This is a genomic window from Streptomyces sp. NPDC050161, assembly GCF_044460025.1.
Taxonomy (GTDB): Bacteria; Actinomycetota; Actinomycetes; order Streptomycetales; family Streptomycetaceae; genus Streptomyces.
Window position 1 is genome coordinate 1 of sequence record NZ_JBITJM010000003.1, and the last position, 461,373, is coordinate 461,373.

Sequence of the window (461,373 nt, forward strand, 5' to 3'; positions counted from 1 at the left end):
CCAGCACGCCGCCGGCGCGAGGAAAGCTCCGCCCGCTGTGCTTCCTGAAAGGGGGGCCGTTCGCGGGACGAACCAGGTCGATCCGGTACTGCGGAAACTGGCCGTCCGGCTGGCGGAGGTGGTCAGCTCGGCGAATGCCTGGGACGCTCCCGCGGAGGATTCACCACCAAGATCCACCTCGTCGCCGAGGGACGGTGCCGGCCCCTCGCCCTCATCCTGACACCCGGACACTACGGCGACGGCCCCCAGCTCGAACGCGTGCTGGAGCAGGTCTCCGTGCCCCGGGCCGGAGCCGGACGGCCCCGCACCCGGCCCGACCGTGTCCTGGCGGACAAGGCCTACACGTCCCGGAAGAATCGCCGTTACCTGCGACGACGCGGAATCCGGCACACCATCCCCGAACGTCTCGACCAGCAAAGACACCGCCGCAGTCGAGGTTCCCGAGGCGGCCGGCCCGCCGGTTTCGACAACGAGCGCTACAAGAAACGCAACACCGTCGAACGCGCCATCAACCGCCTCAAAGGCTTCCGGGCCATCGCCACCCGCTACGAGAAACGCGCCTACATCTACCTCGGCACTCTAACCCTCGCAGCACTCATGATCTGGCTCCGCACATGATCCGAGAAACAGTGCCTAGCGCCGCACAGTCCTGGATACGTACGGAGGGGCGGGGCCCGGCAGGCCCCGCCCCTCTGGCATGCGCTGTCCGGCGGCTCAACTCTCCTGTTCGAGCAGCCTTTCCAGTATCGCCAGCGAGTTGCGCGGCGACTCGGCCTGGGCGCTCAGCCGGTCCATGACGGCGAGGTAGTGGTCGACGTCGTCGCGCTTGTCCAGATAGAGCGCGCTGGTCAGCTGCTCCAGGTAGACGATGTCCGGCAGGTCCGGCTCCAGGAACCGCAGGATGGTGATCGGCCCACCGGCGGCGGCCAGCCCGCCGAGGCTGAACGGGGCGATCTGCAAGGTGACGTTGGGCAGCTTCGACATCGTCAGGAGATGCCGCAGCTGCTCGTCCATCACCTTCCGGTCGCCCAGCGGACGCCGCAGGGAAGCCTCGTCTATCACCGCCCACAGCCGCGGCGCGTGCGGAACGCTGAGCAGCTGCTGACGCTGCATCCGCAGTGCCACCCGGCGCTCGATCTCATCGGCCGACGCCCGCGGATGCCCGAGCTTGGTCACCGCACGGGCGTAGTCAGGGGTCTGCAACAGGCCGGGCACGAACTGCACTTCGTAGGTGCGGATGACCGACGCCGCCTCTTCGAGGCCGATGTGGGTCTCGAACCAGCCGGGCAGTACGTCGCCGTACTGGTGCCACCAGCCCGGCGTGCTGGTGCGGCGGGCGAGCGCGAGGAAATCGGCGCGGTCCGCTTCGTCCGTGACGTTGTAGAGCGTCAGGAGATCGGCGACGTCGCGTTCCTTGCAGCTCACCCGGCCCAGTTCGAGGCGGCTGATCTTGGCGTGCGAGCCGCGGATCGCGTCGCCCGCCGCCTCGCGGGTGATGTGAGCGGCCTCCCGCAGCCTGCGCAGCTGGGTACCCAGGACGATGCGCAGAACCGTCGGTCCGCCACGCGGGTGCTCCAGATAGTGGCGCAGAGAGGGCTCGCGACTCGGCTGCGCGGCGATCATGCAGACTCCCCAGGGTGGTCGGGCGAGCGCCCAGTGTCCCACCGCCGGATGGATACGTACAGCGGATCGACTATCCGGCCGACATATGCGTCAGTCACGGCCGATCATGTCGTCGAAATCGCCGTCCTTGGCGCCTTGGACGAAGGCCGCCATCTCCTCGCGGGTGTAGACGAGCGCGGGGCCCGTCACATGCCGTGAGTTGCGCACCGCCACCCCGCCGTCGGCAAGAACTGCCAGCTCAACGCAGTTGCCGCTGGGGTTGCTTCGACGGCTCTTGCGCCAGTTCGCGTGCTCGATACGGGTCGCCGATATGCCGTTGGGCACCGTCTCCATCACTGCTGCTCCTTGCTGGAGGCTCCGCCTCCGACCGTTTTCCGGCCTGCGATCACGTTGGCGTGAACAAGCCCATGTGCGGCCGTCCTTACCGATGTACTTGCAGATGCACTTGCAGCGAGGGACGGCTGACGAGGATATTAGCTGTCCTGGGCAACTCCGCCCAGCCCCAGAGAGCGCCCCTTCGCGGAGATCGTGATGACGACACATCCGGCAGAGACCGTGCACACAAGCCTGTGGGAGGAGCCGTGTGACGACCCCTGGTGGGTGCCGGGCCCGGATTCCTTCGCCGCCTGCGCGCTCAGCGTCTCGGGCCGTACCGTCGCGGACGCCCGGCGGTTCACCCGGGCGACGCTTCAGGGCTGGCGGATGTGCGCCACGGTCGCCGACGACGCGGCCCTGATCGTCTCCGAACTCGTCAGCAACGCACTGCGGTACGGCATCAGGAAGGCCGTCGCCGGCACCGGCGGCACAGCGCAGCAGGGCCCGGTCCATCCGGCCTGGCTGGCCCTGACCCGGCAGCACGGCGGCGTGCTGTGCGCGGTGTCGGACGGCGGCGCCGCGGCCCCCGTGATGGGCACCCCCGGCCTGCTGGCCGAGTCGGGCCGTGGCCTGCAGATCGTCGACCAGCTCAGTGACGCCTGGGGGTGGACGCCGCCCGACCACTCCGGCAAGACGGTCTGGGCCGCCCTCTCCTCCCGCGGCTGACGGCCGTGGACCTGTTGGCGCTGCGCTACTTCCAGACCGTGGCCCGCCGCGAGCACATCAGCCGGGCCGCCGAGGAACTGCGGGTGGCGCAGCCCTCGGTGAGCCGCACCATCGCCAGGCTGGAAGCCGAGCTGGGGGTGCCGCTCTTCGACCGCCAGGGCCGCACCATCCGCCTCAACCGCCACGGCGCCGCCTTCCTGCGGCGCGTCGACCGCGCGCTGGGCGAACTCGACGACGGACGGCGGGAGCTGGCCGACGCGGCGGGGCCAGGCCGGGGCAGCGTGAGCCTCGCCGCCGAGACGCTGCTGCCGCTCACCGACCTGCTGGCCGGCTTCCGCGCCGCGCACCCGGAGGTCACCGTCCGCCTCCACCAGTCCACCGCCGACGTCATGTCCGAACAGCTCAGGGCCCGCGAGGTCGACTTCTGCGTCGCCTCGCAGCCGCTGTACGGGCCCGGCTTCGACGCGGTGGAACTGCTGCGTGAGGAGGTGCTGCTGGCGGTGCCCGACGGACATCCGCTGGCCGCCAGGGAACGGGTCACGGTCGACGAACTGGTCGACGAACCGTTCCTCATCACCCGGCAGGGCCACTGGCAACGCGCCCTGCTCGACCGGCTGTTCGCCGGGATCGGCTGCCGGCCGCTGATCGCCTGCGAGGGCGACGAACCCGGTGTCACCCACCCTCTGGTGGCCGCGGGGCTCGGCGTCGGCCTGCTGCCCGCGGTCTCCCGGGCCGGTGTCGCCCACACCTCGCTGTCCCTGGTGCGGCTGGACGCCCCCGACTGCGTGCGCACCCTCAGCCTGGTCCACCGCGCGGACACCTATCTGTCGGTGGCCGCCGCCCGCTTCGCGGAACTCGCCGTCGCCCACTTCAAAACGGCGGCAGGGAAGGCCGCGTGAGGCGCCGCGCGCTCCCGCCGGGCGGCGCCCCGCTCAGCCGTCGGCGCCCGGCAGCCCGAATGCGTCCAGGATCCGCTCGGCGGCCAGCGTCGCCGTGAGGGCGCCGTCCCGGACGTCCTGCTCGATCCCCGGGCTCAGCTTGCGGACCTCGGGGTGGTTGCGGAGCCGGTCGATGAGCTGGTCGCGGACCATCGTCCACGTCCAGTCCACCTGCTGCGCACGGCGCCGCTCGGCCAGCGCGCCGGTGGACTCCAGCAGCGTGCGGTGCTGCTCGACGCGCTCCCAGAGCGTGTCGAGTCCGGTGCCCTCGCGGGCGCTGCAGGTCAGCACCGGCGGCGTCCAGGCCGCGTCCGGAGGCTGCAACAGGCGCAGCGCGCCGGACAGTTCACGGGCCGCCGCGCGCGCGTCCCGCTCGTGCGGGCCGTCCGCCTTGTTGACCGACACCAGGTCCGCCAGCTCAAGGACCCCCTTCTTGATGCCCTGGAGCTGATCGCCGGTACGGGCCAGGGTCAGCAGCACGAACGTGTCGACCATGTTCGCGACGGTGGTCTCGGACTGGCCGACGCCGACCGTCTCCACCAGCACGACGTCGTAGCCCGCCGCCTCCATCACGATGATGGACTCCCGGGTCGCCCGCGCCACGCCGCCCAGCGTGCCGGAGGTAGGGGAGGGGCGGACGAACGCGGCGGGGTCGGTCGCCAGCCGCTCCATCCGGGTCTTGTCACCCAGGATGGAGCCGCCGGTACGGCTCGACGACGGGTCGACGGCCAGCACCGCCACGCGGTGCCCGGCACCGGTCAGCCGCGTGCCCAGCGCGTCGATGAAGGTCGACTTGCCGACCCCGGGCACCCCGCTGATCCCCACCCGCCGGGCCGCGCCCGAGAACGGCAGCAGCTCGACCAGCAGCCGCTGGGCCGCCGCACGGTGATCGGCGCGGGTGGACTCCACGAGGGTGACGGCGCGCGCGATCCACGCCCTGGACCCCGCGCGGACCCCCGCGGCGTACCGCTCGACATCGATCCTCACAGGCATCGGCCGCACCGGCTCACAGCTCGTGGCCGAGGACCTGTGCCAGGTCCTTCACCAGGTCGTACGCGGCATCCGGGATGACCGTGCCGGGCGGGAAGACGGCGGCGGCGCCCATGTCGCGCAGCGTCTGCACGTCCTGGGGCGGGATCACCCCGCCCACCACGACCGTGATGTCCTCGCGGTCCTCGGCCGCCAGCGCCTCGCGCAGCGCGGGCACCAGCGTCAGATGGCCGGCCGCAAGCGAGGACACCCCGACGATGTGCACGTCGGCCTCCACCGCCTGCCGCGCCACCTCGGCCGGGGTCTGGAACAGCGGGCCGACGTCCACGTCGAAGCCCAGGTCGGCGAAGGCGGTGGCGATCACCTTCTGGCCGCGGTCGTGGCCGTCCTGGCCCATCTTCGCCACCAGGATGCGCGGCCTGCGGCCTTCGGCGCGCTCGAACTCGGCCACCAGACCGCGGGTGCGCTCGACACCGGATGAGGGGCCCGCTTCGTCTCGGTACACACCGGAGATCGTACGGATCTGGCCGGAGTGCCGTCCGTAGACCGACTCCAGGGCGTCCGAGATCTCGCCGACCGTCGCCATCGCGCGGGCCGCGTCCACGGCGAGCGCCAGCAGATTGCCCTCCAGGCCGTCGCCGGGCGGCGAGGCCGCGGCCGTGGACAGCGCCCGCAGCGCCTCCTGGCACGCGCTCTCGTCGCGCTCCGCGCGCAGCCGCCGCAGCTTGTCGATCTGCTGGGCGCGCACCGCGGAGTTGTCGACCTTGAGGACGTCGATCTCCTCGTCGGTCTCCACCCGGTACTTGTTGACACCGATCAGCGCCTGCCGGCCCGAGTCGATCCGCGCCTGGGTGCGGGCCGCGGCCTCCTCCACGCGCAGCTTCGGGATGCCCGCGTCGATGGCCTTCGCCATGCCGCCGGCCGCCTCGACCTCCTCGATGTGCTGCCAGGCGCGCCGCGCCAGATCGTGGGTGAGCTTCTCGACGTACGCGCTGCCGCCCCACGGGTCGATGACCCGGCAGGTGCCCGACTCCTGCTGGAGGAAGAGCTGGGTGTTGCGGGCGATGCGGGCGGAGAAGTCGGTCGGCAGGGCGAGGGCCTCGTCGAGCGCGTTGGTGTGCAGCGACTGGGTGTGGCCCTGGGTCGCCGCCATCGCCTCCACGCAGGTGCGCGTGACGTTGTTGAAGACGTCCTGCGCCGTCAGCGACCAGCCCGAGGTCTGCGAATGGGTGCGCAGCGAAAGGGACTTGGGATTCTGCGGGTCGAACTGCTGGACAAGGCGGGCCCACAGCAGCCGCGCCGCGCGCAGCTTCGCGATCTCCATGAAGAAGTTCATGCCGATCGCCCAGAAGAAGGAGAGGCGAGGGGCGAAGGAGTCCACGTCCATCCCGGCCGCCATGCCCGCGCGCAGGTACTCCACGCCGTCGGCGAGGGTGTACGCCAGCTCCAGGTCGGCCGTCGCGCCCGCCTCCTGGATGTGATAGCCGGAGATCGAGATGGAGTTGTAGCGCGGCATCTTCTGCGAGGTGTACGCGAAGATGTCGGAGATGATCCGCATCGAGGGCTGCGGCGGATAGATGTAGGTGTTGCGGACCATGAACTCCTTGAGGATGTCGTTCTGGATGGTCCCGGCCAGCTTCTCGGGCGGCACGCCCTGTTCCTCGGCGGCCACGATGTAGAGGGCGAGAACGGGCAGCACCGCGCCGTTCATCGTCATCGACACCGTCATCTTGTCGAGCGGGATGCCCTCGAAGAGCTGCCGCATGTCGTAGATCGAGTCGATCGCCACACCCGCCATGCCGACGTCGCCCGTGACCCGCGGATGGTCACTGTCGTAGCCGCGGTGGGTGGGCAGGTCGAAGGCGACCGACAGGCCCTTCTGGCCCGCCGCGAGGTTGCGGCGGTAGAAGGCGTTGGACTCCTCGGCGGTGGAGAAGCCGGCGTACTGCCGGATGGTCCACGGCTGGTTGACGTACATCGTCGGGTACGGGCCCCGCAGATACGGCGCGATCCCCGGGTAGGTGCCCAGGAAGTCCACGTCCGCCAGGTCCGCTTCCGTGTAGAGCGGCTTGACGTCGATGCCCTCGGGCGTCTCCCAGGTCAGGTCGTCGACCCCCTTGCCGGTGGCCTGCTGCACCGCGTCGGCCCACTGCGCCGCGTCGCCCGCGGCGTCCGCGTCGCCGAGTTCCACGCCGCTGAAGTCCGGGATGACGCCCGCCTGTTGCGTCGTGCCGTCCATCACGCCACCTCCATGACATCCAGGGCCGAGGCGAGGGCCTCGACCGCATCGCAGCCCGCGAAGACGTACGCGTCCACGCCTGCCTTACCGAATTCCTCGCGCCACTCGCCCGGCCTGCCCGCCAGGACCACCCGCCGCGCCCCCGCCGCCTTCAGCGCAGCCGCGACACCGGCCGCCTGCTCGGCGTAGAGCGCGTCGCTCGCGCACAGGCAGGCGATGCGGGCACCACTGGCGGCGAACGCGGCGGCGACCGATTGCGCGTCCACCGACGGGGGTTCCTGCACCGTCTCGATGCCGCCCGCCTGGAAGAGATTGCCGGCGAACGCCACCCGTGCGGTGTGCGCCGCAGCCGGGCCCAGCGCCGCGACGAACACCTTCGGGCGCGCCCCGGTGGCCGCCAGATGCGCGTCGGAACGGGCCCGCAGCGCCTCGTACGCATCGTCCCTGCGCACCCGCGGCAGCCCGCCGCCGGCCGGTACCGGAGCCGGATCGCGGTGCACCGGCGGTTCGGCCAGGTGCGGGAACTCGCTGACGCCGGTGATCGGTTCGCGGCGGGTGGCGAGCCTGCGGGACCTCTGCTCCCAGGTCGCCGCGAGCCGTCCTGACACCGCGCCGGACCGCAGGGCCGCGGCCTGGCCGCCCGCGCCCTCGATCTCCTGGAACCAGGCCCAGGCCGCGCGGGCCAGCTCGTCCGTCAGCTTCTCGACGTACCAGGAGCCGCCCGCCGGGTCGATGACCTTCGACAGGTGCGACTCATCGAGGAGCACCGACTGCGTATTCCGGGCGATCCGGCGGGCGAACGCGTCCGGCACGCCGAGCGCCGCGTCGAACGGCAGCACCGTCACCGCGTCCGCGCCGCCCACCCCGGCGGAAAGCCCGGCGACCGTGGTGCGCAGCATGTTCACCCACGGGTCGCGACGGGTCATCATCACCGACGAGGTGACCGCGTGCTGGCGCTGCGCGCGGGCGGCGGGCGAGGCGCCGCACACCTCGGCGACCCGCGCCCACAGCCGCCGGGCGGCGCGCAGCGTGGCGATGGTCAGGAACTGGTCGGCGGTGGCGGCGTAGCGGAACTCCAGCTGGCCGCAGGCGGCGTCGATGTCCATGCCCGCGGCGGTGAGCGCCCGCAGATAGGCGACGCCGGTGGCCAGCGAGCACGCCAGCTCCTCGGCGGCCGAGCCGCCCGCCTCGTGGTACGGCAGGGCGTCAACGGACAGCGCCCGCAGGCCGGGCGCCTGTGCCGCGCAGCGCACGGCGAGTTCCGCGGCGGCCGACAGGTGCGCGTCCAGGGCCGCGTCGCTGCCGCCGCGGGCGACGATGCCCAGCGGGTCGGCGCCGAGCGTGCCGGTCGCGGCGCCGAGCGGTACCCCCGCGGTGCCGTAGAGCCGCCACAGCTCATCGGCGGCGGCGGCGAAGTCCGCGCCCGCGTCCAGCGCCACCGCGGCCAGGTCCAGGTAGACGCCGTCGAGCGCTTGGGGGAGCGAGGCCACCGGGATGCCGTCGGCGCCGACGGTCAGCCACAGGGACGTCACGCCGTTCTCCAGGTCGGCGAGTACCGAGGCGTTGGCGCGGCGCGGATCGGTGTACGCCTGCCGCTGGCGGACGTCCCACCCGGACGCGGTGGTTCCTTCCGGCCGGCCGGCCCGTACGAACGGGGCGAAGCCGGGGTAGCCGCCCGCCGTGCCGCCGTCATCGGCGGTGTACAGGGGGCGGACGCGGATGCCGTCCTGGAGGTCGGTGGCGAGGACGTCGTCGGGGGCGTCCGGCGTCGGGGTGACACCCGATTTGCGCAGCACGCCTTCGACGAGGCGCTGCCACTGCGCACGGTCGGCGTCCGGGAATGCGGCGGCCAGGGGGAGTTCGGGGGACTCGGCGGTCATGGCAGCAGGCTAGGCGAACGACCGTTAGCTGGAGCAGAGGCTCCTGCTGTGACCTTGCACTCGTTGACCTGGCGCCGGTCCGCACTCCGGAACGCGCGTTTGTGGCCCCCGAGGTGGCCGGTACGGTGGGCGCGGCACCCGACCGAGGAGCGGAATGTCCAGGACGACCACCGTGCGCCGGGCGACCGTCGCCCTCTTCGCCCTCGCCCTGCTCGCCACCGTCGCGGCGTCGGCGCTGCCGGGAGCCGCACGGCAGCGGGACGCGGCCTGCGTGGGACGCTCCCTCACCTCCTGGTCGCCCGACGCGGCGCGTACCGGGGAGTTCGCCCGCTACGGCGACCACGACACCCCCGCCGACGACTGGACCGGCGGCGACGGCACCCACTCGCTGCGGCTGCCCGACGGGCGGACGCTGTGGTTCTTCTCCGACACCTATCTCGACCGGGTGCATCCGCCGCCGAACCCCCGCGGCGAGCCGTACTCCTGGCGCACGGCCGACCACGGCGGCACCCCCTTCCTGCGGCACAACTCCGTGGTGGTGATGGACCGTTCGGGGCATCTGGAGCGGACGCTGACCGGCGGCGGGGCGGCTCCAGGTCCCTTCTTCCCCGACCCGCGGGGCGGCTGGCGCTGGCCGGTGCACGCGAGCGTGGAGCCCAGGACACCGGGCTCGGCCGACAAGGTCGTCCGGGTCCTGCTGTGGAACCGCGCCCCCGGCACCGGGCCCTGGGTCTTCGGACAGCCGCGCGGCACCGAGGTCGCCACCCTCTCCCTCCCCGGCCTGCGCCTGGAGGGCATCAAGGAGACCGTCGGCCAGAGCGCCGTGGCCGACCCCGCCGAGCGGGTCCTCTACGGCACCGCGGCGGTACGCGACGGCGGCTGGACGTACGTCTTCGGCGGCGACGACCCGCCCTCCGTGCCGGGTTCCAGCGCCTACCTCGCGCGGGTGCCCGACGGGCGCCTCGCCGACCGCGCCGCCTGGCGGTTCTGGGACGGCGCGCACTGGGCGCGTGGGCCGGGGAGCGCGAAGCCGGTGCTGCGGGACGGCGGGCGGCGCGGGGTGGGCAGCTCGTTCACCGTGGTGCGCGACGGCGCCACCTGGGTGCTGGTCACCATGGACACCGGGGGGAGCGGCGCGGCCGGCCTGTCGGACCTCACCAGCTACTGGGCCTGCTCGCCGCACGGCCCCTGGCACGGCCCGAACGGCCGGATCGCGCCGCCCCGCCCGCCCGGCGCCGACCCCCGGTACACCGCGGTCTACAACCCGCAGGCGCACCCGGAGTTCAACGCGTCGGGGCGGCTGCTGCTCAGCTACGACATCAACTGGCTCGGCCCGCCCGGCGAGGCGCCCGACAGCCGCCTCAACGACAACGTCGGGCTCTACCGGCCGCGCTTCCTCCGGGTGCGGCTGGGGCCTGCCGACCGGTGACCCGCCTCGCTACTTGCCGTGCCGTTCCCGCCAGGCGCGGGCCCGTTCGTCGATGTCGAAGGGGGTGAGCCGGAGCGGCGGGCCTTCGAGCGGGGTGCGCAGGGCCGCGCGGATCTTCTCGTTGACGGCCGTGAGGATGCGCCGCAGTGCCGCCTCCGTGGGGGCGTTCGCCGCGGCTTCCTCCGCTTCCTCGGCCTCCTTGCGCAGGGCGAGCGAGGGCGGCAGGTAGGACAGGCTCTCGCGGGTCATCTTGTCCTTGACCCACCACATCTCGTCGTACGGCTTGTCGAGGTGCGGGAGGGGTTTGCCGACGCCGGGCAGTTCGGCGAAGTCACCCCGTTCCTGGGCCTCGCGGATCTGCTTGTCGATCCAGGACTCGAAGCTGACGCCGGGTGGTTTGCGCTCGGTCATCGCGTGAATCTCCCGAGGGTTCAGGGGCCTGCCGGACCTTTCCTTGGCACGCGGGTGCCTGTCTTCACGGTAGCGCGCGCCTCATTCGGGCGAGTCGGTCGGCGGGCTCGCGGCCGGGGTCGGCTGGAGCACCGGGAACGCGGTGTTGCCGCCGCAGACCATCGGGCCGACGCGGTCACCGGAGCCGGTCAGGTTCACGATGACCTCACCCGGCGGCTTGTCGCCTGGGATCCGGGCGTTGGCCGCCGTGCACACCAGCTGGCTCAGCGACGCGGTGTCCAGCTTCCGCGGGGTCAGGGGCAGCGCGATGTCGACCTTTCCGGCGCCGGTCTCCGCGGTCGGCCGGTCGGAGAGCTTGGGCAGGACGCTGGTCAGGCCGCGCTGCCGCTCGGCGTGGTTGGGCCCGGCCAGCAGCAGGTCGATCGCCTGCTGCGGGTCGACGGGTTCCTTCGCCGGACGGGTCGCCGAGCGCAGCCCCGCGGGCCCGTAGAAGAAGAGCTGGACGTCGGCGTCCGGGCGGCCCGGTGCCTTCACCCCGGTGGCGGGCACTCCGGCGTCGATCACGTCGGTCGGTGCGATCCCGCAGCCGGACAGCGCGGCTGCGGACCAGCCGGCCAGCAGCAGCCCGCCGAGTGTGATCCCCACGGTGCGCAGGGTGCGCGGCGCCCTCATGCGGTGGCCTTCTTCCCTGTGACGCCGGGGCGTGCGGGGGCCGGTCCCGGCGCGTCCCCGGTGTCCGCGGTCTCCGGCTCCGTCGTGGACGGCGCCGCGGGCCGCCCGGCCGCCTCCGCCTCCGTGCTGCCGGTATCCGCCGCCGTGTGACCGTCCGGTGCCTCCTCGTCCGGCGTGTCCTCGTCCGTCGCGTGCCGGGGCAGTTCCACGGTGAACACCGCGCCGCCTTCGGGGGAGTTGGCCGCCCGTACCGAGCCGCCGTGCAGCCGGACGTTCTCCTGCGCGATGGCCAGCCCGAGACCGCTGCCCTCGGAGCGGGCGCGGGCCGAATCGGCCTTGTAGAAGCGGTCGAAGACGTGCGGCAGCACCTCGGGGTCGATGCCGGGGCCGCTGTCGGCGATCTCGATGCGCAGGAGGTCGTCCCCGGGCGCCGGGGCGTACAGCCGCACCCGCACGGGATCGCCGCCGTGGTGCAGGGCGTTGCCCACGAGGTTGGCGACCACCACGTCGAGCCGCCGCGGGTCGAGACGGGCGCGCACGGCGGCGGGCAGGTCGGCCGTCACCCGGTCCTGCCAGGCGCGGGCCTGCAAGGTCTTGCGGATGGTCTCGGCCACGTCCACCTCGTCCGGGTGCAGGGCCGCGGCCCCCGCGTCGAACCGCGACACCTCCATCAGGTCCTCCACCATGCGCGCCAGCTTCCCGGTCTCCTGGCTGATCAGCCGCACGGCGGACGCGGTGTCCGGGTCCAGCGCGTCGGCGTCCTCGTCGAGCACGTCGGTGACCGCGGTCATCGCCGCCAGCGGTGTCCGCAGCTCGTGCGACACATCGGCGGCGAACCGCCGGGAGTTGGACTCAAGACGCCGCAGCTCCGCCACGTTCTCCTCCAGCTTCGCCGCCATGTCGTTGAACGACCGGGAAAGATCGGCGAGTTCGTCGGTTCCCTTGACCTCCAGGCGGGTGTCCAGCTTCCCCTCGGCGAGCCGCCCGGCCGCCTGCCGCACCCCCCGTACGGGACGCAGCACGCCCCGGGCGGCCAGCAGCGCGGGGATCACGGACAGCGCGAGCACCGGCAGCGCACCCCGCTGCGCCGCGCTCACCAGCGCCTCGACGTTCGCCTCCTCGGCGTTCAGCGGCAGCTGCGCGTAGACGGACAGCGCGGACGCCCGGCCGTCGCTCTGGCGCACCGGCATGCCGATCAGCAGCCAGGGATCGCCGCCGCGCTCGACGCGCTGGAAGGCGGGCACATGGCGGGTCTCGACCGACTTGCGCAGGTCGTCCGGCACCACGACGGTGCCGCTCAGCGGGGACGCGCCGCCGTCCGGCGCGCCGCGGTAGTGCACCGCGATGTCCCAGTCGCGGGACTTCCCCGACCGCTCCAGCTGCACCCGGAACGAGTCGAGGTCCGCGCGCGCGGGCGGCACCGCCAGCTCGGGGGCCAGCGAGTTGATCTGTGCGCGCAGGTCGTTGACCGCGATGTCCTGGGAGCGCTGGAGGATGGCGTTGCGGGCCTCGCGGTACGTCAGGCCCGCGGTGGTCAGCGCGCTGACGGCGGCCACCAGCAGGAAGGCGACGACGAGCCTGGCCCGCAGGCCGCGCAGCAGCGAGCGGGGCGGTACGAGCCTGCGGGGGCGCCTCACAGGGGACCGAAGCGGTAGCCGAAGCCGCGCACGGTCTGGACGTAGCGGGGGCTGCGCGGGGTGTCCTCTATCTTCGTCCGCAGCCGCATCACACAGGCGTCCACCAGCCGCGCGTCACCGTGGTAACTGTGCTCCCAGACGTGCTCCAGGAGCTGCTGGCGGCTGAAGACCTGGCCGGGTGTGGCGGACAGGAACAGCAGCAGCTTCATCTCCGAGGGGGCGAGCGCCAGATCGTGGCCGCTCTTGGCGACGACCAGGCCCGCGCGGTCTATCGCCAGCTCGCCGTACGACTCGACGGGGGCGTGGCCGGTCTCGGCTGCGGCGCTGCCGTCGGCGGGCAGCGCGGTGCGCCGCAGCACCGCGCGCATCCGGGCCTCCAGGACCTCGCCGCGTGCCGGTTTGACGATGTAGTCGTCGGCGCCGGCCTCCAGGCCGAGCACCACGTCGAGGTCTTCGCCGCGGGCGGTGAGCATGATGATCGGCAGTTGCCGCTCGGCGCGGATCAGCCGGCAGACCTCGAAGCCGTCCTTGCCGGGGAGCATCAGGTCCAACAGGACGATATCGGGCCGGAATCCCGGCAGGACGTCGAGCCCTTCCTCGCCACTGCCCGCAGCCGCCACTTCGTGGCCGCGCCGCCGCAGCGCGAGCGAGACTCCGTCCCGTACGGCGGCGTCGTCCTCGATCAGAAGTACACGTGGCATGGGCCCAGTATCAATAACTTTCATGATGGATCGGTAACAGGAGCATCCTGACCGGTTTCCAGCGCATCTGTCGTAGTGCAGGGCGGCGCGTGGGTGGCAGCACGCGAAGCCGCCGGACCGCACACGGACATGAAGACAGCGCGAGGGACGGGATCGACATGGCACGGCGCTTCGGGGTCGAAGGCAACATCATCGGAGCAGCCGCGGCGGGGGTGGTGGCGCTCGCGGTCGCGGGGGTGCTCACCTTCACCCAGCTCGGCAGCTCCGAAACGGCCCAGGCGGAGAGCGTCGACACCGGCAGGCAGAAGGCCGCGCAGCCCGAGACCCGCAAGGTGGACCCGTCGATCGTGCACGCGTCGGACCGTCCGGGGCGGAGCCTGAACATCACCATCGACGACGGACCGGACCCGGTGTGGACGCCGAAGGTCCTGGAGGTCCTGAAGAAGCACCACGTCTCCGCGGTGTTCTGCATGATCGGGCCGCAGGCGAAGGCCCATCCCGACCTCGTCAAGCAGGTGGTAGCCGCGGGCCACCGGCTCTGTGACCACACCATCAGCCACAACACCGGCATGGACCACCGGCCGGAGAGCTACCAGGCGCAGCAGATACTCGACGCCCAGAAGATGATCGAGGACGCGGCGGGCGGCGCCCGGGTCGACTACTACCGCGCCCCCGGCGGCGCGTTCACACCGTACAGCCGGAAGCTGGCGGCCGGCCACGGGATGCGTCCGCTGGGCTGGAACATCGACAGCAAGGACTTCGAGGGCGGCAGCGTCGCGACCATCGAGGCGACGGTGCGCGGCGAGCTGCCGAACGGGCCGACGGTGCTCTTCCACGACGGCGGCGGCGACCGGTCGCGGACCGTCGTGGCCTTGGACCAACTGCTGTCCGAGCTGCGGCAGCAGGGCTACGGCTTCGGCTTCCCGCAGCGCTGAGGGACCGGCCGCGGTGCCGGGCCGCCGCGGGCGGGAGCCGGCGGCCCGCCCGCGGCGGTTCACGCCGCGCCGAAGAGCGCGGCGAGCCCGCCGTCGACGTCCAGATGCGCCTGCTCCTGCCCCGCGGGCACCGCCGCGTAGGAGCGGGCGAGGAAGCGCTGCACATCGGCCGTTCTCATCTGCACCATGGCGACGCCCTCGTCCGCGTGGAACTCCATGACCGTGCGCTCCGGGCCGTAGGGCCGCACCCGTACGTCGCCCCGGCCCGCGGGGGTGTGCAGTCCCTCGGCCAGCAGTTCGCGGGCGAACGCCCAGTCCACCGCCGCACCGTCGAGGGAGATCTCCGGCGGGAACGACATCCGGACCGCGAGCGGGTCGGCGGGCTGGTAGTGCAGCACAGCCGGTACCGCGTGCGGGCCGGGCGCGGTCGCGATGAGACGGACCTGTACGGCTTGGTCGATGACACTGGTGGGCATCGCGGCTGCTCCCTCACGGCTGTCGGTTCATGGGCACGGCTCACCCTCTAGGACGGTCAGGACGGGCTCGTCGTGCACGCGACAGGTGTGTGATCTGTGTCATGGGACGAATCGACGCCGGGGAACGGGGTAACCGCAGGGGCCGGGAAACCGCGCACCGGCCCGCGCGTCAGCCGTCCGCGGGCCGGTCCGGGTGCAGCAGGAACGCGTCGATGATGCCCGGCGCCGTGTCCGCGGCGAAGGCCGGTGCGTCCGCCGCGGCGAGATCCGGAATGCGGTACCCGCCCTCGCCGGCGGCCACCGCCGCGGTCAGCGTCACCAGGCCGGACCGGCGGCCGGCCGGTGTGCTGGTGAAGGTCCACGCCGCGATGGCCGCGCGCTCCAGCGCGAGGGTGTCCCGGCTGAACGTGCCCGAGCGGACGACGAGATGACGGCCGTGCAGCCCGTGCCCCAGATTGCGGTACGCGTCCCGGGCCAGCCACAGCACGGCCGGCGTGGCCACCGCGGCGTAGATCCAGGCGGCGTGCAGCAGCACGGGCGCGCAGGCCAGGTCCGCCCCGGCGAGCACCAGGCCCGACCCGGCGAGTGCCAGGGTGCCGGGCAGCACCACCCACAGCAGCCCGCGCAGCCGCCGCCTGCGCAGCGCGGCCCGCGGGTGCCGCGCCAGGACGGGCCGGGCGGGAACGGCGGCGGACGGCGTGGACCGTCCTGACCTCCCCGCGCCTGACCTCCCCGCGCCTGACCTCTCCGCGCCGGGCACATCCGCCGCGGCGGACTCCGGGTCGGGGAACGGTGAGCGCAGGGTGCCGCCCGCCACCCGCAGCGCCACCGGGCGGGGCGCGGGCGGCAGTACCGCGCTGCGCCTGCGGTTCTCCTCGCGGTTGCCGAGGCCGCCCGCGACCGCCCGGACCAGTGCGCCGCCGCCGGCCCGCAGCAGCAGCGGCTCCCGCAGCAGCACGCCGCGCAGCCTGGCCCGTTCGATGGTGACCGCGCGGGTGGTGAAGAGCCCCCGCCGTATGCGCAGAGTCCCTGAATCCGCCCATTCCAGGCGGTAGTTCCACCAGTTCTCCGTGTAGAGGGCGGTCGCGCCGATCGCGCCGGCGGCGAGGACGGCGAGCAGGGCCGCGGGAATCGTCAGCCACAGCAGGCTGCTGCCGAACTCCTCGGCCGCGCGCCGGACCGGGCCGAGCTTCCACAGCTCGATGCCCATGCCGTCCAGCACCCGGTGGACCGCGCCGACCGCGACGAAGACGCCGCCGACGACCCAGAACGTCAGCGGCGCGTACCGCAGCCACCGCGGGCTGAACCGGGCCAGCAGCGGATCGCCCGCGGTCGCCCCGGTGTCCGCGCGCGCGAGCAGTTCGGCGCGCAGCTTCCCGGCCGCGGCGACCGTGAGCGCCTCCAGGGACAGCGCGCCGCCGCTTTCGGACGGGCTCGCGGTGCCGGCCCGCAGGACGGTGACGCCCAGCAGGCGGTGCAGGGGAGTGGCCGTCAGGTCGACGGTGCGGATGCGGTGCAGCGGCACGCTGCGCAGCCGCCTGGTCAGCAGCCCGCTGCGCACATCGAACGACTCGTCGGTGACGCGGAATGCGGTACGGGCCCAGCGGATCAGGCCGATGCAGGTGACGACGGCGAAGGAGGCGGCGACGGCGGCCAGCGTGATCCACGCGCCGGTGGTGATCCGGCCGCCGGTGGCCAGCGCGGTCAGCCCGAGCGAGCCGAGCGGCGCGGCGAGCCAGCCGCAGTGCACCAGCAGGGTGCGCGGGTCCAGCCGGCGCCAGGGCGCGGCGGGTACGGGGCTCCGGGGTGCGGTGCCGCTCATGCCGCGTCACCCCGGATGTCCTGCGCGGCCTCGCCGATCCGCTGGGACAGCGCCTCGGCGTCGGCGTCGGACAGCCCGGCGATCGTGATGTCCCCTGCGGTGGACACGGTGGTGACGGTGACCGTGGCCAGCCCGTACCGGCGCTGGAGCGGGCCGCGCAGCGTGTCGACCGTCTGCACCCGGGACAGCGGGGCGATCCGGCGCCGCTGCCGGAACCAGCCGGCCGACGCGTAGACGGCCAGGTCGCCCAGCTCCCAGGCGTGCACCGCGTACCGCCACCGCGGCATCACGAGGAGGTACGCGAGGGCGGGCAGTACGAGCACCACGCACAGCAGCGGGCCGAGCCAGGGCAGCGCGCCGGGGAAGAACAGGACGGCGCAGGTGGCGAGCGCCAGCGCGGTGAGCAGCAGCGGTCCGCTGAGCGTCAGCAGCGCCTGGGCCGTCCACCAGCGCCGGGCGCGGGGATCGACGCGGTGGCGCGGTGGGCGCAGCTGCGGGCGGGCGGGCCCGGTGGCGGGCGGAACGGCAGGTGGCACGGCAAGCTCCCCGTTTCCAAGTCAATCGTATTGGAGAGCGGTACGTTATAACGGTACGAGCGACTTGTAAAAGCGGCGGAACGTGACCGAGGGAGGGCGCGGGTGCCCAAGAAGGTGGACCACGAGACCAGGCGCAGGGAGATCTCCGAAGCGCTCTGGCGGATCGCGAGCACCCGGGGTCTGGACGGCGCGAGCCTGCGCGACGTCGCGGCCGAGGCCGGCATCTCGCTCGGCAGGCTCCAGCACTACTTCCGCACCAAGGACGAAATGCTCGGCTTCGCCCTGCGGCACATCAACGAGCTGGCCGACCGGCGGATCCGCGACCGCATCACCGCCATGGCGGAGGAACCGACGCCGCGCGCCGTGCTGCGCGCCTGCCTGTCGGGCATGCTCCCGCTCGACGACAAGAGCCGCACCGGACTCCTCGTCGGCGCCGCCTACTTCGTCCGCGCCGTGCACGACGAAAGCCTGCGCGCGGAGGCGAAGGAAGGCATCCCCCGCCTCCGCGCCTTCTTCGCCGGCCAGCTGCGCCGCGCGGCGGAGCGCGGCGAACTCCCGCCCGGCCGGGACACCGACGACGAGGCGATGCTCCTGATCAGCCTCGTCGACGGCCTCTCCACTTACGTCCTGCTGGACGTCCACCCGCCCGAGAAGGCGCTCCAGCTCCTCGACCTGCACCTGGCGGACCTCTTCGGCACCAGGCCACCGGACGCCACGGACTGACCCTGCCGCCCGGAATTCGGCCCGTGACCTGCGGCTACGCCTCGCGCAGCAGCGCCGCCAGATCGCCGTCGACGTCCAGATGCCGGGCCTCGTCACCCCGGGCGACGACCCCGTACGCCATGGACAGGAAGCACCGCAGATCCCGCGCCTCGAACTGGACCATCGCCAGCCCCTCGACGGTGTGGAACTCGGCCATGACGCTGCGCGGCCCGCACGGCCAGAAGTGCACGTCGCCGACGCCGGCGGGCCCCCGCAGCCCTTCCGTCAGCAGCTCGCGGGCGAAGGTCCACGCCACCTCGGCGCCGTCCAGGGACGCCTGCGGCGGGAACACCACCCGGACCGCGTAGGGGTCCGCCGGGTCGTAACGCAGCGCCGTGGGGATCTGCTGGGACCGTGGCTCGCTCGCGATGAGACGGGCCTGGACGGCGTGGTCGATGGCGGTGGGCATCGCCGGCTCCCTTGCGTTGGGTGCGCTTCCTTGTCCCTTCGACGCGCGAGTGTCCGCTGCGTCACGCCCCTACGCCGTATTCCTGAGTGAGCTGCGTCACGGAGCGGTGCGCGCGGGGCGCGACTCCCGGGCCGGGCGCTCAGTCCATCAGGCTGCCGAGCCGCCCTTCGAGCACGACCAGCAACTCGGCGAGCCCGTCGGAGAGTTGGTGCTGCCGCTGAGCGCCGATGCCGCCGAGCAGGGCCGCTTCGTAGCCCAGCTGCTCGGGCAGCAGCCGGTCGATGACGTCGCGGCCCTCGTCGGTGAGGGAGAGGTGGGCGACCCGGCGGTCCCGGTCGTCGGGCCGGCGGACGATCAGGCCACGCGTCTCCAGCTGCCGCACCCGCTTGGTGACGGCGGCGCCGGACGCGAAGGTCTCGCGGGCGATCCGGCCGGGTGTCAGCTCGCGGTCCATCCGGCGCAGGGTGCCCAGGATGTCGAACTCGGCGCGGGTGAGGCCGGCCCGCCGCAACGGGGCGTCGGCCGCCTGCTGGAGCAGCGCCGAACAGCGGTTGAGCCGCCCGATCAGCGCCATCGGGCCGGTGTCGAGCCCCGGGTGCACCTGCTGCCACTGACGCAGCACTCCCGCGACGATGTCCTCGGCCACCCGGGCTCTCCTCTCGGCCTGCCGTACGGCGCCTTCGCCCGCCGCCGTACGTCCCACACGTGCCGTACGTCCTCGGCTGCCGTACGTCCCCCAATTGTGCCTGCCGGGCACGCGGGTGCCCGCACGGGTCAGGCGACCGGCACCGGCCGCGCGAGCCGCCGGGCGAGCTGCGCCAGCGTGCGGTGCCCCTGCTGCTCGGCGTGGGTGACGCGCTCTTCCGGGAGGGCGCGCTGCCACCACTCGCCGGACGCCACGTCGACGGCCTCCCGCAGCTCGGCGAGGCAGGCGGCGAGCCGGTCGCGGGCCCAGCCGGTCTCCAGCGCGTCCTCCGTACCCGGCGCGGGATCCGAGGCGAGCAGCCGTTGCGCCGTGGCCGTGGCCGAGGCGACGCGGTCGAGCGCGCCGTGGATCCGGTCGGTGGCGCGGCGGTTGGTGACCAGCACGCAGCAGGCCAGGCCCACCACGGCGCCGACCAGGGTGTCGATCCAGCGGTCGGCGACGAGCGTGCGGGCCGGCAGCGGGTTGCCGAACTCGGTGAGCAGCAGCGCCATGGGCGTCACACAGACCGAGCCGAGCCAGTAGTTGCGGGTGATCCACGCCTCCGCGCCGAGCTGGAAGAGCAGGGCGAGGCCGATCATCGTGAGGTGGCCGGTGTGGATCAGCGGCAGCAGTGCGGTGAACAGCAGCAGCCCGAGCAGATTGCCGAGGGTGCGTTGCAGCGCACGCTGCCAGGACAGGGTGGTGTTGGCCTGGAAGACCGAGGCCGCGGTCACCACCGCCCAGTAGGGGTGGCCGACACCGAGCGCCATCGAGGCCCAGCCCGCCAGCGCGCAGCCCGCCGCGACCCGCAGGCCGATCGGCAGCAGCGGAGAGCCGGGCGCGAGCGCGGCGGCAAGCGCCCGGAATCCGCGCGGCCGTCCGGGCGCGGGCCGCCGCGGCCCGTCCGGGACCGCCGGATACGGGTCCAGGTCCGCGGACTCCGTGGTGACGCCGTCGAGTTCCTCGCGCTGCGCCGCCGAGAGCGGTACATCGGGGAGCGGCCCGCCGCCGCGTACCTCGCGCGCCCAGCCGCCGAGCAGCTCCGCCTCTCCTGCCGCCGTGCCGCCGCCGGGACCGGCCGGGCCTTCCAGGGCCGATTCGGCGCGGATGAGCAGCCGTTCGAGTCCGGTCCGCGCGGCGGCCTTGGCGGGGGTGCGGGCGGGCACGAGGAAGAGGGTGTGCCAGGCGGCGTTCACGGCGCCCGCGGTCGCCTGCCGTGCCTGCGCGGCCGGTCCGCCCGCGGGGTCCGTGCGCAGCAGGGCCGCCGCCGCTTCCAGTGCGCGGGCGGTGGCGATCCGCTCCGGACCGCGCGGCCGGATCAGAGAGGGCGCCATACAGACCAGCCAGGCCAGCGCACCGGCCCCCAGCGCCAACGCCAGGTGCAGGGGGATCTGGCCCGTCCGCTGGGGCACGAAGAAGGCCGACGCCGCGATGAAGGTGAAGATGAGATTGCCCGGCGGGCCGATCCGGGTCGCGTCGCAGACCATCTTGTGGACCGCGGCGAGCAGCGAGGCCAGCACCACCAGCAGGGCGGTGGAGGTGAGCAGGGACGCGGCCGTCAGGGCGGCGCCCAGGCTCGCGACCATGCCGGCCACCACCCACGGCAGGGTGCGGGCCCGCGCCGCGTACGGCAGGCCGTGCCCGTACAGCGCGCACATCGCCCCGGCCGATGTGTAGAGGATCAGATCCATCCGGCCCAGCGCGAACAGCGTCAGGTCGGGGACGGCCATCGCGACGACCGCGCTGAGCGCGGGCTTGTGCCAGATGTCGACGGGCCGGCGCAGTCGTACGGTGCTGCGCACCGGCAGCGGCCGGGCGCGCACGCCGCCTCCCGGCGCGTGCGTGACCCGCGTCCTCGTCGGCCTGGCATGCTTTCCCATGCCTGAACGTTAACAGGTGTTTTACCTGTAAAAAGAATCGCCCGCTGCGGGCACCCCGCCTTCCGCCGCCGCGAGCACCCGGGCCCGGCACTGCGACGGCGTGCCCCAGGCCGTCCGCAGCGCCCGTGCCTTGCGGATCCACAGCGACAGGTCCAGCTCCTCCGTGTAGCCGACCGCGCCGTGCAGCTGGAGCGCGGCCCGCGCCGCCCCGTACGCCGCCTCGCCCGCTGCGGCCTTCGCCGCCGCCACATCGCGCGACGCCGTACCGTCCGCGGCCCGCGCCAGCGCCACGGCCGCCGCGAACACCAGGGGCCTGGCGAACTCCAGGGCCAGCAGCGCGTCGGCCAGCCGGTGCTTGACCGCCTGGAACGAGCCGACCGGCACGCCGAACTGGGTGCGCTGCCGTACGTAGTCCACCGTGTCGGCGAGCAGGCGGCAGCCGGTGCCCAGGGCCTGGGCCGCGGTCAGCAGGGCCGCCGTGTCGGCCGCCGCGGCGGCGGCAGCCGTCACCGAGGGCCCGTGCACCAGCAGCTCGCCGTCCCCGGCGGGGCGGGCGAGGCGCCGCGCCGGATCGAGCGACGGCTGGACGGTGCCGTGCCCCGCCGGGCGCAGCAGCCGGTCGCCGGTCACCGCAAGCGTCACGTCGGCCGCGTCGGCGTCGAGCGCGTACGGGCCGTGCGCCGCGTCCGCGTACGAGACGAGGGCGGAGCCCGCCGCGATGCCGGGCAGCCAGGAAGCGGCCGGCTCCGGACGGTCGAGGCGCCCCAGCAGGACGGCGGCGGCGACCGACTCCACCACCGGCCCCGGTACCGCGTAACGGCCCAACTCCACGAAGGCGACGGTGAGTTCGACGGGCAGGAAGCCCGTGCCGCCGTGTTCGTCCGGTACCGCGAGCGCGAACACGCCGGCCCCGGCGAGCCGTTGCCACAGCTTCCGGCCAGGGCCGGTGTCGCCGCCCGCCCAGGCGCGGACCGCCGCCGGGGTGTCCGCGGCCCCCAGCAGCCGCCCCAGCGTCCGCCCGAACTCGCGCTGCTCGTCGTCGAGAAGAAAAGTCATCAGGTGCCGGTCCTTCCCTTGCGTTGTCGTGGCGGGCGGCGGTGCGGGCGCGGGGGTGTCCGGCGATGAACCTGACACCCCTGGCCCTACCGCCGTCCCTTGGGCAGTCCCAGCAGCCGTTCGGCGATGATGTCGCGCTGGATCTCGTTGGTGCCCGCGTAGACGGGTCCTGCCAGGGCGAAGGTCCAGCCGTCGGCCCAGCCGCCGTGTGCGGGGGCCTCGGTCGCGGTGTCGGCGAGTTCGCCCTCGGGGCCCAGGAGGTCGAGCGCGGTCTCGTGGAGCGCGATGTCCAGTTCGGACCAGAAGACCTTGTTGAGGCTGGACTCGGCGCCGAGATCCTCGCCCGCCGCGAGCCGCGCCGCGTTGGCGCGGGTGAACAGGTGGTAGGCGCGGGCCCCGATGACCAGGTCGGCGACGCGGTCGCGCAGCGCCGTGTCGGACGGGTCGGCGCGGTGGTTCCACAGCGCGACGAGGCGGTCGGCGGCTGCCGTGAAGCGCCCCGGGCTGCGCAGTGTGAGGCCGCGCTCGTTGCCCGCCGTGCTCATCGCCACCCGCCAGCCCTGGCCCGGCTCGCCGATCACGTCGTCGTCGGGGACGAACACCCCGTCCAGGAACAGTTCGGCGAAGGCGGGCTTGCCGTCCAGCCGTCCGATGGGCCGTACGGTCACGCCGGGCGCCGCGAGGTCGAACATCAGGTACGTCAGGCCGCGGTGCGGGCGGTCCGCGTCCGGGTGGCTGCGGAACAGGCCGAACGCGCGGTCGGCGAAGGCGGCCCGCGACGACCAGGTCTTCTGCCCGCTCAGCAGCCAGCCGCCCGCGGTCCGCACGGCGGTGGAGCGCAGCGAGGCCAGGTCCGAACCGGCCTCGGGCTCCGACCACGCCTGCGCCCAGACCACCGTGCCGTCCGCCATCGGCGGCAGGACGCGGGCGAGTTGGGCCTCGGTGCCGTGCGCGAAGAGGGTCGGCGCGAGCAGGCTGATGCCGTTCTGGCCGACCCGTCCGGGCGCACCGGCCGCGTAGTACTCCTCCTCGAAGAGCAGCCAGCGGGCGAGCGAGGCGTCCCGGCCGCCGTACCGGGCGGGCCAGGAGACCACCGACCACCGGTCGGCCGCCAGGGTGCGCTCCCACTCCCGGTGGGCCGCGAAGCCCTCCGCGGTCTCCAGGGACGGCAGGGGAGCGTCCGGTACGTGCGCGGCGAGCCAGGCGCGGGCCGTCCGCCTGAACTCCTCGTCATCCGGGGTGTGTTCGAGATCCATCGGCGGGCGGCCTCTCTGCTGATCGGCTCCTGGGCGCGCGGTCGCCGGCGGGTCCGGTGCGGCGCCGAGTGTTCCCTAACAAGTGTTTGGTAGGTTAGCGTACGGCCATGACGACCGAGAAGCCTTCGTATGTGCCGGGGCACGGACTGCTGGCCGGCCGGACGGCCGTCGTCACCGCGGCGGCCGGCGCCGGAATCGGCGGCGCCACCGCCCGCAAGCTGCTGGAAGAGGGCGCCGACGTCCTCATCTCCGACACCCACACGCGCCGCCTGGCCGAGTCGGCCGACCGGCTCGCCGCCGAGTTCGGCGCCGCCCGCGTCACCGCACAGCCCTGCGACGTCACCGACGAGGCACAGGTCGGCGCGCTCTTCGCACGGGCCGAAGAACGGCACGGCAGGCTCGACATCGTCGTGAACAACGCCGGACTCGGCGGCACCGCCGACCTCGTCGACATGACCGACACACAGTGGGACACGGTCCTCGACGTCACACTCAACGGCACCTTCCGCTGCACCAGAACCGCCCTGCGCCGGATGCGCGAACACCCCGGCACACCCGGCGGGGTCATCGTCAACAACGCCTCCGTCGTCGGCTGGCGCGCCCAGCGCGGCCAGGCCCACTACGCGGCGGCCAAGGCCGGTGTGATGGCACTGACCCGCTGCGCCGCCGTGGAAGCCGCCGCCTACGGAGTCCGGGTCAACGCCGTGTCACCCAGCCTCGCCATGCACCCGCACCTCGCGAAGGTCACCACCGGCACCCTGCTCGCCGAACTGACCGCCCGCGAGGCGTTCGGCCGCTACGCGGAACCCTGGGAGGTCGCCAACGTCATCGTCTTCCTCGCCAGCGACTACGCCTCGTACATGACCGGCGAGGTCGTCCCGGTCAGCAGCCAGCACGCCTGAGACGCGATGACCTCGTGCGCCAGGGTGCCCGCCGCCACCGGCCAGGACCGTGCCCACGGTCCGGGAGCGACAATGGGCTGGTGTCCACCGCCAAGAAGCCGGCCGCGAAGAGCCCGGCAGCCAAGAAGAAGACGACGACCGTGAGCGCCTCGCCCGAGCGCCGCCGCGAACTGCTGCGCACCGCGGCCGAGGTCTTCGCCGCCCAGGGCTACAACGCCACCACCGTCCGCCGCATCGCGGACGAGGCCGGCATCCTCGCCGGCAGCCTCTACTACCACTTCGACTCCAAGGAATCGATGGTGGACGAGATCCTGTCCACCTTCCTCAACGAACTGTGGGACGGCTACGACGCGGTACTCGCCGCCGGCCTCGCCCCCAGGGAGACCCTGGAAGCCCTGGTCACCGAGTCCTTCCGGGAGATCGACCGGCACCGCGCCGCGGTCGCCATCTACCAGAAGGAGTCCCGCCACCTCGCCGCCCAGCCCCGCTTCGGCTATCTCACCGACTCCCAGCGGAAGTTCGAGAAAGCCTGGCTCGGCACGCTGGAGCGGGGCGTCACCGACGGCAGCTTCCGCACCGACCTCGACATCCGGCTCACCTACCGCTTCGTCCGCGACACCGTCTGGGTGGCGGCGAGCTGGTACCGGCCGGACGGACAGCACAGCCCGGAGGAGATCGCCCGCCAGTACCTCTCGATGGTCCTGGACGGCATCGCCCTGCGGGAATGACCTGACCCGCTCACGCGAAGGAGCCTGATCGCCATGGCCGTGGCCTACATCGTCGACGCGCTGCGCACCCCGGTCGGCAAACGCAACGGCGGACTTGCCGCCGTACACCCCGCCGACCTCGGCGCCCACGTCCTGGCGGCGCTGATGGAGCGGACCGGCATCGACCCGGCAGCCGTCGACGACGTCGTCATGGGCTGCCTTGACACCGTGGGCCCGCAGGCCGGCGACATCGCCCGCACCAGCTGGCTGGCGGCCGGGCTCCCCGAAGAGGTGCCAGGTGTCACCGTCGACCGGCAGTGCGGATCGTCGCAGCAGGCCGTGCACTTCGCCGCGCAGGCCGTACTCTCCGGCACCCAGGACCTCGTCGTCGCCGCCGGCGCCCAGAACATGTCGATGATCCCGATCGCCTTCGCCAGCCGTCAGGCCGCCGCACCGCTCGGCCTCACCGAAGGCCCGTTCGCGGGCAGCGCGGGCTGGCGGGCCCGCTACGGCGACCAGCCGGTGAACCAGTTCCACGGCGCCGAACTCATCGCCGAGAAATGGGACATCTCCCGCCCCGCCATGGAGGAGTTCGCGCTCCGCTCCCACCGCCGCGCCCTGCACGCCATCGACGAGGGCCGCTTCACCCGCGAGATCGTGCCGTACGGGGACGTCACCGTGGACGAGGGGCCGCGGCGCGACACCTCCCTGGAGAAGATGGCAGCGCTGAAGCCGGTGGTCGACGGCGGACGGCTGACCGCCGCCGTCTCCTCCCAGGTGTCCGACGGCGCCGCGGCGATGCTGCTGGCGAGCGAGCGGGCGGTGCGCAGGCACGGGCTGACGCCACGCGCCCGCATCCACCACCTGTCGGTACGCGGCGAGGACCCGATCCGGATGCTCTCCGCGCCCATCCCCGCCACCGCCCACGCGCTGAAGAAGTCCGGCCTCACGCTCGACGCCATCGACCTCGTCGAGATCAACGAGGCGTTCGCGCCGGTCGTGCTGGCCTGGATCGAGGAGACCGGGGCCGACCCCGCCAAGGTCAACGTCAACGGCGGCGCCATCGCACTCGGCCACCCGCTCGGCGCGACCGGCGTCAAGCTGATGACGACCCTGCTGCACGAGCTGGAGCGGACCGGTGGCCGCTACGGCCTCCAGACCATGTGCGAGGGCGGCGGCCAGGCGAACGTCACGGTGATCGAGCGGCTGTGAGCGGAGGGGGCGCCGACCGGCCCCAGGGCCTGGCCGGCGCCCCCGTCAGCCGGTCAGCACCGCTCGTTCTTGACGTACAGCGCCCGAGGGGTGCGCACCGTCGCGTAGGACACGTCCTTCGTGACGCCCTCGCTGATCCGTCCGTGCGGGTCGTCGTGGTGCGGTATGACGATGACGTAGCAGGCCGGGCGGCGGGTGCACAGATTCGTCAGCCGCACCGCCCGCTGCTGGCCCTTGGTGAAGAACTTCCGCACCTTGACGCACTGCGTCGGCGGTCCGGGCGCTGCCGCCGCCGCTTCCGACGTGGCCGACAGGGTCAGCGAAGCGCTGCACACCAGCACGGTCAACGCCGTGGCCAGGAACTTCCGCATCTGTGAATCTCTCCCCCGGTGGACAACCCCCTGCGAGGACCGCACCGGCCCTCGCACGTGCATTCTCCATTCTCCACGGGTGCCCACCGGGAATCAGCACCGCCTGCCGGAGCGCTCCGGGGGAGCGGCCACACCCGCGGGCGCCACGGGCAGCCGCCCCAGCGTCGCGCCCGCCTCCGCCATGATCCGCTCCACCAGCTCCGCGCAGGACGGCAGATCCTCGATCACCCCGGCCACCTGGCCCGATGCCATCACCCCCAGATCCGGCCTGCCCTCCACCATCGCCGCGCGCAGCATCATCGGCGTATTCGCGGCCAGCAGCACCTGGCTCCAGCTCAGCTCCTTGCCGCGCCGCAGGGCGAGACCGTCACGTACCAGCTGTGACCAGCGCAGCCCCGAGCGCTTGCGGAAGGCCCCCGCGTGCCGCACGGCGCGCAGCAGCGCGGCCGGCCGCCCGGACCGTTCGAGCGCGGTGACCAGATCCGTACGCAGCATCCGGTGCGGCAGCCCGTCCACCTTCGTCGTGACGGTGACGTCCCGGACCGACGCCGCCAGATAGCGCTCCTTGACCTGGTCGGGCACCGTGCTGTCCGACGTCAGCAGAAACCGCGTCCCCATGGCCACCCCGCTCGCGCCGAGCGCCAGCGCCGCCACCAGACCCCGGCCGTCGTGGAACCCGCCCGCGGCGATGACCGGGATGTCCACCGCGTCCACGACCTGCGGCAACAGCACCGTCGTCGCCACCTCGCCGGTGTGCCCGCCGCCCTCGCCGCCCTGGACCAGCACGGCGTCCGCGCCCCAGGCGGCGACCTTCTCGGCGTGCCGCCGCGCCCCCACCGAAGGGATCACCAGCACCCCGGCGTCCTTGAGGCGGGCGATCAGCTCACGCGAGGGCGCGAGCGCGAACGACGCGACCCGCACCCTCTCCTCGATGACGATCCGCACCCGCTCCGCCGCGTCCCCGGCGTCCGCCCGCAGATTCACCCCGAACGGCGCCCCGGTACGCGAACGCACCTCGCGCACCGCGGCCCGCAGCTCCGGCACGGTCATCGTCGCCGATGCCAGGATCCCCAGCGCACCGGCGTTCGCGGTCGCCGACACCAGCCGCGGCCCGGCCACCCAGCCCATGCCGGTCTGGACGACGGGATGCCGCACCCCCACCAGATCGGTCAGGGCGGTACGCAGCACGGGCCCGGCCGCTTCCGGCCGCCGCCCGGCCGTCACGTCCGCACCTCGCGGTCGCGCAGCCCCTGCGGGTCGATCACCTCGCGGATCAGCCGCAGTTCCCCGGCCGTCGGCTCCCGGGTCGCGGGCACGTCGGGCGGGACGGTCAGCGCGAAACCCGTCGCCGCGCGGACCTGCTCGACGGTCACGCCGGGGTGCAGGGAGCGCACCCGCATCGTGTGGTCGGGTGTGGCGAAGTCGAAGACCCCCAGATCGCTGATGACTTCGGGGATCCGGTGGAAGCGGCTCGCCGCGGACCCGGCCGCCGCCGCCCGGTCGTAGCCGACCCCGCAGACCATGTCGACACGCTCGACGAAGGACCTGGGGGAGTGCCGCGGCACCCAGTAACTCGTCGGATTGTTCACGGTGTTGGCAGGCGCACCGCGCGCGCCGAGCAGCTGCCGTCCCGGCCTTGACCAGTCGCCGATGCAGGAGATGTTCTGGTTGCCGAACCGGTCGATCTGGCTCGCGCCCATCATCACGTGCCGGCGGCCGGTGGCCACCAGCGACAGATGCCCGCGATAGGGCAGCCACCCCTCCGTCACCTCAGCCCGCGCCCCGAGCGCCGGCACATCGCCGATCAGCAGCGCCTCCCCGTCCGTGAGCAGCAGATCGGGCGAGAAGGTCAGCCGCGCCAGCCGCGCCCCGATGGACGGCACGGTGCCCATCGGGCTGGCCAGGATCTCGCCGGCGTCCCGCCACGCCTCCGCGCAGGCCAGCACGCAGTACTCGGCGCGGGTCGGCGCCCCGGCGGCGGCGTGCGGCCCGGCGCGCCCGCCCGCGCCCTGCCGCTGCGGATCGGTACCCGCCTGCTCCGCCGCGCCCGTCCGCGCCGCGTTCGTCTCGGCCATGGTCACGCGCCCTTCCGCTCGTGGTGCCCGCTGCGGCCGTGGAAGGCGGCGACCGCGTCCTGGTACTCCTGCTCGTCGCCGGAGAGAAAGCGCGCGGCGAACTCCGCCCACTCCGCCGGATCCGCTGCCGCCGTCGCGTACGCCTTCTGGAAGGTCTCGTCCCGGCCGTAGTCCGGATCGCAGGCGGTGAAGTGCGCGCCGTTCGGAGCCTCCACCACGCCGCGCACGAACGGCCGCTTGACCAGCAGCGTCTGCGGCCCGCCCGCCGCCGTCAGCTCGGCGCTGTCCACGATCCGCTCGCAGGAGAGGTACGCGGCGTCGGCCGCCTCGCAGAACAGGTCGTCGAAATACGGGTCGGGCCCCAGGTACTGCCCGTTGCCCCTGGTGTCCGCGCGGTGCAGGTGCACCAGCGCCGCATCCAGCCGCAGCGCGGGCGCGGCCACCAGCTCCTCGCCGTCCGGATACGGCGAAGTGACCGTACGGAGCTGCGGGTTGACGCGCAGCAGGTCGGAGCCGAGACCGGCCCGCACCGGCAGGAAGGGCAGCCGCTGACCGGCCGCGGTCAGCCCCCACATGAACATCGCCTCGTCCAGTTCCGTGAAGCCGATGCTGCCGTTCTGGCGTGCGGCGCGGAAATGCGGTTCCAGGGGGATCGAGTCGAGCGTCGCGAACGGGGCGATGACGCGCCGCAGTTTGCCGGCCGCCGCGAGCAGACCGACGTCGGGCCCGCCGTACGAGACCAGCGTCAGCTCCCGCAGCTCGGACCGCAGCACCGCACGGACCAGCGCCATCGGCTTGCGCCGCGACCCCCAGCCGCCGATCCCGATCGTCATGCCGCTGGCCAACTGCCCGACGGCCTCATCGGCGCTCATGGTCTTGTCGCTCAACGGGGCTCCTTCGGTGGGGCGGACGGGGGGAGGAGGTCGGCTGATGGGTCGGGCAGGGGGACGGGTGGGGGGACGGCTGGTTGGTTGGATGGGGGGCGCGGTTCGGTGGGTGTGGTGGGGGTGGTGCCGGTGACGGTGCCGGTCGGCGTGGCGTCCGTGTTCCCGTGGGCGCCCACGAACGCGTCGCGATGCCGGTCGGCGATCCCGCTGAGGTTCGCCTCGAAGGTGAAGCCCTGCTCGAAGCGGTAGCTGCGGCGCACATCGACCGGATCGATACCGTTGATGGCGGCCTTCGCCAGCCGGATCAGAGCGCCGTCCTTCGCCGCGATCTCCCCGGCGAGCGCCAGTGCCGTGTCCCGCACCTGCGCACGCGGCACCACGTCCCACACCGAGCCGTGCTGCCGCAACTCCTGGGCGGTGACGGTGCGCGAGGTGTAGTAGAGCGTGCGCATCAGATGCGGCGGCACGAGCCGGGCGAGATGGGTGGCGGCTCCCAGCGCGCCGCGGTCCAGCTCCGGCAGCCCGAACGTCGCGTCGTCGCTCGCCACGATCGCGTCCGCGTTGCCCACCAGGCCGATCCCGCCGCCCAGGCAGTACCCCGTCACCGCGGCGACCACCGGCACCTCGCAGTCGTAGACCGCCGCGAACGCTTCGTAGCAGCCCCGGTTGGCGCCGATCAGCGCGGCGTGCCCCTCGGTCCGCTGCATCTCCTTGATGTCGACACCGGCGTTGAACCCCCGCCCGGCCGCGGCGAGCACCACACACCGGATGTCCGGATCCCGGCCGGCGTCCCGTACCGCATCGGCCAGGTCGTACCAGCCCTGTACGGGAAGGGCGTTGACCGGCGGGAAGTCCACCGTGACCAGTGCGATACCGCGGCTGCCCGGTGGCGCGCAGGGGCGGGAGGTGGAGACACCCATCAGCAGATCAGCTACCTTTCCACCAAACGTTTGTTAGGTGCTGTTGAATGAGAAGGTAGCAGCGCGACGCGCGCTGCGGGAGGTGTCGCATGGCGCTCAGCATCGATCTGACGGGCCGCGTCGCGGTCGTCACCGGCGGCACGCGCGGCGTCGGCGCGGGCATCACCACCGCACTGCTGTCCGCAGGCGCGCAGGTCATCGCCTGCGCCCGCAGGCCGCCCGAACGTTCCCTGGAGGCGGACGGGCGGACCGCGCTGTTCCGGCAACTCGACCTGCGCGACCCCGAAGCGGTCACCGCCTTCTTCCGCCGCGTCCGCCGCGAATACGGCCGCCTGGACCTCCTCGTCAACAACGCCGGAGGCACGCCGTACCGCCTCCTCGCCGACTCCCGCCCCCAACAAGCCGCACGCGTCGTGGAGTTGAACCTGCTCGCGCCGCTGACCGCCTCCCTCGCCGCCTACGAGGTGATGGCCGCCCAGCCGTCCGGCGGCACGATCATCATGATCGGAAGCGTCAGCGCCACCCGCCCCTCACCCGGCACCGCCGCCTACGGCGCGGCCAAGGCGGGCCTCGACAACCTCGCCCGCTCCATGGCCGTCGAATGGGCCCCGAAGATCCGCGTCAACACCCTCACCCTCGGCATGGTCCGCACCGAACTGTCCTCCCTCCACTACGGAGACGAGTCCGGCGTCGCCGCCGTCGGCCGCACCGTCCCCCTCGGACGGCTCGCCACCCCGGCCGAAGCCGGCGAAGCCTGCGCCTTCCTCGCCTCCGACCTGTCGTCCTACGTCAGCGGCGCCGCCCTGCTGCTCCACGGCGGCGGCGAACGCCCCGCCTTCCTGGAAGCCGCCCAACCGACCACGAACCCACCACCGCACTGAACCCCGCACTGAACCCCGCACGCGCGACCGGCCCACCTCCTCACATCACACCCGTGAACAGCCCTCTTCCTTCCCCGCCCCTGCGAGCCGCCTACCCATCCTTCGCGCTCACGTCCCGTCCGCTCCTACGCCCTTCCGCCCCTACGCCGCTCCGCTTCTCTCACATCACCCTGCTTCTCTCTCGTCGCCCCACCCGCACCTCCACTCCCACTCCACGCTCCCACTCCACGCTCCAACTCCCCCCAAGGAGACCCGAGATGCCCGGAATCTGTGAGGGCCGCGTCGTCATCGTCACCGGCGCGGGACGCGGTCTCGGCCGCGCCCACGCCCACGCCTTCGCCGCGGAGGGCGCCCGCGTCGTCGTCAACGACCTCGGCGTCGGGCTTGACGGCGCGGGCGGTGCCCCCGGCCCCGGCGGCTCCGGCGGCCAAGCCCTTGGCGGTACCGCCCCCGGCAGCCCCGCCGAGGAAGTCGCCGCGGACATTCGCGCGGCGGGCGGCGAAGCCGTCGCACACGGCGGCGACATCGCAACCGCCGCGGGAGCCGCCTCACTCATCGCCGCCGCCCTCGACACCTACGGTCGCCTGGACACCCTCGTCAACAACGCGGGATTCCTGCGTGACCGGATGCTGGTCAACCTGGACGAGGACGCATGGGACGCGGTGCTGCGCGTCCACCTCAAGGGCCACTTCCTCCCCCTCAAACACGCGGCGGCACACTGGCGCGCCGAGGCCAAACACGGCCGCATGCCCCAGGCCCGGGTCATCAACACCACCTCCGGTGCGGGCCTTTCGGGAAGCGTCGGACAGGGCAACTACTCCGCGGCCAAGGCCGGCATCCTCGGCCTGACCCTGGTATCCGCCGCGGAGATGGGCCGCTACGGCGTCCAGGTCAACGCCATCGCGCCCGCCGCCCGCACCCGTATGACGGAGCAGACCTTCGCCGACACCATGGCCGCCCCCGCCGACGGGACCTTCGACACCATGGCTCCGGAGAACGTCTCCCCCCTGGTGGTCTGGCTGGGCTCGGCAGCGTCAGAGGGTGTGACGGGCCGGGTCTTCGCGGCGGAAGCCGGCCGCATCACCGTCATGGAGGGATGGCGCCCCGGCCCGGCAGCCGACAAGTCGGCCCGCTGGACACCATCCGAAGCCGGCGAAACCGCCCGCCAACTCCTCGCTGCCGCCGAGCCACCGCAGCCGGTCTATGGAGCCCGGTAGAGGGGAAGGAGAGCGGGCGGCCCGTCGCCCCACACTCACGACCCGGCCCCACTCGGGCCCAGACAGGATCCGGTGAAACATGCGCCATCTCATCCGCACCACTGTGCTGCCCGCGACCCCCGACACGGTCTGGCGCACCATAGGCCGCTTCGACGGCCTCCCCGACTGGCATCCGCACATCCCCCCTCTGATCATCGAAAACGGAGCCGACCCCGAAATCCCCGGCGCCGTCCGGGCGTTCATGCTCGACGGCACGGTCGTCGCCCGCGAACGCCTGCTCGCCCTGGATCACGCCGCCCGCGCGTACCGCTACACCGTGCTCGATCCCTTCCTTCCGATATCCGACTACGAAGCAACTCTTACGGCCCTGCCCCACGCCACCGGAACAGAGGTCCGCTGGACAGCCACCTATATCGGCGACGACGAGGCCGTATCCCAGGTCGAAGAACTCTTCGGGGACGCGATCTACGCCACCGGCCTGACGTCCCTGCAAGCCCGCTTCTGACCGCCGACACGGCCCCGCCCGCAGGTGCCCAAGCCCCGACGGTGGTGACGTGAGCGCCGCTTGAGTAACGGTGGAGCCCTGAGTCGTGGCATGGGTATGGGCATGGGCATGGACCCATGGGCGGGCAGGAGCAGCGGGCTACGGGTGGTTCGCAGGGGCGGAGGCAGGTCAGACCGTGGCGCCCGGACGGGCCGTTACCACCTTCAGGCCACGGTCGGTGAACTCGCGGCGCGTGGCTTCCGTCGCCCCGCTGTCCGTGATGAGGGTGTCGAACACGTCCGCACCGCCGATCCGGGCGAAGCAGCGCTCGCCGATCTTCGATGAGTCCGCGACGATCACCGCACGCCGTGCTCGTTCCGCCATGAGGTGGTTGACCCTGGCCTCCGCCTCGTCATGCACCGTGGCACCCATGATCGGATCCATGCCGTTGGCCCCGATGAAGGCGATGTCGACGGAGATCTGCTGGAGCACCAACTCGCTGAAAGGACCGACCAGTTCAAAGGAGCGTGAGTGCGCCACCCCGCCGGTGAGCACAATCTTGATCTGTGGCCGCACGGCCAGTTCGTTGGCGATGTTGAGAGAGTTGGTGACGATCGTCAGATGCGGCTGAGGGCCTGCCTCCGAGAAGTCGGGACGCGTGGCCAGCACCCGCGCGATGGCCGTGGTGGTGGTGCCACCGCTGAGCCCGACCACATCGCCCCGCTCGACCAGCTTCGCCGCCGCCTGTGCCACTGCCTCCTTCTCCTCGGAACGATGCGCGTGCTTGTACCGGATCGGCAGGTCGTACGCCACCGAGCTGAGCACTGCCCCGCCCCGGGTGCGGGTCAGCAGCTGCTGCTCGGCGAGGGTGTCCATGTCGCGCCGCATCGTGGCGGCCGAGACCTCCAGTTCGGTCGCCGCCTCCTCGACATCCACCCGGCCTCTCTCGCCGAGCAGCTCGAGCAGTGCGTTCATCCGTTCATGGCGCTTCATGCGGCGAGCCTAGCCGGGCCGTGACGGGTGCTCCTCTCCTCACCCCCGGACCGATGTCGGTGCCGCGTACCGGTCGGGAGCCGCTATCGGGGTGCCCAGTACCTCCAGCAGTCTGGCCGCCTCCCTGGCCACCGCCTCCCGGGCCGGCTTGAGGTATTTGCGGGAGTCGACGAGGGCGGGGTCCGCCCCCAGGGCGTTCCGGACGGAGTGGGTGAAGACCGACACCAGGTGCGTCGAGATGTTGATCTTCGTCATGCCTGCCGCGATGGCGCGCTGCAGTTCCTCGTCCGGCACGCCGGACGAACCGTGCAGGACCAGCGGCACCGGAAGCGCCGCCCGCAACCGGCCGATCAGCTCCTTGTCCAGCACCGTCGTGCGCTCGTGCATCGCGTGGGAGGAGCCGACGGCCACGGCGAGCGCATCCACGCCCGTCGCGTCGATGAAGGCCAGCGCCTCGTCCGGATCGGTGCGGGTGCCCGGCGCGTGTACGCCGTCCTTGCCGCCGACCTTGCCGAGTTCCGCTTCGACGAAGGCGCCGCGTTCATGGCACCAGGCGGTGAGCGCGGCGGTGGTGGCGACGTTCTCGTCGTAGGGGAATGCCGAGGCGTCCACCATGAACGAACTCACTCCCGCCGCGGCGCCCTGCCGGACCAGCTCCGCGTCGGTGATGTGGTCGAGGTGTACCGAGATGGGTGCGCTGGATTCCTCCGCGAGGGCGAGGGTGGCGCGGGTGATCGGTCGCAGGCTGCCGTGGTACCGGATGCAGTTCTCGCTGATCTGGAGGATCAGCGGGGCGTCGGCCCGTTCGGCAGCAGTGACCAGTGCCTCGGCGGTTTCCAGATGGATGACGTTGAAGGCCGCGGCGCCGATGCCTGCCGCACGCGCGCTGTCGATGATCGATGAGGTCGGAACGAGGGGCATGGGATGCTGACTCCCTTGCGTACGAAGTGACTTGAGCCGGTGGGGCGGGCTACCGGGCCGCCGGGATTTCGAGCATCACGGAACGGGTCAGACTGCGCGGGCTGTCTGGGTTCAGGCCGCGGGCACGGGCCCGCTCCAGGGCCACCCGCTGCACCAGCACCAGGTCGGCCAGCGGATCGCGGTCGTGGCGTACGAAGTGCGCCCCGGTCCTGGCCACATCCGCCTCCAGACCCTCGGGAGCCTCGCCGAACAGCCAGGTCACGCGGCCGGGGGCGGCTATCGCGATCGGGCCGTGGCGGTATTCCATCGCCGGGTAGGACTCCGTCCAACTCTGCGAGGCTTCCCGCATCTTGAGGGCCGCCTCGTTGGCCAGCCCGAAGGTCCAGCCTGTACCGAGGAACGAGAACTGTTCGGCGTCGACCCACTCCGGTGCGATCGGCGCGGCGAGGGCTTCGCGTGCGTCGTGCACCGCGGTGGAGACGTCCTCGCCGAGGTGTGCGCGCAGCAGCGTCAGCGCGGTGGTCGCGAAGCGGGTCTGGACCACGGAGCGCTCGTCCGCGAACGGCAGTGCCACCGTCGCGTCGGAGAGGTCCGTCGCCGGCGTCCCGGGATCGCCGATGATCGTCACCGTCGGGATGCGGCCCTTCACGGCTTCCAGGATGCGCAGCACCTCGGTCGTGGTGCCGGACCGGGTGATCGCCACCACCGCGTCGTATCCGCGCGCGCTGCCGAGGAATGCCTCCGAGGCGGCGAAGGGATCGGTCACGCCCGCGCCGGCACTCTCGCGCAGTGCCGCGTACGACTGCGCCATGAACCACGACGTGCCACATCCGACCACGGCTACCCGCTGTCCGGGCTCGGGCAGGGGGCCGCCCGCGGCTCCGATCCGTGCGGCTTCCTGCCAGGTCTCCGGCTGGCTGCGCAGCTCCTGCTCCATGTATGAGGTCTCGCTCATGGCCACCCTCTCGTGAATGCGGTCGTGGTGCGCAAAACTGCATTTTCATGTTCTGTTGCAAGCAACTGTACGCATGAACTCGGATTGCTTCCATAGCTCGTACGGGTGGTTGCAGCAGAGGGGGGGGGGGCTGTTCGGTTCGCTCGACTGGCTCTCCGGAGGCGGCGGATGAGCGGAATGCCGCGGTAGCCTGTGACTGTTGACACTTGCGCGAAACGCCGCCAATACTCGCATGATCAGTCATGAGCAGGCCGCCCCGCCGCACAAAGGACTCATCATGTCCACTGCAACGCTCTCCGAGACGCCCCCGCCACCACCCGCCAACGCGCGCCGAACCGGCCGTCTCTTCGCGCTCACGGGCGCCGTCGTCGGCGTCATCTACGGCTACGACTCCGGCAGCATCTCCGGTGCCCTGGTGTTCCTCAGCGAGGACTTCCATCTCACCGCTGCCGAAAAGGGCCTGGTCAACAGCATCCTGGTGTTCGGCAGCATCATCGGCGCGCTGATCGGCGGCAAGCTCGCCGACGCCCTGGGCCGGAAGGCCGCGATGCTGATCGTCGCGGGCTCCTACGCCATGTTCGTCGCGCTGTCCGCCGTCGCGCCGAACGTCATCGTGCTCGACGCCGTCCGCCTGCTGCTCGGGGTCGCCATCGGCATCTCGATCGTCGCCGCGCCGCTCTACATAGCCGAGTCGACACCCGCCCGCATACGGGGTGCGTCCGTGGCCGCGTACCAGGTCGCCACGGTCGCAGGGATCGCCATCACGTACTTCGTCAACTGGGGCCTGTCCGGCGGCGGCCACTGGCGCTGGATGCTCGGCATCGCCGCGCTCCCCGCCGCGCTGGTGATGATTCCGCTTTGGCGGCTGCCCGATACGCCCCGGTGGTATGTGCTCAAGGGCGATACGGAGCGCGCGATCGAGGTCATGGCGACGACCGATCCGGATGTCGACCCGCGCGCGGAAGTGGCGGCGGTGCGCGCCGCGCTCGCGGAGGAGAGCGGCGGATCGGCGGGCTCACTGTTGCGCAAGCCGTACGTCCGCGCCACGCTCTTCGTCATCGGACTGGGCTTCTTCTGTCAGATCACCGGCATCAACGCGGTGACCTACTACAGCCCGCAGATCTTCGAGGAGATGGGCTTCACCGGCAACGGCCTGAACTTCCTGCTCCCCTCGTTCGTGCAGCTCGCGTCGCTGGCCGCGACCGTGCTCGCCATTCTCATCATCGACCGTATAGGCCGCCGGGTGGTGCTGCTGTCCGGCATCGGCACGATGGTCGTCATGCTGGCCGTGCTCGCCACCGTCTTCGGTACGGGTGGCCTGCACGGCGACATGATCTGGGTGGGCTTCGGCGCGATCCTGCTGTTCACCGCCGCCTTCAACTTCGGCTTCGGGTCGCTGATCTGGGTCTACGCGAGCGAGGCGTTCCCCGCGCAACTGCGCTCCACGGGAGCTTCGGCGATGCTCAGCGCCGACCTTGTCGCCAACCTGCTGATCGCGCAGTTCTTCCCGTCCGTGCTGGCCTGGGCGGGAGCCGGCTTGACGTTCGCGGGTCTCGGCGTCCTGGCGCTGGGCGCGCTGGTCTTCGCGTCGGTCACCGCCCCGGAGACCAAGGGCCGGCAGCTGGAAGAGATCCAGGGGTACTGGAGCAACGGCGGTCGCTGGCCCACGCCGGCCCCTGGAGACGGCTCTCCGGAGACGGCCGTCCCGGAGAAGGCAGCAGCAGAAAAGGCAGCAGCGGAGAAGGCGGCACCGGAGACAGCTGCCCCGGAGGTGGCTCCGTGACGAGGCGCGGGGACGGCGCGGCTGCGGCGGGCGCGGATACCGGCCTGCCGCGACCGCCCCTCCAGGAGGAGCGGTCGGTCGCGGGCCTCCCAAGGGGCACTTCAGGAAGAACGCTGCTCCCGGAAGCGCTCCAGTTCCGGCGCCGTGGTCGTCGCCTGGAACTCGACGATGCGGTAGTCGCAGACGCCGGCGAGGGAGAACGGGTCCTCGGCCACGAGCCGTTCGACCTCCGGGCGGTCCATACCGACGGCGAGGATGACGCCACCGTCGCGCGGTACCTTGCGGCCGGCGGCGATGAAGCGCCCGGTGGCGTACTGCTCTTTCAACCACTCCACATGGTCGGCCAGCGCCGCTTCGACGCGTTCGAGGGGCGCGGTATAGGTCAGCTCAAGTACGAACATGAAGGAAATATAGAGGAGCCCCCAGACGCGGCTGCCGCGGCCTCCTGTGGTGAAGGCGCAGGCCGGAGGCGGTGCGCAGCAGGGTGTGGCGGTGGCAGCGCCGTTCGTCCGCCACCCGTCCGCCACCCGTTCGCCGAGCCGGAGTCGCCGCGGCGGCGCGCTAAAGGAATGCGGACAGGTCCGGGCGCCGCCGCCCGTGCCGCGTTACCTTCTCGTACGCGTGACCGGCCTGGAGGAGGGCCAGATCCGCCCGGGGAGCGGCGATGATCTGCAGGCCCACGGGAAGGCCGCCGGGTGTGAAACCCGCTGGGACGGACAGCGCGGGCACGCCGAGTACGGAGATGACGTAAGCGGACCGCATCCAGTCCAGATACGTCTGCGTGGGACGGCCGGCGACCGCCTCCGGGTACTCCGACGCGGCGTCGAACGGGACGACTTGGCTGACCGGCGCGAGCAGCAGGTCGTAGCGGGAGAAGAAGTCGAGGGTGTCCAGGTGGAGCCGGCTGCGGGTCGCGGTGGCGGTGTTGAGATCGTCCGTCGTCAGCCGGCGCCCCTCCTCGATGTTCCAGGCCAGGCTCGGCTTGAGGGACGCGCGATCGGTGTCGAGCAGGGCACCGAAGGCCAGGTCGAAGGCGTGCGCCCGCAAGGTCCTGAACGTCTCGTCGGCGCCGGTGAGGTCGGGGCAGGCGGTGTCCACGTGGCAGCCCAGTTCCGTGAAGACCGCCAACTGGGGCTCCAGGACGGCGAGTACCTCCGGGTCGGCGGGTGCCGTCCCGCCGAGGTCGGGGGCCCAGGCGACGCGCATTCCGCGCAGATCGCGGTCGAGGGGAACCCGGAACGCCTCGCCGGACGTTTCGAGACTGAGCGGGGAAAGCCGGTCGGGGCCGGCCATCACGGACAGCAGCAGCGCCGTGTCGGCCACGGTCCGCGCCATCGGCCCGGCCACCGCCAGGGTGTCCCACAGGTCGCCGGAGGGGTGGGAAGGCACCCGGCCCGGTGTCGGCCGCAGCCCGACGACGTTGCAGAAGGAGGCAGGATTGCGCAGAGAACCGCCCATGTCGCTTCCGTCGGCGAGCGGTTGCAGCCCGGCGGCCAGTGCGGCGGCTGCACCGCCGCTGCTGCCACCGGCCGAGCGGGTGGTGTCGTACGGATTGCGGGTGGTCCCGAACACCGGGTTGAAGGTGTGGGAGCCGGCGGCGAATTCCGGGATGTTGGTCTTGCCGATACGGATGGCCCCGGCCTCCTGCACCCGGCTGACGAGGAGTTCGTCCTGTTCGGGCACGTACTCGGCGTAGAGGGGCGACCCGAAGGTGGTGCGCATGCCGCGGGTGAGGTGGGTGTCCTTGAACGCGATCGGCAAGCCGTGCAGCGGCGGCACGTCCGCACCCCGGGCGAGCCGCTGGTCCGCGCGGGCCGCATCGGCCATGGCGCCCTCGGGATCGAGGGTGACGACGGCGTTGACGGCCGGATTGACGCGCGCGATGCGGTCCAGGTGATCCTGGACCACCTCCCGGGCTGACACCTCCCGGCGACGCAGCCTGGCCGCGAGGTCGGTGGCGTCGAGCGTGTGCAGAGCGTCGGTCATGACGGCCTCGTGTCGGCAGGGTGCGCGGTCGGGCAGGTCCCTCATCCTGTGCTCTCCTGACGGAACCGGTCAATGAGCAGCAGGGCGCGGTGAATTCACGCGCGTCACGGGCCGGAATCCCCTGCGCCTCCGCCACCACACCGGGCGGCCCGGCCGACGCGATAGCGTGGTGCCACCATGCACACTCCCGGAACGCTCTCCTGCGACGACGAACTGCGGAACTGGCCGTCCGGCGAAGCCGAGGCCCGCGCCACCCAGGACCGGCTGCGGCGCCACGTGCGCCTCGAAGAGCCCGGCCCGCAGGTGGACTTCGACGGCACCGTCGTGGGTGTCGATGTCGCCTACGACGACGCACGCGATGTCGTCGCCGCCGCGGCCGTCGCGCTGGACGCCCGCAGCCTCACCGTCGTCGACGAGGCCACCGCGGTCGGCCGGGTCAGCTTCCCCTACGTCCCCGGGCTGCTCGCCTTCCGTGAGATCCCCACGGTGATCGAAGCCCTGGCCCGCCTCGCCCGCACGCCGGACCTCGTGATCTGCGACGGGTACGGACGGGCGCACCCGCGTCGCTTCGGACTCGCCAGCCACCTCGGCGTCCTGACCGGACTGCCCGCCATCGGCGTCGCCAAGAACCCCTTCACCTTCCGCTACGACGCCCCGGCGCCGGAGCGGGGCGCGACCGCTCCGCTCCTGGACGGCCCCGAGGGCGCCGCCGAAGAGGTGGGGCGGGCGCTGCGCACCCAGGAGGGTGTCAAGCCGGTCTTCGTGTCCGTGGGGCACCGCGTCGGACTCGACCGGGCCTGTGCGCACACCCTCCGCCTGGCGCCCAAGTACCGCCTCCCGGAGACGACTCGGGCCGCCGACGCACTGTGCAGGCGGGCGCTGGCCGACGTCTGAACGCCGCGGCCACCGGCAGCCGTCCCGCAGCAGAGGGCGGCTCCCGGAGGCAGGGCGGATCAGCCCTGTACGACCCGGAAGGTGATTCCCGCCTCCTGGAGCCGCGTCGTCAGAGCGTCTCCCATGGCGACCGCAGGCGTCACCTGGCCCGCGGTCCTGGGCAGTTCGTCGAAGGCGAGGCTGAGGGCCGACTCGGCCAGCATCTTGGCCGTCTCGCCGTAACCGGGATCGCCGCCTGCCACCTCGGTGAGCAGCCGCCGCCCGCCCCCTCGGGCCACGAAGCGGACGGTGAACCAGCTCTTCGCCCGCCGCTCGGGGCCCGGCCCATCGCCCGGCTCCAGGCGCCCCGACAGCCACCGTCGCGCGGACGGGAACTGGGCCAGCGCGGCCAGCGCACCGGCGCCCAGCGCGCCCCCCACCGCGACCGGCAGCCGGCGCACCCCGGCGTAGTGGCGGTAGCGGAAGTCGGGTCCGTAGCGCTCCAGGGCGGCGGCGGAACGGCCGATCACCTGGGGGTCGAGGGTCGGCAGCGGCACGCCCCACGGGTGCGTCGGGCCGCTCCTGAGAGGCGGGCCCGGAGCCGCCCGTACGGTACGGCCCTCCGGGAGCGGCGGTTCCTTCAGCCGGCGTTCGCGGGCCGCCCGCGCCATGTCGCGCGGGCGGGACATGGCGGTCAGCGTCGAAGCCAAGGTGCCGCCGGAGAACATCGCCCGCGCCCGCACGAAGCCGTCGATGCGCAACGGGACGCCCTCCGGGAGGTGCCGCACGGTGAAGAGCACGCCGAGGTCGTGCGGTACCGAGTCGAAGCCGCAGGAATGCACGAGGCGGGCGCCCGAGGCGCGGGCCGCCGCGTCGTGCCGCAGGTACATCCGGTCGATGAACTCCGGCTCACCGCTCAGGTCGAGGTAGTCGGTACCGGCCTCGGCGCAGGCGGCGACCAGGGGTTCGCCGTACGCCAGGTACGGGCCGACGGTGGTGGCCAGCACCCGGGTGTCTGCGGCCAGCGCGCGCAGCGATTCCGGATCCGCGGTGTCGGCCCGCAGCAGTGGCAGCCGCGCGCAGTCCGGGTCGATGGCGGCCAGGCGGGCACGCAGCCGCTCCAGTTTCGCCGTGTCGCGCCCGGCCAGCGCCCACCGGCAGTTCTTGGGGGCGTGCGCGGCCAGATATTCAGCGGTGAGCGTGCCCGCGAACCCGGTCGCGCCGAAAAGGACGAGGTCGTGGGCCCGCCCCGGAGTGTCCTGCCGTCGCATCGCGTGTCCTTTCGCCTGGGGTTCCGGACCCTAGGCAGTCACCGGGCAAAGATCAAAGCGCCTTCCCGCAGGCGCGGTTGGTGTGTGGTGACACCCTTCCGGCGCGGTGGGGTGCTGCCCCGCCGTACCGATGTCCGACGGGTCGTGCCCTGTGGCGCGTCGTGCGAAGCCCCCTCCCCGGTGGCGCCGCTCGGGCCGCGTCATTCCGTGCTGTCGCCCTGCCGCCCCAGTGCCACTCCCCGCACACCGTCGAGTTCGGCGAGCGCCTCCACCAGGGAGTGCGCCGATGCGGTGCCCTCCAGGCGCAGCAGCACCTCGGCCGACACCCGTTCCTCCTCCGCGCCGGTCTCCACCTGGACGTCGGTCACCCGGAACCCGCTGCTCGTGCACAGCTCCAGCATCCGTCCCAGCAGCCCCCGTTGGGAGCGGTAGGCCAGGCGCAGCTCGACGGTCTCCGGCTGGCGGGTGGTGCCGATGCGTTCCGACACCTTCGAGAAGCCGCGGACGATGAGGAAGTGCACGGCCGTCGCGCCGGCGGCGAGCAGCGGCAGGCCACCGCCGCACGCCATGCCGATCGCGCAGGTCAGCCAGATCGTGGCGGCCGTCGTCAGCCCGCGCACCGCGTCCTTCTTGACGAAGATCAGCCCGCCGCCGATGAAGCCGATGCCGGAGACGACCTGCGCGGCGACGCGGGACGGGTCCAGCGCCACGCCGTCCGTCCCCAGCAGCGCCCCGAAACCGTGGATCGACACCTCCATGAACAGCGCGCTGCCCACGCCGACGAGCGTGTGGGTACGCAGCCCGGCACTCTTCTGCCGCGCCTCCCGTTCCAGCCCGATCAGCGACGACAGCAGCAGCGCTATCGCCAGCTCGGCGAACTGGCGCGGCCCCTGACCGTTGTGGATGTTGAAGAAGTCGGCGGCGAGATACGGCTGTGACATGCAGGCATTGTCCCTCCACCGGCAAGGAATCCCCGCTCCGCAGGCCGTTGTCAGTGGTCGCCGTTAGCGTGGTGGTCGATGGAACGCGGCATGCGCGAAGGCGCCGCGGGACGACGGCATTCCGGTGCCGCCGACCGGTACCGACGGGGGAGTGTGACATGGAGGTTCGCATGGCGAAGGCGGCGGACGCGGTGGAGGTGCGGGAGCGGATCCGCGGGTATGCGCTGCGCCTTCCCGGCGCGGCGGAGGAGTTCCCGTGGGGCGAGAGCGTCGTCAAGGTCAACAAAAAGGTCTTCGTCTTCCTCGGGGCGGAGGATGACGGCCGCCCGCCGAGAGTCACCCTCAAGCTCAAGGACCCGGAGGCGCACGCCCATGCGCTCACCGCTCCCGGTGCCGAGCCGGCCGGCTACGGCCTGGGCAACGCCGGCTGGGTGACGGTGCCGCTGACGGAACGGGGCGCGCCACCCGCCGAGTTGCTCTGCGACTGGGTGGAGGAGTCCTACCGCGTCATAGCCCCGAAGCGGCTCATCGCCGAGCTGGACGGGGGATAGCGGCGCACGGTCGGCAGTGCGCAGAGGCCCGTGGCGGCGATGGCAGTTGAGCATCGTCACCACGGGCCTTTTCCGTGGCGGGTCTTGACTCAGGGGGCTTGTGGAAAGTGGAACACGTTCTTAACATCGCGAGTGTTACATCAGAAGTGTCACAGTGCGGCGCAGGAGCGAGGGGCGTGATGGCGGAATCAGGCAACGGCCCGCTCAGCGGGGTGCGCGTGGTGGAACTGGCAGGCATCGGCCCCTGCCCCTTCGCGGCCATGACCCTGGCCGACCTCGGCGCCGACGTCGTCCGGGTCGACCGGCCCGGAGGCGCGGGGCTCGGCATCGACCCCGCGTACGACCTCACCAACCGCAACAAACGCTCGGTCGTCATCGACCTGAAGAGCCCCGACGGAGCGGCCCGGGTGCTGGAACTGGCCGAGCGCGCCGACGTACTGATCGAGGGCTACCGCCCCGGCGTCGCCGAACGCCTCGGCGTCGGCCCGGACGACTGCCTGGCCCGCAACCCGCAGCTCGTCTACGGCCGGATGACCGGCTGGGGACAACAGGGCCCGCTCGCCGACACCGCGGGGCACGACATCGGCTACATCGCCATCACCGGCGCCCTCGGCATGACCGGCGTACCCGACGCCCCTCCCGTCGCCCCCGCCAACCTCCTCGGTGACTACGCGGGCGGCTCCCTCTACCTCGTCATCGGCATCCTCGCCGCGCTCCAGCACGCCAGGAACGGCACCGGCCGCGGCCAGGTCGTGGACGCCGCGATCGTCGACGGCACCGCCCACCTCTCCTCGATGATCCACGGCATGCTCGCGGCCGGCGGCTGGCAGGACCGGCGCGGCGCCAATCTGCTCGACGGCGGCGCGCCGTTCTACGGCACGTACGAGACGGCGGACGGCGCCCACATGGCGGTCGGCGCCCTGGAGCCGCGGTTCTACGCCGAGTTCATCCGTCTGCTGGGCATCGAGGACCAGGCACCCGACCGCAACGACCTCGCCGCCTGGGCCGAGTTGCGCAGCGCCATCGCCGCCCGCTTCAAGACCCGCACGCGCGCGGAATGGACCGCGGTCTTCGAGGGGACCGACGCCTGCGTGGCGCCCGTACTGTCCCTGCGGGAGGCACCGGCCCACCCCCATCTCGCCGCCCGCGGCACCTTCATCGACCACGGCGGCCTCACCCAGCCCGCGCCCGCTCCGCGTTTCTCCCGCACCCCGGGCGCGGTGCGCAGACCGCCCGCGCAGCCCGGCGTCGACACCGCGGACGTCGCCCGCGACTGGCAGGCCCCCGGCCTCCTCGCGGACGGTGACCCGGCCACGCCGCCCGCGGCACCGGGCCGTAACGGGCAGCAGGACGCGGACAGTTGAGGGAAGCGCCCGCCACCGTCAAGAACTGGCTCTGAGGAGGGCCCGGACAGATGAAGCGTCAGATCTTCACCGAGGACCACGAAGCCTTCCGCGGGACGGTACGAACCTTCCTCGCCAAGGAGGTGACCCCGCACTACGAACAGTGGGAGCAGGACGGCATCGTCAGCCGGGACGCCTGGCGGGCGGCGGGCAGGCAGGGGCTGCTCGGCCTGGCCGTCCCCGAGGAGTACGGAGGCGGCGGGAACGCCGACTTCCGCTACAGCGCCGTGCTGGCCGAGGAGTTCACCCGGGCCGGCGCGGCCGGACTCGCGGTCGGGCTGCACAACGACATCATCGGCCCGTACCTCACCTCACTGGGCACCGAAGAGCAGAAGCGGCGCTGGCTGCCCGGCTTCTGCAGCGGTGACCTCATCACCGCCATCGCGATGACCGAACCGGGCGCCGGTTCCGACCTCCAGGGCATCCGCACCGCAGCCGAGGACCGCGGCGACCACTGGCTGCTGAACGGCTCCAAGACCTTCATCTCGAACGGCATCCTCGCCGACCTCGTCATCGTGGTGGCGAAGACCACCCCCGAAGGCGGGGCGCACGGCCTGAGCCTGCTGGTCGTCGAGCGCGGCATGGAGGGCTTCGAGCGTGGCCGCAACCTCGACAAGATCGGCCAGAAGGCACAGGACACCGCCGAACTCTTCTTCCGCGACGTCCGGGTGCCCAAGGAAAACCTGCTCGGCGAGCTGAACGGCGCCTTCGTCCACCTGATGACCCACCTCGCGCAGGAACGGATGGGCATCGCCGTCGCCGGGATCGCGGGTGCCGAACACCTCCTGGAGATCACCCGCCAGTACGTCAAGGAGCGCGAGGCGTTCGGGAGGCCGCTGGCCAAGCTCCAGCACATCCGCTTCGAGATAGCCGAGATGGCCACCGAGTGCGCCGTCACCCGCGCCTTCCTCGACCGCTGCATCGCCGACCACTCCGCGGGCGAACTCGACGCGGTGCATGCCTCGATGGCCAAGTGGTGGGCCACCGAACTCCAGAAGCGCGTCGCCGACCGCTGCCTCCAACTCCACGGCGGCTACGGCTACATGACCGAATACCGCGTGGCCAAAGCCTTCACCGACGGCCGCATCCAGACGATCTACGGCGGGACCACCGAGATCATGAAGGAGATCATCGGCCGGTCCCTGCTCGGCTGACCCGGGACCGTTGGGTCCGCACCCGCCGCGACCGCTCCACCCTCATGCGAAAGGCTGCCTGACTTGAGTACCGAAGCGTACGTATACGACGCGATCCGCACCCCGCGTGGCCGCGGCAAGGCCCATGGCGCACTGCACGGCACCAAGCCCGTCGATCTCGTCGTCGGTCTCATCCACGAACTCCGCAGCCGCTTCCCCGGCCTGGACCCGGCGGCCATCGACGACATCGTGCTCGGCGTGGTCAGCCCGGTCGGCGACCAGGGTTCGGACATCGCCAAGGTCGCCGCCATCGCCGCGGGACTGCCCGACACGGTGGCCGGCGTCCAGGAGAACCGCTTCTGTGCCTCCGGCCTGGAAGCCGTCAACCTCGCCGCCGCCAAGGTGCGTTCCGGCTGGGAGGACCTGATCCTGGCCGGCGGCGTCGAGTCGATGTCGCGCGTCCCCATGGCATCCGACGGCGGCGCCTGGGCGATGGACCCGATGACCAACTTCGCCACCAACTTCGTCCCGCAGGGCATCGGCGCCGACCTCATCGCCACCATCGAGGGCTTCTCCCGGCACGACGTCGACTCGTTCGCCGCCCTGTCCCAGGAACGCGCCGTCGAGGCATGGAAGAACAACCGCTTCGAGCGTTCCGTCGTCCCGGTACGCGACCGCAACGGCCTGGTCGTCCTCGACCGCGACGAGCACATCCGCCCCGGCACCACCGCCGAATCGCTGGCCGGCCTCAAGCCGTCCTTCGCGATGATCGGCGAGGCGGGCGGCTTCGACGCGGTGGCGCTCCAGAAGTACCACTGGGTCGAGAAGATCGACCACGTCCATCACGCGGGCAACTCCTCCGGAATCGTGGACGGTTCCGCCCTGGTCGCCATCGGCAACGCCGAGGTCGGCGAGCGCTACGGCCTGGCGCCGCGGGCCAGGATCGCCGCGGCTGCCGTCTCCGGATCCGACCCGACGATCATGCTGACCGGGCCCGCGCCCGCGGCCCGCAAGGCCCTCGCCAAGGCCGGACTGACCATCGACGACATCGACCTGGTCGAGATCAACGAAGCCTTCGCCGCCGTCGTGCTGCGCTTCGCCAAGGACATGGGGCTCTCCCTCGACAAGATCAACGTCAACGGCGGCGCCATCGCCATGGGCCACCCGCTCGGCGCCACCGGCGCGATGATCATCGGCACCCTCATCGACGAACTGGAACGCCAGGACAAGCGCTACGGCCTGGCCACCCTCTGCGTCGGCGGCGGCATGGGCATCGCCACCGTCATCGAGCGCCTCTGACCGCCGTCCCACCCCTTACGGAGAAGCCACAGTGAGCGAGACCTCTGCGATGTCGACCATCCGCTGGGAGCAGGACGAGACCGGCGTGGTCACCCTGGTCCTGGACGACCCCGGCCAGTCCGCCAACACCATGAACGACGCCTTCAAAGCCTCCCTCACCGCGGTCGCCGACCGCCTGGAGGCCGAGCAGGACAGCGTCCGCGGCGTCATCTTCACCTCCGCCAAGAAGACCTTCTTCGCCGGCGGCGACCTGCGGGACCTGATCGCCATCACCCCGGAGCGGGCCCAGCACGCATTCGACGCCAGCAACGGCATCAAGCGCGACCTGCGCCGTATCGAAACCCTCGGCAAGCCCGTCGTCGCCGCCATCAACGGCGCGGCCCTGGGTGGCGGTTACGAAATCGCGCTGGCCAGTCACCACCGCATCGCCCTGGACACCCCCGGCACCAAGATCGGCCTGCCCGAGGTCACCCTGGGCCTGCTGCCCGCGGGCGGCGGTGTCACCCGTACGGTCCGGCTGCTCGGCATCGCCGACGCCCTGCTGAAGGTCCTCCTCCAGGGCACCCAGTACAACGCCACCCGCGCCCGGGACAACGGCCTGATCCACGAAGTCGCCTCCTCCCCCGAAGAGTTGCTGGCCAAGGCCCGCACCTTCATCGACGAGCATCCCGAGTCCCAGCAGCCCTGGGACGTCAAGGGCTACCGCATCCCCGGCGGCACCCCGGCCCAGCCGAAGTTCGCCGCCAACCTCCCGGCGTTCCCTGCCAACCTCAAGAAGCAGGTCAACGGCGCGCCCTACCCGGCGCCTCGCAACATCCTCGCCGCGGCCGTCGAGGGCTCCCAGGTCGACTTCGAGACCGCCCAGACCATCGAGGCCCGCTACTTCGTCGAGCTGGTCACCGGCCAGACCTCGAAGAACATGATCCAGGCGTTCTTCTTCGACCTCCAGGCCGTCAACTCCGGCGCCAACCGCCCGCAGGGCATCGCACCCCGCACGGTTCAGAAGGTCGCGGTGCTCGGCGCCGGCATGATGGGCGCGGGCATCGCCTACTCCTGCGCCAAGGCCGGGATGCAGGTCGTGCTCAAGGACATCTCGCCACAGGCCGCGGCCAAGGGCAAGGCGTACGCGGAGGGGCTCCTGGCCAAGGCGCTCGCCCGCGGCCGTACGACCGAGCAGAAGCGGGACGAGCTGCTGGCGCGCATCACCCCCACCGCCGACCCGCAGGACCTCGCCGGCTGTGACGCGGTCATCGAAGCGGTCTTCGAGGACGTCGCGCTCAAGCACAAGGTCTTCCAGGAGATCGAGCACATCGTCGCTCCCGACGCGCTGCTCTGCTCCAACACCTCGACGCTGCCCATCTCGGGACTGGCCGAAGGGGTCGAGCGCGACGGCGACTTCATCGGGCTGCACTTCTTCTCGCCGGTCGACAAGATGCCCCTGGTGGAGATCATCAAGGGCGGGAGGACCGGCGACGAGGCGCTGGCCCGCGCCTTCGACCTGGTCCGCCAGATCCGCAAGACCCCGATCGTCGTCAACGACTCGCGCGGCTTCTTCACCTCCCGCGTCATCGGCCACTTCATCAACGAGGGTGTGGCGATGGTCGGTGAGGGCCTCGACCCGGCCTCCATCGAGCAGGCCGCGGCCCAGGCCGGCTACCCGGCGAAGGTCCTGTCGCTGATGGACGAGCTGACCCTGACCCTGCCGCGCAAGATCCGCAAGGAGACCCAGCGGGCGGTCGAGGAGGCCGGCGGCAGCTGGCAGCCGCATCCGTCCGACGCGGTCATCGACCGGATGGTCGACGAGTTCGGCCGTCCCGGACGCAGCGGCGGCGGCGGTTTCTACGAGTACGGCGAGGACGGCAAGCGGGACGGCCTGTGGCCGGGGCTGCGCGAGCACTTCACCAAGAAGGACGCCGCCGTTCCGTTCGTCGACATGCAGGAACGGATGCTGTTCTCCGAGGCGTTGGACACCGTCCGCTGCTTCGAGGAGGGCGTGCTGACCTCGGTCGCCGACGCCAACATCGGCTCCATCTTCGGCATCGGCTTCCCGGGCTGGACGGGCGGCGTGATCCAGTACATCAACGGCTACGAAGGCGGTCTGCCCGGGTTCGTGGCCCGTGCCAGGGAGCTGGAGGCGGCCTACGGCGAGCGGTTCGCGCCGCCCGCGCTGCTGGTCGAGAAGGCCGGGAAGGGCGAGAAGTTCAGCGACGGCTGACGGACGGCGGGGGCGGCCCAGTCGCGGCGGTCCGCCCCCTCACGCCCCGGTTTCGCCGAACCACTCCCGCAGTTCCTCCTTCATCGACCGCTGGAAAGCGGTGACCAGTGCCTGCACCACCATGGGCTGCATATGGGCGGAGAGCGACTTCATCCGTGCCATCTCCTCGGCGTCAGGAGCGCCGCCGCGGTAGGGCTCCCACACCTCGTCCTTGAAGAGCCGGCTCAGCTCGCGGGCCGCCGAGCGGGTGTGCTCGATGACGACGGTGCGTGCGGCGAGGATCGTCTCCAGGGCGATCGGCACGTCGAGCAGCCGGGTGCCCAGGTGCAGCAGCCCGGGATCCACCCGGAAGACGTCCGGGTCGTCGGTCCGCACCAGCACGCTCATGGCCGCGAGCCGGTCCAGGTCGTCCTCGGTCAGCTCCCGGCCGACCCGGCGTTCCAGCTGGTCACGGGTGGTGTCCTCGGCCTTGTCCGGGATCCAGCCGGCGACCAGCGCCCGGTGGATCGCCAGGTCCTGGGCGCTCAGGTCGGGCGGCAGCTGCCGCAGATAGCGCTCGATCGCGGACAGCGTCATGCCCTGGTGCTGGAGTTCCTCGATCAGCGCCAGCCGCGAGAGATGGCCGGGGCCGTAACGGCCGACCCGGCGCGGGCCGATCTCGGGCGGCGGCAGCAGTCCGCGCGTGCTGTAGAAGCGGATCGTGCGGACGGTGACGCCGGCGCGGGCGGCCAGTTCGTCGACCGTCAGGCCGGTGGCGGACTCCATCATGTTCAACAGTATTGCTGTCTCACCACTTCTGTGAAACCTCTCGGAGGGCCGCGGACCCGCCGCGAATCCGTGTGCCGTGGCCGTCGGCGCCCCGCTGACCGTACGGAACAGGTCACGCGATTTCCCCGTGACGGGCGAAGTGGCGGCCGGGAGGGGCCCAAATTTCGGCGTCGTCGTATGTCCGGTGCGGGATTAATGGGGTGAAAATCCCCCAAATCGCAAGTGGCGCGTAATGGATGTGATCCAGCACACAGACGGAGGGGTCCTCTTCGGGGAAGGTGTGCCGTCGACTGCCCGCGCGATCCGCGGAATCCAGTCACGTCTCCAGCACCTGCCTGAAAGCGAGATGAATCAGCAGTGACCACAGACACCGTCACGGATGAAGCGCATGGGCCACCGGACGGGGGGAGCGGGGCACGGCAGGACGCGGGGGACGCGGGATACAGCAAGGGCCTGAAGGGCCGCCACATCAACATGATCGCGATCGGTGGCGCGATCGGCACCGGCCTGTTCCTCGGCGCCGGCGGCCGGCTGCACTCCGCAGGACCCGCGCTGGCCGTCGCCTACGCCGTCTGCGGCCTCTTCGCCTTCTTCGTCGTCCGGGCGCTGGGGGAGATGGTGCTGCACCGCCCCTCCTCCGGTTCGTTCGTCTCCTACGCCAGGGAATTCCTGGGCGAGAAGGGCGCGTACGTCGCCGGCTGGATGTATGTCGTCAACTGGTCGACGACCGGCATCGCCGACATCACCGCCATCGCGCTGTACACGCACTACTGGAGCCTGTTCACCGACATCCCGCAGTGGGTGATGGCGCTGATCGCGCTCGCCGTGGTGCTGTCCGTGAACCTCATCTCCGTGAAGATCTTCGGCGAGCTGGAGTTCTGGTTCGCGATCATCAAGGTCGCCGCACTGGTGATCTTCATGTTCATCGGCATCTTCCTGCTGGCCACCCAGCACCCGGTCGGCGGGCACCCGCCGGGCCTCGACGTGCTCACCGACAACGGCGGATTCTTCCCGACCGGCATGCTGCCGGTGGTGATCGTCCTCCAGGGCGTCGTCTTCGCCTACTCCGCCGTCGAACTGGTCGGCGTGACCGCGGGCGAGACCAGCGAGCCCGAGAAGGTCGTGCCCAAGGCCGTCAACTCCATCATGTGGCGGGTGGGCGTCTTCTACGTCGGATCGGTGCTGCTGCTGACGCTGCTGCTCCCGTGGAACAAGTACACCGACGGCGAGAGCCCCTTCGTCACCGTGCTCTCCAACGTCGGAGTGCCGGCGGCGGGCGATGTGATGAACCTCGTCGTGCTGACCGCCGCCATGTCGAGCCTGAACTCCGGGCTCTACTCGACGGGCCGCATCCTGCGCTCCATGTCCATGGCGGGCTCCGCACCCAAGTTCGCCGGGCTGATGAACCGCAACCAGGTGCCGTACGGCGGCATCCTGCTCACCTCCACCGTCTGCGTACTCGGCGTGGCACTCAACTACGTCGTGCCGGGCAAGGCGTTCGAGATCGTGCTGAACATCGCGGCGCTCGGCATCATCAGCACCTGGTGCACGATCATGATCTGCCACCTGGTGTTCGTCCGCCGCGCCCAGGAGGGGCTGGTGCGAAGGCCGCGCTTCCGGCTCCCCGGCACGCCCGTCACCGACATCGTGACGATCGCCTTCCTGCTCGGCGTCATCATGCTGATGTGGTTCGACGACGGTGTCGGCCGGCAGACCGTGCTGCTGATTCCGGTCCTCGCCGTCGCGCTGGTCGTCGGCTGGTACGCGGTCCGCGGCCGGGTGCGGCGCATCGCCGAGGAGCGCGAGGCGGCGTCGTAGAGCAGCGCTCGGACGCCTGACGTACAGGGGCGGTCGCGGAGGCCGGGGAGGCGTCCGCGACCGCCCCGCGCGTGCGGGGGACCGCCGCGCTCAGCCGCCGAGCAGCGGGTAGTGGTCGGAGAGGTTGGTGTACGTGTACTGCTTGCCCCAGCTGGAGACCGTCCAGGGCGCGGACTCCTCCTTGATCACGTCATTGCGCCAACCGGCGGGCCTGGCATGGCCGTTGCGGTGCAGGACGTAGTCCAGGTCCTCGCGCGGATCGTCCGGGTAGCGGTACTTCGCGACGGAGTTCTCCTGGGTGTCGAAGGAGTACGGATGGCCCGTACGGCTGTCGGCGGGCGCCAGGTCGCCGTTGGCGAGCATCGCGTCGTACTCCGGGCCGTGCGAGTCGATGTTCATGTCACCGGCGACCATGACCTCTTCGTCGGCCGGGATGTGCCGGGCGTCCAGGAAGGCGTCCATCTCCTTGAGCTGGGCCGCGCGGTCGGCGACCGCCTCGCCCGCCTTGCAGCCCGAGTCGGTGGACTGGGTGTGCGTGCCGACCACGTGCACCTTGGCGCCGTTCACGTCCAGCACCGCATAGACGAAGCCCTTGTTGGAGAAGGCGTCCGAGCCGCAGGCGTCCTTGTAGACGTACTGCTCCTTGCGGAGGATCGGCCACTTGCTCAGCAGTGTCACCCCGCCGTCCTCCGGGGTGGCGGCGGAGTAGGCGCCGCCGGTGGCGTCCCAGCCGTCCTTGCTGCGGCCGACCACGGGGGTCTGGTGCGGGTACTGCGCCGCGGCATGGGACTTCAGGGCGTCCGACGAGGAGTTGTCGAAGGCTTCCTCCAGGACGACGACGTCGTTGCCCTGGAAGAAGTCCGCCGCCGGTATGGCTTCGGCGCGGTGGTCCTGGCCCCAGTTGGGGTAGAGGTTCTTGCTCATCAGGAAGGTGTTGTAGGTCAGGACCTTCAGATGCGGGGGCGGCGTCGCCGACGCGGTGGGGGACGCGGCGGCGGTGGCGACGACGGCGAGGGCCGCGGCGGTCGCGACGGCCCGTGGGGTGCGCAGTGCGGGGTACGACACTGAATCTCCCTGTGGGGGTGGGGACATGATCCGGCGATGCACATCAAATCAGCTGTGGTTACCTCTTGGTAACCACTCGGTGTGCACGAGATTCACGGGGCGTAGCGCTTGCCCGCGAGGCCGCGGCGGACGGCACGGAGGCGGCGACCGGACGGTCGTATCATGGAGAAACGCGAGGAATGTCGCGTGGTACGGCAAAGGCGATGACGGCGGTGCACAGCAACCCGCAACCCCCGCCACCGGGCAGCCTCCTGTGGTCGATGGCCGGGGACATCCGCACCCTGCTGACCCTGCCGGCCGTCATGACCCTTCAGATGGCGCACCCCGAGGTGAGCGCGGGCGCCGACGCCCGCGCGGTGTTCCGTACGGATCCCTGGGGGCGCGGCCGGCGGTCGCTGATCTCCTTCCAGCTGTGGGTCTACGGCGGTGAGGCGGCGGCAGCGGAGGGCCGCAGGCTGCGGCGGCTGCGCCGGGCCGTCCAGAGTGTCGACGCGCGGGGGCCGGCGCGTCACGCCCTCACGCCGGCCGCCTACGTCTGGGTGCACGCCACCGGCTACCCCGTCTTCCGGCGCGGGCGGCGCTATCTCGGCCGCCCGCTCACCGAGGCGCAGGAACGGCAGCTGTACGCGGAATGGCTCCAGGTCGGCCGGGTGCTGGGCATCAGCGACTGCGACTTGCCGCAAACCGTCGAGGAATTCTGGCCGTACTACCGCAAGGTGCTCGAAAATGACCTCGAACCGACGCCCGTGGTGCGGGGGTTGGTCGCCACGGGCCTGCCGGTCCCGGCGCCTGACGTCGGCCCGCTCCCGCTGCGGCTGCTGCTGCGGGTCGCCTGGCCCGCGGTGCGGCCCCTGTTCGTGCGCTGCCGGCGCTTCCTCGCGATCGGCCTGCTGCCGCCCGACGCGCGCCTCGCCATCGGGCTGCGGTGGAGCGACGCCCAGGAACGCCGGCTGCGGTGCTTCGGCCGGGTGGTCCGCGTGGTGGTGCCGGCGCTTCCGGAGCGGCTGCGGTACCTGCCCACGGCGCGGAGGGCCCGTCGGGCGGCTGGGGGCGGGAGGGGGCGCCTGGCGGCTTGGCGTCCTCTGAGGCGTTTCTGACGCTCCGTCACACACCCCCCACCCCCGAACCCACCCCCGCCCCCTCCCCCCGTAGGGGGGAGAGGGGGGAGGGGGCGGGGGAGCGCCGGGCGGGTGCCGAGCGGGCGGGTGCCGGGCAGGCCCCGAGCGGGCAGCCCCCGAGCCCCCGAAGGTTCTCAGGCGCACGCTCCAGCGTCTCGGGCAGGCGCCTAGCGCCCCTAGTGCGCCCCCGCCTCATGTGCGTGTACCTGGTGGGTGGCCTCGATCTGCTTCCAGGACTTGGGTTGGGCGGCCGTTGTCCGCGGTGCGCCGAGGGTCCGTTTGGTGGCGCCTGCGGCGGGCTTGGCGGGCTGGAAGAGCCAGGTGTCGAAGAAGTCGGCGAGCGGTGTGCCGGTCTTCTTCTCGGCGAACTTCACGAAGTCGGCGACGGAGGCGTTGCCGTATTTGTGCTCGGTGGGCCAGGTCTTGAGGATGTCGAAGAAGACCTTGTCGCCGATCTTGTTGCGCAGTGCCTGGATGGCCAGTGCGCCGCGGTCGTAGACGGCGTCGTCGAACTGCTTGTCCGCGCCGGGGTCGCCGGGCTTGACGGTCCAGAACGGGTCGTCGGCGGGGTGCTGGTCGTAGACGTAGTCCGCGAGTTCCTGTGCGGTGCCCTCGCCTTCCTTCTCCGACCAGAGCCACTGGCTGTAGGCGGCGAAGCCTTCGTTGACCCAGATGTCCTTCCAGTCCTTGAGCGAGACGCTGTCGCCGTACCACTGGTGGGCGAGTTCGTGGACCACGACGGAGACGTTGGCGCCGCGGTCGAATGCCTTCTTGCCGTAGAAGGGGCGGGTCTGGGTCTCCAGTGCGTATCCGGCGGGGACGTTGGGGACGTAGCCGCCGACGGCGTTGAACGGGTAGGGGCCGAAGACGCTCTCCAGCCATTCGGTGACCTCGGTGGTGCGCTCGATGCTGGCGTGTGCCGAGCCGCTGTTGGCGCCGAGGTCCTTGCTGACGGCGTTGATCACCGGCAGGCCGTTGGCGGTCTTGTCGGTGGTGATGTCGAACTTGCCGACGGCGAGGGTGGTCAGGTAGGTCGCCTGTGGCTTGTCCGAGCGCCAGTTGTAGCGGGTCCAGCCGAGTTTGGAGGTCTGTGAGGCCAGTACGCCGTTGCTGAGGGCCTGGGTTCCGTCGGGGACGGCGACGGAGATGTCGTAGGTGGCCTTGTCGGTGGGGTGGTCGTTGCTCGGGAACCACCAGACGGCGGAGTCGGGTTCCTGTGCGACCACGCCGCCGTCGGGGGTGCGGGCCCAGGCGGTGAAGCCGTCGATCTTCAGCTCGGACGGCTTGCCCGCGTAGCGCACGACGACGCTGATCCGCTTGCCCTTTTCCAGGGGGGTGGCGGGGGTGACTTCCAGTTCGTGCTTGCCGGAGGTGGCGTAGGTGGCTTTCTTGCCGTTGATCCGGATCTCGCTGACCTTCAGGCCGAAGTCCAGGTTGAAGCGGGAGAGGTCCTGGGTGGTGGTGGCGAGCAGGGTCGCCGTGCCTTCCAGGAGGTCCGTCTTCGGCTGGTACTTGAGCCGCAGGTCGTAGTGGGAAACGTCGTATCCGCCGTTTCCGCTCTCGGGGTAGTAGCTGTCGCCCGCACCCGGAGCGCCGGGGGTGAAGCTGGCCGCCGATGCCGGGATCGCCAGCAGCAGGCTGAGCGCAGCGGCGCCCGGGACGAGGAGTCTGTGACGCACGAGTCCTCCAACTCGTAGAAGAGGTGGATCTGTTCAGAGCCTATGTACTCGCCCGGGTGTCGTCATGTCCATGGCCTCATCTGACACATGACCGTCATGTGGCGCGGTGGCCTCCGGTGTACGTCGCGTACCACCGGTTTCGGCCTCGTGGGGTGCGCTGCGCCCCACTGGCCCCCTTACGCACGGGAGTTGCGGCGCGCTACCTTCCCGCCGTGACGCATCCCGCGCGGGCCACCCGCATCCCCTGGAAAGCATTCGCGCTGGCGGCGGTCGTCGCCCTGCTGGCCGCGCTGGCCGGTTCGCCGCCCGCACGGGCGGACTCCGGCGTCCCGCGTACGGCGGGCCCGCCGGGCGAGAGCAGACCCGTCTACTCCTACGACCGTGCGGTCCGCGAAACGGTCTGGGTGGACACCCGGCTGGACGGGGACGGGGACGGGCGGACCGACCGTGTCGCCGTCGACATCGTGCGCCCGAGCGAGCCCGCGCAGCAGGGCCGCAAGATCCCCGTGATCATGGATGCCAGCCCCTACTACTCCTGCTGCGGGCGCGGCAACGACAACCAGAAGAAGACCTACGACGCGCAGGGCAGGCCGGTCCTCTTCCCGCTCCATTACGACAACTACTTCGTGCCGCGCGGCTATGCGACGGTCCTCGTCGATCTGGCGGGCACCAGCCGTTCGGACGGCTGTGTGGACGTCGGCGGGCGCTCCGACATCGGCTCGGCGAAGGCGGTCGTCGACTGGCTCGGCGGCCGTGGCCGCGCCTACGACGCTCCGTCGGGCGGCGCCGCGGTCACCGCCGACTGGACCGACGGCAGTACCGGCATGATCGGCAAGAGCTGGGACGCGACCATCGCCAACGGCGTCGCGGCCACCGGAGTCAAGGGCCTCAAGACCATCGTCCCGATCGCCGGCATCTCCTCCTGGTACGACTACTACTTCTCCCGGGGAGCGCCGCTGTACGGCTCGGGGCCCGACGGGCTCGCGGACGCCGTCGAGAGTTCCGGTGCGCACCAGCGGTGCGCCGCCGTGCAGCAGAAGCTCGTCGACGGTGCCCCGCGTTCCGGGGACTGGACCGGCCTGTGGAGCGAGCGCGATTACGTTCCCGACGCGGGCAAGGTCCGCGCCAGCGTGTTCATGGTGCACGGGATGCAGGACCTCAACGTCCGTACCCAGCACGCGGGCCGGTGGTGGGACGCGCTCGCCCGGCACGGTGTGGAGCGCAAGATCTGGCTCTCGCAGACCGGTCACGTCGACCCGTTCGACTACCGGCGCCCCGAGTGGGTCCGTACCCTCCACCAGTGGTTCGACCACTACCTGATGGGCTACGACAACGGCATCGAGCGGGCGCCGATGGCGGATGTGGAACGCGCGCCCGACCAGTGGTCCACGGACGCGCACTGGCCGGCGGACGGCACGGCGGCGACCACCCTGCACCCGGGCAACGGCGGCGCGCCCGGCGTCGGCACGCTGGGGACCACGCCCGCTCCGCAGGGCGCGACGGAGAAGTTCACCGACGACCCGAAGCTGAGCGAGGAGGACTGGGCGGCGGCCATCGACCGGCCGACACCGTCCAAGGCCGGTTTCACCACCGGGAAGCTGACCGCTCCGCTGCGGCTGTCCGGCTCGGGGAAGGTGACCGTGACGGCCACGCCGACGACGGCGACCGCGCACCTCTCGGCCGTCCTGATCGACATCGGCCCGGACACCATCCGCAACTACGCCGCCTCCGGGGAAGGCATCACCACCCTGGACCGCAGCACCTGTTGGGGGCAGGGCACCAAGGGCGACACCGGCTGCTTCCGGGAGACCGCAGCCGACACCGAGAAGGTGGGGCACACCGTCTTCAGCCGTGGCTGGGCGGATCTGGGCACCTACGCCGACCCGCACAAGGGGCGTCCGCTCACCCCGGGCACGCCGTACACCCTCACCCTGGATCTGGCGGCGAGCGATCACGTCGTGCCCGCGGGGCACCGGCTCGCGCTGGTCGTGGCAGGTACGGACGCCGGGCTGATCGATCCGCCGTCCACCCGGCCGACGCTGACCCTGGACCTCGCGCGTACCTCGGCGGACCTGCCGGTGACGGGCGGCGCCCCGGCGCTCGCGCGGGCGCTCGCGGGGGCCCGTCCGGCGACCGCGGACCCCGGTGCGGGCATCGCACCGCCGCGCATGCTCAGCCGGCTGCCTCACGGACGGTGAGCCGCTCCGCACACACAATCCGCATATCACCGTACGGTCGCGTTCCCGGCGGGGGGCCGCTGCGGTGTGGTAGGGGGTGAACGGTCGGAAAAAATTGGCCAATGGAAAGGTCGACACGTGTCGGACAAAGCCAAGGAACCGGGGGACGGGGGACGTTCGCCGATCGCGGTGGACTCCTCCGGTGACCCGCACCGCACCGGCCCTCCACAGACCGACCGCGTGGTCTTCGGCGTCACCTCGCTGCTGACCCTCGCGTTCATCGTCTGGGGCGCCTCCTCCACGGAGTCGCTCAAGAACGTCTCGACAACGATGCTGCACTGGGTGATCGACAACCTCGGCTGGGCGTTCGTCATCGCCGCGTCGGGGTTCGTGGTCTTCGCGATCTGGCTCGCCGTCAGCAAGTACGGCCGGATCACGCTGGGACAGGAAGGAGAGGAACCCGAATTCCGCACGGTGTCCTGGATCGCGATGATGTTCAGCGCGGGCATGGGCATCGGCCTGATGTTCTACGGCGTCAGCGAGCCGCTGGGGCACTTCATCAACCCGCCGCCGGGCACCGACCCCGCGGACGCGGCCCAGAAGATGGACACGGCGCTGGCCACCACGCTGTTCCACTGGACGCTGCACCCCTGGGCGATCTACGCGGTCGTGGGGCTCGCCATCGCCTACAGCTGCTTCCGGCGGGGGAGGCGGCAGACGATATCGGCGGTGTTCACCCCCTTGATCGGAAGGCGGCGGGCCAACGGCTGGGGCGGCCAGGTCATCGACATCCTGGCCATCTTCGCCACCCTCTTCGGCTCCGCCGCCTCGCTGGGTCTGGGCGCGTTGCAGATCGGCAGCGGCATCAAGGTGCTGGGCTGGATGGACAGCGTCAGCACCACACTGCTGGTCGTCGTCATCACCGTGCTGACGCTCGCGTTCATCCTGTCCGCGGTCTCCGGCATCGCCAAGGGCGTCCAGATGCTGTCCAACATCAACATGGTGCTGGCGCTGATCCTGGCCGTCTTCGTCTTCGTGGTCGGACCGACCGTCCTGATCCTCAACCTGCTGCCCACGTCCATCGGTTCGTTCATCGGCGAACTGCCGCAGCTGGCCGGCCGTACGGAGGCCAGCAGCGGTGCCGATGTGGACACCTGGCTGCGCACCTGGACCGTCTTCTACTGGGCGTGGTGGATCTCCTGGACGCCCTTCGTGGGCATGTTCATCGCCCGCATCAGCCGTGGCCGGACGATCCGGCAGTTCATCGGCGGCGTCATCCTCGTGCCGAGCGTGGTCAGCCTCATCTGGTTCGCGATCTTCGGCGGGTCGGCGACGAAGCTCCAGGCCGACAAGCAGCTGAGCGGGGCCGGTACCCCCGAGGGGCAGCTCTTCGACGTGCTGCACCAGTACCCGCTCGCCACGGTCATGAGCATTCTTGTCATGATCCTGGTCGGCATCTTCTTCGTCTCCGGAGCCGATGCCGCCTCCATCGTCATGGGCACGCTGTCGCAGAAGGGCACCTTCGAGCCCAGCCGGCCCGTGGTGATCTTCTGGGGCGTGGTGACCGGCGCGGTCGCGGCGATCATGCTGCTGATCGGCGGCGGTTCGGACGACGCCCTGACGGGCCTGCAGAACCTGACGATCCTCGTCGCGGTGCCGTTCATGATCGTGATGATCGTCATGTGCTGGGCCCTGATGCGGGACCTGCGCAGCGATCCGCTGATCGTGCGCGGCCAGCGGGGCGAGGAAGCCGTCGAGATGGCCGTCATCGCCGGTCATGAGCAGTACGACGGCGACTTCGAGTTCCGGATCGGTCCTGGCGGCGAGACCACGGGCGCCACGGCCGTCGGCTCGGGCCCTGACGACGATCCCGAGGGCTCGGGGAAGCCCGGCGGCCCGGAGGACTGACGGACGGCTGGCAGACGCTGAAGGGGGACGGGCCCGTCGCGGCAGTGTCGCGGCGGGCCCGTCGCCCGGCCGCTCCGGCTACTCCGCCGGAGCCTCCCGCACCTTGCGCACCACCTCGTCCGCACATCCCCAGGCCACGGTGACGCCTGCGCCGCCGTGCCCGTAGTTGTGCACGCACCACGCGCCGCCCGGCAGCCGCTCGGCCGCCAGCCGTACCGCCGTCCTCGCCGGGCGCAGCCCCACCCGGTGCTCCAGCACCCTGGCACCGGCCAGCGCGGGGAAGCGCCGTGCGCAGCGCGCCACGATCGCCTCGGCCACCGCGGGGTCGGGCTCCCGCGACCAGGCGTGCTCGCGCGCCGTGCCGCCGAGCACCACACCGAACGGCTGCGGCAGCACGTACGTCGTGTCGGACGCGCCCCCGTCGGCCGAGACGAACCATTCCTCGATCCCCGGGTTCGCCACCACCACCAACTGGCCCTGCACCGGCTGTACTTGGGGATCGGGCACCAGCTCGCGGGCGCCGAGGCCCGAGCAGTTCACGACCGTGCCGGCTTCCTGGCCCGCTTCGGTGAGCGAGGTGAAGGGGCGGCGCTCCAGCGTCCCGCCCGCCGCCGCCAACCGCCCCTCCAGGTACCGCAGATGGGCCGGCATGTCCACCAGAGGGGTGCGGGCCCGCCATCCCGCCGTGTGCCCCGCCGGAAGCTCGTCGGGGCGGGCCCGCCGCAGGCCGGGCACGGCGTCGTGCCAGGCGGTCAGCGCATCGTCGGCGGGTGCGGTGCCGGACGTGGCGGGCTCATCGGCGACGGTCTCCGTCATCGTGCCGGTCACCATCCGGGAGCCGGTCTCCTCCGGGCGCTCGGCGAGCGCGGCCAGCACCTCGAAGCCGCGTACCGACCAGCGCACCGCCTGTTCCCGCGGCTGGATCCGGTAGGGCCAGCACAGCCCGCCGGCCACCGCCGATGTGGTGTCGTCCGCGCGGTCCCGGCTGACCACCCGCACCCGGTGTCCGTCCTCCGCCAGCGCGATGGCCGACGTGAGCCCCACCACGCCGCCACCGATGACCAGTACCTCGCTCGCATTGATCCTCATATCCGGACGCTAACCGCTGGCGCCGCGGCAGGCGAGGGAGGGCCGGGGCGGAGGGGGCGGGGGAGCGGACGGCGCCCGGTGCGCGGTGTCCGCCGTCCCCGTGACGGCCCGGGTGGGCGGCGCCCGCCACCCGTTCGTGATCTTGAGGTAACCGGCCGGCAGTGGTCCGGACAAACCCGGACCTTAGGCTGGTAGGCAGCACCGTCGGCCGATGACGCCCCTCGGATCGTGTTCCGCCCGTCCGTCCGCCGTCGTCTGAGGAGGCCCATGCCCCGCGCCCCGCGCGCCGTGCCCGCCTGGCTCGCCCACCCGTTCCGCTGGCAGCGGCTGCCCGTCCCGTGGCCCGCCGTGGCCCGCGGCGCGCTCTGCGCGGGGCCGCTGCTGGGCGCGGGCGTCGCCACCGGCCATCCCGCGCCCGGCGTGCTGGCCGGGCTCGGCTCGATGCTGGCCGGCGTCAACGACCGGCCCGGCACCCGCAGGACCGGCATCGTGCACATCGGCCTGCCCGCGCTCGCCTCCGCCCTCGGCATGCTGATGGGCGCCGCCCTCCAGACGGCAGGCGCCGGCTGGTGGCTGGTGCCCGCCCTGTTCGCCGTCGGCTTCGTCTCCGGCGCGGGCAGCGTGGCAGGTCCTGTCCGGTCCACCGCCGGAATGCAGATGCTGGCCGCCACCGTCCTCGGGGCCGGCATGCCGCTGCCAGGCGCGCCCTGGATGAAGAGCCTCTACCTGCTCGCCGGGTGCCTGTGGCTGCTGTTGCTCCGCGTGGTGCTGCGCAGCCCCCGTCCTGCGGGCGGTGCGCTGGGCGGCGAGCGGGCTGCCGTCGCCACCGTCTTCGACGCGCTGGCCGTCGCCCTGGGAGCGGCCGGCGGGCCCGGCGCCGAACCGGCCAGACGCCGGCTGACCGCGGCACTCGACCGCGCCGACGAGGCGCTGCGGCTGCGCCGGCTCACCGACCGGCTGCTGCGCCGCGCGCCCCGCCGCGACGAACTCCTGCTGGCCGAGCGGTTCGCCGCGGCCACCACCCTGTGCGAGGCGAGCGTCGCGCTCCTGTGGGAGGCACGGCCGCTGCCCGCCCGGGTCGCCGAGAGCCCCCGGAAGTTCGCCGATGCGCTGCGCACCGGCCGCCCGCCTGGCCGCCTCGCCGCCCCGGAAACCAGCTCGGCGGGCCGCGGCGCCTTCGACCGCGCGCTGCTGGACGCCGCCGTCGTCTTCGCGCGCACGGAGCCGGCCGCACCCGCCGCCCGCCCGCGGCCCCGCGCCTCGTGGCGCACCCTGGCCCGCCGGGCCCGCGGCTTCGTCGGCCGGCGCACCCGCCGTGGCCGCAACCTCCTCGGCCCCGCCGCACGGGACTACGGCCTGCGGGTCGCCGTCTGCATCGGCGCGAGCACCGCGGTGGCTCTGCTGCTGCACGCCAACCACTGGTACTGGCTCCCGGCGACCGCCACCTTCCTGGTCAAGCCGGACCTCGGCCCGCTGTTCTCGCGCACCGTCAACCGCTTCGCCGGCACCCTCGCGGGAGTCGTGGTGTTCGCGCTGGCGGCCCTGGCGCTGCCGGGACCGTGGTGGCCGCCGGTGGCGGCCGGGATCGGCGGCGCGCTGCTGCCGTTCGCCACCCGGCACTTCGCCCTCCAGACCTCCGCGATCACCTTCATGGTGCTGGCGTTCGTCTGGGTCAGCGGCGATCCGCAGGCGTCCGCCGAGCGGATCGCCGACACCGCCATCGCCTGCGGCATCGTGCTGGTCGTCGGCCACCTGCCGCGCCTGGCGGACCCGCGCCGCCGGGTCGGCCAGCGGGTCACGTCCGCGCTGCGCGCCACCGAGCGGTTCCTGCGGCACGTCCTGGCGGCCGAGCCGGGACAGGACACCGCCGAGCGGCTGGCGCTGCGCCGGGCCGCGTACCGGGCGCTCGGCGAGGCGAGGACGGCCGCGGAGACCGCCGCCGCCGAACTCCTCGCCGCCCGCGACCGCAACCCCGACTGGCTGACCGTCGTCACCGCAGCCGAACGCATCGTGGACGCGGCGACCGCCTGCGCCGTACGCCTCGACCACGGGGCGCGACGGCCGAGCGCGGCGGAGGCCGAGCGGCTGTGCGCGGCACTGTCGGCGATGGCGGACGCCCTGGGCGGGGCGGGCCGCCGGACGCCCGGTGTGCACGAGCAGGCGCTGGCACCCGTGCCCGACTGCGCGACCCTCACCGACGTGGCCGCCGAACTGGAGCGCATGCGCGGCTATGCGGGAGCGGCCTGACCTGACCTGACGGCCGCTCCCGCCCCTGCTCAGGTGCGGCGCTTGGCGTCCTTGCCGCCCAGGAGTCCGGCCCGCCGCAGCGCGTCGGCCATCGCGTCGTTGGCCGGCGCGGCCTCCCGGCCGCCGCCCCTGCGCTCGCCGCCACGCTGCTGCCCGCCACCGGACGGCCGCTGTGCGCCACCGCGTCCGCCGCCGGACCGCTGCCCGCCACCGCGCCGCTCGCCGCCGCCCGCGCCACCGCGCCGCTCGCCGCCTGCCGCGCCGCCCTTGCCCGGCTCGTCGTCGAGCCGCAGCGTCAGCGAGATCCGCTTGCGCGGGATGTCGACGTCGAGCACCTTGACCCGCACGATGTCACCGGGCTTGACGACCTCGCGCGGTTCCTTGACGAAGGTCTTCGACATCGCCGAGACATGCACCAGGCCGTCCTGGTGGACCCCCACGTCCACGAACGCCCCAAAGGCGGCGACGTTGGTCACCACGCCCTCAAGAAGCATCCCCGGCTGGAGATCGCCGATCTTCTCCACGCCCTCCTTGAAGGTCGCGGTCTTGAACACCGGACGCGGGTCGCGGCCCGGCTTCTCCAGTTCCTGGAGGATGTCGGTGACCGTCGGCAGCCCGAAGGCGTCGTCCACGAAGTCGGCGGGCCGCAGCGCGCGCAGCGCCGTGGCGTTGCCGATCAGCGAGCCGACGCCGCTGCCCGCGGCGGTGACCATCCGGCGCACGACCGGGTACGCCTCCGGGTGCACGCTCGACGCGTCCAGCGGGTCGTCGCCGTCCCGGATCCGCAGGAAGCCCGCGCACTGCTCGTACGCCTTGGGGCCGAGCCGCGCGACGTCCTTGAGTGCCTTGCGGGAGCGGAACGGGCCGTTGTTGTCGCGGTGCGCGACGATGTTCTCGGCCAGGCCCGAGCCGATGCCCGACACCCGCGAAAGCAGCGGCGCCGACGCGGTGTTGACGTCCACGCCGACACCGTTCACACAGTCCTCGACCACCGCGTCCAGCGAACGCGACAGCTTCACCTCGGACAGGTCGTGCTGGTACTGCCCGACCCCGATCGACTTCGGGTCGATCTTGACCAGCTCGGCCAGCGGGTCCTGGAGCCGCCGGGCGATGGAGACCGCGCCGCGCAGCGACACGTCGAGCTCAGGCAGCTCCTGGGAGGCGAAGGCGGACGCGGAGTACACCGAGGCGCCGGCCTCGGACACCAGCACCTTCGTCAGCTTCAGCTCCGGCTGCGCGGTGATCAGATCGGCCGCCAGCTTGTCGGTCTCGCGGGACGCGGTGCCGTTGCCGATCGCGATCAGCTCGACGTCGTGTTCCTTCGCCAGCCGCGCCAGGGTCGCCAGCGCGGCGTCCCACTTCTGCTGCGGCACATGCGGATAGATCGTCTCGGTCGCCGCCACCTTGCCGGTCGCGTCGACGACGGCGACCTTCACGCCCGTACGGAAGCCGGGGTCGAGGCCCATCGTGGCGCGTGTGCCGGCCGGCGCGGCCAGCAGCAGATCGCGCAGGTTCGACGCGAAGACCCGCACCGCCTCGTCCTCGGCCGCCTGCCGCAGCCGCAGCCGCAGATCGATCCCGAGGTGCACCTGGACCCGGGTGCGCCAGGCCCAGCGGACCGTGTCCTGGAGCCACTTGTCGGCCGGGCGGCCCTGGTTGCGGATGCCGAAGCGGTGCGCGATGGCCTGCTCGTAGGCGCTCGGCCCCTCCGTCACTGCCGACGGGTCCTCAGGCTCCAGCGCGAGATCGAGGATCTCCTCCTTCTCGCCGCGGAACATCGCGAGCACCCGGTGGGAGGGCAGCGCGGTGAACGGCTCGGCGAAGTCGAAGTAGTCGGCGAACTTCGCGCCAGGACCCTCCTTGCTGTCGCCCTTGCCCTCGCGCACCTTCGCCGCGATCCGCCCGCGCGACCACATCCGCTCGCGCAGCTCACCGATCAGGTCCGCGTCCTCACCGAACCGCTCGGTGAGGATCGCCCGCGCGCCCTCCAGGGCGGCGGCCGGGTCGGCGACCCCCTTGTCCTCGTCGACGAACGCGGCGGCGGCTGCGGCCGGTTCCACCGACGGGTCGTCCAGCAGCCCGTCGGCCAGCGGCGTCAGGCCCGCCTCCCGGGCGATCTGCGCCTTGGTGCGGCGCTTGGGCTTGTACGGGAGGTAGATGTCCTCAAGGCGTGCCTTGGACTCGGCGCCCCGGATCTGCGCTTCGAGCGCCGCGTCCAGCTTGTCCTGCGACCGTACGGACTCCAGGATCGCGGTCCGCCGCTCCTCCAGCTCCCGCAGGTAGCGCAGCCGTTCCTCCAACGCGCGCAGCTGCGCGTCGTCGAGCATCTCGGTGGCTTCCTTGCGGTAGCGCGCGATGAACGGCACGGTCGAACCGCCGTCGAGCAGTTCGACCGCGGCCTTCACCTGCCGCTCCTTGACGCCGAGCTCCCCGGCGATCCTCGCTTCGATGGTCCCGAGGGCCCCGATGGGCTCGGTGGATGCCGTCACGTTGATCCTGCCCCGCCTTCCAGCGCTTGCTTGAGCCTGCATTGTGCAGGGTCGCAGGTCGCACTGTCGCGCCGCCCGGCCAGCGGCGCCGGGGTGTGAGAAGGCGCACGCACACCCCGTGGCCGACGCGCGTCCGCGGCTACTTGCCGAACATCTCCGCCGGGAACGCCCCCGCTTCCATGGCGGCGGTGGTGAAGCCGCCCGCGAGCTCGGTGAGCCGGGCCACGCCATCGGCGCCGAGGTGCTCGTACGGCGCCCGGTCCAGCCGGTCCGTGGTGTCCTCCAGGTCCTTGCGCAGCTGCTGTCCTGCGTCGGTCAACTCGCCTTCGGCGTCCAGCAGTCCGCGGTCGCGCAGCCGCTCCTGCGCGTCCGTCCACTCCTCCTGCGACCAGCCGCGGGTCTTCATGATCCCGAGGTGGCTCATGCCGCGACCGCTGGCGTTGTGGGTGACCAGCGCCTCCAGGCCGTCCAGTTCGGCGTCGAGCAGCGCCATCAGGTGGCCGTCGCCGCGGTGTTCGCGCAGCAGGGAAGCGGCGTGCCAGTAGGCGAGGTGCGGGGCGTCCGGAACCGGCAGGTCGGCGTGCGAGGCGAACAGCGGCCTCGCGGGCCGGCTGCCCGCCTCCGCGGCCCGCAGCGCCAGCTCTGCCGCCTCGGCCATCTCGGGCGACTCCAGCACCGCGTCGCCGAGCAGCCGGCGCAGGGTGGTGTCGGCCGCGCGCAGCCGGGCCGCCAGCACGGTCTCGGGGGAGGCCACCGACCAGACGGCGGGGACGTGCCGGGAGACCAGGCGGTGGCTGAAGTTGTAGAAGGTCGCGGTGATGGTTCCGGGGCCGACCGGGCCCATGGCCGCGCCGCGCACCGCGAAGTAGCCGGCGCTGCGGCTCTCGATGCCGATCTTCGCCATCTCGTCGTGCAGGTCGGGCGAGAAGTAGTGCGTCGAGTGGAACGGGTTGATCACGTTGTGGCAGTGCCGTCCGGCGCGCGGCGGCAGCGAGGTCGCAGAGGTCATGCCGGGCAGGTTACCGACCCGTTGGTATGGCCGGGAGGCCAGGCCCGCCACCGGACGGACACCACGCCCGCCATCCGACGGGATCCAGGCCCGCCACCGGAAGCGGAGTCCCCTGCCGGGACGCGGCGATGGCAGGAAAGGTGGGAAATTCGTCATTGCCGCCATCGCCGCCACTGGCGAGGATGGAGCCATGGAGACGCGTGACGTGCTGGTCGTCCTCTACGACGATGTCCAGAGCCTTGATGTCAGCGGCCCGGTGGAGGTCTTCAGCGGTGCCAACCGGGCGGTGCCCGACGCGTACCGGATCCGCACCGCGAGCCTCGACGGCGGGCCCGTCACCACCTCCAGCGGACTGCGGCTCACCCCGGACCTCGCACTGGCCGACGCCGCCGTGCCGCACACCCTCCTGGTCCCCGGCGGCGAGGGCAGCCGCACGATCGACCCGCGGCTGACCGACTGGCTGCGGCGGCACGCCCCGCACGCGCAGCGGAAGGTCTCGGTGTGCGGCGGCGCGCTGCTGCTCGCCGAGGCGGGACTGCTGGACGGCCGCCGGGTGACGACCCACTGGGCGCTGTGCGAGAGCTTCGCCGCGCAGTACCCCGCCATCGAGGTCGCGCCCGAGCCGATCTATGTGCGGGACGGCGACGTGGTCACGTCGGCGGGCGTGACGGCCGGTATCGACCTGACGCTCGCGCTGGTGGAGGAGGACCTGGGCCGGGATCTCGCGCTGTGGATCGCCCGCCGGCTCGTCGTCTTCCTCCGGAGGCCCGGCAACCAGACCCAGTTCAGCACCCAGCTCGCGGTGCAGACGGCGGGCCGGCGACCGCTCCGCGACGTCCAGCAGTGGATCATCGACAACCCGTCCGCCGACCTGTCCGTTGACACGCTCGCCTGCCGGGCCGGCCTCTCCCCGCGGCACTTCGCCCGCGCGTTCCGCCTGGAGGTCGGCATGACACCGGGCCGCTACGTGGACCGGGTGCGCCTGGAGGCCGCGCGCCGCCGCCTGGAGGACACCGTCGACGGCATCGAGGAGGTCTCCAGGCACTGCGGCTACGGCACACCCGAGGCGATGCGCCGCGCCTTCGTCCGCGTCCTGGGCGCCGCGCCCGCCGAGTACCGCCGCCGCTTCCGGACCGCAGGACCCGCCCTCTGACCTGCGGCCCACCCCGTTTTCTCCCGCAGCCCGCCGTCACCTCGACGCGCGCGGCATCCGTCACCACCACCGACAGGACCCGCCATGCAGATCGCCATCCTGCTCTTCGACGGCTTCACCGCGCTCGACGCCGTCGGCCCGTACGAGACGCTCAGCAAGATGCCGGGTGCCGAGCTGGTCTTCACCGGCGAGCGCACCGGCACCTACCGCAACGACAGCGGCGCGCTCGGCCTCGTCGCCGACGCCACCCTGTCCGAGGTCACCGCGCCCGACATCCTCGTCGTGCCCGGCGGCCCGGGGCAGAGCGGTCAGATGGCGGACGGGCCGGTGCGCGAGTGGATCCGGGCGGTGGACGCCGGCACCACCTGGACCACGTCGGTGTGCACCGGCTCGCTGATCCTCGCCGCCGCCGGACTCCTCAAGGGCCGCCGGGCGACCTCCCACTGGCTGGCCCTCGACCAGCTGCCCGCGTACGGCGCCGAGCCGACCGGTGAACGGGTGGTGTTCGACGGCAAGTACGTCACGGCCGCCGGCGTCTCGTCCGGCATCGACATGGGGCTGAGCCTGGTGGGCCGCATCGCCGGTGACGCCGTGGCGCAGACCGTCCAGCTCCTCATCGAGTACGACCCGCAGCCGCCGTACGACGCGGGCTCCCCGCAGAAGGCCCCCGCCGGGATCACCGCGCAGCTCAGGGAATGCAGCCGGTTCCCCGGCCACGGCGAGGGGTAGCCGCTCGGTGGTCCGCCGTACGACGTGGGGTCAGTTCGCCGGCCAGGTGAAGCGCGGCGCCCTGCGCTCCAGGAAGGCGGTGGCGCCCTCGGCGATGTCGCCGCTCGCGTGCGCCACCGCCGCCCAGTGGGCGCCGCGCTCGTCGGCCTCCCCGGCGGGCACGTCCCAGGCGCCGTCCACCAGCTCCTTCGCCGCGGTCTGCGTCAGCAGCGACCGCCCGGCCAGTACGGCGGTGAACTCCGCGACCCGCTTGCCGAGTTCACCCTCGGGCAGCACCTCGTCCACCAGGCCGGTACGCAGCGCCCGCGCGCAGTCGATCAACTCGGCCGAGAAGAGCAGGTACTTGGCGGCCGAAACCCCCACCAGCCGGACCAGCCGCCGGGTGGCGGACGCCGGATAGGCGATCGCCAGCTTTGCCGGAGTCACCCCGAACAGCGCGCCCTCCTCCGCGAACCGCAGGTCACAGGCGGCTGCCAGCTGGCAGCCGCCGCCCACGCAGTAGCCGCGTACCGCCGCCAGCGTCGGCTTGGGAAAGGCGGCCAGCGCCTCCTCGGCCGCCACCGCGAGCCCCTGCGACTCCCCGGCCGTCTCCCGCAGCGCCCCGATGTCCGCCCCCGCGCAGAACGTCCCGCCCTCGCCGGTCAGCACCAGCGACCGCACGGCGCGATCGCCCGCCAACCGCTCCAGCAGCGGCGGCAGCTCCCGCCACATCTGCCCCGTCATCGCATTGCGCTTGGCGGGATTGCTGAGGGTGACGGTCGCTGTGCCGTCGCTGACATGCGTCTTCAGGCCCGGTTCCATGCCCCGGATATTAGAGCGACCGCCCGTCGGCCGGGCGGCTACGATCGCTGGTCTGATGTCAGCAACCCTCGTCGCCAAAGACCTCGCCGCCGGCCACGGCGAGCGCGTCCTGTTCTCCGGCCTTGACCTGGTCGTCGCCCCCGGCGACGTGATCGGCCTGGTCGGCGCCAACGGAGCGGGCAAGTCCACCCTGCTGCGGCTGCTCGCAGGACTGGACGCCCCGGAGGACGGCAAGCTCGCGCTGAGCCCGCCCACCGCCACCGTCGGCCACCTCCCGCAGGAACCCGACCGCCGCCCTGGCGAATCCGTCCGCGCCTTCCTCGCCCGGCGCACCGGCGTCGCCGAGGCCCAGACCGCCCTGGACGCCGCCACCCAGGCACTGGTCGACGAACGGCCGGGCGCCGACGACGCGTACGCCACCGCGCTGGAGCGCTGGCTCGCGCTGGGCGCCGCCGACCTCGACGAGCGGGCCGAGGAGACCGCGGCCCAACTGGGCCTGGCCGTCGGCCTCGACCAGCCGATGACCGCACTCTCCGGAGGCCAGGCCGCCCGCGCCTCACTGGCCTCACTCCTCCTCTCCCGTTACGACGTCTTCCTCCTCGACGAGCCGACCAACGACCTCGACCTGGACGGGCTGCGCCGCCTGGAGTCCTTCGTCGGCGGCCTGCGCGCCGGCACGGTGCTGGTCAGCCACGACCGCGAGTTCCTGACCCGCACGGTCACCCGCGTCGTCGAGCTGGACCTCGCCCAGCAGCAGGTCAACACCTTCGGCGGCGGCTACGCCTCCTACCTGGAGGAACGCGAGCGCGCCAGGCGGCACGCCCGTGAGGAGTACGAGGAGTACGCCGAGACCAAGGCGGCCCTGGAGACCCGCGCGCACACCCAGCGCAACTGGATGGAGAAGGGCGTCAAGAACGCCCGCCGCAAGGCGACGGACAACGACAAGATCGCCCGCAAGGGCCGCGTCGAGTCGACCGAGAAGCAGGCGGCCAAGGCCAAGCAGACCCAGCGCCTGATCGAGCGCCTCGACGTCGTCGAGGAGCCGCGCAAGGAGTGGGAGCTGCGGATGGAGATCGCCGCGGCGCCGCGGGCCGGCGCGGTGGTGGCCACCCTGCGCGGCGCCGAGACGCAGCGCGGCGGCTTCCGCTTCGGCCCGGTGGACCTTCAGATCGACTGGTCGGACCGGGTCGCCATCACCGGGCCCAACGGCTCGGGCAAGTCGACGCTGCTCGCCGCGCTGCTCGGCCGGCTCCCGCTCGACGCGGGACAGGCGTCGCTCGGCCCCGGCGTGGTGGTCGGCGAGGTCGACCAGGCGCGCGGCCTGTTCCTCGGCGACGCCCCGCTGATGGACGCCTTCCGGGAGTCCGTACCCGACATGGCCCCGGCCGACGTGCGGACCCTGCTGGCGAAATTCGGGCTGAAGGCGGCGCACGTACTGCGTCCCGCGCGCACCCTTTCGCCGGGGGAGCGGACCCGTGCCGCGCTGGCCCTTCTCCAGGGGCGCGGCGTCAACCTCCTCGTCCTGGACGAGCCGACCAACCACCTCGACCTGCCGGCCATCGAGCAGCTGGAGTCCGCGCTGGCGTCCTACCCGGGCACGCTGCTGCTGGTCACGCACGACCGGCGGATGCTGGACGCGGTGCACACCACCCGCAGGATCGAGGTCGCGGACGGGCGGATCACCGACCGGCCGGTGTGAGCGCCGCCGCGTGACGGGTGCCGGGTCACCGATTTGGCCCTGTGGCGGATGGCCCGTAGTGTGGGGCGAACCGACGCGGGGTGGAGCAGCTCGGTAGCTCGCTGGGCTCATAACCCAGAGGTCGCAGGTTCAAATCCTGTCCCCGCTACTCCTTACGGCAGCAGGCCCGGTGCTCAGGCACCGGGCCTGCTGCCGTCTGCGTTCCCCGAGTCCCGCCCGGTCCTCCCTCGCCCTGCCCCGTCCGCTGATTCGCGGTATACCGGGACAAAAGCGGCGGACTGAGGAGACGGCAATGATCGGCAGATCCTCCCGCGACCGGCCGTCGGGCCGGACCCGCGACCAGCAGACCCGGCGGCTCGGCCGCGGCTTCGGACGGCTCATGGCGCTCGGCGTCATCCTGGTCATCGCCGGTGTGGTGGGCCTGGTCTACGTCGGGGTGGCGACGCTCACCTCGATGCTGCTGTTCGGCTGGCTGCTGCTGATCGGCGGGGTGGTCGGCCTGCTGCACGCCATCCAGGCACGCGGTTCGAGCTTCTTCTGGCTCGCGGTGATCGTGGCGGCGCTGAACATCGCGGCCGGTGTCGTGGTGATCCTCAAGCCGGGGGTCACGGCCGCCGCGCTGACCATGTTCGCCGCCCTGCTCTTCCTGACCGGCGGGGTCTTCCGGCTGGTCGGCGGGGTGGTGGTGCGCGGGCCGCAGTTCGGCTGGACGCTGGTGCAGGGCGCGTTCGGCATCCTGCTGGGCGTTCTGGTGCTCAGCGACTGGCCGCACAGCAGCCGGTACGTGCTGGGCTGCTTCTTCGCGCTCGCGCTGCTCTTCGACGGCTTCGGGCTGTTCGCGATGGGGTTCGTCGGGCGCCGGATCATCGGCATGATCGACGAGGACCCGGAGGCCGGTGAGCGGCACGGACCGAGCTGGGTGAAGGAAGGGGTGGCGAATGGCTCGGAACAGTCCCCGACCGCGCCCTGGCGCTCCCTGGGAAAGAAACAAAAGGGGCATAACCGGTCTCAGGAGTGAGGGGGCCGGGCTCAACCGGTCAACAGGCGTCGATACGTGCTGACTTGTGTTCAGCAGGCCGATCCGGACCGATGCATTCTCAACACTCGACATGTGAGGATGCCTTCCGGACCACCCGCAGAACCTCCCGAGGAGCTGACCGCTCCGCTCGCGTACGAAGGCCGCCGGCGGTTCACCGCCCCGCCGGAGGTGGCATCGGTGCCCCTGGCGCGCCACGCGGTCAGGGATCTGCTCGACGAGCAGCAGGTGCCCGTCGCCCCCGCCGTCCTGGACGGCCTGCTGCTGATCGTCTCCGAACTCGTCACCAACGCCGTCCAGCACGCCGCCCTGCTCTCGCCCGAGATCGCCGTGCAGGTCACCATCGGGGCCGACTGGCTGCGCGTCGCCGTCGAGGACAGCCACCCCTACCGGCCGAAGGCCCTGGAGGCGGACGAAGATGACGTCGGCGGCCGGGGCCTGTGGCTGGTCAAGGTGATCACCACGGAAGCGGGCGGCAAGTGCGACGTCGAGCACACCGCGGACGGCGGCAAGGCCATCTGGGCCGAACTGCCGCTGTTCCCCCTCCCGGCGGGACCGCCGCTGCCTACCAGCCCGCCGACGGCCCCGTGAGCTCCCGCACCGCGGGACGCGCGGCGTCCAGCACGGTCATGAACCACGCCGAGAACGGCACGTCCGCATGCCGCTTGGCCAGCTCGTCGGGCGTCACGAACGCGATCTCGCCGACCTCGTCGGGGTTCGGCGCGGGATCGTTGCGCACCAGCCCCACGAAGAGGTGGTTGTACTCCTGCTCCACCAGGCCGGACGCCGGGTCCGGGTGGTTGTAGCGCACCGTGCCGGCCTCGGCGAGCAGCGAAGGGGCGAGCCCCAGCTCCTCGGCCACCCTGCGGGCGGCGGCGGCGAACGGCGTCTCGCCGGGGTACGGGTGGCCGCAGCAGGTGTTGGACCACACGCCGGGGGAGTGGTACTTCTCCAGCGCGCGGCGCTGCAGCAGCAGCCGGCCCATCTCGTCGAAGAGGAAGACCGAAAAGGCGCGGTGCAGCTGCCCTGGAGGCTGATGGGCGGCGAGCTTCTCCGCGGTGCCGATCGTCGTGCCGTCCTCGTCGACCAGCTCCAGCATGATCGGTTCGGCGGCGCCGTCCGGTGCGTTCACCGCCGAGTTCCCGGCGGTCTGTCCGTTGGCAGGTGTGATCGGCATGCCCATCCTTGTCGTCGGTCTTCGGTGCCAAGTCTGCCCTAGGCGCGTGGGCAACATGGGCCAACCGAGGTCCTGTGGTGCGCGGCGGCGCGGAAGTGGCCGCTGGGGGGCGTGAAACGGTGCCGGACGCCGGATGAACACCGGGAGCCGGACCGCTCGGCGGCGTACGCGCCACCGTCCCGGAGCGGGCCAGCCCCGAGCCCCCGGCCCGTGAGAAGGTCCACAGCCCGCACCGCGGCCCGCGGCCACCGGGGCACACCGGCCGCGGGCCGCACCGCCACGGAAGCCGGAGCGCCGCCGGGTCGCCTGACCTGGCATGGTCCTCACCACAACCGCCGAGGACCAACCCGCCCCACCCATGACCAGCCCGCTCATAACCGGCACCGGTTCGCGGCCCCCGCGGGGACGGCAGTTGTTCATGCGCCACCCGATCCACCATGATGATCGCGGCAGGCGCAGCCGTCGGTCACTCGATCGTGCGGTGAATGCGCGGTGAACGGCCGCATCCCGCGATCCGATAGCCTCTGCCGACGTGCCACCCGGCCCGCCGGAGGCCAGGTGTGCCACGCCCGCTGCCCGGGTAGTTCGTTTCGAATGCGGACCGACCGGCGCTGCCTTGTCAGCATCCAAGGAGTGAGTTCGTCTGTCGACCGCCATCCTCACCGGTCCGCCGGTCGCCGGGTCGCCACTCGAAGGCGACCTGCGCGCGCTGGGCTTCGACGTCCGCACCGCCGATGATCCGCGTTCCGCCGCCGAGCTGATCGCCGCGGTGCCTGCACAGGAGCGGGTCGCCGTCGTCGACCCCCGCTTCGTCGGACACCGGCACACCCTCCGGCTGGCGCTCACCGACCCCCGGTTCCCGGCCGCCGCCGTGCCGGGCGCGCTCACCGCGCAGCCCGAGGCACGCGCCGCACTGAACCACGCCGCCACCAAGATCCCGGTCGGCGCGGGCACCGCACACCTCACCGACGTCCTCACCGGCACCCTGACCGACGCGCTGGAGCGCGCGGACATCGGCCTCCAGCGGATCGAGCTGGGCAGCCTGGTCGCCGCCGTACCGCTCACCCCCGCCCAGCGCGAGGACGCCACGGAAGCGGTCGCCGCCGTCGACGGCGAGGCGGTACGGCTGCGCACCGCGGTCAAGTCCCGCGACGGCTTCTTCACGACGTACTGCATCAGCCCGTACTCCCGCTACCTCGCCCGCTGGTGCGCGCGCCGCGGGCTGACCCCCAACCAGGTCACCACCGCCTCGCTGCTCACCGCGCTGATCGCCGCGGGCTGCGCGGCCACCGGCAGCCGCGGCGGCTTCATCGCGGCCGGCGCCCTGCTGCTCTTCTCCTTCGTCCTGGACTGCACCGACGGGCAGCTCGCCCGCTACTCGCTCCAGTACTCGACGATGGGCGCCTGGCTCGACGCCACCTTCGACCGCGCCAAGGAGTACGCCTATTACGCGGGCCTGGCGCTGGGCGCGGCCCGCGGCGGCGACGACGTCTGGGCGCTGGCGCTCGGCGCGATGGTGCTCCAGACCTGCCGCCACATCGTCGACTTCTCCTTCAACGAGGCGAACCACGACGCGAGCGCCAACACCAGCCCCACCGCCGCGCTCTCCGACAAGCTCGACAGCGTCGGCTGGACGGTCTGGGCCCGCCGCATGATCGTGCTGCCCATCGGCGAACGCTGGGCCATGATCGCCGTGCTGACCGCCCTGACCACCCCGCGCATCGTCTTCTACGCCCTGCTCATCGGCTGCGCGCTGGCCGCCTGCTACACCACAGCGGGACGGGTGCTGCGCTCGCTGACCCGCAGGGCCAGGCGCACCGACCGCGCGGCACAGGCGCTCGCCGACCTCGCCGACTCGGGACCGCTCGCCGAGCTGATCGCCGGCACCATGCGTGGCCGCGGCCGGGCCGGCTCCTTCCTCGCGCCCGCCATGGCCTTCCTCTCCGCCGCCGTCCTGCTGATCTGGGTGCTCTTCGAGGACGACCCGGCCTCCTGGCTGACGGTGGGCGTCGCCGCCTGCGCCGCGGTGCTGTCAGGCGTGGCCGTCGCCCGCCCCCTCAAGGGCGTCCTGGACTGGCTGGTGCCGCCGTTCTTCCGCGTCGCCGAATACACCACGATCCTGGTCCTGGCCGCCCGCGCGGACGTGCCGGGTGCGCTGCCCGCGGCGTTCGGGCTGGTCGCGGCGGTCGCCTACCATCACTACGACGCGGTCTACCGCATCCGCGGCGGCAGCGGAGCGCCGCCGCGGTGGCTGGTCCGTGCGGCCGGCGGCAGTGAGGGACGGATCCTCGTGGTCACTGTCCTCGCCGCCCTGCTGTCCCCCTCAGGTTTCACCATCGCGCTCACGGCGCTCGCCGTCGCGGTGGCCCTGCTGGTGCTCGTCGAGAGCATCGGTTTCTGGGTGTCCTCCGGAGCACCCGCCGTACACGATGAAGGAGAACCCGCATGATCGGCCTCGTGCTGGCAGCCGGCGCCGGACGGCGTCTGCGTCCCTACACCGACACCCTGCCCAAGGCTCTGGTGCCGGTCGATGGGGACACGACCATCCTGGACCTGACCCTCGGCAACTTCGCCGAGATCGGCCTGACCGAGGTCGCCATCATCGTCGGCTACCGCAAGGAAGCCGTGTACGAGCGCAAGGAGGCCCTGGAGCAGAAGTACGGCCTCAAGCTCACCCTGATCGACAACGACAAGGCCGAGGAGTGGAACAACGCCTACTCCCTGTGGTGCGGCCGTGACGCGATCCAGCACACCGTGATCCTCGCCAACGGCGACACCGTGCACCCGGTCTCCGTCGAGAAGACCCTGCTCGCCGCCCGCGGCAAGGGCCAGAAGATCATCCTCGCGCTCGACACCGTCAAGCAGCTCGCCGACGAGGAGATGAAGGTCGTCGTCGACGGCGACAAGGGCGTCCGCAAGATCACCAAGCTGATGGACCCGGCGGAGGCCACCGGCGAGTACATCGGCGTCACCCTCATCGAGGGCGAGGCCGCGGCCGAGCTGGCCGACGCGCTCAAGACCACCTTCGAGCGCGACCCCGACCTCTACTACGAGGACGGCTACCAGGAGCTGGTCAACCGCGGCTTCACCGTCGACGTGGCGCCCATCGGCGACGTCAAGTGGGTCGAGATCGACAACCACGACGACCTCGCGAAGGGCCGTGAGATCGCATGCCAGTACTGACCCGCCTCATCCCGTCCCCGGTCGTCGTCGACATCAACGCCGGCGCCCTGGACGACCTGGCGGGCCTGCTGGCCGATCAGCGCATCTCCGCGTCCGGCAAGCTCGCCATCGCGATCAGCGGTGGCTCGGGGGCGCGGCTGCGTGAGCGGCTGTCCCCCGCGCTGCCCGGCGCCGACTGGTACGAGGTCGGCGGCGGCACCCTCGACGACGCGATCAAGCTCGGCGACGCCATGAAGAAGGGGCACTACGACGCGGTCGTGGGCCTCGGCGGCGGCAAGATCATCGACTGTGCGAAGTACGCCGCGGCGCGCATCGGGCTGCCGCTCGTCGCCGTCGCGACGAACCTCTCGCACGACGGCCTGTGCTCGCCGGTCGCGACCCTCGACAACGACGCGGGCCGCGGCTCCTACGGAGTGCCGAACCCGATCGCCGTGGTGATCGACCTCGACATCATCCGCGAGGCACCGGTCCGCTTCGTCCGCTCCGGCATCGGCGACGCCATCTCCAACATCTCCGCGGTCGCGGACTGGGAGCTGGCGCACCGCGAGAACGGCGAGGCGATAGACGGCCTCGCCGCCGCCATGGCGCGCCAGGCGGGCGAGGCCGTACTGCGGCACCCCGGCGGCGTCGGCGACGACAACTTCCTCCAGGTGCTGGCCGAGGGCCTGGTCCTCACCGGCATCTCGATGTCCGTCGCGGGCGACAGCCGCCCGGCCTCCGGCGCCTGCCACGAGATCAACCACGGCTTCGACATCCTCTTCCCCAAGCGGGCCGCGAGCCACGGCGAGCAGTGCGGCCTCGGTGCCGCGTTCGCCACGTACCTGCGCGGGGACAAGGAGACGTCGGCGCTGATGGTCGAGGTGCTCCGGCGGCACGGCCTGCCGGTCACGCCGGGGGAGATCGGCTTCACGGACGAGGAGTTCGTCCAGGTCGTCGAGTTCGCACCGAAGACCCGTCCCGGGCGCTACACCATCCTGGAGCACCTGGACCTGTCCACCGACGAGATCAGGGACGCATACGCCGACTATGCCAAAACCATCAGTAGCTGAACTCCGGCCGGTCGTTCACCCTCCGGGCGTGAAGGACCGGCGGAGCGGCGAGCACTGGGCCGGCCGGCTCTACATGCGCGAGGTCTCGCTGCGCATCGACCGGCACCTGGTGACCACGCGGGTCACGCCCAACCAGCTGACCTACGTGATGACCGTCGCCGGCGCCCTCGCCGCCCCCGCCCTTCTGGTGCCGGGGATCTGGGGCGCCGTGCTCGGTGTGGTGATGGTCCAGCTCTATCTGCTGTTCGACTGCGTCGACGGTGAGATCGCCCGCTGGAAGAAGCAGTACTCGATGTCCGGGGTGTACCTGGACCGGGTCGCCGCCTACCTGTGCGACGCCGCGGTCCTGGTCGGCTTCGGCCTGCGCGCCGCCGACCTGTGGGGCCCGGGGCGGATCGACTGGCTGTGGGCCTTCCTCGGCACCCTCGCCGCTCTCGGCGCGATCCTGATCAAGGCGGAGACCGACCTCGTCGGTGTCGCCCGTCACCAGCAGGGCATGGCGCCGGTCAAGGAGACGGCGTCCGAGCCGCGCTCCTCCGGTATGGCCCTGGCCCGCAAGGCCGCCGCGGCGCTGAAGTTCCACCGGCTCGTCCTCGGCGTCGAGGCGTCGCTGCTGATCCTGGTCCTGGCGATCGTGGACACGGCCAGGGGCGATCTGTTCTTCTCCCGCCTCGGTGTCGCCGTGCTGGCCGGCATCGCACTCCTCCAGACCGTGCTCCACCTCGTGTCCATCCTCGCTTCCAGCAGGCTCAAGTGACGAACTCCCCTCAGAAGATGACGGTCGGCGCGGTTGTCCTCACCATGGGCAACCGCCCCGAGGAACTGCGCGCGCTGCTGGACTCGGTCGCCAAGCAGGACGGCGACCCGGTCGAGGTCGTGGTCGTCGGCAACGGTTCGCCGCTGCCCGAACTGCCCGCCGGCGTACGGACGGTCGAGCTGCCGGAGAACGTCGGCATCCCGGCGGGCCGCAACGTCGGCATCGAGGCGTTCGGGCCCGGCGGCACCGACGTCGACATCCTGCTCTTCCTGGACGACGACGGACTGCTGGCGAGGACCGACACCGCCGAGCTGTGCCGCGAGGCGTTCGCCAAGGACGACAGGCTCGGCATCATCAGCTTCCGGATCGCCGACCCGGACACCGGCGAGACCCAGCGCCGGCACGTACCGCGGCTGCGCGCGTCGGACCCGATGCGGTCCTCCCGTGTCACCACCTTCCTGGGCGGCGCCAATGCCGCCCGCACGAAGGTGTTCGACGAGGTCGGCGGGCTGCCCGACGACTTCTTCTACGCGCACGAGGAGACCGACCTGGCCTGGCGCGCCCTGAACGCGGGCTGGCTGATCGACTACCGGTCGGACATGCTGCTGCTGCACCCGACGATGGCGCCCAGCAGGCACGCGGTCTACCACCGCATGGTCGCCCGCAACCGCGTCTGGCTGGCCCGGCGCAATCTGCCCGTCCTGCTGGTTCCGGTCTATCTCGGTGTCTGGTTTCTGCTCACCCTCGCCCGGCGTCCTTCATGGCCTGCGCTGCGCGTCTGGCTGGGCGGCTTCAAGGAGGGCTGGACGACCCCGTGCGGTCCCAGGCGCCCCATGAAGTGGCGTACCGTTTGGCGCCTGACCCGGCTGGGCCGCCCTCCCGTCATCTGACAAGCTCATATCTGAGAGCATCAGGCGCGATCCGGGGCGTGGCCCCGGCAGCGCACCTTGAGGACGAAAGTGTCAACTGTGAGCGAGACTACGCACGACAGTGCGGTCGCCATGAGTGCCCCGCCATCTCCCGACGACGGGCTCACCCCGGCCCAGCTGGCCCATAAGTACGGGCTGTCGCAGAGTGGAGCCCGGCCGGGCCTGTTCGAATATGTCCAGCAGCTGTGGGACCGGCGGCATTTCATCGCCGCCTTCTCCAGCGCCAAGCTGACCGCCCAGTACAGCCAGGCGAAGCTGGGCCAGGTCTGGCAGGTGGCGACGCCACTCCTCAACGCGCTGGTGTACTTCTTCATCTTCGGCATGCTCATGGGCGGCCGGGGATCGATGAAGAACGACGTCTACATTCCGTTCCTGGTGACCGGTGTGTTCGTCTTCACCTTCACCCAGAGCTCGGCGATGGCCGGTGTCCGGGCGATCGCCGGGAACCTCGGCCTGGTGCGCGCGCTGCACTTCCCGCGCGCCTCGCTGCCGATCTCGTTCGCGTTGCAGCAGCTCCAGCAGCTGCTCTTCTCGATGATCGTGCTGTTCCTGATCCTGGTCGGGTTCGGTCACTACCCGTCCTGGTCCTGGCTGCTGATCTTCCCGACGCTGGCCCTCCAGTACGTCTTCAACACCGGCCTGGCGCTGTTCATGGCGCGGGCCGGCGCCAAGACCCCGGACCTGGCCCAGCTGCTGCCGTTCATCATGCGCACCTGGATGTACGCGTCCGGTGTCATGTACAACCTGACCGAGCAGCTGCGGGGCAAGAACGCCCCGGAGTGGCTGATCAACACCTTGGCGTCCAACCCGGCGTCGGTCTACATCGACCTGATGCGGTTCTCGCTGATCAACCACGGCTTCGACAGGGCCGACCTGCCGCCGCACGTCTGGGCGCTCGCGCTCGGCTGGGCCGTGGTCGCCGGAGTCCTGGGCTTTGTGTATTTCTGGAAGGCTGAGGAGCGTTACGGCCGTGGCTGAGCAGCAGAACGACAACGGCGCGCAGGCGCCGGCCGTCCCGGCCACCCCCACCGTGATCGCCGACGATCTGCACATCGTCTACCGCGTCTACGGAGGCAGCAGCGGCAAGGGCAGCGCGACCGCCGCACTGAACCGCATCATCCGCCGCAAGCCGGGCGGCAGCGTCCGCGAGGTGCACGCGGTCAAGGGCGTCACCTTCACCGCCTACCGCGGCGAGGCGATCGGCCTGATCGGCTCGAACGGCTCCGGCAAGTCGACCCTGCTGCGCGCCATCGCGGGGCTGCTGCCGGCCGAGCGCGGCAAGGTCTACACCGACGGCCAGCCCTCCCTGCTGGGGGTCAACGCCGCGCTGATGAACGACCTGACCGGCGAGAAGAACGTGGTGCTCGGCGGCCTGGCCATGGGCATGTCCCGCGACCAGGTACGCGAGCGTTACCAGGGCATCGTGGACTTCTCGGGCATCAACGAGAAGGGCGACTTCATCTCGCTGCCGATGCGGACGTACTCGTCCGGCATGGCGGCCAGGCTGCGGTTCTCCATCGCGGCGGCCAAGGACCACGACGTCCTGATGATCGACGAGGCGCTGGCCACCGGTGACCGCAAGTTCCAGAAGCGCTCCGAGGCCCGCATCCGGGAGCTGCGCAAGGAAGCCGGCACGGTCTTCCTGGTCAGCCACAACAACAAGTCGATCAGGGACACCTGTGACCGGGTGCTGTGGCTGGAGAAGGGCGAACTCCTCATGGACGGCCCGACCGACGAAGTGATCAAGGCGTACGAGAAGGAGTCGGGCAAGTAGCCCGCAGCGTCGCCGAGGCCCCCGCGAGTACGGCTCGCGGGGGCCTGCTTCGTGAAGGATTGGTCAACTCGGCCGTGGCGGGGAACAGTTGGCGTCAATTGGATGTTGACCTGATCGTTGTCCGGGTGTTCGGCACCCGGTCGGACGCCGGTGAGATCTACGGCGTAAGCTGTACGGGTACTGAACGGCACAAGTGGTATAAGTCGGGCAATGCTCACTTTTCGGGCGGTTCACGGCCCGGTCGGGCGCGTCGCGACCTGCGGCGTGTCCGAAATGGGATGTTTTAGCTTGGCGGTGTAGAACGGGAGACGTGACGGCAATGGCTACTGGATCGCTCCGGCTCCGAAGCGCGCCGGGCAGCCTTCGGTGAGCCGAGGAACGGCTGAGGCCCCCGGCCGGCCGACGGACGCACAGTCACGCACCGTCCTCGACCAGGCAGCCCACGAAAACTTCCCTGTGGCGCCGTTCTTCCTGCCCCGCGCCTGGCGCGGGGACCTGATGGCCGTCTACGGCTTCGCCCGGCTCGTCGACGACATCGGGGACGGCGACCTCGCACCCGGCGGCGGCGACGCCGTCCTGCTCGGCCTGGAACGCACACAGAGCGACGACCGCCTGGTGATGCTCGACGCCCTGGAAGCCGACCTGCACCGCGTCTTCAGCGACCGTGCCCCCGGCCCCCGGCATCCGCTCATGCGCCGCCTCGGCCCCACCGTCCGCCGCTGTGCGCTCACGCCGGAACCGTTCACCGGCCTGATCGAGGCCAACCGCCAGGACCAGCGGGTCTCCCGCTACGCCGGATACGCCGATCTCGCCGCGTACTGCGAACTGTCGGCCAACCCTGTCGGCCGGCTGGTCCTCGGCATCACCGGCACCACCAGCCCCGAGCGCATCCGGCGCTCGGACGAGATCTGCACCGCCCTGCAGATCGTCGAGCACCTTCAGGACGTGGCCGAGGACCTCGGCCGCGACCGCATCTACCTGCCCGCGGAGGACATGGCACAGTTCGGTGTCACCGAGGCGGATCTGGCCGCCCCGAGCGGCAGCGCTGCGGTGCGCGCGCTGATCGCTCACGAGGCGGCGCGCGCCGCTGACCTGCTCGACGCCGGTGCCCCGCTGGTGGGCAGCGTGCACGGCAGGCTCAGGCTGCTGCTCGCCGGCTTCGTCGGCGGCGGGCGCGCCGCACTGCGGGCCATCGCCGCCGCCGATCACGACGTACTCCCCGGACCGCCCAAGCCGACCAAGCTCAGCCTGCTGCGCGAGGTGGGGGCGACATTGCGAAGAGAGGGGTGAGTCGGACCGTGGAGGCAACCGCACACACATCCGCGCCGGTGCTCGCTGCGTACCGCTACTGCGAGGCCGTCACCGGGCACCAGGCCCGGAACTTCGCGTACGGCATCCGGCTGCTGCCCGCAGGCAAGCGGCAGGCCATGTCGGCGCTCTACGCCTTTTCCCGCCGGGTCGACGACATCGGGGACGGCGCCCTGGAGCCGGCCGACAAGCGGCGCCGCCTGGAGGAGACCCGGGCGGTGCTGGCCCGGGTGAAGGACGGCGAGGTCGAGGAGGACGACACCGACCCGGTGGCCGTCGCGCTGAGCGACGCCGCCCGCCGCTTCCCGCTGCCCCTCGGCGGACTCGACGAACTGATCGACGGTGTCCTCATGGACGTGGCGGGCGAGACGTACGAGACCTGGGACGAGCTGAAGGTCTACTGCCGCTGCGTCGCCGGGGCGATCGGCCGGCTCTCGCTGGGCGTGTTCGGCACCGTCCCCGGTGCGCGTGACGTCGCACGCGCCCCCGAGTATGCCGACACCCTCGGCCTTGCCCTCCAGCTGACCAACATCCTGCGCGACGTCCGCGAGGACGCCGGGAACGGCCGCGTCTACCTGCCGGCCGATGACCTCGCGAAGTTCGGCTGCTCGGCCGGATTCGACGGCCCCGTCCCGCCGCCCGGCGCCGACTTCGCGGGGCTGGTCCGCTTCGAGGTGGCCCGCGCCCGCGCGCTGTTCGCCGAGGGGTTCAGGCTGCTGCCGATGCTCGACCGGCGCAGCGGCGCCTGTGTGGCGGCGATGGCCGGTATCTACCACCGTCTGCTGGCGCGCATCGAGGCCGACCCGGAGGCCGTCCTGCGCGGCAGGGTGTCGCTGCCCGGCCGGGAGAAGGCGTTCGTCGCGGTGCGCGGCCTCTCCGGTCTCGACGCCCGCGCGATCGGCCGCCGCTGGCCGGCCGGGGGGCGTGGATGAGCCACAGGACCGCTCCCGGAATTCACTCTTCCGTGTCGGCCCCACGGGCAACCCTCCCCGGGACGCCCGCGTCCTTGAGTGTCGTACGGGGGGAGAACTCATGACAGCGGGAGCGCAGCGGAACGGCCGCGGGCACCCTGCGGCGGCCGGCCGTCCCGAAGGGGCGAGCGCGGTCGTCGTCGGCGGCGGCCTGGCAGGTACCACCGCGGCGCTGGCGCTCGCCGACGCCGGGCTCCGGGTCACCCTCGTCGAGGGCAGGCCGCGGCTCGTCGGGCTGGTCTTCTCCTTCCGCCGCGGCTTCGGCGGCGGCGACCTGAGCATCGACAACGGCCAGCACGTCTTCCTGCGCTGCTGCACCGCCTACAGCGGCTTCCTGGAGCGGCTCGGGGCCACCCATCTGGTGCCCCTTCAGGACCGCATGGACGTGCCGGTCCTGGACGCCGACCGGATGCGGCTCGGGCGGCTGCGGCGCACCGCGCTGCCCGTGCCGCTGCACCTCGCCAAGAGCCTCGCCCTGTACCCGCACCTCTCGCCCGCCGAGCGGGCCGGCGTGGTGCGCGCCACCCTCGCGCTCAAGGGCCTGGATCCGGACGACCCCGCGCTGGACGCGGTGGACTTCGGCAGCTGGCTGCGCCGGTACGGCCAGTCGGCCCGCGCCGTCGAGGCGCTGTGGGACCTCGTCGGCGTCGCCACCCTCAACGCCACCGCGGGCGACGCCTCGCTGGGCCTGGCGGCCAAGGTCTTCAAGACCGGGCTTCTCTCCGACCCCGGCGCGGCCGACATCGGCTGGTCCCGGGTACCGCTCGGCGACGTCCATGACACCCTCGCCCGCACCGCCCTGGAGAAGGCCGGTGTCCGCCTCGCCCTGCGCACCCGGGCGAGCCGCGTCGCCCGTACGGACGACGGCTGGCAGGTCTCGGTCAGCAGCGGGCCGCACGACCGCGAGCAGCTGACCGCCGACACCGTCGTGCTGGCCCTGCCGCAGCGCGAGACGCACGCCCTGCTCCCGGACGGCGCGCTGGACGACAAGGACCGGCTGCTCGGCATCGGCACCGCGCCGATCCTCAACGTCCACGTCGTCTACGACCGCAAGGTGCTGCGCCGCCCGTTCTTCGCCGCGGTCGGCTCCCCGGTCCAGTGGGTCTTCGACCGCACCGAAGCCTCCGGTATCGCCCGGCTTCCCGAGGGCGCAGGCTGCCAGTACCTCGCCCTCTCGCAGTCCGCCGCGCAGGAGGAGATCGAGCAGCCGGTCGCCAAGCTGCGCGCCCGCTACCTTCCGGAGCTGGAGCGGCTGCTGCCCGCCGCGCGCGGCGCCCGGGTCCGCGACTTCTTCGTCACCCGCGAGCGCACCGCGACGTTCGCCCCCGAACCGGGCGTCGGCAGGCTCCGCCCCGCCGCCCGTACCCGAACCGCCGGCCTGTACATGGCCGGTGCGTGGACCGCCACCGGGTGGCCCGCGACCATGGAAGGCGCCGTGCGCAGCGGAACCGCAGCCGCGCGCGAGGCGCTCACCGAACTCGGCTTCCCCCAGGGCCAGTTGCCCCAGGAGGCAGCATGACAACGAGCACCAGCGCTCGCACGAGCACGAGCATCGGAAACAGAGGAGAAACCGTGAACCCGGCTTCCCCAGCTATCGACGCCGAGAGCGTCACCGCGCTGCTGGAGCGTGGAAGGACACTCGCCACTCCCGTGCTGCGTGCCGCCGTGGACCGGCTCGCTCCTCCCATGGACACCGTCGCCGCCTATCACTTCGGGTGGATCGACGCCGAGGGACGGCCCTCCGCGGCCGACGGCGGCAAGGCGATCCGGCCCGCCCTGGCCCTGCTGTCCGCCGAGGCGGCGGGAGCGGCGCCGGAGAAGGGCATTCCCGGCGCGGTGGCCGTCGAGCTGGTGCACAACTTCTCGCTGCTGCACGACGACCTCATGGACGGCGACGAGCAGCGCAGACACCGCGACACGGTGTGGAAGGTGCACGGCCCCGCCCAGGCCATCCTGGTCGGTGACGCGCTCTTCGCCCTCGCCAACGAGATCCTGCTGGAGCTCGGCACGGTCGAGGCCGGCCGCGCGACGCGCCGGCTCACCGTGGCCACCCGCAAGCTGATCGACGGCCAGGCCCAGGACATCTCCTACGAGCACCGCGAGCGGGTCACCGTCGCGGAGTGCCTGGAGATGGAGGGCAACAAGACCGGCGCCCTGCTCGCCTGCGCCGTCTCCATCGGTGCGGTACTCGGCGGCGCCGACGACCGCACCGCAGACATCCTCGAAAAGTACGGCTACCACCTCGGCCTCGCCTTCCAGGCGGTCGACGACCTGCTCGGCATCTGGGGCGACCCGGAGGCCACCGGCAAGCAGACCTGGAGCGACCTGCGCCAGCGCAAGAAGTCGCTGCCGGTCGTCGCGGCTCTGGATGCCGGCGGGCCCGCCTCCGAGCGTCTCGCCGGCATTCTCGCGGCCGACGCGAAGAAGAGCGAGACCGAGATCGCCGACTTCACCGAGGAGGAGTTCGCCTCCCGCGCGGCCCTGATCGAGGAGGCCGGCGGTCGCGAGTGGACCTCCCAGGAGGCCCGCCGCCAGCACGCCACGGCCGTCGCCGCGCTGGACGAGGTGGACATGCCGGAAAGGATCCGCGCGCAGCTCGTCGCGCTCGCGGACTTCGTCGTCGTACGAGAGAGATGATCACCATCGACACGAACTGATCGCAGTCGCCGGCCGGTGCCAGCCGGGCGCCGGCCGACGGAATCCCTGAGCACGCTTCACAGTTCACTGCAGAAGGGGAAGCCATGACAGCGACGACCGACGGAAGCACCGGGGCGCTGCCGCCCCGGGCCCCTTCGGCCAGCGATGCCACCGCTGAGACAACCGAAAACACCGCAGCATCAGCAGAGAAACGGCCCGCTGCCCCGTCCGGTACGACGGAAGCCGCCCGGCGCGCGACGGCCCGCGCCACCGCCCACCTCCTCGCCGCCCAGGACTCCGCAGGATGGTGGAAGGGCGACCTCGACACCAATGTGACGATGGACGCCGAGGACCTTTTGCTCCGTCAGTTCCTGGGCATCCAGGACCCGGAACTCACCGAAGCCGCCGCCCGGTTCATCCGCGGCGAGCAGCGCGAGGACGGCACCTGGGCCACCTTCTACGGCGGCCCGGGCGAGATCTCCACCACCATCGAGGCGTACGTCGCGCTCCGGCTCGCCGGTGACGCCCCGGACGCGCCGCACATGGCCAGGGCATCCGCCTGGGTGCGCGAGCGCGGCGGCGTCGCCGCGTCCCGCGTCTTCACCCGCATCTGGCTGGCCCTCTTCGGCTGGTGGAAGTGGGACGACCTCCCCGAACTCCCGCCGGAACTCATCTACTTCCCGAAGTGGTTCCCGCTCAACATCTACGACTTCGGCTGCTGGGCCCGGCAGACCATCGTGCCGCTGACCATCGTCTCGGCCAAGCGCCCGGTACGCCCCGCGCCGTTCGCCCTGGACGAGCTGCACATCGATCCGCATCCCCCGCAACCGCTCGCCCCCGTGACCAGCTGGGACGGCGTCTTCCAGCGGCTCGACAAAGGGCTGCACCTCTACCACAAGGTCGCGGTGCGCAAGCTGCGCGGCGCGGCGATGCGCTCGGCGGCCCGCTGGATCATCGAGCGCCAGGAGAACGACGGTTGCTGGGGCGGTATCCAGCCACCCGCCGTCTACTCCATCATCGCCCTGCACCTCCTCGGGTACGACCTCGACCACCCGGTGCTCCGCACCGGCCTCGCGTCGCTCGACCGGTTCGCGGTGTGGCGCGAGGACGGCGCCCGGATGATCGAGGCGTGTCAGTCCCCGGTCTGGGACACCTGCCTGGCCGCCATCGCACTCGCCGACGCCGGGCTCCCCGCCGATCACCCGCAGCTGGTCAAGGCCGCCGACTGGATGCTCGCCGAACAGATCGAGAGACCCGGCGACTGGAGGGTCCGCAGGCCCCAACTCCCCTCCGGTGGCTGGGCGTTCGAGTTCGAGAACGACAACTACCCGGACATCGACGACACCGCCGAAGTGGTGCTCGCACTGCGCCGGATCAAGCACCCGGACCCGCAGCGGGTGGCCGCCGCCGTCGAGCGCGGGGTGCGCTGGAGCGCCGGGATGCAGTCGAAGAACGGAGCCTGGGGCGCCTTCGACGCCGACAACACCAGCCCGTTCCCCGACCGTCTGCCGTTCTGCGACTTCGGTGAGGTCATCGACCCGCCGTCCGCCGACGTCACCGCCCACGTGGTCGAGATGCTCGCCGAGGTCGGCCGCACCGACCACCCGCGCACCCGCCGCGGCATCGACTGGCTGCTGGCCGAACAGGAGCCCGGCGGCGCCTGGTTCGGGCGCTGGGGCACCAACTACGTCTACGGCACCGGGTCGGTGCTGCCCGCGCTGGCCGCGGCCGGTGTCCCCGCCTCGCATCCCGCCGTCCGCCGCGCCGTCGGCTGGCTGGAGCGGGTGCAGAACGAGGACGGCGGCTGGGGCGAGGACCAGCGGTCCTACCAGGACAAGAGCTGGGCGGGACGCGGCGCCTCCACCGCATCGCAGACCGGCTGGGCGCTGATGGCGCTGCTCGCGGCCGGCGAGCGGGAGAGCGAGGCCGTACGGCGCGGGGTGCGCTGGCTGGCCGACACCCAGCTCGACGACGGGTCCTGGGACGAGCCGTACTTCACCGGCACCGGCTTCCCGTGGGACTTCTCCATCAACTATCACCTCTACCGGCAGGTGTTCCCGCTGACGGCGCTGGGCCGTTACGTCAACGGCGGGCCGGCCGGCACGGCGCTGGGGGACTGATGCCGAGACGGCCCCCGCCGGAGGGCGGACCCCCGCTGCTGGTCGCCTGCGCGCTCGGCATCGAGCGGTTCGCACTGCGCGGCGGCCGTGGCGGGGACCGCACCCCGGTGGTCACCCTGCGCACCGGCATGGGCCCCCAATCGGCCGAACGGGCGATGACCAAGGCCCTGCGGCCGGGGGCCGTCACCGAGCACTCCCCGGTGATCGCCAGCGGATTCTGCGCCGGGCTCGCCCCCGGCATGCGGCCGGGGGACCTCGTCGTGGCCGACCGGACGCGTGATCACCGGCCGGGCGCACCCGAGGTGACCTGCCACGACAACGACATGCTGCGGCGGGCCCTGCGCGCCCGCGGGCTGACCGTGCACACCGGGCTGCTGTGCGGCAGCGACCACGTCGTGCGCGGCGCCGAGCGGGCCGAGCTGCATGCCGCGGGCGCCGTCGCCGTGGACATGGAGTCCGCGGCGACGCTCCGGGCGGCGGCCGGCCCGGGTGACGGTCCTGTCCGTCCGGTTGCGGCCGTCCGGGTGGTCGTGGACGCTCCAGAACATGAACTCGTACGCATTGCGACCGTGCGCGGAGGAATATCGGCCTTCCGCGTCCTGCGGTCCGTCCTTCCTGTTTTCTTCGAATGGCACCGTTCTTTGCTGCTCCCCAGGAGGTGAGCCAGATGGTTATGCCGCTCCGCCAGTCCATCAGGGTCGGGACCTATCTCTTTGAACAGAAGCTCAGGAAACGTGAGAAGTTTCCGCTGATCGTGGAACTGGAACCGCTCTTCGCCTGCAACCTCAAATGCGAGGGCTGCGGGAAGATCCAGCATCCTGCGGGTGTGCTCAAGCAGCGCATGCCGGTCGCGCAGGCCGTCGGCGCGGTGCTGGAGTCCGGCGCCCCGATGGTCTCCATCGCCGGCGGCGAACCCCTGATGCACCCGCAGATCGACGAAATCGTGCGGCAGTTGGTGGCCAAGAAGAAATATGTCTTCCTGTGCACCAACGCGATGCTGATGCGTAAGAAGATGGAAAAGTTCACGCCGTCGCCGTACTTCGCTTTCGCGGTGCACATCGACGGCATGCGCGAACGGCACGACGAATCCGTCGCGAAGGAGGGGGTGTTCGACGAGGCGGTGGCGGCCATGAAGGAGGCCAAGCGGCGCGGATTCCGCGTCACCACGAACTCCACCTTCTTCAATACGGACACCCCGCAGACCATCATCGAGGTACTCAATTACCTCAACGACGACCTGAAGGTCGACGAGATGATGCTGTCGCCCGCCTACGCCTACGAAAAGGCCCCCGACCAGGAGCACTTCCTGGGTGTCGAGCAGACCAGGGAGCTTTTCAAGAAGGCGTTCGCCGGGGGCAACCGCAGGCGCTGGCGGCTCAATCACAGCCCGCTCTTCCTCGACTTCCTGGAGGGTAAGGCGGACTTCCCGTGCACCGCCTGGGCGATCCCCAACTACTCGCTCTTCGGCTGGCAGCGGCCCTGCTACCTGATGAGCGACGGCTACGTCCCCACGTACCGGGAGCTGATCGAGGAGACCGACTGGGACAAGTACGGGCGCGGCAAGGACCCGCGGTGCGCCAACTGCATGGCGCACTGCGGATACGAGCCGACCGCCGTCCTGGCCACCATGGGTTCGCTGAAGGAATCCCTGCGCGCGGCGAAGGAGACCATCGCGGGGAACCGCGGCTGACGTCAGGGCCGTGGAGGCCGTCTCCCGCCCTCTCGGAAGGGCGGGAGACGGCCTTCTGGCGTCGCCATCAGCCGACCGAGTAAGTGGAGGGGACCGAGCATGACGATGCTGGAAGGCATCAGGGAACCGCGCGACCTCAAGGCGCTCGGCGCGGAACGCCTGGACGAACTCGCCGCGGAAGTACGGCAGTTCCTGGTTCCGGCCGTGGCCCGCACCGGCGGGCATCTGGGACCGAACCTGGGTGTGGTCGAGCTGACCATCGCCCTGCACCGCGTCTTCGACTCACCTGCCGACCGGATCCTGTGGGACACCGGCCACCAGTCCTACGTCCATAAACTCCTCACCGGACGCCAGGACTTCTCCAAGCTGCGCATCAAGGGCGGTCTGTCCGGCTATCCCTCGCGGGCCGAGTCCGAGCACGACGTCATCGAGAACAGCCATGCGTCGATGGTGCTTGGCTGGGCCGACGGCCTCGCGAAGGCGAACCAGGTGCGCGGCAAGGACGACCACGTCGTCGCGGTGATCGGTGACGGCGCGCTGACCGGCGGTATGGCCTGGGAGGCGCTGAACAACATCGCCGCCGCCAAGGACCGCCCGCTGATCATCGTCGTCAACGACAACGAACGCTCCTACGCGCCGACGATAGGCGGCCTCGCCGACCACCTCGCCACCCTGCGCACCACCGACGGCTACGAGGCGTTCCTCTCCTGGGGCAAGGACCTGATCCAGCGCACCCCGGTCGTCGGACGGCAGCTGTACGAGTCGCTGCACGGCGCGAAGAAGGGCTTCAAGGACGCCTTCGCGCCGCAGGGCATGTTCGAGGACCTCGGGCTGAAATACGTCGGCCCGGTCGACGGGCACGACATCGCCGCCGTCGAGTCCGCGCTGCGCCGCGCGGCCGGTTTCCACGGCCCGGTGCTGGTGCACTGCCTGACCGAGAAGGGCCGCGGCTACCGGCCCGCCCTGGAGCACGAGGCGGACCGCTTCCACACCATCGGCGCGATGGACCTTCCCCCGGCCACCGCTGGGATGTGCCCCCCGCCCCGCGAGCCGGCCGCCCCGCCGGGCCCGCCGTCCTGGACGTCCGTCTTCGGCGACGAGATGGTCAGGATCGGCGCCGAGCGGCCCGACGTCGTCGCGCTCACGGCGGCCATGCGCGATCCGGTCGGGCTCTCCCGGTTCGCCGCGGCGTACCCGGAGCGGATCTGGGACGTCGGCATCGCCGAGCAGCACGCCGCCGTCTGCGCGGCGGGGCTTGCCACCGGCGGGCTGCACCCGGTCTTCGCGGTCTACGCGACGTTCCTCAACCGGGCCTTCGACCAGGTCCTGATGGACGTGGCCCTGCACAGGTGCGGAGTCACCTTCGTGCTCGACCGGGCGGGCGTGACCGGCGCCGACGGGGCCTCGCACAACGGCATGTGGGACATGTCGGTGCTCGGCGTGGTGCCGGGGCTGCGGATCGCCGCGCCGCGCGACGCCGAGCAGCTGCGGGCCCAGCTGCGCGAGGCACTGGACGTCGACGACGCGCCGACCGTCGTCCGCTACCCCAAGGAGGCGGTGGGCGAGCCGATCGCCGCGGTGCGGCGGACCGGCGGCGCCGACGTCCTCTACGAGCAGGCCGGGTCCGACGTCCTGCTCATCGCCGTCGGCGTGATGGCGCCCGTCTGCCTCCGGGCCGCCGAACTGCTGGCGGACCGCGGCATCGGCGCCACCGTCGTCGACCCGCGCTGGGTCCGCCCGGTCGACCACGCACTCGTCCAACTGGCCGCCGGACACGGCATGGTGGCCGTCGTCGAGGACAACGTCCGCAGCGGCGGCGTGGGTTCGGCCGTCGGGCAGGCGCTGCGGGACGCCGATGTGGACGTGCCGCTGCGGACCTTCGGCATCCCCGATGAGTTCCTGCCGCACGCCAAGCGCCGGGAGCTGCTGGCCGACCTCGGCCTCACCCCCGAAGAGATCGCCGGCCGCATCGGCGCCGGCCTCGCCCGTGAGGAGAACCGCTCGTGACCGGATTCGACCTGGCCCGGCTGCTCGCCGAACGCGGCGGCGAGCGCTACGACCTGCACACCCGCCACCTCAACCACCAGCTCCCGCGGATGCTGCACACCATCGGCTTCGACAAGGTCTACGAGCGGGCCGAAGGCGCCTACTTCTGGGACACGGACGGGCAGGACTATCTCGACATGCTCGCCGGCTTCGGCGTGATGGGCCTGGGGCGGCACCACCCGGTCGTACGGCAGGCGCTGCACGACGTACTGGACGCCCAGCTGCCCGACCTCACCCGCTTCGACTGCGCGCCGCTGCCCGGCCTGCTCGCCGAGCGGCTGCTGACCCACGCCCCCCACCTGGGCCGGGTCTTCTTCGGCAACAGCGGCACCGAAGCCGTCGAGACCGCCCTGAAGTTCGCCCGCTACGCCACCGGCAGACCGCGCGTCCTGTACTGCACGCACGCCTTCCACGGCCTGACCACGGGCTCGCTCTCGGTCAACGGCGAGGACGGCTTCCGCGACGGCTTCGCGCCGCTGCTGCCGGACACCGCCATCGAGATGGGGGACCTCGGGGCGCTGGAGCGGGAGTTGCGGCGCGGCGACGTGGCGGCGCTGGTCGTCGAACCGATCCAGGGCAAGGGGGTGCTGGCCGCGCCGCCCGGATTCCTGGGCGCCGCACAGGAGTTGCTGCACCGGCACAAGGCCCTGCTGATCGCCGACGAGGTGCAGACCGGCCTCGGCCGGACCGGCGACTTCTTCGCCTACCAGCACGAGAGCGGCGTCGAGCCGGACCTGGTCTGCGTCGCCAAGGCGCTCTCCGGCGGCTATGTGCCGGTCGGCGCCACCCTCGGCAAGGACTGGATCTTCAAGAAGGTCTACTCGTCCATGGACCGGGTGCTGGTGCACTCCGCCAGCTTCGGCGCCAACGCCCAGGCCATGGCGGCGGGGCTCGCCGTGCTGTCGGTCATGGAGGACGAGCAGCTCGTCGCCAACGCCCGGCGCACCGGCGACCTGCTGCGCACCCGGCTCGCCGCTCTCACCGAGAAGTACGAGCTGCTGCACGACGTCCGTGGTCGCGGCCTGATGATCGGCATCGAGTTCGGGCGGCCCAAGTCGCTCGGCCTGCGCAGCCGTTGGACGATGTTGCAGGCGGCGCGCAAGGGCCTGTTCGCGCAGATGGTCGTGGTGCCGCTGCTCCAGCGCCACCGCATCCTGACCCAGGTGTCGGGCGACCATCTCGAAGTCATCAAGCTGATCCCGCCGTTGACCATCGGCGAGCCCGAAGTGGACCGCTTCGTCGAGGCGTTCACGGCCGTCATGGACGACGCGCACGGCGGCGGCGGGCTGATGTGGGACTTCGGGCGGACGCTGGTGAAGCAGGCGGTCGCCCTTCGGTGACAGGCGGCGGGTGATTCGGGGGCGACGGTGGTGTCCCCTTATAGGCATATCCACTTGGGTGTGCCCTCCCGGCTACCGTGATCTTAGGGTGACCGAATGCCCGGCGCTGCCCGCGTACCGGTTGGCATGTCGTGCGTCCGGACCGGGAGGCAGCCGAGTCTGCCCGTTTCACGAACCCCCGTCACGAACGGAGAATTCCCATGCCCAACGAACTGCTCGACGCCTTCGACCTCGACGTGCGCGAGGTGGTCGCCGAGGCCGCGGAGCCCGCGAACAACCTCGTCACCGTCCACCCCTCCGGCTACTGGGGATCCGACTGCTGCACCGCCTGTATGGCTCCCGGCGCCCGGGGCTGCTGACGCCGCAGAAGGTGATACCGGCCGGCCCCGGGGCCTGTGACGGAGCGATCGCGTCGCAGGCCCGGGGCCGGTCGGGGCGATGACGACGATGAGGAGTGGGCAGGCATGTCCGAGGCTTCAGGCGGAGCCCTGTTCCGGGATGCGGGCATCGCCATGGTGCGCGCACCGGTCCACCCGGTGGGCGCAGCCGCCGGCGTCCGCCCGGACACCGGACCGGGCGATGACGAGGCCGCCCGGCTGACCAGGACGCTCCGGGAGCTGGCGGACGAACCGCTGGTGCGGGAGGCGGTGGCGCTCTCCAGCCCGTCGCTGGCCGCGGTCCTGCACCGCGTCCTTTCGGGCTCGCAGCCCGTACCGCTGCCCCAACTCAGGCGCTCCGTACGGGCGTTGGCGTCCTACCGGCTGCGGATGAGCACCAGGGCCACGCCGTTCGGGCTGATGGCAGGGGTGGCCCCGGCGCGCTTCGGCGGACAGGGCGAGGCGGCCAAGGTGCGGTGGGGCGGCGCTCACACCCGCGCGGTACGCCCGGACCGGGAATGGCTCACCGGACTCATCGCCTCCTGGGAGCGGCGTCCCGGCGTGCTGCGGCACCTGCGGGTAGCCGGCAACGCGCTGTGCTCCGTACGCGGCGACCGGCTCGTGCTGCCGTACGTCCCGCAGTCCGTCCGGGAAGACCTGCCGGACGGCGGCTCAGACGACGCGGCCCCGCGCTTGGTGCACGAGGTCAGCGTGCGGCACACCGTGGTCGTACAGGCGGTGCGGGAGCTGGCCCGCCGACCGGTGCGCGGCGCGGAGCTGGCCGGGGCGCTGCTCGAACGGTTCCCGGGGGCCACCGACGAGGCGGTGGACCGGGTGCTGAGCGAACTGATCGGCAAGGAAATCCTGCTCACCGACGCCCGCCCGCCGCTGGAAGCCGCCGACCCGCTGCGGCACGTCCGGCAGACCTGCGCCGGCGTGCCCCGCGCCGACCTGCCCGAACTCGACGAACTCGACGCGATCGGCACGGACCTGGAGGCGTACGCCACCGCCTCGGCCGAAGACGGCCGGGCCGCGCTGGCCGACGTCACCGCGCGCATGCGCAGGCTCTACGACCTGCCGAGGCCGCTCCAGGTCGATCTCGCGCTGGATGCCGAGGTGCAGCTCCCCGCCGCCGTCGCCGACGAGGCCGCCCGCGCGGCCGGGCTGCTCTGGCGGATGGGGCCCCAGGACACGGAACCCGACCACCTGCGCGAGTACCGCGAAGCCTTCGTGGAGCGTTACGGCACCGACCGTCTCGTCCCGGTCACCGAACTGCTCGACCCGGACACCGGCCTCGCGGCGCCGGCCGGCTATCTCCGGCCGCCCAGCCCCCGGCGCGCCGCGCCCGCCGACGCCGACAGGGAACGCGACCTGGCGCTGGCCGAGTTGGCGCAGCAGGCCCTGATGGACGGGTCGCGGGAAGTGGTGCTCGACGACACCCACCCGGTGGTGCGCCGCCTGTCCCGCACCGACGGCCGCCCGCCGAAGTCCCTGGAGCTGAACGCGAGCCTGCTCGCCGACTCCTGCGCGGCGTTGGACGCGGGGGACTTCCGGCTGGTGACCGTCGGCGGATCGCAGCAGGCCGGGGCGCTGCTCGGCCGCTTCGGCTACCTCATCGACGACGCGGCAGCCGCCGATCTGGCCGCCGTGGCACGGGAGGCCGCCACCGGGGACGGCGGGGCGGTGCCCGCGCAGGTGGCCTTCCGCACCGGCAGGTCCCGGGACGGCAACGTGGCGCAGGTGCCGCCCTGGCTGCCGCACCTCCTCCCGGTGGGCTGCTTCGCCGACCCGGACGACCCCGGGGTGCTGGACCCGCGCCACCTCGCCGTCGGCGCCGACCACCACCGGATGTACCTGGTGGACACCGTTTCGGGACGCCGCGTCGAGCCCACGGTCTTCCATGTGCTCAACCGGCGGGCGAACCTGCCGAACGCCGCCCGCTTCGTCTGCGACATCGCCGGAAGCGGCGTGCGCGCCTGGCGGACGTGGCACTGGGGACAGGCCGCGAGCGCGCTGCCGTACCTGCCACGGGTCCGTTACGGGCGCACCGTACTGGCCACGGCGCGCTGGCGACCCGCCGCCGAACTCCGGGACGGGAAGCTGCCGTTCGCCGACTGGCTGCTCGCCCTGCACCGCTGGCGGGAACGCTGGCGGGTGCCGAGCCGGGTCCGGGTGGCCGCCCACGACCGCGCCGTCCAGCTCGATCTGGACCTGCCGGGCCATCCCGAGATCCTCCGCCACGAACTCCTGCGCAACGAGGACACCGAGCTGCGGGAGGTGCCGGCCGACGCCGCCGGACGCCCGGACGGCTGGCTCGGCGGAGCCGACGGGGCACACCACACCGAGGTGGTGATCCCGCTGCGGTCGGCCCACCCGGCGGACCGGCCGGGCCCGCTGCCCTCCGTGACCGTGCCCCGCGCCCCGGAGCACACCGGGACCGACGTCCACCTCCCGGGCGGGGAGTGGCTGTACGCCGCGCTGTACGCCCCGGCCGAACGGCACGAGGAACTGCTGGCCGTCCACCTGCCTGCGCTGCTGAACGACCTGCCGACGGAGGTGGACCGCTGGTTCTTCCTGCGCTACCGGGACGCTCACGGGGCGCACCTGCGCCTCAGGTTCCACGCCCCGCCCGAGGTGCTGTCCGGGCGGCTGCTGCCACAACTGCACGCGGCCACCGGCGCGTTGCGCGGCGCCGGACTGGTGGGCCGGGTGGTGTGGGACACCTATGAGCCGGAGCTGGCACGCTACGGCGGGCCGGAGGCCATCGCCGCGGCGGAGCGCGTGTTCCATGCCGACAGCGTCGTCGTCCTGGAACACCTCAGGCGCAGGTACCGGCGGCAGGACGACACCGCGCCGCCGCTGTCGGCCGCGGCCGGCTACGCGGATCTGGCCCGCGCCTTCCACCGCGGCCTGGACGGCACCGGGACGGCGGGCGGCGAAGGAGCGGCCTGGCTGCTGCGCGCGGTGCCCAAGGACGAGGAGCGGCAGCGGGTGTTCCGTGCGCGGCGGCGCGAAGCTCTCGCGCTGGTCGACCCGTACCGCGAAGGACCAGGACCCGCCGCCCACGAGACGCTGCGCACCGCCTGGGCCCGCCGCGCGCAGGCGGTGGGCGCCTACGGACAGCTGTTGCGCGACCTCGGAGCCAGGTCCTGGTCGGACCCCGACCAGGTACTCCACTCGGTGCTGCACATGCACCACAACCGGCTCGTGGGCATCGACCGGGAGGCCGAGAACCTCGCGCTCGCGGTCGCCCGCGGGGCGGCGCAGGCCCACACCGACCGCAGGAGGCACGGCCGATGACCACCGATGTACGCGACGACGTGGTGCCGGCCGACCCGGCGGCGTTGCGGGAGCGCGCCGCCCAGGTGGTGGCCGGCGTGGCGGAGCGGCTGGCCGATCCGCAGCGGGTGGCGGCCACGGCGGACGTCTGGCACCCGCTGGGCCTCTCGGAGGGGTACCCCGGGGCGGCCCTGCTGTTCGCCGAACTCGCCCACCACGACCCGGCGCACCGCGCCACCGTCCACGCGCACCTGGCAGCCGCGGCCGGCGGTCTGCCCGGCTCCGACGGCGACGGGCTGTACGCCGGGGCGCCCTCGCTGGCGTTCGCCGCGCACACCGCCCGGCGGGCGCCGGACGACTACGCCGGCCTGCTGCGCAGCCTGGACGCCGGACTCGACCGGATCGTCCGCAACCGGCTGGCCGCGGAGCGGGCACGACGGGCCGCACCGCAGGACGGGACGGCCTTCCACCACGACGTCGACCTGATCCGCGGCACCACCGGACTCACCAGGCTGCTGCTGGCGCGGCGGGCCGAACACCCCGAGCTGCTGCACGAGGCACTGGCGTCGCTGATCCGGCTCCTGGAGCCGTTGCCGCTGCGCGGCGGTCAGGTGCCGGGCTGGTGGTCGCCCACCGGGCCGCAGATCGACAGCGAAGCGGACTTTCCCGGTGGCCGCGGCCACCTCAACTTCGGTGTCGCGCACGGCATCCCCGGCACCCTCGCCGTCCTGACGGCCGCGTACCAGGAGGGCGTACGGGTTCCCGGCCTGCACCGGGCGATGACGGAGATCGGCGACCTGCTGCTCGCCTGGCGCACCGCCGACGGCGGCTGGCCGGGGTCGATGACCGTCCAGCGGTACGAGGACGGAGCGGCCCCGCTGCGCAGCCGCACCGCCTGGTGCTACGGCACTCCCGGGGTGGCCTGCGTGCTCCACCGGGCCGGGGAGGCGCTGGACCGGGCCGACTGGCGGGAGGCCGCCGTCGCGGGCCTGGTCCGCGAGCTGGCGGCGCCGGTCAGGGTGCACGACAACAGCCTCTGCCACGGCTGGGGCGGCCTGCTGCACCTGACAGGTCTGCTCGGCCGGGTGTCCGGGGATCCCCGCCTGGCCGCCCACCGTGACCGGCTCGCCGCCCGGGTCCTGGCCGGCTACGACCCGGCGCTGCCCTTCGGCTTCCTCGCCGGCCGGAGCGAGGAACCGAAGGAGTCGCCGGGCCACTTCGCCGGGTTCCTGATGGGGGCGGCGGGCGTAGCGCTGGCGCTGCACAGCTATGCGACGGACGCCCCGTCGGCCAGTGGATGGGAGAGGGCGCTGGCGTTGCGCTGACGGCGGGACCGGCGGCCGGGTCGGTACGGATCCGGCCGCCGGTCCTTTCGGGTCAGTCGTCCAGCAGTTGGGCGCGCAGCCGCTCGCGGACCTCGGGGGTGAGGCGGAGGCCCTCGGTCAGGTACGTCTCCGTGGAGCCCCAGGTCTGGGCGATGGCGTCGAAGGCGGCCGTGAGGTAGTCGGTGTGCGCGCCGAAGAGCGGCGACAGCAGCTCCATGACCTCGGGGGACATGCCGACGGCCGAGTTGTCCGAGCGGCGGATCTTGTAACGCCTGCTGGGGTCGTTGGACTTGAGGTAGTCCTGCTCGATCGCGTCCCGTTCCACGCCGATGGCCAGCAGTGTCACGGCGATGGACAGGCCCGCGCGGTCCTTGCCCGCCGCGCAGTGCATCAGCGCGGGGACGCTGTCGTCGGCGAGCGCGCGCAGCAGGCGGCTGTGGTCATCGGTGCGGGTGGTGATGATGTGGCGGTAGGACTTGGCCATGCGGGCCGCGGCCTTGCCGTCGCCCAGCACGCGCCGCAGCTCGTCCAGTTCGCCGTCCCGCACCATGGTCCAGAACTCCGCGCCGTCGGCGGGGTCGGTGAGCGGGATGTTCACGTTCCGTACGCCGGGGAGCGTGACGTCGGGGCCTTCCAGCTTGATGTCCGAGGAATTGCGGAAGTCGAAGACGGTGTGCAGACCGAGCCCGGCGAGGAATGCGGTGTCGGTCTCGGTCGCGTGCGCGAGGTGGCCGCTGCGGAACAGGCGCCCCTGCCGTACCCGACGCCCGTCCACGGTCGGCAGCCCGCCCACATCGCGGAAGTTGCGCACCTCCGTGAGCGGGAATTCGGCCGGTGGGACCTGCGGCGTCTGCGTCACGGGCGCTCCTCGGTATCGGCGGCCGACGCTGTTCGCCGGCGGGCGGGGCCACCTTCGACCCTACGACACCGGTGCCCTGGGCAATCAAGCCGTAGCATGCGGTAATTCGATGATGATGCGGAGTCGATTGGCGACGTTCGGTGACCGATCGGTATTCCGACTTGAAGAGAATTTGACCAGGTGGCATTAATCACCACCCGTCAACCCCTGGTTACGGTGGCGTAAGTCACTTCTCAAGGTGAAGTATGTCCTGACGTGGCAGACGATTCGAAAAACATCAGCAGCGGCGCCCTGCGCGCCATCGGGTCGTACGCAGCCGTCGGGGACAGCTTCACCGAGGGGGTCGGGGATCCCGGCCGTGACGGGGCGTACATCGGTTGGGCGGACCGGCTCGCGGTCCTCCTCTCGGACCAGCGGGCCGAGGGCGACTTTCGCTATGCGAATCTCGCCGTCCGCGGCCGGCTCCTGGACCAGATCATCGAGGAGCAGGTGCCCAGGGCCAAGGAGTTGGCCCCCGAGCTGGTGACGTTCTGTGCCGGCGGGAACGACATTCTGCGGCCGGGTTCCGACCCCGACGCGGTGGCCGAGCGGTACGAGGCGGCCGTGGCGGACCTGCGCGAGTCGGTCGGCACGGTGCTGCTGTGCACCGGCTTCGACACCCGCGGCATCCCCGTCCTGAAGCACCTGCGCGGCAAGATCGCGACCTACACCGCGCACGTCCGCGCCATCGCCGACCGGCACGACTGCCCGGTTCTCGACCTGTGGTCGCTGAAGTCGGTGCAGGACCGGCGGGCCTGGAGCGACGACCGGCTGCACCTGTCCGCCGACGGGCACACCCGGGTCGCGCTGCGCGCCGGACAGGTGCTCGGGCTCCAGGTGCCGGCCGAGCCGGACCAGCCGTGGCCTCCGGAGGCGGAGCGGTCTGCCGCTGAGGCGCGGCGGGACAACATCCACTGGGCGCGCGAACACCTCGTGCCGTGGATCGGCCGCCGGCTGCGCGGCGAGTCCTCCGGTGATCACGTCGAGCCGAAGCGGCCCGACCTGCTTCCGCTGTGACCGGTGGGGGCCGCACTCCGTAGCCGCCCGCCCCTGCCGCGGCGCCCGGGACGGCCACCCGCCCGTGCCGCCGCGTGTGCCGTCCGAGGTCCCGACTCCCGTCACCGGGGGCCGGGGCCTCAGCCGTCGGTGGCCGCGTAGGGCAGATCCGCCCACACCACGCGACCGCCGCCGGGATCGGGCCTGGTGCCCCAGTTCTCGGACAGTGCGCCGACGAGGAACAGCCCTCGGCCGCACTCCTTGTCCACGCTGCCCGGCTGTACCTGTGGGGCCGATGTGCCCCCGCCGCCCTCGTCCGTGACGGCTATCCGGACGTGCGCGCCGAAGAGCGTCAGCTCGCAGCCGACCTTCTCGCTTGCGGTGTGCCGCAGTGCGTTGGTGAACAGCTCGGACATCACCAACTCCACGTCGTCACGCACGTGTTGGTCCGCGCCCCATTCCTGAAGCAGCGCGGTGACGCGTCTGCGCGCCTCGGGCACGGACGTGCGTCGCGCCGGCAAATGGAACGCGTCCTGGGGGTGCTCGGCGACGAAGCCGCCACAGCGCCCTAACGAAGGAGCGTTGTTGGAGGAAGCCACGTCGTAACTATGTGCGATGTTGGTCACCGATGGCAAGGATCATTCTGCAAATTACAGAATCGTAAGTGCAGCCTGTTCGACGTACTGACGGCATGACACACTGCTGACCAGTGAAGCTGGTTGGAGGGATCAGACGTGGCGGAAGCACGGTCGGCCGGGGCGCCGACCGTCCTGCGGGTGGTGCTGGGAAAGCGACTGCAGGACCTGCGCGAGAAGGCGGGACTGTCCTACGAACAGGCGGCCAAGGCCCTCGATGTCACCCACGCGACGATACGGCGCATGGAGAAGGCCGAGGTCGGCCTCAAGATCCCGTACGTGGAGAAGCTGCTGGCGACCTACGGCGTCCGTGACGACGACGAGATCGCCGGGTTCCTCTCCCTCGCACGGGAGGCCAACCGCCCCGGCTGGTGGCACAACTTCCGTGACGTGCTGCCCGACTGGTTCAGCGCCTACGTCAGCCTCGAAAGCGAGGCGAACCTCATCCGGGCCTACCAGCCCGCCTACGTACCCGGCCTGTTGCAGACCGAGGACTACGCGCGGGCGGTGCTCAGGGCCGGCATGCCGCACGCACCCGGTGCGGACATCGACCGGGCGGTGGCGCTGCGCAGGGAGCGGCAGTCGCTGCTCACCCGCGAGAACGCGCCGATGCTGTGGGTGGTCATGGACGAAACCGTGCTGCGCCGCCCCATCGGCGGCCCGAAGGTGATGCACGGCCAGATCAGCCGGCTGATGGAAGCCACCGCGCTGCCCAACGTCCGGCTCCAGATCATTCCGTTCGCCGCGGGGCCGCACCCCGCGATGTACGGACCGTTCCACATCTTCCGGTTCCCGATCCCCGAACTCCCCGACATCGCCTACACGGAGAGCCTCGTCGGGGCCGGGTATTTCGATCAGCGCAACGACGTCTCGCAGTTCCTGGAGGCCCTGGACCGGATGTGCGCGCAGGCCGCGCCGGCCCACACCACCGAGGCCATTCTGGGTGGCTTTCGCAAGGAGATCTGAACCATGGATCGCATAGGCATCTACAACGGCATGCCCGCCAAGGAGCTGGGCAGCGACGGCTGGCACAAGCCGTGGAGCGGCGGCAACGGCGGCGAATGCGTCGAGGCCATGCGATTGGGGGACGGGCGGGTCGCGCTGCGCCAGTCGACCGACCCGGACGGCCCCGCGCTGATCTACACCCACCGGGAGATCGTCAGCTTCATCGAGGGCGCGAAGGCCGGGGACGCCGACTTCCTGCTCGCCGCGGCGCCGGGCCGGCACAGCGAACAGAGGACGGCATGAGTGAACAGGACATCGCCGCCGGGCCGTTGAGCCCGCCGCTGCCCGACGGCGCGGACCACGCGGGCTTCACGGCCGACGAGATCGACACCAGCAGGCCGCACCCGGCCCGGATGTACGACTACTACCTCGGCGGCCGGGACAACTACGAGGTCGACCGGCTCGCCGCGGACCGCGTCATCGAGGTCCACCCACAGGTCAGGCTCAGCGCCCGCGCCAACCGCGACTTCCTGCGGCGCGCGGTGCGCGGCCTGGCGGCCGACGGCATCCGCCAGATCATCGACATCGGCACCGGCATCCCCACCTCGCCCAACACCCACGAAGTGGCCCGCGGGACGGCCCCCGGCACCCGCGTCGTCTACGTCGACAACGACCCGATCGTCGCCACCCACGCCGAGGCCCGGCTGACCGGCACCCCGCACACCGGCTTCGTCCTGGGCGACGTCCGCGACCCCCGGGCGATCCTGGACCACCCGACCGTCCGCGAGCTGATCGACTTCGACCGGCCCGTCGCGCTGCTGCTGCTCGCCGTGCTGCACTTCGTCCGGGACGACGAGGACCCGGCCGGCATCGTCGCCACCCTCGCCGAAGCGCTCCCCGCCGGCAGCCATCTCGTCCTGTCGCACGCCACCGGCGAACCCTACGAGGCGTTCCCCGGCGGACGCACGGACGTCGAGGCGCGCGACGGCGTCGTCAACGTCTACAAGAACGCCACCGCCACCCTCAACCTCCGCACCAAGGCCGAAGTCGAGCCGCTCTTCGGGCCTTTCACCCTCCTGGAGCCCGGTGTGGTGCGGGTGCCGCTGTGGCGTCCCGACGGCGCGCTCCCCAGCGCCGGGGAGCTGAACAACACCATCTTCTACGGCGCGGTGGGCCGGAAGGACTGACCGTCCGGGGCGGATTCCGGATGCGGCTCGCCGCCGTCCAGCGTCGCCTGCAAGGTGCCGGGGTCGGCCAGCGCCGCGTGGGTGCCGTGCGCGGTACAGGCGTACGCGCCCGCCGCCGCGCCACGGCGCGCGCACTCGTCGAGGCTCAGCCCGGCCAGCCGGCCGTAGAGGAAGCCGCTGGCGAAGGCGTCGCCCGCGCCGTTGCTGTCGACCACGGGTCCTGGCGGCACGGCGGCCGGGACGTGCCGCGGCGAGCGGTCGTCGCGGGCGAGGAGATACGCGCCGCCGGCACCGGCCGTGGCGACCACCGCCTCGGCGCGCCCGTCGTGCAGGATCTCCCGCATCACCGGGCCGATCCGCTCACCCGCCCCCGCCGTACTGAGGAACACCAGGTCGGAGCGGAGCGCGAACTCCCGGTGGTGGGTGGTCAGTCCGTCCCAGTCGTGCAGGTCGGTGGAGACGGGCAGCCCCAGCGCGGCGATGTCGTCGTAGAGGAAACGGGCGAAGTGCGTGATGGACAGGTGGACGTGCCGGGCGCGCCGTAGCGCGGGCAGATAGTGCTCGGGCGGCATCCGGAGGTCGTCCGGGTCGCGGCTGTCGTAGAAGGAGGTGCGGCGTCCGTCCGGCGCCACCAGGTTGACCGCGCGGCGGGTGCCGTGCGGAGAGATCAGTGGCCGGAAGTCGACGCCGGCGCCGGCCAGTCGTTCGCGGACCAGCGCGCCCGGAGCGTCGTCGCCGATGAAGTCCACGAACCCGGTGCGCAGTCCGAGTGCGGCGCAGCCCAGGGCCACGCCGGTGCCGGTGTGGCCCGCCCATTCCCGGACCGGCGGCACCGCGTAGGAATCGGCGGCCGGCACCGGCAGCGCGCCGACCCGCACCAGGGTGTCCACCCCCGATCCGCCGATGACCAGGACGTCGTAGGGTTCGGTTCCCGTCTGAAGTGTCACAGGCGTCCTTGCATCCCTTGCTGGTGAGGCGTTGGGCGGACGGCAGCCGTCCGCAGGCCGGAGTCTAGACGCAGGGCGTCCCCGGAAAGGGACGTCTGGGGCGCGCGGGACGGCGGGGGAGCGGCGGTTGTCCGAGAAGACATGTTTTCCGCGGGCCGCCGGACGATCCAGGAGCCAGCGGCAGAAACGGAGTTGGCGGAACCCCTCGTTGACACGCCCGCGCGTGGCGCTGAACTCTGCCGGCCGGAGCCGCCGGTGATCACCGCGGGACCGTGGCTGAACAGCCGTCGGTGGAGGGGAGTTACGGATGGCAGAGCGGGCCGGCGGCGCGCGCGACGCGAGCGTGATCGTCGGCGGGCCGACCGGAATGCCGGCGGTCGCCGAACCGGTGTGAACGGGCCCGAGGCGCGCGAAAACCGGGTGCGCGGTGGGCCGGCCGTGCGTCAGGCTGAGCCATGACGTGGACCACGACGCGTGACCCCGAGGCGTTCGACGCGGCGGCGGGCGGCTTCCTGCGCGCGCGGCCCGTCGATCACACCGTGCTGCTCTCGGTCGCCGCCGCACTGCGGGCGAGCGGTGCCGACAGGTATGGGGACGAGCCGCCCCGGTACGGCTGGTGGTGGCGGCCCGGCGGCGGGGTGGGCGGCGCCTTTCTGTGGACGCCGCCCCGTCCCGTGCTGCTCTCCCCGATGCCGGACGGCGCCGCGGCGGCTCTCGCGGACGCGCTGACCCGGGAGCGGTGCCGGGTGCCAGGGGTGAACGCGGGCAGGTCCGTCGCCGAGTCGTTCGCCGCCGCCTGGCGGCGCCAGCACGGCGGCACGGCGCACCCCGCACGGCACCACCGCCTGTACCGCCTCGGTGCGCTGTGCCCGCCCGACCCCGCGCCGCCCGGTACGGCCCGGTGGGCGCGGCCCGCCGACCGCGAGCTGCTGGTCTCCTGGTTTGCGGACTTCGCCGCCGCGATCGGCGGCCCGCCGCCCCGGAACACCAGGCCGGTGGACGACCGGATCGCGGGCGGCCGGTGCCTCCTGTGGGAGGACGGCGGCCGGCCCGTCGCGATGGCGAGCCGCACCGCCACGGTGTCGGGGGCGACCCGTATCGCCCCCGTCTACACCCCGCCCGGCCTGCGGGGACGCGGCTATGCGGGGGCGGTGACCGCGGCCTTGTCGCAACGTGCGCGGGACGCCGGGGTGGGCACAGTGCTGCTCTTCACGGACCTCGCCAACCCCACCAGTAACGCCCTGTACCGGCGTCTCGGCTACCGGCCGGTCCATGACCACCTGGTGCTGGAGTTCGGCGGGGCGGGACCGGGGGCCGGCTGACCTCCGGGGTGCCGGATCCGGGCGTTCCGGAATGCCCGCGCGGCTCGCGCCGTTGAGGGCTGGGGGGGGAGGGTGTGGATGTCCGGGCGTCTCGTCACCGGGAGACGGGGCCGCGGAATCCGGTGTACCGGAACCCGCCGCCCGCGCGGTCCGTTCACTTCGCGACCGCCCTGACACTGGAGGTGCCGTGACCGCTTTCCGACCCCGCCGCACACCACGGAGTGCGCTGCGCCCCGCGAGCTTCGGCGCTGAGCCCACCGGCGAGCGGCTGGCCAGGATGCGCAGGTCACCGCAGTTCGTGGACGGGCAGTTCCGCAACCCGACGCCGACCCGCCGCAACCCGCCGGGGTCGGCGCTGCCGATGGCCCGTACGCAGTTCAGCCGCGACGGCCGGTTGCGCAGAGCCCCGGTCGGCCGGATTCCGGTGCACCGCCCGGCCGTCGGCGGCCGGGGCGGACCGCCGGACTCCGGTCTGCGGGTCACCTGGATGGGCCATTCCAGCGTGCTCGCCGAGATCGACGGTGCCCGGGTGCTCTTCGACCCGGTCTGGGGCGAGCGCTGCTCGCCGTTCAACTGGGTGGGGCCCAAGCGGATGCACCCCGTGCCCGTCGGCCTCGGGGAGCTGGATCCGGTCGATGTCGTGGTGATCTCGCACGATCACTACGACCACCTCGACATGCCGACGGTCCGGGCCCTGACCGCCACCGGCGCGCACTTCGTTGTCCCGCTCGGCATCGGCGCCGACCTGGAGTTCTGGGGCGTGCCCGCCGAGCGGATCACCGAACTGGACTGGCACGAAGCCACCCGCGTCGCCGGTCTGACCCTCACCGCCACCCCCGCCCAGCACTTCTGCGGCCGGGGGCTGCGCGGCCCGCAGCACACCCTCTGGGCCTCCTGGGTCGTCAGCGGCCCCGTGCACCGCGTCTTCCACAGCGGGGACACCGGCTACTTCCCCGGGTTCGCGGAGATCGGCGAACGGCACGGCCCCTTCGACGTGACCATGATCCAGATCGGCGCCTACAGCGAGTTCTGGCCCAAGGACCGCCCCACGGGCAAGCCGCTTCCGGGCCTGTGGCCCGACATCCACATGCCGCCCGACCAGGGCGTGCAGGCGCACTTGGACCTCCAGGGCGGACAGCCGGGCGGCCTGATGCTGCCGATCCACTGGGGCACCTTCCCGCTCGCCCCGCACCCTTGGGCGGAGCCCGCCGAGTGGACCATGTACGCCGCCCACGCGGTCGGCGTGGCCATCGCGGCACCGCGTCCCGGCGAGCCGTTCGAGCCCGCTCAGGAGCAGGTCGTGGATCCGTGGTGGCGTGCGGTTGCGGTGCCGCCCGTGCACGGGTGGCCGAGCTGGCCGCCGGCGGCGACGACCCGGCACGGATACCCCACGCCGGTCGTCACCGAGCGCCCCGCCCTGGCCGATGACGGCCTCGTGACCGAGGCATGAGGCCGCCCCCGGCGGTTCATGCCGTCGGGCGGGTGCCGTCGACGGCGATGCGCCGGCCGTAGCGCGCGTGCGGGTAGTAGTCCCAGACCGCGTGGTGCTGGACGCACCGGTTGTCCCAGAACACCAGGGTGCCGGGCTGCCAGCGGACCCGGCAGTGCAGCAGGTGCGTGCGCGCGATGTGCGCGTACAGCATCTCCAGCACCGCGTCGCTCTCGCCGCGGGACAGCTGCACGATGTGCGAGGTGTAGGGGCCGTTGACGAAGAGGAGTTTGCGGCCGGTCTCGGGGTGGCGGACCACGACCGGGTGTTCGTTCCGCGGGATCTCGTAGCCGGCCGGCGGGGTCTGTCCCTTCCAGGGCAGCGCACCGTCGTGGACCGCGGTCAGGCCCTCGAGGAACGTCTTCATCGCCGGGGAGAGCATGTCGTAGGCGAGGTGCATGTTGGCGAACAGGGTGTCGCCGCCGCTGCCCGCCTCGGGGGTGCGGGTGAGGTGGAGCATCGAGCCGAGTGAGGGCTCGGCGTCCGCGGTGCCGTCGGCGTGCCACCCGTTGCCGGCGACGGCCCGCGAGTCCTTGTCGGCGCTGATCTCCAGGATGTACGGGTCGGAGCCGTCGACGGGGGCGGCGACGGGGTGCAGCGGGCCGAAGAGCGCGGCGAAACGCTTGTGGTCCTCGTCGGTCAGCTGCTGGTCGCGGAAGACCAGTACGTGATGTGCCAGGAAGGCCCGCTTGATGTCGGCGGTCTGTTCCGGGGTCAGTTCCTTGGTGAGGTCGAGGCCGGAGACCTCCGCGCCCAGGACGGGGGTCAGCGGGTCGACGGTGAAGGACGTGCCGTCCTCCCTCGGGCGTGTGGTGAGGCGCTCGATGGCGTCGAGTGCGAACTGTTCCACGGTGGTTCTCTCCTTGGTGCGGGACGTGTGCGGTGGGGTGGTGGTCACAGGCCGTGACCGTGGCCGGACGTGGTCAACTCCCGTCCGTGCGGGGCGTGTCCGCGTTGACGGCCTCGCTGACGTGCTTCACCTGGGGCTCCCGCACGATGTCGTAGTGGCCGGTCTCCAGGTGGTGCAGGCCCGACGGCCGGGGCAGCAGCGCCTCCCAGGCCGCGGCCTGGGTGTCGGGCGATCCCGGCGACGGCAGTCCAGGCGTGGGCAGTCCGGCCAGCCACACCGTGCTCGCCGTACGGCGCAGCCGCGGCAGCCGGTGCTCCGCCATGCTGTGCAGATTGGCGCGGCAGCACCGGGTGAGCCGGTCCGCGTACTGCCGTGCCTCGGCGCCGGGCGGGCCGCCGGTGTCCTGCCGGGCCAGTTCGTGGGCGAAGACCGTGCGGATCTGCTGCTCGTCGTAGCCGCCGAGTACCGGGCCCGCGCCGGGCGGCGGCGGGTCGAGCAGGTAGACGTGGTCCACGGGCCGCGCGTCCGCCTCGGCGGTGGCCGCCATGGACAGTGCCACCCAGGCGCCGAACGACCAGCCGGCCAGGCGCCGTCGCCAGGTGCCGTGCGGGAAACGGGCCTCCAGCGCCGCCTGGTAGCGCGCGGCGCGTCCGGTGAGGGTCCAGGGCGGCAGCCCGGGGTCGTGCAGCGCGGGGTCCGCGATCAGGCACACCGTCAGCCGGGGATCGAGGGCCGTGACCAGGGGCCGGTACGCCTGGATGTCGCCGCCCACGGGGTGCACCAGGCACAGCACGTCGCGGCCGGTGCCTTCCTGCCAGATCTCCAGCCGCACCGGATCGTCGTCCGGGGCCCCGGCATGGGCCGCGGCACCGAGGTGTCCGCGTATCTCGTCGACGCTGACCCGGTGGCTGAACCGGGACAGTTCCAGCTCGATGCCGTACCGGTCGTGGATGTCCGTGATCAGTTCGAGGAACGCCAGGGAGTCGGCGCCCAGGTCGTACAGCGAGGCCGACGGGTCGATGGAGTCCGTCCCCAGCAACCGGCACAGCAGGCCGGACAGTTCGTCGGCGGTCGGGACAAAGCCGTGAGCAGGGCTGCCGTGAGCCGGGCCGGAAGCCTCCGGAGCCGGGGCGGGCTCGGCGCGCTCGTAGAACGACCGGGCGTGGCCGAGGTCCGTGGTCGAGACCATCAGGTGCGGGAGCTGGAGCCGCAGCGCGTCTGCGAACACCCGCCGGCCCTCGCCGGCGGTCAGGCCGACCGCCAGGTGGGCGCGGTGCCTGGTGTCGTGCGGCAGGGCGTCCCCGGCCATACCCACGTCGCGCCAGACGTCCCAGTCGATGGCGGTGCGGACGGTGTCGTCGGGCGGCCCCGGACGGTACTGGGCGAAACCGTCCAGGAGCCCGTTGGCGGCGGCGTAGTCGAACTGTCCGGTGCCGCCGTACCAGGCCGACATCGACGAGCAGTAGACGGCGTGGGCGGGGCGGTGCGCGGTGATCAGCTCTTCCATCAGCAGGGCACCGCGCAGCTTGGCGGCCGTCCCGTGCCGCATGGCGTCGGCGTCCCGCCGCGCCAGCAGGGCACCGGAGGCGAGGCCGGCCGCGTGGACGATGCCGTCGATGGGCAGGCCGTTCCCGTCGATGCGGGCGCGGATCCGCTCGGGCGGCTCGTCGGCCAGGTCGGCCTCGATCAGCTCGACGCGGTCCGCCCAACGTACCAGCGCCTGCGGCAGGTTGGCGTGCCTGGCCAGCAGGGTGACGCGGCAGTCCGTCGTCTCCAGCAGGTGCGCGGCGATGCTGCTGCCGATGCCGCCGGTGCCGCCCAGGACGAGCCAGCGGCCCGCTTCGCCGTCGGACGGGCGGGCCCGGGGCGCGGGAGCCGTGACGGGCTGCGGTGTCGCGTGCCACCAGTATCCGGAGCGCAGCGCCAGCCGCCGGGGCAGCGCGTCCGGGGCGTCGCCCGGCTCGCCGTCCGGCACGGACGCCAGTGCCACGGCCCAGTCCGCGGGCCGTGGGGTCGGCAGGTCGAGCCAGTACGCGGTCAGGCCGGTCTCCTGACGCGGTACGTCAACGGCCCCCGCGAGCAAGCCGAGTTCGGGGCGCCGGACCGGGCCTTCGACCGGCTGGGCGCGGTGCGAAAGCCACCGGACGCGCGTCGCGGCGGCGGCTTCGGGGTTCTCGGCGAGTGCCCGCACCAGCGCGGCCGGGGCGTCCAGGCACGCCCAGCGGGCCCGCGCGAGGGACGCGTCGCCGACCTCGCCCGTCACCGAAAGCGGCAGCGCGTGCAGCCAGTCGATACCGTCGGGCGCCGCCTCCCGCAGGGCGCGCAGCAGCAGGCCGAGCGAGGCGGCGTCGGCGGGATCGACGGTGTAGACGCCGTCGGCGCACCGGGCGAAGGCGTCGGCGGCGGTGACCTGGACCACCCGTCCGTAGGCCGGTGCCAGGGCGCGCCAGTCGGCGGCATCGTCCTGGGTGGCGGTCATGACCACCAGAACCCGTGAACTCCCCTGCTCCGTAACGGTGTTGGCCCGACGCAGTCGGGTCCAGGCGGGCTGGTGCAGCCAGCGGTCGCCGGGGAGCCTGGGTGCGTCGCCGGGCCCGTCCGGTGCGTGGGGCGCGGGCCGGGGGAAGTCGTGCTCGGACAGGTCGAAGGCGGGCGGCGGGAAGTCCCAGGGGGCCTGGGCGGGGCCGGCCGGCCACCGGACGGGGTGCCCTGCCGTCCAGGCGGCGGCCCGTTGTTCCGGGGTGACGCCGGGGCCGGTCGGCAGGCCGGGGCCGGGCGGCGCCGCGTCGTCGGGGGGTGCGGGGGTGCCGGTGGCGGTGCGCAGCCACGCGACGGCCGACGCGGCGTCGGGGCAGACCGCGGCGGCGCGCCACCGGTGCGCGGGACGGCCCGCCTGGAGGTGGCGCAGCACCTGCGCGTACCGCTCCGGGCGGACGCTCAAGTAGTCCGCGATGCGCGCCGCTTCGGTCCGCAGTCCCGCCTCGCTGCGGCTGGACAGGACGAGGCAGGGCACCGTACCGGGGTCGGGCGCGGGGCGGTCCTGCGTGCCCTGTTCGAGGATCAGGTGGGCGTTGGTGCCGCCGATGCCGAAGCTGCTGACGGCCGCCACCCGCGGCCTGCCGGGCGGCCACGGAGCGGATCTGTCCGGTATGTGGAACGGCGCCGCGTCGTCGCCGATGTGCGGATTGAGGCGCCGGAAGCCGACGTTGGGCGGTATCCGGCCGTGGTGCACCGCGAGGACGGCCCGCACAAGACCGACGACACCGGAGGCGGCGCCGAGGTGCCCGATCTGGCTCTTGACGGACGACAGCGCGCAGCGCCCGGACTCCGCGGCCCCGAACGCCTGGCGCAGGGCGCCCACTTCCACCGGGTCGCCCAGCCGGGTGCCCGTACCGTGCGCCTCCACATAGCCGACGTCGGCGCCGCTGCGTCCGCTGCGCTCCAGCGCGGTACGGATGACCTCACGCTGCCCCGCGAGGGAGGGGGCGCTGTAACTCATCTTGTCGGCGCCGTCGTTGTTCAGGGCGGAGCCGGTGACGACGGCGTAGACGGTGTCCCCGTCGCGCCGGGCCTGCGAGAGCCGTTTCAGGACGACCACGCCGACGCCGCTGGCGCCGATGGTGCCGCCCGCGTCGTCGCTGAAGGGCCGGCAGCGGCCGTCGGGGGAGAAGACGTGCTGCGGCCGGTAGGTGTAGCCGTCGCGGAGCCGGGTGTCGACCAGGACTCCGCCGGCGAGCATGACGTCGGCGTCGCCCTGCCGCAGCAGCCCGGCGGCGATGTGGACGCCGGCCAGTGAGCTGGTGCAGGCGGCCTGCACGGTGAGCGCCGGGCCGGTGAGTCCCAGGTGGAACGCGGCCTTGGTGGCGAGGAAGTCCTTGTCGTGGTGGAGGGCGAGCTGGAAGGCGTCGGGCAGCGCCGCCGGGTCGCCCTCGCGCAGCATCGTCTGGAAGTACGTGTTCTCGCCGCACCCGGCGACGAGTCCGACGCGCCGCGGCGCCGGATCGGCGATACCGGCGTGCGCGAGCGCCTCGACGCAGCTCATCAGCAGGTGCCGCTGCTGGGGGTCCATCAGCCTGGCCTCCTGGCGGCTGATGCCGAAGTGGCCGGGGTCGAAGTCCAGCAGTCCGTCCATCTGGCTGCGGGCGCCCACCGTTCCGTCCGGGGCGTCGAAGTGCTCGATGCCCTGCGCGCCGGAGTCGACCAGGTCCCAGAAGGCGCCCAGGTCCCGGGCGCCGGGCAGCCGGACGGCCATGCCGATGACGGCGATCGGTTCGTTGCCGGGGGCGGCGGGCGCGGGGACGGCCGCTTCCGCGTCGCCCGCGCGGGACCGGTCGTCGAGGAAGCGGCCCAGCGCCCGGATCGTCACGTGGGCGAACAGGTCGGGGATGGTGAAGTCCAGGCCGGGTTCGCCGACGCAGCGCAGGTGGAAGCGCATCAGGTCGAGGCTGGTGGCACCGGCGTCGAAGAAGCGCTGCTCGGGGGAGACGCGTCGGCCGGTGGCCGCGGTGAACAGCTCGGACAGGCGCGCCTCGTGCGCCGGGACGCCGGACACCCGCTCGGCGCCGACGGCGGTACCCGGCTCTTCCGTGCTCGCCTCCAGCGCCGCCCTGCGGTCCAGCTTGCCGCTGGGGGTACGGGGCAGTGTGTGCAGCCGGCGGAAGCGGTGGACGCGCAGGTGGGCAGGGAGCAGCGCCGCGAGGTGGGTGCCGAGGTCGGGCGGCAGGGCCGCCCCGTCACGACACTGGAGGCAGGCCACCAACTGCCCGCCGTCGAGGACGACGACGGCCTGGACGATCCGGGGGTGGCGCAGCAACGCGGCCTCGATCTGGCCGGGTTCGACGCGCTGCCCGCTGACCTTGACCTGCTCGTCCTCGCGCCCCGCGTAGTGCAGCAGGCCCTGCCGGTCGAAGCGGGCGAGGTCGCCGCTGCGGTAGGAGGTGCCGGCGTCCCCGGCGGCCGTGAACCGGTCCCGGTTGAGCGCGGCGTCACCGACGTAGCAGGGCGCGGCCATGGGGCCGCCGATGAGCAGGTGCCCCGTGCGGCCGGGCGGCAGGGGCTGTCCGGCGTCGTCGACCACCCGGAGGTGGGCGTGCGCCACCGGGCGGCCGATGGCGGGGCGGTCCGGCCAGCGGGCGGGGTCGCCGTCCAGGCACAGCCCGCTCACCACATGCGTCTCGGTCGGCCCGTAGTGATTGCACAGCCGCGCGCCGGGCAGCCCGGCGAACCAGCGGCGGATCGCGTCGGTGCACACCAACTGCTCGCCCGCGGTGACCACTTCCCGCAGCCGCGACGGGTGGCGGCCCAGCCGCAGGCCGTGCTCGGCGAGCAGGTTCAGGGCCACGTACGGCAGGAAGACGCGTTCGACGGCGGCGGTCTCCAGCTGTTCCAGGAGGGCGGGCACATCCTGGCGCAGGCCCGGCCGGATCAGGTGCAGCAGACCGCCGCCGCACAGGGTGGTGAAGATTTCCTGGAAGGACACGTCGAAGGACAGCATCGAGAACTGCTGGGTGACCGCGGGCCCCTTGAGGCCGCCCTCATCGGCCTGCCACGACAGCAGGTTGCACAGGGTGCGGTCGGGCACCTGGACACCCTTGGGCGTGCCCGTGGAGCCGGAGGTGAACAGGATGTACAGCGGTCGCAGGCCCTGGTGGGGCTCCTGGGCCTGCGGGGCGGGCGGATCCTGCGGCAGGGTGACCGGATGGCGCGGCAGATCCGCACCGGCGACGGCGTCGAGAGCGGAATCCGCGCCGGGCGACAGCAGCACGCAGAGCGGTGCGACGCGCCCGAGCACCTGCCGCAGCAGCGCGGGCGGATAGGACGGGTCGAGCGGCACCGCGGTCACGTTGAGGCGGGCCAGCGCGAGCAGCGCCACCACGTGCTCGACGGACGGCGGCAGGTGCAGCGCCACACAGGCGGGCGCGTCGGCGTCCGGCAGCGGGTACCGGGCGCGCAGCTCGGCGGCCAACGCCGCGGCCTGCGCGTCCAGTTCGCGGTAGCTGAGCGTGCGGTCGCCGCAGGTCACCGCGGGGGCGTGCGGGGTGCGCCGCACCTGGCGTGCGAAGCCGTCGGCCACGGTGGTGAAGGCGGGGGTGCCCGGCGTACCGCGGCCGGGGTCGGCGAGCGCGCCCCGGTAGGGGGCCACGACGTCGGCGAGGGTGCCGCCCCCGCCTGCGGCCAGCCGGTCGAGCCCCTGGACGAACAGGTCCGCGAGGGACGCGATGTCCGCGGGGTCGAAGTGGTCGTCGGCGTACTCCCACAGGCAGTCGATGCCGTCCTCGTGCTCGACCACGGACAGCGTCAGCGGGCACTTGGCATCGGCCGGCGGCAGGAACTCCGGACGGCTGTCGCAGCCCGCCAGCGCCAGCGCCCCGAAGTCGGTGTTCTCCAGGACGAACAGGAAGTCGAAGGGCGTCCCTCCGGTGCGGGTGCCCCGGCCGTCCAGGACGTCGGCGAGCACCACGTCCTGCCGGTCGAGCACCGTCTGCGCACCGGCCGCCAACTCCCGTACCTGAACGCCGAGTTCGGACTCCGGGTCGAGGGCGACCGGCAGCAGTACGGTGTTGGCGAACATGCCGACGCCGGCCTCGAAGTCGGGCAGCGGACGTCCGGCGACCGGGGCGGCGATGACGGGGCGGGTCTGCCCGGTGACGCCGTACAGGCTCCATGCGTACGCGCTGAGCAGCACGTGGAAGCGGGTCAGGCCCAGTTCGGCGGTCAGCCGGTCCAGGGCCGTGCGCCGCGCCGGGCCGAGCGAGGTGCGCACCAGGCGGCCGGTGGGGTGCCCAGCGGTGTGCAGCGGCTCCAGGGCGGGGGAGGCGGGCGGCAGTCCTGCGTAGTACGCCCGCAGCTCCTCGCGCTGGGCGCGGTAGGCGTCGTGCGTGTGCCAGTCGGCCTGCCAGAGCGCCAGGTCGAGCGGTGTGGGGGTGCCGCTGTCCGCCGTCGGCCCGGCTTCCGGCTCCGCGCCGTCGCGCAGGGCGGCGGCGTAGCCGGTGGACAGGTCGCGGAACAGGACGTTGAGCGACCAGCCGTCGACGGCGATGTGGTGCAGGTGCAGCAGCAGCGTCCCGCCGCCGTCCCGCGGCAGCAGGCCAGCCCTGAGCATCCGGGGATCGGCCAAGTCGAAGGGCTCGCCCGCCAGTTGACGGGCCGCCGCCTCCTCGTCCGCTCCGTCGGCGGACCCGAGCGGCTGCCACGGGTCGTACGGCTCGGCCACCCGCTGCACGAGCCCGCCGGCCGTGGCGGCGAACCCGGTGCGCAGCGCGGGATGGCGTACGACCAGCTGCCGGAGTGCCCGGCGCAGCGCGGGGACGTCGAGGTCGCCGCTGACCCGGAAGGCGAGGGGCACGTCGTAGGCGCGGGAGCGCGGGGCGCGCTGCTGGAGCAGCCACAGGCGCTGCTGTTCGGCGGTGGCAGGTGCGCTGTCGCGGCCGGCTTCGGGGGCGGGCAGCGGCGGGTGGACACGGTCGCCCGCGGCGCGGCCCGCCGCGACGGCGGCGGCCAGCGTGGCGAGATCGGAGCCGAGCACCACCGACTGCGGCACGTCGCAGCCGTAGCGCCTGCGCACCTCGAAGCGGAGCCGCAGCGCCTTGATGGAGTCGCCGCCCAGCGGGATCCACCGGTCGTCGGGCCGCAGGTCCGTGGCGCCGAGCACGGCACCTGCGAGGTCGAACAGCTCGCGCTGCCAGGGCGTGATGCCGGTGTCCGCGCCACCGGCGGGCCGCCACGGAGCGCCGCCCCCGGACAGCAGCGCGTCCCGGTCGACCTTGCCGTTGGCGGTGAGGGGGAGCGCGTCCACGACGAACAGGTGGTGCGGGCGCATGTAGGCGGGCAGCCCGGTGGCCAGATGACGGTCGCACTGCTCGAAGGACAGCTCGCCGTCCGGGACCAGGTAGGCCAGGAGTTCCTGGGCACCCGCGGTGTCACGGCGGGCGCAGACGTACGCCTGCCGGATCGCCGGGTGGGACTCCAGGCACCGTTCGATCTCGCCCGGCTCGATGCGGAAGCCGCGCACCTTGACCTGCCGGTCGACGCGGCCCACGTACGTGAGCCGGCCCGCGCCGTCCCGGCGCACGAGGTCGCCGGTGCGGTACCAGCGGGTGCGTCCCGCGTCGTGCCACGGCAGCGTCACGAAGCGGCGGGCGGTCTCGTCGGGCAGATTGCGGTACCCGGCGGCCAGCCCGTCCCCCGACAGGTACAGTTCCGCGGCTTCCCCGGTCCGCGCCTGCCGGGTGCCGTCCGCGACGAGGAGCGCGCCGGTGCCGGGCAGCGCCTCGCCCAGCGGGACGACGTCGGAGTCGAAGTCACGCGGGACGGGGTGGCACAGCGCGAACGTGGTGGACTCGGTCGGCCCGTAGACGTTGAACAGCCGGGTCGCGGACGTGGCCGCGTTGTGCCGGTACCAGCGGCCGACCGCACGGGCATTGAGCTGCTCGCCGCCGATCAGGACCTGCCCCACCGAGGAGAAGCAGTCGGGCACCTCGTGGGTCACCGCGTTGAACAGCGCGGACGTCACGAACAGGGTGTCGACGGCCTCCCGGCGCACCGCCGCGGCCAGCGCGTCAGGCGTCTGCACGTCCGCGTCGGACAGGATCACGCAGCAGCCGCCGGTCAGCAGCGGCACCCACACCTCGAACGTCAGGGCGTCGAAGGCGGGGTTGGACAGGCAGGCGTAGCGGGCGCCGTCGGGCAGGTCGAGGTAGCCCTCGCGGGCCAGCCGCAGGACACCGGCGTCCGGCACCTCAACTCCCTTGGGGTGTCCGGTACTTCCCGAGGTGTAGAGGAGGAGGGAGGTCGGCGGGTGCGCGGACGGTTCCGCCGGCACGGCGTCCGGCTCGGCCGGGAGGCCGTCGGGCTCGTCGGCGGAGGCCGGCAGCGCCGAGACCGGGAGTCCGGTGACGTCCGGGGGCAGCGCCTCCAGCGATGCCGTGTCGTCGTGCACCAGCACCGTGGCGCCCGCGTCCCGCAGCATGTGCGCCCGCCGCTCGGGCGGGCTCTGCGCGTCCAGGGGCACCACCACGGCGCCGGCCCGCAGCACGCCGAGCAGCACGCAGACCAACTGCAGGGAACGCGGCAGGCACACCGCGACGGACTGGCCGGGGCCGACCCCGTGGCGGCGCAGGGCAGCGGCGACCGCCGCGCTCAGCCGGTCGAGCCCGGCGCGGTCGGTCACCCGCCCGCCGTCCACGACCGCGGGGGTGTGCGGCGCGCGCCGCAACCCGGCGACCACCGCGTCCGCCAGCCTTGCCGCGGCCGGGGGAGGGGACGTCTCGGGGGAGCGGCCGGTCATCGTGCCTCCCGGACAAGGGCGGTGGCGTCCTGCGGCGCGGGACGGGGCCCGGGTGGCGGCGGCGCGCACCGCGCCAGTTCCCGCTCGATCACGGCGGCGATCAGCGGCGTCCCGGCGCTCTCCAGCATGTCCCAGTGGCCGCAGTCCACCGGCTCCACGTGGTAACCGCCGTCGGCCCGCTCGCGCCAGAACGTCCGCACCGCGTCGGTGAACGTCTCGTCCGCGCCGCCGCCGACCGCCTGCAACAGCACCAGCCGCGCCGCCGAACGGGCGGGGACGTGCGCGCGTGCCGTCATGCGGTGGTGGTTGTAGACGCGGAAGTACTGCTCGATCTGTGCGTCGTCGATGCCGGGGTACATGCCGTTGAAACGGACCAGCTTGTCGCGGAACTCGGCCATGTCCACCGGCGTGACGGCGGCGCGCTCGGCCGGGTCGTCGGTGGCCTGTGTGTCGAGCAGGACCACGCTGACGCCGGTCCTGCCCGCGGCGGCCAGCCGGCGCCCCATCTCGTGCGCGACGAGACCGCCGTAGGAGAGGCCGGTCAGCACCAACGGGCCGTCGCCCAGCGGCTCGATGAGCCGCAGATACGCCTCCGCCATGGCCTCGACGCTGGGCAGGAACGATTCGCCCTGACTGAGGCCCGGTGACTGTATGCCGTACAGACCGATGCTGTCGGGCAGAGCCTTGGCCAGGGACAGATAGCAGAAGGCGGTCCCGCCGGCCGGATGCACGCACACCACGCGACGGCCGTCCGAACCGGCCCGGAACGCGATGAGGTTGCTCGAAGGCCGCCCGGCCGCGCCCCGCCTGATGAGCCCGCCGAGGTCCTCGATGGTCGGGTGGAGCATGATGTCGCGGACCGCGACCGCCTCGCCGAGACGCTCCCGCACCCCGTGCGCCATCTTGATCGCGGACAGCGACGTGCCGCCCAGGTCGAAGAAGCTGTCGCGGATGCCGATGTCGTCGGTGAGCAGGATCTCCTGCCACATCTGATAGAGGCCCAGCTCTATGTGGTCACGCGGACTCGCCGTGTTGACCTGGGTGCTCGCCGTGGCACGCGCCCGCTCCAGCAGGGCCGCCCGGTCGAGCTTGCCGCTGCGGTTGAGCGGCAGGGACGCCACCTCCACGAAGCGGGCGGGGATCATGTAGTCGGGCAGCCGCTCCGCCAGAAGGGCGCGCCATGCGTGCGGCGGGCGCGGGGCCGCGTCGCCCCTGCCGACACCGGCCACCAGGCGCAGCCGCCCGTCCGCCTCGCGGTCCGCGAGCACCGCCGCCTCCCGGACACCGTCGAGCGCCAGAATCGCCGCCTCGACCTCGCCCGGCTCGATGCGGAAACCCCGCAGCTTCACCTGGTCGTCCGTGCGGCCCAGGTACTCGGCGTTGCCGTCGGGCAGCCGCCGGGCCAGGTCACCGGTGCGGTACAGCCGCCCGCCGGGGACGAACGGGTCGGCGACGAACCGCTCTGCTGTCAGGTCGGGCCGGTGCAGATAGCCCTGCGCCAGGCTCGCGCCGCCGATGTACACCTCACCGGCGACCCCGGCGGGCACCGGCAGGAGACGGTCGTCCAGCAGATACATCCGTGTGCCGGGCAGTGGCCTGCCGATCGGGCACTGCCGCTCCAGCGGCTGCGGGTCGTAGTAGGCGGTGCTGTAGAGCGTGGCCTCGGTGGGGCCGTAGCCGTAACAGACGCGCAGCCCCGGCAGATGCTGCGTCATGCGGTACAGCGCCATCTCGGGCAGCGACTCCACGCCGGTCAGCAGCCGCCGCAGGCTCAGCCCCGCCAGGCGCCGCGCGGGATCCTCGTCGATCCACTTGATGTACGCGGGCGGCAGGAACGCCTGCCCGATCCGGTGCTCCCGCATCCACCCCAGCAGCGCCTCGGGGTCGCCCCGCAGCTCGTCGGGTACCAGGTGCAGGACGCCGCCCGTGGTGAGCGGCAGCAGCAGTTCGTGCACGGACGCGTCGAAACCGATGCCGGACCACGCCGACGACGCCTCACCCGGCTCTGCCCCCATCCGGTCCGCCCAGGTGTCGAGGAGGTTCAGGACGCTCGCCTGCGTCACCGCGACGCCCTTGGGGCGGCCGGTCGACCCCGACGTGTAGATCACGTAGGCGGGTTGCGAGGCCGGTATGCGCACGCCGGGTGCGTCCTCGCGGGTGCCCTCCGCCTCGACCGCGCGCAGGGAACGCCACGGACCCGGCCGCGCGTCCGGGTCACCGAGGTCGCTGAGGACGAGCGCGGGCGCCGCGTCCTCGACCATCGCGTCCAGCCGGGCGGCCGGCTGCGCCGGATCGAGCGGAAGCCAGGCGGCGCCCGCCTTCAGGACCCCGAGAATCCCCACCACCAGCTCCGCGGTACGCCCCGCGTGCACGCCGACCACCTGCCCCGGCCCGGCGCCGCGGGCCGCCAGCGCGTGCGCGACGCGGTTGGCCCGCAGGTCCAGCTCCGCGTAACTGTGCCGGACGCCGCCGCAGACCAGCGCCGGTGCGTCGGGCCGCAGCCGTACCCCGTCCTCGAAACGCCGCACCAGGCCGTCCGGGGCGCAGGTCGCGTCCGGTACGGCGTCCCGGTGTCCGGCGTCCCAGTCCGCCACCAGCCGCCTGGTCTCCTCACCGGCCATCAGCGGGAGGTCCGCGACGCAGCTGCCTGGCCGCTCGGCCATGGCCGCCAGCAGGTGGTGCAGGTACCGGGCGTACCGCTCGACCGTCGCCCGGTCGAACAGGGCGGAGGCGTAGTCGAGATGGCCGACGACACACCCGTCGGTCTCCGTCAGCGACAGCGCCAGGTCGAACTTGGCGGCTGCGGCGGGGATGTCGAGCGGCTCCACCTCGATGTCCGGCAGCGCGAGCATCCCCTGCTGGTCGGAGACCCAGGCGCACATGGTCTGGAACAGCGGGGTGTGCGCGGGGCTGCGCGGCGGGTTGACCAGTTCCACGATGCGCTCGAAGGGCAGGTCCTGATGGTCGAGCGCGCCGCGGACGACCCCGCGCACCCGCTTCAGCGCGTCCGCCGCCGTCGGCGTGCCGGACAGATCGACGCGCAGCGGGAGGGAGTTGACGAAGAAGCCGATCAGCCCCTTCACGTCACCGTGGCCGCGGTTGGCCGTCGGGGTGCCCACCACGATGTCGCGCTGCCCGGTCAGCCGGGACAGCAGCACCGACCAGCCGGTGAGCGCGGCGACGAACAGCGTGCCGCCCGACCTGCGCGCCACCGACTTGAGCGCCGCGGTGAGTTCCCTGTCCAGGCTGAAGCCGACCCGACCGCCGCGGTGGTCCTGCTCGGGCGGGCGGGGCCGGTCGGTGGGCAGCGCGAGGAGGGCGGGCGCGCCGGCGAGGTGCTGCTGCCAGTACGCGGCCTGCGCGGCGGCCTCGTCGCCCGCGGCCTCGGCCCGCTGCGCGCGGGCGTAATCGGCGTACTGGCGCTCCGGCGCGGGCAGCGGATCGGGGGCGCCGCTCACCGACGCCGCGTAGCAGAGCCCCAGTTCGCGGTAGAACACCTCCATCGACCAGCCGTCGAAGACGGAGTGGTGCATCGTCAGCAACAGGACGTGCTGCCGCTCGCCCATGACCAGGAGTCGGGCCCGGCCGAGCGGTCCACGGCGCAGGTCGAAGGGGGTGGTCAGCTCCTCGCGCTGCCGGGCGGCCAGCCGTTCTCCGGCGTCGGCGCGGCCCGTGAGGTCCTCCACCACCAGCGCGAATCCGGTCCCGGGCGGATCGATGTACTGGAGCACCTCGCCCCCGACCTCGGCGAGCCGGGTCCGCAGCGTCTCGTGCCTGCGGACCAGCGTATCGAGCGTCCGCCCGAGCACCTGCCGGTCGAGCGGCCCGCGCAGCCGGAAGGCCATCGCCTCGTTGTACGCCGCCCCGGCGCCCGGCAGTTGGGACAGGAACCACATGCGCTGCTGCGGGAAGGACGAGGGCGCCACCGCCGCAGGTGGGGCGGGGTCGCCCGGGAGAAGGGCGGACGGGCGGGAGGGAACGGGGTGGGGGGTGTGCGGAGACGGCAAGGCGTGTTCTTCCCCTCTGCGGAGAAATGGGACGTTCGCGCAGACATCCGGCTGCCGGGGCGCGCGAAGTCGGGAAGGGGGTGGGGTGTTGGGTGTGCGGAGGTGAGGGAGGAGCGGCCCGCCCGGACGGCGCCGGGAGCGCGGGTCGGCGGACCGTTCAGGTCACCTGACGCCGACGCCGGAGGGTGAGGTGCGCACGGTCATCCGCGGGCGCGCTCATGGCAGGAGCCGACAACGTTGCCACCGCAGGTCGTGGAGGCCGGGGCGGAGTTGCACAGGGGTACCAGCTTCCTCGTGAGCCGCACGGCGGACGGGCAGACTTCGCGCCGGACGGCAGGAACGAGACGGTGGGGACGCCGGACGCACGGCGATAATTGATCACGCCCCAATAGCCTGTCAATGGTCATAGGGGGAGGGGAGAACTGGTCTTCAGGGCGGCACTTTTGGGCCTTGACGCGGCGCCCGGGTGCGTGGGTACGCTATCGCCCCGCTTTCAACTACCTGCCTCCGAAGCCGAACATTCCCGGTGACCGGGCGGGCGGAGCGGCGCGGAACTCGGCCATGGGGGAGACGGGCCGGCGCGACGGGTGCCGTCCCCGTTCCGTGGCGGAAACACCTGCCGGAGGGGGCTTCGGCGAGGGTGCGGCCGACGCCTGACGCGCGTCATGTGCCGTCTGCGGAGCCGCGGTTCCGACCGGATATCCACTTGACTCCCCGAGGGCGCCCTGCGCACCTCTCGCGGGACCGCGACGGCGCGCGGGCGGCGGCCCCGGCTCCCGCGTATCTCCGTGCGAGTCGGCGGGCGCCGGTGGCGGCATCGAGCGTGGCTGAACTCCTTCCATCTGAACGCCAGTTCTCCTGGATTCGTACGGCTGTGCCCTCGGCGCCCTCTTAGGGAGGTGGCGTGGGGTAGCGAAACCCCCAAGGGGGTCTGAACCCCACCCCTGCAACAACTAGCGTGCGTGCTCCGTGAACTGCCAACGGCCGATCCGGAGGGCGCCGATGCCTACCGCAATCCCCCAGGGGCCCGAGACGTCCCAGGAGACTCAGAGGTCCACCGGGCCCCAGAGCTCCCCGGGGGCTGCTCCTGTACCGATGACCGCGCGGCGGCGGGAGCGTGAGGGCGGGCGGCACGGCCGGGCCTCATTCCCGGAATCGGCCGCCGACTCGGCGATACGGTCCAGGCTGGTACGGCTCACCCTCATCCCGTGCCTGCTCGTCACCGCCGTCTGCGTCATCGTCACCGCCTTCGTCGCCCGCGCGGGTGCCGCCCTCACCGGCGGTGAAGGGGCGGTGCTCGGCGGCGGCCTCGCGGTGACCGTCGTCATCGTGCTCACCGCCGTCGCCGTCGCCGGCTCCGAGGCCCGCGCCACCGCCGCCCGCTACGCCCGGCTGCGCCAGGTGTGCGCCCGCAGCCAGTCCGACCTCTACAACCTGCTCAGCCGGGTGCGGCAGGGCGAATGGCTCCAGCACCGCGACGTGGTTCCGGCTCCGCCGCCCGCGGGCGACACCCTCGACCTGCTCGCCCACGAGGTGGCGGCGGCCGGACGGGCCGCCGAGTCCGCCGTCGTCGACGCGGTCGCCATCGCCCGCAGCAACGCCAGCGGCAGCGAGCAGAAGGTCGAGGTCTTCGTGAACCTCGCCCGGCGCCTCCAGTCGCTGGTGCACCGCGAGATCGAGCTGCTGGACGATCTGGAGAACAAGGTCGAGGACCCGGACCTGCTCAAGGGCCTCTTCCAGGTCGACCACCTCGCCACCCGCACCCGCCGGCACGCGGAGAACCTCGCGGTGCTCGGCGGCGCCATCTCCCGCCGCCAGTGGAGCCGTCCGGTCACCATGACCGAGGTGCTGCGCTCGGCCATCGCCGAGGTCGAGCAGTACCCCAGGGTCAAGCTCGTCCCGCCGATCGAGGGCACCCTGCGCGGCCACGCCGTCGCCGACGTCATCCACCTCGTCGCCGAACTCGTCGAGAACGCCTCCGTCTACTCCGCCCCGCAGACCCACGTCCTGCTCCGCGCCCAGCTGGTCACCGCCGGCCTCGCCGTGGAGGTCGAGGACCGCGGTCTCGGCATGGAGCCGGACGAACAGGCGCGGATGAACGCCCTGCTCGCCGACCCCGAACACATCGACGTGGCCGAGCTGTTGAGCGACGGCAGGATCGGCCTGTTCGTGGTCTCCTCGCTCGCCAGGCGGCACGGCATCGTGGTCCGGCTCCAGGGCAACATCTACGGCGGCGTCCAGGCCGTCCTGGTCCTGCCGAAGTCGCTGCTCGGCCCGGAATCGCACACCGGCGGCACGGTCGACCGGGCCACCGCACGGCACGGCGAAGCGGCGGGGGAGCACGGAGCACCGGCGGAGCGGACCACCCTTCCGGTGCTGCCGCATACCGCCCCCGCGGCGGACGGCCCGCTCCCCGCGCCCCGGCCGTCCGGTGAGGACGACTCGGACGCACCCACCCCGCCCCCGGGGCCGGGCGGACTGCCTCCGCTGCCGGTCCGCACCCCCACCGCCGGGCACCGGGCCCCGGCGACCGACCCCACGGACGAGAGCGGCGACGGCGAAGGGAACCCGCACGCGGGCGCCGCCTATCCGGCCGACGGCACCACCTACCCGCCCGCGGCGGAGCGGTCCGCGGACCCCGGCCCCGTCGCCCTGCCACCCGCTTCGCACGACGACGACAGCAAGCCCCGCCTGCCGCACCGCCGCAAGCAGGAGCACCTCGTACCCGAACTGCGCGGTGACCCGGTCCTGCCGGGCCCCACGGACCGCGCGGGCCCCGAACCTGAGCACGACCCCGGCCTGATGGCCGCATTCCGGCGCGGCATCAGCCTCGCCGACGACGCCTACGAAGCCGGCCACTCCGTCGGCGGCAACGGCTTCAGCCCCACCCAGAGCGGCGTGTTCGGCAGCCTGGGCGGCAACGACCTGTTCTACGAACCCGACCACGAGGCCCCGTCGGCCCGCCCTCTAGGAGACGACCACAACCATGGTGAGTGATCTGCACACGCAGGCACATACACAGCTGACGGGAGGTCAGCAGACCGATCTGTCCTGGCTGTTGACCGGTCTCGTACAGCGCGTGCCGCACGCCACCAGCGCGCTCCTGCTGTCATCCGACGGGCTCGTCAAGGCGGCCCACGGCTTCGACCCGGACAGCGCCGACCACATGGCGGCCCTGGCCTCCGGCCTCTACTCGCTGGCCCGCAGCGCGGGGGTGCGCTTCGGGGACGGCGGCGACGTCCTCCAGGTCGTCGTCGAGCTGGAGTCCACCTTCCTGTTCGTCTCCACCGCGGGCTCCGGCGCCTGTCTGGCCGTACTGGCCGACCGGGACGCCGATGTGGCGGTCCTCGGCTACGAGATGGGGATGCTGGTCAAGAGCGTCCGGCCGTATCTGTCCACCCCGGCTCGCCAACAGGCGTCAGCGGGTGGTCGCTGACCATGGCGGTACGCCGCCGAAGACGGCAGGAGGGCCAGGAACCCGCATGGTACGACGACGAAGCAGGACGGCTGGTCCGCCCGTACACCGTCAGCAACGGGCGGACGCGGCCCACGGCGCACCTCGACCTGCTGACGATGGTGATGGCCACCGGACAGCGGCCGGCGGCCTGTGGGCCCGACCACGCCCAGGTGCTCGGGCTGTGCGGCGGTCCCGTGTCGGTGGCGGAGATCGCCGCCCACATAGGTCTTCCGGCCGCGGTCACCAAGGTGCTGCTCGCCGACCTCGTCGACTGCGGCGCGCTCACCGCGCGGGCCCCCGCGTCCGTGCCGGCAGGGCCCGCGTCCCGTACCGACCGCGACCTTCTTGAGGCGGTGCTGCATGGCCTTCGCAAACGACTGTGACCCTCTGACCACGGGCGATGCCCCGGCCGCCGACTTCCCGATCGCGCTCAAGATCCTGGTGGCGGGCGGCTTCGGGGTCGGCAAGACCACCTTCGTCGGAGCGGTCAGCGAGATCGAACCGCTCAGCACGGAGGAGCTGCTCACCCAGATCAGCATCGGGCACGACGATCTGGCGGGCATCGAGGACAAGAGCACCACCACGGTCGCCATGGACTTCGGCCGGATCACCCTCAGCCCCGCGCACGTGCTCTACCTCTTCGGGACGCCGGGCCAGGAACGCTTCTGGTTCCTGTGGGACGAGCTGTCCAACGGCGCGCTCGGGGCGGTGGTCATCGCCGACACCCGCCGCCTCGACCAGTGCTTCGCCGCCGTGGACTTCTTCGAACGCCGCGGCATCCACTTCATCGTCGCCGTCAACGAGTTCGACGGCTCCCACCGCTACGGGACGGACGAGGTGCGCGCCGCCATGGACCTCTCCCCCGGCATTCCCGTGGTGCTCTGCGACGCCCGCCAGTTCAGCTCGGCGACGAACGTCCTGGTCGCCCTCGTTCAGCATCTGCTCACCCCCGTCCTCGCCGCCACCCCGGAGCTGCCATGAGCCATCTCGCCTCGCGCACCCCGTACGCCACTTACGACCCGACGCGTCATCTGCTGCTCACGCCGGAGGACGAGGAGGCGCCGGCGCGGGTCGCCCGGCTGCGGGCCCTGGGCATCGGGCAGTCGCCGCTGCCCGCCTTCGACGACTTCGCCCGCAAGCTGGCCAGGACCACCCGGGCCCCGTACTCCATGGTCAACTTCATCGACGAGCGGCAGCAGTACTTCGCCGGGCTCTACACCCCGTCGGACGACCAGGCCCCCATCGAGCTGGGTCCTGCCCCGGCGAGCGCGCAGCCGGGCCGGGTGATGGCCCGCGATCACGGCTACTGCCCGCATGTCGTCGTCCGCCGCAAGGCACTCGTCCTGGAGGACGTCTGCGACTACCCGCGCTTCGCGGGCAACCCCGTCGTCGACGAGATCGGCATCCGCTCCTACCTCGGCGCGCCGCTGATCGACCGTACCGGTATGGCGCTCGGCACGGTCTGCGTGGTGGACCTCGAACCGCGTCCCTGGGGGCGGGCGGGTCTGGAGACGATCAAGGCGATGGCCGCCGAACTCGTCGAGCAGATCCACCGGATGGAACAGCAGCAGAGTGGCTTGGTCTGAAGGGCTTGGCCTGAAGCCTGCGGATGCCGGACGCCCGGCATCCGCGTGGCCCGGCCCGCGGCGGGCCGGGCCGTCGCGCTCAGCTCAGCGGCACGCAGGAGGACCGTTCGGCTTCCGGCACGGCGCGCGGGGACGGGACGACGGGCGCCGCGCCGTCCTCCGGGCGCCCGTCGCCGCCGCGTTCCGCGGGCTCCAGGCGCAGCACGGGCGACAGCCGCTTCGACCACTCGCCCTTTCCCTGCCCCAGGGCCAGTTCGCCCAGCCGCAGCAACTGGATGTCGGAGGTGCCGGCCGGTGCGAAGATGTGGTGCGCGTCGCGCAGGAAGCGTTCCACCGGCCGGTCGGTGAACAGCCCGCACGCGGCGTGGATCTCCATCGCGTCGCGCGCCGACTCCAGGCAGGACTCCACGTTCACCAGCTTGGCGTTCATCAACTCCGCGTCGCACGGCTCGCCCTGGTCCAGCAGGTCCACCGCGTGGTAGGCGCAGAGCCTGGCGATCAGCAGCCGGGACTGGATGCGGCCCAGCTTGAGCTTGATGTTGTTCAGTTCGGCCAACGGCTGCCCGTAGCGCCGCCGTTCGGTGCAGAACCGCGCGGTCTCCTCCAGTACCGCCTGGTGGATGCCGAGCGATACGGCGGTCAGGTTGGGCCGTCCGTACAGGACGCTCGACGAGTACGCGACGGACAGTCCGTCGCCCTCGGCGCCCAGCATGTTCGCGGCCGGGACACGGCAGTTGTCGAAGAACAGCTCCCCGAAGCTGAAGCCGTGCAGCCCCATGGCCGGTTGCTGCCCGCCGACCCGGAAGCCCGGCCTGCCGGACTCCACGAGGAAAGCCGACAGACCCTTGGGTCCTTCGCCGGTGCGCACGATCACGCCGTGCAGATCGCCGACGTGGCTGTTGCCGACGTAGATCTTGCGGCCGTTGAGCACGTAGTCGTCGCCGTCGCGTACGGCGCGGCTCGCCATGCCGAGGACGTGGCCGCCGGAGTCGGGTTCGGTGACGGCGATGGTCGGCAGGCAGGCGCCGGCGGCCACGGCGGGCAGCCAGGTTCTCTTCTGCTCCTCGCTGCCGAAGTGCACGATTTTGGCCACGCCGAGCTGGGACGCCTGGACCATGGCTCCCATCGCGCCGCTCACCCGGGACAGTTCCTCGATGATCACGGTTTTGGCGAGGTGTCCGGCGCCCATGCCGCCATAAGCCCGCTGAACGGTCACTCCTATCCAGCCCTGCCGGGCGATCAGACGTGAAAGGTCACGGCAAACGGTGCGGCTCGCCTCCATCTCCGCAATGCGGGGGCGTACTTCGCGTTCCGCGAAGTCCCGCACCTGTTGCCGGAGTGATTCATGTCGCTGGTCGGTGAAATAGCGAGGCAAGACGAGCCCTCCTCCACGTACATTCCCGCGCTTTCTGCGTCCGCCTGGCGGCGGCACGGGTGGTGTCGTGCGCACCGTTTTTTCGCAACATAGTCCAGTGTTCACCGGGCGCAACACCCGTTGGCATACCTGCTTCATGACGCATAAAACATCAACTCCTTGCATTTATGCGCCGAGTTGAAGCATGAAACATAAGGCCGAATGACCGTTACGCGACAGGAAGGCTTGATTCCGGCACTGTCCGTGATCCTTCCGGGCCCCGGCGCGCCATCCGCCGGGGCCCGTTGCCGGGTCAGCGGGCCGTGTCGCAGCAGGTCTCCCACCGCTGTGAGTGGCCTACTTTCAGCCAGTTGACGGACGTGTCACCGGTACGCAGCGTTGCCATGCCCTGTGCGCCGGTGAATTCCGCCGGTGCGGGGAAAGATGACACCAATTTTCGCTGCTCGAACAATCGTCCACCGCGCAGAACCGCCGTGGTCCGCACCAGCGAAGAGAAATCGGTGAACGGATCACCGTCCACGCACGTCATATCGCCGAGTTTGCCGACCTCCAGGGTGCCCAGATCCCGTTCGGCGCCGAACACCTTGGCGGGCAGCGCCGTCGCGGTACGCAGCGCCGCCGCCGCACTCAGACCGCCGCGGTGCAGCGCCCGCAGACACAGATGCAGGCCAAGACCCACCGGCGTCAACGGCTGGTCCGTCCCCAGCGCCACCGCGCCGCCGCCGTCCAACACCCGCCGGTAGACCTCCACTTCGACCGCGATGGCGGCGAGTTCGGCGGGTGTCGGCCGGTGCCCCGCGCCCTCCTGGACCACGGCGGTGTCCCACGGCGGCATCAGCCGCGTCACCCGCGTGTCCTTGGCGAGCGCCGGATCCTCGCCCAGCAGCGGCGTGGCGGAGAACGGAGTCGCGATCAGGTGGAAATCCGTGCCGGTGTAGATCTCCGCCACGTCCTGATAGGCGTGCCCGGAAGCACTGATCGCGTGCCCGAACTCCAGCCGCTGCGTGGCTTGCAGATGCGTCGTCAGATCCTGGCCCATCTGAAGCCCGGGGGTGAGCAGATGGCTTCCGGCGCGGGCGCCCAGCCGCCGGTGCGCGAAGCGCGCGGCCTCCTCCATCACCCAGCCGGGCGCCCGCACATACGTCTTGACGAAGTCCCAGTCCAGCGCCGCGCCCCGCTCCAGCGAGCGGCGCAGCCCCGCCCGGGTCCGGTGCGCCCGCCCCATGCTGTACGCGACCCGGTCACCGTCCAGCAACTCCCCGCAGGTCAGCAGGCGAGGACCGGCCAGCACCCCGGCGGCGATGGCCTCCCGCAGCCGGGCCTGCTCGTACGAGAAGCCGCCGCAGGACACCGTCGTCGTGATGCCGTAGGCGAGTTGCAGCGCGGACTGCCGGCCGCCGTAGGTCGTCTGCCACGGGTGGGTGTGCGCGTCCCACAGGCCCGGCAGCACGGTCTGCTCCGACGCGTCCACCCGGCGGGCCGCGCCCCGGCCCGAGCGGCGGGTGCGGTGCGGGGTGAGGGCGGCGATCCGGCCCTCGCGCACCACCACGTCGACGTCCTCGCGGACCTCTTCGCCGGTGCCGTCCCAGAACCTGCCCGCGTGGACGACGGTGTCCTGGGCCCGTGCGGGACGGTGGTCGAGCGCCAGTGGAACGCTGCGCGCCGGGCCGCCGGACACACCGGTCAGCCGCAGCCTGCCCGCCGACAGGTACAGCAGCGTGCGGCTGTCGCCCGACCAGGAGGGATGGTCGGCACTCTCGTCGGTGAGCCGGCGCGGCGCGCCGTCCGGGCTGCCGTCGGCCGCCACCGGCAGCACCCACAGTGCGGACTCGGCGATCAGCGCCATCCAGCGGCCGTCGGGGGACCACACGGGACCTGAGTCATAGCGGTCGGAGAGCGAGACGTGGTCGGCGAGCGCGTGCAGCCGGTCCTTGCCGGTCCTGGTGTCGACGACCCGGATGAGGTTGTAGCCCTCACGGAAACGCTGGTTGAGCCGGTTGCGGTCGCAGTACGCCAGATATCTGCCGTCCGGTGACCAACTGGGTCTGCCGGGCAGCCCGCCGCCGCCCATCGGCTCTGCCGCCACCGTCTCCGTGCCGTCCGCCAGGGTCCGTACGACGAGATTGCCCGCCATGTCGAGCGCGGCCAGCCGCCGGCCGTCGGGCGACAGCGCCGGCTGCACCCGCCCGCCGCCCGCCAGCACCGTCTCGTCGCCGGACGCCACCTCATGGCGGCGCACCGCGAACAGCCCGTCCCGGTCGTCCGCGTAGAGCAGCGCACGGCCGTCCCGGGACCAGCTCGGCGCGAGGACGTACCGCGTCGGGGACGCCCGCACGATGCGGCGGGGCCGGCCGCCGCCCGAAACCGGCGCCAGCCACAGCGAGTTGAGCGCCGCGAAGGCGATCTGGCGGCCGTCGGGGGAGAGCGCGGGCAGGTGCACGCCGCGCACCGGCCGCACCGCGGTCCGTTCGAAGCCGTAGTCCTTGACGCGGTAGCGCGGCCGGTCGAGCGGCAGCCGCGCGGTGAACGCCACGGTTTCGGCCCGCTCGGGAGCGTCGGCCCGCAGGATGCGGAACTGCCCGCCGACGGTCAGCAGCAGCTCGTCCCGCGACACCCAGCGCGGCGGCACCGGCTCCACATCGCCGTCGACCGGAACCGCGGCGCCGTCCACCACCAGGGTGCAGGTGGCGCCTGGACCGCTGGTGGTGCGCAGATACGCCAGCCGCCGGGACGGGGCGAGCGCAGGCGTCATGACCTGCGCTTCGGCCGTCTCGGTGTGCTCGGTACGCACCGTGCCGCCGCCGTCGGCAGGGACCGAGGCGACGGTGCGCGAGACCAGCGCGCCGTCGACCGGCCGCCCGCGGACGAAGACGATCCGGGAGCCGTCCGGCGTCCAGCAGGGGTCGAAGTCCTCCCAGGCGCCGTCCTGATGCGGCCCGTCCTGCCCGTTGAGCCCGGTCACCCGGGTCAGCCGCCCGGACCGCAGGTCGAGCACCCAGATCCGGTACCCGCCGCCGGCCACCGGATCGCCGCCCCGCTCCGATGCGAACGCGAGCCGGTGGCCGTCAGGTGACCAGGCGGGGCCGCGGTCGTCCCAGGGCCCCTCGGTGACCTGCCGCAGCTGCGAGCCGTCCGGGCGCAGCGTCCAGAGATGGAAGGTGCCGCCGCGGTAGGCGCAGACGGCGATCCGGCGGCCGTCGGGCGAGTACACCGGGCGGGTGGGTTCCAGGTCGGCCGGGGTCAGCGCCTGCGCGGCGCCGCCCGCCCGCGGGATCGACCACAGGACGTTCTGGATCTCGGCGATCAGATGGCCGCCGTCGGGCGAGAGGCATCCCGCGCCGTTCGTGGCGGCGGTGAAGCTGAGTGCCGCGCCCTCGGTGCCGGCCGGCTGCGCCGCCACCGGCCCGGCCGCACCGGCCAGCCCGGCGGCGGCTGCCACCGTGGCGGTGCCCTGGAGGAACCTGCGGCGGCTGAGCGGCACCGGGCCCGGCGTGCCCGCGGGGCAGGCGGGGCCGGAAGCGACTGGGGTCTCGGATCGGTCTGTGGTGTCCAACGTTCCTCCTGTGGCAGGGGATTGGGACGTGACGCCGACAAGAACCGGCCGATCCTGTCACGTCGTGTCAGCGACCGGTCAACCACCGCGACGGGGTGTCGTCCGATTCCCGCCGCTCGTCGGAATCCGGACGACGGCCCGGCCTCTTGGCGCGCCGTGGTCCGGGAGGGAAGAGTGGGCGCCCAGCGGGGTGCCGGCCAGGCCCGCCCGGCGCGCCGGCAGCCCCGGGGCCGGGTGGCGACGGGCACCCCGCGCACGCGACCGAGGTCACGGCGGACACCGCCCCGTAGTCAGGAGACGACGTCATGCAGGCCATGCAGCAGGACTTCCACCGGGCCCCCGACGGTGCCCGGATCGCCACCTACACCTGGCTTCCGGAGTCCGGCCACCCGCGGGCCCTGGTCCAGATCGCCCACGGCGCGGCCGAACACGCCCGGCGCTACGACAGGTTCGCCCGGTTCCTGACCGCCCACGGCTACGGCGTCCTCGCCTCCGACCACCGCGGCCACGGCGCCACCGCCCCGTCCACCGGAGGCCGCGGCGTGGTCGGCGACGACGCCTGGCGGGCCATCGTCGGCGACCTCAAGCGCATCGGCGACCACGCAGCCGCAGCGCACCCCGGCATCCCGCTGGTCCTGCTCGGCCACAGCCTGGGGTCGATGCTGGCCCGCGACTACGCCCAGGAGTACGGCGCCGACCTCGCGGGACTCATCCTGTCCGGCACCTTCCGCACCCTGCCGGGACTCGAAATCGACAGCGCGCTCGCGGAGCTGGACGCGGAGATCGCCGAGCACGGCCGCGCCGCGCTCTCCGACTTCATCCCGCGGGCCTTCAGCTCCTTCAACGACGCCTTCACCCACCGCACCGGCTACGAATGGCTCTCCCGCGACCGCGACGAGGTGGACCGCTACGCCGCCGACGAGGACTGCGGCTTCCCGTTCTGCACGGGTCTGGTGATCGACTGGATCCGCGCCGTCCGCAAGATCAACGACCCGGCCGACCTCGCCCGCATCCCGCGCGGCCTCCCGGTCCACATCGCGGTCGGCGCCGACGACCCCTGCAACCAGGGCCTGACCCTGGTGGGCGAGCTGCTGGAGGACTTCCGCTACCTCGGCACCCGCGACCTCACCTGGCGCGCCTACCCGGGCGCCCGGCACGAGATCCTCAACGAAACCAACCGCGACGAGGTCCACGCCGACCTGCTGGCCTGGCTCGACAAGCGCATCTGAACCCCCGGACCACCCGGCTGCGGGTCCGGCCCCGTGGGCCTTCCCCCTCCTCCTGACCCGCAGCCGGGCCCGGACCCGCCGGTCGGCCCTGCCCCGCCGGCACGGGTACTCGTCCCGGTCCCGGTCCGGCCCTCGTCCGCCCGTCCCGTCCCGGATATGGCAACGCGCACCCTCTGACATGCGGTATTGTTCTCGTGCGCGGTCAGCCGGGGAAAAACCGGCGGAACGGGCATCGGGACGTGGCGCAGCTTGGTAGCGCACTTGACTGGGGGTCAAGGGGTCGCAGGTTCAAATCCTGTCGTCCCGACAGATACTGTCGGAAGCCCGTCGGCTCGGGGAAACCTGAGGCGGCGGGCTTTTCCGTGATCCCGCAACGGCCATGGACGGCGGCGCCCCGCCGTCGCGCCCCTCCGGCCCTGGCGCCGCGGCACCCCGCCCCTCAACTCTCGAAGCCGTACTCCAGCACGTACGACGCGGCATCCAGCGTCATCTCGTTCACCTCGACCGGACGACCGTCCTCGGTGAACGCGGTCCTGCACACGAGGATCACCGGCGTACCGGCGGCCAGCCGCAGCGCGTCCGCCTCGCCCTGGGAGGGCATCCGGGAACGGATCTCCTCACGGAAACGCACCGGCTTGTGCCCGAGCTCATCGAGCCGCGCGTAGATGCCGCCGGGCCCGGTGTTCTCCTGGACGATGGCCGAACCCGCGACGAGCTGTGCGGGAAGGTAGCTGGCGGAGAGCAGCACGGGTTTGCCGTCGAGCACGAACCGGCGCTCGCGGACGCACACCGGGTCGCCTGGCTCCAAACCCAATACGTGCGCGATCCGTTCGGGTGCGGGCTGCTCGCCGACCGTCACCTGGTCGACTTCCACGGAGCGGCCTTCCGTGTCGGTGGCCCAGATGGAACGTCCGTTGCCCCACTGCTCCTGCGACAGACGCTTGATGCCTTGGCGGCGGAGCGGCCGGAAGTCCCGTACGAAGACACCCGCGCCCTTCCGCGCTTCGGTGAGCCCCTCGCTCTGCAGGACGCCGATCGCCTGCCGGGCAGTCATGCGAGCCACTTCGTAGGTGGCCATCAGGGTGTTCTCACCTGGCAGCCGGTCACCGGGGAGGTAGTCGCCCGCCTCGATCGCCGCCTTCAGATCGGCCGCGATCCGCTGGTACTTCGGCTGGCGACTCTTGCCTTGGCCGACCATCGATGCTCACCCTGCCCTTCTTCTCTAGACACCCTAATCACACAAGCGTCGGAACACCTTCTTGATGGCCCTGACCTGCGCGTATGTGTGCGTTGCGACAACCTTGACATCTCTAGAGATGAGAGGGGGGCTGACCGTCCGCCCGGATGGTGCGGGCCTGGGATACCAGGATGAGAAGTCCGGTGATCGTGACCGGCATGGTGTGCTCTGGGCTCGGATGCGGCAGGCTCCCGGCGAAGGGCGCCCTGACTATCGGAAGCTGCACTCCGTGCGTCAACGGCAGGCCATGCGCGGCATGTTGTGTCAGGTGTGCGGTGGGCCCGCGAACTGCGACTCCCGGGGCTTTCTGTTCCTCCTCCAGGGCTCGGACGCCTCAGAGGCGGCCCATGTCCCTACGGACGGGCACATGCCCTACGGTCAGCGCATTGCTTCTCGTTGGTTTCTTGCTTCCCATCTCGTCGTCGAGCTCACCCGCTGTACGCGCGTGGAGCTCGGCAGTGCGCCGGTTCTGTGAGCGGCGGGTAGCGCGTAGCGCGGAAGTCGTCGTCCGTCACCGACCCGCCGTCGCCTCCGCCTGGGGTGGGGTGGTGGTGTGGAGGCCGGCTGTCAGGTCGGTGCGGCGTTTTACGCGGAGTTTGCGGTAGACGCGGGTCAGGTGTTGTTCGACGGTGCTGACGGTGATGTAGAGGCGGGCCGCGATCTGGCGGTTGCTGTGGCCGCGGGCGGCGAGGTCGGCCACGCGGCGTTCGGCCTCGCTGAGGGTGGGGGCGGGGCGGCGTTCGGCGTTCGGCGGGGGGAGGCGGAGGGTGTGGGGGAAGGTGGTCTGGCGGGGGGTGCGGGGCGGCTGGGTGAGCCTGCCGGGGGTGTCGGGGATGGTGCAGCGTTCGCTGGAGGGGGCGCCGGACGGGGCGCAGTGTGGGCGGGAATCTTCTTGCACCGTGCTCAACTCCTCGATGGTGGCGGCAAGTTGCCGGGTATCGCCGCATTCCTGGAACGCTGTCGCCGCGGCTTCCAGCAGGGGGGCGCGGCGGCCGGGTGCGGCGCAGGCGGCGAGTATGCGGAGCGCGGCGCCGCGGGCGCGGGCGTGCAGTGTGGTGCACCGGTCGAGCTGGGCCTGCGCCAGTTCGCGGGCCCGTTCCTGGTCGCCCAGCGTCAGGTACACGCGGGCGGCCTCGCTGCGCCAGGGGACCAGCGCGGGGATGTCCATCCTGTACTTCTGCGTCAGGCGGCCCACGGCGAGGAACTCCTCAAGAGCCGCAGGTTCCTGACGTATTGCCAGGTGGTGGTGGCCGCGGGCCTGCATGTAGTGCAGGCCGATCGGCGTCTGGAACATTTCGTCCGGCACCGGTACCTGGAGGGCGCGGTGGGCGACGTCGAGCTGACCCGAGGCGATGCCGGCCTGGATCAGCGTGGCCAGCGGCATGCCGATGCCCACGCCCCAGCTCTCGTGGGAGATGACGGAGAGCGAGGTGTGCGCCAGGTGCAGCGCGGCGGGCAGGTCGCCGCGGCGCAGCGCGACCTCCGCGCGCAGCCCTGTGAACAGGGCGCGCCAGGTCTGGGACGACAGCTCGATCGCTTCGGTGGCCAGCCGCCTGCACGCCTCGTCGGCGGTCGCCAGGCGGTCCGAGAAGAGCAGCGTGATCAGGCAGGACGCCAGGACGGCGAAGGTGTGCTCGTCGAGCCGGTGGTGGCGTACCAGCCGCTCGGCCTCGTCCGCGAGCGCCGTGTCGGGGCCGCCGCCGCTCAGCCGGCTCAGCAGCAGGGCGCCCTGGACCTGCGGGCTCGGCGGACCGGCCGGCGGCTGCTCGGCGGCCGGGTCGTCGGGGAGACCGGTGAGCTGCCGGCCGCCGGCCGCCGCCGGGTAGCCGAGCCGCAGCCACATCCGGGACGCCTGCACCCGGGCGGCGGCGCCCGGCGCGTGGACCTCGGGCGCCGCGCTGATCTGCTGGAGGCCCGCGACCGCCGCATCGACGTCCCCGAACCACAGCGGCACGGTGACCGGGATCGAGGCGTGCGCGCCGGAGAGGGCGCCCGAGCGGGACGCGGAAGCCGGCGACGGCAGGCCGCGGACCGCCGCGCACGGGTCCGTCCGCCACTCGATGTCGAAGAGCGTGGCGGTGATCGAGTCCCGCAACTTCTCGTCGGCGGGCTCCAGTTCACGCGCGAGGACCAGGCAGTCGTGCGCGAGGTCCAGCATCCCGCCGCGGACGGCGGCCCTGGCCGCCTCGTCGAGGATCGCGACGGGCCAGTCGCCGGTCGGCACCGGCGCGGCGGCGAGCAGCTGCCGGGCGACGGTCAGGGGCGCGGCGCCGCTCCGGTAGAGCACATCGGCGACCCGGGCGCGCAGCGCGGCCCGCTTCTCCGGCGCCATGTTGTCGAGGACCGCCGCACGCGTCTTCGGGTGCCGGAAGCGGATGCCGGACAGCACTCCGGCGTCGTTGAGGGTGCCGATCGTCCGCATCAGGGTCTTGTCGTCGACGCCGGTCACCTGCGCCAGGACGCGGGTGGTGGCCGGGCCGTCGATCAGGGCGATGTGCCGGGCGAGCGCGAGCGCGGCGAGGCCGCAGCGGTGCAGGCAGGAGAGGACCGCCGCGGCGTACCCGGAGTCCACGGCCGGGTCGCAGGATCCGGTGTCCGCCCGCTGGTTGTCGGCGATCAGGCCGTGCAGCTGGAGCGGATTGCCCGCCGTGATCTCGTAACAGGCGTCGGCCAGCCGCTGCGCGGCCGTCCGGCCCAGGTGCAGCTCCAGCAGGTTCTGCACGCCGGTCCTGGACAGGGGCCGCAGCCGCAGCCGGCGCGAGTGCGGCTCCAGCGGCAGCTCGGCCTGGAGCGCGGCGTCCGCCGACGGCCGGTCGGCGCATTCGCCGAGCACGACCAGAAGCGGCTTGGACCCCAGCCTGCGGACGACGGCCGCCAGGCACTGGAGGGACACCGCGTCGGCGTTCTGGAAGTCGTCGATGCCGATGACCACCGGACCGGGGATCTTGTCGACGACGTCCAGGAGCGGCAGGCACACCGTGTTGATGACCTGCGCGGACAGCGGCGTGGATCCGTCCTGCGGCGCCGCGCCCGGCACGGAGTTGAGAACCTTGCCGTCCAGCAGGCGGGACAGGTCACCGCCGGCGGGCGGGGTGAGGCCGCCCGCGCTGCGGAAGAGCTGCGCCCACACGCCGAACGGTACGAGGCGCTCGCTCCGCGAGGCCGTGGCGCTGAGGCAGGCGGCACCGGATGCCGTGGCCTGCCGCGCGAAGGTGCGCAGCAGCTCCGTCTTGCCGCAGCCCGCCGGTCCCGAGACGATGGCGAAGCGGGCCGGGCCGATATGACTGTCCATCAGGAGCCGGTGCAGGGCGGTGAGTTGCTCGTCACGCTCGTGCAGCGGGTGAAAGCTCCCCGGTGCGGTCATCGGAACTCACTCGTTCGTTGCTGAATGCCGAAGTATTCCTTCACGTGTCTTCCTGGGCTTCATGGCGGCACACGCCTGCCGATGGCGCTGACGCTTCCGGATGAGGGTTCGGAATGTTCGGATCCGTGATAATCCGGGACCTGGAACGGCGAGGCTCACAACGGGATTCCCAACTCGCGGGCACGGGCGATGGCTTCCACCCGGTTGCGGACGTTCAGCTTCTGGAGCACGTTCTGCAGGTAGCTCTTGACCGTGTTGCGGGAGATGAACATCGCCTGCGCGATCTCCGGATTGCTCTGGCCCATGGCCACCCTGCGCAGCACCTCGTACTCGCGCGGGGTGACGAAGCCGTCCCCCGCGGGCGCAGCCGCCCGGCCGCCAGGACCCGGCGCCCGGCGCTCAGGATCGGCCACGGCTGACGCCACCCGGTCGATGGCGATGCCCTGCCGGGTGATCGGCCCCGCCCAATCGGGATCGCAGGTCAGCAGGGTCACCCGGGTGAGTCCCAGCGCCGACAGCATCTCCGCGACGACCCGGCAGATCCGGTCCCGGTCGCTGCGCCGCGGCGCGCCCGCCGGGGGGCACGGGGCCGACGCCGGCTGCCTGGCGCAGACGTCGAGCCCGCCGGTGACACCGAAGCCGCGGTCGCTCTGCCGCAGGTAGAGGAGGATGCCGCCGGCGTCGTGCACCGCCCGCATCGTCTCCTGGAGCCGGGCTCCGCAGTCGCAGTGCAGCGACCCCAGGACCTCGCCGCTCAGGCACTCGGTGTGCACACCCACCAGCGGCACCCGCGCCCCGGCCCGCGCCGGGACCGCCCCGAAGCCGAGCGCCACGTGCTCGCCCCCGTACGACAGGCCGGTGAAGGTGAACGCGGTGCCCACCGCCTTGCTGCCGTCCTTCAGGCCCACCTGGAGATCCGCCGCGGCACGCACCCGCGGCACCGGACGGCCCGCCGGGGCGCCGCGTGACCTGTCCACCGCGTCCCGCACCCCTCGCACCGGTCCGTCCAGTATCTGCTGCCGGGGCGCTGCCGTCCCCTCCGGGCTGACGAGAGTCATCGCCGTGCGCCCCCGATCGCACCGGAGCGGACCCGACGGGCTGCGCCGGCGGCGCCGAGCACGGCGTCGGCGAGGGCGCGCGGGGCACGGCCGCCGCTCGCGAGCGTGGGCGTGACGAGCACGTCGGGGCCCAACGCCCGGATGGCGTCCGCCTCCTGGGCGTCCGCCGCGTCCAGCACGAAGACGTCGCACAGGTCGCGGATCATCTCAGCGGCGCCGGTGGCCGTCGGCTGCACGCCGCGGGATTCCATCAGCCGCTGCCTGCTGTCCGCCCGCCGCGCTTCGCCCGGATCGTCGAACGGCACCCCGCTGACGGTGGGTGTGACCGCGACCACCGGGCACCCGGCGTCCCGCAGCGCCTCGCGTATCCCGGGAACCGCCAGCACCGGGCCCAGGCTCGCCACCGGATTGCTCGGGCCCAGTACGATGAGGTCCGCGGATTCCAGCGTCTCCAGGACGCCGGGCGCCGGACGGGCCGCGGGGATCCCCGCGTACGTCACCTCGTGCACCCGGGGCCCGGCGGCGTCCCGCACCAGGAACTCCTGGTAGCTGCGCCGCTCGCCGTCCGTGCACAACAGCTGGGTGGACACCGGCTGTTCGGTGGCAGGCAGCACCCGGCAGCGCAGCCCCATGCCCGCCGCCAGCCGACGGGTCACCTCGGCCAGTCCCACGCCGTCCCGCAGCCACGTCGTGCGCAGCAGATGGGTGGCCAGGTCGGTGTCACCGAGGTTGAACCACACCTCGCCGCCGAGTCCGCGCAGCGCCTCCATGCACCGCCAGGTCTCACCCTTGGTGCCCCAGCCGCGCTCCACGTCCTGCCGGCCGCTGAGCGCGTACAGCGTGGTGTCGAGATCCGGGCAGACGCGCACACCGTGCGCCCAGAGATCGTCACCCGTGTTCACCACCAGCGTCAGCCCCGACGGGCCGTCCGCCGCACCGTCATCCAGCGCGTCGTTCAGCGTGAGCCACAGGCGCGACGCGCCGATGCCGCCGCCGATACCCACAACGTTGACCATGTCACTCCGCCTCAGCGTGCTCGATCAGCGGTCGCCGGCAGCCGGCGACACACAAGGACGACAGCGCGTCGGCGCCGCACACCCGCCGACGGGAGCGCACCACCGGACGCGCCCGCTCTCTCTCCGCGGCCGTCCGCCGTCCGCCCGGTGGACGGCCGCTGCCGGTCGGGTGCGGCGGGCCTGCGCGGCGGGCGGCAACGGGACGCTTGCATGCCATGAGGGCATCCCTTCCGGGGTGTTGGGGGACGGATGGGCCGCCCGCCGAAGGGTGGTGACGATGTGTCAGCTGTGGGGGCCGTGATAACCGGGGAACGGTTCCTCCGGACGGCCCTTCTGGTCGGGGGCGCCCGGCCTCACCCGGCCGACGCGTCCTGGCGGGCGCCCGCTGCTCCCGCCTGCGCCGCCTCGCCTGCGCCGGGGCCGGCACCGGCGCGACGGTCTCCCGCATGCCGTACAGCTGGAGCAGCGAGACATGGAAGCGCTTCTCGAACGACGCGATCTGCTCCTCGGACACCTTCTGCGTGGCGACCACCGCCCGCAGGTGGTGCGCGGTCTCGTCACCGCCCTCATCCCGCGCCAGCAGCATGCAGATCGGCGAGGGGAGCAGCCCGGCGACGGTGGCGCCCAGCGTCCGGGCCTGGGCCGGCCAGCGCGTGGCCGAAAAGCCGGGGGCGAGTGCTATCGACGCGCCGCTGACCAGGGACGACATCGACGCGTACTGCTGGGCGTTGCCCCGGAACAGCGGCAGGACGACCAACTGCCGGTCGTCGGGGCGCATCCGCAGCCGGGCGGCGACGGAACGCCCCGCACTCAGGTACGCGGCATGGGTGATGAGCACCTCCTCGTGCCGTCCGGCTTCCGCCGTCACGTGCAGCACGCCCAGGGTGTCGTGCGGCCCGGGGCCCGCACCGTCCTCCTCCGGGGACCACGGGGCGTCGGACTGCGCGTCGCGCGCGGTGTGGAAGGCGTCGTCGCCGTCCCCGCCGATGACGAACAGGTGCCGGCAGTCGTGCGCCTGGAGGCGGGCACGCGCGGTGGTCTCCCGCAGGCTCGCGTGGGTGAAGGTGAGGTGGCAGCGGGAGCGCGCCAGGAGATAGGCGAGTTCGTCCGGCGTGTGCAGCGGGTCGCTGGGGACGATCACGGCGCCCAGCCGCGCGGCACCGAACCACAGGTCGTAGAACTCCGCGCAGTTGGTCGCGTGCACGTTCAGCCGGTCGCCCGCCTGAAGGCCGAGCGAGCGCAGCAGCCGCGCCGTCCTGGTCGCCCGCGCGTCCATCTCGGCCCAACTGGTCCTCTGCTGCTCACCCGGCGCGGTCTCCACGACGAGGAACGTCTCCTCGCCTCGGAGGGCGGCGCCTTCGGCTAGTGCGGCAGCAACGGTGTCCGCGGATCTCGTACTCACGGTTGAACTCTCGTGCGGTCAGCTCACCTTCTCCACAACGGTTCATCAAATATTGCTTAACTGCTCGCTCAAGGTGACCGCGTGGTGACGCGAAGAGGCGAACATGAGATGATCTCCACCCCGCGCAGTGCGGTTGATCGAAGCGGGGAGGGGCCTTGCCGACGGGCGACATACATGCTCACGTCCTGGTGGTGGACGACGACGAGGACGTAAGGACCTTGGCCAGATGGCAGTTGGAGTCCGAGGGCTTCCACGTCCTGACGGCGGCAGACGGCCAGGCGGCACTGGAAGCCGTCGGCACCGGACAGCCCGACGTGGTGCTGCTCGACCTCACCCTGCCCCTGGTCGCCGGGCTCGACGTCCTCACCCAGATCAGACGCAGGTCGGCCGACCTTCCCGTGATCGTCGTCTCCGGCAGGTCGGGCGAGACGGACCGCATCATCGGACTCGACCTCGGCGCCGATGACTACGTCGTCAAGCCGTTCTCGCCCGCCGAACTCGCCGCGCGGGTGCGGTCGGTACTGCGCCGCAGCAAACGGACGGAGCCCACACCGGCCGCCGCCCCCGCCGCGCCGCAGAGCCCGCCCCACCCCCAGGAGGACCTGATGATCGACCGGGCGACCAGGACCGTCACGGTCCGGGGCCGCGCGGTGGAGCTGACCGCCCGCGAGTTCGACCTGCTGGCCTTCCTCGCCGCATCGCCGCGCCACGTCTACACCCGCGACCAACTGCTCGAACACGTCTGGCAGTCCTCCAGCGACTGGCAGGAGCCCGCCACCGTCACCCAGCACGTGCACCGGCTGCGGCGCAAGGTGGAACGAGATCCCGACCGGCCACGCTGGCTGCGCACGGTCCGCGGCGTCGGCTACCGATTCGAGCCCTGAGGTGGCCATGCTGCGCGAATTCGACCGGCGGGCATCCCTCGGCGTGGGGCCCGACGTACCCGCCGATGCCATACCCCAACTCCTCGTCCACCACGCCCAGGTGCTGGAGATGATGGCGGAAGGGGCCGCGCTGCGCGCGGTGCTCGACGCCGTCACCGGAGCCCTGGAAGACCTGCTGCCCGGCACCAAGTGCTCGGTCCTGCTGCTCGACGCACGCTCCGGGCGGCTGCACCACGGCGCGGCCCCCAGCATGCCGGTGGAGTACGTCGAGCTGATCGACGGCATGGACACCGGGCCCTGCGCGGGCTCCTGCGGGACCGCCGCCTACACGGCCGTACCGGTCGTGGTCTCCGACATCCAGCAGAGCGCCCTGTGGGACGACTTCCGCCCGGCCGCCGCCATAGCCGGCGTGCGGGCCTGCTGGTCGACACCCATCCCGGGCAAGGACGGCCAGGTCCTGGGGACCTTCGCGGTCTACCACGACATCCCGCACACACCCACCGAGCACGAGCGGCATCTGGTCGACCGCTTCACCCACCTCGCCGCCGTCGCCATCGACCACGACCGGCTCTTCGGCAGCCTCGCGCAGAGCGAGGAACGGTTCCGCCGGGCGTTCGACGACAACGCCGCGGGCATGGCGCTGCTCGGCCTCGACGGGCGGGTGCTGCGCGTCAACCGCGCCCTGTGCACGCTGCTGCAGACCGACGCGTCCGGCCTGGTAGGCCGCTTCTTCCAGGACCTGGTGGAGGCCGAAGACCGGCCGAGCCTGGTGCACGGCGTCGCCGCGGAAGGCGGTGACACGCACCGGTTCGAGCTGCGCTTCAACCGTCTGCACGACGGGCCGATCGTCACCTCGACCACCTACTCAGGCGTCCGTGACGCGTACGGCAACATCGTGTCCTGGTGCGTCAACCTCGTCGACGAGACCGGCCGCAAGGCCGCGGAGGAGGAGCGCAGGGCACGCGCCGAGGCGGAGATCGCGCAGCGGCACGCGGAGGAGAACAGCAGGACCAAGTCCCAGTTCCTGACCGCCCTGGGGCACGAGATCCGCACCCCGCTGCACGCCGTCGTCGGCTTCGGCGAGCTGCTGCGGTCGGGCAGCCTCACCGTGGAGCGGCGCGAGGAGGCGCTGGAGCGGATGAGTTCGGCGGCCCATCACCTCGTGGCGCTGGTCGACGATCTCCGCGACGTGGCCGCCATCGAGGCCAGGGCACTGCGGCTGCACACCGAACCGCTGCCCGTCGGACCGCTGCTGACCGACGTGCACGGCCTGCTGGTGGCCGGGGCGCAGGAGGCGCAGGTGACGTTCGACGTCGTCAACGCCGACGACGCGCCCACCGCGGTCTGCGACGAACGGCGGCTGCGGCAGGTCCTGTTGAATCTGGCCACCAACGCCATCAAGTACAACCGGCCGGGCGGCCGGGTGGTGCTGAGCGCCGAGCACCGGGCGGACGGCCTGCTGGATCTGGTGGTCACGGACGACGGGCCCGGCATCCCCAAGCACCTCCAGCACCGGCTGTTCGTCCCCTTCGACCGGCTCGGCGCGGAACGCACCAAGAACCCGGGGTCGGGGCTCGGCCTGCACGTCACCAAGGGACTCGTCGACGGGATGGGCGGCCAACTCGCCATCGAGAGCGGGGCGGCCGGCGGCGGCACCGTGGCCCGCGTCACGCTGCCGACGGCGGAGCCGGAGCCGGGAGCCGTACCGTCCGACGCCTGCGACGCCGCCTCCGACACCGGTTCCGGCAGCGCACCGCCTCCCGGAGAGCGGGCCGAATAGCCGTGCCCGCAGGGGCGTTTCACGACGTCCGGGCGCCAGGGGCCGTCCACGGAAAGGGAATTGCGCGTACACTTCGCGGCGGCAGCAGTGCGGCGCACCTCGTGTGCCCACTGGGACGGGACGCCGGGGGAAGACCCCGGTGCCCCGAGGGCCGGGCGGGCCCGCTGCCGCATTCACCACAAGGGAACACCGGCGTCCGACCGTGTCATCAGGTCGCGCCGCGGCGGGTTCCCGTCATAGCAGCGGGCCGGACCATGTCTCTTCCGGCGCCGCCGTAACGGTGCCCCACGGTCCGCACGGCCGCCGGCAACCGCCGGAATCCGGCCCCCGGGCCGGGCTTTTCGCACGCGCGGGCCCCACCACCTCACACGTCATCAGCACATGTCATCGGATATCAGGGAGCCGACCCGCCCCGGCGCATGGACCGGTACGGGCGCCGACCCGATCACAACGAAGGGGGAGCGGCGTTGGCTCGCCACCTGTTGATCGTGGACCCGGACGGGGTCGACGGACACCGCACCATCGCAGAAGCCATCCAGGCGGCCCGCAGCGGCACCGTGATCAGCGTGCGGGCCGGCCGGTACGAGGAGAACCTCGTGGTGACCAAAATGGTCACCCTGGTGGCCCATGAGGCCGGGGCGGTCGTCGACATCGCGCCGCGCACCGGCAGCGCCGTCCAGGTCCTGGCCGAGGCGGTCAAGCTCTCCGGGCTGCGGCTGCGCAGCGAGGACACCGAACTGCCGGTGATCGACGTGCCGCGCGGCCAGGCGGCCATCGACGACTGCGAGATCACCGGCGCCGCCTGGACGGCGCTGCTCTCCCGCGAGGAGGGCTCCCTGGCCATGCGCAACTGCCACGTCGTCAACCAGGCGGGCGCCGGGATCGTGGACATCTCGCGGGCGCCCAGCATCATCGAGAACTGCCTCTTCGAACGCCTCGGCAGCTCCGGCGTGGTGATCGGCGAGGAGGCGGCACCCGTGGTGCGCGGCTGCACGGTACGGGACGCCCGGGGCAACGGCGTGCTGGCCAACGGGCGGGCACGGGGCAGCGTCGAGGACTGCGTCATCTCGATGACCGGCAAACCCGCCGTCGCCATCGAACAGGACAGCGCCACCCGCATCGCGCAGTGCCGGCTGCGGGACACGGTCATCGGACTGCACATCAGCTCCTCCTCACAGGCCACGGTCGATGACTGCACGGTGAGCGAGACCTCCAGCCACGGCGTGACGCTCACCGGCGACACCAACCCCGTGTTCCGCGGGCTGACCGTCGAACGCAGCGACGGGCACGGCATCGTCGTCGCGGGGCACGCACGCGGCACCTTCACCGACTGCACGGTCGATGACGCGTCGGGCTCCGGCGTGGTCACCGAGGAATCCGCCGCTCCGCATCTCACCGGACTCCAGGTGCGCGGCTGCGCGGCGGAGGGCATCCTGCTCTCCGGCGACGGCGCGCCCCGCGTGGACCGCGCCGAGGTGACCGGTGCGAAGGGCACCGGAATCCTCATCGACGGGGGAGCGGAACCGGTACTGCGCCGGGTGAAGGTCACCGGACCCGCCGGGCACGCCGTCGAGGTACGCGGCACCGGGCGCAGCCAGTTGGAGGACTGCGAGCTGACCGGCGCCGGCCAGTGCGGGGTGTACGTCGCCGAAGGCGCCGGGCCCACCCTCCAGGCCACCACGGTGCGGGCCGCGAAACGCGCCGGGGTCCAGGTGGGGCCGCGTGGCACCGTGACGCTGCTCGACTGCGAGATCGCCGGGTCCGGGGCCGACGGCGTCGCCCTGGACGAGGACGCGGAGCTGACCGCGGTCCGCACCTGGGTGCACGACGGCAAGGCGAACGGCGTGCTGGTGGGCCAGAAGGCGCGGGGCGCGCTCAACGGCTGCCGGCTCACCCAGAACGCCGGCGACGGGGTCAGGGTCGAGACGGCCAAGCGGGTACGGGTGACCGGCTGCACGGCCACCGACAACGAGGGCGCCGGTGTGCGGCAGACCTCGCCGGACGGTGAGACCAGCGTCGAGAACCTGACCAGCAGCGGCAACACCGACCCCGACGTCTGGGGGGAGAGCGTGGCGGCAGCCGGTGCGGGCGGCGCCGCCGACACCCACGGGCCGCTGGCCAGGCTCGACGAACTGGTCGGCCTGCAGGCGGTCAAGGAGCAGGTCAACATGCTCGTCAACCTCAACCGGCTGGCGCGCCGCCGCCGCGAGGCCGGGCTGCCGGTGCCGACCAACGCCCGCCATGTGGTCTTCGCGGGCCCGCCCGGCACCGGAAAGACCACCGTCGCCCGGCTCTACGGCTCCATCCTCGCCTCGCTGGGCGTGCTGCGTTCGGGCCACCTGGTGGAGGTGTCCCGCGCCGACCTGGTCGCCAAGATCGTCGGCGGTACGGCCATCAAGACCACCGAGGTCTTCGAAAAGGCCCTGGGCGGCGTGCTGTTCATCGACGAGGCGTACACCCTCACCTCCCAGGAGGGCAGCGGGGCGAACTTCGGCCAGGAGGCCGTCGACACCCTCGTCAAGCTGATGGAGGACCACCGTGACGACGTCGTCGTCATCGCGGCCGGATACACCTCCCAGATGAGCAACTTCCTGGAGTCCAACCCCGGCCTCGGCTCCCGCTTCAGCCGGACCATCGAGTTCGAGAACTACAGCGTCCCCGAGCTGGTCACCATCGTGCAGCGGCAGTGCGAAGCCCACCGCTACACCCTGGCGGACGAGACCGAGAAGGCGCTCGGGGTGCACTTCGAGCGGATGCACAAGGACGAGTCGTTCGGCAACGCGCGGGCGGCCCGCAAGGTGTTCGAGGAGATGGTCGACCGGCAGGCGTTCCGGCTGGCGGCGATGGCCGAGGTGTCCCAGGACGACCTGACGACCTTCGTCCCGTCCGACGTCGGCAAGCAGGCGGCGGCAGCGGTCGGCGCGGGCACCGCGCAGCCGGACGACGGGGCGCTGGACGAGGTGCTGGGGCGGCTGCGCGCGATGACCGGCCTGGACGCGGTCAAGAACGAGGTCGAGGACCTGGTCAACCTGCTCGGCACGGCCCGCAGGCGGCAGGCCGCCGGGCTGCCCGCCACCTCCGTCGGACACCACCTGATCTTCGCCGGGCCGCCCGGCACCGGAAAGACCACGGTCGCCCGGCTGTACGGCGAAATCCTCGGCACCCTGGGCGTGCTGCCGCGCGGCCAGCTCGTCGAGGTGGCCCGCGCCGACCTGGTGGGCCGGTACGTCGGCCACACCGCGCAGCTCACCAAGGACGTCTTCGCGCGGGCCCGTGGCGGGGTGCTCTTCATCGACGAGGCGTACACCCTCACCCCGGCCGGCGGCTCCTCGTCCGACTTCGGGCAGGAGGCGGTGGACACCCTGGTCAAGCTGATGGAGGACCACCGCGGTGACGTCGCCGTCGTCGCGGCCGGCTACTCGCTGGAGATGGAGCGCTTCCTGGCCTCCAACCCGGGCCTGGCGTCCCGCTTTTCGCGCACCGTGCACTTCGAGGACTACACCACCGACGAGCTGCTCTCGATCGTGCTGGGCACCTGCGCGCGGGACGGCTACGAGTGCGTCCCGGCGACCGTGGACGGGCTGCGCAGGCACTTCGCATCGGTGCAGCGCGGTGACGACTTCGGCAACGCGCGCTACGCCCGCAAGGTCATGGAGGCGATGGTCACCCGGCAGGCGGGCCGCCTCAGCCGGCTCCCCGACGCGGGACTCGACGATCTGCGCAGGCTGCTGCCCGAGGACCTGGAGGCGGCCAACCTGTGAGGAGGGGGCGGCCCGCCGCTGATCCGGTGGGTGGCGAACTGCCCGCAATATCACACCCACTTGTATGTGGTGGACGCGGTCCGCACCTGCGTGAATGGAGTGTCCGCAGCGGGCCGCGCCGTCGTTCTCCGGAGGCCGTGCGCCGCGCGGTGCCCGGTGTCAGGGACGGCGGAGCGGCCGTGCCATCCCCGGGACGTCGGACGGTGTGAGGCGATGGGTGACGACGGAAGTAGGGGAACACCGCTGGTGGACGGTCACAACTGCCGTGAGAGCACTGCCGGGTTCACCGGCCATCGGCTTCCCGGAGTGCGGCGGGTCCTGGGGACGGCCGCCGCTCTCGGGCTGCTGGCGGTGAGCGCCACGGCCGCGGCCCCGGTGGCGCGAGCGGACGGCGCTCAGGGCGGCGGCACCACCCTGCCGCCCATTCCCCGGGTACTGGAGGGGAAAGCCTGCACCAAGCCGTCCGCCAAGAAGGCGTCCGAACCCCCGTGGCAGCAGGCGGTGTTGAACCCCGCGCTGGCCTGGGACCTCACCGAGGGCGACGGCGCGACCGTCGCCGTCGTGGACACCGGCGTGGACGCCACCGGGTCGCCCGCGCTGGCCGGGCGGGTCACGGCAGGACCCGACGTGGTCGCCGGCGGTTCGGCAGGCACCGACTGCGTCGGGCACGGCACCTTCGTCGCCGGGCTGATCGCCGCCGCGAAACCGGCCGACGTCGGCTTCGCCGGAGTCGCCCCCGGGACGCACATCCTGGCCGTACGCGCCACCGAACACGACGGCACCACATCGGCCGACCACCTCGCCGCCGGGATCGAGGCCGCCGTCAAGGGCGGTGCGAAGGTGGTCGACGTGCCGGTGGCGCTGGCGTCGGGCAGCGCGGCGCTGACCGCCGCGGTGAAGGCGGCGCAGGCCAAGGACGTGCTGGTCATCGCCCCTGCCTACGGGGAGCAGCAGGAGAGCGGCAAAGCGGCGCCCGCCGCCTACCCCGCGCAGCTGCCCGGCGTGGTGGCCGTCGCCTCGCTCGCGCCGCCCGACGGGCTGCCCGACCAGCAGGTGCCGCCGGCCACCGCGCCGGATCTGGCGGCGCCCGGCCAGAACGTGCTGAGCATCGGGCCGCGCGGCGCAGGGCACTTCACCGGCAGCGGCGCCGACCTGGCCTCCGGCTTCGTCGCCGGCACCGCGGCCCTGGTCCGCTCGTACCGGCCGGACCTGACGGCACCTCAGGTGCTGTCCCGGCTGGAGCGGACCGCTTACCACTACCAGAGCGCGGGGGCGGGACCGCTGGTCGGCTGGGGGACCGTGGACCCGGGGTCGGCGGTCACCGCCAACCTCAGCACATCGGTGCACGCCGGAGACACGGGCGCGACCGAGGCGCTGCAGCTGCCCGCACCGGAATCCGGGGCCGCCGGGCACCGGGCCTGGATCATCGCCGGAGCGTCCGCGGCGCTGCTGGCGCTGATGGCGCTCGCCGCCGCGGTCATCCCGCGCGGGCAGCGGCGCGGCTGGCGGCCCGGCAGGCTCGCGGCCGAGGGCGGCGGGCCGTCGTCCGGCGGCGCGGCGGGTGGCCCGGCTGGTGGCGCGGCGGGCGGCACGGCCTCCGGCGCCTGAGGCCCCGCCGCCGCCCGTACGGAGGCCGAAGGGCCCGCCCCAAACCCGTCCGTCCCGCACCCGCTCCGCGTCAGGAGGAGGCCACCTCTCGCCGAGGTGGCCTCCTTTTTCGTGCCCCGCGCCCCTCGCGCGGTACGAACACGCCGTGCCCGGCCGCCGGTTCCGGCCATCCCGGCCGCTCCCAGGCGCATTTCCCTTCCCCGTTCGAGCGTATTTCGAGCCCGTTCTTTCGTGCGCCGATTCAGGGCATTGCTTTTTTGCCACCACTCAAACCCTCCACCTGGGGGTGGTGCGCGAAGGCTTTTATCTGCTGCCGCTTCCCGGCCGGTAAAAAGAAAAGGGAATGGCCGTTCCTCGTACGCGAGGTAGCTTCTTTCGATGTGCAAGAGCAAAGCCCCGCACGGGGTGCCTGGACGGCATCCGTGCGGGGCTTCGGCGCTCGCCGTGCCCGTCCGCTACGGGGCGGTGGGGGCGTGGTGCATCCCCGTCTGCACCTGGGTCGTGCCCCGGCGCGTGATGTACAGGCCGCGTCCCGTGGTCATGGTCCGCGGCTTGACGCCGGGCAGGAACATGCCTTCCGACGGCGGGCAGGACAGCATCAGCGCGGGGGTGTTGGCCTCGAGGAGCTGACGCAGCAGCGGGTCGCTGATGCCGCGGGACGCGCCGTTGGCGCTGCGCGCCACGATCACGTGCAGGCCCAGCTCGTTGCCCTGGGGCAGGAACTCCATCAGCGGCGCGAACGGGCTGGGCCCTGACATGCCGCCGCCGCCGACCATCTCGAAGTCGTCGACGACGAGGAACAGCTGCGGTCCTGTCCACCAGTCGCGCTTGCCCAGCCGCTCCGGCGTGATGTCGGGCCCCGGCACCCGGTCGCGCATCGCCCGCGCCACACTCTCGACCATCTGCCGCAGCTTGTCCGTCGAGACCGCGTAGCCGAGCCTGGACTCCTCCGGCACGCAGGCGCCCAGCGTGCGGCGGAAGTCCACCAGCATGATCCGCCCCTCGTCCGGCGTGTAGCGGCCTGCCACCGCCCGGCAGATCAGGGACAGCAGGTTGGTCTTGCCGGTCTCCGCGTCGCCGATGACGATCAGGTGCGGGCTCGACTCGAAGTCGTGCCACAGGGGTTCGAGACGCTGGTCCTCCAGGCCGAGCGGCACCCGCAGATCGCCGTCGGGAGCGGGCAGCGTGGCCGCGTCCAGCTGCGCGGGCAGCATCCGCACCGGCGGCGCGGGCGGCCCGTCCCAGGCAGCCGCCACCTGGTTCACCATGGCGGTGACGCCCTCGGCGAGCGAGGCGACCTGCGCGTCGCCGTCCAGCCGCGGCAGGGCGGTCAGGAAGTGCAGCCGCTCCTCGGTCATGCCGCGCCCGGGGATCTTCGGTACGGTGTCCGCCGCCCGCATGTTGATCACCGAGTCGATGGGGTCGCCCATCCGCAGCTCGAAGCGGGTGCCGAGCTGGTCCCGCAGCGCGCTGCCGATCTCGCCCCACCGGGTCGACGCGATGATCAGGTGCACGCCGAAGCTCAGCCCGCGCGAGGAGATGAGGTTGAAGGTCGGCACCAGGTCCATGAAGTCCTGCCGCACGGTGCCCCAGCCGTCCACGACCAGGAACACGTCGCCGTACCGCTCGTCGGCCAGCTCACCGGCCGCGCGCCGCCGCCTGAAGTCGTCCATCGACTCGATGCCCAGCTCGGCGAACTGCCGCTCGCGGCGCGCGATGACGCCGGTGATCTCGGCCAGCGTCCGCACCACACGCTCCGGGTCGAGGCGCCCGGTGACGCCGCCGACGTGCGGCAGCCCGGCCAGGCCCGACAGCGCGCCGCCACCGAAGTCCAGGCAGTAGAACTGCACCTCGCGCGGGGTGTGCGTCAGCGCCAGCGAACTCATCAGGGCGCGCACCAGGTTGCTCTTGCCGCTCTGCGGGCCGCCCGCGATGCCGACGTGGCCGCCGGCCCCCGACAGGTCGGCCATCAGCGGGTCGCGCCGCTGGTCGAAGGGCCGGTCGACGATGCCGACCGGTACGGCGAGCCGGCCGCCCTGCTGCGGCTCTGCGGGCGCCAGGCCCCGTCCGGCGGCCGGTGCCGGCGGCGGCAGCAGCGCGTCCAGGGTGGGCGCGAGGCCGAGCGGCGGCAGCCACACCTGGTGCGCGGGGGCGGTGGGCCGCTCCCGCAGCCGGTCCACGGCGACGTCCAGCAGGTTCGGCGCGGACTCGTCGGCCTCGTCGGGCAGCGGTTCGGGCGCGGCCTGCGGCAGTTGCCGCTGCGCCACCCACGCGGTGCTGAACGGCACCACCTGGCCCGCCACCACCGCCTGCTGCGTGCTGCGCCGGGCCGGACGGTAGGGCCCTGACACGTACGCGGCCTTGAAGCGGGTCAGCGTCCCCACGTCGTTCTTGAGCAGGCCGCTGCCCGGCTGGGACGGCAGGTTGTACGCGTCGGGCACGCCGAGCACGCCGCGGCTCTCCATCGCGGAGAACGTCCGCAGGCCGATGCGGTACGACAGGTGCGACTCCAGCTGGTGCATCCGGCCCTCGTCGAGCCGCTGCGAGGCGAGCAGCAGATGCACGCCCAGGCTGCGGCCCAGCCGGCCGATCATCACGAACAGCTCCATGAAGTCGCGGTGCGCGGCGAGCAGTTCGCTGAACTCGTCGACGACCACGAACAGCGTCGGCAGCGGCGCGAGGTCGGCGCCGGCCTCGCGCGCCTTCTCGTACTCCAGGGCGGACGCGTAGTTGCCGGCCCGCCGCAGCAGTTCCTGCCGGCGGATCATCTCGCCGTGCAGCGCGTCCTTCATCCGCTCGACCAGCGCCGTCTCGTCCGCCAGGTTGGTGATCACCGCGGAGGTGTGCGGGAGTTCGTCGAGGCCGAGGAAGGTCGCGCCGCCCTTGAAGTCGACGAGGATGAAGTTCAGCGTCTCGGACGAGTGGGTCAGGGCCAGTGCGAGCACCAGGGTGCGCAGCAGCTCGGACTTGCCCGAGCCGGTCGCCCCGATGAGCATGCCGTGCGGCCCCATGCCGCCCTGCGCCGACTCCTTGATGTCCAGCTCGACCGGTGTGCCGTCCGCGGACAGGCCGATCGGCACCCGCAGCCGTTCGCCGCGGGAGCGGGTCTGCATCCGGTCCATGGCCGCCGTGCGCAGATCGGCGATGCCCAGCAGTCCCGCCAGGTCCATGTCCTCCTGGAGCGGCTGGTCGGTCTGGGTGCGCGCGCCGGGACGGTACGACGCGACGGTGGCGGCCAGCGCCCGCGCCGCGGCGGCGCCCAGCGCCTCGGGCCTGCCGATCGCGGTCTCGGTCTCCTTGCCGCTGCGGTCCGTGCCGACCATGTGCAGCTCGTCGGCGCCGATCCGCAGCCTGAGCACCTGGCGCGAGTGCTGCCAGCCCAGGATGCCGCGCACGTCGAGCACCACGGCGTTGGCGTAGCCCGCGCCCGCCACCCGCGCGCCCTGCGGCACGTTCGCGGTGTCCAGCACGATCACGGTGTACGGCTCGTCCCGGCTCGGCTCCCGGTCGGCGTCGAACTTGGGCCGCTGGGCGAACTCCTCACCGAGCAGCGCCTCCAGCTCCGAGACGCTGTCGATGACCAGCCTGGCCGGGCCCGCCCCGTCGGTCTCCGCCGCGTGGTGCACGTGCGGCAGCCACTTCGTCCACTCCCACTCGGCCCGCGCCTCGCCGTCCGCGACGATCACGATGTCCAGCTCGCGGGGCGCGTGCAGCACCGCAAGCTGGGCGAGGAGCGCGCGCACCGCGGCACGGGAGGCCGCCTCGTCGCCGCGCAGCACGATCCGGGCGTAGGTCCGCAGCCGGACGGCGACCGGCTGGTCGGCGACCGTGCCGTACGCGCGGATGAAGCGGCGCAGGGCGTGCGCGCACAGCGGTTCGAGGTCCTCGACCGGCTTGGTCGACAGCGGGGAGAGGGTGAGGGCCAGCTGCTGGGAGCCGCGGGCGATCCGTACCTCGGCGAAGTCCTCGTGCGTCAGCCGTCGTTCCCACAGCCGGCTGGTGCGGGCCAGCGACCACAGGGCGGGCGGCTCGGGGTGCTGCCAGGACAGCGCCTGCCGCTGCTGGGTGATCACCTTGCGGACCCGGCGCCGGGTGGTGGTCAAGTAGCGCAGGTAGTCCCGGCGTTCGCCGCGCAGCTTGCGCTTGCGGTCCTGGGCGCTGCGCATGAACTGGGTGACCAGCATGCCGATGGCGGAGATCGCCATCATGCCGATCGCGACGTAGGTGAGGGCGCCGCCGCTGCCTCCCGGCTTCAGGAAGATCAGCACCATGCCCATCGAGCTGAGCGCCATGGGCAGGTAGGTGATCACGCCGGACATGGCGCTCTGCGACTCGGGCAGGGCCGGCGGTTCCTGAAGGCTCAGCTCGCCCTGCGGCAGTTGTGGCCCCGGCCTGCGTGGGGGGCGGCGGAATGTGACGGTGCTCAAGACGGACCTTCCTTCGGGAGGCGGCCGTTCCTGCTGCGCGGCCGGCCGGTGCAGGCCGGCACCGGGGGAGTGGGAGCGAGGAACAATTCGCAACCGCGATGATGCAAATGCTGGCGGTTAAGGGAAGATTGCAGTGCGGTGACCGGATGGCTTGAGGTACACCTTCAACTCTCGGGAGTACGCTCTGCGGTCGAATTGCTGATAAGCAGTCACGATAGTGTTCTCCTCAATCCGCGTCGACCCGGAGGCTTTTCCGGGACGAAGAGAGCGAGCCGCCGTGAGCGACACCACCGTCGGCCTGTGCCGACTCACCGTCCGATCCCCCGAAAGGTCCTTCGACATCGGCGTGCCCGTCGACGTCCCGGTCGCCGACCTGCTGCCGGTCCTCGTCGACTACGCGGGAGAAGACCTCCACGAACAGGGCCTGGAACAGGGCGGTTGGGCCGTACAGCGCCTGGGGCAGCCGCCGCTCGACGACGAAGGCACCCCGCGCACACTGGAGTTGCGCGACGGCGAGACCCTCTACCTCCGCCCCCGCCACGAGACGCTGCCCGAAGTCGCCTACGACGACCTCGTGGACGGCGTGGGCGAGGCCCTGCGCAAGCGGCCCGACTCCTGGCGGCCCGAACTCACCCGCCGCCTGCTCCTCGGCTTCGCGGCCACCGCCCTCACCGTCGGCCTGATCGTCCTCGCCCTGCCGGGGCCCACCGTGCTGCGGGCCGTCATCGGCGCGGGACTCGCCCTGCTGCTGGTCGGCTGCTCGGGCGCGGCGTCCCGCGCCGTCGGCGACGCGTCGGGCGGCGCGGTGCTCGGCATCATGGCCGTGCCCTACATGGCGCTCGCCGGAGCCCTGGTGCCCACCGGCGGCGACACCGAAGTGCTGCTCGGCGCCCGGCTGTTGGCGGCCGGGGCCACCGGCGCCGGCGCCTCCGTGCTGGCGCTCGCCGCGGTCGCCGCCTGCGCCCCGCTGTTCTTCGGCGCGCTGACCGTCAGCCTCTTCGTCGCGGTGGGCGGTGGCGGCGTGGTCGCCGGACTCCCGGTCAGCCACGCCGCCGGCATCGTCGTCCTGTGCGTACTCGTCTGCGGCGGTCTGGTGCCAGGACTCGGCTTCCGGATGTCGGGCCTGCGGCTGCCCGTCCTGCCCGCCAACGCCGACCAGCTCCAGGAAGGCATCACCCCGCACCCCGCCGACCGGATCGCCTCCCGCGCGGTGCTCGCCGACAGCTACATGACCGGCCTCTACGCCGCTCTCGGACTGGTCGCCGCCGCCTGCCTCACCGCCCTGCTCACCGCCCCCGGCGCGGACGGCTGGCCGCCCCTGGTGTGCGCCTGCGTGCTGAGCCTGCTCCTGCTGCTGCACTCCCGGCACTTCGGCAGCCTGTGGCAGCGCCTGTCCATGGTGCTGCCCGGCGCCTACGGGCTCGCCCTCGCCGCAACCCTGAGCGCGACCGGAATCTCCCTGCCCGCACGGCTGGGACTGACCGCGGGGCTGCTCGCGGCTGCCGCCGTGGCCGCCATCGCCGCCTGGACCGTACCCGGCCGCCGCCTGGTGCCGTACTGGGGCCGCATCGGCGACCTGCTGCACACCACGGCCGCCGTCGTCCTCGTCCCGCTGACGATCCTCGTCGCCGGCATCTACCAGCAACTGCGCGCCATCAAGGGCTGATCCGTCCTCCCGGACAGCCGCCGGCCGTGCGTCACGGCCGAGGAAGGGGAATTCCATGCAATCCAGGCGGGACCAGGTACAGGCCCACCTGTTCGTGATGAGCCGGCTGTCGGCAGGCATGCTGCGCGTCGAACCCGACGCCCCCGACGCGCCCAGCGCCCGCACCAAGCGCGGCCTGATCGGCGGGACGTTCCTCGCGGTGCTCGTCGCCGTCGGCGTGACGCTCTACGGCGTGGTCTCACCCGGCGGCGCCACCTCGTGGCAGACCCCGGGCACGCTCGTCCTGGTCGACGACTCCACCAGCCGCTACCTCTTCGCAGGCGACGCCCTGCACCCGGTGCTCAACGAGGCGTCGGCCAAGCTCATCGCCGGCAGCCGGATGACGGTGCAGAGCGTCAGCGCCGCCTCGCTCGGGGGCACACCGCACGGCGCACCGGTCGGCATCGTCGGCGCGCCGGACTCGGTGCCCGCACCCGACGCCCTGGACACCGGAGCCTGGCTGGCCTGCGCGGGTCACCTCACCAACTCCTACGGCAAGAAACGGGACGTGCTGAGCGTCGCCGTCGGCAGCACCGAGGTCGGCGAGGCCATCGACGACACGTCAGGCACCCTCGTCAGCTCGCCGTCCGGCGGCGTGCAGCTGCTCTGGCACGGCATGCGGCACCGCATCGACACCGACCACGGCGCGCACTCCGCACTCGGCTGGGCCAACGCCACCCCCCTCCACGTCAAGGACGACTTCCTCAACACCCTGACCGCGGGCACCGACGTCGCCGCACCCGAGGTGCCGGACCGCGGCAACGAAGGCCCGCCGCTGGCCGGTGCGCCCTCCCGCGTCGGCCAGCTGTTCACCGCCACCGGCGGCCAGCGCTACGTGCTGCGCAAGGAGGGCCTCGTCCCGCTGACGCCGCTCCTCTTCGACCTGCTGCGCGGCGACCCGCGCACCCAGAAGGAGGCGTACGACGGCGCCGCCGTACAGGTGCGCACCATCGGGCCCGCCGACCTGGAGGCCCACCAGGCGTCGTCCGACCTGGGCAACGCCCTCGCCGAAGGGCTGCCCGCGACGGCGCCGCGGCTGGTCACCGCCGACGACAAGCAGGACGTGTGCACCAAGGTCACCCCGGGCACCGGCGCGGGCAAGGGCCCGTCGACCGGCATCGTCGTCCTGGACGCGAAGGACGTGCCGGCCGGCGCCCCCAACACGCAGCCCGGCATCCAGGCGGGCTGTCTGGCGTCCGACCGGGTCTGGGTGCGTCCGGGCCGCGGCGCGCTGGTCCGTGCCCTCTCGTCGGCGGGCGCCGGCGCGTCCGACTACCTCGTCACCGACTCCGGCACGGCCTACCCGATGACCCAGGCCGCGTCCAAACAGCTGGGGTACGACGCCGCGCAACCGGCCACACTCCCCGCGCAGTTGGTGCAGCTGCTGCCCACCGGGCCGAGCCTGGACCCGGCGAAGCTCGCCAAGGGCGGCGTCGTCCCGGCGGCGCCCGCCTCGTCATCGGGCTGCTCGCACAACGGCTCCGGCTCATGAACGGGCGGCGCCGCGCAATCCATTCCCGAAGGTCAGCCTTTGGTATGACTACACGGGCCGCGGCCTTCTCTACCCTGGTAATGATGAAGCCTCCCGAAGCTGGTTCTCTCGTGAACTCGGCGTCGTGGCAGCCGGATTACCGGCGTGAATCCCGCCGCAGTGCGGGCGAAACGGCCGGTAGGGTCGGCGACTCCGTGACAACGACACCGGACCGACGTATTCGGGAGCGGTGCATCCGGACAACGTGAACCCTCCGTGAACGGTACCGCCCACTGTTCGCGCACGTTCCGGATGGCATCGCACAGCGGTGTACGGGATGACCGGCACCGCCCGCAGAAAACGAAAGGCGAGGAAAGCCAGGAGAGTGTCCGCCGCACGTCTCCCCGGCCGTCCCGCCTCCCCGAAAGGAATTCCTCATGAGCGGTCAGGTAACCAAGCAGGAACAGGACATCAAGAACGCCTTGATGCTCCTGGAAGGCCAGATGCAGTCCATGCGTGCGGCCGGGCAGAAGGTGGAGGACACCGTCCAGCAGGCGGCCCAGCACTTCCACTCCACCGCCAGCACCACGTTCCAGCAGAAGATGCAGCAGTGGATCGAGACCTACAACCAGGCGTCGACCCAGGTGAACAACCTGCACGCCAGCCTGGAAGCCGCCAACCAGACGCTGAACGCCGGTGACTCACAGGCGCAGGAGCACGCGGCGGGCTGGTCGGGCGACATCGACAGCATCCAGAGCGTGATGTCGGGCGGCGGCAAGTCCTAGTCCCCGATCCCCGTGCCTGTTGACGGACCCGGCATCAGGCACCCCGACCACCACAGGCGGGCGCACGCCCGGGACGGGCCGCCCGACATGCACAAGGAGCAGTCATGGCAGATTTCACTCTTCAAATCCAAGAAGCGCAGAACGACGTCAATGTGCTGAACCAGGCCAATACCGAAATGACGAAGGCGCTGGAGGACATGGTCCAGCAGCTGGCGCCGCTTCTTGCGAATACCCAGGGCCGTACGAAGGACGCCTGGCAGGAAGTCCAGAGCAAGGTGGACACCCAGGTCGCCCAGTTGAACAGCTCCCACAAGCAGGGCGTGCAGGCACTGGACAGCATGATCAACGCGATGATCGATGCCGACAACAAGGGTCAGAGCCACTTCTGAGCAGCGGAATATCCCGCGTGGACGGAGAGGCCGACCCGTGAGCGACGACGACAAGAATTCCGGCGGTACCGGCAAAGTCAAGGTGACCGAGGGATACCTCGAAGACTTTGCCCAGCACCGGATCAACGATTTCATCCAGGGACTGCGGGACAACGACGACTACCGCAATCTGGACGGATTCGCCGGTGGCCCCGCGGGGCCCGGCGGATACGCGAAGCTGCTGGCCGGCAGCAAGGACTTTCCCGCGGGTCAGGCACTTCAGCAGCGCTACGCCAAGTTCTGCCAGAGCCTGAAGCACGAACTCGACGGGTTCGCCCAGTCCATGACCGACCTGTCGAACGACCTGATGACGGTCAATCAGATCCTGGACAAGGGCGAGCAGGACACCGAGCTGACCGCGTCGCAGATGATGCAGGACCTCCAGGACATCCTGAACGGGTTCGGCGGTGGCGGCGGCGCCGGCAAGACCCCGCCACCCCAGGGCGCGGCCTGACGGCCCTGAGAAAGAACAACTGACCACACACCGGACCCCTTTCGGACAGTCGCACGCGGCTGCCCGAAGGGCGGAATCCGGCAGGAGAGGGACCACGGTGAACCGGTACGGGCCGAAGGGACGGGCGCGCGCGTGAACTGGGGAGAGGCGATGAAAGCCTTCGCCGCCACCGGCCAGAAGGTGACGGACAGCTCGGCGATCGGCAGCGACGGCGGGCCGAGCTGGTTCACGTCGTTCGACGCGGGCACGCTCCCCGGCGGCGACCACAACCTGGACTCCGTGTACGACGTGTGGTGGTCGTTCAACTACACCACCCAGGGCGACGGGACCGGCGCCGGACTCCCCAACCAGTACGTCCTGGGCGTCACCATGGACTGGGCCGGGATGGACGCCTCGGACGGCCCGCTCGGCCAGTTCGTGCACCAGCCCGACCAGATCCTCGTCCCCGTCTTCAACTCCCTCAAGGGCAACGACGCCGCCAGCCTGGGGAGTTTCGACACCGCGGTGATCACCGCCCGGGGTCTGGAGCGCCGGATCCAGGGCGCCAAGGACATCATCGAGAGCTGGGCCAGGGAGATCAACGAGGACGACTCGAACTGGCAGGGCAGCTCGGCAGGTGTCTTCCGCGCGGTGCTGCACGGCATGGCCAACGAACTCGACCGCCTGCGGGTCGAGATGACCAACCCGCGCGACTTCGCCGCGGACATCGACCACGCCAGGACGCAGCTGCACGACACCCTCGCCAGGCTCTACGACGCGCACACCGCCTGGCGGGGCGACCGGATGGCCTGGCCGGTCAACGCCACGCACGACGCGCTCCAGGAAGCGATGCAGGGCGCCCACATCGAGTTCCCCGACCAGGTCAACCCCAAGGTCACCTCGTCCTTCGGGGATCCGAACACGCAGGAGTTCTGGGACCGGGTCCAGTCGCGGGCCAAGGCGCTGTGGCTGGCGAACGTCAACACCCGGCTCGACCAGCCGGCCGGTCAGCACATGCAGGCGCTCAACTCCGCCATCGGCAGTGCCACTTCGGCGATCCCCGAGCAGGTCAAGCCGATGCAGCTGAAGATGCCGGGCGGGCAGACGCCTCCCGGGGCGTCGGCCACCAACCCGTTCGGCAGCCAGACCAACCCGTTCGGTACAAAGCCGCCAGGCACCTCGGGAACGGACCAGCAGAACCAGCAGAACCAGCAACTGCCGCCCGGCGCGCAGGACCTCCTCAAGCACAACACGGACGGCCCGAACGGGGCGGATCTCGACCCGTCGAAGGGGACGGGCGGGGACGGCACGGCACCGCCGGGAGAAGGCACGTCGGGAGCGGACGGCCTCGGGGGCGGCAAGGGCGAGGACCTCAAGGCGCCGCTGTCGGCGAAGCTGGACGGGCCGCCGGCCAGCGGCGTCGACACCCAGCACGCGGGCGGCGAGGGCGACAAGGACCAGCACGCGCCGCCGCCCGGGATGATGCCGCCGATGCCGCCCAGGATCCAGCCGCCGATGACCGGCACCAGCGGAAACAAGTCGTTCGGCGGGCCCCCTGGCACGGGCACCCTCGGCAGCAACCCCTCCGCGAAGCTCATCGGTCCTGACGGCAAGCCGCTCACCGATGGGAGTGGCAAGGCGCTCGACGTGCCGCCCGGCTCGAAGGTCAACGCCAACGGAACCGTCACCCGCCCCGACGGCACGCTCGCCACGGACCGCAACGGCCACCAGATCACCGTGCCGCGCGGCACCAAGCTCAGCCACGTGACGGAGCCGCCGAACGACGGATCGCTGTGGCGCGAGCGGAAGTTGGCCAACAACCTCCAGACGCCTCCCGGGGTGAAGCCGCCGGGGGCGCACGGCGACATGGAGCACCCGCCGGCGATACCCCGCGGCCTCAAGACCGTCAGCGGCCCGGCGGGCATGGGCGGCGGGTCGGGCGAAGGCGGCGGCATCGGGCGCAACTCGGCGCTCAACGAGGCGACCCCGCCCCGGACCGGCATGAGCCCCAAAGCGCTCAAATCAGGTGGGTCCATCCCGCCAGAGGAGATGCCCCCCGGCGGCAGGCTCGCCCGGGGCGCGGCGCAGGAGGCCACCGCCATGGGGCGGGCCACCTCGTCCGGCAGCCCCATGGTGCCGCCGATGGGCGGTGGCGGCGCGGGCGCCGGTGCGGGCGGCGGCCAGGGCGGCGAGCGGCAGCGTCAGACCTGGGTCGACGAGGAGGAAGAGGTGTGGGGCACCGACGAGGGCACCACACCGGGCGTGATCGGCCGGTGAACGCACGGACAGTGGCAGACGAACGGAAGGGCAGGCGATGAGCCCCGGATTCCAGGACCAGGTCGACCAGATGATGGGCCGGCTGGCCGAGCACCGCAATCAGCTGATGGAGACGCAGCAGCGGCTGGCGAAGGAGACCGTCAAGGTCACCTCCAAGGACCGGGCGATCACCGTCGTGATGGGCACCCAGTCCGATGTGCGGGAGATCCGGTTCAACGGCGACCACTACCGCACCATGGCCCCCGCCGAGCTGGGCCGGGCGCTGGTGCAGCTGCTGGAGCGGGCGCGCGCCGATGTGCACGAGAAGGTGAACCGCGCGGTCGCGCCGTTCACGGGATTCAGCGACGAGGTGCGCGAATCGATGCTCGGCGGCACGGAACAGCTCAAGGCGATGAACGAGGCGCGGAAGCTGTGGCCGCAACAGGGGCCGGGGGGCACCGCTTTCGGACGCCGTGGCGACGACGAGGACGAGACCGATGGCTGAAGAGATCAGGACGACCGAAGACCTCCACCGGCTGTTCGCGGAATACCCGAAACTCGCCACGCAGATCAGCACCCTGGGCCTGGACGTGGAGGACATCAAGCGGCTGAATCTCCAGGGCGCGGGCGACAACGACGAAGTCGCCGAGCAGTACAAGTCGATCGCCAATCCGGGGACCGAAGCCCTGGAGCGGATCGTCAAGATGATGAGCGATGTCACCGATTCCACCGGACAGGCCGGCGGCGACGTCATGAAAATCTTCCGGGCGGCCGACGAGGACAACCAGCGGATCGCCGAATCCTGGAATCACATGCAGGAGGCGGAGAAGAAGGCCCAGGAAAAGTCGCAGCAGTAGCAGGAGAGCCGTGAATCCTGCACCAGGGGGGTGTCCGCGCCGGCGGGCATCCCCTGGCGCCGTCCCTTCCGTCTCCGTCCTTCCGTCTCCGCCCCATCCCCTGTCCACCAGCACCTGTCGCCGTGCACTCCGTCATGCGGGCCCGTCGCCCGTAGTTCAGAAAGGGGTCGGCCGTGGCCCTCATGCCCTCCCAGGATGTCATCAACGTTCTCAACGCGCTGGGCATGAAATGGCCGCAGGCCAATGAGGACACCCTCCGGGACGCGGAGGCCGCCTACCGGAAGACCGCGGGCGACTTCCGGCAGGCCGAGGAATACTTCCTCGAAGTCGCCAAGGGAATCAGCGAGAACTTCACCGGGCAGACCGCCGACGCCTTCCTCGACCTGGTGAACTACCTGGTTTCCGGGGACCAGCCGATCCTGGACGGCGCGGCGAAGCAGTGCGAACACCTCGCCGACAACGCCAAGAACACGGCCACCGACGTGGAACACACGAAGTGGTCGATCATCGGTCAGGCCGTCGCCATGGTCGCGATGCAGGCGGCCATGGCGTTCTTCAGCTTCTTCTTCGGCCCCGGCGTCATGCTCGGCATGAGTTTCGAATTCGCGCTGATCCGCGAATTCATCATGAGCCTGATCACGTCGCTGCTGAAATCCATCGCGATGCAGGCCGTCATCGGCGCGGGTGTCGGATTCGTCGTGGACGCCGCCATCCAGGGAATCCAGATCGGGCAGGGCCACCGCGACGGTATCGACACGAAGCTCCTGGGCCAGGCCACGGCCGCCGGTGCCATCGGCGGCGCCATCGCCGCCCCGTTCGACCTCGTCGGCGTCGGCCTCGGCAAGTGGCTCGGCAACGCCATCGGCACCGGCGTGAAGGGCGCACTCGGCAAGGAGTTCGGGAACCTCTTCGCCGGCGGCAGCGCCAAGAGCTTCGGTAAGGACGTGGCGGGCGCGGGCTCGAAGGCGGCGAGCGGCCTGGAGAAGACCGCGCCCGGCCCGCTGTCCCAGCTCACCCACGCCGAACAGCAGGCGTTCGGCAAGGACTTCGGCAGCCTCGTCAGCAACACCCAGGCCCAGCTGTCCAAGGGCTTCGGCAAGGGAATCGAGGGCGGCAAGGGCACCATCGCGCACGCCTTCACCGAGAAGACCGGCGACCTGTTCAAGAAGCACCTGGGCGGCAAGGCGCTGACCGAGTCCGAGGCCAAGCAGCTCGGCGGCGACTGGGGCCGCGCCGTCGTCAAGGACTGGGCCGCGGACGCCGAGCGCAACACCGCCAAGGAATCCCTGCAGAACGTCCTCAAGCCGTACGAGAAGCAACTCGGCGCGGACGGCGCGAAGTTGTTCGCGCACGATGTCCCGGACGCCATGCACGCCGCGCTCCGCGACCACCTCGAAGGCAACCTCCGCTACCGCCTGGCGGGCACGGCCGCCGGCACCCTCACCGACGGCGCCAACAACGCCCTGTCGGACGCCGTCGTCAACTACGCCTTCACGGGCAAGTTCGAGACGACGGGCGGCGCGTTCGCCGGCGGCATGGTCATGGGCGCGGCAGGACGCGGCATCGGCGAATACGCCATGCCGCCGGTGACGCAGCACGTGATCCACCCGTCGATGGCGGCCGTGGGCAGCGGCCTGAAGGCGTTCAAGGACCAGGTGTTCGGCCCGTCGACGGCGAACGACTCCGCGTCGATGCTGACCGAGCCGTCCGCCACCCCGCCGTCGGTCACCACCACGAGCACCACGGATCAGACCTCACTTCAGACCCCACTCTCCGGCACGACCTACGACGGCGGCTCCGACGGCCCGGACACCCTGCACGACGGCGCTTCCGGGACGAGCACTTCGTACGACGACGCGTCCGGCAGCGCGGCCCGGCACACCGTCTCCACCGAATCCGACGGCCCCGCGACGGCATCGGGCCACGAACCGACCGCGGCGACCTCCCACGAAGGACCGGTGCAGCCGCCCGCCCCGCAGCGCACGTCCACCGAGCAGCTGGGCGACGACGGCCCCACCCCGTACGCGACCGGGCCCGGCGCGCCGGTACAGCAGGACGGGCCGACGCAGCAGACCCCGGCCACCGCGAGCGGCACGGGCGCCGCGGCACCCACCGGCGGCAAGACCGGCGGGCCCCTGAACCCGCCGTCCGCGCCGGGCGGCAGCCACGAGGCCACGCAGAGCCGGGCCGGTGGCACACGGCCGACGGGCCAGGAAGGCCCGGTGCCGCCGCCGAAGCCGCGCGAGGTCGTCACCAGCAGCACCCAGAAGTCGCCGGCGCCGGACACGAACCACCAGGAGCCGTCCACCGACACCGCCACGACGGACTCCGAGCAGGGCACCCCGCACCAGGCCACGCCGCCCCCCGCACCGCACGCGACGGAGAGCGCGTCCCCCACGACGCCACCGGGGCCCGCCCCCGAGCCGCCCCACCCCACCACCCCCACCCCGGGGAACCTGCACACCACCGACACGTCATCCGGCACCGCCACCCCGCACGCGGCCACGCCCACGCCGACGCCCGAGGCCACGCGCCACACCGCACCCCCGAACCCGTCCGAGCTGGTCGACCGCATGATCCGGGTCCGCGAGGCACGGCACACCGCGGACGGCGAGAGCAGCGGACAGCAGGGGACCGACGGGGCGGGCGCCACCCACCTGCCGACGGACGACACCGAGGCGCCGTTGCGCCCGCTGACCGAGCGGGAGCGGCAGGAGTGGATCGAGGAGCAGGTGCTGGCCGCCCGACGGCCGCTGCCGCAGCCCGAGTCCGAGCCGGTGTTCGACGAGGCGGCGGTCCGCGCGCAGAGCGCGGAATTCCTGACGGCCCTGCACGCGGATCTGACGGGCTCGTTCGGCATGCCGCCGGGCGCGCAGCAGCACGCATCCGCCGCGCCCCACTGGTCGCAGGCCGAAGACCGGCAGGCGCGCGCCGACCGGTGGCGCGACGAGCAGGCCAGGATGGCCGGCTGGCGGGACGCCGAACTGTCCCAGGCCGAACGGGACGCGGCCCGGGAGAAGTTCTTCGACGACGTCTTCGACCAGTGGGCCGGGGACCGGCTGGGACACACGGAGCCCACGGGCGGGGACGGCACCGCAGCCCACCAGGGTGGGCACCGCGCGTCGCCGTCCGACCAGCAGCTGACGACCGGACGCGGACGGCCGGGCCCCCGCACCGCCACCGACGACGACCTGCGCTCCCGGGTACTCCAGCGCCTGTACGACCGGGAGTTGGAGCGGAGCAGGAACCAGCTCGCCGCCGACGGGCACGACCCGCTCGCCACCCCGGAAGCGCTGCGCGCGCACCTGGACCGCCAGTGGGTCATCGAGCACGGTCTGGAACACGTCGGCCGGTGGGCCGATGCGGCCTTCGACAACTGGCGCGGCGGCCTCGCGCCCGAGGTGCGGGCGCAGCTCGACGAGGTGGAGCCCACGGCGGGGCCGCGGCCGACCGACGGCGCGGAAGACCAGGAGCAGCCGCAGCGCACCCGGGGCGAACGGGCGCTGGCCGAGGCCCGGTACGCCTTCGAGCACCGTGCCCGCGCCGTCATGGAAGAGATGCTCGGCGCCGGACCGCTGCGCACCGACCCGCAGCGGCTGATCACCGCCCTCGACGCGATGAGCGACGGTGCCTTCACCTCCGCCGCGGTCGGCGAGCAGCTCGGGCGGCAGGCCGCCGGTGTGCTCAAGGCGCTCAACTCCGCGCTCCCGGAGCTGCACCGGGCGTTCGGCGACGCGGTCCAGGACGTCACCCACCGCCGGCAGGCCCAGCAGCTGTTCGAGAGCGCGGCGGACAGCGCCGCCGTCCGCCGCACCGAGACGCCGGACGAGGAACGGTCCGAGGACGCGCTCGTCCCCCGGGAGAAGCCGGAATCGGCGCTCTCCGAAGGGGGCAGGGAGCGGCTGCGGCGCCAGTGGCTGGAGACGTACGACCAGGACCGGCTGGAGATCTACGGGCCTCCCGGCGCCGGGCAGCGGCCCACCAGCGAAGGGGCGGTGGAAAGCGCCTGGCAGGAGCGGCGAAGGGCCCGCCAGGAGCAGCTGCCCGGCCTGCTGGAACTCCAGGTGGCCAAGGAATCGGCCGCGAAGGAAGCCGTCGACGCGGTCAAGGAGGCGGCGTCCGGGACGTGGCAGCGGGCGCTGGACGACCTCGGTGAGGACTTCAAGAACGAGTTCTCACTGGGCGGGCAGACGGCAGGCCATGCCGCGCAGCGGACCGCGGCCGTCAAGCTCGGCGGGGAACTGCACCAGAAGCTGGACGCGTGGGCCGAGAGCGAGCACCGCGACCCCGCGGAGGCGCAGCGTCTCCTGGAGTCGTACACGAAGCCGGAGGCGGCGCGGCGACGGGTCGCGCTCGCGGTGGCGCGGACCGTGGCGGAGGACCGGGCCCGCCAGGAGGCGACCGAACTCGCCGAGCGGGAGGCGGAGTTCCTGCCCCGTGACGCCAAGGACCGGTTCGTCACCGAGCACGTGGACCGGGTGACGGCCCAGTTCGACGCCCTCTTCCCCTTCGACACCGTCTTCGGGAAGGCGGGGGAGGAGGCGCCAGGACCCGACGCTTCGGTGGCGGCGGAGAAGGCGCCCGGTACGGACACATCGGAGCCGGAGAAGACGCCATCGCCGTCGGACACCGACAGCGCGACCGACACCGATACCGCCACTGACACCGCCCCGCCCACCGCTGACGGACCGGCCCGCTGGCGGGACGGCAGGGAGAGCCTGAGCGCGGAGCTGCCGGACCGGCTGCTGTTCGAGATCAGCGCCACGGACGGACTGGGCACCTGGGCCCGCGGCTTCCACGGCGCCGCAGCAGGTCACGACATCGCCCGGGACGAGCTGACCCGCATCGGCTCCCGCACCCGCGAGGAGTGGTTCACCACCTTCCAGGAGATGTGGGGCCCCGAAGACCTCGACGCCGCGCGCTGGCTCCGACACGAGAGCGAACACCGGGGCCGCTTCGAGCGCGACACCACCGAGCAGACCGAGCAGGATGGCGCGGGCACCCTCGTGACCAGCCCGGACACCGCGACGCAGCCCGTGGACGACGGAGCCCCCGTCACCTCCGCGCACGATGACACCGCACGGCACGATGACACCGCACGGCACGAGGACACCGCACAGCACGATGACACCGCCCGGCACGAGGACGCCGAGCACAGCGAGCTGGTGCGGCGGCTGCAGGCCCTGCGCCGGAACGAGCCGGCCGGTGGGGTCGACCCGTACGACCCGGAGTCCATCCGGCAGTTGCAGGAGATGTATCCGGGCGAGGAGCTGCTGACGCCCGAGGAGCGGGTGCGCAAGTACACGTCCGACGACGACGGGCAGGGCACGCCGTCGGGCCCGGTGACGGTGACCCCGCAGCGCTCCGCGCCGGACCGCACGGGCCAGGAAGACGCGCAGATCACGCACTCCGACCGCTCCGCATCCGACGACCTGTCGGGCCCCACCCCCACGCAGGTCACCGCCCCACACACCCGCGGCGACTGGGAGACCCTGCGCACCCAACTCGCCTACGGAAAGACGTGGGAGGGGGCGAAGAGCACCGTCCAGGCGATCGAGGCGACGCTGAAGTCGCTGGGCCAGGAAGGCGACGGAGCGGCCTCCTTCGTCATCGGCACCAACGGCAAGGGCACCTCCGTACGGCTGCACGCGGTCCGTCACGGGGACGAGGTCATCTGGCTGCGCCCGGTCAGCGGGCAGCTGCTGCGGGTGGTCGAGCACGAGGGGCGGACCGGCTGGCGGGACGCGGCCGACGACCGGCAGGTGCCGGTGCCGGCCGATGACATGCTCTTCACCTCGATCGACCTGCGACCCGACGGGCACGTCGTCCGCCTCTCCGAAGGACTGCGCAGGCTGAGCGAGCAGGAAGGGGGCGAGGACGCGGGCAGGTTCCCGCACCTGATGCCCGACCCGCTCGCCGTGCGCCATGCGCTCCGGAAGATGGGCAAGGCCGGCTTCCAGCTCGTGTCCGACGGCAAGAAGCTGATGGACCCGAGCGGCGAGGCGTACCGGCTCGGTGCTCCCGCACCCGGCAGCAGTGGTTTCGCCAAGGCGCTGAGCGAAGCGCTGACGGGTGTGCTGCCCAAGCAGTACGCCTCCCCGGAAGGCGTCCGGCGGGTGCGCTCGCTGGCCGAGCTGATCGCCCGAGAGGCGACCACCGCCACGCTCGACGAGGTCGAGCTGCCCCAGCGGGCGGTCAGCGACGAGGAACTGGCCGCGATCGGCATCGTCCTCGACGCGAAGGCCCGCAGCAGCTTCGACACTGCCGGCCGGCTCCCCGGCGCACTCGACGCCGCGCAGCGCCGTGCCCTGGCCCGCCACCAACTGCGCTCGGGCACGGCGTGGGACGAGACGCTGGCGAAGGCCGCGGCCAAGGCGGCGGCCGAGAAGCTGCACCTGAACGTGACCCTCGTCAAGGAGGACGGCAGCCACGAGAGCGTGGGCGGGACCTGGGGCACCGAGGTCACGGTCCGGCACACCGACGACGGCTTCCAGGGCGCATCGACCGAGCCGTGGCGGCGCATCCAGCGCATGATCCAGCGGATGGAGGGCGAACGCGCCCGGCTGTACAAGGAGCAGGGCAGGCCCGCGCCGGAGCCGCTCGGCGGCACGTGGTACCCCAGCCTTCCCGGCCTTCCGCAGGCCGCGAGCACCGCCACGGCGAGCACCGGATCCGGCACGGACACCACTCCCGCCACGACCGACCGGCCGCGGGCGCTGACCCCCGACGAGCTGAACGTCTGGTTCGACCACGTCACCTCCGAGCGCGAGTTCGCCGCGTACGTCCACACGCAGGAGCTGTCGGGCCTGCGGGTGGACTCTGCGGAGAAGTGGCGGGCGGCGCAGGTCGAGCACCACGAGAAGCTGCTGCGCGAGCTTCAGCGCGAGGTGGTGTTCGCCCCTCGCGACGAGGACGGCAAACTGCCCGAATCGGTGGCCGACGACAAGCTGACGCTCGACCGGCAGTACCTCGAAGCGGACCGGCCGGTCCGCTTCGATCCCGCGTCCACCGACTTCGGCACCCTCTACAAAAAGGGCGCCAAGGACACCTTCGATGACGAGAGCAGCCTGGAGCGGCACGCATCGGCGGTCGGCGGCACCAAGATCACGCTGCGGGAGGCGGAGACGGTCGCCCGACAGCTCGCCAACAGCGTGACGGACATTGATGCGCGGGACCGTGCGCGCCTGCGGAACGACCTCGTCAAGCTGATGCAGCACCGCCCGCACGCGCTGCTGGCGCACCCGGACGAGGCGTCGGGCAACAAGCCCACCTCGCTGGGCCACGGCACGTTCCTGAGCTACCGGACCAAGACGGGCGAGACCAGGCTGCTCGCCGTCAGCGCCCTCAACCACGGTGCGTACAGCCGCTATGCGGACCCGGAGAAGGTCAAGGTCAAGGGCGGGCAGCGGAGCAGCGAGAAGAGCGCCACGTCGTACTCCCAGTCCGCCAGCCACCAGATCGGCGTGAACTCCGGGTTCGCGCCCGGCACCGGTACGTCCGGCATGTTCAGCGCCTCCGTCACCGGCGGCCTGAACCAGGCGTCGCACAGCACCGTGCACGCCTCCACCTCGACGGACACCCGCGGCGTGGGCTCGGAGGGCGACTCGCACACCTACGTCAACGATGTGCTCTACGAGGCCAGGACGTATGCGCTGGACGACCGGGGCGAGCGGGTGCCCACCGCGTCCCGGCCGGTGTACATCCCCGTCGGCAGCGGTTTCGAGTGGCGGGTGCCGGACGCCATGACGGCGAAGCAGCCCAAGGCCCCCACCGGGCTGCCGGACAGCTTCGTCATGCCGGTCGGCACCTACCCCGACCTGGTGTCGCCCGACCACCTCGTCATCTCGCAGGACTTCCTGGACTGGGCCCTGCAAGTCGCCGTCCAGCACGGCCAGATGACGCCGGACATGCCGGCGATGCAGGCCGTCCTCAGCGGTTTCGCCACCCACGCCATGCACGAGAAGCTGATCCCGACCATCCGGGGTGACGTGCAGGAACTGGTCGCCTTCGGGCAGCACGGCAAGGTCATCGGCGTGTTCCGCTACAGCGTCGAGATCGACCGCAGCAAGCCGGCGGAGCTGGTCGGGACGATCGCGCACGGTGAAAGCGACAACAAGGTCCAGAAGAACACCGCGGTCGGCAACGACCGCAGCCGGGCGGTCGCCAGCAACCTCTCGGTGACCGTCACCGCGGGACCTGCGGAGAACTCCGTCGTCCGCGCCCAGGCGGGCTTCACGGGCCAGGTGGGCACCGGCCGCACCGACACGCTGACGGTCTCCGACAAGGGGCAGGTGCAGTACGGCCTGTCGGACAAGTCGGCGCAGGGGCTCTACAAGCAGGCCCTGAAGATCAACGTCGAGTTCGTGCCCGGCTACAAAGCCTCCGGATTCGGGCCGCCCGACGAACTGATCGCGCACCAGGACACCCTCGTCCGGAGCTTCCCCGCCTCGGCGCTCCTGCGCACTCCCAAGGACTCCGCGCGGGCCTGGGCGGGCTGGGACGACAACCGGCTGATCAACCAGCGCGACGCATTGGCACTGTCGGGCTCGCGCGGCCAGGACAGCCCGAACGGGCCGCAGGTGCCGGATTTCATCGAGCCGCCGCGGCCGGTGGAACTGGCGCGGGACGCCCAGCTGTTGCTGAACTCGATGCACTACACGCGCATCAGCGCCGCGGTGGTCGCCTCCCAGGCGCCGTCCCGCATGCCCAGGCCCCGCCTGCGGCGGCGTGCCGTGTCGTCGCTGATCAAGGCGGCCGGTCTCGGCAAGGCGTCCCAGGCCCGTATGGGGCGGCACGACCGGATGATGAAGAGGTCGAAGACCGCCCCTGCACTGACCACCCACACGCCCTCGCCGCCCGCCACCACCGCGTCCCTGCGGGAGACCGACGGCACCCCTCAGACCTCGACCCCGCCGAACACGCCCGTCACACCTGCCACGCCCGCCACCCCCAGCGCGCCGCTCGTGGAGACCACGGACTCGCACGTCCGCGCCACCGGCGACACGCCGCAGGACCCGGTCGCCCAGCCGCCGTCGCCGGAGGAGACCCGCCCGCTTGCCCACCAGCTCCTCCACCAGACCGAGCAGGCACTGGCGCACCACACGAACCCCAAGGTGCGCCAGCTGGTCTCCACCGAGGCGACCGCCCTGCGCAGCACGCGGCACTACCTGCCGTACGCCGCCGATAAGGCCCTGCGCCGGGTGCTGAAGAACGCCGGCCTCACGGTGGGGCCCCCGGCGTACCCGACCCCCAAGGCCGGACAGCGCAGGGGCCTGCGCAACCAGAACAAGTTCCGGGCACGGCACGGGGCGACGGCGCTGGAGACGCAGGGCCCCAAGCTCCTGCGCGGGACGTTCGACAGCATCGGTGACCTGACCGCCGAGGCATCGGGCTCGACGGTGGTGCTCCGGCGCTCCGGATGGCTGCGCCGTCACACCGCCGCCCTGACCATGACCATGGAACTCTCCGGCCTCACCTACGCGGGCCTGCAGCCCGACACCACCACCGCCGGCAGCCTGTCCGGCGCCCGCAACATCTCCACCAGCACCGAGGGGCAGCTCAACTGGCAGGCGGGAGCCGGCGTCGACGTGGGCTTCAAGCCCGCCGCCGCCTCCAACCTCGCGATGGGCGGCGCCACCTTCACGTACGGCGAGAACTACGCCCGCAAGTCCGAGGCCGGCGTGGAGACCGGCACCGAATACGCCCTGGGGCCCGGCAAGGGCGTCCACGCCTACGTGGCCGAAGGTGTGCTGTCGCTGGAGGGAAAGCACCACGCCGAGCCGCGCTACCTGCTGCGGCTCGCCGCCGGGGAGATGTTCAACATCGACCCCAGCAAGATCGAACTGAGTGGGAACCCGGACGGCAACCTGATCGCCAAGGTCAAGGTCCACATCTTCCACCCCACCGCGCTGATGCCCGCCAACCTCCGGCTGCCGCGCCGCAACCCCACGCTGCCCGATGCACCCCGGAACGAGGCGCAGGACACCGGCAGCACCGCACTGTGGACGCCGCAGCAAGGCGTCACACAGCTGACGCCGCAGGAGGCCGAGGCCCTGGCCGCGGCCCCGCGGGTCCGCCACGACCGGGACGACGCCTTCCACTCCCACGTCCGCATCGGGCACGGGCCCTACGTCGCCGCCGTGGCAAAGGACGTGCTCGGGCAGCTCTCGGAGCACCTGAAGCAGAAGCTCGCCATCCGGGGCACCCAGGCACACACCGATCTGATGGCCCTCACCGAGCAGTTGGCGGCGCAGTTCGACGCCGCGGCGCACGGCGGACGCACCCTGGACCTGCTGCACTACCGCGACCGTGCGTTCCGCTTCGAGGCACAGCTGCGTCTCGAAGCACGGCCCCGGGGCCCGAAGGTCCGCGATATCGTCGACAGCAACCTCGACGCCAAGCACGCCGTCTCCAGCGCCCTCAGCGTCGGCACCGGGACCTCGCTGACCCGCACCGTCAACGCCCAGGCGCAGCTGACGTTCGGCACCGCCTTCAACGCCGGGGTGCCGGGGAAGGTCCAGGAGTCCCAGGGCTGGGGCGTCGTGTGGACCCTGTTCAACCGCGGCACCACGCACACCACATCCCACTCGCTCTCCATCGGCACGACCTTCACCGAAACCCGGTCCGGACGGATGGCGAGGGTGGACTTCGACGAGACCACCTGGATCGTGACCGGCGGAGTGAAGTCGCTGCGCTGGTTCGCCCCGGAACGCACCGGGTTCGGCGGCGCCACGGTGCCCGGCGACAAGACGACGGTCTACTCCCTGGACGACGCCCGCCGACTGGGCTGGGCGACCAACGGCCTGGACGAACTGCCCCAGAACACCCGGTGGTTGCCGCCGAAGGACCTGCCCTCGTTCGTCTCCGTACGGGGCGCGCTCGACGCAGGACCCGCACTGCGGGCCTTCGCCGGGCAACTGGGATCCAAGGCGGGCAAGGTGCTGCCCGACAGCAGCATGGGCCCCGCGGGAGCGCTGCGCGTCGAACTCGACACGCTGCTGACACCGGACTCCCTCAACAGCGGCCTGCACTACCAACTCGTACGCGAGGGTGTCCCGCTCAGCTCCGGCGTGTGGCTGCGACTGGTGCCAGGCCCCCTCACCCAGCGGCACACCCAGCACAACGTCTCGGTCGACGAGGACCGTTCGGTCTCCTTCACGCGGTCCCGTGCGGTCGCCGTGGCCGAGACCCACAGCCTCGGCGTGACCAGCACACAGACCGCGCTCACCCAGCCGAACACCACGGAGGGCAAGCCGCCCGGCAATGTCGTGGGCGTCGGCGTGCCGCTGACCGCGACCGGTACCGCCACCACCACCCGTACCCTCACCGTCACCGAAGCGGTCAGCACCACCCGCACCCTGTCGATCGGCGGCGGCTTCGTCGACTTCGGCGCCGACTACCAGATCGAGCTGACCCACACCGACGAGGACGGCCACGTCACCCAGGCGCGCGCGAACGCCGGCTCGCTGATCCAGATGCATCCGGAGCTGCTGCTGACGCCGGTCCGTGAGGAGGCGACCGGCGCGAAGCCGGATGTGCCCGCCGCCAAGCCGGATGTGTCCGCCCTCAAGTCGGATGCGTCCGCCACCAAGGGGACGACGCCCACGACCGAGGCGACGACGTCCGGCCGGCCGGTGGCCAAGCCCGTCTCCGACCCCGTCCCCGCCCCGGTTTCCGCCCCGGCCCCCGCCCCGCAGATCATCGAGCCCGTACCCTCCGGCACCTGGCAGGCCAGGAACGGCGCGCTGACGGGTGCACTGGCCCACCAGGACGTGGTGTTCCTCGACGCCCAGGGTGCGCACCACCTGCTGGCGAACGCCACCGCGGCACTGGACGCCGCCGCGGGCCAGGCCACCACCCTGTCCCGGCCGCCCCAGGGCCAGGAATCCGGGCCGTCCGTCTCCACCGAGCCCACCGCCGTCGGCGGCGGCAGCCTGACCAGGCCCCGCACCACGGCGGCCCGTCAACTCGCCCAGCAGAACAGCTCACTGGTACTGCGCGAGATGCTGTCGCAGGCGTTCGGCACGCACGGCTGGCAGCAGCCCACGCTGGAGGACAGCTCGGCTCTCGGCGCCGCCCGCGGCAACATCACCGTCCACGCGCGGGCGAAGACCGCCCGGCCCAAGATCCTCGCCGTCTTCGACGAGGTCACCCTCACCAGCGACGAGCGGATCACCGACACCACCCAGCACGCCGAGGGACTCACCGCCAGCTCCAGCCTCACCGGCGGCGCCTACCCCACCCACACCGTGCAGCCCACCACCGGCAACATGACCAGCCGCGGCACGGCGCCGGTCACCCAGGGCGGCGATGTCGCCACCACCCAGAGCGCCGTCAGCAACTCGGTCAACTCCGCGGTGTCGCCCAAGGCGGAGCGCCGCATCCTGGTCGAGGTGCCGCTGGACTTCCTCGTCGACGCCACCGTCACCAAGCACGGCCTGAAGTCGGCGTCCGACACCATCGGCAAGGCACTCGACAGCGCCAAGGCAACCCTCAGGCGCGGCGGCACACCAGCCACCGACGCCGCCACCGCCGAACTGCTCGGCCACGTCGTCGAGTCCGCCAAGGGCTCGGCCACCGCCGCCTTCTCCTCGGACAAGGTGGTGGCGCTGGTGCCCGAGCGGGTCCTGCGCGAGGCCGGCCTGCTCGACGACGACAACTTCCCCGAGTCCGTGGGGAAGGCGTACGACCTGGTCAAGGACCTGCGCGAGAAGGTCAAGGACACACAGGAGCTGTACGTGGGCGCCGAGAAGCGCGTCGAACGGTGCTACGAGGAGCTGTACGAGGTCATCCGCGAGGCCGGCCAGGCGCGCCGCGCGCAGCAGCAGACGTCCGCCGGGAGCGCGTCCGCCGGGAGCGCGTCCCACGAGAACGCGCCCACCCCGCCGCGCCCGGCCGAAGAGCTGGACAAGAGCGGCCGGTCCGCCGGAAGCCGCCTGTTCGAGTACACGGTCGAGCGGGTCGGCCTGCGCGCCGAGATCGAGCGCCTCAAGAAGGAAGTGGACAAGGCCCTCCGCAGCGCGGACGAACAGCGGGACTGGTACCTGGACAACGCGGGCCGCCCCGAAGCCCAGGGCAAGCCCGAGCCGTACACCTGGGACAAGGAGGAAGACACCACCCGCAGGCCGCTGGCGACCCCGGCCACCGATGACGACGCGGAGAGCCCGGCTCCGCTCCCCGCCCCGTACGAGGACCCGTCGGTAGGGGAGCTGGTGTCGCAGGCCGAGTCCTACGGCGGCATCTGGGCGGGCGGCGCCGTCCCGCCCGCCCACGCCGAACTGCGCGAGAAGATCATGGCCTGGGCGCTGGACCAGGAACTGCCCAAGAAGCGGCAGGAACTGCGCGAGGCACAGGACGACGCCGCCCGCGAGGGACAGACCGCCACCGACCGCAGGGCCGCCCAGCGCCTCGTCGTGCTGCGCCGCGCCGAGATCGCCTACCTCCGGCAGACCCGCGCCCGCGCCCAGGAGGCCGCGCAGCGCATCCGCGACGCCATCGCCGCGAAGCTGGCCGAGGCCGAAGCGGCCACCGGCCGGGGAGACACGGACGCCGAACTGCTGGCCGAGGCGGCCGAACGGCTCCGCAAGGGCGTCCCGGTGGAGACCACCGACGACCTGACCGGCCGGATCGCGGAGCAGCAGGCCAGGTTCAACGCGGCACGGAAGGCATTCGAGGAGCAGCCCGCGGGCTCCGAAGCCAGGACCAAGGCCGGGCAGGAGGCCGCCGAGCAGCTGGCGGCGCTCCAGAAGCTGCACCGCACCGCCCAACGCGAAGCGTCCGACGCCGAGTTCGCGGCAAGCCTGAAGCCTTCGTCGTTCCCCGAGCCGCCCCTGGTCAAGGACCGCGGCGATGACGAGCGCCTGGCCGCCGAAGAGCTGGCCGTCCTCGACAAGCCCGTGCAGTTCACGGCGGGCGAGACCGAGGGCAAGGACGACAGCCCCACCACCTACACGCACGACGACGGCACCGTCTACGACGTCCTGGACCCGCACGACGCCGCGAACCCGGACAGCACCAAGGGCGAGGGCCTGCCGCTCGCCCTGAACGCCGCGCTGACCAAGCTCGCCGACAAGGGCGTGGCGCTTCCCGTGGCGCCGCACCGCGGCACACCCGCCGAGATCGCGCAGCGCGTCCGGCAGGCGATGGCCGACCGCCTGCGGCAGGACGGCGAGGACCCCGACTCCTGGCTCAACGCCGCCAACGACACCGGCAACACCTGGCTCCAGCCGGAACCCGGCAGGGACCGCTTCACCCAGGCGGACCTCGACGAGGCAGGCATCACCCTGGACCCCAAGCACCAGCTCGAGTTCCACCAGGACGGCACCCTCCACACCAACGTCCGGCTGCCGCACGCCGCGCGGCTCAAACTCATCGCCCTCCAGATGGAACGCCCGGCCAACTCCCCGCTGCGCCACGGCACCATGGAGGACCGCGAGGACGCCGACCTCTACCTCGCGCCCCTGTACTTCGCCCGCGCCTACGGAGTCGAGGTCCACGTCGTACGCCCCGACGCCGGCGTCGAGGTCTTCCACCCGGCCGGACCCGACGGGCAACGCGACCTGACGCTCCCTCATGTCACCGTGGTCCTGGAGGGGGACACGGTCAAGGCCCTCATTCCGCGCGGCGGCGGATCGTCCGCCCCGACGACGGATGCGACGGACCAGCAGTCCCACTCCTCGCCCTCTTCGACGGCACCGGTCGGCACCCCGCCGCAGCAGTCCGTCACGGTGGACCCGCCCCACCCCGCAGGCCCCCCGTCCTTGGGGACCGAGTTGCCGGTCCCCGGGGACGGCTGGTGCCAGATCTCGTCACTCATCGTGAATGCGCCCCAACACGTCAGGCAGCAGCTCGACTTGACGCATCACCGCGAGGTGGATGAGCTGCTGAGCGACCCGGCAGCGGTGCGCCGCGCCGCGCAGGCGCCGGCCGGCGGCAACCGGACCGCGGGCGCCGTCTTCTCCCAGGCCGTTCGCCTCGCCCACCAGCACGTCCTGGACTTCCTCACCGGGGACCTCACGACCATGCCCGAGCGGTTGGCGTCCCGGCCAACCGCCCGGATGCACCGGACCACACACACGTCATCCGAAAGCCGGGAGGACCTTCTCCGGGAACTGGGCGAACGCATCCGCAGCACCGAGGAACTGCACCGCCTCAGGAGGGACTGGCTCCCCGCCTACGAGCGCAGGCTCCGCGGCCCGGCCTCGTCCGAGCAGGATCTCGATCAGATCCTGCGAGCGCTTGCGGAGAGCGACTTCCCCGAGGTCGACCTGAACCGCAGCGTGGCAGACCAGCTTGCCGCGATGGACACCGACACCCTCGAACTGTTCAGGCAGTACGCCTGGGAGCACGCATCCGGCTGGACCACCACGGAGTTCCAAGGACTGCTCGACACCGCCAAGGGCTGGCCGCACACCTATGCCCAGGAGCACTACGGAGAACAGCTCACGCCGCTGCTGGCCGAGGCGTTCGGCGTCAGCATCTACGTCAGCCGGCCGAACGGCACCATGCTGGAGACCCCACTGGGCCCGCCCGACGGCCCGCCGGTCATCTTCCGCTACAACGGCATCAACCACTACAACGGCGATACGGGCGACGGCAGTCGGAACCTCACCACTCCGTCAGCGCCGACGACGACCGAGCCTGCACCGACCGTCGTCGAGAACATCACGCAGCCGGAGGAACCGGCCTCGTCGAAGGAACCGGCCTCGCCGAAGGACGCCCCGCTCTCGGCGGGCGACGAGATCTTCGCGCTGCTCTCCGGGAAGAAGGAGACGCCCGAAGCCGACGCGACGTCCCCGGGGGAGGAGTCCGTCCAGAGCCCGGATGACGAGCCCGTTCACGCAACGGATGACGAGCCCGCCCGCACCTCCGATGACGACGAGGCCGAGAAGCGGCTGTCCGCGCTCTCGCGCAGGTCGGTGTCGGACGACGACCTCCAGTCCGATGACTCGCCGCTGGGGCGGCTGGCACGCAACCTCCAGGCCGATGACTCGCCGCTGGGGCGGTTGGCACGCAACCTCCAGGCGAAAGAGGTTGCGCAGGAACCGGTACAGGACACGGAAGACCCCGCTTCCGAGCCCGCCGCGCCTTCCGTCGTCCACACCGCACTCCCCGGTCAGGGCGCGACAACCCCCGGCGATGACACCCACTCCGTGCCGTTCGCCGAGGGCTCGAAGACGATCACCAGCCCGAAGCAGCACGCCGCCATCGACCGTGTGGCGGACCTCCTGATCGAGCAGGGGCTGCGTAACCTGCGCGCCGGCCTGCCGCTTCCCGAGGCCCAGGTGACCGGCTTCGGCAACGGCTCCCGGCTGCCGTTCGTGGACTCCGCGGACCAGGCGCGGCGCACCGGCCGGACGCGGGCCGCGCGTGCCGCGGAGATGCTGCGGACGAAGCTGGCGGAGCGGCTCGACGCGCTCGACCAGGGCGAAGGCCCCCGCCTGACGGCCGATGACTTCACCCTCACCCAGCGGGAACCGACGGCGCCCGACCGCGCCACCGACACCCCCCAGGACCGGCGCCGCGCCGAGATCACCATCATCCAACCGTCCGTGACACAGCCCGTGACACAGCCCGGGACGGAGCCGGCCGACGGCGACGACGCCACGACCGCGCCGGAGTCGGCACACACCGAGCCGACACACACCGAGCCGACGCACCCGGACCAGGATGCGCAGAGCGCCTTCCACGACGAGGACTCGCAGCTCCGGACCGTACGGACGGCGAAGCACGAGGCCGGGACCATCCGGCTGGGCGACGTGCGTCATGTGCCGATCACGGCCCCCGGCGGCCGGCGGATCGGTCGCCTGTTCCTGAGCGCGCGGGACATGGCGGCAGGCCGGCCGCTGCACACCGAAATCGACCTGACGAAACCGAAGTTCGCGCACTACGAACTGACCACCGCGGCCGACGGGACCGGTGCCGGGAAGAGCGGCCACGTGCCCGAAGACGGGCTTGAGCCGGTGGACTGGGACGTGACGCGCCCCCTGTATCTGGGCCTCCTGCACGGTGGGGCCGGCCGGGTCACGCTGATGACGGAGGACGGCGTCGATCACTCCGTAACGGGTGACACGCTCGGCGGCGAGGTACTGTCCCGCAGCCCGAGTTTCAGCAATCTCCAGCGGACCGCCAGGGAGTCGGCCCAGGTCCTGCTGTTCGCGTGCAACGCGGGCACCGTGGGCAAGTCCGGCCGTCTCCTCGCCCAGGAATTCGCGGACGAGACGGGTCTGACGGTGATCGCCCCCACCACGAAGGTGATGGTGGTCAACGGAGCGGCCGACTACACCTTCGCCCTCGCCTACGAGGCGGGAGGGGAGCGCGGCCGGTTCGTCACGTTCTTCCCGCAGCACGCACGCACCGGCGACGGCACCACCACCGGTTCCGGGCCTGCGCACAGCGACGCGTCCGGTGCGCTCACCACCCCGACGCCCGCAGGGGGTACGGCACAGCAGCCGGTCACGGAGCTGCCGGCCGCCGCAGGCACCGCAGGCGAACACCCCGAGTTCGCCGGACACCTGGCGACCTTCACGGCGCTCGGCGACCAACTGACCGCCGTCGCCCGGGGAAGCAACCTGCCGGCGTGGGACACATTCGTCACCGACTGGTCGGAACTGACCCTGCAACTGGCCACGCAGCTGACGCACCCGAGCCTCGCCGAGGGCGTGCGGAGCAACGACGGCGCGGTGGCCTGGGACGGCCCGGAGGAGCCCAGCGGGGAAGCCTTGCGGCGTACCCGGGACCTGGCGAAGTGGGCCCGCGCGCAGCTCGACGCGCTCTCCGCGCAGCTCGACGCGCTTCCGCAGGACCTCAGCTCGCTGGGGGCGAAGCCGTCCGACGTGCGGCAGAGCATGACCGAGCTGACCGGCTTCATCGACGAGCGGGTCCTGGCCTGGGATGAGCAGCTCGACGCATCCGAAGAGGCAGTGAGCCGGCACGCGTTCGGGGAATCGTCCGACGAGGAGCAGGACGCCGCCCAGCCGACCGGATCCTCCCAGGACGGCGAGGCGGAACCGCCCACGGGCAGTGGTGAGCGCTCCACCCCCCAGGACGACCCACCCTCCTACAAGGCGGCCCTGCACCAGACCGCCGAGTCCGCACCGTCGGCCGAGGGCACCGGCGTCGGGCCGGAGCCCGACCCCCTGCCCGTCTACCAGGAGCCACGCGCCTACTCCGAACAGGACGTCGCACGCTGGGCCAGGACGACGGGCCTGACCCGCGACCGCTTCCGGGAACTGGCCCGCTACGCGTGGTTCGATCCGGAGCAACTGAGCCAACTGCGCACCGACGTGGGCGTCCGGCAGACGGCGCACCTCGCCGACCTCAGCGAGTCCATCGGACGGATCCCGACGGACATCCCGCAGCTGGCCCGTGACCTGGGCATGCACAGCGTCAAGGACCTGTACCGCATCGCCAGGGGCCTGGGTGCCGACCCCCGCCATCTCGCCCAGGTCTTCCCGCATTCGTTGCGCGCGGTGAACGCGGAGGACCCGCTGCGGACCGCCGGGCACTTCCTGGACATGGTCCAGCGGCAGCTCGGCCGGTACGGCGCCACCCTCAGGGGCGGGCGGAACTCCGATGCCGCGTGGCTGATCGAGCTGGCGGGCCGCGCGTCGATGCCCTGGCCGGACGGCGACTCCACCGTCCACAGCAGCGACAGCCGTATCCCCCACGGAACGATGCGCTCCTTCCTGCACTACGTCGCCGGAGCGGACCGCTTGCGCCGGGCCGAAGAGGTCGTGGCGCACCTGCGTGACATGCACCCCAGCAGGCGGGACGACCTGCTCCTGAACTACCGGGACCGGGGGCTGCGGCAGGAACCGCCCACGTACGCGGAGGCGTCGGGCCCGCTCACGGAGGCGTCCGGCGACTCGGAGCGCCGGCTGCTGACCGACTGGGAGATCGCCGACCTCGCCGCCCGGTGGGACGTCGGGCTCCACACGCTCACCGCCCTGCGGCGGCAGGCGTGGTTCGACGCACGGCGGCTCGACCGGCTCGGGGTCGAACTCGGCGTGGGCGAGATGCACAACCTGGTCACCATGACCCGGCTCATCGGGCGGATGCCGACCGACATCACGGCGCTCGCCACCCGCCTCGGCATGCCCGTCCCCAAGGACCTGTACCGGGCGGCGCGGGACCTGCACGCCGATCCGCAGGACCTCGCCTTCCTCTTCCCCGGCCAACTGGGCGCGCTGCGCTCCGGCTCCGGCCATCCGTGGCAGCGCCCGCACCGGGACTTCGTACGCTTCGCCGAGCGCGAGCTGTCCCGCATCGGCGCGTCCGAACCGGCCGTCAGGCGCTGGCTGTTGAGCCTGGCCCGTACGGAGTCCATGCACTGGGACGGCTCCGCGCGGGCGGGCGACGACCCCGAGACGCTGCAGGGCTTCGTCCGCTTCGTCGGCGGCCCTGACGGGCTGCGCGAGCTGTACCGGCGCCGGGACATCGTGCTGCCGCAGCGGCTCACCGAATGGCGGGAGTGGTCGCCCCGCTACGAGAGCGACACACCGCCGCCGCCCTACACGGACCCCCTGCCGGGAGCGGACCCCACGCAGGACACCGGCACCGCCCCGCACGAGATGACGTTCTTCAGCGACGAGGACTCCGAGCCGGACACCACGGACCCAGGCCGCGACCGGTCGGGCGGGCTGACGCCGCTGAGCGAACACACCCAGCACAGCGAACACACCGAGGACGACGACGGGAACCGGGACGACACCGTCAGCCGCGTCAGCCGGGATGACGGCCGGTACGGGACAGGGCGATCCGAGTGGGTTCTGGACACCCCCGAAGGCGCCCCGATCCAGGAGGTCTTCTGGGACCTCGCCGATGAGTTGGGTATCCCGGCCGCCGTGGCGGACCTGATCGACGAATGGGAGGATCTGCCGGCGTCGGTGGACGTCCGCGACCTGCTGACGGCCGCGAGCGCGTGGCGGCTCGACACCGACGGAATGCGCGTCGTCCTCGAATACGCGACGGCGTGGGGGCGGCTGCCGGGCGCCGTCACCGACCTGGCCGGGACGCTGGGCGTCCCTCTCCCCGACGTCATCAAGACGGCGAACCTGCTCCGGGTGCCGACGGAGCATCTGGTGTCGCTCGCGGGCGAGTTGACGTGGGCAGGCGAGCTCCGGCCCGACGAGCGGTCCGTCGTGCCCGCGCACGCGCTGCGCAGCAGGCTGGCGCTGATCGGTTTCGAGCCACGAGACCTCGCGTGGTTCGCGGGCGCGGGGGATCTGGGCCTGGCCGACCTGGACGCGTTCCGCCGCCACCTGGAAGCCCGGGGCTCATCGCTCGCGGAGCTGCGGGAGGCCCTGGCGGACGAGGCCGGGCGGCAGGTGGCGCAGTGGCTGCGGGACCGGGAGGCGAACCCCGAGGGGACCGGCGTCCAGCAGCAGCGGGCGCAGGACCGGGCGGCGAACGCCGGGGGCACCGGTGTCCAGCAGCAGTTGGCGGACACCGTGTTCGGCGGTCGCGGGCCGGCCACCACCGCGCAGGCCGCAGCGGCCGTGCTGGACATCGGCATCCTCGACCTCAGGCAGCTCTTCCAGGGCGACCTGGACATGCTGCACGCCGACCGTGCGCGGTCGGGCGCCAACTGGACGCCGACGGACGCCTGGACAGCCAACATGCGGCGGACCATCGAGCGGCTACGGCTCCAGGGGCCCGCCGACCGCGCCGCCTTCGCCTACCTCACCGACCGGTTGCCTTCGCTGTTCGCCGCGCCCGCACACCAGGACGCAGAGGCCGGAACCCAGCACCTCGGCACCTCCACCTACAGCGCGGCGGACAGCTTCCTGCGGGCGTTCGTCCCCTCGGACCACACGCTGGACGGCGACACCTCCTGGAGCCCCCGACCGCCGTCGCTCGCCACCCTGCGCGACGACCCGGTCTGGGCCGTCCTCCACCACACCGTCTTCAGGACTCTCGGAGGGCACCCGCAGCTGCGCACGACCGCCCACCTCGGTGAACTGGCCGACATCCTCTTCCTGATGGTGCGGCGCGATACACCGAACGATGTCTGGGCGCAGCTGGCGGCACGGGGCACACACGGCCGGTGGGAATACACCCGCGACTGGCTGGCCGGCCACAACCTCGCCCGGATGGTGGAGAGGTGGGCCGCCATCCACGAGACGCCGGCTCAGGAAACCGACCCGGGTGCCGACGTGGTCCTGGACCCCGAGGTCCGCGCCGATCTGGACGGCGCCCGCCTGCCCTCCTACGAGGAACACGAGCCGGACGGCGACACCCAGCCGCTGCCGCCGTCCGAAGAGCCGGAGCAGCACGTGGCCGGCTCCGGGCCCGCCGATGACGAGTCCGCGGAAGCGGACCGGTTGTCCCTCGTCGAGGAAGGCGAAGAGCCCCCGCCCTACCCGGTTCCTGCCACACCGGCCCCGGAGCCGGTGCGCCGGTGGGCGTCCCGCACCTGGGACGTACCGGAATCCCGGCTGCGTACCTTCACCGCCGATGACATCGGGCGGCTGGAGGACCTGCGCACGGGCCTCGGCCGCGGCGTCCAGCGGATGCGGAACCTGCTGGACGTGGTCCAGGGGATGCCCGATGTGCCGTCCCTGACCGACCTGCGGGCCGCGGCGGGCCGCCTGGGTCTGACCGACCCCAAGAACCTCTACCGGGTGCTCAAGCAGCACCCGATGTCCCTGGAAACCCTGCGCACACTCGGGGAGCGGCACGACCTGACCGCGGTCTTCCAGCCGCTCAACAGGGCGTCGGCGCTGCAGCGCACCTCCGTCGCCGACCGGGTGGCGACCCAACTCGCCACCCTGCACGCCACGTTGCCCGACACCCCGACGCCGCCCCCGGCCGGCCTCCACGACGTTCCCCCCACCGCCGCATCCGATGCCGCCGCCCACGTCGCACCCGAGCCGAGCCAGGACGACGTGACGCCGCAGCACGTACCGGACGCGCACGTACCGGACGAGCATGTACCGGACGAAAATGCTCCGGACGAGCCCGTGCAGCCCGCCGACGGCGAACAGCAGGTGACCGACGCGCCGACGCATGACGTCGCCCCGCCGGCCTGGTCCGAGTCCCTGATCCACTGGTCCCTCCGGCCCGAGCCGGAGACGCCGGAGGCGATGGCCCGGCACGAACAGGACGCCAGGGAACACTTCCTGACGACGTTCGGGCTGCCCGACAACGAGCACAGCATCCGCACCGTGGAGCACGCCGCATCCCTGGTGGGGGCCAACACCCCCGTCGAACGCGCGTGGCTGTACCGGTTCCTGGCCGACCCCGGCATGGCCGGTCCGACGCCGCAGACACAGGTGTGGCAGAACAGGTGGTACGCGCCGTCGCAGGTCATCTGGGCCCTGATCTGGGCGGCCTCCGAGGAGCGTTTCGGAAACCGGTGGCCGCGGAGCGGTGTGCAGACGCTGCGCGAGGGCGACTTCGCGGAAGCGCTGGAAAGGTTCGACGACCTGGTCCAGGAATTCGGGCGGGGCGACGACGTCGTTCAGGACATCCACCCCGTCTCCACGGGGAGTGCCGGCATTCTGGACGGATTCCGGTACTCGGCCTGGTACGCGGACGCGCTGGCTGAGAGGAGTGCGATCCGAGCCTTCGGGCGAGCCTTCGGTGTGCCGGGCGACTGGCCGATCGAGGGCCTGCTCAGGGACTCCGCCGCACTCGTCGGAGCGCTGAACGAGGACAGCCGCGCCCGGCTCTACCGGCTGGCCATCGAGGCGGCCCGTCCCCACCCCGGCCACGGGCGGATACTCCCCGGTGATCTCCTGCGGCTCCTCCGCTGGTCCGACGACCGGGCCGAGGGCGATGCCCTCCCCGGTGGCAACGCCTTGGCCACGCTGCGCGACATGGAGCTGGGCGAGGCCGTGGATGCCCTCCACGGTCTGGCCGCGGACTATGAGCTTCAGCACGAACCGCCCCTGAGGGACACGTCGGACGGGCCGCTCGACGAACAGCTCGTGCTGCACGGCATCGGCGCGTGGACCCTGGGGCAGCTGGCCATGGACGGGGCGGAGCACGCGCGATGGGACGAGGCCGGCGTGACCGTGCCCCAGGCGATCGGCTTCCTCCGCGACCTGAACGCGGCCCAGCCGGGCGGCTACCAGGCGGGCACTGCCGACCTGAGGAGTCTGCTCGGCAGCATCCAGGCGCTGGGGCACATCCCGTACCAGCAGATCCAGGGCCTGGCGCACGCGGCAGGGTTGCCGCAGTCGCTCGGTCCGCTCCTGTACCGGCAGAGCGGCAACTTCGGGATCCAGCCTGAAGAGTTCTCGCTGATGCGGGTGTTCCGCGCCCCGTACAGGGAGATGGTGCGGCGCGGCGAGAGCCCTCAGGACTGGGACGGCGGCATCGACGCGCTGCTCGCGGACAGCGGCGCCGATCTGGAGATGCTGACCGATGCCCTGCGCAACCCGTCGGACGACGAAGAGCAGCAGAACTTCCGTATGGCGGGCCGGCGGGATGAGCTGGCCTACCTCCAGGGACTTCTGCGCACCCTGCACGCCGCCGGCGCGAGCCTCGCCGAGCTCCCGGCGCTGGGCGCGTACCTGAACCAGACCCCTGTGCGGTCCGGGCGGACGGGAGGGCTTCCCTACGCGGAGCTGAGCCGGGGCCGGCGACGCCGGTTGTGGCGCTTCCGCTTCAACGAGCCGCTGACTCCCGAAGCGGTCAGCGCCTGGCGCGCCGGGCAACTGGGCCTCGAAGTGGAGCAATTCACGTCGCTGGGCGCACAGCCGTGGTTCGACACGGCCGAGCTGATGGAGATGTCGCGCGGCCGGGACACGGACTCGGGTGAGGGGGCGGAGTCAGGGCTCGGCCTCCACATGAGTGCCGAACTGCCCCCGCAGCAACTGGCGAATCTGGCCTATCAGATCCAGGGCATGCCGTACGCACTCCGCGAGGTGGCCCGCGACGTCGAGATGGACCCGCGCTCCCTGCTGCGCAGCCTCGTCGATGGCGGCACGGGTGCCCGGCGTGCGCTGGCGCGTCACTACTTGTTGTGGTCCGACGCCGCTGAGGACGCGGGGATCGATGCGCAGGAGGCCGCGCGCCGCCGCGAGCGCACCGACACCGCCCTGGACCGGTTGAGTCGGGTGCTTTTGGCGGGCGGGCCGCGCGCCGCCATCCGGGAGGCGGCCGAACTGTCACAGCGCACACGCCGGGCAGCGGCCGAGCCCGTGGGCGTGCAGGACCCCGCCCCCGAGCCCGCCCCGGACACGGAAACGGCCCCGACCGCGAACACGGACACGGACACGGACACGGCCCCGACCGCGAACACGGCCACGGACACGCAGTCCGAAGCGGGATCCGTCCCCGACGGCCCGCTGCGGCTCCGGGGCGGCGCCGCCCCGGAGGCATGGTGGAACGACGACGCCGACTCCTACCCCGAGACCGACGACGTCTCCGAGGCCGGCAGCCTCGCCCCCGCCGAGAACGTGGACGCCGTGCACGAGGACGCGGCGCATCAGCCACACACCGTCGAGGAGCTGGCCGACCGGATCGGAATCGATGCCGAAGAGGCCGAGGAACTGGTCCGGTTCACCGACGCGCAAGGGAAGGTGGCTGCGCTGGCATTCCTCGATCCGCAGCGGCTCGGCGACCTGGTGCGGCGCTTCGGCGGGGTGCACGCGGCGGTACAGGTTCTGTCGCATCTGAAGTACCACGGCCTGCCGTCCGTCGGCGATCTCGCCTGGTTCCGAGACCTGACGGCGCGTGCGACGGGGCCGCAGGCCATCGCGTTCACCCGCTTCGTGGCTTCGGTACGTGACGTCGGGGAGGCGCCGGGCAGCCGGACGGCGCCGGACCACGGGGCGTTCCGCGACATCATGACGGGGTGGCGCAGGGCCATGGACGGAGAGCGTGCGCTGCCGGACACCGTGGACGTCGCCGGGCTGCTGGCCTTCGCGCAGGAGCAGCGGCTGGACAGGAACCAGACGGCGGCCCTGGTCCGGCACGTCGCCGAGGCAGGGCAGCTGTCCGTGGCCTTGACCGGCCTGGTCACGGACTGGCGGGTGCGCCCGTCGGACGTCATCGAGCTGGCGGAAGCCCTGGACATCACGCCGGAACAACTGGCCGTACTGTCGGGCGAGTTGTCCTGGCTCGGCGATGCCGACGCGCACCAACGCGTCGAGCTCGGCGCGTACCGGCTGCGCGACCGGCTGGCACAGGTGGGCCTCGAACCGCACGATCTCGGCCCGTTCGCCGACCGTGGAGAGCGGCTGGAGCTGAACGACCTGGTGGACTCCGGCGCCCGGGTGCCGGCCGGCGTCGACGCAGAGTTCCACACGACCGTGCAGGCGGCATCGAGGGCCATCGGCGTGGACGCACGGGACCTGAACCGCCTCTTCGCCCGGGAGGTGCGGGAACTGCACCGGGGGCGCGGCGAGGTCAACGCGCTCCAGGACAGCGCCTGGACGCCCCCGGGCCGGTGGACCGACGCGATGAACGTGCGACTGCGGGTACTCGGGCTGCGGGGGACTGCCGACTGGGTGGCGCTGTCCCGGCTGGCGGACCGGTTCCGGCCGCTGACGCAGCCCACCTGGGGAACCGGGGACGAGGCCCCTGGCGGCGCCCCTGACCAGGCGGCACGGAGCGGCGCACAAGCACAGCTGGGCGCCGTCCGCTACCTGCGGACCGATCAGTTCCTGCGCCCGTTCGGCACGTCGGTGCGTGAGCTGATGCACGCATCGCCCGCCACCGTCGACCTCTACGACGCGATCTTCCGCGCACTGGAACCCAGGCCCGCACTCCGCACCGACTTCCGCGCCCTGGAGAACCTGCGCCCCCTGCTGCTGGACCGGACACGGGACGGCGCCATGACGCCGCAGCACGCCCACGACGCGGTGACGGCCTGGCTGAACGAGTGGCCGACGACACCACCGCAGACCCCGGCGGCCCCGGCCACCGACACGGCCCCGACAGGCCGGACCCCCCTGACCGACGACGACCTGCCCAGCTACGACGACGCCACCTCCCAGCCGGAGAACAGCGAAACCCCGCCCGCGTACGAGGCGTCGCGCCGCGCGGCGGACGAGGCACTGCACCTGCGGGCGGCGGAGATCCAGCGCACCCACCGGCCCCTGATGGACGGCTTCACCCCCGAGGAGACCCTCCGCCTCGACACTCTGTACACCCGGCTCGGCGTCCAGCGGATGCAGCACCTGGTGCACCTCGCCCGGGTCACCGGAGAGGTACCGACCTACGAGGCGTACGAGCAGCAGGCCCGCGCGCTGGGGGTGACGCCCAAGGACCTCTACCGGGTGCTCAAGCAGTTCCCGGTGCGGTTGGACGTGCTGCCCCTGCTCGCCGAGCCGCAGGAACTTGCGGACATCTTCCGGCCGCTCGCCGGCCCGCAGTCGGTGCGGCACGGCCGAAGGATCACCCAAGTGGCCGACACGTTGCGGCAGTTGGCCACCCATGCCCCTGTGCGTTCCGGCATCCACTGGTCGCTCCAGCCCCAGCTGCTGGCCGACGAGACGGCGGCGCTCCAGCACTTCCGATCCGTGTTCGGCCTGGGCGACGGCCCGGAGACCGAGTCCCTGCTGCGGGACGCGGCCCACCTGCTGGGCGCCCGTACGCCGCAGGGCCGGGCATGGTTGTACCGCCTGGTGTCGGACAGCGCGTTCACCGGGCCCGGCGATCTGTCGGCACGCGACTGGACCGGCCGCTGGATGGCGCCCCCGCACGTCTTCGAGCTCATGGCGTACACCGCCCTACGGCCCATCGGGCACTCCTTCGCCGAGCTGCGGGAGATGGACTTCCTCGGCGTACTGGACGCGCTCGACGGTGTGGCCGTCGAATTCGAGCTGGGCGAGCGGATGGAGGGCCGGCCGACTCCGGTGCAGCAGCACTACCCGGTGGGTCCGGGCGGCGCCGAGGTGGTATCGGCCTTGCGGCGTTGGGTCGCCGAGACGACGGAGCTGCCGGGCGCCGAGCCGGACGCGAACTCGGAGTCCCGGGAACTGTTCCTCGCGCAGGCGCACACCTTCGCCCAGGACATCGGTGTGGGGCCAGAGGAGGAGAGGCGGCTCCATGACCTCGGCACGACGGATGGGTGGCTGCCCGAGCGGGAGATCAGAGCCGCAGCAGCCGCGGTGGACCTGCCCCCGGCCCACGGCCCGACGCTCTACGCTCTCGCCCGTGCGCTGGACCTGACCGAGGACCAATACCACCTGCTCCGGGGCCTGCGTATCAACCTGCTGGACCACTTGGCTGCGGGGCAGTCGTCGGGCAGGTGGCAGGAGGACAGCCTTGAGCCTCTGCTGGAGGACGCCGGGATCGAGATGAACCAGCTTCTCCTCGGACGGCCGCGTGAGCTGGCCTACGCGCGGGGACTGCTCACCACGCTGAACACCCTCGACCTCGACATCGGTGAACTGTCCCACCTGGGCCGGCACTTGACGGACCTCTCCTTCGTCGGCGGGCAGCTCGGTCTGGCCTCCTACCGCGACGGCACCCCCGCCGAGCACCGCAGCCTGTGGCAGTACCTCGGCGCCGGTGAGGAAACGGCGCGGGACCTGGTCCACGCCTGGCGCTCGGAGCAACTGGGCGTGGACACCGACCGCTACGCCGATCTGGCCGCACAGCCGTGGTTCGACGCCCCGGCCATGACCCGCCTCACCCGCGAGCTGCGCCTGCAGGGAGATGCGGCCTCGCAGCTCACAGACCTGGCCGAGTCCCTGCGGATGGTGCCCCGCGGACTTGTCGGCATCGCGGCCGGAGAGCGTGCGGAGCCGGCGGACATGATGATCGCCGGACTGCTGGAGGGCGGTGCCGGGGCACGGGCCCGGATGGCATCGGCGGTGCTGCGCTGGCCGCCCGTGATCGGCACCGACGAGGAGTCGCCGACGGTACGGCAGCGCCGGGAGGCGACCAGGAACGCGCTGAAGGAGGTGGAGTCCGCGCTGTTCAGGTCGGGCCCCGACATGGCGGCGCAGGTCGCCGCCCGGCTGTCCGAAGCGGAGCGGGAACGGGAGCTGGCCGCCCTGCCGGAGGACCAGCGGGAGGACGTCAGGCCGTGGATCGGCACGGAGCCGGAGCGGCTGAGCCGCCGGGTGGGCGGAGGGCCGCTGCGGGGCTGGCGCCACACCACATTCCGGCCGTCGAACGAGTCCGGTCCGCCCGCGGCTTCGGGTTCGGGCCGCACGTCGCAAGCGGGCCCGTCGGGTACCCGTCCGGGCTCCGGCCCGCACGACGAGACCGTGCTGCACGAGGCCGGGCAGGTGTCGCTCTCCGGGCCCGCTACGGTGCCGCCGGGGGAGTTGACGCACCGGCAGCTCGTCGAAGCCGTCCGGAGCTACCTGGTGCGGTGGGGCAAGAGCGCCCAGCGCACGGTGTCGGCCGCGCGCCTGGAGGAGGGCCGGGCTTACCTGGCCGAGCTGGATGAAGCCGTGCGGGCAGGAGCCGCGCCCGAGAGCCTGCGGACGGAACTGCTGGAGGCTCTGGGCGACGCCGATGCGGCGCGGCCCGGTGCCCGGCCCTCGCTGCCGGCGGCCGGTGCCGGTGGGCGGGAGCGGATTGTCATGGATCTGGGGTTGCCGCGTCGGGTCGACGCCCCCAGGACAACCGCTGCCCCAGCACTTGTGGCTGACGTGACAAAAATCCACGGTGCGGGACACCCGATGACCGAGGCGGTGACCAGCTTCCTGGACAGTCAACGGCGCACCAGTCACCAGCGGCCGCAGTCGGTGAGGACGCGAGACAACAACGCGAAGGGGCTCAGGCGGTGGTGGGAGAAGGCACGGAACGACCTCGGGGAGCTGCACGGCTCCCCGGATGAGCAGATGCAGCGCTTCGTTGCGCACCTGGAGGTCGCGAAGGCGGCAAGGTCCGGGGGCCCCGAAGACTTCGGTGCGGTTCCCGGGTACGTACGCGCAGTGGTCCGGGCATTCCACAGCCACCTCACCGGTGGCCGCCGCCCGCCGATGCAGCGTGTGCAGCACATGCTGGAGCAGCGCTACGCCAACGACCCCTTGGCCCGTGTGGTGCCCCACTGGCTCGCAAGCCGGTTCGCCCCTGAGACGCAGTCGGCGTACGCGCTGGCGTTCCTCCGCTGGGAGGAGTACCTGCACCAGCGTGGCCGCCATCCGCTGACCGAGACGGTCCAGCCGTCCCAGGATGAGGAGTTCGACCGCTTTCTGCGGAGACTCCGTACCCCCGAGCTGTCGCGCGACGTCCGCGCGTTGCTGCGGTCCAGGGCCGACGAATTCTTCCTGACCTTCGCCCGGCCCCACCCGGAGCGGCCCGGAGCCGACCAGCAGTCTCCGGACACCCGGCCGGACGACGATGAGGTGCCGATGGAGTTGATTCGGGAGGCGTATGCCGAGCTGGGTGAGGGGCAGTTGGGGGATGCCGTTGGTGGGGGTGGTGCCGGCGATGAGGTGCCGATGGAGTTGATTCGGGAGGCGTATGCCGAGCTGAGCGAGGAGCAGGAGGGAGTGGGCACCAGCTGGTCCGCGGCCGACGAGGAACGTGAGTGGGCCCATGCGTACCTGTGGGCGCTGCTGCCCCAGGAGCTGAACGGGATGGGCTTCACGGGGCCAGGGCTGGGCGAGGCCGTGACCCGGTGGCTGGGCAGCGCGGCGGCGCGGGCGCAGGCGTGGGACTGGATCGATGCCGAGAACCCCTTGGGCTCCGCGCTGTTGGGACTTGTCGACGACGCGTTGTCGGACCAGCCGCGACATCAGGAGCAGGCGTACCTGTGGACCGATGAGGAGGCGGTCCGTGGCTTCGTCCCCGGGGCTCAGATCTCCCTGGGGAGCCTGCTGGCGATGTCCCCGCGGTCCCTGCCGCCGCAGGACTGGCAGAACGTGGAGTTGTGCATCGGCAGCGCAGCGGGCGCGCGCCGCGTCCCCGGCGACTGGCAGCAGTTCGCCGAGGAATTCCCCGCGGGCGCCGTGCTGCTGCCGATGCCGCCTCCCTTCCAGGTGGTGGCCCAGGAGGAGCTGCCCGGCGGCCGGAGGCGGCTGTATCTGCTGCCGCTCTCACCGGCGGCGGGCCCATCGGCCACGCAGGGCTTCCCGGATCACGCGGACTTCGATCCCAGTGGAGGAAGGGGAGACAGCGCCCCTCAGCTGTCCTTCGGGGCGGCTGGGTACCCGTCGCAGCAGCAGGGCGCCGGTCCCGGCATGGCCGGTGAACGGCAGCTGGATCCGCGCCCGGCGGCGACCGGCGACGAGCCGCCTGCGCCGCAGGCCATGGAAGGGGCCCCGACCGGGCTGCCGCCCGGTACCGACGTCCACGCCATGGAGTCCGATGACGCCTTCATGCAAGGGCTCCTGGAGGCCGACACCGGGACGTGGCAGGGCCAGGACCCGCTGAGCCAGTGGCTCACGCCGTTGGATCCGACGACGGCCGCCGGTGGAGGACAGGGCCTCGGCCACTCGGCTGACGCCTTTTCGGCCCCGCCGGTCGACCTCATGGAGCTCCAGATCGAGGCGTCGGGGATCCTGCGGTGGCCGTCGGTGCTGGACGCGGCCCATACCGGCCACCGGGACCTGACGCAGTGGGCGCTGGACGAAGTGAAGACGGCGCTGATCACCGAAGGGCGGGATGCCGCCCACGCCGTCGCCGTCCACGTGTCGCAGCAGGCGCGGGAGGCGGGCCACACCTGGATCGGCACGGAGGAGGAGCGGCTGCGGCGCGTATCGGGCGCCGGGCCGATCCGGCGGAAGGGCGCAGTGGCGCAAAGTGGCGGACAGGTCGAGGCGTCGGGTTCGGGCCGGACGCCGTCGTCGGTACAGGTGCCGGACTCCTCTTACGCGCCGGAGCCCATGACCGGGCAGCAAGCCGCACAGCTCATCGACGCCGTCCAGGGCTACCTGCGGTCGTGGAGCAAGAGCACCCGGGGTGCGGTGGCGCCGCTCGCGCATCGGGAGGAAGGCTGGGCGCACCTGGTGCAGCTCGATGAGGCCGCGCGGGCAGGCCACGCCGACGCGGAGCTGCCGCGTCGGCAACTGCTGGCGGCGCTGGAGGAGATGGAGCAGGTCGGCGCCGGAAAGTCGAGGGCCGAGAGCAGGCTGCCGGGACTGTCCGCCGGTGAGACGGAATGGGCGGCCTGGAGCCGGGAGCTGACGGCTCTCGTCCACCGGCTGGAGACCGATCCCAGCACGGGCAGGACGCGGACCCGCCTGGTCAACCTGGCTCGGAGCTACCGCCGGGACCTGTGGCAGGAGGCGACCGGCCGGCACTTCGCGGCGGGGGCCCAGGCCGAGGTGACCCGGCGGCTGAACCAGGCGCTCGCCGTGGCCGAGCAGGCCGGGCCCCCGCAGCCACCGGCCCCCGGCACCGCAGGACCGGCCGGGGACGAGCACTCCTCCGTGCCCCGCGCGGTCGCGGACCTGATGCGCGAGATGCATCACGCGCACGGCGAGACCCACCCCTTCGTCGTGGAAATGGGCAACTGGCTCAACCAGAGGCAGCTCGCCGAGCGCACCCGGGCGTCCTACGCCCTCGACATCAGGCCCTGGTGGGACCAGGCGCGCACTGCTGCGGGGGAGCCGCAGGTCTCGCCCGCTGAACAACTGCGGGTATTCGTAGGGAATCTGGAGGCCGTGGTGGGCCTTCTCAAGAACCCGGGCCAGGACGGCTCAGCCCTGTCCGCATTCGCCGCGGGCCTGCCCCGCCGGCAGGCCAACGCGATCAGGTCCCTCCACACGTACCTGGCCCACGCCGGTCACATCGATGCGCCCGTCACCCCCGTCCGCCGGACGACCGCCGAGGACCGGCCCGCTCCGGGCAGCGATCCCCGCTCGACCGTCGGCCGGCTGCGGCGGACCCTGGCAGAGCTCTATCCCGGCGACCCGCTGAACCGCGCGGTGCCGGCCTGGCTGTCGTCCGATGGCAGCAAACCGGCGGCGCTGGCGAACCTGGCGAGGGCGTTCCTCCAGTGGGACGAGTATCTGCGTGCACAGGGGCGGCACCCGATGCACGAGGACCTGCTCCCGTCCCTGGACGACGCCTACGACCTTCACCTTCAGCACCTGCGAGGGGACGACGGTCTGCCGCTGAACCTCGCCGACACCACCCGCGAGTACCTGCGCCGGCGGGCCGACAAGTTCGTGCTGTACCGGTTGGACCACCCTGAACTGAGGGAGCCGCAGCCGGTGAGCACCGGCCAGGATCCGGACAACGACGCGACTGCCGCCCTGGACGCGGGGCCTGCGGGCACGTCCCGCGTCCCCGGTTCGGTTGCCCGGCTGATCCGCGAGTGGGACGAAGCACTCGGCTCCGGTCACCCCCTCGCCTCGGCCATGGGCAACTGGCTCACCGACCCGGAATTCGCCGTCGCCACCCGCGAGGTCCACGCTTCCGAGATCCGCGCGTGGTGGGAGCAGGCACGTACCGCGAACCTGGACCCGCAGCTCGGCCCCGACGAGCAGACGGCCGGAATCCTGCGGAACCTGGTGGCCGTGGCAGGGCCCGCGGATCGCCGTACCCAGGACGCTGCCGCACCGCTGAGGCCCCAGCAGAAGAGCGCAGCCCGCTCCCTCTACCGGCACCTGGTCCGGCAGGGCGTCATCAGCGAGCCGCCGCCCGCCCCCCGCCCGCGGAAGCGGAAGCCGATCGAGGGCGGCGGCGTCCATACGGACGTCACGGCGGACGAGGCGCTGGAGCGGCTGGCCGCCTGGCACGGCGCACCCCTGGCCGAAGCGGCGCGGGCGTGGCTGGCGGCGGCGGACGAACGCGGCACGGCGCCGCGCGATGACCTGGCGCGGGCGCTGCTTCAGTGGGGCGAGTACCTCCGCGCACGCGGCAGGAACCCGCTGACCGAGACGGCCCCGCCGTCGGCCGACATCGACTACGACACATTCCTCTGCACGGTCCAGGGCGACAACGGCCTCGTCCTGCGGGTGGGTGCGCGCAGGCGCCTGCGCGCCGACGCGGACGATTTCTTCGAGCACCGGCCGCGTGCGGACGACGTGCCGGCGGACGACGTGCCGATGGACCTGATCGCCGCCGAGTACGAGCAGGTGCAGGCCGACGCGGGACACACGGGGACCGATGCCGGTGTGCCAGAGGCGCTGTGGCAGTGGCTGCCCGGGGAACTGGTCGTTTCGGTGACCTTGGGCGCCGATCCCGGCGAGGTCCTGGCGCGGTGGCTGGGCAGTGCGGCCGCGCGGAACCAGGCGCAGACGGTGCTCGGCGGGGAAAACCCGGTGGGCCGCGCGCTGTTGGATCTTCTCCACGACACCGCGTCCGCCCTGCCGGCACACACGGAGCCGGTGTTCGCGTGGTCCGACGAGGTCATGGCCGAGCACCACACGATCGGCTCGCACCTCGATCTCGGACCGCTGCTGGTGGGATCCACGGCCTCGCTGCCCCCGCGCGCCGAGCAGACCGTCGAATGGCACATCGAGGGGGCGAACGGCAGCCGCCTGCCTGGGGATTGGCCCGAGTACCACGACGAATTCCCCGCAGGGGCCGTGATGTTGAGGCCGGCATCGGCGTTCCGGATCGAGCGGGTGGAAGACCTCGGATCCGGCCGCACGCGCCTGTATCTGCGCCCGGACACAGCGGGGGAGGACCGGCCCACCACCCAGGGCTTCCTGGACGACGCGGGCTTCGGCCCCTACGGCTGGCCTGGCGGCTCCGGGCCGGGCCAGGACTCCGGCGTGCGGTACAGCGCGGCCTCGGTGCGGCAGCAGGCAGGCCGCACGCCGACGGCTGCCGAGCCGGGCACGGACACCTCCACCCGGACCCCGGCCTTCCCGCTCGACGCCGAGCTGGACCCCCGGCCGACCCCGGTCGAACGGGCCGCAGGCGACCTCCGCAGGTCGCGGCAGGCCCTGCGGCTGCTGCGCACGCACTACGCGACGTGGGAGCAGTCGCAGCAGCCGGAGGACGGCAGGACCCGGCACCCGCTGCTGGCCGACGGGCCCGAGCAGTCCTACCACCTCCGCAAGCGCGGGCTCGACGCCTTCCTGGAGCAACACCTGCCGCTCATCGAGGCGTTGGGGGAGGCGGACCGGACGATTGCCGTCCGCCGCTTCATGACCGGGACCGTCGAGCCCTGGACGCACGACGAGAGCGCGCTCGACGCCCCGGCCGCCGGTCCGGCAGGCGCGGTGCCGGGCCCGGCCACCGGCGAACACCCCGTCAGCGCCGAGCTGCGCACCCTGTGCCGTACCAGGAAGGCGCCCAAGGCGATGTCGGACAGGGTGGCGCGCGCCTGGCCGGAGATCGGCGACGCCTACCGGCAGACCGCCGCCGCCGACGGCCGCTGGCAGACGGTCGGCGCCCGCGTATCGGAAACCGTCCGCCAGTACCTGAGGCTGGCCTGGTCCGATGGCGACGGCATCGGCCGGATCCTGCCCGTGGACGTCCTCGCCAAGTCGCTCCTCCTCGACCGTCTGCCGCTGCGCGACGGCAACGGTCCGGTCCGGCTGCTGCCCGCCGCCGAGCTGTTCCACCGCTACGGCGACATCTTCCGCGGGCCGGACGAGGTGCTCATCGCCCGTGCGGCCGCCGAGTCGCGTGACGCCTTCCACATGTACTTCACCGGCCGGATCCCCGCGGAGTGGCTCGGCGACCACATCGCGCAGGTCGCGATCCGGCTGGGCGACCGGGGCGAAGGCACCCCCGTCGAGCTGTCGGACTCCATGGTGGACGCAGTGCGCGTGCTCTTCGCCGAACTGCACCAGTACTACCAGGCCGGGGCCTCGCTCCCGTACGTGGCGGGGGAGCGGTTCCCCGGGACGCCGGTGCACTCGGATGGTCCTGCGTTCGCCTACCACGAGCCCCCGAACGGCAACCGCCAACTGGCGCGTACCGGCGGCGCCCCCTCCCTGTTCCGCTACGACGGCGTCCACCAGGAACGCTTCGCGCGGATCACCGAGCTGTTCGCGTCGCCCGAGGGCATCCGCCAGGCGTACGCGCACCTCGCGCGGCAGCGGCAGGAGACGTCGGCCTGGCGCGACCGCTGGCTGCTCGCCGACGACCCGATGCGCCGTATCCAGGACGGCTACCGGCCCGTGGACCTGGACTACCGGTACCTCACCAAGACCCGGGCCGACCGGTCAGCCGCCTACGAAACGGTCGCCTTCCGGAACTTCCTCGCGCAACTGGCAGGTCAGGACGCCGGGCAGCCCACCGGGCCCGCCGTCATCGAACTGGCCACCGTCCACTCCCTCGTCGCCGGCGACGCGCTCCCCGATTTCGCGCAGGCCCTCGGCAACCGGACGCTGCCCGCCGTGGTCACCGCCGCCGTCGCCGCGGCCGGGCTGCGCAGGCTGCCCGCCCACCACGGTGCCGTCCGGCAGCGCTTCTCCTCGCCGCAGGTGCCGTACATGACGGGCCGTGAACTGGACCTGAGCCTCGTGGTCGCCCATCCGCAGGCAGTCGGCAACACGGAGATCGTCTACACCGGCTTCCGGGCGACCGGCACCCACCCCCTCTTCCCCGGCAACCCCGGGGCGCCGGTGGTCATGTCCCCGGGCGAGCGCGGCGTCGTCACCTCCGTCGAGCGGGCACCCGACCTCGACGGTCCTGACGGCCTCGGCCACCGGCTCCACGTGGTGTCGCTCGGGGCCGAGATCGAGCGGATCCAGGTGAAGCAGCCGTCCGAGAAGTTCATGGAAGGGATGGGCCAGCTCTCGCCCGTGCCCTCCCAGCGGTTCGAGGTCAGGCGCTATCACCTCGGCGACGGTACGAAGCTGAGCCGGCTGATCGCGCGGATTCACTTGGTCGCCGATCCCGCACTCCCGCCCGCCGATGTGGCGGCCAAGAAGCAGCAAGTCCTCCCGTACGTGGACATGTATCACAACATCGGGCACCGCTTCCCCGACGGCGATCTGGTGCAGTTCGTCGTGGAGTTCACCGACGACAGCTCCCGCGCCCACCACACGGTGTCGCTGTTCCCGGGCAACGGCCGGGCGAACAGTGTCGAGTGGTTCCTGGACACTCTCCCGCTGATCGTGCTGCACGAGCTCAGTCACCTCTTCGGCGGCCGGGACTGGTACCAGGAAGGATGGCCGCGCCCGCTGGACGAGGACGGCTCGATCATGGCCGGGCAGTACCTCGACCGGTGGGGCCGCACCTGGCTGAACAGTGACTTGCCTTCGTCCACCGGCGAACAGGTGCCGAACCTGCGGTGGCTGCCGCACGACCTGCAGATGCTCTGGTCGTCCGTGCAGCAGGCGCGCCTCGCGCAGGCGAAGGAAGCGCACGGCGACGGCGCACCCCAAGGCCCTGCGGCCGGGCGTCGGCCTGACCCCGAGGCCGAGCGCGTCTCCGTCCCGCTGGAGGTCCGCCGGCGGGTGCTGTGGGGCGACCCCGGCACCGCCCGCCCGGGGCGGATGGCGCCGCGGAACCACGCGATCCACCGCGAGTACCCGCAGCGTGTGGAGGAGATGAACCCCAACGGCACCTATCTGGCGCGCTTTCCGTCGCAGCCCACGGCGGGCAGCGACGGCGTCGTCCACCACCCCACGGTCGGTGATCTCGCCGGCCGGCCGACGGCCGAGGGCGCCCCGGTGATGATGTTCCCCCACCACATGACCGAGGACGAGGTGGTGAAGGCCGCCGAGCAGGCGTACCTCAACTGGCGTGCCAACGGCGGAATCTGGCCCGACGGGGCGGGCCGGGTCGCCTTCGACGGGGTCTATCAGGGCCTGCGGGTACGGGGTGTCGCCGACGCCTCCGGCAAGATCCTCGACTTCGCCCCGCACGAACAGCAGACCGACCCCAACGACACCGGGCCGGCACCGCGCGCACTCCAAGTCCCCCTGTTCCGCACCCTGCTGCCGGAGCCGACCACGGGCGGCGCGCCACTGATCACCCGCTTCACGGAACGCTTCGTGCTCGACGGCGACCGCGCCAAGGGTGTGGGCGGCTATCACGGCTTTGCGCCCACAAAGCAGTTCAAGCGCGGCATTTGGTATGACGTGCCGGACAGTGAACCCCTGGAGAACGGCGTCCGGGCAGGGGTGGTGAGGCTGCTGGACCTACGCGTCTCCCCGCGACCGGGTGCGTTCGGAGACCTCAGCCAGTGGCATACGGTCGCCGACGGCCACAACGGCGGACACCTGCTCTTCCCGCAAGCGTGGACGGCCGATGTCCTGTGGGGCGCGGTCCGCGACGCCCACACTCGCGCCCTGGACAGCGGGCGGTTCAGCTGGCACACCGAGGGCGACAACGCCCTGGGCGCGGGCTACCTCTGGATCGGCGAGAGCGACGGCGTCCGTATCCAGGGCTACACGCTCCAAGGACGCCACATCTGGGTCCGCCCCTCCGCGTACCAGCCGAGGGTGACCTGGTCCACCTGGGACGACGACGAGCACCTCGCGCAGTCCCAGGAGCACACGGTCCGGCTGCCGACCAGCGGCACCACCGAGGCTCCCTTCCGGGTGTCGCACATCGTGCTCGACGACGGTGATCTGGGCGTGCAACTGGCCGTCGAACTGCCCGTCCCGCACGGCATGGACACCGACCAGCAGCGCGAGTTGACGGACTATCTGGAAGAGGTCCAGGAGGAGATCGACGCGACGTACAACAAGGTGCCCCGGGGCGACGGGCTGCCCTTGGTCCGCTTCGATGTCGTGCCCGTCGGGCCGCCGCCGGGAGTCAGGTCACCGCAGCCGGCCGAATTCCTCGCGCTGTGTGCCCGGGTCGGACCGGCCACGCTGGCACGGCAGTTGCTGGGCATTCCGCCCGCTGCCCAGCAGATAGACGCGCTGCTCGCTGCCGCCTGCCAACAGGTGCCGATGCCGTCCCCGCATGCGGCCGGCGCCTGGCTCCCGCACAACGCGGAGCAGCACATCGTGACGGCGCTACGCCACAGGACACCGGCGGGGATGGCCGCCGACCCGGGGGCGAGGGTGCTGCTGGAGACGTACCGGGCCGAGGAGCTCGCCCCGTTCGCCACCCGTCGGAACACCGTCGAAGAACTGCTCGCCCAGCTCCGGCCGGCATTCGCCCCCGAGTCCTGGTACAAGGAAACGGGGGACGAGCTGCCCGCCGGACTCACCGATGACGAACTGCGGCTGCTCGCCTTCCGCACGGCGCAGCAGGGCAGGTCGGACACACCGGGGCGCGACGTGTCCACCGGAACCGTCCCGGGCCACGACGACCTGGCACTCCAGGTCAGGACCGACGCCGAAGGCACGATCCGTGACTACCGGCTGGTGCCGTCCGATGCGGCCGAGCAGTTCTGGCCGGAGGACGAACGGATGGCGGCACCGCCGCTCCTGCCGGATGACGGCAGTGAGGACGACCTCGCCGCGTACGGGGTGCGGGATCCGGAGTCGGACAGTGACGACGACCTCGCCGCGTACGGGGTGCGGGATCCGGAGTCCGGTGGGAACGAGCCCGCCATGGACCCGGACGACGCTTCGGACATCTTCTCCGTACTGAGTGGCCGCTCCGCCCCGCCGCGGCCGAGCGCCCCGCCGCGGCCGAGCGCCCCGCCGCGGCCGAGCGCGCCGACGCCGGGGGAGCGGCGCCCCTACGAGCCCGATGGCCCGCGCCAGGACACGGACACGGACATGGACGCACACATGGACACGGACACGGATGCGGAAGGGGGTTCCGGCACGGATTCCGACAGCGACACGGTCTCGGACATGTCGGGGGTCGAGGAGCAGGCGCCGCCCTTCCGGCAGGTGGCCGTCGCCCCCGCGCACCCGGACGGGCCGGTTCCGCCCCCGATCGGCGGCCACCGGCCGGCCGGCGCGGGCGCCGACTCCTCCCCGGAAGCCGCCACTTCGGGCACCGGTGGGGCGACGCTCCCGCCGATGACGCTCGGCACCATCCGCGTCGACGTGCCGGGACCGGCAGGACAGGACGGCTTCGGATACCAGCCGTCCGGACTGTTCCAGGGGCTTGAGGTCAGCCGGGTGCGCCACACGGGCGGGCCCTGGACGACCCGGGTGGTCCTGCGCACGGCGGCTGGGCAGCCGGACCTGCCCGGTGCCGTGCACACCACCACAGCCCACCGTCTGCCGGACGGGGAGCCGCTGGAATTCGTCCTGGTCACGCCGGGCTCCGACGCGCAGCCTCCGGCCCCCGGGCCCGTCCCGCTGCTGTCCGCATCCGGCGAAGTGGTCCTGGAACCAAGGGAGTTGCGCTCTCTCGGGCAGGCCATCGACGACGCCTGGCGGGCCGCCGCCGATGCCGGCCAGGTCCGGCGGCAGGACCGCGCGACCGATGACACCCCATCGGGCGCCGCCCGCACCGGCACGCCGGATGCCGATGGCCCCGCGCGGGTGCGGGTGCCCCTGGAGGTGCGACGGCGGATGCTGTACGGCGGCGCCGGTTCCCCGGGACTGCTCGAACCGGCCGGGACGGGGGCCCGCCCCTCCTCGTACCGGGTCGGGCAGCCGCACCCCAACGGCACCTACCTCACCCGCACGGCACACACCACCGAGCCGGTGCTGATGCTGCCGCCCAACTGGTCGTCGGAGCAGGTGACCTACGCCGTCGAGCAGGCGTATCTGGCCTGGCGGCGGGACGGCGGCAGCTGGCAGGACCCGTCGGCGCCGCGCCGCTTCGACGGGGTCTACCAGGGCCTGCGGCTGTGGGGCGAGGCCGACGGCGAGGGGAACGTCGTCGACTTCGGGCTGCACCCCGTCCAGGCCGACCTCCGGGCGCCTTCCTTCCTCGCTCCCCGTCCCGGTACACCGGGCCCGCGCGTCACCGAGCGGCTGGAACGGCTGGTCCTGGATGGTGACCGGGCCCGCAACCTCGCCGGGCACTTCCTCTACGACGCGGACAGCCAGCGCGAGCGGGGCATGTCGTACCGGCCGCGCAAGAAGCTGGTCCATGAGGACGGCGTGACGAGGGAGGTCGACTGGAAGGAGGCGAACGGCGTCGTCACCGCACGGGTGAGTCTCCTGCCGGACCTGAACACCGGGGCGCACGGCCCGGAGACGGCGGGCGAGGGGGACTGGCAGGTTCCGGCGGGCGGCCGGTGGTCGCAGCTCTTCCCGTCGGACTGGACGACCGGTGGCCTGTGGGACGCGGTGGCGCAGGGCCACGAACGGGCGCTGGACGCGGGCGACATCACCCTGTACGACACCGGCTACCTGTGGTCAGGCACCGGCAACGGCGTCCGTATCGAGGGCTTCGTGCGTGACGGCGAACACGTCTGGATCCGGCCGTCGGCGCGGCAGCCGCTGCCCCGGTGGAGCGAGGACGCACGGGTCGCCACGAGCGGGCCGGTCACGGTACGGGTGCCGGTGGGCGGTGGCTCGGTCGGCCTCGCCGTACGGCACGCGCTGTTCACCGGCGGCGAGCACGGCGTACACCTCACCGCCACGGCGCCCCGGCCCGCCCGGGGGAGCGGTGTCGACGACGCGGACTACGAAGGCGCGTTGCGGCGTCTCCAGGAGCATGTCGACGCGGTCTACAACCAGGTGCAGGGGACGGCCGTCCCGGTGAAGTTCACGGTGGCAGCGGCGGATCCGGCCCACTCCCAGGGGACCGCCGCCGATCCCGACCCGGTCGCCGCCCTCCTCCTCGGCAGCGAAGCCGACCTCGCGGAGGCGGCGTACCGGCTGCTCGGCGTGGAGCCTGCCGCTTCGGACGTGGACGCACTCGCGGCGCGCGTACGGCAGTTGGCCCCGATGCCCGTGGAGCCGGACGGATGGCAGCCGCATTCCTCGGCGGAGCGGACGTGGACGGCGCAGGAGACGGCGTCGGCCCTGTCGCAGCTGCACAAGGCGGGAGTTGACCGACTGTCCTCCGACCCCGAGGTCCGCACCTGGTCCGACGACCCCGACGCGGCACCGCACGGACCGGGCGCCGGGGAGCTGGCGGCGCAACTCCGCGACCGGTTCGCCCGGAAGGCGTGGGACGCGTGGTACGCACCGGAGGCGCTGCCGGACGGCTGGACCACCGACCGGCTGCGGGTCGCGGCGTATCTGACGGCTCGACGTGCCCGGCAGGCCCAGGAGTTGGCGGGGGACGCCCATGTCCTGGTCGCCGACGCGGAGCTGCCGTTCCGGCTCCGGGTGACCTTCGACGCCGGTACCGGCACGGTCATCGACTACGTGCTCCCGGACCTGCCGCCGCCCGGCAGGGAGGCTCAGGACCTGGATATGATCTCCCAGGGGACGGACCTTCCCGCCGCCCCGGCCCCAGGTGCCGTGTCGCCCGTCGACCTGCAGCCTCTCGCCACCTGGGACGGGCCCGTGGACACCGGCACCGCCCCGGACGGGCAGCCCGATCCGGAGGCCCGGGGATGATCCAGGGCCACGCACCGCCGCCCGTTCCGGGCCGAGGAGCCCGCGCGGCGGATCGGACGACACACCCGCCGCATCCGTCCCCACCCCCTACACCCCTCCGCACACGCACTTCGAGCAACAGCAGAAGAGGAGACGATGGCGCCCATGGAGCCGGAAGAGTCCCGCAAGGGCGGCGGCGCGCGACGGGACGCGGCCGATGCCCCGTCGACGGCCGCCGAGACAGCGGCCGTTGAAGCGGCGGAGGCCGAGCCATCGGCGCCGGCCGGACCGCGACCGCAGGCGACCGAGGGCAGGCCGTACGCCACGGGCGGCGTGACCGTGCCCGTCATCTCCGCGGACACCGATCCCGCCGCGGAACCCGCGCCCGCACCGCGAGCGGCATCCGCGCAGGCCACCGCCGCGTCGGGGCAGAGCGCCGCAGGCGCGCAGGGAACGGCGGCACAGGCCGTAGCCGGGAAGAAGGACGCCAGGTCCGCCGCAGCCGCGGGCTCGTCGGGGCCTGGCGAGGATGCCACGGACGAGGCGGCGGGGCCCGCCGGGCGGGTGTCCAAGCCGATGGTGGCGGCAGCCGCCCTGGCCGGTGTGCTGCTGCTGTGCTCGCCTTTCCTCATCAAGGGCCTGATGGGGCACGGTTCGGACGACGCCAAGCAGCCGCCGGCCGCCGGGTCCGACTACGACGGGCAGGGCCGCGGCGCGGGCATCGTGCCGGGCGCCGACCAGCCGCAGGGCAACCAGGGCCCGCCCGGCGGCGACGGCGGCGGCTCGGGCGGTTCGGGCAACGGCGGTTCGGGCAACGGCGGTTCCGGCAACGGTGGCTCGGGCGACGGCGGTTCGGCGGGCGCGGGAGCCCCCGCCGACGGCGGCCACTCCTCACCCCCGCCCAAGGACGGCAAGACCTACGCGGCCGTGGCGGGCCCGGACTGCACCAACAGCACCACCGGCTACAAGGAGCACGGGACGTACAGCGACGGCGACAAGGGCTGGACGACCCACGACGGCGGCTACGGCAAGGAGGGCTGCGGCGGGAAGTTCACCTCCGTCCCGATGGCGGGCGAGCAGGGCGACGACGGCAACTACGCCCTGTGGACCTTCGCCACCGGGCCGGTGACGTCCGGAAGTTGCCAGGTCCGGGTGTACATCCCCAAGGACAGCGCGGTGGCGCACGTCGGCGGGCACCCCACCCGGTACTCCGTGTACGGCGCGGCCGGCGCGACGGGCAAGCCGCTCGGCGACTTCACGGTCAACCAGGTGGACAAGCGCGGCAGTTGGGTGTCGGGCGGCAGCTTCGCCATCACCGGCGGACACCTGGCCGTCAAGCTGCACACCCGCGGCGTCGACTACGGCTCCGGCTTCGCCAACGCGCACCACGCCGCGGCGGCGGTCGGGGTGCAGTGCACCGGCTGACGGTCCGCTGACGGTCTGCGCACCGCCCGAGCGCTGAACGGCACCAGCGGCACGGCCCGGAGAGCTGAGGGAACCCCTTATCTCTCCGGGCCGATTTTTAGGGGTCGGTAGGGGGTGTGAGTGCGCCGTTCCGCTCCTTCCGGCAGAGACAATGGAGGCACGGAAATCGACGGCACGGAAAGCGATGGCCGGCACCGCGCACGGAAGCGGAGTGCGCGCCGGGCGCGGCGCGCGAGAGGAATGACATGGGCATCGCTTCCGACGGGGACACAGGTGCGGCACAGCCCGCGCCGGAAGAAGCCGGCGCCATCGCGGTCGTCGGACTGTCCTGCCGCTTCCCCCGGGCGGCAGGACCCGAAGCCTTCTGGCGGCTCCTCCACGACGGCACGCCACCGGCAGGCGGCGAGCCGCAGATGGCGGGGCACCCGGACCGGGGCCGTACCGGGGCCGCCGCGTGCCTCGACTCCGTCAACCGCTTCGAGCCGGAATTCTTCGGCATCGCCGCCAGTGAAGCCGCCGCGATGGACCCGCAGCAGCGGCTGGTCCTGGAACTCGCCTGGGAAGCCCTGGAGAGCGCTGGAATACTGCCGGAGGGTCTGGCGGGCAGCGAGACCGGCGTCTTCATCGGAGCCGACGAGGACACGGCGCCCCTGCGCCCCCACGAAGCCGGTGCCGCCAGGACCGCGCCCACCGGCCTCAGCCGCGGCACGCTCGCCAACCGGGTGTCCTACGTCTTCGGCCTGCGCGGCCCGAGCCTGGTGATCGACACCGCGCAGTCATCCGCGCTGACCGCCGTCCATCTCGCCTGTCAGGCGCTGCGGGCCGGCGAGTGCAGCGAGGCGCTGGCCGGGGGAGCCGCCGCCCACCTCATATCTGACGCGGACTCACCTGTCGGAGGCGCCCGCGCGGCCGGCGGGGTGGTCGTCCTCAAGACCCTGCGCAGGGCGCTCGCCGACGGCGACACCGTGCACTGCCTGATCCGTGGCGGCGCCGTCAACAACGACGGCGGCGGCACCCCGGCGGGCCCGCTCGCCGCCGCCCAGGAAGACGTCCTGCGCCGTGCCTACGCACACGCCGGGGCCGACCCCGCAGCCGCCCGGTTCGTCGAACTGCACGGCGCGGGCACCGCCGACGCCGACCTGGCCGAGAAGGCGGCGCTGCACGCGGTACTCGGCTGCGCCCGCCCGGCACGCGCGCCCCTGCTGGTCAGCTCGGTCAGGGCCGCCGTCGGACAACCGGCGGGCGCCGTCGGCATCGCCGCGCTGATCAAAGCGGTCCTGTGCCTGCGCGAGGCCGTCCTCGTAGCGGGTTCCCCGCACACCGAAGCCTCTCCCGAGGCGCCGCACCTCCGGGCGGGCGACGGCGTACGGCCGCTCGTACGGCACGGCGGCGAGCCGGTACTCGCCGGGGTCAGCGCCTTCGGCGCGGGCGGCACCAACTGCCATGTGGTGCTGTCCGACTGGCGCCCGCGGCGCGCGGCGCCTGCCACCGCGGCGGAGCGGCCTTCCGGTGAGGAGGCCGGCCGGCCGGGACCTGCGCGGCGCGACCACGGCGGACTCCCCGTCCCGTGGGTCCTCTCGACGGGCATCGCCGACGCCCTGCGCACCCGCCCGGCCCGCCCGCACGCCCACCCCGGACGCCACCCCGACGACCTCGCCCACACCCTCGCCCCCGCCCGGGACGCCGCCCCGTACCGCGCCGTCCTCGTGGGCGCCGACCGGGACGGCTTCGCGGACGCCGCGGCGGAGCTGGACGACGAACAGGTGCTGGAGATCATCGGTGAGCTGCCCCTGCAACGCCTGCGCGAGGCCGGGCTGTTGTCCCGGCTGCTGGAACTCGCCGGCCACCGCTGAGCAACCCGTCCACCCCCTCCCCGCCGCCGCGCCGTGACCCCCGTCCCGGCGCGGCGCAGCGCTGCTCGCGACCGGTGGCAGGGCCCGAGAAGTAGGGGGTGGGGCGGCCGGTCTGGGGTTCAAAGTAGGGGGCGGGCGTGGATACGTTGACAGGGCGTTCGTGGGAGACCGCGGCGTACGGCACCGGGGCGGACGCCCGGCGCATTCCGTACCGGATTCGGTAGTCCCTTGTCGCCGGGGATGCGTGTGCGACGACAGTGCAGCGGGAGAGCGAGGAGCCATTCATGCGGTATGACATTCTTGGTGCGCTTCGGGTGACCGATGACCACGGCGTCTCCTCGGTCAGCGCGCCGAAGATGCAGATTCTGATGGCTGCGCTGCTCGTCCGGGCCAACCACGTCGTGTCGGGCGACGAGCTGACCCGCGAGATCTGGGGCAGCAACCCGCCACGGCGCGCGACCGCTTCCCTGCACGTCCACGTCTCCCAGCTGCGGAAGATCCTCGCCCGCCCCGGACGGCCCGAGAGCCCGATCGGCACCGAGGCGCCCGGCTATCTCCTGCGCGTCGAGCCGGGCGAGCTGGACCTGCACCGCTTCCAGCAACTGCTGCGCGACGGGCGGCAGGCGGCGCGCGCCAAGAACCACGACAAGGCGGCGACGGTGCTGGGCGCGGCGCTCTCCCTGCATCGTGGCGCGGTGCTGAACGGGGTGGCGGACGGGCCGATCGTCGGCGGCTTCGTCCGCTGGGCCGAGGAAGCCAGGATCGAGTGCGCCGAACTGTTCGTCGAGTCCGGCATGGCGCTGGACCGCTACCAGGAGATGGCCGGACTGCTGCGCTCCCTGCTCGCCGAACACCCGCTGCACGAGGTCTTCTACCAGCAGCTCATCCGCTGCCTGTCACGGTCGGGCCGGCGGGCCGAGGCACTGCGCGTCTACCACTGCGCACGCGAGACGATCCGCCGCGAACTGGGCCTGGAGCCCTGCCAGGCGCTGCGGGAACTCCAGCGGACGATCCTGCGGTCCGACGACGAGCGGCCCGGCATGCGCCTGGCGGTGTGACGGGCGGTGCAGCGCAGACGGCGGTCCTGCGGGGCCGCCGTCTCCGCTGTTCCGTGGCTGTTCCGTGCGCGAAGCCTTCCGCGCCACGACAGCGCCACGACAGCGCCACGACAGCGCCACGACAGCGCCGCGCCCCGCGCATCGGCGGGGCGGTTCAGCGCAGTGCGGAGCGGTCAGCAGCAGCGGTCCTTGCCGGCCTGCACCAGCCCCACCTCGTAGGCGAAGACCACCGCCTGGACCCGGTCGCGCAGATGCAACTTGGCGAGCATCCGCCCGACATGGGTCTTGACGGTGGCCGCGGACAGCACGAGGCTGTCCGCGATCTCCGCGTTCGACAGCCCCTGGGTCAGCAGGAGCAGTACCTCACGTTCCCGGTCGGTGAGCCGTTCCAGTACCGTGCCGTCCACCGGCATCCAGACGAATCGGCGGGGCCGCTGCCGGGTGATCACCGTGGTTTCTCCTTCACCAGTCATCCAACAGCTCATGGCGAGCTCCCCGGGCCTGGCATGTCTCACCGCCGGGCGGAGCCCGGTCACGGCGCCACCGGAGTGCCCCGGGTCACGCCACAACAGCCTTGCGCCGACGGTGGTTTGTCGGAACGTCAGCATCCCGCGACGCTGTGTTGCCGGGGCACCCCCAGTTGGAGGGGCATAGGGCTTCTGGCGCGATGTGTACCGTCATCGGGGGGATTCCGGCCGGTCGTCCGCGCCTGCCGCCGCCCCGCGGGGCGGCTCACGTCACACGGCGCCGGACGGCCCGAGGAGCGTGGTGGCGATCTCCCGGGTGACCGCGGGGACATTGCCGTCGAGGTAGAAGTGGCCGCCGGAATACACCGACACACCGAACGCGCCCGTGGTGTGCTCCCGCCATCCCTCGACCTCGGTGACCGCCAGCGACGGGTCGGCGTCGCCGGAGAGCGCGGTCAGCGGGCAGTGCACCACCGCGCCCTGGTCGCAGGTGTAGGTCTCCAGCGCGTGGTAGTCGGCGCGGACGACCGGCAGCACCATGGCCCGCAGCTCCTCGTCGTCCAGCACCCCGGGTGCGGTGCCGCCCAGCCGCTCCATCTCGGCGACCAGCCCGTCGTCGTCCCGCAGCCGGATGGTGGTGCGCTGCGGGGAGGACGGCGGACGGCGGGCGGAGGCGAACAGCTGTACCGGGCTCGCGAGGCCGGCCCGCTCGAACCGCCTGGCCACCTCGAAGGCGACGACCGATCCCATGCTGTGCCCGAAAAAGGCGTACGGCTCGGCCAGTTGGGGCCGCAGCACGTCGAAGACGGCGTCCGCCAGCTCGGGCAGGCCGGTGAACGGCTGCTCCGCGCGCCGTTCCTGGCGTCCCGGGTACTGGAGTGCCCAGGCTTCGATCTCGGCGGGCAGCTGCCGGGAGAGGGAGAGGTAGGAGCTTGCGGAGCCCCCGGCGTGCGGGAAGCAGACGAGCCGGACCCGGCTCTCCGGTGAGGGGCGAAAGCGCCGGATCCACGGGCTCGCCGCGGGGGCGGGGAGCACGGGTGCCGGTGTGCCGGTCGGGTCGGTGTGCTGCACGGATGGTCCTTCCTGGGGTGCGCCCGCGGTCGCGGTACGGGAGGTGGCCACGGCCGGGCGGCGCGCCGTGTGCCGTGACCACCATGCCGTACCGGAACCGCGGTGCGGCGCCGTTCAGTCGGGAAGGCGGGTGAGAGCGAGCGTCACCTCACCGCCGCAGCCTTCTCCGGCGTCGTCGTAATAACGGTGGGTGGTGTTGATCATCAGAAGCGGGTCGCCGACGCGGGACGCCCGCCGCTGGAGCCGGTTGAACACCACCTCGCCGCCGAAGGCACGCGGGTCGACCGGGCGCCGGAACCTGGCCTGGAACCGGGTGATGAGCATGTCGGGCAGCAGACGCTTCCAGTAATCGTCCATCGTCCAGCCCGAGAACTCCTCCAGCAGCCCCCACTTGACCGCCGCGGCGGCGGTGTAATACGCCATCTGGTTGTAGCAGATGTTGACCTCGACGGAGTTGAGGTGCCCGGTGTCATCGATGTAGCAGGACTCGGGGATCGAGAACGTGCACCGTGTGGAGGCGACCCCGTCAGCGGCGGTGACATCGGCCGACTTCAGATACTTGCAGTGCTCCTTGTAGGGCTGGAGCACCTTGTCCAGAATTTCCGGGTCGGTCGGGTAGCTGATCGCGGACATGGTCACGCCTCCTTCTCGTACAACTTGTGGGCGTCGTGCACGGTGATGCGGTGCGAGGCGGTCGGCTCCGGTGTCGTGGTGTGCCGGGCGCGGTGGATCAGGCTGCGGTTGTCCCAGACGAGCAGGTCGCCCACCTCGAACTCCTGGAGGTGGATCAGCTCGTGGCTCAGCTCCTCGTCGAGCTGACCGGTGATCTCGAAGAGCTGCCGCAGCAGCTTGTCGTCGAGCGGGTTGCCGTGCGCGTCCTGGATCTCGACGGTGCCGGCCTCGCTGACGTAGAGAACCGTTTCCCCGGTCAGTGGGTGCGTGAAGGTGGTGGGATGCAGCACATCCGGGGTCTTCTGCTTGATCTCCGCGATGACTTCGGACAGCGGCCGGTGGACGTCCCCCGGACGGATCTTGAAGTACTTGCTCACGGTGTGCCGGGAGTGGGTGCCGGCCACCGCCGCCTTCAGGTCATCGGGCAGCCTGCGGTATGCCTCGCCCATGTCGATGAAGTACGTGCCGCGGTTCTTCTTCGGCACGACCTGCGGGTGGATGAGGGTGATGCCGAACGGGTCGGGCATGAACTGGTAGTCGGCGTGCCAGAACTGGCCGGTCTTGGGAACGCCGACCTGCTTGCCGTCCTGCGGAATGTTCGACGACACAAAGATGTCCGGGTTGTCCGGGTGGTGGTACATCGGCTCGTAGTAGCGCTCCGGACGGCCCAGTCGCTTGCTCAACTCCAGGAAGGAATCCGTCGACAGGTCCTGGTTCTTGAGTACCGCGATCTTGCTGGTGTACACGGCCTGCATGAGTTCCTGGACGTCGGAATCCGACGCGGTGGTGTGGTCGAAGCCTTCGACGGTCACACCCAGTTTCTTGCCTGCCTGCGGCGTGATGTTCATGGTGGGCGTTCTCCGGATTCTTGTGAGGGGGGCGGCGGATGGGGCGCCGGTGCGGGGAGGGGGAGCCGTCAGCCGGGGATTCCGGTGCCGGTACGGGGGGGGGAGGTCACCTGTCTGTGGCGGCCGGGCGCTGCAGGATCCCCGCGACGATGGCGGTCCGTACCGACCGGCGGCCGTACGAACTTCCCGATACCGGTGCGCGACCGGTCAGCGGCCCGTGCGGGGCGGAGGGAATTCCGTGCGTGCTCACGACGAACCTTCCGCATCGCAGGGGAAGGTTTTCGCGGAACTGTCATCCACGAGGTGGATACCCATTAAGACAAAGACCGAAGTGCCGTGCGTGTCAATGCCGGAGCGGAATCCTGAAGCGATTCTAAAGGCGCTCTGAAGGCCCGGGTGCGCCCCGCGGGGCCTCGGAAGGGTACCCGGGACACTCCGAGGCGCATCGGCTGACCTGCATTAACGCTCTGCTGGCCGGGAGGGTTGGGCGGTGCGGGCCGCTGTGCCCGACGGTAAACCCGCAGGAGAGGGAACGTATCGGCAGTTGCACGGGGCCATACCTTCGGCGTATCAAATGTCTTCGCCGCCCGGTGCTCTTCGGCCACCACGAAGAAATTTCGCCGGGCTGTATTTGCATCCCAACCATCCGCTGCTATCGGCACGTGGTGTCGCGCGGACTTCGGAGGCGCGTTTTCCATGGACTCAACTTCGGTATTCGCCCGGCGTATTTCCGGTCTCACCGGCGCCGCGCGGACGCGGGCGCTGTCCGATCTCGTACGCGGCCAGGTGGGCGACCTGCTCGGGTTCACCGTCCCCGACGACGCGGCCGGCCTCACCTTCCTCGACCTCGGCCTCGACTCGCTCACCGCCGTCGACCTGCGCGACCGGCTCGGCAAGGCGCTCGGGCTCGACCTGCCCTCCACCATGGTGTTCGACCACCCCACCCCGGTGCAGCTGGCCGCTTTCCTGGACTCCCAACTCGACGCCGGGCAGCGGCCCGAGGAGGCCACCGGGGAATCCGGGGCCGACCCCCGCAGCGCCGTCGGCCCGGCACCCGACCGGCACGAGGACGACCCCGTCGTGATCGTCGGCATGGCCTGTCACTTCGGCGGCGGGGTGGATTCCCCCGATGACCTGTGGCGCCTGGTCGCCGACGGCGCCGAGGCACACGGCCCCCTTCCGCAGGACCGTGGCTGGGACCTGGAAGCGCTCTACGACCCGGACCCCGACGTCCAGGGCACCAGCTACGTCCGCGAAGGCGTCTTCCTCGACCGCGCGGCGGAGTTCGACGCCGCGTTCTTCGGGATCTCACCGCGTGAGGCGCTGGCGATGGACCCGCAGCAGAGGCTGCTCCTGGAGACGTCCTGGGAAGCGCTGGAGCAGGCCGGCATCGACCCGGCGTCGCTGCGCGGTACCCGCACCGCCGTCTACGCGGGAGTGGCGAACTTCGACTACCCGCTGCTGTCCGCGTCCCTACCGGACAACGACATGTACTACGCCACCGGCACCCAGGGCAGCGTGGCGTCCGGCCGGATCGCCTACGCGCTCGGCCTGGAGGGCGCCGCCCTGACCGTGGACACGGCCTGCTCGTCCTCGCTGGTGACGCTGCATCTGGCGGCGCAGGCGCTGCGGCAGGGCGAGTGCACCATGGCGCTCGCCGGCGGCGCGACGGTCCTCTCGGGCCCCGGCGTCTACCAGGGCTTCAGCCGCCAGCGCGCCCTGTCGGCCGACGGCCGCTGCCGCGCCTTCGCCGACGGCGCGGACGGCTTCGGACCCGCCGAAGGCGTCGGGATGCTGGTCCTGGAGCGGCTTTCGGATGCCCGGCGGCTGGGGCACCGGGTGTGGGCCGTGGTGCGGGGCTCCGCGGTGAACCAGGACGGCGCGTCGAACGGTCTGACGGCGCCGAACGGCCCCTCGCAGCAGCGGGTGATCCGTCAGGCGCTGGCGTCCGGCGGGCTGTCGGTGGGCGACGTGGACGTGGTGGAGGCGCACGGGACGGGGACGGCGCTGGGCGATCCGATCGAGGCGCAGGCGCTGCTGGCCACGTACGGGCAGCGGGAGCCCGGCACGCCGCCGCTGCTGCTGGGTTCGGTGAAGACGAACATCGGCCATACGCAGGCCGCGGCCGGAGCGGCGGGTGTCATCAAGTCGGTGCTGGCGCTGGGGCGGGGGCTCGTCCCGGCGTCGCTGCACGCCAAGTCGCCGTCGTCGCACGTGGACTGGGACGCGGGCGCGGTGGAGCTGGCCGCGGACGCGGTGCCGTGGCCCGAGGTGGACCGGCCCCGCCGTGCCGCCGTGTCCTCCTTCGGCATCAGCGGGACCAACGCCCACGTCATCCTGGAGCAGGCACCCGACGAGGTGCAGGAGACCGCGGGCAGTACGCGAACGGGTGCCGCCGGGCTGACGCTGTGGCCCGTTTCGGGGCGCGGCGATGGCGCGTTGCGGGGCCAGGCGGGGCGGCTCGCGGAGTTCTTGCGCGCCGGGACCGATGCGCCGGACGCGGGGATCGCGGCGGCGCTGGCCAGGAGCCGTACGGCGTTCGATTCCCGCGGCGTGGTGGTGGCGGGAGATCGCGCGGAGGCGGTCGAGGGGCTGGAGGCGCTGGCCGCCGGGGTGACCGCGCCCGGCGTGGTGAAGGGTTCCCGTGTCGCGGGGGCCGAGCGCGGTGTGGTGCTGGTGTTCCCCGGTCAGGGCTCGCAATGGCTGGGAATGGGGCGCCAGTTGATGGCGGAGTCGGCGGTGTTCGCCGACTGGGTCGCGCGGTGCGAAGAGGCGTTCGCCCCGTATCTCGACCGCTCGCTGAGCGCGGTGCTGCGGGAAGTGCGGGACGCGTCCGTGCTGGAGGAGACGGAGGTTCTGCAGCCGGCGCTGTTCACGGTGACCACGGGCATCGCGGAATTGTGGCGGCACTGCGGTGTCGTACCGTCCGCGGTGATCGGGCATTCGCAGGGGGAGATCGCCGCCGCGTGCGCGGCGGGTGCGCTGTCGCTGGCGGACGCGGCGAAGATCGTGGCGCTGCGGGGGCGGGCGCTTCAGGGGATCCGGACGGCGGGCGGCATGGCCTCGGTGATGCTGGGGCGCGCGGAGGTCGAGCGACGACTGGCGCGCTGGGAAGGGAAGTTGTGCGTCGCCGCGGTGAACTCCGCCGCCTCCACATCCGTTTCGGGGGACGCCGACGCGCTGGCGGAATTCGTCGCGGAGCTGGCGGCGGGCGCCGTGCGGGTCCGCCGCATTCCCATTGCCTACGCCTCGCACTCCCGGCACGTGGAGGTCGTGGAGGAGCCGCTGCGGGAGATGCTGGGCGGCATCGTCCCGCGGTCGGGCGAGGCGGAATTCCTCTCGTCGGTGACGGGCGAACCGATGGATACCGCGATGCTGGACGGCCGGTACTGGTACCGGAACGTGCGGCGGCCGGTCGATTTCCGGGGCGCCGTGGAGTCCGCCGTGGCCGCGGGCCACCGGGTGTTCGTGGAGGCGAGTCCGCATCCGGTGCTGACGGTGGCGGTCGGGCAGATCCTGGAGGAACTCTCGGTCGAAGGCGCCGTACTGGAGTCGCTGCGCCGCGGCCAGGGCGGTCTTGAGCAGTTCGCGGAGTCCCTCGCACGGGCACAGGTGCGCGGCGTCGACCTGGAGTGGGAAGCGGTCCTGGGGGCCGCTCCGGCTCGGGTGGAGCTGCCGACGTACGCGTTCCAGCGGGAGCGGTACTGGCCGGTGCCGGTACGGCAGCCGGCCGGTGACGCGACCGGGCTCGGGCTCGGCGGGGCGGACCATCCGCTGCTGGGCGCCGTCGTCGAGTCGGTGGACGCGGACGGAGTGGTGCTGACGGGGCGGCTGTCCCTGGCGTCGCACCCGTGGCTGGCCGATCACGCGGTGGCCGGCACGGCGCTGCTGCCGGGCACGGCGTTCCTGGAGGTGATGATGCGGGCCGGTGAGGAGGTCGGCTGCGCCGAGGTGGCGGAACTGGTGCTGGAAGCACCGCTGTTGCTGCCCGATGAAGGCGGCGTGCGCTTCCAGGTGGTCGTCGGCGCCGAGGACACCGCAGGGCGCCGCACCGTCACCCTCCACTCCCGCCCCGACGACGGCGCGGACGCGCGGCAGCCCTGGACCTGCCACGCCAAGGGCTCGCTCACTGCCGGCGGCACCCCGCCGCCCGCGGCCGGCACCGTCTGGCCGCCGCCCGGCGCCGAGCCCGTGGCACTGGAGGGTCTGTACGAGCAGTTCGACGCGGCCGGATTGGAGTACGGCCCCGCGTTCCGGGGGCTGCACGCCGTATGGCGCCGCGGCGATGAGCTGTTCGCCGAGGCCGGTGCGCCCGACGCGGCCGTCGGCGACCACGGATCCGGCGCGTTCGCGCTGCACCCGGCCCTGCTGGACGCCGCACTGCACTCCCTGGGCCTGGACACCCCCCAACTGCGGCTGCCCTTCGTGTGGCGCCGCTTCGCCGTGCACTCCCGGGGCGCATCGGCGCTCCGCGTCCACCTGGTGCCCGCGAGCTCCGGCTCGGTCTCGCTGACCGCGACCGACACCGAGGGCAGGCCGGTGGCATCGGCCGAGGCGCTCACCCTGCGCCCGGTGGACCCGGCGGCGGTCGCCGCGGCCCGGGACACCCACCACGACACGCTGTTCCGCACCGAGTGGCAGACCGTGGCACCGGCCGACGCCACCGCCGCGGGCTCCTGCGCGGTGCTCGGCGACGGCCTCGCGGTGCCCGGGGCCCGGCGCTACGCCACCCTGCCCGACCTCGCCGTGGCGCTGGCCGCGGGCGAGGCCGTGCCGCAGGTCCTCGTCGTGCCGCACCCGGCCGCGACGGACGGACAGCAGGGCACCCTCGCCGAACGGGCCCGCCGGGCGACCTGCCGGGCCCTGGCGCTGCTCCAGGAATGGCAGGCGGACGAGCGGCTGGCCGCCGTCCGGCTGGTACTGGTGACCCGGGGCGCGGTCGCCGCGTCCCCCGCGGAGGGTGTCCCCGACCTGGCCCACGCCGCACTGTGGGGGCTCGTGCGCTCCGCCCAACGGGAGTACCCGGACCGCATCGTCCTGCTGGACACCGACGACACCACTGCCTCACTGCGCGCGCTGCCCGGTGCCGTGGCCACCGGTGAACCGCAACTCGCCCTGCGTAAGGGTGCGTTGCTGGCGCCGCGGCTGATACGGGCCACCTCCCCGGCACGGGTGCCGGACGGGCCCGTCGACCCCGGGGGCACGGTCCTGGTCACCGGCGGCACCGGCGGCCTCGGCCGGCTCGTCGCGCGCCACCTGGTCGCCGAGCACGGTGCCCGCCGTCTGCTGCTGGTCAGCCGCCGCGGCCCGGACGCGCCCGGAGCCGCCGCACTGGAGCGGGAGCTGACCGGACTCGGCGCCGAACACGTCGCCCTCCGCGCCTGCGACGTCGGCGACCGCGGGGAACTGGCCGGGCTCCTGGCCGGCATCCCGGCACAGCACCCGCTGACCGCCGTCGTCCACCTCGCCGGCGTCCTCGACGACGGCATGATCCCCGCCCTCGACGAGGACCGCGTCACCCGCGTCTTCCGGCCGAAGGCCGAGGCCGCCCTGCACCTGCACGAACTGACCGCGGATCTGCCGCTGCGCAGGTTCCTCCTCTTCTCCTCCGCCGCGGGCGAACTCGGCACCCCCGGGCAGGGCAACTACGCCGCGGCGAACACCCTGCTGGACGCGCTGGCCCGGCACCGGCACGCGGCGGGACTCCCCGCCACCGCGCTGGCCTGGGGCTACTGGGCACAGGACAGCGACCTGCTCAAGGACGTGGACCAAGAGGCCCTGGCGCGGCAACTGCGGGTGGCCGGCACCCGGCCGCTCACCGTCGAAGAGGGTCTTGACCTCTTCGACACCGCGCAGGAAGCCGCCGAACCGGTCCTCGTGACGGCGCCCCTGGACCTGGCGGCGCTGCGCGCACCGGGCGCCGAAGTACCCGCCGTACTCGGCGCGTTGATCCCCTCGGCCCGCCCGGACGCCGCCGCGCCCGCCGGAGCGCCAGGACCCGCGGCGCTGCGCGCCCGGCTCGACCGCCTCGACGCACCGGAGCGCGAAGCCGCGCTGCTCGACCTGGTGCGGACACAGATCGGCACGGTGCTGGGGCACGCGGCGGCGGACCGGTACCCCGCCGACCGGACGCTCTCCGACATCGGCTTCGACTCGCTCACCGCAGTGGCACTGCGCAACGCACTCGACACCGCCACCGGCCTGCGGCTGCCCGCCACCGTGGTCTTCGACCACCCCACACCGGCCGCCCTGGCCCGCGGCGTCGGCGAGCGGCTCGACGCGGCGTCCGCCCCCGCCCCGCAGGCACCCCCCGAGGCGTCCCGGCTCTCACTCCTGGAGGAACTCGACCGGCTGGAAGCCGCGTGGGGCGGCGCCACGGAAGGGGACCTGGCCGCGGCCGGCTCCCGGCTGGCCACGCTGCTGGCCCGGGTGCGGACCGGGGACACCGTGACGGACCACGACGGTCTGGACGCGGCCACCGACGAACAGCTCTTCGACCTGATCGACGACGAGCTCGGCTCCATCTGACCGGTCCTGCCGCAGCAGGCAGCACCCAAGGGAAGGCACCCATGGCAGACGACCGCCGGCTACGGGAATACCTCAAGCGCGTCACACTGGAACTCCGCCGCACCAGGCGGGAGTTGGAGGAGGCCACACAAGCGCGGCACGAACCGGTCGCCATCGTCGGGATGGCCTGCCGGTACCCGGGCGGCGTCGAGTCACCCGACGACCTGTGGCAGCTGCTCACCGACGGGCGGGACGCGATCTCCCCGCACCCGGACAACCGGGACTGGGACGCGCCCGGGGACGGCCAGGACACCGCCCCCCTCCGGGAAGGCGGATTCCTGCACCACGCCGCCGACTTCGACCCGGATCCCTTCCGGATGTCGGAACAGGAGGCGCTGGCCTGCGACCCGCAGCAGCGGCTGCTCCTGGAGTGCGCCTGGGAGGCGCTGGAGCGGGCCGGAATCGACCCGCTGTCCCTGCGCGAAAGCCTCACCGGCACCTTCGCCGGCATCATGTACAACGACTACGGCGGCCGGGTCCGGCACGCCCCGGAAGGGACGGCAGCCGATCTCCTCGTCGGCAGCTCACCGAGCGTGGCATCCGGCCGCATCGCCTACACCTTCGGCCTCCAGGGCCCCGCGGTCACCATCGACACCGCCTGCTCGTCGGGCCTTGTGGCCCTGCACACGGCGGTCCAGTCGCTGCGCGCCGGCGAATCCACCCTCGCGCTGGTCGGCGGGGCGTCCGTGATGGCGACCCCGGCCGTGCTGCACGCACTGGGGCGGCAGGGCATGCTCTCCCCGGAGGGCCGCTGCAAATCCTTCTCCGCGGACGCGGACGGCTGGGGCCTGTCCGAAGGCGTCGGGATGCTGGCGCTGGAACGGCTCTCGGACACGCGACGGGCCGGCCGTACGGTCCTCGCCGTGATCAGCGGCTCCGCCCTCGTCCAGGACGGCACCTCGCACGGCCTGACGGCACCCAACGGGCAGGCCCACCGCCGCATGATCCGCCAGGCACTCGCCGCCGCCCGGCTGGCCTCGGCCGACATCGACGCGGTGGAGGGCCACGGCACCGGCACCCCGCTGGGCGACCCGATCGAGGCGCAGGCACTGATGGACACCTACGGCGCCGAACGCGGCCGGGACCGGCCGCTGTGGCTGGGTTCCCTCAAGTCGAACCTCGGCCACACCCAGGCGGCGGGCGGCATCGGCGGAGTGATCAAGATGGTGCTCGCCCTGCGGCACGGCCTGCTCCCGCAGACCCTGCACGCCGAGGAACCCTCACCGCACCTGGACTGGTCGCAGGGCACCGTCCGGCTGCTGACCGACCCCGTCCCCTGGCCCGCGGGGGACCGCACCCGCCGTGCCGCCGTCTCCTCCTTCGGCATCAGCGGCACCAACGCCCACGTCATCCTGGAAGAAGCGCCGCCGCAGGGCCCGGCGACCGCCGCCCGGCCACCGGCAGATCCCGCCCGCGCCGTCCCGTGGCTGCTGTCCGCGGCCACCGAAGAGGCACTGCGCGCCCAGGCCGCCCACCTCGCCCGCCACCTCGCCGCGCACCCGGAGGCGGACGCCCTGGACATCGGCCGCTCGCTCGCCGCGAGCCGCGCGGGCGCACCGTACCGGGCCGTGGTGACGGCCACCGACCGCGCCGGACACCTGCGGGGCCTCACCGCGCTCGCCCACGGGCAAGGCGCCCCGGAACTGCGCCACGGCACCCCGCCGGACGCGGCACAGCCCGCAGGCCCGGCGCCGTCCGGCGACCAGGACCCGCTGGCGGCGCTCGCCGCTGCGCACTGCCGGGGCGAATCCACCGCGGGCGACGCCGTCTTCGCCGCCGCCGGAGCCCGCCTGACCGACCTGCCCACCTACGCCTTCCGACGCCGCCCCTACTGGCTCCGTGCCGCCCGCATCTGAAGAGGTCTGCCCCATGACCGGCCACACCACCACGCCCCTGCCACACACCCTCGACGCCCGGCTCGCCGTCCACGCCGCCCGCAGGCCCGCGCACACCGCCCTGCTCTGCGACGGCGTCCAGGTCAGCTACGGGCGCCTGCACCAGGAGAGCGCCCGGAGCGCCCTCGCCATGACCGCGGCGGGCCTGGGCAAGGGCGCCCGCGTCGGCTACCTGGGAAAGGAATCGGCGCTCTTCTACGAACTGTTCTTCGCCTGCGCGGCCGCAGGTACGGTCCTCGTCCCCGTCAGCTGGCGGCTGGCGGCCGACGAGGTCGACTACATCCTGCGCGACTCCCGGGCCGAACTCCTCTTCGTCGAGGACGCGTTCCTGCCCACCGCACGCGCGCTCCACCCCGAACTGCCCGAGCTGCGGCAGCTGGTTCTGCTGGACGGTGACGGCCCGGACGGGCCCGCCTTCGCCGCGTGGAAGGCCGCGGGCACCGGCGCCCTGCCGCCCACCGCGTCCGGCACCGACGACCCCGTCGCCCAGATGTACACCAGCGGCACCACCGGTCTCCCCAAGGGCGTCGTCCTCGCCCACCGCAGCTTCTTCGCGGTACGCGGCCTGCTCGACGAGGCCGGCCTCGACTGGTACGAATTCCGGCCCGACGACAAGAGCCTCATCGGCGGCTCCGGATCCCACATCGGCGCGCTGTGGTGGGCGGCCCAGGGCTTCAACGCCGGCGTCACCAACGTCGCCATCCGCTCCTTCGGCGGCCGTGAGATACGGGAGCTGATCCGCACCACCGGCGTCACCACCGCCTGTATGCCCCCGGCGCTGCTGCTGGTCCTGCTGTCCGAACCCGGCATATCCAGCGCCGACTTCGCCACCCTGCGCACCGTCGTCTACGGCGGATCGCCCATCTCCGCCTCGCTGCTCCAGCAGTGCATCGATGTACTCCGGTGCGACCTCGCACAGATCTACGGCCTGACCGAGACCGGCAACACCGCCGTCTGCCTGCCGCCCGCCGACCACACGCCCGGCAACCCCCGGCTGCGGGCGGCCGGGCGGGCCTACCCCGGCGTCGAGCTGAAGACCATCGGCGACGACGGCCACACCCTCGGCCCCGGCGAGGTCGGCGAGGTCTGCATCAAGTCCCCCGCCCGCATGCTCGGATACTGGTGCCTGCCCGACGCCACCGCCGCCACTCTCAAGGACGGCTGGGTGCACACCGGCGACGCCGGATACCTCGACGAGCAGGGCTATCTGTTCATCCAGGACCGCATCAAGGAAATGATCGTCCGCGCGGGCGAGAACATCTTCCCCGCCGAGGTCGAGAACGCGCTCGGCGCTCATCCGGCCGTGCAGGACGTGGCGGTCATCGGTGTCCCCGACGACCGGTGGGGCGAGGCGGTCCACGCCTTCGTCGTCCTCCGGCCGGAGAACGAGGCCGCCCCCTACGCACTGCGGACGTTCCTGCGCGGCCGGCTCGCCGGCTTCAAGATCCCCACCCGCTACACGTTCATCGACGCGGTACCCCGCAACCCCAGCGGCAAGATCCTCCGCCGCACCCTGCGGGACCAGTTCTGGGAATCCCGCGAGCGCGCCGTCAACTGAGGGCCGCAGCAACCCCGTTCACCGTCACCTCGCCGGCCCCCGCGCGCACCGCGCCAGAGGGCCGGCCGTGGACGGCACCATCACCATCCGAGAGGTACGCAACCCCATGAGCTACATCCTTGACCCGGCGTGGGCCGACGAGCGCGACCGTCTGGAAAGCCTGTCCGCCTTCTACGACCAGGGCACCACCGAGATCTGCGACCGGCTGGGTCTCGGCGCCGGCTGGCGCTGCCTGGACGTGGGCGCGGGCACCGGCAGCATCGTGCGGATGCTCGCCGAACGGGTCGGCCCCGAGGGCGAGGTGCTGGCGGTCGACGCGGACACCCGCTTCCTGGAGCCGCTGGCCGGCGGCCCGCTCACCGTCCGCGCCATGGACGTCACGGCCGAGCCGCTGCCCGAGGGCCGGTTCGACTTCGTGCACGCCCGGCTGATCCTGGAGCACCTCCACCGGCCCGCCGACGTCGTACGGTCGATGGCGGCCGCCGCCAAGCCGGGCGGCTGGGTGGTCGTCGAAGACCTCGACTGGTCCACGGTGCTGACCATCGACCCCCCGTCCGAGGCCCACGAGCGGGTCGTCGCCGCCTGCCACAAGCTGTACGCGGGCAGCGCCTACGACGCCTGGTACGGCCGGAAGGTGCCGCGGCAGCTGCGCGAGGCAGGGCTGACCGACATCGGGATCCAGGCGGTGGCGATGCCGGCGCAGGCCGACACCGAGCGCGGCCAGCCGGACTGGGAGATGTGGATCGGCCAGCTCGCCCCCCGGATGCTCGCCCAAGGACTGCTCACCCAGGCGGACCTCGACGCCTTCAACCGGCAGTGGCACGACGGCGAAACGGTCGGCTTCGGGCCGCTGATGGTCAGCGCCTGGGGCCGCCGCCCGGCCTGATCCGGCCCGATCCGGCCCGATCCGGAAGTCCGCCGTACGACCGAAGCCCGCCCCAGGACCTCCCGGGGCGGGCTTCGGTGCGGTGCGGTGACCGTCACTCCACGGGCCCCGGCACGCTCTCCTGCACCGGACCCCCGTGGTCCGGAACGTTCAGCAGCTGGACGGTCGCACAGCTCACCAGGCGGTTGCGCTCGTCGAAGACCTCCGCCGACCACAACTGCTGCGTGAAACCGCAGTGGACGGGCACCGCGCAGGCGTGCAGCGTCCCCGAGACGACCGGCCGCATGTGGTGCATCTGCGTCTCGGCGCAGACGGCCGACCGCCCTTCGTCGGCGTTCAGCGCCCCGCCGGCGGACACCGCGCTCTCCACGAGCGCCGCCAGGACACCGCCGTGCACGGCCCCCGCAGGCCCGTGTATCCGCGGCGACAGGACCAGCGACGTGATCACCCGCTTCGCGGACAGTTCCTCGTACCGGATGCCGAGGAGAGCGTCGAGTGGATGCGTCTGACGGGTCAAGGGTCCGCTCCATTCGGGGTGGGCACCGTACGGGCGCCGCTGCATGAGGAGTTGGCGGTCAGGAACGTCCGCGGGCCGCCGCGCACGGGCACGGCGGCCCGACACCGGGGCCGGGAGGCGCCGCGGCGGATCAGATCCAGTCCGGCTGCTCCGGGGGAATCCGGCGCCCGTTGGCGATGAAGAACGCGCGGATCACGTTGCCGCGGAAGAGCTGGCGGTTGCGCGGCCCGTCGAGCGCGGCGGAGAACTCCTTGACACGGTCGCTGTAGAAGCCGCGCTTGCGGTACTTGCGGGTCTCCTCGTTGAAGATCTCGGCCACCATCTCGTCGGGGGTCCTGCCGACGAATTCGGCGAACTCGGCGAGCGTGCCGAGCCTGGTGTCCCGGTCCTTCGGTTCGAGGTCGGCGAGGTGCGCCGCGTACCGCTTGACGGTGATCAGGTCGTGAAAGGTCGGGTCGGTCATGGTCTTCCTCAGCCGGCTTCGTCGATGTCGTCAAGGAGGTGCCCCATCCGGGACCGCTTGGTCCGCAGATAGCGCAGGCTCTCGTGATGGGACGGCATCACCAGCGGCACGCGTGCGGACACCCGCACCCCGTGCCGGGCGAGCGCCGCCACCTTGTCGGGGTTGTTGGTGAGCAGCCGCACCCCGGCGATCCCCAGATCGCGCAGGACCGCCGCGCCCGCCCCGTAGTCCCGCCCGTCGACCGGAAGTCCCAGGGCCAGGTTGGCGTCCACGGTGTCGAGGCCGGTGTCCTGGAGCTGGTAGGCGCGCAGCTTGGCGGCGATGCCGATGCCCCGGCCCTCGTGGCCGCGCAGATAGATCACCGCGCCCCGGCCCTCGCCCGCGACCAGCCGCAGCGCCTCGTCGAGCTGCCCGCCGCAGTCGCAGCGCAGCGACCCCATGAGGTCCCCGGTGGCGCACTCGCTGTGCAGCCTGACCAGCGCGTCGCCCGCACCTGCCACCTCGCCGGCCACGAACGCGAGATGCTCGGCGCCGTCCGCCGCCGCGTACGCCAGGCAGCGCAGCTCACCGTGGACGGTCGGGATCCGCGCCTCCGCCAGCCTGCGGACCGCCTCCGGGCCGTCGGGGCGGGCCGGAGGCCGCGGCGCGGGCGCCGCGACCTCCGCTGTCACCTCATTTCTCACTCGGGAAGGCCGAACATCCCCGCGAGGGCCCGCAGTTCCGCCTTGCGGTGCGGGAGGGGCGCGGCGGTCTGGATCATGCCGGCCTCGGCCAGCTCGTCCACCACCTCGGGGTCGCCCTGGATGCTGTTGCCCCAGGTGCCGTCGAAGTAGAGCTGCTCGAAGTCGGGACGAGGCCGCTGGCCGCCCGCCTCGATGCTCTCCGCCGCGTAGCCGACCAGCTGGATCTGGGTCGGGATGACGCTCTCGGGCATGTTCAGCAGCTCGCGGATCTGGTCCCGGCGGCCGGTGACCAGGCCGGTGCCCAGGCCCTCGTCGGTGGCCGCGAGCAGCGCGGAGCCGACACCCAGGCCGCACTCGAAGGAGCTGAGCCACTTGGCGAACTCGATGTCACCGGCCAGCACGTTGAAGTCCGGCGTCTTCATCACGACGCTGTCGACGAACTCCTCGCTCCAGCCGTAGCTGGAGGTGAGGGAGCCCGTTTCGATGAGCTTGAGCAGCGTGGGGCGCAGCGGCTCCCAGCCCGCCAGGTCGGTGCACCAGACGATGGCGACCGGCGCCTGGTGGGCCTGCGGCTGGTTGTAGACCGCGTCGATCAGGCCGTCGCGCACCGCGTCGGGCGTCTCGCCCTTGGTGACGACGACGGCCTTGCGGACCTCCTGGGCATTGCCGTGGTGCGACTGGAGCCGCGCCGCGTGCAGGATCTTCTGGATCTTCTGCTTCTCCACCGGGCGCCATGCCTGGTAGTAGCGGGTGGTCCGCCGCGTACCTACCGTGCGCTTGAATTCCACGGGTACTCCCTGATGTTGACGGATGAAAGCGTTACTGAAGGGAAAGAAGACGGCGCTCGCGGCCGTGGCCGCCACGCCGGTTCAGCTGCCGCGAAGCAGGTGCTTGCGGATCTTGCCTACCGAAGTGCGTGGCAGTCCTTCGACGACCTCCACACAGCTCGGAACCTTGAACGGCGCCAGCCTGGCCGCACACCACTCGATCAACTCGCGCTCGCTCAGCGGCAGTTGGCCGTTGGTCACGACGAAGACCTTCACCGTCTCGTCCCGGATCGCGTCCGGAACCCCCACGACGGCCGACTCGAACACCGCGGGGTGCGCGTTGACCACCCGCTCGATCTCGCTCGACGACACGTTCTCGCCGGCCCGCTTGATGACGTCCTTGCCGCGGTCCACGAAGTGCACATAGCCGTCCGCGTCCACCCGGACGTGGTCGCCGGTACGCAGCCAGCCGCCGCCGACGGCCGCGGCCGTCGCCTCGGGGTCGCCCAGGTAGCCGGCCATCAGCGTCCGCCCCGGCACCCCGCCCACCAGCAGCTCGCCGGTCTCGCCGCGCACCACGTCCCGCAGCCGCTCGTCCACCACCCGCAGCCGCGCACCGGGCACCGGACGCCCCATGCTCTGGTTGCGGCGCCGCCCGTACAGCGGGTTCATCAGCGGCGGCGCGACTGTCTCGGTCATGCCGTAGAGCTGGAGCAGCGGTGCACGGAACCGCCGCTCGAACGAGTGGAGTTGGTCGTCGGTGACGTTCTGCGCGAACAGCACGGCCCGCAGCCGGTGCGCGATGTCGTGCGCGGTGGGCTGCTGCGCCAGGATCATGCGGATGGGCGCCGCGAACAGGCTCGCCACCGTGGCGTCGAGCCGGGCGGCCTGCTCGGACCACCGGGAGGCGCTGAACCGCGGCGTCAGGGCGATCGACGCGCCGGACACCAGCGCGGACATGGCGGAGTAGTACTGCGCGTTGCCGTGGAACAGCGGCAGCACGATCAGCTGCCGGTCCTCCGGGCGCAGCCGCAGATGCCGGGCGACCACCTCGCCCGAGTGCAGATACGCCGCGTGCGGCACGACCACGCCCTTGGGGCGGCTGGTGGTGCCCGATGTGTACAGCACGCCCAGCGGCGCCGACGGACCGACCGCCGGACGCGCGGTCCGTACCGGCGCGGTGGCCAGCGCCTTGGCCAGCGAATCCGTCCCGGCCACCAGCAACTGCTCGCAGCACGGGGCGGAGATGGCGGCGACCTGCGCGGTGGTGAGCAGGTCGGGCTGGGTCAGGCTCAGCCGGCATTCGGCGTGGGCGAGGACGTAGGCGAGTTCGTCGGCGGTGGAGAGGGGGTTGGTGGGGACCATCACGGCGCCCGCCTTCGCCGCGCCGAACCACGCGTCGAAGAACTCGGGGCGGTTGGTCAGATGGACGTGGAAGCGCTTGCCGGGGCCGATGCCCCGACTGGCCAGCAGGTCGGCCATCCGCTCGGCGCGCCGGTCCATCTCGCCGTAGCTGATGCTCGTGACCGTATTGGACTCGTCCAGGAAGGAGAGGAACGGGCGCTCCGGATGGCTCCGGGCGCGTCGCCGCAGGACACCGGCGACGGTGTCCTGTCCAGGGGTGCTCTGCCGTGGTGGTTGCACGTCGACAAGAGTCGGGTCCGCACATCAGGAGCCGCGTAACGAACCATCAACTCGCTGTTAACGGAGGGGAATCGAGGGTCGGGCGCGAGCCTCAGGAGGCGGTGTGCGGGCAGGCGTCGAAAGGCCCCCGGCGGGCGCGGGGAGCGCCGGCCGGGGGCCTGGGGAACAGCGGGGGAGGAGCGGAGCGGAGTCAGAGGTTCCGCGGTCGGGGGCGGGCCCGCAGGGCCGGAGTCGGGGGATACTCCAGGGCCCGCCCCCTCCGGGCGTCGGCCCGCCGTCACGGGGGGACGGGGCCGACGCGCCGTGCTCCGCGGCGGCGACCGGTACGGGAGGGGGAGGTGCATCCCGTCACCACTGCGTCGCCGTCCGCCGCGGAGCGGTAGAAGAGCCCGCTCAGGGCAGCGCCCGGGACGCCGTACGGTGCGGTCCGACGGGCGGCGGGAGCGGGGAGGGGACGGCCCGGCCACCGCACCGCGCACACCGGCACGGCGGGAACGCCATGCTGACCTGCGGCAGTTGTGGCGGCGCCACCGCCTGCGGAACCGACAGCGCGCTGACGTCGGTGCGCCGGCGGGTGTCGGGATCGACCCGGTACACCGTGATCGTCATGCCGGGCACGGCGCACCGCCCCGAAGGCGGCGGGACGACGGCACGACGGGAGAGGCCGGCCGCGCGGCGGTATGGCGCGAACGCGATGCACGGAACACGGGTGATCCTCTCCTCGGTGGGGGGCGGCGGGACGGGCGAGGGCCGTCCTGATCACCGCCGGGGGAGGGACGGGGCGGGCGGCGGGGAGTGCGACAACACCCCCGGTCCCGGCGGGTCCTTCCGGCTGCCCCCATTGAAACGCCGCGACCGGACGGCCTGCACCCCCTCCTGGGGGGGACGGGCGAGGAGACGGCACCCGGAGCACGCACCCGGTTCCGGGCCGACTCAACTCCCCGTTAAGGCCACAACGTCCCCTTCCTGACCGATCCGGTCTCCCAGTCGTCCGTATCGGCACTGGTGCGGAGTGATCGGTCCGTGACAGGATGTGCACGCGGAACCCGGCGGACTTAACCGGCCGTTGGGAACCGCAGGGGGCGGCGCCGGGCAGCCGGGGAACGATCCACGCACACCGCTGTCCGCAGGCCGGCAAGCACGGGCGAGGGACGGTGGGGGATGGCGGCGGCAGACGGTGAAGGGGAGCAGACGGAGCGGGGCATGCTGGGCGACCGGCTGGGCCGGCTCTTCGCGCACATGCACCCGCCGGGGGCGCCCTACACCAACGCGTACGTCGCCGAGGAGATCAGCGGCGACGCGCAGACGTACGGCGGCGTGCGGCTCACCGAGCAGTACCTCTCGATGCTGCGCAACGGCAAGCGCACCAACCCGTCGCCCGAAGTCCTCAGGGCGCTCGCCAAGTTCTTCGGGGTGCCGGTCGGCTACCTCATCGGGGACCTCTCCCAGCCGCAGGCCGAGCGGGTGGAGGAAGAGGTCCGCTTCCTCGCCGCCATGCGCGACCAGCGGGTCCGCGCCATCGCGCTGCGCTCGGTCGGCCTGCCGCCCGAGGTGCAGGACAGCCTCACCACCATCATCACCCAGTTCCGCCGGCAGATGGACCTGCCGGCCGACCTGCCGGACCAGGGCGGTGAGGTGCGTGGCGGGTGAAGCGGTGCGGGCCGCCGAGCGCGACGGGATCTTCGCCACCTGGCGGCGGGTGGAGCACGACGACGGGATGAGCATGCGACTGGGGCAGATACGGCGGCGGTGCAAGCAGCTGATCAAGGAGCTGGCACTGCCCGCCGCGATCGATCTGCGGGGAATGTGCGACATCGTCGGCGCACGGGTCGAACGGCCGGTCCACATGGTGCCGATGAGCCTCGGCGGCGTGGTCTCGGGCATGACCGCCGCGACCGACGACGCCTACTGGGTCTTCTACGAAAGCCGCACCTCCCCCTGGCACCAGGCCCACATCGTGCTGCACGAACTGAGCCATCTCCTCCTGGGCCACGGCCAGGACCCGGCGGTCACCGAGGACGCCCTGCGCCTGTGGACCCCGTCGGTCGATGCCGCGACGGCCATCCGGCGGATGGGCCTGACCGTGGGCTTCGCCCGCCACCACGGCTACGACAACCCCGCCGAACGGGAGACCGAGGTGCTGGGCACGCTGCTGATGGAACGGGTGGCCCCGCCCGCCCAGGAGGACGCACTCCCACCGGAGGGCCAGGCGGCCGTCCTGGCCGCCGCGCTCGGGCCCGCCCTGCAACACCTCAGACAACAGGGGGAGTTCAGGTCCGCACCCGCGGAACCCCGCGCCGCGGCGGCCGGTGACGGCGGCAGTACCCCAGGCGGTGAGCCCCGTGTTTGACGTCATCTACCTCTGCTTCGCCGCCGTCGCCTGGACCCTCGTCGGCTACAAGGCCGTCGCCTGGTTCCGCGACCGCGGCAACGCCGACCTGGGCCTGGCCTGCGTGATGACCGGCGGCGTCGCGACGGTCTTCCTGTTCTCCGCGCCCAGCCTCTACCGCGCCTTCGACCGGCTCCTCGGCGTGGCCAACCTCGCCATGGTCTTCCTCTACTCCGCCGTCGTGGTGTTCGCCGTCGGCGCCCAGGTGCTGCTGCTGCGCTGGGCGGCGGGCGAAGGCGCCGACACGCGCGCCCGCGCCCGGGTACGGGCCCGCTGGACCGTCGCCGTCGTCGCCGCGCTCTGGGCGGTGGCCGTCACGGGCTTCGCCGTCGGCCGCCCGGACACCGTCGAGCACCCCCGCGACTTCAGTACCGCCTACACCGGCTCTCCCGGCGTGATGCTCTTCCTGGGGCTGTATTTGGCCATCTTCGGAGCGAGCCTGGCGGCACTCGGCACGCTCTGCCCGCGCTACGCCGCCAGGCTCGGCACCTCCTGGCTGGCCCGCGGTCTGCGGGTGCTCTCCGCAGGCTGCTGGCTCGGCCTGCTCTACTGCGCCTGCAAGCTGACCGGCTTCGCGCTGTCCTGGGCGGGACACCCCGCCCCCTGGCTCTCCAACGGCGTGGCACCGCTCAGCGCATCCGTCGCCGCGATCCTCGTCCTCGCCGGTTTCGCGCTGCCGGCCGTCGGCCCGCGTGCTGCCGCCTGGCGCCGCCTCCGTCGCCTCACCCCCCTCTGGCGCCTGGTCACCGCACAGGCACCCGAGGTCACGATGGACGGCGCGCGCCGGCCGTTCGCCGACCTGGAGTGGCGCGCCAACCGTCAGATGGCGGAAATCCGGGACATCCAGCGCGGCATCCGGCGCCACGTCGAGTCCGACGCCCTCGACATCGCCTGCGAACGCGCCCGCCCCGTGGTGCCCGACGAACGGCAGCTCGCGGCCGTCGCCGAGGCCACCGCGCTGCGCCGCGGCCTGGAGAACCGCGCGGTGGGCCACGTGCCCGTGCACGGCGCCGACAGCGTCGTCGTCACCAGGCCCGGCGCGTCCGCCCAACTCGCCGCCGAATACGAGCATCTGGCGCTCGTCGCCGATGTGTACCACTCGCCGCTGATCGACACCGTGCTCGCCGAACTGCGCCAGCGCAGCACGGTGTCACGCGACTGACCGCGGCACACAGACGGGGTGGCCCGGCACGGGGGTCCGGGCCGCCCGTACCGCACCGGCGGCACCGGCATCGAAGCCGGTGCCGCCGGTGACAGGGGCCGCGCCGGCCGCGCTTGCCGCCCGCGGCCCGTCCTCATGAGGGGGGAGGCGACAAGCCACAGCATCGAGGTGCTGAGCGCCGTCCTGAAGGTCTGCGGCGACGACAACTGACCGCACCGCGACGGTGGGTGGCCGCCCGGGGGTGCCCCGGACGGCCACTCCTCTAGAGTCGGACACCATGCAGAACACCGCCGGGACCGGCCCCGACACCACCGCCGACGTGACGGCACTCCTCGACGATCCGCACACCGCGTACGCCGCGCTGCGCGAGAGCGGGCCCGTCCACCGCATCACCGCCCCCGACGGGCAGCCGGCCTGGCTGGTCACCCGCTACGACGACGTCCGCAGCGCACTCGCCGACCCCCGGCTCTCGCTCGACAAACGCCATGCCACACCCGGCAGTTACCGCGGCTTCGCGCTGCCGCCCGCCCTGGACGCCAACCTCCTCAACATGGACCCGCCGGACCACACCCGGGTGCGCAGGCTGGTCGTGAAGGCGTTCACCACCCGCCACGTCGAGGCGCTGCGCACCCCCGTACGGCGGGTCGCCGACGAGCTGCTCGACGCGATCGAACCGGCGGGCCGCGCGGACCTGATCGCCGACTACGCGGGCCATCTGCCGATCGTCGTCATCTGCGACCTGCTCGGCGTCCCCCGCGCCGACCGCCGCGACTTCCGCGCCTGGACCGACACGCTGATCACCCCCGACCCCACCCGCCCGCAGCTGATGAAGCAGACGATCGGCGAGCTGACGGCCTACTTCACCGGACTGATCGCCACCAAGCGCGCCCACCCCGCCGACGACCTGCTCTCCGAGCTGATCGCGGTACGCGACACACAGGAAGCGGACCCCGCCGCACCGGGCGGCGATCGGCTCACCGAGGACGAACTGACCTCCTTGGCCTTCCTGATCCTGTTCGGCGGGTACGAGAACACCGTCCACCTCATCGGCACTGCCGTCCTGGCCCTGCTCGACCACCCCGAACAGCTCCACCAGTTGCGCCGCAATCCGGCCGAACTGCCGACGCTCATCGAGGAGTTGATGCGCTACGAATCCCCGGCGTCGCTGTCCATCCGGCGCTTCGCACGCGAGGACCTGGACATCGGCGGCGTACGGATCCCGGCGGGCGACTGCGTGCTGCTCTCCCTCGCGTCCGCCAACCGCGACCCCGCACGCTTCCCCGCCCCCGACACCCTGGACCCCGGCCGTGACCTCTCCGGGCACCTCGCGCTCGGCCACGGCATCCACTACTGCCTGGGCGCGCCGCTCGCCCGGATGGAGACGGCGACGGCGCTGGCCGCGCTGATCGAGCGCTTCCCCGGGCTGCGGCTCGACGTGCCGCGCGCGGAGCTGCGGCACCGCCGTACGCTGCGCGCGCGTGGCCTGATTTCGCTCCCTGTCGCCTGGTAATCCGAAGACGAACAAGTTTTCTGCGGCGTAAGTGTTCTGTCATGAGGTAGAAAGGTGTTGAGACCCGCCCGGTGTGCATCCCCCGTCGCACCGGGCGGGTCGTTGTCGTCCACGACACGCCGGTGACCGGTGCCGCCGCTTGGGCCGTCTGGCGCAGCCGTCCTGCGTGGCGCCCCGGCCCTTCCTAGCGTGACGGCATGGCAATTGACGCGCTTTCCCGGAGGACCGGTGCGCTGGCGGTGATCGCCGCCACCGGCCTGTCCCTGGCCTTCATACCGGCCCCGGCCCTCGCGGGCACCTCCGCACACCGCCCTCCGGAGCCGTCCGCGGCCGGGGTGCAGGTGGCCGATGTCCCCGGGGTGCCGAAGCTGCCGGACGGTCTTTCGGCGCTGTCCTGGGCGGTCACCGACGCCGATTCGGGCAGCGTCCTGGCGGCCAAGGACCTGCATCGCAAGCTGCCGCCCGCCAGCACCCTGAAGACGCTGTTCGCCGTGACCGCCCTGCCGAAGTTCGCCGCCGATTCGGTACACCGGGTCAGCGCAGCCGACCTCGAAGGCGTCGGCACCGGCAGCAGCCTCGTCGGGGTCGCGGAGGGCGGCAGTTACACGGTGGCCGACCTGTGGCGCGGCGTCTTCCTGCGGTCGGGCAACGACGCGGTGCACGTCCTGGCGTCGATGAACGGCGGCTGGGGCGCCACGGCCCGCGAGATGCAGGAGAAGGCCCGCGCGCTCGGCGCCGACGACACCACGGTGGAGTCCCCGGACGGCTACGACTCACCGGGCCAGGTGTCCTCCGCCTACGACCTGACCGTCTTCGCCCGCGCCGGGCTCGCCAACGCCGACTTCGCGCGCTACTGCTCCACCGCGCAGGCCGACTTCCCCACCGCGGACGGCGTCACCCGGATCGAGAACACCAACCGGCTGTTGTCGGGAGCTGACGGGCTGCCCCGCTACCCGGGGATCATCGGCGTCAAGAACGGCTACACCACGCAGGCGGGCAACACGCTGATCGCCGCCGCCAGGCGGGACGGCCACACCCTGCTGGTGACCGTCATGAACCCGCGCTCCGGCGAGGCCAACGGGGTCTACAAGGAGGCCGGTGCCCTGCTGGACTGGGGATTCGCGAGCGTGGACAAGGCCGAGCCGATCAGCTCGATGACCCGTGCGGTGGCGCAGGGGCCAGCGGTGCAGCCCGCGGCGCACACCACCCAGACCGACGAGCGGGGCGGCTCGCCGTGGCGCAACGCGCTGGCCCTGTGGGCCGGAGGTGTCGGCGCGACGGTGCTGGCCATGGGCGCCGCGCTGGCCTGGCGGATGCACGCCAGACGCCGGGCGGCCGACCCGGAAGCCCCGTAGCCCGGTAGCCCGGCGGCTCAGCGGCTCAGCGGCTCAGCGGCGCAGTCGCGGGGCCGTGGCCGCTGCCGGGACCGGCGTCTGCGGTGGCTGCCGCAGGCGCCGGGTCAGCTCCCGGGCCCAGGCGGTCAGCCCGGCGACGTCGATGCCGTACGGCGCGGTGTCCGCGTACGGAGTGAGGGCCGCGGCGCCGCGGTCGAGCAGGGCGACGCCGCCCGTGGCATTGCCGCGGGCGGCGTGCGTGAGGCCGACGGCCAGCTGGGCCAGGCCGCGCCACAGTTCGCGCTCCGGTTCCGGCGCCGCCTTCCAGGCGTCCTCCAGGACCTCGTGGGCGTGGAACGGCATCCCCGCGTCGAGCAGCCGCTGTGCCTCGGCGAGTGAGGCGTGCGGCGGGCGCACCACACCCTCGGGCTGCCGGTCCACGCCCGGTGTGCCGTACGGCAGCGGCCGGCCGAGCCCGTCACGCGGCCTGGCGTTGCGGGCCTTGCCCTGCGCGTCACGGTCCCGCCTGCGCGACGGGGCGCCGCCCGCCGTCGCCGCCGCGGCTTCCTCGTCGGCCGCGCAGTACCGGCAGCCGCCGTCGCCCGGCCGGTCGTCGATCCGGCCGCAGCGGTCGCAGACCCGGTCCAGCCAGCAGGCCGGATCGCCGCCCTCGCCCCGGCCGGTGACCGCGGCGGGCGCAGGGCCGCCGTTGCCCCGCGCGCCGGTCCTTCCGTTGCCCGTCTCCGCTTCGTTCACCCTTCGATTGTGCGCCGCGGGCCCGCCGCACGTCCCGCCGGGGGCGGCACCGGCTCAGGGCACCCGCGCCGGGGACGAGGCGTCCGGTACGCGCAGGGCGGGGGAGCCGTGGCCGTCGGCGGGGACGGTCCAGATGTCGCTGCTGCCGCTCTCCTTGCCCGGCAGCGCGTAGGCCAGCGTGCCGTTGTCGAGCCAGGCGGCCTGGTCGTCCACGCTGCGGGTCTCGGCGAGTGGCCGCTCGCGGTGGGTGCGCAGGTCGAGTACGTACAGCCGCCAGGGCGCGCGGGCGCCGTCGCGGACCCGTTTCTTGAAGGCGAGCCGGGTGTTGTCGGGGGAGAGCGACGGGCACTCGACGTTTTCGCGGAGGGTGTGCGCGGTCCACTTCCGCAGGTCGCCCTGGACGAGGTAGGTCGAGCCCCGGGTGGAGACGGTGGCGTAGAAGGTGTTGTCGTCGCGGGCGAAGCTGACGCCCCAGTAGTTGACGTCGGGGGAGTGGTAGCGGCGGCCGTCGAGGGTGAGCGGGATTTCCTCCATGTTCTTGATGAGGTAGCCGGTGCGGGTGTCGAGAAGGGAGGTGCGGGTGGAGAAGGACGTGGTGGCGTAGGAGTCGCCGGTGGCGAACATCGTCCAGGAGAGCATCCGTCCGGACGCGGAGACCCGGGCCCGGTTGGGGATGCCGGTCAGCGCGATCCGGCGCTTCTCGTGCAGCTTGCGGTCCAGGACCACGGCGTACGACGTCGGTGGGATGCCGGGGCGGCGCTGGAGGCACAGGGCGGTGTCCGCGGCGGCGTAGAAGCGTTCGCAGCGGGGGCCGCCCGTCGTCCGGTGCGGTCCGGACGCGCGGCCCTCCGTGGCGGGGGTGATGCCTGCGGCCGGGGCCGGCAGGTGGGCGATCCGGCCGGAGCCGGCGCCGGTGCTGCGGAAGTACAGCTGTCCGTGGCCGATGCCGAACGCCGATACGGGGTCGGCGGGTTCGGCCCGCCGGGCGGCCCCCACGGTGTAGACGACGGCGATGCCCGCCAGGAGCACTCCGGCGACGGCCACGGCGGTGATCCGGGCGCGCAGCGACGGGGTGCCGATGCGGCGGGCGGGTCGGCCCGCGGGGCTTTCGGGCGGTGCGGGCGGCGCCGGGCGCACCGCCTCACGGAGCGGACGGTCGGGTGGGTTCATGCGCGGGACGGTGCCTTTCCGTGCGGGGGAGCAGGACGGCGGACACGGCCAGCGCCGCGGCCAGCGCGAGGACCGCGGCGAGCAGCGCGGGGCGGGTGCCCCAGAGCGTCCAGGCGGCGCCGAATCCGGCAGCGGCCAGCAGCCGGCACAGTGCCTGGCCGGTCTGGAGCAGCGCCATCCCGCTCGCCCGGCGCGCGGCGGGCAGCACCGGACCGGCCAGCGCCATCAGCACGCCGTCGGTGGCCGCGTAGAACACGCCGAGCAGCAGCAGGACGGCGGCCAGCAGCGGCAGCCCGGCCTCGGTCGTCAGCAGCAGGAGGTAGCCGCCGAGCAGCGCCGCGTGGCCGCAGAGGAGCGGTACCCGCCGCCCGATGCGGTCGCCGAGACGGCCGGCGGGCACGGCCAGCAGCAGGTAGACGGCGGCGGCCCCCAGCGGCAGCAGCGGGAACCAGCTGACCGCGAACTCCAGCCGGCGTTGCAGCAGCAGGTACAGGAACGAGTCGCCGATGGTGGCGGCCCCGAGCAGCGCCGCGGCGGCGAAGATGCGCCGGAACGCGGGGTCGCGCAGCGGTGCGAGGAGCGCGGCACGGGGCTTGGGCGCGGCTGCCGGCGCCGGCCGGGGCGCGGGCACGGCGTCCCGTCCCGGTACGAAGGCGACGAGCATGAGGACGCCCAGCAGGCCGGTGCAGAAGCTCACGACGAAGACCGCGTCGTAGGCGTCGGCGGTGGCCCACAGCAGCGCGAACGCGGCGAGCGGGCCGAGCAGCGCGCCGGTGGTGTCCATCGCGCGGTGCACGCCGAAGGCCCGGCCGAGTGCGTCGGGCGGTGCGCTCAGCGAGATCAGCGCGTCGCGGGGTGCGGTGCGTACGCCCTTGCCGATCCGGTCGGCGGCGAGCGAGGCGCCGATGCCGAGGGTGCCGCCGCCGGCGAGCAGCAGTCCGATGCGGGAGAGGGCGGAGAGCGCGTAGCCCCATCCCGCGACGAGTTTGTGCCGTCCGCCGCGGTCGGCCGCGTGCCCGCCGAGCAGCCTGACGAGCGCGGTCACGCCGTTGTAGAGGCCGTCGAGGAAGCCGAACTGGAGCGGGGAGAGGCCGAGTTGGATGACGAAGTAGAGGGGCAGCACGGCGGTGACCATCTCGGATGAGATGTCGGTGACGAGGCTGACCGCGCCGAGGGCCAGGACCGGCCCTCCGACGCGGCCCCGCGTCACCTTCGCCGTGGCAGCCGCGTCCGTGGTGGCGAGATACATGGCGTGGCGTCCGTGGACCGCGGCGGGCGCCCGGTCAGTGGCACTCGTAGGACGGGCTGCTGTCCTTCGTCTTGCCGTCGGTGCCGATCAGGTTCCAGGAGAACCCGGTGTCGGTGAAGTTCAGCTTCACCACCCCGAAGGTGTTGGTCAGCCGCTTCTCGCTGTTGGGCTGGACCTCTTCGATCTTGTAGGGGTGGGCGCCGCCCATGCCGCCGAGCAGTTCGACGATCCCGTTCTCGTCCCGGTCGCCGTCCGGGTTCTGCGGGGCGAACCGCTCGTAGTGGTGGTCGTGGCCGTTGAGGACGAGTTCGGCCTTGGCGTCGTAGAGCTGCTTCCACACCGGCCTGCTGACCGGGTCGTTGCCGTGCTCGCCCGAGGAGAAGAGCGGGTGGTGGAAGTAGGCGGCCACGCACTTCTTGGAGTTGGCGGCGAGGTCGTCCTTGAGCCAGGCGAGCTGCGCCTTGTCGAGGTCGTTGGTGTTCAGCGCGACGAAGTGCCAGTTGCCCTGGTCGAAGCTGTAGTAGGGCTTGCCGTGCGGGTAGGCGATGTCGCCGAAGTAGGACTTGTAGCCCTTGAGTTCGCCGTCCGGGTCGTAGGTCTCGTGGTTGCCGGGGATGGGGTGCGTCTTGTCCTTGAACTTGCCCCAGGTCTTGTCGTAGTAGCGCGTGAAGTCCTTGATGCGGGCGTCGTCGTACTGGTTGTCGCCCATGGTCATCACGAACGCCGGGTTGATCTTCTCCACCAGTGCGGCGGTCTTGGGGTGCTCGCAGTCGCTGTCGCTCGCGGTGCACTGCTCGGCGATGTCGCCGGCGGCGACGGCGGTGAAGCCCCCGGCCTGGGGGCGGTCGGGTGCCGCGTCGGCGCGGCCGACCGGCGACCACAGCAGTACGCCGCCGAGCAGCGCGAGGGCTGCGCCGGCGGCGGGGATGCCGATGCGGGGGTTGGTGAGCCGGTGCTTCGTGGCGCGGGGGGTGTGCGTCATGTCCGTCTCCAGGGTCGGCGACACAGCCGTCCCGAGGAATCCTGGCGGGCGGTCATGTACCCGTCAAGATGCGTACCCCAGCATTGTTAGGAAACTTTACTACTCGCTCGTGACAGTGGCATCGAAGAAGCACAAGTGCCCCTGGATTCCGGCCACTTCGGGCTTCGGTTCGGGGTACGACCACACCAGATCGGCCGCCCCGCCGTCGGCCAGCGACCAGTACGAAGCGGTGCCCTTGAACGGGCAGTACGTCCGCGTCGGCGACGGCGTCAGCAGATCGGTGCGCACGTCCTGCGGCGGCAGGTAGTAGCGCACCGGATATCCCGTCTCGCGCAGCAGCAGCGGCCGGCGGCTGTCGGCCAGCAGCACCCCCTCGTGCTCGACGCGGACGTGGTCGGTGCCCTGCTCCACCGTGATGCGGTGTCCTGCGGTCATGGTCGTCCTTCCGATCGGCTCAGGGCGGACCTGAGAGTGTCGTGCCGGTGAACCCGCAGTGTGCCCGCCCGTCCCGCAGGCCGCGCCCCGCCCGCCCCGAACGGCCGAATCCGGCGCCCGCCCGCCCCGCGAAGGGGAGGGCGCGACGCCGGATCCGGGGAGGAAGGCGGTCAGGCGGCCCGCTGCTCGTACCCGACGAGCCGGACGCAGACGGCGAGGCCCGCGATGGCCTGCTCCAGCTCCGCGAGGCCCGGGTAGCTGGGCGCGATCCGGATGGTGGCGTCGCGCGGGTCGTTGCCGTACGGGTGGGTGGCGCCGGCCGGGGTCAGCACGATGCCCGCGTCGGCGGCGCGGCGTACGACCTCCTTGGCGCAGCCGTCCGGCACCTGGAGGGTCACGAAGTAGCCGCCCTTGGGCGAGGTCCAGGTGGCCAGGCCGGTGCCGCCCAGCTCGGCGTCCAGGATCCGGGCCACCGCTTCGAACTTGGGCTGGAGCAGGGCACGCTGGCGCTCCATGTGCGCCTGCACGCCGTCGGCGTCCTGGAGGAACAGCACGTGCCGCAGCTGGTTGATCTTGTCGGGGCCGATCGACCGCTTGGTGTTGTTGGCGAGCAGCCACTGCACGTTCGCGGGCGACGAGCCGAAGAAGGCGACACCCGCGCCCGCCATGGTGATCTTCGAGGTGGAGCCGAACACGAACGCCCGGTCCGCGTTCCCGGCCTCGGCGCAGGCGGCGAGCAGGTCGGCTATCCCGACGGGCTCGTCGGTGAGGTGGTGGGCGGCGTAGGCGTTGTCCCAGAAGATCCGGAAGTCGGGTGCGGCGGTCTCCATGCGGGCCAGCCGCGCCACGGTCGCGTCGCTGTAGCAGACGCCGTCCGGGTTGCTGTACTTCGGGACGCACCAGATGCCCTTGACCGACGGGTCGTCGGCGACCAGCCGCTCCACGGCGTCCATGTCCGGTCCTTCGGCGGTCATCGGCACGGGGATCATGTCGATCCCGAACCGCTCGCAGAGCGCGAAGTGCCGGTCGTAGCCGGGCACCGGGCACAGGAACGCGATCCGCTCCTGGTCCACCCAGCGCGACTCGGCGCCGGGCAGCACGCTCAGCAGGGCGTGCACCAGGCTGTCGTGCATCAGCTCCAGGCTGGAGTTGCCGAGGGCGAGCAGCTGCCCGGCCGGCACCTGGAGCACATCGGCGAACATCTCCCGCAGCTCGGGCAGTCCCTGGAGCCCGCCGTAGTTGCGCAGGTCCGTGCCGTCGGCCGAGGTGTACCGGCCGTTGGGCAGGCTCAGCAGGTCATCGGAGAGGCCGAGCTGCTCGGGCGCCGGCTTGCCCCGGGTGAGGTTGAGCGAGAGCCCGCGCCCCGCAAGGTCCTGGTAGTCCTGGCGGGCGCGCTCCAGGAGCCCGGTCAGGGCGTCGGGGCTCAGCTCGGTGGTCATGGTGTGTCCTCTCACGGGTACCGCATGGATCGGGGTGGCGCCTGCCGAGAATACAAACCCGCGCGGGCGGCCCGACCGGGAGGCCGGTGCGGCGGGGGCGGCAGGGGGTGCGGTACCGCCCCTGCCGCCCGTGCCGTGCCCCGATCCGGGCCGACGTGCGCCGTGCCAGGACCCGGGCCGATGTGCCCTAGATCTCGCGGATCCCGCGCCCCGCCCACGCGGGCGCCGGAGCCACGAGCCCGGCGAGTCGGGAGTGCGCCGCGTCGGGCAGCGGCACGGCCCGCCCGGCGCCCTGGTCGACGTGCAGCGCGAACAGTTCCTCGGTGGCCACCGGATCGCCGGCCGGCTCGCCCACGAACATCTCGTGCAGGAACCGCACCTTCTTGGCGTCCGCCCCCAGCACCGTGGTGCGGACGGTCAGTTCGCTGCCGCGCGCCACCTCGTCGAGATAGCGGACATGGGCCTCGACCGTGTACAGCGAGCACCCGGTGCGGGCGCGGTAGTCCGCGTCCAGGCCCGCGTCCGCCATCAGCGCGTCCGTCGCGAAGCCGAAGACCAGGACGTAGTACGCCTCGCTGAGGTGGCCGTTGTAGTCGATCCAGTCGTCCTGGACCTGCTGCCGGAAGAGGGGAAGCGGAGCCGTCATCGCGCGGTGCCTCCCAGGCGTCCGGTGGCCCGCAGCACGTCGATGACGCCCTGGTCACGCTCGGCGACCAGATCCGCGTAGGTGCGGTCGCCGGCCGCCGCCTCGCAGCCGTCGACCATGGCGTCCCGCAGCTTCCGGTCCAGCTCGGGGGCCTCCAGGCGGGTCCACGGCGACTTCAGCGACGGGCCGAAGTGGTCGAGCATGTGCGCCATCCCGCCCTCGCCGCCGGCCAGCGCGAAGGTCAGGCAGGGGCCCATGAACGCCCAGCGCAGCCCGGGGCCCTCGGTGATCGACGCGTCGATGTCCTCGACGGACGCCTCGCCGTTGGCGACCATGTGCAGCGCCTCGCGCCACAGCGCCTCCTGGAGGCGGTTGGCGATGAAGCCGGGCAGCTCGCGGTCCATGGTGATGACGGACTTGCCCGCCACGTCGTAGAAACGGGACGACCACGCCACGGCGTCCGCGTCGGTCCGCTCGCCGCCGACGACCTCGACCAGCGGAATGAGGTACGGCGGGTTGAAGGGGTGGCCGACGACGAGGCGGGACGGGGTGGTGGCGTCCGTCTGCATGTCGGTCATCGGGTAGCCGGACGTGGAGGAGGCGATCACCACGCCGGGCGGCGTCGCGGCGTCCAGCTCGGCGAGCAGCGCACGCTTCAACTCCAGCTTCTCCGGGGCGCTTTCCTGGACGAACTGGGCGTCGGCGACCGCTTCGGCGAGGGTCGGCGTGACGGTCAGCCGGTCCTGCGAGGCGCCGTCGGCGAGACCTATCTGCTCCAGCGCAGGCCAGGCGGCGGCGACCAGGCGGCGCAGCTTCTCCTCGGCGTCGGCGGCCGGATCCCAGGCGGTGACGTCGTAGCCACGGGCGAGGAAGTGCGCCACCCAGCCGCCGCCGATGACGCCGGCGCCGATGCAGGCGATGCGGCGGACGTCCTCGGGGGCGCAGGGGGCGGGGGTGGTGTCGGACATGCGGCAGAACTCCAAGTCGGGGGGTGCGGTGGGTGGTCGAGGTCAGCCGCGGGGCTTGAGGCCGAGCCGGGCGCGGGCCTGGTCGGGGGTGGCGACCGAGGCGCCCAGCAGCTCGGTGATCTGCACGGCGCGCTCGACCAGCTGGCCGTTGGTGGCCTTGACGCCCTTGCTGAGGTAGAGGTTGTCCTCCAGGCCGACCCGGACATTGCCGCCGAGCAGGATCGACTGGGCCACCCACGGCATCTGCATCCGGCCCAGCGCGAAGCTCGCCCACTGCGCGCCGTCGGGCAGCATGTTGACCATCGACTGGAGCACACCGGGGTCGGCGGGCGCGCCCCACGGGATGCCCATGCACAGCTGGAAGACGGTCGGGTCGTCCAGCAGCCCCTCGGCCAGCAGCTGCTTGGCGAACCACAGCTGCCCGGTGTCGAAGATCTCCAACTCGGGCCGCACGCCCAGGTCCTGGATCCGCTTGGCGCCGGCCCGCAGCATGTCGGGGGTGGAGACGTAGAGGTTGGAGCCGTCGCCGAAGTTGAGCGAGCCGCAGTCCAGCGTGCAGATGTCGGGCAGCAGCTCCTCGACGTGCGGCAGCCGCTCCAGGCCGCTGACCAGGTCGGTGCCCGGCAGGCTGGTCAGCGGGTTCTCCGGGTCGATGACCAGGTCGCCGCCCATGCCCGCGGTGAGGTTGATGATGACGTCGGTGCCGGTCTCCTTGACCCGCTCGACGACCTCCGCGTAGAGCCGCGGGTCACGCGAGGGCGCGCCGGTCTCGGGGTCGCGGACGTGGATGTGCACGACCGCGGCACCGGCGGACGCCGCCTCCACGGCCGACGCGGCGATCTGCTCGGGCGTCACCGGGACGTGCGGGGAGCGGCTGACGGTGTCGCCCGCGCCGGTGAGCGCGCAGGTGATGATGACCTCGTTGTTCACGGGGATTCCCTTCGGTGGTGGCCCGGTCGGGCAGGGGAGAGGGCGGGGGAGCGGGCCGGACGGCGCCGTGCCCGCCGGGGTGTGCCGTGGTGCGGGGGCTGCGGATGCGGGGGCTGCGCCTCGTCAGTCAGCGGCCAGTTCGCTCGTCACGAAGGCGAGCAGGGCGGTGTGCATGGTGTCCGGGGTCGTGCTGTCCGGCGCGGTGGCCAGCACCTGGGTGGCCAGGCCGTCGATCAGGGCGGTCAGCCGCAGCGCGGTGGACTCCGGGTCGACGGGGCGGAAGACGCCCTGGGTGACGCCGCGGCGCAGCACGTCGGCGACGGTGGTGCGCCACTGCCGGTAGTAGTGCTCGTGCAGCCGGCCGACGGCGGTGGACCGGGCGGCCTGCGCCCACAGGTCCAGCCACACCAGCCACTGGCGGCGCTGCTGCGCGGTGCGCGGCGTCTGGAGCGCGATCAGGTGCAGCAGCTCGGCGCGGGCGTCGGTCGCCTCGGCGAGGCCCGCGGCGCGGCGGGCGGTGTCCTCGTCCATGCACCAGCGGACGGCGGCTTCCAGCAGCTCGTCGCGGCCGGGGAAGTGGTAATGAACCGCCGCGGTGCTGGTGCCGCAGGCCGCGGCGATGTCGGCGACCCGCACCTCGTGAAAGCCGTGCTCGGCGATCAGCCGTACGGTCTCCCGCACGATCTGGAGCGGTCTGCCGCCCTCCGGTACGTGTGCGGGGCCGCGCTCCTGCGGCGGTGCGGGACGTTCCGGAGAGCCGAGCAGCCGGCCCGCGTCCACGCCCGCGATATCGGCGATCCGCACGATCTCGGCGACGGTGAACCGACGGCTGCCGCTCAGCGACCTGGACAGCTTCGACGGGTCCATCACGATCCGGCGGGCGAACTCGCGGCGGCTGCAGCCGAGACCGTCGATCACCTGCCGGACACGTTCCGTGAGGGCGCCCGCCTCGTCGGCGACCCGGGCCCCGGGGTCTTCCTTCATGGCCAGGGACCGTAACAGCGTGTTGAGAACATCGCAACACTCCAAGGTGCATGAAGGGGAGAAAGTTCCTGTTCGTGGCCCTTTGGTGGGGTGGTGTTGCGCATCAACTGATGAGGGAGTCAGGAGTGGGGCGAGAGGGGTGCGCGAGACGCCCGAGGCTCCGCAAAGCGGGTGAATGTGGCAAAGTGACGGCATGGCTGACCGGGGAGCGAAGCGGCCCACCGTGTCGGTGCCGGACGACTGGCCCGCCCACCCGGACCTGACCCTGGCCCTCAACGGCATGGGCGGCTTCGACTGGGATCTCGACAGCGGGCGGCTGCACCTGGACCCGCCCGCACTGGAGCTGTTCGACGTGCCGCCCGGCACCTACGACGAGCGCCCCGCCACCCTCGCCGACCACGTCCCGCCCACCGAAGCCGCCCGCCTCGACGCCCTGGTCGCCCGCGCGCTCAAGGACGGCAGCGACTCCTACGGCGCCTACTTCCGCGTCCGCCACCGCGACGGCGCACTGCACTGGGCCCACTGCCAGGGCAGCATCCGCAGGGACGCATCCGGCAGACCACGCCGCGTCATCGGCGTGGTCCGCGACGCGGGCGAGGAATACACCCAGGCGGCCGAACGCCTCGCGGTCGATGAGGAACGCCGCCGCCACAACAGCGTCGTCGAGCGCACCACCGCCGCACTCGCCCACGCCAGAACCGTCCACGACGTGATCGCCGTACTCGCCGACGACCAGGGCCTGAGCCGGCTCGGCGCCGAAAACATCATCCTCGGACTCGTCGAAGCAGGACGCATCCGGCTGGTGTCCGAAGGCAAGGCGGGCAGCTTCATCCCCGACCACGAAGTGACCCGCGTCGGCGACGAGTTCCCGATGAGCGAGGTCGTCCGCACCCTCGCCCCCCGCTTCATCGCCAGCCGCACCGAATTCGCCACCGGCTACCCCCGCCTGTGGCCGGCCATCGAACCCCTGGACATCGGCTCAGCCGCCTACCTCCCGCTGATCGCCCAGGGCCGCACCATCGGCGTCATCGGCCTCTTCTACCAACGCGAAAGCGCCTTCCGCGACCAGGAACGCAACCTCCTGATCGCCCTCGGCAGCAGCATCTCCCAGAGCCTGGCCCGCTCCATGCTCTACGACCAGGAACACGAACTCGCCGCCGGACTCCAAAAGGCCATGCTGCCGCGCCGCATCCCCGGCGTCCCCGGCGCCCAGATCGCCGTCCGCTACCGCTCCGCCCGGCTCGGCCGCGACATCGGCGGCGACTGGTACGACGTGATCCCGCTGCCCGACGGACGGGTCGGCGCCGTCGTCGGCGACGTCCAGGGCCACGACACCCAGGCCGCCGCCCTCATGGGCCAGCTGCGGATCGTGCTGCGCGCCTACGCCACCGAAGGCCACTCACCGGCCACCGTCATGGCCCGCGCCTCCGCCTTCCTCAAAGAACTCGACACCGACCGCTTCGCCACCTGCGTCTACGTCGACGCCGACCTCAGCACCGGCGCCGCCCGCTTCGTCCGCGCCGGACACATCGACCCCCTGCTACGGCACGCCGAAGGCATCTGCCGCAGACTCCCGGTCGCCGGCGGACTGCCCCTCGGCCTCTCCGCCGAATTCACCCGTCTGGACTACCCCGTCACCACCGTGCACCTCGCGCCCGGTGACACTTTGCTGCTGTGCACCGACGGCCTCGTCGAAGAGCCCGGCACCGACATCGACGACGGACTGCGCCACCTGACCGCCGAGGTACGGCACGGCCCCCAGGACGTCCAGCAACTCGCCGACCGGCTCTGCACACTGGCCGACCGGCGCCCCGGCGAGGACGACATGGCCTTCCTCCTGCTGCGCCGCCTCGGCAACCCCCACCACGACATCGCAGGCCGGGTCCAGCGCCAGATCGCCCCCGCCGACCCCGAAGGGCTCTCCGCCGCCCGCCACATGATCAGGGCCGCGGTACGCGCCTGGGGCGCCCGCGAACGCGCCGAAGAGATCGAACTCGTCGCCGACGAACTCATCACCAACGCCCTGCTGCACACCGAAGGCCCCGCCGTCATCCGCATCGAGATGCCCCACGGCGCCGAACGACGGCTGCGCCTGGAGGTGGAAGACCCGTCGAGCAACCTCCCCAAGCGCCGGGAGCCGGGCGAAGCCGGCGTATCGGGACGCGGACTGCTGCTCGTGGACAGGCTGGCCGACGTCTGGGGAGTGGAACCGCGCGGCAGCGGAAAATGCGTATGGTGCGAGTTCAACTGCCCCTGACCGGACCGGCCGTGGTGCCGGTCCGGCACGACGGGTCCGTACGCCGAGCAATCGGCACGTCGAGTGAGGACGGCATATGGCATCGCGACCGGCGGAACAGCGCGTTCAAGCCCGCCAACTGGCAGCGCACCTGGACGCCGAAGGGGTCAGGAACATCGCCCTGACCTGGATCGACAACGCCGGCATCGCACGCGTCAAAGCGATCCCCGCCACCCGCATCGGCAACGCGGCCGAACGCGGCATCGGCATGTCCCCGGTCTTCGACGTCTTCACATCCGACGACGCCATCACCGAATCCCCCCACCTCGGCGGCCCCGACGGCGACCTGCGGATCTTCCCCGTCCTCGACCGCGTCACGGTACTCGCCGCGCAGCCCGGCTGGGCCTGGGCACCCGCCGACCGCTACGACCAGCTCGGCGCCCCCCACCCCGCCTGCCAGCGGGACTTCGCCCGGCGGATGACCGCCCGCGCCGCCGACGCGGGAATCGGCCTGCGCATGGGCTTCGAAACCGAATGGGTCGTCAGCCGCGTCCCGGAAGGCGGCGGAGCGCACCCTACCGACCCGCACACCCCGCTCGACCACCCCTGCGCGGGCCCCGCCTACGGCATGACCCGCGTCGTCGAACTCTCCGACTACCTCCGCGACATCACCGAAGCGCTCACCGTCCAGGGCATCGAGGTACTCCAGCTCCACCCCGAGTACGCACCGGGCCAGTTCGAGGTCTCCACCGCCGCCGCCGACCCGGTACGCGCCGCCGACGACATCGTCCTGGTCCGCGAGACCATCCGCGCCGTCTCCCAGCGCCACCAGCTGCGCGCCGCCTTCGCCCCCACCGTCGTCGCAGGCCAGGTCGGCAACGGCTGCCACCTCCACCTCAGCCTGTACCGCGAGGGCCACAGCCTGCACCGCACCCCCGACACCCCCTGGGGCCTGGCACCCGAAGCCGCCGCCTTCCTCGGCGGCATCCTCGCCGCCCTCCCCGCCCTGCTCGCCATCGGCTGCCCCTCGCCCGCCAGTTACCTGCGGCTCCAGCCCTCCCAATGGGCCGGCGTCTACCAGTGCTGGGGCGTCGAGAACCGAGAGGCGGCACTGCGCCTGATCACCGGAGCCCCCGACGACCCGGACGGCGGCAACGCCGAGATCAAACCCTTCGACGCCGCCGCCAACCCCTACCTCGTCGTCGGCGCGGTCATCGCCGCCGGCCTGCACGGCATCGAAACCGGTACGCCGCTCCCCGAACCCGTCAGCGGCGACCCCGGCGCACTCGGCGTCCGCGAACGCAGCAGGCGCGGCATCGTCCGGCTCCCCGCCACACTCACCGACGCCACCGACCACCTGGAGAAATCCGCCCCGCTCCGCGACGCGATGGGCGAGGTCCTGCACGGCGCGGTACTCGCCGTACGCCGCGCGGAGGAAGCCAGGTTCGCCGGGAGCGACGCCGACGAGATCGCCGCCGAGACGCGCTGGCGCTGGTGATGACGACCGGCACCCCGGGGCCCGCCGCCCCCGACGACGGCCTTCCGCCGCTGGTCGACCACCACTGCCACGGCGTCATCCGCCACGCCCCGACCCCCGCCGAATTCACCGGACTCCTCACCGAATCGGACCGCCCGCCCGCCCCCGGCACCACCTTCTTCGACACCCAGGCAGGCTTCGCCGTACGCCGCTGGTGCCCACCCCTGCTCGGCCTCCCGCCGCACTGCCCGCCCGACCGCTACCTCGCCCGCCGCCACGAACTCGGCCCCGACGAGACCCGCCGCCGGCTGCTGGCCGCCACCGGCATCGGCACCTACCTCCTCGACACCGGACTCCCCGGCAACCTCACAGGCCCCGACGAAACCGCCGCGGCAGGCGGCGGCACCGGACACGAAGTCGTCCGCCTGGAAACCCTCGCCGAACACCTCGCGGCAGGCACCCGGGACGCCGAGGAGTTCACCGGCACCCTCGCCCACGCCGTACGCGACGCAGCCAGGACCGCCGTCGCCTTCAAAACCGTCGCCGCCTACCGCCACGGCCTCGCCCTCGACCCCAGGCCGCCCACCCACGACACCCTGCACACCGCCGCCCGCGACTGGCTGGCCGCAGGACCCGCCAAACTCACCGACCCGGTCCTGCTGCGCCACCTCATCCACCTCGCCGTCGCCACCGGCCGCCCCCTCCAACTCCACACCGGATTCGGCGACCCCGACCTGCGCATCGACCACGCCGACCCCGCACTGCTCACCGACTTCGTCCGCGCCACCGCCGACACCGGCACCGACCTCGTCCTGCTGCACTGCTACCCGTACCACCGCCAGGCCGCCTACCTGGCCGCCGTCTTCCCGCACGTGTACGCCGACATCGGGCTGACCCTCACCCACACCGGACCACGCGCCGCCGCCGTACTCGCCGAATTCCTGGAACTCGCCCCGTTCGGCAAACTCCTCTTCTCCACCGACGCCTACGGCCTGCCGGAGCTGTACACCGTCGGCAGCGCCCTGTTCCGCACCGCCCTGCACACCGTCATCGGCGACTGGACCGCGTCCGGCGCCTGGTCGCAGGACGACGCCCGACGCGTCGGCGCCATGATCGCCGCCGACAACTCCCGCCGTGTGTACGGACTCACGGGCGGCTGACCGCACCACCGGCCGTCAGGGAAGAACGCGCGGCACCCCCGTGCTTTACTTCCGCGTGCCTCCTACACCCATATCCACGAAGGGCCCAGCGCCCGCCCGCCCCCGCATATTCGCCGACCTCACCCCGCTCCGCAGCTCACCGGACTACCGCAGGCTGTGGTGCGGCAACACCGTCTCCTGGATGGGCCAGCAGATGACCGCCCTCGCGGTCTCCCTCCAGGTCTACTCCCTCACCCGATCCACCTTCGCCGTCGGCCTGGTGGGCCTGTGCTCGCTCGTACCGCTCGTCGTCTTCGGGCTCTACGGCGGCGCCATCGCCGACACCGTCGACCGCCGCAAACTCGGCCTCTACAGCGCCGCCGGCGCCACCGTCATGTCCGTCGTGCTGGCCGCCGCCGCGCTCGCGCACTACCGGCACGTCTGGCTGCTCTACTGCGTCGTCGCCCTCCAGGCCGTCTGCTTCGCGATGAACTCGCCGGCCCGTACGTCGATGATCCCCAGGCTGCTGCCCGTCGAACAGCTCCCGGCCGCCAACGCCCTCAACTCGCTCACCAGCAACCTCGGCCTGATGGGCGGCCCCATGCTCGGCGGCGTCATCGTCGGCCTGTGGGGATACCAGGCCGCCTACCTCATCGACGTGGCCGCCTTCAGCGCCTCCCTCTACGCGATGTGGCGACTGCCCGCCATGCGGCCCGACCACGGGGAAGGCGACGGCGCCACAACGCCCCGCAGGGCCTCCGTCCTTGACGGGCTGCGCTTCCTCGCCACCCGGCCCAACCTGCGCATGACGTTCTTCACCGACATGGCGGCGATGGTCCTCGCCCAGCCCCGCGCGCTCTTCCCCGCCATCGCGGCACTGTGGTTCGGAGGCGACGCCAAGACGGTCGGCCTGCTGGTCGCCGCGCCCGCCGTCGGCGCCGTACTCGGCGGCCTGTTCTCCGGCTGGCTCGGCGGCATCCGCCGGCACGGCCTGGCCATCCTGGTCGCCGTCGGAGCCTGGGGCGCCGCCGTCGCCAGCTTCGGCCTCTCCCGCCACCTCTGGCTCGGACTGTTCTTCCTGGCCGTCGCCGGCTGCGCCGACACCGTCTCGATGGTCTTCCGCAGCACCATGCTCCAGGCCGCCACCCCCGACAAGATGCGCGGCCGGCTCCAGGGCGTCTTCATCGTCGTGGTCGCCGGCGGCCCTCGCCTCGGCGACTTCCTCGCCGGGTCCGCCGCCGGCCTGACCTCACCCGCCACCGCGGTCGTCGGCGGCGGCCTCGCCTGCGTCCTGGTGGTCACCGCCCTCGGCCTGGGCCGCCGCGCCTTCGCCCGCTACGACGCGCGGGATCCGCAGCCGTGAGGGGAGCGGGATCCGCAGCGGTGAGGGGCGGGGGAGCGGCGCGCGTGCCCGCTCATCCCCATCGGGCGTGCGCAGGGCCGGAATTCGCGGTGTGTGTGCGCGGCGACGGCGAATGCCGGGCGGCGCGCGGTTTCTTCGTGTGGCCTCGTCGTCGGTGGCTATTCGGCGAACGGATATCGGGGGCGGGCGGCGCGGCGGGATGACGTGTCCGATATCCGATATCTGCGACCACGGCGGGCAGCCGCACGCCGTGGGGTGTAGCGGCGAGTTGCTCTCCCGCCCCGGTCAAGAATGAAGAGGGCCGGGTTCGGTGAATGATTTGGTGTTCGAGCCAAGGCCGTGAAGGATTCCGCGGTCCGAGCGGTACGCATCGGCGCACGGCCGGATGAAGGCAGGCCGGGGCCGGACATCGCCGTTGCGGAGGGCGGCTGTCGCGCGGATCCCCGTGGCCGACGGGTTCTCCCCGAGAGGGCGGAGCGGATGCCGGTGGCGGGCGGTGAGCTCGGTGGCTGACAGTGAGGGCGCGGGAGGGCAAGTGGGCGGCAGGGAAGGGATGTTCGGCCACCCGGCGGTGTTCCGCGCTGTGGCGGCGGCGTTTCCGTACCCGCGGGGGATGCGGGGCCGTGCGCCGCGTCGCCGGAGCCGTCGGTGCAGGTGGCGGCGGGTCGCGGTGGTTGTCGCCGTGGATGGCGCCGGGGCGGTGGGGGCAGTGCGGTGAGGGCGGTGGCCATCGGTGCCGTCGTGGCGCAAGAAGGTTCGTGGTCAGCGCGGTGTTCGTCCGGTGCGGCGGCGGCTGGTTTTTTTCGAATGTGCTCACGCAATTAAAGACGATCTTCCCCTGAATTCCGAAGTGCGCTAACATCGTTCCGCTCGGTGATGCTTCCTCTGTGAAGTTCGCACGTCATAGCGCCTTCCGATGTCCCTCTGATTCGGGACAGGGCCGCACAATGTGGATCCACAGTCAGGAGAATTAGGGGTGAACCAGCTCTCGGACCGATCGGGCGACGGGCAGCTGACCGTCACTGATCGCACGCGGCTGCGTCGCGGACGGGAGAAAGTCCGTACCACCCGGGCTGATTTGGATGAGGTTCTCGCCGCGGGATTTGTCTGCCATCTCGGTGTCCTGGTCGACGGTGCCCCCATGGTCGTTCCCACGGTTTACGGAGTCGGTGACGACGTCCTTTATCTGCATGGCTCGGTCGCGAGTCGCAGTCTGGTCCAGGCGCCGGACGCACCGGTGTGTGTGACGGTCACGCAGGTGGACGGAATCGTGCTGGCGCGTTCCGTCTTCGAGCACAGCATCAACTACCGGAGCGTCATGATCTACGGCGTTCCGCGGGTGGTCACCGACCCCGACGAGAAACTGGCCGGCCTGCGCGCGGTGACCGAACAGTGCGCGCCAGGACAGTGGGATTACGCGCGCGGACCGAACCGTAAGGAATCCGCCGCGACCACGCTGCTGGCACTCGGTCTTTCGGAGGTTTCGGTGAAGGCACGCACCGGGCCGCCGGATGACGGTGAGGGTCCTGACGGCATGACGAACCGCTGGGCCGGAGTGATTCCGCTCGGCACGGTCCGGGGAACTCCGGAGCCCGATCCATTGCTCTCCGCGGATATCGAGATGCCGCCGCACATTTCGGCGATGACCCGGTCAGGGGAGCGCGCCGACGTGCTCGGCGCACTCCCGGTCGCCGAATCCGAGGGGTGAGTCGACGTGAAAGGGGAAGAGGGAACCCTGTCATGCGGCGCTGGGAAAGGTGTCGCGGCTCGCCAGGCCGGACCGGTAGGCGAACGCCACGGCCTGGGCGCGGTCCCGGAGCCCGAGTTTCCGCAGCATGTGGGAGATGTGTGACTTGACGGTGGCGGAGCTGACCGCGAGCGATTCCGCGATGTCCGCCGTGGCGAGGCCGTTCGCCAGCAGGTTCAGCACCCGGCTCTCCCGGTCGGTGAGTGTGGCGAGTTTCGCCAGCAGCGCCGTGTCCGGGACGACGGCTTGGTCGAGTGCGGCGCCGATGACCCGGTCGGCCACCGAAGGGGCGAGATATGTCCCGCCGGCCGCGACGGCGCGAATGGCTGCCGTGATCATGGAGCGGCTTCCGGATTTCTCTCCGAGGCCGCGGGCGCCGAGCCGGAGTGCGCTGACTGCGGATTCCAGGTCCCAGTGGTCGGCGAAGGCGATGACGGGCAGTGTGGCGGCGGCCGTGGTCAATCCCTTTAATTCATCGAGTATACGGTCCGTTGCGGCCACGACGATGACATCGGGGCGCAGATGGCCGATGATGCTGCTCAATTCTGTTGTGCGGTGGTCCGCTTCCGTGGCGACGAGGTTCAATTCACCATTGATGAGTGAAGTGAAGCCGGCTCTGCTTAATTCATTCTGGTCGAACACGATGATGCGCTTAACCTCGCCTTTGTCCCTTTTGAGGGTGTGACTGGCTGGGCAAATCGTCATGTTTGCGGCTCCCCAGGCGCGTGCACACACATCTGTGGTGCAGATTTTGCGCGGCGCCTTCCGAGGCTGTAGGCGTGAATACCGTGAGGCCGGGACGTGTTTACCGCTGATGCCGTCGATTGTCCGGTGTGCCGACTCGATCGGCGACGAAGATCACCCCCACCTGTATCCGCTCTGCGACCTGCTCATGCGCACACCTGTAACGGTTTCGGAACACCATGCACCCCGCCCAGGGATCCCGGCCGAGTGGCTGGGGCGACTGTGATGCCCCTGAATATTCCACACCGTTGTGGCGATACGCTAGATGCTTCACGGCGGTGGATCGGTTGCGACCTTCTTGCCGTTTTGGCGGAATGTCTGAAGCGGCGTGTCACGGGCCGGAGTATCTCGCGGGTGATCTGCGGATACGTCCGGATCTCTCCGGTGCGGGGACCGGGCGGTGCGAACGCTCCGTAATCGCCGCCCGCGCGGAGCGTTGCGGAGCAGCGGTCTCCGGTGGGCGCCCGCCCTGAGGGGCGGCCGTTGCCGACGCGAACGTTCCGCCGGTGGCCGCTGGAGCCGCGCGCCGCTCATTCCTGGCGCACCGCCGCGGCCTCCTTCTCGTCCTCCCGGCCCTCGTCGGACGGGGCCGGCCGTCCGGCGCCCCGCCGCCGGGTCCAGTACCGGTAGAGCAGGGCCAGCGCCGCGATCAGCACCGGGATGACGATGACGACGCCGCTGAACGGGACGAGGATCAGGCACAGCACGGTCCCGATGACGGCCAGTACCCGGCGGGTGCCGGTCAGCAGCCGTACCCCGGCGGCCATGGCGGCGACGAACGTCATGATGACGAGCGAGTTCGGTACGACCAGCAGCGTCTCGGGGCCCCAGTGCATGAAGTAGCTGACGACCAGTCCGGCCGTCGCGTAGCCGCCGACCGTGAGGACGGACACCGCGGGGATGCCCCGCGGGCTCACCCGGGCCAGCGGGGCGGGGAACGCGCCGTCCCTGGCCAGCGCGTAGCCGAGCCGTGAGGTGGTGGCGACGAAGGCGTTCGCCGTGCCCAGCGCGATCAGCATGGCGATCACGGCGGTCATCGTCCCGATCGGGCCGCCGACGCCGTTGGCCAGCAGCCGGGCGATGACGGTGTGGTTCACGTCGTCGGAACCGTAGGTCTTGGTACCGATCGTCGCCACGACGACGCCGACGTACAGGAAGGTGATGACGCCGACGCTGATCACCGTGGAGCGCGGGACGTCCCGTACCGGATCGCGGAATTCCTCGGCGAGGTGGGTGATGGCCTCCCAGCCGAAGAACGCGAAGAAGATGACGACGGCGACGCTGCCCACCTCGGACATGCCGTGCGGCGCGAACGGCGTCCAGTTCGCGGCGGTGAACCGGGGAACGGACACCACGAGGGCGGCCAGCAGCATGAGGGAGACGGTCGCGGCGAAGACGAGTTGCAGCCGCCCGCTGACCTTGATGCCGCGGAGGTTGGCGACCGTGGCGACGACCAGGATGCCGCCGGCGAAGAGGAACGTCGTGCCGCGTGAGAGGCCCAGGTAGGAAGCGCCGTAGTAGGCGCCGGTGAGCGCCACCAGGGTCTGCGCGGTGGCGGACGCGATGAAGTAGAACCAGCCGGCGACGGTGCCCGACGCGGGGCCGAACGCCTTGGTGACGAACGTCGCCACGCCGCCGGCGTCGGGAAAGCGGCTGGCGAGCGCCGCGAAGGTCAGCGCGAGCGGGATGCCGAGGGTGGCGTCGAACACCCAGGCCACGATCGAGGCAGGTCCCGCGCGGGTGGCGCTCAGCGCGGGCAGGAGCAGTACGCCCGCGCCGACGATGGCACCCACGTACAGGGCGATGCCCTGCGTGACCGTGATGGTGCGCTGTAACGGCTGAGCCATCGTTCCTCCTCCAAGGCACTTCTCCAGGCAGAACCTAGGAGAATGACGGATGGGAAGTCAACACTTACAATTGAGCATAAGAAGTGTCGTGAAACTCGGTGCGGGGACAGCTCATGGACGTCACAAGCAGCACACCGTCACCCGAGGCCGCGCTGCTGCACTCCTTCCTCAACACCCTCGACCTGCGCACCTTCACCCGGTACGGAACCCCGCTGCACGGCGACGACCTGCTGTCCACGCCACGGGCCTTGGCCGCCTGGCTGCACGACCGGGAACTGCTCCCCGCCGATTCCCGGGTGAGCGGGCGGGACCTCGCCCGCGCGCGCGACCTGCGGGCGCAGCTGCGCGCCGCCCTGAGCCGCGGCGAGGATCCCGAAACGGCGGTCGGCGGCTCCCCGCAGGGCATCCGGCTGAGCTTCCGGCTCAGCGCGGCCCCCGGGGAGCCGCCGTGCCTCGTTCCCGCGGGCGGGGACGTGGACGGCGCGCTCGGGCAGATCGCCCTGTCCGCCGCGCGCGCCGTCACATCGGGCGCCTGGGGGCGGCTGAAGATGTGCGAGGCGCCCGACTGCCACTGGGTCTTCTACGACAAGTCACGCCCCGGACGCGGCCGTTGGTGCTCCGCCGAGCTGTGCGGGAACCGCATGAAGACGCGCGCGTACCGCAGGCGGATTCGCTGACGGCACGTCATGCGGTGTCCCGTACCGCGTTGGCGAGCGTCCGCAGCCCCTCGTCGAGTTCATCGGCGCCGATGGTCAGCGCGGGCATCAGCTTGACGACCTCGCTGTCCGGCCCCGAGGTCTCGGCCAGCAGACCGAGCGCGAAGGCCCGCCGGCACACCGCGGTGGCCCGCCCCCGGTCGGCGAACTCCAGCCCCCTGACCATGCCGCGGCCCCGGTGGCGGGCCCCCGCGGCGGAGTGGTCCGCGCAGATCGCCGCGAGTGCCTGCTCGATCTGCTCGCCGCGGGCGAGGGTCTGCTTCTCCAGCTGTCCGTCGGCCCAGTACGCCCGCAGTGCGGCGGTGGCGGTGACGAAGGCCGGGTTGTTGCCGCGGAACGTGCCGTTGTGCTCGCCGGGTGACCACACGTCCAGCTCCCGCTTGAAGAGCGTGAGCGCCATCGGCAGCCCGTAGCCGCTGATCGACTTGGAGAGCGTGACGATGTCCGGCACGATGCCGGCCGCCTCGAAGGAGAAGAAGCCGCCGGTACGCCCGCAGCCCATCTGGATGTCGTCGACGATCAGCAGCATGTCGTGGCGCGCGCACAGCCCGGCCAGCTCCCGCAGCCACTCCGGCCTGGCCACGTTGACCCCGCCCTCGCCCTGGACCGTCTCGACGATGACGGCCGCCGGGTGGTCGAGCCCCGAGCCGCCGTCCGTCAGCATCCGCTCGAACCACCGGAAGTCCGGGGCGCCGTCGTCGAGATAGCGGTCGAACGGCATCGGGGTGGTGTGCACCAGCGGTACGCCGCCGCCGGCCCGCTTGAAGGCGTTGCCGGTCACCGCGAGCGAGCCCAGCGTCATGCCGTGGAAGGCGTTGGTGAAGGAGACCACCGGCGTGCGCCCCTTGACCTTGCGGGCCAGTTTCAGCGCCGCCTCGACGGCGTTGGTCCCGGTCGGGCCCGGGAACATCACCTTGTACGGCAGGTCGCGCGGCCCCAGGACGACCTCCTGGAAGGTCTGGAGGAAGGCCCGCTTGGCCACGGTGGACATGTCCAGGCCGTGGGTGAGGCCGTCCCGTTCGATGTAGTCGATCAGGGCGCGCTTGAGCACCGGGTTGTTGTGGCCGTAGTTGAGGGATCCGGCGCCGACGAAGAAGTCGAGGTAGCGGTGGCCGTCCTCGTCGGTCACCCGGCTGCCGCGGGCACGGTCGAAGACGGTGGGCCAGGCGCGGCAGTAGCTGCGTACCTCCGACTCCAGGGTCTCGAAGACGGTCAGATCGGGAGGGGTAATGGCCACGGCAGGCTCCTGGGCGATGAGAAGGGTGGTGTGGCGGTGCGGCCCAGCGCGCTCGGGCGGGTCATTCCGCGGCGCCCGTGGGACGGCTCTCGGGGGGTGCGAAGACCACCGCGACCCGCAGGTCCTCGGTGATGTCGGTGAACCGGTGCGGGACCTCGGCCGGTACGTAGACGAGGGAGCCGGGCCCGACGGGACGGCTCGCTCCGCCCGCGTGGACGACGGCGCGTCCGGCCAGCACGATGTACAACTCGTCCTCGGCGTGCGGCTGTTGCGGGTCCTGCCCGCCCGCCGCCAGGGTGTAGAGGCCGACGCTCATCGTCGGCCCCCGCAGGAACTCCAGGTAGCGCTGCCCGGTCGCGTCACCCCGCTCGGCCAGTTGCGCGAACTCGTGGAACTCCGGACCGTCCGGCATGCCCGTCTCCTTCACATCCGCAGCGACAACTCGCTGTGGAAACCGCTGACATGGTCGGAACGGACGCTATCGTGCGCCACCGGGTAGAAGCCCTCGAAGAAGTCGACGTAGTCGCCGCACAGCGCCCGCAGCACCGGCGCGATCTCGCGGCCCAGCTCGCCGGCGGCCTCCCGCACCCCGACCGCGGTCATCATCGTCGTCGGCGCGCCCGGAGCCAGCGCGGTGAGCACGCTCGTGAGCTTGCTGTGCCGCAGTGCCTCGCGCACCTCACCGGTGACGGTCGCCGGATCGGCCACCCGCCCTGACTGCCACAGAATCACGCGCACCGACCGGCAGCCGACCACCTTGCGCGGCGGCACCAGCTCCAACGGGCCGTCGGCCAGGAGGCGTTCGGACCCGTGCAGCGGCGCCGTCCAGCGGGACAGGTCCGCGTCGGCACCCGGGGTGACCAGGGGCGCGTCCCCGCTGAGGTCCCAGGACCAGCACAGGATGTGCAGCGGGGCGGCGGGATCCGTGACGCTCCGCAGCATCACGCGGCTGCCCGGGGTGAGCTTCAACCGGGTGAGCTGTACGCCGCGTTCCTCGGTGGCCGCGGCGAAGGTCAGCGGGACGGGTTGCAGCGCGCGGGTGACCTCGCGCAGGACGGTGAACGGTTGCGGCCCGCTCAGGCCGTACTCGTCGGCGGCCGGGCCGCTTGCGGTGGCCTCGAACTGGTCGAACCCGCCACGGGACAGCAGGGGCATGGGATTTCCTCCGGGGAGTGCGGGAGCGTGGGCAGGGATCACACCGGGCCGCGCGGACGGGCGCGGCCACGGTGCGCGGCGAGGACGGCGGACCCCACGGCGGCGGCCAGCACGGCGAGCGGGATGAGCAGCGCCACCCCGAGGAAGGGCAGCAGCGGCAGGTAGCCGGCGACCGCGGCCACGCCGAGCGCGCGCCGCGCCCCGGTCGTCACCGCGACGCACGCGCAGGCGGCGGTCAGGAACACGGCGCAGGCCATGGCGTTGGGCACGGCGAGCACATCGGTGGCGGCCAGTTTCCCGCTGCGGACCCAGGCCACCCCGAGGACGGCGACGGCACCCACCGCGGCCGACGCCACGGCCACCGCGCGGGTGCCGTGGCCGGGGCCCGCGGCCAGGTGCGCGGTCAGCCGCGCGGCGGTGCGGACGTTGCGCGCGCAGAACACCGCGGCGGCGACCGCGAGCGCGGCGGCTGCCACCCGCCCCGCGCCGCTGCCACCCAGGTCAGGCAGGGCGAGCCCGGCGACCGAGCCGTCCGTGCCCGCCGACGGCACGGCCAGCAGGGCCCCGGCGTACAGGGCGCCGACCGCGGCCACCCCGGCCAGCGGCCCGGCCACCCGGCGCGTACCGGTGACGGGGGTGAGCCGCCCGGCCGCCTCCCAGCCGACGACGACGAAGAACTGGAGGGCCGCCGCCCGCCCGATGCCGCCTGGTGTCACCCCGGGGGCGGCGGGCGGCGCCGCCGGTGCCGGTCCGGCCAGCGCGGACGCGGCGACGAGCAGCACGAGGACGGCACCGAACACCGGCAGACCGGCAGGCAGCGAGCGGCCCGACGGGGCCAGCACCGCCGAGAGCACCAGCACCCCGGCGGCCACCCAGCCGATGCAGGCGCCCGTGGCCGCCCGGGGCAGCACCGGACGCAGCGCCTGCGCCAGGAATCCGGCGCTCACCAGGGCCACCACCACCTGACCCGCCGTCACCCCGAGCGCGTAGTAGGCCCGCAGCGCGCGGCCCTGGGCGGTGCCGAGCGCCCCTTCGGCCAGCGGGACCGCGCCCTGTGCCGCGCCCGGCGCCGAGGCGGCAGCGGCCAGCGCCGCCACCAGGACGGCCCCGGCGGCCACTTGGTAGCCCCAGCCGGCGAGCGCCGCCCCGCCGTGGGCGGCGTAGGCCGTCCACGGCAGGAACAGCGCCCCGACGCCCAGGACGTTGGCGGCCAGCGCCAGGGCGGAGCGCGGGAGCGGGCCCGTCATCACCGGGTCTGGAACAGCCGGCGGTATTCCTGGCCGGTCCGCTGCCCGCCGGGTACCAGCCGCCGGCCGCGCTCCGGCCAGCCGACCCCGTCGAAGCCGTCCGCGAGGCCCAGTTGGCGCCAGGCGTGCCGGGACCAGACGGGCATGAGGGGCGAGGCGACCGCCGCGACGACGGCGAGCAGTTCGGCGTGTGCCGCGGCCACCGCGGCCGGGTCGGGACGGTCGGCGGCCGGTGCCTCCTGGAACCGCCTCAGCGCGCCGGAGGCCAGCTCCACCGCCTCGGCCAGGCCGGCGGCTGCGCCCTGGAGGGAGAAGCTGCCCGGCTCCAGGTGGCGTTCCAGGTCGGCGGGCAGCCGCTCGGCGAGGTCGCGGACGGCCGCAGGCCAGTGGTCCCGGCCGGTCTCCGGCACCACGCCGCCGTGCTCCTTGGCCAGCAGTTCGACGACCGAGGCGGCCCAGTCCTCCAGCTGCCCGACCAGGAGGGTGTTGACCGTACGGTCGAAGTCGGCCATCCGGAAGTCGGTCTTGCCCCGCTCCGGTGAGGTCAGGCACAGGTGCAGCCTGACCGCGTCCGACGGTGCCTCGCGCAGGAAGTCCGAGCCCCAGATCGCGTGGCCGCGGCTGGTGGAGAACTTGTCGCCCTCCAGCGTGTAGAACTCGTTGCTGATCACGTACTTGGGCGTGATGTAGTCGCCGAGCCCGAGCAGCAGCGCGGGCCAGAGCACCGCGTGCGAGAAGCTGCAGTCGAAGCCGATGAAGTTCACCAGCTCGGTTTCCGGGTCCTGCCAGGTCCGCCGCCACGCGTCCGGCCTGCCGAGCGCTTTGCCGTGTGCCGCGGTCGCCGCCATGTAGCCGAAGATGCCGCAGAACCAGGTGTCGAGGATGTGCCCTTCCCACCCGTCGAGCGGCACGGATATGCCGTAGTCGTGCTCCCGGCTGATCGGGACCACCGGCAGGCCGTGTGCGGCCATCTCCGTGCAGAAGTCGATGACGCGCTGCCGCCAGGGATTGCCGGCGCAGAGCGCGGCGAGCCGTTCGGCGAACGGTTCCAGCGGGACCACCAGCCGGTTCGCGGTCCTGGTCTCCGGTGTCGTGCCGCAGGTCACGCAGTGCGCGTCGACCACGCCGCCCGGCTCCTGCGGGTAGCCGCACTCCTCGCAGTACGTGCCGTCGCTCGGCGCCGAGCAGAACCGGCACCGGCCGCGGATGTACGCCTCGTAGACGAAGCGGTCGCAGTCGGGGCAGTACGGGGTGGGCAGCTCCTGCTCCCTGATGACGCCGTTGTCCCACAGCCGCAGGAAGTGCTCGCGGACCAGCTCGTCGTGCAGGGGCTCGCGGTGCGGGTGCTCGTAGGTGTCGGGCAGCATGCCGGCCAGCGCCAGGGTCTGCTCGATGCGGCCGGTGTACCGGAAGGCCGTGGTCCTGGCGTCCCACCCCAACTCGGCGCCGCGCCTGGGCACATAGCAGGAGTGGTCGTCGGTGTAGGCGACGTAGGAGACGGGGACGCCGCGCGCGCCGAGGTACCTGCGCAGCACGTCGGCGCCCATGAAGGGGCCGGACAGGTGCCCCAGGTGGAGGTCACCGTTGGGGTTCGGCGGGGCACAGGTGATCAAGACGTTCCGTGGCATGGGTGTGCCGTCCTTTTCATGGGAGGAGAGCGGGCCTGGCGGCGTTACTCGGTGCTCCGGCGGTCGGCCACCCGCAGGTTCACGGTGGTGGCCGGTGCCGCCCGGCGTGGCGAGCCGTTTTCCGGACCGTGCGGCACGACCTGTCCCGCGCGTACCCGGGTGTCGCTGGGCAGCGAGGTCATCACCACGGCCTTGGCGCCGACCACGCTGTTGGCGCCGATCTCGACGGGACCGAGCACACAGGCACCGGTGCCGACCACCACCCCGTCGTCGAGGGTGGGATGCCGCTTGGCGCCTGGCCCGCGGGTCTGGTCGTGCCACCAGCCCACCGAGCCGAGCGTCACCAAGTGGTAGAGCATGACGTCGTCGCCGATGCGGACGGTCTCGCCGATCACCACCCCGCACCCGTGGTCGATGAAGAACCGGCGGCCGATCCTGGCTCCGGGATGGATGTCGATGCCGCCCGACACGACGCGGCCGAACAGGGAGACGGCGCGGGCGGCGACGCGGTGGTCCCGCAGGTACAGCGCGTGTGCGGCGCGGTACAGCCACAGGGCGTGGAGGTGGGGGTAGAGCAGCACCTCGAACGGGCTGTTGACGGCGGGGTCCTTGTCGCAGACGACCTGGACGTCCTCACGGGCGTGGCGCCACACCGCACGCAGCGTGCCGCCCTTCTTGCCGGCGCCCTTCGCCGCTTTCTCCCCTTTCCCCCTTTCGCCGGTCAGCCGCTTGGATCGCCAACGGACAAGTGGATTCATGGAAGTTGCCCTACATATGCCGGTAGCGCTGGATGGTCGGGCGGGGCGGCCCGGCCGCGAACCGGTCCGGCCGGTACGCGCCCAGCTCTGGCCGCTGTGCCCCGGTGGTCAGTTCGTCGGCGACGGCGCGGCCCACCGCGGGGGCCGTCTTGAACCCGCCGCCGTTGAACCCGGTGGCCAGGTACAGGCCGGGGTGGCGCCCCACCGGGCCGACGAGCGCCCGGCCGTCGTCGGTGTACGCCTCGTCGGCGCGGGCGGCGTCGACGAGCGGCGCCGCGGTGATGCCGCGCAGCCGGCGGGCGGCGAGCGCCCGCCCCACGCCGATCTCCTCGGCGTCCGCGGGTATCCGGGTCGAGCCCTCGGGCGCCGCGGTCGGCTCCAGCGGGATCCGGAACAGCACCCGGCCGGGGCCGTCCGGACGGAAGTACGTCCCCGCGGTGTCATCGATGATCATGCACAGCCGCTCCGCGCCGGGGAGCGCGGCGGAGTCCGCGACCGCCCAGCCGAACTGCCGGGCGTGCAACGGCAGTCCGGCGCCGCCGTCCCCGCCGAGACCGGCCCCGGCGTCCGCGCACACGCCGGACGACCCGGCACCCGCCGCGACGACGACCTGACCGGCCGATACGGTCTCGTCGCCCGCCACCGCCCCGGTGATCAGGTCGCCGCTGCGGCACAGCCGGGCGCCGGCCCGCGCGGAGACGACCTCGGCGCCCAGGGCCCGTGCCCGGCCGGCCAGCACCGCCGCGGTGCGGGCCGGATCGGCGTAGCCGCTGCGCGGCTCGTAGGCGACGGCGGCCACCCCCGTCAGGTCGAGCGCAGGCTGCGCCTCGGCGAACTCACCGGGGGTCAGCCCGTACGTGGACACCCCCAGCTCCGTCAGCTCCTTGACGCTGCGCGCCAGACGGTCGGCGTGCTCGTCGCCGACGAGGAAGGCGAAGCCGGTGCGCCGGAACCCGCAGTCACCGCCGATGAGTTGCGGCCACTGCTCGAAGGTCTCCAGGCTGAGCGCGGCCAGTCTGGCGTCGTGCGGATCGCCGTGGTGCATCCGCACCTGGCCGGCCGAGTGCCGGGTGGCGCTGTGCGCGAAGGCACCGTCCCTGGCCAGCAGCGCCACCCGTGAACCGGCCGCCGCCAGGTGGTAGGCGATGCTCGCGCCCACCACTCCGTCACCGATGACGACGACATCCGCGGTGCGTGGCATCAGGCCGTCTTTCGCGGGCCGGGGGTGAATTCCAGCGGAAGGTTCCGCAGGCCGCGGAAGGACAGGTTGCGCTGCCAGGTCAGCTCGCCGTCGGCCAGCCGCAGGTCGCGCAGGCGCCCCAGGATGGTGCTGAACGACACCTCGCCCATGATGCGGGAGATCTCCGCGCCGGGGCAGTAGTGGATGCCGTGGCTGAAGGACAGGTGACGGTTGTCGGCGCGGGTGATGTCCAGCCGGTGGGGGTCGGTGTAGACGCTCGGGTCGCGGTTGGCGGCGCCGAGCATGACCAGCACCTTGTCGCCCTTGGCTATCTTGCGGCCCCGGATCGTCAGGTCCTCCGTCGCCATGCGGCCCACCAGGTGCAACGAGCCGTCGTAGCGCAGGATTTCCTCGACGGCCGACGGCATCAGATCCGGCCGCTCGCCGAGCAGCCGCACCTGGTCGGGGTGGCGCATCAGGGCCAGCAGGCCGTTGCCGATGAGGTTGAGCGCGGTCTCCAGGCCGGCGAACATCACGACGATGCAGGTGGCGACCAGGTCGTCGCCGTCCAGCGGGTTCTCGTCGCGGTTGACCAGCGAGGACAGCAGGTCGTCCTGGGGCTCGGCCCGCTTGCGGACGGCGAGCGCGGTGAAGTACTCGCGCATGGCGAGGATGGCGTTCTGGCCCCGCTCCAGGTCGGCGATGGGCACGTTGGCGCCGCCCGCGTTGATGGCCGTGACGAAGTCGGCCGTCCAGTGCTTGACCTCGTCGCGGTCCTCGCGCGGGATGCCGATCAGCTCCGAGTTGACGATCACCGGCAGGTGGTAGCCCAGGTCCTGGATGCCGTCGCAGGTGCCGCTCTCCACCACCGCGTCGACGAGATCGTCCACCACGCGCTGGATCTTCGGGCGCATCTGCTGGGCCAGCCGCACGGTCATGCCGCGCTGCACCGGGCGGCGCAGCCGGGTGTGCCGGGGCGGGTCGTTGTAGAGCATCATCCGGCGGCGCATCGCGGCCCACTCGGCGAACCTGCTCTCCTCGGCCTCGCTGAGGTGGCCGAGGAAGGCCGTCGTGCGGTCGGACGACAGGCGCTCGGGGTGGTTCAGGGCCTCCAGCACGTCGTCGTTGCGCAGCAGCAGCCAGGAATCCAGGTGCGCGTTCCACCACACCGGTTCCTTCTCCCTGACGATGTCGTACACCCGGTACGGGTCCGATATGACCTGTGGCTGCAGCAGGTCGGCGTATTCCTGGAACGCTGCGTCCGGTGCGGAAGCGGGCATGGTCCCTCCTCGGGGCTCGGTGCGTGGCGGTCAGTGCTGCGTGGCTGCTGCGCCGTCCGACGGCTGCCCGCCCCACCACAGCGAGAGGAAGACCAGGGGCGTGTCCCCGTCGTTCACCAGCAGGTGCTTCTCGTGCGGCGGGATGAAGACGGTGTCGCCGAACTTCACCCGCTGCCGCTCACCTGCCACCTCCATGTCGCCCGTCCCGGAGACGACGTAGAACAGCTCCGACTCACCGTCGGGGTTGATGTGTTCGGTCATCGTGGTCCGCGGCGGCACGATCACCCAGGCACCCCCCTCGTACGGCTCGTCGGCGCCGTCGAAGCGGACCAGGCGCTGCGCCTTCGTGTTGTAGTCGGGCTCGAACGTCAGGTCGTCCGCATCCCAGCTGTGGATGTGCATCGTTTTCCTTTCGGCGCGCGACGGCGCACGGACTGCGGAGCACGGGTCAGGAGGCAACGGCTTTGCTGAGGCTGTCCGCGATGGCGGCGGCACGCAGGGACACCAGGCTGAAGGAGCCCGCGTCACCGAGACCGTGGGTCCGCTCGCACAGCCCGTTGAGGTAGATCGGCGGCAGGTCCTTGCCGGTGTCGGGCAGGACGCGGTAGTCCCGGCCGATCGTCGCCTGCCGCTGCGCGGTGCGGCCGACGCGCGGGGAGAGGGGGGTGAGCAGGTCGGGCAGGAAGTTCCCGCCCGACTCGTCGGTGAGGTCGATGAATCCGGTGGCGACGATGACGAAGTCCACGTCCAGGGAGCCCGGTTCGCCGAGGTGCCGCTCGGCGAGTTCCAGCGTGATGCCGCTCTCGGCGGCTGCCGCGCCCACGATGTCGCTGTTGCGGGTCAGCTGGATCTGGTAGTCGCCGTCGAGCCGCTGCTCGTAGAGCTTGGTGTGGTAGGCGGTGAGCACGTCGATGTCGGCTGCGGAGTAATTGGTGTACCGCAGTTGCTTGTCGAGGTACTCCTTGGATTCCGGCGAGGCGTCGTAGTAGTAGTCGACGAACTCCGGGAAGAACACCTCGCCGTGGAACGGGCTGAGGTCCTTCTGCCGGTATCCGAAACCGCGCAGTACGTTGGTGATGCGGCTGTTCGGGAACCGCTGTGCGGCGTCGAGGCAGATTTCCGCGGCGCCCTGGCTGCCACCGATGACGGCGATACGCGCCGATGGCACCGCCGCTATCTCGTCGACGCGCTCCAGATACCGGGTGTAGTGGAATACCCGGTCGTCGGCGAGTTTCCGGAGCGCCGGCGGGTAATACGGCGGGCGGCCGGGGGCGACGACCACGGAACGGGCCGTGAGCCGTTCGCCGCCGGCCAGCCGGATCTCGGCCCCTTCGCCCTGCGCCGGCAGGTCGACGCCGGTGACCTGGCTGCCGTATCGCACCTGGTCGTCGAAGTGTCTGGCCGCCCACGTGACATAGCGCGCGTAGTCCTTGCGCAGCGGAAAGGGCACGTTCAGATTGAGGAAGTGGAACAGCCGCTCTTCCTCGTGCAGATGATTGATGAAGCTGTAGTGACTCCGCGGATTCCGCGGCGAGACCAGGTCACGCACCGGATGGTGCTGGATGTCGGAACCGCTCAGGAGCATGCCGGCCTGCCACACCGGGGTGGTCCGGCTCTCCAGGAAGAGGGATTTCACCTCTGGGTACATCTCTTCCAGGGCAATGGCGAGCGCGATATTGGACGGGCCGAATCCGATACCGATCACATCTGCATCAAAAGATCCCATGGCGCAGGTCTCCAATCCGGTCGCAGGTGCTTCGCGGGAGCTGTGACACACCTGACGGCAGCCAGAACTCTATGGGCGGAAGATCGATTGAGTCTTCCGCCATCCGGACCGATTACGATCAACTCCCCGCCCGGCCAAGGCGGTTCACTTTCCACCTCCGTGGGGCGGAGCACCCCGCGCTCTCCGCCGTCGGTGGAGGCGGAGCCCCACCATCCGCTGCCCCCGGGGCCGCCCGGAGGCCGCCCGCCGGGATTCGTCGTGCGCCGCGGCCATGGACGGGCGAAACTCGGGTACGGGGGCTCACACGCACGCAGCAGTCCACCATCGGAGGCACGCAGTGCAGCGGCAACCGACCACGTACCCGTACGGGACCACGGCCCGCGAGCCCGACCCCGGCGGCCCCGGGCCCGACCCCGGCGGCCCCCCGCCCGGCCCCCTCCCCGAGCCCCCGCTCCCCGGCCCTCCCGTGCCGCCAGGACCTCCGGAGCCCTCGCCGTCGCCGGTACCGCGCCCGCCGGGCCCGGACCCGGTCCCCGACCCGTCACCGGCCCCGTCGCCGGTCTCCTGACCGGGGCCCGCACACCCGGCGCGGACGGCCCCGGGCGCCGCCCCGCCACCCCACCGAGGAGGTGCTGTCCATGGCCATCGCCACGGTCAACCCGGCCACCGGCGAGACCCTCAAGACCTTCGACGCGCTCAACCCGGGCGAGATCGAAGACCGCCTGGTCCTCGCGGAGCGGGCCTTCCTGGCCCACCGCACCACGTCGTACGCCGACCGCGCCCGGCTGCTGCACGAAGCCGCCGACCTGCTGGACGCCGACCGGGACGCCATCGCCCGCACCATGACCACCGAGATGGGCAAGCCGCTGGCCGCGGCCCGCGCGGAGGCCGCCAAATGCGCCAAGACGATGCGCTGGTACGCGGACCACGCCGAGGAACTGCTCGCCGACGAGCACCCCGACCCGGCCGACGTCCGCGACTCCGGCGCCCAGCGGGCCGTGGTGCGCTACCGGCCGCTCGGTGTGGTGCTCGCCGTGATGCCGTGGAACTTCCCGCTCTGGCAGGTCGTACGGTTCGCCGCCCCCACGCTCATGGCGGGCAACACCGGTCTGCTCAAACACGCGTCGAACGTCCCGCAGACCGCGCTCTACCTGGAGGACCTGTTCCTGCGGGCGGGCTTCCCCGAGGGCTGCTTCCAGACCCTGCTGATCGGGTCGGGCGCCGTCGAGGACATCCTGCGCGACCCGCGGATCGCCGCCGCCACCCTGACCGGCAGTGAACCCGCGGGCCGCGCGGTCGCCTCCGTGGCGGGCGACGAGATCAAGAAGACCGTGCTCGAACTGGGCGGCAGCGACCCGTTCGTGGTGCTGCCGTCGGCCGATCTCGACGCCGCCGTGCGCACCGCGGTGACCGCCAGGGTCCAGAACAACGGGCAGTCCTGCATCGCCGCCAAGCGCTTCATCGTGCACACCGACATCTACGACGCCTTCGCCGAGCGCTTCACCGAGGCGATGGCCGCGCTGACCGTCGGCGACCCGATGGACGAGGACACCGACATCGGCCCGCTCTCCAGCGAACAGGGCCGCTCCGACCTGGAAGAACTGGTCGACGACGCGGTGCACCGCGGGGCACGGGCCCGCTGCGGCGGTCGCCGTCCAGCGGACCGGACGGCGGGCTGGTTCTACGAGCCGACGGTGCTGGACGGCATCACACCGGACATGCGCATCCACCACGAGGAAGCCTTCGGCCCGGTGGCCACCCTCTACCGGGTGGCGGACCTCGACGAAGCGGTGCAGGTCGCCAACGACACGCCGTTCGGCCTGAGTTCGAACGCCTGGACCCGGGACGCGGCCGAGCAGGAGCGGCTGGCCAGGGACCTCCAGGCGGGCGGCGTCTTCTTCAACGGCATGACCGCATCCCACCCGGGCCTGCCGTTCGGCGGCGCCAAGCGCTCCGGGTACGGCAGGGAACTGTCGGGCCACGGCATCCGCGAGTTCTGCAACCCCACGACGCTCTGGTACGGCTAGGGCGTGTCCGCGACGTCCTGCCCGGCTCGCGACGCCCCCTCCGGCACGGTGAAGATCTTGTCCAGGTGGTAGTCGAGGGTGCGCAGGACCCCGGCCAGCGGGCGGCGGGCGTGCAGGACGTCCCCGCCGAGACCGATGGCGCCGGAGACCAGCAGGTCGGCCTCGTGCCGCGGGTCCAGCCCGTGGACGCACCGGCCGTCGGCCTGCGCCTGCCCGATGATGCCGGCGACCAGGTCCTCCAGGGGATGCTCGGCGCCGAGGAAGACCGCGGCCAGCGCCGGGTCGGTCAGGCTGCGGGAGTAGTACGCGGCGAGCACCTGCAACGAGGTGCGCCGCTGGGCGTCCATCGGGAGGAATTCCTCCAGCACCGCCCGCAGCAGGGCCCGGGGGGTGTCGGGGCCGAACCGGATGCGGGCGCGGGCGGCGCGCTCGTTGTCCTCGTGGAGCAACGTCAGGGCGGCGACCAGGAGTTGGTGCTTGCCATCGAAGTGGTACTGCACGGTGCGCAGCGACACCCCCGCCTCGGCGGCGATCTCCCGCATGCTCGCCGCGTGCAGTCCCCGCCCCGCGGCGATCCGCCACACCGCCTCGGCGATCTCGCGGCGCTTGCGCGCACGGGTGTGCGCCCCGGCCGGCTCCGGCGCCGCGGGGACCTCCGGGGGCGCGGGCGGCGGCTGCTTCCGCCGCCGGTAGGCCCTGGCCTGGCAGCTCCGTGAGCAGTAGCGGGCGGGCCTGCCGCGTCCTGCCGCGGCCAGCGGAGCGCCGCACTCCCGGCAGGCGGCTGACGTTCTGCCCCGCGCCCCGCCCTTGCACTCGTCCTTCTTTTCGTCACGCACGCTCTGCACTATAGGCCGCGAATTTGTGTGACGGAATGCACTTTCAGGCCCATTTCCCGCATGCTGTAAATGGTACGTTCGTAACGTCGCCAGGTGCCTCCACGGCCCTGGGAAAGCCGGTACGGAGTGCAGGAACGCCGCGGCCGGCCGACGCATCCGGTAGCCGCAAGGGGGAGACACCTCATGAAATTCGACGTGTTGCAGATCATCGGAGCCGCGGCGGTGGTGATCTTCGGGCAGTCCGTCATCAGGCTGCTCATCGACCACGACAACACCGGGTTCCTCGGTGGCCTGCACGGCGGCTTCGCGGCCACCCTGTCCGGCTACGCGGCCGGCACCGTCATCGGCGTGCTGCTCGCCGGCTGGTCCCACACCCGCGCCAAGGCACTCGGCCGCCGCGGCTGACCCGCGCCGGGGGAGCGGGGACGGGGGAGCGCGGGACGGGGTACCGGGGCGCGGTGGTCGTATGCCCGCCGCGTCCCGGTCGGCCTCCAGGGGCGTGCGGCGCAGGCGCGCCGGGCAGTACCAGGTCACGCCCCGCGCCGCCACAGGAAGGCCCCCGTCATGACCTCCCCGAGACTGCGCCGCGCGCTGACCGCCGTGGCCGGGGCGGTGGCCGCCCTCGTGCCGCTGGCCCTGGCCGCGGGCTTCGTCGCCCCCGAACAGGTCCAGGTCCACCTGACCACCACCTCCGACCCCGGCGGCCGGCACGTCGTCAAGGGCCTGGAGCGGCAGAGCCCCATCCGCTTCACACCCGGCGGCGGGGGCAACATCACCGTCGACGAGGCCACCGCCTACCAGACATTCGACGGCGGCGGCGCGTCCTTCACCGACACCGCCGCCTGGCTGCTGAACAGCAGCGGCGCGCTCAGCGACGCCACCCGCGACGCGACGATGAAGAAGCTCTTCGACCCGGACGACGGCATCGGCATCGGCTTCCTCCGCAACCCGATGGGCGCATCCGACCTCGCCCGCTACGGCTACACCTACGACGACCTGCCCGCCGGGCGGACCGACCGGCATCTGACGCACTTCTCCATCGGGCACGACCTCGCCGACATCCTGCCGCTCACTGCACGCGCCCGTGCCCTCAACCCCGCTCTCAAGGTGATGGCCACGCCGTGGTCGGCGCCCGCCTGGATGAAGGACAACGGCAGCCTCGACCAGGGATGGCTCCGGGCGAAGTACTACGGCACCTACGCCAGGTACTTCGTGAAGTACCTCAACGCGTACCGGAGCCGGGGCGTGCCGGTCGACTACGTCTCCGCGCAGAACGAACCCACCTGCTGCGCCGGTTACCCGTCCATGCGGTGGAACGGCTCAGGTCTCGCCTATTTCACCAAGAACGACCTGCTGCCCGCGCTCCGGCGGGCCGGCCTGTCCACCAAGGTCCTCGCCCTGGACTGGAACTGGGACAGCTACCGCGACTTCGCCGCCCCCACCGTCGACGACCCGGCCGTCCGCAGGCACCCCAACTTCGGCGGGACGGCCTGGCACGGCTACCGCGGCGACGTCACCGAGCAGAGCAGGGTGCACCACCGCTACCCGCACCTCCCCGTCTACGACACCGAGCACTCCGGCGGGCAGTGGATCGCCGACCAGCAGCGCGAGGACATGCACGACCTCATCGACGCCACCCGCAACTGGGGCCGCAGCTGGGTCAAATGGTCACTGGCCGTGGACCACAACGGCGGCCCGCACCAGGGCGGTTGCGGCACCTGCACCGGCTTGATCACCGTACACAACGGCGACGCCGCGCACGGCACCGTCGACTACACCATCGAGTACTACACGATGGGCCACCTCACCAAGTTCGTGAAACCCGGCGCCCGGCGCATCCGGTCCACGGCCAACTCCGCGCTCCCCAACGTCGCCTGGAAGAATCCCGATGGTTCCAAGGCGCTGATCGCCTACAACGACACCGACGGCACCCGGAGGGCGGACATCAACTGGGGCGGCCGGCACGCCTCCTACAACCTGCCGGCCGGCGCGTCGGTGACCTTCACCTGGAGCGGTGACCCCGGCCCGCGGGCCCCCGACCGCCGTACCCCCCTGCCCGGCCGGCCGGAGGGTGGCACAATTTCTGGCCCCAGGAGGACCGATGACGTGCAATAAGTGCGGCAACCAGATGACCCCAGGCGCCGGAGGCTGGTATCAGTGCTACAGCTGCGGAAACAGCATGCCCCCTCCGGGGTTTCTCCCTGTCCCCAGTGCGAGGGGTCGCTGGTCAGCGCCCCGGCGGACTGCTGGCGGTGCGCGGCGGACGACTGCCCTTACGAGATGACGGCGGAGGCGTACGTGCTGTACGCCGAGTTGTCCGATCTCTTCGAGCGTGACCCCGAGGGCTTCTTCGAGATCGTGCGCGCGCACCGTGACGCGGCACGCGCGCTGGAGCCCGCCTGGCTGCGGTAGGCGGACGCGGTGCGCGCCGGCGGCGAGCCCTACGCGGGCGCGCCCACCCGCGCTCCCGCCGTGACCGGCGCCGCGGTGCGGGTGCGGTGCGCCAGGGCCGCCTTCCGGGTGGCGACGTCGACGGTGTACGCGTCGACGGTCAGCGCCGCGCCGGAGACCTTGAGCACCATGAAGCCGTTGTCGGCGAAGTTCTGCCAGGCCGCGGGGTGCCCGAAGTGGGCCCTGCCGTCCTCCGTCTTGGCCGACGCGCCGCACACCACCTGCCGGGTGCCGCCGGTGCGCGCCGTCGGCTCCAGGATCTGGAGCGTGTGGTCGTGCCCGGAGAGGATCAGGTCGGCGCGACCGCAGACCACTTCCTCGTACATCGCCTTGAGGTGCACCCCGCTGGTGTAGTTCCCGATCTCGAAGCCGTCGTAGGCGCCGGCGCTGCCGTGCTTGCCGTTGTTGAGGTACGGGTGGTGGCTCAGCACGATCTTCCAGCGGGCCCGCGAGGCGCCGAGCGCGCCGTCGAGCCAGCGCCGCTGCTCACGCATGTACGGGCCGTCCCACCGGTAGTGCGGGTCGACCTGGGTGACGTACGAGGACCACGGGATGGTGTCGATCGCGAAGAACTCCACCAGCGGCTGCGCGGCCGGCACCGGCACGCTGTAGTACCGCTGCGGCATGTACCAGCGCCGGGACGACGCCGCGTACCCGACCTCACGGTCACCGCGCGACGGGTCGCCGCCGCTGCCAGGTATCAGCCCCGAACAGTCGTGATTGCCCAGCACCATCAGCCACGGCACATCGATGCCGGAGTTGGGCTTCTCGAACTTGTCCTGGAACTCGGAGTCGTGGTCGGATTCCGGGCCGTTCTCGTAGATGTTGTCCCCGAGCCCGACGGCCAGGCCCACCTCTTCGGCCCGGCAGACGTCCCGGGCGGCGGCGGCCACCGCGTACTGCGCCTCGTCGCCGGTGCCCGCGTCACCGGTGACCAGGACCGCGAACTCGCCCTTACGGTTGGGGTGTTGGGGGAACGGGAAGGCGCCGGGCGCCCCGCCGCGCGGCAGGGGGGAAGCGGACGCCCGGCCCGCCGTCGGCAGTACGGTCAGCGCGGCGCCGGCCATCGCGCCGCCCAGCAGCGTCCGCCGGTTCACGAACGGGACCGCGCGGCCCGTCGTGGGCATCGGCGCCGCCGCGGTCTCCGCAGCGGTCCGCAGCCACTGCTCCTCGGTCATGTCCGCCCGCGGCGGGATCAGTTCGTCGTCGCACATGCGAGGTTTCTCTCACGGGCAACGGGGCCGGTGGTGAAGGTCCGATGAAGGCGGGGTGGACGTATGACCGACACCGGGGGTGCGGCCCGGCCGTCTTACCCCGCCGATGGTTCAACGCGGGCCGGACCGCCGCCCGTTCACCAGGCGGCGCAGCTGCCGCCCGCAGTACCGGGCGTAGCCGCGCTGCGCGAGGGGCACCAGCGGGCCCGCGAGCCGGGTGAGGAGTGCGGCCGGGCGGCTGAACGCGGTGACGGTGAACCACACGGACCCGTCGGGCCTGATGTCGACGACGAATGACTCCTCGCCGCATTCGGGATGACCGGCGCGGGTGCCGTAGCCGAAGCCGATGCGGTTCTCCTCGTCGGCCCGCCACACCACCCGGCACGGCGCCAGCAGCCGCACGGGCCCGACGCCGAGCGAGATCTCGACCTCCACACCGGGCGCCGCCCGCCCGGCACTCGCCCGCACCCCGGCGCCCGTCGCCCGGTGCATCCGGAACGTGGTGACCGCCTCGCCCGCCGCCGCGAACACCGCGCGCCCGTGCCCGATCGGCACCTCGACGTGCAGATGGTTGTAGCCGGCCGGCAGCGGCGTGCGCAGAGTGGCGCCTTCCTCGGGGTAGTTGAGGTCGTTCATGCGGTGCGTCCCTTGAGAGTCGGGGTGGTGGTCGCGGCGGCGGGGGCGCCGTCGTGGGGGAGCGGGCGCAGGCGGCGCCGGGCGAGCAGCGCGCAGAGGGCGAAGCCGATGGCGTTGCCGAGACCGTGGGTGGCCGCCATCCAGGCCAGTGTGGGGTGCGGCAGCCCCGTGGCCTCGCCGAGCGCCCAGCTCAGCGCCAGCAGCATGGTCGCGACGAGGACGACGGCCGATGTGCCGAGCAGCGCGCGGGTCGTCCGGTCCTGCCCCGCGGCGCCGATGTCGCGCCAGGTCAGCAGGCCGACCAGCCACATCCCGCAGGTCAGCACCAGCGCCCCGGCCAGCTCCGCCCAGTCGTCGACGAAGTACCCGGCGAGCACCAGCAGGGTGCCGACCGGGACGCTCAGCGCCGCGATCCGGCCCGCCCGGCCCGTCCCGGTGCGGCACACCAGGCCCGCGATCAGTGCGGCTGCGAAGCCCGCGAAGTGGAAGTGCGGCACGGTCAGCGCCAGGATGTCGAGGTCGAAGCCGAACAGCCGGTGCCCCGAGCGCTCGGCGACCAGCGCGATCCCCGCGACGGCCGGAGTGGCCAGCGCCGTCAGCACCGCGATCTCCGGGGCGGCGAGCGAGCGGGTGCGGGCGAGCCGCAGCGGTGCCTGCGCGGCGAGCGCGAGGGTGGCCAGCGCGTACACCGCGGCACAGCCGACGGCGGCCGGACCGCGGGGCAGCCACAGCGCGACGGCCCCCACGGCGGCGGCCGTCGGCCAGCATCTGCGGATGACGGCGAGCTCCGGCGCGTCGAGGAGCGAAAGCCCGAGCGGGATCACGACCAGCATCCCGAGCATGACGATGAGTGGGACCAATACGGTCACCGCGTCCCCCTTTTTTCCATGACGTGTGCCGCCGCGCGCACGACCGGCGTGGCCGCGTCCGCGCGCTGTGCGGCGTTCCGTGGACGACCCTACGCCGGGAATTGAACGTGTTCAAGAAAGCGGGTGCGGGGCCCCGGCGGTCCGTGGTGACGGGGGAGCGGAACGGCGGTGACATGCGAAAGCGGGTGGCCGCAGAGTTTCTGCGACCACCCGCAGGTGGGTATCGGCGGCACCGGGGCGCCGCCGGACGTGGATACCGCCCGCCCGCCGTCAGCCGCCGTCCGGTGCCGCGGACGCCAGCCGTGCCGCCGGCGGTAGCGGTGCGTGCCGAGGGCAGGCCGCGAACGCCTGGATCGCCAGCGCCGCGAAGCGTCGGGAGGCCATGACCTGGGTGGCGGTCGATGCGGTGCGGATCCCCTTGTTGGCCATGAGGACGAGAACGAGGTCGTCCAGGACGAAGTCGGACCGCAAGTGCCCTGCGTCCTTGGCCCGTTGAGCCAGCCCGGCGACCGCCTTCAGTGTGGATGCGCGGCCGGCGACATCCAGCGCCCCCGGGAAGGCCGACAGGAAGGCTTCGGTGAGACCCCGGTCCCGGGCGTGCAGCTCACAGATCTTCTCGATCACCAGGCACAGGCCGTGCCACGGATCGGGGTCGGCGCACCCCTCGTCGACGATGGCGCGACACGCGCGCAACTGCTCCGCGAAGGCTTCGGTGACCAGCGCCTGCTTGGTCGGGAAGCGACGGTACAAGGTGGCAGGTCCCACCCCCGCGCGCCGCGCGATCTCCCGCATCGGCACGTCCAGTCCGTCGGTGGAGAACAGCGCTCGGGCCGCGTCGAGGATCCGCTCGCGGTTGTCCAGCGCGTCGGAACGCAGGGTGTGAGGCAAACGCTCGCGCATGCTCTCACTTTAGCCAAGTGGACGGGGGCGTCCACTACCGTTCACGACGTCACAGCTCGCCGGGATCAGCGGGCGCCCGGCGCCGGGACCGCACCCGCGCCGCGCCGTGAACTCCCTCCCGCCGTCGGCGGTGAGCGGCGGCGGGTACCGAGCAGGGCCGCACGTGAGCGGTCCGGGAACATGGAGACGACATTGAAGGCCATCGTGATCCGGACCTACGGCGGCCCTGAAGGGCTGGCCGTCGTTGACCTGCCGGCTCCCGTACCCGCTGCCGGACAGGTGCTGATCGCCACCGAGGCCGTGGGTGTCGGTGGCGTCGACACCGTGCTCCGCAGCGGGGCCCTGGCCGCACACGGCTTCAAGGAGGGCCAGATCCCGGGCAGTGAGGTGGCGGGCACCGTGACCGCGGTCGGTGACGGTGTCGACGCCTCGTGGACCGGTCGGCGGGTGTGGGCCTTCACCGGCACGGGCGGAGGCTACGTCGAACAGGCCATCGCGTCGGTCGAGGAGATCCTTCCCCTGCCCGCGAACCTTTCCGTGGCCGACGCGGTGACTCTCGGCGGTTCCGGCGTGGTGGCCCACTTCGGGCTCCGCCACGCCCACTTCGCTCCCGGGGAGGCGGTCCTGGTGCGTGGCGCGGCCGGCAGCATCGGCATCATGGCCGTGCAACTCGCCGCTCGTGGCGGCGCCGCCGCAGTGGCGGTCACCACCTCGTCGGCCGAGCGCGGCGAGCGGCTGCGACGTCTCGGCGCCACCCACGTGCTGGACCGCTCCGGCGGCGGAGGGGAACAAGCCCCCGCAGGCTATGACGTCATCATCGACGTGGTGGCAGGCCAGGACCTGCCGTCGTTCTTCGACCGGCTCCATCCGAACGGCCGCATGGTGGCCGTGGGCGCGGTTGCCGGCCGGCCACCGGCGGACTTCGGCACGAAGATCATGACGGCGTTCCAGAAGTCGATGTCCTTCGCCGCCTTCAGCGCGGCGACGGTCACCGGAGCCGACCGGCAGGCCGTACGGGCCGAGCAGTTCGCCGCGGCGGGCCGCGGCGAGATCGCAACGGTGGTGCACGAGGTGCTGCCGCTGGACGCAGCCGAGCTGGCGCACCGGAAGATGGACGCGGGCGAGGTCTTCGGCAGGATCGTCCTGACGCCGTAGCCGTAGCCGTAGCCGTAGCCGAAGGCGTTCGCGCCGGGCTTGCCGTCAGACGCGCCTGGCTAGGCGCGGGCGCGCTCCAGGATCGACGTCAGGTCGGCGCCGGCCGGGAGGGTGCCGAAGGCGTTGCCCCACTCGCCGGCGAGGCGTGAGGCGCAGAAGGCGTCGGCGACCGCGGGGTGGCTGTGCCGTACCAGCAGCGAGCCCTGGAGGACCAGCGCCATCCGCTCGGCGAGGGTGCGTGCCATCAGCTGCGCCCGCTCCGGGTCGGCCAATCCGGGCAGCATCGAACGGACTCCGGCCACCGCCGCGTCCAGCCGCCGGTCCGCGCCCGACGCGGCGTCCACCTCGGTGAAGAAGGCGTCCAGCGCGGCCGGTTCCCTGCCCAGGGCCCGCAGGACGTCCAGCGCCGCGACGTTTCCCGAGCCCTCCCAGATCGACAGCAGCGGCGCCTCGCGGTAGAGCCGCGGCATGCCGGACTCCTCGACGTAGCCGTTGCCGCCGAGGCACTCCAGGGCCTCCGCCGCGTGCGTGCTGCCCCGCTTGCACACCCAGTACTTTCCGGCCGCCAGTGCCAGTCGGCGCAGCGCCGCCTCGCCCGCGTCCCCGGCCTGCGACCTGTCCACCGCCGCCGCCAGCCGCATGCCGAGCACCGTCGCCGCCTCCGACTCGATCGCGAGGTCGGCGAGCACGGAGCGCATCAGGGGCTGCTGGTCCAACTCCCGCCCGAACGCCCGCCGGTGGGCGGTGTGGTGCAGTGCCTGCCGCAGCCCCGCCCGCATCCCGGCGGCCGACCCGAGCACGCAGTCGAGCCGCGTCATGTTGACCATCTCGACGATGGTCCGCACCCCGCGCCCCGGCTCGCCCACCGGCCAGGCCACCGCCTCGTCGTACTCGATCTCGGACGAGGCGTTGGAGCGGTTGCCCAGCTTGTCCTTCAGCCGCATCAGCCGCAGGCCGTTACGGGTGCCGTCCGGCAGTACCCGCGGCAGCAGGAAGCAGCTCAGCCCCTCGTCGGTCTGCGCCAGCGTCAGGAAGACGTCGCTCATCGGCGCGGAGGTGAACCACTTGTGGCCGGTGATCCGGTACGTCCCGTCGCCGGACGGGACCGCGCGGGTGGTGTTGGCGCGCACGTCGGAGCCGCCCTGCTTCTCCGTCATCGACATGCCGGCGATCAGGCCCGACTTGGTCAGCGGCGCCCGCAGCCCGAAGTCGTAGGTGCGGGCGGCGAGCAGCGGCTCGTACTGCGCGGCGAGTTCCGGGGCGGCCCGCAGCGCCGGCACCGCCGCGTACGTCATCGAGACCGGGCAGCCGTGCCCCGGCTCGGCCTGCGACCAGACGTAGAACTTCGCCGCGCGCACCAGATGGGCGCCGGGGCGGTCGTCGGCCCACGGCGCGGCGTGCAGGCCGTGTTCCACCGCCACCGTCATCAGTTGGTGCCAGGCCGGGTGGAACTCGACCTCGTCGATGCGGTGCCCGTACCGGTCGTGGGTGTGCAGCCGGGGCGGCTGCTCCTCCGCCCAGCGGGCCTGGTCCTGGACGTCCGGCGAACCGGCCAGCGCGCCCAGCTCGGCGACCTCCTTCTCGCCCCATCCGGCGCCTTCCCGGTGGAGCGCTTCCCGCAGGGCCGGTTCGTCCGCAGTGCTGAACCCGGTCAGCTGCGGTGCCTGGTTCACAACGTCATGGGTGACGGTCATGGTCCGATGTTACAGTTCTGGGACAGGTGAAGGAAAGACGTAAGGAGTGGGTTCATGGACCGCGGCGACGCCGCGCGGCTCGCCGTACGGCCGCTCACGGCCCGCTCGATCGTGCTCAGCACGCTCCTCGGCCACCACCCGCCACAGCTGCCGGCCCGCGCCCTGGTCAGGGTCGGCGAACTCTTCGGCATCGCCGAGGGCACGGTCCGCGTCGCGCTCTCCCGGATGGTGGCGGCGGGCGACCTGCGGCACGGCGACGACGGCTACGGCCTGACCGCCCGGCTGCTGGAGCGGCAGGCCCGGCAGGACGAGAGCCGCACCCCGCGCACGCTGCCCTGGGACGGCGGCTGGGAGATCGCCGTCGTCACCGCGGAGCGCCGCCCGGCGGCCGACCGCACCGCCCTGCGCCAGGCCATGGCCGGCCTGCGGCTCGCCGAACTCCGCGAGGGCAGCTGGCTGCGCCCCGCCAACCTCGGAAGACCCCGCCCGCAGGCCGCCGCTGAACAGTGCACCTGGCTCACCGGCACCCCGGACGAGGACCCGGCGGCGCTCGCCGCCAGGCTGTGGGACCTCGACGGCTGGGCCGCCCGCGCCGAGGCCCTGGCCGCCGCGCTGGACCGGGCGGCCGGGCCCGCCGAGCGCTTCACCGTCGCCGCCGCCGCGCTGCGCCATCTCCTCGCCGACCCGCTGCTGCCGGAACCGCTGCTGCCCACCGGCTGGCCGGGCGCGGCACTGCGGCGGCGCTACGACGCGTTCGAGGCCGAACTACGGGAACTGCTGCGTCAGTACCTGGAGGGGTAACGACCTGGGGAGCAACAGCCCTCGGCGTCGGCTGCTGCTCCCCAGGTCGTAAGCCGTCAGGCCCGGGACGCGGCACCCACGGCGTCCGCCTCCGTCCCCGCTTCCGCCTCATCCGCTGCCGGGGCCGGGCCGCGCCGACGGCGCACCTCGTAGCCCGCCAGCACCACGGCCACCGTCAGCAGGCTCAGCCAGAACTGTGAACGGCTGTCGGGCAGCACCGCCATCGCGGCGATCACCGCCGTCATCGCCGCGATGGTCACCCAGCTCAGCCACGGGAACAGCCACATCTTCAGGGTCAGCCGCCCCGGCTCGTCACGTTCGATGCGCCGCCGCATCCGCACCTGCGCGAAGGCGATCGCCAGATAGACGAACAGGGCGATCGCACCGTAGGAGTTGATCAGGAACGAGAAGACGACGTCGGGCGAGATCCAGGCCGCGATCACCGACAGGTAGCCGACCGAGGTCCCGGCGAGCAGTGCCCGGCGCGGCACCCCGCTGTGGCTCACCGCGGTGAAGGCGCGCGGCGCGTCGCCGTTGCCGGTGAGCGCGAACAGCATCCGCGACGAGGTGTACAGCGCGGAGTTCAGGCAGGACAGCACGGCGACCAGCACCAGCGCGTTCATCACCGTACCCGCGGCCGGCACCGCCAGCCGGTCGAGCACCGCGGCGTACGGACTGACCTCGATCGCCTTCGACGTCCACGGCACCACCGCGACCACCAGGAAGATCGACAGCACGTAGAACGCCACCACCCGCAGCACGATCGAGCGGATCGCCTCGGCCACCGCCCGCTCCGGCTCGACGGATTCGGCCGCGGCGATGGTGACGATCTCGGCGCCCGTGAAGAAGCCGATGCAGGGGACGACCGCGGCGAGCACGGCGCCGACCCCCTCGGGGGCGAACCCGCCGTGCGAGGTCAGCAGCGCCAGGCCGCCCGTGGCGTGCGGCCACAGCCCCAGGACGTAGAGCGCGCCCAGGAAGAGGAACACGACGATCGCCACGACCTTGATCGACGAGAACCAGTACTCGAACTCGCCGTACGCGCGGGCCGAGACCATGTTCGTCGCGGTCAGCAGCGCCATCAGCACCAGGCTGACCGCCCACAACGGCGCGCCGGGCAGCCACAGTTGGATGATCCGGCCGCCGGCCACCGCCTCCACGGCCACCACGATCACGAAGAAGTACCAGTACAGCCAGCCGACGGTGAAGCCCGCCCGCAGCCCCAGCGTCTCGCGCACATGCGCGTAGAACGAGCCCTGCGCGGGGCGGGCGACGGTCATCTCCGCCAGCATCCGCATGATCAGTACGGTCAGCACCCCGGCGGCGAGGAAGGACAGCACGGCGGCGGGGCCCGTCGCGTGCACGACGACGCCGCTGCCGACGAACAGGCCCGCCCCGATCACCCCGCCGAGCGCGATCAGCTGCATGTGACGGCGCTTGAGGCCCTGTTGCAGCCCGGCCCCGGGACCGTCCTGTGCGGCGTGCGGCGCGCCGCCGTCGCGTGCTGTTCCCGTACTCATGGGTGGCGACGCTAACCCGCGAATCCTGCGGCACTGTTGCGGCGGTGTTTCGCCTTCGGCCGGGTGCCGCCGGTGTCAGCCCCCGGGGCTCAGAGCGGCAGCGCGCACACCGCGACCGGGGCCGCGAACGGCTCGCCGAGCGGCGCCAGCGCCCCGCTCTTCGCGTCGACCGAGAACACCGTCACCGTCCCCGACTTCTGGTTGGCCGCGAACAGCAGCCGCTCGTCAGGCGAGAAGGCGATGTGCCGCGGGAAGTCACCGCCCACCGGCACCGTGTCCAGCAGCCGCAGCCGCCCGCCGTCGGCCTCCACCGCGTACCGCGTCAGGCTGTTGTGCCCGCGGTTGGCGAGGAAGGCGAAGCCGCCGTCCGCGGTGACCAGCAGCTGCGCCGGATAGCTGGTGCCTGACCCGGTCCCGGTTGACTGCGGCTCGCCCGGCGTCAGCCGCCCGCTGCCGGGGTCGTACCCGCAGACCACGACGGTGTTGTCGACCTCGTTCGCCAGATACGCGAACCGCCCCGACGGGTGGAACGTCAGATGCCGCGGACCCGCGCCCGGCCGCAGCGCCGCGTACGACACCTGGCTCAGCGTCCCGGCGCTCTCGTCCAGCCGGTAGGTGTAGACGGTGTCGGTGCCGAGGTCCACGGCGAGTACGTGCCCGCCGTCCGGGGCGGTGACGATCTGGTGGGCGTGCGGCCCGTCCTGGCCGGGCCCCGGCGGCGGGCTGGTGTGGGCGACCAGGTCCGTGCGCTCGCCCAGCGCGCCGCCCGCCGACGGGTCGACCGGATGCACCGCCACACTGCCCGAGAGGTAGTTCGCGCTGAACAGCCAGCGCCCGCCGGGGTGCACCGACAGATGGCAGGGCCCGGCCCCGCCTGTGGCGCGGCTGCCCAGCACCTCGGGCCGGCCGCCGTCCGGCAGCGCGATCGCGGTCACCGCGCCCTCCTGCTGCTCGTCGACCGCGTAGAGGGTGCGGCCGTCCGGGGCGAGCGCGAGGTACGAGGGATCGGCGACCCCGGCCACCACGCCGGTCGCGGTGATCAGGCCGCTCGCCGCGTCGTAGGTGCCCGTGCCGATGCCGGTACCGCCGCCCGCCATGGAGGTGTACGTGCCCAGGAACAACGGCCGTCGGTCCCGCGGCGTGCGGCCGGGGCGCTGCCCGGCCTGCGCGGGAGCGGCGTCCTGGAGGCCGAGTGCGGCGGCGCCCGCGGCGGCGGCCAGACCGGCGGCGGTCCCGATGATGTGCCGGCGGCCGATCCCGGGCCCTGTCCGTGCTGCGTTCATGCCACACCTCGGCGTTCGACGGGGGTTGCGGTCCGCGGGCGGTGCCCCGCGCACGCCCCGGTGATCGCGGAGGCGCGCAGCCAGGGTGGCCCGTACGGCGCGCTACGGCAAGAGGCGCAACACAAAGTGCAGTCTGTGCAACGGTTGGGCGGGGTGGTGGTGCTCAACTACCCGGCGGGGGGCGGTGGTTGGCGGCCGTACCGGGCCCGGAATCGGCGAGTCCGCAGGTCGTGGCGCCGGCACGGCACCCTGAGACGTCCGTACATCCCGATGATGACCAAGCCCCCACACGTAGCACTGAAGTCGTACGCGACAACACATACGCCGACGGATTCGCCGGCCCCCCTCCGGCTCGTAGTTTCTTGATCGACGCAGGAACGTGAGCGAGAGGCGACGAGAATATGTACGGCAAGGCATTCGCCCCGGAGTACCAAGGGCAGATCGGCTCGTCGCTGGATGTGAACTCCTCGTACGAGGAGGTGCTGGCCACCGCGAGCCGTGCGCACCGCGAGGCCGGTGACGCACTGGAGCGGGCGCGCGCCGCACTCGCCGTGGGCGAGGCCAACCGGCGGCTCGGACGGGTGGCACAGGCGGGCGCGGCCTGGCGGGAGAGCTACCGCAGCGGCCGGGAGGCGGGCGACGGCGGCGCCATGGCCTGGGCGCTGTGGAGCGGCGGCACCCTCGCCCGGCAGTGCGGATCGCTGGCGCTGGCCCGCAGGCTGCTCACCCACGCCGTGGCACTCGCCGACGCGGCGGGCGACCGGCTGGCCCACGGCTACTCCCTCGCAGGTCTCGCCGAAACCGGCCGCATCCAGGGCGACTACGCCGCCGTCGCCGACCTCCACGAGCAGCTGCTGGCGCAGGGCAGGGCGCACGGCGAGGCCCGCCACATGGTCTGGGCGATGTCCGGCATCGCGCAGATGCACCGCAACACCGGAGACCTCGCCAAGGCGCTGGAACTCTTCGAAGAGTCCGCACGCATAGCCGCCGATGCCGACGACGCCCGCGGGCACGCCTGGTCGCTGCGCGGGATAGCCGACGTCCTGTCCGCGCAGGGAGAGACGGACAGGGCGCTGGAACTGCTCTCCGAGGCGGAGGTCATCTGCCGCACCATGGACCTGGCGAGCGCGCTCGCCTACAACCACAAGATGCGCGGCAACGTCCTCTACCGCGCCGGACGCTACGAGCCCGCCCGGGACATCTACGCCGTGGCGCTGCGCGAGTTCACCGAGATGCGCGAGCCGCGCGGCGCCGCACTCGCCCGGCTCGGACTGACCAAGTCACGCTCCCGCCTGGGCCGCGACCACGCCGAGACCCTCAGCGAACTCACCGACGTGGAAAGGGAACTGGACCGCATCGGGCTGCGGCACGCCAAGGAAGCGGTCATCGCCTTCCGGGCCGAGACGACAGAGCGGTGGGCGGCAGAAACATCCGTACCTCGCTGCGATGCCACCACGCCCCTGACTCCCGCAGCTCCCGCGGGCTGGTGAAGCGGTACTCGAACAACCGGGCCCGCACCCGGGCGGGCGGCGCGTCGGGGAACGGATTGCCGCGCAGCAGCCGCAGCGTGTCCCGGTCGTTCTCCAGCAGCCGTTCCACGAACGGACCGAACCAGGCGCGGGCGTAGGCGGGGGACAGCGCGGCGAACCACATCAGCCAGTCCAGACGCAGATGGTATGGCGCGAACTGGCGGGGCAGCCGCCGCACTTCGCCCGGCTTGCCGTGGAACTCGTAGGCCCGCCAGACCGTGCCGGGCCCGTCGGCCGCCGCGGACGTCCCCTCGACGACGATCTCCCGCCTGATCCGGGTGATGCTGCCGAAGGCGCCGTAGGAGTTGACCAGGTGCAGCGACTCGTAGGACGTGTTCATCAGCTGCCCGCGGGTCAGGAGGTTGCGGGCCGGGCGGTAGCTGAGGGCCAGGACGAGCGCGGTCAGCGCGCAGACCAGGACCTCGAACCACAGCGGGGACGGGCCCTGCGCCGCGGGCGGGCGGACCGGCAGCAGGGCTCCGGCGACCGCCAGGGCCGGGGCGATCGTCAGCCAGTTCAGCCAGGCGAAGTTGCCGGAAAGCACCAGCCACAGCTGGGTGACGGCCATCGCGAGCGCGGCCCAGCCCGCCACCGGTTGCGGGGTGAACAGCAGGACGGGCAGCACGAGTTGGGCCACGTGGTTGGCGGCCACCTCCACCCGGTGCAGCGGCTTGGGCAGATGGTGGAAGAACCAGCTCAGCGGGCCCGGCATCGGCTGCGTCTCGTGGTGGTAGTACAGGCAGGTCAGATCGCGCCAGCAGCGGTCCCCGCGCATCTTGATCAGCCCCGCGCCGAACTCCACCCGGAAGAGCAGCCAGCGCAGCAGCCACAGGACCAGCACCGGGGGAGCGACGTCGTCGTTGCCCAGGAAGACGGCCAGCAGCCCCGTCTCCAGCAGCAGGGACTCCCAGCCGAAGCCGTACCAGGTCTGCCCGACGTTGACGATCGACAGGTACATCACCCACAGCACCGCCCACATCGCCATCGCCACACCCAGCGGCACGGCGTCGGCGGCCCCCGCGGCGACCGCAGCCGCCAGCAGCGCCCCGCACCACGACCAGCCGGCGAAGAACCGGTCCGAGTAGTGCCAGTGGAAGACCGAAGGCGAGGCGCGGAACGGCACCCGGGCCACGAACCGCGGCACCGGCAGCATCCCGCGCTCGCCCATCAGCGCCCGGAACTGCCGGGCCGCGGCGAGGAACGCGGTCAGATAGATGACGGCCACCAGCCGCTGGAAAACCAGCCGGCCCAGCCAGTAGTCGGAGTCGGAGAACCAGTCCACCCGCACAGGGGTAGCACCGGGGGCCCCGGCCAGGGGTCAGGCGCGCTCCGGCGGGCGCCCGGCGACCCGGCGGGAGGGGCGCGGCGGACGATCCGTCATTCGAATGGCGGGTCAGGTCCCAGGGGCCCTACAGCCGGTCAGCTGTCCGTGTTTGACCAGGTCTGGCGGTTTCTAAGGGCGGTATTTCCGCCTTCCAGGGGCTTGCGGTGATAGCCGGAAAAAGTCGAGCGCGGGTGCCCAGGCGTCGTTAGGGTGGGGGACGACGGAAGACCTTTCGGGGAGACGCCAACACCATCGGCCCGTCGCGGGATCGCCACAAACCCTTGGCTGACCTCCCGGTTTGCGAACGAGGCGCCACCGCGTCGGACCAATACTTCAATGAAGGAGTGCGTGGTGGCATTCGACAAGACGCAGTACAAGCAGCCCCGCGAGAAGCAGGGCGACCGCCCCGGACGGATCAAGGAAGTCCGCAACCTTGAGGTCTGGGGCCGCGGCGCCCCGGTGCGCCTCGCCGGCTGCGACGAGGACCCGGCCGAGCCGCACATCTTCCGCGGCATCGACTGACCTGTCGGCGGCGCAGCGCCCACCGGGGCTCAGAACTCCGCCCGCGTGCCGGGTTCCGGACCCTGGTGGGCGCCGTCCCGCCGCAGGTCAGTCCGCGTACAGTTGGCGCTGCGGCACGATCTGCTGCGACTGGCTCGGGCTCGACCACAGCAGCTTCATGTGGGCCTCGCCGCCGCGTTCCGTGTAGTCGATCCGGATGCGGTGCCGGTGGCCCGCCTTCAGCGTCACGGTGCCCTTGTCGACCGCGGCTTCGTGCGGCGTCGCGTGGTCGATCACCGGCTTGCCGTCGATCCAGACCCGCACGGTGTCGTCGGAGACCGTGGTCAGCGTGTACGTCTCGTCGTAGCGCGGCTGGATGCTGCCGGTCCAGCGGGTGCTGAAGTGGTCGGCGGGGATCCTGGGGTCGGGTGACCCGTCGAAGCGGTAGGACTTGTTGACTGTCGGGTCGACGGTGGTCACCGCGGGCGGGCCGGTGAAGGAGTCGTTCGCCCAGCTCTGCGCCGTCAGCCCGGTCCCGGTGCCGGCCGGTGCCGCCTTCGGGGGCGTGATGCGGAGCCGGATGACGCTCGCGAGCGGATCCGGAGCCGGGCCGGACGGCGTGAGGTCGAAGCCGTCGCCCGACGGCGTGACCTCGACGTGCCGGCCGCTGCCCAGCACCTCGGCGCCGGTGATCGCGAACGGTGCCTCGGCCGTCAGGTGCAGCGGAGCGCCGGACGCCGGCCAGGAGGTGACGGACGCGTAGAGGGTGTCGCCGCGCCGGGAGACCGCGCCCCAGGACGGCTCGGCGACCAGACCTGTGTACCCGGTGCCGTATACCGCGTCGCCCTGCCCGTGCGCACGCAGCCACGCTCCCGTCGCGCGCAGCCGGTCCACGGACGGCTGCGGGATCCGGCCGTGCCTGTCAGGGCCGACGTTCAGCAGGTAGTTGCCGCCGCGGCTCGCGACGTCCAGGAGATTGCGGACGACGGTGGCGGGCGACTTCCAGTGGGTGTCGTACTTCGCGAATCCCCAGTGGTCGTTCAGCGTCATGCAGCTCTCCCAGAGCTGCCCGTCCACCGGCCGGTCGGGGATCTCCTGTTCCGGTGTGCCGAAGTCGCCGTCGGCCACCCCGCGCTTGCCGACCCGGTTGTTGACGATCAGGCCGGGGTTCAGCCGGTGCAGATACGTCTGGAGATCGGCGCCGTCCCGGCGGGACCAGCGGTTGGTGGGGTCGTCCGCGTCCCATTCGCCGTCGAACCAGAGCAGCGCCGGGTCGTACCGCTCCACCAGCTCCTTGAGCTGGCCGTACATCCGCTTCTTGTACCGCGGGAAGGTCGCGGGGTCGGCGAAGTCGGGGTCGTGCCAGTCCCAGATCGAGTAGTAGAAGCCGAGCTTGATGCCGGCCGCGTCGGTGGCCTTCTTCAGCTCGGCGAGGATGTCGCGGTGCGGGTCGAACGCGGAGTGGTCGCGCAGGTTCCAGCGGTTCTGCCTCGTCGGCCACATCGCATAGCCGTCGTGGTGCTTGGAGGTGATGACGATGTAGCGCTGGCCTGCGGCCTTGGCGGCGCGCACGATCGCCTCGGCGTCGAAGTCCGCCGGGTTGAAGGTCGCCGCCTGCTTCTCGTACGCCGCGTCGGGGATCTTGCACTGGCGCTTGATCCACTCGGCGTCGTTGCACACCGTTCCGTCGGGCCGGGTGTACTCGCCCTCCAGGTTCGAGTAGGCGCCGAAGTGGATGAACATGCCGAAGCGGTCCTGGCGCCACCAGGAGGTGCGGTCGGCGGTGAACGGGTCGTCGGTCGCGTGGTTGGTGCCGGGACCGCCGGCGGGGCGGGGCGCGGGCGGTGCCGCGGCGGCCTGGCCGCCGAAGGACAGCAGCAGCGAACCCAGCAGCCCCAGCGCTCCCAGCAGCCGGAACGGTCCGGTACGGCGTTCCATCACAGGCTCCTCCGGTCGGTTCGGTCGGTTCGGTGAGTCGGTCGGTGGGACGGTCGTTCCGTCGGCCCCGGGCCGTTTCCGTGCCTCCGGCGCCACCCCCGCATGGTGCAGGCGTCCGGGGCGGACGGGAAGCCCTCGGACGGGAGAAACATCGGATCATCTCCCGGTGGTCGAAGGGGAGTTGCCTACTTCAAGGGTGTCGATGTCCGCAGACCTCGGATCTCATGGCGGCATGCGCAAGGCCCCGGGGAGCCGCACCACCCCGGGGCCTTCCGCGCGCGGTCACCGCTGAGGCGGGACCTGCGTGGTCACTGCTGCGGCAGGACCACCGCCTTGACGGAGGTCGCGTCCCGCGCGCCGGACGTCAGCGCCCGTTCCGTGTCGGCGAGCCCGTACCGATGGGTCACCAGGCGGTCCAGGTCGACCTCGCCCGACGCGACCAGACCGAGCGCGGTGGGCCAGGTGTGGGCGTACCTGAAGGTGCCGGTGACCTCCAGTTCGTACTGCTGGAGGCGGGGCAGCGGCAGGCTGACCTCGTCGCCGCCCATGCCGACCAGCACCACCCGTCCCGCCCGGCCCACCTGGCACACCGCCTCGGCGACGGCAGGGCCGAAGCCGGAGCACTCCAGCAGGACGTGCGGCTCGAACCCACTCTCGTTCAGGGGCTGTTCGGCGACGTTCAGCACCGCGGACGCGCCCAGCTCGGCCGCCAGCGCGAGCCGGTGCGGATTGACGTCGCTCACGACGACCTCGGCGGCGCCGAAGGCCCGTGCGCTCTGGAGGGCGACCAGGCCGATCGGCCCGGCGCCGGTGATCAGCACCCGGTCGCCCGGCGCCACCCGCGCCTTGCGGCAGGCCCAGACCCCCACCGACAGCGGTTCGAGCAGCGCAGCCGCCTCGTCGGACACCCCGTCGGGCACCGGATGGACGAAGTCCTCGTGCGCCAGGGCGAATTCGGCGAACGCGCCGTCCGCCTGGCCCGGGATCGCGAAGAAGTGCATCGCACGGCACAGGTTGTAACGCCCCTGCCGGCACTGCTCGCAGCCGCCGCACGGTGTGCCAGGCTCGATCGACACCCGCTCGCCAGGCACCCGGCGGGTGACACCGGCGCCCGTCGCGACGATCACCCCGCTCGGCTCGTGCCCCAGGATCAGCGGCCCGTCCACGCGCCAGCCGCCCAGCTCGCCCTCTTCGTAGAAGTGCACGTCGGAGCCGCAGGTGCCGACGGCGAGCACCCGCACCAGGACCTGCCGCGGCCCCGGCACCGGGACCGGCACCTCCTCGACGGCGAGCTGCCGGGGACCGCGCTGGACGGCCGCCCGCATGGTGCGCGGGAGCGGGCCGCCGTCCGCCGCGTCGCCCGGAAGGGCCGCTGTCATGCCACCGGGCCGTTCGGGACGATCTGGAGCTTGCGTCCTGTGCCCCGCTTGAAGGTGTCGAGGGCCTCGGCGTACTGGTCGAGACCGAACCGGTGCGTGATCATCGTCTCGGAGTCGATGACGCCCTTGCCCAGCAGCTCGACGGCCCGGCCGTAGCTGTGCAGGATCGCCATGCTGCCGACGATCCGGATCTCGTCGTTGTAGATGCGGAACGGCGAGAACCGCGCCATCTCCTGGTCGGGGGCACAGCCGAACTGCTGGAAGGTGCCGCCGCGGATCGGCCGGGTCAGCCCGTCCTCGATGGCGCGGATGTTGCCGGTGCAGTCGGTGACGACCTGCCAGCCGCGCGGGTGGTCGTCGGTCAGTGCGTCCGCGGTGGTGGCGACGGCGTCGGCGCCGAGCTTGCGGGCCACCGCCAGCCGGTCCTCGTTGATGTCGACGACCGAGACCGAGGCGGCACCGGCCCGTTGGGCGACCTGGAGGTAGAGCAGGCCCATCGTGCCCGCGCCGTAGATCAGGAAGTTGTCGCCCAGCTTCGGGTCGACGATGTCGAAGCCGCGCACGATGGTCGACAGCGGCTCGATGAGCGGGGCGTGCTCGGGCCGCACGGTCGCCGGCAGCCGGTAGAGGTTGCGGACCGGCACCTTGACGTACTCGGCGCAGGCGCCGTCGATGGTGATGCCGATCGTGCCCCACTGCTCGCAGAGGTTGCCGTGCCCTATGGAACAGAAGTGACACGAGCCGCAGTAGATCGCCGGGTCGGCGGCGACCAGGTCGCCCTCGGCGAAGCCGGTCACCGCGGTGCCCACGGCGACGATCTCGCCGGAGAACTCGTGGCCGGGGATCACGGGGTAGCGGGTCGGCCCGAACTCACCCGCGAGCATGTGCACATCGGTGCCGCACAGGCCGGAGGCCGTGACCTTGACGACGACGTCATCGGGGCCTGGTGTGGGGTCGGCGACGGTGGTGACGGACAGCTTGTTCGGTTCCTCGATGACAACTGCGCGCATGGTCGTTACCGCCTTTCGGGAGTGGGGGCGAGGGAGTGAGCGGGGTGCGGGACGGGTACGCCCGGCGGGAAGCCGGGACGGGTGCGGACGGCATCGCGTGCCGCTTCGACGACCGCTTCGGCGGTGATGCCGCAGGCGTCGAACAGTTCGGGCCCTGACGCGCAGGCACCGAAGTCCTCAAGTGACACGCAGCGCCCGCGGTCGCCGACGATCTCCCGCCAGCCCTGGGCGATGCCCGCCTCGACGGACACCCGGGCGGTGACGGCGGCCGGCAGCACGTGGTCCCGGTATCCGGCGTGCTGCTCCCGGAACCACTCGACGCAGGGCATCGACACCACGCGGGTGGGCACGCCGTCGGCCTGCAACCGCTCGCGGGCCGCCAGCGCGAGCTGCACTTCGGATCCGGTGCCGATGAGGATCACCTGCGGCAGCCCGCCGTCGCGCACCCCGTCGGCCTCGGCGAGTATGTACCCGCCGCGGGCGGCGCCGTCGGTGCCGGAGAGCACCGGCAGGTCCTGCCGGGACAGCGCCAGGCCGTGCGGCGCGGGCCGGTCACGGTGGCGCAGCAGGATCTCCGCCCAGACCGTGGTGGTCTCCGTCGCGTCGGCCGGGCGCACGACGTTGAGGCCCGGGATCGCGCGCAGCGAGGCGAGGTGTTCGACGGGCTGGTGGGTGGGGCCGTCCTCGCCGACGCCGATGGAGTCATGCGTCCATACATACGTCACCGGCAGCCGCATCAGCGCGGCCATCCGCACGGCCGGGCGCATGTAGTCGGCGAAGACCAGGAACGTCCCGCCGTAGATACGGGTGTTGCCGTGCAGCACGATGCCGTTCATCACCGCGCCCATGGCGTGCTCGCGGATGCCGTAGTGGACGGTGCGGCCGTACGGGTCGGCGGCGGGCAGCGGACTGTCCGCGGGCAGGAACGACGAGCCGGGGTCGATGGTGGTGTGGTTCGAACCTGCCAGGTCGGCCGAGCCGCCCCACAGTTCGGGGAGTACGGAGCCCAGCGCCTTGAGCACCGTTCCGGAGGCCCGGCGGGTCGCCACCCGGCCGTCCGCGGGGAAGGCGGGCAGCGCGCCCTGCCAGTCGTCGGGCAGCGCCCCCGCGAGGATCCGGGCGTACTCGGCGGCGCGTCCGGGGTGCCGGGCCTGCCAGGCGGTGAACTCCGTCCGCCACCGGTCGTGCGCCGCCCGGCCGCGGTCACCGGCCGCGCGGGTGTGCGCGAGGACGGCGGGCTCGACCGCGAAGTCCTGCTCCGGGTCGAAGCCGAGCAGCTCCTTGGTGGCCGCGACCTCGTCGGGGCCCAGGGCCGCACCGTGCGCGGCTGCGGTGCCGCGGGCGTGCGGTGCGGGCCAGGCGATGACGGTGCGGACGGCGACGAGCGAGGGCCGCCCGGTCTCGGCCCGCGCGGCCGACAGGGCGGCGTGCAGGGCGCTTTCGTCGACGTCGCCGTCCGGGCGGGTGGCGACCTGCTGGACGTGCCAGCCGAGGGCCGCGTAACGGGCGAGCACGTCCTCGCTGCTCGCGGCCCGGGTGTCGCCCTCGATGGTGATGCGGTTGTCGTCCCAGATCAGGACGAGGTTGCCGAGCCGCTGGTGTCCGGCCAGCGCGCTCGCCTCGGCGGTGACGCCCTCGGCCAGGCAGCCGTCGCCGGCCAGGGCCCAGACGGTGTGGTCGAACGGGGAGGTGCCGGCCGGCGCGTCCGGGTCGTACAGGCCGCGTTCGTAGCGGGCCGCCATCGCCATGCCGACCGCGTTGGCGACGCCCTGCCCCAGCGGCCCGGTGCTGGTCTCCACCCCGGCCGTGTGCCCGTACTCGGGGTGCCCCGGGGTCGCGCTGCCCTTACGGCGGAATGCCTTGAGGTCGTCCAGGGTCAGCCCGTAACCGGAGAGGAACAGCTGGGTGTAGAGGGTCAGCGAGGCGTGGCCTGCGGACAGCACGAAGCGGTCGCGGCCCGCCCAGTGCGGGTCGGCGGGGTCGTGCCGCATCAGGTGCTGGTGCAGCAGGTACGCGACCGGCGCCAGGCTCATCGCGGTGCCGGGGTGGCCGTGCCCGGCGCGCTGGACGGCGTCCATCGCCAGCACCCGGGCGGTGTCGACCGCGCGCCGGTCGGCGGCGCTCCAGACGAAGCCGCCGGCGGGGGCCGTGGCGCCCTGCTCCGCGGGTGGCGGGGGAGTCGTGCAGCTCACCGTGGGTCGGCTTCCTTCCGGGCGGTGGCGGGCGGACTGTCAGGCGGCGCGCAGGTTGCGGGACTCGACCTGCTTGATCTTCTCGACCTTGGGTGCCGAGCCGCCACCGGCGAACTCGGAGACCAGCCAGTGCTCCAGGCACACCAGCGCGGCCTCGACGCCCATCGTGCGGCTGCCGAAGCAGGCGACCTGCGCGTCGTTGGACTTGCGGGCGCGCTCGGCGCTGTAACTGTCGGGAATCTGCGCGGCACGGATACCGGCGACCTTGTTCGCGGCGATGGCCATGCCGATGCCGGTGCCGCAGATCAGCACGGCCCGCTCGTGCTCGCCGCGCGCCACGCTCTGCGCGACGCGCTCGGCGACGTCCGGGTAGTCCTCGGACGGGGCGGCGCTCAGGTCCGTGACCGGGAAGCCGCGGTCGGTGAGGTAGGCGGCTATGGCGTCCTTCATGGCGATGCCTGCGTCGTCGGCGCCGATCGCGATGCGGTAGGTGTCCTGCACGGTGGTCTCCTCGGGGTCCTGGGCCGTGCGGCCGGGGGGCTGGGGGCGGTGCGGCGGACGGCCGGTGTCAGCTGCCCGCGATCTCTTCGATGACCTTGCGCAGGCCCTCGGTGTCGTGGGCGAGCCGGCCGAGGAACAGGCCGTCGACGGCGCCGGCCAGCTCGGTGTAGGTGCCGGGGCCAGCGGTGCCGCCGTAGATCAGCCGGCCGCGCACGTCGTGGTCGCGCAGCGCGCCGCGGATGGCTGCGGCCACCGCGCGGACGTGGTCGGCGGGTGCCGCCTCGCGGGCGCCGATCGCCCAGACCGGCTCGTACGCGATGACGACCTCGCTGCCGGGCGCCGCGCCGCCGAGCGCGGCCCGCACCTGGGTCAGGGTCTCCTCGACGGCCCCGGCGAGCGTGTCGGCGCGGCGCTCGCCCGCGCAGATGACGGGGATCAGCCCGGCGTGGGTGGCCGCCCGGGTCTTGGCGGCGACCGTCTCGTCGGTCTCGCCGAAGTGCCGGCGGCGCTCGGCGTGGCCGACCTCGACGTACCCGGCGCCGGTCTCGGTGAGCATTCCGGCGGAGACCTCGCCGGTCCACGCGCCGGTCTCGGCCCAGTGCACGTCCTGCGCGCCGTAGCCGATGCCGGTGCCGGACAGCAGCTCGCGGGCGTCCGCCAGCGCGGGGAAGGCGGGCAGCACGAAGAGGTCGACGGGGCGGGGGAGCGTGGCCAGGGTGCCGTTCAGTGCGGCCACGTCCGCGAGCCAGGCCCGGGTCTGCGCCAGGCCGAAGTACAGCTTCAGCGAGACGCCGACCACCGGGCGGGTGGCCTCGGTGGACGTCGAGTTCTCAGGGATCACGTCGTTCATGGTGCTTCAAACACAATCACATGTGAAGTTCTCAAATCAAGACGTGAACTTCACATCTGTCTGTGATTTTCGGGGGTGGCGCGACGGGCGCCGATGTGCCGTCGAAACCTGCGCCGACCCGCGTTCCCTCAGCCCGGCAGGCCCCAGCGAGGCGCCGGGGCGTTCGCCGCGACGGGTGCGACGTACGGCTCGGGGCGGTCGCCGCGCGCCGTGATCAGCGCCGTGCCGCCCTTCGGCAGGGCGAGACGGAGCGTGCCGCCGCCGAGGTCGTCGTGGTGCACCGGGCGCCCCTGCGCGTCGCGTACCTCCACCGGCCCGTCCGGCAGCGAGTGCCGCACCACGCACGGGGCGCCCGCCTCGCTGCGCAGCCGGACCCAGCGCGTACGGCCGTCCTCGCGGGCGGCGCTCAGCAGGAAGGCGCCCTGGGTGCGGAAATCGTGCAGGCACACCGCGCGCCAGGCGTCCGGGAGCGCGGGGAAGACCCGGATCACCCCGCCCCAGCTCTGGCACACCATGTCGTGCAGCGACTGCGCCGCCGACAGCGGCGTCTCGATGACAGGACCCGACTCCTGGTACATGGTGTTCGGCCGGATGAAGCGGTCCATCAGCTCGTCGAGGTAGCCCAACGCCTGCGCGCCGCGGCCCATTTGGGCGGACAGGGACGCGGCGCCCGTGAACGTGTAGCCCTGCAGGGCGCCTTCGAAGCCCACCCAGTGGCGCAGCGACGTCTCGATCAGGGCCCGCCGCTCCGGCTGCTCCCAGGTCACCTCGTACAGCGGATAGACGGCGAGGAGGTGGGAGTAGTGCCGGTGGGACTTGGCGAACGGGACACCGGCGCCGATCATGAAGCCGTTCTCGTCCACCGGATACGGCGCCAGCCTGGCCAGCACCGCGCGCCAGCGGTCGGCCGCGGGGTCGGACACACCGAGGATCTCCACCGACTCCAGCAGCGTGGCGCAGCCCCAGCGCAGCAGCATCAGGTCGTAGTTGCAGTCCCGCGCGTTGACGCCGTACTCGGGCGAGAAGGTCGCCGGCAGATGCAGCTTCCCGTCCCCGCCGGGCTCCAGGAAGTGCAGGTAGTAGGCGACGGCCCGGCGCAGCAGGGGGTGCAGGACCTCGCGCAGCACCCGCTCGTCCATGGTGTGCCGGTAGGTCAGCCAGACGTTGTGCAGCGCCCAGGTCAGGTTGCCGACCTCGGGTGTCGGCGGGTCCTGGCCCGGTACGCCGACCGCGTAGCCGCCGTTCGCCGCGTCCGCGCCGTTGCGCAGGAACATGTCGGTGGTGCGCGGGATGCCCGCCGAGTCCGCGCGGTACGCGGCGTCGAGCTGGTCCGACAGGCGGTCCCGGTACGCGCTCAACGCCCGCGTCACCGCGTCGAGTTCGAGATGGTTCGAGCCGTGGATCAGCCAGTACTCCAGCTGGACGTTGAGGTTCCACCAGGTGGCGGGCCACGGCGTCGGCTCAAGCCAGGGCCCGCTGGTGGCCATCACCGGCGCCTCGGCGCGGGCCGCGGCGGCCACCTTGTAGAGCTGGATCCAGTAGAAGCGCTGGAGCCTGGCGTCCGGCACGGACAGGAAGCCGTGCCGGTAGTAGGCGTGCCACCAGGGGCGGTGGCCGGTGGCGGCCAGCGCCCCGTACGTATGGGCGGCGGCGCGGCGCACCGCGCGCAGGGCGCGCCCGCGTGCGTCACCTGCGCGACGGTGCGGGGCGACCGCCGCGTACAGCGTGCGCGCCCCGTCCGGCCGGGCCCGCTCGCGCCAGGCCGTCACATGCATCCCGCCCGCCAGCAGCGGCTGCACGGCCGCCCGCACCCCGCCGTGCTCTTCGGTGCGGGCCGGAGGATTGCCGGTGTACCCGTCGGGCACCGCCTTGAAGGCGGCCCGCGGGCTGATCGCGTCGGCCGGGTGGAACGCCCAGCCGAACCCCCGCTCGCCCGCGCTCGGCCGTACCTCGACGGCCAGCACCGAACGGGAGTTGTGCACCAGCGCGCGGACGGCGAGCGTGCCGCGGTCGGTGGTCAGGGTGCCGGTCAGCTCGGCGTCGTGCAGGCTCAGCCGCCAGTCGACGCCGGTGACGGTGCCGACCGGCTCCAGCGTGAAGTGGCCGACCGGCAGCCGCGCGAGACCGAAGAGCGCCCCGAACTCCGGGCGGTGGTCCTGCACTTCGCTGTGCTGGACGGTGAACCGTACGGCGTTCGCGCCGGGTTCGGCGTACACCAGCGAGCCGAGCAGCGCATTGCCGAGGAACGGGCCCTCGTGCCAGGCCGTCGGCATCCGCCGCCAGACCGGATCCGCGTCGGCGAGGATCCGCCGCCAGGGATCGGCCGCGGGCTGCGGCGCGGCCGGTGGTGTCCCGCCCGCGGGCGACGCGGCGGCCTCCGCGCCGCCCTGACCCGCGGCGCCCGCCACGCCGACGGCCAGCGCCGCCCCGAGCACGCTGCGCCGGGGTGGCGTCGCGCGAGTACCGGGCGGTGCGGCGCTCGACGCGGCGCCGGGTCCGTTGGGCGGCACGGCAGGATCGGCGGCCATCGGGTCTCCAAGTCGGTGCGGTGGACAGGGAGATGGGGACGGCGGCGCGCGCATCCGCCGCGGTGCTCCTCGTACCGGACCGCTCGCGCCCGACCCCTCTCGCATGGTGCAGCGGACAAGGGGGAAGCGGAAGGCTTTCGACGGAGAGACATCCGATGACCGTGGGGGGATGTCGGGGTCTCGGGATGCCGACGCAGAATCGGCCCGAAGGGGAGGCCGGTCAGCGCGGTGCCGGGCGGGCCCTGGTGGGGCGATTCCTCGGATGTATGGCCCGGCCGCCGGTCAGGGGCGCGCTCAGCAGCCGGCCAGCTCCGCCAGTGTCCTGGCCTGCGCCAACTCCTCGGCCCCGCCCGCGACATCGTCGTGATCGGCGCTGTGCAGTGCGCTCTCCACGCTCCGTGCCACCGCCCAGGCGGCCAGCCGCGCCGGGTCATCGCCCAGCGCGTCGGCCAGCAGGGCGCAGCGCTCGCGCAGTACCGGTCGCGGGTCGTCGCGGGTGAACGGGTCGTCGATCTGGGCCAGCAGCGGCCACGGGTCGTAGGCGGGGTCGCCGGTCATCGGCTTGGGGTCGATCGCCAGCCAGGGCCTGCGCCGCGAGGCGAGCACGTTGCCGGGGTTGGCGTCGCCGTGCACCACGACCTCGCGGCGGGCGCCGGCGGGCAGCGTGCGCAGCAGCCGCGCGCCCAGTTCCACCAGGCCCACGTCGTAGCCGGGCCGCAGCCGCAGCATCCGCTCCTGCACCAGATCGGCCCACTCGGCGCAGACCTGCTCCACGCTCTCCAGGACGCCGTCGGGCGGCGCGGGCGCCGACCACAGTTCGCGCAGCACACCGGCGGCGAGAGCGAGCCGCTCTTCGGGCGGCAGCGCCGCCGTGGCGAGCGAGGTGCCCGGCGTGCAGCGCTCGATGAGCAGCGCCCCACGGCTCCGGTCATGGCGCAGCAGCCGCACCGCGCCGTTGCCGTCCCAGATGCGCAGCCCCGGAGCCTCGCCCTCGGCCTCGCGGTGCGGCCGGCCGACCTTGAGTACGGCCGGGGCGCCGTCCGGGAGTTCGGCGGGCGCCACCCAGGCGCAGGTCCCGCCGTCGAAGGGGGTGCCGAGACGCACATCCCAGCGCTCCTCGACCTCACGGACCAGACCGGGCAGCCGGTCCAGCCAGGCCCGCCCGGCGGCGCTGCGGCCCATGTGCCGGAGCACGGACAGCCGGGCGGGAAAACGGTCGTCGTCGTGCCGGGTGCGCTCCATCGGGCACACCCTAGACGGGTAGGTCCGGCACACGACCGGCCGTACGGGGGATTACGCGGGACACCGGCGGGCGACGGCGATTTCCGTCCGGTTGATGCTGATATGCCTCGCTCATGAGTGCGTATACCAGGTATGCAGCGGCCGTCCTGCTCGCCGGTCTCGCCGTCGGCTGCGCCGCCAGGACCGAGGCGCCGCAGCCACCGCCGTCCCCGCGGGCCACACCCGGCGGGCACGCCGGTGCCCCCGCGCCCGCCGCGCCCGCCGAGTCCCCCGCGCCCGCGGAGCCCGCCAAGAGCCCCTTCACCCTCGTCGCGTCCGGTGATGTCCTCGCCTCGTATGCGACGGTGCTGGACACCGCGCAGCAGGACGCTCGGAGCGCCGGCTACGACTACCGGCCGATGCTCAAGGGCATCAAGCCCGTCATCGCGTCGGCCGACCTCGCGCTGTGCCAGCTGCCGACGCCGCTCGGCCCGCTGGAAGGCCCCTTCGCCAGTGGCCGCGACTTCCAGGCGCCGCCGCAGGTCGCCACCGCCCTCAAGGACGCCGGCTTCGACTCCTGCGCGACCGCGTCCGCCCACAGCCTGGATGGCGGCGCCGACGGCGTCGGCCGCACGCTGGAGGCCCTGGACACCGTGGGACTGCGGCACGCCGGTACGGCCCGCAGTGTCGCCGAGGCGTCCCGCCCCACGCTCCTCACGGCGCTCGGCGGCGCCAAGGTCGCCCAGCTCTCGTACACCGTCGGCGCGCAGGGCCGGGGCGCCGCCGCGCCGTGGGCGGTGAACCTGGCCGACGAGCAGCGGATCATCGCCGACGCCCGCGCGGCCCGCCGGGCGGGCGCCGACCTCGTCGTGGTCAGCGCGCACTGGGGGACCGAGTACCGCACCGCCCCCGACGCGCAGCAGACCGAACTGGCCCGCGTCCTCACCGGGTCGGAGACCGACGGGCGCCCCGACATCGACCTCATCGTCGGCAGCCGCGCACGCACCCCGCAGCCGTACGAGAAGGTCAACGGCACGTGGGTGGTCTACGGACTCGGCGACCAGATGGCAGGTGCCATGAAGAAGCCGCAGGGCAACTGGGGCACCGTCGCCCGCTTCCGGTTCGCGCCGCCCGAGGAGGAGGGGGAGCGCTGGCAGGTCACCAGCGCCGAGTACGTGCCGCAGCTGATCACCCGCGAAGAGCCGCTGCGCACCGTCGACCTCGGCCGCACGCCGAAGTACGCGAAGGAGCGCAAGGCGATCACCGCGGCCGTCCTCGGCAGGGGCGCGGCGGCGGAGGGGCTGAAGCAGGGCAAGTGACCCGTAGGCGGTCCCGGATCGGTGCTCTTCCACCCGGCGCGCGGCAGGTGACCGGACTTAACGGACATGCCCTCGCGTGGGCCGGGCCGCCGCGGTGTGAAACCCTGGTGGACGCGGCAGGGTGCCGGAAGCAGGGCAGCAGGGGAGAGGACCGGCGGGCAGTGAGCGGGAATGCGGCCACCCGGGCCAGGAATCCACGCGGTCAGGGCGACCGGCTGCGTGAGGAGCTGCTGCGGGCCACCGAGCGTCTCCTGGAGCAGGTCGGCAGCGAGGACGCGCTGTCGCTGCGTGCCGTCGCCCGCGAGGCGGGGGTCGCCGCACCGAGCATCTACCGCCACTTCGCCGACAAGACCGAGCTGGTCTGGGCGACCCTGGAGATCAGCTTCGAGCGGCTGGCGCGGGCGATGTCCGAAGCCGCCGCGCAGGCCGGGGCCGATGCCGACCCGGTGGCCAGGCTCCGCGCCCAGCTGCGCGCCTACTGCCACTACGCGGTCGAGCACCCCGCCACCTACCGCCTGCTCTACGAGACCCGGCAGACGCCGGTCGGCCCCGAGCGGCTGGCCGGGCACCCGGCAGGTCTCGTGGTGCGCAGCTGGCACGACGCGCTGACGGCCTGCGAGGACGCCGGGTGGCGGGTCCGCTGCGCCCGCTCCGAGGCCCCGTACATGCTGTGGTCGTCGGTGCACGGCCGGGTGATGATCTGGCAGGTCATGCCGAGCCGCAAGGATGCCAGCCGGCTGGACACGTTCGTCGACGAAGTCCTGCATCTGCTCCTGGAGCGTTGACGCTCGTCTCCTGGAGCGTTGACGCTCACCGGGGGATGCTGACGTTCCTCGTCGAACGGTGACCGGCCGCTTCGCGCCGCGTCGCCGCTGTTCTCCCGGACGCCACCGCCCTTTCCGGCCGCCCGCGCCCGTCTCCTGAGCTGTGCCCTCCGGGCGCCTCCCGCCCGTTCTCCGCCCCTCCGTGCCCGCCTTGCCCTGCCTTGGCGCGGTTTCCGGCGTTCCCGTCCCTGCGGGTTCCCTCTTCCGGCACCCCCCGGCCCGTTTACCTGCTCATTACGGTTGTAAGTTTACGGGTGTTAGGCGATACGTCCGACGTGAGGCGCACACCCCTGGCGGTGTGCGTCCGAGGAGCGAAGATGACTCTTTCCGCCGCCGCACCGGCGCCCCTTCCCGTCCAGCCGCCGAGCGGCTGCCCCTTCGACCCGCCGCCGGAGTTCGGTGCCCTGCGCACCGGGGAACCGATCTCCAAGATCTCGCTCCCGGACGGCAGTTGGGCCTGGCTCGCGACCCGCTACGCGGACATCCGGGCGATACTCGGCGACCTCCGCTTCAGCTCCGACACCAACATCGCCGGCTACCCGCTCAGCGGCATGACCGGCGGCGCCACCGCGGGTGAGCACCGCGGCTTCATCCGCATGGACCCGCCCGAGCACACCCGGCTGCGCCGGATGGTCACCCGTGAATTCATGGTCAAGCGGGTCGAGGCGCTGCGCCCGGAGATCCAGCGCATCACCGACGAACTGTGCGACGCGATGGAGCGCGAGCAGGGCCCGGTGGACTTCATCGAGGCCCTCGCGCTGCCCGTCCCCTCGCTCGTCATCAGCCTGCTGCTCGGCGTCCCCTACGACGACCACGACCTCTTCCAGCGGCTGACCGGCACGCTGCTCTCGCGCACCGTCGCGGACGGCGAACGGGCCGTCGCGCGCACCGAACTCCGCGGCTACCTCGACCGGTTGGTCACCGCGAAGGAGGCGGCGCCCGGCGACGACATCCTGAGCCGGCTCATCGTCGAGCAGCAGCGGACCGGTGAGATCACCCACGACGACGTGGTCTCGTTCGCCGCCCTGCTGCTGATCGCCGGGCACGAGACCACCGCCAACATGATCGGCCTCAGCGCCCTCACCCTGATGCGGGACGAGGAGTCGGCGGGCCGGCTGCGCGAGGACCCGGCGCTGATCCGCGGCGCCGTCGAGGAACTGCTGCGCTTCCACAGCATCATCCGCAACGGACCGCGCCGGGTCGCCACCGCCGACGTCGAGATCGACGGGCACCTCATCCGGGCCGGCGAGGGTGTCGTCGTCGCCGTGCCGTCGGCCAACCGGGACGAGGACGTCTTCCCCGACGCCGGCCGCCTCGACGTCTGCCGGCCCAACGCCCAGCACCACGTGGCCTTCGGCTACGGCATCCACCAGTGCCTCGGCCAGGCACTGGCCCGCGTCGAGCTCCAGGTCGTCATCGGCACCCTGCTGCGCCGCTTCCCCGCGCTGCGGCCCGCCGTGCCGGTCGACGAGATCCCGTTCCGAACCGACATGTCGATTTACGGCTGTCACGCCCTGCCCGTCACCTGGTGACATGGGGCGGCACCACCCACCCGTGCCGCCCTGAACCGACCGCATCCGCACACCGAACCACCCCACGGGAGTCCTGCCATGAAGATCACCATCGATGCCGACAAGTGCTGCGCCGCAGGCCAGTGCGTGCTGATCGCCCCCGAGGTCTTCGACCAGCGTGACGAGGACGGTGTCGTCGTCGTGCTCGACGACGCGCCGCCCGCCGCACAGCACGACGCGGTCCGCGAGGCCGCCGCGATCTGCCCCGCCGCCGTCATCGAGCTGCACGCATGACCGCCCTGCCGCTCGCCGTGGTCGGCGCGTCGGCCGCCGGGCTCGCCGCCGCCGAGGCGCTGCGCCGCTTCGGCTGGACGGGACCGCTGACCCTCATCGGCGACGAAACACACCTTCCCTACGACCGGCCGCCGCTGTCCAAGCAACTGCTGCACGGCACCTGGGAGGCCGAGCGGCTGCTGCTGCGCAGCACCGAACAGCTCGACCCGCTCGGCCTCGACCTGCGGCTCGGCACCCGGGCGACCGGCCTGGACGCCGCCACCCGCACCCTCACCCTCGACGGCGGCGAACAGCTCCAGTGCGCCGGAGTGATCATCGCCACCGGCGTCGCCGCCCGCACCCTGCCAGGGGCCGCGCACATCGACGGCGTGCTCACCCTGCGCACCCTCGACGACGCGCTGGCCCTGCGCGCCCGGATGACCGGCGGAGGCCGTCGCCTCGTGGTCGTCGGCAACGGCGTCCTGGGCTGCGAAGCCGCCGCCGTGGCACGGGAGTTGGGGCATGAGGTCACCCTCGTCGGCCGCGACCCGGTGCCGATGTCGCGTGCCGTGGGCCCCGGCGTCGGCGCGCTGCTCGCCGATGAGCACCGGGCACGCGGCGTACGGCTGCTCACCGGCGCCGTCGACGGCTTCGAGACCGCGCCTGGCAGCACGGACGAGGGCGCGCGGCTGACCGGCGTACGGCTCGCGGACGGCAGCCTGCTGCCCGCCGACACCGTGCTGCTGGCCATCGGATCCGAACCGGCCGTCGGCTGGCTGCGCGACGAACCGGCGCTGGACACCAGCGACGGGCTGCGCTGCGACGCGTACTGCGCGGCGGCCCCCGGCATCTACGCCGCGGGCGACGTGGCCCGCTGGGACCACCCCGTCCACGGCGCACCGCTCCGCTTCGAACACCGGATGAACGCCACCGAGCAGGGCATGGCCGCCGCCCGCAACCTCCTGGCCGAACTGGCCGCCGAAGCACCGGAATCCGCGGCGGACGACACCCCCGCCCAGGAACGCCGCCCGTTCGCGCCGGTGCCGTACTTCTGGTCCGACCAGTACGGCATCAAGCTCCAGGCGTACGGGCTCACGGCGGGCGCCGACCAGGTGGAGACCACCGTCATCGACCGCGCCGCACACCGCACCGTCGCCCTCTACGGCAGGGACGGCACCGCCACCGGCGTCCTGGCGGCCGGCCTCCCGCCGCGCCAGGTCAGGGCGCTGCGCGCGCTGGTCGCCACCCCGCTGCCGTGGGAGGAGGCACGCGAGCGGGTCAAGGCCGCCACCGCCACCGGCTGAGCGGCCGGGCCGCCCGACGCCCCGGACGGCCGTGCCCGATCATGGAGGGATGACCGACTCGTACGTACGGGTGCGCGGCGCCCGTGAGCACAACCTCCGCACCATCGATGTGGACATCCCGAGGGACGCGCTGGTCGCGTTCACCGGGGTGTCCGGATCGGGCAAGTCCTCACTCGCCTTCGGCACCCTCTACGCCGAGGCGCAGCGCCGCTACTTCGAGTCGGTCGCCCCCTACGCCCGCCGGCTGATCCACCAGGTCGGCGCGCCCAAGGTCGAGGAGATCACCGGACTGCCGCCCGCCGTCGCCCTGGAACAGCGGCGCTCCGCGCCCACCTCACGCTCGTCCGTCGGCACCGTCACCACCCTTTCCAACTCCCTGCGGATGCTCTTCTCCCGGGCCGGCGACTACCCCGAAGGCACATCCGAACGGCTCGACTCCGACGCCTTCTCGCCCAACACCGCGGCCGGCGCCTGCCCCGCCTGCCACGGCCTCGGCCGCGTCCACCGTGTCACCGAGGACTCCCTGGTCCCCGACCCCTCGCTCAGCATCAGGGACGGCGCCGTCGCCGCCTGGCCCGGCGCCTGGCAGGGCAAGAACCTCCGCGACATCCTCGCCGCACTCGGCCACGACATCGACCGGCCCTGGAGCGAGCTGCCGCAGGCCGACCGTGACTGGATCCTGTTCACCGACGAGCAGCCCGTCGTCACCGTCGAGCCGGTCCGCGACGTCGGCCGCATCCAACGCCCCTACCAGGGCCGGTACATGAGCGCCAGACGCTACGTGCTGCACACCTTCGCCGACTCCAAGAGCGAGACGCTGCGCAGCCGGGTGCGCGGCTTCATGGTCGCCGAGCCCTGCCCGTCCTGCGACGGCCGGCGGCTGCGCCCCGAAGCGCTCGCCGTCACCTTCGCGGGACACGACATCGCCTCACTCGCCTCCCTGCCGCTGACCGCGCTGGCCGGGCTGCTGCGCCCCACCGCCGACGCGCCGGACGACGGCGTGGCCCCGACGCTCGCCCGCGACCTGATCGCCAGGATCGGCGTGCTCACCGAACTCGGCCTCGGCTACCTGAGCACGGACCGGCCCGCGCCCACCCTCTCGGCCGGCGAACTCCAGCGGCTGCGGCTCGCCACCCAGCTGCGGTCCGGGCTCTTCGGCGTCGTCTACGTCCTGGACGAGCCGTCCGCCGGACTCCACCCCGCCGACACGGAGTCGCTGCTCACCGTGCTCGGCCGGCTCAAGGAGGCGGGCAACTCGCTGTTCGTCGTCGAGCACGACATGGACGTGGTGCGCAGCGCCGACTGGCTCGTGGACGTCGGCCCGCGCGCCGGCGAGCTGGGCGGACGGGTGCTGCACAGCGGCCCGGTCGACGGGCTCGCCGACAGCGCGGAGTCCGCCACCCGCAGATTCCTCTTCGACCCGCCGCAGCTCCCGGACCGCGCGCCCCGCAGCCCCTCGGGCACCGTCCGGCTGCGCGGCATCACCCTGCACAACCTGCGCGGCCTGGACGCCGACTTCCCGCTCGGCGTCTTCACCGCGGTCACCGGCGTCTCGGGATCGGGCAAGTCGACCCTGGTCACCCGGGTCCTCGCGGACGCGGTGCGGGACCATCTGGGCGCGTCCGGCGGGCAGTTGGCGGCAGGTGAAGCGGCCGACGCGGGTGGCGCGGCCGAGGACCCGGAGGTCAGGGCCAGGATCGGCAGCGTCGACGGCCTCGACGCCGTCGACCGGCTGGTCCGCGTCGACCAGAAGCCGATCGGACGCACCCCGCGCTCCAACCTCGCCACCTACACCGGCCTGTTCGACGCCGTCCGCAAGCTCTTCGCCGCCACCGACGAGGCCCGCGCCCGCGGCTACACCGCGGGCCGGTTCTCCTTCAACGTCACCTCAGGACGCTGCGAGACCTGCCAGGGCGAGGGCTTCGTCGCCGTCGAACTCCTCTTCCTGCCCGGCACCTACGCGCCCTGCACCGCCTGCCACGGCGCCCGCTACAACCCCGAGACGCTGGAGATCACCCACCGCGGCCACACCGTCGCCGACGTCCTGGAGATGACCGTCGACACCGCCGCCGGCTTCCTCGCCGACGTGCCCGCAGCCGCCCGCAGCCTGCGCACCCTCCAGGACGTGGGCCTGGGCTACCTGCGGCTCGGCCAGCCCGCCACCGAACTTTCCGGCGGCGAGGCCCAGCGCATCAAACTCGCCACCGAACTCCAGCGCACCCGCCGCGGCCACACCCTCTACCTCCTCGACGAGCCCACCACCGGGCTGCACCCGGCCGACACCGAGGTGCTGCTGCGTCAGTTGCACGGCCTGGTGGACGCGGGGCACACCGTCGTGGTCGTCGAGCACGACATGGGGGTGGTCGCGGGCGCCGATCACGTCATCGACCTCGGCCCCGGCGGCGGCGCCGACGGCGGCCGGATCGTGGCGGCCGGCACACCCGCCGAGGTGGCGGCAGCCGGCGAGGGCCGCACGGCGCCCTATCTGGCCCGGTGGAGGGCCCGCCGGGATGCCACCTGACCGTCGGCTAATCTACGCAGGTCACATCACCGGACACGACGAAGGGGGCACCTCTCGTGGCAGACATCGAGAAGGCCAAGGAGCAGTTCGAGCGGTTCGACGCGGACCAGGACGGCCTGGTCACGCCGGACGAGTTCAAGCGCGCGATGGCCGAGATGGGCGACCCGTTCGTCACCGGACCGATAGCCGAGTCGGTCATCAAGTCCAAGGACAGCGACGGCGACGGCCGGATGTCGTTCGACGAGTTCTGGGCCGCGCTCCAGGGCTGACGGTTCGTCACGCCCCCTTCGCCGCCCGCTCGTCCGCGGTCGCGCGCAGAGCCGCGAGACCACGGGCGACCGGCGGCTGCCGCTCACTGCCCCGGCGCACCGCCGCCACGAACCGCCGTACCGGGACCGGGTTCCCGCGCAGCGGCACCCGCACGACGGGACAGTCCCCGGGAACCGGGGCCAGCCGCGGCAGCAGACAGATCCCGAAGCCGTGGGCGACCAGCGCGGCGATCGCGTACCAGTCGACCGCGTGGTGGCACGTGCGCGGCGTGAATCCGGCGGACGCACAGGCGGCCAGCAGCAGTTGGTGCTGATCGGCCGGATCGCCCGCGCGGATCCAGATCTCATCGCCCGCCTCCGCCAGCTCCACACCCTCCGCGGCACGAGCGGCGAACGGATGCCCGGCGGGCACCAGCAGATCCTGCGGCTCCCGCAGCACCGGCTGCTGGGTGAACCGTATGTCGGCCACCGGAGGCCCGTCCGGCGCCGGTATCACGACGGCGATGTCGGCCCGGCCCGCCAGCAGCAGCTCGAAGCGGTTCTCGCCGGGGTCCTCGCTGATCTCCACGTGCAGCCGCGGCAGTTCACGGCGCAGCCGTTCGGCGGCCGGTGCGATCACGCCGGTGATGGCCGTCGCGACGCCGGTCATCCGCAGCCGCCCGGCCACCTGGTCCGTGTATCCCGCGAGGTCGGCGCGGGCCTCCTCCCAGCGGGCGAACAGCGCGTCCGCGTGCCCGACCAGTGCCCACGCGGCCGGCGTCAGCCGCACCCTGCGCCCCTGAGGCACCAGCAGTTCCACACCGAGCCGCGCCGACAGCTGCCGCAGCTGCTGCGAGACCGTCGAAGGCGTCAGATGCAGGGCCTCGGCGGTGGCCGTGACGGTGCCCCGCTCGGACAGCACACGGAGGGTCTGCAACCGGGGATCGATCATCGGCCGATCGTAAGGCGCCGCCGCACACCACCGTGCGGAAACCTTCGATGGACCCGAACGTCCGGGCCCGCCGATGCTGGCGGCATGGGCGAGTGGAGCGGGACGCTGAGCGCAGTGCTGACCGAGGGCTTTCTGCCGGGGCTGTGGGCGGGGTATGCGCTGGCGGTGCCCGTCGGGGCGCTGGCCGTACTCCTGGTGAGCGTGACGGCACGGACCTCGTTCCGGGTCGGGGCGACGGCCGCGCTGGGGGTGGCGACCGCCGACGGTCTCTACGCCCTGCTCGCGGTGGCCGGCGGCGCCGCGCTCTCGCACGCGCTCGCCCCGGTGGCGGGCCCGCTGCGCACGGCCGCCGCCGTCATCCTGCTGGCCATGGCGCTGCGCACCGCCGTACGGGCGCTGCGGGCCCGCGGGAGCGACCCGGCGGACGCGGGCCGGGACGTCCTGGGAAGCCCAGGACGGGCCTATCTCGCCTTCCTGGGGCTGACGTTGGTCAACCCCTGGGCGATCCTCTACTTCTCGGCGCTGGTGCTCGCGGGCGGCACCGGGGCCGGTGGCCTCGGCACCGCCAGGGGCGTGGCCTTCGTGGTCGCGGTGATCACCGCGTCCGCGAGCTGGCAGCTGTTCCTCGCCGCCGGGGGAGCGGCCCTGGGCAGGGTGCTGACCGGCGCACGGGGGCGGGCCGTCACGGCGGTGGTGTCCGCCGTGGTGATCTCAGCTCTGGCGATCGGCCTGCTGTGCTCCGGCTGACGTGCCCACCGGCGGCGGCGCGTCGTGCTCCCCGGTGCCCCAGCCGGACGGCTCAGGGCCGACGGTGAAGGCCAGTTGGCGGCCCGAGCGCAGGTCGTCGGTGGTCAGGTAGGTACGGTCGCGGGCCTGGCCGTCGAGGGCCACGGACTGTACGTAGCGGTGGGCGGTCGAGGTGCCGGGTGCCGTGATGGTGAAGCGGCCCGCCGGGTAGTAGCGCCGGTCCAGGGTCAGGTCCACCCGGTCGAAGACCGGCGTGCTCAGCCCCCAGCTGTCGGTGCCCGGCTGCACGGGGAACACCCCGATCGACGACAGCACCATCCACGCCGACATCGTCCCCAGGTCGTCGTTCCCGGTCATCCCGGACGGGGTGTCGGTGAACAGGGTCAGCGCCGCGTGCACCACGTCCGTGGTCTTCCAGGGCTTCCCGGTGGAGAGGTAGGTGTACGGCGCGATCAGATCCGGCTCGTTCTGCGGGTTGTACTTGTCCGCGTTGTAGTAGTCGTACGGGCCGTTGACCCACACCTCACGGGCCGTCTTCTCCGGGTCCTTCAGCAGCTCCTGGTAGGCGAAGAACGCGTCGAGCCGGGCGTCCGCCTTCTCCTTGCCGCCGATCAGGCCGATCATCCCGGGCAGGTCCTGCGGCACCATCCACTGGTACTGCCAGGACGTCCCCTCGTGGAAGCCCTCGCTCTTGGCCGGGTCGGCGGGTCCGGTGAAGGCGCCCTGCGCGTCGCGCGCCCGGAAGAAGCCGGTCGAGGTGTCGAAGATGCTGCGGTAGTTGCGGGCCCTGGCCGCGTACCTGTCGGCGTCCGCGCGGTGCCCCAGATCGCGCGCCATCTGGGCCAGCATGGCGTCCGACAGCGCGTATTCGAGGGTCGCCGAAGCGCCGTGGTCGTAGTCCGAGTCGCCGGGCTTGGTGTGTGTGCGGCCCTTGATGTACGGCACGAAACCGTGCTTCAGGTAAGGGGTGTTGGCCTCCCGGCCGACCGCGGGTGAATCGGCGGGCGGCACCCCGTCGGCGTTCTTCTTGAGCGCCGCGTACGCCTCCTCCTCGTGGCCCTTGAGCAGTCCCTGCTGGTAGGCGTTGGTGAGGAACGGGGTGACCGGGTCGCCGGTCATGATGTTCGTCTCGACCGTGCCGTAGCCCCACTTGGGCAGCCAGCCGCTCTCCTTGCCGATCCGCAGCACCGAAAGCGCCATGTCACGGGACTCGCGCGGGGCGAGGAGCGCCAGCAGCTGCGCCTGGGTGCGATAGGTGTCCCACAGGGACCAGTTCTGGTAGTAGGTGAAGCCGCGCGCCCGGTGGGGTTTCTGGTCCCAGCCGGTGTAGCGGCCGTCCACGTCGCTGCCGATGTTCGGTGCGAGGAAGGACCGGTAGAGCGAGGAGTAGAAGGTGCGGCGCAGCGTCGTGCCGCCGCCCTGCGTGGCGACGTGGCCGAGGCGCTGCTGCCAGGCCGCGTCGGCCGCCGCTTTCGTCCGGTCGAAGGAACGGCCGCCCTCCGCACGGAGGTTGCGGGCCGCGCCCGCCGCGTCCACGTAGCTGATCGCGGTGGTCGCCTCGACGGTGCGGTCCTCGCGGGTGTCGAAGCGGGCGTACGCGCCGTGCCTGCCGGTGGCCGTGGAGCCGTGGGAGCCGGGCCGCACCGTGTCGCCCTCCCAGGTCCCGTAGGACGCGAAGGGCCGGTCGAAGCGGGTGAGGGTGTGGACGGTGTACGGCGCGGTGTCCTGGCAGAAGCCGTGGCCGGTGACGGAGGTGCGGATGGTGTGCGAGTCCAGCACCTCGACCCGGGTGGAGGTCACTTTGTGCAGCGCCTGCCCCGCGTTGAGCAGCACGTTGGCCTTGCCGGTCGCCGGGAAGGTGTAACGCTGCTTGCCGGTACGGGCGGTGGCGGTCAGCTCGGCCTCGATGCCGCCGTACGAGGTGAGGCCGACGCGGTAGTAGCCGGGGCGGGCGGACTCGTCGTCGTGGCGGTAGGCGGCGGCGTATTTCGCGTAGTCGGTCTCGGTGATGTCGCCGGTCGTCGGCAGCACCGGCAGGTCGCCGCCGAGACCGCACCCGACGCCGGATATGTGCACCGCGCTGAAGCCGCGGATGCGGGTGTCGTCGTAGTCGTAGCCGGTGGTGTGGCCGGTGTCGGGGGAGAGCTGCACCATGCCGAAGGGGACGGCGGCGCCCGGGTAGGTGTTGCCGTCGTTCCGGCTGCCGATGAACGGGTTGACCAGGTCGGTGAGCGGGCCGTTGGAGGACGTGGCCTGCGCGGCGGGGGCGGTGAGCGCGCCCCCGACGAGGCAGGCAACCAGCACCGCGCCCGCGGTGCGCAGCCGGGTGCGACTGAGCCATGGCATGGGTCGGGACCTCCGGAGTCGTCGCTGCGCGGCGGTCCGCCGGGAGCACGGCCCGGAGGGTGCCGACAACGATGTCAGGGCGCGCTCATTCTTGAGGTCGGGCAGGTGCACGTCAAGAGGTCGGGCCGAGTGCCGCCGTGTCACGCCCCGGCGGGTTGTTTGACAATGACACGTCAAAAATCATGAGGTGTCGGCCTTGCTCTCTTCAGGGGCCCGTGCCTCAATGGTCAGCGCTTCAGGTCGCTGACCACCCATCAGATCCCGGGTGGCCGCCACAGGACCGCACCGCGGCCCCGTGGGACGCCCTGCCGTTCCCTCCAGCACCCCGACGGCCCGGCGCCGGCCTGCCCTCTTCCCCTCACGAAGGCGGATCCCCCATGAGACACGGCACGCTCGGAACCGGTACCGCACTCGCCGTCGGCACGGCACTCGCCTGCACCCTCGCGATGGCACCGGCCGCGGGCGCGGTGACCCCCGACACCGCCACCATCGGCTTCGACTGCGGCAGTTACGGCTCGGGCACGGCGACGCTCACCGCCACCCAGGACGGCACCGCGGCCACCATCAGCCTGTCCACGTCGGCGATCACCGCGCCCCTCGACGTCGGCGCGGGCGCCGTCAACTCCACCCTCACGATGACCAAGAACGGCTCGGGCACCACCACCTTCAGCGGCAGCGACAACCCCGCGATCCCCTCCGGCAGCGCCGTTTCCACCGGCCCCCTCACCGGTACGGTCGCCGCCGGCGACAGCCTCGAAGCCACCTCGCTGAAGGTCGTGGTCTTCGGCATCACCGCCACCTGCAAGGCCACATCGGCCCAGACCCCGGGACCGTTCGTCTTCTGACGCGACAAAGGCGGGCCGCCGGCTTCCCGCCCGGCGACCCGCCCGTAGTGCCCTACGGCCTGTCGTTCTGCTCCGCCAGCCGCTCGGCCTTGGCCACCTCGGACCGCCGGTAGGAGTAGCCGAAGTAGATGACGAGGCCGACCAGCAGCCACACCACGAACCGCACCCAGGTCTGCCACTCCAGGAACGTGATCAGCCACAGCGAGAAGACCACGCCGATCGCGGGCACCACCGGCATGCCCGGCGTGCGGAACGTCCGCGGCAGGTCGGGGCGCTTGTAGCGGAGCACGATCACCGCGACGCAGACCACCACGAACGCCAGCAGGATGCCGATGTTCGTCAACTCGGCGGCCTCGCCGATCGGCAGGAACCCGGCGATCGCCGCCGAGGCGGCGCCGACGATCCAGGTCACCCGGGTCGGCACGTGCCGGGTGGGGTGCGTCTTGGCGAACCACTTCGGCAGCAGCCCGTCCCGGCTCATCGAGAACCACACCCGGGTCACCCCGAGCATGAACGTGAACATGACCGTCAGAATGCCGATGATGGCGCCGACCGCGATGACGTCCGCGAGGCTGCCCAGGCCCACCGACTTGAACGCCGTCGAGAACCCGCTCTCCGGGTCGATGTCCTTGTAGTTCTGCATGCCCGTCAGGACCAGGCAGGCCAGCACGTACAGCACCATCGAGATGACCAGCGAATAGATGATCGCCTTCGGCATGTGGCGCTGCGCGTCCTTGGACTCCTCGGCCGCCGTGCTCATCGCGTCGTATCCGAAGACCGCGAAGAAGACGGTGGCGGCGCCGGTGAACGCGCCGCTCACCCCGAACGGGAAGAACGGCGAGTAGTTGCCGGTCTTGATGTGGAAGAACCCGACCGCGATCACGCCGATGACCACCAGGACCTTCAGGCCCACCACGATCATCTCGAACCGCGCCGCGTTCTTGATGCCCAGCGTCAGCAGGTACGCGATCAGCAGGCAGAGCACCAGGGCGAACAGGTCCACCCGGTGCCCCTCACCGGTACCCGGTGCGCCGAGCATCCAGGCGGGCAGATCCGCCCCCAACTCGCCCACCAGGAAGCTGAAGTAGCCGGAGATGCCGATCGCGACGACCGCCACGATCGCGGTGTACTCCAGCAGCAGGTCCCAGCCGATGAACCAGCCGGCCAGCTCGCCGAGCACCGCGTAGCCGTACGTGTAGGCCGACCCCGCCTTCGGGATCAGCCCGGCGAACTCCGCGTACGAGAAGGCCGCGGCGGCGCTCGCGATGCCCGCGATCAGGAAGGAGATCAGGACGGCAGGACCGGCCTTGCCGTTGGCGACGGTACCGGCCAGCGTGAAGATGCCCGCGCCGATGATGCCGCCGACGCCGATGGCGGTCAGCTGCCACAGCCCGAGCACGCGGGTGAGCTGCTGGCCCGAGCCGCCTTCCGCCTCTTCGATGTGTTCGATCGGTTTCCGGCGCAGTACGCCGTGTCCCGCGCGCAGACCCATGCCTGACCTCCGTGCCCTCCGTCGTAGCCTGACGGCGGACCATCATGGACCGTCGACGGCCCCTTCGGAAGGCGACTCCCGGTGTATCCGGCGGGGGCCCGGGAGTTCACCGTGGCGACACGCGGCAGGCGTCAGCCGGCGTCCTCCAGCCGGAAGCCGACCTTCAGGCCGACCTGGTAGTGCTCGATTTCGCCGTCGACGATGTGGCCGCGTACCTGGACCACCTCGAACCAGTCGAGATTGCGCAGGGTCTGCGAAGCGCGCCGGACACCGTTGCGGATCGCGGTGTCGACGTTCTCGTGGGAGGTGCCCACGATTTCGGTCACCCGGTACGTGCGGTCGGTCACGGTGCTCTCCCTCGCCGGGGCGGCGCTCCGCCCGTGCACCTCCACGGTGCCTCAGCACCGGGCCGCCCACCAGCGGAGCGGTCCGCCCAGCGGAAGGCCGGGCTCGCGGCGTCCGGCCCGATCGACCGAGCGGCCCTACGGGACGACCGTGACCGGCCAGCGCCCCGCCTTGACCAGACGGACCGCGACCGAGCCCATGATGCGGTGCCCCGCCGACTCGGACGCGCCCACCACCACCGCGTCCGCCCGCAGCTCGTCGGCCATCCGCACCATGCCCGCGTACGGATCCCCGCGCAGCGTGTGGAACTCCCACCGCATGTCGTATATCCCCTGGAGCCGCTCGGTCGACCTGCGGATCTCGGCCATCAGCTCGTCGGCCACCTCGTGGGTGACGTCCACGACCGGAGCGCCCATGGTCGCACCGGCCGGCAGCACCGGCTGGACGTAGACCAGTGCCAGCATGGCCCCCTGGCGGCGGGCGAGCCCTGCCGCGTAGGCGGCGGCACGCCACGACGAGTCGGAGCCGTCGACGCCGACGACGATCACCTTCGGGCCGTCCGTTCCGCGCTCGAACGGCGCGGGCTGCTTTTCCTGCACATCAGGGAGGTTATCCGTACGCGCGTCCGAGTACGCCGCGGGGCCGCGCGATGGCACGCGGACGGCTGAGGCACCGGCTCTCAGGCGGGCTCAGGCGGCCAGCTGTCCCGGTCCAGCACGCCCAGCACATAGGCCCTGGCGACCAGCGCGGTACGGCCCTGCACCCGCCAGCGGCGGGACAGCTGCGTCAGGTGGTAATTGACGCCGTCCACGGTCAGGCCCAGCGCCTTCCCGATCGCCGCCGTCGTGGCGCCGCCGGCCGCCAGCGCCAGGATCCGGGCCTCGACCGGGCCGGCCCGGTCGCGCGGCGGGGGCGGCGGCGCGGTGTCGCGCACCCGCAGCAGCGCCAGCAGGGCGGGCGGTCGCACCGAGGGGTCGCCGACCGGATCGACCGTCAGCTCGCCCTCCCGCTCCAGCCCTTGCGACCTGTCACGCCAGCGCACCGCCACCGGATAGCGCGACCTGCGGCCCATCCGGAGCGCCTCGGTCAGCCGGTCCAACTGGGCGGTGTCGCGGGGGTGGAAGAGGTCCAGCAGATTGCGGCCAGGCAGCCGGCCGGGGGCCGCGCCCCACTGCTCGGCCATCGCCGGATTGGCGATCAGCACCCGGCCGTCCGCCCGGCACACCGCGATCGGCATGGGGATGCGGTCGAGCAGGATGAGGAAGTAGTTGCGCCAGGGGCCGTCCCGGTACGCGCCGCCCGGCTCCGGGTACGGTGCCGCCGGATCCGGGCGGCCACCGCCGGGTTCCGCGCCGTCGTCCGGGCCGCACAGCGCGTCGCCCGCAGGGTCGTCAGGCCACGCACCCCGGGGGTGCCGCGGCCCGTCGCATCCGGCCGGGTCCGCGCCGGTTCCGTCGTCCATGACCCCTCGTCCGACCCTTCTCCGGCCCGCCGCAAGACCCGGCGGGAAGAATTCACTGCACAATCATGCAGTCGACCGGCCAGGACCTGCACACCGGGCCCCTCACGCTGGAGACATGACCGACCTGATCGCGCTCCACGACGACGCACCCACCGGCGGCGACGGCATACCGGTCGCCGACATCTCGGCGGCCGGGCTCTCCGCCGCCCCCATCCAGACGACCATGGATCTCGCCCGTATCCACGGCCCGGTGTTCAAGCGCAAGCTCAACGACCGCGAGACGATCTTCCTCTCCTCGCTCGACCTGGTCACCGAGGTCGCGGACGAGACCCGCTTCGCCAAGGGCGTGTCGGTCGTCCTGGAGGACGTACGGGAGTTCGCCGGTGACGGACTGTTCACCGCGTACAACGACGAGCCCAACTGGGCCAAGGCGCACGCCGTTCTGATGCCGGCCTTCGCGCTCGGCTCGATGCGCACCTACCACCCGGCCATGCTCAAGGTCGCCCGCCGGGTGATGGCCGCCTGGGACCGCAAGGCGGCCGACGGCACCGCAGCCGACGTCGCGGACGACATGACCCGGATGACCCTGGACACCATCGGACTTGCCGGATTCGGCTTCGACTTCGAGTCGTTCGCGCGCGACACCCCGCACCCGTTCGTCGAGTCGATGGTGCGCTGCCTCCAGTGGAGCATGACGAAGTTCGCCCGTGAGCCCGGCAGCGACCACTCCGCCGACGACGCGGCCTTCCGCGCCGACGCCGACCACCTCGCGTCCGTCGTCGACGAGGTCATCGAGGCCCGCACCAAGAGCGGCGTCAGCGGCGACGACGACCTCCTCGGCCTGATGCTCGGCGCCTCGCAGGACGCCGCCGCCGGGCCCGCGCTCGACCTCGCCAACATCCGCAACCAGGTCATCACGTTCCTGATCGCCGGACACGAGACCACGTCGGGCGCCCTGTCCTTCGCCCTCTACCACCTGCTCAAGGACCCGGTCGCGCTGCGCATGGTCCAGCGCGAGGCCGACGAGCTGTGGGGCGACGACAGCGACCCCGACCCGTCCTTCGACGACATCGCCAAGCTGCCGTTCACCCGCCAGGTGCTCAACGAGGCGCTGCGGCTGTGGCCCACCGCCGCCGCCTTCACCCGCCAGGCCCGCACGGACACCCTGCTCGGCGGTCGCTACCCGGTCCGCGCCGGACAGCAGGTCACGGTGCTCACGCCGATGCTGCACCGCGACCCGGTGTGGGGCGACAACCCCGAGCTGTTCGACCCGTCCCGCTTTTGCCCCGAGGCCGAGGCGGCCCGCTCCCCGCACGCGTACAAGCCCTTCGGCACCGGTGAACGCGCCTGCATCGGGCGGCAGTTCGCGCTGCACGAGGCCACCATGCTGCTCGGCCTGCTGGCCCACCGCTACCGGCTGATCGACCACGGCGACTACCAGCTGCGCATCAAGGAGACGCTCACCCTCAAGCCGGACGACTTCACCCTGCGCCTCGCCGCCCGCACCCCCGCCGACCGCGCCGCGGTGCGCGCCGCCCTCGCGGTGCTCCCCGGGAGCACCCCGGACGAAGGCGACGCGGCGCCCGCGGCCACCGAAGGGCTGCCCACCCGCGTCCCGCAGGGCACCGGGCTGCTGCTGTTGCACGGCACCAACTACGGCACCTGCCGCGAGTTCGCCGAGCGCCTCGCCGACGAGGCCACCGGAATCGGCTTCGACACCGCCGTGGCACCGCTCGACGCGTACGCGGGCGCGCTGCCAGCCGACCGCCCCACCGTGATCGTCGCCGCCTCCTACAACGGACAGCCCACCGACGACGCAGCCGCCTTCGTCCGCTGGCTGGACACCGCGCCCGACGGGGCGGCCGACGGCGTGCCGTTCGCGGTGCTGGGTGTCGGCGACCGCAACTGGGCGGCGACCTACCAGCACGTGCCGCTCCGCATCGACGACCGGCTCGCCGCGCTCGGCGGCGAGCGGCTGCTGCCCCGCGCCGAAGCCGACGCGTCCGGCGATCTCACCGGCACCGTCAAGCAGTTCGGCGCCGCGCTCCGCACCGAACTGCTGACCCGCATCGGCGACCCGGCGAGCATCGGCGCGAGCGCCCCGGCCGCCGACGCCGCCGCCCGCACCGTCACCGAGATCACCGGCGGCCCGCTGGACGCCCTCGCCGCCCGCCACGACGTCGTCCCGATGACCGTCACCGAGGCGTACGACCTGACCGCCCCCGGCAGGCCGCGGCCCAAGCGGTTCCTGCGGATAGCGCTGCCCGACGGCACGTCCTACCGCACCGCCGACCACCTCGCGGTACTGCCGGTCAACGCCCCGGCCGCCGTCGACCGGGCCGCCCGCGCACTCGGCGTGGACCAGGACACCGTCATCGCCCTGCACGACAGCCGCCCCGGCCGCCCCGCGCTGCCCGTCGACCGGCCGCTGACGGTACGCGAACTCCTCACCCACCACCTGGAGTTGGGCACCAGGCCCGCCCCCGGCGACCGGGCGGTGCTGGCGGCGCTCAACCCCTGCCCGCCCGAGAAGGCCGCACTGGAGAACCTCACCGACGACGACCCGCGCACCCTCATCGACCTCATCGAGGCGCACCCCGCGCTCCGCGAGGCCCTCACCTGGCCGGTGATCCTGGACCTGCTGCCGCCGCTGCGCCCCCGGCACTACTCCCTGTCGTCGTCGCCGGCCGCCGACCCCCGGCACGCGGACCTGATGATCTCGCTGCTGCCCGGCGGCACCGGATCGGGACACCTGCACAGCCTGCGGCCCGGCGACACCGTACTCGCCCGGGTGCAGCCCTGCCGGGAGGCGTTCCGGCTCGACCCGGCCGACCCCGCCCCCGTCATCATGGTCGCGGCGGGCACCGGCCTCGCGCCCTTCCGCGGCGCGGTGGCCGACCGCGTCGCCGCCGGCGCCACGACCCCCGCGCTGCTCTACTTCGGCTGCGACGACCCGGACGCCGACTTCCTGCACGCCGCCGAACTCGCCGCGGCCGAAACGGCGGGCGCCATCGCCCTGCGCCCGGCCTTCAGCGCCAGGCCCGAGCACGGCAGGCGCTACGTCCAGCACCGCATCGCCGCCGAGGCCGACGAGGTGTGGCGGCTGCTCCAGGACGGGGCGCGGGTGTACGTGTGCGGCGACGGCAGCCGGATGGCACCCGGCGTACGGGCCGCCTTCCGCGAGGTGCACGCGGCCCGCACCGGCGCCTCCGACGCGGAATCCGACGCGTGGCTGCGGGAGTTGACCGCGTCGGGCCGCTACATCGAGGACGTCTACGCGGCGGGCTGATCCGCACCGCGGCGCGCGCTTTCCCGGCCGCCCCGGCGGGCCCGCGGGTACGTTGATCCGGTATCCGCAGGCCCGCCTGGGCCGCACCACCGCCGGCCCGGGCCGGCTCAGGACAGGGGAGCGCATGACCGAGAAGGCCCTGATCATCGGCGGCGGCATCGCGGGAGCGGTGACCGCGATGGCCCTGCACAAGGCGGGCATCGAAGCGGAGATCTTCGAGGCGTACCCGACCGGCGCCGATGACGTCGGCGCCTTCCTCGTGGTCTTCACCAACGGCCTCGAAGCGCTGCGGGTGATCGACGCGCACGGCCCCGTCGTCGACCACTCCTTCCCCGCCCGGCGGGTCGCGCTCATCGGCGACGACGGCCAACTGCGGGGGGAGCGGCCGATCTCCGGCATCGACGACGGCAGCGCGCTCGGCCCCCGCACCCTGCGGCGGGCCACGCTCTACCGCGTGCTGCACGACGAGGCGGCCCGCCGCGGCATCCCCGTCCGGCACGGCAAGCGGCTGGTCGGCGCCGAGACGGTCAGCGGCCCGCACGGCGCCCGGGTCGTGGCGTCCTTCGCCGACGGCAGCACCGCCGAAGGCGACGTCCTGATCGGCGCCGACGGGCTGCACTCGGCCACCCGCACCCTCATCGACCCCGCGGCCCCGCGGCCCCGCTACACCGGCCAGAACACCGTCTGCGGCTATGCGCACGGCATCGACACCCCGCTCGCACCCGAGACCTACACCATGATCGCCGGGAAGCGGGCCTTCCTCGGCTGCACCCGCGCCCCCGACGGAGACGTCTGGTGGTTCGCCAACGTCCCCGGCGACGAACTGACCGGGGACGGCGTCGCCGACCGCACCCCCGCCGACTGGCGCTCGCGCATCGCCGCACTCTTCGCGGACGACGACACCCCGGCCGCCGCCATCGTCCGCGCCACCGGCGACACCGTCATCGCCTCCAACTCCTACGACATCACCACCACGCCCACCTGGCACAACGACACCATGGTCATCCTGGGCGACGCGGCCCACGCGGCTGCGCCCAACGCCGCCCAGGGCGCGTCGATGGCCATCGAGGACGGCGTGGTGCTCGGCCGTGCGCTGCGCGACCACGCCGATCCGCGCGCCGCGTTCACCGCGTTCGAAGAGCTGCGGCGGGACCGCGTCGAGAAGGTCGTGGCCACCAGCGCCGGCCTGGCCGGGCGGGTCGGCACACCCGAAGGCGCCCGCGCCCGCGAGGCCGCGGCGGCTCGCGCCGAACGCGGCGGCGCGGGCACGTCCGACTGGCTGACGGGCTACCGCATCGCCTGGTGACCGCGCATCGCCTGATGGCCAGAGCCACCGGAGCCGGGGGAGCACCCCCCCGACTCCGGTGACCGGCACCGCCGTTACGCGACCGGCTCGGCCCGCCGTTCCCCCATCCCCGCCAGCTGCACCACCAGCAGCGCGATCCCCGCGACGGTGAAGTTGCGGGTGGCGGCCTCCGTCCCGTTCCAGTCCTTCGACTGCCACATCGCGAACCACTCACCGCCGACGGCGAGGAAACCGGCCCCGAACAGCACCAGCACCATCAGCAGCCCCAGCGTCGACAACAGCCGCCCCTTGCCTCCCTCGTGCCGTATCCGCACGGCCCACCACGCGGCTCCCACGGCCAGCAGCAGCGCGGCGGCGGTCTCCCAGGCGATGACCGCCAGATACGCCACGTCCGCCGCCGTGTGCGAGGTGATCGACCGCCACATCAGGTCCTTGTCCTTGAACGTCGTGTCCATGGCCAGGACGTGGCGCACGAAATCCTGGTTGGTGCCGAAGTCGGTGATGTTGCCGAACGCGACCAGCGCCATGTACAGCGCCACGATCGCGGTCAGTACCACCGCGGCCAGTGGCAGGGCGGTGTGCGGTTTACGGTTCGTCATGCTTCCTCCGTTGGTTGCCCGGCCCGCGAAGCCGGCCGGTGCAGCCCTGATGGTGCCCCGATGATCACTCCGACCGGAAACCGGGGCGTGCCGCGATGCGCAGCGCCCCACCCCGCACACCCTCAACTCCCGTACGCTGCTGCCCATTCGGCCGCACGGCCGACCGGCGCCGGGCCGCGCAGTGTCCGCACGGCCGGGGGGATCCAGACGGAGGGCGGGACAGTTGAACAAGGTCCGATGCGGGGCAGCGGTCGCCGTCGCGGCGGCGGCGATGGTCGTGGTGAGCGCTCCGGCGGGCGCCGAACCTGCCGCGGCGACGTATGCCACCAGCACGAGCGTGGGGGTGCACAACGCCTACGAGAAGGACAAGTACCCGTACTTCGCGGACGCGCTGGACTCCGGCGCCGCGCTGCTCGAACTCGACGTCTGGTCCAACGGCTTCGGCTCGTCCTGGCGCGTCTCGCACAGCAATCCCCTCGGCAGCAACAGCAACTGCGTCAACGCGTCCCGCGCGTCCGACCTGCGTGCCAAGGACCGTAACCAGGACCTCGGCGGCTGCCTCGCCGACATGCGGGCCTGGCACGACGCGCACCCCGGCCACCGGCCGATACTCGTCAAGGTCGAGATGAAGGACGGCTTCAACGCCAAGGGCGGCCGTGGCCCCGCCGAGTTCGACGCCCTGGTCCGCGGGAAACTCGGCGACGCGGTCTACGGCCCCGGGAACCTGGCCGCCGGGCACGCCACCCTGGACGAGGCGGCAGCGGCCGGCTGGCCCGACCGGTCGGCGCTGGCCGGCAAGTTCCTGATCGAGCTGATCCCCGGCACCGTCGAGGAGAAGAACCCGCTCGACCACCTCTGGACGGACGTCGAGTACGCCACCCACCTCAAGGATCTGGCGGCACAGGACCGGCTGGCCACATCGACGGCCTTCCCCGCGGTGCACGGCGCGGCGCCCGGCGACCCCCGCGAGCGGTACCAGGACCGCTCCCTGCGCCCCTGGTTCGTGGTCTTCGACGGCGACGCGTCGGCCTACCTCAAGGACGGCATCGACACCGCCTGGTACGACACCCGCCACTACCTCCTCGTGATGACCGACGCGCACAAGGTGCCGCCGGAGATCGACGGCACCCGCCCGACCGAGGCCGCCGCGCTGGCCAGGGTGGGCCAACTCGCCGCCGCCCACGCCAGTTTCGCCACCGCCGACTGGTACCCGCTGCCGTCCGTCCTCAAGGCGGTGCAGCCGCGCGGCGGCGCCTGAGGCGGGGCGGCCGGTGCCGGGCGCCCGCGACCACGGCGCCCGGCCGGCGGCCTACTGTTTCAGCTGCGGCCTGCGGCTGAGATACAGCTGGGTGCCCTCGGCGAGACCGGACGTCACGGCCTGCGGGCTGTTCCTGAGCCACTCAAGGGTGTCGGCCGACGAAGGGATCCGGGGCACGATCTCGTACTGGCTGAGGTAGGCGGCGGTCCGCTCCAGCAGCTTGCTGGAGTTGACGTTGATGGCCGGGCCGAAGGCGGCGAGTATGCCCTTCGGGGTACGCGCGTAGGAGGCGAGGTGCTGGAACTCGATGGCCAGCGCCTTCTGCTCCGGCGAGATCGAGGAACTGCTCAGCGCCGACACCAGGGAGCTGAACGGCTTCTCGCCCACGGCGTAGTGGTCGCCGAGCGCCAGCTTCGCGCCCGCCGCCGCCTCGACGCCGAAGGCCCGCAGCTCGGCGGCCAGGTGGCCGATCTTCTTGTTCTGCTCCGTGTCGTCCGCGTACTTCACCCCCTTGTCGGCGGGGAAGCGCTTGTTGATGAAGTCCACCGCGTGCTGCAGTTCGTGCGTCAGCGTCGTGGCGAACTCCCGCAGGACCGCGGGGCCCGCGCCCTCGGCCGGCGGCTGGATGACGAGGCTTCCGCTGCCCCCGTCGGCCCTGAACGACGCGCGTGCGCCGCTCACCGACGGCGGCTGCTCCTGGAAGTACACCTCGCGCCCGCCCTGTTCCACCTGCTTGACCAGGTCCAGGAAGGGTGCCTCGAAACCCTCGGCTCCCGCCCCCCGCTCCGTCGGCGGGAAGAGGCTCATGAACTGCTCGTTCTTGATGTACTTCCCCGACCACGCCCCGTATTCGAGCTTGCGCTGCACCGGCCCTGTGCCCGGCGCCGGGGCGGCGGACTCCGGTGACGGCTGCGTCGGCCCCTCGGCCGCCCGCGGGGCCGCCTGGGGGGCAGCGCCCTGCATGACCCTGGTGGCGTTCTCCTCCGCGGCGCGCTCGTACCGGTCCGACGGGTCGCTCATCGCGAGCCCGTCACCGTGGTCGGTGCCCGCCACCGGCCCCTCGCGCTGCTGGATGACGTGGGTCAGCTCGTGGGCGAGGGTGTGCCGGTCCGCGCCGCCCGACCCGATCACGATGTGGCTGCCCGAGGTGTAGGCGCGGGCGCCGATCTCGGATGCGGAGCGCTGCGCCGTGGTGTCGGTGTGCAGGCGTACGTCCGAGAAGTCGGCGCCCAGGCGGGCCTCCATCTCCTCGCGGACCGGCGCGTTCAGGGGCTGCCCCGACCCGCGCAGCACGTCGTGCACGGCGGAGCGCTGCACCGCGGGCGCCTCCTGATGGCCGCAGTCGGCGCCGTGCCGGTGCCGCGCCTCGTCCACCAGGCGGGACGCCGCGGCATTGCCGATGCTGCGCTGCAACGCGAGCAGCGCCGCGGCGGACGGCTCCGCGCCGCCTGCCACGCCGGGTCCGACGGCGGGCGCCGCGGTGGGTGTGGGTGTGCGCGGCTGCCGGCGGGACTCGGTGGTGTCGGAACGCTTTCCGGGATCCTGCGCGCGCATGGGGGCCTTTCGGGCGAGGTGCAGCGGTGGTCCCGCCATGCCTACTCCCGCGGGGCCCCTCCGGGAAGGCCCTTCGGGGCACTCCTCGGTGTCCTGTCGCGCAAGGTGCCGCGCGCGGCCGGGAGTTGCCGTGCCGCGCGCGGCGTGCCCGCCGGTCAGGCCAGTGCCGCGCCGACGTTGTGCCGGATCAGCGTCTCGGCCAGGCCGAACTCGTTCGGGAAGTCCATCGGCACGATGCCGAGGCCCTGCCAGCCGCTGCCGTCCGAGCCCTCCAGCAGGCTCTTGACCTGAGGGTTGAGCCGGTCCGCGTTGGAGCGGGGCGGGAGCAGGGCGGCGGTGCTGACGTAGTTGACGAACAGTTTGCCCGGCTCGGCGACGGCCTTGCGGAACTGCGCCTCGACCTTCGGCCACTTCCCGAACGGCTCGGTCATGTAGTCGTCCTGGATGTCGAACAGCTCCGGGGCGGCGTAGCGCACCCCCGGCATCCCGTCGGAGTCCGCCAGCAGCACGACCTTGCCCCTGGCCTCGCCCAGCGCGGGCAGCCCGGCGTCCAGCCGGAACAGCGAGCGGTAGCCCTTGTCGTCGAGGTAGATGTCGAAGATCCGGCGGAACTCCTCGGCGGCGACCTCGGAGTACTCCTGCTTGACCCGCATCAGCACCGTCTCGGACGGGTGCGCCCGCAGGAAGTCCCGGCACGCGTTGAGCACGTCGCCGAACATCACCTCCTGGTAGAAGGCGCCGTGATGGATGGCGAAGACGTCGTCGATGGCCCGGCAGCGCACGTCGAGGAAGCGGATGCCGGAGGCCAGTTGCGCGTCGACCGCGGTGTTCTGGCAGGCGACCCAGGGGCCGCCGTGCCGGGCGCCGGAGTCGTGGGTTCCGGGGATGCTGAGCCGCTGCACGGGGGTCGCGTCGCCCACCGCCGACATCCAGTCGAGCGCGGATACCGTGGCCGTACGGCGCTCGGCCGCCGACGCCGGGAACCCGCCGCCCACTCCCACCAGCAGACCGGCCGCCGAGAGCCCGGCCGCCCCTCTGAGGAAACCCCGCCGGTCCAGCCTCGTCCCCATACCGCTACCCCTGCCCCTGGACGAGTACCGGCCGCGCCCGCAGCGCGCCGCCGGTACGCACGTGTGATCGAAGCATCGAACCATACGGGCGGATGCCGCGGCACCCGCCCGGCGCAACCCGACGGGTCACACCGGCCGGATGCCGCGTGGGGCGTCCCCCGGGTACGGCGGGCCGTGCGCCGGCCCGTCAGGTCAGCGGCGTACCGCGAGCGACAGGGCGAACCGCCCGGCGTCGTCCGTCCACCAGTGCGCCAAGTCGAGCCCGGCGGCGGCCAGTTCGGCCCGCACGCCGTCCGCACGGAACTTGGCGGAGACCTCGGTGCGCACCTCCTCGCCCGCGGCGAACGGCACCGCGAGGTCCAGCGCCGGGATCTTCACGGTCAGTTCACGGCGGGCCCGCAGCCGCATCTCGATCCAGGCGTCATCGGCGTTCCACACCGCGACGTGCGCGAAATCCGCCGGATCGAAATCGGCGCCCAACTCGCGGTTGATGACCAGCAGCACGTTCTTGTTGAAGGCGGCCGTCACCCCGTCCGGGTCGTCGTACGCGGCGACCAGCGTCTCCTCGTCCTTGACCAGATCGGTGCCGAGGAGCAGCGCGTCGCCGGGGGAGAGCAGGCCGTGCACGGTGCGCAGGAACACCGCGCGCTCGGCAGGCAGCAGATTGCCGATGGTGCCGCCGAGGAAGGCCAGCAGCCGCGGTCCGGGTGTCGGCGGCAGCGTCATGCCCTGCTGGAAGTCGGCGACCAGCGCGTGCACGTCGAGCCTGGGGTGGTCGGCGAGCAGCGCCAGGCCCGCCGATTCCAGCGCGGACCCGCTGACGTCGACCGGTACGTAGGAGTGCAGCCCGGTCAGCGCGTCGATGAGGTGACGGGTCTTGTCGGACGAGCCGGAGCCCAGCTCGATCAGGGTGCGGGCGCCGGTGACCGCCGCGATCCGGTCGGCGCGGGCCAGCAGGATCTCCCGTTCCGCGCGGGTCGGATAGTAGGCGGGCAGCCGGGTGATCTCGTCGAACAGCTCGCTGCCCCGTGCGTCGTAGAACCACTTCGGCGGCAGCTGCTTGGGCGTGCGGCTCAGGCCCTGGGACACGTCGGCGCGCAGGGCGGCCGTGGTGGCATCGGCGGGCAGGGTGCGGGTGAGGGAGAAGGGGCTCACGGTGCGGGCTCCTCAAGCGGGGTGAGGCGGACGTCGGTGCGGGTGGCGCGCAGCAGCGTGCGGTCGGGCACCTCGGTCCAGTGGGGGGAGTCGTCGTACGGCTCGGAGGCGACGACCGTGCCGCCTCCGGGGATCGACAGGTGGAAGAGGGTGTCGCCCCAGGTGGTGGCGGCGATGCTGGTGCCGTCGGTCATCAGGAAGGTGAGCCGGGAGCCGGGCGCCGCCTCGGCCACCGCGGCGACCGTGTGCGCCAGCGCCCGGCCCTGGTCGTCGCCGACGGCCAGCCGGCGCAGGACCAGCGCCCAGCAGAACGCCGCGTCGCACCGGGCCGCCAGCCGCAGCAGCTCGGCGGGCGGCAGCGCGGAGGTGAGCGGGGCCAATGAATCGGGCCAGCCGCGCACCGCGCCGTTGTGGCTGAACAGGTGGTGCCCGCCGGCGAACGGCGCGGCGGCTGCCTCGGCGTCCGCCCCCGACTCGGTGGCATCGCGGACGGCGCCCAGCAGCGCGCCGGTGCGCACCACCCGCGCGATGCCTGGCAGGCACTCGTCCGCCCAGATCGGACCGGCCCGCCGGTAGCGGGCGGGCACCGGGTCGCCCGGCGCGTACCAGCCGACGCCGAACCCGTCGGCGTTGACCGTCCCGTGCCGCTGGTGGCGTGGCGCCCACGACTGCCGGTACAGCCCGTACGGGGGCTCGAGCAGCACCTGGCCGATGGGGACAGCAGGCCCCAGATAGGCGATATGACGGCACATCGGCTACCGCCTCTCCCGGTGTGCGTCGTCCCGGGCCGCGACCGCCGGGCTCATGCGTCCGACGGGACACCGGCGTCCCGCGCGGTACGGAATCCGGCGAAGATCTGCCGCCTGACCGGCAGGTCCCAGTTGCGGAAGGTGCCCCGGCAGGCCACCGGGTCCACCGCGAAGGAGCCGCCGCGCAGCACCTTGTACGCGTCGCCGAAGAACACCTCCGAGTACTCCCGGTAGGGAAAGGCGGCGAACCCCGGATAGGGCAGGAAGTCGCCGGCCGTCCACTCCCACACGTCGCCGATCAACTGGCCGACGCCCAGCGGCGACCGGCCCTCCGGATAGCTGCCGACGAGGGCGGGCCGCAGGTGCCGCTGCCCCAGGTTGGCGTGGGACGGCGTCGGGTCCTCGTCGCCCCACGGGTAGCGCAGCGACCTGTCGGCCACCGGGTCGTGACGGGCGGCCTTCTCCCACTCGGCCTCGGTGGGCAGCCGCCGCCCCGCCCAGCGCGCGTACGCGTCCGCTTCGTACCAGCTCACGTGCACCACCGGCTCGTCGGGCACCACCTCTTCCGTCACCCCGAACCTGCGGCGCAGCCAGCTGCCGCCCTCCCGGCGCCAGAACAGCGGGGCCCGCAGCCCCTGTTCGCGTACCTGCGCCCAGCCGTCCGCCGACCACCAGCGCGGCTCGTCGTAGCCGCCGTCCTCGATGAAGCGCAGGTAGGCACCGTTGCTGACCGGCGCGGTGTCGATGAGGAAGGCGTGCACCATGCGGCGGTGCGCGGGCCGTTCGTTGTCCAGGGCCCAGGGTTCCGTGGACGTGCCCATCGTGAACAGGCCGCCGGGGACGAGGACTTCGGCGGGCAGGATGCCGTCCGATGTGACGGGCGGCGGCGGGGCGGTCAGCGCGGCGGGGCCGCTGCGCAGTTGGTGCGTGATGAGCATCGTCTCGTCGTGCTGCTGCTCGTGCTGGGCGATCATGCCGAAGGCGAAGGCGGCGTCCAGCAGCGGGCCGCCGCGCAGCGCGCTGCGCTCCAGGACGTCCAGGACCCGGCCGCGGACCTCGGAGACATAGCCGTGCGCCTCGGCCGGGTCGAGCAGCGGCAGCGAGGGGCGGGTGGCGCGCGGGTGCTCGAAGGCGTCGTAGACGGAGTCGATGTCCGGGCGCAGCGCCTCCCGCCCGCCGACGGTGCGCAGCAGCCACTGCTCCTCTTGGTTGCCGATGTGCGCCAGGTCCCACACCAGCGGCGACATGAGGGGGGAGTGCTGCGCGACCAGCTCGGGCTCATCGACGCAGGTGGTCAGCAGGTGCGTACGGTCGCGGGCGGCGAGCAGCGCGGTGGCCGCACGGGCGCGCAGCGACTCGGGGTCGAAGGTCACGGGCTGTCCTTCCCAGGGGTGAGGTCGGCCTCGGCAGCGGTGCCTGTGCTGTCCTGCGGGTGCCCCACGCCGCTCGCCCCTCCCGCGCCGCCCATGCCCAGGAATCCGGACAGGTCCAGGGCGTCCGCCGGATCGGCGTCCGGCGGCCCGCCCCGCGGGGCGCCTGCGGTCTCCGCTGCGTACAGGGCGTCGAGATGGTCGTCGGCGGGACAGCGTCCGCGGGCCACATAGCGGTCGGTGAACTCCGCGACCGCCGCCAGGACTTCGGGCGAGGCGCCGAGCCGCGGCAGCGCGTCCAGCGCGGCGGTGAAACAGGCCAGCGCCGCGGCGTGCAGCTCAGGGTCGCTCAGCCCGCCGCGGGCGGCCCTGCGCCACAGCGGGTTGCGCGGCGCGGGCCGTGAACCCGCCGTCTCCGCAAGGGGTTTGACGATGCGGTAGGCGCGCTCGGCGGCCTCCGGATCGTCGAACAGGGCGGCCGTGACGGCCAGCGGCACGACCCACCCGGCGTCGCCCGCCTGCGCGTCGATCATGCGCAGTTCCAGGTGGCCGCGCGGCCTGACCGGTGGGAAGAGGGTGGTGACGTGGTAGTCGAGGTCCTCCAGCGTCGGGGGTCTGGGGCCGCCGGTGCGGACCCAGTCGCGGAAGGTGAGGCCGTCGGGGGCGTCCCAGGTCCCCTCACCCGACCTGATGCACATCACCGGCGCGTCCAGGACGTAGCGCGCCCAGGCGTCGCGCGGCTCGCCGTCCAGCGGCGGCGCGAGGGTGCGGGCCGGGTCGAGCTGGGACCAGACGACCTGCCGGGTCGTGCGGTAGCCCGTGGGACAGCCCTCGCTGGTCGGCGAGTTGGCGAAGGCGGCGGTCAGCACCGCGCCCAGCAGATGCGCCATCAGCCAGCGCCTGCCGAGCCCGAGTGGCCCCGGCTCCTCGTGCCCGGCGTCCAGGCACACCTGCACCGAAGCGGTCGCGCACATCATGGAGCGGCCGGCCGATCCCCAGCGGTCGAAGTACGCCTCCATGGCGTCGTAGCGCGGTTCGGACAGCACCCGGCTCGGGGCGTGCCAGGGATTGTGGCCGTGCCCTGCCAGGCCCAGGCCCCGCTCCAGCATCGCGGGCCTGACCTGCGCGAGGTCGGCGGCGACGGACGTGATGCAGGACGTCAGCGACGTCGCGGGCAGCGAGCTGAGCTCCAGTTGGCCACCGGGTTCGAAGGTGAGGAGGGACTCCAGGGGGAGGGCGCGCAGCGCGTCGGCGGCGGCGTGCAGCCGGGACGGTTCCACCGGACATCGGGGGTTGCGCGCATCGTGCACCAGCCACTCGATCTCGACGCCGATGAGCCGGGGCGGACCCGTCTTGAAGCATATTCCGTGCAGATGGGCTTCGAGTTCCGCTTCCGTCACCGCAGGCCGTACGGGCATGGGTTCCCTCTCCCCTCCAGGGTGGCGGCAGGCTTGCCGTCCTCCACCTAAGCGGCTGCGGCCGATGCGCTCAAGGGCGTAGGCGCTCCGCCGGTCACGAGGGGCGGGTACCGGCCGCGGAAGCTGGCGGCTTTGGGGGAGGGCAGCTCACTCAGAGTCGTACGTCCATTCGAGTGAGGAGGTGAGGCGCGGGTGACGGCAGGCCGTCGTCACCCGCGTCCACGCCCCGCGCCGCCGGGCGGAGCCGGTCTGGCGCGGGGCGCGGGACGGCGGCGCGGCGGCGCGGGGCCGAGGCCGTCCGTCACTGCCGGTAGCCGGCGAGGAAGCGGCCGATCCGGCCGATCGCCGCGTCCAGGTCGTCCGCGTGCGGAAGGGTCAGGATGCGGAAGTGGTCCGGGCGCGGCCAGTTGAACCCGGTGCCCTGGACGACCTGGATCTTCTCCCGCAGCAGCAGGTCGAGCACGAACTTCTCGTCGTCGTGGATCTTGTGCACGGCCGGGTCGAGCCGGGGGAAGGCGTACAGCGCGCCCTTGGGCTTGACGCAGGAGACACCAGGGATCTCGTTCAGCCGCTCCCAGACCACGTCGCGCTGCTCGCGCAGCCGGCCGCCCGGCAGGACCAGGCCCTCGATGCTCTGCCGGCCGCCGAGCGCGGCCTGGATGGCGTACTGCGCGGGCGCGTTCGGGCACAGCCGCATCGAGGCGAGGGTGCTCAGGCCCTCCAGGTAGTCGGCGGCGTGCTGCTTGGGCCCGGAGACGACCAGCCAGCCGGAGCGGAATCCGGCGACGCGGTACGCCTTGGAGAGCCCGCTGAAGGTCAGGCACACCAGATCGGGGGCGAGCACCGCGGCGTGGTGGTGCACCTCGTCGTCGTACAGGATCCGGTCGTAGATCTCGTCGGCGAACACCATCAGCTGATGCCGCCTGGCGAGGTCGAGCATGCCCTCCAGCAGCTCGCGGGGGTAGACCGCGCCGGTGGGGTTGTTGGGGTTGATGATGACCATCGCGCGGGTCCGGTCGGTGATCTTCGACGCGAGGTCGTCGAGGTCGGGCAGCCAGTCGGCCGACTCGTCGCACATGTAGTGCACCGCGGTGCCGCCGGCGAGGGCGGTGACCGCTGTCCACAGCGGGAAGTCGGGGGCCGGGATGAGGACTTCGTCACCGTCGTCCAGAAGGGCCTGGACCGCCATCGAGATGAGTTCCGATACGCCGTTGCCGAGATAGATGTCGTCGACGCCGACATCGGGGAGGCCGTTGCGCTGGTAGTGCTGGGCCACCGCCCGGCGCGCGGGGAGGATGCCGCGCGACTCGGTGTAGCCGTGCGCACGGGAGAGGTTGCGGATCACGTCCTGGAGGATCTCCTCGGGCGCATCGAAGCCGAACAGCGCCGGATTCCCGGTGTTCAGACGGAGCACGCTGTGACCCGCCTCCTCCAGCGCGTCGGCGTGCTCGATCACCGGCCCGCGGATCTCGTAACAGACGTCGGCCATCTTGCTCGACTGCTTGAACTGCATGCGGCGGCCTCCCGGTTCCTCGCTCACCGCGGCGCGGCGGCTTCCGTATCCCTCACCGTACTTGGTTTTACCAAGTTGCCACTTGGAAAGTCCAACCGATTGTCTATGCTGGTGTCATGCCGCGCCGAAGTTATGACCAGTACTGCGCCGTCGCCCGAGCCCTGGACGCCGTCGGCGACCGCTGGACGCTCCTGATCGTCCGGGAACTCCTGGGCGGAGCCCGCCGCTACACCGAACTCCACGCCGACCTGCCCGGCGTCAGCACGGACATGCTCGCCTCCCGCCTCAAGGACATGGAGCGCGACGCACTGGTCACCCGCCGCAGACTCGCCCCGCCAGGCGCCGCCTTCGTCTACGAACTCACCGGGCGCGGCCGGGCGTTGCTGCCGGTGCTCACCGCACTCGCCGACTGGGGCGCGCCCGACCTCGGCAGCCCGCGCCCCACCGACGCGGTACGCGCCCACTGGTTCGCCGTACCGCTCATGACCCGCATCGCCGACCACTTCGCCGACGGCCCCGGCGTGCTCGACGTCGTCCTCGACGAAGGCACCTTCCACCTCACCCTCGACGGCGAAGCGCCCGGCTACCGCGAGGGCCCCGCCGAACACCCGGACGCCCGGCTCGAAATGGACGCCGCGACCTGCGCCGACCTCGCGTACGACCGCCTCTCCCTCGCGCAGGCCATCGCAACCGACCGGATCGCCGTCACCCCGCCCGACGGCACGACGGACGACGCCCACGCCTGAATGACGGGCCGGGGGGCTCTCTCTGGGCGCGCACCGATGGCGATTGCCGCTGGGGTGCGGCGATGTGACGAGGCGTCAAAAAGTGTCCTGGGGTGCCGTCCGACGGGCCGACCGCCTTGTTTTGGAAGCGCAACGGGTGGGCAAGACGGAAACGGATGGGCAAGAGGGAACTGGTGAGGCGCCAGAAACGATCACGACGGTGCCTGATCTGCGGAACGGCGATGAACGGTCGGACGGCGAGTTTGCGCTCGGCGTCCGGAGGGGTGTGACCGTGGGTGCGCTGCATCGACCGCGGTGACGGGTGAGCGCGGTGACCGACCTCTCCGGACGCTGCTCTGCCAGGGCGGTGACAACTGGCCGAACGAGGCAGGTCGAGGCGGAGAATCGCGCGACAAGGAGAGCACCGTGCAACCATCCCGGGTGGCAGAGATCCGCTTTTCCGGCTGCCGTCGCGACACCCGGCGTCTGACGTGGGCGCAGCGCCTTCTGTGGAATGACACGCAATGGCTCAAGCCGGAGGATCACTTCTACAATCAGGCTCTGCAATTCAAGATCCCCGAAAGGCATTCCACGCGGGACGTCTTGGCTGCCTTGGGCGCTCTCGTGCAACGCCATGAGGCGCTGCGGACGCGCTTCACCGTCTCCGACGGCGGAGAGCCGATGCAGGAGGTGACCGCGGAAGGCGCCCTGTCGGTCGATATCCTGTCAACCGGTCCAGCCGAAGTCGATGCGGTGGCACGTGAATGGCTCGACATCCATCACGACATTTCTTTCACCTTCCCCGAAGAGTGGCCTACGAGGGTCGCGGTGGTCGAGGTCGACGGCTCGCCGAACCGGGTCCTGTTCGTCATCTCTCACATCACCATCGACGGGGTGGGCGAGCGCATACTTGAGGATGAATTCCACCGAATCGTGGCGGAGGGCGCCGAGTCCGCGTTGCTGCGGAGCGCGGCGTACCAGCCGCTGGACCGGGCTGCGTACGAGGCGACGCGGGAGGGGATCCGGCAGTCCGAGAGCACGCTCGGCTACTGGGAGGCTGCGTTGCGGGCGACACCCGCGCGCATGTTCTCCTACCCCCAAAGGGAACCCGCCCGGCCGCGCTACGTGAATGTGTCCATGAATTCGGAGGCGATCTCCGAGTCGCTGAACATCCTCGCGGGCCGTTACCGCGTCACCAACCCCGCCGTACTGGCCGCAGCGACCGCGGCGGTGCTGAGTTCCGTCACCGGAAACAGCAACGTCCTCCTCAAGACGGTGAGCAACAATCGATTCGTCGAGGACTTCAGCGACATGGTGGGCATTGCGCTGGGAAACTCCCTCATGGCGGTTCCGGTCGGACACCGCGGATTCACCGAAGTCATCCGGGACGTCGGGAAGACGGCTATAGACACCATCATGAATGCGCAGTGTGACCCCGTCGAACTGTACGAGCGCGTGGCACGCCGGAACCACGAACGCGGCGTCTACACCGACCTCTTCGAAGCATTCATCAACGACCGCCGGTACCTCAAACGCCCGGGAGCCGGCACGGAACTTTCCGGCGCGGAACTCCGCAAGCTGGCCGAGAAGTCCACCGTGTACGTGAACGGCAGCTGGGAGCGGAAGAACGCCACGTTCTTTCTGGACGCGGGCCCCAACGTGCCGGGTGGCGACGACATATTTCACATCATGGCGGACACCGCCTTCCTTTCCACCGCGGAGATCAAGCAGCTGCTGCGCGGCCTGGAGACGCTCCTCGTCACGGCAGTCGACCGGGAGGTGCCCTGCGCGGAACTCCCGGACCTCATCGGCCTGCCACGACCGGAACGGGGCGACGGCTGGAAGCTCATCGACCGGTGCTGGGTTGATATGGCACAGGCATCGGACGTTCTGCGCCAGGTGTCGGGCAGTACGGACGCGGCCCTCTTCGCCGTTGACTCCGGGGCGGGGGAGGAGTTGGTGGCGTATGTCCGGAGCGATGACCCCCGGGCGACCCCGGAGAGCATTCACCGCTCCTTTGTCGCCGCACTGGAAGACCATCCCTCGGTGGTGGCCCCCGGCCGGTACGTCATCTGCCGCAGCGCTCCTGAGCTGCCCGCAGCAGACGAAGCCGCCTGGATGCGGCAGCCGGTCGTCCATGCGGGCACCGGACGCACAGGTCGCTGAACTGGGCGGCTGCGGGCGGGAATTGGTGCCGCACCCGGTCCGTCTGCGCAGGGCGATGACTGGGCGCGCGGCACCGGTGAAGGCGCTGCACGACAGCGCCAACAGGGCACCAGCGGTCGATCGGTAAATGTGTAGCGGGTTGCTACGGGTGCCGGGATACTGCGCCGGTGACCCGTGCTGCACTGCCTCAACTGCTCCGGCCTCGCGCCCTGGCGCCCGGAGACCTCGTCGTCATCGCCTCGCTGTCCGGGCCGCTCGGTATCGATCAGGTGCCCGGACTCGACCGGTCGGTGGCCGTGCTTGAGCGGATGGGATTCCGTGTGCGCCGGGCGCCGCTGCTCGAAGCGGGGCGGCATCATTGGTGGAGCGCCGCTCCGGCGGCGGAGATCGCCGAGGAGTTCAACGGTCTTCTGCGTGATCCTGAGGTGCGCGCGATCATCGCGCATGACGGCGGCCAGACGGTGCTCGGATACCTCGACCTGATCGACGTCGACGCGATCTCTGCCGATCCCAAGCCGATCCTCGGCTACAGCGACATCTCGCTGCTGCATCTGGTGCTCCATGCGCGCACAGGTCTGGTCGGATTCCACGCCGATTTGGCCACCCCTGGGCTCGGCGAGGCGTGGCAGGCCGCACCCGTGGCGCGTAGAGCGGAACTTGAGCGGCTCTACTCGACGCTGCTGACCGGTACGGAGCCGATCGGCGCGCTGCCGGCCGGCCCGTCGTGGGAGTGCTGGCGTGCCGGTCGTGCCGAAGGCCGGCTGATCGGCGGGGTGCTCAATCGCCTCGTGCTGGCGCAGGCGACGCGTTACGCGCTGCCGCTCGAACGGTTCGACGGCGCGGTGCTGTTCTGGGACGAGATGGGCGGCCACGCCTCGCATGTGTGGAGCTATCTGCAGGTACTGCGGCACTGCGGCGTCCTCGACCGGATCTCCGGCATGGTCGTGGGCGTTCCGCGCGAGATCGGCGGACTCGGCGCGCCCGACGCGTCCCCGACTCTCCCCGAGATGGTCCTCGACGTCATCGGCGACCGTGACATCCCCGTCCTGGGCAACGTCGAGTTCGGGCATGCCGGCCCGAATCTGCCGATGCCGGTCGGCATCCATGTCGGCCTGGATGCGCGGCAGCGGACATTGTCACTGCTCGAACCTGCGGTACGGCCGTCCATGGTGACGGGACCGGCCGGCTGAGCAACACGGCGCCGGCCTTGATGTGCCCGTCCTCGGGGGCGGCCTCGCGTCGGTGATCGCGTAGGTGGGCGAAGACGACCGTGCTGATCTTGGCCGGATCGAGGTGCCTCGGCGCGCTGCGCGGGGTCCAGTTCGGGAGCGGGTGGCGGGGCAGGCCGAAGGCGGCGAGTTCTTGCCGGCTCCGTGTGGATCGGTGCGCTAGGCGAACTCCGCGATACGCGAGGCGAACTCCGCGACCGGGCAGCGTACTTGATGCCGCGTCGGCTCCTTACGCAGGGATTGTGGAGGAAGCCGGGGCGAACGGGAGTGGTGAGGCTGGGGTGGTGCGACGCACACGGCATCTTTGTGGATCTTGGAGTGTGGAGAACTCTATGATCAACGGGGATTGTGTTTGCCCGTTCTTGAGGCTCACTGCCTATGCCGACGATCAACTGACCCAAGTCTGGATGAGCCGGGCAAATACCGGGGCTCTGGAGTCGCGAGGGCGCTTTCTAAACCCATATGTGGCTACAGGAACTGGTCGGTAGGGGAAGCGTTTCGGCCAGATGATGTTTCTCTGAGGTGGGGTCTGGAAGCGCGCTAATTCATGCTCTACGATCAGTTCATCGTACAGTTGATCTCCGACCTTCAATGAGTCTCACTTATCGCTGTACATTCCTTGAAAACTTCTACGCCGAAGGTGTCCGCGGCGTCTGGAACCCTCCGACGCCGCTCGTTCTATGGCATACCTTCGCGATTCCCTGGAATGGCCGGCTCAAGCTCTGGCCGGCCTCACGAGCGGCCGTGGAAACCGTCCACGGCTTGTCAGTTGCTCCCTCTACTGGTGAAGGAGGTGACCAGACATGACCGCCGAAGACTTCCTGGCATCGCGCGAATCGGGTGAGGCCGCGACGAAGTGGTAGTCGCCGCCAGCAGATAAGTGAGTGCCGGGTGATCCTTGTGTTCACCCGGCACTCATCCGGCAGACCGTGACAACAATAGGCTGGGGTAATGCTGCACGAGCTTGTGGATGGAGCGCTCCTGAGGTCTCTCGGTGGCCAGGAGTACCGCGACAGAATAGCGAAAATCGAGAAGGCGCTGACCGGTGCGGCGACCTCCGAGCTGTCCGTCCAGGAACTGCGCGAGTGGGCCGTGGGGCACGCCGACTGGAATGTGCGGCGGCTGGCCGTGCAGACCCTGGCGGACCGCTTCATCGAGCACGCGGAGGCCCGCGAGGCGATCAGTGAGGCGATTCACGACGACGTGGACTGGGTTGCCTTCACCGCCATCAAAGTCGCAGGTCAGCACCGCATCGCAGAGGCCGTGCCGCACATGATCCGCATCTCGGGATGGCCCAGCAACTTCACCAAACCGGCCTATGCGCGCAAGCCTGTCGGCTGCGGTGCCGCCTTCACCAAAAACGGGCTGCTCAACTTCTTTCAGTCGACCGACTTCCAAGAGTTGCGCACGCTGGAGAACGAGCACTTCGCCGACCTCCACGCCAAAGTGGCAGCGGAGGCGCGGGAGCCCGATCTGAGCGATGCGGTCCTCATTCCGGCCGGGCCGTTCATCGCGGGGGCCCGAGTGCTGGAGATCGGCCCGTTCCAGATGGACAACACCGACAATCCGCTGCGGGCGGAGGAGTTGCCGGCCTACTACATCGACCGGACCGCGGTGACGAACCGCCGGTATTCTGCTTTCCTCGCCGACGTCGGAGAGAGCCGTGAATTCTCTCATCCGGATGAACCGGAAGGAAAAGACTACACCCCGGCTCACTGGCATGACCTGCGTTTCAACCACCCCGACCACCCGGTCGTGGGGGTCGACTGGTACGACGCCTACGCATTTGCCCGGTGGGCCGGAGGGCGACTGCCTTCGGAAAACCAATGGGAGAAGGCGGCACGCGGTACGGACGGACGGGTGTACCCCTGGGGTGACACCTGGAGCAATGAAAAGGCTCAGAGCGTCTTCGCCGCTTACCGGAAGGACGACATCAAGGATCTGGCAGAGCTGGAGGAGCTGCTGGTTTCCACGACGGTGAGCTGGCCCGAAGACCCGGTGGCACCGGCCGATTCCTACCCGCAAGGTGCCAGCCCGTACGGCCTGCTGAACATGGCGGGAAACGTCTGGGAGATGACCCGGACCAACTTCTTCACCAGGGAGGACATGGCCCCCTTCTTCCGGGGGCGGTCCAACCAGGAATTCATGAACCGCCCGGAGGCATTCCACGTGCTGCGCGGCGGCACCTGGACCTCGCCCCCGGTGTGCCTGTCCACCTTCTACCGCGGGAAAGACCTGCTGACGGACCGCCACAACGAGGTGGGGTTCCGCTGCGTCTACGACGCCCCTGCAACGTGATGTAAGGAGTGGCATGCCTACTTCCACACCGCCGGCCGCCTTCCCGGACGCGGCCGTCGTCCCGGACCGGGACCAGGTGCGACAGTCCCTGGTGGAGGCGATCCACCTCCTTGCAGCCCTCGGCTACAGCGAAGGTCTCGCCGGCCATGTGAGCGTCAGGGATCCGGAGGACGACAACGCCTACTGGGTCAACCCGTTCGGTCTTGACTTCCACCACGTGACGCCCGATGACCTGCTGCTCGTCGGCTCCGAAGGCACCGTCCTGCGCGGAACCGGCGCCCTCAACCCCTCGGTGGACCCGCTCCACGGTGAACTGCACCGCAGCCGCCCGGATCTGACCGCGTTCGCGCACACGCACTCCATGTACGGCAAGACATGGTCCTCCCTCGGCCGCCGCCTCGACCCCCTCACCCAGGACGCCTGCGTCCTGTACCAGCGGCACGGCGTCTACGGACAGTTCCTCGGCCTGGTCAACGCCCGCAGGGAAGGCAAGGAAGTCGTCAAGACGATGGGCGACGGCACCGCGGTCATCATGCAGAACCACGGCTTCCTCACCGGTGGACGCAGCATCGGCGAAGCGGTGTGGCTCTTCATCGTGATGGAACGCGCCGCCCAGGCCCAGCTCATGGCCGAGGCATCGGCGTCCGAACCGCTGCTGATCCCGCACGATGTCGCGGTGGATACCGGACGCGCGCTGGCCAAGCTGGAGTTCGCGGACCGGCAGTACCGGAACTTGTACGAGACGACGTGCCAACGGCGCTGACGGTGTCCGCCGGAGAGAGGAAGCGAACCGGATGAAGCTAGGCATCAACTTCCTGCCCACGGTCGGGCCCGCGGAGGCGGCGGCCGACCAGTTCTACGACGAATGCCTGGAACTGGGCGCGGAGGCGGACGAACTCGGTTTCCACCACGTGAAGATGGTCGAGCACCACTTTCACGAGTGGGGAGGCTACAGTCCCGACCCGGTGGCGCTCCTGTCGGCCATGGCCAGGCACACGCGCCGGGTGCGGCTGGTGACCGGTGCCGTGACTCCGGCGTTCACCCATCCGATCAAACTGGCCTCGTCCCTGATGGTCCTGGACAACCTCTCGCACGGCCGACTGGACGCCGGCTTCGGACGGGCCTTCCTCCCTTCGGAGTTCGCCGCGTTCGGCGTGGACATGGACGACAGCCGGGCGCTTCTTGAGGAAAACGTCGAAGCCATCCATCGTCTGTGGACGGACTCCGGTTTCCGTTGGGAGGGACGCTTCCACCGCTTCGGTCCGCTCCCTCCCCTCCTGCCCCGGCCGGCCCAGCAGCCCGCCCCGCCGGTGTTCATCGCGGCCACGACATCACCCGAGACCTTCGTCTGGGCGGGACGCCACGGCTATCACCTCATGGTCATGCCCGTGGTGGCGAGCCACGAGAAGCTGACGGGTCTGCTGCAGAGCTACCGGCGGGCCAGGGTCGAGCACGGTCACTCCCCAACCCACCGTCTGCACGTCAGCTACCACGCCTACGTCGCCGAGAGCCACGCCGAGGCGGTCGAGCGGGCCGAGGAACACTACGAGGCATACCGCGACAAGCAGATCGAGGCGTACAGCAGCTGGCGGGGAAGCGCCTCCGCGCAGTATCCGGGGTACGAGCGCATGGAGGCGTCGGCCCGCAGCACCAAGCTCTCCGACCTGATGGCGGCGGACAAGGTCGTGATCGGCGGGGTGGCCGAGGTGGGAGCCGCGCTGCGTCGCATCCACGACCTCTACCCGGGGGCCGAGATCAGCCTCCACTGCCGCTACGGATCGATCACCCAGCCCGAAGCGCTGCGTACCGTACGGCTGTTGGGGGAGAAGGTCCTGCCCGACCTGGCATCGATCGGCCCCGAAGAAGCCGGCCAGGACTGATCACGACGACAGGCGGTCCCAGAACCATGACCCACAGTCCGGTGACGTCAACCCGGCCGTCGACCACGCACGGCCGCGTCGAGCTGATGGCCCGCACGTACCCTCGTGCGACCGCCCTGATCAGCACGGGGGAGACGCTCAACTACGCCGAACTCGACGCCAAGGCGTCGGGCCTGGCCCGGATCCTGGGAGAGCACGGCGTCGGGCCAGGCACCACCGTGGCCGTCCGGCTGCCGCGCTGTGTCGACCAGGTCGTGGCGACCCTTGCCATCTGGAAGCGCGGTGGCGCGTGTGTGCCCGTCGATCCGCTGCTCCCCTCGCAACGTGCCGAACGGCTGCTGGCGCTCTCCGGTGTGCAGCTGTCGATCGGCCCCGGCTGCCAGGTCCTTCCGGAGACCACGGCGGGAGGCGGTCACCGGTGGTTCGCCGACGCTCCCGAGCCGGAGCGGATCGCCTACGTCTTCTTCACGTCCGGCTCCAGCGGTGAACCCAAAGCCGTCGGTGTCCCGCACTCGGGAATCGTCAACGAAGCGGTGTGGACGGCCGGGACCTACCGCTTCGCCCCGTTCGACACGGTGGGCAGCTGGCTGTCGTCGCCCGGGTTCGCCATCACCCGTTGGGAGCTGTGGTCGCCGCTCGGCGCCGGAGCGGCCGTCGCGATCGCCGACGAGAGCACGGAATGGGACGCCGAAGCGGTCCGGACGTGGCTCCTGGAGTCAGGCGTGACCTGGAGCGTCGTGGTGACCCGCCTGGGCGAGCAGCTGATGGCGCTGCCCTGGCCCGATGACACCGCCTTACGCGTGCTGATCACCGGAGGCGAGCAACTGCGCTCATGGCCGGGCGATGTGCCCTTCGACGTGGTCAACTCCTATGGCATCACGGAGACATCGGGAGTACGCCTGGTCGCCCCGTTGACCTCGCGTGGAGCCGTGGACGAACTGCCGCCGATCGGCGACGTGATCGACGGCACTCAAGCCCACGTGCTGGACGACGCCCGGCACCCCGTACCGGACGGCGAGACGGGGGAGTTGTACATCGGCGGCATCGGGCTCGCCCGCGGCTACCTGGGGCGTCCGGGACTGACCGCGGCGACGTTCCTGCCGGACCCGTTCGCCGGCGGGGGGCGGCGGATGTACCGCACCGGCGACCTGGTGCGCCGCGGCGCGGACGGGCAACTCCGGTACGTCGGACGCAATGACGGCGAGAAGAAGACCCGCGGTGTGCGCCTCAACCCCGCCGAAGTGGAGGCGGCGCTCCTGGAGCACCCCGCGATCGACGCCGCCGCGGTCCGGGTACGGTCCGACGCGGTCACCGCGTACGTGGTCTGCGGCGCGGACGCCGCCCCTCCGGTGCACGACCTCAGAGGCTTCCTCGCCGAACGGCTGCATCCGTCGACCGTGCCCAAGACCTTCGTCCGGCTGGCCGCCCTGCCGACGCTGCTGAGCGGCAAGACGGACCGTGCGGCACTGCCGGAGCCCGGTCCTGACAACGTCATCGCCGACACGTACGCGGCGGCGTCAGGCGCCGGCGAACGCGCCGTGGCCGAGGCGTTCGGCACCCTGCTGGGCGCCGGACGGGTGGGCCGCGACGACGACTTCTTCGCCCTGGGCGGCGACTCACTCGGAGTGGCCCGGCTCATGACCGCGCTCACCGGGCAGTTCCGCATCGAGGTGCCCGCCGCCGTGCTGTTCGAGGAACGCACCCCCCGGCGCATCGCCGCCGCACTCCGCCTGCCCGCCACCGGCCGCCCCGCCCCACCGGACGTGCCGCCGCCACCCGGGCCGACGGCGGACGCGGCGGCCACCACGGACTGGCTGGACACACTCAGCGACGACGAGGTCGAGGACCTGCTCACGGTCATCGACCGGACAGAGGGCACATGACGAGGGGGAACACCGCACCGACGAGCGCACGCCGGCAGGAACTGGCCCGGCACCTGAACGGTGCCGCCACCCGCGACGCACCGCTGGTCCTGCCACTCAGCGGGGCACAGCGCGGACTGTGGCTCCGCGAGCAGCTGATCGCCGGCACCCTCGCGTACACCGAGACCGTGGCGATCGACATCGAAGGGCCGTTGGACACCGCGGCCCTGCGTACCGCGATCAACACCGTGGTCCGTTCCCAGGACTCCCTGCGCACCGCCTTCGTGGTGGGCCGTTCCGGGCCGGTGCAGGTGGTGCGACCGCCGTCCGCCGTCGAGGTGCCGCTGGAGGAGGTGCCGTACCCGGAGAGCCAGGACGGGCCCGACGACCTCCTGGACACCGTGGTGCGGGACGGCCTGCTCGTCCCCTTCGACCTGGGACGGGCGCCCCTGCTGCGCACCCGGCTCTACCGGGCATCGGAGACGCGCGCCACGCTCGCCCTCGTCGTGCACCACCTGGTCTGGGACGGCGGCTCGATGGCGGTGCTGCTCAACGGGCTGGCGGATGCGTACGCAGCGGCCGGCGGCCGGACGCGCGCCCCGCAGGCCGCAGGCGAACCCGCGCCGTCGTACGCCGACGTGGTGCGGACGGTGCGGGCCCGCGAGGCCGACGCGCAGCACCGGGCCGCCGCGGACCGCTGGGCGGACCGGTTCGCCGACGTGCCCGCCGGAGCACTTGCCCGGTCGGTGCCTGCCGATGACCTGACACCGGATCGCGGCGGACGGCGCAGCGGCGTGATCCACCGCGAGATCACCCCGCCGGTGTGGCAACGGCTGCGCGCCGAGGCGGCAGCGGCCGGATGCACGACGTTCATGATGGGGATCGCCTGCCTGACGGCCGCCCTGCGCAGCGGTCCCGCGCCGCGCCCGGTCCTGGTCTCCGCGCCGATGTCCGTACGCCCCCAAGAGGCGGCAGGGCAGATCGGTTACTTCACCAACACGGCGCCGCTCGTGGTGACCCCTCCCGAGGGCGCGTCGCGCCGGGCGTTCCTGGAGGAGGTGCGGCGCAGTTGCGTGGAGTCCTGGACGCACCGGCACGTACCGCTGGAACACCTCGTCACCGCGGCCAGGACCCGCCACACCGGGACCTCGCCCTTCGAGAGCGTGCTGTTCAACAGCTTCAGCTCGACCGCGCCCGTCCAGGACGGGACCGGCCGGACGTGGACGGCTCGTTGGCTGCCGAGCCGCGGCCCCCGGTGCGACCTGATGGTCTCCTGGGACGAGACGGACGAGCGGATCCTGGCCCGCTTCGAGTACGACGCGGACCTCATCACGGCCGATGACGCGGGCCGGATCGCCGACGCCGTGCTGAGTGCGGCCGAGCACCTGGCCTCCGGCACGGAGGTGCACTACGACGAACTGCCGCGGTGCGCGACGCGGGCCACGGCCTCGCGGCCCGCCCGGGACGTGCCCCCGCCCGCGGAGCCGACCGCGGTGGAGGTGCCCGCCCGGATACGCCAGGCGGCCGAGCACGTCTGGCGCGAGATCCTGGGCATCGAGGAGACCGACCCCTTGGACGACCTCGACGACTTCTTCGCGCTGGGCGGGCGCTCCCTGGAGGCGGTGCGCATCGCCACGCGGCTGAGCAGCAGCCTCGAACGGCGTGTCCCGCCCCGCATGGTTGCCGAGGCCGAGTCCTTCGGCGAGTTCCTCACGCTAGTCGCCGCAACAGAGAGGGAGAAAGCCGAGTGAAGCCCGACCAGCACCGGGGTGGAGCCGTGCCCCTGGCATCGAGGACATCACGGTTGCGTTCCTCCGCGATCGGATCGGTCCTCAGGCTCGCGGAGGCCCCTGGGATCATTCCGCTGGCCGCGGGCAGCCCCGCCCGGGAGATGTTCCCGAACGCCGACGTCCAGGAGGTGACGAGCCGGCTGCTCAGGGACGACCCGGACGCCTTGCAGTACGGCGATACGGCCGGGCTGGCCGACCTGCGCGAGTGGATCGTCTCCCGCAACGCCACCCGCCTGGGCATCACCGGCCGGCCCGAACACGTGACCCTGACGCACGGTTCGCAGCAGGCGCTGGACCTGATCTGCAAGACGCTGATCGATCCCGGCGACGTCATCGTCGTGGACCGGCCGTCCTACATCGGGGCCCTCCAGGTCTTCCGGCTGTTCGAGGCTGACCTCGTACCGGTCCCCTTGGCCGACGACCCACAACTCGGCGAGCTGAGCGCCGCGTTGCAGGACGGACTGCGTCCGCGGTTCCTGTACGTCGTATCCAACTTCGCGAACCCGACCGGCGCCACGCTGTCCCTGGTGCAACGGCAACGCCTGGCCGAACTCGCCGACCACTACGGCTTCTTCCTCGTCGAGGACGATCCCTACGGAGAACTCCGCTACGACGCGCACGACGGCGACCCCCTCCCCGCACTCGCGTCCCTGTCGGACCGGGTGCTGAGGCTGGAGAGCTTCTCGAAGGTCCTGTTCCCCGCCGCCCGCCTGGGCCATGTGACCGCGCCCGCCGAGCTGGCACCGGTCATCGGGATGTTCAAACAGGCATCCGACCTGGGCAATTCGGGATTCATCGAACGTGCCGTACTGGAACTCGTCACCCGTCCCGGCTTCGCGGACGCGCGCATCGAGGCGGCCCGATCGCTCTACGCACAGCGGCGGGACGCCCTGGTCGCGGGGCTCCGCCGGTACTTCGGAGACTCGCTGGACTTCGATGTGCCCGGCGGCGGCTTCTTCGTCTGGGCCCGCTTCACCGGCGCGACGAACGCCGAGGACCTGCTCACCGGCGCCCTCACCCATCGGGTCTCCTACGTGCCGGGTACCGACTTCTACGCCGCCGACCCCGATCGCGGCACGCTGCGGCTCTCGTTCTCCGGAGTCGGCCCGGACGAGCTGACGGAGGCCGCGCACCGCCTCCACCAGGCATGGGCCGCGGGCCAGGGCGGAGCGGCCGGGTGAAGCGAACGTGGAAGGCCACGCGGCGCGGGAGCGCGTTCGGTCCGCTGACCGGCGCGCCCTTCGACGTCCCCGCGTTCCTGGCGCGGCCACTGGTGGCCCGGCTCGCCACGGACGGTCCGGTCGTGCGGCCGGTCTGGTACCTGTGGGAAGACGAGTCGTTCTGGGTGTTCACCGGGTCCTGGTCCCGGCTGCCCGACCGCTTGGCCCGCAACCCCGCCTTCGAGTTGGTGGTCGACGTCTGCGACCCGGGCACCGGGCTCACGCGGCAGGTGGTGGCATCCGGGCGTGGGCGGACGGTCGCGTTCGACACCGCGCGGGCCCGCCGCAAGCTCGTGCGGTATCTGGGCCCTGACGAGTCACGGTGGGACGCCAGGTTCGCCCTCAGCGAGTCCACGGCGGCGAGCGGCGCACTGTGGGCCCGGTTCGATCCGGACGTGCTGCGGGTCGCCGACCTGTCCTTCACACCGTCCGCGATCGAGCCGGGCACGGTGGTGGCCCATGACTGAGAAGCCGGTGGAAACCGAGGAGCAGGTCAGCCGCTCCTACCGGGAGGTGCTGCGCAACCGGCGCCTTGCGGCGCTGCTCATCGGTGACCTGTTGTCGCAGGTCGGGATGGGCACGGTGATCGTGGCGATGCCCATCCAGACGCTGCGCATCCACGGGTCGCTCGCCCCGGCCGTCGCGGTCTCCGTGGTCGAGACCGCGCCGTTCGTGCTGTCCACCGTGCTGGCGCTGGCGCTGGGTCTCGGCAGGCTGCGACTGCCGTCCCGTGCGCTGCTGCTCGTCGACTGTGTGCTGCGGCCCGTCGTCTTCTTCGCGCTGGCCGTGCTCTCCGCGACGGACGAGCTGACGCTGCCCGTCCTGGTCGGCGGGCTGCTCGTCGGCTCCGTCTTCCGTCTGGCCGGGACCAGCAGCCGCCGCCTCCTGGCGACCGGCATGGTGGACAAGGAGGATCTGTTCGCCGTCAACGGGCTGATCGGCGTCAACAGCAACTTCGCGATGTTCGTCGTCGGGCCCGTGATCGGCGGCCTGCTGGTGGCGGTCTGGGGGCCTGCGGCGGCGCTGAGCTTCGATGCGCTCGGCTCGGTGGTGCTGCTCGTCGTCGTGGCGCTGTGGGTGCCGGCGCCGCAGCAGGAGGATGCGGAGGCCGACGCCGCCCCTGCCGCGGGCTGGCAGATTCTGCGCAGCAGGCCGCTGCTGGCAAGGCTCTTCGTCGTCATCTTCTTCTTCAATTTCTTCTACATGCCGGTGGAAGTGGCGCTCCCGCTGCTGGTCCGCGGCCCGCTGGACTCCGGAAGCGCGGGTCTGGGGCTCGCCTGGGGTGCCTTCGGGGCGGGCGCGTTCCTGGGAGCGCTTGCCACCAACTACGTGCGCCGGGTGCCGGAACGCGTGGTGCTGATCGCCATCATCGCCCTGTGGGGCCTGTGTCCGCTGGCGCTCTCCGTCGCGGGGAACCTGCCCGTCGCCATGGTGGTCTTCGCGCTGGGCGGTCTGGTGTGGGCGCCTTTCATCCCCGTCGCGTTCAGCTTCATCCAGTCCGAACTCGGCCCCGACGAGCAGCAGCCCGTGGTCACGCTCTGGGTGGCGGGCTCCACGCTGGCGGTCCCGCTGGGTCTGGCGGCGGGCGGCCCCGTGATCGACGCGGTCGGCAGCCGCGGGGGCCTCGCCCTGTCCGGCGCACTGACGCTGGCGCTCATTCCCCTGGCCGGGGTGGGACTGTTCGCCGTCCGGAGAAAGAGGTCGGAAGTGCCCCGAGAGACCGCCGTGACCACATACGACGTCGTGGTCGACGGCGAGGAACAGTACTCGGTCCATGACAGCGGCCGGCCGTTGCCCGAAGGGTGGCGCCCGGAGGGCTTCAGCGGGACCGAGGAGGAGTGCCGACGCCACATCGACGAGGTAGGGACCGCGCTGCGTTCTCCCGAAGGGGCGGCGCACACCCGGAAGGAGACACAGCAGTGAAGGCATTCGACAGCCCCTCCGCATGGGACCGGATGGAAGCGTACGACGCGACGCCCTGGGCCGCAGGCGACGACGAGGAGGCAGCCAGTGCCTTCCTCGCCAAGGTCGCCGACGGCGGCCCGGCACTCGAACTCGGTATCGGGACGGGCCGGGTGGCACTGACCCTGGCCAGGTCCGGCGTACCGGTCACGGGTATCGAATCGTCCCCGAAAATGCTGGAGCAGCTGCGCGCCAAGCCGGGCGGCGCCGAACTGGACGTCGTCCTGGGGGACTTCGCCGATGTGCCGGTCGAGGGCGCATTCAGCTTGGTCTACTGCGTTTACCACAGTTTCTTCCTGCTCCTCACGCAGGAAGAACAGCTGCGCTGCTTCCAGAACGTGGCCGACCGGCTGAAGCCCGGAGGCGCCTTCGTGCTCCAGACCTTCGTTCTGACCGCCGATCAGTACGGCCAGAACGACTGGACCGACACCATGCACCTCGGCGACGACGAGGCGGTCCTCCTGATGAGCCTCCACGACGCGGACGAGCAACGGGTCAACCGTCAGCAGATAGTCCTGACCACATCGGGGTCACGCTTCTACCCGATGTCCTTCCGCTACGCCTGGCCGTCCGAGCTGGACCTCATGGCGCGCATGGCCGGTCTGACGAGGGAAGAGCGCCTGACGGGGTGGGACGGCGAGCCCTTCCCGCATCCGGGGCACGTCACCGTGTACCGGAAGAGCGAGTAGGGGAACCTCCGAGCGCCCGGCCCGGCCGCCGAGTCGGCCGCGCGACCGGCCGGGGCTGAAGAAGGCCACCGCACACCGAACCGCAGCACCCGCTGGAGGGGCGCACAGGATGATCCTGGCGGCAGATGCATTCCTGAGACATGCCGAGCGGTCGCCCGATGCCGTCGCGCTCCTCGGCCATCGGGGGACCTGGAGCTACCGTGAACTCGCCGATGCCGTAAGAGAGTTGGCGGAACGGATCGCCCGTCTCACACCACCGGGCTCCTTGATCGCGCTCGACGCGGTTGACGCTTCGGCCGGCGTGCCCGCGCTGCTCGCCGCCGGTCTGAGCCGACGTGCGCTGCTGCCCTTGGACCAGAGCTACCCTCGGGCCCGTCGTGACGCGGTGCTCAACGACGCCCGCCCGGTATTGGTCCTCCGCGACGACGGGAGCGGGGGCGGGCTCACCGCCGAGACGATTCCCCGCACTGCGGAATCCCCGCCCCGCACCGGACTCGAAGACGTCGCATACGTCATGTACACCTCTGGTTCGACAGGTGTGCCCAAAGGCGTTGCCGTCTCCCACCGGGCACTCGGTACCCGCCTCGGCGGGCTCGCCCGCACCCCCGGGTTCGCCGCCGGTGAGGCCATGCTGGCGCTGACCGCGCTCTCCTTCGACATCTCCCTGGCCGAACTCCTGCTCCCGCTACAGGTCGGTGGCGCCGTGGTGGCCGCCCCGGCGGAGGCGCGCGGCGATCCTGACCTCTTCGCGGAGACCGTCGACCGGTACCGCCCCGACGTACTGCAGGCGACCCCGAGCTTCTGGCGCCTGGTGACAGCCGCCGGCTGGAAAGGACTGCCCGGCAGCCGCATCTGGTGCGGCGGTGAGGCCCTGACCACACCCCTTGCCCAGGGCCTGCTTCCCCGCACCGCCGAACTCTGGAATCTGTACGGCCCGACGGAGGCCACCATCTGGGCGAGCGCCCAACGGGTCACCGACCCGCGGGCCATCGGCCTGGGCAGTCCACTGCCGGACACTGGCCTGCACCTCAACCCGCTGGAGGCCCACAGGCTTGCGGGGCACAGCCCTGACGCAGCGGCGGTCCACCCGGCCGACGGCAGCATCGAAGGCGAGATCCTCATCCACGGAGAATGCCTCGCCGATGGGTACCTGGACCGGGACGAGCTGACCGCTGACCGCTTCACCGGCTTCGCTCTTCCCGAGGGCGACCGCCGCTGCTACCGAACGGGCGACCTCGGCCGGCTCCACACGGACGGCAGACTGGAGTTTCTCGGCCGGCTCGATCAACAGGTGAAGATCCGAGGACACCGGATCGAACTCGGCGATATCGAGGCGGCATTCGAATCCCACCCGGCAACGCGCGAGGCGGTTGCCGTCCTGCTGCCCGGGGACGAGACGGCCGGCCGCCCCGCCGAGGTCGGCCTGGCCGTCGTCCTCGCCGCGGGCGGGCAGGCCACCTCACGTGAACTGCGCAGGTGGGCGGCCGACAGGATCCCGCGCGCCCTGACACCGGGCCGGATCACGGTCATGGACCGACTGCCGCGCACACCCGCAGGCAAGACCGACCGCCTCGCCCTACGGGCACAGCTTTCCGCGCAGGATGCCTGACCCGAGGGGCAGGGCCTGCCGTGTGGGTCAGGCCGGGCTCGCGGCCCGTTCCTGCGACGCAGGGCGAGTTCAGTCCTGGTGCAGCTCGTTGCGGCCGGGGCCGCCGGAGAGCTTGTCGGTGCCCGCGCCGCCCCACAGGACGTCGTCACCGCTGTTGCCCCACAGCGTGTCGTCACCCGCCTCGCCGTACAGCGTGTCGTTGCCCTTGCCGCCGTAGAGGACATCGGTGCCGCCCGCGCCGTGCAGGATGTCGTCGCCGTCGTCACCGTGCAGGGTGTTCTCCTCGCCGGTGCCGGTCAGCGAGTCGTTGCCGGCTCCGCCGTAGCAGTCCTGCCCGCAGTGGGTGAGGGTGTCGTTGCCCGGACCGCCGAAGGAGCCGAAGCCGAACGGGCCGCCGCCGCCGTCGAGATGGTCGTCGCCGTCATCGCCGTGGAGCATGGCGGACGCCGACCCCTTGAGCACGTCGTCGCCAGGACCCCCGTGGACTCCGGCCCATGCGCTGCTGTCCGGTTCGAGCGTCGCGGTGTCGTCCTGGTCGCCGAGGTCGATGTCGTAGCTGTCCGAGTCGTCCGAGTTCTCCGGGATCTTGACCGCGCAGCGCACGACGGTGTGGTCGCCCTGCGTGGGGTACGTGCACGCGTCCGCGCTCGCCGCGCTCGCGTCGATGGCGGTGTCGTACCGGTCGTGGAAGGTGAGGACGTAGTACGCATCGAACTCGCCGCGGTGCTCGATCTCTTCGCCGACCGTCAGCTTGTTCTGCTGGCCGGGGGCGGCTTTGTACCAGAGTTCACCGTCCTCGTGGACGACGGTGGCCGTGGTCTTCGCGGCTGCCTGGGCGGCCGGCGCCGCGAGGGCGGTCGAGCCGAGGGTGAGGGCGAGGACGGCGGTGGCGGTGAGGGTGCGGTAGCTGCGCATACGGAAGTGGCCCTTCGGGGTGTCGGTGCGCCGTGGTGCCTGTGATCACCCCGTTAGACCTGAGGCCCTGCAAGGGAGTTGTGCCGTCGCTCGTGAACAACGGCGGACCGGACGGTGGCCGGGACATGGACGGCTCCGCGAGGACGCCGATCCCCGAACGCACCCCGCGCGACTGGCGGACCTCCTTCGCGGCGGCCACCGAAAACCCCCGCTGCCCGAAGGCGTGGCGCTGGCCACGGCCGCGAGGTCCGGCACGTCGTCGACGACGGCGAACTGGTCTGCGACGCCTGCGAGAAGGCGGGCTGCCCGGTCGTCCGCGCCCGCCGGGCCGCTCCGTCGGACGCGATGAAGGACGCCCGGGAACGGGAGGGGCGTACGAAGGGCGGCGCCTCGCGAGGGGTTTCCCGAAGCTGTTCCCTCAGAGATACCGACCGCTTAGTATGCCCGTGGCGCCGGAGCCCGTACGGTCCCGCGCCACCCGCGAACCCGAGGTCTGTGGAGGCACCAGGTGAAGGCATGGCGCGTACACGCGAACGGCGAGCCGCGCGAGGTGATGCGGCTGGAAGAGGTGCCACCACCGCAGGCGGGTCCTGGGCAGTTGCTGCTCCGGGTGCGGGCCGCGAACATCAACTTCCCGGATGCGCTGCTGTGCCGCGGCCAGTACCAGGTACGGCCGCCGCTGCCGTTCACCCCTGGTGTGGAGATCTGCGGCGAGGTGCTTGACGTCGGCGAGGGCGCGGCGGGCGAGGTGGGCGCGCGGGTGCTGGCCCAGCCGCCGCTGCCGGCCGGCGGTTTCGCCGAACAGGTGGTCGTCGACGCGGCGACGGTACGCCCCGCCCCCGAAGCGCTGGACGACGCGGAGGCCGCCGCCCTGCACATCGGCTACCAGACGGGCTGGTTCGGCCTGCACCGCAGGGCACGGCTCCAGCCGGGCGAGACCCTGCTGGTGCACGCCGCTGCCGGTGGCGTGGGCAGCGCGGCCGTCCAGCTCGGCAAGGCCGCGGGCGCCTGCGTGATCGGCGTCGTCGGCGGCGAGGAGAAGGCCCGCGCCGCCCGCGCACTGGGCTGCGACCTCGTCATCGACCGGCGCAGCGACGACATCGTCGCGGCCGTCAAGGAAGCCACCGGTGGCCGCGGCGCCGACGTGGTCTACGACCCGGTCGGCGGCGACGCCTACGCCAAGTCCGTCAAGTGCATCGCCTTCGAGGGCCGGATCGTCGTCGTGGGCTTCGCCGGCGGCGCGATCCCCACCCCCGGGCTCAACCACGCCCTGGTGAAGAACTACGCCATCCTGGGCCTGCATTGGGGCCTCTACAACACCAAGGACCCGGACGCCGTCACCGCCTGCCACGAAGAGCTCACCAAGCTCGCGGCACGCGGCGTCGTCAAGCCGCTGATCGGCGGCCGGGTGCCGCTTCAGGACGCGGCGGACGCCGTCCAGCGGGTCGCCGACGGCACCACCACCGGCCGCCTCGTCGTCATCCCCGGAGCGGAGCAGGCCCGATGACCGACGCAGCCGACCTGCGCAGGCGCACCGCCGAACTGCTCGCCGCGCACCCGCCCGCCACCACCGCACCGCTCGACTTCCTGCGCGCCCGCTTCGACGCCGGACTCGCCTGGATCCACTTCCCCGAAGGGCTCGGCGGGCTCGACGCGCCCCGCGCACTCCAGTCCGTCGTGGACGCCGAGCTGACCGCCGCGGGCGCCCCCGACAACAACCCCGGCCGGATCGGCATCGGCCTGGGCATGGCGGCACCCACCCTCCTGCGCTACGGCACCGACGCACAGCGGCGGCGCTTCCTGCGCCCCCTGTGGACCGGCGAAGAGGTCTGGTGCCAGCTGTTCAGCGAGCCGGGCGCAGGCTCCGACCTCGCGGCGCTGGCGACCCGCGCGGTGCGCACGGAAGGGGAAGGACCCGAGGGCACGGGGGACTGGCTGGTCGACGGGCAGAAGGTCTGGACGTCCGGCGCCCACCAGGCCCGCTGGGCCATCCTCATCGCGCGCACCGACCCCGGTCTGCCCAAGCACCAGGGCATCACGTACTTCGTGTGCGACATGACCGACCCCGGGGTCGACGTCAGGCCGCTGCGGCAGATCACCGGCGAGGCCGAGTTCAACGAGGTCTTCCTGACCGGCGTACGGATCCCCGACGCGCACCGGCTCGGCGAGGTCGGCGAGGGCTGGCGGGTCGCGCAGACCACCCTCATGAACGAGCGGGTCGCCATCGGCGGCGCCAGGACACCGCGTGAGGGCGGCATGATCGGCGTCGCGGCCGGCGACTGGCGCGCCCGCCCCGAACTGCGGACCCACGACCTCCACCAGCGGCTGCTGTCCCTGTGGGTGGACGCCGAGGTCGCCAGGCTCACCGGCGAACGGCTGCGCCAGCAGCTCACCAAGGGGCAGCCGGGCCCGGAGGGCAGCGGCATGAAGCTCGCCTTCGCCCGGCTCGCCCAGCAGATCAGCGGCTGGGAGGTGGAATTCCTCGGCGAGGACGGGCTGACGTACGACGACTGGACGCTGCGCCGCCCCGACGGCGTCGACTTCACCGGGCGCGAGGCCGGCTACCGCTATCTGCGGGCCAAGGGGAACTCCATCGAAGGCGGCACATCCGAGGTGCTGCTCAACATCGTCGCCGAGCGCGTACTGGGGCTGCCGCCCGAGCCACGCAACGACAAGGACGTCGCCTGGAAGGACCTCCCCCGATGACCGCATCGACACCCGACCCCGACCTCCTCTACAGCGAGACCGAGGACGATCTGCGGGCCGCCGTCCGCGCGCTGCTCGCCGACCGCTGCGATCCGGCCGTCGTGCTCGACGGACTGGAAGCGGCCACCGGGTACGACGCCGGACTGTGGCGGGCGCTCGGCACGGACATCGGCACCGCGGGCCTGCTGGTACCGGAAGCGTTCGGCGGCGCGGGCGCGAGTGCCCGCGAGGCCGCGGTCGTGCTGGAGGAAGTGGGCCGGTCCGTTGCGCCCGTCCCGTACCTGACCGGCGCCGTCATCGCGGTGACCGCGCTGCTGGGCTGCGACGGGGAACTCCCGGACGTGGCCGGTCTGCTGACCCGGATCGCCGATGGCCGCACCGTCGCGGTGCTCGCGCTGCCGCTGCCCACCGCGCCTGGCACCGCGTACCCGCAGCGGGTACGCGCCGACGCGCAGGGCGCGCTCAGCGGCCGGATCACCTCGGTCGCCGACGCCGCTGCCGCCGAGGTCCTGCTGGTACCGGCCGACGGCCCCGAAGGCCCCGCGCTGTACGCGGTCGACGCCACGGCCGACGGCGTCCGGCACGACCCGGTGACGCCGCTCGACCTGACCCGTCCGCTCGGGCACCTCACCTTCGGAGGCGCCGTCGGCCGGCCGCTGGCCACCGGCGAACGGGCCCGCGCCGCGGTCGGGCGGGCGCTGCTGACCGGGGCGGGCCTGCTGGCGTCCGAACAGCTCGGCGTCGCCGAATGGTGCCTGGCCGAAACCGTGCGGTACACCGCCGAACGCAAACAGTTCGGCCGCGCCGTCGGCTCGTTCCAGGCGCTCAAGCACCGGCTCGCCGCGCTCTGGCTCGACGTCGCGTCCGCCCGCGCGGCGGCCCGCAACGCCGCCGACGCACTGGCCGCGGACAGCCCCGACGCGCCGGTCGCGGTGGCCGTCGCCCAGGCGTACTGCGCGCCGGTGGCGGTCCGGGCCGCCGAGGAGTGCATCCAGCTGCACGGCGGGATCGGCATGACCTGGGAGCACCCGGCGCACCTGTTCCTCAAGCGCGCCAAGAGCGACGAGATCGCACTCGGGGCGCCGGGCCGGCACCGCGAAACCCTGGCGGACCTGGTGGCACTGCCCGCACCGTAGCCGCGCCCCGGCCGTACGGAGGTGCTCGGGCCACGGCGCCTCCGTACGGCCGGTCCCCGCGTGACGGACCGCGACCCCGGGTGAACACTCCGCCACCGCGACGGGCGGGCGGCCCGCCGATGCGCCCGCCTGCGCCCGTAGCCCGTGTCCGAAAAGGGGCCTTCGGGTAGCGTCATAGATATGAAGACCGCACGTCGTAGCGCGCTGCTCCTGCCGGTTCTCGCGCTGGTGGCCCTCCTGTTGGCGGCGGTCGCCGCGCTGGCGCCGGGCGCCAGTGCGGCCGGAGGGCTCGACGAGGCCGCCGCGGCGCTGAAGAAGGGGCCGGTCTACGTCGATTCGCGGGCGTCGGACCAGCTCTCGTCAGGACAGGCGGACGCGCTGGCCAAGAAGATCAAGGACTCCGGCAAGCCGATCTTCGTCGCCGTGCTGCCCAAGGCCGCCGAGTACCAGCCCAGCACCCTGCTGCGCGACCTGCGCACCAAGGTCGGCATCAGCGGCGTCTACGCCGTGGAGCTGGGCGACGGCTTCAACGCGGGCGCCGACGCACGCGTCATGTCGCCCAGCTCGGTGAAGAACCTCGTCGGCGCGGTCAAGAACTCCCAGTACCCGACCGTCAACGAGCGTCTGAACAGCTTCGTCGACACCGCCGACCAGCAGGCCAACGGGCACGCCCCGGCGTCCTGGGGCGGCACGGGCAACGGCGGCGGCTTCGGCACCGGCACCGCCGTCGGCATCGGCGTGCTGGCCGTCGTCGGCGGTGGCGGCGCGTACGCCATCGCCCGCCGCAACCGCAAGCGGCGCGCCGAAACCGAGCGCGCCGCCCTGGAGGACCTGCGGGTGGTGGTCGACGAGGACATCACCGCGTTCGGCGAGGAACTGGACCGGCTCGACTTCCAGCCGGGCGAGCCAGGAGCCGACGACGCGATGCGCGCGGACTACAGCCACGCGCTGGACGCGTACGAGAGCGCCAAATCGGCGATGGCGGCGGCCGAGCACCCGCGCGACGTACAGCCGGTGACCGAGGCGCTGGAGGACGGCAGGTTCTCGCTCGCCACCCTCGCCGCACGCCGCACCGGAGCCCCGCTCCCCGAGCGCCGGGTGCCCTGCTTCTTCGACCCGCGGCACGGCCCGTCCGTCGTCGACGTGTCCTGGGCCCCGGCCGACGGCGCCCAGCGCACCGTCCCGGTCTGCGCCGCCGACAAGGCCAGGCTGGACGACGGCAGGGAGCCGATGGCCCGTACGGTCAGGACCGCGGAAGGCGACCGCCCGTACTGGGACGCCGGACCGTCCTACGGCCCCTGGGCCGGCGGCTACTTCGGCGGCGGCATGCTCCCCGGCCTGCTGATGGGCACCATGCTCGGCAACATGATGATGGCCCCGCACGCCTACGGCGCCGACCTCGGCGGCCCCGGAGGCACGGAAGGCGGCGAATTCTCCGGCTCCGACTTCAACTCCGACGACTTCGGCGGCGGCTTCGGTGACGGCGGCGGGTTCGGCGACGGCGGTGGCTTCGGCGGAGGCGGCGGCTTCGGAGGCGGCGACGGAGGGTTCTGACGGCCGCCCCCGGGCCGCGCCCGACGGACCGCCGCCACTCGACGGCCACGCGTCGGGCACGTCCTACAGGCCCGGCGGACGAACACGCTCACGCACCCGCTTCGCGCCCAGCAGCCGGGCGTAGCGGGTGCGCGCCGCGAAATCGGCGGCACACCAGACCACGGGCCGGCCGACCTCCTTGCACAGGTGCAGCACCTGATCCGGGCCGAGCTGCACCCCCACGTGCGCCCCGTACCCCTCCGGCCGCCCCGCCACCGGGCCGCCGTCGAAGAGCAGCAGGTCCAGCGGCCCCGGCCGGTCCACCCGGTACGTCGCCCACACGTCGGCCCACAGTTCCGCCGACCGCAGCGGCGGCACCCACAGGCCGAAGTGGTGGAGCACCGCGTACGCGTACCGCTGGCAGTTCGCGCCGCCGCTGAGGTCGGGCGCGCCGGGGGAGCCGCCGCCCGTTCGCAGGTCCCCGCCGCCGCGGGCCGTGGGTGACGCCTCATCAGGTGACCCGGCTCCCGGATGGCGGGCGGCCGAGTAGGCGACGTTGCGCAGGGCTGCGGGGAGGCGGCCGAACGGGTCGGGGCCGTACGGTCCGGGGGCGGCGGGCCGGGTCTCGGGTGGCATCCCCTCATGATGCCGGGTGATCTTTCCCCTGCCGCGAGCGGCGAGGTCGAGCAGGCTCAACGAGCCGGAACGACGCGAACTCGACCCCCGCGAGGAGAGATCCCATGCACCGCCGCTACCGCCAGGCAGCCGTCTGGGGCGCGACCGCTGCCGCCGTCATGGCAGCCGTCGGCCCGATCAACCCGGCGCACGCAGCGCCGCCCCCCGACCCGACGCCGACGCCGGGTCCTTCGCAGCGCGGGATGCTCGACGCGATGCGCAGGGACCTGGGCCTGACGCCCGAGCAGGCGCGCGCCCGGCTCGCCCAGGAGGCCGAGGCGCAGCGCACGGCGGCAGCGGTACGCCACGCGCTGGCAGGTCCGGCCGCCGGAATGTGGTTCGACAAGACCACCGGCAGGCTGGTCGTCGCGGTCACCGGAGCCGACGAGGCGCGGCAGGTGGAGGCGGCGGGAGCGGTCGCCCAGCGGGTCGGGCACAGCCACGGCCAACTCGCCTCCCTGGTCCGCCAGATCTCGGTGAAGGCGGGCAACGGCGTGGCAGGGGTGACGGGTTGGGGCATCGACGAGCGCGCCAACGGCGTCGTGGTGCGCGTCGACCGGGCCACCCGTACGGAGGCCACCGACACGTTCGCCGGCACCGTGCAGCAGCTCGGCGCCGCGGCGGGCATCCCGGTGCGTGTCGCCCGCAGCGACCAGTCGCCCCGCCGGCAGGGCGGCAAGGTCGTCGGCGGCGAGAAGTGGCTGCCGGGCAACGAGGGCATCTGCTCCATCGGCTTCTCGGTCACCGGGGCCGCCGGGTTCCGGGGTTTCCTGACGGCCGGGCACTGCACCGCCGAGGCCGACCAGCCGGCGTACGGCAAGGACGGCAGCCGGATGGGCACGTCCAACACTGGCGGCACGCACAGCGTCAACGGGCGGGAGGGCGACTTCGGCCTGGTCACGGTGGACCGGCCGGAGTGGACGCTGAGCGCCGACGTGGCCGGGCAGGGCGGTGCCCCGGTCACCGTCACCGGCTCGCAGCAGAGTGTGGTGGGCACCTCCGTCTGCCGCTCGGGCGAGGCCAGCGGCTGGCACTGCGGCGAGATCACCGCCGTCGACCAGACCGTGGACTACGGCACCGACGTCGTCGAGGGCATGTCGTTCACCAACGCCTGCTCCACGGCAGGGGATTCGGGCGGCGCCTACGTGACCCAGCCCGGCGACCCGAAGGCCATCGGCGTGCACTCCGGGGGCGGCACCGCGGGCTGTGACAGCGACGGCGAGACCCTGACGATCTTCCAGCCGGTCGACGAGGCCCTGGCGAAGTGGCAGCTGACCCTGAAGACCGGCAGCGCCTGACGGACCGCGTCCCGCCCGCGCCGCCGCGCCGGTGTCCGCGCCCCGGGACACCGGCAGGCGGGCGCCGGGGGAGAACTACTACGTCCGGCCGGTTGATGCCCCCACCTTTACGTACTGTTTAATTGCATTGAATTTGCAAGAGCAGTCGATGCGCAGAGGAGAGTGGGGATGACGGCCCGGTCCATACGGGGAGCCGCCGCGGTGACGCTGGCGGCCACCATGGCACTGACAGCGACGGCCTGTTCGACGCCGGACGACGGCAAGGGCGCCGCGGCGGGGCGCGCGGATTCCGCCGTGGTCGGCATCGCGTACGAACCGGAGACGCTCAGCCCGCTGCTCGGCTACGGCAAGGACGGCAACTCCAAGGTATTCGACGGGCTGCTCACCCACGACGCCGAGATGCGGCTCAAGCCGGCCCTGGCAGCCGCCCTCCCCAAGATCACCGACGGTGGCAGGACCTACACCTTCACCCTCCGCAAGGGCGTGAAGTTCAGCGACGGCAAGCCCTTCACCGCCGACGACGTCGTCTTCACCTACGACACCATCCTCGACGAGAAGACCAACAACGCCTCCAAGGCCGAGCTGGACGCCGTCAAGGACGTCAAGAAGAAGGACGACCACACCGTCGTCTTCCACCTCAAGTACCCCTACGCGCCGTTCGCCGAGCGCACCGTCCTGCCCATCGCCCCGCAGCACATCGCCGGCAAGCAGGACGTCAACCACGGCAGCTTCACCACCAAGCCGGTCGGCACCGGCCCGTACGTCCTCACCCGCTGGTCCAAGGGCGAGAAGCTCACCTTCAAGGCCAACCCGTCCTACTGGGGCGGCGCGCCGAAGGTGAAGAACTTCACCATGGCGATCATCAAGGACGACGACATCCGCGCCACCCGGCTGCGCTCCGGCGACCTCGACGGCGCCATCCTGCCGCCCCAGCTCGCCGCCACCTTCAAGGACGACAAGGCCCGCACGACGCTGACGGCGAAGACCTTCGACTACCGCAACGTCACCCTGCCCAGCGCCAACCCCGTCACCGGCGACCGCTCCGTACGCCGGGCCCTGGACCTCGCCGTGGACCGCGAGGCCATGGTCAAGGGCATCCTGAACGGCGCGGGCAAGCCCGCCTACGGCCCGGTGCCCACCGACAGCCCCTGGTTCGCCAAGGGCACCGAACGGCCGCACGACCTGAAGAAGGCCGAGCGGATCCTCGACGACGCCGGCTGGAAGAAGGGCGGCGACGGCATCAGGAAGAAGGACGGCAAGCGCGCCTCCTTCACCCTCTGGTACCTCTCCGGCGACAAGCTCCGCCAGGAGCACGCCCTCGCCTTCGCATCCGACGCCAAGAAGGCCGGCATCGAGGCCAAGGTCGAGTCCGGCACCTGGGAGGCCATCGAGCCGAACATGAAGAAGGACGCGGTGCTCGGCGGCGGCGGAACCCCCGCCGACCCGGACTTCGACCAGTACCTCCTGCTGCACTCCTCGCTGGCGGGCGACGGCTTCAACAACATGTCGAGCTACGCCGACAAGACCGTCGACGCCAAGCTCGTCGAGGCCCGCCGCACCGACGACAAGGACGCCCGCAAGGCCGCCTACGACGCGATCCAGAAGCGGCTCGTCGACGACCCCGCCTACACCTTCCTCACCCACGTCGACCACGTCTACGTGCTCGCCGACCGCTGGAAGGACCTCACCACCCAGACCGAGCCGCACGACCACGGCCTGGCCTCGGGCCCCTGGTGGAACGTAGAGGACTGGCAGCCCGCCACGTGACCCCCACGTCTGTGCCCTGGGGGCCGATGGCGCGGATGACGGCACGGCGGGTCCTGCTCGCCGTGCCCGTCCTGCTCGCCGTCACCCTCGGGGTGTTCGCCATCGCCGCCGCCTCACCCTTCGACCCGGTACGGGCCTACGCGGGCGACGCCGGGCTCACCGCATCGCAGCAGAACCTCGACCAGCTCCGGCACAACCTCGGCGTCGACCAGCCGCTGCTCGCCCGCTGGTGGCACTGGCTGACCGGCGCCCTCACCGGCGACCTCGGCGACTCCGCCACCCTGCGCGCCCCCGTCTCGCAGGTCATCGGCGAGCGCATCGGCTGGTCCGTGCTGCTGTGCGTACTGGCCTTCGTGCTCGCCGTCGTCGTCGGCACGCTGCTCGGCGTGCTCGCCGCCCGCCGCCGCGGCGGCCTGCTCGACCGCGCCGTCACCTCCGTCGCCTACGCGCTGGAGGCCGCCCCGCCGTTCTGGCTCGGCCTGCTCGCCGTCTGGCTGTTCGCCCTCAAGCTGGGGGTACTGCCGGCCGGCGGACTCACCGACACCGGCAGCGACGTCGCATCCGCCGGGCAGATCGTCCGGCACGCCGTCCTGCCCGCCCTGGTGCTCGCCGTCTCCCAGCTCCCGTGGTTCGTGCTCTACGTACGGCAGGGCGTCGGCGACGCGCTGGAGGAGGACCCGGTACGCGGCGCACGGGCCCGCGGCCTGAGCGAGCGGACCGTCCTGCTCCGGCACGCGCTCCGCTCCGGACTGCTGCCGGTGCTCACCCTGATCGGCTCCCGCGTGCCGGAACTGATCACCGGAGCCCTGCTGGTCGAGACGGTCTTCAGCTGGCCCGGCATCGCCGCGGCCACCGTCGACGCGGCGACCTCGGTGGACTTCCCGCTGCTGGCCGCGCTCACCGTCCTGGCCACCGCCGCCGTCCTCGCCGGCAATCTCCTCTCCGACCTCCTGTACGGACTCGCCGACCCGAGGGTGGGTTTCGATGGCTGACCCCACACCGACCGCGAACGCCCCCGCGGCCCCCGTCACCTGGCACCGGCGCGGCACCGGCACCGCGGCCGGACACCGCAACCGCACCCTCCGGGTGCGCACCTCCGCCGTCCTCGTCGCCGCCGTCGTGCTCGCCGTCCTCGTCGTCCCGCTGCTGATCCCTCTCGACCGGCAGGCAGTCGACCTGGCACTCAAGCTTCAGGCGCCGTCCTGGGCCCACCCCTTCGGCACCGACGAGGTCGGCCGCGACCTGCTGCTGCGCTGCGTCTACGGGCTGCGGGTCTCGCTGCTCGTCGGTGTGGTCGCCGCGCTCGCCGCCGCGGTCATCGGCACCGCCGTCGGCGCGCTGGCCGGCGCGCTCGGCGGCTGGGTGGACCGCGCCGTGATGCGGGCCGTCGACCTCTGCTCCTCGGTGCCGCACCTGCTGCTCGGCATCTTCATCGTGGCGATGTTCCGGCCCGGCGTCTGGCCGGTGATCATCTCGGTGGCGCTGACCCACTGGCTGTCCACCGCCCGCATCGTCCGCGCCGAAGTCCTCTCGCTGCGCTCCCGCCCGTACATCGACGCGGCGGTCTCCGGCGGCGCCTCACGATGGCGGGTGGCGCTGCGGCACCTGCTGCCCGGCGTACTGCCGCAGGCCGGCCTCGCCGCCGTGCTGATGGTCCCGCACGCCATCTGGCACGAGTCCGCCCTGTCGTTCCTCGGACTCGGCCTGCCCGCCCACGAAGCGAGCCTGGGCATCATGGTCAACTCCGCCCGCAGCTCCCTGCTGGCCGGCGACTGGTGGCCGACGCTCTTCCCCGGCCTGTTCATCATCGTGCCGACCCTCGCCATCGCCGGCCTGGCCGGCGCCTGGCGCGAGCGGCTGAACCCACGCCGCCGATCGGAGCTCATGCTGTGAACGCGCAGGACACCATGCCCCCCACAGCCCCGGTGCTCTCCGTACGCGGCCTGTCGGTCCGCTTCCGGATGCGTGGTGGCGGGCAGGTCGAGGCCGTATCGGACGCCTCCTTCGATCTGGCGCCCGGCAGCTGTCTGGCGCTGGTCGGCGAGAGCGGCTGCGGCAAGTCCGTTCTGGCGTCCGCCCTGCTCGGGCTGCTGCCGGGCAACGCCGAGACGGCGGGCTCGGCCCGTCTGGCGGGGCAGGCGGCGGGGGAGCCGGCCGTCGAGCTGCTGACCGCGTCGGAGCGGCAGCTGGCACGCACCATCCGTGGCCGGCGCGTCGGGCTCGTCCCGCAGAGCCCGGCCGCCCACCTCACGCCGGTCCGGACGGTCCGCGCCCAACTCGAAGAGACCGTAAGGGAGTTGACCGGGCGGCGCGGCGCGCGGTCCGAGCTGCGGGCGGCGGCCGAGGTGGCGGCGGAACGCGCCGCCTTCCCGCTCGACCACCTCGACCGCTACCCCCACCAGCTCTCCGGCGGTCTCGCCCAGCGCGCGGCGAGTGCGCTGGCCCTCGTCGGCGACGCCCGGCTGCTGCTCGCCGACGAACCCACCACGGGACTCGACCGCGACCTCGTCGAGCGCACCGTCGACGCGCTGCGCCGGCACGCCGACGACGGCCGCGCGCTGCTGATGATCACCCACGACCTGGCGGCGGCCGAGCGGATCGCCGACCGGGTCGCCGTGATGTACGCCGGACGCATCGTCGAACTCGCCGACGCCACCGCCTTCTTCGGCGCCCGCGGCCCGCGCCACCCGTACGCCCGCGGACTGCTCGACGCGCTGCCGGACCGCGGCTTCACCCCGATCCCCGGCATGCCGCCGGAACTCGGCGCCCTCCCGGCCGGCTGCGCCTTCGCCGCCCGCTGCGACCGCGCCACCGACCGCTGCGCCACACCGCCCGTGCCGTCCGGCGGCGTCGCCTGCCACCACCCCGAAGGCGCGCCGGCCACCCCCGGCACCCCCGTCAAGGAGCCAGGCCGTGCTCGAACTGCGTGACATCACCGCCGGATACGAGCGGAAGCGGCCCGTCGTGTCCGGCGTCTCACTGACCGTCGGCGCGGGCGAGTCGGTGGGCCTGCTGGGCCCCAGCGGCTGCGGCAAGTCGACGCTGGCACGGGTCGCGGCGCTGCTGCACAGGCCCGAAGGCGGCACCGTCGTCATGGACGGCGAGACGGTACGGGCCTGGCGGCACCGTGCCCCGCGCGAGCTGCGGACCGCGTTCGGAGTGATCTTCCAGCAGCCGCGGCTCTCCGCCGACCCCCGGCTGCGTCTCGCCGACCTGATCGCCGAGCCGCTGCGCGCGACCGGACGCCGCACGGAAGCCGCCGCGTCCGTCGCACAGTGGGCGCCCGCCGTCGGCCTCACCGACGACCTGCTCGCCCGCCGCCCGCACGAGGTGAGCGACGGCCAGCTGCAACGCGCCTGCCTGGCCCGCGCGTTGGTGCTGCGCCCGCGCTGGCTGATCTGCGACGAGATGACCGCGATGCTCGACGCGTCCACCACCGCCGCCCTCGTGCGGGCCGTCGAGGACTACCGGGAGACGACCGGCGCGGGACTGCTCGCCGTCGGCCACGACCGCACGCTCCTGGAGCGCTGGTGCGACCGCACGGTCCGCTGGGATCAGCTCCAGGAGACGAACGGCCCGGCGGGCCCGCCCGATCCGGCCCGCTGACGATCAACGCCGCCTACGATGGGAACGCACGGCCGGAACGTGCCGCCGGCGGACCGCCGACCGGTACCGAGAGCAGCGGGAGCGATCGTGACGGATACGGCAGCCGGGAGCGCACTCTTCACCGTGAGTGTCACGGTCCGCGGCTACGAGACCGACACCCAGGGCCACCTCAACCAGGCGGTCTACCTCCAGTACGCCGAACACGCCCGCTGGTCGGTGCTCCGGGCCGCCGGCGTCCCGCAGAGCACCCTGGTGGATCGGGGCATGGGCCCGGTGACGGTGGAGACCACCATCCGCTACCTGCGGGAGCTGCGGGCCGGCGACGAGGTCGAGGTCAGCTGCGCCTTCGTCTGGGGTGCGGGCAAGTCGTTCCGGATCGAGCAGCGGATCGTCAAGACCGACGGCACTCCCGCCGCCGAAGTGCACGCGGTCTGCGGCCTCCTGGACCTCACCACCCGCAGGATGCTCACCGACCCGCGGGGCCGCCTCATGGCGCTGGCCACCGATCCCGCGCTGCTCGGCATCGAGACGGTCTGACACCACTGCGCGCCCTCCCGGTGGAAGGGCGCGCAGCGGCGGTTGCGGTGGCGGTGCTCAGCGGCGCCGCACCAGCGGGAACGGGAGCGTCTCGCGGATCGACAGGCCGGTGAGGAACATGACCAGCCGGTCCACGCCGATGCCGAGGCCGCCGGTGGGCGGCATCGCGTATTCCAGGGCCTGGAGGAAGTCCTCGTCCAGCTCCATCGCCTCCACGTCGCCGCCGGCCGCCAGCAGGGACTGTGCGGTCAGCCGCCGGCGCTGCTCCACCGGGTCGGTCAACTCCGAGTAGGCGGTGCCCAGTTCGGTGCCGAAGGCGACCAGGTCCCAGCGCTCGGCGAGCCGGGGGTCCACCCGGTGCTGGCGGGTCAGCGGTGAGACGTCGGTGGGGAAGTCCTTGTAGAAGGTCGGCAGCGTCGTGCGCTCCTCCACCAGCCGCTCGTACATCTCCAGCACCAGATCGCCGCGGCCCATCTCCGGCTTCACCGGCACCGCGGCGGCATTGCACAGCCGCCGCAGCACATCCGGGTTCGTGTCCGCGTCGACGGCCTCGCCCAGCGCCTCGGAGATCGCGCCGTAGACGGTCTTGACCGGCCAGATACCGGAGATGTCGTGCTCGACCAGCCGGCCGTTCGCATCCGCCTTGCGGGCGGTCGCACTGCCGAAGGCGGCCACGGCCGCGCCCTGGATCAGCTCCCGGGTCAGGTCGAGCATCACGTCGTAGTCGGCGAACGCCTGGTACGCCTCCAGCATCGTGAACTCGGGGTTGTGCTTGTAGGAGATGCCCTCGTTGCGGAAGGTCCGGCCCATTTCGAAGACCTTCTCCATGCCGCCGACGCACAGCCGCTTGAGGTAGAGCTCCGGCGCGATCCGCAGATAGAGGTCGAGGTCGTAGGCGTTGATGTGGGTGTGGAAGGGACGGGCGTTGGCGCCGCCGTGGATCTGCTGGAGCATCGGCGTCTCGACCTCCAGGTAACCCCGGTCGATCAGCCCCTGCCGCAGCGCCTGCACGGCCGTGCTGCGGGCCCGTACGGTGTCCCGCGCGTCCGGTGAGACGACCAGGTCGACGTAGCGCCTGCGGACCTTGGCCTCCGGGTCGGACAGGCCGCGCCGCTTGTCAGGCAGCGGGCGCAGGCACTTCGCCGTCAGCCGCCACTTCGTGACGAACACGGTCAGCTCGCCGCGGTCGCTGGTGCCGACCTCGCCCTCGGCCTCGACGTGGTCGCCGAGGTCGATGTCGGAGCCGAAGCGGTCCAGCAGCGCGTCGCCGCTGCCGTCCCGGGTCAGCGCGATCTGGAGGTCGCCCGACCAGTCCCGCAGCACGGCGAAGAGCACCCCGCCGTGGTCACGGGTGAGCAGCACCCGCCCGGCCACGGTGACCGACTTGCCGGTGTGCTCGCCGGCCCCGAGACCGGGGTGCTCGGCGCGGACATCGGCGAGCGTGTGGGTGCGCCGCACGCCCACCGGGTAGGGGTCCGTGCCCTCGGCCCGCAGCCGCTCCAGCTTGCGGTGCCGGGTGCGCACCTGGTCGGGCAGCGCGGCCAGCTCCCGCTCGCGCTGCTCCTCCTCGGTGGCCGGCTCGCTGACCAGGCCCAGTTCGTGCAGCGAGGGCAGGCCCGCGGTGCTGGCCGGGGCCAGCAGCTTCTTCTTGTGGCCCTTGCCCCACAGCTTGCCCAGGCTCGGTACGGCGACGAAGCCCTCGGCGATGCCGGAGGCGAGGCCGATCCTGGCCAGCGCGCCGGCGTCCGCGTAGCACAGGAACCGCGGGTACCACTCGGGGTTGTACTTGGCGTTCGAGCGGTAGAGCGCCTCCAGCTGCCACCACTTGGAGAAGAACAGCAGCAGCCTGCGCCAGAACTTCAGCACCGGGCCCGCGCCGATCCGCGCGCCCTCCTCGAACGCCGACCTGAACACCGCGAAGTTCAGCGAGACCCGGTGCACACCGAACTGCCCGGCCTGCGCGCACAGCTGCGCGACCATGAACTCCATGACGCCGTTGGGTGCGCTGCGGTCGCGGCGCATCACGTCCAGCGAGATGCCGTCGTCGCCCCAGGGCACGAACGACAGCAGCGCGATCATCTTGCCGTCGCCGTCGAACGCCTCGGCCAGCAGGCAGTCGCCGTCCTCCGGGTCGCCGAGCCGGTCGAGCGCCATCGAGAAGCCGCGCTCGGTCTCGGTGTCGCGCCAGGCGTCCGCCCGGTCGATGACCTCGCGCATCTCCTCGTCCGACAGCGCCGCGTGGCGCCTTATCCGGAAGGTGGCGCCGGTGCGCTGCACGCGGTTGACGGCCTGCCGGGTCACCCGCATCTCGCGGCCGTCCAGCTCGAAGTCCTTGATGTGCAAGATCGCTTCGTCGCCGAGCTGGAGCGCGCCGAGTCCGCAGCGGGCGAACGCCTTCGCGCCGTCCTCGCTCGCGCCCATGACGGCCGGCTGCCAGCCGTAGCGTCCGGCGACCTCCAGCCACGCCTCGATGGCCTGCGTCCACGCCTCACGGTCACCGACCGGGTCACCGCTGGCCAGGCAGACGCCGGCCTCGACGCGGTAGGTGACGGCGGCCTTGCCGCTGGGGGAGAAGACCACGGCCTTGTCCCGGCGGGTGGCGAAGTAGCCGAGCGAGTCCGCGCCGCCGTAGCGCGCGAGCAGCGCGCGGATGCGGGCCTCTTCGTCGCCGTGCAGCGCCGCCTCCATGCGCTGCGAACGGAAGAGCGCGGCGGCGGCGTTCAGCAGTGCCAGCGCGCCGAGCAGGCCGAGCAGGGCGCCCAGCCAGTGCGGCGGGTAGCCCTCGACGAGCCGGCCACCGACCAGCCCGCCGCAGACGCGGTTGGCCGTCCACAGCAGGCGGTTTCCGCCGCCGGCCTCCAGCGAGCCGGGGAACAGCGAGACCAGGCCCCAGCCCACCAGCACCGCCGCGACAAGACCGCCGACCAGCACGAGCGCGGCACGGGCGAAGGCGCCGCGCCGGGTGATGGCGTAGAACTCGCGGTGCGAGACGACCAGCACCAGCAGGGCCGCGGTGCACAGCACCAGCGAGAACGCGTACTCCCAGTAGCCCGCGGCGAGGAACAGCGCGTCAGCGAGGGCGACCAGCAGCATGTACGCCACCACGAACCACAGCACCACCTGTTTGCGGGCGGTCATCGCCGCGCCCAGGAGGAACAGGAAAACGGCGTAGGCGAAGTTGGGCGCCACGGGGATGGTGAGGGTGTCCAGCCAGTAGATCACCGGATGGAGGCCGCGTCGCAGCGGTCCGAACAGCGCCGTGATGGCGCAGAACAGCCCCAGCACACTGAAGATGATGGCGAAGCCGTTGGGGACGCGGCGCCGGAAGCGCCGCCACCCCGTGAGTTGATCCTGGTCCTGCACGGTGCTCATTCCGTCACATTAGGCTCTGAAGGGGTCAGTTGGTCGGCGCGAGGGCGCTCAGGCGCTGCCAGCGCGACCAGTCGATCGTCCAGTCTGGGGTCCGGTGGTCGGTGTCGGCACTCCCTCCCGCGGATGAACCGGTGATCTCGAAGGGGTCGCCGGGTGCCAGACGGGCGCGCAGCCAGTCGGCGGCCTCCTGCGAGACCCCGATGCAGCCGGCGCCTGCCCGGACCCGGTACGGCGCGTCCCCGGGTGCCGCGGGCGCGGGCCTCCCGGAGGGCGCGGGGCGGGCGGCGTGGTGCGGCGCGCGGTGGCAGGCGGCGCCCGGCAGTACGGACCCGGAGGGACCGGCGGCCGAGACGTCGCGGGCGGTCAGCGGGAAGACGCCGGTCCGCGGCGGCTTCGTGCCGTCCGCTCCGGTCGTGACCGGGAAGTGCTTGACGGTCTTGCCGTCCTCGACGAACGCCAGCCGCCCGTGGTCGAGGTCGACCTTGACGATCCGGCTGCGGCCGATGGTGAAGTGCAGGTCGTGGTCCTTGGCGAAGTAGCGCCCGCCGCCGGAGTCCACCCCGTCGAGGCCGGCCTGGACGCCGACCCGGGTGCCGGGTTTCCAGTAGTCCTTGGGGCGCCAGTCGACCCGGTCCTTGCCCGATGCGGTGCGCACCCAGCCCCACGACCCGGTGGTGTGGTTGTCGGTGGTCACCTTCAGGTGTTTCTCCACCTCGGCCCGGTCGGTCACCGGGAAGTCGAAGGTGACCGAGACGGGCTGCGCGATCCCGGCGACGGCGCCCTGCGAGCCGGGCCGCAGCGTCACCTTGTTGAACTTGCCGGCCTTCGCGGTGGTCACCGATTCCTTGGCCTCGCCGGTGCCGCCCTGCGGGTTCCTGGTCCGCGCCAGCACCGAGTATTTGGTGCCGGGTGCCGTCTTGGCCCCCGAGGTCCACACGGTCCCGCCGTCCCCGATCCCGCCGGTCAGGTGCCGTCCCTCCGGGTCGGTGACCGTCACCTCCGTCAGCACCCCGCCGGACGCCGTCACCGTGAGCCGGTCGCCCGCCTGCACGGTGGCGGTGCCGCTCGCCGCGCCCAGTGTCACGCGGACCGGGTCGCCCTTGGCGGGGGACGCGGCGGCGGAGCCGCAGGCGGTCAGCGCGCCGAGGCCGAGCACCGGGAGCAGCGTGAGCACGGCGTGCCGCAGCCCGGTGGGCCGGGTGCGGCGGCTGGGGCACGGATTCTGGCTCATGGTGGTGCTTTCGTCAGCGGTAGCGGTACGTCGGGGCGGGGGAGTATCGGCGCCGTCGGCCGCTAAGACGGCGGAAGAGGGAGACTCGTTGCCCAAAGTGACGTGATCCATGCCACACTGCGGTCCGCGGTGTCGGGGGCCGCGGACGGACCGTGGAGCGTGACCCGCAGTGATCACCTGATCGGCGCACCTGGTGACGAAGCTGATATACGCCGAAATACGCCAAACTGGCCACTCGTAGCCGTCCGTTCGGGCGGCGGTCCAGGAGGTGTCCCATGGCTATTTCGATCTCGGTCATCCTGCTGCTGCTGATTCTGACGGTGATCTTTCTGCGCAGCGGAAAACTCAAGCTCTCGCACGCCATCGTCTGCGGCATGCTCGGCTTCTACCTGGCGGGCAGCAGCCTCGCCCCCGACATCCACAACGGCCTGTCCGGAGCGGCCGACGTCGTCAGCAGCCTGCGTCCGTGACCGGGGCGGCGCACCGCCGTCCCGCCGCCTCCCCGGCGGCGCGGTCCTTCACCCGGCCGAGAAGACCCCGACCGCGTTGGCCACCGGGCGCTCGGCGCCGCCCGACGGGTGATTGCGGACGACGGTGTCCGCGCTGCCCGGTGCGCGGGTGACCAGGGTCGACGAGCCGCCACCGTCCAGATCCATGCCGTCCCGTGCCCCCAACCTGCCCAGTGCGTCGGCCAGTTCGGCGATCGTGAGCCCCGGTTCACCCCGCGTGCCGTCCAGGGACAGCAGGTAGAGCCGACGGCCGCCGTCCCCGATGCCCGCGCCGGTCCGTACCGCCCGGGTCGTGGTGTCCAGGCCCGGCAGCGGGCGGCGCTCCCGCAGTACGGGGAAGCCGCCGACCGCGAACCGCAGCGGCGAGCCGCCCCGGCCGACGAGCCGGTGGCGGACGCGCACCGGGTCGCCGGGCCGCAGGGCACGCAGCCGGCGCGCTCCCTCTTCCCGGCCGACCAGCACCACGCTCCCCGGGGCGATCGCGCCGCTGCCCGGCCGCCGTGCCACCGCGCGCACCCGGCCGCGGCCGACCGTGACCTCGTACGTCGTGTCGCTGCACGGCGCGGCGCGGTCGGTGTCCGTGCCGCAGGTGGCGCGCACCCGAGAGGCCGGGCCCCAGCGGGAGGTGTACGCGCCGATGCCGTTCACCGGCAGCGCGTACTGGTTGAGCCCGCGCAGCGGCAGCGTGCGGCGGGCGGTCAGGACGGCGCCGCGCAGGGTGAGCCGGTCCAGGCGTGCCCGCCGGTCGCGGCCGACGCCGAGCACGTCATGGGTGGTCGTGCCGGGTGGCAGGGCGGGGCCGAAGCGCTGGCCGTCGGGTACCGCGGCCTTCAGGGCGCGTCCTGAGGAGATCGCCGGGCCGACCGATGCGCCGGTCGGTTCGACGCCGGGGTGCTGGGTTTCGGTGATGTGGAAGAAATCGCCGTTGACGGCGCCGACCGCGCGGCGCGCGGCGGCCAGCCGGGACACCGGGGACCGCGCGCCGACCGCCCCCGGGTAGAGCAGGTCCACCGACACCTGCGGCGCGCCCAGGTCCACCGTCAGCAGATGGCCGTGCGCGACGCCGCCCGGCACCGTCATGCGGAACGCGCTGTACTGCACGCCGGGTGCCAGCCGGACGGCCGGTAACCGGTGCAGCGTGCCGGGCGCCGCGGTGGCCCGCGCGCCCTCGGCCGCTCCGGCGCCGGCCAGCACGCCCCACGCCGTCACCACCGTCAGCGCCGCCCGGAGATGTCCATGCCGCCGTCTCACGATGCCCCCTGAGGTCACGCCAACTGTCCCATGTGTCATGGAAGTTCACTATGGACCGGAGATGTCGTGAATCCGTAGAAGCGGTGAACGGCCGCCGTGTCACCCGGCCGCCGGGGTGCCGGCGGCCGGGCGGAGCGTCAGGACGACGCGTCGGTGACCAGCTGCATGTAGCGCGCCCAGTCCCAGTACTGGCCCGGGTCGGTGTGGTCGGTGCCGGGCACTTCGACGTGGCCGATGATGTGGGTGCGGTCCTTGGGGATGCCGTAGCGGTCGCAGACGGCCGCGGTCAGCAGGGCGGACTGCTGGTACAGCGCGTCGGTGAACCAGGCGGGATCGTCCACCCAGCCCTCGTGCTCGATGCCGATGCTGCGGGTGTTGTAGTCCCAGTTGCCCGCGTGCCAGGCGACGTCGCGTTCGCGTACGCAGGAGGCGATGTAGCCGTCGGACGACCGGACGACGTAGTGCGCCGCCGCTTGGTGTGCCGGGTCCTGGAAGAGCTTGATGGTGTCGGTGTACGTCTCCTGCGTGACGTGCACCACGACCATGTCGACGGGGTACTCCGTCGGGCGTTCGGCTGCCGTGTAGTTGGCGGTGTCGGCGGGGTTCCAGTGGGTGGGGGGATACGCCGTGGCGCGTGGGGTGCGGGTGCGGGTGCGGGGTGTGGCGCGGGCCGATGCTGCGGACAGGGGGGTGAGGGCGGCGGCAGCGGCGAGCGCGGCGGCGCCGGTGAGCAGTCGCCGGCGGGCCGGAGGCTGGCGGTCGGGCTCCATGAGGACTCCTGACAGGGCCGAGGGGGCGCGTACATGACATGTGCGGCCTGTGTTCATGATGCGCAACGGCGCGTTGCCTGCCAAGGGTGTGGCCGATCCGTCAATGGCCCGACCAAAGAAGAAAATCCGCAGGTCAGAACCGTACGGAAAAGTGACACGGGATCACCCGGATGTCGTAGCGCGGTGCGTGGGCCGAGCGTGGACGGGTGGCGGCCGTACGGGCCGTCAACGCCCGCGCCAGGGGCGGCGGGACACCGGACCCGGCACGCGCCCCGGCCGGCACCGGGGCGCGGCGGGTGCTCACCTGCGCAGCAGCGTGTCCCCGTCCGCCAGCGTGCCGGCCAGCCGCTCCCAGGCACCCGCGTCCCGCTCCCGCGCCGCGTACCGCGCGCCGCGGGCCGTACCCCAACGACGCGCCACCGCCGCCGGATCCTCGCCCAGCAGCAGCCCGGCCGCCTGCGCCGCGGCGCCGAGCGCGACCAGCTCCTGCGCATCGGGCACCGCGACCGGCCGGCCGGACAGCCGCCGCACGGTCTCCCGCCAGGCCCTGCCCTTCGCGCCGCCGCCGATCAGCAGCAGCGGGGCACCGGCCGCCGCGTCCTCGTCCAGCACCTGGTCCAACGCCTTCAGCAGCGCGAACACCGCGCCGTCGTACGCCGCTTGGAGAAGCTGCCCGGCCGTGGTGTCGTGCCGCAGGCCGTGCACCAGGCCCGAGGCGCCGGGCAGGTTCGGGGTGCGCTCGCCGTCGAGGAACGGCAGGACCACCGCGTCGCCACCGGGCTCGACGGCCTCACGGTCCCGGCACAGCAGCGCGGCGATCCGGTCCACGGCGAGGGTGCAGTTCAGGGTGCAGGCGAGCGGCAGCCAGTCGCCCCTGGCGTCGGCGAAACCGGCGACCGTGCCGGACGGGTCAGCGGGACGGCGCCCGGAGACCGCGTACACCGTCCCCGACGTCCCCAGGCTCAGCACCGGCTGCCCCGGGCGCAGGCCGAGGCCGAGGGCAGCCGCCATGTTGTCGCCGGTGCCGGCCGCCACCAACGCGCCGCGCGGCAGCGGCAGATCACCGGTGTGGACGGTGCCCGCCGCCTCCCCCGGGAGGGCGACCCGGGGCAGCGCCGCGGGATCAAGGCCGACGTGGTCGAGGATCGCGGTGTCGTAGGACTCGGTTGCCGAAGCCCACCAGCCGGTTCCCGACGCGTCGCCGCGGTCGGTGACGGCCTCGCCGGTGAGCCGCTCGGTGAGGTAGTCGTGCGGCAGCCGTACCGCCCTCGTCGCGGCGGCAGCGGCCGGCTCGTTGGCCCGCAGCCAGGCCCACTTGGCCACCGTGAAGGCGGGGGCCGGCACGCTCCCGACCTGCTCGGCCCACGCCTTCGGACCGCCGAGCTCCTCGATCAGCCGCGCGCTCTGCGGCGCCGGGCGGACGTCGTTCCAGAGCAGCGCGGGGCGTACCGGCGCGCCCGCGGCGTCCAGCGTGACCAGGCCGTGCTGCTGCCCGGCGACGGACAGCGCGGTGGCCTGCCGCGCCGCGGCGCCGCACTGCCGCAGCGCCTCGCCCAGCGCCCGCCACCACTGCGCGGGATCGCTCTCCTTGCCGTCACCGCCGCTGACCGTGTGCGGCGCCTGCCCGCGGGCGACCACCACGCCGGTATCCGCGTCCACCACCAGCGTCTTGGTGGACTGGGTCGAGCTGTCCACGCCGACGACGAGCGGTCCCGCCGACTGTGCGCCCATCGCGCTGCCTCCCTCTGCCCGGCCGGTGCCCAGGGCCTCGATCCTGAGGTGCGTCGGATCCGGGGCCCGGATCGGGCGGACGGCCGGACGCCGACGGCGCTTCCGGGAGGCTCCCCGGCGCGCTGCCGCATAGTAGTGCGGCCCTCCGGAAATCGCGGCGGGCCGGGACGCCGGTCAGCCGTCGGCGGCCTCCCCGGTGGCGGCCCGGCCGAACAGGCGGTGCAGGAACGCGATCTGTTCCTCCCGCTGGTGCCCGCCGCCGCCCTCGTGCCCGTTGAACCGCCACACCCGCTGCTCCTTGGCGCCCGCGTAGTGGTGGAACGCGGCGAAGCCGGTGGACGGCGGGGTGACGGCGTCCCGCAGCGCGGTGCCGAAGAGCGCGGGGGCCTGCGCGCGGGCGGCGAAGTTCAGCCCGTCGACGTGGTCGAGGGTCGCCAGGGCGTGGTCGACGCGGTCGCGCTCGCCCGCGAAGTAGCGGGCCAGTTCGCCGTACGGGCCGGCGTCGGTGAGGTCGAGTGCACGCCGGATGTCGGACAGGAACGGCACGTCGATCAGGGCGGCGGCCAGATCGGGCACCAGCCCCGCCACCGCCAGCGCGCACGCGCCGCCCTGGCTGCCGCCCGCGGCCACGATCCGGCCCGCGTCGACCGCTTCGTGGGCGCGTGCCGCCTCCACCGCGCGGACCGCGTCGGTGTAGAGCCGCCGGAAGTAGTAGGCGTCGGGATCCAGCAGACCCTGGGTCATCTTGCCGGGAACACCCGGATTCGGGGAGGCGACCGGGTCGGGGGTGTCCCCGGGCCGGTCGGGGCCGCTCTGCCCCCGGGTGTCCATCACCAGCGTCGCGTACCCGGCGCACGGCCACCGCAGCCAGTCGTGCGGACGCTGCCGGCCGCCGCCGTAGCCGAGGTACTGCACCACGCACGGAAGCGGACCGTCCGCTTGCCGTGGTGCCAGGAACCAGCCGCGGATCCGGTGACCGCCGAAGCCGGAGAACTCCACATCGGCGACGTCCAGTACGGGCAGCCCGGCGGACACCTCGGTGAAACGGGCATCGAGGGCGTGGGCGCGCGTCTCCTCCAGGGTGCGCTGCCAGAACGCGTCGAACCCGGCGGGCTCGGGCAGCGGCGGGCGGTATCCGCGCAGTTCGTCCAGGGGCAGGTCGATGAACACGGGAATCCTCCGGGCCGTAGGGTGGGAACGGACGGCTGAGGCCAACCGTGCCCAGTCGCCGGACATTTCAGCCGTTGTGTGTACCAGCTCGGTCACGGACTTTCCCAAGACCCCGCAAAGAAGCGATCATTTCTGCCATGAGCTATCCGCCGCCTCCGCCCCCGCCGCCGAACCAGCCCCCGAACGACGGCTCGGGCGGCTTCGGCCCGCCCGCAGGCGGCTACGGCACCGGCGGACCTGCGCAGGGCGGCTACGGGCAGGGCGGATACGGACAGGGCGGCTACCCGCAGGCCGGCGGCCCGCCGCCCGGTGGCTTCGGCCCGCCCGCCGGCGGCGCGGGCTACGGCCCCGGCGGACCCGCGGGCCCCGGCGGACCCGGCGGCTGGCAGCAGCCGCCAGGACCGCCCCCCGGCGGCGGCAACGGCAAGACCATCGCGGCGATCATCGGCGGCGGGGTCGTCGTGGTGGCCGCCGTGATCGTGGCCGTGGTGATGGCCAACAGCGGCAGCGACGACGACCACAACAACCGGGCGCAGCCCGCGTCGAGTTCCACCACCGAAGCCTCACCGACCGAGGACGCGACTCCCAGCGACGAGCCCTCGCCGACGACGGACCCGGCGAGCGCACTGCCCTCGCCGAGCGACGGCACCATACCGTTCTTCCGGCTCAAGGTCGGCGACTGCTACGACCTGGCCGCCGACGGCGGCGGCAACAACGACGCCGCCTCCTGCAACGGACCGCACGACGCCGAGGTCGTCGCCACCCACCAGCTCGACTCCGGCTTCACCACCAGCTCCGCCATCAAGCAGAAGGCCGCGTCCCTCTGCAAGAGCGAACTGGAGAGCAAGGCGGCCCAGCAGCCGGCGGGCACCGCCGAGGGCACCTACGTCCAGTTCCCCAACCTCAGCGGCTACAAGATCGGCATCAAGACCGTCAGTTGCAGCCTGATGGGCAACAGGACCGGCACCAAGAAGCTCAGCAAGCCGCTGAGCTGAGCCGGCCGCCCGGTGGTGGTCGCCGCCTGACACCGTCCGCGACCACCACCGTCAACGCCGCAACTGCGCCGCCAGTTCGGCGATCACCTCAGGGCCGACCCGGCAGCAGCCGCCGATCAGCCGGGCGCCGGCCGCCGCCCAGCCGGCGACCTGATCCGCGCGGAACGCCGCGGTCCCGCACCACGTCCGCGCCCGCGCGTCCCAGCGCTCCCCGCTGTTGGGGTAGACCACCACCGGCTTCCCGGTGACCCGCGCGGCCGTCTCCACCGCACGGTCCACGTCCTGCGGCGCACAGCAGTTGACACCCACCGCGATCACCTCGTCCACGTCGGCGGCCACCGCGAACGCCTCGTCCAGCGGCTGCCCGGCGCGGGTCCTGCCGCCCTCGATGCTGTACGAAAGCCAGGCCGGCGTGCCCAGGCCGCGGATCGCCCGCAGCAGCGCACGGGCCTCGTCCGCGTCCGGGACCGTCTCCAGCGCCAGCACATCCGGCCGCGCTGCCGCCAGCACCTCAAGGCGCGGCCGGTGGAAACGCTCCAGCTCCCCGACCGAGAGGCCGTAGCGACCGCGGTACTCCGAACCGTCCGCCAGCATCGCCCCGTAGGGCCCCGCCGACGCGGCCACGAACAGCGGCCCCGCCGCCCCGCCCGCCGTGGCGCGCCGCGCCGCGTCGCGCGCCAGCTCCACGCTCCGGGCCAGCAGCGCCGCCGCCTCATCGCGGCCGGTGCCGCGCCGGGCGAAGCCCTCGAACGTCGCCTGGTAGCTGGCGGTGATCGCGACCTGCGCCCCCGCCTCGTAGAAGGCGAGATGCGCGCGGACCACCGCCTCCGGATCCTCGGCGAGCAGCCGCGCCGACCACAGCGCGTCACTCAGATCGTGCCCCGCCGACTCCAACTGCTGGGACAGACCGCCGTCCAGGACCACCGGGCCCGCTGCGAGCGCATCGGCGAACGACGGGAGCGCGCTGACCATGGGACACAACCCTTCCTGCTGCGGTGCGACCGCGGATTCCGGCCTGCTCCGGATCGTACGTCCGCCGCCGCGACGGGCTCACGCCGCCGTCGGCACGAGGGCGGCCCGCAGTCGCTCCAGGAGCGACCTGGCAGCCGGGCTCGCCGGCCCGTCCGCCCGCCAGACCAGCGCGATCCGGCCACGCGGCTGCGGCTCGGTGATCCGCAGCGTCCGCAGCCCGGATTCCGCCGCCGTACCCGGAGGCAGTTCGGGGACGACGGCCACCCCCAGACCACGGGCGGCGAGCCGGACCAGCAGCAGCGGGGACGCCGCCTCGAAGGCGATCCGCGGCCGGATGCCCGCCTGCGCGCAGGCACGGTCGAGCACGCCGCGCAGCCCCGTGCCGCGCGGCAGACTGATCAGCGGCCGGCCGTCCAGGGCGGCCAGCGGGATTCCGGCCGGGCCCGCCTGCGCGACCAGCGGATCGCCGGGAGCGACCGCGACGACCAGCGCCTCGTCCACCACCATCTGGAGGGCGAGGCCGGGCGGCGGCTCCTCGTCGACGAGTCCGGCCGCGGCGATGTCCAGTTCACCGCGGCGCACCGCGGCCAGCATCCGCTCCGACGAGTCCTCCGTGAGACCGATCTCGACCTGCGGATGCCGGTCGTGGAAGTCGGCCAGGACGGACACCACATCGAATTCGTGGGTGGCCGCACCGGAGACCAGACCGATCCTGACCCGGCCGCGCAGCAGCCCGCTGAACTCGTCCACGGTCTGCCGCACCCCGTCCGCGGCGGCCAACGCGGCCCGCGCGTACGGGAGTACCGCATCGCCGGCCTCCGTCGTCGTCACCGAACGCCCCGAGCGGTCCAGCAGCGGCTGCCCCAACTCCCGCTCCAACTGCCGGATCTGGGCGCTCACCCCGGGCTGCGCCACGTGCAGGCGCGCGGCGGCACGGGTGACGTTCGCCTCCTCGACGACCGTGACGAAGTACCGCAGCTGCCGAAGCTCCATAACCAGGGATTCTAGCGACGAGAAAGATCAGGTCTTGGACCGATGGCACCGTCACCCGACACCCTTGGGACGGGGGGTACCCGGACGTCACCGCCACACCACGGGGCCTTGCCGCCGACCGCCGACGAACCAGGAGAACGCGATGGACATCCGCACGGCGATCGCCGCCGAACGCCGCGAACTGGCCGACGTACTGGACGGCCTGCCGGCCGCGGCATGGGACGCGCCGACCCTCTGCGCCGGATGGCGGGTACGCGAGGTCGCCGCCCACATGTCGCTGGGGTTCAGATACCCGCTGCCCCGGACGCTGTGGGAGATCGCCAAGGCCCGCGGCAGCCTCCACCGCATGACCGACCGCTGCGCCCGCAGGGACGCGGCCACCCACACCGCGCCGCAACTGGCCGCGTTCATCCGGGACAACGCGACGCACCCCTGGACGCCGCCGGTCGGCGGGACCGCGGCGGCACTCGGCCACGACGTCGTCCACGGACTGGACATCACCGTCCCCCTCGGCATCGACCGCCGGATACCGGAGGACCGCCTGCGGGTCCTCCTGGACGGCGTCACCCCCAAGTCCGCCGCCTTCTTCGGAGCCGGACTCGACGGCGTCCGGCTCCGCGCCGACGACCTCGACTGGTCGTTCGGCACCGGCACACTCGTGACCGGCCGTGCGCAGGACCTCCTGCTGCTCGCCTTCGGCCGCAAGCTCCCCGCGGGCCGCCTCCACGGTGAAGCCGGCGACCGCTTCCTCGCCGTCTGAACCGCGCGGTCACCGGGACCTGCGGCTCACCGCACGGTCGAGAACGTGAAGGCGAACCCGGCGGGTGCCGCCTCCAGCCGGTGCTGCGGCAGCACACCGGGACCGCACGACCGGCTGCCGATGCCGTGCTGCGCATGGTCGAGATGCAGCCACAGCAGCTCGCCAGGCGTCAGATCGGTGGTGTGCCGCGCCGCCGTCAGCTCCGCGTCGCTCCACCGCCGCGCCGTGAAGAAGAAGTCGGGCTCGCCGTCGATCCGGAGGCCCGTCCCGTCGGCCCGGGTCAGCGTGGCCCAGCGGACGTCGGGCCGCGCACCGTTCTCCTGCGGCCGGACGTACGGCGTCTGCAACGCGTCCACCGGCAGCTCCCAGCGCCCCACCCGGCAGGCCGCCCGGGTGTCCGGATAGCCCTCACCGGGCCCGCCGCCGAACCACCGCGCGAGCCCCAGACTGCCGCACACCGCCATCCGCACACCCAGCCGCGGCAGCGGAACCGGCCAGTCGCCCACCGGCTCGACGGCCACCTCAAGACGCAGCAGCCCCGCCCGCGCCGTCCAGCGGTAGACCGTGCGCAACGCGAAATCCACCCCGGCGGGCGCCACGCGGGTGCGGACCACCAGCGTGTCCCGGCCCGCATCGACCGCGTCGACGCGGTGCCGCACGCGGTCGAGACCGGCCCGCCGCCACTCGGTGGCAGGCCGCGGACCCGCCTGCCACGCCGCCGCCTCGTCGTTGTCGGTCGGCGCCCGCCACACGTCCAACTGCGGCCCGGTCAGCGCCGATCCGCCGAGCGAGACGAGCCGGCCCGTCACCGCGTCGAAGGCGCCGGGGCCGAGGACGAGCGGACCGCCGTCGGCACGCCGCACCACCGCTGCCGTCCCGGACGGGACGACGGGCGCCCGCCGGATGCCCGCAGGCAACTGCCCCCACGCGACCTCGTGCCCGGCCGCCGCCCACGCGGTGTCGTCGGCCAGCACGGCACGGACCGTCCACCACGCCTCGCCGCCCCCGCGCCCGGCGTCCGGCACGGCGGGCAACGGCACCTCGGTCTCCGCGCCCGCCGTCACCTCCGGCACGGCCAGCGTGCCCGCGCCGTACTCCTCGCCCGCCACCTCGTACGTCCAACGGAAGACGAGGGCCGAAAGATCCGCGAAATCCTGGAGGTTACGGATCCGGACGGTACGCGCCGCGCCGCCGGGCCCCTCGCCCCCGGCCTCGATCCGTACCGGCTCGACGACCTTCTTCAGCTCCGCCAGGCCGGGCGACGGCACCCGGTCGGGAAAGACGAGACCGTCGCAGACGAAGTTGCCGTCGTGCAGCTCCTCACCGAAGTCGCCGCCGTACGCGTACCAGACCTCGCCCTGCGGTGTCCGCCGCCGCAGCCCGTGGTCGATCCACTCCCAGACGAAGCCGCCCTGGCAGCGCCGGTACGTCTCGAACAGCCGCTGGTACTCGCTCAGCCCGCCAGGACCGTTGCCCATCGCGTGCGCGTACTCGCAGAGCAGGAACGGGAGTTCGCGCCGCCTGGCGTCCAGCGCGGCATCCGCCAGCGGCTCCTCCGCGCGCCGCCCGATCCGCTCGACCTCGGCGTGCTCGGCGTACATCAGCGAGTAGACGTCGGTGTCGGCACAGCTGCGGTCGCCCTCGTAGTGCAGCGGGCGGGACGGATCACGCCGCCGCATCCAGGACGCCATCGCGGACAGCCCCCGCCCGGTGCCGCACTCGTTGCCCAGCGACCACAGGATGATGCTCGGGTGGTTCTTGTCCCGCTCGACCATCCGGCGGGCCCGGTCGAGCAGCGCGGGCTCCCAGCGCGGATCGTCGACCGGATTGCCCCGCCACTCCTGCCGGCCGAAACCGTGCGTCTCCAGGTCGCACTCGTCGACGACCCACAGCCCCAGCTCGTCACAGAGTTCCAGGAACGCCGGGTGCGGCGGATAGTGGCTGGTGCGCACCGCGTTGATGTTGTGCCGCTTCATCAGCAGCAGATCGCGCCGCATCGTGCCGGGCCCCACGGCACGCCCGTCACGCGGGTGGAACTCATGGCGGTTGACGCCACGCAGCAGGATGCGACGCCCGTTGACCTTCAGCAGTCCGTCCTCGACCCGCACCGTACGGAACCCGATCCGCAGCGGAATCCGCTCGCCCGGCACCGTCAGCTCGCCGTCGTACAGCACCGGGGTCTCGGCCGTCCACGGCAGTACGGGCACGGTCGCACGCTCACCGGTCGCCAGATCGAGACCGAGCGCGGGCACCGTCACCCGGCCGCCCGGTTCGGAGGTCACACACAGCGTGCCCCGGCCGGTGAGATGGTCGAACCCGGCGTGCACGGCATGGTCGACGGCCGCGCCGTCGGGGCGGCTGTGGAGCGAGACGCCCCGGAAGATGCCCGGCAGCCACCACTGGTCCTGGTCCTCCAGGTAGCTGCCCGACGACCACTGGTGGACCCGCACCGCCAGCACATTGCCGCGCGGTCGCAGCAGCTGCCCCACCGCGAACTCGTGCGGCAGCCTGCTGCCCTTGAAATGCCCCAGCTCCTGCCCGTTGAGCCACACCCGGGCGCAGGACTCGACCCCGCCGAAGTGCAGCACGGCGGGCCCGCCCGGCCAGTCGGCGGGCAGGTCGAAGCGGCAGCGGTGGTCACCGGTCGGGTTCTCGTCCGGCACCCGGGGCGGATCGACGGGGAACGGATAGGCGGTGTTGGTGTACGCGGGCGCGCCGTGCCCCGCGAGCACCCAGTGCCCCGGAACCCGCAGCTCCGCCCAGGAGGAGTCGTCGAAATCCGGCCGGGCGAACGCGGCGTCCTCGGCGTCGGCGCGCTCCGACAGCCGGAACCGCCAGGTGCCGTCCAACGACAGCCGCGCGGCATCCGACCCCGCGTACCAGGCGCGCGGCGGCAGCACCCCCCTACCGGGGGACGGGTCCTCGAAGTACGGCAACCCGGTGCCGGGTGGCGGCTCGACGGCGTGCGATGCGGTGCGCGGCGCGTGACGTGGGATGCCGGTCACGTGTCCTCCTCGCTGCGGGTCGACGGCCTGGCGGTGGGGGATCGCCCCAGCGAACCACGGCCACGGCGCGCACCGCAGGCGGACGGGGCGGATCGGCCGGTACGGGAGAGGCAGGAAACTGCTTCCCCCGTACCGACCGGCCGGAAACGCACGAAGGGACGGCGGGCGCGCACCGCATTACCGAATATCGCGCGGAGATGGACAGGTGTTGCCGGTTCATGAACGCGTAATTCCCTCTTCATCGTGCGCCATATTCCGGCAACGGAAATTCCGCGAACCGACGAGAAGTGCGCCAATTCCGCGTGCCATTCATCGAGTTCGGGGCCGATGCCTATCGCCGAACCGGTGATAGGGTTTTCCTTGAATTACTGCCCGGCGGTCCGGTCGGGATGGTTATCGGTGCCGGAGGTGTGTTCTCGTGCGGATCGAGCAGTTGGAATACATTGCCGCCGTGACCAGGCTCGGTTCGCTGCGCAAAGCCGCGGAGGAACTGCATCTCTCGCAGCCCGCGCTGAGCGAGACCGTCCGCAATCTGGAGCGTGAACTCGGCGTCGACATTCTCGAACGCAAGCGTTCCGGCGCGAAGATCAGCGACGACGGCAGGGAACTGCTGCCGCACATCATCGGCGTCCTCGACTCGGTCGACAAGCTGCGCCGGGCGGCCGACGACCAACTGCACATCAGCCGCATGGTGCGACTGGGCACGGTCAATGCGGCCACCGTCCCGCTGCTGGTACCGACCATCCGCGAATTCCGGGCCGGTCATCCGGCGACGCAGGCCGAGGTCATCGGCGCGCAGCAGGCCGAAATACACCGCTCGCTCCTGGAAGGCAGCCTCGACCTCGGGCTCGTCAACTACCTGCGCGGCGACGACCTGCCGCCGGACGTCCACACCACCGAACTCCTGCGCGGCCGACCGGTGGTGTGCATCCGGCCGGACAACCCCCTGGCCGAGCTGAGCGAGGTAGGGATGAGCGACCTGCTGTCCCAGCCGCTGATCGTGATGCGCTCCGGCTATGTCATGCACCGCTTCGTGCACCGCCTCCTCAAGGGCCGCGAACCGTCCTTCTCCTACTCCACCGACGGCGCGGAAATGGGCAAGCTGATGGTGGCCGAGGGGCTGGGCGCCACGGTGCTGCCCGACTACAGCGTCATGGGCGACCCGCTGGAACGCAGCGGCGCGCTCACCTGCCGCCCGTTGGCCGGCGACGGCACCGAGGTCCTGATGGTGCTCCAGCGCCCGCGCTCCGCCTCCGTGCCGAAGGCCGCCCGGGACCTCCACGAGATCTTCGTACGCCGGGCCGCCGCGCACCGCGAGGCACGCGGCTGACCCCGGCGGGGCCCGCATGCCGGAACGCCCAACCGCCGTGCGGGGCACGTCCACCGCCGTGCGGGGCACGTCCACCGTCGTGCGGGGCGCGCCCTAAGCGCCGTCATCCGCCGCCGACAAGGACGCCAGCGCCGCCGCCGGATCGTCGGATGCCGGGCCGGCCGGCGCCCACCTGCCGTGTTCCTTCCGGTACGGCCACCAGCGTCCGTCCCGCCCGTACCGGATCTGGGTGTCTTCGCCGACCACCGTCCAACGGCCGCGCGCCGCCCGCAGCCGGGGCCGCGGCTCGCCCTCGTCCCAGGCGGCGGCGAGCCGGTCATCGGCACGTGCCAGCGCGTCGGGGTCCGGCACGTGATCCTCTTCCAGCACCTCCAACGCGGCGACGCCGCCCAGCCGCCAGGCCCGCACGGCCAGTGACAGCGCCCGCGCGTCGCGCCCCGAACCCGCCGCGAGCCGCGCCGCGACGGCCGCGTCCGGGCCCGCAGCCGCCAGCCGTACGGCGTCCTGCGCGGGGGACAGGGCGGGCGCGGGCGGAGTGTCCGCGTGCCAGGAGGCGAGCGCTTCCGCGAGCAGGCCCCGGGCCCGTATCGCGGTATCGGCCGTCAGGAACTCCAGGGACGGCACGTCGACGCCCGGCGCGGGCGGGGCGCCGCCGCCCAACGAGGGCGCGGGGCCCGGAACATCGACGGGCGGCGGCGGGGCGGGCAGCGGCGGCAGGATGTCGCGCGCGGCGAACACCTCGGCGGCCCGCACCCCGGCCGGTGCCGCCGCCCGCGCCCCGCCGACGCCCGGCGCAGGCTCCGCGCGGGCCGCGCTGCGCGCCTGCAATTCGTCCAGCAGCTCCCGCTCGCCGCGGCCCCGCATCAGCAGCAGGAGGAACGGATCCTCGTCCAGGAGGCGGGCCAATTGGTAGCAGAGCGCGGCGGAGTGCGCGCAGTGATCCCACGCCTCACAGCTGCACGCCGACTCCAAGTCGCCGATCCCCGGCAGCAGTTCGATGCCGGCCGCCGCCGCGTCCTCGACCAGCACCGGCGGCATGTCGCGGTCCAGCAGCGCGGCGATGTGCCCCGCCCGGTCCGCCATCACGTCCAGGAGACGGTCCCAGTCGGCGTCCCCGAGCTGTTGCAGCAGGACATCGGACCGGTGCCGGGTGTGATCACGGTCCTGGACGACGGCCGTGATCCGGCCCGGCCGCACCGACACCGCGCCGACCGCACCGGCCCGCGCGTGCCGCCTGCCGAGCTTGACCTGCGCATTGTCCAGCGCGCTGTCCTCCAGGGCCTTCAGCCAGGCCCGGCCCCACCAGGTGCGCGCGAAGGCCCCGCCGCGCACCGGCGGCAGCGCGGCGAAGGTACGTTCCGGCACCCGCGCGCCGTCGCCACCTCGTGTGCTCTCGTCTGCACGGTTCTCCGCCTCGGTCATCGCTCGCTCCCTCGCAGTGCGACCAGGTCCGCCAGTTCGGCGTCGGTGAGTTCGGTCAGCGCGGCCTCGCCGGAGCCGAGCACCGCGTCGGCGAGCTGCTGCTTACGGGCGAGCAGCCCGGCGATCCGGTCCTCGATCGTGCCCTCGGTGATCATCCGGTGTACCTGCACCGGCTGCGTCTGCCCGATCCGGTAGGCGCGGTCGGTGGCCTGAGCTTCGACGGCCGGATTCCACCACCGGTCGAAATGCACCACATGCGAGGCCCGGGTGAGATTGAGCCCCGTCCCGGCGGCCTTCAACGACAGGAGGAACACCGGCACTTCGCCGTCCTGGAACCGTCGCACCATCTCCTCGCGCCGGGCGACCGGAGTGCCGCCGTGCAACAGCTGCGTGGGCACGCCACGCGCCGCGAGATGCTGCTCCAGCAACCGCGCCATCTGCACGTACTGCGTGAACACCAGCACGCTCGCCTCCTCGGCGAGCAGCGTGTCGAGCAGCTCGTCCAGCAACTCGATCTTCCCCGAACGCCCGCCGGTCCGCGGCGCGTTGCGCCCGGTTCCTGACTCCTTCAGATACTGCGCGGGGTGATTGCAGATCTGCTTGAGCGCGGTGAGCAGCTTGACGACCAGCCCGCGCCGGGCGAAACCGTCCGCCCCCGCGATATCACCGAGCCCCTCACGCACCACCGCTTCGTACAGACCGGCCTGTTCGGCCGTCAGCGCCACCGCACGGTCGGTCTCCGTCTTCGGCGGCAGCTCAGGGGCGATGCCGGGGTCGGACTTACGGCGGCGCAACAGGAACGGCCGCACCAGCCGGGACAGCCGCTCCGCCGCGCCTGCCGCATCCGCCGACGCCGCCGTCCCGCCCTCGATGACCTGCGCGTAACGCGAACGGAAGCGGCCGAGCGGCCCGAGCAGGCCCGGCGTGGTCCAGTCCAGGACCGCCCACAGTTCGGAGAGGTTGTTCTCCACCGGAGTGCCGGTCAGCGCGACCCGGGCCCGCGCGGGGATCGCCCGCAGCGCCCGCGCGGTCGCCGAGAACGGATTCTTCACGTGCTGCGCCTCGTCGGCGACGACAAGACCCCACCCCGCCTCCGCCAGCCGCGCGGCATCCAGCCGCATGGTGCCGTACGTGGTGAGGACGAATTCGCCGTCCGCCAGGCCCGTCAGATCGCGCCGTCCGGCGTGGAACCTGCGCACCGGAGTGCCGGGTGCGAACTTCTCGATCTCCCGCTGCCAGTTGCCCATGAGGGACGTGGGACAGACGACGAGGGTGGGTCCTGCGGTCTCCGGCGTGCTCGCGCGGTGCAGGTGCAGCGCGATCAGCGTGACCGTCTTGCCGAGTCCCATGTCGTCGGCGAGGCAGCAGCCGAGACCGAGCGAGGTCATCCGGTGCAGCCAGTCGAGGCCGCGCAGCTGGTAGTCGCGCAACGTCGCGGCGAGCGCCGGGGGTTGTGCGACGGGCGTGGCACCGGCGCGTTCGGGATCCGCCAGCCGGTCCCGGAGCGCGGCGGGCCACCCGGAGGCCTCGACCGCGACCCGCCCGCCGTCGTCGGTCTCGGCGGACCCGGTCAGGGCGGCGCCCAGCGCGTCCAGCGGCGTGATCGTACGGTCCCTGCGGTCCCGTGCCGCCCGTAGCGCCTCGGGATCGACGAGCACCCACTGGTCACGCAGCCGCACCAGCGGCCGTCCGGCCTCGGCGAGCCGCTCCAGCTCCGCCCTGCCGATCTCCTGGCCGCCCACGGCGAAGCGCCAGCTGAACGAGAGCAGCGCATCGGCGGAGAGCAGCGACGGCGGACCGGACCTGGCACCGCTGCCGCTCCCGGAGCCGGCCACGTCCTCGGTACCCGCGACGTCCTCGGTTCCGCCTCCCGTGCCGTACGGGGGAGCGCCGCCGGAACCGGCAGGGCCCACCACGGCACGGCTGGTGAGACCGCGGGCCAGCTCCTTCGGCCAGTGGACCTGCACACCGGCGGCGGCCAGCGCACGTCCGGCCGGTCCCAGCAGCTCGCCGATCTCCTCGTCGGCCAGCTCGATCATGTCCGGTACGGCCGCGGAGAGCAGCGGCGCGAGCGGCGCCCAGGTACCGGCGGCCCGGCGCAGGGTGAGCAGGCTGTCCATCCGCGCCCGCGGCCCGAACGCCTCACCGGCCGCTGACACCCCGGCCCACACCTCGGCCGCGTCCGCCACCAGGGAAGGATCGGTGAGGCTGTGCACCTGGAGGACGGCGACGAAGTCCACGTCGGGGGCGGTGACCCCGGTGCCGGAAGGCGGAGGGGCGGCGGCTTCGGACGTCGCGGATGCCTCGGATGCCGCGGCAGGGCCGGTGGCTCCGGAATCCGGGCCGGGGGAAGGGGCGACAGGACCGTCCGCCCCCGCCCCGCGTACCTCCACACGCAGCGAGATCCGTACGCCCGCGTCGTGACCTGCGGCGACGTCCGCCGCCCAGGCGTGCTGCTCCGGGATGTGCTGCGGGGCGGCTGCCGCGAAGGCCGGGCCGCCGGTGGCGAGCGGGGCGGCGGGGGAGCGCGGCAGCCCGTCGGCGACCGCGTCGAGAAAGGCCCGCAGATGGCGTTCGGGTTCGGGCAGCCGCACGGGCCCCTCGCCGGGCAGCGGCGTGGCGTGCGCATACGGCGGCATGGCCGCGGCCAGCTCGCGCAGCCGCTCGACGTCGGCGGTGTCGAGCGGGCCCAGCCGCCAGGCGTCGTGATCGCCGGGGCTCAGGCCCGGGAGCAGCCGCCCCCGGGCGGCGAGCTGGAGCGCGAGCAGGACGGCCGCACCCCAGAAGACGGCGGCCGGATCGGCGGCGCCGGCGGCACGCGCGCGGGTCAGCATCGGCAGCGCCTCGGCAACGGACAGGACGACGGCCGGGACCTCGTCCACCACGACCCCGCCGTCCCCGTCCGGCAGGACGACCGTCAGACGGCCGTCGCTCTGGTTGTCGTTGCCCGGGAGGGCGCCGAGGGGAGTGCCGTCGGGGTGCCAGAACGCGACCCGGCCGGTGCGCGGCGGGTCCGACGGCAGGAACGTCGCTGCACAGCGGGCGAGATCGGTGAGGGAGGAGGGCGGAGGAACGGCTGTCGCCGAAGGGAAGTGAGGCACTGCGCCGATGGCTCCTCAAATTTGACTACTGGCGGCTGTGGCGGCCGAGGGTACAGGAAGTCACGACCGTTGAGGGAACCTCCGGAGCCGAAACGGCGTTCAATGGAATACATGAGGCGCGGCACGCGCCGTGGAAGGGGTGTGAAGGATGTCCACACGGGCGAAGGTCGCAGTCGGCGGCGTCGCGGTGGGAGTGATCCTGCTGTGGCTGCTGCCCCTTTGGGCGGCTCTTCTGGTCATGGTCGGGGTACCGGCGGTCGCCTACCTGACGCTGGACCCCTCGCAGCGACGCAGGCTGCGCCGCGCCGGCCACAAGCAACTCGGGCGCTGATCCCCCGGGACGGCCATCCCCGGGAGGCGAAATCGCCGGGCGGACGCCCTGGAGCGGGTTCCGGGGCCGGGCGGCGCTGAGGGCCGACGCGTATGCCATGGCCGCTTCGGGCAACGGTCGACGCGGCCCACCCCTGGACGACCAAGTCCGATGCGTTCGGCCACGTGTTTCGACCACATGTTGTGGCCGAACGGGCGGCTGGCGTGCGTGCGTCTCAGGACGCCCCCGCTGACGACGCTACCGACGATGGCGCGCCATGGCCGGTGGCATGCTGCTCGCCATGCATGAAGACCCGCAGGACAAGGCAGCGCCGGGGGCGTGGGGGCGTATCGCATGCGCCTGGGCGGTCGCCTTCGCCGTGCTGCATTTCTACTGGGCACTGGGCGGCAGTTGGGGCCTCAGCGTCTCGGCAGGGCCCCTGGCCGAGGAACGTCCGGGCTGGTTCGTGGCGGTGGGCTTGTGGGGTGTGGGACTGCTGTGTCTTGTCGGCGGCTCACTGGGATGGCTTCTCGCCGGACCCGGGCCTCGCGGTCCGGCAGGCCGAGTGATCACGGCCCTGGGCTGGTGTGTCTGCGCCGTGCTGCTGGCGCGCGGCATCCTCATCGAGGCGCTGCTGCTGACCGACGTTGCGGGCCAGCAGATCAACGTCAGCCCGCAACAGCGGCTGTGGACGCTGCTGTTGTGGAACCCCTGGTTCCTGGTCGGTGGCCTCGCTTTCGGTCTGGCCGCGTGGAGGTCCGGCAGGCCCGGCAGGTCCGGCAGGCTCGGCCGGGCGGAGCGCCCGAGCGGCAGCGCCGCCTGATGGTGCGCAGGGGACCGCGAACGGGGCATCCACACTCGTGACATGAACCGCCGACGAACGGGGACAGGACGCACCGCCACCCTCGCCTCTCCTCCTTCCTCCTCCCCTCCCTCCCCGTCCCGCCGTTCGGTCCGCCTCGTTGTCGTGTGACGTGCTGCCGGCGTTTTCCAGCGACTGCGTTGGGCGGTCGTCGGGGGCCGGGCGGTCGCCGGGGCCCACAACGTGCCCTGCCTCGACGACGCCATCCCTTACCGGCAGCCCATTACCCAAGGACCGGGCCATCGCCCCCGTACCGGCCGCTGTCCTGCCCCCCACCGCTGTCAGGCCGCGCAGACCGCCAACCTGTCGCTGCCCGCCGCACGGCACTTCGGCCGTGGTGCGAACGGCCGGTTGCTGTCCGACCAGTTACCGTCCGCGCCGCGCCGCGTGGTTGCCGTACGGACCCCTGCTATCGGGTTCGACCCATGCCGCTCCACCCGGCCCTGCTCCTGGGCCGGCCCCCGGACCCCTCCCCGCGTCGAAGTGGTCATTTGATCGCGCGCACCACTGTTCACCTGCATCAATGCCTCCCCGTGTGTCTTGCTCGATCGATGCAGGACAAGTCCATCACAGGGGTCTGACAATCGCCGTCGGCGAGCGCGGCAGGCAGCCCGGAGGGCCAGACGGGGCGGGCCTGAAGGTCAGATGGGGCGGGCCTGAGGGATCCGACGGGGCGGGTCTGAAGGTCAGACGGGACGGGCCGCCAACTCGTCCAACGACGTCAGCAGGGCGGGGAGTTCGGGCCCGCGGCCCACCGGGTGGACCTCGCCAGGTTCCTCGTCGAGGAGCACGAACGCGATGTCGTCGGTGCGCGCCACCATGCTCCAGCCGGGCCCGTCCACGCGCAGGGTGCGCGCCTCGCCCGCGGCGAACGAGGACCGGACCCGGCCGGGCGGCGGCGGCTCGGTCACATATCCGTGTGCCTCCGCCATGACCCGCCGCACTCCTGGATGCGGCTGCTCACCGGGGCCCACGAAGGTGACGTCGCCGTCCACCTGTTCACGCCACGCCGCCCACTGGAGCGCGATCTCGTCCGCTCCCAGGCGCCGTTGGGCGGGCCCCCATTCCGCCGCGTCCGGAGGCGTCAGCGGCGCCGGGTCTCCGGCCTCGGGTTCGGGATCGTGCGGCTCGGGGACGCCGGGAGCCGCCACGGCCAGCGCCAGCGGCCAGCCGGGCAGGGCGGCGACGATGCTGTCCTCCCCGGGCGAGAGGTCGTATTCCATCCCGCAGTCCCAGGCGGCGACCGCGCAGGCGACCAGCGACACGTCCTCCGTGGCCACGGTCCAGCGGGCGCCCTGCCCGTCCTGCCCGAGGACGAGCCCGTAGCCCTCCGCGTACGGTTCGAGGCCGAGCCCGGCGCACACCTCGGGGTAGTCGTCGCCGAGCACGCTGGGGAACTGGGCGGGTGTCAGCAGCACCGCCGTCAGCACGAACAACTGGTCGTTGTCGGCGCTCTCGGTCGTGGACACGCGAGCCTCCCCTACGTTCCGTCCGACGTTTGTCGGCGCACCCTAATTGGCTGGGTACGACCTTGTCACCAGCCGCGGTCTCGGCCCCCTGTGATTCCCCGGCCACCGCCTGCACCGTGTGCGCCGGGAATGCCGGGTCTCCTATGAGCGGCCCCGGTCTGCCCGTGGAGAAGGTCGTCCTGCCCGTGCTGCACGCCGATCCGGCCACGCCGCCCCGCAGACCGGCCGTACTTCCTTGCGCCGTCCGTGAAGCACCCACGAAACGCCTAGAATTGACGTTTCGACGATGGAAGGGGCGGGACACCAGGTGCGGCGCTATGACTGGCTGAAGGAGATCCGGCGGCTCGACCCGGAGCGTGACTTCCTGCGGATCTACCGCATCACCGCGACGTACGAATTCCCCTGGGACCTCACCCGGGCCCTGGAACTCGCCCTCTACCGCACCTACGCGGTGCCGAGCATCGGCCGGCTCCTCGCCAGGACCGCGGAGCTGACGGACCGCACCCAGAAGCGCTACGACGACACCGCCCTCCTCCTGGACGCCGTCGTCGAGCACGGTTTCGACGGCGAGGACGGCCGCGCGGCGATCCGCCGTATCAACCAGATGCACCGCAGTTACGACATCAGCAACGACGACATGCGCTACGTCCTGTGCACCTTCGTGGTGGTGCCCAAGCGCTGGCTCGACGCGTACGGCTGGCGGCGCCTGAGCAGGCACGAGACGCAGGCGATGGCCGCGTACTACCGCACTCTCGGCCGCCACATGGGCATCACCGAACTCCCGCAGACCTATGAGGAGTTCGAAAGCTGCCTGGACGACTACGAGGCGGCGCACTTCGACTGGGACGAGGGCGCCCGCAAGGTTTCGGACGCCACCTTGGACCTGATGGCGGGCTGGTACGGCCCGCTCGCACCGGTGGTACGCGGCGCCAGCATGGCCCTCCTGGACGACTCCCTGCTGACGGCTTTCCGGTACGAGCGGCCCAGGCCCGCGGTCCGTACGGCCGTCCGCTCCGCGCTGCGGCTGCGCGCCAGGGCCGTGCGCCTGCTCCCGCCGCGCCGCAAGCCGCACTACGCCCGGCAGAACCCCGAGATCAAGGGCTACCCCGACGGCTTCCGGGTCGCCGACCTCGGCACGTTCCCCACCGCGCGGCGCACCGGCGCCTGCCCGGTGCCGCACACCGAGCGTCCCGATGCGCAGCAGGAGCCCGGCCGCCCCGTGTGACGGCTCAGTCCCTGCGGACCGCCAGCGCCAGGAAGCGGCTGTCCTCGTCGGCGTACCGGACGAGGTCCCAGCCGCTGTCGGCAAGGAGGGGCCGCAGGTTCGGCTCCGCCCGTAGGTCGTCGGGGGTGAGCGGGTGTCCCTTGCGCGCGGCGAGAGCTGCCCGCCCGATGGGGTGGAACAGTGCCAGTCGGCCTCCGGGGCGCACGGTTCTGGCGAGTTCGGTGAGGTTGCCCGCCGGGTCCGGAAGGTGGGAGATGAGTCCGGCGGCGAAGACGGCGTCCAGCGTTCCGGCGCCGAGCGGCAGCCGGCCCGCGTCCGCCAGGAGCAGGCAGGCGGCGGCGTCCCGTCCGGCCCGTACGGCGGCGTGCAGCATCTCGGGGGTGAGGTCCGCGCCCAGGACGGTGCCGCGCGGGCCCACGGCGGCGCGTAGCGCGGGCAGGGCGCGTCCCGTTCCGCAGCCGGCGTCCAGGACCCGGTCGCCCTCCCGCAGGCCCAGCTCGGCGACGCCTGCGGCGTAGGCGGGGCCGTCGTCGGGGAAGCGACTGTCCCAGCCTGCCGCGCGCGGCGCGAAGAACGCCCGGACGTGCTCCGTGCGCTGGGTGTGGTCGTCGGTCATCGGGCTCCTTCGGTGGCGGCTCGGCCCGCCAGGGGTGCGGTGGCGGCGTAGAGGACGGCTGCGACGGCCAGTGCCACCACGACGCCGAGGTTCATGGCGCCCAGTGTGCCGTGCGCGGCGGATGCGGTGAGCAGGAAGCCCACCGCAGGGGCGATGTTGGGGTCGGCGGAGGTGATCAGGCCGAGGCCGACGGCCGTGGCGGCGGCGAGCGACAGCACGGCGGGCCACCCCAGGGTGCGCGCCGACGCCAGGTCGAACCCGGTGCGGCGCCGACGCCACTGCTCCACCAGGAAGACGGCCGTCCACGCGGCCATCGCCACACCGACGACGGACAGGAACGCCTGGAACGTGGCGAAGAAGCTGGGGGAGACGAACAGGACGTACCAGCCGCCCACCGCCATCAGGACGCCGTCCACCAGCACCGCCAGATGCCGGCGGACCGGGATCCCCAGGGCCAGCAGCGACATGCCGGAACTGTAGATGTCCATGATCGCCCCGGAGGCGAAGCCCCCGATGGCGGCCAGCAGATACGGCACCAGGAACCAGGTCGGCAACTCGGCGGCGAGCGCGCCCATGGGGTCGGCGGCGGTGGCCGCGGCGAGCTTCGGGTCGTTCGCGTCGAGCAGCACGCCGAAAACCAGCAGGACCAGCGGTGACAGGACGCCGCCCAGTGTGGTCCAGCCGGCGATCGCCCGGCCGCTGCTGTGACGCGGCAGGTAACGGCTGTAGTCGGCGCCGCAGTTCACCCAGCCCAGCCCGAGCAGCGTCATCGCGAACACGATGCCGCCGACGAAGGTTCCCGCGTCTCCCGGTGTGCCGTGCCGGAGGGCGGCCGGATCGATGCGGCCGGCCATCAGCGCCATGTAGACCGCCGTCATGGCGGTGATGGCCGCGGTCAGATATTTCTGCACCTTCATGATCAGTGCGTGCCCGAAGATCCCGACCACGACGACGGATACGGCCGTCACGGCGAAGCACAGCGCCTGCGCCGTGGTCGTCGGAGTCGTCCCGTCCGCTTCCGCGAACACGGTCGGCGAAAGCCGCGCCAGGACGGCCGAGCCTCCCAGGGAGGACAGTGCGACCAGCACCGTCTCCCAGCCGACGTTGGAGACGTAACTGAACAGCGTGGGCAGCTTGTTGCCCTGCCGCCCGAAGGAGGCCCGGCCGATGACCATGGTGGGCGCGCCGGTCCTGGCGCCCGCGACGGACACCATGCCGACCAGGAGGAACGACAGCACGTACCCGGCAGCCCCGGTGACGACGGCCTGCAACGGGCTGAGCCCGAGCCCCACGATGTACACGCCGTAGGCGATGGACAGGAGGGAAAGTCCTGAGGCGGCCCACGGCCAGAACAGGGCCCGGGGCGTGCCGTGGCGTTCGGATTCCGGTACGGGGTCGATGCCGTTGCGTTCGACCACGCCTGCCGACGGGTTCGCTGCGGTGCCACATTCCGGGCGGCGTTCCGACGACTCCTGCTGCGTCATGCGCCCATGATCCCGCACGATCCCCCCGCGATAGGGAACGATCGCCATCGGTCAACTCCGGTCAGTGGGTGGGGAATCGGCATACCCGATGCCCAACTACACCGACCAGTAAGCGAATTGATCATGTGTATCCGGAAGAGCTTTCCCGAAAATCAAGGAATTCCTCATGGGGCAGGGGTACGGTCCTCGCCATGGATTTCGGACGGCGCTCAGCCGCCCGCGGCTCCGGTCACCGAGCCGTGCATCCGATCACCCCGTGACGCACGGGGACCTGCATCCTGGAGGAAACGGCCGATGACAGCCGCACAAGGGGATCCGAACGGCGCTGCCCTGGACCCCGGCCCCGACCTGGCGCTGAAGATCCTGGTGGCCGGCGGCTTCGGGGTGGGCAAGACAACGCTGGTGGGATCCGTCAGCGAGATCCGGCCGCTGCGCACCGAGGAGCAGCTCACTTCCGCGGGCGAATCGGTGGACGACACGGAGAAGGTGCACCGCAAGACCACCACCACGGTGGCCATGGACTTCGGCCGCATCACCATCAGGTCGGGCCTGTCCCTCTACCTCTTCGGAACCCCGGGCCAGGACCGCTTCTGGTTCCTGTGGGACGACCTTTCGGACGGTGCCCTGGGAGCCGTGGTGCTGGCGGACACCCGGCGCCTGGAGGACAGCTTCCCGGCGGTCGGCTACTTCGAACGGCGCGCCATCCCGTTCCTGGTCGCCGTCAACTGCTTCACGGAAGCCCGCTCCCACGGCGCCGACGAAGTGGCCCGCGCACTCGACCTGGACCGCGGCACTCCGGTGGTGCTCTGCGACGCGCGTGACCGCGACTCCGGCAAGGAAGTGCTGATCAGGCTGGTCGAGCATGCCGGGCGGCAGTACACATCCCGCGTACTCGATTCGGTCGGATGAGCCCCGGGGCCGGGCGGGACCGCCCGGCCCCACCACGGCCTACGGGGCGTACGCGCCGGGTGCCCCGCACGGGGAGGCGGGCGGTGTGCGGCGCACCGCGCGTGCGCCGCCCCGTCTGCCGCTCACCCCTCAGGAGGCGAGTTCCGCCACGGCCACGGCATGGTCGACCGTGACCCGCACCACCAGCTCTCCGGGCACCCCGTTCCGCGCGCCGTACTCCTCTGCACGCTCCTCACCCATGTAGCGGGCCGCGATACGCGTGGCCCAGTGGCGCACCTCCGCCACCTCGTCATTGATCTCCGCCGTCCCCTGGAGGGTGACGAACGTGAAGGGCGGCCGTTCGTCGTCGACGCACAGCGCCACCCTGCCGTCGCGCAGCAGATTGCGGCCCTTGACCGTGTCCTTTCCCGTGTTGAACACCAACTCGTCGCCGTCCAGGAGGAACCATACTGGGGCCACGTGCGGGCTGCCGTCGGCCCGTACGGTCGACAGCTTGCCGGTGCGGGTTCCCTCGGAGACGAACTTCTGCCACTCGTCCTTGGTCATCTTTCGTGCCATGTGCACATACTCCCCATCCGGAGCGCCGGCGCGGAGCAGGGCACGCCGGGCGGTGGGGCCGCACTGCAGGGCCGCTTGCCGAGACGCCGGAGGTGAGCCACGCTGGCACGGCAGTTGTGGACGGGCTGCCGTCCGCGTCGCGGGCGCGGACGGGGACACGGGGAGGAACCGGCATGGCACTGACCAGCGGACTCGACTGGCTGCTGGACGATCTGACCAACCGCGTGGAGAAGGTACGGCACGCGCTGGTGCTTTCCAACGACGGGCTGGTCACGGGCACGAGCCAGGAGCTGACACAGGAGGACGCGGAACATCTGGCCGCGGTCGCTTCGGGACTGCACAGCCTCGCGAAGGGGACGGGACTCCATTTCCGGGCCGGGCGGGTCCGGCAGACGATGGTCGAATTCGATGACGCGGTGCTGTTCGTGACCGCGGCAGGCGAGGGCAGTTGCCTGGGCGTACTCGCGGGCGCGGAGGCCGACATGGGACAGATCGCCTACGAAATGACCCTGCTCGTCAACCGCGTCGGCGAACACCTCGCCGTCGCGGCACGGCAGCCGCAAAGTTATCCACAGGCTTGAGGCGTGGGTTGACCGACTGTCATCCCCCCTCGCTACAGTCGTGACTGTCAGTGATCGACCGAGCTGTGGGGGAACAGACATGACTGTGATGTGCGACGGGCAGCAGACGCTCGCCACGGGGCGAGCCGCCCGCGAACTGGAGCTGAGGACCGGCGAGTTGGAACTCGCCACCCAACTGGGGGAAGTACGCACCGTACCCGCAGGAACCGACAACCGGCCCGGCGGCGGCGCCCCACTGAACCGCCGCCGCGTCCCGGCGGAGGAGATCGTCAGGCTGCAGGCCGAGCCGGGCTTCCCGGACACCCTCCGGGAACGGATCCGCACCGTCGGGACGACGGAAGCCGCCGAACTCATGGGCATCGCACCCAGCCGCTTCCTGCGCCTGACCAGGTCAGGCTGCTTCGGCCCCGTCAGGTTCTACGTCAACCGCTACGGCGCCCTCGTCTGGCTCTACCTCGCCGCGGAGGTGGCCGACTTCGCCGACCGCGAACCCGAACTCCTACGGGGCAACACTCCCGCGGCGATGCGCGTCATGCTCGACGACGGACAGGACTGGCGAGCACGCCAATGGCGCGGGCGGCGCGTCGCCCAGCTCATGGGACAGACGGCGGACCCCTGGGAATCGGCCGCGGTCATCGCCGCCGTACTGCCCCCGGAAGAATGCGCATCCGTCGTCGGCGACCCACTGGAGCGGTCCCTGCTCCGCCGCCTCAAGCCGCACTTCGCCTCCGTGATCACGGCCACCGCCGCCGCACGGGAATCCTTCGAACGCGTCCTGACCGCCGAGGAGTTCGACGAAGTGCTGTGGTACCGCGTCAACCTCTCCCGGGCCCTGGAGGAGGCCCGCCGGGAAGCCCCCGACCGCCTCCGAGCGGCCTCCGGGCCGTCCACGGCACGCCGACGTCAGCCGCCCAGCTTCCTGAACAGCCCTTCCTGGACGACGGACACCAGCAGCCTGCCCTCACGGTCGTAGATCGCCCCACGGGCCAGCCCACGGCCGCCCGTGGCGATCGGTGACTCCTGGTCGTAGAGGAACCACTCGTCCGCGCGGAACGGCCGGTGGAACCACATCGCATGGTCGAGGGAGGCCATGTCGAAACCGCGCGGGCCCCACAGCGGTTCGACCGGGACACGCACCGCGTCCAGCAGCGTCATGTCACTGGCGTAGGTCAGCGCGCAGGTGTGCACCAGCGGATCGTCACCCAACGGGTCCACCGCCCGCATCCACACCGTGCTGCGCGGCTCGGCACCCTCGACCTCGTCCGCGGTCCACCGCAGTCGGTCGACATACCGCACGTCGAACGGCTGCCGGCGGGCCATCCGCTGGAGCGCATCGGGCAGCGCACCCAGCCGCTCGTGCACCTCTTCCGTGATTGTCGGCAAACCCTCAGGTCCGGGCACCCGACGCATCGGCAACTGATGATCGAAGCCGGGTTCCGGCTTGTGAAAGGAGGCGGTCAAATTGAAGATCGTGCGTCCCTGCTGGACGGCGACGACCCGGCGGGTGGTGAAGGACCGCCCGTCGCGGACCCGCTCCACCTGGTACACGATCGGCACCCCGGGACGGCCCGGCCGCAGAAAATACGCGTGCAGCGAATGGACCGGCCGGTCCCGCTCCGTGGTCCGCCCGGCAGCCACCAGCGCCTGCCCGGCGACCTGCCCGCCGAACACCCGCTGCAGGGACTCCTGCGGGCTGCGACCACGGAAAATGTTGACCTCGATCTGCTCCAGATCCAGCAGATCGACCAGCTTCTCGGCCGAACCCGTCATGACCGGTGATCCCCCATCGCCTCCGGGGCCGGCGTCCGCCGACCCTCATTCACAGCTGACCCACATCCGTGACCCGCACCACCGCGCGCCCCTCCTCGTCGGAGGCGGCCAGATCCACCTCCGCGGAGATGCCCCAGTCATGATCGCCGTTCGGGTCGGCGAAAGTCTGCCGCACCTTCCACAGCCCGTGCTCCACGTCCTCATCGATCTGCAGCAGCTTCGGGCCCCGCGCGTCCGGACCGGTGCCCAGCTCGTCGTACTCGTCCCAGTAGGCGTCCATCGCATCGCCCCAGGCGTCGACGTCCCAGCCGGAGTCGGCGTCCATCTCGCCGAGCTCCTCCACCTTGTCCAGCGCCGCCAGCTCCACCCTGCGGAACAACGCATTGCGGACCAGAACCCGGAACGCCCGCGCATTCGACGTGACCGGCCGGACCTGATCGGCCCGCTCCGCGGCCTGCTCCGCCGTCTCCACCTCGGGATTGGCCAGCTGCTCCCACTCGTCCAGCAGGCTGGAGTCCACCTGGCGCACCATCTCGCCGAGCCACGCGATGATGTCCTGGAAATCCTCGGACTTCAGATCGTCCGGCACGGTGTGATCCAGCGCCTTGAACGCACTCGCGAGGTAACGCAGCACGATTCCCTCGGTGCGCGCCAGCTCGTAGAACGACGTGAACTCCGTGAAGGTCATCGCGCGTTCGTACATGTCGCGGATCACCGACTTCGGCGACAGCGGATGGTCACCGACCCACGGGTGGCTCTTGCGGTACAGCCCGTAGGCGTGGAACAGCAACTCCTCCAGCGGCTTGGGGTATTCGACGTCCATGAGGCGTTCCATGCGGTCCTCGTACTCGACCCCATCCGCCTTCATCTGGGCGACGGCCTCGCCACGCGCCTTGTTCTGCTGCGCCGCGAGGATCTGCCGCGGATCGTCCAGCGTGGACTCCACGACCGAGACCATGTCCAGCGCGTACGACGGCGACTCCGGATCCAGCAGGTCGAACGCCGCGAGCGCGAACGTCGACAGCGGCTGGTTCAACGCGAAGTCCTGCTGAAGGTCCACGGTCAGCCGTACGATCCGGCCCTCCGCGTCCGGCTCGTCCAACTGCTCCACGATGCCGCCGTCCAACAGCGACCGGTAGATCGCGATGGCCCGACGAATGTGCTTGAGCTGGTTGCGGCGCGGCTCGTGATTGTCCTCCAGCAGATGACGCATCGCCGTGAAGGCATTGCCCGGCCGGGCGATCACCGACAACAGCATCGTGTGCGTCACCCGGAAACGCGAGGTCAGCGGCTCGGGATCGGAGGCGATCAGCTTCTCGAAGGTGTTCTCGCCCCAGTTGACGAAACCCTCCGGCGCCTTCTTCCGCACCACCTTGCGGCGCTTCTTCGGATCGTCACCGGCCTTCGCCAGCGCCTTCTCGTTCTCGACGACATGATCCGGAGCCTGCGCCACGACAAACCCCGCCGTGTCGAAACCGGCCCGCCCCGCACGCCCGGCGATCTGGTGGAACTCCCGCGCCCGCAGCGTCCGCACCCGGGTGCCGTCGTACTTCGTCAGCGCCGTGAACAACACCGTGCGGATGGGCACGTTGACCCCCACACCCAGCGTGTCCGTACCGCAGATCACCTTCAGCAGACCCGCCTGCGCCAGCTTCTCGACCAGCCGACGGTACTTGGGCAGCATGCCGGCGTGGTGCACGCCGATGCCATGACGGACGTAACGCGAGAGATTCCGACCGAACTTGGTCGTGAACCGGAAATTCCCGATGAGCTGCGCGATCTCATCCTTCTCCGCACGCGTACACATATTGATGCTCATCAACGCCTGCGCCCGCTCCACCGCCGCGGCCTGCGTGAAATGCACGATGTACACCGGCGACTGATGCGTCTCCAACAGCTCTGTGAGCGTCTCCGTCATCGGCGTCGCACGGTACTCGTACGACAGCGGAACCGGCCGGGTGGCCGACCGCACGACCGACGTCGGCTTCCCGGTGCGCCGGGTCAGGTCCTCCTCGAACCGCGACATGTCGCCGAGCGTCGCCGACATCAGGATGAACTGCGCCTGCGGCAGCTCCAGCAGCGGAATCTGCCACGCCCAGCCCCGGTCCGGCTCCGCGTAGAAATGGAACTCGTCCATCACGACCTGCCCGATGTCGGCATCCTTGCCGTCCCGCAGCGCGATCGAGGCCAGCACCTCAGCCGTGCAGCAGATCACCGGGGCGTCCGCGTTGACGGACGCGTCACCGGTCAGCATGCCGACGTTCTCGGTGCCGAACAGCTTGCACAGATCGAAGAACTTCTCCGACACCAGCGCCTTGATCGGCGCCGTGTAGAAGGTGACCTGATCATGGGCGAGCGCGGTGAAATGGGCGCCCGCCGCCACCAGACTCTTACCGGAGCCCGTGGGCGTGGACAGGATGAGGTTCGCCCCCGAGACCACCTCGATCAGCGCCTCCTCCTGGGCAGGGTAGAGAGTGATCCCCTGCTGTTCGGCCCAGCTCGAAAAAGCTTCGAAGAGGGCATCGGGGTCGGCGTCTTTCGGCAAATGATCGATAAGGGTCACGCCCCCATACTGCCTGCCCTCGACCCGTATCCGGGAACCGGCCACTCATATGGAGATCATCTGACGCTACGCTGTGTCGCCGACCAGGCGTCAGAAACACGAGATCCAAGAAAACAAGGGGTGGAGAACGACCATGATGGGACCGGCGCATTCGCTGTCCGGAGCCGCGGCCTGGCTGGGAGTGGGAGCGGCAGCCGCGACCGCCGGGTATCCGATGCCCTGGCCCGTGCTCGTCTGCGGAGCTCTGATCTGCGCCGGGGCGGCGCTCGCCCCCGACCTCGACCACAAGTCAGCCACCATCTCGCGCGCCTTCGGACCGCTCTCGCGCATGCTCTGCGAGCTCGTCGACACCCTCTCGCACGCCGTGTACAAAGCCACCAAGATGCGTGGCGACTCGAACCGCGCCGGAGGGCACCGCACGCTCACCCACACCTGGCTGTGGGCGGTCCTCGTCGGCGGCGGAATGTCCCTCCTCGCCACCCAGGGCGGACGCTGGGCGGTGCTCGGCATTCTCTTCGTCCACATGGTGCTCGCCATCGAAGGTCTGCTGTGGCGCGCGGCACGCGTCTCCAGCGATGTCCTGGTGTGGCTGCTGGGCGCAACCATGGCCTGGATCCTGGCCGGCATCCTCGACCAGCCGGGCAACGGCGCGGGCTGGCTGTTCACCGAACCGGGCCAGGAGTACCTCTGGCTCGGCCTGCCGATCGTCCTCGGCGCACTGGTCCACGACATCGGCGACGCCCTGACGGTCTCCGGCTGCCCCGTGCTGTGGCCCATCCCGATAGGCCGCAAGCGCTGGTACCCAGTGGGCCCGCCGCAGGCCATGCGCTTCCGGGCCGGCAGCTGGATCGAGCTGAAAGTTCTGATGCCCGCCTTCATGCTGCTCGGCGGCATAGGCGCCCTGGGAGCCCTCGGCTACCTCTGACCGCCCCGCCACAGCCCTGCCACCGTCGCCACCACGGCAGCGACAGCCACCTCGGCCACCTCGGTCCGCCCGGTGCGGCGGGGGCGGCGGCCCACGGAGCCTCACGGCGGCGGGCTGTCCGTAACGCCGTAGCCCGTTCCCGCCCGATGGACGGAGCACCGACGGTCCACGCGCGCCGGAAGCACTACGGCGCCACGGTCCCGAGCCGGAGGACGGCCCGGGACCGGCACGGACCTCCGCCGTCAGCTGTGCCAGGAGCGCCAGAGGGCCGCGTAGGCACCGTTCGCGGACACCAACTCCTGATGGCTGCCGAGTTCGCTGATCCGGCCCTGCTCGACAACGGCGATCACATCCGCGTCGTGCGCGGTGTGCAGACGATGGGCGATGGCCACGACCGTCCGCCCGTCCAGGACCTTGGCCAGGGACCGTTCCAGATGCCGGGCCGCCCGCGGGTCGAGCAAGGAGGTCGCCTCGTCCAGCACCAGCGTGTGCGGGTCGGCCAGTACCAGACGGGCCAACGCGATCTGCTGCGCCTGCGCCGGGGTCAGCGCATGGCCACCCGAACCGACCTCGGTGTCCAGCCCCTTGTCGAGAGCCTTGGCCCACGCGGCGGCGTCCACCGCGGCCAGCGCCGCCCACAGTTCGCCCTCGGTAGCCCGCGTACGGGCGAGCAGCAGGTTGTCACGGAGCGACCCCACGAACACGTGATGCTCCTGATTGACCAGCGCCACATGCTCACGGACCCGTTCCGTCGGCATCTCGGAGAGCGCGGCACCCCCCAGGGTGACCGTGCCGGCGCGTGGCCCGTAGATACCGGCCAGCAGCCGCCCCAGCGTCGACTTCCCCGCGCCGGACGGCCCCACCAGCGCCACCCTCGCGCCGGGACGGACCCGCAGCGACACCTCGTGCAGCACGTCCACCCCCGCCCGATAGCCGAAGTACACCTCGTCGGCGTGCACGTCCCGGCCGTCGGGAGCCGTCGTCTCGTCGGCGGCTTCCGGCTCGATTTCCCGCACACCGACGAGCCGGGCGATGGACACCTGCGCCACCTGCAACTCGTCGTACCAGCGCAGGATGATGGCGACGGGCTCGGCCATCATCTGGGCGAGCAGCGCACCGGTCGTCAGTTGACCGGGGGTGATCCAGCCCTTCAGGACGAACACCCCGCCGAGCATCAGCACCGAACCGTGGAGCAGCACATGGGTCACGTTGATGACGGGGAACAGCACCGAACGAAGGAACAGTGTGTATCGCTCCCACTGCGTCCACTCGCGTACCCGGCGCTCGGAGAGCGCCACCCGCCGGGCGCCCAGCCGGTGCGCCTCGATGGTGCGCCCGGCGTCCACGGTCTCGGTGAGTGCCGCGGACACCGCGGCATAACCGGCGGCTTCGGAGCGGTAGGCGCTCGGGGCGCGGGTGAAATACCAGCGGCAGCCGATGATGAGCAGAGGGAGGGCGACGAGGACGGAGAGGGCGAGCGGCGGCGCGGTCATGGTGAGCCCGCCGAGCAGAAGGATGATCCACACCGCGCCGATCGCCAGCTCCGGCACGGCCTCGCGCATGGCTTCGGCGAGCCGGTCGATGTCGGTGGTGATCCGCGACAACAGGTCGCCGGTGCCGGCCCGTTCGAGGACGCTCGGCGGGAGCGCCACCGACCGTACGAGGAAGTCCTCGCGGAGGTCCGCCAGCATCCGTTCGCCGAGCATCGCCCCGCGCAGACGCACGAGGCGGACGAAGACGGTCTGCAGGGCCAGCGCGACGGCGAACACCGCGATGGTCGGCGCCAGTTCGAGTTGCCGTGCTCCGGTGGACAGATCCTCCACCAGCCCGCCGAGCAGATAGGGGCCGACCATTGAGGCCACCACGGCTGCCGCGTTCACGCTGATCAGCACGGTGAAGGCGCGGCGATGGCGGCGGATGAGGCCGCCCACGTAGGCCCGTACGGTCGCGGGGGAGCCGACGGGCAGGGTCGTGGCGGTCTGCGGGGCATCCGGATCGTGCTCCGGTGGCGCCAGGCCGATCATGAGGTCTCCTTGGAGTGGGCGGCTTGGGCGGCTTGGGCGGCTTGAGCGGCCTGGGCAACCTGGCTGGTTTGGCTGGTTTGGCCGGTCTCGTTGGTGTGGTTGGCCGGGGTGCCGGCGGGTGGGGCGTGTTCGGGTGCGGGGGTGGTGGAGGGGGGTGGGGCGGGGGCCCCACCCGGAGGAGCCGGTGCGGCCGACTCTGCGGGATCGGTCTCGCGGGTGACGACGGCGCGGTAGGCGGGGGTGGTGTGCAGCAGTTCGCGGTGTGTGGCCTCGGCGGTGACCTTGCCCTCGTGGAGGAAGACCACGTGGTCCGCCCTGTCCAGGAGAAGGGGGCTGGAGGTGAGGACGATCGTCGTGCGGCCGGTGCGGATGTCGCGGAGGCCGTCGGCGATGCGGGCTTCGGTGTGTGAGTCGACGGCGCTGGTCGGTTCGTCGAGCACCAGCACCTCGGGGTCGGTGACCAGCGACCTGGCCAGGGCGAGCCGCTGGCGCTGGCCGCCGGAGAGCGACCGGCCGTGTTCCGTGATGCGGGTGAGCATCGGGTCGCCGGACTCGTCGACGGATGCCTGGGCCAACGCCGTCAGGACATCGCCGCATTGCGCGGCCGACAGCGCCTCGTCGATGCCGATGTGTCCCGACGAGGGCACGTCGAGGAGTTCGCCGAGGGTGCCGGAGAGGAGCGTGGGGTCCTTGTCCTGGACGAGGACGGCGGCGCGGGCGGCGGTGCGCGGTACGTCGTCGAGCGGGATGCCGCCGAGGAGTACGGAGGTGGCCGTCCCGTTGAGGTGCGTTGTGGTGGGTGGGCCGGAGGCGGAATCCGGGGTGATTCCGGGGCCGACAGCGGGGGACTCCGCGATGTCGGCGGCGGTGAGGGGAAGCTCTGGGTTCGACGGGGCGTCACCAACACCCTTGGTGTCGCGGGTGTGTTGCTCCTCGGCGTCCGGGGTGGGGTCCGGCGGGTGTCCGCCGAGGCGGTCGGCGAGGCGGCCTGCGGCGTCGGGGTCGCCGCAGACCACGGCGGTGAGCCTGCCTGATGCGGCAGTGAGGCCGGTGACCGGGTCGTGCAGCTCCCCGGTCAGCGGTCCGTGCTCGGTGAGCCGGCCGCCGGCGGGGCGGCTCAGGGCCAGTACGCGGGCGGCGCGGTTCGCCGATGGCCTGGAGAAGGAGTACGCCATGGCGATCTCTTCGAAGTGCCGGAGCGGGAAGAGCAGGAAGGTGACCGCGCTGTAGATCGTGACGAGTTCGCCGACCGTGATGCGGCCGTCCAGCGCGAGCCGGACCCCGTACCAGACCACCGCGATGAGCAGCAGCCCCGGCAGGGCTACCTGGACGGCCGAGATCAGCGACCACATCCGGGCGCTGCGGACGGCGGCCTTGCGGACTTCCTGGGAGGCGCTGCGGTAGCGGCCGAGGAACAGTTCTTCGCCGCCGATGCCGCGAAGTACGCGGAGTCCGGCGACGGTGTCGGAGGCCAGTTCGGTTGCCCGGCCTGCCTTTTCGCGCTGGGTGTCGGCGCGCCGGGTGGCGTGCGGCAGCAGCGGGAGCACGGCCAGCGCCAGGACCGGCGTGCCGATCGCCACCACGATGCCGAGGGCCGGTTGGTAGAGCACCAGCCAGACGCAGACGCCGACCGAGGTCACGGCAGCCGAGCCGAAGCGGGAGATCCCTTCGACGAACCATCCGATCTTTTCGAGGTCGCCGGTGCTGACGGCCACGATTTCTCCGGCGGCCACCTGCCTGGTCATGGCGGAACCCAGCTCGGTCGTCTTGCGGGCGAGCAGTTGCTGGACCCGGGCGACGGAGGTGATCCAGTTGGTCACGGAAGAGCGGTGGAGCATGGTGTCGCCGAGTGCGACCAGGGCACCGAGGAGGATGAGGAGCCCGCCGGCCAGGGCCAGTTGGTCACCGGAGCGGTCCACGACGGCTTGCACGGCGAGGCCGACCGGCAGCGGAAAGGCGGCCAGAGCACCGGTGTGCACCAGGCCCCAGAGGAGGGCCTTGATCTGCCCGCCGAGCTGCTTCTTGTAGAGCCAGAGAAGGAATTTGCCGCCGGTTCGTACGTCTGGGTCGCCGGGGTCGGGGAACGGAAGATCGCGAATCTGCATGATGTCCAGGGGCGTGGTTGTGGTGGGTGGGGATGGAGGGAGGGAGGGGGAGGCTGCCAGTGGGGGTGAGTGCGAGGTGCCGACCGTCGCAACCGGTGACCCGCAACCGGTAACCGGCCCGTGTGACGAGCAGGACGAGTAACACGCCGTCACCAAGCGGTTGTTGACGGCAGGCGTGCCATAGCAGGCGCGCCACGGTCGACCGCGTATGACCGACCGCGCATGACCGACCATGCGTGGCTGGCCGCGTATGACCGACCCCCTATGACCGACCGCGTACGGCCACCCGCAGGTCCAGCCCGAGCGATCACGCTTCAGGAAGTGGCAGGCGCCGCCCTCCCCAGCGAGCGCCGACAGCCGGAGCGGAGCCGTCCGCCTCCACTCCGGCTCGTGTCCGCCCGCACCGCCCGCACCGCCCGTGTCCGGACCCCCGTGCGTCCAGGCCGGGACACATGCGGGACCGCTTACGTCCAGGGCCGCTCACATCGGTTTCATCGCTCACATCCGTGTCTTCTGTGCCTTGCTTTGCCTGGCCTGGCCTGGCTTGGTTCGTGTCCGTGCCGGTCGGTGCGTATGTCCACGGTCGGTCAGGGGGGCGGTGCTTCGTGCCTGCGGTACCAACTCGTCCACCAGCCTTCGGTTGTGGGACGAGCGCTCGCCCCTGTTGCTCGTCGCATCCCGTACGAACCGGCCCCCTTGGCCATGACCGTGCCCGTGGCTCCGCGCCACAGGTCTGTTGCCGTTGCCGGTATGCGTGTGTGGTGTGCGGTGGCGTGGGCCGTGCGGGGGCGAGTCATGGAAGGCTGGCGTGTCGGGCGGTCGATTTCAAACGGTTTTTCCGGGCGTCGGGCGGATCGGGCCAGGCACGTGCGGCACCGGCGTAACGGGCGGTCGCCGAAGGCCGTTCGGGCCTGCGGTGGGACGATGGGGCTCATGCGAAGCGTGGGCAGTGCGATACGGACGGCGGCGGTGGCCGCGGCGGGACTGGTTCTCCTGGCGGGCTGCGGGGGCGGCACGAGCGGTGGCGAGCGCGGGCAGGGCGATGGAGCGGGGCAGGGGAAGCGGCCGGGCGGGCAGGCGCACGCCTCCGCCACCACGCATCTGCGGAACGTCCCCGGTGTCGGCGCGACGCTGCGCGCCCGCATCCCGTCCGGCTCGCGCCAGGTGGTGGCCGTCTACGGAAAGGGCGCGGATTCCGCCGACTCCACCGTCGTGTTGTACGAGAAGGGCGCCAAGGGGTGGGACCAGAAGGGGAGTTGGCAGGCGCACAACGGTCGGCACGGCTGGAGCGTGGATCACCACGAAGGTGACAAGCGCAGCCCGGTCGGTGTGTTCACGCTGACCGACGCCGGCGGTGTGCTCGCCGACCCGGGCGCCCGCCTGCCGTACACCCACACGGCCGCGTTCACCCCGCCCGCGTACTGGTCGAAGAACACCCGGCACGACTTCGACTACGTCGTCGCCGTGAACTACAACCGCGTCAAGGGCGCCTCCCCGCTGGATCCGGCACGCCCCGAGGGAGAGTCCAAGGGGGGCGGGATCTGGCTGCACATGGATCACGGGAGCGGTACGTCCGGCTGCGTCAGCATCTCCAAGTCGGGCATGGCGACACTGCTGCGCTCGCTCGATCCGGCGCGGCATCCGGTGGTGGTCATGGGGGACAGGGCGCATCTTGCGAAGTGAGGCCGGGCGGGCCTGAATCCGCGTCGCGGCGGTCTTCGCCGTCTCCCGGGGGAGGGGAGGAGGACCTCGCCACCCTCCCCCCGCCCGCCTACTCCGCCGTCTTCTCCCCTCCTACTCCTCCGGCCTGGCCGAATCCATCCCCGTCCGGGCGTGCTTCCACTGTCCGCGGGTGAAGTCGGGGAATTCCTGGGGCTCGCCCTTCGCCCTGAGTGAGGCGTCGCTCAGCGGGACCGGGGCGGTCCAGGTGGCCGCGTCGTAGACGTCGAAGTCGGGTACCAGGCCGAGCCGCATGCACTGCATCAGCCGGAAGACCATCATGTAGTCCATGCCGCCGTGGCCGCCCGGCGGGTTGGCGTGCTCCTTCCAGAGCCAGTGGTCCCAGTCCGCGTACCGGGCGAAGTCGCCCCACTCGTCGTTGTTCTGGTCGGGCTCCAGGTAGATCCGTTCCGGGTAGTCCTCGAAGACGCCCTTGGTGCCGCCGAGGCTGTTGATGCGGCTGTAGGGGTGTGGTGTCGAGACGTCGTGTTCCAGCCGGATCACCCGGCCCTTGGCGGTCTGCACGAGGCTGATCGTCCGGTCGCTCTCGACGTACGACTCCTTCCAGCTCGGGTCGCCGGCCGGCATGTGCTCCTTGCGGTACGCGGCGAGCCCCAGCGCCGGTGTGCCGAAGCTGGAGATCCGTACGGCGCGGTCGCCGCGGTTGACGTCCATGTAGTTGGCGACCGGGCCGAAACCGTGGTTGGAGTAGAGGTCGCCGCGTAGCCGGGTGTGCCACAGGCGGCGCCACGGGCCCTCGTAGTACTCCGGGTCGAACATGAGGCCGCGCAGGTCGTGGTTGTACGCGCCGGCGCCGTGCAGCAGGTCGCCGAAGAGCCCGGCGTGCGCCATGCGCAGGACCCGTAGTTCGTTTCTGCCGTAACAGCAGTTCTCCAGTTGGAGGCAGTGTCTGCGGGTGCGTTCGGAGAGGTCGACCAGCTCCCACAGCTCGTCCAGCCGGAGTGCCAGCGGGCATTCCACGCCGACGTGTTTGCCGTGCAGCATCGCCGTTCTGGCCATTTCGAAGTGCTGGTCCCAGGGCGTCGCGGCGTAGACGAAGTCGAGGTCGCCGCGCTTGCACAGGTTCGCGAAGTCGTGCTCGCCGTTGGTGTAGACGGCGGGCGCGGGCTGTCCGGCGTCGGTGACTTTCTTGGCGGCCTTGGCGGTTTTTTCCTTCACCGGGTCGCACAGTGCGACGACGCGGACGCCGGGGACGGCGAGGAAGAGATCGATCATGGAGCCGCCGCGGTTGCCGAGGCCGATGATCCCCACGCGTACGGTGCGGCGCCCCTCGAACGGTACGCCGATCATGGTCCGGCCCCGTGTCTCGGGTGCCGCCGCGCCGGATGCCTCTGTGTCCGGCTTCGCCGCGTCCGCGGTGGCCGCCGCCGCGCTGCCCGTCGTGAGCCCGCCGAGCCCGAGGCCCGCGCCGGCCGCGCCCGCGGTCCACAGGACCGAACGGCGGCTTGGGCGCGGCTCATCGGGGCGGGGCGCCTGCTCACTCCCGGGGTTGTGAGGGTGGTTCTGCGAATGGGCCTCGTTCATCGGTCCTCCAGGGATCGGATGGCGCGGTGCATACGTGAACCTCGGTCAGGACCCTGGCGGTTGGGCGGTACGACACACAAGAGGGCCGGTTGGATTCCTCGTTCGGCCCCTTGGACTCTTGTTCCCGGGGCCGGACGCGGGGCGGGATCCGTGGTGCGTGAGGGGTGGCTGAGGCGGGCGGAGCGGTCGCAATTTCTTTCGCAAGGCGTTGGAAATAATTGCGGGAAGCCTTGACGTGTCCACACGGAAACCGGCAGGCTCCGACCCGGAACCCCCCCACGGCGGCCCGGCGCCAGGCTGCTTTTCATGGGCGCGGTGCGCCGCGTCCGACTGCTGAAGGAGCCGCAAGATGCAGCATCGTTCCCGTGTGCTGGGCGGGACGCTGGCCGGGATACTGGCCGCGGCCGGCCTCGCCTCGTTCGCACCCTGGACCTCGCAGGCCACCCCGCCCGGCGAGAAGACCGTCACTGCCACCATGTTCGAGCGGAGCTTCGCGGACGTCGCCACGTCCTGCACCGACGAACTCGGCCCGGCGGGCTACGGCTACGTCGAGGTGTCACCCGCGTCCGAGCACATCCAGGGCGGCCAGTGGTGGACCTCCTACCAGCCCGTCAGCTACAAGATCGCCGGCCGCCTCGGCAGCCGCGACGACTTCGCCGCGATGACGAAGGCGTGCCACGCGGCCGGCGTCAAGGTCATCGCGGACGCGGTCATCAACCACATGTCGTCCGGCTCCGGCACCGGCACCGGCGGCACCCAGTACACCAAGTACGGCTATCCCGGCGTCTACCAGGACCAGGACTTCCACGGCTGCCGCAAGGACATCTCGAACTACGGCGACCGCAACGACGTCCAGAGCTGCGAACTGGTGGGCCTCGCCGACCTCGACACCGGCAGCGACGCGGTCCGCACCACCGTCGCCGGGTACCTCGACGACCTGCGCTCGCTGGGCGCGGACGGCTTCCGCATCGACGCGGCCAAGCACATGGCGGCCGACGACCTCGCCGCCATCAAGGGCAAGATGACCGAGGACCCCGGCTACTGGGTGCAGGAGGTCATCTACGGCGGCGGCGAAGCGGTGCAGCCCGACGAGTACACCGGCATCGGCGACGTCGACGAATTCCGCTACGGCAGCCACCTCAAGAGCGCCTTCCAGGGCGGCGACATCGCCCAGCTCAAGTCGGTGGCCGACGGCAAGCTCGGCAGCGGCTCGGCCCGTACCTTCGTCGACAACTGGGACACCGAGCGCAACGGCTCGACGCTGACCTACAAGGACGGCGCGGCCTACACCCTCGCCAACGTGTTCATGCTGGCCTCGCCCTACGGCTCGCCCAACGTCTACTCCGGCTACGAGTGGTCCGACAAGGACGCGGGCCCGCCCAGCGGCTCCGGCGGCTGGACCGGCGAGCACGCCAAACAGGAGATCACCGGGATGGTCGGATTCCGTAACGCGGTGGGCCCGGCCGAGCTGACCGACTGGTGGGACAACGGCGGCAGCGCCCTCGCCTTCGGCCGCGGCACGTCCGGCTTCGTCGCCCTCAACAACGGTGACGGTGACCTCACGCAGACCTTCACCACCTCCCTGCCGGGCGGCACCTACTGCAACGTCGTCAAGGCCGCGGCCGACCACTGCGACGGCAACACCGTCACCGTCGGCGACGACGGCACGGCGCAGCTGACCGTGCCGGCCAAGAGCGCGGTGGCCCTGCACGTGGGCGCCAAGAGCTGATGCCACAAGGGGTGCGCCCGGTCTCCGTACGGGAGGCCGGGCGCACCCTTGTGCCGCGTCATCCGGTGGCCGTCGGCGGCCGGGTGGCCCGCTCCAGCTCCACCAGCACCGAGTGGTAGGCGGGGCGGCCCAGCGCGTGGTCCATGCCGACCTCGCACATCCGGTTCGCTGACAGGTAGGCGTCGAAGGTGCGGGCGCCGACCTCGGCGGCTTCCCTCGCGGTCGCCGACTCGGTGAGTTCCCTGTGCAGCATCCCGCGGTCCCCGGCGAAGGCGCAGCAGCGCAGGTCGTCGGGGACCACGACGTCCCGCGCGCACGCCTCGGCGACCTCCCGCAGCTGCGCCTCGTCGCCCAAGTGCCGCATGGAGCAGGTGGGGTGGAGGACGGCGGAGCCGGTCGTCCGGTGGATCTCCAGGTGCGGCAGGAGGTCGCGCGCGGCCCAGACGACGGAGTCGACGACGGTCAGCTCGGCGTGCAGGGCGCGGTGGGCCGGGGTCAGGTAGGGGGTCACCTCGTGGGCGATGCCGAGGGTGCAGGAGGAGGCGTCCACGACCAGCGGCAGCCGTCCGCCCGCCGTCCAGCCCCAGGCCGCCTCGACGATGCGGTTGGCCATCACCACGGTGCCCCGTTCGTAGCCCTTGGAGTGCCAGATCGTGGCGCAGCAGGTCCCGGTCACGTCCGGCGGGATCCACACCGGCTTGCCCGCCCGCCCGGAGACCGCGACCACCGCTTCCGGCAGCGAGGGGCCGAGGTCGCCTGCGGGGCCGCCGAAGATGCGGTTCACGCAGGCCGGGTAGTAGACCGCGACCGCGTCCGCCCTGGTGGTGGCGGGCAGGGTGCGGGCCGCGGCGCCGGGGATCTGCGGCAGCCAGCGCGGTACCAGGTCGGGGCGTACGGCCTTGCGGGCGGCGTCGGTCGCCGACTCAAGGAGCCGGTCGTCGATCCGCCGGGCGGCGGCCACCGCGAGGCGGGCGGCCCGTTCGGCGGTCGCGAAGTGCCGGGCGAACAGCGCGGCCGACCGCTCCTCGCGCGGGGAGTGCCGCCGGTGGCGGAAGTCCTTCATCATCGCGCCGGTGTCGATGCCCACCGGGCAGGCCAGCTTGCAGGTGGAGTCGCCGGCGCAGGTGTCGACCGCGTCGTAGCCGTAGGCCGCGAGCAGCGCGTCGTTGACCGGGGATTCCGGTGGCTGCCGCAGCATCTCGCGGCGCAGCACGATGCGTTGGCGTGGGGTGGTGGTCAGGTCCTGGCTGGGGCAGGTCGGTTCGCAGAAGCCGCATTCGATGCAGGGGTCGGCGACCGCCTCGATGCGCGGGATGGTCTTCAGGCCGCGCAGGTGGGCCTTGGGGTCGCGGTCGAGCAGGACGCGCGGGGCGAGGATGCCGTGCGGGTCGATGAGGCGCTTGATCCGCCACATCAACTCCGTTGCGCGCGGCCCCCATTCGCGTTCCAGGAACGGGGCGATGTTGCGTCCGGTGGCGTGCTCGGCCTTGAGCGAGCCGTCGAAGCGGTCGACGACCAGTGTGCAGAACTCCTCCATGAAGGCGGCGTAGCGCGCCACGTCGTCGGGGCGGGCGGCGTCGAAGGTGAGCAGGAAGTGCAGGTTGCCGTGTGCGGCGTGGCCGGCCACCGCCGCGTCGAAGCCGTGCAGGACCTGGAGTTCACGCAGCGCGACGCAGGCGTCGGCCAGCCGGTCGGGCGGTACCGCGAAGTCCTCGGTGATCAGGGTGGTGCCGGCCGGCCGGGAGCCGCCGACCGCCGTCACGAACGCCTTGCGGGCGCTCCAGTATCCGGCGATGGTGCCGGCGTCGCGGGTGAAGGCGTTGGTGACGGAGGCGACCGGGGCAACCAACTCCAGGTCGTCCAGCAGTCGTTCGGCGGTCTGCTCCCACGCGCGCAGCGCGTCCTCGTCGGGCGCCCGGAACTCCACCAGCAGCGCGGTGGTGTCCTTCGGCAGGTCCGCCCAGTCGGCCGGTACCCCGGCGACGCTCACCGAGGCGCGCAGGGTGTTGCCGTCCATCAGCTCGACGGCCCGCGCGCCCGCCGCGTTGAACCGCGGTACGGCCGTGGCCGCCGCCCGCAGGGTGGGGAAGAACAGCAGCGCGGTGGCGGTGTGACGGTCCAGCGGCAGGGTGTCGAAGACGGTCTCCGCGATGAAGCCGATGGTGCCTTCGGAGCCGACCGCCAGACCGCGCAGGATCTCGGCAGGGGTGCCGCCGTCGAGGAAGGCGTCCAGGCGGTAGCCGTTGGTGTTCTTGATCTCGTACTTGGCGCGGATCCTGGCGACCAGGTCAGGGTCCGCCTCGATGGTGGCCTTGAGCGCGAGCAGTCCGGCGCACAACTCGGGCTCGGCGTGCGCCAGTTCCGCGTCGGCCGCCGGGTCCGCGGTGTCGACGAGGGTGCCCGACGGCAGGACGAGGGTGACCGATGCCAGCGTCCGGTAGGAGTTGCGGGTGGTGCCCGCGGTCATCCCTGACGCGTTGTTGGCGACCACGCCGCCCAGGGTGCAGGCGACGGCGCTGGCCGGGTCGGGCCCCAGCAGCCGGCCGTACCTGGCCAGCGCCGCGTTGGCGCGCAGCACCGTCGTGCCGGGCCTGATGCGGGCGCGGGCGCCGCCGTCGAGCACCTCGATGCCCGACCAGTGCCTGCGGACGTCGACGAGGATGTCCTCGCCCTGCGCCTGGCCGTTGAGGGAGGTCCCGGCGGCGCGGAGGACGACGTGGCGGCCCTTGCCGTGGGCGTAGGAGAAGACCGCGGAGACGTCGTCGATGTCTTCGGCGAGCACCACGACCTGCGGGACGAAGCGGTAGGGGCTGGCGTCGGACGCGTAGCGGACCAGGTCGGAGAGGGTGTGCAGCACCTTGCCCGGGCCGAGCAGTGCGATCAGGTCGCCGCGCAGCGGCTCGGGGGTGCCGGACGCGCGGCCCGCGGCGACCCGGTCGGGGGAGGGGGCCCCGGTCGCGGCGGGCCGCAGGGCCCCGGGATTCGGCTCCAGCAGAGGCATGGCGACTCCTCCAGACGCAGGCTTTTCTCAGCAGCGCGGCCCCGGACCGTCGACCAGGGTGGCCAGCAGGCCGCCGAGCACCTCGCGCTGTTCCTCGGTCAACGGAGCCAGGATGTCCTCCGCGGCGGCCCGGCGCGCGCTGCGCAGCGCGTCGAGCGTGGCGCGTCCGGTGTCGGTCAGCTCGACGCGTACCACCCGGCGGTTGGCCGGATCGGGTACCCGGCGGACCGCGTCGTGCGCCTCCAGGGCGTCGACCAGCGTCGTCACCGCCCGTGGCACCACTTCGAGGCGCTCGGCGAGGTCGGCCATCCGGGGCGGGGCGTCGCGGTAGTGGTCCACGATCCGCAGCAGCCGGGACTGCGCGGGGGTGAAGGCGATGTCCAGCTGCTGCATGCGGTGTCGTTGTGCGCGGTGCATCCGGCGGGTCAGCCGTACCAGCTGTTCGGCGACCTGGGAGGTGCTGTGCGTCGGCTCGGGGGAGGACATGGACGGAGGATAACAGGATCAAGTTCATTGTGAGTATAGGTAACAATGAGCTAGGCTCCGTGACCGTCGCACGACGTCCGCCTCCCCGCACACCCTCCGAAGGAGCCCATGCGCCGCGAAGAATCCGAGTGGACCCCACCGCCCAAGGACCCGGACCAGCCGGTCCAGCTCCGGCGGATCCTGGCACTCTTCCGCCCCTACCGTGGCCGCCTGGCCCTCGTCGGCCTCCTGGTCGGCGCCTCCTCGCTGGTCTCGGTCGCCTCGCCCTTCCTGCTGCGCGAGATCCTCGACGTGGCGATACCCGGGCGCCGCACAGGACTGCTGACCCTGCTCGCCCTCGGCATGATCCTCACCGCCGTGACCACCAGCGTCTTCGGCGTCCTGCAGACCCTGCTCTCCACCACCGTCGGCCAGCGCGTCATGCACGACCTGCGCACCGCCGTCTACGCCAAGCTCCAGCGGATGCCACTGGCCTTCTTCACCCGCACCCGCACCGGCGAGGTCCAGTCCCGGATCGCCAACGACATCGGCGGCATGCAGGCCACCGTCACCTCCACCGCCACCTCCCTGGTCTCCAACCTCACCTCCGTCGTGGCGACCGTCGTCGCCATGCTCGCCCTCGACTGGCGGCTCACCCTCGTCTCCCTGCTGCTGCTCCCGCTCTTCGTGTGGATCAGCCGCCGGGTCGGCAACGAACGCAAGCGGATCACCACCCAGCGGCAGAAGCAGATGGCGGCCATGTCCGCGATCGTCACCGAATCCCTGTCGGTCAGCGGCATCCTCCTGGGCCGCACCATGGGCCGCGCCGACTCCCTCACCCAAAGCTTCGCCGGCGAATCCGAGCGCCTCGTCGACCTGGAGATCCGCTCCAACATGGCGGGCCGCTGGCGGATGGCCACCATCGGCATCGTCATGGCCGCCATGCCCGCACTCATCTACTGGGCCGCAGGACTCGTCCTCCAACTCGGCGGCCCCGCCTTCTCCCTGGGAACCCTGGTCGCCTTCGTCTCACTCCAGCAGGGCCTGCTGCGGCCCACCGTCTCGCTGCTGACGACCGGCGTCCAGATGCAGACCTCGCTCGCCCTCTTCCAGCGCATCTTCGAATACCTCGACCTGCCTGTCGCCCTCACCGAGCCCGCCGCACCGGTACGCATCGCCGCACCCCGCGGCGAGATCCGCTTCGAGCACGTCGGCTTCGCCTACGACGCCGCGGACGCGCCCACCCTCCAGGACATCGACCTGACCGTCCCGGCGGGCAGCAGCCTCGCCGTCGTCGGCGCGACCGGCAGTGGCAAGAGCACCCTGAGCTACCTCGTGCCGCGGCTCTACGACGCCACCGAAGGACGCGTCACCCTCGACGGCACCGACGTCCGCGCACTCGACTTCGCCACCCTGGCCCGCGCCATCGGCGTGGTCTCCCAGGAGACCTACCTCTTCCACGCGTCGGTCGCCGACAACCTCCGCTTCGCCAAGCCCGACGCGAGCGACGACGAGATCGAACGCGCCGCCAGGGCCGCCCAGATCCACGACCACATCACCTCGCTCCCCGACGGCTACGACACCCTCGTCGGCGAGCGCGGCTACCGCTTCTCCGGCGGCGAGAAGCAGCGGCTCGCCATCGCCCGCACCATCCTGCGCGACCCGCCCGTCCTGGTGCTCGACGAGGCCACCAGCGCCCTGGACACCCGCACCGAACACGCCGTCCAGCAGGCCATCGACGCGCTGTCCCGAGGCCGTACGACGGTCACCATCGCGCACCGCCTGTCCACCGTCCGCGACGCCGACCAGATCGTGGTCCTGGACGGCGGGCGGATCGCCGAACGCGGCACCCACGACCAGCTGCTCGCCGCCGACGGACGCTATGCCGCACTGCTGCGGCGCGACGCCCACCAGGAGCCCGCCGACCGTGACGCACGCCTCACACCTGCCGGGGAACAGGTGGTGACCAGCTAAGTGACCCACCGGTAAGGTCGGGCTCGCGGCGGCCAGTTCACTGGTCGGGGTGGCCGCCGCACCCACCCTGCGTCCCGTCCGCCGTCCGCCCGCTCGACCGACCGTTCCGGGAGCACACCGTGGCAGCCACCGCACTCTCCGCCCGACTGCTGGCCCGTACGCTCGCCGCGGCCGGTGTCGCCCACTTCCTCGTGCCCAAACCGTTCGACGCGATCGTGCCCCGCCAACTGCCGGGCAGCGCCCGCGCCTGGACCTACGCCAGCGGCGCCGCCGAACTCGCCGTCGCCGCCGCCGTCGCCCTGCCGCGCACCCGCAGGGCCGGCGCGCTCGCGGCTGCCGGGCTGTTCGCCGCGGTCTTCCCCGCCAACGTCCAGATGGCCTACGACTGGCGGCACCGCCCGGCCCCGCTCAAGGCCATCGCCTACGGCCGGCTGCCCGGCCAGCTCCCGCTCATCGCGCTCGCCCTGCACGCCGCCCGCACCGCTAGTGGCGTGCAAGGTCACCCGGCGGACCCGTCCCGGGCGGGCGCCAGCCGGTAGCCGTAGCGGTACGTCCGGTCGGCGTGCAGCAGGTACTGCTCCAGCGGCGGCGCGCCCCAGGAATCGTTGCCGCCCACCCCCATCTGCCGGTGATTGACACTCAGATGGATCTCCGGGCGCCGCTTCAGCTCGTAAGGGTGCAGCGGACCGTCCAGGTCGGCCGGGGTGTGGTGCAGCGCGCTCAGCTCCAACAGCGGTGCGTCGTCGCCCGGTTCGGCGCTCACCCGCAGCCCCGTGCCGTCACGGGCGGTGAGCGATGCGGTGCGTACGTCGGTGACGTTGCCGGTCTGCTGGGGCCGCACGTACGGGCCGAACTGCGCGTCGACGGTGGAGCGGTGGCGGCCGACGAACGCCGCGGTGCGCCGGTCCCGGTAGTTCTCCTGCGGGCCCCGCCCGTACCACGTGAAGGTGTCGAGCCCGGCGGGCACCGTCAACAGGGCGCCGACCAGCGGCAGATCGGGCAGCAGCACACCGGGGCGCAGGGTGTGCGCGATGCGTACCTCGCCGTCGCCGCGCACCGTGAACACCGTGTCCCAGTGCGAGACGGCGGGCGAGGTGGGCAGCGTGGCGGTGACCTCGATGGTGACCTCGGAGGGTGAGGTGCGGTCGGCCCGCACGCCGGTGACGGTGCGCCCGCTGCCCGCGTCGCGCCAGGTCCCGAGCGTGTTCTGGGCGCCGCGCCCGATGTCGTTGTCGGTGGGCGCCCGCCAGAAGTTGGGCACCGGGCCGCCGGAGAGCAGGGTGCGCCCGCGGTGCCGGTAGGCGGTCAGGGTGCCGGTGGCCTTGTCCAGGACGACCTCGACGTCGCGGCCGGTGACGGTGACCTGCTCGCCGGTCTCGGTCAGCTTCAGCGGCGGCAGCGCCGACGGGTCCGGGTCCGCCGGTGCCGGGGTGTGCCAGGGCAGCGCGAACTGCTCGGCGGCGACGCTGTGTCCTGCGTCCGCCCAGCGCGCGTCGTGCCGGAGCACGAAGGACAGGTTGAGCCAGTACGCGGCGCCGGGCTCCGGGCGCGCCGGCCGCCGCACGGGGATGCGGACGGTCGCGTCGGCGCCCGGCCCGGCGGTGGGCGCGGGCAGCGTGCCGTGCTGGATCCGCTCGCCGTCGCGGGTGACCTCCCAGCGCAGCTCGTAGTCGTCGAGACCGCGGAACAACTGCCGGTTGGTGACGCTGATCTGCGTCTTCGCCGGGTCGGCCGCGGCCATCCGGATCGCCTGGTAGACCTTCTTCACCTCGTGGACGGCGGGATGCGGGGTGCGGTCGGCGGAGACGATGCCGTTGCAGCAGAAGTTCTTGTCGGTGGGGTAGCCGGGCTTCCAGTCGCCGCCGTAGGAGAGGTAGCTGTGCCGGCGGTCGCCGGGGACCGGGAGGCGGATCGCCTGGTCGACGAAGTCCCAGATGAAGCCGCCGTGCAGGTTGGGGTAGCGCTCGAAGACGTCCCAGTACTCCTGGAAGTTGCCGGTGCTGTTGCCCATCGAGTGGGCGTACTCGCACAGGATGAACGGCTTCGGGTTGCCGGACTTGCCGTACTTCTCGACGCCGTCCGGCGCGGTGTACATCTCGCTGTGCAGATCGGCCACGTCGTTCATGCCCTCGTAGTGCACCGGCCGGGACGGGTCGCGGCCGTGCGTCCAGTCGGCCATCTTGCGGAAGTTGGCGCCCTGCCCCGCTTCGTTGCCGAGCGACCAGACCACCACGCTGGGATGGTTCTTGTCCCGCTCGACCATCGAGCGCATCCGGTCCAGGCAGGCGTCGGTCCACTCCGGCAGCCCGCCGGGCAGCACCTCGCGCACGCCGTGCGACTCCAGGTTGGCCTCGCCGACGACGTACAGGCCGTACTCGTCGCAGAGATCGAGCCAGTACGGGTGGTTGGGGTAGTGCGAGGTGCGTACCGCGTTGATGTTGTGCTGCTTCATGAGGCGGATGTCCTGCCGCATCCGCTCCGCGGTGACCGCCTGGCCGTGGTCCGGGTCGGACTCGTGGCGGTTGACGCCGCGCAACACGATCGGCTGCCCGTTGACGGTGAAGGTGCCGGGGCCGTGGGCGACGTTGCGGAAGCCGACCCGGGTGCGCTGGACGTCGACGGCACGGCCCGCCGCGTCGGAGAGCGTGACCACCAGGGTGTAGAGGTACGGGTCCTCGGCCGACCACAGGCGAGGGGCCTGGACGGCGGTGTGCGGGGCGACCGTCACGTCCTTGCCTTCACCGAAGCCGACGGCGGCGGTCAGCGGCTTCGGCAGCACCTCCTTGCCGTCGGCGTCGTGGAGCCTCGCGGTCAGCCGGTGCGCGCCCGCGCCCGCCGCGCCCCGGTTGCGTACGGTCGCCCGCACGGTCAGTTCCGCGTCGCGCGGCACGTCGTCGAGGGTGGTGCGTATCTCCAGGTCCTGGACGTGCACCGGGGGAATCGCGTAGAGGTAGACGTCGCGGAAGATCCCGGACAGGTCGATCATGTCCTGGTCCTCCAGCCAACTGCCGTCGGACCAGCGGTAGACCTCGACCGCCAGCGTGTTGCGGCCCGGCTTCAGCGCGTCGGTGATGTCGAACTCGGCCGGGGTGTAGCTGTCCTCGCTGTAGCCGATCCGCTCGCCGTTGACCCAGACGAAGAATGCCGACTTCACACCCTGGAAGGAGAGCAGGGTACGGCGCCCGTCCCAGCCGCCCGGCACGGTGAAGGCGCGGCGGTAGGAGCCGACCGGGTTGAACCCCTCCGGGACGTGCGGCGGCACCGGCGTCTCGTAACCGGTCCAGGGGTACTTGACGTTGAGGTAGATCGGCTCCGGGTAGCCCTCGATCTCCCAGTTGGACGGTACGGGGATCCGGTCCCAGCCGCTGTCGTCGTACCCCGGGTCGTGGAATCCGGCCGGCCGCTCGTCCGGGTTCTTGGACCAGTGGAAGCGCCAACTGCCGTTCAGGGATCTGTAATACGGGGAGTCGTCGACCACGCCGGCCAGCGCCGCGCCGGCGTCCCGGTACGGGATCAGGCGGGCCCGCGCCGCTTCGCGGTTCACCTGGAAGACCTGCGGCTGCGCGTTCCACTCACCGCCCGCGCCCGCGGCATCGGTGGCGGCCATCTCGGCGGCGAAGGCGCTCTTCTGCGCGGCGAACGCGGCCCAGCCCGCCAGAGCGCTGCCGGTGACCAGGAACGAACGGCGGGACATGCGGCGAGCAGGCATGCGACAACTCCGAACGTAAGGCAACAGGAAGCAGCAGGATCGAACACCGTGTGCCCCAACACAAGCCCCCGGTACGCCACTTCACCACGCGGCGCCGCCCGCCGGACGCGCTCCGTGACCCCCACGGGCGGCCCTGACCACCTCGCCGCACGGCCCCGCATGTTGCCCGCAGATTTCGGCCGCCCTCCGACCCTGGCGGCCACCCGCCCCCGCGGTACATGATCGCGTGTTGGACCGGCCCGCCCCCGGCGGCGGGCGCAGTCGAAGTACCCCGAGCGGAGGACCATGTCGAGCGCGGAACACACCGGACCCCTGACGGAAACCGGGCCACCCGGCGCGCGCAGGCCACCGTCCCCGCTGCGCCAGCTGGCCGCCGCGTCGGTGGGCAACGCCGTCGAGTGGTACGACTGGTACGCCTACTCGTTCCTCGCCGTCTACTTCGCGGAACAGGTCTTCCCCGAGGGCACAGGCAACTCCCTCGTCCCGCTGCTGTCGTCCTTCGCGGTCTTCGCCGTCGGCTTCTTCATGCGCCCGATCGGCGGCCTGCTGATGGGCGCGGTCGCCGACCGCCGTGGCCGCCGCGCCGCACTGACCGTCACCATCCTGCTGATGGGCGGCGGCAGCCTGCTCGTCGCCGTCACCCCCACCTACGCCACCACCGGCGTCCTGGCCCCGGTCGTGCTGGTCGCCGCCCGGCTGATCCAGGGCCTGTCCGTGGGCGGCGAGTTCGCGGCCTCCACCACCTTCCTCGTCGAATCGGCAGGACCCGGCAGACGCGGCCTCTTCTCCAGCTTCCAGTACGTCTCCACCACCATCGGCCAGCTGCTGGCATCCGGCACCGCCGCACTGCTGGCCACCCTGCTCACCGAGGAGCAGATGGGCCTGTGGGGCTGGCGGGTGGCGTTCCTCGGCGGCGCGCTGCTGAGCCTGCTGGGACTGTGGATCAGGCATGGCGCGCAGGAAACTCGCAGTGTTGAACAGCAGGCCGCCGCCCGCCCCGGGCTCTTCGAAGGGCTGCGCCGCTACCCCCGCCAGTCCCTGCTGATCTGCGGCATCACCGCGGGCGGCACCCTCGCCTACTACACCTGGACCACGTACCTGCCGACCTACGCGCAGGTCAACATCGGTTTCGACAAGGGCGAAGCGCTCACCGTCGGCACCATCTCGCTGGTCTTCTTCGCCCTGTTGCAGCCGCTGGGCGGCATGCTCTCGGACCGTATCGGCCGCAAGCCGCTGCTGCTCGGCTTCGCGCTGGGCTTCGCGGTGCTCGCCGTGCCGCTGCTGCACCTGATCTCCGACGCCTTCGTCTCGCTGCTGCTGGTGCAGTGCGCAGGCATGGTGCTGCTCACCGGATACACCGCGGTCGCCGCCGCCGTGAACGCCGAGATCTTCCCCGCCCGGGTACGGGCCGCGGGCATCGGCTTCCCCTACTCGCTCACCGTCGCCCTCTTCGGCGGCACCGCCCCGTACGTCGGCACGTGGTTCAAGTCGGCGGGCCACGCCGACCTGTTCCCCTGGTACGTCGCGGCGCTCTGCCTGGTGTCGTTCTGCGTCTACCTGGCGCTGCCGGAGACGGCACGCACGACGATGGACAACTGACGCACGGGCGCCGCCCCGGCACAACGGAAGGCGCCGCCCCTCCCTGGGACGGGGAGGAGCGGCGCCGTGGAGCACGGTCCGTCAGACGAGCCAACCCACGAAGTGGAGGACGCCGGCAAGCAGGTTGGTGAGGATGTCCATGGGGTGTGTTTCTCCTTGTGCGAATGTGCAATGTGGGACCAACTCTCCGGCCCAGCAAGGGATGTCGACCGGAGGCGCTGTGACGTTCTGCAGTCCGTCGCTTGCGCCCCGTAAGCATCACCCGACGCGAGGTGCCCTGGAAACCCCATTTGACATCGATCACGCTTTCTGGCGAACACTCGCTCCCGCGTTCGTGTGTTCCCATGCGGGGGTGCCGGGCCGCCCCGGCTCCAGCAGCCGCCGCAGATCACGGACCGCGGCCCGGCCCGCCCGGTTGGCGCCGATCGTGCTCGCCGACGGCCCGTAGCCGACGAGATGGATCCGCGGGTCACGCACCACGCGGGTGCCGGCCAGGCGGATGCCGCCGCCCGTCTCGCGCAGCCGCAGCGGCGCGAGGTGGCCGATCGCCGGACGGAAACCCGTCGCGTACAGCAGGACGTCGGCCTCGGCCGTCCGCCCGTCCGCCCAGACCACCCCGCCGGGAGTGACGCGCGCGAACATCGGCAGCCGCTCCAGTACGCCGTGCGCACGGGCCTGCCGCATCGCCTCCGTCATCGGCAGGCCCGTCACGCTCACCACGCTCTGCGGCGGCAGGCCCTCGCGCACCCGCTCCTCGACCCGCGCGACCGCGGCCCGGCCCTGCTCCTCGTCGAACGGGCCCTCGCGGAAGACCGGCGGGCGCCTGGTCACCCAGGTGGTGGCCGCCGCGACCGGCGCGATCTCCAGCAGCTGCTGTACCGCCGACGTCCCGCCGCCGACGACGACCACCCGCTGTCCGCGGAACGCCTCGGGGCCGGGGTACTGCGCGCTGTGCAGCTGCCGTCCGGCGAAGGTCTCCTGCCCGGGGATGCGCGGCAGGAACGGCCGGTCCCAGGTGCCGGTCGCATTGATCAGCGCCCGGGGCGCGTACGTCCCGTCGGAACTCTCGACGCGCAGCCGGCCGCCTGTCCCCTCGCGCACCGCCGCGACGTCCACCGGCCGGTGCACCCGCAGTCCGAATGCCCGCTCGTAGCGGTCGAAGTACGCGCCGATCACCTCCGACGAGGGCCGCGCGGGATCCGCTCCGGTCAGCTCCATGCCCGGCAGCGCGTGCATCCCGTGGACCTTGTCGTAGGTCAGGGTGGGCCAGCGGAACTGCCAGGCGCCGCCGGGGCGCGGCGCGTGGTCGAGCACCACGGCATCGCGGTCCGGTACGTAGCCGGCCCGCCGCAGGTGGTAGGCGGCGGCCAGACCGGCCTGCCCGGCGCCGATCACCGCGACCTCGATCTCGCGCGCCGCGCCGTCGGGGCGCCCTCCGCTGTAGTTCATGTTTCTACTAACTCGGGAGGGCGGTCAGGTCTTCCCGCGGGAGGGAGCCTGCGTCTCAGCGCCCGCCTGCCACCAGCAGCGGAGCCCCGCCGGACGCGGACGCGGGCCGGCTGCCGCCCTGCGCGCCGTCCGGGCCGCCGCCGAGCAGGCCGCGCGCCGCCAGCTCGGGCCGTACGCCCTCGCCGAACCAGTACGCCTCCTCCAGGTGCGGATAGCCGGACAGTACGAAGTGCTCGATGCCCAGGTCGTGGTACTCCTCGATCCGGTCCGCGACCTCCGCGTGGCTGCCGACCAGCGCGGTGCCCGCGCCGCCGCGCACCAGGCCCACCCCGGCCCACAGGTTGGGCGAGATCTCCAGCTTGTCGCGCGACCCGCCGTGCAGCGCCAGCATCCGCTGCTGGCCCACCGACTCGCTCTTGCCCAGGGCCTGTTGGGCCGCCGCGACGGTGTCCGGGTCGAGATCGCCGAGCAGCCGATCGGCACTCGCCCACGCCTCCTTCGACGTGTCCCGCGAGATGGTGTGCAGCCGGATGCCGAACCGGACCGTGCGCCCTTCCCGCTCCGCGAGACCGCGAATCCAGTCGATCTTCTGCTTGACCTGCTCGGGCGGCTCGCCCCAGGTCAGGTACACATCCACGTTCCGGGCGGCGACCGGCCCGGCAGCCGCCGACGAGCCGCCGAAGAAGATCTGCGGCAGCGGATCGGGCGGCAGCGCCGTCAGGCCGCCCTCGACCTGATAGTGCTCCCCCTGGAAGTCGAACGGCGCACCGCCCCACACGCCCCGCACGACCTGGAGGAACTCATCGGTACGGGCGTACCGCCGGTCGTGGTCGAGGTGATCGCCGAACCGCTTCTGCTCGGTCGAGTCGCCGCCGGTGACCACGTTCAGCAGCAGCCGCCCGCGCGAGAGACGCTGGTACGTCGCGGCCATCTGCGCGGCCAGCACCGGTGAGATCACCCCGGGCCTGAAGGCCACCAGGAACTTCAGCCGCTCGGTGACCTGGGTCAGCGCCGTCGTCGTCAGCCAGGCGTCCTCGCACCACGTCCCGGTCGGCGTGAGCACCGCCTCGAAACCCAACTGCTCGGCAGCCTTGGCGATTTGGGCCAGATACTCGATGTCGGGGCCGCGCACCCCGCGCACCGGGGTGATGCGGTCGCGCCGCACACCTCCGTCGGTGTAGGCGTGCCGGTCGACGAGGGTGCGCCCGTCGCCGCCGGTCGGCAGGAACCAGTGCAGGTGTACGGACATGTCAGTGGGCCTTTCCATAGGTGCGCGGCTCGGTGCCTGACGGCGGCAGGCCACCGTTGAAGCGCGGGTCGACGAACGCGCCGAAGTCGAAGGAGCGGGGGATGAGGCGGAACGCGGCGAAGGTGTCGACGATCTTCTGTTCCGAGGCGATCGCGTCCTTGTCCACGGCCACCTGCACCGCCGTGCCCCGGGTGCGCTTGACCGCGGCGAGCGCCACGTCCTTCGGCAGCCCGGTCTCCTTCGCCCAGACCTCGGCCCAGGCGGCCGGGTGCGCGTGCACCCAGTCCTGGGCCCGGCGCAGCCGCTGGACGTAGTCCTTGACCGCCGCCGACTTCTTCTTGTCGTTCAGCGCGGCGGGCGCGGCGACCTGGAAGCCCAGCCCGTTGACCACACCCTGCCCGCTCGCCAGCACCCGCGCGTCGGCCTGCTCCAGCGCCTGCGAGGTGTACGGATCCCACACCGCCCAGGCGTCCACCTTGCCGCGGGTGAACGCGGCCAGCGCGTCGGCCGGCTGGAGGTAGCTGAGCGTGACGTCCTTGGGGGAGAGCCCGGACTTCTTCAGCTGGGCGAGGAGTTGGTAGTGCGCGGAACTGCCCTGCGCCACCGCGATCGACTTCCCCTTGAGCTGAGCGGCGCGGTGCAGCGGCGAGTCCTTCTTCACCAGGACCGCGTCGCCGTCCGCCCTGCTGTGCGCCCCGGCGACCACCTTGATCTTCGACTTCGCCGCCGCCGCGAACACCGGCGGCGTGTTGCCCACCGCGCCGATGTCGACGGCCCCGGCGTTCACCGCCTCCAGCAGCGGCGGCCCCGAGGTGAAGGTGGACCACTTGATCCTGTAGGTGAGGTCGTCCAGCTCCCCAGCGGCCCGCAGCACGGCCTCCGAACCGCCCTTCTGGTCCCCGACGTTGAGGGTCAGCGACCCCTTGCCGTCGGTTCCGCTTCCGGTACCGCCCGCCGAGCCGCCGGCCCCCGCCGCGCCGCCGCAGGCGGCCAGCAGCAGGGTAAGCGGGAGCAGCAGGGCCGGGGCGAGGTGCCGTGGTCGTGATCTCATCGACGTTCCGTTTCTCTTCTCGTGTGGGTGCGCGGCGGTTCTCGTGTGAGGGCGCGACGGTGTGCGGGCGCGATGCTGGGTTCCCCGCGCACCGGCCGCGCGGCCGTGCGGTCAGTGCGCACCGGCCGAAGCGGCCGTCGCCTCCCGCGCCTTCTCCGCGGTGCCCGCCACGCCGAGCCGGTCCAGGAGCCGGGCCCGCAGTGCCGTGAACCCCGGGTCGGCGATGTCGCGCGGGCGCGGCAGGTCCACCGCCGTCTCGTACGCGATCCGGCCGTCCTCCATCACCAGCGCGCGATCGGCCAGCAGCAGCGCCTCGTCGACGTCGTGCGTCACCAGCAGCACCGCACAGCCCCGCTGCTGCCACAGGTCGGCTACCAGCCGCTGGGCCTTGATCCGGGTCAGCGCGTCCAGCGCGCCGAACGGCTCGTCGAGCAGCAGCAGATCCGGCTCCCGCACCAGTGCGCGGGCCAGCGAGGCGCGCTGGGCCTCACCGCCGGAGAGCGTCTTGGGCCAGGCGTCGGCGCGGTGCCCGAGCCCGACCTCCTCCAGCGCCGCCACCGCCGTGCCCCGCTCGGGCCGCCCCGGCAGCCCCAGCAGGACATTGCGCCACACCCGCTTCCAGGGCATCAGCCGAGGCGCCTGGAAGGCCACGGCCTTACGGCGTGGCACCAGCACCTCGCCGTCGATCTCCTGGTCGAGGCCGGCCAGCACCCGCAGCAGCGTCGACTTGCCGCAGCCGCTGCGTCCGAGCAGCGCCACGAACTCGCCTGGCCGCAGCGTCAGTTCGAGGTCGTCGATGACGGCCCGGCCGTCGAACGCCCGCACCAGACCGGCGACCCGCACGGCCGCACCGGCCCCGTCGGCCGTCTCCGGGGTCACCGTCCGGTGAATGTCGGTCGCCATTGCAGCAGCAGCCTTTCGAGGGTACGGACGAGGAAATCGGCGAGCAGACCGAGAATCGCGTAGACCACCAGGCAGACCACGATCACGTCGGTACGGAAGAACTCCCTGGCCTGGTTCATCAGGAAGCCGAGGCCGTCATCGGCGTTGACCTGCTCTCCGAAGACCAGCGCCAGCCAGGCGGTGGCCAGCGAGTAGCGCAGCCCGGTCATGGCACCGGGCAGCGCGCCCGGCAGCACCACGTGCCGGATCAGCCCCCAGCGGCTCAGCCCGAGCGAGGTGCCGGCCTCGACCAACTGCGCGTCCACGCCCCGGATTCCGGCATAGACGTTCAGATAAAGGTGGAAGGCCACCCCCAGCGCGATCAGCGCGATCTTCGGCGCCTCGCCGATCCCCAGCCAGACGATGAACAGCGGGATCATGCCCACCCAGGGGATCGACCGCAGCATCTGCACGGTCGCGTCCACCAGATCCTCGCCGAGCCGCGAAAGCCCGGAAGCCAACGCCAGCGCGACACCTGCCACGCCGCCCAACACCAGCCCCACGGCGACCCGTTGCAGCGACACCACCATCGCCGACGGCAGCGTCCCGTCCGAGACCAGCCCCGCTCCGGTGGCGGCGATCGTGCCGGGCGACGCCAGGATGTCCTCGTGCAGCACACCGGTCGCACTGAGCACCTGCCACAGCGCCAGCAACGCCACGGGGCCGACCGTACGGCGCAACCACCGCGGCACGGACCGCCGCCGCCCGGACACCGGCACCACACGCGACAACTCGGGAGGCGGCCCCGCGGACCCGCCTCCCTCGGCGAGCGCCGCGGCCCCGGCGGACGTATCGGGTGGCACCTGTCCGGCCACGGCCTGATCGAGACTCATCGGAACTCCACGGAGGGGAGGGGAGGGAGGGAGGGGGAGGGAGGGGGAAGGGGCGGGCGCGGGACCGCAGTTGGCCGGCGCGTACCGGAAGGACCACCGGGAGGGCCGGTGCCGGTACCGCACGCGCACGCCGGGCGAGGCGCGCGGGCACGCACGGGGGAACGGGGAACAACGCGCTACGGAACGCAGAACGCGGGTCGCGGACCGTGGGCCCGGCAGGGAGAGAAGAGCCGCAAGCCCTCAGAAAGAGGAGGACGCCTACGGCGGGAAAAGCGTCAGCAGCCGCGGCGACAGGTGGCGGAGGCCACTCGCAGCAGGTCGATGTGACCACGCGTCGTGAGCTGGGCTGACGTAGACATGCCGCCGAACGTAGCGGGGCGCCGAGACAGGGGTCAATCGCCGTCTCGGCAGGTGGACCTTTGTTGCGGGCGTATGGCGGACGCGGCCCCGAGACTGCGTTCCCGGCACCAGCCGCCGTACGAAGATGGGCACATGAGCACCACATTCATCACGCGCACCCTCGACGTCACCACCGGCTCGACGGAGACCGTCGCCGACCTGACAGCCGATTGCGACGCCTTCCTCCGGGAGGCCGCACACGGCGGCGACGGCCTCCTCAACCTCTTCGTCCCGCACGCCACCGCCGGCATCGCCATCCTGGAGACCGGCGCGGGCAGCGACGACGACCTGCTGTCCGCCCTGCACGACCTGCTGCCCGCCGACAACCGCTGGCAACACCGCCACGGCAGCCCCGGCCACGGCCGCGACCACGTCCTCCCGGCGCTCGTCCCGCCGCACGCCACCCTGCCGGTCGTCGCGGGGCGGATGGCCCTGGGGACGTGGCAGTCCGTGTGCCTCGTCGACACCAACAAGGACAACCCGCACCGCGAGGTCCGGCTGAGTTTTCTGGGGTGACCGGGGCCGTCGGGGGAGGGGACCGCGGCGATGCGAGAAACATCACCTTTAGCTAGGTCTTGACACCGGATGGTCAATTTTGAGGCCGTGGCGGTGACAGGATAGAAGGGATTCCGCACCATTTTCGTGCGATTTCAATCCGCAATCCTGCCAGCCTCCGTTCGTCCCCGGACCGAGACAATCGATGGGCCCCGTCCTGCTATGCCGCTCCCCTTCCTCCACCGTCTGCGCGACCGTACGCTGCACAGCCCCCAGCCCTCCCTGCCGCGTGGCGCGGGCGCGCTGGACCTGTGCGTCAACGATCCCGTCGGGCTGGCGATGGCGGGCGTGGGGATCTCGGTCCGTGACACCCAGGGTCAGGAAGTGACGCACGGACTGACCGATCCCAACGGACGGCTGACCGTGACGCTGCCGCCCGGCGGCTACCGGCTCGTGGTGACGTCCGACGGCTTCAGCCCGGTCCGGTGCGAGGCCGAGGTGGTGGCGGGTGAGCGCACCGTGCAGGGCCCCGTCACGATGGAACTGGCGCCTGCGGTCCCGCTGCCCGAGCCCGGACAGTGGCGGATCGACCCCGACCACTCCGCCATCCGCTTCGCCGCCCGGCACATCGGTCTCGCCGACATCTACGGCCGCTTCAACAACTTCGAGGGCGGACTGTGGATCGGTGAACGGATGCAGGACTCCCGGGTCGAGGTGACCATCGACGCGGCGAGCCTGGACACCGGCGTACGGATGCGGGACGACCATCTGCGGTCGGCGGAGTTCCTGGACGTGGCCCGGTTCCCCTACCTCCAGTTCGCCGGTGACAAGTTCGTCCACAAGGGCGGCAGCCGGTGGGCCGTGCAGGGCGTGCTGCACCTGCACGGCGTCAGCCGCAACGTCCAGCTGGACACCCGCTACCTGGGCATCGGCACGGGCATGGCGGGCGAGACCCGCACGGCCTGCCGCGCCGTCACCGAACTGCACCGCGAGGACTTCACCCTCGACTGGCGCAAGATGCTCGCCAGAGGCATCGCCGCGATCGGCGCGACGATCCGGATCGATCTGGACATTCAGGCGGTTCGGCCGGAGTAGCGGCCGGGGAGTGAGAGGGGCGCCCCGCCTTTCCGGCAGATGGCCGGGGAGGCGGGGCGACGTCATGTGCGGCCGGGGCGCCGGCGGGCAGGGCGAGCGGGATTCCCTGCCAACGTTTTCGTTTCCGCAGGTCGTGGGCGGGGCCGTGGGCGCGGCTGGTAGGGAATCCCTATAGCCGTTTCGTCAAAGCCGTCTCGACCGGGGGCGGTCGGGCTGGTTCAATCGGCGGTATGACCGAGGAACGGCAGGAACTCACGCGGCGTCGCCACGTCGACCTGTCGCGGGTTTCCAGTGCCGTCTGTACCCCGGCGGCCGTTCGGGCCTGAGCGCACTGTGGACAGCGCGCGTAGCCGGTAGCCTCCGCGCCGCCCGTTCCGGATCTGCTTCCCCCTCCTCTCTTCTTCCTCCTTCCTCCCCTTCCCGCGTGCGACGGCCGTCCGATGCCGTACGGACCGCGTCCGCGGCCGGGCCCGGCGCTGCCCGGGTGCCCGCTCACCGCCCCCGGAGGCCCCCGCATGCCCTCGTCCGCCCTCCCTCCCGAACTGTCCGCGCGGCTTCGCGCCGACGCCGCCGCACTCGAAGCGCGCCGCGAACTCCCTTACAGGGGCGTGGAGTTGGTGCGGGACAGTGGGCTGGGGGCGCTGCGGGTGCCGGTGGAGCACGGCGGGCGCGGTGGTTCGCTCGCCGCGTTGTTCCGTACCGTCGTCGATCTCGCCGAGGCCGACTCCAACGTGGCGCAGGCGCTCCGCCCGCACTTCGGATTCGTGGAGCTGCTGATCAGCCAGGGCACCGGGACCGAGCGGGAGCGCTGGTTCCCGCTCGTCGCGGGCGGTGCGCTGTTCGGCAACGCGGCGTCCGAGCGGGGCACGGCACACCCCGGGGAGATCAGGACCCGCATCACGGCCGACGGGGAGCACTTCCGGGTCGACGGCACCAAGTTCTACTCGACCGGCTCGCTCTTCGCCGACTACGTCGTGGCGATCGCCCTGGACGACGAGGAGCGCCGGGTCCGGGTGGTGCTGCCGCGTGACCGGGAGGGCCTGGAGCTGGCCGACGACTGGGACGCGCTCGGCCAGCGGACCACCGCCAGCGGCACCACGCGGCTGCGGGGAGTGCGTGCCTACGCCGACGAGGTGGCGGTCGACGCGACGGCCCGGCAGCGCCGTACCCATCTGGGCCCGTACTACCAGCTCTACTTGGCCGCCGTGCACACCGGCATCGCCAAGGCTGCCGTGGCCGATGCCGTGGAGTACGCGCGGGACAAGGCGCGGCCCGTGCAGCACGCCGGGGTCGCACGGGCCGTGGACGATCCGCTGGTCCAGCACACGGTCGGCTCGATCGCCGCGCTCGGCTATGCGGCCGAGGCCGCCGTGCTGCGGGCGGCGGATGCGCTCGACGAGGCACTGGCGGTGCGCGGCGAGGACGGTGTCGCGGGTCTGCCCGATGCCCTGCACGACGCGGCGGTGCAGGTGTCGCAGGTACAAGTGGTGGCCGCGCGCGCCGCGTTGGACGCGGGGGAGCGGCTCTACGACGTCGGCGGCGCCTCGGCGACGCTGCGCGAACACCACCTCGACCGGCACTGGCGCAACGCCCGCACGCTCGCCTCGCACAACCCGGTCGCGCACAAGGCCAGGGTGGCGGGCGACTGGCTGCTCAACGGCACCCCGCCCCCGCTGAACGGCTTCTTCTGACCGCCAGGCTCCGCCCCTCGTCCCGGCCCCCTCCCCGGAGTTGCCCGTGAAGCCCCCGTCCCGCAGGCGAGCCGCCACCGCGCTGGTGGCCCTCGCCCTGACCGTCCTCGCCACCGGATGCGGCGCCGGCGGTGTCACCACCGCACCGCTCGGCGCGCGGCCCGCGTCCGGCGGCACCCTCACCTACGCCACCGACCGCGAACCGACCTGCCTCGACCCCCACGTGTCCGGCGACATGCCGCAGGCGTACGTGGCGCAGCAGTTCCTCGACTCGCTGGTGGCCATCGACGCGCACGGCCGGATCAGGCCGTGGCTCGCCACCTCGTGGGACGTCTCCGATGACGCCGCCACGTACACCTTCCACCTGCGCCGCGACGTGCGGTTCACCGACGGCACCCGCTTCGACGCGGCGGCCGTGAAGGCCAACCTCGACCACATGGTGAACCCCGCCACCCAGTCGGGTACGGCGGGCGGCTACCTCGCCCCCTACAAGAAGACCGAGGTCGTCGACGCCTTCACCGCCCGCATCCACCTGGACCGCCCCTACTCGCCCTTCCTCAACATGCTCGCGCAGGCGTTCCTCGGGATGGAGTCGCCGAAGGCGCTGAAGCGCGGCAAGGAGGCGAACTGCGCGGCACCGGTCGGCACCGGGCCGTTCATCGTCAAGAAGTGGAACCGGCAGTCCGACGTCGAACTGGTCCGCAACCCGCACTACAACTCCCCGCCCCCGTACGCCCGGCACACCGGGCCCGCCCACGTCGCCAAGGTGGTGTGGCGGTTCATCCCGGAGCCCGCGACCCGCTTCGCCGCCGTGCAGTCGGGGCAGGCCGACGTGATCGACGCGCTGCCGCCGGAGGACCAGGCGTCCGCGGAGCGCGACGGCCGTCTGAAGGTCGTGGTGCGCGACCGTCCCGGCAACCCGACGAACCTCGCCCTGAACACCTCCCGCGCCCCCTTCGACGACCGCCGGGTGCGCGAGGCGTTCCTGTACTCGGCGGACGTCGTCAACGGCCTCAAGAGCGTCTTCTTCGGCCAGTACCGGCGCGCCGGCGGCCCGCTCAGCTACGTCACCCCGCACTACGCGAGCGGGTACGAGAACGCCTGGCCGCACGATGTGAAGCGGGCCAACGCGCTGTTGGACAAGGCGGGTTGGGGGAACAGGGACGGCGCGGGCTACCGCGTCAGGAAGGGGCGCAGGCTCACCGCCGACGTCCTGCTGAAGTCCGACATCAGCCCGAACCAGCTGGCCCTGATGGAGCAGATCCAGGCCACCGCCAAGGACGTCGGCTTCGACCTGAAACTGCTCAGGCTCGACGCCGCCACCGTCAACACCCGCTACCTCGCCGGTGATTACGACCTGCGCGACGGCTACTGGAACACCAACACCCCGGACGTGCTGCACACCGTCTTCGGCAGCGAGTACGCCGTGCACCACGGCATCCACTCCAACGCCTCCTACGTCAAGGACCCCGCCCTGGACCGGCTGCTGCGCGCCGCGCAGGCCACCACCGACGACGCCGGGCAGCGGCGGCTGTACGGCAAGGCGCAGCGGCTGATCTCCGCGGGGGCCTACCAGCTGACCCTCTACCCGCAGACCACCCGGCTCGCCGCGCACCGCGCGAGCGTCCGCGGCGCGGCACTCGAACCCGCCCTGTCCCTGCCCTACCTCTACGACGCGTGGGTGAACACCCGATGACCGCCACCGCCCCCCGCCTGCGCCGCTACGGCGCCCGGCTCGCCGGTGCCGCCCTCGTCCTGTGGGCGGCGGCCACCGTGACCTTCCTCGCCCTGCACCTGGTGCCGGGCGACCCCGTACTCGTCCTGCTCGGCGGCGGCTCGGGCGCCAACCCCACCCCCGAGACCATCGCCGCCACCCGCCACGCCTACGGACTCGACCAGCCGCTGTACGCGCAGTACCTGCACCACATCGGGCGGCTGGTCACCGGCGACCTCGGCGTCTCCACCTCCCTCAAGGAACCGGTCGCCGGGGTGATCACCCAGCAGCTCCCCGCCACCCTCCAACTGACCGCGCTGGCCCTGCTGTTCGCGTGGCTGCTCGCCGGCGCCGTGGTCCTCCTGTCGACCGGCCGCAGCGCACCGGCCCGTGCCCTCGGCTCCGGCCTGGAGACGGTGGCCGCGGGACTGCCGCACTTCTGGCTCGGTGTGGTGCTGCTGTACGGGTTCGCGTTCCGGCTCGGCTGGTTCCCCGTCGCGGGCGGCACCGGCATCGCCGCGCTCGTCCTGCCCGCCCTCACCCTGGCCGTACCGCTCGCCGGCTACCTCGGCCAGGTCACCCGCGGCGCCCTGCTGACCGCGCTGGAGCAGCCGTTCGTCACCTCGGCGCGGATGCGCGGCATGAGCAGCACCGCGGTGCGCGCCCGCCGCGCCCTGCGGCACGCGCTGCTGCCCCCGTTGACGCTGTCGGGCTGGGCGGTCGGCGCGCTGTTCTCCAGCGAGGTCGTGGTGGAGTCGGTGTTCGCGCGCCAGGGCATCGGCCGGGCACTCCTCAACGCCGTACTCGCCCGTGACCTGCCCCTCGTCACCGGGATCGTGCTGCTGATCGCCGCCGTGTACGTCCTCGTCAACCTCGCCGTCGACCTGCTCCACGCGGTGGTCGACCCGCGCATCCGCACGCCACGGGAGCTGTGACACGTGACCACCGCCCTGACCGCCGCCGCGCAGGCCGAGCCGCGGGTGCGCCGGATACGCCCCGGCCTCATCGCCGCCGGGGTCTTCCTCGCCCTCGTCGTGCTGGCCGCGCTCGTGCCTGGCCTGCTCACCACCTACGCACCCGACGCCATCAGGCCGGCCGACTTCTTCCAACCGCCCTCCGCCGCCCACTGGTTCGGCACCGACCAGAACGGCCGCGACGTCTACACCCGCCTCGTCCACGGCGCCGGACAGTCGCTGCTCATCGGCCTCGGCGCCACCGCCATCTCCCTCACCCTCGGCATCACGCTCGGCCTGACCGCGGCGCTCGGCGGCCGACGCGCCGACTTCGCCGTCGGCCGGGTGCTCGAAGTGCTCTTCGCCTTCCCGGGACTGCTGCTCGCGCTGCTGTTCATCGCGGTGTTCGGCACCGGCGCGGTCACCGCCGCCGTCGCCGTCGGCATCGGCGAGGCCGCGGGGTACGCCCGCCTGATCCGCGCCCAGGCCACCACCGTGGTCCGCTCCGGCTACGTCGAGGCGGCCCGTGGCCTGGGCCATCCGCCGCTGCGCGTGGTACGCCGCACCGTCCTGCCGAACGTGCTGCGCCCGCTCGCCGCACTGGCCACGCTCGGCATCGGCCAGTCCGTGGTGTGGGCCTCGTCCCTGTCCTTCCTGGGCCTGGGCGCCCAGCCGCCCGCAGCCGAGTGGGGCGCGATGCTCGCCGACGGCCGCACCTTCCTGCAGTACGCCTGGTGGACCTCGTTCTTCCCCGGCCTGTTCATCGTCCTGACCACCCTGTCCACCACCGTTCTCGGCCGGCGCCTGCAAGCCTGGCTGGACGCGAGGAGCAGCTGATGCCCGCACCGGATGAGCCCACCGCACCGCCCGGGACGCCCGCGCGGCCCGTACCGCTGATCCGCGCCGAGAACCTCACGGTCGGCTTCGGCGCCCGCACCGTCGTCCGCGGCGTCTCGCTCACCGTGCGCCGCGGCGAGACCCTCGCCCTGGTCGGCGAGTCGGGCTCAGGCAAGAGCGTCACCGCCCGCACCCTCGTCGGTCTGACAGGACCCGGGGCGCGGGTGCGCGCCGACCGCCTGGAGTGGCAGGGCGAGGACATCCGCACCTGGGGCGAGCGGCGCCTGCGGCGGATCCGCGGCCGTGGCATCGGCTTCGTCCTCCAGGACGCCCTGGTCTCGCTCGACCCGCTGCGGCCGGTCGGCAAGGAGATCGAGGACGCCCTGAAACTGCACGGCTACGGCGACCGCGACGCGCGGCGCGCACGGGTGCGGGAGGTGATGGAACAGGTCGCCATCCCCGACCCCGCGCTGCGGGCCGCCCAGTACCCGCACGAACTCTCCGGCGGCCTGCGCCAGCGGGCCCTGATCGCCTCCGCGCTCGCCCTCGACCCGCCGCTTCTGATCGCCGACGAACCGACGACGGCACTCGACGCGACGGTGCAGGCGCAGATCCTCGACCTGCTGGCCGCCGCCCGCAGCCGGGAGCGCGGCCTGCTGTTCATCACCCACGACCTGGCGGTGGTGCGGCGCCTCGCGGACCGGGTCGCGGTCATGCGGGGCGGCGAGATCGTCGAGGAGGGGCCCGTCGCCCACGTCCTCCAGGACCCGCAACACGCCTACACCCGGCACCTGTTGGCCGCAGACCCGGCCCTGCACCCCAAGGGCGCGCGGCTCTCCGCGGCGCCGCGCCCCACCCTGCCCGCACCGGAAGGGGAGCGGCCGAGCGGAGTGGTCCTGGCCGCCGAAGGACTGCACAAGACCTACCGGGGCAGGACGGCCGTCGCGGACGTGTCCTTCGCGCTCGCCGCCGGACGCACCCTGGGCATCGTCGGCGAATCAGGCTCGGGCAAGTCCACCACCGCCCGCATCGCCCTCGGCCTGACCCGCCCCGACAGCGGCACCGTCACCCTGCACGGCGAGGAGTGGAGCGCGCCCGCCGAAAAGGCCCGCCGCCACCGCCGCCACCACATCCAACTCGTCCACCAGGACCCCCTGTCGGCCTTCGACCCGCGCTGGACGGTACGCCGCACCCTGGCCGACGCCGTCCGCCTGCACCGCCCCGGCCACCCCGCACCCGGCCCCGCCGAAGCCGCCGACCGCGCCCGGGAACTGGCCGCGCAGGTCGGACTCCCGGCCGACACCCTCGACCGCCACCCGCTGCACCTGTCCGGCGGCCAGCGCCAACGCGCCGCCCTGGCACGGGCACTGGCGCCCCGCCCCTCCCTCCTCGTCCTCGACGAACCCGTCTCCGCACTCGACGTCTCTGTCCAGGCCCAGGTCCTCGACCTGCTCGCCGAACTCCAGGACACCCTCGGCCTCGCCTACCTCTTCATCTCGCACGACCTGGGTGTCGTGCAGCACGTCAGCGACGACGTACTCGTGATGCAGGGCGGCCGGATCGTCGAAGCCGGCCCGGCCACCGCCGTGTTCGCGGCGCCCGCCCACCCCCACACCCGCGCCCTCCTGGACGCCGTACGCCCCCTCACCCCCTCCGGAGCCACCCGATGACCGACCTCGCACCGCTGCGCTTCAACGCCTTCGCCATGAACTGCGTCTCGCACATCAACCACGGCCAATGGGTGCGCGACGACACCCGCCAGACCTCCTACACCGACCTCGACACCTGGGTGGACCTGGCCCGCACCCTGGAGCGCGGCCACTTCGACGCACTGTTCCTCGCCGACGTCATCGGCACCTACGACACGTTCCGCGGCGGGCGTGAAACGGCGGTACGCGAGGGCCTCCAGATCCCCGTCAACGACCCGTCGCTGCTGGTCGCGGCCATCGCCCACGCCACCGAACACCTGGGCCTCGCCTTCACCCAGTCCGTCCTCCAGGAACCCCCCTACAACTTCGCCCGCCGCCTGACCACCCTCGACCACCTCACCAAGGGCCGCGTCGCCTGGAACGTCGTCACCTCCTACCTGGAATCCGCCGCCAAGGGCCTGGGCCTGGACGGACTGCCCCTGCACGACGAGCGCTACGACCGCGCCGAGGAATACACCGACGTCCTCTACCAACTCCTCGAAGGCAGCTGGGAAGAGGACGCCGTCGTACGCGACCGGGCACGCGGCATCTACGCGGACCCCGACCGCATCCACGACATCCACCACGAGGGCCGCTTCTACCGCGTCAACGGCCCCCACCTCTCCGAGCCGTCACCGCAGCGCACCCCGCTCCTCTTCCAGGCCGGATCATCCGAACGGGGCAGGGAGTTCGCGGCCCGCAACGCCGAGGCCGTCTTCCTCGGCGCGATCTCACCGGAGGGCGCGCGGGCACAGGTCGACGACGTGCGCGCGCGAGCCGTGGCGCACGGCAGGGACGCCGGCGACATCCTCTTCTTCCAGGGCCTGACCCTGATCATCGGCTCCACCGAGGAGGAAGCCGCCCGCAAGCTGGCCGCCTACCGCGACAACACCAGCCTCGACGGCTTCGCCGCCCACCTCTCAGGATCCCTCCAACTCGACCTCTCCCAGGTCGACTTCGACGCCCCCGTCGGCGAGATCGACACCAACGGCGTACAGGGATTCGTACGCTCCCTGGTGGAGGGCGCACCCGACAAGACCTGGACATTCGGCGAAGCCCTGCGCGCACGCGCCTGGACCCGCCCGGTGGCCGGCGTACCGGAACGGATCGCCGACGAACTGGAGGACTGGCGCCGCGCGGGCATCGACGGCATCAACCTCTCCTACGTCACCACCCCCGGCTCCTTCACGGACTTCGCCGACCACCTGGCCCCGGTGCTGCAAAAACGCGGCCTCCTCAAGACCGAGTACACCGAAGGCACCCTCCGCCAGAAACTGTTCGGCCGCGGGAACCGGCTGCCTGCCAGCCATCCGGGGGCGCGGTATCGGCGGGGGTGAGGCCGCAGACGTCGAAAGCCCCGAAGCCCAGCCGGAACCGGCCCTCGGGGAGTTCTCATTGCGACGCCGGTATCGGGGATGAGTCCTTGCTGTCCTGGACCATCCGCTCGAAGGTGAGCGGGTACGTTTCATTCTTCAGCGCGAAGTTCAGCAGGGCCGTGGACCAGTCGTCGAACAGTGAGAACACGCGGTCCACGATGAGCTTCGCCTGCTCACGTTGTGGTGCGTCGAGCAGCGGGAGCTCGGAGGTCTCGATCTCCGGAGACTTGATGCTGTGCGACGCCTCCGCAAGGTAATGCGGCGTACCGAAGAACTCGCACTCCTGGCCGTTCTGCAGCGTAATTCCCTGGCAGTGCTCGAAGATCGTCACAGAGACGGCTTCGATGGACTCGACCATCGCGAACACGACATACGTCGGAGCGTTGGCGGCCATCTCGGCCAGCCCGAGGCAGAGACGCCGGGAATGCTGGAAGTCCGCTCCCCACAACACCCGCGACGCGTCGGACAGCGGCATCTGGCCGTCCGCCCCGAGCTTGGCAAGGTCCGTGAGCATCCACTGCCAGTGGAAGTCCTCCTCGTAGGTGTGGGCGTTGAGCAGAGCCTGCAGAGGATCGAGTTCGGCGCCCTCGTGAGTCTTGCGGAAGACGTATTTGTTCAGATCGGAATAACCCATGATGAACGGTATGACGCTCGGAGCCCAGGCCAGACGCTTATCCCCGGACAGCGTTTCATCGGCCAGGAGCCGGATGAAGAAGTCGTGGTCTGTGTACCGCTTGCGTTGCTCTTCGATGTATCGGATGACTTCCTGCATGTTCGTCTCCGGAGTTCGCAAGAGTGCCGGCGGGCCGGATGAAGCCTGACCTGCCGGCGCGGTGCGCCTTTGCCGCACCCGTAAGATCACGACGGCTGCTACGGGCGGGCGGTTCCCGCGTTCTCCTACCACGGCGAATTCACCGAGGGCCTACCGATGGGCGCCGGGCAGCCCCAGGGCAATGGTGCGTGATCCCGGTGTGAAGCCGGCGATGGTGTGTTCCCAGTGCTCGCCGGGCCAGTGGTACAGCACTCGGCCTTCGGCAGGGTGGTAGTGGGCCGTGTACACGGTGCCCGACCACTGGTCGTACCCGCACTGGTATAGCGGTGGTCGCAGCATCGCCGGGACATCAACTCCCGCTGCCTGAACGGCGGCCAGTCGTGCCTGGGTCCGGGTGGTTCGTTCCTGCTCGTCCGGCACTGGCAGATGCTGGTGATGGGCGGCGCAGGCGTGGTGTGCCCGGGTCATCTGGATGTCGGGGCCCACGCGGACCGTCACGCTCCGGTGCGCGTCGACGAGGGCGACGTTCTGTGGGATCGCGACAGGTATGGTGCGCAGCCTGTCGAAGATCATTTCGTGCGGAGTTCTACGACGCGAACGGCACTGCCGCCGGCGTCTCGTCGCGGGAGGCCGCGTCGGGGTGGTGCCACAGGCCGCGGGCGGCGAGTTGGGGCAGGACGCCCTCGCCGAACCAGTACGCCTCCTCGACGTGCGGGTAGCCGGAGAGTACGAACTCGTCGATGCCCAGGGCGTGGTACTCGGCGATCCGGTTGGCGATCTCGGCGTGCGAGCCGACCAGGGCGGTGCCGGCGCCGCCGCGTACCAGGCCGATGCCGGCCCACAGGTTCGGGTAGACCTCCAGGCGGTCGGTGGCGCCGCCGTGCAGGGCGAGCATGCGCTTCTGCCCCTCGGAGCCTGACCTGGCGAGGCCCTGCTGCACGTTCTCGATCACGGTCGGGTCGACGCCGGACAGCAGCCGGTGGGCCTGTGCCCAGGCGTCCTCGGCGGTGTCACGGGCGATGACGTGCAGCCGGATCCCGAAGCGGACCTTGCGGCCCTCGGCCTTGGCGAGCGTCCTGATCCAGTCGATCTTCTCGGCGACCTGGGCGGGCGGCTCGCCCCAGGTGAGGTAGACGTCGCTGTGCCGGGCGGCCACCGGGCCCGCCGCCTTCGACGAGCCGCCGAAGTAGACGGGCGGCACCGGGTCGGGCAGCCGGGTCAGACGGGCCTGCTCCACGCGCTCGTGCTGCCCCTGGAAGTCGACGCTCTCGCCGCGCCACAGGGCACGCGTGATGTGCAGGAACTCGTCGGTGCGGGCGTAGCGCGCGTCCTTGTCCAGGAAGTCGCCGTAGGCGCGCTGCTCGTGGTCCTCGCCGCCGGTGACGACGTTGAGCAGCAGCCGGCCGCCGGAGTGCCGCTGGTAGGTGGCCGCCATCTGGGCGGCGAGCGCGGGCGCGACGAGTCCGGGCCGGAAGGCCACCAGGAACTTCAGCCGCTCGGTGGCCTCGACGAGCATCGCCGTGGTCAGCCAGGCGTCCTCGCACCAGGCGCCGGTGGGGGTCAGTGCGCCCTCGAACCCCAACTGCTCGGCGGTACGGGCGACTTGGCCGAGGTAGGCGAGGCTCGCGGGCCGGTCGCCGCCGGCCGACCCGGTGGGCACGCCGTGGCCGCCGCCGACGATGTGCCGGCTGTCGCCGTTGGTGGGCAGGAACCAGTGGAAGGTCAGGGTCATGAGTGGTGGTGTCCTCTGCGGTGGGTTCGGGCCGGGCCGTTGCGGTGGGGTCAGACCAGGCCGTTGCGCGGCGGCGGGGTGTCGTTCAGTTCCCACGCGCCCAGGTAGCGCAGCTTGAGGCGGCGGGGGTCGTGGAGGGTGTGGGTGCGGGCGTTGCGCCAGTGCCGGTGCAGGTTGAGGTCGCGGTCGGCGGCGCGGGTGCCGATGAGTTCGAAGACGCCGCTGGAGACGGCGAGGGCGGCGGTGTCGGACTGGGCGCGGGCGGCGGCCACCGCGGCGGACGCCTCGGCGGCGTGCTCAGCGGTCGGCTCGGCGTGCGCGGTGTCCAGGGCGTCACCGGCCTCGCGCAGCAGGGCACGCGCCGCGCGGACCCGCAGCGCCAGCTCGCCGAACCCGTCGATGACGGCTTCGTCGTCGGCGGCCCGCGCCACGCCGGTCTCCAGGCGCGGGCGGGCCAGGGAGTGGATCAGCCGTTTGCCGTCGCGCAGCGCGGCGACGGCGATCCCCGTGTCGATGGCGGCGTGCAGGTACTGGCCGAAGGCGCCGAACACCTCGTCCTTCTCGAAGATCGTGTGGACCGGCACCAGGTGTTCGGCGGGCACCCGTACCCGGTCGAAGCGGACGGTGCCGCTGCCGGTGGTGCGCTGGCCCATGCCGTTCCAGTCGTCCTCGATGTGCACGCCGGGGTGGTCGGCCGGCACCCACGCCGCGTGCGTGCGGCCCTCCTCGTCGTTGGCGTACACCGTGATCCAGTGCGCGAACAGCGTGCCGGTCGCATAGAACTTGGTGCCGTCCAGGACGCGGCTGCCGTCGTCCTGCCGCTCGAAGCCGATGGCGAAGTCGCGGGCGGTGCGGGTGCCGCGCTCGGAGAGCGCGTTGCCGAAGTGGCGGCCCGCGAGGATCTCGGCGTGGAAGAAGGCGCGCTGTTCATCGGTGCCCGCGTGGGCGAGGACGTTGACGAAGAAGTAGTGGTTCTGCGGGATCTGGCCGACGCTCGCGTCACCGGCCGTCAGCTCCGTGAACACCTCCCCGAGGCTGCGGGCGCCGATCCCGGGCCCGCCGTGCGCGCGGGGGACGGTGAGGGTGAACAGGCCGGCTTCGGTCAGGGCGCGGACCTCGTCGTACGGGAGGGCGCGCTCGGCATCGCGGCGTGCGTCGTCGACGGCGAGGTGTTCGGCCACCTGACGGGCGCGCGCGATCGCCTCGGCGGCCGATGCGGGGATGCGGGGCATGGGACGTGCCTTTCGGTGCAAATGCGTGCCGGGCGGCGGGTGTTGGCCCGCCGCCACGGGCGTCGGGGGAGGCCGGCGCGGAAGGGAAAGCCGATGGCCTTCAGGCCGCGGCGAGCCGCTGCGGCTTCGCGAGCGCGTCCCGCCAGCGGCCGACGACCGGTGCCAGGCCGGCGTCCGCGTCGGGTGTGAGGGAGACGGTGCCGTCGTCGGCGGCCGTGATGTGGCGGTCCAGGACGAACCAGCCCTGGGCGACGTCGGCGCCGAGCGAGGTGAGGACCGGCCGCAGCGCGTAGTCGACGGCGAGGACGTGGGCCGGGGAGCCGCCGGTGGCCAGCGGCAGGACGCTCTTGCCGCGCAGCGCGTACTGCGGCAGCAGATCGAGGAAGGTCTTGAGCACCCCCGAGTAGGCGGCCTTGTAGACGGGCGTGCCGACCAGCAGCGCGTCGGCGCCCTCGACGAGCGCGACGGCGTCGGCGACCGCGGGGTGCGAGGTGTCGGCGGCGAGGAGCGCGTCGGCGGGCAGCGTGCGGACGTCGAGGCCGTGCACCTGGTGGCCCTGGGCGGTCAGTTCGCGGCCCAGGTGCTGGACGAGACGCGCGGTGCGGGAGGAGCCGGGGGCGGAGGCGCTGCCGGTCAGGGTCAGGACGGTGGCCATGGCGGAAATCCTTTGCGTACGCGGCCAGAGGGCCGGTGAGCGGAGACGTGAAGGAGGCGGGCGGCAGTTCCGCGGATGCGGTGCGGCGCCCGGTGGCACGGCGGGCCGGCGTCACGGATGACGCGGCGCGTGCGGGGCGGCTCGGCAGGGCGCCACGGAGGCGTCACAGGGCGCCGGACACCGGCGGGTACCTGCGTACGAGGCGGGGCGAGCGCACCCGGAAGGGCTCAGCGGCAGGGTCGACAGGAGGCGCTGCACACCCGCGCGAGGTCGACGTGACGTCGCCGCGTGAGGGGGTGTCGCACTGCATCCATACCTGTGATTGAAGCAGCCGCCCGCGCGGGCGTCGAGACGGTAATGGCTACGCCCTGATAGGGATTCCCTGCCACGGGGAGGGCGGCGGAGCGGCCATGGGGGAGCCGGGGGAGCGGCGCGGGGCACGCCCGCACGGCCGCCGGAGTACGGCGGGACCGGCCCACGGCCCGGCGGACGGTGCTGAGCGCCGGGCGCGCGCGGACGACCCGCATCCTGACGGTGCCGTGGCGCGCCCTTCCACCGGGCGGTACGAAAAACCTGCCGACGCCGGACGCCGGACGCCGGATGTCGGACGCCGGGTGCAGGGCGCACCCGGGGCGCATCAGCCGCGGCGGCTCCAACTCCGGCGGAAGGGGCGGGGATCGGGGCCGGTGAGGGGACCGGCCCCTCGTGTTACCGAGGGCCGGCCAGCACCTCGGCCGCCGCGACGCCGGAGGCCGCGGTGGCGCCGTGCGTGAAGATCTGGACCGCGCCGGGAGCGGCGGCGCCGGGCAGGCCCATCTCCACCACGATCGCGTCGGGACGTGCCGTGGTGAGGTCGGCGAGGGCGCGGCCCATCCACGCGTGCCGGGCGGCGTCCCGGACGACGACCACCACCGGACGGCCCGAAGCGGGCGCCAGTGCGTGCTCCTCCAGGACGGCGGGCCGGGTCGTCCAGTCCTCGTGATGCACCCGGACGAAGGTCGTTCCTGGCAGCCGCTCGCGCAGGGGGGCACCGACACCCCACGGAGTCTCCTTGCCGATGGCGAGGTTGGTGGCGGGCACCAGCTCCACCACGTGCGGCGGGGCGGCCAGCGGGAGGGATTCGCGCACCGAGCCGCTCAGCCGGATGGCGCGCCGGGCGGCGACGAAGCCGATGTCGCCGCTGACCGGGTCGGCCGGTACGGCCTGCGCCAGGTGGGTCGACCAGCCGGCGAAGTCCCGGACCCGGTCGGCCGCTTCGGCGAGGCGCCCTTCGGCGAGGTCCCCGGAGGTCACGGCGTCGACGAGCGCGCCGACGAGGAGTTCGGCGGTCGCCTCATCGGCGTTCTCCCCGCCGACGCAGATGGCGTCGGCGCCGGCGGCGATGGCCTTCACCGCGGCGCCGCCGATGCCGTACCGGTCGGCGACGGCGCCCATCTCGATGGCGTCGGTGACGATCAGCCCGTCGAACCCGAGTTCCTTGCGGAGCAGGTCGTTGAGGATGCGGGGGCTGAGGGTGGCGGGCAGGTCCGGGTCGTAGGCGGGCACGAGGAGGTGGCCGCTCATGACCGCGCGCACCCCGGCGTCCAGGGCGGCCCGGAACGGGGGCAGCGCCTGCGCGATGATCTCGTCGATTCCGGCGTCGTAGCTGGGCAGCCCGTGGTGGGAGTCGACGGCGACGTCGCCGTGGCCGGGAAAGTGCTTGGCGCAGGCGCCGACACCGGCGGACTGCAGGCCCCGTATCCATGCGGTGGTGTGCCGGGAGACCACGGTGGTGTCCACGCCGAAGGACCGGACGCCGATGACGGGGTTGTCGGGGTTGGAGTTGACGTCCACGCTGGGCGCGTAGTCGAGGCTCACCCCGGCGGCGTGCAGCTGACGCCCCAGGTCGTGGGCGACGGCCTCGGTCAGCTCGGTGTCGTCGACGGCGCCGAGGGCGAAGTTGCCCGGCCGGGACGAGCCGGTGGCGGATTCCATCCGGGTGACGTCCCCGGCCTCCTCGTCGATGGCGACGATCAACGCCGGGTTCGCCGCCCGGAGTTGCGCGGTCAGCCGGGCGACCTGCTCGGGGTTGCTGATGTTGCGGGTGAACAACGCGACGGATGACAGGCCGTCACCGATGGCCCGCAGTACCCAGTCCGGCGCCTGTGTGCCCACGAATCCCGGCTGCAGGACGGAGAGGGCGAGCCGTCGCAACACCTTGCTGTGCTTGCTGGAGGACATCGACTGGCCTTCCGGATAGTGCCGACACATCGATCACAGGGGCGGATTGGTACAGACCAAGGGATATTGGCCTAGGCCAATCAGTGGTGTCAAGACGCCTTGAGGGCGGTGCGGGTGCCCGCGGGGCGTGGTGGCCCGGGATCGCGCCCCGGTCGTCCGTGGCCGCCGAATCCGGTGTTGACAGCGGAAGTTGGTCTAGTCCATTTTGGTGGGACGCGAGTGACGCAAGGGGCGGATGCGGCGTACCAGCCCTCCTACTCCGGCACGACTCTTACCGCTGCCCGAAACCACTCCCTCACCAACGGCCACCTGTGACTGCGCCATGCCTGCGACGGCATGGGCACCGGCCGGCGCACCACAGCCTTCTCCGCGCCGGTCCCGTATGACCCCCACCCCGCTGACGCGCTCCCGCACGGCGGCGGCACGGGGCGATCCGACCAGCCACAGGTCACTTCGAGCCATGGAGCGCACGCATGCCGGCACCCGACAGCTACCTGCACCGAAGTCCATCGGACATCCCGTATTTCAGCTCGGACGGCGACACCTACCTGGCACGGACACCCCTGCGCGACCTCCGGAAAACCCGGCCGCTACGCGTGCTGTCCGACGAGGATTTCGCCTTCTGGCAGACCTACGGCTACGTCGTGGTGAAGCGGGCGATAACGCCTTCCGCCGCGGCGCGACTCCTGGAATTCACCTGGGAATTCCAGCAACTCGACCCGGGGCGCCCCGACACCTGGTACCAGGACCGTCCCTTCCGGTCGGACCTCGACAGGGAACTCCACATCTACGGCTTCGTCGAGGCGTACCACCACCAACTCCTGTGGGACAGCCGCCAGACCCGGCGGGTCTACGACGCATTCGTCGATGTGTGGGATTGCGAGCAGCTCTGGGTCACCCTGGACCGGCTCAATCTGAACCCGCCCAATGTCAAGAACCGTGACCGCGCGCTGATCCCGGCGACGGAGCGGGGCTTCGACATCGCACTGCACTGGGACATCGACACCACACTCGGCATACTGCCGCAGCGCGTTCAGGGCATCATCGCCCTCAACGACACCGCACCGGACCACGGCGGATTCCAGTGCGCACCCGAACTCTTCCGCCAATTCGACCGCTGGAAAGCACTCCAGCCGGACGGCCGGGATCCGATAAGACCCCGCTTCGACCGGACGGAAATGCCCGTGGTGCAGCCCGAATTGGAGGCCGGCGATCTGCTGATCTGGAACGGCCTGCTGGCGCACGGAGTGGCCCCCAACACCTCACGGGACGGCGTGCGCGCGGTCCAGTACCTCTCGATGATGCCGGCGCTGGAGACCCACGAGGAACTGCGGCGCTCCCGGGTCGATTCCTGGCGCCATCTCCTCACGCCGGAATGGAACGCGACGCTGCTCGGCGACGCCGAGAAACCCGAATCGCTGCGTTACGGCACCGCCGAGCTGAACGACCTCGGGGCCAGGCTGCTGGGCCTCGAATCCTGGAACGGTACGGAACCCGAAGAGGCAACCGGAGCTGGGGCATGCGCCGAATCTGTCTGACCCTTCCCACCAACAGGGCCTGCGCCGCGACGATATCGGCCATCGGCGAAGAGGCGGCCTACGCGGCCGGACACTTCGGCGTCGAGGTCCACCTGCTGATACTCGACTCCACCGAAGGGCCCGTATTCGCGGAGCACGCGCAGGCCGCACGCGGCATTCCCGCGGTGCCGCGGGTGCACGTGCACCACCTCGGCGAGGCGGACCAGCGGGACTTCCTCCAGCGGGTCATCCGCCACGCCGGCCTCCCGAAACCCGAGCTGATACTCGACCTCATGCTCCCGGACGGGGTGTCCTACGGCGCCTGCACCAATCGCGCATTCCTGATCGGAGCCGCGCTGGGGTGCCGGTCCCTGCACCGCAGGGATTCGGACAGCCGCTACCAGGTCGTGAACGGCGCACCCGTCTTCCCCGTCCACCAGGAACTCACCTCCATCGGAAAGCGCGCGGCCGAAGCGGCGCACGGCGTCACCGAGAACGCGCTCGCCCCGGAACACGCGGACAAACCGGTGGCCATGGTGGGGAGTTCCTTCGTGGGCGAACTCTCCGTGGACATCGGCGAGATGTACCGGCTCGACCGCGACGTCTACCACGACGTGGTCAGCCTGTGGGCCCCCGAGAACTGGACCGACGAGGCGAAGCGGGAACTCGTCGACGAGTCCTTCCGCGGAGCCGGCTCGGAAACGTTCACCGACGACCACACGACCCTGGCTCTCGTCGACCCGATGCGGGTGGACATGTGCAACATCAGTTTCCAGCAGGTGCACGAACAGATACCGCTGCCGCCCGCGACCGACACCATCGGCAGCGACTACTTCCTCATGCACCTCGTCCAGGACGCCACGCTGCCCGGCGTGCTGCACAACCGCAACATCGTGAATTTCTACACCCGGGAACGCCGGACCGATCAGGGATTCCTCGCCTACCACCTGCGGTACGCGAAATTCGTCCTGTCCATGCTCTATTTCCATCACGTCTACGACAGGATGGCGGAGGCCCGCGCGTCCCTCCTCGACGACCGGCACCGGGTACGCCCCCTGGCCATCGCCGAAATGGTCAGGGAAAGCGCCCTGTTGGACCCGGCGGAGAACGTCAGGCGACTGGAAAGCCTCGAACGGTCCTACCGGAAACTCGGCGGAAGATACGCCGCATTCGCCGGAACCCTGCCGGCCCGCCGCGCGCGACTCCTCGACGAAGCCAGGCACGACATGGAGGACTTCGCCCTGCTGATCGAGGCATGGGAACCGCTGATGGCCGCGAGCAAGGTCACCGACCCCCGCCCCGCCGCACGGCAGCACGGCCGAGACCGTCGATGAGGCCGGGCAACCCGCGCATGCACGCGGCCCTGGCAGCCGCCACCGACGACCGGATCCTCTTCGACCTCACCGGAATCGAGGAAAGCTACGCGACCCTGCGGCGCGAACTGCCCGGCGTATCCGTCCGGTTCGCGATGAAAGCCTGCCCCGTCGACGAGGTGATGGACCGCCTGGCACGGATCGGCTCCGGATTCGACGCGGCAGGACCCGACGAGATCGCCCAGGCTCTGAAGACCGGAGTGCCGGCCGACCGTATCCACTACGGCAACACCATCAAATCCGACCGGAACATCGCCGACGCCCACCGCCTCGGCATCCGGGATTTCGCCACCGACAGCCGGGAAGACGTCACGGCACTGTCCGTTCACGCGCCCGGCGCCCGGGTGTTCTGCCGACTGGCAACCGACGGCGACGGCGCGCTCTGGGGCCTCAGCAACAAATACGGATGCTCGGCCGCCGACGCGGTACGCGTCCTGGAAACGGCCCGCGACACAGGACTCACACCGTCGGGACTCTCCGTCCACGTCGGCTCCCAGCAGATGACGGCCGAAGCCTGGCGGCACGCCTTCGAGCGGCTCGCCGACGTCCTCACGGAACTGCACCGGCGGGGAATATCCCTCGACCACGTCAATCTGGGCGGCGGTCTGCCCGCCATCGGATACCTCGACAAACACGGCAGGCCGCTGGACCCGCCGATCGACAAGATATTCGCGGTGATCAGGGAGGGAATGCAGTACCTCGGGGAAATACCGGGACACGACCTGCAATTCCTGGTGGAACCCGGCCGCTACCTCGTCGCCGACCACGGCTTCATCCGGGCACACGTGTCCCGGCTGACCGCGCGACAGCAACGGAACGGTGAACGCAGGCACTGGCTCTACCTCAGCTGCGGAAAGTTCAACGGCCTCTACGAAATGGACGCGTTGCAGTACCGCCTGGTGTTCCCCTCACACCAGGACAGCGCCACCGTCCCCGCCGTCGTCGCGGGCCCCACCTGCGACAGCGACGACGCGTACGCACACGAGCACGGCCTGGTCCAGGTACCCGAAGCGCTCGCGTCCGGCGATCCCGTATGGGTGCTGTCCTGCGGCGCCTACGCCACCAGCTACACGACACAGGGCTTCAACGGATTCCGTCCCCTCCCGGTCCACTGCATCCGCGGAAGGGACGGCGCACACAACGGCCCGCCCCACCAGCACCCACGGCCCGGCACTCCCACGAAAGGCATCCGGTAAATGAGCCAGGACGTGCGGATACGGCACATATCCCCGGACGACTGGGACGCCATCGTGGCCATGGAATCCCGTGCCTACGGCGCCATCGGACTGTCGGAGGACCGCGCCGCGCTGGAATCCAGGGCCCGCGCCTCCCCTGACACCTGTTTCGTGCTGCACCGCGAAAAGCGCCCGGCGGGCTACCTGTTGGCGCTGCCGTACCCGATGTTCCGGTACCCGGACCTGACCAGGACCGAGGACCTCACCTTCGCTTCGCGCAATCTGCATCTGCACGATCTCGTCATCGCGGAGGACTTCCGCGGCCGGGGCCTGGCACAGCACCTGCTGCGCCACCTCACCGCGACGGCCATGGCACACGGATACCGGCAGATGTCCCTGGTCGCCGTGGCAGGCAGCGCGCCCTTCTGGTCGGCGAACGGATTCCTGCCCCGGAACGACACCGCACCACCGAAGAGTTACGGCACCGACGCCGTCTACATGTGCCGGGCGATACCGGCATACCGAGCCGCGAAACCGAAGCCGGCCGGCGTCGCGCCGCGCGGCTCGTCATCGCAAGACGAAATGGGCTGACGGCACTCATGCTCCGCCTCGACGATCCCTTCCGCCGCGCGCAGGTGGCGATCACCGCACTGTTCTGTTCCCTCGGATTCCAGTACGCCACCTGGGCATCGAGGCTCCCCGCGCTCAAGGCACACCTCGGCCTGACCGCAGCGGATGTGGGCCTGTTCCTGATGGCCGCGGGTGTGGGCGCCGCGGTGTCCTTCCCCCTGGTCGCGGTGCTGATGCGCCGGCTCGGCTCACGCCGCCTCGCCCTCCTGTCGGCGCTCGGCCTCGCCGTACTGCTCCTCGCGCTGGCCCTCGCGCCGAACTACCCGACCGCCCTGGCGATCATGTGCGCCGACGGCATCCTGGTCGGCTGCCTGAACGTCGCGATGAACGCCCAGGGCGCCGCGCTCGAAGCCGCCCACCAGCGCAACGCCATGGCCAAACTGCACGCGGCGTTCAGCGGTGGGTCACTGTGCGCCGCCCTCCTCGCCTCCGGAATGAACACGGTCACCTCGGCCGTGACCGCGCACTTCGGCGTCGCCGCCGTCATCCTGCTGCTCCTCGCCGTCTGCGCGGGACCTGGACTGCTGACCGATGACCGGCCCGCCGACGACCGGCCCGGCACGGAAAAGGAACGCAGGAGCCGCGGCGGCCTGACCCTGCCGTCCCGTATGACGCTGTGGATGTGCTGCGCCATGGCCTTCGGCACCATCACCGAAGGCGCCATGAACGACTGGTCGGCGCTCTACCTGAAGGACGTCGCCAAGGCATCGGCGGAACTGGCGCCCATGGGCATCGCCGTGGTCTCCGGAATGATGGTCCTGGCCCGTCTGTTCGCCGACGGCTGGCGCAGCCGGTGGGGCGACGGACGCGTCGTGCGGGTCGGCAGCACCCTGGCCGGCGCCGGTCTCGCGCTCGCCCTGCTGTCCGGCGGCGTGGTCCCCGCCCTGATCGGGTTCGCCTGCGTCGGCCTGGGCATCGCGGCCGTCACCCCGTGTGTCTACGTGGCCGCGGCGGGACAGGGCTCCGACGCGCTGACACTGGTCGCCGCCATGGGAACGACGGGCCTGCTGGCGGGGCCACCGCTCATCGGCTTCCTCGCGAACGCCGCCGGTCTGGTGTGGGGGCTGGCCGCCGTCGCCGCATCGGCCGTCGTCGTGGCGCTGTGCGGCACCCGGATCCGCTGGAAGAGCGCCTGAGAACGGCGTCGGCCGTGCCCCGCCAGGGACACGGCCGACGCCGAGAGAAAACAGACCGGGAACGTGGTGCGGCGGTTACTCGCCGCGCGCCGCGTCCTTCGCCTTCTTCTCTTCCTGCTTCTCCTTGATCCGCTGCGTTTCCTTGCGGACCTCGGCCTGGGTGGCGCGCTCCCGCTGGAGCCACTCGGGGCCTTCCTGCTTGAGCGCGTCGATCTGCTCCGTGGTGAGGGCTTCGGTGACCCCGCCACGGGCGAGGCCCGCGATGGAGACACCGAGCTTCGCCGCGACCACCGGCCGGGGATGCGGCCCGTTGCGTCGCAGCTCCCGCAGCCACTCGGGCGGATCGGTCTGCAGCGCGTTCAGCTCGGTGCGCGAGACCACACCCTCCTGGAACTCGGCGGGGGTGGCTTGGAGGTACACACCCAGCTTCTTCGCCGCGGTGGCGGGCTTCATGGTTTGGGTGCTCTGGTGCGACGTCATGCTGTCAAGGGTATCGAGCGTGTGCGCTACCGCTGACCACGACCGGTAACCTGGCGGGGTGACAGGCTCGGAAGCATCCCCTTCGTTCCGGCTGGCGTATGTCCCGGGAGTGACGCCCACCAAGTGGGTGCGGATCTGGAACGAGCGACTGCCCGGCATCCCGCTGACCCTGACCGCGGTGCCCGCCGCCGACGCGGGCGAGGTACTGCGGTCCGGCGCCGCCGACGCGGGCTTCGTCCGGCTGCCGATCGACAGGACCGACCTCAGCGCGATCCCCCTCTACACCGAGACGACGGTGGTCGTGGTCCCGAAGGACCACATCGTCGCGGCGGTCGACGAGATCACCGCGGACGACCTGGCCGACGAGCTGGTGCTGCACCCCCTCGACGACACCCTCGACTGGGAACACCCGCCGGGTCGGCCCGCCGCCGAGCGCCCGGCGACGACGGCGGACGCCATCGAACTGGTGGCGGCCGGCGTGGGCCTCCTCGTCGTCCCGCAGTCGCTCGCCCGCCTGCACCACCGCAAGGACCTCACCTACCGGCCGGTCTCCGGTGTGCCAGAGTCCCGCGTCGCGCTGTCCTGGCCGGAGGCCGAGACCACCGACCTGGTGGAGGACTTCATCGGGATCGTCCGCGGCCGGACCGTCAACAGCTCACGCGGCCGTACGCAAGCCCAGGCCCAGCAGCCCAAGCACAAGCGTCCCGAGTCCGGCGGCACCCGCGCGAAGCCCGCGGGCAAGCCGGCTGCCCGGAACCCCCGCGGCGGCTCCGGCGGCCCCAAGGGCGGCAAACGCGGCAAGCCCCGCCGCAGGTCGTAGCACCCCGACGGTCGGGTTCTAGGCCACCCGCTGCCCGGAGCCCCGTTCCTCCTCGGGCGCTTCCTCCTCCTCGGGGAGCTTCACATCGCTGACGGCGATGTTGACCTCCACGACCTCAAGGCCGGTCATCCGCTCGACGGCGGAAATGACGCTCTTCCGTACGGCCACCGCCACCTCGGTGATGGGCTCGCCGTACGCGACGACGAGATCCAGATCGATCGCCGTCTGCTTCTCGCCCACGTCGACCTTCACGCCGTGGGTGGGTGTGGCGCCCCCGGGAACGCGCTGGCGCAGGGCACCGACCGAACGCGAAAGACCGCTGCCGAGTGCGTGCACGCCGTCGACGTCCCGTGCGGTGAAGTACGCGATCTTCTCGACGACCGTGCCCGCGATGGTCGTACGGCCGCGTGCCCCGGCTGCACCCTGCTCGCTCCGTCCTCCGGTCCCGTTCATACCGATCACCTCATGGCGGCATCGAGGGAAGTAGCCGATCCACTCCTCACGCTAGGGGCCGATCGGGGGTACTGCCTCTCGGGGCGGCGGTGGGGGAGGTCCGGTGGGCGGTCATGGCGGTGGTGAGACGAACGCCACAGGGGGCCGGGCGGCATGGTCGTCCGTAGGCTCAACTGCTTGGCGGGGAGCGGGAGTTGGGGTGAGTGGCTGCCGCGTCGGGCCGGGTGAGAAGGGGTGCCGGGCCGGTCTTCGGGGGGTGTGCGGGCAGCGCAAGGGGCACAGGGCGGCGGCTCTATACACGACGTGTATAGTCATACTATGATCCAGCGCCATCCCTCCCACACCGCACCCGGTTCACCTCACGGTCGCGGCCTCACGCGCTCCGGCGATCGTACCCCCCACACCGACAGGCACCTGACCCGCCAAGGGGTCGACGCCTGATGCTGATTCCTGCTCAGAAGCGGCGCTCGGACGCCGACCCGTCCGCGAAGCCCGCCGGCGGTGGCCGGCGGTGGGACTGGCCGGTGCTGCTGGTCTGCGCGGTCTCGTCGCTCGCGGTGGGGCTCTCCTCCCCGCCCGACACCTCGCAGCAGGCATGGGGCATCTGCGCGGCGGCCGGCTACCTCGTCGCCGCCCTGGTCGCCCTGAAGTCGGCGAAGCCGTGGGCGCGCATCCCCGCAGTGATCTCCCTCATCGGTGCGGCTGTCATGCCCCTGCTGTACCTCACGGTGATCAGCAAGGAACAGATGGAGGTCGGAGTCGTCGAGCGGGGTGCGGACCTGCTCTTCTCCTCCGGAACCCCGTACAACGCCACGCCGCACATCGTCGCCGACTTCAACCCCTACCTGCCCGGGATGACCCTCTTCGGGATCCCGCACATGCTGTTCGGCGACACCCCGCTCGGCAGCGCACGGCTGTGGTTCCTGCTCGGCTTCCTCGCGGCGGCGATCTGCGCCGTGCGGGTACTGGCGAAGGGCTCCAAGAGCGGCTCGCTCGGCCTGAACGAGAACGTGGGCGGCGGCATGACCGGGGGCCTCGGTCTCCTGTGGCTGATCGCCTGCCCGCTGGTCTCGCTGCCCCTCGCCATCGGCGGCGTGGACCCGCCGGTCATCGGGCTGCTGTGCCTGGCCCTCGCCTTCGCACACCGGGGCGACGCGGGCCGTGCGGGCCTGGCCCTGGGAGCGGCGGCGGCACTGAAGTGGACGGCCTGGCCCGCCATTCCGGTCCTCGTCATCATGTTCGCGGTCACCCGCGGCAAGCGCGCCGCGGTCAAGTGCGCACTGGGCTCCATAGGACTCGCGGTCATCTCCGCGATACCCGTGGCCCTCGTGGACGGCGGCGCGTTCTACCAGAACGTCGTGCTCTACCCGCTGGGCCTCGGCTCCGCGGCGTCGTCCGCCCAGAGCCCGCTGCTCGGCAGCCTGATCGTGTCGCTGGTGCCGAACGGCAAGGCGGTCACCGTCGTACTCATCGCGCTGAGCGCGCTCGGCGTGGGCATCTCGCTGCTGGTCCGCCCGCCGCGCACCACCGTCGCGGCTGCCAACCGGCTGTCGATGGGGCTGATCCTGGCCATCGTGCTGTCCCCGGCCACCCGCATCGGCTACCTCATCTACCCCGTCGTTCTCCTCGTCTGGCCCCGCTTCGCCGCGGGCCTGGCGTCCTGGCGGGAGGGTGACGACCGCGAGGTCACGGCGCCGGCGGACGCTCCGCAGCCCGTGGCGGACCCCGACGCGGCGCTCGCCCCGAACAGGTAACCACCCGACCGCCGGGGGCTCTCCACAAGGGGAGCCCCCGGCGCGGCAGTTCGGCGCGAGGTCAGTCGAGGTTCAGCTCGCCCATCGCGCTCCAGCCGGTCGCACCCTCGATCACGGTGCTCACGATCTCCGGCGTGTGCCGCAGCATCGGACGCATCGTCTCCAGGCCGGCACGGAAGTGGTCGGAGTTCACGTGCGCCTCGGCCGCGTCGTCCTGGAACGCCTCCACCAGGACGAAGGTGTTCGGGTCCTCCAGGCTGCGGGACCACTCGAACCAGAGGTTGCCAGGCTCGGCGCGGGTGGCCTCGGTGAACGCGTCGACGTGGGTACGCCATTCCTCGACGTACTCGGGCTTTACGGGGAATTTCACGACAATAAAAATCATCCGTCGATTCTACGTCATATGCCGGGCCCCGGCATGCGTGATGCCGGGTGGAGCCGCAGGTCAGGGCGTTGCGGGCGGTGCCGGATTCGCCCGGACCGGTGCAAGTCCCGGGTCAGCCCGGCGCGTTCTCTGGAGCGGCCCGGTGACGGTTCAAGGCCCGGTGGGCGTCGGCGACGAGGGTACGTACGATCTCCGCCGCCGGCCGCACCTCGTGGACAAGACCCGCGCTCTGCCCGGCGTAGAGCGCCAGGGCCTCCGCCCGCCCCGTCATGTCCCGGGTGGGCGCCACGTCGGCGTACCGCGCCACGCTCCCGCCGTCGGCGAGGTGCGCCAGGACGTCCCGCTCTCCCGGCCGTGCCCCGGGCGCAGGCCGGCCCGCCGCCTCCCAGTCGCGCACGGTGCTGTTGCGCAGCGCGCGGTGCGGGGCGTCCGGCCACCCCTTGTCGAAGACGATGCCGTGGACGGTGCCGGTCTCCCGGGCAGCCGCCACCTCTTCCCGGTAGACGTCCGCGCTGGACGCCTCTTCCGCGAGCAGGAAACGGGTGCCGATCCAGGCGGCGTCGGCGCCGAGCGCCAGCACGGCGGCCAGGCCGCGGCCGTCCGCGATCCCGCCGGCGGCGATGACCGGAACCGGCGCCACCTCGTCGACCACCGCGGGAATCAGCGGCAGCGTGGCGACCTCGCCCCGGACGTGCCCGCCGGCCTCCCAGCCCTGGGCCACGACGGCGTCCACCCCCGCGTCGACGGCCCGCCTCGCCTCCGCGGCGGACGCCACCGTGTGCACGTGGAGCGCGCCCGCCCGGTGGATGCGCGCGGTCATCGGCGCGGGGTCGCCCCAGAACGTCGAGATGATCCGGACGCCCTCGTCCAGACACTGCGCGAGCCGTTCCCGCTGCGGCCACTGGAGGATCAGGTTGGCGGCGAAAGGACGCGAGGTCAGTTCCCTGGTGCGGCGGATCCGTTCCCGTAGCGCGGCGCGGTCGTCCCAACTGGCCGCGAGGGTGCCCAGACCGCCCGCCTCGCTGACGGCCGCCGCCAGGGCCGGCACACAGGGGCCGCCGATCGGGGCCTGGACCACGGGGACCGTGATGTCGGCCAGTGCGCAGAACGGGGTGCGTAACGCCGCGGGCGGGGGAGTGGACACGTGCGCCTCGATTCCCTGTCGTCGGTCGGTATGTCCTGGACGCCGCCCGGAGTCAGCTCCGTGCGGCCTTGGTCTCGCTGCCGTCGGTGACCGGCACGTCTAGGGGGCGGGCCAGACCCGCCACGCCCTCGTCCAGGCGCTGGAGATGACGCAGCACGCGGAAGGCCACCGAGCCGGACGGCGGTGTCGCGGCGCCGTCGCCCTTGAGCATCGAGGCGATGCTGGCGCCGGACTCGACCTTGCCGCCGGTCGCCTCCTCCTTCACGTGCGCGGCGATCACCTCGATGTTGTGGGCGATGCGCAGTCCGGCCCGCTCCAGGCGCGGGTCGGCCGCGATGTTCTTGCTGTACGGCACCAACTCGGCCGTCGCCGCCAGGGACCTGGCGTGGTACGCGCAGGTCTCCAGCAGCGCCACCAGGTAGCGGGCGGTCTGCCGTCGGCCGCGCAGCGGGGTGATCGGATGCGTCAACGGCTTGGTGGAGGCGCGCAGTTCGTCCAGCGCGGTGTCCAGGTCCCGTGCCCTGCCCAGCAGATCGGAAGCGGGCCCGCCGCACAGCTGCTCCACCGCCGCCGACACCACGTCGCCCAGCCGGTCGAGTACGGTGCCGAGCAGCTCGTCGGTGCGCCGGTCGGTGTGCACCGGCAGCACCAGCACCGCCGCGATGATCCCGCAGACGGCGCCCAGGGCGGTCTCCTCGATGCGCAGCACCAGCACGTCGAGGCTGTAGGTGTTCAGCAGCGTGTAGAGCAGCCCCAGCATCGCCGTGACGAAGAAGGACATCAGCGCGTACGACAGGGGCGCGGTGAAGAACATCGCGAAGATGAACAGCAGGACGAGGGCGAACGCGACCCAGGTGTGGTTGCCGACCAGACCCGCGAGCCCGACACCCGCGACCACCCCGACCACCGTGCCGATCAGCCTGCGGTAGCCCTTGACCAGGATCTCGCCGGTGGACGCGGTGTTGAGGAAGACCACCCAGCAGGTCAGCACCGCCCAGTACCAGCGCTGCTCGGAGAGGAACTCGCCGCCGATGATGGCCAGCACCGAGCCCACCGAGACCTGGAACGCGGCCCGGGTGGTGAGGCGTTGCAGCCCGGTGCGGTCGTCCTCACCGGGCTCGTCGGGAGCGGCCAGCGCGACGTCCTCCGCGTCGAACTCCTCGCGGGAGAGGGTGGTTGCCGGGGTGTCATCGGATTCGTCCTGCGGCCCGTCCAGCGCGAGCCGCAGACCCAGGACGGAGCGGGCCGCTTCGCCGAGCCCGCGGAAGACGTCCTGGACGGCGGTCGAGGCACGCGGCAGCTGCTCCTCGTCGCGGTAGCCCAGCAGCCTGTTGCGGACGTGGGCCACGCCGGAGCCCTGTCCCGCGGATGCCGGGCGGGACACCAGCAGGTGCAGGGCGTTGAGGTCGCGGCGGAGCGTGACGGTCGTGTCGTCCTCGACCGTGAACAGGTCTCCGGTGGCGGGTACCGGCGCGTGCGGCAGATGGAGGGTGAGGGTGTCGGCGCGCTCGGCGCTGCGGGCGTTCAGCAGCAGCATGCCGAGCCGTTCCGTGGCGATCTCGGCGTCCGCGACGCGTCGTTGCAGCAGCGCGGCGGTGGCCTCGTCGCGGGTGCCGTCCTCCAGGCGGCTCTGGATCATCAGCGCCGCCTCGTGCAGCCGGGCGGTGCGCCGCCGCAGGTCGTCGAGGACCTTGTCCATCTGCTCGGGTTCGGCGTCCAGCAGCTCTATCTGGCCCGCCACGAGCTGCGCGAGCCGGGCCCTGAACGCGTCGCGCAGCCGCTTCAGGATGCGTTGCGGGGTCTCCGGTATGACGGCGAACCGGACGACGGCGCTGCACGCGAAGGCGAGGGCGAGCGTCAGGTACAGCACGGGCAGCGCGGACACCGAGGCGCCCACGAACAGGGAGATGAAGTAGATCTGGAAGCCGATCAGGCCCAGCGCGGTGCCGCGGTCGCCGAACCTGCGGCTGTAGACGGCGCCGAAGATCAACGCCACGAAGAACGCGTCGCCCGCGATGACCCGGTGGTTCAGCAGCGACCCCAGGGACATCGCGGCCAGCGCCACCGGCAGGCCGAGCCCGAGGGTCACCGCCTGGCCGCGTACGTCCTTCTCCTTGATGGCGAAGGTCGACACCATGGCCGCCATCGCGCCCGCGACCATCAGCTTGACGTCGGTGCCGAGCAGGGCGAGGGCGACGAGGGTGAGACCGATCGCGGACACCGTCCGCAGCCCTGCCATCAGCCGCAGCAGACCGGGGTCGGACGCCGAGAAGCGATCCCACGTGCCGGTCCAGACCCGCCGTGTCACTGCCTTCACGCTGCCGGACTCTCCTGATCGCGCCATGATCCTCGGACGCCTCAGCATCCCATGAGCACTCCCCGCGGGGCGAGTGTGTTCGGGTGGCGGACCGGTGTGCGCGGGGCGGCGGGGCCCGACGGGGGGTCAGGGAGCGGGGCAGTGGGCCGGTGCGGGGCGTGACGCGTCCCGGATCAGCGCCTCGTTCGCCGCCTTCAGCCGTTTCACGTCGGGTTTGACCACTCTCCTGTCGTACGTCAGCAGGCCGTTCAACTCGCCCTCGACATCCGTGATCTGCGTGTAGACGGCGCCGTTGCCGCCCTGGCAGGCCAGTTTGCGGACCTCGCCGAGCCGCTCCAGGTAGTCGTCCGTGTACGTCGCCGGATCCACGTCGACGTACGACTGCTGGACGGCCCAGGCGTGTCCGGGCACCGCGAGGCCGAGGCCGCCGTACTCGCCGCTGACCCGGGCCCGTTTGCCGTCGGACGCGGGCAGTTGGGCGCCCGGGTAGGCGTGGGCGTCGGCGATGTCGCCGTTGCCGCCGTCGACGGCGCCGCAGCAGTTGATGCCGCTCATGTTGTCGACCGGGCGGGTCGGATCCCAGCTCTTGGCCAGGCCGGCGACGCGGGCCGGGTCGTACTGGCCCCAGCCTTCGTTGAAGGTGACCCACAGGGCGATCGAGGGGCTGCTGCGGTGCTGGTCGATCATGGCCTTCAGCTCGTGCTCGTACTCGGCGCGTGCGGCGGTGTCCGGGGTGCGGCTCATCGCGGGCATGTCCTGCCAGACCAGCAGGCCCAGCTTGTCGGCCCAGTAGTACCAGCGGTCGGGCTCGGCCTTGATGTGCTTGCGGACGGAGTTGAAGCCCATCTTCTTGTGCATCGTCAGGTCGTACGCGAGGGCGTCGTCGGTCGGCGCTGTGTGCAGCCCGTCGGGCCAGAAGCCCTGGTCGAGGGTGGCCATCAGGAAGGTGGGCCGCCCGTTGACGAGGGTGCGCGGGGTGCCGTTGACCTTCTCGACGGCCACCGAGCGCATCCCGAAGTAGCTGCCGACCCGGTCGTGTCCGATGCCGGCCTTGAGTCCGTAGAGGAACGGGTCGTCGGGCGACCACAGATGGGGGCCGGGGATCTTCAGCCGCAGTGGTTCGCCGGTGCGTCCGTGCGCCGTGGCGACCTTCTTCTTCCCGTCGTAGGCGGTGGCGGTGAACGGCACCCCGGCGCGTACGCCGCGCGCCTCGACGGTCAGTGTGCGGTGCGCGACGTCGGGGGTGAGGGTGAGGGAGTCGGCGTGGTCGGCGGCCACCGGCTCCATCCACACGGTCTGCCAGATGCCGGACGACGGGGTGTACCAGATGCCGCTGGGATCCTTGCGCTGCTTGCCGACCGGCGGGTTGGGGCCGTCCGGCGCGTCGGTCGGGTCGTGGACGCCGACGATCAACTCCTGGGTGCGGCCGGGCTTGAGCGCGTCGGTGACGTCGGCGCCGAACCTGTCGTACCCGCCCCGGTGGGCGGCGACCTTCGTGCCGTTGACGTACACGGTGGACTGCCAGTCGACGGCATCGAAGTTGAGGCGCAGCCGGGTGCCGCCGCCGACGTGCCAGCCGTCGGGGACGGTGAAGGTGCGGCGGTACCACATGCGGTCCTCGTGCCGCTCGATGCCGGAGAGCTGGGACTCGACGGGGTAGGGCACCAGGATCTTCTCGCCGAGCCGCTTGCCGACCGGCGGTGCCTCGCCCGCCTTGGCGGCGGCGAACTGCCAGCTGCCGTTGAGGTTCTGCCAGGCGTCGCGGGTGAGCTGCGGGCGCGGATACTCGGGGTGTGCGTTGTCAGGCCCGACCTTGTCGGCCCAGCGCGTCCGCAGTTCGTGCTCCGACGTGTTGCGGCCGCTCGCCCAGAAGGACCCGATGGCCTTGCCGTCGCCGCCGGTCAGGCCGCCCTTGCCGTCGTAGCGCAGCTCGGCGGTGCCCGCGGCGCCGCCGCCCTTCTTGCCGACGACGGGTTCCTTCAGTCCGACGAGCAGGACGCGCGGGTCCTTCGGGTCGGCCGTGACCTCGCCCAGCGGCCAGGCGGCGCCGCCGATGACGGCCTTCAGATGACCGGCGAGACCGGCCGGGGGCGCCGCGACGGGCCGCGCGAAGTCGAGCTTGAGCCGGCGGCCGTCCCGGAGCACGGTCGCGGCCACGGCGCCGTCGTAGTCGTAGCCGTCCGGGAGGCGGAACGCCGACGACGGGACGGCCTTCTTGGCCTCGCCGGGTTCGGTCCAGCGCAGGTGCAGGTTGGAGCCGCCGAAGTGCTCGAAGTACTCGATCTTGAGGTCGTGGGCGGTGCCCGCGGTCAACTCCACGGGCCGGGAGGTCTGTTCCTTGTCCCAGTCGTCGACCCAGTGGTCGATGGTGAGCTGGCCGTCCACCCACAGCCGGAAGCCGTTGTCGCCGCTCATCGAGAAGGTGGTGGGCCCCGACTTCTCCGGTACGACCTTGCCGGTCCAGCGGACGCCGGTGTCGTCGTCCTGGCCGGTGGCGTACCGGAGCCGGGAGTCCAGGCTGCCGAAGTCGATGTCCGGGTCGAAGCCGGTGGCCTTGAGCGTGTGGAGGTCGAAGGCGCCCGGCGCGGACTGGGTGTAGTACTCGCCCTTCAGCCCGTGGGGCCCGTCCGTGCCGGCCGCCGTGGCCGCGGCAGGCACGGCGGACGCGGCGGGCGCAGCGGGCGCGCCGCACGCGCCGAGGCCGGCCAGGCCCAGCGCGGCGCCGAGCAGCAGCGCCAGGTGTCGTCCGGTTCGTCGGGTGCGCACGGGTCCTCCTCGGTACCGAAAGGGCGGCTCGTCACCGGCACGGACGGCGTCCGCCGGTACGTCGCCGGTGCGCCGGGGAGGAGCTGCGGTGGGCATGACAGCACGGCGGCCGGAGCGCCGTCCAGGCCGCCCGGGGCAGGGTGTCCGGTACGGGCGGCCTCCCCCGGGTGGGCCCCACGGGCACCCGAGGACGGAGGATGGGGCCATGACTACGACACCCGAGCCGCCCGCCGGCCTCGACCTGCCCGCCTATTTCGACCGGATCGGTGTCGACCGGGACCAGGGCCCCGACCTCGGCTCACTGCGGCGCATCGTGGCCGCGCACGCGCGGGCGATCGCGTTCGAGAACCTCAGCCCGTTCACCGGCCGGGAGGTCCCGCTCGATCAGGGAGCGCTGACGGCGAAACTGGTGCACGGCGGCAGGGGCGGCTACTGCTTCGAGCAGAACCTGCTGCTCAAGGGTGTCCTGGACGCGCTGGGCCTGCGCACCACAGGACTCGGGGCGCGCGTGGTGTGGGGCCGCCCGGACGGGGCCGCGCCCGGGGCCCGTACGCACATGCTGCTGCGCGTCGAGCTTCCGCAGGGCCCGCACCTCGTCGACGTGGGATTCGGCGGTGTGACGCTGACCGGCGTGCTCGCCCTGGAGACCGGGACCGAACAGCCCACCCCGCACGAGCCGTTCCGCCTGATGCCCGACGGGCCGCACGGCTATGTGATGCAGGCCAGGGTCCGTGACACCTGGCGGCCGGTGTACACCTTCGACCTCGGCGAGCAGCTCCTGGCCGACTACCAGGTGAGCAACTACTACCTCTCCCACCACCCGGCCTCGCCGTTCACCTCGGGACTGATGGCGGCCCGGCCCGCCGCCGACCGCCGCTACGCGCTCAACGGCGCCGCCTTCGCCGTGCACCACCTGGACGGGCCGACCGAACGGCGCACCCTGGACGGCCCGTCCGGGGTGCGCCGGGTCCTGGAGGAACACTTCCTGCTGGACCTGACGGGCCTGTCCGGTCTCGACGCCGCACTGGCCCGGCTGTTCTGAGCGCCGCAGGCGGACGCCGTGCGCCGGTCCGGCCGTGCCCCGGACCTCAGTCCACCTCGGGCAGCGCGTACTCGCTCATCGCGTCCATCAGCCAGCGCGCCAGATGGTCGGCGAACGAGGAACGGGGCAGCAGGCGGTAGCTGTCGCCGCCGGTCTGCCAGAGGATGACGGGTACCGGCCCGACCTGGGTGCTGACCGCCTGCCCCCGGCCGAAGGCCCGTGGATGCAGATCGAGGGGACAGCCCTTCTCCAGCACCTGCCGTGCGGCGGGGCCGCGCAGTTCCAGGACGGTGCGGTTCGCCGAGACGTCCACCACGGACCCCGGCTCCCCGGCGAGCGCGGCGGCCAGCTCCGCGGTGCGGGCGGGCGCTCCCGGCGGCGCGACGACCAGCCATTCGTCGGGCCCCAGCCACAGGGTGGTGCCGGATCCGGCGGACGCCGTACGGCCGCAGCGGACCGGCAGGGCGGCGCCCAGCACCTTCTCGATCCGGGCCGCGGCGGGCGATGCGGGGTCGACGCGCAGGTTCACCATCACGGCACAGGGCCACTCGGCCAGTGCCACCGCGCGCGGCCCGGTGACCGTCGCGGCGCGCAGGGCTGCGGTGAGGTGGGCCAGCGGGCTGCGGCACAGCGCGGCAGGTCCGGTGGTGGAGAGGTCAGCCGTCACGCTTGGTCCCTTCGGGGTCGTAGAGCACGGGCGATGACACCTCGACGGGCACCAGCTCGTCACCGTGCACGGCGACGAGGGTGCTGCCGATCCGGTCGCGTCCCGCGGCGACCAGCGCCAGGGCGAACGGCCGGCCGAGCGCCGGGCTGTAGTAGCTGGAGGTGACGTGGCCGAGCATCGGCACGGGCCCGTCATCCGGTGTGACGGGCACGCCCCGGTCGATGATCTGGGTGCCTTCGGGCAGCCGGGTGCGGCCGTCGGCCGGCAGCAGCCCGACCAGGTGCTTGCGGTCCCCGCGTGCGGTGTCGGGCCGGGAGAAGGACCGCTTGCCGACGAAGTCCTTGAGCCGGGAGACGACCCAGGGCATGCCGGCGTCCTGCGGGGTGACCGTGCCGTCGGTGTCCTGGCCGACGATGATGAAGCCCTTCTCGGCGCGGAGCACGTGCATGGCCTCCGTGCCGTACGGGGTGATGCCGAAGGGGCGCCCCGCCTCGGCGACCTGTTCCCAGACGGCGTGGCCGTACCAGGCCGAGACGTTGATCTCGTAGGCGAGTTCACCGGAGAAGGAGATCCGGCAGACACGGGCGGGCACACCGGACGCCAGGGTGGTCTCGCGGAAGGCCATGAAGGGGAAGGCGTCGTTCGAGACGTCCAGTGCGGGGGCGAGGCGGGCGATGACGTCGCGGGAGCGGGGGCCGACCACGGCGACGGTGGTCCACTGCTCGGTGACCGAGGTGCACACCACGTCCAGCTCCGGCCATTCGGTCTGCAGCCACTCCTCCAGCCAGTCGAGTACGGCCGCGGCGTTGCCGGTCGTGGTGGTCATGAAGTAGCGGTCGTCGGCGAGGCGGAGGGTGACGCCGTCGTCGAAGATCATGCCGTCCGGTGTGCACATCACGCCGTAGCGGGCGAGGCCGGGCTTCAGCTTCTTGAAGCCGTTGGTGTAGATGCGGTTGAGGAATTCCCCGGCGTCCGCGCCCCGTATCTCGATCTTGCCGAGGGTGGACGCGTCCATGAACGCCACCCCCTCCCGGGCCGCCCGGCACTCGCGGATCACCGCGCGGTCCATGTCCTCGCCCGGCCGCGGGTAGTAGCGGGGCCGCTTCCACCGGCCGACGTCCTCGAACACCGCGCCCTGCCCGACGTGCCAGTCGTGCACCGCCGTCCTGCGCTCCGGGTCGAAGAGCGCGCCCCGCTCGCGGCCCGCCAGCGCCGCGAAGGCCACGGGTGTGTAGGGCGCGCGGTAGGTGGTGGTGCCGAGCGCCCCGGGCGAACTCCCGCCGAGCAGCGTCCCGATGACCCCGATCGCGTTGACACCGGAGGTCTTGCCCTGGTCGTTGGCTGTGCCGAGCGAGGTGTAGCGCTTGACGTGCTCGGCGTCGCGCATACCGGCGCCGGTGGAGCGCCGCAGGTCGGCGACGGTGACGTCGCGTTGGAGGTCGACGAAGTGGGTGTCCTCGTCACCGTCGTCGCCGGGGATCAGCCACAGGGGCCGTACGGTCCACGGCCCGGCGGGTCCGGCCGCCCACGCGGGCGGAGCGTCCGGGGCCGGTGCCTCGGGGTGACCGGCTGCCGCCGCCGCGTGGGCGCCCGCCCGCGCGCCGTCGGCCAGGCAGCCGGCGAGGTCGTGGATGCCACGGGCGGCACCGGCCGACCGCTGGTCATCGACCGGTTCGCCGGGGACGAAGGCGGCGCGGTCCGCGTCCCAGCGCAGCGCGCCCTGCCGCTGGCTGTGCAGGTGCACCGCGGGGCTCCAGCCGCCGGACACCGCCAGCAGATCGCAGTCGTAGGACCGGCCGGGCCCGGTGGTCCCGCCGTCGTCGTCCAGTGCGCGGACGGTGACGCCGGTGAGCCGGGGCGCGCCCGCGGTACCGGTCACGGCGCTCGCGGCATGCACCGGAACGCCGGTCGACGCGGCGAACTCGGCTGCCCTGGCGGAGAGTTGGGGTCGCGCGTCGATGACGGCCGCGACGGTGACACCGACCGTGTGCAGGTCGGCGGCCGTGTCGTAGGCGCTGTCGTTGGTGGTGGCGACCACGGCCCGCGAGCCGGGCGCCACCGCGTAGCGGTTGACGTAGGTGCGCACCGCCGACGCCAGCATCACGCCGGGCCGGTCGTTGCCCGCGCACACCAGTGGCCGCTCGTGGGCGCCGGTCGCCAGGACCACCTGACGGGCCCTGATGTGCCACAGCCGCTGCCGCGAGACCCCGGCCGGCGCGTCCGCGCCGAGGTGGTCGGTGCGCCGCTGCACGGCCAGCACGTAGTTGCCGTCGTACGAGCCGAAGGCGCTGGTGCGGGTGAGCACCCGGGTCTCCGGTGCGGTGTCCAGCGCGGCGCGGGTCGCGGCGGCCCAGGCGCGGGCGGACTCGCCGGAGCCCGCGCCTTCGGAGAGCAACGACCCGCCGGTCTCCGGCTGTTCGTCGATGAGGACGACCCGGGCACCGGCTCCGGTCGCCGCTGTGGCCGCCGCGAGTCCCGCCGGTCCCGCGCCGATGACCAGGACGTCGGTGTGCACGTACTTCTTGTCGTAGACCGCGGTGTCCGGCGTCGGGTCCAGCCTGCCGCGGCCGGAGAGCGTGGTGGCGGCAAGGCCGTCGTGCAGCTCGACGGTGGTGGCGGGCAGCATCCCCTCCGAGCAGGGACCGGCCAGCTGGAGAAGGGCGTTGGGCTCTTCCACACCCGCGGCGACGATGCCGCGCGGGCGCCCGCGGTAGAGGGAGGGCGCCACCTCGATGACGCCGCCCGCGAGCATCGCGGAGGCGACGGTGTCGCCCGGGTGGCCGGTCAGCTCGCGCCCGTCGAGGGTGAAGCGCAGCGTGGTGCTCCGGTCGATCAGGCCGCCGTGCGGCAGCCGGTGGTGCTGCTCGGTCATCGGTTCCCTCCGGAGGGTGCGGACGCCGGGGTGTCGCCCGGGGACGGTGCTGCGGCGGATGGCGGTGCGGCCTGCGGCCGGTCGCCGGGCGGCGCGGCGGGCCGTGGTTCGTTCAGCCGGTAGGTGGCCAGAATCCGGTAACTCGCGGTGTCCCTGAGGGTGTTGAACCAGCGGCGGCAGCCGGTGGCGTGCATCCACCGCTCGGCGAAGGGCCCCTTGGGGTTGTCGCGGTAGAAGACGTAATCGGCCCACTGCCGGTCGTCGAGGGCCGCGGGGTCGGCGGGGTGGGGGACATGGGCCTGGCCCCCGTAGTGGAACTCGGTCTCGTCGCGCGGACCGCACCAGGGGCATGTCAGGAGGAGCACGGTGACCTTCTCTCAGTGGGCCACGGCCGCGGCGCCGTGTTCGTCGATGAGCGCTCCCGTGGTGAACCGTTCGAGGGCGAAGGGCGCGTTGAGCGGGTGCGGGGTGCCGGTGGCGAGGGTGTGCGCGAAGGTCCAGCCGGCCGCCGGGGTGGCCTTGAAACCCCCGGTGCCCCAGCCGCAGTTGACGAACAGACCGTCGACGGGGGTGGCGCCGATGACCGGCGAGGCGTCCGGGGTGACGTCCACGATCCCGCCCCAGGTGCGCAGCACGTGCGCGCGGGCGAAGACCGGGAACAGCTCGACGGCCGCCGCCATCTGCTGCTCGATGACGTGGAACGCGCCGCGCTGCCCGTACCCGTTGTATGCGTCGACCCCCGCGCCCATCACCAGCTCGCCCTTGTGCGCCTGCGAGACGTACACGTGCACGTGGTTGGACATGACCACGGTCGGATGGACCGGCTCGTGCAGTTCGGAGACCAGCGCCTGGAGCGGGTGGGACTGCACCGGCAGCCGGAACCCGGCCAGTTCGGCCAGCACGCTGCTGTGTCCGGCGGCGGCAAGCCCGACCCGCCCGGCGTGGATGCGGCCCCGGGTGGTCTCGACGCCGGTGACCCGGTTCCCGTCCTTCAGGAAGCCGGTGACCTCGCAGCCCTGGATGAGGTCGACCCCCAGCTCGTCGGCGCGCCGGGCCAGCGCCCAGGCGACGTGGTCGTGCTTGGCGATGCCGGCCCGCGGCTGGTAGGTGCCGCCGAGCACGGGATAGCGGGTGTCGGGTGAGGTGTTGAGGATCGGGCAGATCTCGGCGATCTCGTCGGGGCCGAGCCACACGGAGTCGATGCCGTTGAGCCGGTTGGCGTTGGCCCTGCGGGTGCCCTCCCGTACGTCCTGGAGGGTGTGCGCGAGGTTGAGGACGCCGCGCTGGCTGAAGAGGAAGTCGTAGTCCAGCTCGTCGGGCAGCCCCTCCCACAGCTTCAAGGCGTGCTCGTAGAGCGCCGCGCTCTCGTCCCAGAGGTAGTTGGAGCGGATGATCGTGGTGTTGCGGGCCATGTTGCCGCCCGCCAGCCAGCCCTTCTCCAGGACGGCGACGTTCGTGATGCCGTGCACCGACGCGAGGTAATAGGCGGTGGCGAGTCCGTGCCCGCCGCCGCCGACGATGACGACGTCGTAGGAGGAGCGGGGCCCGGGATTGCGCCAGAGGTGCTCGGGGTGCTCGGGGAGTGGCTCGGTGCTCATCCGGCGGATCCCTTCAGGCCGTGCGCGGGGGCGGAGAGGTGGTCGTAGAGCGGGAACGCCTCGGCGAGCGCCGCGACGCGGTCGCGCAGCGTGGCGGCACGCGCCCGGCTCAACTCCCGGTGGTGCGCGTCCTGATCACCCATCAGGGCCTGCGCGATGATGTCGGACACCTCGCGGAACTCCTCGGCGCGAAAGCCCCTGGCCGCCAGCGCGGGGGTGCCGATGCGCAGCCCCGACGACACCATCGGGGGCCGCGGGTCGAAGGGCACCGCGTTGCGGTTGACGGTGATGCCGATGCGGTGCAGCCGGTCCTCGGCCTGTTGGCCGTCCAGCGTGGAGTTGCGCAGGTCGACGAGGACGAGATGGACCTCGGTGCCGCCGGTGAGCACGGAGAGGCCCGCCTCGGCGGTGTCGTCGGCCAGCAGCCGTCCCGCCAGTGCCCGCGCGCCGTCCAGCGTGCGCTGCTGGCGCTCGCGGAAGGCCGGTGTCGCGGCGATGCGCAGGGCGACCGCCTTCGCCGCGATCACGTGCTCCAGGGGCCCGCCCTGCTGGCCGGGGAACACCGCGCTGTTGATCTTCTTGGCGAGCGCGGCCCGGCTCAGGATCAGCCCGCCGCGCGGTCCGCCCAGCGTCTTGTGCGTGGTGGTGGTGACCACGTCCGCGTACGGCACGGGACTGGGGTGCAGACCGGCGGCGACCAGACCCGCGAAGTGGGCCATGTCCACCAGCAGATACGCGCCGACCTCGTCCGCGATCCGGCGGAAGGCGGCGAAGTCCAGCTGCCGGGGATAGGCCGACCAGCCCGCGACGATCATCTTCGGCCGGTGCTGCCTGGCGAGCTTCTCCACCTCCTCCATGTCGACCCGCAGATCGGATGCGCGGACGTGGTACGGGACGACGTCGTAGAGCCGGCCGGAGAAGTTGAGGCGCATCCCGTGCGTGAGGTGTCCGCCGTGCGCCAGGTCCAGGCCGATGAGGGTGTCGCCGGGTTCGAGGAGCGCGGCCATGGCGGCGGCGTTGGCCTGCGCGCCGGAGTGCGGCTGCACGTTGACCGCCTCGGCGCCGAAGAGTTCCTTGGCGCGGGCGATGGCGAGGCGTTCGATGACGTCGACGTGCTCGCAGCCGCCGTAGTAGCGGCGGCCCGGGTAGCCCTCGGCGTACTTGTTGGTGAGGGGCGACCCCTGGGCCTGCATCACCGCCGCCGGAGCGAAGTTCTCCGACGCGATCATTTCGAGGGTCGACTGCTGGCGGTCCAGTTCGGCGTCGATCGCCGCGGCGACCTCGGGGTCGAGGGTGCTCAGCGGGAGGGAGAGGTGGGAGGCGTCCGTGGTGACCGAAGAGTTCGCTGGCATCTGCGCACCGTCCTAAAATGCGTCTGGCGAGCAACTGATATATCAGAAGCTTGCGGTAACGTATGGGAGCCAACGGAACAGGTCAAGGGGGCCGGATGAAGCGCACGGAGCCCGGAGTTGAGGAGATCTCGCTCGCCGAGCGTGCCTACCGCGCCATTCGCGACCGGCTCGTGATGCTGGAGATCCGCCCGGGAGCCCCGATCAGCGAGGACCAGCTGGCACAGTCCCTCGGGCTCGGCCGCACCCCGGTCCGCGAGGCGCTCAAGCGCCTCCAGTACGAACGGCTGATCGCCACCTACCCGCGGCGCGGCACCTTCGCCACCGAGGTCAACATCACGGACCTGGCCCATATATCCGAGGTGCGCCGCCAGTTGGAGCCGATGGCCGCAGCTCAGGCCGCCCGACGCGCCACGGACGGCCACCGGGCCGCCCTCACCGCCCTCCTCGACGAGCTGGAGGACGGCACCGCACAGCAGCGCAGCGCCGACACGCTGATGCGCCTCGACCTCCAGGTCCACCGCGCCGTGTACGCCGCGACCCGCAACCCGTACCTCGAAGACACCCTCGTGCACTACGACAACCTGGCGACCCGGGTGTGGTGCCTCTTCGTCGACCGGCTGCCGGGCATGGCGGGACACATCGGCGAGCACGGCCCGCTGCTGCGCGCCGTCATCGCCGGTGACGCGGACAAGGCGGCCGAACTCGCCGACAGTCACGTCGACGGCTTCGAGCGGGCCATCCGCGCCGCCATCTGACCCCCGCCGCGCCACTGGGAACCCGCCCAACAGCCAAGCCGCATACCCTTCTTGACGTCGCGTCACCATTCGTCAAGAAGGAGCCGCCCGATGCCCAGGTCCCTCGCCGCCGTACTGCGCGCCGCCCGCACACCCCTGTCCGTCGAGTCCGTCGACGTGGAGGCGCCGCGCGACGACGAGGTGCTGGTCAAGGTGACCGCGTCCGGCATCTGCCACACCGACCTCGGGGTGATGGCGACCGCCGAGCCGGATCAGCTGCCGCTGATCCTGGGGCACGAAGGAGCCGGCGTGGTGGAGCAGGTCGGCGCGTCCGTCACCGAGGTGGCGGTCGGTGACCACGTCGTGCTCAGCTACGCCTACTGCGGCGCGTGCGACCGCTGCAAGGCGGGACGGTTCGTCCACTGCCCCGAGATGGCGAGGCTGAACTTCGGCGGCGCCCGCGCCGACGGCACCACCGCGTACCGCGCCGAAGGCGAGCCGGTGCACGGCCACTTCTTCGGCCAGTCGTCGTGGGCGGCGCACGTGGTGACCACGCCGCGCAACGTCGTGAAGGTGGACCGCGACCTGCCGCTCGAACTGCTGGGCCCGCTGGGGTGCGGGATCCAGACCGGCGCCGGAGCGGTGCTCAACACCCTGGACCCGGCGCCCGGCAGCTCGCTCGCCGTCTTCGGCGCGGGCTCGGTCGGCCTCTCGGCCGTCATGGCGGCGAAGGTGGCGGGCTGTGCGACCGTCATCGCCGTCGACCCGCTGGAGAGCCGCCGCGCGCTGGCCGCGGAACTGGGCGCCACGCACGTCATCGACCCCACGGACGAGGACCCCGCCGCTGCCGTGGTGCGGATCACCGGCGGCGGGGCGGACCACGCGGTCGAGTGCATCGGCATCCCCGCGGTCGTACGCCAGGCGCTGGAGTCCCTGACCGTGCCCGGCGTCTGCGCCACGGTCGGATTCCAGGGCGCCGCCAATGACATCACCATCGACCAGGGCCATTTGCTCCTCGGCCGTTCGCTGGTCGGCGTCGTCGAGGGCGATGCCGACCCGCACACCTTCATCCCGCGGCTGATCTCGCTCCACCGCGAAGGCAGGTTCCCGTTCGACCGGCTCGTCGAGGTATTCCCCTTCGAAGAGATCAACGAGGCGATCGACGCGGCACATCACGGAAAGGTCACCAAAGCGGTGGTCGAGTTCCCGTCGTGACGCACTGCCGGTGACGGAATTCCACCGGGGATACCAGGATTTGAGGAAGTGCCACCCATAGGACGACGCTTCGGCGGCGCGAAGCGGAGGATAATCATGCCGCGGGTGTGCATCCATACGCCCGTCTCATGCGTCTCATGGGTAAGCGGGCATCCTCATGTGCCCGTCCTGTAAAGGGTATTTGGAGCATTTATCTTGAAAATCGCAAATAGGGGCATGAAGCGCACCTCCGCGGTCGTCGTCACCGCGGGCGCTGTCCTGTCCGCCGGAGCGTTCGCCGCTCCGGCGCAGGCCGCCACCGTCAAGGCGCCGTCGATCGCCGCCAAGGGCGGCTTCGTCATGAACAACGGCTCGGGGAAGACCCTCTTCACCAAGGCCGCCGACACCCGGCGTTCGACCGGCTCCACCACCAAGATCATGACCGCTCGGGTGGTGCTCGCCCAGAAGAACCTCAACCTGAAATCCAAGGTCACGATCCAGAAGGCGTACAGCGACTACATCGTCTCGAAGGGCGCGTCATCGGCGCGCCTCATCGTCGGCGACAAGGTCACCGTCGGCCAGCTGCTGTACGGGCTGATGCTCCCGTCCGGCTGCGACGCCGCGTACGCGCTGGCCGACAAGTTCGGCAGCGGCTCCACCCGGGCCGCCCGGGTGAAGTCGTTCATCGGCAAGATGAACGCCACCGCCAAGAGCCTGGGCCTGAAGAACACGCACTTCGACTCGTTCGACGGCATCGGTCACGGCGCGAACTACTCGACGCCGCGCGACCTGACCAAGCTCGCCAGCAGCGCGATGAAGTACTCCACCTTCCGCAACGTCGTGAAGACGAAGTCGACGACGCAGAAGGTCACGATGAAGAGCGGTGGCTACCGCAACATGTCGTGGACCAACACGAACACCCTGCTCGGCAGCTACAAGGGCGCCATCGGTCTGAAGACGGGATCGGGCCCCGAGGCCAAGTACTGCCTGGTCTTCGCCGCCACCCGTGGTGGCAAGACGGTCATCGGCACCGTCCTCACCTCCTCCTCGGTCGCCAACCGTACGGCGGACGCGAAGAAGCTGATGGACTACGGCTTCAAGAAGTAACACAGCAGGTACCCGGCAGGGGCCCGTCCGCGACCTCCGGGTGGCGGGCGGGCCCCTGCGCCGTGCGAGGCCGCTCCGGCACCAACATCCGTACGTTAGTGATCTGTTAGCCGTTCGGCAGCGCCACCCGGCAGTGTGGTGTGTGGGGGGAAACGAACGGGACGTCACCGGCCGGATCTGTGTCCGGTTCCGCCGTCCGCGGCCGTCGCGCGCTGCGCGAGCCAGGCACGGCACGGCACGGAACGGGCCCCCGAAGCCGTGGCGTCGGTCGCTTCCCCCGTCCTGATACGGATTCGAGGAGATGATGACCATGCGTGGTCTGCGTACCGCCCTTATCGCCACCGCTGCCGTCGCGCTTGCCGGTGGGATGACCGCGGGTGTCGCGTCCGCCGCGACCACCGGCGCGTCCGCCGCCGGTGCCTGCCAGCCGGGGACGCTGAAGGTGTCGACCACCCCCGGGGACGGCAGCCAGTCGGGCATGAACCATGCAGGGACCTACCTGAAGGTCAAGAACACCGGCAAGACCGCCTGCTCGTTCAGCGGCTACCCGGGTCTCGCCCTGGAGGGCAAGGGCCACACGGCCCTCAAGACCACGGCGCGGCACGGTGACACCTACTTCGCCAAGGACCCCGGAGTCCACAAGGTCACCCTGAAGCCGGGCCAGGCCGCCTACGCCGACCTGGTGTGGACCCACACCGGCGCCTCCACCGCCCACGCCAAGTACCTGCAGGTCTCCCCGACCGGCAGCAACTCGCACAGCGTCATCTCCTTCGACCAGGAAGTGGACAACGGCACGCTGTCCGTCACCGCCTGGTCGGCGAAGCTGCCGACTGCCTGATCCCTTTTACGGCTGCGGGCCGGCACCCTCTTCGCGAGGGTGCCGGCCCGCACCCTTTGCGGGATGATGCCTGCCGGTCCGAACCACAGGAAATTGCCTGCGCGTCATCTTCCTTTTCCCGGACGGCAGTTCACTTGTGGAAGACAGGGAATCCGGGGGGAATTCCGGCGTACCGCCGCTCGTGAATTCCTCAACGCCCCTGCAATGACTTGGCGTTGTCGCCGAACGTCCATCCCTTGGAACCGTCCCAATTGATCGACCAGGCCATCAGCCCCTTCAGCCCGTTCCCGTACGTGCTCCACGCCTTCGACACCAGGTCCGGTGACATGTAGCCGCCCCCGGCGCCGGGCTGGGCCGGAAGTCCCGGGACCTGCTTGTCGTACGGGACCTTGATCGTGGTGCCCTGGACGACCAGTCCCTTGTTGAGGCAGTCGGTCTGGGCGGTGAACCCCTCGACGGTGCCGGCGGAGTACGAGTCGCCCGAGCACCCGTACATGCTGCCGTTGTAGTACTGCATGTTGAGCCACCACAGCCGGCCGTTGTCCGCGTACTTCTTCACGATGGGCAGGTACGCGCCCCAGATCGAGCCGTAGGTCACGCTGCCGCCGGTGACGTACGCCGTCTCGGGCGCCATCGTCAGGCCGAAGTTCGACGGCATCTTGCCGAGGATGCCGTCGATGATGCGGATGAGGTTGGACTGCGAGGGGGACAGCTTGTTGATGTCGCCGCTGCCGCTGAGCGCCGTCTCGATGTCGATGTCGATGCCGTCGAAGTGATACTTCTTCAGGATCGGCACGAGCGTCTCGACGAACCGGTCGGCGACGGTGCTGGAGCTGAGGTCGATGCCCGCCGTCGCACCGCCGATGGACATCAGGAGGGTCAGGCCGTCACTCTTCGCCTGGCACATCTCCTCCGGCGTCGCGACCTTCACCGTGGAGTCCATCCCGTCCTCCCACAGCGCGGTGCCGTCCGAACGGACCACGGGGAAGGCGGCGTTGATGACGTTGTATCCGTGGTCGCGGATCCGCTTGTCGGTGATCGGGATCCAGCCCAGCGGCGGGTGCACGCCGTTCGACGCGCCGTCCCAGTTCTCCCAGTAGCCCTGGACGACCTTCCCGGTGGGCTTGGACTTGACCGCGCAGGGGTCGTCCTTCGCCGCGTGCGGTGCACG

General features: G+C 72.3%; 329 protein-coding genes, 2 tRNA genes and 6 pseudogenes (1 of these 337 only partly in view). 174 read left to right on the plus strand and 163 right to left on the minus strand.

What is annotated here, in order from left to right; all coding sequences use genetic code 11:
- Nucleotides 1-138: 138 nt before the first annotated feature.
- Nucleotides 139-618 (plus strand): annotated as a pseudogene (locus ACIBK8_RS05720) (IS5 family transposase); the annotation flags it as partial.
- Nucleotides 619-714: 96 nt separating this feature from the next.
- Here ACIBK8_RS05720 and ACIBK8_RS05725 read toward each other — a convergent pair.
- Entirely contained in the window at nt 715-1,623 is a 909-nt protein-coding gene (locus ACIBK8_RS05725) for a helix-turn-helix domain-containing protein (protein ID WP_399040301.1), read from the minus strand.
- Nucleotides 1,624-1,713: 90 nt separating this feature from the next.
- Nucleotides 1,714-1,956 (minus strand): DUF397 domain-containing protein, encoded by a 243-nt coding sequence (locus ACIBK8_RS05730; RefSeq protein WP_399040302.1) that lies wholly within the window; start codon nt 1,954-1,956, stop codon nt 1,714-1,716.
- Between the two features lie 198 nt (nt 1,957-2,154).
- On the opposite strand from ACIBK8_RS05730, the gene ACIBK8_RS05735 reads away from it, so the two are divergent.
- Nucleotides 2,155-2,664 carry an ATP-binding protein gene (locus ACIBK8_RS05735; RefSeq protein WP_399040303.1) on the plus strand — a complete coding sequence of 170 codons (510 nt, stop codon included), beginning with the start codon at nt 2,155-2,157 and terminating at the stop codon, nt 2,662-2,664.
- Nucleotides 2,665-2,669: 5 nt separating this feature from the next.
- The gene (locus ACIBK8_RS05740; protein WP_399040304.1) at nt 2,670-3,563 is read left to right on the plus strand and encodes a LysR family transcriptional regulator; all 894 of its coding nucleotides are present in this window, start codon (nt 2,670-2,672) and stop codon (nt 3,561-3,563) included.
- Nucleotides 3,564-3,596: 33 nt separating this feature from the next.
- Here ACIBK8_RS05740 and meaB read toward each other — a convergent pair whose 3' ends face one another.
- The 3 genes from meaB to ACIBK8_RS05755 are packed head-to-tail and all read right to left on the minus strand — an operon-like array spanning nt 3,597 to nt 8,711.
- A complete protein-coding gene (gene meaB, locus ACIBK8_RS05745) occupies nt 3,597-4,595 on the minus strand; it encodes a methylmalonyl Co-A mutase-associated GTPase MeaB (protein ID WP_399040305.1) in 999 nt (332 codons plus the stop codon).
- A gap of 13 nt (nt 4,596-4,608) precedes the next feature.
- The gene (scpA, locus tag ACIBK8_RS05750; protein WP_399040306.1) at nt 4,609-6,831 is read right to left on the minus strand and encodes a methylmalonyl-CoA mutase; all 2,223 of its coding nucleotides are present in this window, start codon (nt 6,829-6,831) and stop codon (nt 4,609-4,611) included.
- Nucleotides 6,831-8,711 (minus strand): methylmalonyl-CoA mutase family protein, encoded by a 1,881-nt coding sequence (locus ACIBK8_RS05755; RefSeq protein ID WP_399040307.1) that lies wholly within the window; start codon nt 8,709-8,711, stop codon nt 6,831-6,833. The genes scpA and ACIBK8_RS05755 overlap by 1 nt, the downstream gene beginning before the upstream one ends.
- Nucleotides 8,712-8,865: 154 nt before the next feature.
- Between ACIBK8_RS05755 and ACIBK8_RS05760 the strand changes: the two genes are divergently transcribed.
- Nucleotides 8,866-10,140 (plus strand): DUF4185 domain-containing protein, encoded by a 1,275-nt coding sequence (locus ACIBK8_RS05760; protein WP_399040308.1) that lies wholly within the window; start codon nt 8,866-8,868, stop codon nt 10,138-10,140.
- Between the two features lie 9 nt (nt 10,141-10,149).
- Here ACIBK8_RS05760 and ACIBK8_RS05765 read toward each other — a convergent pair whose 3' ends face one another.
- The 4 genes from ACIBK8_RS05765 to ACIBK8_RS05780 form a co-directional block, all read right to left on the minus strand.
- On the minus strand, nt 10,150-10,551 hold the full coding sequence (locus ACIBK8_RS05765) for a DUF1992 domain-containing protein (RefSeq protein WP_399040309.1): 402 nt from the start codon (nt 10,549-10,551) through the stop codon (nt 10,150-10,152).
- Between the two features lie 81 nt (nt 10,552-10,632).
- Entirely contained in the window at nt 10,633-11,223 is a 591-nt protein-coding gene (locus ACIBK8_RS05770) for a hypothetical protein (protein WP_399040310.1), read from the minus strand.
- The gene (locus ACIBK8_RS05775; RefSeq protein WP_399040312.1) at nt 11,220-12,860 is read right to left on the minus strand and encodes an ATP-binding protein; all 1,641 of its coding nucleotides are present in this window, start codon (nt 12,858-12,860) and stop codon (nt 11,220-11,222) included. Before ACIBK8_RS05775 ends, ACIBK8_RS05770 begins: the two co-directional genes overlap by 4 nt.
- Nucleotides 12,857-13,561, minus strand: a complete 705-nt coding sequence (locus ACIBK8_RS05780; protein ID WP_399040313.1) for a response regulator — start codon at nt 13,559-13,561, stop codon at nt 12,857-12,859. Before ACIBK8_RS05780 ends, ACIBK8_RS05775 begins: the two co-directional genes overlap by 4 nt.
- Before the next feature lie 158 nt (nt 13,562-13,719).
- Here ACIBK8_RS05780 and ACIBK8_RS05785 point away from each other — a divergent pair, with 158 nt between their 5' ends.
- Nucleotides 13,720-14,496, plus strand: a complete 777-nt coding sequence (locus ACIBK8_RS05785; RefSeq protein ID WP_399040314.1) for a polysaccharide deacetylase family protein — start codon at nt 13,720-13,722, stop codon at nt 14,494-14,496.
- 59 nt (nt 14,497-14,555) lie between these two features.
- Here ACIBK8_RS05785 and ACIBK8_RS05790 read toward each other — a convergent pair whose 3' ends face one another.
- The 3 genes from ACIBK8_RS05790 to ACIBK8_RS05800 all read right to left on the minus strand — a co-directional run bounded on the left by ACIBK8_RS05790 (nt 14,556) and on the right by ACIBK8_RS05800 (nt 17,330).
- A complete protein-coding gene (locus ACIBK8_RS05790) occupies nt 14,556-14,972 on the minus strand; it encodes an SsgA family sporulation/cell division regulator (protein ID WP_393681782.1) in 417 nt (138 codons plus the stop codon).
- Between the two features lie 169 nt (nt 14,973-15,141).
- Complete coding sequence (locus tag ACIBK8_RS05795; RefSeq protein WP_399040316.1) at nt 15,142-16,794, minus strand: PH domain-containing protein; 1,653 nt, start codon at nt 16,792-16,794, stop codon at nt 15,142-15,144.
- Nucleotides 16,791-17,330: a PH domain-containing protein gene (locus tag ACIBK8_RS05800; protein ID WP_399040317.1), complete on the minus strand. Its 540-nt coding sequence runs from the start codon at nt 17,328-17,330 to the stop codon at nt 16,791-16,793. The genes ACIBK8_RS05795 and ACIBK8_RS05800 overlap by 4 nt, the downstream gene beginning before the upstream one ends.
- Nucleotides 17,331-17,432: 102 nt before the next feature.
- On the opposite strand from ACIBK8_RS05800, the gene ACIBK8_RS05805 reads away from it, so the two are divergent.
- Nucleotides 17,433-18,053 (plus strand): TetR/AcrR family transcriptional regulator, encoded by a 621-nt coding sequence (locus ACIBK8_RS05805; protein WP_399040318.1) that lies wholly within the window; start codon nt 17,433-17,435, stop codon nt 18,051-18,053.
- Between the two features lie 34 nt (nt 18,054-18,087).
- Here the strand turns inward: ACIBK8_RS05805 and ACIBK8_RS05810 are convergent, their stop codons facing one another.
- The 5 genes from ACIBK8_RS05810 to ACIBK8_RS05830 all read right to left on the minus strand — a co-directional run bounded on the left by ACIBK8_RS05810 (nt 18,088) and on the right by ACIBK8_RS05830 (nt 23,378).
- Nucleotides 18,088-18,501 (minus strand): SsgA family sporulation/cell division regulator, encoded by a 414-nt coding sequence (locus tag ACIBK8_RS05810; RefSeq protein ID WP_399040319.1) that lies wholly within the window; start codon nt 18,499-18,501, stop codon nt 18,088-18,090.
- A gap of 139 nt (nt 18,502-18,640) precedes the next feature.
- Entirely contained in the window at nt 18,641-19,147 is a 507-nt protein-coding gene (locus ACIBK8_RS05815; protein ID WP_399040320.1) for a MarR family winged helix-turn-helix transcriptional regulator, read from the minus strand.
- A 128-nt stretch (nt 19,148-19,275) separates the two neighbouring features.
- Nucleotides 19,276-21,066, minus strand: coding sequence for an FUSC family protein (locus tag ACIBK8_RS05820; protein WP_399040321.1), 1,791 nt, complete (start codon nt 21,064-21,066; stop codon nt 19,276-19,278).
- Between the two features lie 21 nt (nt 21,067-21,087).
- A complete protein-coding gene (locus ACIBK8_RS05825) occupies nt 21,088-22,122 on the minus strand; it encodes an acyl-CoA dehydrogenase family protein (protein WP_399040322.1) in 1,035 nt (344 codons plus the stop codon).
- Between the two features lie 86 nt (nt 22,123-22,208).
- A complete protein-coding gene (locus ACIBK8_RS05830; protein ID WP_399040323.1) occupies nt 22,209-23,378 on the minus strand; it encodes an acyl-CoA dehydrogenase family protein in 1,170 nt (389 codons plus the stop codon).
- A gap of 107 nt (nt 23,379-23,485) precedes the next feature.
- Between ACIBK8_RS05830 and ACIBK8_RS05835 the strand changes: the two genes are divergently transcribed.
- The 3 genes from ACIBK8_RS05835 to ACIBK8_RS05845 all read left to right on the plus strand — a co-directional run bounded on the left by ACIBK8_RS05835 (nt 23,486) and on the right by ACIBK8_RS05845 (nt 26,199).
- Nucleotides 23,486-24,280, plus strand: a complete 795-nt coding sequence (locus tag ACIBK8_RS05835) for an SDR family oxidoreductase (protein WP_399040324.1) — start codon at nt 23,486-23,488, stop codon at nt 24,278-24,280.
- 140 nt (nt 24,281-24,420) lie between these two features.
- The gene (locus tag ACIBK8_RS05840; RefSeq protein WP_399040740.1) at nt 24,421-25,008 is read left to right on the plus strand and encodes a TetR/AcrR family transcriptional regulator; all 588 of its coding nucleotides are present in this window, start codon (nt 24,421-24,423) and stop codon (nt 25,006-25,008) included.
- Nucleotides 25,009-25,041: 33 nt separating this feature from the next.
- Complete coding sequence (locus tag ACIBK8_RS05845; RefSeq protein WP_399040325.1) at nt 25,042-26,199, plus strand: acetyl-CoA C-acetyltransferase; 1,158 nt, start codon at nt 25,042-25,044, stop codon at nt 26,197-26,199.
- Between the two features lie 53 nt (nt 26,200-26,252).
- On the opposite strand, the gene ACIBK8_RS05850 is transcribed toward ACIBK8_RS05845, so the two are convergent.
- The 5 genes and pseudogenes from ACIBK8_RS05850 to ACIBK8_RS05870 form a co-directional block, all read right to left on the minus strand.
- Nucleotides 26,253-26,570 (minus strand): hypothetical protein, encoded by a 318-nt coding sequence (locus ACIBK8_RS05850; RefSeq protein ID WP_399040327.1) that lies wholly within the window; start codon nt 26,568-26,570, stop codon nt 26,253-26,255.
- 93 nt (nt 26,571-26,663) lie between these two features.
- A complete protein-coding gene (locus ACIBK8_RS05855) occupies nt 26,664-27,755 on the minus strand; it encodes an NAD(P)H-dependent flavin oxidoreductase (protein WP_399040742.1) in 1,092 nt (363 codons plus the stop codon).
- 35 nt (nt 27,756-27,790) lie between these two features.
- On the minus strand, nt 27,791-28,645 hold the full coding sequence (locus ACIBK8_RS05860) for a CoA-transferase subunit beta (protein WP_399040328.1): 855 nt from the start codon (nt 28,643-28,645) through the stop codon (nt 27,791-27,793).
- A gap of 2 nt (nt 28,646-28,647) precedes the next feature.
- Nucleotides 28,648-29,532, minus strand: coding sequence for a CoA transferase subunit A (locus tag ACIBK8_RS05865; protein WP_399040329.1), 885 nt, complete (start codon nt 29,530-29,532; stop codon nt 28,648-28,650).
- A gap of 167 nt (nt 29,533-29,699) precedes the next feature.
- Nucleotides 29,700-30,452: pseudogene (locus ACIBK8_RS05870) on the minus strand (enoyl-CoA hydratase family protein); the annotation flags it as partial.
- A gap of 89 nt (nt 30,453-30,541) precedes the next feature.
- Between ACIBK8_RS05870 and ACIBK8_RS05875 the strand changes: the two are divergent.
- The 3 genes from ACIBK8_RS05875 (at nt 30,542) to ACIBK8_RS05885 (ending at nt 33,055) form a co-directional block, all read left to right on the plus strand.
- On the plus strand, nt 30,542-31,333 hold the full coding sequence (locus tag ACIBK8_RS05875) for an SDR family oxidoreductase (RefSeq protein WP_399040330.1): 792 nt from the start codon (nt 30,542-30,544) through the stop codon (nt 31,331-31,333).
- Nucleotides 31,334-31,590: 257 nt separating this feature from the next.
- Nucleotides 31,591-32,550, plus strand: a complete 960-nt coding sequence (locus ACIBK8_RS05880) for an SDR family oxidoreductase (protein WP_399040331.1) — start codon at nt 31,591-31,593, stop codon at nt 32,548-32,550.
- A gap of 79 nt (nt 32,551-32,629) precedes the next feature.
- Entirely contained in the window at nt 32,630-33,055 is a 426-nt protein-coding gene (locus tag ACIBK8_RS05885) for an SRPBCC family protein (protein ID WP_399040332.1), read from the plus strand.
- 168 nt (nt 33,056-33,223) lie between these two features.
- Here the strand turns inward: ACIBK8_RS05885 and ACIBK8_RS05890 are convergent, their stop codons facing one another.
- Genes ACIBK8_RS05890 through ACIBK8_RS05900 form a run of 3 tightly spaced genes read right to left on the minus strand, consistent with a single transcriptional unit; the run spans nt 33,224 to nt 35,903 of the window.
- Nucleotides 33,224-34,027 carry a DeoR/GlpR family DNA-binding transcription regulator gene (locus ACIBK8_RS05890; protein WP_393681753.1) on the minus strand — a complete coding sequence of 268 codons (804 nt, stop codon included), beginning with the start codon at nt 34,025-34,027 and terminating at the stop codon, nt 33,224-33,226.
- Between the two features lie 39 nt (nt 34,028-34,066).
- Nucleotides 34,067-34,948, minus strand: a complete 882-nt coding sequence (locus tag ACIBK8_RS05895; protein ID WP_399040334.1) for a ketose-bisphosphate aldolase — start codon at nt 34,946-34,948, stop codon at nt 34,067-34,069.
- A 49-nt stretch (nt 34,949-34,997) separates the two neighbouring features.
- On the minus strand, nt 34,998-35,903 hold the full coding sequence (locus ACIBK8_RS05900) for an SIS domain-containing protein (protein WP_399040335.1): 906 nt from the start codon (nt 35,901-35,903) through the stop codon (nt 34,998-35,000).
- A gap of 277 nt (nt 35,904-36,180) precedes the next feature.
- Between ACIBK8_RS05900 and ACIBK8_RS05905 the strand changes: the two genes are divergently transcribed.
- Nucleotides 36,181-37,686, plus strand: coding sequence for a sugar porter family MFS transporter (locus tag ACIBK8_RS05905; RefSeq protein WP_399040336.1), 1,506 nt, complete (start codon nt 36,181-36,183; stop codon nt 37,684-37,686).
- Between the two features lie 101 nt (nt 37,687-37,787).
- Here ACIBK8_RS05905 and ACIBK8_RS05910 read toward each other — a convergent pair whose 3' ends face one another.
- Both ACIBK8_RS05910 and ACIBK8_RS05915 read right to left on the minus strand, forming a co-directional pair.
- The gene (locus ACIBK8_RS05910; RefSeq protein WP_399040337.1) at nt 37,788-38,087 is read right to left on the minus strand and encodes a YciI family protein; all 300 of its coding nucleotides are present in this window, start codon (nt 38,085-38,087) and stop codon (nt 37,788-37,790) included.
- A 160-nt stretch (nt 38,088-38,247) separates the two neighbouring features.
- The gene (locus ACIBK8_RS05915) at nt 38,248-39,672 is read right to left on the minus strand and encodes an amidase (RefSeq protein WP_399040338.1); all 1,425 of its coding nucleotides are present in this window, start codon (nt 39,670-39,672) and stop codon (nt 38,248-38,250) included.
- A gap of 177 nt (nt 39,673-39,849) precedes the next feature.
- Here ACIBK8_RS05915 and ACIBK8_RS05920 point away from each other — a divergent pair, with 177 nt between their 5' ends.
- Nucleotides 39,850-40,566, plus strand: a complete 717-nt coding sequence (locus tag ACIBK8_RS05920; protein ID WP_399040340.1) for an endonuclease V — start codon at nt 39,850-39,852, stop codon at nt 40,564-40,566.
- 59 nt (nt 40,567-40,625) lie between these two features.
- Here the strand turns inward: ACIBK8_RS05920 and ACIBK8_RS05925 are convergent, their stop codons facing one another.
- Together ACIBK8_RS05925 and ACIBK8_RS05930 are read right to left on the minus strand one after the other, a co-directional pair.
- Entirely contained in the window at nt 40,626-41,816 is a 1,191-nt protein-coding gene (locus tag ACIBK8_RS05925; RefSeq protein WP_399040341.1) for a saccharopine dehydrogenase family protein, read from the minus strand.
- 200 nt (nt 41,817-42,016) lie between these two features.
- Nucleotides 42,017-42,757 (minus strand): MgtC/SapB family protein, encoded by a 741-nt coding sequence (locus ACIBK8_RS05930; protein ID WP_399040343.1) that lies wholly within the window; start codon nt 42,755-42,757, stop codon nt 42,017-42,019.
- Between the two features lie 158 nt (nt 42,758-42,915).
- Between ACIBK8_RS05930 and ACIBK8_RS05935 the strand changes: the two genes are divergently transcribed.
- From ACIBK8_RS05935 to ACIBK8_RS05955, 5 genes are all read left to right on the plus strand, one after another.
- A complete protein-coding gene (locus ACIBK8_RS05935) occupies nt 42,916-43,308 on the plus strand; it encodes an MmcQ/YjbR family DNA-binding protein (protein WP_399040344.1) in 393 nt (130 codons plus the stop codon).
- Nucleotides 43,309-43,487: 179 nt separating this feature from the next.
- Entirely contained in the window at nt 43,488-44,672 is a 1,185-nt protein-coding gene (locus ACIBK8_RS05940; RefSeq protein WP_399040345.1) for a CaiB/BaiF CoA transferase family protein, read from the plus strand.
- Between the two features lie 50 nt (nt 44,673-44,722).
- Complete coding sequence (locus tag ACIBK8_RS05945) at nt 44,723-45,865, plus strand: acyl-CoA dehydrogenase family protein (RefSeq protein WP_399040346.1); 1,143 nt, start codon at nt 44,723-44,725, stop codon at nt 45,863-45,865.
- Nucleotides 45,866-45,928: 63 nt separating this feature from the next.
- Nucleotides 45,929-47,143, plus strand: a complete 1,215-nt coding sequence (locus tag ACIBK8_RS05950) for an acetyl-CoA C-acetyltransferase (RefSeq protein WP_399040347.1) — start codon at nt 45,929-45,931, stop codon at nt 47,141-47,143.
- 49 nt (nt 47,144-47,192) lie between these two features.
- A complete protein-coding gene (locus ACIBK8_RS05955) occupies nt 47,193-49,358 on the plus strand; it encodes a 3-hydroxyacyl-CoA dehydrogenase NAD-binding domain-containing protein (RefSeq protein WP_399040743.1) in 2,166 nt (721 codons plus the stop codon).
- Nucleotides 49,359-49,397: 39 nt separating this feature from the next.
- On the opposite strand, the gene ACIBK8_RS05960 is transcribed toward ACIBK8_RS05955, so the two are convergent.
- A complete protein-coding gene (locus ACIBK8_RS05960; protein ID WP_399040348.1) occupies nt 49,398-50,126 on the minus strand; it encodes a MerR family transcriptional regulator in 729 nt (242 codons plus the stop codon).
- 357 nt (nt 50,127-50,483) lie between these two features.
- Here ACIBK8_RS05960 and ACIBK8_RS05965 point away from each other — a divergent pair, with 357 nt between their 5' ends.
- Nucleotides 50,484-51,944 carry an amino acid permease gene (locus tag ACIBK8_RS05965; RefSeq protein ID WP_399040349.1) on the plus strand — a complete coding sequence of 487 codons (1,461 nt, stop codon included), beginning with the start codon at nt 50,484-50,486 and terminating at the stop codon, nt 51,942-51,944.
- Nucleotides 51,945-52,034: 90 nt separating this feature from the next.
- Here the strand turns inward: ACIBK8_RS05965 and sph are convergent, their stop codons facing one another.
- Nucleotides 52,035-53,009, minus strand: a complete 975-nt coding sequence (gene sph / locus ACIBK8_RS05970) for a sphingomyelin phosphodiesterase (protein WP_399040350.1) — start codon at nt 53,007-53,009, stop codon at nt 52,035-52,037.
- Nucleotides 53,010-53,188: 179 nt separating this feature from the next.
- Here sph and ACIBK8_RS05975 point away from each other — a divergent pair, with 179 nt between their 5' ends.
- Nucleotides 53,189-54,106 carry an oxygenase MpaB family protein gene (locus ACIBK8_RS05975; protein WP_399040351.1) on the plus strand — a complete coding sequence of 306 codons (918 nt, stop codon included), beginning with the start codon at nt 53,189-53,191 and terminating at the stop codon, nt 54,104-54,106.
- Nucleotides 54,107-54,303: 197 nt separating this feature from the next.
- On the opposite strand, the gene ACIBK8_RS05980 is transcribed toward ACIBK8_RS05975, so the two are convergent.
- Nucleotides 54,304-55,806, minus strand: a complete 1,503-nt coding sequence (locus ACIBK8_RS05980; protein ID WP_399040353.1) for a M1 family metallopeptidase — start codon at nt 55,804-55,806, stop codon at nt 54,304-54,306.
- Between the two features lie 212 nt (nt 55,807-56,018).
- Between ACIBK8_RS05980 and ACIBK8_RS05985 the strand changes: the two genes are divergently transcribed.
- On the plus strand, nt 56,019-58,004 hold the full coding sequence (locus tag ACIBK8_RS05985; RefSeq protein ID WP_399040354.1) for a Xaa-Pro dipeptidyl-peptidase: 1,986 nt from the start codon (nt 56,019-56,021) through the stop codon (nt 58,002-58,004).
- A gap of 117 nt (nt 58,005-58,121) precedes the next feature.
- Nucleotides 58,122-59,891, plus strand: a complete 1,770-nt coding sequence (locus tag ACIBK8_RS05990; protein WP_399040355.1) for a BCCT family transporter — start codon at nt 58,122-58,124, stop codon at nt 59,889-59,891.
- A gap of 78 nt (nt 59,892-59,969) precedes the next feature.
- Here ACIBK8_RS05990 and ACIBK8_RS05995 read toward each other — a convergent pair whose 3' ends face one another.
- A complete protein-coding gene (locus ACIBK8_RS05995; protein WP_399040356.1) occupies nt 59,970-60,980 on the minus strand; it encodes an FAD-dependent oxidoreductase in 1,011 nt (336 codons plus the stop codon).
- Nucleotides 60,981-61,247: 267 nt separating this feature from the next.
- Here ACIBK8_RS05995 and ACIBK8_RS06000 point away from each other — a divergent pair, with 267 nt between their 5' ends.
- A complete protein-coding gene (locus tag ACIBK8_RS06000) occupies nt 61,248-63,227 on the plus strand; it encodes an FUSC family protein (RefSeq protein ID WP_399040357.1) in 1,980 nt (659 codons plus the stop codon).
- Between the two features lie 29 nt (nt 63,228-63,256).
- On the opposite strand, the gene ACIBK8_RS06005 is transcribed toward ACIBK8_RS06000, so the two are convergent.
- Nucleotides 63,257-65,716, minus strand: a complete 2,460-nt coding sequence (locus tag ACIBK8_RS06005) for a Tex family protein (protein WP_399040358.1) — start codon at nt 65,714-65,716, stop codon at nt 63,257-63,259.
- Between the two features lie 139 nt (nt 65,717-65,855).
- Complete coding sequence (locus ACIBK8_RS06010) at nt 65,856-66,725, minus strand: hypothetical protein (RefSeq protein WP_399040359.1); 870 nt, start codon at nt 66,723-66,725, stop codon at nt 65,856-65,858.
- Between the two features lie 190 nt (nt 66,726-66,915).
- Between ACIBK8_RS06010 and ACIBK8_RS06015 the strand changes: the two genes are divergently transcribed.
- Both ACIBK8_RS06015 and ACIBK8_RS06020 read left to right on the plus strand, forming a co-directional pair.
- A complete protein-coding gene (locus ACIBK8_RS06015) occupies nt 66,916-67,878 on the plus strand; it encodes a GlxA family transcriptional regulator (protein WP_399040360.1) in 963 nt (320 codons plus the stop codon).
- Nucleotides 67,879-67,962: 84 nt separating this feature from the next.
- A complete protein-coding gene (locus ACIBK8_RS06020; protein WP_399040362.1) occupies nt 67,963-68,607 on the plus strand; it encodes a DJ-1/PfpI family protein in 645 nt (214 codons plus the stop codon).
- Nucleotides 68,608-68,637: 30 nt separating this feature from the next.
- Here the strand turns inward: ACIBK8_RS06020 and ACIBK8_RS06025 are convergent, their stop codons facing one another.
- Nucleotides 68,638-69,408: an enoyl-CoA hydratase/isomerase family protein gene (locus tag ACIBK8_RS06025; protein WP_399040363.1), complete on the minus strand. Its 771-nt coding sequence runs from the start codon at nt 69,406-69,408 to the stop codon at nt 68,638-68,640.
- 55 nt (nt 69,409-69,463) lie between these two features.
- On the opposite strand from ACIBK8_RS06025, the gene ACIBK8_RS06030 reads away from it, so the two are divergent.
- The 4 genes from ACIBK8_RS06030 (at nt 69,464) to ACIBK8_RS06045 (ending at nt 72,734) form a co-directional block, all read left to right on the plus strand.
- Entirely contained in the window at nt 69,464-71,107 is a 1,644-nt protein-coding gene (locus ACIBK8_RS06030; RefSeq protein WP_399040364.1) for an ABC-F family ATP-binding cassette domain-containing protein, read from the plus strand.
- A 74-nt stretch (nt 71,108-71,181) separates the two neighbouring features.
- A tRNA-Met gene (locus ACIBK8_RS06035) sits at nt 71,182-71,255 on the plus strand.
- Between the two features lie 144 nt (nt 71,256-71,399).
- Complete coding sequence (locus ACIBK8_RS06040; RefSeq protein ID WP_399040365.1) at nt 71,400-72,125, plus strand: HdeD family acid-resistance protein; 726 nt, start codon at nt 71,400-71,402, stop codon at nt 72,123-72,125.
- Between the two features lie 99 nt (nt 72,126-72,224).
- Nucleotides 72,225-72,734, plus strand: coding sequence for an ATP-binding protein (locus tag ACIBK8_RS06045; RefSeq protein ID WP_399040744.1), 510 nt, complete (start codon nt 72,225-72,227; stop codon nt 72,732-72,734).
- Here the strand turns inward: ACIBK8_RS06045 and idi are convergent.
- Nucleotides 72,709-73,320: an isopentenyl-diphosphate Delta-isomerase gene (gene idi, locus ACIBK8_RS06050; RefSeq protein WP_399040366.1), complete on the minus strand. Its 612-nt coding sequence runs from the start codon at nt 73,318-73,320 to the stop codon at nt 72,709-72,711. The two genes, ACIBK8_RS06045 and idi, sit on opposite strands and share 26 nt — an antisense overlap.
- 643 nt (nt 73,321-73,963) lie before the next feature.
- On the opposite strand from idi, the gene ACIBK8_RS06055 reads away from it, so the two are divergent.
- The 19 genes from ACIBK8_RS06055 (at nt 73,964) to ACIBK8_RS06145 (ending at nt 98,105) form a co-directional block, all read left to right on the plus strand.
- A complete protein-coding gene (locus tag ACIBK8_RS06055) occupies nt 73,964-75,769 on the plus strand; it encodes a DUF5941 domain-containing protein (RefSeq protein WP_399040745.1) in 1,806 nt (601 codons plus the stop codon).
- Nucleotides 75,766-76,503 (plus strand): sugar phosphate nucleotidyltransferase, encoded by a 738-nt coding sequence (locus tag ACIBK8_RS06060; RefSeq protein WP_399040367.1) that lies wholly within the window; start codon nt 75,766-75,768, stop codon nt 76,501-76,503. The genes ACIBK8_RS06055 and ACIBK8_RS06060 overlap by 4 nt, the downstream gene beginning before the upstream one ends.
- Nucleotides 76,491-77,552 carry an iron-containing alcohol dehydrogenase family protein gene (locus ACIBK8_RS06065; protein WP_393681708.1) on the plus strand — a complete coding sequence of 354 codons (1,062 nt, stop codon included), beginning with the start codon at nt 76,491-76,493 and terminating at the stop codon, nt 77,550-77,552. The genes ACIBK8_RS06060 and ACIBK8_RS06065 overlap by 13 nt, the downstream gene beginning before the upstream one ends.
- Nucleotides 77,530-78,309 carry a CDP-alcohol phosphatidyltransferase family protein gene (locus ACIBK8_RS06070; protein WP_399040369.1) on the plus strand — a complete coding sequence of 260 codons (780 nt, stop codon included), beginning with the start codon at nt 77,530-77,532 and terminating at the stop codon, nt 78,307-78,309. The genes ACIBK8_RS06065 and ACIBK8_RS06070 overlap by 23 nt, the downstream gene beginning before the upstream one ends.
- A gap of 17 nt (nt 78,310-78,326) precedes the next feature.
- Entirely contained in the window at nt 78,327-79,199 is an 873-nt protein-coding gene (locus ACIBK8_RS06075) for a glycosyltransferase family 2 protein (RefSeq protein WP_399040747.1), read from the plus strand.
- Nucleotides 79,200-79,277: 78 nt separating this feature from the next.
- Nucleotides 79,278-80,216 (plus strand): ABC transporter permease, encoded by a 939-nt coding sequence (locus tag ACIBK8_RS06080; protein WP_399040370.1) that lies wholly within the window; start codon nt 79,278-79,280, stop codon nt 80,214-80,216.
- A complete protein-coding gene (locus ACIBK8_RS06085) occupies nt 80,209-81,012 on the plus strand; it encodes an ABC transporter ATP-binding protein (protein ID WP_399040371.1) in 804 nt (267 codons plus the stop codon). The genes ACIBK8_RS06080 and ACIBK8_RS06085 overlap by 8 nt, the downstream gene beginning before the upstream one ends.
- Nucleotides 81,013-81,378: 366 nt before the next feature.
- The gene (gene hpnC / locus ACIBK8_RS06090; protein WP_399040373.1) at nt 81,379-82,302 is read left to right on the plus strand and encodes a squalene synthase HpnC; all 924 of its coding nucleotides are present in this window, start codon (nt 81,379-81,381) and stop codon (nt 82,300-82,302) included.
- Nucleotides 82,299-83,252, plus strand: a complete 954-nt coding sequence (gene hpnD, locus ACIBK8_RS06095; protein ID WP_399040374.1) for a presqualene diphosphate synthase HpnD — start codon at nt 82,299-82,301, stop codon at nt 83,250-83,252. The genes hpnC and hpnD overlap by 4 nt, the downstream gene beginning before the upstream one ends.
- A 100-nt stretch (nt 83,253-83,352) precedes the next feature.
- Nucleotides 83,353-84,810, plus strand: coding sequence for a hydroxysqualene dehydroxylase HpnE (gene hpnE, locus ACIBK8_RS06100; RefSeq protein WP_399040375.1), 1,458 nt, complete (start codon nt 83,353-83,355; stop codon nt 84,808-84,810).
- Nucleotides 84,811-84,863: 53 nt separating this feature from the next.
- Complete coding sequence (locus ACIBK8_RS06105; protein ID WP_399040376.1) at nt 84,864-85,928, plus strand: polyprenyl synthetase family protein; 1,065 nt, start codon at nt 84,864-84,866, stop codon at nt 85,926-85,928.
- A 104-nt stretch (nt 85,929-86,032) separates the two neighbouring features.
- Nucleotides 86,033-88,048 carry a squalene--hopene cyclase gene (gene shc, locus ACIBK8_RS06110; protein ID WP_399040377.1) on the plus strand — a complete coding sequence of 672 codons (2,016 nt, stop codon included), beginning with the start codon at nt 86,033-86,035 and terminating at the stop codon, nt 88,046-88,048.
- Entirely contained in the window at nt 88,048-88,710 is a 663-nt protein-coding gene (locus ACIBK8_RS06115; protein ID WP_399040378.1) for a 1-hydroxy-2-methyl-2-butenyl 4-diphosphate reductase, read from the plus strand. The genes shc and ACIBK8_RS06115 overlap by 1 nt, the downstream gene beginning before the upstream one ends.
- A gap of 5 nt (nt 88,711-88,715) precedes the next feature.
- Nucleotides 88,716-89,738, plus strand: coding sequence for an adenosyl-hopene transferase HpnH (gene hpnH / locus ACIBK8_RS06120; RefSeq protein WP_393681693.1), 1,023 nt, complete (start codon nt 88,716-88,718; stop codon nt 89,736-89,738).
- 99 nt (nt 89,739-89,837) lie between these two features.
- Entirely contained in the window at nt 89,838-91,745 is a 1,908-nt protein-coding gene (gene dxs, locus ACIBK8_RS06125) for a 1-deoxy-D-xylulose-5-phosphate synthase (protein WP_399040379.1), read from the plus strand.
- Complete coding sequence (locus tag ACIBK8_RS06130; RefSeq protein WP_399040380.1) at nt 91,742-93,124, plus strand: aspartate aminotransferase family protein; 1,383 nt, start codon at nt 91,742-91,744, stop codon at nt 93,122-93,124. The genes dxs and ACIBK8_RS06130 overlap by 4 nt, the downstream gene beginning before the upstream one ends.
- 200 nt (nt 93,125-93,324) lie before the next feature.
- Complete coding sequence (locus ACIBK8_RS06135) at nt 93,325-93,483, plus strand: hypothetical protein (RefSeq protein WP_393681690.1); 159 nt, start codon at nt 93,325-93,327, stop codon at nt 93,481-93,483.
- Nucleotides 93,484-93,588: 105 nt separating this feature from the next.
- Nucleotides 93,589-96,801 carry a lantibiotic dehydratase gene (locus ACIBK8_RS06140; RefSeq protein WP_399040381.1) on the plus strand — a complete coding sequence of 1,071 codons (3,213 nt, stop codon included), beginning with the start codon at nt 93,589-93,591 and terminating at the stop codon, nt 96,799-96,801.
- Nucleotides 96,798-98,105, plus strand: coding sequence for a lanthionine synthetase C family protein (locus tag ACIBK8_RS06145; protein ID WP_399040382.1), 1,308 nt, complete (start codon nt 96,798-96,800; stop codon nt 98,103-98,105). Before ACIBK8_RS06140 ends, ACIBK8_RS06145 begins: the two co-directional genes overlap by 4 nt.
- A gap of 52 nt (nt 98,106-98,157) precedes the next feature.
- On the opposite strand, the gene ACIBK8_RS06150 is transcribed toward ACIBK8_RS06145, so the two are convergent.
- Complete coding sequence (locus ACIBK8_RS06150; protein ID WP_399040383.1) at nt 98,158-98,964, minus strand: tyrosine-protein phosphatase; 807 nt, start codon at nt 98,962-98,964, stop codon at nt 98,158-98,160.
- A 255-nt stretch (nt 98,965-99,219) separates the two neighbouring features.
- Between ACIBK8_RS06150 and ACIBK8_RS06155 the strand changes: the two genes are divergently transcribed.
- The gene (locus ACIBK8_RS06155; protein ID WP_399040384.1) at nt 99,220-100,020 is read left to right on the plus strand and encodes an SGNH/GDSL hydrolase family protein; all 801 of its coding nucleotides are present in this window, start codon (nt 99,220-99,222) and stop codon (nt 100,018-100,020) included.
- Nucleotides 100,021-100,139: 119 nt separating this feature from the next.
- Here ACIBK8_RS06155 and ACIBK8_RS06160 read toward each other — a convergent pair whose 3' ends face one another.
- Nucleotides 100,140-100,625: an ATP-binding protein gene (locus ACIBK8_RS06160; RefSeq protein WP_399040385.1), complete on the minus strand. Its 486-nt coding sequence runs from the start codon at nt 100,623-100,625 to the stop codon at nt 100,140-100,142.
- Nucleotides 100,626-100,733: 108 nt separating this feature from the next.
- Between ACIBK8_RS06160 and ACIBK8_RS06165 the strand changes: the two genes are divergently transcribed.
- The 3 genes from ACIBK8_RS06165 to ACIBK8_RS06175 are packed head-to-tail and all read left to right on the plus strand — an operon-like array spanning nt 100,734 to nt 102,766.
- Entirely contained in the window at nt 100,734-101,600 is an 867-nt protein-coding gene (locus tag ACIBK8_RS06165; RefSeq protein WP_393681681.1) for a helix-turn-helix domain-containing protein, read from the plus strand.
- A 3-nt stretch (nt 101,601-101,603) separates the two neighbouring features.
- Nucleotides 101,604-101,882, plus strand: coding sequence for a DUF397 domain-containing protein (locus tag ACIBK8_RS06170; RefSeq protein WP_399040386.1), 279 nt, complete (start codon nt 101,604-101,606; stop codon nt 101,880-101,882).
- Nucleotides 101,879-102,766 (plus strand): SAM-dependent methyltransferase, encoded by an 888-nt coding sequence (locus ACIBK8_RS06175; RefSeq protein ID WP_399040387.1) that lies wholly within the window; start codon nt 101,879-101,881, stop codon nt 102,764-102,766. Before ACIBK8_RS06170 ends, ACIBK8_RS06175 begins: the two co-directional genes overlap by 4 nt.
- On the opposite strand, the gene ACIBK8_RS06180 is transcribed toward ACIBK8_RS06175, so the two are convergent.
- On the minus strand, nt 102,739-103,713 hold the full coding sequence (locus ACIBK8_RS06180) for a carbohydrate kinase family protein (RefSeq protein WP_399040388.1): 975 nt from the start codon (nt 103,711-103,713) through the stop codon (nt 102,739-102,741). The genes ACIBK8_RS06175 and ACIBK8_RS06180 overlap by 28 nt on opposite strands.
- Before the next feature lie 455 nt (nt 103,714-104,168).
- Between ACIBK8_RS06180 and ACIBK8_RS06185 the strand changes: the two genes are divergently transcribed.
- Both ACIBK8_RS06185 and ACIBK8_RS06190 read left to right on the plus strand, forming a co-directional pair.
- Nucleotides 104,169-105,035: a GNAT family N-acetyltransferase gene (locus ACIBK8_RS06185; RefSeq protein ID WP_399040389.1), complete on the plus strand. Its 867-nt coding sequence runs from the start codon at nt 104,169-104,171 to the stop codon at nt 105,033-105,035.
- Nucleotides 105,036-105,222: 187 nt separating this feature from the next.
- On the plus strand, nt 105,223-106,485 hold the full coding sequence (locus ACIBK8_RS06190) for an MBL fold metallo-hydrolase (RefSeq protein WP_399040390.1): 1,263 nt from the start codon (nt 105,223-105,225) through the stop codon (nt 106,483-106,485).
- Nucleotides 106,486-106,501: 16 nt separating this feature from the next.
- On the opposite strand, the gene ACIBK8_RS06195 is transcribed toward ACIBK8_RS06190, so the two are convergent.
- The 3 genes from ACIBK8_RS06195 to ACIBK8_RS06205 form a co-directional block, all read right to left on the minus strand.
- The gene (locus tag ACIBK8_RS06195; RefSeq protein ID WP_399040391.1) at nt 106,502-107,374 is read right to left on the minus strand and encodes a TauD/TfdA dioxygenase family protein; all 873 of its coding nucleotides are present in this window, start codon (nt 107,372-107,374) and stop codon (nt 106,502-106,504) included.
- 73 nt (nt 107,375-107,447) lie between these two features.
- The gene (locus ACIBK8_RS06200; protein WP_399040392.1) at nt 107,448-116,660 is read right to left on the minus strand and encodes an amino acid adenylation domain-containing protein; all 9,213 of its coding nucleotides are present in this window, start codon (nt 116,658-116,660) and stop codon (nt 107,448-107,450) included.
- On the minus strand, nt 116,657-120,556 hold the full coding sequence (locus tag ACIBK8_RS06205; RefSeq protein ID WP_399040749.1) for an amino acid adenylation domain-containing protein: 3,900 nt from the start codon (nt 120,554-120,556) through the stop codon (nt 116,657-116,659). The genes ACIBK8_RS06200 and ACIBK8_RS06205 overlap by 4 nt, the downstream gene beginning before the upstream one ends.
- 1,206 nt (nt 120,557-121,762) lie before the next feature.
- On the opposite strand from ACIBK8_RS06205, the gene ACIBK8_RS06210 reads away from it, so the two are divergent.
- From ACIBK8_RS06210 to ACIBK8_RS06230, 5 genes are read left to right on the plus strand one after another with little or no spacing between them, the layout of a single operon-like run.
- Nucleotides 121,763-123,664 (plus strand): ATP-binding protein, encoded by a 1,902-nt coding sequence (locus tag ACIBK8_RS06210; protein WP_399040394.1) that lies wholly within the window; start codon nt 121,763-121,765, stop codon nt 123,662-123,664.
- Nucleotides 123,654-124,103, plus strand: coding sequence for a roadblock/LC7 domain-containing protein (locus ACIBK8_RS06215; RefSeq protein ID WP_393681665.1), 450 nt, complete (start codon nt 123,654-123,656; stop codon nt 124,101-124,103). The genes ACIBK8_RS06210 and ACIBK8_RS06215 overlap by 11 nt, the downstream gene beginning before the upstream one ends.
- Nucleotides 124,104-124,105: 2 nt before the next feature.
- On the plus strand, nt 124,106-124,507 hold the full coding sequence (locus ACIBK8_RS06220; RefSeq protein ID WP_399040395.1) for a DUF742 domain-containing protein: 402 nt from the start codon (nt 124,106-124,108) through the stop codon (nt 124,505-124,507).
- Nucleotides 124,485-125,105, plus strand: a complete 621-nt coding sequence (locus ACIBK8_RS06225; protein ID WP_399040396.1) for a GTP-binding protein — start codon at nt 124,485-124,487, stop codon at nt 125,103-125,105. The genes ACIBK8_RS06220 and ACIBK8_RS06225 overlap by 23 nt, the downstream gene beginning before the upstream one ends.
- On the plus strand, nt 125,102-125,710 hold the full coding sequence (locus ACIBK8_RS06230; protein ID WP_399040397.1) for a GAF domain-containing protein: 609 nt from the start codon (nt 125,102-125,104) through the stop codon (nt 125,708-125,710). Before ACIBK8_RS06225 ends, ACIBK8_RS06230 begins: the two co-directional genes overlap by 4 nt.
- Nucleotides 125,711-125,789: 79 nt before the next feature.
- Here the strand turns inward: ACIBK8_RS06230 and ACIBK8_RS06235 are convergent, their stop codons facing one another.
- Complete coding sequence (locus tag ACIBK8_RS06235; protein ID WP_399040399.1) at nt 125,790-127,085, minus strand: acyl-CoA dehydrogenase family protein; 1,296 nt, start codon at nt 127,083-127,085, stop codon at nt 125,790-125,792.
- 292 nt (nt 127,086-127,377) lie between these two features.
- Complete coding sequence (locus tag ACIBK8_RS06240) at nt 127,378-130,638, minus strand: amidohydrolase family protein (protein ID WP_399040400.1); 3,261 nt, start codon at nt 130,636-130,638, stop codon at nt 127,378-127,380.
- Between the two features lie 305 nt (nt 130,639-130,943).
- Here ACIBK8_RS06240 and ACIBK8_RS06245 point away from each other — a divergent pair, with 305 nt between their 5' ends.
- Nucleotides 130,944-131,867: an alpha/beta fold hydrolase gene (locus ACIBK8_RS06245; protein ID WP_399040401.1), complete on the plus strand. Its 924-nt coding sequence runs from the start codon at nt 130,944-130,946 to the stop codon at nt 131,865-131,867.
- Nucleotides 131,868-132,100: 233 nt separating this feature from the next.
- Nucleotides 132,101-132,174 (plus strand) — tRNA-Pro (locus ACIBK8_RS06250).
- 132 nt (nt 132,175-132,306) lie between these two features.
- Here the strand turns inward: ACIBK8_RS06250 and ACIBK8_RS06255 are convergent.
- From ACIBK8_RS06255 to ACIBK8_RS06275, 5 genes are all read right to left on the minus strand, one after another.
- Nucleotides 132,307-133,065 (minus strand): GntR family transcriptional regulator, encoded by a 759-nt coding sequence (locus tag ACIBK8_RS06255; protein WP_399040402.1) that lies wholly within the window; start codon nt 133,063-133,065, stop codon nt 132,307-132,309.
- 550 nt (nt 133,066-133,615) lie between these two features.
- Nucleotides 133,616-136,468, minus strand: coding sequence for an AAA family ATPase (locus ACIBK8_RS06260; protein ID WP_399040404.1), 2,853 nt, complete (start codon nt 136,466-136,468; stop codon nt 133,616-133,618).
- A gap of 155 nt (nt 136,469-136,623) precedes the next feature.
- A complete protein-coding gene (locus ACIBK8_RS06265; RefSeq protein ID WP_399040405.1) occupies nt 136,624-137,526 on the minus strand; it encodes a LuxR C-terminal-related transcriptional regulator in 903 nt (300 codons plus the stop codon).
- Nucleotides 137,523-138,542: a 2-phospho-L-lactate transferase CofD family protein gene (locus ACIBK8_RS06270; protein ID WP_399040406.1), complete on the minus strand. Its 1,020-nt coding sequence runs from the start codon at nt 138,540-138,542 to the stop codon at nt 137,523-137,525. Before ACIBK8_RS06270 ends, ACIBK8_RS06265 begins: the two co-directional genes overlap by 4 nt.
- 1 nt (nt 138,543) lies before the next feature.
- Complete coding sequence (locus tag ACIBK8_RS06275) at nt 138,544-139,944, minus strand: AMP-binding protein (RefSeq protein WP_399040408.1); 1,401 nt, start codon at nt 139,942-139,944, stop codon at nt 138,544-138,546.
- A gap of 155 nt (nt 139,945-140,099) precedes the next feature.
- On the opposite strand from ACIBK8_RS06275, the gene ACIBK8_RS06280 reads away from it, so the two are divergent.
- The 4 genes from ACIBK8_RS06280 to ACIBK8_RS06295 all read left to right on the plus strand — a co-directional run bounded on the left by ACIBK8_RS06280 (nt 140,100) and on the right by ACIBK8_RS06295 (nt 147,977).
- Nucleotides 140,100-140,828, plus strand: coding sequence for a response regulator transcription factor (locus ACIBK8_RS06280; RefSeq protein ID WP_399040410.1), 729 nt, complete (start codon nt 140,100-140,102; stop codon nt 140,826-140,828).
- A 7-nt stretch (nt 140,829-140,835) separates the two neighbouring features.
- A complete protein-coding gene (locus ACIBK8_RS06285) occupies nt 140,836-142,608 on the plus strand; it encodes an ATP-binding protein (protein ID WP_399040411.1) in 1,773 nt (590 codons plus the stop codon).
- Between the two features lie 467 nt (nt 142,609-143,075).
- Complete coding sequence (locus tag ACIBK8_RS06290) at nt 143,076-146,369, plus strand: right-handed parallel beta-helix repeat-containing protein (RefSeq protein ID WP_399040412.1); 3,294 nt, start codon at nt 143,076-143,078, stop codon at nt 146,367-146,369.
- 306 nt (nt 146,370-146,675) lie between these two features.
- The gene (locus ACIBK8_RS06295; protein WP_399040413.1) at nt 146,676-147,977 is read left to right on the plus strand and encodes a S8 family serine peptidase; all 1,302 of its coding nucleotides are present in this window, start codon (nt 146,676-146,678) and stop codon (nt 147,975-147,977) included.
- A gap of 455 nt (nt 147,978-148,432) precedes the next feature.
- On the opposite strand, the gene eccCa is transcribed toward ACIBK8_RS06295, so the two are convergent.
- Complete coding sequence (gene eccCa, locus ACIBK8_RS06300) at nt 148,433-152,404, minus strand: type VII secretion protein EccCa (RefSeq protein WP_399040414.1); 3,972 nt, start codon at nt 152,402-152,404, stop codon at nt 148,433-148,435.
- A gap of 277 nt (nt 152,405-152,681) precedes the next feature.
- On the opposite strand from eccCa, the gene eccD reads away from it, so the two are divergent.
- The 12 genes from eccD to ACIBK8_RS06360 all read left to right on the plus strand — a co-directional run bounded on the left by eccD (nt 152,682) and on the right by ACIBK8_RS06360 (nt 205,807).
- Nucleotides 152,682-154,070: a type VII secretion integral membrane protein EccD gene (eccD, locus tag ACIBK8_RS06305; RefSeq protein WP_399040415.1), complete on the plus strand. Its 1,389-nt coding sequence runs from the start codon at nt 152,682-152,684 to the stop codon at nt 154,068-154,070.
- A 55-nt stretch (nt 154,071-154,125) separates the two neighbouring features.
- Nucleotides 154,126-155,601: a type VII secretion protein EccB gene (eccB, locus tag ACIBK8_RS06310; protein ID WP_399040417.1), complete on the plus strand. Its 1,476-nt coding sequence runs from the start codon at nt 154,126-154,128 to the stop codon at nt 155,599-155,601.
- A gap of 416 nt (nt 155,602-156,017) precedes the next feature.
- Nucleotides 156,018-156,365, plus strand: a complete 348-nt coding sequence (locus tag ACIBK8_RS06315; RefSeq protein WP_399040418.1) for a hypothetical protein — start codon at nt 156,018-156,020, stop codon at nt 156,363-156,365.
- A 104-nt stretch (nt 156,366-156,469) separates the two neighbouring features.
- Nucleotides 156,470-156,754 (plus strand): hypothetical protein, encoded by a 285-nt coding sequence (locus ACIBK8_RS06320; protein ID WP_399040420.1) that lies wholly within the window; start codon nt 156,470-156,472, stop codon nt 156,752-156,754.
- Between the two features lie 37 nt (nt 156,755-156,791).
- A complete protein-coding gene (locus tag ACIBK8_RS06325; protein ID WP_399040421.1) occupies nt 156,792-157,247 on the plus strand; it encodes a hypothetical protein in 456 nt (151 codons plus the stop codon).
- Nucleotides 157,248-157,397: 150 nt separating this feature from the next.
- Nucleotides 157,398-159,503, plus strand: coding sequence for a hypothetical protein (locus tag ACIBK8_RS06330; RefSeq protein ID WP_399040422.1), 2,106 nt, complete (start codon nt 157,398-157,400; stop codon nt 159,501-159,503).
- Between the two features lie 37 nt (nt 159,504-159,540).
- On the plus strand, nt 159,541-159,987 hold the full coding sequence (locus ACIBK8_RS06335) for a YbaB/EbfC family nucleoid-associated protein (RefSeq protein WP_393681624.1): 447 nt from the start codon (nt 159,541-159,543) through the stop codon (nt 159,985-159,987).
- Entirely contained in the window at nt 159,980-160,339 is a 360-nt protein-coding gene (locus tag ACIBK8_RS06340) for a hypothetical protein (protein WP_399040423.1), read from the plus strand. Before ACIBK8_RS06335 ends, ACIBK8_RS06340 begins: the two co-directional genes overlap by 8 nt.
- A 173-nt stretch (nt 160,340-160,512) precedes the next feature.
- Nucleotides 160,513-201,492 carry a hypothetical protein gene (locus ACIBK8_RS06345; RefSeq protein ID WP_399040424.1) on the plus strand — a complete coding sequence of 13,660 codons (40,980 nt, stop codon included), beginning with the start codon at nt 160,513-160,515 and terminating at the stop codon, nt 201,490-201,492.
- A gap of 144 nt (nt 201,493-201,636) precedes the next feature.
- A complete protein-coding gene (locus tag ACIBK8_RS06350) occupies nt 201,637-202,896 on the plus strand; it encodes a hypothetical protein (RefSeq protein ID WP_399040426.1) in 1,260 nt (419 codons plus the stop codon).
- A gap of 245 nt (nt 202,897-203,141) precedes the next feature.
- Nucleotides 203,142-204,749 (plus strand): beta-ketoacyl synthase N-terminal-like domain-containing protein, encoded by a 1,608-nt coding sequence (locus ACIBK8_RS06355; protein ID WP_399040428.1) that lies wholly within the window; start codon nt 203,142-203,144, stop codon nt 204,747-204,749.
- 284 nt (nt 204,750-205,033) lie between these two features.
- Nucleotides 205,034-205,807 carry a BTAD domain-containing putative transcriptional regulator gene (locus ACIBK8_RS06360; protein WP_399040429.1) on the plus strand — a complete coding sequence of 258 codons (774 nt, stop codon included), beginning with the start codon at nt 205,034-205,036 and terminating at the stop codon, nt 205,805-205,807.
- 173 nt (nt 205,808-205,980) lie between these two features.
- Here the strand turns inward: ACIBK8_RS06360 and ACIBK8_RS06365 are convergent.
- The 4 genes and pseudogenes from ACIBK8_RS06365 to ACIBK8_RS06380 form a co-directional block, all read right to left on the minus strand.
- A pseudogene (locus ACIBK8_RS06365) lies at nt 205,981-206,199 on the minus strand (response regulator transcription factor); the annotation flags it as partial.
- 345 nt (nt 206,200-206,544) lie between these two features.
- The gene (locus ACIBK8_RS06370) at nt 206,545-207,345 is read right to left on the minus strand and encodes a thioesterase II family protein (protein WP_399040430.1); all 801 of its coding nucleotides are present in this window, start codon (nt 207,343-207,345) and stop codon (nt 206,545-206,547) included.
- Nucleotides 207,346-207,459: 114 nt separating this feature from the next.
- The gene (locus ACIBK8_RS06375; protein ID WP_399040431.1) at nt 207,460-207,978 is read right to left on the minus strand and encodes an FcoT family thioesterase; all 519 of its coding nucleotides are present in this window, start codon (nt 207,976-207,978) and stop codon (nt 207,460-207,462) included.
- A 2-nt stretch (nt 207,979-207,980) separates the two neighbouring features.
- Nucleotides 207,981-208,865, minus strand: a complete 885-nt coding sequence (locus ACIBK8_RS06380; RefSeq protein ID WP_399040432.1) for a TauD/TfdA dioxygenase family protein — start codon at nt 208,863-208,865, stop codon at nt 207,981-207,983.
- Between the two features lie 708 nt (nt 208,866-209,573).
- On the opposite strand from ACIBK8_RS06380, the pseudogene ACIBK8_RS06385 reads away from it, so the two are divergent.
- The 4 genes and pseudogenes from ACIBK8_RS06385 to ACIBK8_RS06400 all read left to right on the plus strand — a co-directional run.
- Nucleotides 209,574-215,393 (plus strand): annotated as a pseudogene (locus tag ACIBK8_RS06385) (type I polyketide synthase); the annotation flags it as partial.
- 41 nt (nt 215,394-215,434) lie between these two features.
- Nucleotides 215,435-217,288 (plus strand): annotated as a pseudogene (locus ACIBK8_RS06390) (type I polyketide synthase); the annotation flags it as partial.
- 13 nt (nt 217,289-217,301) lie between these two features.
- Entirely contained in the window at nt 217,302-218,885 is a 1,584-nt protein-coding gene (locus ACIBK8_RS06395; RefSeq protein WP_399040433.1) for a long-chain-fatty-acid--CoA ligase, read from the plus strand.
- 106 nt (nt 218,886-218,991) lie between these two features.
- The gene (locus tag ACIBK8_RS06400; protein WP_399040434.1) at nt 218,992-219,771 is read left to right on the plus strand and encodes a methyltransferase domain-containing protein; all 780 of its coding nucleotides are present in this window, start codon (nt 218,992-218,994) and stop codon (nt 219,769-219,771) included.
- A 94-nt stretch (nt 219,772-219,865) separates the two neighbouring features.
- Here the strand turns inward: ACIBK8_RS06400 and ACIBK8_RS06405 are convergent, their stop codons facing one another.
- From ACIBK8_RS06405 to ACIBK8_RS06430, 6 genes and pseudogenes are all read right to left on the minus strand, one after another.
- Nucleotides 219,866-220,288, minus strand: a complete 423-nt coding sequence (locus ACIBK8_RS06405) for a PaaI family thioesterase (RefSeq protein WP_399040435.1) — start codon at nt 220,286-220,288, stop codon at nt 219,866-219,868.
- Nucleotides 220,289-220,418: 130 nt separating this feature from the next.
- Complete coding sequence (locus tag ACIBK8_RS06410) at nt 220,419-220,751, minus strand: hypothetical protein (protein WP_399040436.1); 333 nt, start codon at nt 220,749-220,751, stop codon at nt 220,419-220,421.
- 8 nt (nt 220,752-220,759) lie between these two features.
- Nucleotides 220,760-221,359: pseudogene (gene ribA / locus ACIBK8_RS06415) on the minus strand (GTP cyclohydrolase II); the annotation flags it as partial.
- Nucleotides 221,360-221,430: 71 nt separating this feature from the next.
- Nucleotides 221,431-222,222, minus strand: a complete 792-nt coding sequence (locus ACIBK8_RS06420; RefSeq protein ID WP_399040437.1) for a nitroreductase family protein — start codon at nt 222,220-222,222, stop codon at nt 221,431-221,433.
- 81 nt (nt 222,223-222,303) lie between these two features.
- On the minus strand, nt 222,304-223,845 hold the full coding sequence (locus ACIBK8_RS06425) for an AMP-binding protein (protein WP_399040438.1): 1,542 nt from the start codon (nt 223,843-223,845) through the stop codon (nt 222,304-222,306).
- 393 nt (nt 223,846-224,238) lie between these two features.
- Nucleotides 224,239-224,454 carry a hypothetical protein gene (locus ACIBK8_RS06430; protein WP_399040439.1) on the minus strand — a complete coding sequence of 72 codons (216 nt, stop codon included), beginning with the start codon at nt 224,452-224,454 and terminating at the stop codon, nt 224,239-224,241.
- 552 nt (nt 224,455-225,006) lie between these two features.
- Here ACIBK8_RS06430 and ACIBK8_RS06435 point away from each other — a divergent pair.
- The 5 genes from ACIBK8_RS06435 (at nt 225,007) to ACIBK8_RS06455 (ending at nt 230,261) form a co-directional block, all read left to right on the plus strand.
- Nucleotides 225,007-225,495: a helix-turn-helix domain-containing protein gene (locus ACIBK8_RS06435; RefSeq protein ID WP_393681587.1), complete on the plus strand. Its 489-nt coding sequence runs from the start codon at nt 225,007-225,009 to the stop codon at nt 225,493-225,495.
- A gap of 79 nt (nt 225,496-225,574) precedes the next feature.
- Nucleotides 225,575-226,195: a hypothetical protein gene (locus ACIBK8_RS06440; protein ID WP_399040750.1), complete on the plus strand. Its 621-nt coding sequence runs from the start codon at nt 225,575-225,577 to the stop codon at nt 226,193-226,195.
- Complete coding sequence (locus tag ACIBK8_RS06445) at nt 226,188-227,396, plus strand: MAB_1171c family putative transporter (protein WP_399040441.1); 1,209 nt, start codon at nt 226,188-226,190, stop codon at nt 227,394-227,396. The genes ACIBK8_RS06440 and ACIBK8_RS06445 overlap by 8 nt, the downstream gene beginning before the upstream one ends.
- Before the next feature lie 277 nt (nt 227,397-227,673).
- Entirely contained in the window at nt 227,674-228,906 is a 1,233-nt protein-coding gene (locus ACIBK8_RS06450; protein ID WP_399040443.1) for a cytochrome P450, read from the plus strand.
- A gap of 197 nt (nt 228,907-229,103) precedes the next feature.
- Nucleotides 229,104-230,261 carry a D-alanyl-D-alanine carboxypeptidase family protein gene (locus ACIBK8_RS06455; RefSeq protein WP_399040444.1) on the plus strand — a complete coding sequence of 386 codons (1,158 nt, stop codon included), beginning with the start codon at nt 229,104-229,106 and terminating at the stop codon, nt 230,259-230,261.
- A 33-nt stretch (nt 230,262-230,294) separates the two neighbouring features.
- Here ACIBK8_RS06455 and ACIBK8_RS06460 read toward each other — a convergent pair whose 3' ends face one another.
- The 10 genes from ACIBK8_RS06460 to ACIBK8_RS06505 all read right to left on the minus strand — a co-directional run bounded on the left by ACIBK8_RS06460 (nt 230,295) and on the right by ACIBK8_RS06505 (nt 239,799).
- Nucleotides 230,295-230,858, minus strand: coding sequence for a DUF309 domain-containing protein (locus ACIBK8_RS06460; protein WP_399040751.1), 564 nt, complete (start codon nt 230,856-230,858; stop codon nt 230,295-230,297).
- Nucleotides 230,859-231,050: 192 nt separating this feature from the next.
- The gene (locus ACIBK8_RS06465; protein ID WP_399040445.1) at nt 231,051-232,166 is read right to left on the minus strand and encodes a TolB family protein; all 1,116 of its coding nucleotides are present in this window, start codon (nt 232,164-232,166) and stop codon (nt 231,051-231,053) included.
- On the minus strand, nt 232,138-233,415 hold the full coding sequence (locus ACIBK8_RS06470; protein ID WP_399040447.1) for an MFS transporter: 1,278 nt from the start codon (nt 233,413-233,415) through the stop codon (nt 232,138-232,140). The genes ACIBK8_RS06465 and ACIBK8_RS06470 overlap by 29 nt, the downstream gene beginning before the upstream one ends.
- A 34-nt stretch (nt 233,416-233,449) precedes the next feature.
- Nucleotides 233,450-234,397, minus strand: a complete 948-nt coding sequence (locus ACIBK8_RS06475) for a metallophosphoesterase family protein (RefSeq protein ID WP_399040448.1) — start codon at nt 234,395-234,397, stop codon at nt 233,450-233,452.
- Nucleotides 234,398-234,496: 99 nt separating this feature from the next.
- On the minus strand, nt 234,497-234,832 hold the full coding sequence (locus tag ACIBK8_RS06480; RefSeq protein ID WP_399040449.1) for a DUF427 domain-containing protein: 336 nt from the start codon (nt 234,830-234,832) through the stop codon (nt 234,497-234,499).
- Nucleotides 234,833-235,002: 170 nt separating this feature from the next.
- Entirely contained in the window at nt 235,003-236,271 is a 1,269-nt protein-coding gene (locus ACIBK8_RS06485; protein ID WP_399040450.1) for an aminotransferase class I/II-fold pyridoxal phosphate-dependent enzyme, read from the minus strand.
- Nucleotides 236,272-236,458: 187 nt separating this feature from the next.
- The gene (locus ACIBK8_RS06490; protein ID WP_399040451.1) at nt 236,459-236,917 is read right to left on the minus strand and encodes a thioesterase family protein; all 459 of its coding nucleotides are present in this window, start codon (nt 236,915-236,917) and stop codon (nt 236,459-236,461) included.
- Nucleotides 236,914-237,885: a 3-hydroxyacyl-CoA dehydrogenase NAD-binding domain-containing protein gene (locus tag ACIBK8_RS06495; RefSeq protein ID WP_399040452.1), complete on the minus strand. Its 972-nt coding sequence runs from the start codon at nt 237,883-237,885 to the stop codon at nt 236,914-236,916. The genes ACIBK8_RS06490 and ACIBK8_RS06495 overlap by 4 nt, the downstream gene beginning before the upstream one ends.
- Before the next feature lie 42 nt (nt 237,886-237,927).
- Nucleotides 237,928-238,821, minus strand: coding sequence for a 3-keto-5-aminohexanoate cleavage protein (locus ACIBK8_RS06500; protein WP_399040752.1), 894 nt, complete (start codon nt 238,819-238,821; stop codon nt 237,928-237,930).
- Nucleotides 238,822-238,938: 117 nt separating this feature from the next.
- A complete protein-coding gene (locus tag ACIBK8_RS06505; protein ID WP_399040454.1) occupies nt 238,939-239,799 on the minus strand; it encodes a TetR family transcriptional regulator C-terminal domain-containing protein in 861 nt (286 codons plus the stop codon).
- Between the two features lie 193 nt (nt 239,800-239,992).
- On the opposite strand from ACIBK8_RS06505, the gene ACIBK8_RS06510 reads away from it, so the two are divergent.
- The 5 genes from ACIBK8_RS06510 (at nt 239,993) to ACIBK8_RS06530 (ending at nt 247,722) form a co-directional block, all read left to right on the plus strand.
- Nucleotides 239,993-242,056 carry a SpoIIE family protein phosphatase gene (locus tag ACIBK8_RS06510; protein ID WP_399040455.1) on the plus strand — a complete coding sequence of 688 codons (2,064 nt, stop codon included), beginning with the start codon at nt 239,993-239,995 and terminating at the stop codon, nt 242,054-242,056.
- A gap of 76 nt (nt 242,057-242,132) precedes the next feature.
- A complete protein-coding gene (locus ACIBK8_RS06515) occupies nt 242,133-243,533 on the plus strand; it encodes a glutamine synthetase (protein ID WP_399040456.1) in 1,401 nt (466 codons plus the stop codon).
- Complete coding sequence (locus tag ACIBK8_RS06520; RefSeq protein ID WP_399040457.1) at nt 243,533-244,672, plus strand: amidohydrolase family protein; 1,140 nt, start codon at nt 243,533-243,535, stop codon at nt 244,670-244,672. Before ACIBK8_RS06515 ends, ACIBK8_RS06520 begins: the two co-directional genes overlap by 1 nt.
- Nucleotides 244,673-244,727: 55 nt before the next feature.
- On the plus strand, nt 244,728-246,014 hold the full coding sequence (locus ACIBK8_RS06525; protein ID WP_399040458.1) for an MFS transporter: 1,287 nt from the start codon (nt 244,728-244,730) through the stop codon (nt 246,012-246,014).
- A 976-nt stretch (nt 246,015-246,990) separates the two neighbouring features.
- Complete coding sequence (locus tag ACIBK8_RS06530) at nt 246,991-247,722, plus strand: pyridoxamine 5'-phosphate oxidase family protein (RefSeq protein WP_399040459.1); 732 nt, start codon at nt 246,991-246,993, stop codon at nt 247,720-247,722.
- A 30-nt stretch (nt 247,723-247,752) separates the two neighbouring features.
- On the opposite strand, the gene ACIBK8_RS06535 is transcribed toward ACIBK8_RS06530, so the two are convergent.
- Together ACIBK8_RS06535 and ACIBK8_RS06540 are read right to left on the minus strand one after the other, a co-directional pair.
- Nucleotides 247,753-248,403: a DNA-binding response regulator gene (locus ACIBK8_RS06535; RefSeq protein ID WP_399040460.1), complete on the minus strand. Its 651-nt coding sequence runs from the start codon at nt 248,401-248,403 to the stop codon at nt 247,753-247,755.
- Nucleotides 248,404-249,035: 632 nt separating this feature from the next.
- The gene (locus ACIBK8_RS06540; protein WP_399040462.1) at nt 249,036-250,352 is read right to left on the minus strand and encodes an APC family permease; all 1,317 of its coding nucleotides are present in this window, start codon (nt 250,350-250,352) and stop codon (nt 249,036-249,038) included.
- 113 nt (nt 250,353-250,465) lie between these two features.
- Between ACIBK8_RS06540 and ACIBK8_RS06545 the strand changes: the two genes are divergently transcribed.
- The gene (locus ACIBK8_RS06545) at nt 250,466-251,029 is read left to right on the plus strand and encodes a CGNR zinc finger domain-containing protein (protein ID WP_399040464.1); all 564 of its coding nucleotides are present in this window, start codon (nt 250,466-250,468) and stop codon (nt 251,027-251,029) included.
- A gap of 7 nt (nt 251,030-251,036) precedes the next feature.
- Here the strand turns inward: ACIBK8_RS06545 and ectB are convergent, their stop codons facing one another.
- From ectB to ACIBK8_RS06595, 10 genes are all read right to left on the minus strand, one after another.
- Nucleotides 251,037-252,305 (minus strand): diaminobutyrate--2-oxoglutarate transaminase, encoded by a 1,269-nt coding sequence (gene ectB, locus ACIBK8_RS06550; protein ID WP_399040465.1) that lies wholly within the window; start codon nt 252,303-252,305, stop codon nt 251,037-251,039.
- A gap of 61 nt (nt 252,306-252,366) precedes the next feature.
- Nucleotides 252,367-252,717: a cupin domain-containing protein gene (locus ACIBK8_RS06555; protein ID WP_399040466.1), complete on the minus strand. Its 351-nt coding sequence runs from the start codon at nt 252,715-252,717 to the stop codon at nt 252,367-252,369.
- An 11-nt stretch (nt 252,718-252,728) separates the two neighbouring features.
- Nucleotides 252,729-253,460 (minus strand): hypothetical protein, encoded by a 732-nt coding sequence (locus ACIBK8_RS06560; RefSeq protein ID WP_399040467.1) that lies wholly within the window; start codon nt 253,458-253,460, stop codon nt 252,729-252,731.
- Between the two features lie 38 nt (nt 253,461-253,498).
- A complete protein-coding gene (locus tag ACIBK8_RS06565; RefSeq protein WP_399040468.1) occupies nt 253,499-254,707 on the minus strand; it encodes a hypothetical protein in 1,209 nt (402 codons plus the stop codon).
- Complete coding sequence (locus ACIBK8_RS06570; protein ID WP_399040470.1) at nt 254,707-256,335, minus strand: methionine--tRNA ligase; 1,629 nt, start codon at nt 256,333-256,335, stop codon at nt 254,707-254,709. The genes ACIBK8_RS06565 and ACIBK8_RS06570 overlap by 1 nt, the downstream gene beginning before the upstream one ends.
- Nucleotides 256,336-256,379: 44 nt before the next feature.
- On the minus strand, nt 256,380-257,093 hold the full coding sequence (gene epsC / locus ACIBK8_RS06575; RefSeq protein WP_399040471.1) for a serine O-acetyltransferase EpsC: 714 nt from the start codon (nt 257,091-257,093) through the stop codon (nt 256,380-256,382).
- Nucleotides 257,094-257,103: 10 nt separating this feature from the next.
- The gene (locus ACIBK8_RS06580; protein WP_399040473.1) at nt 257,104-258,294 is read right to left on the minus strand and encodes an NAD(P)/FAD-dependent oxidoreductase; all 1,191 of its coding nucleotides are present in this window, start codon (nt 258,292-258,294) and stop codon (nt 257,104-257,106) included.
- The gene (locus ACIBK8_RS06585) at nt 258,294-259,553 is read right to left on the minus strand and encodes a cytochrome P450 (RefSeq protein ID WP_399040474.1); all 1,260 of its coding nucleotides are present in this window, start codon (nt 259,551-259,553) and stop codon (nt 258,294-258,296) included. Before ACIBK8_RS06585 ends, ACIBK8_RS06580 begins: the two co-directional genes overlap by 1 nt.
- A 30-nt stretch (nt 259,554-259,583) precedes the next feature.
- Nucleotides 259,584-259,955, minus strand: coding sequence for a cupin domain-containing protein (locus ACIBK8_RS06590; RefSeq protein ID WP_399040476.1), 372 nt, complete (start codon nt 259,953-259,955; stop codon nt 259,584-259,586).
- 46 nt (nt 259,956-260,001) lie between these two features.
- The gene (locus ACIBK8_RS06595) at nt 260,002-261,258 is read right to left on the minus strand and encodes a SidA/IucD/PvdA family monooxygenase (protein WP_399040478.1); all 1,257 of its coding nucleotides are present in this window, start codon (nt 261,256-261,258) and stop codon (nt 260,002-260,004) included.
- Nucleotides 261,259-261,917: 659 nt separating this feature from the next.
- On the opposite strand from ACIBK8_RS06595, the gene ACIBK8_RS06600 reads away from it, so the two are divergent.
- Nucleotides 261,918-263,306 carry an NADP-dependent succinic semialdehyde dehydrogenase gene (locus ACIBK8_RS06600; protein WP_399040480.1) on the plus strand — a complete coding sequence of 463 codons (1,389 nt, stop codon included), beginning with the start codon at nt 261,918-261,920 and terminating at the stop codon, nt 263,304-263,306.
- On the opposite strand, the gene ACIBK8_RS06605 is transcribed toward ACIBK8_RS06600, so the two are convergent.
- Complete coding sequence (locus ACIBK8_RS06605; protein ID WP_399040481.1) at nt 263,303-264,142, minus strand: TetR/AcrR family transcriptional regulator; 840 nt, start codon at nt 264,140-264,142, stop codon at nt 263,303-263,305. The two genes, ACIBK8_RS06600 and ACIBK8_RS06605, sit on opposite strands and share 4 nt — an antisense overlap.
- 183 nt (nt 264,143-264,325) lie before the next feature.
- Between ACIBK8_RS06605 and ACIBK8_RS06610 the strand changes: the two genes are divergently transcribed.
- The 3 genes from ACIBK8_RS06610 (at nt 264,326) to ACIBK8_RS06620 (ending at nt 266,554) form a co-directional block, all read left to right on the plus strand.
- The gene (locus ACIBK8_RS06610) at nt 264,326-264,547 is read left to right on the plus strand and encodes a hypothetical protein (RefSeq protein WP_399040482.1); all 222 of its coding nucleotides are present in this window, start codon (nt 264,326-264,328) and stop codon (nt 264,545-264,547) included.
- Between the two features lie 159 nt (nt 264,548-264,706).
- Nucleotides 264,707-266,257, plus strand: a complete 1,551-nt coding sequence (locus ACIBK8_RS06615) for a glycoside hydrolase family 30 beta sandwich domain-containing protein (RefSeq protein ID WP_399040483.1) — start codon at nt 264,707-264,709, stop codon at nt 266,255-266,257.
- Nucleotides 266,258-266,422: 165 nt separating this feature from the next.
- Nucleotides 266,423-266,554 carry a hypothetical protein gene (locus tag ACIBK8_RS06620; RefSeq protein WP_399040484.1) on the plus strand — a complete coding sequence of 44 codons (132 nt, stop codon included), beginning with the start codon at nt 266,423-266,425 and terminating at the stop codon, nt 266,552-266,554.
- Between the two features lie 29 nt (nt 266,555-266,583).
- Here the strand turns inward: ACIBK8_RS06620 and ACIBK8_RS06625 are convergent, their stop codons facing one another.
- From ACIBK8_RS06625 to ACIBK8_RS06640, 4 genes are all read right to left on the minus strand, one after another.
- On the minus strand, nt 266,584-267,807 hold the full coding sequence (locus ACIBK8_RS06625) for a metallophosphoesterase (RefSeq protein ID WP_399040486.1): 1,224 nt from the start codon (nt 267,805-267,807) through the stop codon (nt 266,584-266,586).
- A gap of 111 nt (nt 267,808-267,918) precedes the next feature.
- Nucleotides 267,919-268,443 (minus strand): DUF1990 family protein, encoded by a 525-nt coding sequence (locus ACIBK8_RS06630; RefSeq protein WP_399040487.1) that lies wholly within the window; start codon nt 268,441-268,443, stop codon nt 267,919-267,921.
- Nucleotides 268,440-269,312, minus strand: coding sequence for a YndJ family protein (locus tag ACIBK8_RS06635; RefSeq protein WP_399040488.1), 873 nt, complete (start codon nt 269,310-269,312; stop codon nt 268,440-268,442). Before ACIBK8_RS06635 ends, ACIBK8_RS06630 begins: the two co-directional genes overlap by 4 nt.
- Before the next feature lie 270 nt (nt 269,313-269,582).
- A complete protein-coding gene (locus ACIBK8_RS06640; protein ID WP_399040489.1) occupies nt 269,583-270,212 on the minus strand; it encodes a TetR/AcrR family transcriptional regulator in 630 nt (209 codons plus the stop codon).
- 192 nt (nt 270,213-270,404) lie between these two features.
- On the opposite strand from ACIBK8_RS06640, the gene ACIBK8_RS06645 reads away from it, so the two are divergent.
- Nucleotides 270,405-271,367 (plus strand): zinc-binding dehydrogenase, encoded by a 963-nt coding sequence (locus ACIBK8_RS06645; RefSeq protein WP_399040753.1) that lies wholly within the window; start codon nt 270,405-270,407, stop codon nt 271,365-271,367.
- 59 nt (nt 271,368-271,426) lie between these two features.
- Here ACIBK8_RS06645 and ACIBK8_RS06650 read toward each other — a convergent pair whose 3' ends face one another.
- A complete protein-coding gene (locus tag ACIBK8_RS06650) occupies nt 271,427-273,061 on the minus strand; it encodes an acyl-CoA dehydrogenase family protein (protein ID WP_399040490.1) in 1,635 nt (544 codons plus the stop codon).
- 54 nt (nt 273,062-273,115) lie between these two features.
- Between ACIBK8_RS06650 and ACIBK8_RS06655 the strand changes: the two genes are divergently transcribed.
- The gene (locus ACIBK8_RS06655) at nt 273,116-273,862 is read left to right on the plus strand and encodes a PaaX family transcriptional regulator C-terminal domain-containing protein (RefSeq protein WP_399040491.1); all 747 of its coding nucleotides are present in this window, start codon (nt 273,116-273,118) and stop codon (nt 273,860-273,862) included.
- Between the two features lie 56 nt (nt 273,863-273,918).
- On the opposite strand, the gene ACIBK8_RS06660 is transcribed toward ACIBK8_RS06655, so the two are convergent.
- Nucleotides 273,919-275,382, minus strand: a complete 1,464-nt coding sequence (locus ACIBK8_RS06660; RefSeq protein ID WP_399040492.1) for an amino acid permease — start codon at nt 275,380-275,382, stop codon at nt 273,919-273,921.
- An 89-nt stretch (nt 275,383-275,471) separates the two neighbouring features.
- Nucleotides 275,472-276,665, minus strand: a complete 1,194-nt coding sequence (locus ACIBK8_RS06665; protein ID WP_399040493.1) for a lactonase family protein — start codon at nt 276,663-276,665, stop codon at nt 275,472-275,474.
- Between the two features lie 401 nt (nt 276,666-277,066).
- Here ACIBK8_RS06665 and ACIBK8_RS06670 point away from each other — a divergent pair, with 401 nt between their 5' ends.
- On the plus strand, nt 277,067-278,155 hold the full coding sequence (locus ACIBK8_RS06670) for a tetratricopeptide repeat protein (RefSeq protein WP_399040494.1): 1,089 nt from the start codon (nt 277,067-277,069) through the stop codon (nt 278,153-278,155).
- On the opposite strand, the gene ACIBK8_RS06675 is transcribed toward ACIBK8_RS06670, so the two are convergent.
- Nucleotides 278,049-279,476, minus strand: coding sequence for a lipase maturation factor family protein (locus ACIBK8_RS06675; protein WP_399040495.1), 1,428 nt, complete (start codon nt 279,474-279,476; stop codon nt 278,049-278,051). The two genes, ACIBK8_RS06670 and ACIBK8_RS06675, sit on opposite strands and share 107 nt — an antisense overlap.
- 393 nt (nt 279,477-279,869) lie before the next feature.
- Between ACIBK8_RS06675 and ACIBK8_RS06680 the strand changes: the two genes are divergently transcribed.
- Nucleotides 279,870-280,040 (plus strand): hypothetical protein, encoded by a 171-nt coding sequence (locus ACIBK8_RS06680; RefSeq protein WP_393681509.1) that lies wholly within the window; start codon nt 279,870-279,872, stop codon nt 280,038-280,040.
- An 87-nt stretch (nt 280,041-280,127) separates the two neighbouring features.
- On the opposite strand, the gene ACIBK8_RS06685 is transcribed toward ACIBK8_RS06680, so the two are convergent.
- From ACIBK8_RS06685 to ACIBK8_RS06720, 8 genes are all read right to left on the minus strand, one after another.
- The gene (locus tag ACIBK8_RS06685) at nt 280,128-281,957 is read right to left on the minus strand and encodes an alpha-L-fucosidase (RefSeq protein ID WP_399040496.1); all 1,830 of its coding nucleotides are present in this window, start codon (nt 281,955-281,957) and stop codon (nt 280,128-280,130) included.
- Nucleotides 281,958-282,265: 308 nt separating this feature from the next.
- Entirely contained in the window at nt 282,266-283,336 is a 1,071-nt protein-coding gene (locus ACIBK8_RS06690) for an NAD(P)-dependent alcohol dehydrogenase (protein WP_399040498.1), read from the minus strand.
- A complete protein-coding gene (locus tag ACIBK8_RS06695) occupies nt 283,333-284,346 on the minus strand; it encodes a zinc-dependent alcohol dehydrogenase family protein (RefSeq protein ID WP_399040499.1) in 1,014 nt (337 codons plus the stop codon). The genes ACIBK8_RS06690 and ACIBK8_RS06695 overlap by 4 nt, the downstream gene beginning before the upstream one ends.
- Before the next feature lie 5 nt (nt 284,347-284,351).
- A complete protein-coding gene (gene tkt / locus ACIBK8_RS06700; protein WP_399040500.1) occupies nt 284,352-286,538 on the minus strand; it encodes a transketolase in 2,187 nt (728 codons plus the stop codon).
- Nucleotides 286,539-286,577: 39 nt separating this feature from the next.
- Nucleotides 286,578-287,039 carry a ribose 5-phosphate isomerase B gene (gene rpiB, locus ACIBK8_RS06705; RefSeq protein WP_399040501.1) on the minus strand — a complete coding sequence of 154 codons (462 nt, stop codon included), beginning with the start codon at nt 287,037-287,039 and terminating at the stop codon, nt 286,578-286,580.
- Nucleotides 287,040-287,106: 67 nt separating this feature from the next.
- Nucleotides 287,107-287,880: a triose-phosphate isomerase family protein gene (locus ACIBK8_RS06710; RefSeq protein WP_399040502.1), complete on the minus strand. Its 774-nt coding sequence runs from the start codon at nt 287,878-287,880 to the stop codon at nt 287,107-287,109.
- A gap of 137 nt (nt 287,881-288,017) precedes the next feature.
- Nucleotides 288,018-290,417 (minus strand): glycosyl hydrolase family 95 catalytic domain-containing protein, encoded by a 2,400-nt coding sequence (locus tag ACIBK8_RS06715; RefSeq protein ID WP_399040503.1) that lies wholly within the window; start codon nt 290,415-290,417, stop codon nt 288,018-288,020.
- 294 nt (nt 290,418-290,711) lie between these two features.
- Complete coding sequence (locus tag ACIBK8_RS06720) at nt 290,712-291,659, minus strand: aminoglycoside phosphotransferase family protein (protein WP_399040504.1); 948 nt, start codon at nt 291,657-291,659, stop codon at nt 290,712-290,714.
- A 113-nt stretch (nt 291,660-291,772) separates the two neighbouring features.
- On the opposite strand from ACIBK8_RS06720, the gene ACIBK8_RS06725 reads away from it, so the two are divergent.
- The 7 genes from ACIBK8_RS06725 (at nt 291,773) to ACIBK8_RS06755 (ending at nt 299,659) form a co-directional block, all read left to right on the plus strand.
- Nucleotides 291,773-292,957: a CapA family protein gene (locus ACIBK8_RS06725; RefSeq protein WP_399040505.1), complete on the plus strand. Its 1,185-nt coding sequence runs from the start codon at nt 291,773-291,775 to the stop codon at nt 292,955-292,957.
- A gap of 161 nt (nt 292,958-293,118) precedes the next feature.
- Nucleotides 293,119-293,742, plus strand: coding sequence for a TetR/AcrR family transcriptional regulator (locus tag ACIBK8_RS06730; protein WP_399040506.1), 624 nt, complete (start codon nt 293,119-293,121; stop codon nt 293,740-293,742).
- Between the two features lie 356 nt (nt 293,743-294,098).
- Entirely contained in the window at nt 294,099-295,313 is a 1,215-nt protein-coding gene (locus ACIBK8_RS06735; protein ID WP_399040507.1) for a cytochrome P450, read from the plus strand.
- Nucleotides 295,314-295,391: 78 nt separating this feature from the next.
- Nucleotides 295,392-295,586: a ferredoxin gene (locus ACIBK8_RS06740; protein WP_399040508.1), complete on the plus strand. Its 195-nt coding sequence runs from the start codon at nt 295,392-295,394 to the stop codon at nt 295,584-295,586.
- Entirely contained in the window at nt 295,583-296,869 is a 1,287-nt protein-coding gene (locus ACIBK8_RS06745; RefSeq protein WP_399040510.1) for an NAD(P)/FAD-dependent oxidoreductase, read from the plus strand. The genes ACIBK8_RS06740 and ACIBK8_RS06745 overlap by 4 nt, the downstream gene beginning before the upstream one ends.
- Nucleotides 296,870-296,918: 49 nt before the next feature.
- The gene (locus tag ACIBK8_RS06750) at nt 296,919-299,390 is read left to right on the plus strand and encodes an ATP-binding cassette domain-containing protein (RefSeq protein ID WP_399040511.1); all 2,472 of its coding nucleotides are present in this window, start codon (nt 296,919-296,921) and stop codon (nt 299,388-299,390) included.
- 56 nt (nt 299,391-299,446) lie between these two features.
- Nucleotides 299,447-299,659 carry an EF-hand domain-containing protein gene (locus ACIBK8_RS06755; RefSeq protein ID WP_393681413.1) on the plus strand — a complete coding sequence of 71 codons (213 nt, stop codon included), beginning with the start codon at nt 299,447-299,449 and terminating at the stop codon, nt 299,657-299,659.
- Between the two features lie 7 nt (nt 299,660-299,666).
- On the opposite strand, the gene ACIBK8_RS06760 is transcribed toward ACIBK8_RS06755, so the two are convergent.
- On the minus strand, nt 299,667-300,590 hold the full coding sequence (locus ACIBK8_RS06760; RefSeq protein WP_399040513.1) for a LysR family transcriptional regulator: 924 nt from the start codon (nt 300,588-300,590) through the stop codon (nt 299,667-299,669).
- Between the two features lie 84 nt (nt 300,591-300,674).
- Between ACIBK8_RS06760 and ACIBK8_RS06765 the strand changes: the two genes are divergently transcribed.
- A complete protein-coding gene (locus ACIBK8_RS06765; protein ID WP_399040514.1) occupies nt 300,675-301,337 on the plus strand; it encodes a LysE family transporter in 663 nt (220 codons plus the stop codon).
- Here ACIBK8_RS06765 and ACIBK8_RS06770 read toward each other — a convergent pair.
- The gene (locus ACIBK8_RS06770) at nt 301,302-303,683 is read right to left on the minus strand and encodes a GH92 family glycosyl hydrolase (RefSeq protein ID WP_399040515.1); all 2,382 of its coding nucleotides are present in this window, start codon (nt 303,681-303,683) and stop codon (nt 301,302-301,304) included. The genes ACIBK8_RS06765 and ACIBK8_RS06770 overlap by 36 nt on opposite strands.
- Nucleotides 303,684-304,060: 377 nt before the next feature.
- On the opposite strand from ACIBK8_RS06770, the gene ACIBK8_RS06775 reads away from it, so the two are divergent.
- Nucleotides 304,061-304,528: a hypothetical protein gene (locus ACIBK8_RS06775; protein WP_399040516.1), complete on the plus strand. Its 468-nt coding sequence runs from the start codon at nt 304,061-304,063 to the stop codon at nt 304,526-304,528.
- 52 nt (nt 304,529-304,580) lie between these two features.
- Here ACIBK8_RS06775 and ACIBK8_RS06780 read toward each other — a convergent pair whose 3' ends face one another.
- The 4 genes from ACIBK8_RS06780 to ACIBK8_RS06795 all read right to left on the minus strand — a co-directional run bounded on the left by ACIBK8_RS06780 (nt 304,581) and on the right by ACIBK8_RS06795 (nt 307,827).
- Entirely contained in the window at nt 304,581-306,020 is a 1,440-nt protein-coding gene (locus tag ACIBK8_RS06780; protein WP_399040517.1) for an amino acid permease, read from the minus strand.
- 131 nt (nt 306,021-306,151) lie between these two features.
- The gene (locus ACIBK8_RS06785) at nt 306,152-306,367 is read right to left on the minus strand and encodes a dodecin (RefSeq protein ID WP_393681403.1); all 216 of its coding nucleotides are present in this window, start codon (nt 306,365-306,367) and stop codon (nt 306,152-306,154) included.
- 135 nt (nt 306,368-306,502) lie between these two features.
- Complete coding sequence (locus ACIBK8_RS06790) at nt 306,503-306,964, minus strand: universal stress protein (RefSeq protein WP_399040518.1); 462 nt, start codon at nt 306,962-306,964, stop codon at nt 306,503-306,505.
- Between the two features lie 80 nt (nt 306,965-307,044).
- Complete coding sequence (locus ACIBK8_RS06795; protein WP_399040519.1) at nt 307,045-307,827, minus strand: PAS domain-containing protein; 783 nt, start codon at nt 307,825-307,827, stop codon at nt 307,045-307,047.
- Between the two features lie 115 nt (nt 307,828-307,942).
- Between ACIBK8_RS06795 and ACIBK8_RS06800 the strand changes: the two genes are divergently transcribed.
- Together ACIBK8_RS06800 and ACIBK8_RS06805 are read left to right on the plus strand one after the other, a co-directional pair.
- The gene (locus ACIBK8_RS06800) at nt 307,943-311,116 is read left to right on the plus strand and encodes a bifunctional cytochrome P450/NADPH--P450 reductase (RefSeq protein WP_399040520.1); all 3,174 of its coding nucleotides are present in this window, start codon (nt 307,943-307,945) and stop codon (nt 311,114-311,116) included.
- Between the two features lie 124 nt (nt 311,117-311,240).
- The gene (locus ACIBK8_RS06805; protein ID WP_399040522.1) at nt 311,241-312,422 is read left to right on the plus strand and encodes an FAD-dependent monooxygenase; all 1,182 of its coding nucleotides are present in this window, start codon (nt 311,241-311,243) and stop codon (nt 312,420-312,422) included.
- 74 nt (nt 312,423-312,496) lie between these two features.
- Here ACIBK8_RS06805 and ACIBK8_RS06810 read toward each other — a convergent pair whose 3' ends face one another.
- The gene (locus tag ACIBK8_RS06810) at nt 312,497-313,021 is read right to left on the minus strand and encodes a DUF2165 domain-containing protein (RefSeq protein ID WP_399040523.1); all 525 of its coding nucleotides are present in this window, start codon (nt 313,019-313,021) and stop codon (nt 312,497-312,499) included.
- Nucleotides 313,022-313,292: 271 nt separating this feature from the next.
- Between ACIBK8_RS06810 and ACIBK8_RS06815 the strand changes: the two genes are divergently transcribed.
- Nucleotides 313,293-314,279, plus strand: coding sequence for a phosphatidylinositol-specific phospholipase C domain-containing protein (locus tag ACIBK8_RS06815; protein WP_399040754.1), 987 nt, complete (start codon nt 313,293-313,295; stop codon nt 314,277-314,279).
- Nucleotides 314,280-314,330: 51 nt separating this feature from the next.
- Here the strand turns inward: ACIBK8_RS06815 and ACIBK8_RS06820 are convergent, their stop codons facing one another.
- The 7 genes from ACIBK8_RS06820 to ACIBK8_RS06850 form a co-directional block, all read right to left on the minus strand.
- Nucleotides 314,331-315,872, minus strand: a complete 1,542-nt coding sequence (locus ACIBK8_RS06820; RefSeq protein ID WP_399040524.1) for a DUF4157 domain-containing protein — start codon at nt 315,870-315,872, stop codon at nt 314,331-314,333.
- Between the two features lie 116 nt (nt 315,873-315,988).
- Nucleotides 315,989-316,903, minus strand: a complete 915-nt coding sequence (locus ACIBK8_RS06825) for a phosphatidylinositol-specific phospholipase C (RefSeq protein WP_399040525.1) — start codon at nt 316,901-316,903, stop codon at nt 315,989-315,991.
- A 192-nt stretch (nt 316,904-317,095) separates the two neighbouring features.
- Nucleotides 317,096-318,058, minus strand: coding sequence for an L-histidine N(alpha)-methyltransferase (gene egtD / locus ACIBK8_RS06830; protein ID WP_399040526.1), 963 nt, complete (start codon nt 318,056-318,058; stop codon nt 317,096-317,098).
- A complete protein-coding gene (egtC, locus tag ACIBK8_RS06835) occupies nt 318,055-318,810 on the minus strand; it encodes an ergothioneine biosynthesis protein EgtC (protein ID WP_399040527.1) in 756 nt (251 codons plus the stop codon). The genes egtD and egtC overlap by 4 nt, the downstream gene beginning before the upstream one ends.
- A gap of 50 nt (nt 318,811-318,860) precedes the next feature.
- Nucleotides 318,861-320,180 (minus strand): ergothioneine biosynthesis protein EgtB, encoded by a 1,320-nt coding sequence (gene egtB / locus ACIBK8_RS06840; RefSeq protein WP_399040528.1) that lies wholly within the window; start codon nt 320,178-320,180, stop codon nt 318,861-318,863.
- Nucleotides 320,177-321,595 (minus strand): ergothioneine biosynthesis glutamate--cysteine ligase EgtA, encoded by a 1,419-nt coding sequence (egtA, locus tag ACIBK8_RS06845; RefSeq protein WP_399040529.1) that lies wholly within the window; start codon nt 321,593-321,595, stop codon nt 320,177-320,179. The genes egtB and egtA overlap by 4 nt, the downstream gene beginning before the upstream one ends.
- A gap of 301 nt (nt 321,596-321,896) precedes the next feature.
- A complete protein-coding gene (locus ACIBK8_RS06850) occupies nt 321,897-323,108 on the minus strand; it encodes a pyridoxal phosphate-dependent aminotransferase (RefSeq protein WP_399040530.1) in 1,212 nt (403 codons plus the stop codon).
- Nucleotides 323,109-323,224: 116 nt separating this feature from the next.
- Between ACIBK8_RS06850 and ACIBK8_RS06855 the strand changes: the two genes are divergently transcribed.
- The 13 genes from ACIBK8_RS06855 (at nt 323,225) to ACIBK8_RS06915 (ending at nt 340,538) form a co-directional block, all read left to right on the plus strand.
- Nucleotides 323,225-323,854, plus strand: coding sequence for a winged helix-turn-helix transcriptional regulator (locus tag ACIBK8_RS06855; protein ID WP_399040531.1), 630 nt, complete (start codon nt 323,225-323,227; stop codon nt 323,852-323,854).
- A 405-nt stretch (nt 323,855-324,259) separates the two neighbouring features.
- Complete coding sequence (locus tag ACIBK8_RS06860) at nt 324,260-325,999, plus strand: condensation domain-containing protein (protein ID WP_399040532.1); 1,740 nt, start codon at nt 324,260-324,262, stop codon at nt 325,997-325,999.
- Between the two features lie 167 nt (nt 326,000-326,166).
- Entirely contained in the window at nt 326,167-327,189 is a 1,023-nt protein-coding gene (locus tag ACIBK8_RS06865; protein ID WP_399040533.1) for an LD-carboxypeptidase, read from the plus strand.
- Nucleotides 327,190-328,179: 990 nt separating this feature from the next.
- Nucleotides 328,180-329,526: an SUMF1/EgtB/PvdO family nonheme iron enzyme gene (locus ACIBK8_RS06870; protein ID WP_399040534.1), complete on the plus strand. Its 1,347-nt coding sequence runs from the start codon at nt 328,180-328,182 to the stop codon at nt 329,524-329,526.
- A 13-nt stretch (nt 329,527-329,539) separates the two neighbouring features.
- Entirely contained in the window at nt 329,540-330,289 is a 750-nt protein-coding gene (locus tag ACIBK8_RS06875) for a class II aldolase/adducin family protein (RefSeq protein WP_399040536.1), read from the plus strand.
- 31 nt (nt 330,290-330,320) lie between these two features.
- Nucleotides 330,321-331,406 (plus strand): LLM class flavin-dependent oxidoreductase, encoded by a 1,086-nt coding sequence (locus ACIBK8_RS06880; RefSeq protein WP_399040538.1) that lies wholly within the window; start codon nt 330,321-330,323, stop codon nt 331,404-331,406.
- 26 nt (nt 331,407-331,432) lie between these two features.
- Nucleotides 331,433-333,289 carry a non-ribosomal peptide synthetase gene (locus ACIBK8_RS06885; protein WP_399040539.1) on the plus strand — a complete coding sequence of 619 codons (1,857 nt, stop codon included), beginning with the start codon at nt 331,433-331,435 and terminating at the stop codon, nt 333,287-333,289.
- Nucleotides 333,286-335,019: a condensation domain-containing protein gene (locus tag ACIBK8_RS06890; protein WP_399040540.1), complete on the plus strand. Its 1,734-nt coding sequence runs from the start codon at nt 333,286-333,288 to the stop codon at nt 335,017-335,019. Before ACIBK8_RS06885 ends, ACIBK8_RS06890 begins: the two co-directional genes overlap by 4 nt.
- Nucleotides 335,020-335,072: 53 nt before the next feature.
- Nucleotides 335,073-336,239 carry a PLP-dependent aminotransferase family protein gene (locus ACIBK8_RS06895; RefSeq protein WP_399040541.1) on the plus strand — a complete coding sequence of 389 codons (1,167 nt, stop codon included), beginning with the start codon at nt 335,073-335,075 and terminating at the stop codon, nt 336,237-336,239.
- Nucleotides 336,236-336,745: a pyridoxamine 5'-phosphate oxidase family protein gene (locus tag ACIBK8_RS06900; protein WP_399040543.1), complete on the plus strand. Its 510-nt coding sequence runs from the start codon at nt 336,236-336,238 to the stop codon at nt 336,743-336,745. Before ACIBK8_RS06895 ends, ACIBK8_RS06900 begins: the two co-directional genes overlap by 4 nt.
- Complete coding sequence (locus tag ACIBK8_RS06905) at nt 336,738-338,201, plus strand: MFS transporter (RefSeq protein WP_399040544.1); 1,464 nt, start codon at nt 336,738-336,740, stop codon at nt 338,199-338,201. Before ACIBK8_RS06900 ends, ACIBK8_RS06905 begins: the two co-directional genes overlap by 8 nt.
- Nucleotides 338,198-338,929, plus strand: coding sequence for a class I SAM-dependent methyltransferase (locus tag ACIBK8_RS06910; protein WP_399040545.1), 732 nt, complete (start codon nt 338,198-338,200; stop codon nt 338,927-338,929). Before ACIBK8_RS06905 ends, ACIBK8_RS06910 begins: the two co-directional genes overlap by 4 nt.
- Nucleotides 338,930-339,038: 109 nt before the next feature.
- Complete coding sequence (locus ACIBK8_RS06915) at nt 339,039-340,538, plus strand: AMP-binding protein (protein WP_399040546.1); 1,500 nt, start codon at nt 339,039-339,041, stop codon at nt 340,536-340,538.
- Between the two features lie 69 nt (nt 340,539-340,607).
- On the opposite strand, the gene ACIBK8_RS06920 is transcribed toward ACIBK8_RS06915, so the two are convergent.
- The gene (locus tag ACIBK8_RS06920; protein WP_399040547.1) at nt 340,608-341,453 is read right to left on the minus strand and encodes a calcium-binding protein; all 846 of its coding nucleotides are present in this window, start codon (nt 341,451-341,453) and stop codon (nt 340,608-340,610) included.
- Between the two features lie 508 nt (nt 341,454-341,961).
- On the opposite strand from ACIBK8_RS06920, the gene ACIBK8_RS06925 reads away from it, so the two are divergent.
- From ACIBK8_RS06925 to ACIBK8_RS06940, 4 genes are all read left to right on the plus strand, one after another.
- Entirely contained in the window at nt 341,962-342,960 is a 999-nt protein-coding gene (locus ACIBK8_RS06925; RefSeq protein ID WP_399040548.1) for an NADPH:quinone oxidoreductase family protein, read from the plus strand.
- A complete protein-coding gene (locus ACIBK8_RS06930) occupies nt 342,957-344,159 on the plus strand; it encodes an acyl-CoA dehydrogenase family protein (RefSeq protein ID WP_399040549.1) in 1,203 nt (400 codons plus the stop codon). The genes ACIBK8_RS06925 and ACIBK8_RS06930 overlap by 4 nt, the downstream gene beginning before the upstream one ends.
- Complete coding sequence (locus tag ACIBK8_RS06935) at nt 344,156-345,295, plus strand: acyl-CoA dehydrogenase family protein (protein WP_399040550.1); 1,140 nt, start codon at nt 344,156-344,158, stop codon at nt 345,293-345,295. The genes ACIBK8_RS06930 and ACIBK8_RS06935 overlap by 4 nt, the downstream gene beginning before the upstream one ends.
- Nucleotides 345,296-345,475: 180 nt before the next feature.
- Nucleotides 345,476-346,849 (plus strand): hypothetical protein, encoded by a 1,374-nt coding sequence (locus ACIBK8_RS06940; protein ID WP_399040551.1) that lies wholly within the window; start codon nt 345,476-345,478, stop codon nt 346,847-346,849.
- 63 nt (nt 346,850-346,912) lie between these two features.
- Here the strand turns inward: ACIBK8_RS06940 and ACIBK8_RS06945 are convergent, their stop codons facing one another.
- On the minus strand, nt 346,913-347,464 hold the full coding sequence (locus ACIBK8_RS06945; RefSeq protein WP_399040552.1) for a cell wall hydrolase: 552 nt from the start codon (nt 347,462-347,464) through the stop codon (nt 346,913-346,915).
- Nucleotides 347,465-347,568: 104 nt separating this feature from the next.
- On the opposite strand from ACIBK8_RS06945, the gene ACIBK8_RS06950 reads away from it, so the two are divergent.
- From ACIBK8_RS06950 to ACIBK8_RS06980, 7 genes are all read left to right on the plus strand, one after another.
- Nucleotides 347,569-348,801 carry a S1 family peptidase gene (locus ACIBK8_RS06950; protein ID WP_399040553.1) on the plus strand — a complete coding sequence of 411 codons (1,233 nt, stop codon included), beginning with the start codon at nt 347,569-347,571 and terminating at the stop codon, nt 348,799-348,801.
- Between the two features lie 168 nt (nt 348,802-348,969).
- The gene (locus ACIBK8_RS06955; RefSeq protein ID WP_399040554.1) at nt 348,970-350,568 is read left to right on the plus strand and encodes an ABC transporter substrate-binding protein; all 1,599 of its coding nucleotides are present in this window, start codon (nt 348,970-348,972) and stop codon (nt 350,566-350,568) included.
- Between the two features lie 35 nt (nt 350,569-350,603).
- Entirely contained in the window at nt 350,604-351,560 is a 957-nt protein-coding gene (locus ACIBK8_RS06960; protein ID WP_399040755.1) for an ABC transporter permease, read from the plus strand.
- Nucleotides 351,553-352,461 carry an ABC transporter permease gene (locus ACIBK8_RS06965; RefSeq protein ID WP_399040555.1) on the plus strand — a complete coding sequence of 303 codons (909 nt, stop codon included), beginning with the start codon at nt 351,553-351,555 and terminating at the stop codon, nt 352,459-352,461. The genes ACIBK8_RS06960 and ACIBK8_RS06965 overlap by 8 nt, the downstream gene beginning before the upstream one ends.
- A 14-nt stretch (nt 352,462-352,475) precedes the next feature.
- The gene (locus ACIBK8_RS06970; protein WP_399040556.1) at nt 352,476-353,498 is read left to right on the plus strand and encodes an ABC transporter ATP-binding protein; all 1,023 of its coding nucleotides are present in this window, start codon (nt 352,476-352,478) and stop codon (nt 353,496-353,498) included.
- Entirely contained in the window at nt 353,482-354,174 is a 693-nt protein-coding gene (locus tag ACIBK8_RS06975) for an ABC transporter ATP-binding protein (protein ID WP_399040557.1), read from the plus strand. Before ACIBK8_RS06970 ends, ACIBK8_RS06975 begins: the two co-directional genes overlap by 17 nt.
- 87 nt (nt 354,175-354,261) lie before the next feature.
- Nucleotides 354,262-354,711, plus strand: coding sequence for an acyl-CoA thioesterase (locus ACIBK8_RS06980; protein WP_399040558.1), 450 nt, complete (start codon nt 354,262-354,264; stop codon nt 354,709-354,711).
- A 57-nt stretch (nt 354,712-354,768) separates the two neighbouring features.
- On the opposite strand, the gene lysX is transcribed toward ACIBK8_RS06980, so the two are convergent.
- Together lysX and ACIBK8_RS06990 are read right to left on the minus strand one after the other, a co-directional pair.
- Nucleotides 354,769-358,083 carry a bifunctional lysylphosphatidylglycerol synthetase/lysine--tRNA ligase LysX gene (lysX, locus tag ACIBK8_RS06985; RefSeq protein WP_399040559.1) on the minus strand — a complete coding sequence of 1,105 codons (3,315 nt, stop codon included), beginning with the start codon at nt 358,081-358,083 and terminating at the stop codon, nt 354,769-354,771.
- Nucleotides 358,084-358,108: 25 nt separating this feature from the next.
- Entirely contained in the window at nt 358,109-359,314 is a 1,206-nt protein-coding gene (locus ACIBK8_RS06990) for an Ig-like domain-containing protein (protein WP_399040561.1), read from the minus strand.
- 275 nt (nt 359,315-359,589) lie between these two features.
- Here ACIBK8_RS06990 and ACIBK8_RS06995 point away from each other — a divergent pair, with 275 nt between their 5' ends.
- Entirely contained in the window at nt 359,590-359,784 is a 195-nt protein-coding gene (locus ACIBK8_RS06995) for a hypothetical protein (protein WP_393681344.1), read from the plus strand.
- 48 nt (nt 359,785-359,832) lie between these two features.
- Here ACIBK8_RS06995 and ACIBK8_RS07000 read toward each other — a convergent pair whose 3' ends face one another.
- From ACIBK8_RS07000 to ACIBK8_RS07015, 4 genes are all read right to left on the minus strand, one after another.
- Nucleotides 359,833-361,113: a phosphodiester glycosidase family protein gene (locus ACIBK8_RS07000; RefSeq protein ID WP_399040562.1), complete on the minus strand. Its 1,281-nt coding sequence runs from the start codon at nt 361,111-361,113 to the stop codon at nt 359,833-359,835.
- Between the two features lie 98 nt (nt 361,114-361,211).
- Nucleotides 361,212-361,844: an N-acetylmuramoyl-L-alanine amidase gene (locus tag ACIBK8_RS07005; RefSeq protein ID WP_399040563.1), complete on the minus strand. Its 633-nt coding sequence runs from the start codon at nt 361,842-361,844 to the stop codon at nt 361,212-361,214.
- Nucleotides 361,845-362,144: 300 nt separating this feature from the next.
- Nucleotides 362,145-363,575, minus strand: coding sequence for a xylulokinase (xylB, locus tag ACIBK8_RS07010; protein ID WP_399040564.1), 1,431 nt, complete (start codon nt 363,573-363,575; stop codon nt 362,145-362,147).
- 174 nt (nt 363,576-363,749) lie between these two features.
- The gene (locus ACIBK8_RS07015) at nt 363,750-364,745 is read right to left on the minus strand and encodes an acetylxylan esterase (protein ID WP_399040565.1); all 996 of its coding nucleotides are present in this window, start codon (nt 364,743-364,745) and stop codon (nt 363,750-363,752) included.
- A 137-nt stretch (nt 364,746-364,882) separates the two neighbouring features.
- Here ACIBK8_RS07015 and ACIBK8_RS07020 point away from each other — a divergent pair, with 137 nt between their 5' ends.
- Complete coding sequence (locus ACIBK8_RS07020; RefSeq protein ID WP_399040566.1) at nt 364,883-365,740, plus strand: hypothetical protein; 858 nt, start codon at nt 364,883-364,885, stop codon at nt 365,738-365,740.
- A gap of 51 nt (nt 365,741-365,791) precedes the next feature.
- Here ACIBK8_RS07020 and mmuM read toward each other — a convergent pair whose 3' ends face one another.
- On the minus strand, nt 365,792-366,712 hold the full coding sequence (gene mmuM, locus ACIBK8_RS07025; RefSeq protein WP_399040567.1) for a homocysteine S-methyltransferase: 921 nt from the start codon (nt 366,710-366,712) through the stop codon (nt 365,792-365,794).
- A gap of 78 nt (nt 366,713-366,790) precedes the next feature.
- Nucleotides 366,791-367,705 carry a LysR family transcriptional regulator gene (locus ACIBK8_RS07030; protein WP_399040568.1) on the minus strand — a complete coding sequence of 305 codons (915 nt, stop codon included), beginning with the start codon at nt 367,703-367,705 and terminating at the stop codon, nt 366,791-366,793.
- Nucleotides 367,706-367,847: 142 nt separating this feature from the next.
- Here ACIBK8_RS07030 and ACIBK8_RS07035 point away from each other — a divergent pair, with 142 nt between their 5' ends.
- Nucleotides 367,848-368,465, plus strand: a complete 618-nt coding sequence (locus ACIBK8_RS07035) for a maleylpyruvate isomerase family mycothiol-dependent enzyme (RefSeq protein WP_399040569.1) — start codon at nt 367,848-367,850, stop codon at nt 368,463-368,465.
- Nucleotides 368,466-368,491: 26 nt separating this feature from the next.
- Here the strand turns inward: ACIBK8_RS07035 and ACIBK8_RS07040 are convergent, their stop codons facing one another.
- Nucleotides 368,492-371,470, minus strand: a complete 2,979-nt coding sequence (locus ACIBK8_RS07040) for a glycoside hydrolase family 2 TIM barrel-domain containing protein (RefSeq protein WP_399040570.1) — start codon at nt 371,468-371,470, stop codon at nt 368,492-368,494.
- Nucleotides 371,471-371,888: 418 nt separating this feature from the next.
- Between ACIBK8_RS07040 and ACIBK8_RS07045 the strand changes: the two genes are divergently transcribed.
- Entirely contained in the window at nt 371,889-372,800 is a 912-nt protein-coding gene (locus tag ACIBK8_RS07045; RefSeq protein ID WP_399040571.1) for a LysR family transcriptional regulator, read from the plus strand.
- Between the two features lie 93 nt (nt 372,801-372,893).
- Here the strand turns inward: ACIBK8_RS07045 and ACIBK8_RS07050 are convergent, their stop codons facing one another.
- Nucleotides 372,894-374,222 (minus strand): SWF or SNF family helicase, encoded by a 1,329-nt coding sequence (locus tag ACIBK8_RS07050; RefSeq protein WP_399040572.1) that lies wholly within the window; start codon nt 374,220-374,222, stop codon nt 372,894-372,896.
- Complete coding sequence (locus ACIBK8_RS07055; protein WP_399040573.1) at nt 374,219-377,323, minus strand: DEAD/DEAH box helicase; 3,105 nt, start codon at nt 377,321-377,323, stop codon at nt 374,219-374,221. The genes ACIBK8_RS07050 and ACIBK8_RS07055 overlap by 4 nt, the downstream gene beginning before the upstream one ends.
- A 148-nt stretch (nt 377,324-377,471) precedes the next feature.
- Here ACIBK8_RS07055 and ACIBK8_RS07060 point away from each other — a divergent pair, with 148 nt between their 5' ends.
- The gene (locus tag ACIBK8_RS07060) at nt 377,472-377,654 is read left to right on the plus strand and encodes a hypothetical protein (RefSeq protein ID WP_393681319.1); all 183 of its coding nucleotides are present in this window, start codon (nt 377,472-377,474) and stop codon (nt 377,652-377,654) included.
- Between the two features lie 256 nt (nt 377,655-377,910).
- A complete protein-coding gene (locus ACIBK8_RS07065; RefSeq protein WP_399040574.1) occupies nt 377,911-378,456 on the plus strand; it encodes a DUF3995 domain-containing protein in 546 nt (181 codons plus the stop codon).
- A 725-nt stretch (nt 378,457-379,181) separates the two neighbouring features.
- On the opposite strand, the gene ACIBK8_RS07070 is transcribed toward ACIBK8_RS07065, so the two are convergent.
- On the minus strand, nt 379,182-379,964 hold the full coding sequence (locus tag ACIBK8_RS07070) for a hypothetical protein (RefSeq protein ID WP_399040575.1): 783 nt from the start codon (nt 379,962-379,964) through the stop codon (nt 379,182-379,184).
- Nucleotides 379,965-380,271: 307 nt separating this feature from the next.
- Between ACIBK8_RS07070 and ACIBK8_RS07075 the strand changes: the two genes are divergently transcribed.
- Nucleotides 380,272-381,189 (plus strand): oxygenase MpaB family protein, encoded by a 918-nt coding sequence (locus ACIBK8_RS07075; protein WP_399040756.1) that lies wholly within the window; start codon nt 380,272-380,274, stop codon nt 381,187-381,189.
- A gap of 4 nt (nt 381,190-381,193) precedes the next feature.
- Here the strand turns inward: ACIBK8_RS07075 and ACIBK8_RS07080 are convergent, their stop codons facing one another.
- The gene (locus tag ACIBK8_RS07080) at nt 381,194-381,805 is read right to left on the minus strand and encodes a class I SAM-dependent methyltransferase (protein WP_399040576.1); all 612 of its coding nucleotides are present in this window, start codon (nt 381,803-381,805) and stop codon (nt 381,194-381,196) included.
- On the minus strand, nt 381,802-383,289 hold the full coding sequence (locus ACIBK8_RS07085; protein WP_399040577.1) for a purine-cytosine permease family protein: 1,488 nt from the start codon (nt 383,287-383,289) through the stop codon (nt 381,802-381,804). Before ACIBK8_RS07085 ends, ACIBK8_RS07080 begins: the two co-directional genes overlap by 4 nt.
- A 294-nt stretch (nt 383,290-383,583) precedes the next feature.
- Between ACIBK8_RS07085 and ACIBK8_RS07090 the strand changes: the two genes are divergently transcribed.
- Nucleotides 383,584-384,198: a GTP-binding protein gene (locus tag ACIBK8_RS07090; RefSeq protein ID WP_399040578.1), complete on the plus strand. Its 615-nt coding sequence runs from the start codon at nt 383,584-383,586 to the stop codon at nt 384,196-384,198.
- A gap of 129 nt (nt 384,199-384,327) precedes the next feature.
- Here the strand turns inward: ACIBK8_RS07090 and ACIBK8_RS07095 are convergent, their stop codons facing one another.
- On the minus strand, nt 384,328-384,756 hold the full coding sequence (locus ACIBK8_RS07095; RefSeq protein WP_399040580.1) for a PPOX class F420-dependent oxidoreductase: 429 nt from the start codon (nt 384,754-384,756) through the stop codon (nt 384,328-384,330).
- 173 nt (nt 384,757-384,929) lie between these two features.
- On the opposite strand from ACIBK8_RS07095, the gene ACIBK8_RS07100 reads away from it, so the two are divergent.
- A complete protein-coding gene (locus ACIBK8_RS07100) occupies nt 384,930-385,337 on the plus strand; it encodes a roadblock/LC7 domain-containing protein (RefSeq protein ID WP_393681306.1) in 408 nt (135 codons plus the stop codon).
- A 79-nt stretch (nt 385,338-385,416) separates the two neighbouring features.
- A complete protein-coding gene (locus ACIBK8_RS07105; RefSeq protein WP_399040582.1) occupies nt 385,417-386,310 on the plus strand; it encodes a DUF6397 family protein in 894 nt (297 codons plus the stop codon).
- Here ACIBK8_RS07105 and ACIBK8_RS07110 read toward each other — a convergent pair.
- Both ACIBK8_RS07110 and ACIBK8_RS07115 read right to left on the minus strand, forming a co-directional pair.
- The gene (locus ACIBK8_RS07110) at nt 386,241-387,107 is read right to left on the minus strand and encodes an acyl-CoA thioesterase (RefSeq protein WP_399040583.1); all 867 of its coding nucleotides are present in this window, start codon (nt 387,105-387,107) and stop codon (nt 386,241-386,243) included. The two genes, ACIBK8_RS07105 and ACIBK8_RS07110, sit on opposite strands and share 70 nt — an antisense overlap.
- Before the next feature lie 49 nt (nt 387,108-387,156).
- Entirely contained in the window at nt 387,157-389,670 is a 2,514-nt protein-coding gene (locus ACIBK8_RS07115; RefSeq protein WP_399040757.1) for a DEAD/DEAH box helicase, read from the minus strand.
- A gap of 133 nt (nt 389,671-389,803) precedes the next feature.
- On the opposite strand from ACIBK8_RS07115, the gene ACIBK8_RS07120 reads away from it, so the two are divergent.
- Nucleotides 389,804-390,595 (plus strand): metal-dependent hydrolase, encoded by a 792-nt coding sequence (locus ACIBK8_RS07120; protein ID WP_399040584.1) that lies wholly within the window; start codon nt 389,804-389,806, stop codon nt 390,593-390,595.
- Nucleotides 390,596-390,837: 242 nt separating this feature from the next.
- Here ACIBK8_RS07120 and ACIBK8_RS07125 read toward each other — a convergent pair whose 3' ends face one another.
- Nucleotides 390,838-392,619: an ABC transporter ATP-binding protein gene (locus ACIBK8_RS07125; RefSeq protein ID WP_399040585.1), complete on the minus strand. Its 1,782-nt coding sequence runs from the start codon at nt 392,617-392,619 to the stop codon at nt 390,838-390,840.
- Nucleotides 392,616-394,724, minus strand: a complete 2,109-nt coding sequence (locus ACIBK8_RS07130; protein ID WP_399040587.1) for an ABC transporter transmembrane domain-containing protein — start codon at nt 394,722-394,724, stop codon at nt 392,616-392,618. Before ACIBK8_RS07130 ends, ACIBK8_RS07125 begins: the two co-directional genes overlap by 4 nt.
- A gap of 933 nt (nt 394,725-395,657) precedes the next feature.
- Here ACIBK8_RS07130 and ACIBK8_RS07135 point away from each other — a divergent pair.
- Nucleotides 395,658-396,407 carry a L,D-transpeptidase family protein gene (locus ACIBK8_RS07135; RefSeq protein ID WP_399040588.1) on the plus strand — a complete coding sequence of 250 codons (750 nt, stop codon included), beginning with the start codon at nt 395,658-395,660 and terminating at the stop codon, nt 396,405-396,407.
- Between the two features lie 111 nt (nt 396,408-396,518).
- On the opposite strand, the gene ACIBK8_RS07140 is transcribed toward ACIBK8_RS07135, so the two are convergent.
- Nucleotides 396,519-397,988, minus strand: coding sequence for a Gfo/Idh/MocA family protein (locus tag ACIBK8_RS07140; protein ID WP_399040590.1), 1,470 nt, complete (start codon nt 397,986-397,988; stop codon nt 396,519-396,521).
- 349 nt (nt 397,989-398,337) lie between these two features.
- Between ACIBK8_RS07140 and ACIBK8_RS07145 the strand changes: the two genes are divergently transcribed.
- The gene (locus ACIBK8_RS07145) at nt 398,338-399,717 is read left to right on the plus strand and encodes an alpha-amylase family protein (protein ID WP_399040592.1); all 1,380 of its coding nucleotides are present in this window, start codon (nt 398,338-398,340) and stop codon (nt 399,715-399,717) included.
- Nucleotides 399,718-399,775: 58 nt separating this feature from the next.
- Here ACIBK8_RS07145 and ACIBK8_RS07150 read toward each other — a convergent pair whose 3' ends face one another.
- A complete protein-coding gene (locus tag ACIBK8_RS07150; RefSeq protein ID WP_399040593.1) occupies nt 399,776-402,718 on the minus strand; it encodes an FAD-binding and (Fe-S)-binding domain-containing protein in 2,943 nt (980 codons plus the stop codon).
- A 27-nt stretch (nt 402,719-402,745) separates the two neighbouring features.
- Nucleotides 402,746-403,204 (minus strand): MarR family winged helix-turn-helix transcriptional regulator, encoded by a 459-nt coding sequence (locus tag ACIBK8_RS07155; protein ID WP_399040594.1) that lies wholly within the window; start codon nt 403,202-403,204, stop codon nt 402,746-402,748.
- A gap of 108 nt (nt 403,205-403,312) precedes the next feature.
- Between ACIBK8_RS07155 and ACIBK8_RS07160 the strand changes: the two genes are divergently transcribed.
- Together ACIBK8_RS07160 and ACIBK8_RS07165 are read left to right on the plus strand one after the other, a co-directional pair.
- Entirely contained in the window at nt 403,313-405,157 is a 1,845-nt protein-coding gene (locus tag ACIBK8_RS07160; RefSeq protein ID WP_399040595.1) for an ABC transporter ATP-binding protein, read from the plus strand.
- A 119-nt stretch (nt 405,158-405,276) separates the two neighbouring features.
- Nucleotides 405,277-405,696, plus strand: coding sequence for a hypothetical protein (locus ACIBK8_RS07165; protein ID WP_399040596.1), 420 nt, complete (start codon nt 405,277-405,279; stop codon nt 405,694-405,696).
- Here the strand turns inward: ACIBK8_RS07165 and ACIBK8_RS07170 are convergent.
- On the minus strand, nt 405,657-408,866 hold the full coding sequence (locus ACIBK8_RS07170; protein WP_399040597.1) for a glycoside hydrolase family 2 TIM barrel-domain containing protein: 3,210 nt from the start codon (nt 408,864-408,866) through the stop codon (nt 405,657-405,659). The two genes, ACIBK8_RS07165 and ACIBK8_RS07170, sit on opposite strands and share 40 nt — an antisense overlap.
- A gap of 285 nt (nt 408,867-409,151) precedes the next feature.
- Here ACIBK8_RS07170 and ACIBK8_RS07175 point away from each other — a divergent pair, with 285 nt between their 5' ends.
- On the plus strand, nt 409,152-410,465 hold the full coding sequence (locus ACIBK8_RS07175) for an MFS transporter (protein ID WP_399040598.1): 1,314 nt from the start codon (nt 409,152-409,154) through the stop codon (nt 410,463-410,465).
- A 300-nt stretch (nt 410,466-410,765) separates the two neighbouring features.
- Here the strand turns inward: ACIBK8_RS07175 and ACIBK8_RS07180 are convergent, their stop codons facing one another.
- The 6 genes from ACIBK8_RS07180 to ACIBK8_RS07205 form a co-directional block, all read right to left on the minus strand.
- Entirely contained in the window at nt 410,766-411,914 is a 1,149-nt protein-coding gene (locus ACIBK8_RS07180; protein ID WP_399040599.1) for an NAD(P)-binding domain-containing protein, read from the minus strand.
- A gap of 55 nt (nt 411,915-411,969) precedes the next feature.
- Nucleotides 411,970-413,163: an LLM class flavin-dependent oxidoreductase gene (locus ACIBK8_RS07185; protein ID WP_399040600.1), complete on the minus strand. Its 1,194-nt coding sequence runs from the start codon at nt 413,161-413,163 to the stop codon at nt 411,970-411,972.
- 1 nt (nt 413,164) lies between these two features.
- A complete protein-coding gene (locus ACIBK8_RS07190; RefSeq protein WP_399040601.1) occupies nt 413,165-414,214 on the minus strand; it encodes an ABC transporter substrate-binding protein in 1,050 nt (349 codons plus the stop codon).
- Nucleotides 414,215-414,325: 111 nt separating this feature from the next.
- Nucleotides 414,326-415,117 carry an ABC transporter ATP-binding protein gene (locus ACIBK8_RS07195; protein ID WP_399040602.1) on the minus strand — a complete coding sequence of 264 codons (792 nt, stop codon included), beginning with the start codon at nt 415,115-415,117 and terminating at the stop codon, nt 414,326-414,328.
- Entirely contained in the window at nt 415,090-415,989 is a 900-nt protein-coding gene (locus tag ACIBK8_RS07200; protein WP_399040603.1) for an ABC transporter permease, read from the minus strand. Before ACIBK8_RS07200 ends, ACIBK8_RS07195 begins: the two co-directional genes overlap by 28 nt.
- 275 nt (nt 415,990-416,264) lie before the next feature.
- Complete coding sequence (locus ACIBK8_RS07205; RefSeq protein WP_372463791.1) at nt 416,265-416,348, minus strand: putative leader peptide; 84 nt, start codon at nt 416,346-416,348, stop codon at nt 416,265-416,267.
- A gap of 133 nt (nt 416,349-416,481) precedes the next feature.
- Here ACIBK8_RS07205 and ACIBK8_RS07210 point away from each other — a divergent pair, with 133 nt between their 5' ends.
- From ACIBK8_RS07210 to ACIBK8_RS07250, 9 genes are all read left to right on the plus strand, one after another.
- Nucleotides 416,482-416,904, plus strand: coding sequence for a YjbQ family protein (locus tag ACIBK8_RS07210; RefSeq protein ID WP_399040604.1), 423 nt, complete (start codon nt 416,482-416,484; stop codon nt 416,902-416,904).
- A 201-nt stretch (nt 416,905-417,105) separates the two neighbouring features.
- Entirely contained in the window at nt 417,106-417,978 is an 873-nt protein-coding gene (locus ACIBK8_RS07215; protein WP_399040605.1) for a YceI family protein, read from the plus strand.
- Between the two features lie 230 nt (nt 417,979-418,208).
- Complete coding sequence (locus ACIBK8_RS07220; protein WP_393681255.1) at nt 418,209-418,304, plus strand: putative leader peptide; 96 nt, start codon at nt 418,209-418,211, stop codon at nt 418,302-418,304.
- Between the two features lie 189 nt (nt 418,305-418,493).
- Entirely contained in the window at nt 418,494-419,669 is a 1,176-nt protein-coding gene (locus ACIBK8_RS07225) for an acyl-CoA dehydrogenase family protein (RefSeq protein ID WP_399040606.1), read from the plus strand.
- A 46-nt stretch (nt 419,670-419,715) separates the two neighbouring features.
- On the plus strand, nt 419,716-421,365 hold the full coding sequence (locus ACIBK8_RS07230; RefSeq protein ID WP_399040607.1) for an ABC transporter substrate-binding protein: 1,650 nt from the start codon (nt 419,716-419,718) through the stop codon (nt 421,363-421,365).
- Nucleotides 421,362-422,318: an ABC transporter permease gene (locus ACIBK8_RS07235; protein WP_399040608.1), complete on the plus strand. Its 957-nt coding sequence runs from the start codon at nt 421,362-421,364 to the stop codon at nt 422,316-422,318. The genes ACIBK8_RS07230 and ACIBK8_RS07235 overlap by 4 nt, the downstream gene beginning before the upstream one ends.
- A gap of 3 nt (nt 422,319-422,321) precedes the next feature.
- Entirely contained in the window at nt 422,322-423,173 is an 852-nt protein-coding gene (locus ACIBK8_RS07240; protein ID WP_399040609.1) for an ABC transporter permease, read from the plus strand.
- Entirely contained in the window at nt 423,173-424,843 is a 1,671-nt protein-coding gene (locus ACIBK8_RS07245; RefSeq protein ID WP_399040610.1) for a dipeptide ABC transporter ATP-binding protein, read from the plus strand. The genes ACIBK8_RS07240 and ACIBK8_RS07245 overlap by 1 nt, the downstream gene beginning before the upstream one ends.
- Nucleotides 424,840-426,198: an LLM class flavin-dependent oxidoreductase gene (locus tag ACIBK8_RS07250; RefSeq protein ID WP_399040612.1), complete on the plus strand. Its 1,359-nt coding sequence runs from the start codon at nt 424,840-424,842 to the stop codon at nt 426,196-426,198. Before ACIBK8_RS07245 ends, ACIBK8_RS07250 begins: the two co-directional genes overlap by 4 nt.
- A gap of 55 nt (nt 426,199-426,253) precedes the next feature.
- On the opposite strand, the gene ACIBK8_RS07255 is transcribed toward ACIBK8_RS07250, so the two are convergent.
- The 6 genes from ACIBK8_RS07255 to ACIBK8_RS07280 all read right to left on the minus strand — a co-directional run bounded on the left by ACIBK8_RS07255 (nt 426,254) and on the right by ACIBK8_RS07280 (nt 432,848).
- Nucleotides 426,254-427,009: a hypothetical protein gene (locus ACIBK8_RS07255; protein ID WP_399040613.1), complete on the minus strand. Its 756-nt coding sequence runs from the start codon at nt 427,007-427,009 to the stop codon at nt 426,254-426,256.
- Between the two features lie 150 nt (nt 427,010-427,159).
- Entirely contained in the window at nt 427,160-427,582 is a 423-nt protein-coding gene (locus tag ACIBK8_RS07260) for a hypothetical protein (protein WP_399040614.1), read from the minus strand.
- 13 nt (nt 427,583-427,595) lie between these two features.
- Nucleotides 427,596-428,741, minus strand: a complete 1,146-nt coding sequence (locus ACIBK8_RS07265) for an LLM class flavin-dependent oxidoreductase (protein WP_399040615.1) — start codon at nt 428,739-428,741, stop codon at nt 427,596-427,598.
- A 50-nt stretch (nt 428,742-428,791) separates the two neighbouring features.
- Nucleotides 428,792-429,973: an SfnB family sulfur acquisition oxidoreductase gene (locus ACIBK8_RS07270; protein ID WP_399040616.1), complete on the minus strand. Its 1,182-nt coding sequence runs from the start codon at nt 429,971-429,973 to the stop codon at nt 428,792-428,794.
- Between the two features lie 100 nt (nt 429,974-430,073).
- Nucleotides 430,074-430,628, minus strand: a complete 555-nt coding sequence (gene ssuE / locus ACIBK8_RS07275; RefSeq protein WP_399040617.1) for an NADPH-dependent FMN reductase — start codon at nt 430,626-430,628, stop codon at nt 430,074-430,076.
- 708 nt (nt 430,629-431,336) lie between these two features.
- Nucleotides 431,337-432,848, minus strand: a complete 1,512-nt coding sequence (locus ACIBK8_RS07280) for a glycoside hydrolase family 3 protein (protein WP_399040618.1) — start codon at nt 432,846-432,848, stop codon at nt 431,337-431,339.
- A gap of 473 nt (nt 432,849-433,321) precedes the next feature.
- Between ACIBK8_RS07280 and ACIBK8_RS07285 the strand changes: the two genes are divergently transcribed.
- The 5 genes from ACIBK8_RS07285 to ACIBK8_RS07305 are packed head-to-tail and all read left to right on the plus strand — an operon-like array spanning nt 433,322 to nt 438,679.
- Nucleotides 433,322-434,386, plus strand: a complete 1,065-nt coding sequence (locus ACIBK8_RS07285) for a phytanoyl-CoA dioxygenase family protein (RefSeq protein ID WP_399040619.1) — start codon at nt 433,322-433,324, stop codon at nt 434,384-434,386.
- Nucleotides 434,368-435,699 carry a DUF6271 family protein gene (locus tag ACIBK8_RS07290; RefSeq protein WP_399040620.1) on the plus strand — a complete coding sequence of 444 codons (1,332 nt, stop codon included), beginning with the start codon at nt 434,368-434,370 and terminating at the stop codon, nt 435,697-435,699. The genes ACIBK8_RS07285 and ACIBK8_RS07290 overlap by 19 nt, the downstream gene beginning before the upstream one ends.
- Before the next feature lie 17 nt (nt 435,700-435,716).
- The gene (locus ACIBK8_RS07295; protein ID WP_399040621.1) at nt 435,717-436,934 is read left to right on the plus strand and encodes a type III PLP-dependent enzyme; all 1,218 of its coding nucleotides are present in this window, start codon (nt 435,717-435,719) and stop codon (nt 436,932-436,934) included.
- On the plus strand, nt 436,935-437,504 hold the full coding sequence (locus ACIBK8_RS07300; RefSeq protein ID WP_399040622.1) for a GNAT family N-acetyltransferase: 570 nt from the start codon (nt 436,935-436,937) through the stop codon (nt 437,502-437,504).
- A gap of 8 nt (nt 437,505-437,512) precedes the next feature.
- The gene (locus ACIBK8_RS07305) at nt 437,513-438,679 is read left to right on the plus strand and encodes an MFS transporter (RefSeq protein WP_399040623.1); all 1,167 of its coding nucleotides are present in this window, start codon (nt 437,513-437,515) and stop codon (nt 438,677-438,679) included.
- A gap of 75 nt (nt 438,680-438,754) precedes the next feature.
- On the opposite strand, the gene ACIBK8_RS07310 is transcribed toward ACIBK8_RS07305, so the two are convergent.
- Entirely contained in the window at nt 438,755-439,159 is a 405-nt protein-coding gene (locus tag ACIBK8_RS07310; RefSeq protein WP_393681219.1) for a DUF5997 family protein, read from the minus strand.
- Between the two features lie 58 nt (nt 439,160-439,217).
- Here ACIBK8_RS07310 and ACIBK8_RS07315 point away from each other — a divergent pair, with 58 nt between their 5' ends.
- A complete protein-coding gene (locus tag ACIBK8_RS07315; protein ID WP_399040624.1) occupies nt 439,218-439,979 on the plus strand; it encodes a LysR family substrate-binding domain-containing protein in 762 nt (253 codons plus the stop codon).
- Nucleotides 439,980-439,997: 18 nt separating this feature from the next.
- On the opposite strand, the gene ACIBK8_RS07320 is transcribed toward ACIBK8_RS07315, so the two are convergent.
- Nucleotides 439,998-440,432, minus strand: a complete 435-nt coding sequence (locus tag ACIBK8_RS07320; RefSeq protein ID WP_399040625.1) for an Asp23/Gls24 family envelope stress response protein — start codon at nt 440,430-440,432, stop codon at nt 439,998-440,000.
- A 440-nt stretch (nt 440,433-440,872) separates the two neighbouring features.
- Here ACIBK8_RS07320 and ACIBK8_RS07325 point away from each other — a divergent pair, with 440 nt between their 5' ends.
- Nucleotides 440,873-442,186 (plus strand): glycosyltransferase 87 family protein, encoded by a 1,314-nt coding sequence (locus ACIBK8_RS07325; protein WP_399040626.1) that lies wholly within the window; start codon nt 440,873-440,875, stop codon nt 442,184-442,186.
- Between the two features lie 61 nt (nt 442,187-442,247).
- On the opposite strand, the gene ACIBK8_RS07330 is transcribed toward ACIBK8_RS07325, so the two are convergent.
- From ACIBK8_RS07330 to ACIBK8_RS07345, 4 genes are all read right to left on the minus strand, one after another.
- Nucleotides 442,248-442,571: a putative quinol monooxygenase gene (locus ACIBK8_RS07330; RefSeq protein WP_399040627.1), complete on the minus strand. Its 324-nt coding sequence runs from the start codon at nt 442,569-442,571 to the stop codon at nt 442,248-442,250.
- Nucleotides 442,572-442,683: 112 nt separating this feature from the next.
- Nucleotides 442,684-443,715: an NAD(P)H-dependent flavin oxidoreductase gene (locus tag ACIBK8_RS07335; RefSeq protein ID WP_399040628.1), complete on the minus strand. Its 1,032-nt coding sequence runs from the start codon at nt 443,713-443,715 to the stop codon at nt 442,684-442,686.
- A 52-nt stretch (nt 443,716-443,767) separates the two neighbouring features.
- Nucleotides 443,768-445,954: an FUSC family protein gene (locus tag ACIBK8_RS07340; RefSeq protein WP_399040758.1), complete on the minus strand. Its 2,187-nt coding sequence runs from the start codon at nt 445,952-445,954 to the stop codon at nt 443,768-443,770.
- A 204-nt stretch (nt 445,955-446,158) separates the two neighbouring features.
- Nucleotides 446,159-448,798 (minus strand): PA14 domain-containing protein, encoded by a 2,640-nt coding sequence (locus ACIBK8_RS07345; protein WP_399040629.1) that lies wholly within the window; start codon nt 448,796-448,798, stop codon nt 446,159-446,161.
- A 205-nt stretch (nt 448,799-449,003) separates the two neighbouring features.
- On the opposite strand from ACIBK8_RS07345, the gene ACIBK8_RS07350 reads away from it, so the two are divergent.
- Entirely contained in the window at nt 449,004-449,840 is an 837-nt protein-coding gene (locus ACIBK8_RS07350) for an arylamine N-acetyltransferase (RefSeq protein ID WP_399040630.1), read from the plus strand.
- 46 nt (nt 449,841-449,886) lie between these two features.
- Here ACIBK8_RS07350 and ACIBK8_RS07355 read toward each other — a convergent pair whose 3' ends face one another.
- Genes ACIBK8_RS07355 through glyA form a run of 5 tightly spaced genes read right to left on the minus strand, consistent with a single transcriptional unit; the run spans nt 449,887 to nt 456,329 of the window.
- Nucleotides 449,887-450,507 (minus strand): sarcosine oxidase subunit gamma, encoded by a 621-nt coding sequence (locus ACIBK8_RS07355; RefSeq protein ID WP_399040631.1) that lies wholly within the window; start codon nt 450,505-450,507, stop codon nt 449,887-449,889.
- Nucleotides 450,497-453,379 (minus strand): sarcosine oxidase subunit alpha family protein, encoded by a 2,883-nt coding sequence (locus ACIBK8_RS07360; RefSeq protein WP_399040632.1) that lies wholly within the window; start codon nt 453,377-453,379, stop codon nt 450,497-450,499. Before ACIBK8_RS07360 ends, ACIBK8_RS07355 begins: the two co-directional genes overlap by 11 nt.
- Nucleotides 453,376-453,744: a sarcosine oxidase subunit delta gene (locus ACIBK8_RS07365; RefSeq protein ID WP_399040633.1), complete on the minus strand. Its 369-nt coding sequence runs from the start codon at nt 453,742-453,744 to the stop codon at nt 453,376-453,378. Before ACIBK8_RS07365 ends, ACIBK8_RS07360 begins: the two co-directional genes overlap by 4 nt.
- 12 nt (nt 453,745-453,756) lie before the next feature.
- Complete coding sequence (locus ACIBK8_RS07370) at nt 453,757-454,977, minus strand: sarcosine oxidase subunit beta family protein (RefSeq protein WP_399040634.1); 1,221 nt, start codon at nt 454,975-454,977, stop codon at nt 453,757-453,759.
- Entirely contained in the window at nt 454,974-456,329 is a 1,356-nt protein-coding gene (glyA, locus tag ACIBK8_RS07375) for a serine hydroxymethyltransferase (RefSeq protein WP_399040635.1), read from the minus strand. Before glyA ends, ACIBK8_RS07370 begins: the two co-directional genes overlap by 4 nt.
- Nucleotides 456,330-456,424: 95 nt before the next feature.
- Here glyA and ACIBK8_RS07380 point away from each other — a divergent pair, with 95 nt between their 5' ends.
- The 4 genes from ACIBK8_RS07380 (at nt 456,425) to ACIBK8_RS07395 (ending at nt 460,202) form a co-directional block, all read left to right on the plus strand.
- Entirely contained in the window at nt 456,425-457,084 is a 660-nt protein-coding gene (locus ACIBK8_RS07380; RefSeq protein WP_399040636.1) for a GntR family transcriptional regulator, read from the plus strand.
- A gap of 90 nt (nt 457,085-457,174) precedes the next feature.
- Nucleotides 457,175-458,278: an NAD(P)-dependent alcohol dehydrogenase gene (locus tag ACIBK8_RS07385; protein WP_399040638.1), complete on the plus strand. Its 1,104-nt coding sequence runs from the start codon at nt 457,175-457,177 to the stop codon at nt 458,276-458,278.
- Nucleotides 458,279-458,494: 216 nt separating this feature from the next.
- Nucleotides 458,495-459,364 (plus strand): D-alanyl-D-alanine carboxypeptidase family protein, encoded by an 870-nt coding sequence (locus ACIBK8_RS07390; protein ID WP_399040640.1) that lies wholly within the window; start codon nt 458,495-458,497, stop codon nt 459,362-459,364.
- 310 nt (nt 459,365-459,674) lie between these two features.
- Nucleotides 459,675-460,202, plus strand: coding sequence for a DUF4232 domain-containing protein (locus ACIBK8_RS07395; RefSeq protein ID WP_399040642.1), 528 nt, complete (start codon nt 459,675-459,677; stop codon nt 460,200-460,202).
- A gap of 190 nt (nt 460,203-460,392) precedes the next feature.
- Here the strand turns inward: ACIBK8_RS07395 and ACIBK8_RS07400 are convergent, their stop codons facing one another.
- Nucleotides 460,393-461,373, minus strand: the 3' portion of a protein-coding gene (locus tag ACIBK8_RS07400; RefSeq protein ID WP_399040643.1) for a chitinase. 138 nt of this gene lie beyond the right edge of the window; only the last 981 of its 1,119 coding nucleotides appear in the window; its start codon lies beyond the right edge, outside the window — the gene reads right to left on this strand; its stop codon occupies nt 460,393-460,395.

Coding starts and splice junctions, on each gene's coding strand:
- ACIBK8_RS07110 (WP_399040583.1), bottom strand. CDS start 387,107: ATGACGGGTTCGGCCGAGAAGCTGGTCGATCTGCTGGATCTGGAGCAG.
- ACIBK8_RS05835 (WP_399040324.1), top strand. CDS start 23,486: ATGACGACCGAGAAGCCTTCGTATGTGCCGGGGCACGGACTGCTGGCC.
- ACIBK8_RS07260 (WP_399040614.1), bottom strand. CDS start 427,582: ATGATCTTCGACAGGCTGCGCACCATACCTGTCGCGATCCCACAGAAC.
- ACIBK8_RS06510 (WP_399040455.1), top strand. CDS start 239,993: ATGGCTGACCGGGGAGCGAAGCGGCCCACCGTGTCGGTGCCGGACGAC.
- ACIBK8_RS05885 (WP_399040332.1), top strand. CDS start 32,630: ATGCGCCATCTCATCCGCACCACTGTGCTGCCCGCGACCCCCGACACG.
- dxs (WP_399040379.1), top strand. CDS start 89,838: ATGACGATGCTGGAAGGCATCAGGGAACCGCGCGACCTCAAGGCGCTC.
- ACIBK8_RS06660 (WP_399040492.1), bottom strand. CDS start 275,382: ATGAGTACGGGAACAGCACGCGACGGCGGCGCGCCGCACGCCGCACAG.
- shc (WP_399040377.1), top strand. CDS start 86,033: ATGACAGCGACGACCGACGGAAGCACCGGGGCGCTGCCGCCCCGGGCC.
- ACIBK8_RS06320 (WP_399040420.1), top strand. CDS start 156,470: ATGGCAGATTTCACTCTTCAAATCCAAGAAGCGCAGAACGACGTCAAT.
- ACIBK8_RS05940 (WP_399040345.1), top strand. CDS start 43,488: ATGGCGGAATCAGGCAACGGCCCGCTCAGCGGGGTGCGCGTGGTGGAA.
- ACIBK8_RS06820 (WP_399040524.1), bottom strand. CDS start 315,872: ATGGCGGGACCACCGCTGCACCTCGCCCGAAAGGCCCCCATGCGCGCG.
- scpA (WP_399040306.1), bottom strand. CDS start 6,831: ATGGACGGCACGACGCAACAGGCGGGCGTCATCCCGGACTTCAGCGGC.
- ACIBK8_RS06230 (WP_399040397.1), top strand. CDS start 125,102: ATGAGCCATCTCGCCTCGCGCACCCCGTACGCCACTTACGACCCGACG.
- ACIBK8_RS07120 (WP_399040584.1), top strand. CDS start 389,804: ATGATGGGACCGGCGCATTCGCTGTCCGGAGCCGCGGCCTGGCTGGGA.
- ACIBK8_RS06030 (WP_399040364.1), top strand. CDS start 69,464: ATGTCAGCAACCCTCGTCGCCAAAGACCTCGCCGCCGGCCACGGCGAG.
- ACIBK8_RS05955 (WP_399040743.1), top strand. CDS start 47,193: ATGTCGACCATCCGCTGGGAGCAGGACGAGACCGGCGTGGTCACCCTG.
- ACIBK8_RS05820 (WP_399040321.1), bottom strand. CDS start 21,066: ATGGGAAAGCATGCCAGGCCGACGAGGACGCGGGTCACGCACGCGCCG.
- ACIBK8_RS06720 (WP_399040504.1), bottom strand. CDS start 291,659: ATGGAGCGCACCCGGCACGACGACGACCGTTTTCCCGCCCGGCTGTCC.
- ACIBK8_RS07385 (WP_399040638.1), top strand. CDS start 457,175: ATGCCCAGGTCCCTCGCCGCCGTACTGCGCGCCGCCCGCACACCCCTG.
- ACIBK8_RS07255 (WP_399040613.1), bottom strand. CDS start 427,009: ATGCAGGAAGTCATCCGATACATCGAAGAGCAACGCAAGCGGTACACA.
- ACIBK8_RS06960 (WP_399040755.1), top strand. CDS start 350,604: ATGACGGCACGGCGGGTCCTGCTCGCCGTGCCCGTCCTGCTCGCCGTC.
- ACIBK8_RS06115 (WP_399040378.1), top strand. CDS start 88,048: ATGCCGAGACGGCCCCCGCCGGAGGGCGGACCCCCGCTGCTGGTCGCC.
- ACIBK8_RS05875 (WP_399040330.1), top strand. CDS start 30,542: ATGGCGCTCAGCATCGATCTGACGGGCCGCGTCGCGGTCGTCACCGGC.
- ACIBK8_RS06740 (WP_399040508.1), top strand. CDS start 295,392: ATGAAGATCACCATCGATGCCGACAAGTGCTGCGCCGCAGGCCAGTGC.
- ACIBK8_RS06905 (WP_399040544.1), top strand. CDS start 336,738: ATGACTGAGAAGCCGGTGGAAACCGAGGAGCAGGTCAGCCGCTCCTAC.
- ACIBK8_RS07130 (WP_399040587.1), bottom strand. CDS start 394,724: ATGCAGATTCGCGATCTTCCGTTCCCCGACCCCGGCGACCCAGACGTA.
- ACIBK8_RS06485 (WP_399040450.1), bottom strand. CDS start 236,271: ATGACCACCGAGCTGAGCCCCGACGCCCTGACCGGGCTCCTGGAGCGC.
- ACIBK8_RS06140 (WP_399040381.1), top strand. CDS start 93,589: ATGTCCGAGGCTTCAGGCGGAGCCCTGTTCCGGGATGCGGGCATCGCC.
- glyA (WP_399040635.1), bottom strand. CDS start 456,329: ATGCCAGCGAACTCTTCGGTCACCACGGACGCCTCCCACCTCTCCCTC.
- ACIBK8_RS05895 (WP_399040334.1), bottom strand. CDS start 34,948: ATGCCCCTCGTTCCGACCTCATCGATCATCGACAGCGCGCGTGCGGCA.
- ACIBK8_RS05860 (WP_399040328.1), bottom strand. CDS start 28,645: ATGGCCGAGACGAACGCGGCGCGGACGGGCGCGGCGGAGCAGGCGGGT.
- ACIBK8_RS06970 (WP_399040556.1), top strand. CDS start 352,476: ATGCCCCCCACAGCCCCGGTGCTCTCCGTACGCGGCCTGTCGGTCCGC.
- ACIBK8_RS06715 (WP_399040503.1), bottom strand. CDS start 290,417: ATGGCCGCCGATCCTGCCGTGCCGCCCAACGGACCCGGCGCCGCGTCG.
- ACIBK8_RS05945 (WP_399040346.1), top strand. CDS start 44,723: ATGAAGCGTCAGATCTTCACCGAGGACCACGAAGCCTTCCGCGGGACG.
- ACIBK8_RS07135 (WP_399040588.1), top strand. CDS start 395,658: ATGCGAAGCGTGGGCAGTGCGATACGGACGGCGGCGGTGGCCGCGGCG.
- ACIBK8_RS05770 (WP_399040310.1), bottom strand. CDS start 11,223: ATGAGGGCGCCGCGCACCCTGCGCACCGTGGGGATCACACTCGGCGGG.
- ACIBK8_RS06435 (WP_393681587.1), top strand. CDS start 225,007: ATGGCGGCGGCAGACGGTGAAGGGGAGCAGACGGAGCGGGGCATGCTG.
- ACIBK8_RS06620 (WP_399040484.1), top strand. CDS start 266,423: ATGACGGCGGAGGCGTACGTGCTGTACGCCGAGTTGTCCGATCTCTTC.
- ACIBK8_RS07280 (WP_399040618.1), bottom strand. CDS start 432,848: ATGTCCTCCAGCAAGCACAGCAAGGTGTTGCGACGGCTCGCCCTCTCC.
- ACIBK8_RS06335 (WP_393681624.1), top strand. CDS start 159,541: ATGAGCCCCGGATTCCAGGACCAGGTCGACCAGATGATGGGCCGGCTG.
- ACIBK8_RS06060 (WP_399040367.1), top strand. CDS start 75,766: ATGATCGGCCTCGTGCTGGCAGCCGGCGCCGGACGGCGTCTGCGTCCC.
- ACIBK8_RS07090 (WP_399040578.1), top strand. CDS start 383,584: ATGACAGCCGCACAAGGGGATCCGAACGGCGCTGCCCTGGACCCCGGC.
- ACIBK8_RS05730 (WP_399040302.1), bottom strand. CDS start 1,956: ATGGAGACGGTGCCCAACGGCATATCGGCGACCCGTATCGAGCACGCG.
- ACIBK8_RS06940 (WP_399040551.1), top strand. CDS start 345,476: ATGAAGACCGCACGTCGTAGCGCGCTGCTCCTGCCGGTTCTCGCGCTG.
- ACIBK8_RS07265 (WP_399040615.1), bottom strand. CDS start 428,741: ATGACCCTGACCTTCCACTGGTTCCTGCCCACCAACGGCGACAGCCGG.
- ACIBK8_RS05795 (WP_399040316.1), bottom strand. CDS start 16,794: ATGAGCGGCACCGCACCCCGGAGCCCCGTACCCGCCGCGCCCTGGCGC.
- ACIBK8_RS07195 (WP_399040602.1), bottom strand. CDS start 415,117: ATGGCGACCGACATTCACCGGACGGTGACCCCGGAGACGGCCGACGGG.
- ACIBK8_RS07380 (WP_399040636.1), top strand. CDS start 456,425: ATGAAGCGCACGGAGCCCGGAGTTGAGGAGATCTCGCTCGCCGAGCGT.
- ACIBK8_RS07250 (WP_399040612.1), top strand. CDS start 424,840: ATGACCGACCTCGCACCGCTGCGCTTCAACGCCTTCGCCATGAACTGC.
- ACIBK8_RS06145 (WP_399040382.1), top strand. CDS start 96,798: ATGACCACCGATGTACGCGACGACGTGGTGCCGGCCGACCCGGCGGCG.
- ACIBK8_RS06995 (WP_393681344.1), top strand. CDS start 359,590: ATGGCTATTTCGATCTCGGTCATCCTGCTGCTGCTGATTCTGACGGTG.
- ACIBK8_RS06565 (WP_399040468.1), bottom strand. CDS start 254,707: ATGACGGGCCCGCTCCCGCGCTCCGCCCTGGCGCTGGCCGCCAACGTC.
- ACIBK8_RS07150 (WP_399040593.1), bottom strand. CDS start 402,718: ATGCCTCTGCTGGAGCCGAATCCCGGGGCCCTGCGGCCCGCCGCGACC.
- ACIBK8_RS06455 (WP_399040444.1), top strand. CDS start 229,104: ATGGCAATTGACGCGCTTTCCCGGAGGACCGGTGCGCTGGCGGTGATC.
- ACIBK8_RS06075 (WP_399040747.1), top strand. CDS start 78,327: ATGACGGTCGGCGCGGTTGTCCTCACCATGGGCAACCGCCCCGAGGAA.
- mmuM (WP_399040567.1), bottom strand. CDS start 366,712: ATGGTCAGCGCGCTCCCGTCGTTCGCCGATGCGCTCGCAGCGGGCCCG.
- ACIBK8_RS05910 (WP_399040337.1), bottom strand. CDS start 38,087: ATGTTCGTACTTGAGCTGACCTATACCGCGCCCCTCGAACGCGTCGAA.
- ACIBK8_RS06580 (WP_399040473.1), bottom strand. CDS start 258,294: ATGCCACGCACCGCGGATGTCGTCGTCATCGGTGACGGAGTGGTGGGC.
- ACIBK8_RS06490 (WP_399040451.1), bottom strand. CDS start 236,917: ATGACGGCTCCGCTTCCCCTCTTCCGGCAGCAGGTCCAGGACGACTGG.
- ACIBK8_RS07080 (WP_399040576.1), bottom strand. CDS start 381,805: ATGACCGACGACCACACCCAGCGCACGGAGCACGTCCGGGCGTTCTTC.
- ACIBK8_RS07325 (WP_399040626.1), top strand. CDS start 440,873: ATGCTGATTCCTGCTCAGAAGCGGCGCTCGGACGCCGACCCGTCCGCG.
- ACIBK8_RS06915 (WP_399040546.1), top strand. CDS start 339,039: ATGATCCTGGCGGCAGATGCATTCCTGAGACATGCCGAGCGGTCGCCC.
- ACIBK8_RS06655 (WP_399040491.1), top strand. CDS start 273,116: ATGGACCGCGGCGACGCCGCGCGGCTCGCCGTACGGCCGCTCACGGCC.
- ACIBK8_RS06670 (WP_399040494.1), top strand. CDS start 277,067: ATGTACGGCAAGGCATTCGCCCCGGAGTACCAAGGGCAGATCGGCTCG.
- ACIBK8_RS05825 (WP_399040322.1), bottom strand. CDS start 22,122: ATGACTTTTCTTCTCGACGACGAGCAGCGCGAGTTCGGGCGGACGCTG.
- ACIBK8_RS07370 (WP_399040634.1), bottom strand. CDS start 454,977: ATGAGCACCGAGCCACTCCCCGAGCACCCCGAGCACCTCTGGCGCAAT.
- eccB (WP_399040417.1), top strand. CDS start 154,126: ATGCAATCCAGGCGGGACCAGGTACAGGCCCACCTGTTCGTGATGAGC.
- ACIBK8_RS06010 (WP_399040359.1), bottom strand. CDS start 66,725: ATGACCTCTGCGACCTCGCTGCCGCCGCGCGCCGGACGGCACTGCCAC.
- ACIBK8_RS07245 (WP_399040610.1), top strand. CDS start 423,173: ATGCCCGCACCGGATGAGCCCACCGCACCGCCCGGGACGCCCGCGCGG.
- ACIBK8_RS07390 (WP_399040640.1), top strand. CDS start 458,495: ATGAAGCGCACCTCCGCGGTCGTCGTCACCGCGGGCGCTGTCCTGTCC.
- ACIBK8_RS05935 (WP_399040344.1), top strand. CDS start 42,916: ATGGAGGTTCGCATGGCGAAGGCGGCGGACGCGGTGGAGGTGCGGGAG.
- ACIBK8_RS06135 (WP_393681690.1), top strand. CDS start 93,325: ATGCCCAACGAACTGCTCGACGCCTTCGACCTCGACGTGCGCGAGGTG.
- ACIBK8_RS07100 (WP_393681306.1), top strand. CDS start 384,930: ATGGCACTGACCAGCGGACTCGACTGGCTGCTGGACGATCTGACCAAC.
- ACIBK8_RS06315 (WP_399040418.1), top strand. CDS start 156,018: ATGAGCGGTCAGGTAACCAAGCAGGAACAGGACATCAAGAACGCCTTG.
- ACIBK8_RS06875 (WP_399040536.1), top strand. CDS start 329,540: ATGCCTACTTCCACACCGCCGGCCGCCTTCCCGGACGCGGCCGTCGTC.
- ACIBK8_RS06765 (WP_399040514.1), top strand. CDS start 300,675: ATGGGCGAGTGGAGCGGGACGCTGAGCGCAGTGCTGACCGAGGGCTTT.
- ACIBK8_RS06355 (WP_399040428.1), top strand. CDS start 203,142: ATGGGCATCGCTTCCGACGGGGACACAGGTGCGGCACAGCCCGCGCCG.
- ACIBK8_RS06270 (WP_399040406.1), bottom strand. CDS start 138,542: ATGGTCAACGTTGTGGGTATCGGCGGCGGCATCGGCGCGTCGCGCCTG.
- ACIBK8_RS06850 (WP_399040530.1), bottom strand. CDS start 323,108: ATGCAGTTCAAGCAGTCGAGCAAGATGGCCGACGTCTGTTACGAGATC.
- ACIBK8_RS06515 (WP_399040456.1), top strand. CDS start 242,133: ATGGCATCGCGACCGGCGGAACAGCGCGTTCAAGCCCGCCAACTGGCA.
- ACIBK8_RS05850 (WP_399040327.1), bottom strand. CDS start 26,570: ATGCGGAAGTTCCTGGCCACGGCGTTGACCGTGCTGGTGTGCAGCGCT.
- ACIBK8_RS07085 (WP_399040577.1), bottom strand. CDS start 383,289: ATGACGCAGCAGGAGTCGTCGGAACGCCGCCCGGAATGTGGCACCGCA.
- ACIBK8_RS06255 (WP_399040402.1), bottom strand. CDS start 133,065: ATGGTCGGCCAAGGCAAGAGTCGCCAGCCGAAGTACCAGCGGATCGCG.
- ACIBK8_RS06760 (WP_399040513.1), bottom strand. CDS start 300,590: ATGATCGATCCCCGGTTGCAGACCCTCCGTGTGCTGTCCGAGCGGGGC.
- hpnE (WP_399040375.1), top strand. CDS start 83,353: ATGACAGCGGGAGCGCAGCGGAACGGCCGCGGGCACCCTGCGGCGGCC.
- ACIBK8_RS06330 (WP_399040422.1), top strand. CDS start 157,398: ATGAAAGCCTTCGCCGCCACCGGCCAGAAGGTGACGGACAGCTCGGCG.
- ACIBK8_RS06210 (WP_399040394.1), top strand. CDS start 121,763: ATGACCGCGCGGCGGCGGGAGCGTGAGGGCGGGCGGCACGGCCGGGCC.
- ACIBK8_RS07220 (WP_393681255.1), top strand. CDS start 418,209: ATGACCGAGGAACGGCAGGAACTCACGCGGCGTCGCCACGTCGACCTG.
- ACIBK8_RS06640 (WP_399040489.1), bottom strand. CDS start 270,212: ATGCGCGAGCGTTTGCCTCACACCCTGCGTTCCGACGCGCTGGACAAC.
- ACIBK8_RS06380 (WP_399040432.1), bottom strand. CDS start 208,865: ATGAACATCACGCCGCAGGCAGGCAAGAAACTGGGTGTGACCGTCGAA.
- ACIBK8_RS06775 (WP_399040516.1), top strand. CDS start 304,061: ATGAGACACGGCACGCTCGGAACCGGTACCGCACTCGCCGTCGGCACG.
- ACIBK8_RS06780 (WP_399040517.1), bottom strand. CDS start 306,020: ATGGGTCTGCGCGCGGGACACGGCGTACTGCGCCGGAAACCGATCGAA.
- ACIBK8_RS06870 (WP_399040534.1), top strand. CDS start 328,180: ATGCTGCACGAGCTTGTGGATGGAGCGCTCCTGAGGTCTCTCGGTGGC.
- ACIBK8_RS06395 (WP_399040433.1), top strand. CDS start 217,302: ATGACCGGCCACACCACCACGCCCCTGCCACACACCCTCGACGCCCGG.
- ACIBK8_RS06020 (WP_399040362.1), top strand. CDS start 67,963: ATGCAGATCGCCATCCTGCTCTTCGACGGCTTCACCGCGCTCGACGCC.
- ACIBK8_RS06590 (WP_399040476.1), bottom strand. CDS start 259,955: ATGCACATCCACAGCTGGGATGCGGACGACCTGACGTTCGAGCCCGAC.
- ACIBK8_RS06735 (WP_399040507.1), top strand. CDS start 294,099: ATGACTCTTTCCGCCGCCGCACCGGCGCCCCTTCCCGTCCAGCCGCCG.
- ACIBK8_RS06625 (WP_399040486.1), bottom strand. CDS start 267,807: ATGTGCGACGACGAACTGATCCCGCCGCGGGCGGACATGACCGAGGAG.
- ACIBK8_RS06650 (WP_399040490.1), bottom strand. CDS start 273,061: ATGACCGTCACCCATGACGTTGTGAACCAGGCACCGCAGCTGACCGGG.
- ACIBK8_RS06470 (WP_399040447.1), bottom strand. CDS start 233,415: ATGTATCTCGCCACCACGGACGCGGCTGCCACGGCGAAGGTGACGCGG.
- ACIBK8_RS06045 (WP_399040744.1), top strand. CDS start 72,225: ATGCCTTCCGGACCACCCGCAGAACCTCCCGAGGAGCTGACCGCTCCG.
- ACIBK8_RS07190 (WP_399040601.1), bottom strand. CDS start 414,214: ATGAGATCACGACCACGGCACCTCGCCCCGGCCCTGCTGCTCCCGCTT.
- ACIBK8_RS06000 (WP_399040357.1), top strand. CDS start 61,248: ATGCCCCGCGCCCCGCGCGCCGTGCCCGCCTGGCTCGCCCACCCGTTC.
- ACIBK8_RS07005 (WP_399040563.1), bottom strand. CDS start 361,844: ATGGAGCCCGACCGCCAGCCTCCGGCCCGCCGGCGACTGCTCACCGGC.
- ACIBK8_RS06885 (WP_399040539.1), top strand. CDS start 331,433: ATGACCCACAGTCCGGTGACGTCAACCCGGCCGTCGACCACGCACGGC.
- ACIBK8_RS06520 (WP_399040457.1), top strand. CDS start 243,533: ATGACGACCGGCACCCCGGGGCCCGCCGCCCCCGACGACGGCCTTCCG.
- ACIBK8_RS06205 (WP_399040749.1), bottom strand. CDS start 120,556: ATGTGGTTCCTGTCCCAACTGCCGGGCGCCGGGGCGGCGTACAACGAG.
- ACIBK8_RS06400 (WP_399040434.1), top strand. CDS start 218,992: ATGAGCTACATCCTTGACCCGGCGTGGGCCGACGAGCGCGACCGTCTG.
- egtC (WP_399040527.1), bottom strand. CDS start 318,810: ATGTGCCGTCATATCGCCTATCTGGGGCCTGCTGTCCCCATCGGCCAG.
- xylB (WP_399040564.1), bottom strand. CDS start 363,575: ATGGGCGCACAGTCGGCGGGACCGCTCGTCGTCGGCGTGGACAGCTCG.
- ACIBK8_RS05790 (WP_393681782.1), bottom strand. CDS start 14,972: ATGCCCACCAGTGTCATCGACCAAGCCGTACAGGTCCGTCTCATCGCG.
- ACIBK8_RS05810 (WP_399040319.1), bottom strand. CDS start 18,501: ATGCCCACCGCCATCGACCACGCCGTCCAGGCCCGTCTCATCGCGAGC.
- ACIBK8_RS06630 (WP_399040487.1), bottom strand. CDS start 268,443: ATGAACGACCTCAACTACCCCGAGGAAGGCGCCACTCTGCGCACGCCG.
- lysX (WP_399040559.1), bottom strand. CDS start 358,083: ATGAGCACCGTGCAGGACCAGGATCAACTCACGGGGTGGCGGCGCTTC.
- ACIBK8_RS06805 (WP_399040522.1), top strand. CDS start 311,241: ATGACCGAGAAGGCCCTGATCATCGGCGGCGGCATCGCGGGAGCGGTG.
- ACIBK8_RS05755 (WP_399040307.1), bottom strand. CDS start 8,711: ATGACCGCCGAGTCCCCCGAACTCCCCCTGGCCGCCGCATTCCCGGAC.
- ACIBK8_RS06920 (WP_399040547.1), bottom strand. CDS start 341,453: ATGCGCAGCTACCGCACCCTCACCGCCACCGCCGTCCTCGCCCTCACC.
- ACIBK8_RS07340 (WP_399040758.1), bottom strand. CDS start 445,954: ATGGCAGGGCTGCGGACGGTGTCCGCGATCGGTCTCACCCTCGTCGCC.
- ACIBK8_RS07305 (WP_399040623.1), top strand. CDS start 437,513: ATGCTCCGCCTCGACGATCCCTTCCGCCGCGCGCAGGTGGCGATCACC.
- ACIBK8_RS06945 (WP_399040552.1), bottom strand. CDS start 347,464: ATGCCACCCGAGACCCGGCCCGCCGCCCCCGGACCGTACGGCCCCGAC.
- ACIBK8_RS07180 (WP_399040599.1), bottom strand. CDS start 411,914: ATGAACTACAGCGGAGGGCGCCCCGACGGCGCGGCGCGCGAGATCGAG.
- ACIBK8_RS07210 (WP_399040604.1), top strand. CDS start 416,482: ATGAGCACCACATTCATCACGCGCACCCTCGACGTCACCACCGGCTCG.
- ACIBK8_RS07290 (WP_399040620.1), top strand. CDS start 434,368: ATGCGCCGAATCTGTCTGACCCTTCCCACCAACAGGGCCTGCGCCGCG.
- ACIBK8_RS06215 (WP_393681665.1), top strand. CDS start 123,654: ATGGTGAGTGATCTGCACACGCAGGCACATACACAGCTGACGGGAGGT.
- ACIBK8_RS07030 (WP_399040568.1), bottom strand. CDS start 367,705: ATGGAGCTTCGGCAGCTGCGGTACTTCGTCACGGTCGTCGAGGAGGCG.
- ACIBK8_RS06695 (WP_399040499.1), bottom strand. CDS start 284,346: ATGCGCGCAGTTGTCATCGAGGAACCGAACAAGCTGTCCGTCACCACC.
- ACIBK8_RS06350 (WP_399040426.1), top strand. CDS start 201,637: ATGGAGCCGGAAGAGTCCCGCAAGGGCGGCGGCGCGCGACGGGACGCG.
- ACIBK8_RS06360 (WP_399040429.1), top strand. CDS start 205,034: ATGCGGTATGACATTCTTGGTGCGCTTCGGGTGACCGATGACCACGGC.
- ACIBK8_RS06935 (WP_399040550.1), top strand. CDS start 344,156: ATGACCGCATCGACACCCGACCCCGACCTCCTCTACAGCGAGACCGAG.
- meaB (WP_399040305.1), bottom strand. CDS start 4,595: ATGCCTGTGAGGATCGATGTCGAGCGGTACGCCGCGGGGGTCCGCGCG.
- ACIBK8_RS05735 (WP_399040303.1), top strand. CDS start 2,155: ATGACGACACATCCGGCAGAGACCGTGCACACAAGCCTGTGGGAGGAG.
- ACIBK8_RS07235 (WP_399040608.1), top strand. CDS start 421,362: ATGACCGCCACCGCCCCCCGCCTGCGCCGCTACGGCGCCCGGCTCGCC.
- ACIBK8_RS05975 (WP_399040351.1), top strand. CDS start 53,189: ATGTCGCGTGGTACGGCAAAGGCGATGACGGCGGTGCACAGCAACCCG.
- egtA (WP_399040529.1), bottom strand. CDS start 321,595: ATGCCCGTACGGCCTGCGGTGACGGAAGCGGAACTCGAAGCCCATCTG.
- ACIBK8_RS05725 (WP_399040301.1), bottom strand. CDS start 1,623: ATGATCGCCGCGCAGCCGAGTCGCGAGCCCTCTCTGCGCCACTATCTG.
- ACIBK8_RS06950 (WP_399040553.1), top strand. CDS start 347,569: ATGCACCGCCGCTACCGCCAGGCAGCCGTCTGGGGCGCGACCGCTGCC.
- ssuE (WP_399040617.1), bottom strand. CDS start 430,628: ATGGCCACCGTCCTGACCCTGACCGGCAGCGCCTCCGCCCCCGGCTCC.
- ACIBK8_RS07395 (WP_399040642.1), top strand. CDS start 459,675: ATGCGTGGTCTGCGTACCGCCCTTATCGCCACCGCTGCCGTCGCGCTT.
- ACIBK8_RS06480 (WP_399040449.1), bottom strand. CDS start 234,832: ATGACCGCAGGACACCGCATCACGGTGGAGCAGGGCACCGACCACGTC.
- ACIBK8_RS07160 (WP_399040595.1), top strand. CDS start 403,313: ATGCGCCGCGAAGAATCCGAGTGGACCCCACCGCCCAAGGACCCGGAC.
- ACIBK8_RS05920 (WP_399040340.1), top strand. CDS start 39,850: ATGCACACTCCCGGAACGCTCTCCTGCGACGACGAACTGCGGAACTGG.
- ACIBK8_RS07050 (WP_399040572.1), bottom strand. CDS start 374,222: ATGACCGAGGCGGAGAACCGTGCAGACGAGAGCACACGAGGTGGCGAC.
- ACIBK8_RS07125 (WP_399040585.1), bottom strand. CDS start 392,619: ATGATCGGCCTGGCGCCACCGGAGCACGATCCGGATGCCCCGCAGACC.
- epsC (WP_399040471.1), bottom strand. CDS start 257,093: ATGAATCCACTTGTCCGTTGGCGATCCAAGCGGCTGACCGGCGAAAGG.
- ACIBK8_RS07105 (WP_399040582.1), top strand. CDS start 385,417: ATGACTGTGATGTGCGACGGGCAGCAGACGCTCGCCACGGGGCGAGCC.
- ACIBK8_RS06890 (WP_399040540.1), top strand. CDS start 333,286: ATGACGAGGGGGAACACCGCACCGACGAGCGCACGCCGGCAGGAACTG.
- ACIBK8_RS05880 (WP_399040331.1), top strand. CDS start 31,591: ATGCCCGGAATCTGTGAGGGCCGCGTCGTCATCGTCACCGGCGCGGGA.
- ACIBK8_RS05930 (WP_399040343.1), bottom strand. CDS start 42,757: ATGTCACAGCCGTATCTCGCCGCCGACTTCTTCAACATCCACAACGGT.
- ACIBK8_RS06185 (WP_399040389.1), top strand. CDS start 104,169: ATGACGTGGACCACGACGCGTGACCCCGAGGCGTTCGACGCGGCGGCG.
- ACIBK8_RS06560 (WP_399040467.1), bottom strand. CDS start 253,460: ATGCCCCTGCTGTCCCGTGGCGGGTTCGACCAGTTCGAGGCCACCGCA.
- ACIBK8_RS05905 (WP_399040336.1), top strand. CDS start 36,181: ATGTCCACTGCAACGCTCTCCGAGACGCCCCCGCCACCACCCGCCAAC.
- ACIBK8_RS06410 (WP_399040436.1), bottom strand. CDS start 220,751: ATGACCGACCCGACCTTTCACGACCTGATCACCGTCAAGCGGTACGCG.
- ACIBK8_RS05915 (WP_399040338.1), bottom strand. CDS start 39,672: ATGACCGACGCTCTGCACACGCTCGACGCCACCGACCTCGCGGCCAGG.
- ACIBK8_RS06505 (WP_399040454.1), bottom strand. CDS start 239,799: ATGAAGGAAGACCCCGGGGCCCGGGTCGCCGACGAGGCGGGCGCCCTC.
- ACIBK8_RS07065 (WP_399040574.1), top strand. CDS start 377,911: ATGGCCGGTGGCATGCTGCTCGCCATGCATGAAGACCCGCAGGACAAG.
- ACIBK8_RS06770 (WP_399040515.1), bottom strand. CDS start 303,683: ATGCCATGGCTCAGTCGCACCCGGCTGCGCACCGCGGGCGCGGTGCTG.
- ACIBK8_RS06260 (WP_399040404.1), bottom strand. CDS start 136,468: ATGACCGCACCGGGGAGCTTTCACCCGCTGCACGAGCGTGACGAGCAA.
- ACIBK8_RS06855 (WP_399040531.1), top strand. CDS start 323,225: ATGCCGCGCCGAAGTTATGACCAGTACTGCGCCGTCGCCCGAGCCCTG.
- ACIBK8_RS05890 (WP_393681753.1), bottom strand. CDS start 34,027: ATGAAGCGCCATGAACGGATGAACGCACTGCTCGAGCTGCTCGGCGAG.
- ACIBK8_RS06265 (WP_399040405.1), bottom strand. CDS start 137,526: ATGACTCTCGTCAGCCCGGAGGGGACGGCAGCGCCCCGGCAGCAGATA.
- ACIBK8_RS07320 (WP_399040625.1), bottom strand. CDS start 440,432: ATGAACGGGACCGGAGGACGGAGCGAGCAGGGTGCAGCCGGGGCACGC.
- ACIBK8_RS07225 (WP_399040606.1), top strand. CDS start 418,494: ATGCCCTCGTCCGCCCTCCCTCCCGAACTGTCCGCGCGGCTTCGCGCC.
- ACIBK8_RS06600 (WP_399040480.1), top strand. CDS start 261,918: ATGGCCATCGCCACGGTCAACCCGGCCACCGGCGAGACCCTCAAGACC.
- ACIBK8_RS06880 (WP_399040538.1), top strand. CDS start 330,321: ATGAAGCTAGGCATCAACTTCCTGCCCACGGTCGGGCCCGCGGAGGCG.
- ACIBK8_RS06610 (WP_399040482.1), top strand. CDS start 264,326: ATGAAATTCGACGTGTTGCAGATCATCGGAGCCGCGGCGGTGGTGATC.
- ACIBK8_RS06495 (WP_399040452.1), bottom strand. CDS start 237,885: ATGTCCGACACCACCCCCGCCCCCTGCGCCCCCGAGGACGTCCGCCGC.
- ACIBK8_RS07215 (WP_399040605.1), top strand. CDS start 417,106: ATGCCGCTCCCCTTCCTCCACCGTCTGCGCGACCGTACGCTGCACAGC.
- ACIBK8_RS05900 (WP_399040335.1), bottom strand. CDS start 35,903: ATGAGCGAGACCTCATACATGGAGCAGGAGCTGCGCAGCCAGCCGGAG.
- ACIBK8_RS07205 (WP_372463791.1), bottom strand. CDS start 416,348: ATGTCTACGTCAGCCCAGCTCACGACGCGTGGTCACATCGACCTGCTG.
- ACIBK8_RS06750 (WP_399040511.1), top strand. CDS start 296,919: ATGACCGACTCGTACGTACGGGTGCGCGGCGCCCGTGAGCACAACCTC.
- ACIBK8_RS06340 (WP_399040423.1), top strand. CDS start 159,980: ATGGCTGAAGAGATCAGGACGACCGAAGACCTCCACCGGCTGTTCGCG.
- ACIBK8_RS06225 (WP_399040396.1), top strand. CDS start 124,485: ATGGCCTTCGCAAACGACTGTGACCCTCTGACCACGGGCGATGCCCCG.
- ACIBK8_RS06070 (WP_399040369.1), top strand. CDS start 77,530: ATGCCAAAACCATCAGTAGCTGAACTCCGGCCGGTCGTTCACCCTCCG.
- ACIBK8_RS06015 (WP_399040360.1), top strand. CDS start 66,916: ATGGAGACGCGTGACGTGCTGGTCGTCCTCTACGACGATGTCCAGAGC.
- hpnH (WP_393681693.1), top strand. CDS start 88,716: ATGGTTATGCCGCTCCGCCAGTCCATCAGGGTCGGGACCTATCTCTTT.
- ACIBK8_RS06800 (WP_399040520.1), top strand. CDS start 307,943: ATGACCGACCTGATCGCGCTCCACGACGACGCACCCACCGGCGGCGAC.
- ACIBK8_RS06465 (WP_399040445.1), bottom strand. CDS start 232,166: ATGAACCCACCCGACCGTCCGCTCCGTGAGGCGGTGCGCCCGGCGCCG.
- ACIBK8_RS06430 (WP_399040439.1), bottom strand. CDS start 224,454: ATGACGATCACGGTGTACCGGGTCGATCCCGACACCCGCCGGCGCACC.
- ACIBK8_RS07285 (WP_399040619.1), top strand. CDS start 433,322: ATGCCGGCACCCGACAGCTACCTGCACCGAAGTCCATCGGACATCCCG.
- ACIBK8_RS06450 (WP_399040443.1), top strand. CDS start 227,674: ATGCAGAACACCGCCGGGACCGGCCCCGACACCACCGCCGACGTGACG.
- ACIBK8_RS06175 (WP_399040387.1), top strand. CDS start 101,879: ATGAGTGAACAGGACATCGCCGCCGGGCCGTTGAGCCCGCCGCTGCCC.
- ACIBK8_RS07350 (WP_399040630.1), top strand. CDS start 449,004: ATGACTACGACACCCGAGCCGCCCGCCGGCCTCGACCTGCCCGCCTAT.
- ACIBK8_RS07095 (WP_399040580.1), bottom strand. CDS start 384,756: ATGGCACGAAAGATGACCAAGGACGAGTGGCAGAAGTTCGTCTCCGAG.
- ACIBK8_RS07185 (WP_399040600.1), bottom strand. CDS start 413,163: ATGTCCGTACACCTGCACTGGTTCCTGCCGACCGGCGGCGACGGGCGC.
- ACIBK8_RS06965 (WP_399040555.1), top strand. CDS start 351,553: ATGGCTGACCCCACACCGACCGCGAACGCCCCCGCGGCCCCCGTCACC.
- ACIBK8_RS05995 (WP_399040356.1), bottom strand. CDS start 60,980: ATGAGGATCAATGCGAGCGAGGTACTGGTCATCGGTGGCGGCGTGGTG.
- ACIBK8_RS06570 (WP_399040470.1), bottom strand. CDS start 256,335: ATGCCACGGAACGTCTTGATCACCTGTGCCCCGCCGAACCCCAACGGT.
- ACIBK8_RS07000 (WP_399040562.1), bottom strand. CDS start 361,113: ATGACACATGGGACAGTTGGCGTGACCTCAGGGGGCATCGTGAGACGG.
- ACIBK8_RS06040 (WP_399040365.1), top strand. CDS start 71,400: ATGATCGGCAGATCCTCCCGCGACCGGCCGTCGGGCCGGACCCGCGAC.
- ACIBK8_RS07145 (WP_399040592.1), top strand. CDS start 398,338: ATGCAGCATCGTTCCCGTGTGCTGGGCGGGACGCTGGCCGGGATACTG.
- ACIBK8_RS06665 (WP_399040493.1), bottom strand. CDS start 276,665: ATGAACGCAGCACGGACAGGGCCCGGGATCGGCCGCCGGCACATCATC.
- ACIBK8_RS07035 (WP_399040569.1), top strand. CDS start 367,848: ATGGACATCCGCACGGCGATCGCCGCCGAACGCCGCGAACTGGCCGAC.
- ACIBK8_RS06685 (WP_399040496.1), bottom strand. CDS start 281,957: ATGGAACGCCGTACCGGACCGTTCCGGCTGCTGGGAGCGCTGGGGCTG.
- ACIBK8_RS06810 (WP_399040523.1), bottom strand. CDS start 313,021: ATGACGAACCGTAAACCGCACACCGCCCTGCCACTGGCCGCGGTGGTA.
- ACIBK8_RS05785 (WP_399040314.1), top strand. CDS start 13,720: ATGGCACGGCGCTTCGGGGTCGAAGGCAACATCATCGGAGCAGCCGCG.
- ACIBK8_RS05780 (WP_399040313.1), bottom strand. CDS start 13,561: ATGCCACGTGTACTTCTGATCGAGGACGACGCCGCCGTACGGGACGGA.
- ACIBK8_RS07295 (WP_399040621.1), top strand. CDS start 435,717: ATGCACGCGGCCCTGGCAGCCGCCACCGACGACCGGATCCTCTTCGAC.
- ACIBK8_RS06745 (WP_399040510.1), top strand. CDS start 295,583: ATGACCGCCCTGCCGCTCGCCGTGGTCGGCGCGTCGGCCGCCGGGCTC.
- ACIBK8_RS07200 (WP_399040603.1), bottom strand. CDS start 415,989: ATGAGTCTCGATCAGGCCGTGGCCGGACAGGTGCCACCCGATACGTCC.
- ACIBK8_RS05830 (WP_399040323.1), bottom strand. CDS start 23,378: ATGGATCTCGAACACACCCCGGATGACGAGGAGTTCAGGCGGACGGCC.
- ACIBK8_RS07270 (WP_399040616.1), bottom strand. CDS start 429,973: ATGCCCCGCATCCCCGCATCGGCCGCCGAGGCGATCGCGCGCGCCCGT.
- ACIBK8_RS06585 (WP_399040474.1), bottom strand. CDS start 259,553: ATGCCCGCTTCCGCACCGGACGCAGCGTTCCAGGAATACGCCGACCTG.
- ACIBK8_RS06725 (WP_399040505.1), top strand. CDS start 291,773: ATGAGTGCGTATACCAGGTATGCAGCGGCCGTCCTGCTCGCCGGTCTC.
- ACIBK8_RS07310 (WP_393681219.1), bottom strand. CDS start 439,159: ATGACGTCGCACCAGAGCACCCAAACCATGAAGCCCGCCACCGCGGCG.
- ACIBK8_RS06615 (WP_399040483.1), top strand. CDS start 264,707: ATGACCTCCCCGAGACTGCGCCGCGCGCTGACCGCCGTGGCCGGGGCG.
- ACIBK8_RS06245 (WP_399040401.1), top strand. CDS start 130,944: ATGCAGGCCATGCAGCAGGACTTCCACCGGGCCCCCGACGGTGCCCGG.
- ACIBK8_RS07060 (WP_393681319.1), top strand. CDS start 377,472: ATGTCCACACGGGCGAAGGTCGCAGTCGGCGGCGTCGCGGTGGGAGTG.
- ACIBK8_RS07020 (WP_399040566.1), top strand. CDS start 364,883: ATGAGCTATCCGCCGCCTCCGCCCCCGCCGCCGAACCAGCCCCCGAAC.
- ACIBK8_RS07140 (WP_399040590.1), bottom strand. CDS start 397,988: ATGAACGAGGCCCATTCGCAGAACCACCCTCACAACCCCGGGAGTGAG.
- ACIBK8_RS06795 (WP_399040519.1), bottom strand. CDS start 307,827: ATGGACGACGGAACCGGCGCGGACCCGGCCGGATGCGACGGGCCGCGG.
- ACIBK8_RS07155 (WP_399040594.1), bottom strand. CDS start 403,204: ATGTCCTCCCCCGAGCCGACGCACAGCACCTCCCAGGTCGCCGAACAG.
- ACIBK8_RS07175 (WP_399040598.1), top strand. CDS start 409,152: ATGTCGAGCGCGGAACACACCGGACCCCTGACGGAAACCGGGCCACCC.
- ACIBK8_RS05845 (WP_399040325.1), top strand. CDS start 25,042: ATGGCCGTGGCCTACATCGTCGACGCGCTGCGCACCCCGGTCGGCAAA.
- ACIBK8_RS06170 (WP_399040386.1), top strand. CDS start 101,604: ATGGATCGCATAGGCATCTACAACGGCATGCCCGCCAAGGAGCTGGGC.
- ACIBK8_RS06555 (WP_399040466.1), bottom strand. CDS start 252,717: ATGCCGGACGGTCCGGAGTTCCACGAGTTCGCGCAACTGGCCGAGCGG.
- ACIBK8_RS06825 (WP_399040525.1), bottom strand. CDS start 316,903: ATGGGGACGAGGCTGGACCGGCGGGGTTTCCTCAGAGGGGCGGCCGGG.
- ACIBK8_RS05925 (WP_399040341.1), bottom strand. CDS start 41,816: ATGCGACGGCAGGACACTCCGGGGCGGGCCCACGACCTCGTCCTTTTC.
- ACIBK8_RS06955 (WP_399040554.1), top strand. CDS start 348,970: ATGACGGCCCGGTCCATACGGGGAGCCGCCGCGGTGACGCTGGCGGCC.
- ACIBK8_RS06065 (WP_393681708.1), top strand. CDS start 76,491: ATGCCAGTACTGACCCGCCTCATCCCGTCCCCGGTCGTCGTCGACATC.
- ACIBK8_RS06375 (WP_399040431.1), bottom strand. CDS start 207,978: ATGTCCGCGATCAGCTACCCGACCGACCCGGAAATTCTGGACAAGGTG.
- ACIBK8_RS06540 (WP_399040462.1), bottom strand. CDS start 250,352: ATGGCTCAGCCGTTACAGCGCACCATCACGGTCACGCAGGGCATCGCC.
- ACIBK8_RS06285 (WP_399040411.1), top strand. CDS start 140,836: ATGCTGCGCGAATTCGACCGGCGGGCATCCCTCGGCGTGGGGCCCGAC.
- ACIBK8_RS06545 (WP_399040464.1), top strand. CDS start 250,466: ATGGACGTCACAAGCAGCACACCGTCACCCGAGGCCGCGCTGCTGCAC.
- ACIBK8_RS07360 (WP_399040632.1), bottom strand. CDS start 453,379: ATGACCGAGCAGCACCACCGGCTGCCGCACGGCGGCCTGATCGACCGG.
- ACIBK8_RS06690 (WP_399040498.1), bottom strand. CDS start 283,336: ATGACAGCGGCCCTTCCGGGCGACGCGGCGGACGGCGGCCCGCTCCCG.
- ACIBK8_RS05765 (WP_399040309.1), bottom strand. CDS start 10,551: ATGACCGAGCGCAAACCACCCGGCGTCAGCTTCGAGTCCTGGATCGAC.
- ACIBK8_RS07300 (WP_399040622.1), top strand. CDS start 436,935: ATGAGCCAGGACGTGCGGATACGGCACATATCCCCGGACGACTGGGAC.
- ACIBK8_RS06475 (WP_399040448.1), bottom strand. CDS start 234,397: ATGACGCACACCCCCCGCGCCACGAAGCACCGGCTCACCAACCCCCGC.
- idi (WP_399040366.1), bottom strand. CDS start 73,320: ATGCCGATCACACCTGCCAACGGACAGACCGCCGGGAACTCGGCGGTG.
- ACIBK8_RS06220 (WP_399040395.1), top strand. CDS start 124,106: ATGGCGGTACGCCGCCGAAGACGGCAGGAGGGCCAGGAACCCGCATGG.
- ACIBK8_RS06930 (WP_399040549.1), top strand. CDS start 342,957: ATGACCGACGCAGCCGACCTGCGCAGGCGCACCGCCGAACTGCTCGCC.
- ACIBK8_RS06200 (WP_399040392.1), bottom strand. CDS start 116,660: ATGACCGGCCGCTCCCCCGAGACGTCCCCTCCCCCGGCCGCGGCAAGG.
- ACIBK8_RS06025 (WP_399040363.1), bottom strand. CDS start 69,408: ATGGAACCGGGCCTGAAGACGCATGTCAGCGACGGCACAGCGACCGTC.
- ACIBK8_RS05960 (WP_399040348.1), bottom strand. CDS start 50,126: ATGATGGAGTCCGCCACCGGCCTGACGGTCGACGAACTGGCCGCCCGC.
- ACIBK8_RS07170 (WP_399040597.1), bottom strand. CDS start 408,866: ATGCCTGCTCGCCGCATGTCCCGCCGTTCGTTCCTGGTCACCGGCAGC.
- ACIBK8_RS06990 (WP_399040561.1), bottom strand. CDS start 359,314: ATGAGCCAGAATCCGTGCCCCAGCCGCCGCACCCGGCCCACCGGGCTG.
- ACIBK8_RS06815 (WP_399040754.1), top strand. CDS start 313,293: ATGGTCGTGGTGAGCGCTCCGGCGGGCGCCGAACCTGCCGCGGCGACG.
- ACIBK8_RS07330 (WP_399040627.1), bottom strand. CDS start 442,571: ATGATTTTTATTGTCGTGAAATTCCCCGTAAAGCCCGAGTACGTCGAG.
- ACIBK8_RS05760 (WP_399040308.1), top strand. CDS start 8,866: ATGTCCAGGACGACCACCGTGCGCCGGGCGACCGTCGCCCTCTTCGCC.